Annotated in this window: 397 protein-coding genes, 7 tRNA genes, 1 other RNA gene, 4 pseudogenes and 1 riboswitch (1 of these 410 cut by a window edge); of the genes and pseudogenes, 198 read left to right on the plus strand and 211 right to left on the minus strand. The window is 45.6% G+C overall.

Translation table 11 applies throughout. The features are described 5' to 3' along the window. From F9L33_RS04260 to F9L33_RS04300, 9 genes are all read right to left on the minus strand, one after another. On the minus strand, positions 1-1,567 hold the 5' portion of the coding sequence (locus F9L33_RS04260) for an NTP transferase domain-containing protein (protein WP_152141485.1). Its footprint begins 32 nt before the window's first position; only the first 1,567 of its 1,599 coding nucleotides appear in the window; its start codon is at positions 1,565-1,567; the stop codon falls past the left edge of the window. Then, positions 1,564-2,520 carry an XdhC family protein gene (locus F9L33_RS04265; RefSeq protein ID WP_152141486.1) on the minus strand — a complete coding sequence of 319 codons (957 nt, stop codon included), beginning with the start codon at positions 2,518-2,520 and terminating at the stop codon, positions 1,564-1,566. The genes F9L33_RS04260 and F9L33_RS04265 overlap by 4 nt, the downstream gene beginning before the upstream one ends. Continuing rightward, positions 2,517-3,746, minus strand: coding sequence for a VWA domain-containing protein (locus F9L33_RS04270; protein ID WP_152141487.1), 1,230 nt, complete (start codon positions 3,744-3,746; stop codon positions 2,517-2,519). Before F9L33_RS04270 ends, F9L33_RS04265 begins: the two co-directional genes overlap by 4 nt. Further along, positions 3,743-4,633 carry a MoxR family ATPase gene (locus tag F9L33_RS04275; RefSeq protein ID WP_152141488.1) on the minus strand — a complete coding sequence of 297 codons (891 nt, stop codon included), beginning with the start codon at positions 4,631-4,633 and terminating at the stop codon, positions 3,743-3,745. Before F9L33_RS04275 ends, F9L33_RS04270 begins: the two co-directional genes overlap by 4 nt. Positions 4,634-4,685: 52 nt before the next feature. Next, entirely contained in the window at positions 4,686-5,483 is a 798-nt protein-coding gene (locus F9L33_RS04280) for a xanthine dehydrogenase family protein subunit M (RefSeq protein ID WP_152141489.1), read from the minus strand. An 11-nt stretch (positions 5,484-5,494) separates the two neighbouring features. Continuing rightward, the gene (locus F9L33_RS04285) at positions 5,495-7,855 is read right to left on the minus strand and encodes a xanthine dehydrogenase family protein molybdopterin-binding subunit (RefSeq protein ID WP_152141490.1); all 2,361 of its coding nucleotides are present in this window, start codon (positions 7,853-7,855) and stop codon (positions 5,495-5,497) included. Between the two features lie 12 nt (positions 7,856-7,867). Next, positions 7,868-8,347 carry a (2Fe-2S)-binding protein gene (locus F9L33_RS04290; protein WP_152141491.1) on the minus strand — a complete coding sequence of 160 codons (480 nt, stop codon included), beginning with the start codon at positions 8,345-8,347 and terminating at the stop codon, positions 7,868-7,870. A gap of 55 nt (positions 8,348-8,402) precedes the next feature. Continuing rightward, positions 8,403-8,864, minus strand: a complete 462-nt coding sequence (locus F9L33_RS04295) for a carbon monoxide dehydrogenase subunit G (RefSeq protein WP_152141492.1) — start codon at positions 8,862-8,864, stop codon at positions 8,403-8,405. 122 nt (positions 8,865-8,986) lie between these two features. Beyond that, positions 8,987-9,952 carry a GAF domain-containing protein gene (locus F9L33_RS04300; protein ID WP_152141493.1) on the minus strand — a complete coding sequence of 322 codons (966 nt, stop codon included), beginning with the start codon at positions 9,950-9,952 and terminating at the stop codon, positions 8,987-8,989. A 184-nt stretch (positions 9,953-10,136) separates the two neighbouring features. On the opposite strand from F9L33_RS04300, the gene F9L33_RS04305 reads away from it, so the two are divergent. The 11 genes from F9L33_RS04305 (at position 10,137) to F9L33_RS04355 (ending at position 25,278) form a co-directional block, all read left to right on the plus strand. Then, positions 10,137-10,598, plus strand: coding sequence for a (2Fe-2S)-binding protein (locus F9L33_RS04305; protein ID WP_152141494.1), 462 nt, complete (start codon positions 10,137-10,139; stop codon positions 10,596-10,598). A gap of 2 nt (positions 10,599-10,600) precedes the next feature. Then, the gene (locus F9L33_RS04310) at positions 10,601-12,841 is read left to right on the plus strand and encodes a xanthine dehydrogenase family protein molybdopterin-binding subunit (RefSeq protein WP_152141495.1); all 2,241 of its coding nucleotides are present in this window, start codon (positions 10,601-10,603) and stop codon (positions 12,839-12,841) included. 121 nt (positions 12,842-12,962) lie between these two features. Next, positions 12,963-14,675 (plus strand): ATP-binding protein, encoded by a 1,713-nt coding sequence (locus tag F9L33_RS04315; protein ID WP_152141496.1) that lies wholly within the window; start codon positions 12,963-12,965, stop codon positions 14,673-14,675. Between the two features lie 3 nt (positions 14,676-14,678). Further along, the gene (locus F9L33_RS04320; protein ID WP_152141497.1) at positions 14,679-16,019 is read left to right on the plus strand and encodes a sigma-54 dependent transcriptional regulator; all 1,341 of its coding nucleotides are present in this window, start codon (positions 14,679-14,681) and stop codon (positions 16,017-16,019) included. A 125-nt stretch (positions 16,020-16,144) separates the two neighbouring features. After that, positions 16,145-17,152, plus strand: a complete 1,008-nt coding sequence (locus F9L33_RS04325) for a C4-dicarboxylate ABC transporter substrate-binding protein (RefSeq protein WP_152141498.1) — start codon at positions 16,145-16,147, stop codon at positions 17,150-17,152. Between the two features lie 69 nt (positions 17,153-17,221). After that, positions 17,222-17,845: a TRAP transporter small permease subunit gene (locus F9L33_RS04330; RefSeq protein WP_152141499.1), complete on the plus strand. Its 624-nt coding sequence runs from the start codon at positions 17,222-17,224 to the stop codon at positions 17,843-17,845. Positions 17,846-17,855: 10 nt separating this feature from the next. Further along, the gene (locus tag F9L33_RS04335) at positions 17,856-19,259 is read left to right on the plus strand and encodes a TRAP transporter large permease (protein ID WP_152141500.1); all 1,404 of its coding nucleotides are present in this window, start codon (positions 17,856-17,858) and stop codon (positions 19,257-19,259) included. Between the two features lie 161 nt (positions 19,260-19,420). Continuing rightward, positions 19,421-21,193, plus strand: coding sequence for an ABC transporter ATP-binding protein (locus tag F9L33_RS04340; protein ID WP_152141501.1), 1,773 nt, complete (start codon positions 19,421-19,423; stop codon positions 21,191-21,193). Then, complete coding sequence (locus F9L33_RS04345; RefSeq protein ID WP_152141502.1) at positions 21,186-23,102, plus strand: ABC transporter substrate-binding protein; 1,917 nt, start codon at positions 21,186-21,188, stop codon at positions 23,100-23,102. The genes F9L33_RS04340 and F9L33_RS04345 overlap by 8 nt, the downstream gene beginning before the upstream one ends. Continuing rightward, positions 23,099-24,124, plus strand: a complete 1,026-nt coding sequence (locus F9L33_RS04350; RefSeq protein WP_152141503.1) for an ABC transporter permease — start codon at positions 23,099-23,101, stop codon at positions 24,122-24,124. Before F9L33_RS04345 ends, F9L33_RS04350 begins: the two co-directional genes overlap by 4 nt. Beyond that, positions 24,124-25,278, plus strand: a complete 1,155-nt coding sequence (locus F9L33_RS04355; RefSeq protein WP_152141504.1) for an ABC transporter permease — start codon at positions 24,124-24,126, stop codon at positions 25,276-25,278. The genes F9L33_RS04350 and F9L33_RS04355 overlap by 1 nt, the downstream gene beginning before the upstream one ends. Positions 25,279-25,294: 16 nt before the next feature. On the opposite strand, the gene F9L33_RS04360 is transcribed toward F9L33_RS04355, so the two are convergent. Further along, positions 25,295-27,667, minus strand: a complete 2,373-nt coding sequence (locus F9L33_RS04360; RefSeq protein WP_152141505.1) for a mechanosensitive ion channel family protein — start codon at positions 27,665-27,667, stop codon at positions 25,295-25,297. A gap of 212 nt (positions 27,668-27,879) precedes the next feature. Between F9L33_RS04360 and F9L33_RS04365 the strand changes: the two genes are divergently transcribed. Genes F9L33_RS04365 through F9L33_RS04395 form a run of 7 tightly spaced genes read left to right on the plus strand, consistent with a single transcriptional unit; the run spans position 27,880 to position 34,421 of the window. Then, positions 27,880-29,097 carry a glycosyltransferase family protein gene (locus F9L33_RS04365; RefSeq protein WP_226803934.1) on the plus strand — a complete coding sequence of 406 codons (1,218 nt, stop codon included), beginning with the start codon at positions 27,880-27,882 and terminating at the stop codon, positions 29,095-29,097. After that, positions 29,094-30,341 carry a glycosyltransferase family 4 protein gene (locus tag F9L33_RS04370; protein ID WP_152141506.1) on the plus strand — a complete coding sequence of 416 codons (1,248 nt, stop codon included), beginning with the start codon at positions 29,094-29,096 and terminating at the stop codon, positions 30,339-30,341. The genes F9L33_RS04365 and F9L33_RS04370 overlap by 4 nt, the downstream gene beginning before the upstream one ends. Positions 30,342-30,344: 3 nt before the next feature. Beyond that, positions 30,345-31,436 (plus strand): glycosyltransferase family 4 protein, encoded by a 1,092-nt coding sequence (locus tag F9L33_RS04375; protein WP_152141507.1) that lies wholly within the window; start codon positions 30,345-30,347, stop codon positions 31,434-31,436. A 1-nt stretch (position 31,437) separates the two neighbouring features. Further along, the gene (locus F9L33_RS04380; protein ID WP_152141508.1) at positions 31,438-32,016 is read left to right on the plus strand and encodes a histidine phosphatase family protein; all 579 of its coding nucleotides are present in this window, start codon (positions 31,438-31,440) and stop codon (positions 32,014-32,016) included. Positions 32,017-32,018: 2 nt separating this feature from the next. Next, a complete protein-coding gene (locus tag F9L33_RS04385) occupies positions 32,019-33,164 on the plus strand; it encodes a glycosyltransferase family protein (RefSeq protein WP_152141509.1) in 1,146 nt (381 codons plus the stop codon). Further along, positions 33,155-33,895: a polysaccharide deacetylase family protein gene (locus tag F9L33_RS04390; protein WP_152141510.1), complete on the plus strand. Its 741-nt coding sequence runs from the start codon at positions 33,155-33,157 to the stop codon at positions 33,893-33,895. Before F9L33_RS04385 ends, F9L33_RS04390 begins: the two co-directional genes overlap by 10 nt. 49 nt (positions 33,896-33,944) lie before the next feature. Continuing rightward, on the plus strand, positions 33,945-34,421 hold the full coding sequence (locus F9L33_RS04395) for a class I SAM-dependent methyltransferase (protein WP_152141511.1): 477 nt from the start codon (positions 33,945-33,947) through the stop codon (positions 34,419-34,421). A 2-nt stretch (positions 34,422-34,423) separates the two neighbouring features. Here F9L33_RS04395 and F9L33_RS04400 read toward each other — a convergent pair whose 3' ends face one another. The 3 genes from F9L33_RS04400 to F9L33_RS04410 form a co-directional block, all read right to left on the minus strand. Further along, positions 34,424-34,876, minus strand: coding sequence for a DUF302 domain-containing protein (locus F9L33_RS04400; RefSeq protein ID WP_193221968.1), 453 nt, complete (start codon positions 34,874-34,876; stop codon positions 34,424-34,426). Positions 34,877-35,035: 159 nt separating this feature from the next. Further along, positions 35,036-36,841 (minus strand): phosphomethylpyrimidine synthase ThiC, encoded by a 1,806-nt coding sequence (thiC, locus tag F9L33_RS04405; protein ID WP_152141512.1) that lies wholly within the window; start codon positions 36,839-36,841, stop codon positions 35,036-35,038. Between the two features lie 88 nt (positions 36,842-36,929). Continuing rightward, positions 36,930-37,050, minus strand: a riboswitch (TPP riboswitch). Between the two features lie 88 nt (positions 37,051-37,138). Then, entirely contained in the window at positions 37,139-37,573 is a 435-nt protein-coding gene (locus tag F9L33_RS04410; protein ID WP_152141513.1) for an Lrp/AsnC family transcriptional regulator, read from the minus strand. A 147-nt stretch (positions 37,574-37,720) separates the two neighbouring features. Between F9L33_RS04410 and putA the strand changes: the two genes are divergently transcribed. The 8 genes from putA (at position 37,721) to phoB (ending at position 49,229) form a co-directional block, all read left to right on the plus strand. Then, positions 37,721-41,206 carry a bifunctional proline dehydrogenase/L-glutamate gamma-semialdehyde dehydrogenase PutA gene (gene putA / locus F9L33_RS04415; RefSeq protein ID WP_152141514.1) on the plus strand — a complete coding sequence of 1,162 codons (3,486 nt, stop codon included), beginning with the start codon at positions 37,721-37,723 and terminating at the stop codon, positions 41,204-41,206. Positions 41,207-41,271: 65 nt separating this feature from the next. After that, positions 41,272-42,570, plus strand: coding sequence for a malonyl-CoA decarboxylase domain-containing protein (locus F9L33_RS04420; protein ID WP_152141515.1), 1,299 nt, complete (start codon positions 41,272-41,274; stop codon positions 42,568-42,570). A gap of 151 nt (positions 42,571-42,721) precedes the next feature. After that, a complete protein-coding gene (locus tag F9L33_RS04425) occupies positions 42,722-43,720 on the plus strand; it encodes a substrate-binding domain-containing protein (protein ID WP_152141516.1) in 999 nt (332 codons plus the stop codon). 142 nt (positions 43,721-43,862) lie between these two features. Next, the gene (pstC, locus tag F9L33_RS04430; RefSeq protein ID WP_152141517.1) at positions 43,863-45,227 is read left to right on the plus strand and encodes a phosphate ABC transporter permease subunit PstC; all 1,365 of its coding nucleotides are present in this window, start codon (positions 43,863-43,865) and stop codon (positions 45,225-45,227) included. 11 nt (positions 45,228-45,238) lie between these two features. After that, entirely contained in the window at positions 45,239-47,020 is a 1,782-nt protein-coding gene (gene pstA / locus F9L33_RS04435) for a phosphate ABC transporter permease PstA (RefSeq protein ID WP_152141518.1), read from the plus strand. A gap of 48 nt (positions 47,021-47,068) precedes the next feature. Beyond that, entirely contained in the window at positions 47,069-47,848 is a 780-nt protein-coding gene (gene pstB, locus F9L33_RS04440) for a phosphate ABC transporter ATP-binding protein PstB (protein WP_152141897.1), read from the plus strand. A gap of 9 nt (positions 47,849-47,857) precedes the next feature. Further along, positions 47,858-48,523, plus strand: coding sequence for a phosphate signaling complex protein PhoU (phoU, locus tag F9L33_RS04445; protein ID WP_152141519.1), 666 nt, complete (start codon positions 47,858-47,860; stop codon positions 48,521-48,523). Position 48,524: 1 nt separating this feature from the next. Next, positions 48,525-49,229 (plus strand): phosphate regulon transcriptional regulator PhoB, encoded by a 705-nt coding sequence (phoB, locus tag F9L33_RS04450; protein WP_152141520.1) that lies wholly within the window; start codon positions 48,525-48,527, stop codon positions 49,227-49,229. Between the two features lie 23 nt (positions 49,230-49,252). Here the strand turns inward: phoB and hemF are convergent, their stop codons facing one another. The 7 genes from hemF to F9L33_RS04485 form a co-directional block, all read right to left on the minus strand. Next, the gene (hemF, locus tag F9L33_RS04455) at positions 49,253-50,140 is read right to left on the minus strand and encodes an oxygen-dependent coproporphyrinogen oxidase (RefSeq protein ID WP_152141521.1); all 888 of its coding nucleotides are present in this window, start codon (positions 50,138-50,140) and stop codon (positions 49,253-49,255) included. Positions 50,141-50,238: 98 nt separating this feature from the next. Beyond that, the gene (locus F9L33_RS04460; RefSeq protein ID WP_152141522.1) at positions 50,239-52,305 is read right to left on the minus strand and encodes an FAD-dependent oxidoreductase; all 2,067 of its coding nucleotides are present in this window, start codon (positions 52,303-52,305) and stop codon (positions 50,239-50,241) included. 5 nt (positions 52,306-52,310) lie between these two features. Continuing rightward, positions 52,311-53,096, minus strand: coding sequence for a carnitinyl-CoA dehydratase (locus F9L33_RS04465; RefSeq protein WP_152141523.1), 786 nt, complete (start codon positions 53,094-53,096; stop codon positions 52,311-52,313). After that, positions 53,086-55,134: an acetate--CoA ligase family protein gene (locus F9L33_RS04470; RefSeq protein WP_152141524.1), complete on the minus strand. Its 2,049-nt coding sequence runs from the start codon at positions 55,132-55,134 to the stop codon at positions 53,086-53,088. Before F9L33_RS04470 ends, F9L33_RS04465 begins: the two co-directional genes overlap by 11 nt. Next, the gene (locus F9L33_RS04475) at positions 55,135-56,295 is read right to left on the minus strand and encodes an acyl-CoA dehydrogenase family protein (RefSeq protein WP_152141525.1); all 1,161 of its coding nucleotides are present in this window, start codon (positions 56,293-56,295) and stop codon (positions 55,135-55,137) included. A gap of 11 nt (positions 56,296-56,306) precedes the next feature. Further along, entirely contained in the window at positions 56,307-57,734 is a 1,428-nt protein-coding gene (locus F9L33_RS04480) for a carnitine 3-dehydrogenase (RefSeq protein ID WP_152141526.1), read from the minus strand. Continuing rightward, positions 57,731-58,639 (minus strand): 3-keto-5-aminohexanoate cleavage protein, encoded by a 909-nt coding sequence (locus F9L33_RS04485; RefSeq protein WP_152141527.1) that lies wholly within the window; start codon positions 58,637-58,639, stop codon positions 57,731-57,733. Before F9L33_RS04485 ends, F9L33_RS04480 begins: the two co-directional genes overlap by 4 nt. A 75-nt stretch (positions 58,640-58,714) precedes the next feature. Between F9L33_RS04485 and F9L33_RS04490 the strand changes: the two genes are divergently transcribed. After that, positions 58,715-59,671: a GlxA family transcriptional regulator gene (locus F9L33_RS04490; RefSeq protein WP_152141528.1), complete on the plus strand. Its 957-nt coding sequence runs from the start codon at positions 58,715-58,717 to the stop codon at positions 59,669-59,671. On the opposite strand, the gene F9L33_RS04495 is transcribed toward F9L33_RS04490, so the two are convergent. From F9L33_RS04495 to F9L33_RS04520, 6 genes are read right to left on the minus strand one after another with little or no spacing between them, the layout of a single operon-like run. Beyond that, entirely contained in the window at positions 59,660-60,388 is a 729-nt protein-coding gene (locus F9L33_RS04495) for an SDR family oxidoreductase (RefSeq protein WP_152141529.1), read from the minus strand. The genes F9L33_RS04490 and F9L33_RS04495 overlap by 12 nt on opposite strands. Then, entirely contained in the window at positions 60,388-60,945 is a 558-nt protein-coding gene (locus F9L33_RS04500) for a DUF3833 domain-containing protein (RefSeq protein ID WP_152141530.1), read from the minus strand. The genes F9L33_RS04495 and F9L33_RS04500 overlap by 1 nt, the downstream gene beginning before the upstream one ends. After that, a complete protein-coding gene (locus F9L33_RS04505; protein WP_152141531.1) occupies positions 60,946-62,187 on the minus strand; it encodes an MFS transporter in 1,242 nt (413 codons plus the stop codon). Further along, on the minus strand, positions 62,187-62,708 hold the full coding sequence (locus F9L33_RS04510) for a chalcone isomerase family protein (RefSeq protein WP_152141532.1): 522 nt from the start codon (positions 62,706-62,708) through the stop codon (positions 62,187-62,189). Before F9L33_RS04510 ends, F9L33_RS04505 begins: the two co-directional genes overlap by 1 nt. After that, a complete protein-coding gene (locus F9L33_RS04515) occupies positions 62,705-63,469 on the minus strand; it encodes a DUF1365 domain-containing protein (protein WP_152141533.1) in 765 nt (254 codons plus the stop codon). The genes F9L33_RS04510 and F9L33_RS04515 overlap by 4 nt, the downstream gene beginning before the upstream one ends. Beyond that, positions 63,460-64,746, minus strand: a complete 1,287-nt coding sequence (locus tag F9L33_RS04520; RefSeq protein WP_152141534.1) for an NAD(P)/FAD-dependent oxidoreductase — start codon at positions 64,744-64,746, stop codon at positions 63,460-63,462. The genes F9L33_RS04515 and F9L33_RS04520 overlap by 10 nt, the downstream gene beginning before the upstream one ends. A 95-nt stretch (positions 64,747-64,841) precedes the next feature. Between F9L33_RS04520 and F9L33_RS04525 the strand changes: the two genes are divergently transcribed. The 7 genes and pseudogenes from F9L33_RS04525 (at position 64,842) to F9L33_RS04550 (ending at position 68,827) form a co-directional block, all read left to right on the plus strand. Next, on the plus strand, positions 64,842-65,507 hold the full coding sequence (locus F9L33_RS04525; RefSeq protein ID WP_152141535.1) for a sigma-70 family RNA polymerase sigma factor: 666 nt from the start codon (positions 64,842-64,844) through the stop codon (positions 65,505-65,507). After that, a complete protein-coding gene (locus F9L33_RS04530; RefSeq protein WP_152141536.1) occupies positions 65,504-66,145 on the plus strand; it encodes a ChrR family anti-sigma-E factor in 642 nt (213 codons plus the stop codon). Before F9L33_RS04525 ends, F9L33_RS04530 begins: the two co-directional genes overlap by 4 nt. 62 nt (positions 66,146-66,207) lie before the next feature. Further along, the gene (locus F9L33_RS04535) at positions 66,208-67,059 is read left to right on the plus strand and encodes a DUF817 domain-containing protein (protein WP_226803936.1); all 852 of its coding nucleotides are present in this window, start codon (positions 66,208-66,210) and stop codon (positions 67,057-67,059) included. A gap of 62 nt (positions 67,060-67,121) precedes the next feature. Further along, a pseudogene (locus F9L33_RS16045) lies at positions 67,122-67,253 on the plus strand (DUF1194 domain-containing protein); the annotation flags it as partial. A gap of 9 nt (positions 67,254-67,262) precedes the next feature. Then, positions 67,263-67,433: pseudogene (locus F9L33_RS16050) on the plus strand (DUF1194 domain-containing protein); the annotation flags it as partial. Then, positions 67,425-67,778, plus strand: a transfer-messenger RNA (tmRNA) gene (gene ssrA / locus F9L33_RS04545). The pseudogene F9L33_RS16050 and the gene ssrA, both read left to right, overlap by 9 nt. Before the next feature lie 107 nt (positions 67,779-67,885). Next, positions 67,886-68,827: an MBL fold metallo-hydrolase gene (locus tag F9L33_RS04550; RefSeq protein WP_152141538.1), complete on the plus strand. Its 942-nt coding sequence runs from the start codon at positions 67,886-67,888 to the stop codon at positions 68,825-68,827. 66 nt (positions 68,828-68,893) lie between these two features. On the opposite strand, the gene F9L33_RS04555 is transcribed toward F9L33_RS04550, so the two are convergent. Beyond that, on the minus strand, positions 68,894-70,015 hold the full coding sequence (locus tag F9L33_RS04555) for an alpha-hydroxy acid oxidase (protein WP_152141539.1): 1,122 nt from the start codon (positions 70,013-70,015) through the stop codon (positions 68,894-68,896). Between the two features lie 229 nt (positions 70,016-70,244). Here F9L33_RS04555 and F9L33_RS04560 point away from each other — a divergent pair, with 229 nt between their 5' ends. The 9 genes from F9L33_RS04560 to F9L33_RS04600 all read left to right on the plus strand — a co-directional run bounded on the left by F9L33_RS04560 (position 70,245) and on the right by F9L33_RS04600 (position 78,708). Next, positions 70,245-70,982, plus strand: coding sequence for a DUF1194 domain-containing protein (locus F9L33_RS04560; protein ID WP_152141540.1), 738 nt, complete (start codon positions 70,245-70,247; stop codon positions 70,980-70,982). Positions 70,983-71,240: 258 nt separating this feature from the next. Continuing rightward, complete coding sequence (locus F9L33_RS04565; RefSeq protein WP_152141541.1) at positions 71,241-72,344, plus strand: Hint domain-containing protein; 1,104 nt, start codon at positions 71,241-71,243, stop codon at positions 72,342-72,344. 114 nt (positions 72,345-72,458) lie between these two features. Then, entirely contained in the window at positions 72,459-72,944 is a 486-nt protein-coding gene (locus F9L33_RS04570; RefSeq protein WP_152141542.1) for an SspB family protein, read from the plus strand. A 112-nt stretch (positions 72,945-73,056) separates the two neighbouring features. Beyond that, positions 73,057-73,560, plus strand: coding sequence for a class I SAM-dependent methyltransferase (locus F9L33_RS04575; protein ID WP_152141543.1), 504 nt, complete (start codon positions 73,057-73,059; stop codon positions 73,558-73,560). A gap of 71 nt (positions 73,561-73,631) precedes the next feature. Then, on the plus strand, positions 73,632-75,023 hold the full coding sequence (fumC, locus tag F9L33_RS04580; RefSeq protein ID WP_152141544.1) for a class II fumarate hydratase: 1,392 nt from the start codon (positions 73,632-73,634) through the stop codon (positions 75,021-75,023). A gap of 257 nt (positions 75,024-75,280) precedes the next feature. Next, the gene (locus tag F9L33_RS04585; RefSeq protein WP_152141545.1) at positions 75,281-76,144 is read left to right on the plus strand and encodes a hypothetical protein; all 864 of its coding nucleotides are present in this window, start codon (positions 75,281-75,283) and stop codon (positions 76,142-76,144) included. Between the two features lie 36 nt (positions 76,145-76,180). Next, a complete protein-coding gene (locus F9L33_RS04590) occupies positions 76,181-77,242 on the plus strand; it encodes a Hint domain-containing protein (protein WP_152141546.1) in 1,062 nt (353 codons plus the stop codon). 184 nt (positions 77,243-77,426) lie between these two features. Then, positions 77,427-78,434: a Hint domain-containing protein gene (locus F9L33_RS04595; protein ID WP_152141547.1), complete on the plus strand. Its 1,008-nt coding sequence runs from the start codon at positions 77,427-77,429 to the stop codon at positions 78,432-78,434. A gap of 22 nt (positions 78,435-78,456) precedes the next feature. Then, the gene (locus tag F9L33_RS04600) at positions 78,457-78,708 is read left to right on the plus strand and encodes a ribbon-helix-helix domain-containing protein (protein WP_152141548.1); all 252 of its coding nucleotides are present in this window, start codon (positions 78,457-78,459) and stop codon (positions 78,706-78,708) included. On the opposite strand, the gene F9L33_RS04605 is transcribed toward F9L33_RS04600, so the two are convergent. The 3 genes from F9L33_RS04605 to F9L33_RS04615 all read right to left on the minus strand — a co-directional run bounded on the left by F9L33_RS04605 (position 78,665) and on the right by F9L33_RS04615 (position 82,095). Beyond that, positions 78,665-80,056, minus strand: coding sequence for a cytochrome P450 (locus F9L33_RS04605; RefSeq protein ID WP_152141549.1), 1,392 nt, complete (start codon positions 80,054-80,056; stop codon positions 78,665-78,667). The genes F9L33_RS04600 and F9L33_RS04605 overlap by 44 nt on opposite strands. Beyond that, positions 80,053-81,276 carry a hypothetical protein gene (locus tag F9L33_RS04610; protein ID WP_152141550.1) on the minus strand — a complete coding sequence of 408 codons (1,224 nt, stop codon included), beginning with the start codon at positions 81,274-81,276 and terminating at the stop codon, positions 80,053-80,055. Before F9L33_RS04610 ends, F9L33_RS04605 begins: the two co-directional genes overlap by 4 nt. Positions 81,277-81,342: 66 nt before the next feature. Continuing rightward, a complete protein-coding gene (locus F9L33_RS04615; RefSeq protein WP_152141551.1) occupies positions 81,343-82,095 on the minus strand; it encodes a cytochrome c biogenesis CcdA family protein in 753 nt (250 codons plus the stop codon). 83 nt (positions 82,096-82,178) lie between these two features. Between F9L33_RS04615 and F9L33_RS04620 the strand changes: the two genes are divergently transcribed. From F9L33_RS04620 to grxD, 6 genes are all read left to right on the plus strand, one after another. After that, positions 82,179-82,406, plus strand: coding sequence for a sulfurtransferase TusA family protein (locus F9L33_RS04620; protein ID WP_152141899.1), 228 nt, complete (start codon positions 82,179-82,181; stop codon positions 82,404-82,406). A gap of 78 nt (positions 82,407-82,484) precedes the next feature. After that, positions 82,485-83,387: a LysR family transcriptional regulator gene (locus tag F9L33_RS04625; RefSeq protein WP_152141552.1), complete on the plus strand. Its 903-nt coding sequence runs from the start codon at positions 82,485-82,487 to the stop codon at positions 83,385-83,387. Positions 83,388-83,685: 298 nt separating this feature from the next. After that, on the plus strand, positions 83,686-85,848 hold the full coding sequence (gene purL / locus F9L33_RS04630; protein WP_152141553.1) for a phosphoribosylformylglycinamidine synthase subunit PurL: 2,163 nt from the start codon (positions 83,686-83,688) through the stop codon (positions 85,846-85,848). 11 nt (positions 85,849-85,859) lie between these two features. Continuing rightward, on the plus strand, positions 85,860-86,096 hold the full coding sequence (locus F9L33_RS04635) for a BolA/IbaG family iron-sulfur metabolism protein (protein ID WP_152141554.1): 237 nt from the start codon (positions 85,860-85,862) through the stop codon (positions 86,094-86,096). Between the two features lie 334 nt (positions 86,097-86,430). Further along, positions 86,431-86,619: a hypothetical protein gene (locus F9L33_RS04640; protein ID WP_152141555.1), complete on the plus strand. Its 189-nt coding sequence runs from the start codon at positions 86,431-86,433 to the stop codon at positions 86,617-86,619. Positions 86,620-86,853: 234 nt separating this feature from the next. Then, positions 86,854-87,216 (plus strand): Grx4 family monothiol glutaredoxin, encoded by a 363-nt coding sequence (grxD, locus tag F9L33_RS04645; RefSeq protein ID WP_152141556.1) that lies wholly within the window; start codon positions 86,854-86,856, stop codon positions 87,214-87,216. 15 nt (positions 87,217-87,231) lie between these two features. Here the strand turns inward: grxD and F9L33_RS04650 are convergent, their stop codons facing one another. Both F9L33_RS04650 and F9L33_RS04655 read right to left on the minus strand, forming a co-directional pair. After that, positions 87,232-87,750 (minus strand): cell division protein ZapA, encoded by a 519-nt coding sequence (locus F9L33_RS04650; protein ID WP_152141557.1) that lies wholly within the window; start codon positions 87,748-87,750, stop codon positions 87,232-87,234. 1 nt (position 87,751) lies between these two features. Further along, a complete protein-coding gene (locus tag F9L33_RS04655) occupies positions 87,752-88,357 on the minus strand; it encodes a hypothetical protein (protein ID WP_152141558.1) in 606 nt (201 codons plus the stop codon). Positions 88,358-88,553: 196 nt separating this feature from the next. Here F9L33_RS04655 and tkt point away from each other — a divergent pair, with 196 nt between their 5' ends. The 12 genes from tkt (at position 88,554) to F9L33_RS04710 (ending at position 99,898) form a co-directional block, all read left to right on the plus strand. Next, positions 88,554-90,578 (plus strand): transketolase, encoded by a 2,025-nt coding sequence (tkt, locus tag F9L33_RS04660; protein WP_152141559.1) that lies wholly within the window; start codon positions 88,554-88,556, stop codon positions 90,576-90,578. A 150-nt stretch (positions 90,579-90,728) separates the two neighbouring features. Then, positions 90,729-91,730, plus strand: coding sequence for a type I glyceraldehyde-3-phosphate dehydrogenase (gap, locus tag F9L33_RS04665; protein WP_152141560.1), 1,002 nt, complete (start codon positions 90,729-90,731; stop codon positions 91,728-91,730). A gap of 37 nt (positions 91,731-91,767) precedes the next feature. Beyond that, positions 91,768-91,911, plus strand: coding sequence for a hypothetical protein (locus tag F9L33_RS15725; protein ID WP_193221970.1), 144 nt, complete (start codon positions 91,768-91,770; stop codon positions 91,909-91,911). 4 nt (positions 91,912-91,915) lie between these two features. Continuing rightward, positions 91,916-93,112, plus strand: a complete 1,197-nt coding sequence (gene pgk, locus F9L33_RS04670) for a phosphoglycerate kinase (RefSeq protein ID WP_152141561.1) — start codon at positions 91,916-91,918, stop codon at positions 93,110-93,112. Between the two features lie 25 nt (positions 93,113-93,137). Beyond that, a complete protein-coding gene (locus tag F9L33_RS04675; RefSeq protein ID WP_152141562.1) occupies positions 93,138-94,031 on the plus strand; it encodes a fructose bisphosphate aldolase in 894 nt (297 codons plus the stop codon). A gap of 146 nt (positions 94,032-94,177) precedes the next feature. Beyond that, positions 94,178-94,483 carry a septum formation initiator family protein gene (locus F9L33_RS04680; protein WP_193221971.1) on the plus strand — a complete coding sequence of 102 codons (306 nt, stop codon included), beginning with the start codon at positions 94,178-94,180 and terminating at the stop codon, positions 94,481-94,483. A gap of 194 nt (positions 94,484-94,677) precedes the next feature. Continuing rightward, a complete protein-coding gene (locus F9L33_RS04685) occupies positions 94,678-95,133 on the plus strand; it encodes a hypothetical protein (RefSeq protein WP_152141563.1) in 456 nt (151 codons plus the stop codon). An 80-nt stretch (positions 95,134-95,213) separates the two neighbouring features. Then, positions 95,214-96,203, plus strand: a complete 990-nt coding sequence (gene pdhA / locus F9L33_RS04690) for a pyruvate dehydrogenase (acetyl-transferring) E1 component subunit alpha (protein ID WP_152141564.1) — start codon at positions 95,214-95,216, stop codon at positions 96,201-96,203. A gap of 13 nt (positions 96,204-96,216) precedes the next feature. Continuing rightward, a complete protein-coding gene (locus tag F9L33_RS04695; RefSeq protein ID WP_152141565.1) occupies positions 96,217-96,603 on the plus strand; it encodes a VOC family protein in 387 nt (128 codons plus the stop codon). A 4-nt stretch (positions 96,604-96,607) separates the two neighbouring features. After that, positions 96,608-97,975 carry a pyruvate dehydrogenase complex E1 component subunit beta gene (locus F9L33_RS04700; RefSeq protein ID WP_152141566.1) on the plus strand — a complete coding sequence of 456 codons (1,368 nt, stop codon included), beginning with the start codon at positions 96,608-96,610 and terminating at the stop codon, positions 97,973-97,975. 10 nt (positions 97,976-97,985) lie between these two features. Then, positions 97,986-99,254, plus strand: coding sequence for a pyruvate dehydrogenase complex dihydrolipoamide acetyltransferase (locus F9L33_RS04705; RefSeq protein ID WP_152141567.1), 1,269 nt, complete (start codon positions 97,986-97,988; stop codon positions 99,252-99,254). Between the two features lie 101 nt (positions 99,255-99,355). Then, a complete protein-coding gene (locus F9L33_RS04710; RefSeq protein ID WP_152141568.1) occupies positions 99,356-99,898 on the plus strand; it encodes a hypothetical protein in 543 nt (180 codons plus the stop codon). A 142-nt stretch (positions 99,899-100,040) separates the two neighbouring features. On the opposite strand, the gene cysE is transcribed toward F9L33_RS04710, so the two are convergent. Then, complete coding sequence (gene cysE / locus F9L33_RS04715; RefSeq protein WP_152141569.1) at positions 100,041-100,853, minus strand: serine O-acetyltransferase; 813 nt, start codon at positions 100,851-100,853, stop codon at positions 100,041-100,043. An 88-nt stretch (positions 100,854-100,941) separates the two neighbouring features. Between cysE and F9L33_RS04720 the strand changes: the two genes are divergently transcribed. Further along, a complete protein-coding gene (locus F9L33_RS04720; RefSeq protein WP_152141570.1) occupies positions 100,942-101,280 on the plus strand; it encodes a TraR/DksA family transcriptional regulator in 339 nt (112 codons plus the stop codon). On the opposite strand, the gene F9L33_RS04725 is transcribed toward F9L33_RS04720, so the two are convergent. The 22 genes from F9L33_RS04725 to F9L33_RS04830 all read right to left on the minus strand — a co-directional run bounded on the left by F9L33_RS04725 (position 101,261) and on the right by F9L33_RS04830 (position 119,127). After that, entirely contained in the window at positions 101,261-101,560 is a 300-nt protein-coding gene (locus F9L33_RS04725; RefSeq protein WP_152141571.1) for a hypothetical protein, read from the minus strand. The genes F9L33_RS04720 and F9L33_RS04725 overlap by 20 nt on opposite strands. Beyond that, positions 101,560-102,273 carry a DUF2793 domain-containing protein gene (locus F9L33_RS04730; RefSeq protein WP_152141572.1) on the minus strand — a complete coding sequence of 238 codons (714 nt, stop codon included), beginning with the start codon at positions 102,271-102,273 and terminating at the stop codon, positions 101,560-101,562. The genes F9L33_RS04725 and F9L33_RS04730 overlap by 1 nt, the downstream gene beginning before the upstream one ends. Further along, complete coding sequence (locus F9L33_RS04735; protein WP_152141573.1) at positions 102,266-106,180, minus strand: glycoside hydrolase/phage tail family protein; 3,915 nt, start codon at positions 106,178-106,180, stop codon at positions 102,266-102,268. The genes F9L33_RS04730 and F9L33_RS04735 overlap by 8 nt, the downstream gene beginning before the upstream one ends. Next, a complete protein-coding gene (locus F9L33_RS04740) occupies positions 106,181-106,630 on the minus strand; it encodes an NlpC/P60 family protein (RefSeq protein WP_152141574.1) in 450 nt (149 codons plus the stop codon). 3 nt (positions 106,631-106,633) lie between these two features. Beyond that, entirely contained in the window at positions 106,634-107,521 is an 888-nt protein-coding gene (locus tag F9L33_RS04745) for a DUF2163 domain-containing protein (RefSeq protein WP_152141575.1), read from the minus strand. Further along, a complete protein-coding gene (locus F9L33_RS04750; protein WP_152141576.1) occupies positions 107,521-108,153 on the minus strand; it encodes a DUF2460 domain-containing protein in 633 nt (210 codons plus the stop codon). The genes F9L33_RS04745 and F9L33_RS04750 overlap by 1 nt, the downstream gene beginning before the upstream one ends. Positions 108,154-108,164: 11 nt before the next feature. Next, a complete protein-coding gene (locus F9L33_RS04755; RefSeq protein ID WP_152141577.1) occupies positions 108,165-108,827 on the minus strand; it encodes a phage tail tape measure protein in 663 nt (220 codons plus the stop codon). Continuing rightward, the gene (locus F9L33_RS04760) at positions 108,814-109,023 is read right to left on the minus strand and encodes a rcc01693 family protein (RefSeq protein WP_152141578.1); all 210 of its coding nucleotides are present in this window, start codon (positions 109,021-109,023) and stop codon (positions 108,814-108,816) included. Before F9L33_RS04760 ends, F9L33_RS04755 begins: the two co-directional genes overlap by 14 nt. After that, positions 109,020-109,334, minus strand: coding sequence for a gene transfer agent family protein (locus tag F9L33_RS04765; protein ID WP_152141579.1), 315 nt, complete (start codon positions 109,332-109,334; stop codon positions 109,020-109,022). The genes F9L33_RS04760 and F9L33_RS04765 overlap by 4 nt, the downstream gene beginning before the upstream one ends. Continuing rightward, on the minus strand, positions 109,334-109,747 hold the full coding sequence (locus tag F9L33_RS04770) for a phage major tail protein, TP901-1 family (RefSeq protein WP_152141580.1): 414 nt from the start codon (positions 109,745-109,747) through the stop codon (positions 109,334-109,336). The genes F9L33_RS04765 and F9L33_RS04770 overlap by 1 nt, the downstream gene beginning before the upstream one ends. Before the next feature lie 24 nt (positions 109,748-109,771). After that, positions 109,772-110,182, minus strand: coding sequence for a DUF3168 domain-containing protein (locus tag F9L33_RS04775; RefSeq protein ID WP_152141581.1), 411 nt, complete (start codon positions 110,180-110,182; stop codon positions 109,772-109,774). After that, positions 110,179-110,511, minus strand: a complete 333-nt coding sequence (locus tag F9L33_RS04780) for a head-tail adaptor protein (protein ID WP_152141582.1) — start codon at positions 110,509-110,511, stop codon at positions 110,179-110,181. Before F9L33_RS04780 ends, F9L33_RS04775 begins: the two co-directional genes overlap by 4 nt. Beyond that, positions 110,511-111,095: a hypothetical protein gene (locus tag F9L33_RS04785; RefSeq protein ID WP_152141583.1), complete on the minus strand. Its 585-nt coding sequence runs from the start codon at positions 111,093-111,095 to the stop codon at positions 110,511-110,513. Before F9L33_RS04785 ends, F9L33_RS04780 begins: the two co-directional genes overlap by 1 nt. 142 nt (positions 111,096-111,237) lie before the next feature. Continuing rightward, positions 111,238-112,431, minus strand: coding sequence for a phage major capsid protein (locus F9L33_RS04790; protein WP_152141584.1), 1,194 nt, complete (start codon positions 112,429-112,431; stop codon positions 111,238-111,240). A 39-nt stretch (positions 112,432-112,470) separates the two neighbouring features. After that, positions 112,471-113,031 (minus strand): HK97 family phage prohead protease, encoded by a 561-nt coding sequence (locus F9L33_RS04795; protein WP_152141585.1) that lies wholly within the window; start codon positions 113,029-113,031, stop codon positions 112,471-112,473. 11 nt (positions 113,032-113,042) lie between these two features. Next, the gene (locus F9L33_RS04800; RefSeq protein WP_152141586.1) at positions 113,043-113,282 is read right to left on the minus strand and encodes a hypothetical protein; all 240 of its coding nucleotides are present in this window, start codon (positions 113,280-113,282) and stop codon (positions 113,043-113,045) included. Next, positions 113,275-114,447, minus strand: a complete 1,173-nt coding sequence (locus F9L33_RS04805; protein WP_152141587.1) for a phage portal protein — start codon at positions 114,445-114,447, stop codon at positions 113,275-113,277. The genes F9L33_RS04800 and F9L33_RS04805 overlap by 8 nt, the downstream gene beginning before the upstream one ends. A gap of 23 nt (positions 114,448-114,470) precedes the next feature. Further along, positions 114,471-115,844, minus strand: a complete 1,374-nt coding sequence (locus tag F9L33_RS04810) for a DNA-packaging protein (RefSeq protein ID WP_152141588.1) — start codon at positions 115,842-115,844, stop codon at positions 114,471-114,473. After that, on the minus strand, positions 115,768-116,100 hold the full coding sequence (locus F9L33_RS04815) for a hypothetical protein (RefSeq protein WP_152141589.1): 333 nt from the start codon (positions 116,098-116,100) through the stop codon (positions 115,768-115,770). Before F9L33_RS04815 ends, F9L33_RS04810 begins: the two co-directional genes overlap by 77 nt. 203 nt (positions 116,101-116,303) lie before the next feature. Then, a complete protein-coding gene (gene mltG, locus F9L33_RS04820) occupies positions 116,304-117,476 on the minus strand; it encodes an endolytic transglycosylase MltG (protein ID WP_152141590.1) in 1,173 nt (390 codons plus the stop codon). A 4-nt stretch (positions 117,477-117,480) separates the two neighbouring features. Beyond that, positions 117,481-118,743 carry a beta-ketoacyl-ACP synthase II gene (fabF, locus tag F9L33_RS04825; RefSeq protein WP_152141591.1) on the minus strand — a complete coding sequence of 421 codons (1,263 nt, stop codon included), beginning with the start codon at positions 118,741-118,743 and terminating at the stop codon, positions 117,481-117,483. Positions 118,744-118,893: 150 nt separating this feature from the next. Next, on the minus strand, positions 118,894-119,127 hold the full coding sequence (locus F9L33_RS04830; protein ID WP_152141592.1) for an acyl carrier protein: 234 nt from the start codon (positions 119,125-119,127) through the stop codon (positions 118,894-118,896). A 291-nt stretch (positions 119,128-119,418) separates the two neighbouring features. Between F9L33_RS04830 and F9L33_RS04835 the strand changes: the two genes are divergently transcribed. The 4 genes from F9L33_RS04835 (at position 119,419) to F9L33_RS04850 (ending at position 122,822) form a co-directional block, all read left to right on the plus strand. Continuing rightward, complete coding sequence (locus tag F9L33_RS04835; protein WP_152141593.1) at positions 119,419-120,855, plus strand: NAD-dependent succinate-semialdehyde dehydrogenase; 1,437 nt, start codon at positions 119,419-119,421, stop codon at positions 120,853-120,855. A gap of 19 nt (positions 120,856-120,874) precedes the next feature. Further along, positions 120,875-121,060 (plus strand): hypothetical protein, encoded by a 186-nt coding sequence (locus tag F9L33_RS04840; protein WP_152141594.1) that lies wholly within the window; start codon positions 120,875-120,877, stop codon positions 121,058-121,060. Between the two features lie 68 nt (positions 121,061-121,128). Further along, a complete protein-coding gene (locus F9L33_RS04845) occupies positions 121,129-122,397 on the plus strand; it encodes an ankyrin repeat domain-containing protein (RefSeq protein ID WP_152141595.1) in 1,269 nt (422 codons plus the stop codon). Positions 122,398-122,420: 23 nt separating this feature from the next. Beyond that, on the plus strand, positions 122,421-122,822 hold the full coding sequence (locus F9L33_RS04850; protein WP_152141596.1) for a hypothetical protein: 402 nt from the start codon (positions 122,421-122,423) through the stop codon (positions 122,820-122,822). 73 nt (positions 122,823-122,895) lie between these two features. Here the strand turns inward: F9L33_RS04850 and F9L33_RS04855 are convergent, their stop codons facing one another. The 4 genes from F9L33_RS04855 to fabD form a co-directional block, all read right to left on the minus strand. Next, on the minus strand, positions 122,896-123,072 hold the full coding sequence (locus F9L33_RS04855; RefSeq protein ID WP_226803938.1) for a hypothetical protein: 177 nt from the start codon (positions 123,070-123,072) through the stop codon (positions 122,896-122,898). 161 nt (positions 123,073-123,233) lie between these two features. Then, complete coding sequence (locus tag F9L33_RS04860) at positions 123,234-124,853, minus strand: hypothetical protein (protein WP_152141598.1); 1,620 nt, start codon at positions 124,851-124,853, stop codon at positions 123,234-123,236. A gap of 269 nt (positions 124,854-125,122) precedes the next feature. Beyond that, positions 125,123-125,860: a 3-oxoacyl-[acyl-carrier-protein] reductase gene (gene fabG, locus F9L33_RS04865; protein ID WP_152141599.1), complete on the minus strand. Its 738-nt coding sequence runs from the start codon at positions 125,858-125,860 to the stop codon at positions 125,123-125,125. A 13-nt stretch (positions 125,861-125,873) separates the two neighbouring features. Next, positions 125,874-126,812 (minus strand): ACP S-malonyltransferase, encoded by a 939-nt coding sequence (gene fabD / locus F9L33_RS04870; protein WP_152141600.1) that lies wholly within the window; start codon positions 126,810-126,812, stop codon positions 125,874-125,876. A gap of 190 nt (positions 126,813-127,002) precedes the next feature. On the opposite strand from fabD, the gene rpsF reads away from it, so the two are divergent. The 8 genes from rpsF (at position 127,003) to F9L33_RS04910 (ending at position 133,773) form a co-directional block, all read left to right on the plus strand. After that, the gene (gene rpsF, locus F9L33_RS04875) at positions 127,003-127,356 is read left to right on the plus strand and encodes a 30S ribosomal protein S6 (protein ID WP_152141601.1); all 354 of its coding nucleotides are present in this window, start codon (positions 127,003-127,005) and stop codon (positions 127,354-127,356) included. Positions 127,357-127,372: 16 nt separating this feature from the next. Further along, on the plus strand, positions 127,373-127,600 hold the full coding sequence (gene rpsR, locus F9L33_RS04880) for a 30S ribosomal protein S18 (RefSeq protein ID WP_152141602.1): 228 nt from the start codon (positions 127,373-127,375) through the stop codon (positions 127,598-127,600). 11 nt (positions 127,601-127,611) lie between these two features. Next, the gene (gene rplI / locus F9L33_RS04885; RefSeq protein ID WP_152141603.1) at positions 127,612-128,244 is read left to right on the plus strand and encodes a 50S ribosomal protein L9; all 633 of its coding nucleotides are present in this window, start codon (positions 127,612-127,614) and stop codon (positions 128,242-128,244) included. Positions 128,245-128,396: 152 nt separating this feature from the next. Beyond that, positions 128,397-128,942: a hypothetical protein gene (locus F9L33_RS04890; protein ID WP_152141604.1), complete on the plus strand. Its 546-nt coding sequence runs from the start codon at positions 128,397-128,399 to the stop codon at positions 128,940-128,942. 117 nt (positions 128,943-129,059) lie between these two features. Beyond that, positions 129,060-129,452, plus strand: a complete 393-nt coding sequence (locus tag F9L33_RS04895) for a DUF2237 family protein (RefSeq protein ID WP_226803940.1) — start codon at positions 129,060-129,062, stop codon at positions 129,450-129,452. An 18-nt stretch (positions 129,453-129,470) separates the two neighbouring features. Further along, positions 129,471-130,265, plus strand: coding sequence for an alpha/beta fold hydrolase (locus F9L33_RS04900; protein ID WP_152141605.1), 795 nt, complete (start codon positions 129,471-129,473; stop codon positions 130,263-130,265). 267 nt (positions 130,266-130,532) lie between these two features. Beyond that, positions 130,533-131,909, plus strand: a complete 1,377-nt coding sequence (locus F9L33_RS04905) for an aspartate aminotransferase family protein (RefSeq protein WP_152141606.1) — start codon at positions 130,533-130,535, stop codon at positions 131,907-131,909. Positions 131,910-132,726: 817 nt separating this feature from the next. After that, positions 132,727-133,773, plus strand: coding sequence for an ATP-binding protein (locus tag F9L33_RS04910; protein ID WP_152141607.1), 1,047 nt, complete (start codon positions 132,727-132,729; stop codon positions 133,771-133,773). A gap of 76 nt (positions 133,774-133,849) precedes the next feature. Here the strand turns inward: F9L33_RS04910 and F9L33_RS04915 are convergent. Together F9L33_RS04915 and F9L33_RS04920 are read right to left on the minus strand one after the other, a co-directional pair. Further along, positions 133,850-133,934: transfer RNA gene (locus F9L33_RS04915), tRNA-Leu, on the minus strand. Positions 133,935-134,021: 87 nt separating this feature from the next. Continuing rightward, positions 134,022-134,870, minus strand: coding sequence for a neutral zinc metallopeptidase (locus F9L33_RS04920; RefSeq protein ID WP_152141608.1), 849 nt, complete (start codon positions 134,868-134,870; stop codon positions 134,022-134,024). A gap of 280 nt (positions 134,871-135,150) precedes the next feature. Between F9L33_RS04920 and F9L33_RS04925 the strand changes: the two genes are divergently transcribed. The 4 genes from F9L33_RS04925 (at position 135,151) to F9L33_RS04940 (ending at position 138,715) form a co-directional block, all read left to right on the plus strand. Beyond that, positions 135,151-135,834 (plus strand): YqiJ family protein, encoded by a 684-nt coding sequence (locus F9L33_RS04925; protein ID WP_152141609.1) that lies wholly within the window; start codon positions 135,151-135,153, stop codon positions 135,832-135,834. A 36-nt stretch (positions 135,835-135,870) separates the two neighbouring features. After that, positions 135,871-137,553 carry a flotillin family protein gene (locus tag F9L33_RS04930; RefSeq protein WP_152141610.1) on the plus strand — a complete coding sequence of 561 codons (1,683 nt, stop codon included), beginning with the start codon at positions 135,871-135,873 and terminating at the stop codon, positions 137,551-137,553. 128 nt (positions 137,554-137,681) lie between these two features. Beyond that, complete coding sequence (locus F9L33_RS04935) at positions 137,682-138,260, plus strand: YqaA family protein (RefSeq protein ID WP_152141611.1); 579 nt, start codon at positions 137,682-137,684, stop codon at positions 138,258-138,260. Next, on the plus strand, positions 138,257-138,715 hold the full coding sequence (locus tag F9L33_RS04940; RefSeq protein ID WP_152141612.1) for a disulfide bond formation protein B: 459 nt from the start codon (positions 138,257-138,259) through the stop codon (positions 138,713-138,715). The genes F9L33_RS04935 and F9L33_RS04940 overlap by 4 nt, the downstream gene beginning before the upstream one ends. On the opposite strand, the gene F9L33_RS04945 is transcribed toward F9L33_RS04940, so the two are convergent. The 7 genes from F9L33_RS04945 to F9L33_RS04975 form a co-directional block, all read right to left on the minus strand. Further along, positions 138,665-139,102: a hypothetical protein gene (locus F9L33_RS04945; protein WP_152141613.1), complete on the minus strand. Its 438-nt coding sequence runs from the start codon at positions 139,100-139,102 to the stop codon at positions 138,665-138,667. The genes F9L33_RS04940 and F9L33_RS04945 overlap by 51 nt on opposite strands. A gap of 182 nt (positions 139,103-139,284) precedes the next feature. Next, positions 139,285-139,869 (minus strand): HNH endonuclease, encoded by a 585-nt coding sequence (locus tag F9L33_RS04950; protein ID WP_152141614.1) that lies wholly within the window; start codon positions 139,867-139,869, stop codon positions 139,285-139,287. A gap of 169 nt (positions 139,870-140,038) precedes the next feature. After that, positions 140,039-140,320 carry a hypothetical protein gene (locus F9L33_RS04955; protein WP_152141615.1) on the minus strand — a complete coding sequence of 94 codons (282 nt, stop codon included), beginning with the start codon at positions 140,318-140,320 and terminating at the stop codon, positions 140,039-140,041. Between the two features lie 96 nt (positions 140,321-140,416). Beyond that, the gene (locus F9L33_RS04960; protein WP_226803942.1) at positions 140,417-141,067 is read right to left on the minus strand and encodes an alpha/beta hydrolase; all 651 of its coding nucleotides are present in this window, start codon (positions 141,065-141,067) and stop codon (positions 140,417-140,419) included. Next, entirely contained in the window at positions 141,064-141,696 is a 633-nt protein-coding gene (locus tag F9L33_RS04965; RefSeq protein ID WP_152141617.1) for a DNA-3-methyladenine glycosylase, read from the minus strand. The genes F9L33_RS04960 and F9L33_RS04965 overlap by 4 nt, the downstream gene beginning before the upstream one ends. Beyond that, positions 141,696-142,418 carry a cobalt-precorrin-6A reductase gene (locus F9L33_RS04970; RefSeq protein WP_152141618.1) on the minus strand — a complete coding sequence of 241 codons (723 nt, stop codon included), beginning with the start codon at positions 142,416-142,418 and terminating at the stop codon, positions 141,696-141,698. The genes F9L33_RS04965 and F9L33_RS04970 overlap by 1 nt, the downstream gene beginning before the upstream one ends. Then, positions 142,415-143,470: a cobalt-precorrin-5B (C(1))-methyltransferase gene (locus tag F9L33_RS04975; protein WP_152141619.1), complete on the minus strand. Its 1,056-nt coding sequence runs from the start codon at positions 143,468-143,470 to the stop codon at positions 142,415-142,417. The genes F9L33_RS04970 and F9L33_RS04975 overlap by 4 nt, the downstream gene beginning before the upstream one ends. A gap of 97 nt (positions 143,471-143,567) precedes the next feature. Here F9L33_RS04975 and cobA point away from each other — a divergent pair, with 97 nt between their 5' ends. The 3 genes from cobA to F9L33_RS04990 are packed head-to-tail and all read left to right on the plus strand — an operon-like array spanning position 143,568 to position 146,928. Further along, entirely contained in the window at positions 143,568-144,422 is an 855-nt protein-coding gene (gene cobA / locus F9L33_RS04980; protein WP_152141902.1) for a uroporphyrinogen-III C-methyltransferase, read from the plus strand. Next, on the plus strand, positions 144,419-145,681 hold the full coding sequence (locus F9L33_RS04985) for a cobyrinate a,c-diamide synthase (RefSeq protein ID WP_152141620.1): 1,263 nt from the start codon (positions 144,419-144,421) through the stop codon (positions 145,679-145,681). Before cobA ends, F9L33_RS04985 begins: the two co-directional genes overlap by 4 nt. 41 nt (positions 145,682-145,722) lie before the next feature. After that, on the plus strand, positions 145,723-146,928 hold the full coding sequence (locus F9L33_RS04990; protein ID WP_152141621.1) for an MFS transporter: 1,206 nt from the start codon (positions 145,723-145,725) through the stop codon (positions 146,926-146,928). Here the strand turns inward: F9L33_RS04990 and F9L33_RS04995 are convergent. Genes F9L33_RS04995 through cysS form a run of 3 tightly spaced genes read right to left on the minus strand, consistent with a single transcriptional unit; the run spans position 146,917 to position 150,739 of the window. Beyond that, positions 146,917-147,693 (minus strand): squalene/phytoene synthase family protein, encoded by a 777-nt coding sequence (locus F9L33_RS04995; RefSeq protein ID WP_226803944.1) that lies wholly within the window; start codon positions 147,691-147,693, stop codon positions 146,917-146,919. The two genes, F9L33_RS04990 and F9L33_RS04995, sit on opposite strands and share 12 nt — an antisense overlap. Further along, positions 147,690-149,312, minus strand: a complete 1,623-nt coding sequence (cimA, locus tag F9L33_RS05000) for a citramalate synthase (RefSeq protein ID WP_152141622.1) — start codon at positions 149,310-149,312, stop codon at positions 147,690-147,692. The genes F9L33_RS04995 and cimA overlap by 4 nt, the downstream gene beginning before the upstream one ends. After that, positions 149,309-150,739: a cysteine--tRNA ligase gene (gene cysS / locus F9L33_RS05005; protein WP_152141623.1), complete on the minus strand. Its 1,431-nt coding sequence runs from the start codon at positions 150,737-150,739 to the stop codon at positions 149,309-149,311. Before cysS ends, cimA begins: the two co-directional genes overlap by 4 nt. Before the next feature lie 200 nt (positions 150,740-150,939). Between cysS and F9L33_RS05010 the strand changes: the two genes are divergently transcribed. Then, positions 150,940-151,773, plus strand: coding sequence for an isocitrate lyase/phosphoenolpyruvate mutase family protein (locus F9L33_RS05010; RefSeq protein WP_152141624.1), 834 nt, complete (start codon positions 150,940-150,942; stop codon positions 151,771-151,773). Next, the gene (locus tag F9L33_RS05015; protein WP_152141625.1) at positions 151,770-152,522 is read left to right on the plus strand and encodes a YgcG family protein; all 753 of its coding nucleotides are present in this window, start codon (positions 151,770-151,772) and stop codon (positions 152,520-152,522) included. The genes F9L33_RS05010 and F9L33_RS05015 overlap by 4 nt, the downstream gene beginning before the upstream one ends. A 12-nt stretch (positions 152,523-152,534) precedes the next feature. Here the strand turns inward: F9L33_RS05015 and F9L33_RS05020 are convergent, their stop codons facing one another. From F9L33_RS05020 to F9L33_RS05030, 3 genes are read right to left on the minus strand one after another with little or no spacing between them, the layout of a single operon-like run. After that, positions 152,535-153,155 (minus strand): class I SAM-dependent methyltransferase, encoded by a 621-nt coding sequence (locus tag F9L33_RS05020; protein WP_152141626.1) that lies wholly within the window; start codon positions 153,153-153,155, stop codon positions 152,535-152,537. A 2-nt stretch (positions 153,156-153,157) separates the two neighbouring features. After that, positions 153,158-153,907, minus strand: a complete 750-nt coding sequence (gene pssA, locus F9L33_RS05025; RefSeq protein WP_152141627.1) for a CDP-diacylglycerol--serine O-phosphatidyltransferase — start codon at positions 153,905-153,907, stop codon at positions 153,158-153,160. Positions 153,908-153,909: 2 nt separating this feature from the next. Then, entirely contained in the window at positions 153,910-154,608 is a 699-nt protein-coding gene (locus tag F9L33_RS05030) for a phosphatidylserine decarboxylase (protein ID WP_152141628.1), read from the minus strand. Between the two features lie 293 nt (positions 154,609-154,901). Between F9L33_RS05030 and F9L33_RS05035 the strand changes: the two genes are divergently transcribed. After that, complete coding sequence (locus F9L33_RS05035; protein ID WP_152141629.1) at positions 154,902-156,443, plus strand: trimethylamine methyltransferase family protein; 1,542 nt, start codon at positions 154,902-154,904, stop codon at positions 156,441-156,443. A gap of 25 nt (positions 156,444-156,468) precedes the next feature. Further along, on the plus strand, positions 156,469-157,020 hold the full coding sequence (locus tag F9L33_RS05040) for a HupE/UreJ family protein (RefSeq protein WP_226803946.1): 552 nt from the start codon (positions 156,469-156,471) through the stop codon (positions 157,018-157,020). An 8-nt stretch (positions 157,021-157,028) separates the two neighbouring features. On the opposite strand, the gene F9L33_RS05045 is transcribed toward F9L33_RS05040, so the two are convergent. The 3 genes from F9L33_RS05045 to F9L33_RS05055 form a co-directional block, all read right to left on the minus strand. Then, the gene (locus F9L33_RS05045) at positions 157,029-157,442 is read right to left on the minus strand and encodes a copper chaperone PCu(A)C (RefSeq protein WP_152141631.1); all 414 of its coding nucleotides are present in this window, start codon (positions 157,440-157,442) and stop codon (positions 157,029-157,031) included. Between the two features lie 71 nt (positions 157,443-157,513). Beyond that, on the minus strand, positions 157,514-159,553 hold the full coding sequence (locus tag F9L33_RS05050; RefSeq protein WP_152141632.1) for a TRAP transporter permease: 2,040 nt from the start codon (positions 159,551-159,553) through the stop codon (positions 157,514-157,516). Positions 159,554-159,626: 73 nt separating this feature from the next. Further along, positions 159,627-160,637, minus strand: coding sequence for a TAXI family TRAP transporter solute-binding subunit (locus tag F9L33_RS05055; RefSeq protein ID WP_152141633.1), 1,011 nt, complete (start codon positions 160,635-160,637; stop codon positions 159,627-159,629). A 425-nt stretch (positions 160,638-161,062) separates the two neighbouring features. Between F9L33_RS05055 and F9L33_RS05060 the strand changes: the two genes are divergently transcribed. The 6 genes from F9L33_RS05060 (at position 161,063) to F9L33_RS05085 (ending at position 166,584) form a co-directional block, all read left to right on the plus strand. Further along, complete coding sequence (locus F9L33_RS05060; RefSeq protein ID WP_152141904.1) at positions 161,063-161,992, plus strand: branched-chain amino acid ABC transporter permease LivH; 930 nt, start codon at positions 161,063-161,065, stop codon at positions 161,990-161,992. Positions 161,993-161,996: 4 nt separating this feature from the next. Continuing rightward, positions 161,997-163,340, plus strand: a complete 1,344-nt coding sequence (livM, locus tag F9L33_RS05065; protein ID WP_152141634.1) for a high-affinity branched-chain amino acid ABC transporter permease LivM — start codon at positions 161,997-161,999, stop codon at positions 163,338-163,340. Positions 163,341-163,342: 2 nt separating this feature from the next. Continuing rightward, positions 163,343-164,296, plus strand: coding sequence for an ABC transporter ATP-binding protein (locus F9L33_RS05070; RefSeq protein ID WP_226803950.1), 954 nt, complete (start codon positions 163,343-163,345; stop codon positions 164,294-164,296). 8 nt (positions 164,297-164,304) lie between these two features. Next, the gene (locus F9L33_RS05075; RefSeq protein WP_152141906.1) at positions 164,305-165,015 is read left to right on the plus strand and encodes an ABC transporter ATP-binding protein; all 711 of its coding nucleotides are present in this window, start codon (positions 164,305-164,307) and stop codon (positions 165,013-165,015) included. Continuing rightward, positions 165,015-165,374 carry a DUF6867 family protein gene (locus tag F9L33_RS05080; protein ID WP_152141635.1) on the plus strand — a complete coding sequence of 120 codons (360 nt, stop codon included), beginning with the start codon at positions 165,015-165,017 and terminating at the stop codon, positions 165,372-165,374. The genes F9L33_RS05075 and F9L33_RS05080 overlap by 1 nt, the downstream gene beginning before the upstream one ends. A gap of 106 nt (positions 165,375-165,480) precedes the next feature. Further along, complete coding sequence (locus F9L33_RS05085; RefSeq protein WP_152141636.1) at positions 165,481-166,584, plus strand: branched-chain amino acid ABC transporter substrate-binding protein; 1,104 nt, start codon at positions 165,481-165,483, stop codon at positions 166,582-166,584. Between the two features lie 68 nt (positions 166,585-166,652). Here the strand turns inward: F9L33_RS05085 and F9L33_RS05090 are convergent, their stop codons facing one another. The 3 genes from F9L33_RS05090 to F9L33_RS05100 are packed head-to-tail and all read right to left on the minus strand — an operon-like array spanning position 166,653 to position 169,121. Then, entirely contained in the window at positions 166,653-167,663 is a 1,011-nt protein-coding gene (locus F9L33_RS05090; RefSeq protein ID WP_152141637.1) for a biotin-dependent carboxyltransferase family protein, read from the minus strand. Continuing rightward, positions 167,656-168,345: an allophanate hydrolase subunit 1 gene (locus F9L33_RS05095; protein ID WP_152141638.1), complete on the minus strand. Its 690-nt coding sequence runs from the start codon at positions 168,343-168,345 to the stop codon at positions 167,656-167,658. The genes F9L33_RS05090 and F9L33_RS05095 overlap by 8 nt, the downstream gene beginning before the upstream one ends. Next, the gene (locus tag F9L33_RS05100) at positions 168,345-169,121 is read right to left on the minus strand and encodes a LamB/YcsF family protein (RefSeq protein WP_152141639.1); all 777 of its coding nucleotides are present in this window, start codon (positions 169,119-169,121) and stop codon (positions 168,345-168,347) included. Before F9L33_RS05100 ends, F9L33_RS05095 begins: the two co-directional genes overlap by 1 nt. A gap of 214 nt (positions 169,122-169,335) precedes the next feature. Here F9L33_RS05100 and F9L33_RS05105 point away from each other — a divergent pair, with 214 nt between their 5' ends. Beyond that, the gene (locus tag F9L33_RS05105) at positions 169,336-170,742 is read left to right on the plus strand and encodes a DUF2235 domain-containing protein (protein ID WP_193221972.1); all 1,407 of its coding nucleotides are present in this window, start codon (positions 169,336-169,338) and stop codon (positions 170,740-170,742) included. Between the two features lie 17 nt (positions 170,743-170,759). On the opposite strand, the gene F9L33_RS05110 is transcribed toward F9L33_RS05105, so the two are convergent. The 10 genes from F9L33_RS05110 to acuI form a co-directional block, all read right to left on the minus strand. Beyond that, positions 170,760-170,849, minus strand: a tRNA-Ser gene (locus F9L33_RS05110). 57 nt (positions 170,850-170,906) lie between these two features. After that, positions 170,907-173,276: a DUF3772 domain-containing protein gene (locus tag F9L33_RS05115; RefSeq protein WP_152141640.1), complete on the minus strand. Its 2,370-nt coding sequence runs from the start codon at positions 173,274-173,276 to the stop codon at positions 170,907-170,909. A 10-nt stretch (positions 173,277-173,286) separates the two neighbouring features. Then, entirely contained in the window at positions 173,287-174,321 is a 1,035-nt protein-coding gene (locus tag F9L33_RS05120; RefSeq protein ID WP_152141641.1) for a cysteine synthase A, read from the minus strand. 93 nt (positions 174,322-174,414) lie between these two features. Further along, complete coding sequence (locus tag F9L33_RS05125; RefSeq protein WP_152141642.1) at positions 174,415-174,855, minus strand: TrgA family protein; 441 nt, start codon at positions 174,853-174,855, stop codon at positions 174,415-174,417. Positions 174,856-174,859: 4 nt separating this feature from the next. Then, a complete protein-coding gene (locus F9L33_RS05130; protein ID WP_152141643.1) occupies positions 174,860-176,068 on the minus strand; it encodes a cyclopropane-fatty-acyl-phospholipid synthase family protein in 1,209 nt (402 codons plus the stop codon). Positions 176,069-176,133: 65 nt separating this feature from the next. Next, positions 176,134-177,546, minus strand: a complete 1,413-nt coding sequence (locus F9L33_RS05135) for a deoxyribodipyrimidine photo-lyase (protein ID WP_152141644.1) — start codon at positions 177,544-177,546, stop codon at positions 176,134-176,136. 48 nt (positions 177,547-177,594) lie between these two features. After that, positions 177,595-178,818 (minus strand): aminotransferase class V-fold PLP-dependent enzyme, encoded by a 1,224-nt coding sequence (locus tag F9L33_RS05140; RefSeq protein ID WP_152141645.1) that lies wholly within the window; start codon positions 178,816-178,818, stop codon positions 177,595-177,597. 176 nt (positions 178,819-178,994) lie between these two features. After that, the gene (locus F9L33_RS05145; RefSeq protein WP_152141646.1) at positions 178,995-180,161 is read right to left on the minus strand and encodes a serine hydrolase; all 1,167 of its coding nucleotides are present in this window, start codon (positions 180,159-180,161) and stop codon (positions 178,995-178,997) included. Between the two features lie 148 nt (positions 180,162-180,309). Beyond that, a complete protein-coding gene (locus F9L33_RS05150; protein ID WP_152141647.1) occupies positions 180,310-181,962 on the minus strand; it encodes a BCCT family transporter in 1,653 nt (550 codons plus the stop codon). Between the two features lie 194 nt (positions 181,963-182,156). Beyond that, on the minus strand, positions 182,157-183,149 hold the full coding sequence (gene acuI, locus F9L33_RS05155; protein WP_152141648.1) for an acryloyl-CoA reductase: 993 nt from the start codon (positions 183,147-183,149) through the stop codon (positions 182,157-182,159). A 121-nt stretch (positions 183,150-183,270) separates the two neighbouring features. Here acuI and F9L33_RS05160 point away from each other — a divergent pair, with 121 nt between their 5' ends. From F9L33_RS05160 to F9L33_RS05170, 3 genes are all read left to right on the plus strand, one after another. After that, positions 183,271-184,005: a FadR/GntR family transcriptional regulator gene (locus F9L33_RS05160; RefSeq protein WP_152141908.1), complete on the plus strand. Its 735-nt coding sequence runs from the start codon at positions 183,271-183,273 to the stop codon at positions 184,003-184,005. A gap of 49 nt (positions 184,006-184,054) precedes the next feature. Further along, a tRNA-Arg gene (locus tag F9L33_RS05165) sits at positions 184,055-184,131 on the plus strand. 191 nt (positions 184,132-184,322) lie between these two features. Then, positions 184,323-185,117 carry an MBL fold metallo-hydrolase gene (locus tag F9L33_RS05170; RefSeq protein WP_152141649.1) on the plus strand — a complete coding sequence of 265 codons (795 nt, stop codon included), beginning with the start codon at positions 184,323-184,325 and terminating at the stop codon, positions 185,115-185,117. 9 nt (positions 185,118-185,126) lie between these two features. Here the strand turns inward: F9L33_RS05170 and F9L33_RS05175 are convergent, their stop codons facing one another. Both F9L33_RS05175 and F9L33_RS05180 read right to left on the minus strand, forming a co-directional pair. After that, the gene (locus tag F9L33_RS05175; protein WP_370452080.1) at positions 185,127-186,086 is read right to left on the minus strand and encodes an NAD(P)H-dependent flavin oxidoreductase; all 960 of its coding nucleotides are present in this window, start codon (positions 186,084-186,086) and stop codon (positions 185,127-185,129) included. An 11-nt stretch (positions 186,087-186,097) separates the two neighbouring features. Next, the gene (locus F9L33_RS05180; RefSeq protein ID WP_152141650.1) at positions 186,098-186,928 is read right to left on the minus strand and encodes a class I SAM-dependent methyltransferase; all 831 of its coding nucleotides are present in this window, start codon (positions 186,926-186,928) and stop codon (positions 186,098-186,100) included. Positions 186,929-187,127: 199 nt separating this feature from the next. Here F9L33_RS05180 and F9L33_RS05185 point away from each other — a divergent pair, with 199 nt between their 5' ends. From F9L33_RS05185 to mdoH, 6 genes are all read left to right on the plus strand, one after another. Beyond that, the gene (locus F9L33_RS05185; RefSeq protein WP_152141651.1) at positions 187,128-188,750 is read left to right on the plus strand and encodes a thiamine pyrophosphate-binding protein; all 1,623 of its coding nucleotides are present in this window, start codon (positions 187,128-187,130) and stop codon (positions 188,748-188,750) included. A gap of 13 nt (positions 188,751-188,763) precedes the next feature. Further along, on the plus strand, positions 188,764-189,948 hold the full coding sequence (locus F9L33_RS05190; protein ID WP_152141652.1) for a CaiB/BaiF CoA-transferase family protein: 1,185 nt from the start codon (positions 188,764-188,766) through the stop codon (positions 189,946-189,948). 257 nt (positions 189,949-190,205) lie between these two features. Then, the gene (locus F9L33_RS05195) at positions 190,206-191,579 is read left to right on the plus strand and encodes a tetratricopeptide repeat protein (RefSeq protein ID WP_152141653.1); all 1,374 of its coding nucleotides are present in this window, start codon (positions 190,206-190,208) and stop codon (positions 191,577-191,579) included. A 39-nt stretch (positions 191,580-191,618) separates the two neighbouring features. Beyond that, positions 191,619-192,857: an OpgC family protein gene (locus tag F9L33_RS05200; RefSeq protein WP_152141654.1), complete on the plus strand. Its 1,239-nt coding sequence runs from the start codon at positions 191,619-191,621 to the stop codon at positions 192,855-192,857. Between the two features lie 6 nt (positions 192,858-192,863). After that, a complete protein-coding gene (locus F9L33_RS05205) occupies positions 192,864-194,375 on the plus strand; it encodes a glucan biosynthesis protein (protein ID WP_152141655.1) in 1,512 nt (503 codons plus the stop codon). Further along, the gene (gene mdoH, locus F9L33_RS05210; protein ID WP_226803952.1) at positions 194,375-196,267 is read left to right on the plus strand and encodes a glucans biosynthesis glucosyltransferase MdoH; all 1,893 of its coding nucleotides are present in this window, start codon (positions 194,375-194,377) and stop codon (positions 196,265-196,267) included. Before F9L33_RS05205 ends, mdoH begins: the two co-directional genes overlap by 1 nt. 1 nt (position 196,268) lies before the next feature. Here the strand turns inward: mdoH and F9L33_RS05215 are convergent, their stop codons facing one another. The 3 genes from F9L33_RS05215 to F9L33_RS05225 form a co-directional block, all read right to left on the minus strand. Next, positions 196,269-197,096, minus strand: a complete 828-nt coding sequence (locus tag F9L33_RS05215; protein WP_226803954.1) for a PHB depolymerase family esterase — start codon at positions 197,094-197,096, stop codon at positions 196,269-196,271. 15 nt (positions 197,097-197,111) lie between these two features. Next, complete coding sequence (locus F9L33_RS05220) at positions 197,112-197,546, minus strand: rhodanese-like domain-containing protein (protein WP_226803956.1); 435 nt, start codon at positions 197,544-197,546, stop codon at positions 197,112-197,114. 86 nt (positions 197,547-197,632) lie between these two features. Beyond that, on the minus strand, positions 197,633-198,145 hold the full coding sequence (locus F9L33_RS05225) for a YHS domain-containing (seleno)protein (protein ID WP_152141657.1): 513 nt from the start codon (positions 198,143-198,145) through the stop codon (positions 197,633-197,635). A 209-nt stretch (positions 198,146-198,354) separates the two neighbouring features. On the opposite strand from F9L33_RS05225, the gene F9L33_RS05230 reads away from it, so the two are divergent. Together F9L33_RS05230 and F9L33_RS05235 are read left to right on the plus strand one after the other, a co-directional pair. Continuing rightward, positions 198,355-199,272, plus strand: a complete 918-nt coding sequence (locus tag F9L33_RS05230; RefSeq protein ID WP_152141658.1) for an SGNH/GDSL hydrolase family protein — start codon at positions 198,355-198,357, stop codon at positions 199,270-199,272. Positions 199,273-199,367: 95 nt separating this feature from the next. After that, complete coding sequence (locus F9L33_RS05235; protein WP_152141659.1) at positions 199,368-199,496, plus strand: entericidin A/B family lipoprotein; 129 nt, start codon at positions 199,368-199,370, stop codon at positions 199,494-199,496. Positions 199,497-199,498: 2 nt separating this feature from the next. On the opposite strand, the gene F9L33_RS05240 is transcribed toward F9L33_RS05235, so the two are convergent. After that, positions 199,499-200,074 carry a hypothetical protein gene (locus tag F9L33_RS05240; RefSeq protein ID WP_152141660.1) on the minus strand — a complete coding sequence of 192 codons (576 nt, stop codon included), beginning with the start codon at positions 200,072-200,074 and terminating at the stop codon, positions 199,499-199,501. Between the two features lie 190 nt (positions 200,075-200,264). Here F9L33_RS05240 and F9L33_RS15730 point away from each other — a divergent pair, with 190 nt between their 5' ends. Beyond that, positions 200,265-200,429, plus strand: coding sequence for a hypothetical protein (locus F9L33_RS15730; RefSeq protein ID WP_193221973.1), 165 nt, complete (start codon positions 200,265-200,267; stop codon positions 200,427-200,429). Between the two features lie 117 nt (positions 200,430-200,546). On the opposite strand, the gene F9L33_RS05245 is transcribed toward F9L33_RS15730, so the two are convergent. The 3 genes from F9L33_RS05245 to F9L33_RS05255 form a co-directional block, all read right to left on the minus strand. Beyond that, a complete protein-coding gene (locus F9L33_RS05245; RefSeq protein ID WP_152141661.1) occupies positions 200,547-201,869 on the minus strand; it encodes an ankyrin repeat domain-containing protein in 1,323 nt (440 codons plus the stop codon). A 335-nt stretch (positions 201,870-202,204) separates the two neighbouring features. Next, the gene (locus tag F9L33_RS05250; RefSeq protein ID WP_152141662.1) at positions 202,205-202,825 is read right to left on the minus strand and encodes a hypothetical protein; all 621 of its coding nucleotides are present in this window, start codon (positions 202,823-202,825) and stop codon (positions 202,205-202,207) included. A gap of 107 nt (positions 202,826-202,932) precedes the next feature. Next, complete coding sequence (locus F9L33_RS05255; protein ID WP_152141663.1) at positions 202,933-203,820, minus strand: HEPN domain-containing protein; 888 nt, start codon at positions 203,818-203,820, stop codon at positions 202,933-202,935. Between the two features lie 325 nt (positions 203,821-204,145). Here F9L33_RS05255 and F9L33_RS05260 point away from each other — a divergent pair, with 325 nt between their 5' ends. After that, positions 204,146-205,186: a DUF4239 domain-containing protein gene (locus F9L33_RS05260; RefSeq protein ID WP_152141664.1), complete on the plus strand. Its 1,041-nt coding sequence runs from the start codon at positions 204,146-204,148 to the stop codon at positions 205,184-205,186. On the opposite strand, the pseudogene F9L33_RS16055 reads toward F9L33_RS05260, so the two are convergent. From F9L33_RS16055 to F9L33_RS05280, 4 genes and pseudogenes are all read right to left on the minus strand, one after another. Beyond that, positions 205,169-205,291, minus strand: a pseudogene (locus tag F9L33_RS16055) (hypothetical protein); the annotation flags it as partial. The gene F9L33_RS05260 and the pseudogene F9L33_RS16055 overlap by 18 nt on opposite strands. Before the next feature lie 36 nt (positions 205,292-205,327). Further along, positions 205,328-205,942, minus strand: a complete 615-nt coding sequence (locus F9L33_RS05270; protein ID WP_152141665.1) for a hypothetical protein — start codon at positions 205,940-205,942, stop codon at positions 205,328-205,330. Positions 205,943-206,034: 92 nt separating this feature from the next. Beyond that, positions 206,035-207,834, minus strand: a complete 1,800-nt coding sequence (gene lepA, locus F9L33_RS05275; RefSeq protein WP_152141666.1) for a translation elongation factor 4 — start codon at positions 207,832-207,834, stop codon at positions 206,035-206,037. Between the two features lie 156 nt (positions 207,835-207,990). Beyond that, positions 207,991-208,686 (minus strand): hypothetical protein, encoded by a 696-nt coding sequence (locus F9L33_RS05280; RefSeq protein ID WP_152141667.1) that lies wholly within the window; start codon positions 208,684-208,686, stop codon positions 207,991-207,993. 273 nt (positions 208,687-208,959) lie between these two features. On the opposite strand from F9L33_RS05280, the gene F9L33_RS05285 reads away from it, so the two are divergent. Then, a complete protein-coding gene (locus tag F9L33_RS05285) occupies positions 208,960-209,262 on the plus strand; it encodes a hypothetical protein (RefSeq protein WP_152141668.1) in 303 nt (100 codons plus the stop codon). Here F9L33_RS05285 and F9L33_RS05290 read toward each other — a convergent pair. The 3 genes from F9L33_RS05290 to rpmB all read right to left on the minus strand — a co-directional run bounded on the left by F9L33_RS05290 (position 209,259) and on the right by rpmB (position 210,734). Then, positions 209,259-209,711, minus strand: a complete 453-nt coding sequence (locus F9L33_RS05290; protein ID WP_152141669.1) for a low molecular weight protein-tyrosine-phosphatase — start codon at positions 209,709-209,711, stop codon at positions 209,259-209,261. The two genes, F9L33_RS05285 and F9L33_RS05290, sit on opposite strands and share 4 nt — an antisense overlap. Positions 209,712-209,781: 70 nt before the next feature. Continuing rightward, positions 209,782-210,321 carry a copper chaperone PCu(A)C gene (locus tag F9L33_RS05295; RefSeq protein ID WP_226803958.1) on the minus strand — a complete coding sequence of 180 codons (540 nt, stop codon included), beginning with the start codon at positions 210,319-210,321 and terminating at the stop codon, positions 209,782-209,784. Between the two features lie 128 nt (positions 210,322-210,449). Further along, positions 210,450-210,734: a 50S ribosomal protein L28 gene (gene rpmB, locus F9L33_RS05300; RefSeq protein WP_152141670.1), complete on the minus strand. Its 285-nt coding sequence runs from the start codon at positions 210,732-210,734 to the stop codon at positions 210,450-210,452. Positions 210,735-211,117: 383 nt separating this feature from the next. Here rpmB and F9L33_RS05305 point away from each other — a divergent pair, with 383 nt between their 5' ends. After that, complete coding sequence (locus F9L33_RS05305) at positions 211,118-211,831, plus strand: DUF3108 domain-containing protein (protein ID WP_152141671.1); 714 nt, start codon at positions 211,118-211,120, stop codon at positions 211,829-211,831. A 6-nt stretch (positions 211,832-211,837) separates the two neighbouring features. Then, positions 211,838-214,318 (plus strand): ATP-dependent helicase HrpB, encoded by a 2,481-nt coding sequence (gene hrpB, locus F9L33_RS05310; protein ID WP_152141672.1) that lies wholly within the window; start codon positions 211,838-211,840, stop codon positions 214,316-214,318. Here the strand turns inward: hrpB and F9L33_RS05315 are convergent. The 3 genes from F9L33_RS05315 to F9L33_RS05325 form a co-directional block, all read right to left on the minus strand. Further along, entirely contained in the window at positions 214,315-215,490 is a 1,176-nt protein-coding gene (locus F9L33_RS05315) for a benzoate/H(+) symporter BenE family transporter (RefSeq protein WP_152141673.1), read from the minus strand. The two genes, hrpB and F9L33_RS05315, sit on opposite strands and share 4 nt — an antisense overlap. A 59-nt stretch (positions 215,491-215,549) precedes the next feature. After that, the gene (locus F9L33_RS05320) at positions 215,550-215,813 is read right to left on the minus strand and encodes a DUF6280 family protein (protein WP_152141913.1); all 264 of its coding nucleotides are present in this window, start codon (positions 215,811-215,813) and stop codon (positions 215,550-215,552) included. Between the two features lie 145 nt (positions 215,814-215,958). Further along, positions 215,959-216,273 carry a DUF6280 family protein gene (locus tag F9L33_RS05325; protein ID WP_152141674.1) on the minus strand — a complete coding sequence of 105 codons (315 nt, stop codon included), beginning with the start codon at positions 216,271-216,273 and terminating at the stop codon, positions 215,959-215,961. Positions 216,274-216,491: 218 nt separating this feature from the next. On the opposite strand from F9L33_RS05325, the gene efp reads away from it, so the two are divergent. Together efp and F9L33_RS05335 are read left to right on the plus strand one after the other, a co-directional pair. Then, entirely contained in the window at positions 216,492-217,055 is a 564-nt protein-coding gene (gene efp, locus F9L33_RS05330) for an elongation factor P (protein ID WP_152141675.1), read from the plus strand. Between the two features lie 78 nt (positions 217,056-217,133). Continuing rightward, entirely contained in the window at positions 217,134-217,940 is an 807-nt protein-coding gene (locus F9L33_RS05335; RefSeq protein ID WP_152141676.1) for a mechanosensitive ion channel family protein, read from the plus strand. Between the two features lie 35 nt (positions 217,941-217,975). Here the strand turns inward: F9L33_RS05335 and F9L33_RS05340 are convergent, their stop codons facing one another. After that, complete coding sequence (locus tag F9L33_RS05340; RefSeq protein ID WP_152141677.1) at positions 217,976-218,824, minus strand: LysR family transcriptional regulator; 849 nt, start codon at positions 218,822-218,824, stop codon at positions 217,976-217,978. A 90-nt stretch (positions 218,825-218,914) separates the two neighbouring features. On the opposite strand from F9L33_RS05340, the gene F9L33_RS05345 reads away from it, so the two are divergent. Beyond that, complete coding sequence (locus F9L33_RS05345) at positions 218,915-219,988, plus strand: nitronate monooxygenase family protein (protein ID WP_152141678.1); 1,074 nt, start codon at positions 218,915-218,917, stop codon at positions 219,986-219,988. Positions 219,989-220,037: 49 nt separating this feature from the next. On the opposite strand, the gene metF is transcribed toward F9L33_RS05345, so the two are convergent. After that, positions 220,038-220,919, minus strand: coding sequence for a methylenetetrahydrofolate reductase [NAD(P)H] (gene metF, locus F9L33_RS05350; RefSeq protein ID WP_152141679.1), 882 nt, complete (start codon positions 220,917-220,919; stop codon positions 220,038-220,040). Between the two features lie 104 nt (positions 220,920-221,023). Here metF and F9L33_RS05355 point away from each other — a divergent pair, with 104 nt between their 5' ends. The 3 genes from F9L33_RS05355 to F9L33_RS05365 all read left to right on the plus strand — a co-directional run bounded on the left by F9L33_RS05355 (position 221,024) and on the right by F9L33_RS05365 (position 223,187). Continuing rightward, on the plus strand, positions 221,024-221,917 hold the full coding sequence (locus F9L33_RS05355) for a LysR family transcriptional regulator (RefSeq protein WP_152141680.1): 894 nt from the start codon (positions 221,024-221,026) through the stop codon (positions 221,915-221,917). Positions 221,918-221,980: 63 nt separating this feature from the next. Continuing rightward, positions 221,981-222,772, plus strand: coding sequence for an inositol monophosphatase family protein (locus F9L33_RS05360; protein WP_152141681.1), 792 nt, complete (start codon positions 221,981-221,983; stop codon positions 222,770-222,772). 190 nt (positions 222,773-222,962) lie between these two features. Next, positions 222,963-223,187: a zf-TFIIB domain-containing protein gene (locus tag F9L33_RS05365; RefSeq protein WP_152141682.1), complete on the plus strand. Its 225-nt coding sequence runs from the start codon at positions 222,963-222,965 to the stop codon at positions 223,185-223,187. Positions 223,188-223,190: 3 nt separating this feature from the next. On the opposite strand, the gene F9L33_RS05370 is transcribed toward F9L33_RS05365, so the two are convergent. Beyond that, the gene (locus tag F9L33_RS05370; RefSeq protein ID WP_152141683.1) at positions 223,191-223,934 is read right to left on the minus strand and encodes a folate-binding protein YgfZ; all 744 of its coding nucleotides are present in this window, start codon (positions 223,932-223,934) and stop codon (positions 223,191-223,193) included. A gap of 76 nt (positions 223,935-224,010) precedes the next feature. Between F9L33_RS05370 and F9L33_RS05375 the strand changes: the two genes are divergently transcribed. Then, complete coding sequence (locus F9L33_RS05375; protein WP_152141684.1) at positions 224,011-224,691, plus strand: TIGR04283 family arsenosugar biosynthesis glycosyltransferase; 681 nt, start codon at positions 224,011-224,013, stop codon at positions 224,689-224,691. Here F9L33_RS05375 and F9L33_RS05380 read toward each other — a convergent pair. After that, positions 224,688-226,532: an ABC transporter ATP-binding protein gene (locus F9L33_RS05380; RefSeq protein ID WP_152141685.1), complete on the minus strand. Its 1,845-nt coding sequence runs from the start codon at positions 226,530-226,532 to the stop codon at positions 224,688-224,690. The two genes, F9L33_RS05375 and F9L33_RS05380, sit on opposite strands and share 4 nt — an antisense overlap. A 131-nt stretch (positions 226,533-226,663) precedes the next feature. Here F9L33_RS05380 and F9L33_RS05385 point away from each other — a divergent pair, with 131 nt between their 5' ends. The 3 genes from F9L33_RS05385 (at position 226,664) to F9L33_RS05395 (ending at position 228,521) form a co-directional block, all read left to right on the plus strand. Beyond that, a complete protein-coding gene (locus F9L33_RS05385) occupies positions 226,664-227,866 on the plus strand; it encodes an alanine--glyoxylate aminotransferase family protein (protein WP_152141686.1) in 1,203 nt (400 codons plus the stop codon). Positions 227,867-228,049: 183 nt separating this feature from the next. Continuing rightward, the gene (locus F9L33_RS05390; protein WP_152141687.1) at positions 228,050-228,241 is read left to right on the plus strand and encodes a Tat pathway signal protein; all 192 of its coding nucleotides are present in this window, start codon (positions 228,050-228,052) and stop codon (positions 228,239-228,241) included. Positions 228,242-228,341: 100 nt separating this feature from the next. Then, positions 228,342-228,521: a hypothetical protein gene (locus tag F9L33_RS05395; protein ID WP_152141688.1), complete on the plus strand. Its 180-nt coding sequence runs from the start codon at positions 228,342-228,344 to the stop codon at positions 228,519-228,521. A gap of 67 nt (positions 228,522-228,588) precedes the next feature. Here F9L33_RS05395 and F9L33_RS05400 read toward each other — a convergent pair whose 3' ends face one another. The 3 genes from F9L33_RS05400 to F9L33_RS05410 form a co-directional block, all read right to left on the minus strand. Beyond that, positions 228,589-231,642, minus strand: a complete 3,054-nt coding sequence (locus F9L33_RS05400) for a valine--tRNA ligase (protein WP_152141689.1) — start codon at positions 231,640-231,642, stop codon at positions 228,589-228,591. A gap of 97 nt (positions 231,643-231,739) precedes the next feature. Beyond that, positions 231,740-232,354, minus strand: a complete 615-nt coding sequence (locus F9L33_RS05405; protein WP_193221974.1) for an HD domain-containing protein — start codon at positions 232,352-232,354, stop codon at positions 231,740-231,742. Between the two features lie 36 nt (positions 232,355-232,390). Further along, positions 232,391-232,822 (minus strand): Lrp/AsnC family transcriptional regulator, encoded by a 432-nt coding sequence (locus tag F9L33_RS05410; protein ID WP_152141691.1) that lies wholly within the window; start codon positions 232,820-232,822, stop codon positions 232,391-232,393. A 111-nt stretch (positions 232,823-232,933) separates the two neighbouring features. On the opposite strand from F9L33_RS05410, the gene F9L33_RS05415 reads away from it, so the two are divergent. From F9L33_RS05415 to F9L33_RS05435, 5 genes are all read left to right on the plus strand, one after another. Continuing rightward, a complete protein-coding gene (locus F9L33_RS05415) occupies positions 232,934-234,070 on the plus strand; it encodes a type III PLP-dependent enzyme (RefSeq protein WP_152141692.1) in 1,137 nt (378 codons plus the stop codon). Between the two features lie 88 nt (positions 234,071-234,158). Next, entirely contained in the window at positions 234,159-235,157 is a 999-nt protein-coding gene (locus F9L33_RS05420; protein WP_152141693.1) for a DUF2235 domain-containing protein, read from the plus strand. 93 nt (positions 235,158-235,250) lie between these two features. Next, positions 235,251-235,904, plus strand: coding sequence for a protein-L-isoaspartate O-methyltransferase (locus F9L33_RS05425; RefSeq protein ID WP_152141694.1), 654 nt, complete (start codon positions 235,251-235,253; stop codon positions 235,902-235,904). Between the two features lie 36 nt (positions 235,905-235,940). Further along, on the plus strand, positions 235,941-237,317 hold the full coding sequence (locus F9L33_RS05430; protein ID WP_152141695.1) for a TolC family outer membrane protein: 1,377 nt from the start codon (positions 235,941-235,943) through the stop codon (positions 237,315-237,317). A 162-nt stretch (positions 237,318-237,479) separates the two neighbouring features. Continuing rightward, complete coding sequence (locus F9L33_RS05435; RefSeq protein ID WP_152141696.1) at positions 237,480-238,376, plus strand: hypothetical protein; 897 nt, start codon at positions 237,480-237,482, stop codon at positions 238,374-238,376. A gap of 2 nt (positions 238,377-238,378) precedes the next feature. On the opposite strand, the gene F9L33_RS05440 is transcribed toward F9L33_RS05435, so the two are convergent. Next, positions 238,379-239,827, minus strand: a complete 1,449-nt coding sequence (locus F9L33_RS05440) for a cobyric acid synthase (protein ID WP_152141697.1) — start codon at positions 239,825-239,827, stop codon at positions 238,379-238,381. A gap of 41 nt (positions 239,828-239,868) precedes the next feature. Here F9L33_RS05440 and F9L33_RS05445 point away from each other — a divergent pair, with 41 nt between their 5' ends. From F9L33_RS05445 to F9L33_RS05465, 6 genes are all read left to right on the plus strand, one after another. After that, positions 239,869-240,438: a cobalamin biosynthesis protein CobQ gene (locus F9L33_RS05445; RefSeq protein ID WP_152141698.1), complete on the plus strand. Its 570-nt coding sequence runs from the start codon at positions 239,869-239,871 to the stop codon at positions 240,436-240,438. A gap of 206 nt (positions 240,439-240,644) precedes the next feature. Further along, the gene (locus F9L33_RS15735) at positions 240,645-240,797 is read left to right on the plus strand and encodes a hypothetical protein (protein ID WP_193221975.1); all 153 of its coding nucleotides are present in this window, start codon (positions 240,645-240,647) and stop codon (positions 240,795-240,797) included. Between the two features lie 373 nt (positions 240,798-241,170). Then, positions 241,171-241,407 carry a hypothetical protein gene (locus F9L33_RS05450; protein WP_152141699.1) on the plus strand — a complete coding sequence of 79 codons (237 nt, stop codon included), beginning with the start codon at positions 241,171-241,173 and terminating at the stop codon, positions 241,405-241,407. 278 nt (positions 241,408-241,685) lie between these two features. Beyond that, a tRNA-Cys gene (locus F9L33_RS05455) sits at positions 241,686-241,759 on the plus strand. Between the two features lie 81 nt (positions 241,760-241,840). After that, positions 241,841-243,205 carry an MATE family efflux transporter gene (locus tag F9L33_RS05460; RefSeq protein WP_152141700.1) on the plus strand — a complete coding sequence of 455 codons (1,365 nt, stop codon included), beginning with the start codon at positions 241,841-241,843 and terminating at the stop codon, positions 243,203-243,205. 81 nt (positions 243,206-243,286) lie between these two features. Further along, positions 243,287-243,577, plus strand: coding sequence for an SCP2 sterol-binding domain-containing protein (locus F9L33_RS05465; RefSeq protein ID WP_152141701.1), 291 nt, complete (start codon positions 243,287-243,289; stop codon positions 243,575-243,577). A gap of 1 nt (position 243,578) precedes the next feature. On the opposite strand, the gene cobT is transcribed toward F9L33_RS05465, so the two are convergent. Next, the gene (gene cobT, locus F9L33_RS05470; protein ID WP_152141702.1) at positions 243,579-244,595 is read right to left on the minus strand and encodes a nicotinate-nucleotide--dimethylbenzimidazole phosphoribosyltransferase; all 1,017 of its coding nucleotides are present in this window, start codon (positions 244,593-244,595) and stop codon (positions 243,579-243,581) included. 86 nt (positions 244,596-244,681) lie between these two features. Between cobT and cobS the strand changes: the two genes are divergently transcribed. After that, entirely contained in the window at positions 244,682-245,452 is a 771-nt protein-coding gene (gene cobS / locus F9L33_RS05475; protein WP_152141703.1) for an adenosylcobinamide-GDP ribazoletransferase, read from the plus strand. On the opposite strand, the gene F9L33_RS05480 is transcribed toward cobS, so the two are convergent. The 6 genes from F9L33_RS05480 to F9L33_RS05505 form a co-directional block, all read right to left on the minus strand. Next, the gene (locus tag F9L33_RS05480; protein WP_152141704.1) at positions 245,444-245,896 is read right to left on the minus strand and encodes an NUDIX hydrolase; all 453 of its coding nucleotides are present in this window, start codon (positions 245,894-245,896) and stop codon (positions 245,444-245,446) included. The two genes, cobS and F9L33_RS05480, sit on opposite strands and share 9 nt — an antisense overlap. A gap of 56 nt (positions 245,897-245,952) precedes the next feature. Next, on the minus strand, positions 245,953-246,474 hold the full coding sequence (locus F9L33_RS05485; RefSeq protein WP_152141705.1) for a CarD family transcriptional regulator: 522 nt from the start codon (positions 246,472-246,474) through the stop codon (positions 245,953-245,955). Between the two features lie 254 nt (positions 246,475-246,728). Then, on the minus strand, positions 246,729-247,067 hold the full coding sequence (fdxA, locus tag F9L33_RS05490) for a ferredoxin FdxA (RefSeq protein WP_152141706.1): 339 nt from the start codon (positions 247,065-247,067) through the stop codon (positions 246,729-246,731). A gap of 56 nt (positions 247,068-247,123) precedes the next feature. Further along, positions 247,124-247,498 (minus strand): RNA-binding S4 domain-containing protein, encoded by a 375-nt coding sequence (locus F9L33_RS05495; RefSeq protein WP_152141707.1) that lies wholly within the window; start codon positions 247,496-247,498, stop codon positions 247,124-247,126. Positions 247,499-247,501: 3 nt separating this feature from the next. Beyond that, the gene (locus F9L33_RS05500; protein WP_152141708.1) at positions 247,502-250,183 is read right to left on the minus strand and encodes a helicase-related protein; all 2,682 of its coding nucleotides are present in this window, start codon (positions 250,181-250,183) and stop codon (positions 247,502-247,504) included. A gap of 18 nt (positions 250,184-250,201) precedes the next feature. Then, positions 250,202-250,780 carry a tetratricopeptide repeat protein gene (locus F9L33_RS05505; protein ID WP_152141709.1) on the minus strand — a complete coding sequence of 193 codons (579 nt, stop codon included), beginning with the start codon at positions 250,778-250,780 and terminating at the stop codon, positions 250,202-250,204. A 65-nt stretch (positions 250,781-250,845) separates the two neighbouring features. On the opposite strand from F9L33_RS05505, the gene F9L33_RS05510 reads away from it, so the two are divergent. After that, entirely contained in the window at positions 250,846-251,136 is a 291-nt protein-coding gene (locus tag F9L33_RS05510; RefSeq protein WP_152141710.1) for an SCP2 sterol-binding domain-containing protein, read from the plus strand. Between the two features lies 1 nt (position 251,137). After that, on the plus strand, positions 251,138-252,067 hold the full coding sequence (locus F9L33_RS05515) for an alpha/beta fold hydrolase (protein WP_152141711.1): 930 nt from the start codon (positions 251,138-251,140) through the stop codon (positions 252,065-252,067). Here F9L33_RS05515 and F9L33_RS05520 read toward each other — a convergent pair. The 4 genes from F9L33_RS05520 to F9L33_RS05535 all read right to left on the minus strand — a co-directional run bounded on the left by F9L33_RS05520 (position 252,053) and on the right by F9L33_RS05535 (position 256,193). Next, complete coding sequence (locus F9L33_RS05520) at positions 252,053-252,853, minus strand: inositol monophosphatase family protein (protein ID WP_226803960.1); 801 nt, start codon at positions 252,851-252,853, stop codon at positions 252,053-252,055. The genes F9L33_RS05515 and F9L33_RS05520 overlap by 15 nt on opposite strands. A 73-nt stretch (positions 252,854-252,926) precedes the next feature. Next, entirely contained in the window at positions 252,927-253,310 is a 384-nt protein-coding gene (locus tag F9L33_RS05525; protein ID WP_152141712.1) for a helix-turn-helix domain-containing protein, read from the minus strand. 520 nt (positions 253,311-253,830) lie between these two features. Then, complete coding sequence (typA, locus tag F9L33_RS05530; RefSeq protein WP_152141713.1) at positions 253,831-255,651, minus strand: translational GTPase TypA; 1,821 nt, start codon at positions 255,649-255,651, stop codon at positions 253,831-253,833. A 143-nt stretch (positions 255,652-255,794) separates the two neighbouring features. Next, entirely contained in the window at positions 255,795-256,193 is a 399-nt protein-coding gene (locus F9L33_RS05535; protein ID WP_152141714.1) for an MAPEG family protein, read from the minus strand. Between the two features lie 110 nt (positions 256,194-256,303). Between F9L33_RS05535 and F9L33_RS05540 the strand changes: the two genes are divergently transcribed. After that, positions 256,304-256,666, plus strand: a complete 363-nt coding sequence (locus F9L33_RS05540) for a helix-turn-helix domain-containing protein (protein WP_152141715.1) — start codon at positions 256,304-256,306, stop codon at positions 256,664-256,666. On the opposite strand, the gene F9L33_RS05545 is transcribed toward F9L33_RS05540, so the two are convergent. Further along, entirely contained in the window at positions 256,652-257,542 is an 891-nt protein-coding gene (locus F9L33_RS05545; protein WP_152141716.1) for a LysR family transcriptional regulator, read from the minus strand. The two genes, F9L33_RS05540 and F9L33_RS05545, sit on opposite strands and share 15 nt — an antisense overlap. Before the next feature lie 125 nt (positions 257,543-257,667). On the opposite strand from F9L33_RS05545, the gene F9L33_RS05550 reads away from it, so the two are divergent. From F9L33_RS05550 to F9L33_RS05560, 3 genes are all read left to right on the plus strand, one after another. Further along, positions 257,668-257,871: a DUF1127 domain-containing protein gene (locus tag F9L33_RS05550; RefSeq protein ID WP_152141717.1), complete on the plus strand. Its 204-nt coding sequence runs from the start codon at positions 257,668-257,670 to the stop codon at positions 257,869-257,871. A gap of 183 nt (positions 257,872-258,054) precedes the next feature. Continuing rightward, positions 258,055-258,819 (plus strand): Bax inhibitor-1/YccA family protein, encoded by a 765-nt coding sequence (locus tag F9L33_RS05555; RefSeq protein ID WP_152141718.1) that lies wholly within the window; start codon positions 258,055-258,057, stop codon positions 258,817-258,819. Between the two features lie 75 nt (positions 258,820-258,894). Further along, positions 258,895-259,290, plus strand: a complete 396-nt coding sequence (locus tag F9L33_RS05560; RefSeq protein WP_152141719.1) for an MAPEG family protein — start codon at positions 258,895-258,897, stop codon at positions 259,288-259,290. A 2-nt stretch (positions 259,291-259,292) separates the two neighbouring features. On the opposite strand, the gene F9L33_RS05565 is transcribed toward F9L33_RS05560, so the two are convergent. The 5 genes from F9L33_RS05565 to F9L33_RS05585 form a co-directional block, all read right to left on the minus strand. Continuing rightward, positions 259,293-259,892, minus strand: coding sequence for a short chain dehydrogenase (locus F9L33_RS05565; RefSeq protein ID WP_152141720.1), 600 nt, complete (start codon positions 259,890-259,892; stop codon positions 259,293-259,295). Continuing rightward, on the minus strand, positions 259,889-260,251 hold the full coding sequence (locus F9L33_RS05570) for a MerR family transcriptional regulator (protein ID WP_152141721.1): 363 nt from the start codon (positions 260,249-260,251) through the stop codon (positions 259,889-259,891). The genes F9L33_RS05565 and F9L33_RS05570 overlap by 4 nt, the downstream gene beginning before the upstream one ends. Before the next feature lie 123 nt (positions 260,252-260,374). Next, a complete protein-coding gene (gene rpmG / locus F9L33_RS05575; RefSeq protein ID WP_152141722.1) occupies positions 260,375-260,542 on the minus strand; it encodes a 50S ribosomal protein L33 in 168 nt (55 codons plus the stop codon). Positions 260,543-260,635: 93 nt separating this feature from the next. Next, positions 260,636-261,097, minus strand: a complete 462-nt coding sequence (locus tag F9L33_RS05580) for a thioesterase family protein (RefSeq protein ID WP_152141723.1) — start codon at positions 261,095-261,097, stop codon at positions 260,636-260,638. Further along, a complete protein-coding gene (locus F9L33_RS05585) occupies positions 261,094-262,155 on the minus strand; it encodes an Mrp/NBP35 family ATP-binding protein (RefSeq protein WP_152141724.1) in 1,062 nt (353 codons plus the stop codon). Before F9L33_RS05585 ends, F9L33_RS05580 begins: the two co-directional genes overlap by 4 nt. A 100-nt stretch (positions 262,156-262,255) precedes the next feature. On the opposite strand from F9L33_RS05585, the gene F9L33_RS05590 reads away from it, so the two are divergent. The 5 genes from F9L33_RS05590 (at position 262,256) to F9L33_RS05610 (ending at position 265,604) form a co-directional block, all read left to right on the plus strand. Next, the gene (locus F9L33_RS05590; RefSeq protein WP_152141725.1) at positions 262,256-262,954 is read left to right on the plus strand and encodes an ABC transporter permease; all 699 of its coding nucleotides are present in this window, start codon (positions 262,256-262,258) and stop codon (positions 262,952-262,954) included. Next, a complete protein-coding gene (locus F9L33_RS05595; protein ID WP_152141726.1) occupies positions 262,954-263,655 on the plus strand; it encodes an ATP-binding cassette domain-containing protein in 702 nt (233 codons plus the stop codon). The genes F9L33_RS05590 and F9L33_RS05595 overlap by 1 nt, the downstream gene beginning before the upstream one ends. After that, positions 263,656-264,492 carry a substrate-binding domain-containing protein gene (locus F9L33_RS05600; RefSeq protein ID WP_152141727.1) on the plus strand — a complete coding sequence of 279 codons (837 nt, stop codon included), beginning with the start codon at positions 263,656-263,658 and terminating at the stop codon, positions 264,490-264,492. 373 nt (positions 264,493-264,865) lie between these two features. Then, positions 264,866-265,075 (plus strand): DUF1127 domain-containing protein, encoded by a 210-nt coding sequence (locus F9L33_RS05605; RefSeq protein ID WP_152141728.1) that lies wholly within the window; start codon positions 264,866-264,868, stop codon positions 265,073-265,075. Between the two features lie 196 nt (positions 265,076-265,271). After that, positions 265,272-265,604, plus strand: coding sequence for a RidA family protein (locus tag F9L33_RS05610; protein ID WP_226803962.1), 333 nt, complete (start codon positions 265,272-265,274; stop codon positions 265,602-265,604). 4 nt (positions 265,605-265,608) lie between these two features. Here the strand turns inward: F9L33_RS05610 and F9L33_RS05615 are convergent, their stop codons facing one another. Further along, positions 265,609-267,960, minus strand: a complete 2,352-nt coding sequence (locus tag F9L33_RS05615) for an ATP-dependent helicase (RefSeq protein ID WP_152141729.1) — start codon at positions 267,958-267,960, stop codon at positions 265,609-265,611. 139 nt (positions 267,961-268,099) lie between these two features. Here F9L33_RS05615 and F9L33_RS05620 point away from each other — a divergent pair. Next, positions 268,100-268,174 (plus strand) — tRNA-Gly (locus F9L33_RS05620). 156 nt (positions 268,175-268,330) lie between these two features. On the opposite strand, the gene F9L33_RS05625 is transcribed toward F9L33_RS05620, so the two are convergent. The 5 genes from F9L33_RS05625 to F9L33_RS05645 form a co-directional block, all read right to left on the minus strand. Next, the gene (locus tag F9L33_RS05625) at positions 268,331-268,948 is read right to left on the minus strand and encodes a TadE/TadG family type IV pilus assembly protein (RefSeq protein ID WP_152141730.1); all 618 of its coding nucleotides are present in this window, start codon (positions 268,946-268,948) and stop codon (positions 268,331-268,333) included. Beyond that, a complete protein-coding gene (locus F9L33_RS05630; protein WP_152141731.1) occupies positions 268,948-269,484 on the minus strand; it encodes a TadE/TadG family type IV pilus assembly protein in 537 nt (178 codons plus the stop codon). Before F9L33_RS05630 ends, F9L33_RS05625 begins: the two co-directional genes overlap by 1 nt. Positions 269,485-269,497: 13 nt before the next feature. Beyond that, positions 269,498-271,102, minus strand: a complete 1,605-nt coding sequence (locus tag F9L33_RS05635) for a VWA domain-containing protein (RefSeq protein WP_152141732.1) — start codon at positions 271,100-271,102, stop codon at positions 269,498-269,500. 402 nt (positions 271,103-271,504) lie between these two features. Beyond that, positions 271,505-272,464 (minus strand): NAD(P)-dependent oxidoreductase, encoded by a 960-nt coding sequence (locus F9L33_RS05640; protein ID WP_152141733.1) that lies wholly within the window; start codon positions 272,462-272,464, stop codon positions 271,505-271,507. Between the two features lie 93 nt (positions 272,465-272,557). Next, positions 272,558-272,950 (minus strand): hypothetical protein, encoded by a 393-nt coding sequence (locus F9L33_RS05645; protein ID WP_152141734.1) that lies wholly within the window; start codon positions 272,948-272,950, stop codon positions 272,558-272,560. A 225-nt stretch (positions 272,951-273,175) separates the two neighbouring features. Between F9L33_RS05645 and F9L33_RS05650 the strand changes: the two genes are divergently transcribed. Together F9L33_RS05650 and F9L33_RS05655 are read left to right on the plus strand one after the other, a co-directional pair. Further along, positions 273,176-274,087, plus strand: coding sequence for a pirin family protein (locus tag F9L33_RS05650; protein WP_152141735.1), 912 nt, complete (start codon positions 273,176-273,178; stop codon positions 274,085-274,087). A gap of 186 nt (positions 274,088-274,273) precedes the next feature. Next, positions 274,274-275,293 (plus strand): PleD family two-component system response regulator, encoded by a 1,020-nt coding sequence (locus tag F9L33_RS05655; RefSeq protein WP_152141736.1) that lies wholly within the window; start codon positions 274,274-274,276, stop codon positions 275,291-275,293. A 29-nt stretch (positions 275,294-275,322) separates the two neighbouring features. Here F9L33_RS05655 and der read toward each other — a convergent pair whose 3' ends face one another. From der to panB, 4 genes are all read right to left on the minus strand, one after another. Continuing rightward, on the minus strand, positions 275,323-276,819 hold the full coding sequence (gene der / locus F9L33_RS05660) for a ribosome biogenesis GTPase Der (RefSeq protein WP_152141737.1): 1,497 nt from the start codon (positions 276,817-276,819) through the stop codon (positions 275,323-275,325). Positions 276,820-276,868: 49 nt separating this feature from the next. Further along, complete coding sequence (locus tag F9L33_RS05665; RefSeq protein WP_152141738.1) at positions 276,869-278,185, minus strand: PQQ-like beta-propeller repeat protein; 1,317 nt, start codon at positions 278,183-278,185, stop codon at positions 276,869-276,871. A gap of 44 nt (positions 278,186-278,229) precedes the next feature. Beyond that, positions 278,230-278,907 carry a hypothetical protein gene (locus F9L33_RS05670; protein ID WP_152141739.1) on the minus strand — a complete coding sequence of 226 codons (678 nt, stop codon included), beginning with the start codon at positions 278,905-278,907 and terminating at the stop codon, positions 278,230-278,232. Positions 278,908-278,968: 61 nt separating this feature from the next. Next, positions 278,969-279,847, minus strand: a complete 879-nt coding sequence (gene panB, locus F9L33_RS05675; RefSeq protein WP_152141740.1) for a 3-methyl-2-oxobutanoate hydroxymethyltransferase — start codon at positions 279,845-279,847, stop codon at positions 278,969-278,971. A 220-nt stretch (positions 279,848-280,067) separates the two neighbouring features. Between panB and F9L33_RS05680 the strand changes: the two genes are divergently transcribed. The 5 genes from F9L33_RS05680 (at position 280,068) to F9L33_RS05700 (ending at position 286,367) form a co-directional block, all read left to right on the plus strand. Beyond that, positions 280,068-281,141, plus strand: a complete 1,074-nt coding sequence (locus F9L33_RS05680; protein ID WP_152141741.1) for an efflux RND transporter periplasmic adaptor subunit — start codon at positions 280,068-280,070, stop codon at positions 281,139-281,141. Positions 281,142-281,145: 4 nt separating this feature from the next. Beyond that, positions 281,146-284,523, plus strand: coding sequence for an efflux RND transporter permease subunit (locus F9L33_RS05685; RefSeq protein ID WP_152141742.1), 3,378 nt, complete (start codon positions 281,146-281,148; stop codon positions 284,521-284,523). Between the two features lie 8 nt (positions 284,524-284,531). Then, complete coding sequence (locus F9L33_RS05690; RefSeq protein WP_152141743.1) at positions 284,532-284,879, plus strand: DUF6404 family protein; 348 nt, start codon at positions 284,532-284,534, stop codon at positions 284,877-284,879. A gap of 395 nt (positions 284,880-285,274) precedes the next feature. Continuing rightward, complete coding sequence (locus F9L33_RS05695; RefSeq protein WP_152141744.1) at positions 285,275-285,649, plus strand: DUF983 domain-containing protein; 375 nt, start codon at positions 285,275-285,277, stop codon at positions 285,647-285,649. A gap of 142 nt (positions 285,650-285,791) precedes the next feature. Beyond that, positions 285,792-286,367: a hypothetical protein gene (locus F9L33_RS05700; protein WP_152141745.1), complete on the plus strand. Its 576-nt coding sequence runs from the start codon at positions 285,792-285,794 to the stop codon at positions 286,365-286,367. 35 nt (positions 286,368-286,402) lie between these two features. Here the strand turns inward: F9L33_RS05700 and F9L33_RS05705 are convergent, their stop codons facing one another. Together F9L33_RS05705 and F9L33_RS05710 are read right to left on the minus strand one after the other, a co-directional pair. After that, positions 286,403-288,238 (minus strand): ABC transporter ATP-binding protein/permease, encoded by a 1,836-nt coding sequence (locus tag F9L33_RS05705; RefSeq protein ID WP_152141746.1) that lies wholly within the window; start codon positions 288,236-288,238, stop codon positions 286,403-286,405. 60 nt (positions 288,239-288,298) lie between these two features. After that, positions 288,299-289,327, minus strand: coding sequence for a LysM peptidoglycan-binding domain-containing protein (locus tag F9L33_RS05710; RefSeq protein ID WP_152141747.1), 1,029 nt, complete (start codon positions 289,325-289,327; stop codon positions 288,299-288,301). 89 nt (positions 289,328-289,416) lie between these two features. Between F9L33_RS05710 and F9L33_RS05715 the strand changes: the two genes are divergently transcribed. Then, on the plus strand, positions 289,417-289,980 hold the full coding sequence (locus F9L33_RS05715) for a TIGR00730 family Rossman fold protein (RefSeq protein ID WP_152141748.1): 564 nt from the start codon (positions 289,417-289,419) through the stop codon (positions 289,978-289,980). Here F9L33_RS05715 and F9L33_RS05720 read toward each other — a convergent pair. Beyond that, positions 289,977-290,840: a LysR family transcriptional regulator gene (locus F9L33_RS05720; protein WP_152141749.1), complete on the minus strand. Its 864-nt coding sequence runs from the start codon at positions 290,838-290,840 to the stop codon at positions 289,977-289,979. The two genes, F9L33_RS05715 and F9L33_RS05720, sit on opposite strands and share 4 nt — an antisense overlap. Before the next feature lie 113 nt (positions 290,841-290,953). Here F9L33_RS05720 and F9L33_RS05725 point away from each other — a divergent pair, with 113 nt between their 5' ends. Further along, positions 290,954-291,934: a GlxA family transcriptional regulator gene (locus F9L33_RS05725; RefSeq protein ID WP_152141750.1), complete on the plus strand. Its 981-nt coding sequence runs from the start codon at positions 290,954-290,956 to the stop codon at positions 291,932-291,934. Here F9L33_RS05725 and rarD read toward each other — a convergent pair. The 5 genes from rarD to F9L33_RS05745 form a co-directional block, all read right to left on the minus strand. Next, the gene (rarD, locus tag F9L33_RS05730; protein WP_152141751.1) at positions 291,931-292,821 is read right to left on the minus strand and encodes an EamA family transporter RarD; all 891 of its coding nucleotides are present in this window, start codon (positions 292,819-292,821) and stop codon (positions 291,931-291,933) included. The two genes, F9L33_RS05725 and rarD, sit on opposite strands and share 4 nt — an antisense overlap. A 158-nt stretch (positions 292,822-292,979) precedes the next feature. Continuing rightward, the gene (locus tag F9L33_RS15740) at positions 292,980-293,204 is read right to left on the minus strand and encodes a hypothetical protein (RefSeq protein ID WP_193221976.1); all 225 of its coding nucleotides are present in this window, start codon (positions 293,202-293,204) and stop codon (positions 292,980-292,982) included. A gap of 164 nt (positions 293,205-293,368) precedes the next feature. After that, the gene (locus F9L33_RS05735; protein ID WP_152141752.1) at positions 293,369-294,259 is read right to left on the minus strand and encodes a metallophosphoesterase; all 891 of its coding nucleotides are present in this window, start codon (positions 294,257-294,259) and stop codon (positions 293,369-293,371) included. After that, positions 294,259-294,867: a superoxide dismutase gene (locus tag F9L33_RS05740; protein WP_152141753.1), complete on the minus strand. Its 609-nt coding sequence runs from the start codon at positions 294,865-294,867 to the stop codon at positions 294,259-294,261. The genes F9L33_RS05735 and F9L33_RS05740 overlap by 1 nt, the downstream gene beginning before the upstream one ends. A 69-nt stretch (positions 294,868-294,936) precedes the next feature. Beyond that, entirely contained in the window at positions 294,937-295,296 is a 360-nt protein-coding gene (locus tag F9L33_RS05745) for an Mth938-like domain-containing protein (protein ID WP_152141754.1), read from the minus strand. Positions 295,297-295,551: 255 nt separating this feature from the next. Between F9L33_RS05745 and F9L33_RS05750 the strand changes: the two genes are divergently transcribed. Further along, positions 295,552-295,938, plus strand: coding sequence for a hypothetical protein (locus F9L33_RS05750; protein WP_152141755.1), 387 nt, complete (start codon positions 295,552-295,554; stop codon positions 295,936-295,938). Positions 295,939-295,962: 24 nt separating this feature from the next. On the opposite strand, the gene F9L33_RS05755 is transcribed toward F9L33_RS05750, so the two are convergent. From F9L33_RS05755 to yajC, 4 genes are all read right to left on the minus strand, one after another. Then, positions 295,963-296,715, minus strand: a complete 753-nt coding sequence (locus F9L33_RS05755; RefSeq protein WP_152141756.1) for a sulfite exporter TauE/SafE family protein — start codon at positions 296,713-296,715, stop codon at positions 295,963-295,965. Between the two features lie 103 nt (positions 296,716-296,818). After that, positions 296,819-297,799 (minus strand): protein translocase subunit SecF, encoded by a 981-nt coding sequence (gene secF / locus F9L33_RS05760; RefSeq protein WP_152141757.1) that lies wholly within the window; start codon positions 297,797-297,799, stop codon positions 296,819-296,821. Positions 297,800-297,808: 9 nt separating this feature from the next. Continuing rightward, entirely contained in the window at positions 297,809-299,485 is a 1,677-nt protein-coding gene (gene secD, locus F9L33_RS05765) for a protein translocase subunit SecD (protein WP_152141758.1), read from the minus strand. Between the two features lie 20 nt (positions 299,486-299,505). Continuing rightward, the gene (yajC, locus tag F9L33_RS05770; protein ID WP_152141759.1) at positions 299,506-299,823 is read right to left on the minus strand and encodes a preprotein translocase subunit YajC; all 318 of its coding nucleotides are present in this window, start codon (positions 299,821-299,823) and stop codon (positions 299,506-299,508) included. A 495-nt stretch (positions 299,824-300,318) separates the two neighbouring features. Here yajC and F9L33_RS05775 point away from each other — a divergent pair, with 495 nt between their 5' ends. From F9L33_RS05775 to F9L33_RS05800, 6 genes are all read left to right on the plus strand, one after another. Then, on the plus strand, positions 300,319-301,650 hold the full coding sequence (locus tag F9L33_RS05775; protein WP_152141760.1) for a pentapeptide repeat-containing protein: 1,332 nt from the start codon (positions 300,319-300,321) through the stop codon (positions 301,648-301,650). Between the two features lie 72 nt (positions 301,651-301,722). After that, positions 301,723-303,015 carry a serine--tRNA ligase gene (serS, locus tag F9L33_RS05780; RefSeq protein WP_152141761.1) on the plus strand — a complete coding sequence of 431 codons (1,293 nt, stop codon included), beginning with the start codon at positions 301,723-301,725 and terminating at the stop codon, positions 303,013-303,015. Positions 303,016-303,031: 16 nt separating this feature from the next. Further along, positions 303,032-304,174 carry a porin gene (locus F9L33_RS05785; protein ID WP_152141762.1) on the plus strand — a complete coding sequence of 381 codons (1,143 nt, stop codon included), beginning with the start codon at positions 303,032-303,034 and terminating at the stop codon, positions 304,172-304,174. 90 nt (positions 304,175-304,264) lie between these two features. After that, a complete protein-coding gene (gene surE, locus F9L33_RS05790; protein WP_152141763.1) occupies positions 304,265-305,047 on the plus strand; it encodes a 5'/3'-nucleotidase SurE in 783 nt (260 codons plus the stop codon). Then, complete coding sequence (locus tag F9L33_RS05795) at positions 305,044-305,691, plus strand: protein-L-isoaspartate(D-aspartate) O-methyltransferase (RefSeq protein WP_152141764.1); 648 nt, start codon at positions 305,044-305,046, stop codon at positions 305,689-305,691. The genes surE and F9L33_RS05795 overlap by 4 nt, the downstream gene beginning before the upstream one ends. A gap of 25 nt (positions 305,692-305,716) precedes the next feature. Then, a complete protein-coding gene (locus F9L33_RS05800) occupies positions 305,717-306,850 on the plus strand; it encodes a peptidoglycan DD-metalloendopeptidase family protein (RefSeq protein ID WP_152141765.1) in 1,134 nt (377 codons plus the stop codon). 468 nt (positions 306,851-307,318) lie between these two features. Here the strand turns inward: F9L33_RS05800 and F9L33_RS05805 are convergent, their stop codons facing one another. From F9L33_RS05805 to F9L33_RS05835, 7 genes are all read right to left on the minus strand, one after another. After that, on the minus strand, positions 307,319-308,146 hold the full coding sequence (locus tag F9L33_RS05805; protein ID WP_152141766.1) for an ATP-binding protein: 828 nt from the start codon (positions 308,144-308,146) through the stop codon (positions 307,319-307,321). Further along, a complete protein-coding gene (tatC, locus tag F9L33_RS05810) occupies positions 308,143-309,024 on the minus strand; it encodes a twin-arginine translocase subunit TatC (RefSeq protein ID WP_152141767.1) in 882 nt (293 codons plus the stop codon). The genes F9L33_RS05805 and tatC overlap by 4 nt, the downstream gene beginning before the upstream one ends. Beyond that, entirely contained in the window at positions 309,021-309,461 is a 441-nt protein-coding gene (gene tatB / locus F9L33_RS05815; RefSeq protein ID WP_152141768.1) for a Sec-independent protein translocase protein TatB, read from the minus strand. Before tatB ends, tatC begins: the two co-directional genes overlap by 4 nt. Before the next feature lie 29 nt (positions 309,462-309,490). Further along, on the minus strand, positions 309,491-309,739 hold the full coding sequence (locus F9L33_RS05820; RefSeq protein WP_152141769.1) for a twin-arginine translocase TatA/TatE family subunit: 249 nt from the start codon (positions 309,737-309,739) through the stop codon (positions 309,491-309,493). 127 nt (positions 309,740-309,866) lie between these two features. After that, positions 309,867-310,952: an ABC transporter ATP-binding protein gene (locus F9L33_RS05825; RefSeq protein ID WP_152141770.1), complete on the minus strand. Its 1,086-nt coding sequence runs from the start codon at positions 310,950-310,952 to the stop codon at positions 309,867-309,869. A 68-nt stretch (positions 310,953-311,020) separates the two neighbouring features. After that, positions 311,021-312,427, minus strand: coding sequence for a sodium:proline symporter (locus F9L33_RS05830; RefSeq protein ID WP_193221977.1), 1,407 nt, complete (start codon positions 312,425-312,427; stop codon positions 311,021-311,023). Between the two features lie 104 nt (positions 312,428-312,531). Next, positions 312,532-313,308, minus strand: a complete 777-nt coding sequence (locus tag F9L33_RS05835; RefSeq protein WP_152141771.1) for an SDR family oxidoreductase — start codon at positions 313,306-313,308, stop codon at positions 312,532-312,534. 169 nt (positions 313,309-313,477) lie between these two features. Between F9L33_RS05835 and F9L33_RS05840 the strand changes: the two genes are divergently transcribed. From F9L33_RS05840 to F9L33_RS05850, 3 genes are all read left to right on the plus strand, one after another. Next, positions 313,478-314,272 (plus strand): LytTR family DNA-binding domain-containing protein, encoded by a 795-nt coding sequence (locus F9L33_RS05840; RefSeq protein WP_193221978.1) that lies wholly within the window; start codon positions 313,478-313,480, stop codon positions 314,270-314,272. 228 nt (positions 314,273-314,500) lie between these two features. Next, positions 314,501-315,334, plus strand: a complete 834-nt coding sequence (locus F9L33_RS05845; protein ID WP_193221979.1) for a LytTR family DNA-binding domain-containing protein — start codon at positions 314,501-314,503, stop codon at positions 315,332-315,334. Positions 315,335-315,389: 55 nt separating this feature from the next. Next, a complete protein-coding gene (locus F9L33_RS05850; protein ID WP_152141774.1) occupies positions 315,390-316,997 on the plus strand; it encodes a peptide chain release factor 3 in 1,608 nt (535 codons plus the stop codon). On the opposite strand, the gene F9L33_RS05855 is transcribed toward F9L33_RS05850, so the two are convergent. Further along, the gene (locus F9L33_RS05855) at positions 316,994-317,377 is read right to left on the minus strand and encodes a hypothetical protein (RefSeq protein WP_152141775.1); all 384 of its coding nucleotides are present in this window, start codon (positions 317,375-317,377) and stop codon (positions 316,994-316,996) included. The two genes, F9L33_RS05850 and F9L33_RS05855, sit on opposite strands and share 4 nt — an antisense overlap. A 210-nt stretch (positions 317,378-317,587) precedes the next feature. On the opposite strand from F9L33_RS05855, the gene F9L33_RS05860 reads away from it, so the two are divergent. Continuing rightward, positions 317,588-319,084 carry a DEAD/DEAH box helicase gene (locus F9L33_RS05860; protein ID WP_152141776.1) on the plus strand — a complete coding sequence of 499 codons (1,497 nt, stop codon included), beginning with the start codon at positions 317,588-317,590 and terminating at the stop codon, positions 319,082-319,084. A 31-nt stretch (positions 319,085-319,115) separates the two neighbouring features. Here the strand turns inward: F9L33_RS05860 and F9L33_RS05865 are convergent, their stop codons facing one another. The 24 genes and pseudogenes from F9L33_RS05865 to F9L33_RS05980 form a co-directional block, all read right to left on the minus strand. Further along, positions 319,116-320,786, minus strand: a complete 1,671-nt coding sequence (locus tag F9L33_RS05865) for a ribonuclease J (protein ID WP_152141777.1) — start codon at positions 320,784-320,786, stop codon at positions 319,116-319,118. Positions 320,787-320,790: 4 nt separating this feature from the next. Next, positions 320,791-321,561, minus strand: coding sequence for a type III pantothenate kinase (locus tag F9L33_RS05870; protein WP_152141778.1), 771 nt, complete (start codon positions 321,559-321,561; stop codon positions 320,791-320,793). Positions 321,562-321,564: 3 nt separating this feature from the next. Then, on the minus strand, positions 321,565-322,317 hold the full coding sequence (locus F9L33_RS05875; RefSeq protein ID WP_152141779.1) for a biotin--[acetyl-CoA-carboxylase] ligase: 753 nt from the start codon (positions 322,315-322,317) through the stop codon (positions 321,565-321,567). Next, positions 322,317-323,756 carry an NADH-quinone oxidoreductase subunit NuoN gene (gene nuoN, locus F9L33_RS05880; RefSeq protein ID WP_152141780.1) on the minus strand — a complete coding sequence of 480 codons (1,440 nt, stop codon included), beginning with the start codon at positions 323,754-323,756 and terminating at the stop codon, positions 322,317-322,319. Before nuoN ends, F9L33_RS05875 begins: the two co-directional genes overlap by 1 nt. Before the next feature lies 1 nt (position 323,757). Next, complete coding sequence (locus F9L33_RS05885) at positions 323,758-325,320, minus strand: NADH-quinone oxidoreductase subunit M (RefSeq protein ID WP_152141781.1); 1,563 nt, start codon at positions 325,318-325,320, stop codon at positions 323,758-323,760. Beyond that, positions 325,320-327,293 carry an NADH-quinone oxidoreductase subunit L gene (gene nuoL / locus F9L33_RS05890; RefSeq protein ID WP_152141782.1) on the minus strand — a complete coding sequence of 658 codons (1,974 nt, stop codon included), beginning with the start codon at positions 327,291-327,293 and terminating at the stop codon, positions 325,320-325,322. The genes F9L33_RS05885 and nuoL overlap by 1 nt, the downstream gene beginning before the upstream one ends. A gap of 6 nt (positions 327,294-327,299) precedes the next feature. Further along, positions 327,300-327,605 carry an NADH-quinone oxidoreductase subunit NuoK gene (gene nuoK / locus F9L33_RS05895; RefSeq protein ID WP_152141783.1) on the minus strand — a complete coding sequence of 102 codons (306 nt, stop codon included), beginning with the start codon at positions 327,603-327,605 and terminating at the stop codon, positions 327,300-327,302. Next, positions 327,602-328,216: an NADH-quinone oxidoreductase subunit J gene (locus tag F9L33_RS05900; RefSeq protein WP_152141784.1), complete on the minus strand. Its 615-nt coding sequence runs from the start codon at positions 328,214-328,216 to the stop codon at positions 327,602-327,604. The genes nuoK and F9L33_RS05900 overlap by 4 nt, the downstream gene beginning before the upstream one ends. A 12-nt stretch (positions 328,217-328,228) precedes the next feature. Beyond that, positions 328,229-328,723, minus strand: coding sequence for an NADH-quinone oxidoreductase subunit NuoI (gene nuoI / locus F9L33_RS05905; RefSeq protein WP_152141785.1), 495 nt, complete (start codon positions 328,721-328,723; stop codon positions 328,229-328,231). Between the two features lie 3 nt (positions 328,724-328,726). Next, a complete protein-coding gene (gene nuoH, locus F9L33_RS05910; RefSeq protein WP_152141786.1) occupies positions 328,727-329,764 on the minus strand; it encodes an NADH-quinone oxidoreductase subunit NuoH in 1,038 nt (345 codons plus the stop codon). 10 nt (positions 329,765-329,774) lie between these two features. Next, positions 329,775-330,188, minus strand: a complete 414-nt coding sequence (locus F9L33_RS05915; protein ID WP_226803965.1) for a hypothetical protein — start codon at positions 330,186-330,188, stop codon at positions 329,775-329,777. 6 nt (positions 330,189-330,194) lie between these two features. Continuing rightward, entirely contained in the window at positions 330,195-332,216 is a 2,022-nt protein-coding gene (gene nuoG / locus F9L33_RS05920; RefSeq protein WP_152141788.1) for an NADH-quinone oxidoreductase subunit NuoG, read from the minus strand. Positions 332,217-332,221: 5 nt separating this feature from the next. Further along, positions 332,222-333,517, minus strand: coding sequence for an NADH-quinone oxidoreductase subunit NuoF (gene nuoF / locus F9L33_RS05925; RefSeq protein ID WP_152141789.1), 1,296 nt, complete (start codon positions 333,515-333,517; stop codon positions 332,222-332,224). A gap of 12 nt (positions 333,518-333,529) precedes the next feature. Beyond that, entirely contained in the window at positions 333,530-333,742 is a 213-nt protein-coding gene (locus tag F9L33_RS05930; RefSeq protein ID WP_152141790.1) for a DUF5337 family protein, read from the minus strand. A 23-nt stretch (positions 333,743-333,765) separates the two neighbouring features. Further along, entirely contained in the window at positions 333,766-334,629 is an 864-nt protein-coding gene (locus F9L33_RS05935) for an NADH:quinone oxidoreductase (protein ID WP_152141791.1), read from the minus strand. Between the two features lie 68 nt (positions 334,630-334,697). Further along, positions 334,698-335,396: pseudogene (gene nuoE, locus F9L33_RS05940) on the minus strand (NADH-quinone oxidoreductase subunit NuoE); the annotation flags it as partial. Further along, entirely contained in the window at positions 335,396-335,719 is a 324-nt protein-coding gene (locus F9L33_RS05945; RefSeq protein WP_152141793.1) for a hypothetical protein, read from the minus strand. The pseudogene nuoE and the gene F9L33_RS05945, both read right to left, overlap by 1 nt. After that, positions 335,716-336,927, minus strand: coding sequence for an NADH-quinone oxidoreductase subunit D (locus tag F9L33_RS05950; protein ID WP_152141794.1), 1,212 nt, complete (start codon positions 336,925-336,927; stop codon positions 335,716-335,718). Before F9L33_RS05950 ends, F9L33_RS05945 begins: the two co-directional genes overlap by 4 nt. A gap of 106 nt (positions 336,928-337,033) precedes the next feature. Beyond that, entirely contained in the window at positions 337,034-337,645 is a 612-nt protein-coding gene (locus tag F9L33_RS05955) for an NADH-quinone oxidoreductase subunit C (RefSeq protein WP_152141795.1), read from the minus strand. A gap of 6 nt (positions 337,646-337,651) precedes the next feature. Next, positions 337,652-338,185: an NADH-quinone oxidoreductase subunit B family protein gene (locus F9L33_RS05960; protein WP_152141796.1), complete on the minus strand. Its 534-nt coding sequence runs from the start codon at positions 338,183-338,185 to the stop codon at positions 337,652-337,654. Then, positions 338,176-338,541: an NADH-quinone oxidoreductase subunit A gene (locus F9L33_RS05965; protein ID WP_152141797.1), complete on the minus strand. Its 366-nt coding sequence runs from the start codon at positions 338,539-338,541 to the stop codon at positions 338,176-338,178. Before F9L33_RS05965 ends, F9L33_RS05960 begins: the two co-directional genes overlap by 10 nt. A 187-nt stretch (positions 338,542-338,728) precedes the next feature. Further along, positions 338,729-339,124: a thermonuclease family protein gene (locus F9L33_RS05970; protein ID WP_193221980.1), complete on the minus strand. Its 396-nt coding sequence runs from the start codon at positions 339,122-339,124 to the stop codon at positions 338,729-338,731. 42 nt (positions 339,125-339,166) lie between these two features. Next, positions 339,167-340,369 (minus strand): DegT/DnrJ/EryC1/StrS aminotransferase family protein, encoded by a 1,203-nt coding sequence (locus F9L33_RS05975; RefSeq protein ID WP_152141799.1) that lies wholly within the window; start codon positions 340,367-340,369, stop codon positions 339,167-339,169. A 48-nt stretch (positions 340,370-340,417) separates the two neighbouring features. Further along, positions 340,418-341,086, minus strand: coding sequence for an HAD-IA family hydrolase (locus F9L33_RS05980; protein WP_152141800.1), 669 nt, complete (start codon positions 341,084-341,086; stop codon positions 340,418-340,420). Positions 341,087-341,220: 134 nt separating this feature from the next. On the opposite strand from F9L33_RS05980, the gene glmU reads away from it, so the two are divergent. Genes glmU through F9L33_RS06000 form a run of 4 tightly spaced genes read left to right on the plus strand, consistent with a single transcriptional unit; the run spans position 341,221 to position 346,059 of the window. Next, positions 341,221-342,576 carry a bifunctional UDP-N-acetylglucosamine diphosphorylase/glucosamine-1-phosphate N-acetyltransferase GlmU gene (glmU, locus tag F9L33_RS05985; protein ID WP_152141801.1) on the plus strand — a complete coding sequence of 452 codons (1,356 nt, stop codon included), beginning with the start codon at positions 341,221-341,223 and terminating at the stop codon, positions 342,574-342,576. A gap of 4 nt (positions 342,577-342,580) precedes the next feature. After that, positions 342,581-344,404, plus strand: a complete 1,824-nt coding sequence (gene glmS, locus F9L33_RS05990; RefSeq protein WP_152141802.1) for a glutamine--fructose-6-phosphate transaminase (isomerizing) — start codon at positions 342,581-342,583, stop codon at positions 344,402-344,404. Further along, entirely contained in the window at positions 344,405-345,334 is a 930-nt protein-coding gene (locus F9L33_RS05995) for an AEC family transporter (RefSeq protein WP_152141803.1), read from the plus strand. Positions 345,335-345,381: 47 nt separating this feature from the next. Beyond that, positions 345,382-346,059, plus strand: coding sequence for a DNA alkylation repair protein (locus tag F9L33_RS06000; protein ID WP_152141804.1), 678 nt, complete (start codon positions 345,382-345,384; stop codon positions 346,057-346,059). On the opposite strand, the gene F9L33_RS06005 is transcribed toward F9L33_RS06000, so the two are convergent. After that, complete coding sequence (locus F9L33_RS06005; RefSeq protein ID WP_152141805.1) at positions 346,046-347,845, minus strand: sodium:proton antiporter; 1,800 nt, start codon at positions 347,843-347,845, stop codon at positions 346,046-346,048. The two genes, F9L33_RS06000 and F9L33_RS06005, sit on opposite strands and share 14 nt — an antisense overlap. A gap of 8 nt (positions 347,846-347,853) precedes the next feature. Continuing rightward, on the minus strand, positions 347,854-348,369 hold the full coding sequence (locus F9L33_RS06010; RefSeq protein WP_152141806.1) for a hypothetical protein: 516 nt from the start codon (positions 348,367-348,369) through the stop codon (positions 347,854-347,856). A gap of 122 nt (positions 348,370-348,491) precedes the next feature. Here F9L33_RS06010 and moaA point away from each other — a divergent pair, with 122 nt between their 5' ends. Further along, the gene (gene moaA / locus F9L33_RS06015; RefSeq protein ID WP_152141917.1) at positions 348,492-349,493 is read left to right on the plus strand and encodes a GTP 3',8-cyclase MoaA; all 1,002 of its coding nucleotides are present in this window, start codon (positions 348,492-348,494) and stop codon (positions 349,491-349,493) included. On the opposite strand, the gene F9L33_RS06020 is transcribed toward moaA, so the two are convergent. Further along, positions 349,490-350,239: a GNAT family N-acetyltransferase gene (locus F9L33_RS06020; RefSeq protein ID WP_152141807.1), complete on the minus strand. Its 750-nt coding sequence runs from the start codon at positions 350,237-350,239 to the stop codon at positions 349,490-349,492. The genes moaA and F9L33_RS06020 overlap by 4 nt on opposite strands. A gap of 102 nt (positions 350,240-350,341) precedes the next feature. Here F9L33_RS06020 and msrB point away from each other — a divergent pair, with 102 nt between their 5' ends. Then, positions 350,342-350,743 (plus strand): peptide-methionine (R)-S-oxide reductase MsrB, encoded by a 402-nt coding sequence (msrB, locus tag F9L33_RS06025; RefSeq protein WP_152141808.1) that lies wholly within the window; start codon positions 350,342-350,344, stop codon positions 350,741-350,743. Here the strand turns inward: msrB and F9L33_RS06030 are convergent. Then, a complete protein-coding gene (locus tag F9L33_RS06030; protein ID WP_152141809.1) occupies positions 350,740-351,204 on the minus strand; it encodes an outer membrane protein assembly factor BamE in 465 nt (154 codons plus the stop codon). The genes msrB and F9L33_RS06030 overlap by 4 nt on opposite strands. A gap of 106 nt (positions 351,205-351,310) precedes the next feature. Here F9L33_RS06030 and F9L33_RS06035 point away from each other — a divergent pair, with 106 nt between their 5' ends. The 9 genes from F9L33_RS06035 to F9L33_RS06075 all read left to right on the plus strand — a co-directional run bounded on the left by F9L33_RS06035 (position 351,311) and on the right by F9L33_RS06075 (position 357,476). Next, positions 351,311-351,862 (plus strand): DUF177 domain-containing protein, encoded by a 552-nt coding sequence (locus F9L33_RS06035; protein WP_152141810.1) that lies wholly within the window; start codon positions 351,311-351,313, stop codon positions 351,860-351,862. A gap of 149 nt (positions 351,863-352,011) precedes the next feature. Further along, on the plus strand, positions 352,012-352,218 hold the full coding sequence (gene rpmF, locus F9L33_RS06040; RefSeq protein WP_152141811.1) for a 50S ribosomal protein L32: 207 nt from the start codon (positions 352,012-352,014) through the stop codon (positions 352,216-352,218). A gap of 21 nt (positions 352,219-352,239) precedes the next feature. Further along, a complete protein-coding gene (gene plsX, locus F9L33_RS06045) occupies positions 352,240-353,328 on the plus strand; it encodes a phosphate acyltransferase PlsX (protein WP_152141812.1) in 1,089 nt (362 codons plus the stop codon). Positions 353,329-353,342: 14 nt separating this feature from the next. Then, the gene (locus F9L33_RS06050; protein ID WP_152141813.1) at positions 353,343-354,320 is read left to right on the plus strand and encodes a beta-ketoacyl-ACP synthase III; all 978 of its coding nucleotides are present in this window, start codon (positions 353,343-353,345) and stop codon (positions 354,318-354,320) included. Between the two features lie 87 nt (positions 354,321-354,407). Then, positions 354,408-354,710, plus strand: a complete 303-nt coding sequence (gene ihfA, locus F9L33_RS06055) for an integration host factor subunit alpha (protein WP_152141814.1) — start codon at positions 354,408-354,410, stop codon at positions 354,708-354,710. Positions 354,711-354,724: 14 nt separating this feature from the next. Continuing rightward, the gene (locus tag F9L33_RS15895; RefSeq protein ID WP_226803967.1) at positions 354,725-355,369 is read left to right on the plus strand and encodes a MerR family transcriptional regulator; all 645 of its coding nucleotides are present in this window, start codon (positions 354,725-354,727) and stop codon (positions 355,367-355,369) included. Between the two features lie 47 nt (positions 355,370-355,416). Beyond that, positions 355,417-355,493 (plus strand) — tRNA-Pro (locus F9L33_RS06065). 38 nt (positions 355,494-355,531) lie between these two features. Then, the gene (locus tag F9L33_RS06070) at positions 355,532-356,623 is read left to right on the plus strand and encodes a 2'-deoxycytidine 5'-triphosphate deaminase (RefSeq protein ID WP_152141815.1); all 1,092 of its coding nucleotides are present in this window, start codon (positions 355,532-355,534) and stop codon (positions 356,621-356,623) included. Positions 356,624-356,627: 4 nt separating this feature from the next. After that, entirely contained in the window at positions 356,628-357,476 is an 849-nt protein-coding gene (locus F9L33_RS06075; RefSeq protein ID WP_152141816.1) for a fumarylacetoacetate hydrolase family protein, read from the plus strand. On the opposite strand, the gene F9L33_RS06080 is transcribed toward F9L33_RS06075, so the two are convergent. From F9L33_RS06080 to F9L33_RS06090, 3 genes are all read right to left on the minus strand, one after another. Further along, positions 357,473-358,243: a glycoside hydrolase family 25 protein gene (locus F9L33_RS06080; protein WP_226803969.1), complete on the minus strand. Its 771-nt coding sequence runs from the start codon at positions 358,241-358,243 to the stop codon at positions 357,473-357,475. The two genes, F9L33_RS06075 and F9L33_RS06080, sit on opposite strands and share 4 nt — an antisense overlap. A gap of 97 nt (positions 358,244-358,340) precedes the next feature. After that, on the minus strand, positions 358,341-358,940 hold the full coding sequence (locus tag F9L33_RS06085) for a GNAT family N-acetyltransferase (protein ID WP_152141817.1): 600 nt from the start codon (positions 358,938-358,940) through the stop codon (positions 358,341-358,343). 119 nt (positions 358,941-359,059) lie between these two features. Further along, the gene (locus F9L33_RS06090) at positions 359,060-359,764 is read right to left on the minus strand and encodes an orotate phosphoribosyltransferase (RefSeq protein WP_152141818.1); all 705 of its coding nucleotides are present in this window, start codon (positions 359,762-359,764) and stop codon (positions 359,060-359,062) included. Between the two features lie 104 nt (positions 359,765-359,868). Here F9L33_RS06090 and F9L33_RS06095 point away from each other — a divergent pair, with 104 nt between their 5' ends. Together F9L33_RS06095 and F9L33_RS06100 are read left to right on the plus strand one after the other, a co-directional pair. Then, positions 359,869-361,077 carry an AMP-binding protein gene (locus tag F9L33_RS06095; protein WP_152141819.1) on the plus strand — a complete coding sequence of 403 codons (1,209 nt, stop codon included), beginning with the start codon at positions 359,869-359,871 and terminating at the stop codon, positions 361,075-361,077. Continuing rightward, positions 361,067-362,173 (plus strand): acetyl-CoA C-acyltransferase, encoded by a 1,107-nt coding sequence (locus F9L33_RS06100; protein ID WP_152141820.1) that lies wholly within the window; start codon positions 361,067-361,069, stop codon positions 362,171-362,173. The genes F9L33_RS06095 and F9L33_RS06100 overlap by 11 nt, the downstream gene beginning before the upstream one ends. Here the strand turns inward: F9L33_RS06100 and F9L33_RS06105 are convergent. From F9L33_RS06105 to F9L33_RS06115, 3 genes are read right to left on the minus strand one after another with little or no spacing between them, the layout of a single operon-like run. Next, positions 362,170-362,715: a biotin transporter BioY gene (locus tag F9L33_RS06105; protein WP_152141821.1), complete on the minus strand. Its 546-nt coding sequence runs from the start codon at positions 362,713-362,715 to the stop codon at positions 362,170-362,172. The two genes, F9L33_RS06100 and F9L33_RS06105, sit on opposite strands and share 4 nt — an antisense overlap. Positions 362,716-362,737: 22 nt before the next feature. Next, positions 362,738-363,334, minus strand: coding sequence for an energy-coupling factor transporter transmembrane protein EcfT (locus F9L33_RS06110; protein ID WP_152141822.1), 597 nt, complete (start codon positions 363,332-363,334; stop codon positions 362,738-362,740). After that, complete coding sequence (locus F9L33_RS06115; RefSeq protein ID WP_152141823.1) at positions 363,309-364,025, minus strand: energy-coupling factor ABC transporter ATP-binding protein; 717 nt, start codon at positions 364,023-364,025, stop codon at positions 363,309-363,311. The genes F9L33_RS06110 and F9L33_RS06115 overlap by 26 nt, the downstream gene beginning before the upstream one ends. Positions 364,026-364,148: 123 nt before the next feature. Here F9L33_RS06115 and F9L33_RS06120 point away from each other — a divergent pair, with 123 nt between their 5' ends. The 4 genes from F9L33_RS06120 (at position 364,149) to F9L33_RS06135 (ending at position 368,432) form a co-directional block, all read left to right on the plus strand. Beyond that, positions 364,149-365,618, plus strand: a complete 1,470-nt coding sequence (locus F9L33_RS06120; RefSeq protein WP_152141824.1) for a YdiU family protein — start codon at positions 364,149-364,151, stop codon at positions 365,616-365,618. A 3-nt stretch (positions 365,619-365,621) separates the two neighbouring features. Next, complete coding sequence (locus F9L33_RS06125; RefSeq protein WP_152141825.1) at positions 365,622-366,827, plus strand: MFS transporter; 1,206 nt, start codon at positions 365,622-365,624, stop codon at positions 366,825-366,827. Between the two features lie 30 nt (positions 366,828-366,857). Further along, positions 366,858-367,838, plus strand: coding sequence for an SDR family oxidoreductase (locus F9L33_RS06130; protein WP_152141826.1), 981 nt, complete (start codon positions 366,858-366,860; stop codon positions 367,836-367,838). 135 nt (positions 367,839-367,973) lie between these two features. Then, positions 367,974-368,432 (plus strand): hypothetical protein, encoded by a 459-nt coding sequence (locus F9L33_RS06135; protein WP_152141827.1) that lies wholly within the window; start codon positions 367,974-367,976, stop codon positions 368,430-368,432. Positions 368,433-368,434: 2 nt separating this feature from the next. On the opposite strand, the gene F9L33_RS06140 is transcribed toward F9L33_RS06135, so the two are convergent. Together F9L33_RS06140 and F9L33_RS06145 are read right to left on the minus strand one after the other, a co-directional pair. Further along, entirely contained in the window at positions 368,435-368,917 is a 483-nt protein-coding gene (locus F9L33_RS06140; RefSeq protein WP_152141828.1) for a nucleoside deaminase, read from the minus strand. Between the two features lie 94 nt (positions 368,918-369,011). Then, on the minus strand, positions 369,012-369,863 hold the full coding sequence (locus F9L33_RS06145; protein WP_152141829.1) for a DMT family transporter: 852 nt from the start codon (positions 369,861-369,863) through the stop codon (positions 369,012-369,014). A 116-nt stretch (positions 369,864-369,979) separates the two neighbouring features. Here F9L33_RS06145 and F9L33_RS06150 point away from each other — a divergent pair, with 116 nt between their 5' ends. Next, complete coding sequence (locus F9L33_RS06150; protein WP_152141830.1) at positions 369,980-371,404, plus strand: PLP-dependent aminotransferase family protein; 1,425 nt, start codon at positions 369,980-369,982, stop codon at positions 371,402-371,404. 102 nt (positions 371,405-371,506) lie between these two features. Here F9L33_RS06150 and F9L33_RS06155 read toward each other — a convergent pair whose 3' ends face one another. From F9L33_RS06155 to pdxH, 5 genes are all read right to left on the minus strand, one after another. Further along, positions 371,507-375,154 carry a vitamin B12-dependent ribonucleotide reductase gene (locus F9L33_RS06155; RefSeq protein ID WP_152141831.1) on the minus strand — a complete coding sequence of 1,216 codons (3,648 nt, stop codon included), beginning with the start codon at positions 375,152-375,154 and terminating at the stop codon, positions 371,507-371,509. A 533-nt stretch (positions 375,155-375,687) separates the two neighbouring features. Next, positions 375,688-375,764, minus strand: a tRNA-Pro gene (locus tag F9L33_RS06160). A 62-nt stretch (positions 375,765-375,826) separates the two neighbouring features. Further along, positions 375,827-376,306 carry a DUF192 domain-containing protein gene (locus F9L33_RS06165; RefSeq protein WP_226803971.1) on the minus strand — a complete coding sequence of 160 codons (480 nt, stop codon included), beginning with the start codon at positions 376,304-376,306 and terminating at the stop codon, positions 375,827-375,829. Further along, positions 376,290-376,805 carry a cold-shock protein gene (locus tag F9L33_RS06170; RefSeq protein ID WP_152141833.1) on the minus strand — a complete coding sequence of 172 codons (516 nt, stop codon included), beginning with the start codon at positions 376,803-376,805 and terminating at the stop codon, positions 376,290-376,292. The genes F9L33_RS06165 and F9L33_RS06170 overlap by 17 nt, the downstream gene beginning before the upstream one ends. 164 nt (positions 376,806-376,969) lie before the next feature. Continuing rightward, positions 376,970-377,575, minus strand: coding sequence for a pyridoxamine 5'-phosphate oxidase (gene pdxH, locus F9L33_RS06175; RefSeq protein WP_152141834.1), 606 nt, complete (start codon positions 377,573-377,575; stop codon positions 376,970-376,972). Positions 377,576-377,729: 154 nt separating this feature from the next. On the opposite strand from pdxH, the gene fabI reads away from it, so the two are divergent. From fabI to F9L33_RS06195, 4 genes are read left to right on the plus strand one after another with little or no spacing between them, the layout of a single operon-like run. Further along, complete coding sequence (gene fabI, locus F9L33_RS06180; protein ID WP_152141835.1) at positions 377,730-378,548, plus strand: enoyl-ACP reductase FabI; 819 nt, start codon at positions 377,730-377,732, stop codon at positions 378,546-378,548. Positions 378,549-378,586: 38 nt separating this feature from the next. Continuing rightward, positions 378,587-379,159 (plus strand): LysE family translocator, encoded by a 573-nt coding sequence (locus F9L33_RS06185; RefSeq protein ID WP_226803985.1) that lies wholly within the window; start codon positions 378,587-378,589, stop codon positions 379,157-379,159. A gap of 34 nt (positions 379,160-379,193) precedes the next feature. Further along, positions 379,194-380,345: a PLP-dependent aspartate aminotransferase family protein gene (locus F9L33_RS06190; protein ID WP_152141837.1), complete on the plus strand. Its 1,152-nt coding sequence runs from the start codon at positions 379,194-379,196 to the stop codon at positions 380,343-380,345. A gap of 37 nt (positions 380,346-380,382) precedes the next feature. After that, positions 380,383-380,823: a hypothetical protein gene (locus F9L33_RS06195; protein WP_152141838.1), complete on the plus strand. Its 441-nt coding sequence runs from the start codon at positions 380,383-380,385 to the stop codon at positions 380,821-380,823. A gap of 41 nt (positions 380,824-380,864) precedes the next feature. Here the strand turns inward: F9L33_RS06195 and F9L33_RS06200 are convergent, their stop codons facing one another. The 5 genes from F9L33_RS06200 to F9L33_RS06220 all read right to left on the minus strand — a co-directional run bounded on the left by F9L33_RS06200 (position 380,865) and on the right by F9L33_RS06220 (position 384,959). Continuing rightward, positions 380,865-381,866, minus strand: a complete 1,002-nt coding sequence (locus tag F9L33_RS06200) for an AAA family ATPase (RefSeq protein ID WP_152141839.1) — start codon at positions 381,864-381,866, stop codon at positions 380,865-380,867. Position 381,867: 1 nt separating this feature from the next. Further along, complete coding sequence (gene pnuC, locus F9L33_RS06205; RefSeq protein WP_370452083.1) at positions 381,868-382,464, minus strand: nicotinamide riboside transporter PnuC; 597 nt, start codon at positions 382,462-382,464, stop codon at positions 381,868-381,870. A 126-nt stretch (positions 382,465-382,590) separates the two neighbouring features. Next, positions 382,591-382,833, minus strand: a complete 243-nt coding sequence (locus F9L33_RS06210; RefSeq protein WP_152141840.1) for a hypothetical protein — start codon at positions 382,831-382,833, stop codon at positions 382,591-382,593. 440 nt (positions 382,834-383,273) lie between these two features. Then, positions 383,274-383,534 carry a hypothetical protein gene (locus F9L33_RS06215; RefSeq protein ID WP_152141841.1) on the minus strand — a complete coding sequence of 87 codons (261 nt, stop codon included), beginning with the start codon at positions 383,532-383,534 and terminating at the stop codon, positions 383,274-383,276. Positions 383,535-383,798: 264 nt separating this feature from the next. After that, the gene (locus F9L33_RS06220; protein WP_152141842.1) at positions 383,799-384,959 is read right to left on the minus strand and encodes a M20 aminoacylase family protein; all 1,161 of its coding nucleotides are present in this window, start codon (positions 384,957-384,959) and stop codon (positions 383,799-383,801) included. A gap of 67 nt (positions 384,960-385,026) precedes the next feature. On the opposite strand from F9L33_RS06220, the gene mazG reads away from it, so the two are divergent. The 8 genes from mazG to eno all read left to right on the plus strand — a co-directional run bounded on the left by mazG (position 385,027) and on the right by eno (position 392,624). Beyond that, positions 385,027-385,869 (plus strand): nucleoside triphosphate pyrophosphohydrolase, encoded by an 843-nt coding sequence (mazG, locus tag F9L33_RS06225; RefSeq protein ID WP_152141843.1) that lies wholly within the window; start codon positions 385,027-385,029, stop codon positions 385,867-385,869. Between the two features lie 93 nt (positions 385,870-385,962). Then, the gene (locus F9L33_RS06230; protein ID WP_152141844.1) at positions 385,963-386,889 is read left to right on the plus strand and encodes an ABC transporter ATP-binding protein; all 927 of its coding nucleotides are present in this window, start codon (positions 385,963-385,965) and stop codon (positions 386,887-386,889) included. Next, positions 386,886-387,647: an ABC transporter permease gene (locus F9L33_RS06235; RefSeq protein ID WP_152141845.1), complete on the plus strand. Its 762-nt coding sequence runs from the start codon at positions 386,886-386,888 to the stop codon at positions 387,645-387,647. Before F9L33_RS06230 ends, F9L33_RS06235 begins: the two co-directional genes overlap by 4 nt. Before the next feature lie 103 nt (positions 387,648-387,750). Beyond that, complete coding sequence (locus F9L33_RS06240) at positions 387,751-388,998, plus strand: sodium:proton antiporter (RefSeq protein ID WP_152141846.1); 1,248 nt, start codon at positions 387,751-387,753, stop codon at positions 388,996-388,998. Position 388,999: 1 nt separating this feature from the next. Then, positions 389,000-389,869, plus strand: a complete 870-nt coding sequence (locus tag F9L33_RS06245; RefSeq protein WP_152141847.1) for a PhzF family phenazine biosynthesis protein — start codon at positions 389,000-389,002, stop codon at positions 389,867-389,869. Between the two features lie 100 nt (positions 389,870-389,969). Further along, positions 389,970-390,389, plus strand: coding sequence for a Fur family transcriptional regulator (locus tag F9L33_RS06250; protein ID WP_152141848.1), 420 nt, complete (start codon positions 389,970-389,972; stop codon positions 390,387-390,389). Between the two features lie 18 nt (positions 390,390-390,407). Beyond that, positions 390,408-391,307 (plus strand): DMT family transporter, encoded by a 900-nt coding sequence (locus F9L33_RS06255; protein ID WP_152141849.1) that lies wholly within the window; start codon positions 390,408-390,410, stop codon positions 391,305-391,307. A 39-nt stretch (positions 391,308-391,346) separates the two neighbouring features. Further along, entirely contained in the window at positions 391,347-392,624 is a 1,278-nt protein-coding gene (gene eno, locus F9L33_RS06260) for a phosphopyruvate hydratase (protein WP_152141850.1), read from the plus strand. A gap of 10 nt (positions 392,625-392,634) precedes the next feature. Here the strand turns inward: eno and F9L33_RS06265 are convergent, their stop codons facing one another. Further along, entirely contained in the window at positions 392,635-393,468 is an 834-nt protein-coding gene (locus F9L33_RS06265) for an AraC family transcriptional regulator (protein ID WP_152141851.1), read from the minus strand. Positions 393,469-393,580: 112 nt separating this feature from the next. Here F9L33_RS06265 and F9L33_RS06270 point away from each other — a divergent pair, with 112 nt between their 5' ends. Together F9L33_RS06270 and F9L33_RS06275 are read left to right on the plus strand one after the other, a co-directional pair. Further along, the gene (locus tag F9L33_RS06270; RefSeq protein ID WP_152141852.1) at positions 393,581-394,117 is read left to right on the plus strand and encodes a peroxiredoxin-like family protein; all 537 of its coding nucleotides are present in this window, start codon (positions 393,581-393,583) and stop codon (positions 394,115-394,117) included. A 101-nt stretch (positions 394,118-394,218) separates the two neighbouring features. Continuing rightward, a complete protein-coding gene (locus F9L33_RS06275; RefSeq protein ID WP_152141853.1) occupies positions 394,219-394,845 on the plus strand; it encodes a thiamine phosphate synthase in 627 nt (208 codons plus the stop codon). The last annotated feature ends 182 nt before the right edge of the window (positions 394,846-395,027 follow it).

A 395,027-nucleotide genomic window follows, 5' to 3' on the forward strand; every position in this document is an offset into this window, starting at 1 on the left:
CCTCTGGCGTATCTAAATCCAATACCACGGCATCATCCATTTGCACCTCATGCACAGCATCAGAGACTGATTTTAGAATGGATTTTGCCCCAACATCCCCTTCCAGCGCTGTTAAATTCTCTAAATAAGCTGCATCAAATAACACTGGATGGCCACTTGATCCATTTTGAGTGACTGGGCAAATAATGGGTTTTCCTTGAGTATCATTATATTTATTTATCAATGTGTTAAAATGATTTTTAGTTAGGTCTGGCATATCTGCAAAAGCAACGAAAATGCTCGTTGGCGTATGATCCAAGCCTAATACGCCTGCTCGTAAAGAGGCAGACATGCCAAGATCGGCATCATTTGCCTCGATAATTTTAACAGGCAGCCCATCAAGAGCTTCACGATGATAAATTGCGCCTTTATTTATAACAACAACACATTCATTTGCGTTTGAGGCCAAAGCCGTTTGCACACAATGGCGTAATAAAGGAATACCATTCACCGTACGTAGCAGCTTATCGTCCCCACGCATCCGCCGTGACCGACCCGCAGCCAACATTATGACCGTTGCACCAGTATTCTCTTCTGATTTTTTCAATCGTGGTTGTATACGATCAGGAATTTCTTTCAACAAACCACCAACACCCATTTTTGCAACATCATCCATTCCAACAGATAAATTAGCACAAAGCCGTTCTAAGACCCAATCAACTCCATTTATTGCTGGCGACCGCGCACATCCAGGTAAACCTACGACAGAACGGCCTTTGTATTCTGCTAGAACCAGTAGGTTACCAGGATCAACAGGCATACCAAAACGTGTAACACTTCCGCCCGCAGTAACAATTGCAGCAGGAATGACATCATTTCGATCAGATGTTGCAGATGCGCCAAGTATAAGAACCATTTCATTGGTTGTCTTATTTAGGGCATCAGCTACGGCTTCTTCGGTATGGGAAACGACTGAACATATTTCCACATGCAAGTTCAACGGCGCAACACGCGTCCTTATTACTGTTTCTGCCTTAGTCAAAAGTGAAGGTTTAAAACCATCAATCTTTGTCAAAATTATATCGCAGCTTTTCCTCGTAAAACTTTGAATTTCAATAGTTTTATCATCAATTAAATTAATGGCACCTTTTAACAACTTATCCTGTACAGCATATGAAATGATTTTCAAAGTTGCCAACAACATGCCTTTGCGAACGCGTGCATAATTTGGCAATGTTGCGATTGTAATCGCTTCATCAACCGCATTAAAAGAATCTATCGTTTCAGCGTTTAATGATAAAATACCATCGCATTGCGCAATCAGATTAATACGCCCTGCAACAGGGGGCGTTATTTCGATATTTGTTCCCGTAAAAGCATCCGCAAGGATTTGAACCGCATCATTTTCAGCCACATCACCCTGCTCTAATATAGCAACTGTAACAGCATTCTGTCCCATATCGGATAACGATTGAATATCCGCACCAGACAGAACGCTGCCTTTTTTCAGAAGCCCGTTCTTGACTTTGGCAGAATGCGCCAAAATATGGCCTTGAGCTTGCGCCAATTCTACTGATTGGAATTTCATGGACGTGTCTCTGGCTTTCTGAACCGTTCAGTCACTTCAGCCATTATTGAGATTGCGATCTCTGCGGGGGTTTTCGATCCTATATCCAATCCAATCGGGCCGTGAATTCGGATGATATCATCCATCGTAAAGCCTTCATTTTCTAATTGGCGCACCCGTTTTGCATGGGTTTTATTAGACCCAAGTGATCCGATGTAAAACGCATCAGATCGCAATGCGACAGCCAATGCTGGTGTATCAATCTTGGGATCATGACTTAATGTAATAACCGCACATTGCTCATCCAAGCCGATTTGCGTCAAAGCCTTATCAGGCCAAGCATCAATAAAGGTTTCATCTGGAAATCGCTCTGGGCTAGCAAAACTATCACGCGGATCAACAAGATATACATCATACTCAGCCATTTTAGCCATTAAAGACAGGCTTTGGGTGATATGAACGGCTCCTATAATGATCATCCGTAAATTCGGGACATAAGCATGCATAAAATGACCACCATCTATGCCCGTAGGTTTAGAGCAGTCAAAGACTTCTCGCGCCCAATTAGATAGGTTTACGTTTATAGACAATGATTTACGCGACTTATATGCAGCCACAATTTGATTAATCAAATTAATATCAGGCCCATCGCCGACACCGATGGGTTCAACGAGGATTTTGATGTCCCCGCCACAAGCTAACCCCACTGCAAATGCGTCTTCATCTGCCACACCGTATTCCAATACACGGCATTTACCATCCTCAATCGCAGCTTGCGCTTCTAGTATAACGGCAGCTTCGACACAGCCGCCTGATACAGAGCCTTGAAATGTACCGTCCGCAGCTATAGCCAATTGCGAACCCACACGGCGCGGCGCGGATCCCCATGTGGAAATCACAGTGGCCAAAGCAGCCCCCTGACCTGCTGCAATATAAGATTGCACAACTGTGGGCATGTGATTGGAAATCGTCATAGGACAGCCATCATTTTCTGTTTCAGACCTGTATGCTTTGCATCTGAAAGGACATTCGTTAAATCACGCATAGATTTTAAACTGTGACAAGCGACAAATTCATCGACAAAAGGTAACATTGTGCGGATACCTGCCGCTTGCGGTTCAAACTGATCATACCGTAATAGTGGGTTTAACCAAATCAGATGGCGACATGATAACCGCAATCGCTTTATCTGGGCTTTTAAGATATCAGGTTCTCCACGTTCTAATCCATCCGTAACTATCAAAACAACTGCATCCGTCCCTAAAACACGCCGCGACCAGTCTTTGTTAAAGCGTTCTAAACTCTCACCTATTTTCGTACCACCATCCCAATCCTGTACGTCTTGCCCAATGGCTTTCAACGCCGCATCAGGATCTTTTAAGGTAAGGGATTTTGTTATATTTGAAAGCCTCGTTCCAAAGGTAAAAGCATGGACCTGCGCCCAGCCTTTTCCATGTTTAAATGCCATAGAATAAATGAAATGCATCATCATACGCGAGTAAGTGGACATCGATCCCGATATATCCGTCAAAATCACCAGATTGGGTACTTTGGAGCGTGGCCTCCGTTTTGGCAGCTTTAACACTTCCCCACCAGTGCGCCTAGCTTCGCGTAAAACCGCGCGCGCATCAATCTTTGTGCCATATGATGCTGCCATAAACCTCCTGGATGTTTGCTTTGGGGTTTGCAAATGCATATCAGCAATAGCTCTTTCAGCCTCTTTAATCTCTGCATTTGTCATTTGCTCAAAATCCAGAGAATTCAAGCGCTCGTTTTTCGAAATGGTAAATTGTGCATCAAGTGTTAGCTGCTCCTCAACAGGTCGCTGATCTATATGATCATTCCCACCAGACACGGCATCTGATGCCCGTGTTTCCGCAGCCTTTAGCTTCTTTGGTTCTTCAACCGTTTGCAACATTGGCAACATGTTTTGAATCATGCTTTCTAACACTTCAGGATCACGCCAGAACATATTGAAAACTTGTTGAAAAATTTGCAAGTGCTCTACTCTATTAATCAAACAAGCTTGCAGCACGACGAAAAAATCCTCACGTTTTGTAAAACCTATAGTTTGAATTGCACGGATCGCATCGTTCACTTGAGCGGTACCAACGGGAACTTCGGCACGACGCAAAGCACGGCAGAAATAAATTATGTTCTGTGCTAATCGTCCTTCAGTGTTCAACGCTGTAATCGTCATCCCGCAGCTCGTAAATCGCTGCGCGTGGCCTCCAATATACGGGTCACTTCAGAGCCTTGTATTTTGGCAATATCGTCTTGATATTTCAAAACAGCCCCAATTGTGTTTGACACGACTTCGGGTGATAGCGATATAACATCCAACGCCACAAGGCATTTTGCCCAATCAAGCGTCTCGGCAAGACCTGGCGCTTTAAACAAATCCTCATTACGTAAACGCTGAACAAATCCAACCACTTCATTGCTCAACGTGGCCGCTGCTTCTGGCACACGGGCATTCAATATTTCCAACTCGCGGTCGAAATTTGGATAATCCACCCAATGATACAAGCATCTACGCTTCAACGCATCATGCACCTCGCGTGTACGGTTAGACGTTAAGATTATAATCGGTGGTTCAGGTGCTTTAATTGTACCGATTTCGGGCACAGTCACCTGATAATCAGACAATGCTTCCAATAAGAACGCTTCAAACGGAGCATCAGTACGGTCAATCTCATCTATCAACAGCACAGGCGGGCCATTTTTATGTGATTCCATTGCTTGCAATAACGGGCGCTTAAATAAAAACTTATCGTCATAGATATCCACCTCATCCCCACCTGCCCGCAGTGCAAGCATTTGCGCCGAAAAATTCCATTCGCAAACTGCAGTAGAGGCATCTAACCCCTCATAACACTGCAAACGGATCAAATCGCGCCCCAATCCTGTGGCAATTGTTTTGGCTAATTCCGTCTTCCCAACACCGGCTTCCCCTTCCAAAAAGATCGGGCGGTTCAGGCTAAGCGATAGATACGTCAAAGTCGCAAGACTGCGATCACAAACATAATCCTGTTCGCGTAACATGCTAAGCGTTTCATCAATTGATGTGGGTAAATTTGAGGTCATTTAAAAACTATAGCTATTCCAGCCCCGATGAACAGGGCTGGAATAATTTACCTTACGCGCAACCAGCCACAGCACGGCGCGTCATGACTTTCACAAGGTTTGCACGGTATGTGGCATCACCGTGCATATCAGACAACAAACCTTCTGACCCAACCTGAACTCCAGCCAGTGCATTTGGACTCCAATCCGTATCAAGAGCTGCTTCCATATCGAACTGACGATAAACACCATCGTCGCCAGCCCCAGTTACGGCTACGCGTGCCCCATCTACGGTTTGTGCAGCAAAAACGCCAACCATCGCATAACGTGATGCAGGGTTTGGAAACTTAGCATAGGCCGCTTTTGCAGGTGCATCGAAACTGATGGAAACAATAACTTCATCCTCTTCGAGGGCTGTTTCGAACATCCCCACAAAAAAATCAGCCGCTGCAATTTCACGTGCATTGGTTTTGATCGTAGCGTCCAAAGCCAACATTGCTGCAGGATAATCCGCTGCTGGGTCGTTATTGGCAATAGATCCACCAATCGTACCCTTATGACGTACAGCTGGATCACCAATGCCAGCTGCCAAACAGGCAACGCCACCGCATTTGGCCTGCAAATCAGCATTCCCAGCCACATTTGCATGGGTCGTTGCTGCACCAATAGTCACTGTCGATCCGCTAATGCTGACCCCGTGCATATCGGCAATACCGCTGACATCCACCAAATCTGATGGAGCTGCAAGTCGCGCCTTCATCGTTGGCACCAATGTTTGCCCACCTGATAATAGTTTTCCGTCATCTGATTTACCGATTAAGGAAACCGCATCTGCGACGCTCGAAGCTTTATGATATTTTGTCTCATACATGATCGTTCTCCTTATTCTGCTGCTTGTTTGGCGCTTGCGGCTTGCAAAGCGGCCCAAACTTTTGATGGGGTTGCTGGCATAGACAGATCGTTATTACCAATCGCATCCGTTATGGCGTTGATCACCGCAGGTGGCGATCCAATAGCACCCGCCTCCCCACAGCCTTTCATACCCAACGGATTTCCAGGACATTCCGTAGAGGCATGATGTACCGAATAGTTCGGTAGATCATCCGCACGTGGCATTGCGTAATCCATATAGGACGCCGACAATTGTTGCGCATCATCATCATAAACAACGCCCTCTAGCATCGCTTGTCCAATCCCTTGGGCAAGACCGCCATGAACCTGACCTTCAACAATCATCGGATTGATGATTGTGCCAAAATCATCTGAGGCAACAAATTGGATGATATCCGTCACCCCAGTATCTGGATCAACTTCAACTTCGCAGATGTAACACCCCGCTGGGAAGGTAAAGTTTGTCGGGTCATAGAATGATGTTTCTTTCAAACCCGGTTCCATACCCTCTGGCAGATTGTGACCTGTGTAAGCCGCCAAACCAACCTCATGCCAACCCATGGTTTTATCTGTACCAGCAACTTTCACTTCACCGCCTTCGATAACGATGTCATCTTCGGATGCTTCCAAAACATGTGCTGCAATTTTCTTGGCCTTCGCTTCAACCTTATCAAGTGCTTTGAAAATGGCTGACATACCCACCGCACCAGAGCGCGATCCGTAAGTTCCCATACCAAACTGCACTTTGTCTGTGTCACCATGCACAATCTGGATATTCTCAGTTGGCAATCCAAACCGTTCTGCCACAATTTGGGTAAAGGTCGTCTCATGCCCCTGACCATGACTGTGTGAGCCTGTCAGAACTTCGATCGTTCCCACTGGATTTACGCGCACTTCTGCACTTTCCCATAGGCCAACACCAGCCCCTAAGCTGCCCACCGCGGCGGATGGTGCGATACCACAAGCCTCGATATAGTTAGAGAACCCAATACCGCGCAATTTCCCACGTGATGCTGCTTCTGCACGGCGCGCTTCGAACCCATCATAATCAGCCGCTTTAATGGCTTGATCTTGGTTGGTTGCAAAATCACCTGAATCGTAAGTCATAATCACTGGCGTTTCATGCGGAAACGACGTCACAAAGTTTTTACGCCGCAACTCTACTGGGCTGACACCCATTTCACGCGCAGCGGTTTCCATCAGGCGTTCCACCAAATAGCACGCTTCTGGGCGGCCTGCCCCACGATATGCATCTACAGGAACAGTGTTGGTATAAACCGCCTGCACATCGCAATAAATGTTGCTGATATTATACTGACCAGACAACAACGTTGCATACAGATACGTCGGAGTGGCTGAACTGAACAACGACATATAGGCACCAAGGTTAGCTTTGGTATTAACCTTAAGCCCAACGATCTTATGATCCTTATCAAACCCGATCTTTGCTGTTGATACGTGATCGCGACCATGTGCATCTGTTAAGAATGCTTCGGTTCTATCAGATGTCCACTTTACAGAACGGTTGGTTTTCATAGATGCCCATAGACATGTGATCTCTTCTGGATAGATGTAAATCTTCGATCCAAAACCACCACCCACATCTGGCGCAATCACACGCAACTTATGTTCTGGTGCAACTTGATAAAACGCAGATAGAACCAAACGCGCAACATGCGGATTTTGGCTGGTTGTATAAAGCGTATAATGATCCTCGGCATTGTTATATGTCGCAACAGCCGAGCGCGGCTCCATCGGATTGGGCGCCAAACGGTTGTTAACAATTTCCATTTCTGTGATGTGCGCAGCCCCTGCCAATGCAGCGTCTGTTGGCTCTAAAGAACCAATTTCCCAGTCAAACACAACATTACCTGGTGCATTTTCATGGATTTCAGGTGCGCCTGTTCCCAACGCATCCATTGACTGTGCCACAGCTGGAAGGATTTTATAATCCACTTCAACGGCTTCTGCCGCATTGCGCGCTTGTTCAATGCTATCCGCAATCACAACCGCTACAGCATCGCCGACATAGCGCACTTTATTCGTTGCCAATGCAGACCAAGCACCCATGTTCATGCCGCTGCCGTCTTTTTGCGTAACCGCCCAGCCACAAATAATGTTGCCAATACCATCACCAGTGAGTTGTTCACCATTCAACACGTCAACAACGCCATCCATCGCTTTCGCAGCAGAGGCATCAATGCTTTTCACTTCGGCATGTGCATGGGGTGAGCGTACAAACGCTGCATAGGCCTGGTTCGGCTCTACGATATCATCCGTATAGCGGCCCTTACCCATTAAAAATCTTTTGTCCTCTTTGCGCAGGACGCGTGCGCCTATTCCTTCTGTCATAGTCGTTCCTCCCTATGCGCTTGTCATCTTGGACGCACCGTCCGCGATAGCTTTGACAATGTTATGATAGCCCGTGCAGCGGCAAATATTGCCTTCTAATTCGTGACGAATGGCATCTTCGGTCAATTCGCGACCGTCCGCTTGATAGCGTTTCACCATATCTGTAGCTGTCATGATCATACCAGGCGTACAGAACCCACATTGCAGCCCGTGGTTTTCTTTGAATGCCGTTTGCATCGGGTGCAAATCGTTATCCGCGATACCTTCAATCGTTGTGACATCAGCGCCATCAGCAGCAGCTGCCAGCATTGTGCAAGATTTCATCGCCTTGCCATCCACATGCACCACACAAGCACCGCATTGGCTGGTATCGCACCCCACATGCGTTCCTGTTAGTCGTAAATGTTCTCGAATATATTGCACCAGTAAGGTATTATCAGGAACGTCTGCCTTAACGGCCTTTCCGTTCACTGTCATTGAAACTTCAGTCATCGTAATCCTCCCTATTCATTGGGGCATTAGCCCTAATCGTTGGTACTTCACGCAATTATCCTTCGGTATTTTCCTCCTGAGGTTCCAAAGCATCGCGGAAATTTGCAAAAAACTTATCTGCCAGCTTGGCAGAAGTGGATTTTATTAATCTTGAACCAAGCTGGGCAATCTTACCACCCACTTGTGCATTCGCTTGGTATGTGAGGATGGTTTCATCCCCATCTTCGGCCAATTGCACATCAGCGCCACCTTTGGCAAAGCCAGCAACACCACCTTGGCCTTCGCCAACAATGGAATATGCGTTTGGTGGGTCAAGGTTCTCTAAAGTCACGTTTCCATTAAAACGCGCTTTGACTGGCCCAATCTTTAATGCAACTTTTGCAGACATTTCTGTATCGGATGATTTATCCAACTCTTCGCATCCTGGAATGCACCGTTCTAAAACCTCTGCATCATTTAGCGCGGCCCAAACTTCGGCCTTGGATGCGGCAATACGGTATTCGCCTGATAGTTCCATTAAATCTTAGTCCTCCCGCCTAAAATTAGACGCGGTGGCACCCTTTGGAGTCAAGATTTTCGCAGATCAAAGATGACCATGAGCAAGAATTAGCGTTTTAATTTGTCTCAGATGTGAGACAATCAGTTGTTCAGGTCATGTTTTTTGAGCATTCTATAGAATGTAGCACGGCTTACGCCCAGTTCTTTTGCGGCAGATGTCATATTGCCTTGCGCCCTTGAGATGGCCTTTCTAAGGGCAGACCGTTCGGCACTTTTCAGGCCAGATGAATGCGCAGTCCCTGTGATCAAATCATCGCGGGGGATAGGAATTGAAAAGGTTTCATTATGCAAATTCAACATCCGACGTGCAGCACGATTAGCCCCAATAATCAGATCATCGCGATCAGACGCTAACAAAGGTGTTCCCAATGCACTGTATCCTTCTGCAACAACGATTTGGGCATTATCAAAGGATGCGCGAAAATACTCTGTTTCAATGCGGTTAGCTGTGTTTGAAACCAAAGACGTCAACACCTGCGCAAATTCCTTTTGCAAATCATTACGTGCGCTCGATACATCCAGAATGGCCATGATATTCCCATCCGTATCAAAAATGGGCGCTCCCATACAGGTCATACCAATATTCTTTGCTCTAAAATGCTGATCTTTATGGATTAAAATAGGTCGCTCTTCTATCGCGCATGTTCCAATTCCATTGGTGCCTTGGCAATCTTCACTCCAAATACTACCAGACGTCAGCCCCCATTGATCAAAATCAGGGCGATCTACATCGTTAATCAAGCAGTTTAAAATTATACCATTCTTATCCGTCAAAATCACACAACACCCTGTCTGGCCAACGGTCATAAACAGTTGTTCCAGAATTGGTTTAGACAGGTGAATTAACAATTCAACCTTTTGACGGGCTTCTAACAGCTCTCTTGCAGTGACACGGCGCGCAACATTACGTTGGCTTGGCGTAATGCCATGATGCAACAACGATCGGCGCCATGAGGCTGCAATCGTAGAATGCGCTGGCGATTTTACATCGATCGCATAATGCACTTTTTGTGAGTGCTCTTTATAAACCTTCGCCAGTTCTGTCATAAAAGTCTCCCATACGGATAAAAGCACGGGACGATCCAAAGATCAATTATGATAGAGTTAAACGAATTGTGACTATAGAAATCCCCTATTCACCCAACGTCATTTAAGTGACAGAATTGACTTGGCTATATCTGTTTTCTAGCGTTCCCCAAAACAAATCAGGTGACACCAAGGAGCCTTTCATATGACCAAAATAACCGTAAATGGCACAGCGTATGACATTGATGTCGAGCCAGAAATGCCATTACTTTGGGTTTTGCGCGATGAATTAAACATTACAGGCCCAAAATATGGTTGCGGTATTGCTCAATGCGGCGCCTGTACTGTGCATATTGACGGGATCGCAACAAAATCCTGTCAGGTTCCTATTGGCAACTTAGAGGGTGATGTGACCACAATCGAAGGATTGGGCACGCCAGAAGCATTACATGCTGTCCAAGAGGCATGGGTCGAACATCAGGTTGCGCAATGTGGGTACTGCCAATCTGGGCAAATCATGGCTGCGGCATCGTTTTTGGCAGAAACCCCAAACCCGACAGATGCAGATATTGATGAAGCTATGTCCAGCAATCTGTGCCGTTGTGGCACCTATCCACGTATTCGCGCCGCAGTAAAAGCGGCCGCCGTTAAATTGGAAGGTGTATAATCATGGGACGTATCAAAACAATCGCAAGACGCACATTCCTGATTGGTTCTGCCGCCATAGTAGGTGGTGTAGCCTTTGGTTATTACGCTTATAAAAAACCTATCACAAACCCACTTTTAGATGACCTTGCAGAGGGTGAAGCAGCAATCACACCCTATGTGCGCATTGACCAAAGCGGCGTTACAATCATCACGCCACGTGCAGATAAAGGGCAAGGCACCTACTCTATCCAAGCAGCATTGGTTGCCGAAGAATTGGATATCGCATGGGAAAACATTCAGGTTGATCCAGGTAAACCAAGCCCAGCGTATTATAACGAAAAGGTCGTCGCCGAAGGCTTGCCTTTCGCTGCTGTGGACGATGGATTTATGGCACGTAATGCCCGCGCATTTGGCGGGGTCATTGGCAAATTGATCGGGCTACAGGTCACAGGTGGTTCCTCTACCGTTCCAGATGCATATGAAAAAATGCGGGTTGCAGGTGCGATTGCCCGTGAAACGTTATTATTAGCGGCAGCCAAGCAATCAGGTATCGCCCGTGACCAATTGAAAACCAAAGATGGTAGCGTAATCCTGCCAGATGGCACATCCCTAGCATACACTGAACTTGCACAAACTGCGGCAGAGATTGATCCTCCTTCAGAAGTAACATTAAAACCAGAAAGCGAATGGCGCTATATTGGCAAAGAAATGCCACGCATTGATATGCTCGCGAAATCCACAGGCACTTTGACTTATGGCATCGATATGAAACTGGACGGCATGGTGCACGCTTCTGTACGCACGAACCCGCGTATTGGCGGTGGTGTGAACAGTTATGATGATAGCATTGCGAAAACCATGCGCGGTGTGCAAAAAATCATCCCAATCACAGGCGGTGCAGGTGTGATTGCCGATAATACATGGCGCGCCATTCAAGCCGTAAATGCAATTGAGTTTGATTGGAAAGATGCGCCCTACCCCAAGACATCTAGCCTGATGTGGAAAAACGTAAAATCTTCGTTGAAAGACGACTATCGTGATAGCCGCTTCAAAGATGACGGTGATGTCGAAAAGTCTTTTAAAAACAGCAATGTGATAAAAGCCGAATATCGCATCCCCCACTTGGCACATGCGCCCCTAGAGCCTATGAATGCTATTGCTTTACTCAAAGACGGACGTTTGGATATTTGGACAGGCACACAGATGCCAATTAACCTGATGCAAACAGCCGAAAAAATGACGGGTATACCTGCAGAAAATATCCATATCCACGCACAAATGATGGGCGGCAGCTTTGGTCGCCGTCTTGAGGATGACTTTGCGCGACAAGCGATTGAACTTGCTCAAGCCATGGAAGGCACGCCCGTTAAAATGACATGGTCACGCGAAGAAGACATGACACATGACTTCCCACGCCCAATGCAAATGTCGAGTGCTTGGGGCACTGTTAAGGATGGCAAAGTCGAAAGTTATGATCTTGCCATTGCTGCAGCATCCACGACGACCTCTCAGCTTTCTCGTGCAGGCATTCCAGCAGTAGGGCCTGATATCGCGATTGTTGCTGCCGCATGGGATCAACCCTTTGCCATCCCAAATCACCGCGTCACAGGATACCGCGTGCCAGAAATGGTGCCTATCAGTTCATGGCGTTCAGTTGGCGCATCGGGTAATGGATTCTTATACAACGCTTTTTTGGATGAATTGATCCATGCCGCAGGTGCTGATCCATTGATGGAGCGCTTACGCCTTTGTAATCATGACCTATCTCGAAAAACCCTTGAAGCAGTTGGTGAAATGTCTAATTGGGGCAGCGATTTAGGTGTAAATCGTTTCCGCGGCCTTGCCTTTAGCTTGTCTTTTGGTGTTCCAGTGGCTGAAGTCATTGAGATCACAAACACCGAGGATGGTATCAAATTAGACAAGGTATATGTCGCTTGTGAAGTCGGTAAAGTATTGGATCCGATCAACTTTGAAAACCAAGTCCAAGGTGGCGTCATTTGGGGTCTTGGACACGCTATGGCTGCAGAATTGACCTATGATGATGGCGTACCAGAACAAACCAATTACGATGGTTACGAATCTATGCGGCTATATCAAGCCCCAGAAATTATCGTTCATGGCTTGGAAAACGGTACCGATGTTCGTGGTATTGGTGAACCGCCTGTACCGCCTGCGGCACCTGCTCTGGCGGCAGCAATATTTGCTGCGACAGGCAAACGGATACGCGAATTGCCAATGAGTAATACGGTCGATTTCGTATAAGCACATAAATCAAGTGGTAACACAGGGCCAAAAATACTTTAATATAGGTATGTAAATATTTGTAATTAAATTAAAATAAACAAAAATTGACATTTACACACCTTTGCGCCTTTTTAAGGGAATGTCTCGTTCTGCGGTTAAAAACTCTGAATACACTCTAGCGATTATTCTACTGCTCGCAGCGGGTATGATCTTGGCAGTGTTCTATACGATTTCTGCACAGACATTTGAAAACATAGAAAAGACGCAAAGCCGATCAAAATTGGCACTTTATCAAAGTACGATTGAAAACGAGCTCCTACGTTTGCAACACCTGCCCTCAGTTATTGCAAATAATCCTTTGGTATTTGAGGCCCTGGAAACCGACGAATTTGATACGTTGAACGCAAAATTGTTAGAGATCTCAAATGCGGCCCGTGCCGAAGCAATATATTTGATGAAGCCAAGCGGTTTAACTGTTGCAGCGTCGAATTATTCAAAGCCGCAGACTTTTATCGGGCAAAATTACGGTTTCAGGAGTTATTTCAAAGAAGCCTCAAAAGGCTTAAGCAGCACATTCTTTGCCATCGGTGCCACAACATCCAGACCGGGCTATTTCCTTGCATCTCCCATCATTTCCCAAGGGCAAACATTAGGCGTTCTTGCCTTAAAACTCGACCTGACGGCCCTGAATCGCATCTTAGAAGAAACAAATGAGCTTATCTTTGTGACAAATCCCGATGGCATTGTGGTTTTGTCATCTAAGCCATCACAGCGCTATAATGCGATCACTTCAATTACAACTGCTAGGTTGGATAAAATTAAGGCAGAACGTCAATTTGGGAAACACACCATTGGAAATATCGACTGGTCACTTAATGATCAAACCCATGTATCCTTTGAGAAAAGCACCTATTACCTTAGTCAATCCAACATTATTGGCACAAAATGGGTCCTACATTACTTAGTGGACACATCAGCTGCACGACAAAAAGCTTTAGGGATTGTTTCTGGCGTCGCAATCATCATGGCTTTAAGTGCATTAGCCTTTGTTTTTTGGCGCGTCCAACGTGTGCGCCGCGCGCTGACAGCCTCTATCGAAGATCGCAAGAGATTGCAGCGCGAGATAGAAACACGGCGCCAAGCCGAGGCTGATTTAAAAAATGCACAAAAAGAATTGAAACGTAGCAGTAAAATGGCAGCTTTAGGTCAACTTTCAGCATCAGTCACTCATGAATTAGGCCAACCAATATCCGCTATGAAAAACCACATTACTGCCGAAGAAATAACGGTTGGAAAATTATCACCTGTAATGACTCATCTATCAGGCATTTTGGGTCGGATGGAGAATATCACACACCAATTGCGGTTTTTCTCTGCATCAGGTTCCGAGACCAGTTCTGTTGTTTCTCTGGCGGATGTGATTAACAATGCCTATGAATTAATTCGCCATGATTGTGAACGCCATAACGTGACATATCTAACGCATGGCTTAGATCAAGACATACAAACATGGGGCAATCAAACGCGTTTGGAACAAGTTCTGATAAACCTAATGAAAAACAGCATCAAAGCGATGGCAGATCAGGCATTAAAAAAGCTGGATGTTAATCTTATGCAAACCAATGATCACATCACAATAACAGTGAAAGATACGGGCCAAGGGCTACAAGGTCAAAGCTTGGATCAGATTGTTGAACCATTTCATACGACCGCCTCTTCTGGTGAAGGCATGGGATTGGGGTTGGCCATTTCCACATCTATTATCAATGAACACGCAGGCACATTAGATGTTGCTGAAAACACGAACGGTGGTGCATGCTTTACCATCACCCTGCCAAAACATATCGAGTAGATTATGACAAAAGCACCTCAATATCGCGCCCTTGTAATCGATGACGATAAGGAAATGCGTCACTCGCTTGTGCATTTGCTAGAAAGCACAGGTTGGGCTGTCGAAACCTCTGCAACAGCCGTTGGCGTAGAAGCTTTGATTGAAGCAACTTTACCAGATGTGATTTTAACCGATGTTCAGATGCCCAATAGATCGGGCCTCCAACTTTTGGTGGAACTTCCTGTCGACATTATGCCACCACTGGTCTTAATCTCTGCTCACGGTGATATTCCTATGGCGGTTGAGGCCATTCAAAACGGTGCTTACGGGTTCTTAGAAAAACCGTTTGAACCGCGTAGATTGCTTACGATATTGCAACATGCAGCAGAACAGCATCAGCTGCAAGAAACCACAAGCCGTCTAAAAGCACGTTTGGCGGATTTATCAGGCCTGAACCGAGTGTTCATTGGGCAATCAAATATTGTAAACTCTGTCCGTGAAATCGTTTTAGATTATAGCCATCTTGAGACATCTGTTCTGATCCTTGGGGAAACGGGCACAGGTAAAGAAGTCGTCGCCAAAGCCATGCATGATCTATCTCCTCGTTCAGACAAACCATTCATAGCTGTTAATTGTACAGCTATTCCAGTCGCTGACTTTGAAGAAATGTTGTTTGGTCGCAAAGGCAAACTTCAGGGGCTTGTGAATAAAGCCCAAGGCGGCACCTTATTTTTGGATGAAATCATTTCCGCGCCTATAGAAATCCAGATGAAATTATTACGTCTTTTGGAAACAAAAGAATTCATCGCCTTAGGATCAGACACAACAGAAATTGCCAATATTCGTATCATTGCCGCATCCAGCGAAGATCCAGATGCCGCCATTGCAGAGGATCGTTTGCGCAAAGATTTGCTGTTCCGCTTAAACGGGTTCACAGTATCTTTGCCAAGTTTACGCGAGCATAAAGATGATATTATTCTTTTATTTGAAAGCTTCGTTGCAGAGTTTTCACGCCTATATGAAATACCACCAGCGTCTCAAACGGCAGAGGACGTAGCTGCACTCTTAGGTCATGACTGGCTTGGAAATGTGCGAGAGTTACGATCCGTGGCTGAACGTTGCGTTCTTGCATCTAAACGCGGCGCAGGTGGCGCTGCAAACGCCCTAACAGGGCCAGAGACCGCAACCGATACACCTGAAAACCTACGTGGTGCTGTGGCCGCTTTTGAGCGTGCACTGATTGCCAAAGCGATAAAAGCTCACGCAGGTAAAATGGACGTGGTCGCAGCCGCTCTTGGGATTGGCAGACGCACATTAAATGAAAAGATTGTCAAACTTAACCTAGATAAAGATACAATCTTATAGCATGCGGAAATCCGCAGACTATATAAAAAACATTGCGCAATTTTCCTCAATCACCTTATCCTCACTTATACGTTATAAATTTAATCGATCGTACCGCGATTCATTTATCGTTCTGGGAGGAACTCATGAAAAAGACTTTGAAAGTGGCTGTAATGGCAGCCGTAACTGCATCTTTTGCTGGCGAAGCAATTGCTGAAACAACATGGAATGTATCCTTATGGGGCAAACGCCGCGCATTTACGGAACATGTTGAGAAACTGGCTGAATTGGTTGCCGATAAAACTGGTGGCGAATTTAAATTGAACATTTCTTATGGTGGCCTGTCTAAAAACAAAGAAAACCTAGATGGTATTTCTATTGGCGCATTTGAAATGGCACAGTTCTGTGCTGGTTATCACCGCGATAAGAACCCATCCATCACAGTGCTTGAATTACCCTTCTTAGGTGTGTCATCGCTAGAAGAAGAACGCAAAATTAGCCAAGCTGTTTACGCACACCCAGCAGTTCAAGCGGATCTTGCCCGCTGGAATGCAACATTGTTGATGCCATCTCCACTACCACAATACAACTTGGTTGGTGTTGGCGATGCACCAAAAACATTAGCTGACTACAAAGGTCTAACAGTGCGCGCAACTGGCGGCATTGGTAAAGCGATGGCAGCCGTTGAAGCCGTACCAACATCCATGTCAGCGACAGAAGTGCGCCAAGCATTGGATGGCGGTGTTGTCAAAGCAGTGGCATTTGCTCCACACGCACATATGTCATTTGGCACAGTTGAAACTGGCAAATGGTGGACGACAAACTTAAACCCAGGCACAGTGAACTGCCCGGTTGTTGCAAACACAGATGCGCTTGCATCCCTAAGTGATGCAAACCGCGATGCACTTCTGAGCTCAATTGACGAGTCGTTAGACTATTACATTGCGACATATAACGGCAAAACAATGGATGCTTGGGGTCCAACATTGGACTCTAAAGGTATTGAAAGCGTGACTTATAGCGATGGCGAATTGGCAAGCTTCAAAGAAGCTGTTGCTGGCCCTGCTGCTGCATCATGGATTGCTGACAACACAGCCAAAGGCCTGCCTGCACAAGAACTATACGACCTTGTCACGGGCATGATCGGCAAATAAGCCGATCCAAACAAAAGTAACCTGTCGCGCATTTTTGCGCGACAGACATTTTGACAACGGAACATTTCCATGGCTTCAAACTCATCCGTATTGACGGACGACAGCTTGCTCAGCAAGCTGGATCAACGTCTGTATAAACTCGAGAGCTTCTTTGCACTTCTAAGTGGCTTAGCAGTTTTTTCTCTTATGATATTAGCCGTGATTTCCGTCACAGGCCGTCACTCTATCAACCAACCCCTCCCTGGGTATGTTGACTGGATTGAACAGGCCATGCCGCTTATCGCCTTTATGGGTGTTGCCTATACACAGCGCGATGGCGGACATATTCGCATGGATATCCTTGTAAGCTTTCTCAAAGGCCGCAGCCTTTGGATCGTTGAGTTTATCACTGCCTTCTTAATGCTTGCAGTGATGCTCCTTATTATATGGGGATCATGGGCACATTTCGGACGTAGCTTTGATTTTAATGCACCAATGTGGAGCCGTGACAGTTCTATGGATATAGCCTTACCACTTTGGCCTGCCAAACTGTTGGCGCCTGTTGCTTTTAGTGTCCTCGCACTGCGCTTAGCACTTCAACTTGTGGCATACGCACGCGCCTTTATAGAAAACACAGACAGCCCTGTTGCTGTTCCCCTTATCGAAGACGCAGCAACACAAGCTGCCAAAGAAGCCGACACGGTTTCGGGCTAGGACGAAAATTATGGAACCTATTGAAATTGGCATATTTGTTAGCCTTGGCCTGTTGGCCGTCGTCATCTTGGGCATGCGTGTGGCATTTGCCGCAGCGATTGCAGGTGTAGTAGGGCTTATTTGGATATTCTGGGCCAAAAAGGGCTACTCCAGCGATAGTTTTTTCTGGGCTTTAACTGTTGCTGCAAAAACCGCAGGACAAGTCCCACATTCAAAAGTATCATCACAAGCACTCTCTCTGATCCCGACGTTCATTTTGATTGGCTATCTCGCCTATTACGCAGGCCTGACAAAAGCGCTTTTTGAGGCTGCAAAAAAATGGGTCGCATGGCTACCAGGTGGCTTAGCTGTTTCCACAGTTTTCGCCACAGCAGGCTTTGCGGCTGTATCAGGCGCATCTGTTGCTACATCAGCCGTATTTGCACGTATTGCGATCCCTGAGATGCTTGCAATCGGCTATGATAAACGATTTGCCGCTGGCGTCGTTGCTGCTGGCGGAACATTGGCCTCTCTCATTCCTCCATCAGCTATTCTCGTCATCTACGCAATCATCGTAGAGCAAGACGTTGGTATGCTACTTCTTGCAGGATTCGTACCAGGTGCTTTCTCCGCTGTTATTTACGGTTTATTAATTGTTGGCCTAGCTTTGACATTCAAAAATTTCGGCCCACCCGTATCAGGCTTTACATGGAAAGAACGTTTTGCCGCTCTTCCACCTGCCCTGCCAATCTTTGCCGTTGTCGCGATTATCATTCTTTTCGTCTACAACCCATTTGGTGGCGATGCATGGGGTACACCAACAGAAGGTGGTGCAATCGGCGCATTCATAGTGTTCTGTATGGCCTTATACAAAGGCATGCGTTGGCCACAGCTAAAAGACGCCTTGATGGAGACTGCAAAATTGGCAGTGATGATATTTACAATTATCTGGGGCGTTCTGATATACGTTCGTTTCCTTGGTTTCGCCGATCTGCCAACAGCATTTTCGGATTGGATCACATCACTTGATCAAAGCCCTATGCTAACCCTTGTTATGATCCTACTTGCCTATGCTATCTTGGGTATGTTCATGGATGCCATCGGTATGTTGCTCTTAACATTACCGATCACATATCCAGCCGTTATGGCCCTTAATGGTGGTGAATTTGTGTCAGCTGCTGACAGTGCATTCGGCATGTCTGGCCCAATGGCAGGCATCTGGTTTGGTATATTGGTCGTGAAAATGGCAGAGTTCTGTCTGATCACACCTCCCATTGGTTTGAACTGTTTTGTTGTAGCTGGTGTACGTGAAGATTTAAGCGTTCAAGACGTATTCAAAGGCGTCACACCATTTTTCATCGCGGATGCGATTACAATCGCAGGCTTAGTGGCTTTCCCAAGCATCGTATTATGGCTTCCCTCCCTAGCTGGATAAGTGAAAAAACATAGAATATTGCCCCAACGGGGCGATATTCCTACCAGATAAAAAAGTGTTACTTGCCACACTGACCTCGACCTGCATAATCAACCGAATGTAAAGAATAAGTGATCTGCAGAATCATGCGGTTAGCGTTCAAGGTTTTACGGCGGGAGACGATGGAACCCTTAATAGAAGTCAAAAATCTGACAATCGGTTTCGGCAACGCTGAACCAACGATTAAAGATGTGAATTTTTCTATCCAAAAGGGTGAAACGCTTGCATTGGTTGGGGAGTCTGGCTCGGGTAAAACACTCAGTTGTCGTGCTATTTTAGGTATCCTGCCAAGTACGGCACATATCCATTCTGGCGAAATTGTTTCGAATACGGGTGAAACCTCTCAAGATTTACTGAAAATCAACGAAAAGCTATTTCGCAAAGTACGCGGTGATTGCATATCAATGATCTTTCAAGAACCTATGCGATCCTTGTCACCTTTGCACAAAGTTGGTCATCAAGTCGCTGAAGTCCTAGAACTTCACCGCAGCATATCTAAAAAGAAAATTAAAAAAGAAGTCTTGGCTCAATTCAAACGTGTTGGATTTCCTGACCCAGAACGCGCATATAAATCCTACCCGTTTGAGATGTCAGGCGGTATGTTGCAACGTGCGATGATCGCAATGGCCATGATTGCAAAACCTGATTTGCTAATAGCAGATGAACCGACCACAGCTCTTGACGTCACCACTCAAGCTCAAGTTCTTGGGCTGATTAATGATTTGCAAAAAGAAACCAATATGGCTGTGATCCTCGTCACGCATGATTTGGGTGTGGTTGCTAATATGGCGGATAAACTCGTCGTAATGAACAAAGGCCGCATTATGGAAAGTGGGACTGCTAAGGATATCTTATCTGCACCTGCGCATCCTTACACAAAGAAACTGTTTGATGCCGCACCAGTTATTCCAATATCAAATGTAGTTGTCCCAGCCGTTCCGCATGATGATCTGATCCTTGATATGAAGAACATCTCTAAGACTTATGTCTCCCGCAGTAGCACTCCATGGAAGCCAGCAACTCAGATAAAGGCCGTGCGCGGTGTGGACTTACAATTGACACGTGGCAAAACTCTAGCCGTAGTTGGGGAATCTGGATCAGGAAAATCAACCTGTGCTCGAATTGCGCTAGGTGCAGAACTGCCTGATGAAGGTAGTCATGTACACTTTTATTCTGAATCCAATGCTGATCCAATTGATGTCAGCGCACTTACACGTAGCGAGCGCTGTGGCTTTCAGAGACAAGCACAGATGGTTTTTCAAGATCCCTACTCGTCCTTAAGTCCAAGAATGCAAATTATTGATACGTTATTAGAACCTTTACGTATTCATAAAATTGGCACCAAAGACGAACGCAAGCAACGGGCACAAGATGTATTAAACTTGGTTGGCTTGGAACCTTCTATTCTACGCCGTTACCCACATGCTTTTTCTGGTGGCCAACGCCAGCGCCTATCTATTGCGCGCGCGTTGATGATGGAGCCCAAGTTACTGGTTTGCGATGAGCCCACTTCTGCCCTAGATGTTTCCGTACAAGACCAGATCCTAGACCTATTAGAAGAGATACGTGATGCCCGCCAATTGTCATATTTGTTTATTTCACATGATTTAGCAGTGGTTTCTAGAATAGCAGATGAGGTCGCAGTTATGCGCCAAGGTCGCGTCGTCGAACAAGCACCGCCTTGTACTTTATTTGCAAACCCAAAACACCCATATACAAAAGCGTTGATTGCAGCCCAACCAGAGCCAGATATTGATCGCCCAATTGATCTTAACCTTGTTGCTCTGGGGGCTGGTGCGCCAAGCTCTTGGGCTGATAATTTCCGTTTTGAAGATGATAATGCTCCCCCCTTACAAGAGCTAGAGCCCGGTCATATGGTGCGTTGTCATGTATAAATTCAAAAGCTTATATATCGCTGCATTCCTGATCTTGGGTGCAACTCATGCACAAGCACAAATATTACAAGAAACATTGCTGTTCGAAGAACAGGTCAAGTCTAATAAATTACCTGCAATTCATGATCGTATACCAGATAATCCTTTAATCGTTGTGCTGCCGAATAAAGGACGCACATTTGGTGTCCAAGGTGGAACATTGCGCACAATGGTCACGCGTTCCAAAGATACACGGCAAATGGTGGTTTATGGGTACTCGCGCCTAGTGAATTATAATGAAGCTTATGAATTAAAAGCTGACATTTTAGAAAACTTTGAAAATGAGGATGATAAAAAGTTCACACTACGTTTGCGTAAAGGGCACAAATGGTCAGATGGTGCGCCATTTACATCTGCTGACTTTAAATATTGGTGGGTAGATGTTGCAAGCAACAAATATCTTTCGCCGTCAGGCTCACCTGATTTCTTATACGTTGATAGAGAGTTACCAACTGTTAGCTTTCCTGATGAGCTAACCATCATCTATGAATGGCAAAATCCAAACCCAAAGTTTTTACAAACTTTAGCTCAGGCGCGCCCACCTTTTATTTTCCGCCCCGCACATTACCTTAAACAGTACCATGCAGATTACGCGGATCCAGATTTTTTAGCGAAAGCAATCGTAAAAAAGAAAGTTCGGAGTTGGGCATCACTGCATAACAAGCTTGATAATATGTACAAGTTTGACAATGCAAAATTACCGACATTACAGCCTTGGCTCGTTGATGAAAAAAGCACAAAAAACCGTAAGCTATTTGTGCGAAATCCTTATTATCATCGTGTTGACGGAAAAGGCGTACAACTACCCTATATTGACCACGTAGATATGAATGTGGTTGGCTCTGGTCTTGTCGCGGCAAAAGCCAATGCTGGAGAGGTTGATCTTCAGGCACGTGGACTAAGTTTCAAAGATATCTCTATCCTGAAAAAAGGCGAAAAAGACGGCGGTAAATATAAAACGTTTCTATGGGCTAATGGCACAGCATCGCAAATCGCCATATATCCAAACCTGAATTTTGCAGATAGAGCTTGGCGCGAAATTATGCGTGATGTGCGTTTCAGACGTGCTTTATCTCTGTCTATTGATCGCAACATGATTAACCGCGTGCTATATTTTGGGTTAGCCAAAGAAAGTTCTATGACGGCTCTACCGCGCAGTGCATTTTATGATCCTCAAAACCGTAAAGCATGGTCTCAATTCGATCTTGATCTTGCAAATGATCTTTTGGATGAGATGGGATTAACAGAACGTCGTTCTGATGGCATTAGATTACTTCCTGATGGGCGCCCTGTTCAAATGGTGGTGGAAACACCTGGCGAACGCCAAGAGGTTGAAAATGCGCTATCCATTATCACTGACACATGGCGAGAAGCTGGCGTTAAGCTTGTTGTGCGCCCTTTAGAACGCGATATTTTACGCAACCGTGTATATTCTGGCACGACTATGGCAGCAATTTGGTTTGGGTGGGACAACGGGTTACCACAACCGAACACATCGCCCAGCTACCTAGCCCCACGTCAACAAGACTTTTTCGCTTGGCCAAAATGGGGGCAACATTATCAAATGCATGGAAAGGGAGGCTATGAAGTGGATATGCCAGAGCCACAAAAGCTTTTGAAACTCTCATTAGACTGGGATCACACATCGGATACAGAAACACGGTCACAAATATGGCAAGAGATGTTAAGCATTCATGCTGATCAACAATATGGCATAGGTATTTTAAGCGAAGCACCACAGCCTGTTGTCGTTTCTAATCATCTTAAAAACGTACCAAAAGACGCTGTTTGGGCGTGGGATCCTGGCGCGCATTTTGGTGTATATCGCATGGATGAATTTTACTTTGATAATGTAGGAGTGGTGCAATGATCTTACTCCGCTTCGCATTCTATCGCCTGCTGACAATGTTAATGACACTTCTACTGGTGTCTGCCTTAATTTTCATGATCATAAATTTACCTCCAGGTGATTACCTCAGCAATCAGATAGAGGAATTGCGCGCAACGGGGCAAACCAATAGCGTGGCGAAAGCAGAATTTTTACGGCATGAATATGCCCTTGATAGACCCATTATAGAACAATATTTCATCTGGATTGGTGCCATACCAGGGCCACATGGGTTTTCTGGATTATTACAGGGTGATTTTGGCTGGTCATTCGAATTTGACCAACCTGTAGCAGATATTGTCGGTCAAGCACTTTGGTTAACAGTTTTGGTCAATTTAGCTGCTGTATTGTTCGTTTACCTAGTAGCTCTGCCTTTGGGCGTGATCGCCGCTGCCCGATCTAAAACTTGGGTTGATTACACATCCGCATTTGTTGGTTATCTTGGGTTGGCCACACCAAACTTCCTGCTCGCATTGATATTATTTTACTACGGTCATCGTTACTTCAATTTACCCATTGGCGGTTTGATGGCGCCAGAATTCGAAGGCGAGCCAATGAGTTTTGATAAGATGAAATCAATTCTTCTGCATCTTATCATCCCCACATTTGTGATTGGTACATCTGGTGCAGCTGCGATGATGCAACGCTTGCGCGCAAATATGCTGGATGAACTTAGTAAACCATATGTAGAAACCGCACGTGCAAAAGGCGTTCCGCCAGCTAAACTGCTTGCAAAATACCCGCTGCGAGTTGCCCTAAACCCTTTTGTTGCCGATATCGGGAACCTGCTCCCATCAATGATTTCAGGTTCTGTTCTTGTATCGGTTGTCCTTGGCCTGCAAACCATCGGACCTGCTTTACTAGCAGCTTTAAAATCCCAAGATCAATTCCTTGCAGGTTTTATACTTTTATTCGTAGCTCTCCTTACCTTGATTGGTACGATGATATCCGATGTATTACTGATGCTTCTTGATCCACGCATCAGATATGGAGCGCGCAAATAATGGCTATCCTTCCTGACGGTCGTTATATAGACGACGCCCCCTATGAAGAAAATGAAAACATCAGCGCTCCAGATCGCCCCGATTTGGATGCACCTAATTGGAAACTGGTTTGGCGCAGGTTTAAACGACATAAATTGGGGCTGATATCTGGCCTGTTCTTACTAATTGCCTACCTTATGCTTCCAATCGCAGGTTTTATCGCGCCATACACACCGAATGAACGTGATGCAGAGCATCTCTATGCCCCTCCTCAAGGCATACATTTATTTCATGATGGCAAATACATTGGCCCACATGTTTTCCCGACAACGGCAAAGGCCGATTTAGAAAATTTCCGCTGGGTTTATAGTGTAGATGAAACACGCCCTATGAAGTTAGAGTTCTTTTGCAAAAGGGATAGTTATAATCTGTTTGGTTTGATTGAGACTGATCGCCATTTATTTTGTGCACCACAAGGTGCAACGGTATTCCTATTGGGATCTGACCGTTTAGGCCGTGATGTGCTTTCGCGCATATTATATGGTGCACAGCTCTCGCTCACTGTTGGCCTAATTGGTATCACCGTTTCATTTATCCTAGGTATTGGGTTTGGCAGTATCGCAGGTTATTTTGGTGGTAAAGTTGACTGGGTCATCCAACGTTCAATTGAAATCCTACGCTCCTTACCTGAATTACCGCTTTGGTTGGCTCTCTCGGCCGCAGTACCGTCTCATTGGGGGCCGGTAGCAGTCTTCTTTATTATATCTATTATATTGGGGATATTGGATTGGCCCGGTTTAGCCAGGGCGGTGCGATCAAAATTCCTGTCTTTACGCGAAGAAGAGTACGTTAAAGCTGCTGAAATGATGGGAGCCGCCCCTACACGCGTCATCCGCCATCATTTGTTACCAAACTTTTCCAGCCATCTGATTGCCAGCGCTATGCTATCCATTCCTGCAATGATACTTGGTGAAACAGCGCTGTCATTTCTTGGGCTTGGTCTCCGCGCTCCTGCAGTCAGTTGGGGGGTTATGCTGAATGATGCACAAAGCTTGGCAGCCATCGAAATATATCCATGGACAGCCACACCAATGTTAATGATTATATTGGTTGTTCTAGCATTCAACTTTCTTGGTGATGGCTTGCGTGACGCCTTAGATCCCTATCAAAACTAACAAAGATAACGGGCCGTTATTCTCCGTTGTCATTGTCACTTGCACCGCCTTCCAAAGCATCCTCATCCAATGCAGATTGTGCCGCTCCTGCAATAGCTTTTTTCTGAGCATCCGTCAGATTCTGCGTTTTGGTGTCATCAGCCAAACGTACAGTTACCTCACGGTGCGCAAACTTGATACCTTCACGTTCAAACAGATCGCGAATTTCTTGGAAGACCCGTTTACGAATAGTCCATTGATCTCCAGGTTTTGTCATAAATTTCACACGTATGATCATCGCAGAATCCTGCATTTCAATCACACCTTGTGATTTCAATGGTTGCAAGAAGTTTTCACCAATCACGGGGTCTTCCATCAATTCTATACCAAGCTTCTTAATCAACTTTCGAACGCGTTCTACGTCAGTGTCATAAGTGACACGCAATGGCAGCTTCATCATAACCCAATCGCGTGAATAGTTTGTAAGAACTTGGATTTCACCGAATGGAATAGTATGCAGCGGACCTAAGTGGTGGCGCAGTTGAAAAGAACGTACCGAGATTTTTTCTACGGTGCCTTTAACATCCCCAACATCAATGTATTCCCCTTTGCGAAAGGCATCATCCACTAAGAAGAATGCACCCGAGAAAATATCACGTACCAAAGTTTGAGCACCGAAACCAATTGCAAGGCCCGCTACACCTGCACCTGCAAACAGCGGACTTACGTTGATCCCCATTTCCAACAAAGCAATCAGCGCAATTGTTACAACAACAACAACCAAAATAAAATTACGGAACAGCGGCAGCAAGGTTGCCAAACGGCTGGCTCCAGATGCTCCACCCTCATCACCGGGTTCAACTTCAACGGCATCTCCCCCCTCTTCTTCGATTTTGCTATCTATCCAAATCCGGAACATGTGATAGATGATGTAGCCGATAAACAAAATGGCAACGACATCGATCCAACGATTAATAGCAACATTAGAGGCAAGCCCGTCCTCAACATTCCAAATCGTGATCAAGGCCCAAACACCCGCAACAAAAGCCAAGATACCTGCAACACGCTGCGCCAGATCACTAAAGCTGGTCATGCGATGCTTATTCATAGCCTTCATAGCTTCTTCTGCTGCAGTATCGCCTTCTCCTTCGAGGGCGGTTTCTGCTTCTAGTTTCATAGCGCTATTGATTTCTTCCATTTTAGCTGCGCGTTGAAACAAACGCTCGATCACGTAATTGATGCAGGCGTAAACCACAATGATAGAGATCAAGATTGCATACGCGCCCAAAATAAGAGGCATAGAAAGTGGGATTTCTAAGACAAGGCGATATACCAGTTCCACCCATGCAAATATCAGATAACCGACCGCTAAATAGGCCCAGGAATAAGATACAAAGTAATTTAGGCGCCCAGCTTCATCCGCACCCAAACCGTTACGAATGGCACGTGAAATGGCGTCGTAGTTTGCGATTATCAAACAGATGTTCAGCATAACAATAAAAAGACTGGAAATTGCAGAGATCAGCGCAAAGACATCATACGTTAAACCAAGCTCAAAAACCCAAGAATCAAATAAAATCGTGGTAATATCGATTGCTGCTGTAATCCAAAGCCAATGATATAAACGACGCGCATCTTGGTTGGAAAAACGCGCAATACGGTATTTTTCTAAATATGGCACCAAAATCATACGCCACAACAAAGCAACAAAACGAGATGCGGCATAAGCTGCATTGATCAAAGTGACTGTAAATTGCAATGCTGGATCATTAAGCTGACCAAAAATCGTTGTACCCAACATATAGGCAACAAGCATTGAAATAAGCACGCCAATAATACGCAGTACGAAGCGCTTAACAAGCACAGGTAATTTTTCAGTGTAACCAACAGGTTCGTCTACCATTGCAGGCGCGAGATAGCTTCGCTTTACATATTTCAGATACAGTTGTCGTTCGACTATGTACCCAACTAAAAATAGCAACAGCGCCTTAATAAGCACATCTAAATATGCAGATATTTTACCTGTTGGGCTCGTTGCTTTTAATATATAAACCACTTCTTCGAATGATTTAGGTAAAGAACGAAGACGGTCAAATAGTGTTTCGCGAAATTTCACAGCTGAAACTTGCGCCTTCATAATGCCAGACATCGTGTCAGCATCTTCTTTTGCTAAATCTGGCGTCTCAGGAGATGTGGTTAATGGCTCGCCATTTGTATCCACAACGATGACTTTTACACCATTCTCTACAGCCTCTTTCATCAAATCAACAAACTCTGTTGAAACGTTTTTTGCACCATCGCTACCAGAGTTTACAGCTCCGAACAAAGTAGAACTTTGCGCATGCACAGAAAAAGTCATCCCAATCAAAAGGATAAAGACTGTAATAAAACGAATGAAAAGAGCGTGCATTGTATTTTTAGGACCTTAAGGAAGTGTTCAAATATACGCTATGCCATGATGTTTAATCCTGCAAGCTTACTGATATCACATCTAAAAATCCAAACTCCGCATTTTAGAAAGCAGATTACAAAATAATCGTAAAATTACACTATACGTAAAATGCTTGTTTTAATTTCACGGTTATTTAGTATTTATAGTTAATCTTGAATAAAGACACGCACATGACCAAAATATCCATGACTCCAGACCTTCGTTCTGCAACAAAATCCAATCGGATTTTATTGTACAGCCATGATACATTTGGCTTGGGGCATATTCGTCGCTGCCGTACACTTGCAAATGCGATTACAGCCTCTGATGAAAACGCATCAGCGCTCATTCTAACAGGCTCTCCTGTTGCAGGTCGTTTCACATTTCCAGAACGCGTTGACCATGTTCGTCTACCTGGCGTCACCAAAATGACAGATGGGTCTTATATGTCTGAAACATTGGGCATGGAAATCGATGAAACGACAACATTAAGATCTGGATTGATCAAAGCAACAATACAGCATTTTGACCCTGACTTGGTAATCGTTGATAAAGAGCCCACTGGATTTCGCGGAGAATTACTTCCAAGCCTTGAATGGCTAAAAGCTCATCGCACAGAAACACGAATTGTTTTAGGTTTGCGCGATGTATTAGACGAGCCAGAAGTTTTAGCCAAGGAATGGGACCGAAAAGGTGCTCTGCAAGCCACAGAAAGGTTCTATGATGAAATATGGGTGTATGGGCTGAAATCAATCTATGATCCTACTCAAGGCTTGGCGCTGTCAGACGATGCCAAAGCTCGCACTAATTGGACGGGCTATCTGCGCCGCGAAAACGTCGAAGATACAACAATCCAATCTGACCCTTACATCCTTGTCACTCCTGGTGGTGGCGGTGATGGGGCCGCTATGGTCGATCACGTTTTATCTGCATATGAAAACGATCCAAGTCTAACGCCATCAGCAGTATTGGTTTATGGTCCTTTCCTGACGGGTGATACACGTGCAGATTTTGAGAAACGCGTGGGAAAATTAAATGGTCGCGTCACAAGTGTTGGGTTCGACTCGCGGATGGAATCTCTAATGTCAAATGCCTTGGGGGTTGTTGCAATGGGTGGATACAATACGTTTTGCGAAATCTTATCTTTTGACAAACCTGCAATTATCATCCCTCGTACAGTACCGCGCTTAGAGCAATATATTCGTGCTAACCGTTCAGAAGAGCTTGGATTAATACGTATGATCCATAAAAGCCGTGACGGAGATGAACCAAATGTTATGATAGATGCCATTCGCAACTTACCAAACCAAGCACCGCCTTCTGCTGGAAGAATTGATGGCCTTTTAGATGGACTAGATGACGTCGTTAAGCGCACAGCAGCTTTATTGGCCAAGGCCACAATAAAATGACATCTCGTAAAAAAACGAACTACGCGGTTGTTGTCAAAGGTTGGCCACGACTATCAGAGACATTCATTGCACAAGAGTTGTTAGCCTTACAAAATCAGGGCCATAGCTTTGATATATGGTCATTACGCTTTCCAACAGATAAGAAAACACATCCTCTGCACGATCAAATCACGGCAAATGTGCGCTATTTGCCAGAGTATCTACATACAGAACCAAAACGTATCTTTGCAGCTTGGGCAAAAGCTCGCAAGCTATCAGGATATAGAACTGCATTAAAAATGTGGCGTGCCGATTACAAACGTGATCGTACACGCAATAGATTACGCCGTTTTGGTCAAGCCTGTGTTATGGCGGTTGAGTTACCCCAGGATGTGCAGGGAATTTATGCACATTTCATGCATACACCATCATCGGTTGCACGTTACGCTGCAATCATGCGTGGCTTACCTTGGAGCTTTTCTGCACATGCGAAAGACATCTGGACATCAGATGAATGGGAGAAACGTGAAAAATTGGATGCGGGCACCTATGGCGCCAGCTTTGGTGTAACCTGCACAGCATATGGCGCACAGCACTTACGCGCACTTGCGGATACGCCAGAACGACTGGATCTTGTTTATCATGGTCTTGACTTATCGCGGTTTCCAGCGCCACCAGAACGCCTTCAAAAACCAATAGATGCTCCACTGACATTCCTTTCTGTTGGTCGCCTGGTAGAAAAGAAAGGTTTTGATCGCCTGATCACAGCCCTTGCTGCATTACCAAATGACGTGGATTGGAAATGGGTTCATATTGGTGGCGGAGGTTTAAAAGATACACTTCAAAAGCAGGCTCAAAACTCTGGAGTTGCTGATCAAATCACATGGATGGGGGCTTGTGATCAGCCTACGGTTATTCAAGCTATGCGTGATTCAGATATGTTCATTTTGCCCAGTCGTATCGCAGATGACGGGGACCGCGACGGATTACCAAATGTACTGATGGAAGCCGCTTCGCAAAAGTTACCAATTATATCGACAAGCGTATCTGCCATTCCTGAATTCATTGAAACTGGTATCCACGGCACATTAGTTCAAGATAATCCAACAGAATTATCTGCAGCAATCCATGATTTAGCAACCAACCCACATAAACGGTTAGAGTTTGCAGAAAATGCTTATGACCGCTTAACAGCTGATTTTGGAATGAACGCTGGTATTAACAAGCTCGTAAAGCATCTCGAGCGCATGTGCCTGGGCCAATAAGTTATGGACGCAATTGCCTTTTATGCCCCTATGAAGTCTCCAACACACCCTATGCCATCTGGGGACAGGCAAATGGCACGCGGCATATTTCAATTGCTTAAGGAAAATGCGTACGGGTATAATGTGGTTTTGGCTTCAGAACTGCGTATCTATGACGGCACGGGTGATCTTGAGACCCAAAATAAGCTTATAAATCAAGCTAATACAGAAATCGAAAAACTGATAAAACAGGGGCAGATTGAAAATTGGGCCGTTTGGATCACGTATCATAATTATTACAAAGCACCGGACCTGATTGGTCCAACTGTCGCAAGAACCTTAGGAATTCCATATGTATTGCTAGAGGCAACACGTGCGCATAAGCGTTTGACTGGTCCTTGGTCAAGTTTTGCTAAGCTCGCAGAAACGGCATCAGATCAGGCCAATATCATTTTCTATTTCACGGAACAGGATAAGCAGGCTTTAGAAGCATATAAAACAAATACCCAGCAGATACTTCATCTGCCACCTTTCCTGTTACAAGACAGCGTAAACTGCCCCGAACGCGTGAAACCACATAAGAATACCTTGCTGTCAGTAGGTATGATGCGATCAGGTGCAAAAACGAAGTCCTATGCCCTTATTGCAGAGGTGTTAAAACATTTAAAGACGAATGACTGGCACCTGAATATCATCGGAGATGGGGAAAATATTTCTGAAATAAAATATATTTTTCAAAAACTTAAAGGCCATATCTCATTCTTAGGCCAACGTGATAAATCAGCGCTGAATACAGCTTATTCATCAGCCTCAGTTTTTCTATGGCCTGGTGTGGATGAAGCTTATGGTATGGTTTATCTAGAAGCTCAAGCCGCAGGGTTACCAATTATCGCCCAAGCCAGACCAGGTGTTCGTGATGTAATTTCTCCTGACACACCATTGCATCCAACGGATGACCCGAAATCAATGGCGCGCGCCATTGATCGCCTGCTTACAGATGATGTTTATTGGCAGTTACAAAGCAAAGCGAGTTTGGATTACATCGCTGCAAATCACTTAAAGCTTAAAGCCGCAAAAACACTTTGGTCGGCTCTTACACCTTTGCTAGGCTGTTAACATGACCACGCTTGCTCTTATACGTCACGGACACACCCCATGGAACCGCGCAGGTCGCATCCAAGGACGCACAGATATTGCACTTGACCCTGATGCTATTACCGAACTGCAAGGATATAAATTACCCGTAGAGTGGCAAAAGGCTGATCTGGTTGCTAGCCCCCTTTTACGCGCCAAAGAAACCGCAAAAATTATTGCTGATTGCTCGCCAAAAATCGTCTCATCTCTTATCGAAATGGATTGGGGAGCTTGGGAAGGATTACGTGGTGTTGACCTTAAAGCCGATAAATCTTCTGGGTTTCGCGATATCGAAGACTGGGGGTGGGATTACTGCCCGCCAAATGGCGAAAGCCCTCAGGATGTCTGGGATCGTATTAAACCATGGGTGATGGGGCTGAGAAAAACAACAGTTGCAGTTTGCCATATCGGTATTATGCGCATGATATTAGCCAAAGCGCATGGATGGGATTTTGACGGACCTGCGCCCTTTAAAATCAAACGCAATCGCCTATATACAATTGAAATAAAAGACAGATTACAAATTGTAGATATAGAACCCATTCGATTAGAGGCCCGTTGAAAATGCAAGTTTTAATCAGCGTGACACATCTTTTGGGAACGGGACATTTAAGTCGCGCCATAACCTTAGCCCACGCTTTTATACATGCAGGCCACACTGTGACATTGATCAGTGGCGGTATGCCTGCACCGCATTTGAATATAGCGGACATTGATCTGCGCCAATTGCCTGCAGTGCGCTCTGATGGCACAAATTTCACAACATTGCTGACACCATCTGACACAATTGCTGATGAGAGCTATTTGACGACACGTAGTTCAAACATGGTTTCTATCCTAGAAGAAGTACAGCCAGATATCGTAATCACCGAACTGTTCCCGTTTGGCCGCCGTGTTTTACGCACCGAATTCAGGGCATTATTAGATGCCGCAGAAGCCCAAAATAAACCCTGTACAATACTTTGTTCGATCCGCGATATTCTTGCCCCGCCATCAAAGCCTGAAAAGGTAACAAAGGCCGATGCATTCATTTCAGATTATTATGACGGCGTACTTGTCCACTCAGATAAAGTCACCACCCCATTAGAGCAAAGCTGGCCAGTATCTGATATGTTATCAGAAAAACTACATTACACAGGATTTGTGGCGCCCGCTCCTGCTGGGTCGCATCCTGAAAAAACGGGGCTAAATGAAATAATTGTCAGTGCTGGTGGTGGTACTGTGGGAGCAAACCTCTTTGAAAACGCCATTGGGGCAGCCGCGTTAAGCACCCAAAATTGGCGTCTATTGGTTGGCGGTAGCAACCCAGATCAAGAAATTAAGCGCTTGAACGCCCTAATTGAAAGTCAAAATATAATTATCGAACGTGCACGCCCCGATTTTCGCCAACTGTTATACCATGCTGCTTGCTCTGTCAGCATGTGTGGGTACAATACCGCCCTTGATCTTATGCAGGCAGGATGCCCCAGTGTATTTGTTCCTTTTGATGATGCTGACGAAGTAGAACAAACATTGCGCGCAACCAGTTTGGCGAAACATCCGTCTTTTGAAGTTGTTACTAACAAAAATATAACTGCAGAAGTCTTATTTTCTGCCATTAAAACCGTACAAAGCGCTGGGCGTTTTCAATCAGATGACACTGCTTTCAACGGCGCGGGCGAAACCGTTCGTATTGCCATAAGAATAGCACAGGACAGATCATGCGCATAGACTGGCATCTTTTAGAGGCAGAAATAGAGCTTTGGCACGAAGCAAATTTAACATTGCCGTTTTGGTGGCGCGATGATGATGCCATTGAACCGTCAGCAAAACTAGATCAACTTATAGAGATTGCAACGCAAGCTGACATACCAGTACATTTGGCTATCATTCCAAAGTTTGCGACTAGAGCTTTGTGTGTTCAAAGCGAACAAACGCAGTATATAATTCCTGTTACTCATGGCTGGTCACATCAAAGCCATGCAAAGGATGGTGAAAAGAATGCTGAATTTGGATCATCACGACCAATCGAAGATTCCGTTCAAGATTTGATTATGGGCGCGGATCGTATGTCTGACCTTTTTGGTAGAAACATGAAGTCAATGTTCGTACCACCCTGGAATCGTATCAACCCAGATTTATTCGAACATTTAAAGGCTATTGGGTATGATGTATTATCCACCTACCTACCTAGAAAAGCGAAATACGCAACATCAAAAATAGAACATATCAATACACATATTGACCCAATATGCTGGAAAAACACACGTTCAATTGTACAAATTGATATATTATTGAATAACATCGTATCATTATTAGTGGACCGCCGTTTGGGTAAAACGGATAATACGGAACCTTTGGGCTTGTTAACACATCACCTGGTTCATGATGACGCCATCTGGCAATTCACAAAAGAATTTATCACAATAATGCGAAAAGCACCCATTGCTGCTTTCAGATAGCTGAATTACCCACTACATGAATCCAGACGAACGAATAAAGGATACACACATGAGCAGATTAGAAAGTATGATGCGCAGATTAGCAGCGCAGAAAATCGGTCTCGAATGGTGTGTAGAACAAACCAAAGATATTATTGGAGACCTCGCAGAAATCGGCCTTGGTAACGGTCGTAGTTATGATCATTTGCGTGAAATTGCACCTGATAGAAAGATTTGGGTGCTTGATCGTGTCTTACAATGCCACCCATCGTGTATACCGCCTGCGGGTACCTTCTTACAAGGCGAAGCAAGTGAGGTCATAGCGCAAATGAAGCGCGACAATATTGGGATTGCTTTAGCACATTACGATTTTGGGGTCGGTATCAAGGATAAAGACGAAGCAGAAGCCGCCGCTTTAAGCCCACTGATCAGAGATATTATGGTAAAGGATGGGCTTTTAATCTCTGGTCAACCATTGGTGGGCTTTACTCAGATCGAAGGACCAGCAGAAATTCCCGCTGGTCGCTATTACTTTTACAAAACTTAATTTTATTCGCCTGTCGCTTTATTCGTCAGCTTATCCAATGCACCTGTCATCTTAGCAATAACTTCAGCATCCGCTGGCAAACCGTGATTTGCAGACAGGCTTGATGGTGGGTGGTAAGCGACAAATACTTTACCTGCTTCATCTTCATAAGCCACGACACGCAATGGCAGGTCCAAACCTGCTGTTTGGCTAAGCAACATCGCAGGTGTGCCAAGCTTTGGGTTACCAAACATCAACATCTGCGTTGGGCGTAAGTCTTGGTCTACAGAAGCAGCGCCTTTTGCGTGATCCACACGTGCAAACACTTTCGCACCAGCACCTTCAACAGCGGCTGACAGACGATCCAGCGTTACATCCACAGAATGCGCGCTTTGTTTTACAATCAATTCGCCTGCATTGGCGAGTGTGGCGGTTGCCATTGTCATAGCTATTACTCCAGCTTTTAAAATATTCATGGACCAATCATCCTTTGTTAAATGTGTTTAGCGATACGGTAATCATGCACAAGGTACTGTAAAGAATTGCCTTGGGTAAACCGTTCAATTTTTCGTCAGCGAAAAAGGGCCAATCATATGATTGGCCCTTCCTTATTAGCATCACTGAAAGCTTATAGCTTATTCAGCTTCTTCGTCTTCTTTAACGGGTACATATAATTCACCACCTTCGCGGAATTTTGCAGCCATAGCTTCCAATCCGTCTTTCTGCGCTTCGGCACGAATATCGTGTGAAATACGCATAGAACAGAACTTCGGGCCACACATAGAGCAGAAGTGTGCAACTTTATGCGCTTCTTTTGGCAGTGTTTGGTCGTGAAAATCACGTGCTGTTTCTGGATCAAGCGCAAGGTTAAACTGATCTTCCCAACGGAATTCGAAACGCGCACGAGACAAGGCATCATCACGCACTTGCGCACCAGGTAAGCCTTTTGCCAAGTCAGCAGCATGCGCTGCGATTTTGTAAGTGATCACACCTGTTTTAACGTCATCACGATCAGGTAGACCCAAATGCTCTTTTGGTGTCACATAACACAACATAGCACAGCCGAACCAACCGATCATAGCAGCACCAATACCTGATGTAATATGATCGTAACCTGGTGCGATATCTGTTGTCAGTGGCCCAAGCGTATAGAATGGTGCTTCGTGACAGCATTCCAACTGCTTATCCATATTTTCTTTGATCTTGTGCATCGCAACGTGGCCTGGGCCTTCGATCATCACCTGACAATCTTTTGCCCATGCAATTTTCGTCAACTCGCCCAGTGTTTCCAACTCAGCAAATTGTGCCTCGTCGTTCGCATCTGCAATTGAACCTGGACGCAAGCCATCACCCAACGAGAAGGAAACATCGTATGCACGACAGATGTCACAAATCTCATCAAAATGCTCGTATAGGAAGCTTTCTTTGTGGTGGTGCATACACCATTTCGCCATGATAGAACCACCACGAGATACGATACCTGTCACACGGTTCACCGTCATAGGTACCATATGCAAACGAACACCCGCGTGGATCGTGAAATAATCAACGCCCTGCTCTGCTTGTTCGATCAATGTGTCACGGAAAACTTCCCATGTCAGATCTTCAGCAATTCCGTTAACCTTTTCTAATGCTTGATAAATTGGCACTGTCCCAATTGGGACCGGACTGTTGCGAATAATCCATTCACGTGTGTTGTGAATGTTACGGCCAGTCGACAAGTCCATAACCGTGTCAGCACCCCAACGGATAGACCAAACCAGTTTATCTACTTCCTCTTCCATTGAAGAAGACACCGCAGATGTCCCCATATTCGCATTGATTTTCACAAGGAAATTACGACCAATGATCATCGGTTCTGTTTCTGGGTGGTTGATGTTTGCAGGAATAATCGCACGGCCCGCAGCAATTTCATCACGCACAAACTCAGGCGTCACTGTATCTGGCAGATTAGCACCCCAATCGTATCCATCACGTTCACCAGCAACTTCAGCGCGTTTTTGGTTTTCACGAATGGCGATATATTCCATTTCAGCAGTCACGATACCAGCACGGGCATAAGCAAGTTGTGTTACTGCTTTGCCGTCTTTGGCGCGCAATGGTTTTGGCTTGATTGGGAATTCAGCTGTTAGGTGATCGCCTTGAACAAAACCGTTGTCAGCAGAGTTAATTTCACGACCTTCATAAGCTTCAACATCGCCGCGACCTTCAATCCACTTGCGACGTACATCTGCCAAACCTTCGCGGATATCGATATCAATCGTTGGGTCTGTATATGGGCCAGATGTATCATATACAGTTACGGGTGGTTCGCCCGCTGTTGGGTGAACAGAAATTTCGCGCATAGGAACAGCTACACCTTCGTGTATGCTACCTTTTACGTAAATCTTTTGGGAGGCAGGCAAACTGCCTGTAGTAATTTTTGGATTAGGGACGTTCATTTAGCTCTCCTCAAGCATTCCACTTAAAAAGACCCGTTATGGAGAACATAGGCAGAAAGGGTTTCCCCTACTTGGATCACTTTGGAGTGCAATGCGATCACTTGCTTCCTACGCCAGTCTTAACTGGGTCAGGTTCAAAGGGTCGCGTCGCTGTGCAAATACACCGTCAGCCTCTCAGGTCCCAAAGCGGACCCCCCCTGCGTGTGTGATTTATAAAGTTTTAGATTAAAACCGTCAACAGGACGCCTATCAATCAGCTTTCCTGAAACTAGCTTCGGCTTTTCTAATTCTTTTGGATCACTCTTTCACAGCTTCCATGACCACATGGGTCGATGTACTGGCCACACAAGGTAACGCAGAAATTCGTTCGCCAAGCGCGATACGGTAAGCTGCGATGCTTTTGGTGCGCACTTTCAACAAATAATCAAACTGGCCAGCGATCATATGACATTGCTCAATTTCAGGTAACTGTATGACCGCTTCGTTAAAAGCGCTTAGCGCGGCTTCTCTCGTGTCATTCAGTTTCACTTCAGTAAACGCAATATGACTGCGATCCAAAACAGCGTGATTTACAAGCGCTTTAAAACCAAGAATGGTTTTATTCTCCACCATTTTTTTAAGACGCGCCTGACAAGGCGTCTTTGATAAACCAACACGCTCAGATAATTCCGAGATCGTAATACGGCCATTTTCTTCTAATACACCAATTATTTTTCGATCAAAACTATCCATATTCACCAAATCTTTTCTTTTATCAGAACTATTCCACATCAATGCGGAGCAAATATAGACATTATATCCAATAAATTAGTTTTAAAAGGAAATAATACATGCCGCAATGTGCTACAATTTGTATAACACCACATCTTAGGATTTATCATGGCTTCCAAATCAAACATCCGTATCGACCTCCGCAACTTTCACCTAAAAGACGAGAACGCTTGCGTTGAAAGCTTGATTCAATCTGTTCTTCTTTCAAAAAGCGCGCGAACTGAAACTGTTGAACGTGCTGCACAGATTGTTACTAGCATACGCAATCAAAAAAGCCCTGGCTTGATGGAAGTATTTTTAGCTGAATATGGCCTTTCAACGGATGAAGGCGTAGCATTAATGTGTTTGGCAGAAGCACTGCTTCGTGTTCCAGATGCCAAGACTATGGATGATCTGATTGAGGATAAGTTGTCTGACCAAAGCTGGTCTAAACATATCGGGCATTCAGACAGCTCACTTGTAAATGCATCTACTTGGGCGCTTATGTTGACGGGCCGTGTATTAAATGAAACCGCTGAAACAGGCATTACAGCATCCATGGGCAAGCTTGTAAAACGTGTGGGTGAACCCGTCATTCGTCGTGCAGTCAAAGCTGCAATGAAAGAAATGGGCAATCAATTTGTATTGGGCGAAACCATTGAAGATGCTGTAGCGCGTGGTGCAAAACGTGAAACGCAGGGATACACGCATTCTTATGATATGCTGGGTGAAGCCGCACTAACTGACAAAGATGCCAAGGGCTTTGTTAAATCATATGCTGACGCAATTGATTACCTTGCAAAACATAGTTTGGATAGTGATGTCCGCAAAAATCCAGGAATCTCCATTAAACTTTCTGCTTTGCATCCACGCTATGAATTACGTCAAAAAGATCAAGTGATGGAGACATTGGTCGAGCGCACTTTACAGCTGGTTCTAAAAGCAAAAGAAGCAAATATGGGGTTGAATATTGATGCCGAAGAGGCCGATCGTTTAGATTTATCACTAGATGTTATAGAAGCCGTTTTATCTGACCCACGTCTCGCTCTCTGGGATGGTTTTGGCGTTGTTATCCAAGCTTATTCAAAACGTGCGCCCGCTGCGATTTCTTGGCTTTATTCATTGGCAGAACAATTAGACCGCAAGATCATGATCCGTTTGGTTAAGGGTGCTTATTGGGATACAGAGATTAAACGTGCTCAAATTGATAGTTTGCCCGATTTTCCAGTATTTACAAAGAAATGTGCAACCGACATTTCCTATATAGCATGTGCAAAACAACTGCTGCTTTTGAATGACCGCATCTATCCGCAATTTGCCACGCATAATGCGCACAGTGTGCAAGCCATATTAGATATGGCTCATTCTAATAATACATATGAATTTCAAAAGCTTCATGGAATGGGTGAAGGTTTGTACGATCATGTTTTAGAAACATTTGACGTTACATGCCGCATCTATGCACCCGTGGGAATTCACGATGATCTTTTGGCTTACCTTGTACGTCGTTTATTAGAAAACGGTGCAAATTCTTCGTTTGTGAATCAGGTCGTTGATAAATCTGTGCCAGCGCATGAGGTTGTCAAAGATCCTTTTGATGCATGGGATTTAATCAAAGAACAGGAAAACACTTCTGTCATAAAACCATATGATATGTATCAGCCAGAGCGCCCGAATTCGCTTGGATTTGACTTTACCAGCGTTACGGAACTGGCGCGCATAGAAAAAGCGCGCGGTAAGTTTGCTAAAGCAACCTGGGATGTATCAGCACAGCTTGCATCTGGCGCCCCCAATGGGAAAACATTGCCCGTTACGAACCCCACAGATTTAACGAAACTTGGTACAGTCACCCTTGCGAATGCAGATGATACCAAAACAGCAATTAAAGCGGCAAAACCATGGAATGCGACACAGGCAGAACGCAGTGACATCTTAAATCGTGCAGCAGATTTATATGAAGAGAATTTTGGTGAATTATTCGCTATTCTAACACGTGAAGCAGGTAAAACCATCAATGATGCCGTATCAGAACTGCGCGAAGCAGTTGATTTCCTGCGTTATTATCCTGCTCAGGCTGCAAATCATGACCACAGGGAACCACGTGGCATATTCGCCTGTATTTCCCCTTGGAACTTCCCATTGGCGATCTTCACAGGCCAGATCGCAGCCGCATTATCAGTTGGTAATGCCGTTCTAGCAAAACCAGCAGAACCTACGCCAATTATCGCAACACGCGCTGTGCAACTGATGTATGAAGCTGGCGTTCCTAAAACAGCATTGCAATTGCTGATTGGATCAGGCCGCGAAGTCGGCGCATTGATTGTAGCCGATCCACAAACCAGCGGTGTTTGTTTCACAGGATCGACAGCAACAGCACAGAACATCAATGCTTCTGCTGCCCAAACAGGCAACGCACGTGCGCCATTAATTGCAGAAACTGGCGGCTTGAACGCAATGATCGTGGACAGTACAGCCCTGCCCGAACAAACCGTTCGCGATATTGTAGACTCATCCTTCCAATCGGCGGGTCAAAGGTGTTCTGCTTTGCGTATGTTGTATTTACAAGAAGATATCGCGCCTAAATTCCTAGAAATGCTTTATGGTGCAATGGACACACAGATTGTCGGCAACCCTTGGGATATGCGCACGGATATTGGTCCTGTCATTACCCAAGATGCGTTAGATGGTATCAACGATCATATTGCAAAAGCTGCAAATGAGGATCGCATATTGCATCAAATCAACATTCCTGATCATGGGACCTTTGCTAAACCCACAGCTATTAGAGTGTCTGGTATTGAGGACTTAGAGGAAGAGATATTTGGCCCTGTTCTGCATATTGCTACATATAAAGCGGATGAAATTGATCAGGTGGTCGAGGCGATTAATGCATCACAATATGGTTTAACCTTTGGCGTACATTCACGGATTGATAGCTTTGTAAATATGCTCGGCAACCGTTTAAATGTGGGTAACGTCTACATCAACCGCAACCAGATTGGCGCTGTAGTAGGATCACAACCCTTTGGTGGTGAAGGTTTATCTGGCACAGGCCCAAAAGCTGGCGGACCAGAATATTTAACGCGGTTTGTTATGGCAGATATTGCCACACCCGCCCCATACGAGCCAACGGATTTATCCGTCAATGATATCCAAGCACACATCAACACAACAAAACGTCCTGTTCGCAAAGCGCTTCACAACAGTGTTCTACCCGGACCAACGGGGGAAATGAATACATTATCCAGCTATGGCTGTGGTGTTGTTTTGTGCCTTGGTCCAACATTAGATATGGCACGCACACAAGCCGCAGCAGTCAAAGGTGTTGGATGCGAGCCTATAATCATTGCACCAAACGCAGATATTGCTGAAGGTTTGTCAGGCGCATTACCATTAGAATTCTTATCTGAACTATCGGGATTCGATGCGGTTATCCTATGGGCAGAAGATGATGCATTGGCACAGGCACGTATTGCCCTATCTAGACGTGATGGCGCGTTGATTCCATTGGTAGATGCTCGTGATATTGCACAACGATGCACGTTTGAGCGACATGTTTGTGTCGATACAACAGCATCTGGTGGGAATGCCGCTCTTTTGGCAGCTGGTAATTAATTTGACCTTACGTCAATTTCAAAAAATGCACTTGTGCGTTAAGGCCATTGGTGAATAGTTCACTTATGGCTTTAACGTTACCCATTAATGATTTCTTAAGCACGGTCGCAGATCGTGGGCGCTCCCTTATTGGATTACCTGTCTTGTCAAAACAAGGTGATGTAGGAGGTACGGTTATTCTTTGCCTACGTTTGCTACAAAGCAAAGGCATGGCATCGGGGTTGGCATTATCACAGCAAATTCTGTCCTCTTATGAGACGTTCAATACGGAACATAAGCTAGAATTCTTTGAGGCGTTATTTCAGAAACTCGCTTGTGATACTGGTGATATCAGCCAAGCTGCGGCGACATTTTTGGAAAACAAATCCCAGAAAAACCTGAAAAAGTTATCAAAAGCTACGAAACCGCAATATGCGACTTTGATAAGCCTGCTTAATCAAAGTCCAGCATCCACAATGAAATTACTGAATATGCGGTCTGATTTGTTAGGTATGTTACGCGACACACCTGAATTAAAAGCACTAGACGAAGAATTCGTGGCAGTTTTTTCTGCATGGTTTAACCGTGGCTTCCTTGGCTTGCGGAATATCGATTGGCACACATCCCCTACTATTCTGGAAAACATTATCAAATATGAAGCCGTTCACGGCATTTCAGACTGGGATGATCTTTCGCGCCGCATAAAACCCGCAGACCGCATGATTTATGGCTTCTTCCATCCGAACTTAGAAGATGAGCCGCTAATATTCGTCGAGGTTGCGCTAATGGACACAATGCCAGATGCGATTGCGCCTGTGTTGACCAAAGACCGCACGCCGCTTGATCCAAGAAAAGCGACCACAGCAGTTTTCTATTCAATTTCAAATTGCCAAAATGGTTTGCGTGGCATTCCATTGGGTAATTTCTTGATCAAACAGGTTGTGGAAGATGTAAAATCGCGCTTTCCAAATCTAAAAGATTTCGTAACTCTGTCGCCAGTTTTGAAATTTGGTGATTGGATGCGTGCGCAAAAAGATGACGTAAATATATTGCCACAAGAATTAACGGCTATTGATGCTGTCACTAAAGACGACCAAGCTTCGTTATTGTCAGCTGCGGCCTATTTCTTAAGCAATGAAAAAGCGAGAGATAACAAACCAGTTGATCCTGTTTGCCGGTTCCATATTGGAAATGGCGCGCGCCTTGAACGTTTAAACTGGGCCGCACGTATAGATGATATTGGGTTTGATAGCTCATTTACCATCATGGCGAACTATCGGTATATAATCGACGATATCGAAAAAAATCACGAAGCTTTTGAGAGTGAAGGTACCGTTACCTTATCTAATGGCGTTAAAAAGATCGCCAATTTAGATAAATCTTAAAAGTTACCCACAAAAATTAATCATTTGTTTATCTAAATTAGAAGTTTGTCACACAACTGTTACATACCTGTGACATGAGCTTCACGTGGACTGCCTATCTAGCACTCAGCCGAGAAGAATCGGTCCATGAAACAAAATTGGGATTGAACTTATGTTCTTTAAAACTCTTTCATTAACAGCAGTTGCATTGGCAACAGCTATCGCGACACCAGCTTTGGCTGAACGCAAAGAAATCAAAATTGTTGGGTCTTCAACAGTATTTCCTTTTTCAACATCAGTTGCAGAGCAATTCGGTCAAAAGACTGACTTCGCTACTCCAGTTGTAGAATCTACTGGTTCAGGCGGCGGCATGAAATTGTTCTGCGCTGGCGTTGGCACTGATCACCCAGACATCACAAACGCTTCTCGTCGTATGAAAGCGAAAGAATGGAAATTGTGCCAAGAAAATGGTGTTACAGACATCGTTGAATCAATCATCGGCTTCGACGGTATCGTAGTTGCAAATGGCATCGACGCTCCATCATTCGAGCTAACAATCGATCACCTTTATAAAGCATTGGCTAAAGGCCAAGGCGAGCCGGCAAAATGGTCAGACATCGACCCATCTTTGCCAGACATCAAGATCGAAGTTCTAGGCCCACCACCATCATCTGGTACACGTGACGCTTTCGAAGAATTAGTGATCCAAAAAGGCGGTAAAGCTGCTGGCCTTGAAAAAGCTGAGTACAAAAAACTTGAAATCCGTACAGACGGTGCTTGGGTTGACGCAGGCGAGAACGACAACCTAATGGTTCAAAAACTGGCTGCTAACCCAGCTGCAGTAGCTGTTTTCGGTTACTCTTTCTTGGATCAAAACTCTGATACTATCAAAGGCGCTACAGTAAACGGCGTAGCACCAGAATTCGAAAACATCGCTGCTGGCGACTACAAAGTATCACGTTCTCTATACTACTACGTGAAAAAACAACACGTAGGTGTTGTACCAGGTATCGCTGAATTCGCTGCTGAGTTCGCATCAGATGCTGCTGCAGGTGAAGAAGGTTACCTTGTAGACAAAGGTTTGATCCCATTGTCAGAAGAGCCTTTCGCTGCAAACCTAGAAACAATGACAAACCTAGTTGTAATGACTGGTTCAGAAGAACTTAAGTAAGCGCCACGCGTTTACTTTCAAGCGACCTCCCCGCTTGTAAAACAAATAACCGTTGGGGGCATGCATTGCCCTCAACTTTCTGCCAAAGCACGCTGCCGTGCTAAATATTAGGACTATAGAAATGCTGGGGATTTCTAATCTAATGCCGATAATTATTCTCGGCCTATCATTTGCTTTCTTTATGATGGCACGATCTAAAGCCACAGCTGTTTCAAATGGCATTCCTTCATCGTTACACTCTCGTCCAAACTACCACGGAACACTTTCGTTTCTGTGGGTTTTGCTTTTAGGGATCGCAGCATATCTTATTCTTTTGATTTTTGGCAGCTGGTTTGTAACGGGCTCTTTATTAAGCCAAATCAAAGCCGCTGACCCATCATTGGCCGACATTCAAGCACAACTGGTTTTATCAGATGCCAAAGCCATATCAGAAGGCCGCACAGCATCATCCGTGGATGATTTGCGCGAAACAATTGCGGGTAATTATTCTGGCCTATCCAATCTGCATAATTGGTCGATGGTTCTGATTCCACTTACACTGTCTGTTCTTGGTGGTTTTTTTCAAATTAAGCGTATTACCGCAGAGTGGCGCGCACGTAATAAATCAGAGCGCATTATCCGTTCTTTCCTATTCGTTTGTGCAGCAATCGCAGTTCTTACGACAGTCGGTATCGTTTTAAGCTTGATCTTTGAAACGATGAACTTCTTTTCAAACATTGGATGGCGTGTAGACAAATACATATTCGGAACAGAATGGTCGCCATTGGCTGGTGTACATTCTGGCACAATGGACCCTGACCGTGTGGGTGCGATCCCATTATTTGTCGGGACTTTACTGATCACATTGATTGCAATGATCGTAGCCGTGCCAATTGGTCTAATGGCAGCGATTTACCTGTCAGATTTTGCATCAGCGCGTGTCCGTGCATGGGCCAAACCAATGTTAGAAATCTTGGCCGGTATTCCCACAGTTGTTTACGGTTTTTTCGCAGCAATCACACTAGCCCCAGCCATTCGCGGATGGGGTGAAGCGATCGGATTATCTGTTGCATCCGAAAGTGCATTGGCTGCGGGTATTGTTATGGGCATCATGATAATCCCATTCATTTCATCGCTATCAGATGACGTTATCAACGCAGTTCCACAATCATTACGTGATGGCTCTTATGGCTTGGGTGCTACCAAAGCTGAAACAATCCGCCAGGTTGTTTTACCAGCCGCCCTACCCGGTATCGTTTCTGCGGTTCTATTGGGTGTGTCGCGCGCCGTTGGCGAAACAATGATCGTTGTTATGGCTGCAGGCCAAGGTGCGAACCTAACCGTGAACCCACTCGAAGCCGTTACCACGGTAACCGTACAAATCGTAATGCTAATCACAGGTGATACAGAAGCTGAAACTGCTGCTGGCCCTGCCTTTACTCTGGGCTTCACATTGTTCTGTGTGACCCTTCTTTTGAATATCGTCGCCTTGCGTATCGTGCGCAAGTACCGCGAAGCGTATGACTAGGATTTTGACCCATGACTGATCTTTCAAAATATTCCGGACATCATACGTCAGAGCTTGCAGCCAAGAACGCAAAGCGCCGCAATGCATCACAAACACGCCTTAAACTATACGGTATCGGTGCAATTACATTATCAGCATTGGCGCTGATATCACTTCTATGGACAGTGCTGGGCAATGCCACGGGTGCAATTCGCGAACATTATGTGACTTTGCCTGTAACACTGGAACAATCCATTGATGCAGAAGCTACAAACGATCCGAAAGTGATTGGTAAAACTGACTTTGCGAAATTGGCTAAGAATAGCCTAAAAAAACATTTCCCGATGGTGAAAAACCGTAAAGCTAAGAAACAACTTTATGATGTGGTAAGCGGTGGTGCAGCCTTTGAATTACGTACATTGGTTCAGGAAAACCCAGAATTGATTGGCACAACAATTGATTATCGCTTCTTAGCATCTGATATTTCCGATCTTTACCTAAAAGGCGAATATGGAACTTTAGTTGAGCAAGAACACAATAAAGCATTAGAAGTCTCTGCATCTAGCAAAGACACCGTCACTTTGAATGTTAGCCCTGATGTCTTCGCATCTGTTGTTGGTGAAATCCAAAATGAATTGCGCAAGCGTGCATCCCGATTAGATGCTAAGGCTGTTCAAGAAAACAATGGTGTGCGTGTCTTTACGGAACGTATGAACGCCGCAACAGATGAAGCGGTTAAAGCAGATGCAAAAGCGCAAGTCGATGCACGTAAAATCAAACGTGATGGCTTTATCGCAGAAGCAGAAGAGTTGCGCCGCATTGCAGAACAACCCAATTACGAAGGTAAGCTTGATAAATTTATGCCTTCTGTTCTGGTTCGCATTGGGGCTGGTTGGGTCAAATTGACGGAGATTGCAGCGGCAGGTAGCACTGCAAAAGTGATTTTGCCGATCAGTGATCAAACTACAATAGCCGCGGATGATTGGGCCTTATATGTGAACAGTTCGCCAGAAGTGGCACGCAAAACATCCGACAACCAGATCGTTTGGCTGGAAAGCTTACGTGCGGATGATCGCATCAGTTCAAACTTTAACTGGCGCTTCTTTTCATCGGGCGACAGCCGCGAACCTGAATTGGCTGGTATCTGGGGTGCATTAGTCGGCTCTGTTTTAACAATGTTCGTAACATTCTTCCTAGCATTTCCAATCGGTGTGCTATCCGCGATTTATCTTGAAGAGTTCGCACCTAAGAACAAATTGACCGACTTTGTCGAAGTGAACATCAACAATCTTGCTGCAGTGCCATCCATTGTGTTTGGTTTGCTTGGCTTGGCTGTGTTCCTAAACGTCTTTGGCGTCCCACGCTCCGCCCCTCTTGCGGGTGGTATCGTTCTAGCATTGATGTCCCTACCAACAATCATCATTGCATCCCGAGCAGCTATCCGTGCTGTGCCGCCATCCATTCGCGATGCGGCTTTAGGATTGGGTGCATCAAAACTACAAACGTCATTCCACCACGTATTACCACTAGCAATGCCAGGTGTTTTAACGGGATCCATCATCGCAATGGCACAAGCCTTGGGTGAAACCGCCCCATTGATCATGATTGGTATGGTGGCCTTTATCGTTGATATTCCAGCAAGTATTACAGACAGCGCATCGGTTCTGCCTGTCCAAGTTTTCCGTTGGGCAGACTTTCCTGAACGCGCCTTTGAAGCCAAAACAGCTGCTGCAATTTGTGTGTTGTTGGTCTTCCTTGTAGTAATGAACCTAATCGCAATCGTACTGCGCAAACGCTTTGAGCGTCGTTGGTAGAAAGTGGTGACAGATATGCAGATTGATTTGAATTTGAGTGAGGAAAATATGGCTCAAGAAGTATCCGAGAAACAAATGAAAATAACAGCGCGTGGCGTTGATGTTTTCTATGGTGAAGCTCAGGCTATTAAACAGGTCGATGTTGATATCGAAGATCATGCCGTGACAGCCTTTATCGGCCCATCTGGTTGTGGTAAATCAACATTCTTACGCTGTTTGAACCGCATGAACGACACGATTGATATTTGCCGTGTCACTGGTGATATTCGTTTGGATGGCAATGATATTTATGATCCAAGCATTGACCCAGTACAGCTTCGCGCACAGGTTGGAATGGTATTCCAAAAGCCAAACCCATTCCCAAAATCAATCTACGATAATGTAGCTTATGGCCCTCGCATACATGGTTTGACCGGTTCTAAATCTGAATTAGATGGTTTGGTCGAATGGGCCCTCACTCGTGCAGGTCTTTGGAACGAAGTGAAAGATCGTTTAGACAAACCTGGTACAGGGCTATCAGGCGGTCAGCAACAACGTCTGTGTATCGCTCGTGCAATCGCAGTTCAGCCAACAGTTATCCTTATGGATGAACCATGTTCTGCACTTGATCCGATCGCGACAGCGACAATCGAAGAACTGATTGACGAGCTACGTACGAAGTTTAGCATCGTGATTGTGACACACTCTATGCAACAGGCTGCACGCGTTTCACAAAAGACAGCCTTTTTCCACCTTGGTGACTTGGTTGAATTTGGCGACACGAATGATATTTTCACGGCTCCTCAAGATGAGCGTACACAAAATTACATTACTGGCCGTATCGGATAGGATAGCGCAATGGAACATACACATATCGTTACACGCTTTGATAAAGAGCTAAATGAGATTGAAACACTTTTGGTTCTTATGGCGGATAAAGTATCCGACCAAATGAAGAACTCTTCAAAAGCTTTGAAAAAGAATGACACAGAACTGGCTGCTAAAGTTGCCAAAGCGGATGCTGCAATCAACGAATTAGAAACACAGATCGATGAAAAAGCCATTCGCTTAATCGCTTTACGTCAACCAATGGCAGAAGATTTACGCAGCGCAATTACAACATTGAAAGTATCACAATGTTTGGAACGCATGGGTGATTATGCGAAAACATTGTCATACCGTGTTGATGCTGTGGATGATTATTCGCCAATGAAACCTGTCGTACGTCGCATTTCGAAGATGTCGAACCAAGTCGCTATTATGCTGGATCAGGTTATGGAGGCCTATGTCACACAAAATACGGAACTGGCCGAAAAAGCACGTTTGGCGGATGAAGACATTAATGATGAAACAGAAGCTCTATTTCGTGAGCTACTGACTTACATGATGGAAAATCCAAGAAATATCGAAGCATGCACACATTTATTGTTCATCTCGAAAAATTTAGAACGCTCTGGCGACCAAGTGAAAAACATCGCTGAACAGGTTCATTATTTGGTCACAGGCGAATTAGTGGAAGAATGATATGGCACAAGGTGGTCCCAAAGTTTTAATCGTCGAAGACGAACCGTCACAGCTAGAATTACTAAGCTACAACCTGAGCGTAGATGGTTATGACGTTTATAAAGCGGAAACTGGTGAAGAAGGTCTTTTGGTTTTAGAAGAAACCGAAATCGATCTGATTTTGTTAGACTGGATGTTACCACAAACATCTGGTTTGGAGATTTGTCGCCAGATTAAACGCAACAAAGAAACTAAAACCATTCCCGTCATCATGTTGACCGCACGCGGTGAAGAAGATGATAAAATTCGCGGCCTAGATACTGGTGCAGATGATTATGTCGTTAAGCCCTATTCTATCAAAGAGCTTATGGCACGTGTACGTGCAAACTTGCGTACAAAATCCAGTAGCATTGGTATCAATGTTCTAAGCTATGAATTACTTTCAATGGATTTGACCCGTCATGTGGTCAGCATTGGTTCACAAGTGGTGCACTTAGGTCCATTAGAATTCAAACTGCTACGTGTTTTACTTGAAGCTCCAAGCCGTGTTTTTTCACGCGATCAATTACTAGAACGCGTTTGGAGCAACAGTCTAGAAGTTGAAACACGTACGGTAGATGTGCACATCGGACGGTTACGTAAACAATTAAATGCCATATCCGAAGATGAATACATCCGCACAGTTCGTGGTTTTGGGTATTCTTTGGACAAGTTTGCCCGAGCGTAAGCGATAAGAAACGCCTTATAATTCTAAGGCCACTTCGCTACGGGCGGCATGCTCATTAATACGGCTGATGGATCATGACCAGATTGCAATCCAAAGTGCGTTCCGCGATCATAAACAAGATTAAACTCGGCATACCGCCCACGTTTGATCAGTTGCACTTCGCGGTCTGCATCTGTCCAAGTTTCTGTGCGGCGTTTTTCCGTAATAGGTAGAAATGCATCAAGGAACGCACGCCCTACATCCTGGGTGAATGCAAAATCTGCATCCCAATCACCTGTATCATGGTCATCAAAGAAAATGCCGCCGACACCGCGGGCTTCACCCCAGTGTTTGATCATGAAATACTCATCTGCCCAATCTTTGAACTTAGGGTAGTATTCAGGATTATGTTTATCACATGCCTTCTTCAATTCATCATGAAAAAATTCAGTGTCTTCTGATACTTCCATCATTGGGTTCAAGTCAGAACCGCCACCAAACCAACTGGCAACGGGTGTCCAAAACATCCGTGTATTCATATGTACAGCAGGTGTTTTTGGGCTGTTCATATGTGCAACCAACGACACGCCTGAAGCCCAGAAAACAGGGTTTTCTTCTAAGCCTGGAATATCTTTACGCGCAGCCATCGCTTTGATCATCATTGGCGATAACGTGCCATGCACAGTCGAAATATTCACGCCTACTTTTTCAAATAAACGCCCACCACGCATAACAGACATCAACCCACCGCCACCATCGCCATCAGTGCCGCGTTGTGTTTTGGTTAATTCAAACCGCCCTGCTGGACGATCGACAAAAGGCCCAGTTGTTTGCGTATCTTCAAGATTTTCAAAAGCGTCACAAATCTGGTTGCGCAATTCTTCGAACCAAGCAGAGGCTTTATCTTTATGGGTTTGTGCATCAGCGATCATGGACCATCTCCAGAACTTAAAGTCACAGGATGTCTACTGAAATCAAACGCAACAGACCAGCATGGAAAGCAAATTAGGTCTAAATGACACAACTTTCTTCAAATTCGCCCATAATCTTCACGTTTTGGTTCTGGCACCGCATCAAATCCTGCTTCTTGCGCATATAAATGGCCTGATTGTACGGCTGCAGCAATTATGCCAGGTGCAATACAGTCACCAATACGCTTTACAGATTTTATACCAGCATCAGCCCAATCTGACCTCAAAACGGTCAGTTCGGCGCATAACTTGTCTTCTGGTGTACGTGATGTGACTGTGATTAATGAACCGCATGCCATCTCCTGCACTTGTCCAGAATAAGCACATGATACTGACAACCGCCCTTCGCTCATTCCAGCCAAATGTTTCATTGGCATAATCTCCACCCCAAGTTCAATCAATCGCGTTTGAATACGTGTTTGTTCTAGAGTATTCTCAGACCAAGGTGCCACAATAGGTGCAGGTGTCACAAACACCACTTCATGCCCTGCAGAAACTACCAATTCAGCCAATACACTCGCCATATAAAACCGATCATCATCATAGATTATCACAGGTCCATTTGATGAGATCACATTTACACCTTTGATCATCAGATCATCTGGTGTGAAAACATGGTCGTTGTTTAAGAATGGCAAAGGAGTACGATGTACCCGCCCTTGTCCATTCTTTCGCCACTTCGCTCCTGTAGCAATAACGACATTAGGAATGGCATAATCCATAATATCTTGCGCAGACAGATGGCTGTTCAAATACATCTGTGCATTTGCAACCTGTTGTAATTGCCATACCCGCCAGTCACGCACCCGTCCCCATGCATTTAAACCAGGCAAATTGCTTTCAGCAGTCACGCGTCCACCCCATACATCTGCCTTATCCGCTAAGACCACTTCAGCACCGCGCTGTGTTAACGCGCGTGCAGCCTCTAATCCCGCTGGACCACCACCAACAATCAAATAGGGTTTGGGTTTATCGAGCTTAGTGATAATCTCAGGATGCCAATCTCTGCGCCATTCTTCACCGATTGTAGGATTTTGCGTACAACGCATAGGAACACATGTATTATCCCCTGCCGTACAGATATTACATCCAATACATTCACGGATATCTTCAATACGGCCATTTTCAATCTTCTTTGGCAAAAATGGATCGGCAATAGATGGACGTGCCGCACCAATGAAATCTAACTGCCCCTTATTGATCAAACGCACCATCGTATCGGGTGATGTATACCGCCCAACCCCCACAACGGGTTTCGTGGTCACCGATTTTACAAAACTTGTATAATGCTCTTGAAACCCTTCATTTGAAAAACGTGATGTTTGGCTGTCATTTGACCAGCCAGACAGGTTTACGTCCCAAAGATCAGGCAATTCCGCCAAGGCCTCAATAACATCGTGCGCCTCTGCATCGTATTGCATACCCTCTTTACCAAGCAACTCATCAACCGCCATACGCACAGCCACTGCACATGTATCGCCAACAGCTTCTTTCGTATCTTCAATCACTTCTCGAAACAGGCGCATGCGGTTTTCCAATGATCCACCGTATTCATCGCTACGATGGTTGTGCCGCGCCAACAAAAAATGATGCAGTAGTGTCATATCATGCCCTGCATAGGCATAGACGATGTCAAAACCCGCTCTTTTCGCCCTCAAAGCTGCTTCTACATGCCAACGACGAAACGCTTTGATGTCAGCCTTATCCATTGCACGAGCTTGAACGGGATCATCGCTGTCAATAACGGTATTTGATGGGGCAAGAGGAATAGCTCGTGAATATCGGTTTGCTGTATGCAATCCATTATGCACCAATTGAACAGCAGCAATACTGCCATGTTCATGTACAGCATCTGTTACGGCTCTAAGCGCTGGAATATCCCGATCATCCCAAAGCCTTGCTTCATTGGCAGGCGTAATATCAGAGGTCGGATGTATTTCCGTCTCTTGCGTGGATACAACGCCCCACCCACCTTCGGCTTTTATACCACGCAAGCGCGCTTCTGATTTTGGATATCGATACCCCATCCCTGTACAATGCGGCACTTGATAGAACCTGTTTGGTGCCGTAACAGGTCCAATTTTTACAGGTTCAAACAGAACATCATATCTGGGATCACGCGTCATATGGGCTAACGCCCCTTCCAAACAGGATCCCGTTTTTCGGCAAAAGCTTTTGCTCCCTCCAATTGATCTTCGGATGTATAAAGCGTTTTGACGGTTTCAAATTCACTGGTCGTAATTTTCTTTAAAGCATCGTGGAATTTCATATCCTCTGCTTCGCGCACAACTTCTTTAATCGCCGCATTAACCAAAGGTGGACCACTGGCAATCAGTTGTGCCATTTCGCGCGCCTTTGCCATCAAGTCATCGGCAGCATGTATCTGATTGATCATCCCCCAACGTGCTGCTTCTTCGGCATCCAACCAACGGCCCGTAAGCAGCATTTCCATGGCAATATGATATGGGATGCGTTTTGGCAGCTTGATAGACGCTGCATCTGCCACAGTCCCTGACCGTATTTCAGGTAAAGCAAAACTAGCGTGCTCTGCAGCCATAATAATATCACATGACAAGGCAAGCTCTAAACCACCACCACAACAGATACCGTTCACAGCGCATATCACTGGTTTATTAAAATTTGGCAACTCTTGTATACCACCAAAACCACCAACGCCATAATCACCATCAACAGCATCACCATCAGCCGCCGCTTTCAGATCCCAACCTGGGCAAAAGAACTTTTCACCAGCGGCAGTTACAATCGCCACACGCAATTCAGGATCGTCACGAAAATCGGCAAAGATATCGCCCATGATACGGCTCGTCGCCAAATCAATTGCATTGGCCTTTGGTCTGTCCAATATCACTTCCAATACGGCACCTTCACGATGTGTTTTGATTGGACTATCCGTCATTTTTATCTCCTATCGCAATCAAAGCATCTGCAGCAATTGCATGATCAGACGTACATAAAAGCGGGTTAATTTCCACCTCTTGCACTGTACCTGCATTCTTTATCACATAGTCTTGCACAGCCATTACCGCTGCGACAATAGCATTCATATTTGCTGCGGGCTTTCCACGAAACCCGTTCAATAGAGCTGAAATCTTCAACTGTTGTAATGCGTTTTCAATATCGGTTTCATTTACCGGTATTAATAACGACTGACTGTCCGTTAATAACTCAGTCAAAACGCCGCCCGAAGCCAAGGTTAAAACATAACCATGTGCAGGATCTAGAACCACCCCGATAAGCAATTCAGCCACGGTATTGGTCACCATTTCTTCAATCAAAAAACTATCCGTTGGCATTGCCAAGGCTGCATCATACACAGCCTTTGGTGTTGCTAAATTCAAAACGATAGCGCCTGCCTCTGATTTATGCGCAATTCCTTGCCCTTTTAGAACGACAGGAAACCCAATTTGTTCCGCTATGGCGCCAACAATTCCAACATCATCAGCGGATTGAGCTTTGGGAACACGAACATCATGAGCTTTCAATGCTGCTTTAGCATAATATTCTGTAATCATTTTCACATTATGTGGTTCCACGGGTAAAAGCACAGGATCAATTTGCTTTCGCTTCCGTCCACAGAAAGCAGCCGCTTCAATAGCTCTTAGAGCTTCATCCAAACCACAAAGTGGCACAATACCTTTTTCGATTAAATCTTTGGCAATCGTTTCGGGAAGGGTTTCGGTCAAACTAGACACAATCCCCATTGGGCGGCCTGATATTTCCCGTGCTTTCTCTACTGCATCAATAACGCCATCCCATGCTGCAGGATCACATCGATCATCACGCGGAAAATCTAAGATCAACATACCGAACCCTAAATGCGGTTCCATCATCGCTGTAAAGGTACGGCTCATAGCTTCTAAATCGCCCCAAATATAGGTGTGATAATCCAGTGGATTAGCCAATTTTACCAATTGACCAAGAGCCGCGCGTAAGCTTTCATGTTGAGTGTCTGTAAGATCAGGGAAAACCAAGTCGCGCTCAATAGCTGTATCTGCCATCAAACTGGCCTCACCGCCAGAACAAGACATTGATGCAATTTGGTTGTTTTCCAATGGTCCTGTTGTATGAAGTATTTTTAACGTCTCCAGCAACTCTGGTAACGACCGCACTTGCGCAAAACCAAGCCTGTTGAACAATGCCCCAGCCCCTGCATCGCTACCCGCAAGTGAAGCCGTATGTGAAATGGTTGCCGCTTGCGCTTGATCTGATTTCCCGACTTTCAATACGACAACAGATTTCCCTAAATCATGCGCTGTTTTACTAAGTTTCTCAAAAGCCCGCAGATCGTCAATACCTTCGATATGAAGCCCAAGCGCTGTTACCCTGTCATCCTCTAGTAAAGCCGCACCAATCTCAGAAAACCCTGTTTGTGCCTGATTCCCAGCGGTCACAACATAAGCTACCGGTAACCCTCGCTTTTGCATCGTAAGGTTAATGGCGATATTTGAAGATTGCGTAATAATCGCCACGCCACGGTCTATACGTACACCACCATGTTGATCTGGCCATAAAAGCGCACCATCCAGATAATTCACAAACCCATAACAATTCGGGCCAATCAGTGTCATACCTCCTGCTGCCTCTAGCAACTGCACTTGTAAATCCGCCCCATCTGCGTCTTCGCCAATAGCTTCCAAAAAACCACTGGCAAAACAAACAGCACCACCTGCACCCTTTTCCCGAAGCTGTCTTATAATCTCAATGGTTGCATTTCGGTTCACACCAACGAAACAAGCATCAGGTGCTTCTGGCAAAGCCTCTATTGAAGAGTAGCAAGCAACACCCTCCATAGTCGCTTTACTCGGGTGCACGGGGTATATTTTCCCTGCAAATCCAATTTCTTGGCATTTTGTGATCACATTTTTACACCAACGACCACCACCAATGGCAGCAATGCTTTTTGGTCTAAAAAGACGATCCAGCCCTACCTTCATCTATGCCCCCAATGGTCGCAACAGATCACGGCTTATAATATGGCGCTGAATTTCAGATGTCCCATCCCAAATCCGTTCCACACGTGCATCACGCCAAAACCGTTCAATTGGGAAATCATCCATCAATCCCATACCACCATAAATTTGTAGCGTTGCATCAGTGACGCGTGCCAACATTTCGCTGGCATAAACTTTTGCGCTCGCAATTTCGCGGTTTGCTGGTAAATCGTTATCCAAGCGCCATGCAGCAGCTAATGTTAACCAATCTGCTGCGTCAATCTCTGTAATCATATCGGCAATTTGGAAACTAACACCTTGGAACTTACCAATCTGTTGCCCAAATTGCTTACGTTCTGCTGCGTAATTCAACGCATAATCAAAGCACCTACGTGCGCGGCCTACACACATCGTCGCAACCGTGATCCGTGTAGCATAAAGCCATTCATTCATGACTGCAAAACCGCCATCCACTTCGCCCAAAACTTGTTCTTTGGGTAACCGACAATCATCAAAATCTAGAATACAATTTTTATACCCTTTATGGCTAACCGAATTATACCCATCACGAACTTCAAAACCTGGCGTGCCCCGATCCACTAAAAACGTCGTAATCCGTTTCTTAGGTCCACGTGGTGTTTCATCAACACCTGTAGCTACGAAAACAATAAAAAAATCAGCATGTTCTGCGCCGGAAATAAAGTGCTTTGATCCATTAATCACCCAATCCGCACCATCTTGCACCGCATAACATTTCATACCACGTACATCAGACCCTGCATCGGGTTCAGTCATCGCCAGCGCATCCATTTTTTCACCACGCACCGCTGGCATCAAATATCTCTCAATCTGATCGTCCTTACAGGCCATCAGAATATTCTGAGGACGCCCAAAGAAATGATTCAAGGCCATAGAACCCCGCCCCAATTCACGCTCGACAAGTGCAAAATCCACATGGCTTAGCCCGGCACACCCCACACTTTCAGGGAAATTACAGGCGTAGAATCCTAAATCCATGGTCTTTTGTTTGATCTCTTGTGCTATTTCATTGGGCACCTCACCCGTGCGCTCGACAGCCGCTTCGTGTGGGTAAATCTCATTCTCAACAAAGCTTCTGACCGTATCCACGATCATTTCTTGTTCTTGGGTTAATCCAAAATGCATCTGAATCCTCCTTATGTCCGTGGATCTAGCAGTTTTGCATGTGCAGCAGCGGCTGCTTCTACATTCGCTAAAACGACAGCTGACGGTTCGCATGTTCGGCGCGTTTCTAGGCTGACGTGCAATAAGAATTGCTCTCCTGTAGCCAATAAAGTGCCATCTTTAGAAAACATCTTATGATACAGTTTTAGTTTCTTACCTTCGCCCATAAGAACATGGGACATGACTGTAATCGCTTGCCCAACATGCGTTTCCAGTAAGAATTTGATATCAATATCAACCGTAAAATAACTCAAACCACTTGCAATATAGGCCTCATCCGCCCCTATCGCGACCATCACAGCATCGGCCGCATCCGAAAATACCTGACCGTAACGGCTTTCGTTCATGTGACCATTATAATCAACCCAATCCACTGGGATTACACGGTTCACAGTTTGTAAAGGCTCTTTGAAATCATGTGTATGATCTGCAGCTAGATTCGCTTGATGTGTATTCAGCAATGCGCCTGCAGCAGCATTTTGCCCTTTAAGTGCTCGCATCATCGCAACCAGATTGTTGTCTCTTAATTGTTCTAACTCACGGATCGTCATATGCCCTGATTGTGCATCAGACTGCCCAGCGATCTTTTTTGTAAGCTCGTCTGTAAGCTCAGGCACGTCCATCAATTTGGTCCATGGCCACTTCAAACATGGCCCAAATTGTGCGATGAAATGTTCCATACCCGCTTCGCCCCCCGCGACACGGTAGGTTTCAAACAAACCCATTTGCCCCCACCGCAAGCCAAAGCCGTAACGAATGGCATTATCAATCTCTTCTGTCGTAGCGATGCCATCTTTGATCAACCATAGTGCCTCACGCCAAACCGCTTCTAGGAACCTATCTGCAATATGTGCATCAATCTCTTTACGAACATGAAGTGGGTAAAGCCCCAGAGAAGTTAAAATCCCTTGCGCTCGTTCAATCATCGCCTGATCATTTACAGCGGATGGTACCAATTCGATCAGCGGTAATAAATACACTGGATTAAAAGGATGCGTCACAATCACAGCTTCGGGACGCGATAGACCCTCTTGCAGTTCTGATGGTTTAAAACCTGATGTAGACGAGCCAATTATAGCGTTTTCTGGCGCGTATTTTTCAACCTCAGAAAACACCATATGTTTTATGTCCAAACGCTCAGGCACGCTTTCTTGTATCCATTCAGCGTCAGAAACAGCCGCTTCAATCCTATCGCAAAACGTTAACTTACCTTCAGCAGGTAATGCTACGTCATATAACATTGGTAATGCACGACGTGCATTTGCCAAAACTTCACCGATTTTACGTTCTGCCTCTAGATCAGGGTCAAAAACATTCACATCCCAACCGTTCAGCAAAAACCGCGCCAACCAACCGCCGCCGATTACGCCACCGCCTATGATCGCTGCAACACGGTTCATTTTGGGGCCCGTTTAGTTAATTCTAATTTCTCACGTACAGCTTCAGGGCCCATCACAGATGATCCCATACCTTCAATGATCGTCACAGCACGTTTGACCAAATCCGCATTTGTCGCCAATTGGCCCTTTGCCAACCATAGGTTATCTTCAAGTCCTACGCGCACATTACCACCTGCCAAGGTGGCGGCCGCTACATATGGCAATTCATTGCGACCAATAGAGAAAGCTGACCAGTTCCAATCACTTGGCACATTGTTAACCATCGCCATAAACGTATTCAAATCATCTGGCGCACCCCAAGGAATACCCATACAAAGTTGAACAAGTGCTGGTGATTTAAGGATACCTTTTTCCACTAAGTTCTTTGCCAACCATAGGTGCCCTGTATCAAAAGCCTCAATCTCTGGCTTTACACCAAGATCTTCCATCATTGATCCCATCGCTTCCAGCATTCCTGGCGTATTCGTCATCACGTAATCGGCTTCGGCAAAATTCATCGTACCGCAATCTAATGTGCAAATTTCTGGCAGGCATTCTGCAACATGCGCTACACGCTCCTCTGCACTGGCCATATCTGTACCTTCGCCCAATGGTAATGGAGCATTCGGTTTACCAAACACCATATCGCCACCCATACCAGCCGTGAGATTTAGCACCATATCGACCTCAGCATCCCGAATACGGTCCGTAACCTCACGGTATAGTTTCAAATCTCGTGATGGTGCACCAGTCTCTGGATCACGCACATGACAATGTACTATCGCGGCCCCTGCCTTTGCAGCATCAATTGCACTTTCAGCAATTTGTTTTGGTGAACGGGGTACATGCGGACTACGATCTTGTGTACCACCAGAACCAGTCACAGCACAGGTGATGAAAACGTTGGTGTTCATTTCTAAGGGCATGGCTATCTCCAAAGTATATCCCTTTCAGGGAACACTGGATTGACGAACCACACTATACATATATAGACATAAATCATGCATATATGGACAAAAATACCACCAAAGCCGATTAAAATATCATTTTTGTTGTTTGATCAGTTTTCAAATCATTGCTTGGCAAACTGTCTGGAGCCCTTACGGGCTTGCAGTTCATTTGCCAATCAAACTGTATTTGAATGGCAATTCCTGACACTCTCTGGTGATCCTGTTCAATCATCAAGCGGCTTACCTATATTACCAGATGGTGCGCTATCCCAAATGGGACGCTGTGATTACTTGTTCGTAAATGCCAGCTATGACTATGTCCAACATGACACACCAAAAGCGCGTATAGGACTGCAAAAAGCATCAAAACTCGCAGATATCTTGGTTGGGTTGGATACAGGTGCGTGGCTTATGGCCGCTGCTGGATTGTTGGATGAGAAAACGGCCACCGTTCACTGGGACACTTTCGATAGTTTTGCTGAGGAGTTTCCAAGGGTTGATGCACAACGCCAACGATTAACCCAAGATGGAAACAGATATACATGTGCGGGTGTTATGTCTGCTTTTGATTTAGCATTACTTCTTATTACCAAACACTTAGGACAATCTTCTAAAGTTGATATAGAGTCGTTTTTTCTTTTAAAAGACGCACCATTAACGGCACATCTTCCAAAACAGAACGCACGCAACCCACTATTGAATAAAGCCCTGTCGGTAATGCATGATACAATAGAAAACCCTCTTTCCCGCCACGCCCTTGCCAAACACTTGTCCTGCCAAGCAAAAACATTGGATCGTCGCGCTATTGCAGAGTTTGGGGCAACCATCAGTCAAATATACCGTCATATCCGACTGTCAGCAGTACAACAGATGGTTTTATCGACACCAATGAATATATCCGAAATTTCTTTGCGAGGCGGTTTTCAGGACACCAGCGCAATGACCCGAGCATATAAAGAACGTTTTGGTATGTCACCCAGCCAATGCCGCAAACAATTAGCCAAATAATCGGTAATATAGACCTGCAGGCAAAAAATTCGCACCACGAAAGAACCATGAAAACATGCGTGGGAAATTATACTGAAAGCCCCCTTTTTGCATTGCATTTACTGCATGTTTTGCCGCCTCTGCGCTGCTCATCAAAAATGGCATTGAAAAGTCGTTCTTGTCGGTCATTCGTGTTTTAATGAAACCAGGGTTTAATAATTGTACCTTTACACCTGTTCCCCGCAAATCAGCGTAAAGACATTCTGCAAGATGCATCACTGCAGATTTTGATGCGCTATAACCAATGGATTTCGGCAAACCACGAAAGCCAGATAAGCTGCCAATAATAACAATATGCCCTTGATCACGTTGAATAAAACCTGGGACAACATGGCCTAGCGTTCGCGTACAGCCAAGGAAATTAATATCGCACATAGCTTCAACCTGATCTGCATCCCAAGACTGGGCATTCATTGGGCTATAAACACCTGCGGCATAAATAATACCGTCAATCTGGCCTAAGTTTTTAGCAACTTCAGCAATGTTATCTGCGTCATTAACATCAATGGGCAGTACATCTACGGTACCCTTTAATTCTACCGCCAAATCATCCAAACGCGCTTTGGTGCGAGCGCTGATCACCAAATCAACACCCACATCCGAGAGTTGCAACGCCATTTCGCGCCCCAACCCTTCGCTAGCGCCAACCAGCCAATATCGCTTGCCCTGCAGGGTCATTAGGCAGCTTTACGCATAGTGGCGACCAATTCACCCACTTTGATACCAAACTTACGCATCTGCGAACGGTTCATGATTGTGCCGTTTTCCATCAGATACATCCAATCGGTCACATTCAACACATGTCCACCCGTATCTTCTGGCAATTTCAGGTTGTAATTCAGCATTACACTGGATCCAGAATGAACACCTTTGCCGGTACCAATAATATCAGGCGCAGTGGCATCGAACGTTGCATCGTTTTTTACACTTAACGTCCATTCACGGTTCAACGTATGACCGCTGTCATAGCGGAATTCTTCTGTCATATGCCCCTGATTGCCTTTCCATTCGGCATTCATATTGGCAACAAAGCGGGTTTGAACACGCCCTAATGGGCCATAAATGACACCTTCACACAATATCGGGCCATTCAATTCTCTGCGAATATCAAAATCCGCCCCTTTGCCTGTATAATGTTCAGGCTTTTGCGCCATAAAGCCCATGAAATTACTCGCGTAATAAAGGGCGATTAACCCGCATAAGGCGCATAAAACGATGATGGTTAAAGTCGACATCTAGATCTCCTCTAGCTTTGTGAAAAACAAGCATATGAAGGCGAGTATCTTTAGGATACACGGCACCAATGCGTATAAGATGGACAGCATTTGCAATGCGTCTTGGGAATTGGGTTGCCCGACTTTGAAGCCTGATGCTTCTAACGATGGCAACATTGTAACAGCAGCAATGGCAAGCGTTGCTTTGGAACAGAAGCTCCATAACCCGAATGCCTGCCCACCTGCGTCTGAAATAGCGGTTACACGGCGTGCAAACAGAGCTGGCAGCAATGTCATATCAGCGCCAAGTGCAGCGCCCGATGCGATACAGACGGCGGCAAAAGCAGCAATTTGACCAGTCTGCAAGTTCAAAGCAAAACCAAATGCAACAACAGAGAGCAGCATACCTGTCAGTAAAACGGTTTTTGCCCCAAACCGGCGCGCAGCCATTCCCCATAAAGGTACAGAAGCAGCTGCGGATAAGAAGAATGCCAACAATAATGGCCCGGCGGCATCAGCCGCACCTAAACGATATTCTACGAAGAATAAAAATAAGCTTGATGTAACTGCTACGGGGGCAGCATTTAAGAATGCAATAAGCAGCAAACGTCGAAGGATTTTATCCTGCAGGATTGGAACCCGCGTTTCTTTTGGCTGTTTGACGCTTGCCGACCATTCAGATTGCATGGCCAAAATGGCTAATACAGTCAGCACTGCAAAGAATATCGAAAACAGTGCTAATGGGTGGCCTAATTTTGGGAACATCGCTTGCAGGATGAGTGGCGCAATACAGGCAACACATACACCTATCAACGCACCAGTTTCACGCCAAGCAGCAAGACGTACATGACCCATTTCGCCAATTTTGCCCGCTTTTTGAATACCTTGTGCATAAAACATAATTGTTAACAGGCTAAAGGCCGTGAACAAAACTGCAACACAAAGTATAAACCATATCAACGGATTAAAGGGTGCGGTAATACCGAATAAACCATAAAGGGCGGCCGCCAAAATAAGACCACTTACCGCAACGACTAATGGCTTCGCTTGTTTCAAACGATCTGAAAACCACCCCAATGCTGGATCTTGAACAAAATCCAGAAGGCGTACCAATAGAAGCGCGGTACCAATCGCAGTTAAACTTATACCGTATTCATCCACAAAAAATTTCGGCGCATGAATATAAATAGGCAAACCCACAAATGCCAACATCCCCGAGAACAGGGCGTAACTTGGTAATCCTTTGTGGGTTGTTGCGGGCATTATTCAACACCCTTTAATTTAGCGGATACTTTAGGATCACGCGTTTTAGGGCCAAGCCAAATGCCAAAGAACCGTTCTGTCAATTTTGGGTAGGATAAGTCACAGCTTTTCTGACCATTAAAGAAAAATGTAACATTATCTATATTGGTCGGCATGGCTGTGAAACGATCGCCACGCTTCACATCTGAAAAACAAGTGGTCAACTTTTGCTCTAAATCATCAAAATTCGTTTTTTGGGTATCTTCGATACGAGCAATTTCAAACACTGTCGCCCAGGCCAAAACACTTGCCTTGAAAGATGCTTTATATGTCAGTGACAATGCAAAATCGTCTTTAATCGCAAACGGTTTACCATCCTCTGACCAAAGTTCGGCATCATATATTGTCTTCGTTAAAATACTGGCACTCGCTGCCCCTGTCAGAGATGCATTCTTTAAGTTTGCTTGCACTTCAGGAGGCGTACTCAAAGCGGCAGAGGTTGCTGTACCCCAAATTGCCAAAGTTATTACTAGATATTTCATCTGGAAACCTCACTTTTCGGTGGCAAAGGGCGTGCACGATAAATGGCTCCCTTTAGTTTCAATTTTAAAGCTTGATAGTAAATCAGGGCCAGTACACGGACAGACCCAAAGGGGCGCATGATCGCCGCCCTTAGTATTGAAGCATTCGTCACAGGTTGGCGTTTTCCTACAAAAGTGGCAAAGACCCCGCGATTGCCATCGCGGTAATCGATCCATACGCCAAGGGTTTCAGGCGTTACATCAAATTTAAATGTGTATTCACCCGATACATCTTGAAACGGTGATACATGGAATACTTTGCGTGCTTTGACTTGGTCGCCTTTTATAATAGGGCTCAAATCGTCATGGTGACACAGGTATGAATGCCTATCGCCAAAGGTATTATTCACCTCTGCAATCGCAATTCTTAATCTGTCTTCGGCATCGAACACTAGCCAAAAACTAACAGGGTTGAACACATGACCAAACACACGCGGTTGCGCTAATAATAGAATTTTTGCATCTGTATATTCATCAAACCCATTATCGCGTAACGTTTGGCGTGCCCAATCAAGCCCCTGCCCAGCACCACGCATACCGCCATGATCGCGCCAATACATGCTGACAAGGTTCAGCTTATTTTCAGACATCAAAAATGGCTTTGCTACAGGGCCATCTAAATCCACAAGCATATAATCCACACCATAGCTAAATGCATTGGCAATGGCTCCATGCCGTTTGTGGAACGTGGTTCCGTGGATATGATCCAGCGTTAAGCCCATACGCCCACCCCATCCATATGTTCGGCCACATCGACGCCACTGGAAAAGCCATCTTCATGGAAGCCATTGCGCATATATGCACCACAGAACCATGTATTGTTTTGCCCTTGGATGGCTTGGATTTGCGGTTGCGCTGCTAACGCTTCTTTATCAAAGACTGGGTGACGGAAAGACTTTTCAGAATAAATCAGCTCGTCTTTGATATCATGACTTGGGTTCAACGTTTCCAGCAAAAGGTCATCATGATTGATGTTTTGCAAAAGGTTCATCCAATAAGTTACGCCAATACTGGCATTGCGATTTTCTTCTTTCGTTGAATAAACCCATGACGCCCAACATTGTTTGCGTCGCGGCATAACACTTGCATCACAATGTAGAACTGCGTGATTATCTTGATAGCCAATAGCACCCAGTAAACGTTGCTCATCTGCTGTTGGAGCTTCCAACATCTGCAATGCTTCGTCGGAATGACATGCGAAAACCACACGATCAAAACGTTCCCACGCACCACCTTTGGCGCGAACAAGCACACCTTTTTCATCGCGGCGTACAGACATAACAGGCGCATTCACTCTGATCTTGGTATTCTGCGCTTCTATATTTGCGGTTAAACGCTTTACATACTCAATCGATCCACCAGACACCGTGTACCATTGATGGTGGCCATGGTAGCCAAGCAAATTGTGATTTTCAAAGAAGCGGATCAAAGCTTCTGCGGGGAAATCCATCATGTCTTTAAGCGGTGTGCTCCAAATCGCACCTGAAAATGGCAACAGATAATAATCACGGAACCAATCCCCCAAACGCATCACATTGATAAGTTCACCCAATGTCATCTCACGGCTTTTGACCATATCGGCGGCACGCGCATTAAACCGCACGATATCGCGTAACATTTTATAAAAGGCTGGGTTAATCAAGTTGCGGTTTTGGGCGAACATCGCCTTTATAGAATTCAGCGCATATTCTACCTGACCATTGTTAGCAGAAACGCCAAAACTCATATTGCTTTTCTCAACAGGAACATTCAGTTCTTCAAATAACTTCGTCAAACGTGGATAATTGGCATAGTTGAAAACAATAAACCCCGTATCCACAGGCTGATCATTATTTTTACCGGCTATAACTGTACGGGCATGTCCGCCCAAACGCGCCTCAGATTCAAATAAAGTCACATCATGGGACCGAGATAATAAATATGCCGCCCCTAATCCAGATACTCCGCCCCCGATGATTGCGATCTTTGTTGGAGCAACTGGTAAATTTTCAAACGGCATAGTCGTAGTCCCTTTAGTCTTTTGGGATTGTTACGCGTCAGAAAACAAATTGGATCAAAAATGATCCGATTTTTAATTTACGCCGTAGAAGTGTTATGTTGACAGAAAATTTGCATATAAACCAAGTCGAACCATTGCGATACAAACGCGCCTATGGTTTTGTTGCGCGATCCAAAAAGGTGCGCCAAGGGGGCAAGGCTGTGACAACACAAAAAACCGAGGTTGCCGAATTCAACCAATGTTTGGTGAATATAGCCACTTCACAAGATAAAAAAGCATTCGCTGTCTTATTTGCCCATTTTGCACCCCGCATAAAATCATTTCTGATGAAAGCTGGTGCAACAGAAGGCACCGCAGAAGAATGCGTTCAAGAAACGATGGCCACTGTTTGGCGTAAATCTAAACAGTTTGACCCAAAGCGCGCCTCTGCATCTACATGGATATTCACGATTGCGCGGAACAAACGAATAGACGTAATTCGTAAGCGCAACCGTCCAGAACCAGATGAAGTTCTATGGGGTCCAGTTGAAGAACCAGATGCTCAAGACATCATCGCAACAGCCCAAGAGAGTGAACTCTTGACCAAGGCTGTCTCAAACCTACCTGACAAACAACAAGACTTGGTCAAACGCGCTTTTTACGGGGACTTATCCCACAAAGAAATCGCGGTCGAGACGGGATTACCGCTTGGAACGATCAAATCCAGATTACGATTGGCACTTGAAAAGTTGCGTCATGAAATGAAGCGAGCAGAACAATGAAGATACAACATCATTTAAGCGAAGAACTAATTATGGGATACGCTGCTGGCATCCTACCAGAAGCGTTTGAATTGGCTGTGGCGACGCATATTTCTATGTGTGATGAATGCCGTGCAGCTGTTGAAGCTTACGAAGCAGTTGGTGGTTCTGTTTTGGATGACACTGAAACCATGTCAATCTCAGATGACAGCTTTGAGGCCACATTGGCAAAAATAAATGGCGCGCCTGCTCCCACACCCAAACTTGCCAAAAATGACAGTATTTTCCCAAGAGCATTACAACATTATGTTGGCGAAAACCCTGATGCAGTGAAATGGAAAAGCCTTGGAATGGGCGTAAAACAGGCCATTTTGAAAACATCAAAGGGCGCATCTGCAAGGTTGTTACACATCGAAGCAGGACGCGCTGTTCCAGATCATGGTCATCGCGGAACAGAATTAACGCTTGTTTTGCAAGGTGCATTTGCAGATGAAGTTGATCGTTTTGGGCGCGGTGATATCGAAATCGCTGATGAAGACTTAGAGCACACGCCGCGCGCTGAAATGGGCGAAGATTGCATTTGCTTAGCTGTCACAGATGCACCATTGCGCTTCAATGCAATCATACCACGCCTCTTGCAGCCATTTTTCCGCATTTAATAGGTTGATTTCGCGCCAGTCCTAGATCACGTTCCCTAAAAGACTATACCTCGGGGGACGTGGTGCGTAATTTACAAATTGAACGTATTTTAGGGGATTGGGTACGTAAATACCTGCCCAGTGGGTTAACCGAGCTAATTATGTTTTTTCTAAAACAAGCATGGGCAAGCTTGTTTGGATTAATCTTTTTAATCGTCATAATAATCACCTCACTCATCTGGCAAGATGATTGGGCATTACACCGTTATGACGCACTGTTCATTTTTGCCATTACCACGCAAATTCTATTCCTTGTCTTCAAACTTGAAAGCCTGAACGAGGCAAAGGTCATATTATTATTCCATATCGTTGGAACGATCATGGAAATTTTCAAAGTCAAAATGGGATCATGGGGTTATCCAGAACCTGGGTATATCAAAATAGCAGATGTTCCTTTATTTTCAGGATTTATGTACGCCTGTGTTGGAAGTTTCATGGCACGTGTTATCCGTATCTTTGACATGCGTTTTGCCCCTTACCCACCGTTTTGGATGACTGTTGCCCTTGCGGTTGCCATATATGCTAACTTTTTCACGCACCATTATACATATGACATCCGAAACATCCTATTTGTGGCAACAGTGGTCATTTTTTGGCGCACACGCATATGGTTCTATGTGGGTGTAACGCCACGTTGGATGCCCCTACCTGTTGCTGCATTCCTATCATCATTTTTCCTATGGATTGCCGAAAATGTCGGCACAATGACAGGTACATGGTTATATGCAGGCCAAGGCAACCTAGAAATGGTAAGATGGGCAAAAATGGGATCTTGGTATCTGTTACTATATATCAGCTTTTTGTTGGTTACATTGGTTTACCGCGATATGTTAACCCGCAAACCTTGGGCACCACACATAAAATCAAAGGGTTAGATATTGCTAAGATTTTAAAAACCATCCAAATAAGATAGGCAGGTGCTCTATTACTTATAACTATGGCTACTGCATCTGCCACATGCAGACATGCTCTTGTTCTGGCTTTGGATATTTCTGGATCCGTTGACCCAACCGAATACCGTTTACAATTTTCTGGTGGTGCAAACGCATTGTTAGCTCCGGACGTACAAGAACTAAAAGGCTATTTTGATACTGAAGTTATTCATGGTTTTGGGTCCTTTTCAATGCTTGCCCTTGGCTATCATGACTATAAACGCGCAATGTCAGAGAAACTGTTAAAAGAGTTGTCGTTCCCGATTATCGGATACAATCACCACACTCTGCCTAAAAACAGTAAGAAACCCCTTTAATTACCCTCCTGAAGCCCTTATATTAAATTTGTTCCTTCGGGGACTATGGTGATAAACGCGCATGTAATAAACGGATCGGACCCGGGGGCGGTACCCGGCGACTCCACCAAAAATCCCTTCATTTGAGGGCGGTATGGGGTCGAAATAGGATCGACGGACGTCTAAAGATGTTAGCTTTTACTCGGCTGTCTGCCACCGTTATCGGCGAAAACTGTACAATTGCAAATGACAATCGTGCTCCGGTAGCTCTAGCTGCGTAAGCAGTTCGAAATATCGAAACTTAACTCCTAACGCCTAGCCGCGTTAGGCGGGGTTCGCAGGTACCTTGCAACAGAAACCTGCACTTTCCACAAAATAATCCGTCACGAGATCGTGAAATATTTCGCATCAAGACTACTGTCCAAATGCATTATCCCACCTATAGTTAAACTTTAATCATACGGAGAATTATCATGTCTATAACTGTTACATTGAACCGTCGCCATCTTTTAGCTGGAGCTGCCAGCCTCCCCATTACAACAAGCCTTGCAGCACATGCTGCTGCCCCATTGTTAGGCTCTTCAGAACAAATATTCTCGCGTTTTAAAATGGGCGACTTCGAAATCACAACACTTTTAGTAGCCCAAAGCACACGTAAAGAACCTCAGGGAACTTTTGGAATGAACGTGTCGCCCGAAGAATTTGCAAAAGCAAGTGCAGAAAACTTCATCCCTTACGATCAAACAGAAACCTATTTCACACCGACATTGGTAAACACTGGCAAAGAGTTAATCTTGTTTGATACTGGCCTTGGTGGGGAAACCTTGGGGGTATTACGGGCCTTACGCGCTGCTGGTTATTCCGAGGATCAAGTTGACATTGTTGTGCTAACCCATATGCATCCAGATCATATTGGCGGTTTAATGGTTGAAGGATCGGCAACATTTCCTAATGCAAGATATATTACTGGAACCACTGAATATGAGTTCTGGCTTGCAAAAGGTCCTGAACATCGCATTGGCGGAATGGTCGCAAACTTAGTTAAGCCACTTGCCGAAAAAACAACCTTCATTGACCCAAACTATTCTGTTGCCTCAGGTATTACAGCACTTGATACATCTGGCCACACACCTGGACATATGGGCTATATGCTGGAAAGCGGTGGTAGGCAGGTTTTTATTGCAGCGGATATGGCAAATCACCACGTATGGTCCCTAGCCTATCCTGATTGGGAAGTACGTTTTGATACAGACAAAGTTGCTGCTGCTGCCACACGCCGCAGGGTTTTAGGAATGCTGGCTACGGATAAAATTCCCATGATTGGATACCACTTACCATTCCCAGCATTGGGCTATGTTTCTACGCGTGGTGAGGGCTTTCATTACACACCAGCAAGCTATCAATTTTCTGGGTAACGATAGATATAAACGACCTTATGCTTAATCACATAAGGTCGTCATAGCACTTAATATCAGTATTTATCAGGCCGCCACAATATGGTTCGCGCCGAGTGAAACGATATTTGTCTCACCTAATTGTGCCAATGTAATGCTGACTTCTTGTGTCAGTATATCTGTTAACTGATCCAAGCCACGCGAACCACCTGCAGCAATAGCATATGAAAACGGACGCCCTAAAAAGGTAAAATTAGCACCAACAGCATAGGCTTTTACAATGTCTTCACCACTACGTAAGCCGCTGTCATAAAACAGCGGATATTTCGCACCCACTGCTTTACGTATGTCTCGTAATGCATTGATAGCATTTAAAGAACCGTCCAATTGACGCCCGCCATGGCTAGACACCTGCACAGCATCAACACCCATTTTTTTCATCTTCAAAGCATCACTTGGATCTAAAACACCTTTAACAACCAAGTTTCCTTTCCATGCATCACGAATTTTAGCCAATAACCCCCAATCAGCCCCTGCACGGCTACTGGTACGATCGAATTCGCCAAACTTACCACCAAAATTAGCCAACTCTGGTTTTCCGTGGAAAAGCGTAGATAGCGACCATTGTGGATGACAGGCAAAATCAATGAATTGCCTTGGACCAATTTTAAAGGGCATTTTAAACCCACGGCGTAATTCACGTGGACGACGTCCTACCTCTGGCACATCAACGGTTAATATTAGCGTCTGATATCCAGCATCTTGCGCGCGTTTAATCAATGCGTTTGATGCGTCTTCATTCCCGCTAAAATACAACTGAAACCATGCGTTCCCTTCGGATGTGTCCATCATAACCTCTAATGATGTAGAGGCCGCAGTCGATACCCCTACTGGCATGAAATGCTTTGCAGCAAGTTTTGCCAACATCAAATCAGCCTTGGGCGCTGCAAGGTTACACATTCCCATAGGACTGATTCCAAAGGGTAAATCTGATTTCTTTCCAAAAACTGGAACACTTACGTCCCGCTGCTCCACATTGTTTAAAACCCGCGGTTTTAACCGCAAAGCACGGATTGCATCACGGTTGGCTTGTTCTCCAAAACCATCACCTGCAGCACCATCAATATAATCAAAAACCATCCATGGCAGGCGTTTTTTTGCCAGATGGCGTGCATCTGAAACGGTGTGTATATCAGTGTCAAAAAACATATTAGGCATTCATTCCATCAGTACGATTGCGCAACTATGAAACAGCTATGATTAAAATTACAGTGAAAAAGCATCTAAAATAGCTAGTCCTGATAATACGAAATCATATTATGGAAAATCCGATTAATGCCACCAACGTAAATGTTACTGCTTATCCTTTTACATAGATTGCATTTGAACCGCATTTCTATAGCATTTCTTTTATGTACTCTACGAACACTCACCAAAAATGAATGCTCAACTTTTCATACAAATGTGCTGCGCTGCTTTATTGGGATTTGGCCCTACTCAAGCAATCGCACAAGATAGATGTTCTGTAGAGCTCATCCTTGCACTTGATGTCTCTGGAAGCGTCGACTGGAAAGAGTACCGTTTACAACGTGTCGGCGTCGCCTCTGCATTTCGCGACCCAGAAGTGACCGAGTTAATATCTTTTTTACCAGGCGGCATTCAAGTTGCCATTACACAATGGGCTGGCCCACAAGATCAGCGTGTTGTTTTAAACTGGCATAGCATTCAAAACAAGCAATCCTCTTTTGCGTTTGCAGATAAGATTGAAGATACAACACGTTACACAAGTGGCCCTATGACAGCAATTGGCAATGCCCTAATCCATGCGAACCGATTACTGCAACGTAATCCAAAGCCTTGTCTTAAAAGCGTTATTGATGTCAGTGCAGATGGGCATAATAACCAAGGCAATGAACCAGCTGATGTCGCTGCAATTTTAGAAGCCAAAGGTGTTACAATAAATGCATTGGTCGTTGTTGGCGAAGACCTGACTTTGTTAAGGTATTTTGAAAAGAACGTCATACGTGGCCACGGCGCTTTTGTTCAACCAACATACGGGTATAAAGATTACGCACGCGCCATAAAAGAGAAGTTATTACGAGAACTTTCACCAAGCCTATCTTACATAGATACAGAACAACCAAACCACTTCGTCACAGTGGAATACAAAAAGTAAATGTATTGCCACACCACCAATAGGTGTCGCCAATGGTTTATTTTTTGAAAGTACAAATTATTTTCCATATTATTCAATAAGATAAAAAAGAAAACACAACCCTTGCGGTATTTGAAACATAAGGTGCACCGTCATTTGCAATCTTCCCACATATTCCGTTATTTTAATATAAAAGACTCGTTATCCATTGGCGTTAAGAGATTATAGATTAATAAAGAATAAGCATAGAAAACAGCGTTGGAGTGTAGGGCTTGTAAAATGATGATCAGTAATTTGATTGTAAATGGATCAGACATAATACTTAACCCTAATGTGAATGCACTTTCTGGTGCAGGCAATAATAATGCAGGCCTTATCACTGTTGAAGCAGGACAGTCTGTATTTGAGGATGACGATGTTGTTGTATTCGAAATCCAAGACGTTCCTGTAAATGGTGAGATATCTGGGGCAGCTGGTTTTATTGGTGTTAAAGTGTATGAAAATGCTGCGGATTTTGCGTCAGGTACAATCAAATTCACCTACACTCCACAAAACCATGGACAAACAGCAACCATACAAAATTCAATAGACGGTATTGGGGATACTTATATACGTATCAATTCTGGTGTTTTGATATCCAGTAATGCAGGTGCACCTAGTTTAAGTGGCAATCTATTTATTGCTCCTAGCTCCAATCTTACGAATAGCTCTACGCCACAAACATTCAATCATGAAACTGATATCGACTTTAACGGAGATGGAAGTATTTCATCACCACCATCTGTTGAGACGGGCAATGGAATCTTAAATCTTGAATCGTCTATCGTCCCTTGTTTCGTACGTGGCACACATATCTTAACATCCAAAGGCACTATGAAAATCGAATATATTTCCTTGGGCGATAAAGTTTTAACACGCGAAAATGGATACCAAAAAGTTAAGTGGATAGCTTCAGAAACTGTAAATGCTTTGGGTGATTTGGCACCTATCTTAATTTCCAAAGGTGCAATGCAAAATCATCGCGACTTGTTGGTATCCCCACAGCACCGCATGGTTATACGTGATCCAAAGGCAGAATTGTTGCTTGGCCAATCCGAAGTTCTGATCCCTGCAAAAGATTTAGTGAATGGCACTACAATCGTAACAATCGAAGGCAGTTATATTGAATACTACCATATCATGTTTGAGGAACATCAAATCATCTACGCCGAAGGCATTGCTACAGAAAGCTTTCATCCAGGCAAGCAAATCTTAGAAGCGATGCACCAAGATGCTCGCGATGAAATTCACGCATTGTTCCCGGAACTAAACGGAGACATTGCAGCTTACGGACAAGCAGCAATGCGCAGCTTAAAGAGTTACGAGGCGCGCCTTTTGCCCTAAACACTTATAAATATCCATATATAAGAGTGGTTTTTCACTTAAAGAGCCAATCAAGGTCTTTTCAGTTCTCATCATTGCTATATGCTGGTTTCGACTAATACGAACGAGCATAATATGACTGATACAATTGACTACGGAAAAATGATGCATAACGCCATGCGTGGCCTTATGGCTGACCTTTTACGTAAAATAGCCAAAGACGGCAGCTTACCTGGCGAACATCACTTCTTTATTTGTTTTGATACAAACCATCCAGGCGTAGATATTGCGGATTGGTTACGAGATCGTTACCCAGAAGAAATGACCATTGTTATTCAACATTGGTTTGAAAACCTCACTGTATTAGATGATCGCTTTTCAATCACGTTAAATTTCAATGACTCACCAGAACCATTGGTTGTACCCTATGATGCAATAAAAACATTTGTTGATCCAAGTGTGGAGTTTGGCTTGCGGTTTGAAGAGGAGGAAGAAACCTACCTTGAAGAGGTTCCCGAAAGCCCAATGATTATGATTGAGGATGAGCATGAGGAAATAGCTGAAGAGAAGCCGAAAAAAGAAGCCGAGATCGTTTCCTTGGATAGCTTCAGAAAAGAGTGATTTTCTTGATATAATATCGTTACAATAAGCCAGTAATATATGGCGTATGCTAAACGATAAAGATCATAACCGACTGTTTCGAAAACAACTTTGCACAAAGCCTAAAGAAATTATGGCTATTGCTCCATCATCGCGTGCGCTTTGTGACAAAATGGTTGAAAGATTGCGGCCTAATTTCGGAAATGTAATCGAATTAGGTGCTGGTACGGGGAAAATCACAGAAAGCCTTTTGGTCCACGGGTTTAACCAAAACCAATTAGCATTGTTTGAAATAAATGATTATTTTTACATACATTTACGCAACTCTTTCCCCAAAAGCCATGTAATCAAATCATCAGCAGAAAACCTAAGAACTGCCCCCCTACTGAATGTTCAGGCGGTGGTTTCTGGTTTGCCATTTTTGGGCATGAAAAAGAAATTACAGGAAAACATCTTGAGCGAAGCTTTCAAGAAACTAAAATCTGGTGGTGTATTCATTCAATATACTTATGGTTTAAAACCACCCGTTGCACGTTCAGTAAGGCAAAACTTGGGGCTTTCTACAAAACTTATAGCGCCCGTTTTGAATAATTTACCCCCTGCGCGTGTATATGAGTTCAGAAAAACTATAATATAATGTTTCACAGACTTGTGTAGCATACCCAAAGCCTATTATAGAATCTTAAGACTTATTTGGGGACACGCACGATGACAGCCACACGCACAGAAACTGACAGTTTTGGACCACTAGAGGTTCCTTCGGACAAATATTGGGGCGCACAAACGCAACGAAGCCTAATTAACTTTCCAATCGGTTGGGAGAAACAACCTGTTGCAATCGTTCGCGCCCTTGGTGTTATCAAACAAGCCTGTGCTCAAGCAAACCTTGAACTTGGCAAATTGACACCAGAGGTCGCAGGGCCTGTTATCAGAGCAGCAGGTGAAGTTTTCGAAGGTGCATTGGACGATCATTTCCCTCTAGTTGTTTGGCAAACAGGTTCTGGCACACAATCAAACATGAACGCAAATGAGGTTATTTCAAATCGCGCGATTGAAATCTTGAACGGCGAGATGGGGTCAAAACAACCAGTTCACCCTAATGACCATTGTAATATGGGTCAGTCATCTAACGATACATTCCCAACAGCAATGCACATTGCAACGGCCATGACTGCACATGATATATTAATACCGGGTTTAGAAAAGCTTCATACTGCAATTACAGAAAAAGCTGAAAGTTTCAAAGACATAATCAAAATCGGACGTACACACACACAAGATGCAACTCCGTTGACACTCGGCCAAGAATTTGGCGGTTACGCATTCCAAATCGAACAAGGTATCAAACGCGTCAAACACGCTTTAGAAAACATTTATCCATTAGCCCAAGGCGGCACAGCCGTTGGTACTGGCTTAAACACGCCACAAGGTTGGGGCGAGATGGTTGCCGCAAATATGGCAGAGATTACAGGCCTACCGTTCGTGACAGCACCTAATAAATTCGAAGCATTGGCAGCACATGATGCAATGGTTGAAATGTCTGGTGCTCTAAAAACGGTTGCAGCTTCTCTATTTAAAATAGCCAATGATATCAGACTATTAGGATCGGGCCCACGTTGTGGTCTGGGCGAATTGATGTTGCCAGAGAATGAACCTGGGTCATCCATCATGCCAGGCAAAGTGAACCCAACACAATGTGAAGCACTTACACAAGTTTGCGCCCATGTCTTTGGTAATGATGCAGCAGTTGGTTTTGCAGGATCCCAAGGACACTTTGAGCTGAACGTCTACAAGCCAATGATGGCATACAACGTTTTACAGTCGATGCAATTGCTTGGAGATGCTTCTGTAGCCTTTACGGACAACTGCATTGACGGATTAGAAGCCGATGAAGATCGCATCAGTTCTCTAATGTGGGAAAGCTTAATGTTGGTCACGGCATTGGCTCCAGAGATTGGGTATGACAATGCAACTAAGGTTGCGAAAACTGCCCATAAAAATAGAACCACTTTGAAAGAAGAAGCCGTAAACCTTGGTTTTGTAACAGCTGAGCGCTTTGATGAAGTCGTACAGCCTAAGGATATGATAGGCCCTAAATAGCATAATTTAGACACCATTTATTTTATTGATGGCCCTATCACATTGATGGGGCCATTTGTTTTTTTAAGCCAGGTTGCCCCAAAGGCAAAGTACACCCATAAGTTGCATCAAGTTCCAGCTTACTTTTAGGCAAAGTTTAATGGACAAAATCACAATTTTGTGCAATATTTACTTATAGATAACCTGCCGCAAATAAGGTGGGATCGAAAAAAGAGTAGTTAGGTATGGTTAGTACAGGCACTAAGGCAGGCATAGGTGTGCGTGATCCATTGATGTTGTCAACGGATCAATCGGTGTGCCTAACGCCCATAAAAACCAATAAAAACAAGCCTAAAACAACACAAACCGAACACTTATCATATGACGAACGCTTAAATCTTGCGCGTAAAAAACTATTGGGTGATATGCCTTCACCATGCCCAATAGAAAACGCCTCAAAGGTACAACCTCATAAACCTGCGGAACCTCAAATATCCTCATCTTATGACGCGCGCTTGGAAAGTATTCGTCAAAAATTACTTTCCGACATGGATTTACCATCCTGGAGTAACGTTGAAGCGGACAAAAAAAATACTACAAGAAAGACAATCAAACCTCTTGTTTTAGAAAAAGCACAGATCAAAAATAGCCCAATGTGTCTAATTTCGACTACACAAACAGAGAATACTAAGCCAGTCGATCTAGAAGTTGCTGTAGATAATGAACAATTAGTGCCTGAAAACGAAGAATATCCAGACAACCAAAAGGCTATATTTGAATTCCACCAAAATGAGGTGCAAACAGATGAGGTTTTCTTTGTAGAACCTTCGAACCAAACCGCCCAACAGACAGGTAACGCTGCTGAAAGCACCCCACCAATCGTGCCTGCAAAGAGTTCAAACAAAGTCATCTATACAGCGCCACGCGCAAAGCTCTTTTCGTATGATACCCATATAAAAGTTAGATTTACGCCACATGATTTACCATATGACGTTACTGGCGTTGCTGGTGAAGGCTCAACTGAAACTGAAAGCTGGCTTCAGAAAGATGCCATGGAGCACTACTTGATGCTCCAAGCTCAAGCTCGTGAATACGAAGCCAAACAAGGCGCAACATACAGGTCTTTTACTCATGACGTGTAAATGGGCCATATATAACGACCTGAGCGGGGTGATATAATGCCCCAACAGTTTCTTTCCATACAAGTTAATGGTGACCCTCTAGGCGGTGGCCCACTGACAGCTGGTATCGTTGAAACTGTTACTGTTGTTGATGATGATGGTTTTTTGCAATCAGGCGGGCAAGATGTCTCTGGCACTGCACAATTTCAAATTGGCGGCGCTGACTTTACAACAACATCATGGCCCGGAGATCAGGGTACTGGAATTGAGATTTACTCTGCAACGGTAAATGGGCAACCTGTAACATTTGGCTATTTAACGGCTTCTGGTGACGGTGTTGATGATGCCATTAACCGTCTTGTCGTATTGTCTGGAACGATCAATCCAGGTGATATTATTTCCACCATCACAGCCGTCAGCACAGATACTCAGCTACCGTACACTAAAGGGGGCATACCAAGCATTACGTGCTTTACACCAGGAACAACAATAACAACGCCAACTGGCCCTGTAGCTGTAGAAAACCTAAAAACTGGCGATCTTGTTATAACTGCGGATAATGGCCTTCAAGCTATTCGATGGGTTGGCCGAAAATATATATCTGGCGCACGCATGGAGGCGCACCCCCACCTGCGACCTGTCCGAATTAGGGCACACTCCTTTGGACGCAATAAACCAGAGAGAGATCTAGTTGTATCACCACAACACCGTATATTTATAAAATCTAAACAAGCACAGGTTATGTTCGGTTCTCATGAAGTTCTGATACCAGCCAAAGGGCTACTAAACGACCATACAATTACATTGGATCACAATGCCAAAGCTACGGAATACATCCACATCTTATTCGATAATCACGAACTGATCGAAGCCAATGGTATTTGGTCAGAAAGCTTCCACCCGAACAAAGCATCCGTAGATGGTCTCGATGATGATGCGCGGAATGAGTTATTTGAGATATTCCCCGAATTGAATAATGACATCGGCACTTACGGACCAAGCGCACGACAATCGCTTTCAGTGACTGAGGCCGCGACTTTACAATCGAAATCAAAAATAAAAAATAGCTCATATAGATTAACTTTACACCATAGAAACATGTTTTTTAACGACTTTTAATCATATCACTATTTGCACTTTAAAAGTGTTAATTTATTGCTAAAAAAACTGAATAGCTGTATCTTTTACATAATAAGCTCAAACCCACAAAAAGATGGGTAAAAAAGAGCATAATGAGGCGGGCAGTTCAGATCATACATATAAGTGTGGCTACTCTGCTCATGAAAGCGGTGCAGAGCGGTAAATGCCACAGTCATTTACATCATTTCAGGTCGATCGCGACCCATTAGGTGCATTCCGTCTGCGGATTGGCATCGCTGAAACTGTGGAAATTCCAGATGATGATGGTTTCTTGCAGCCAAACACAACGGATACAGGAACACAATTCACAATCAACGGTGTTGATTTTACATCATCTGCCTATCCAAATTACGCACAAACTGGTAATGCCGTTGAGATATACACGGGCACAGTAAACGGCCAGCCTATAACATTCGCATATCTGACAGCTGCTAATGATGGCGTTGATGATGCGGTCAATCGTATTGTCGTACTTGAAGGTAGCTTAGCCCAAGGCCAGCAAATTCGGAATATTAACCTATCTTCGGGTAACACGAATATTGAATACACGAATATTCCAAGCATAATTTGCTTTACTCCAGGAACGTTCATTGCGACAGCACGCGGCTCTGTTTTAGTTGAAAACCTACAAGTGGATGATTTGGTCATTACAGCAGACAATGGCTTACAAGCTATTCGTTGGGTTGGGAAAAAACGTATGACAGGTGCTCGCCTTATGGCTTACCCGAAATTACGACCAGTTCGCATTCGCAAAGATGCTTTTGGGCCAGGTGTCCCCTACCGCGATATGCACGTGTCACCGCAACACCGCATGTTAATTGATGCCGACCGTGCTTTGATCGACCATGGTGAACGAGAAGTATTGGCACCAGCAAAAGGGTTGCTGAATGATTACTCTGTCACTGTGGATTATAAGATAAAGCAAACAGAATATATTCATATTCTTTTTGACAAACATGAAATCATCTTTGCCAATGGTGCAAAAACGGAAAGCTTTCATCCTGGACATATGTCTATGTCAGCAATAGATGACGCTCCGCGCGAAGAACTGTTTGAAATTTTCCCAGAGCTGCAAACAAACACGAATTCATATGGCCCATCGGCACGTAAAATATTACAAGTAGGTGAAGCAGCCGCCCTTGAAGAGGAAGGTTTCTCACTCTTTAACTAAACAATAAGAGGCCCATGTGAGTATGATAGATACTTTAATCAGTGAACTCGATCTTGGACGCCCCCAAAAGCATTCTCTTACACTACGTGGGCACCGTACTAGCGTATCTTTAGAAGATCCCTATTGGCTTGCGTTTGTCAAAATTGCGCAAAGAGAAAATACACCAATAAATGAATTGGCCGCAAAAATTGACGCGGCACGTTTAGTTGATGCAGGGCTTGCCAGTGCCATCAGGATTTTTGTTTTGCGCTGGTATCAATACCACGCGAAGTAAGTTTTAAATGAATGCCACTTTCAGCCCGCACTGTGAGATGCGCGACTGGCCTTGGCACTATACCAACAGTCTCAATCTTAAAGGCTTGGATCAACATAGTTATCATCAAAACACCTTCGATCATTGCAAACCCCGCCCCCGTACATACACGTTGCCCTGCGGAAAATGGCATGTAAGCTTCGCGGGCTGATTTCTTAGTCGCTTCTTTTTTCCAACGATCAGGATCAAACTCATCAGGCCTATCCCAAAACCGCTCATGGCGTTGTAAATGCCATGGACTTAACACAATTTGGCTACCGACTTTAATCTTACGGTCACGAAAAATCTCTGGCTTAATATTTTCACGCACCATCATCGGAACAGGTGGATACAGGCGCAATGCTTCACGAAATACATCACGTGTGAAAGGCAACTTAGATAAATTAGCAAAACTTAACTCATCCAATGCAGTCACTTCAGCTGCCACTCTATCTTGTGTTTCTTGATCTACCGCCAACAGGTAAAGCGTCCATGCTAATGCACTGGCAGAGGTTTCATGCCCAGCTAGAAAGAAGATCGCCACTTGATCAACCATTTCGGACGGCGTAAATGAGTCACCTGTTACTGGGTCACATGTTGTCATGATCTTAGTCGCCAAATCATCAGGTGCAGTACCTGCCTTGATCTGTTCAAATCGATCATTTGTAAGGCGCGTTAAAAGTTTACGAATATCCGCACTTGTGCGTTTGGTACTGCTACGTTGTAATTTTGGTATCCAATTTGGAATTTTAAAGAAGCTTGCAACTGTCATAAGCGGTTGCGTACGTTGATATTCTTTAAACTTGTTGAAAATTTGTTTTGCGTCATCATCCGTAATTGGAATGGAAAACAAAGTGCGAAATATAATATCAGCAGCCAACTGGCTTGCCTGCTCTTCAATCTCTATTGAAGGCTGATCAGATAACTTTTTGAGTCGTTCAACAGCATCGCTCCCAGCAGCCATCATAGATGGGAAAACATCGCGCAAACGTCCCCCTTCAAAGGCTGGGTCAATGATACGGCGCTGCCGTTTCCACAATTCACCGTTTGATACAAAAACGCCGTCACCTAGGAGTGAATATAGTGCACCTTTAATAATTTCTGACTTTGGAAAACTGTCGGGATCTTTTTTTAAAACATGATCCACTAACTTGGGGTCATTCACAAAGTAAGATTTGAAAAATGGCAATCGAAACTCTGCCATCCAAGCGCGATACAGTTTTTGCGGTTGAGATTCAAAAATATCCTTTCGAAACAATCTCATATGCTGCAACATCGTCACTTTATCTGGGCGATTTTTTGGCTTTGGTGGAATAAAATCTTTACTCATTTCGGCGCCTCTGTCGATGTGAATTTATTCACAGAACGCGTGATCATTGACGGGCTTGGGGCGCGGTTAGCGAAACGGCTTTGTAAAGTTATGGGGCCCGCTGTGATTTGAAAATAATCATAATCTCGCGGACGATCGAAATGACAAAGGTATTGGAAATGCATACGGAAAAAACGGTTCTTGATACGCGCATAATACTCTTTGGATAATGTTTGCGTAAACGCAGCGGAAAACACCAGCGGTCCAGTTTGGCCCGTTTCAGGTGCTACTCCACTGACAGCCGCTGGTTCGCACAAAGCAAAGGTACAGCCATCACCAGGTGCTGTGATATCTACCCAAGTCAACTCTTCGCGTTGGCAAAGGAATTGTAGATCGTTCCGCAACATCCAAGCTTTTGGCAAAAAACTCACCATTGGTACCACATGGCCCAAGGTTAGAAACGCTAACTTTGGACCATCCTTTGGCACACCAAAGCGGCGAATAAGATCAGCAAGAATTGAAATAGACAAGTGAGCGCCAGATGAGTGTCCAACAACCAGCACTTCATCCACATCATCTTGTAATGCTTGATGAATACTCTGTGCAAATTCACGCATTCGCGTCTGTAACACCTCTGGAATATCACCATCATATTGTGCAGAGAATGCATAATCATGCATCAGATAATAAGCATAAATTTTATTATCTATAGATTTGAACCACATCATCACGGCACACAGCACCCCAAGACCAACAACAGCACCAAAAACCCAATGGATTAAATATCCGGCCAAGCTGTAAGCGATGTATCCTAAACATAACCCAACCAACAATTGGGTTAGTAAAATCACAACAGGATAAAGTGCCGCGATAATCGGGCCTTTTTGCAATTTTGTTAGACGAAACAAGGATCCAGTCGAAATATAGGCCCAAGCTGTGCGCGCCAACAACCAAAAGCTGCCTGCAATAGTGCGTTCCATAGATTTTTGGACAATGTCAGACCACAGCAAAAAATCAAAATCTGTATGCGTTGCCTGCCCACCTATCGTTGTATTAACAGTCCAGCCATAGGTTTGGCTTTTGCCACCTCTCCCTTTTAATGTCAGATCATAGCCAGAAACACCGGCCTGCAATGCACCCTCGGTGCGATACAGCTCTCGGTACCTGCGTGGTAAAATCGGGTCATACCCTGGAACGTAAAAGACTTTACGTTTTTTAACCTGTTGTTTTTCGTTGGACATACAATCATGCCTATTTGCTCGTTATAGGCGAACTATAGGCAAAGATTTCGGAAAAAGTAAGGCAGATTAACCAACGGCAGCCAATGCTGGGAAAGTTTCCAACAACCATAATGCAAGGCGGGTAAATGCACCCGTCATCATCATAATACCAACGGTTACCAACATACCGCCCATGATTTTTTCAATCAGCCCCATATGACGCTTAAAACGATTCATCAAACCAATCGCACGATTGATAAATACTGAAGCAATAATAAACGGCACACCCAAACCAATTGCATAGGTTGCCAATAACATCGTTCCGCGTGTGATCGATGCCTCTTGCGCTGACAACGCTAAAATCGCACCCAAAATAGGACCAATACAAGGTGTCCAGCCAAACGCAAATGCAAGGCCTAGGATATAGGCACCAAAGGATGATCCGCCACGATCGCCTGCATCAAAGCGGGCTTCGCGTTGTAAGAATGGTAATGTGATCAAGCCAAGGAAATGCAAGCCAAATACAACGATTACACCACCTGAGATTTGTGCTAGAAGTGTTTGATTTTGCAAAAATAACTGCCCAAATGCAGATGCCGCAAACCCTAAAAATATGAAAACAGTAGATAAACCAAGTGCAAAGAATATCGCTGCGATTACCGCAGGTTTGTTAGACACTTTTTCATCCGTCATTTCTGACATAGAAATACCGCCCATATAGGCCAAGTATGGTGGAACGATCGGCAAGACACATGGCGACAAAAAGCTAATGATCCCTGCAAGCAAGGCCACAAACAAAGACGGCATCAAGGCCGCATCAAAAAGATCGATTCCAAACATAAAGCTCTTCTAACTTGGCAATTCATCAAGGTCACGTCACATATGCGTGGACTTCTGTAACATCCGCGATTAATTCACTGCCTATGACCTATGACGCTGAACTAGATGCAACAGGGCTTTTATGTCCCTTACCTGTGTTAAAAGCCCGCAAACGCTTGCAGGCTTTACAATCTGGACAGGTTCTTAAAATGCTTGCAGATGATCCAGCGGCCATTGTTGATGTTCCCCATTTTTGCGCGGAACAAGGCCATGAATTGTTAAAACAAGCCGAAGAATCTGGTGCGCAAGTCTATTTTTTGCAAAAAGCATAACCCAATCACTATTTTTTCTATGAATCATAGCCACATCGGTTATGGTCATCGCAATTAATAATAAAACAGGGGATTACAATGGATTGGGATAAGCTAAGGGTCTTTCATGCCGTTGCTGATGCTGGCAGCCTTACCCACGCAGGAAATACGCTCCATTTGTCCCAGTCAGCTGTCAGTCGCCAAATTCGTGCGCTAGAAGAAACGCTTGATGTTATTCTATTTCACCGCCACGCCCGCGGTTTGATTTTAACCGAGCAAGGTGAGCTTTTATTTGATGCTACTCGCGATATGTCGAGCAAATTAGAAGCAACAACCGCGCGTATTCGTGATGCAGAAGATGAAGTTATTGGTGAGCTACGCGTTACAACAACAACAGGTTTTGGAACACTGTGGTTGGCGCCACGTATTGGCCGCCTTTATGATAAGCACCCAGAATTGAAAATCGACTTAATGCTGGAAGAACGCGTATTGGATCTGCCAATGCGTGAAGCCGACGTAGCTATTCGTATGAAAGAACCAAGTCAGGCTGATCTCGTGCGCCGTCGCTTGATGGATGTACACATGCGCCTTTACGCAACACAAGAATATCTGGATTATTTTGGTCATCCCAAAACGATGGAAGACTTAGCAAATCACAGAATCCTCAGCCAAAATCTGACATCGCGCCAAGTAAATGAGAGTGTAAAGTGGCTAAAACCCCTACTTTCATCCAATCATGCCTCTCATTTGACAGTGAATAACTACTTTGGCGTCTTACAAGCCACTCTTCACAATGTGGGAATCGGTGTGCTGCCAAACTACGTCAGTAGGAAATTTCCAGACCTTATTCGTGTACTTCCAGAAGACGAAAGTCAGGTTATTCCAGTTTATTTAGCTTACCCAGAGGAACTTAGACAGTCAAAAAGGGTTGCCGCTTTCCGTGACTTCGTTGTGGACGAAATAAAGAATACTAAGAAAAGTGATTTAATATTAGATACTTGAGTATATTTTAATCACTCTACGTAACAGTTATGCAAAAAGTGACTAGCGGGTATGTTCGTTCGTCACTTGTCGTTAACCCTTTGCCTATATAATTATCAGATTGAAGATGAGCGGACGAGCAACGTTGTTGCGTTCCCGCCCGTTCTTCACCTCCCTGTTGGACTAAGGCCGAGCGTTGTCTCGGCCTCTTTTTTTGCGCAAAGGCTTTTTTGCCTTAATCCATACAGATTCTCCTCTTTCCCTTAGTCTCATTGACCGATAAAAGAACCGCAAAACACGCCTACTTTGGGGATCTCATATGACCATCGAGCCAGAAATCAACGAACAACTGATCAAAGACCACGGGCTTGCCCCAAATGAATACCAACGTATTCTTGATTTGATGGGCCGCACCCCAACATTTACCGAACTTGGTATTTTCTCGGCGATGTGGAACGAACACTGTTCCTATAAATCCTCTAAAAAATGGCTACGCACTCTGCCAACCGAAGGTCCACAAGTGATTTGTGGACCAGGTGAAAACGCTGGTATCGTGGATATCGGCGATGGTGATGCGATCGTTTTCAAAATGGAAAGCCACAACCACCCTTCTTACATCGAACCGTACCAAGGTGCAGCAACAGGCGTTGGTGGTATCTTGCGCGATGTGTTCACAATGGGTGCGCGCCCTATTGCGGCTATGAATTCACTATCTTTTGGCGAAATCACACACCCAAAAACAAAATCATTGGTCAACGGCGTTGTTGAAGGTGTTGGCGGTTACGGCAACTGCTTTGGCGTTCCAACTGTTGGCGGCGAAGTCCGTTTCCACGAAGCATACAATGGCAACTGTCTTGTAAATGCATTTGCCGCTGGTTTGGCAAAAACAGACAGCATTTTCTACTCTGCTGCATCAGGTGTTGGTATGCCTGTTGTTTACCTAGGCGCAAAAACAGGCCGCGACGGTGTTGGCGGTGCGACAATGGCATCCGCTGAATTCGACGATACAATCGAAGATAAACGCCCAACAGTTCAAGTGGGTGACCCGTTCACCGAAAAACGCTTGATGGAAGCCACATTGGAATTGATGCAAACAGGTGCTGTGATTTCCATCCAAGATATGGGGGCCGCTGGCCTGACATGTTCTGCGGTGGAAATGGGCGATAAGGGTAATCTTGGTGTGAAGCTCACACTCGAAGATGTGCCAATCCGCGAAGAAAACATGACAGCCTACGAAATGATGCTGTCTGAAAGCCAAGAACGTATGTTGATGGTTCTAAATCCTGATCTTGAAGCAGAAGCAAAAGCTGTGTTTGATAAATGGGACTTGGACTTTGCTATTGTGGGTGAAACAATCGCAGAAGATCGCTTTATCATCATGCACAATGGTGAATTGAAAGCCGACCTGCCGCTGAAAGCTTTGTCTGGTACAGCTCCAGAATACGACCGTCCTTGGGTGGAAACACCGACTGCGGCACCGCTGACAGATGCACCAGAAGTGAATGCAGCAGACGCATTGGTCAAACTGATCGGCACGCCAAACTATTCATCACGTCGTTGGGTCTATGAACAGTACGACCACATGGTGATGGCAGATACCGTTGTGCGCCCTGGTTCAGACGCTGGCGTTGTGCGTATTCACGGCACAGATAAAGCCGTAGCTTTCACATCAGATGTGACACCACGTTATTGTAAAGCCAACCCTACTGAAGGCGGCAAACAAGCGGTTGCAGAAGCCTATCGAAATCTATGTGCAACGGGTGCTAAGCCATTGGCAACAACAGATAATTTGAACTTCGGCAACCCGGAAAAACCAGAAATTATGGGGCAATTCGTGGGCTGTATCAAAGGTATAGGCGAAGCCGTTTCTGCACTGGATATGCCAATCGTATCAGGCAATGTATCGCTTTATAACGAAACCGATGGCGAGGGCATTTTGCCAACCCCAACAATCGGTGCTGTTGGCCTATTGGAAAACTTAGATCAGATGATCCGTGTGCGCCCGAACGATGGCGACACATTGGTATTGATCGGCAAAACAGACGGTCACTTGGGCCAATCAGCATTGCTAAAAGAATTGTTCAACCGCGAAGATGGCGATGCGCCACATGTTGATCTGGCTGCTGAAAAAGCCGCAGGTGAATTTGTGCGTAACGCACATAGAGCGGGACAAATCACAGCGGCACATGATCTGTCAGACGGCGGTCTTGCATTGGCTGTGGCCGATATGGCCCTTGCTGGTAATGTGGGTGCAACAATCAAAGCTGGTGATACAGGTTGGTTCTTTGGCGAAGACCAAGCCCGTTACCTGCTGGCAACCAAAGACGCAGACGCATTGATTACAGCGGCAAAATCTGCTGAAATAGACGCAATTGAAATTGGCAGCTTTGGCGGCACAGACATCACATTGGGCGATACATCAACCACATTGGCCGATATCAAAGCCGCCTCGGATGCTGGCATCCCAAGTTTCGCAGCATAAGGAACAAACATATGGCAATGGAAGCATCACAAATAGAGGCCCTACTGCGTGAAGCCTTTCCAACGGCAGAAATCGAAGTCATGGGCGACGATGGTGTTCATATGGGTGCTAAAGTCGTAGCCGAAGAGTTCAAAGGCAAAAACCGCGTAGCCCAACAGCGCATGGTTTATGCTGCTTTGAAGGGTAAAATGGATGGTTCAAACGGCGAATTGCATGCTCTGCAATTGACGACAGCCGTTAAGGAATAACCTTAAGATTAGCCGCTACCTTGATTTTATAGTCTACTTTCATATTTATATACTTAGAATTTATAAATATGAGGGCACTATTGTTAACTAATCTTGACCTGATACTCATCACAATTATCCCTATTATCCTATGTATCTTTGCAATTGGGTTCATTTTTCGTAAACTGTTTTTCAATAGGAAAGGCTACTATTGGCAAGCCGACACAGAATACGACGTAGTACATCATCAAGTATGGACTTCTGAAATGAACCAACATTCGCATACATATTTGCGTTCAAAAGACCCAAAAATGCATTCAAAGTATTTTGCACCCAAAACAAAGGAGAAAGAATAATGGATTACAATATTATACTTATCGTCGCTGTAATTGGATTGTTCCTCTGGCTAATTCGCTCACATGATCGAGATGTAAAATCTACAGATGCGGACCCAAACATTCACCGCAACAATAAAGAACTCGCTGTGTTTCTTGCCAATCCTGGTACGCAGAACAACGTTCTGAAATCGTTTGCTTTTCGGTAATGATAAGCATTCTTATTACAGATTAGTAATTAACAAAAACACTCATGTGCATACTACAAATAACACAATGGTAGGTTTGTGAATAAGTGAGGCCGTCAGTTTCTAAATTAATTAGATTTCAGACTGTTTACTATAAATGTCTTATCCAGAATAACGGCTAAAAGACTTGCGCCCACACAATTCTCCGCTAAATGATAGTGCAAAGCAAAATTCCTGCAATAAGGACCTGTAAAAATGACTGATGCAAATGCACAAATCAAAGAAACTGTAGACGGCAATGATGTTGTTCTGTTTATGAAAGGCACATCAACAATGCCGCAATGTGGATTTTCATCCCGTGTGGCTGGCGTATTGAATTACATGGGCGTTCAATATGCGGACGTGAATGTATTAGCAGATGAAAATATCCGCCAAGGTATCAAAGATTTTTCAGATTGGCCGACAATTCCACAACTTTATGTCAAAGGTGAATTCGTTGGCGGTTGCGACATTATCACTGAAATGACCTTGTCAGGTGAACTGGATACAATGTTTGAAGAAAACGGCGTTGATTTCGATAAAGAAGCGGCGAACAAAATCCGCGAGTCAAACGCTTGATATATAAAAGGGCGCTTAAGCGCCCTTTTTCTCTATGCTTTCAACCATACGTTCTATCGCATTAACAGCTAAGACTAGCTTAGAATTACTGTCTTCTGCATTTGCGGCACTTTGCTCAGCTTCCGCAGTCTTTTCAGCTAAAGATTTTTCCTTCTCAGCTAAAGCTTTTTCTGCAACTTCTACTTTATCATCTGCAACCTTTAGCTTTTCACCTACAGCCTTTAGCTCGTCATTTGCAGTGGCTAGATCAGCCTTAAGCTTATCAATTTCAGCAGACACTTCATGCGCTAATGGTCCGCCTTCATTTTCTCGCGCTGCTGCGGCCAGTTGATCCTCCAAACTTGCTGTTTTATCAGCAAGCATTAGACCAGACATCAGCAGCATACGGCTTTCTGGGATACGTCCCATAGCGGTATTTAAAGCATCAGCCTCTACATCCAGCATCGCAGCTGCGGCGTGCAAGAAATCTTCTTCACCCTCTTTACAAACAACTTCGAATTCTCTTCCGCCAATATGGATTTTAATCTCTGGCATCTTATTTCGCCTCTACTAGTGGGAGTAACTTTTCAAGAATTACATTTACTTCAGCCAAATCAACTTCGCGTTGAGCTTTTAATGCAGCAAGCTCTTTGGCTATATCCGAAGTATCTGCATTTGAGGCTTGTTTATTTTTTGCTGTATCAAGGGCAGCTTGCAAGTCTGCCTTCGCTTTTTCAGCTTCAGCAAGCTTTGCAACCACAGCTTCCAGTTCACCATCCGCTTTGGATGTATCTGCAATATTTTCTTGCGCCTGACTTAACGCAACCTCTGCAGCTAGTTTTTGTGCCGCAAGTTCAGAGAGTTGATTTTGTGCAATTTCACCTGATTTTACAGAAGCTTCCAAGCTTGTTGTTAGCTCTGTAATTTTAGCTTCCAGTGTAGAGTTAACTTCAGTGGCGTCAGCCGTTTCTTTCTTTGCACTCGCAATTTCTGCTGTCGCAGCTTCAAGAACTTGCTCTTGCTCAACTTTCCATGCTTCAAGCTTTGTTACTTGCTCGGAAAGTTTATTTTTTTCTACATCAACATCTGCATTAGACGCATTCTCTTCCATAGCAGCTAAAGCCGCGTTAAACCTTCTTTCCAGTCTTCTTATTGCCCGCATCTTGCCCCTCGTTGCAAAACTTAATCATTTGATTCGAAATCATATTGGATCAATTATGCATTTTTCCCAATAAAAAACAAATCTATGCGCCATTATCTTCGTGTAATAGCACACATCCGCTTGACCCACCTCAAATGCTTGCTATCACAGGTGTGGGAACTCTCATTCTAATAGCTGCTATAAAGGGCCTTCTTACGTGGAACTTTCAGAACTTAAAACCAAACATCCAGAACATTTCAAAAAAGCGGCTGCGATCCGCATTATGGCAGCAGATGCTGTTCATGCCGCTGCATCGGGTCACCAAGGTATGCCAATTGGCATGGCCGATGTGGCAACCGTGCTTTTTGAAAACCATTTAAAATTCGATGCCAAAAACCCTGATTGGCCAGATCGCGACCGCTTCATTCTGTCTGCAGGTCACGGTTCTATGTTGATTTACGCGCTTTTGCATCTAACTGGATACGAAGACATGACAATGGATCAAATCCGCAACTTCCGCCAATTAGGTGCGAAAACTGCGGGCCACCCTGAATACGGTCATGCAAAAGGTATTGAAACAACAACCGGCCCATTAGGCCAAGGTATTTCAAACGCTGTTGGTTTTGCGATGGCAGAACAATCCCTACAAGCACGCTTTGGCAAAAAAGCTGTTGATCACCATACTTATGTGATCGCAGGCGACGGTTGTTTGATGGAAGGTGTCAGCCAAGAAGCAATCGGTCTAGCTGGTCGTCATCAATTGGGCAAATTGATCGTTCTTTGGGATGATAACAACATCACAATCGACGGCACAGTAGAATTATCAGACAGCACAGATCAATTGGCACGCTTTGAAGCATCGGGTTGGTCTGTATTCGCCGTAGACGGTCATGATCCAGCAGCGATTGATCGTGCTATTTCAGAAGCCAAGAAATCGCCAAAACCTTCAATGATTGCTTGCAAAACAACAATCGCGATTGGTGTGGACGGTGTAGCAAACACATCAGGCGGCCATGGTTACAACATCAAAGGCGATCAATTGGTGCAAATGCGCGAAGCTTATGATTGGCCTTATCCTGCAAATGAAGTCCCGGCCGATGTTAAATCTGCTTGGGAAGCTATTGGTTCCCGCGGTGCCGCAGCACGTGCCGAATGGGATGAAGCCTTTGCAAAACTATCAGGCGCAAAACAGGCTGAATTCAACCGCTGCATGGCAGGTGATCCATCTAAAAAGCTTTCAGCAGCTATCAAACGTCTGAAGAAAGAGATTTCTGAAACGCAGCCAAAAGCAGCAACACGTAAATCCAGCCAAATGGCATTGGAAGTGATCAACCCGATCATGCAAGAAACCATTGGTGGCTCTGCGGATCTGGAAGGCTCTAACAACACACGTACCGCTGGTATGACCAACTTTGAACCAGGCAACCGTGGTGGCCGCCACATCAGCTATGGTATCCGTGAACATGGTATGGCTGCAGCGATGAACGGCATGGCATTGCATGGTGGTGTGCGCCCATATGGTGGTACATTTATGTGTTTCACAGACTATGCCCGCCCTTCTATGCGCTTGGCAGCTTTGATGGAAATTCCAACAGTGTTTGTAATGACGCACGACAGTATTGGTCTGGGCGAAGACGGCCCAACACACCAACCTGTTGAACATTTGGCAATCAGCCGTTCTACACCGAACACAAACGTGTTTCGTCCAGCGGATAGTGTGGAAACAGCAGAAGCTTGGGAATTGGCAATAACGTCGAAAAAGACCCCTTCTGTTCTGTCTTTGACACGTCAAGGATTGCCGACTGTACGCACCAAACACACGAATAAGAATATGACTGCAATGGGTGCTTATGTTTTGGCAGAAGCTGAAAAAGGCATGAAACGTAAAGTGATCTTACTGGCAACAGGCTCCGAAGTGGAAATAGCAATGGAAGCTAAAGCCAAACTAGAGGCCGAAGGTATCGGGACACGCGTTGTATCTATGCCATGCTGGGAACTGTTTGAACAACAAGACGAAACATATCGTCGTCGCGTTCTGCCAGCAGGTCCTGTGCGTGTTGGTGTTGAAGCGGCTTGCCGTCAAGGTTGGGATCGTTGGTTGTCAGGTGAACGTGGTTCTTACAAAAAATCTGCATTCGTGGGCATGGAATCATTCGGTGCCTCTGCCCCAGCAGAAGAGCTGTTTGAGCACTTTGGCATCACAGCAGACAATGTAACAAAAGCCGCAAAAGACCTATTATAATTCGCGTTAGCGTACTTTATCGCTAACATTTTGCGCCATTTTGACGCCCAAGGATAAAACCTTGGGCGTTATGCTTTGTTTAACGCCCATGAGCCTCTATCTAAGTGGCAGATTTATAACAGGCGGTTCTTCCGCCCTATGGAGAGTACCATGACATTAAAAGTTGGCATTAACGGTTTTGGCCGTATTGGTCGTTCAACCCTTTCAGCAATCATTGAAAGCGGCCGTACGGATATCGAAGTTGTAGCATTGAATGCAACAGGCCCGATTGAAACGACAGCCCATCTTTTGAAATACGATTCAGTTCACGGACGTTGTGCGGGTGATGTGAAAATCACTGATGGTGCATTGGACGTTGGCAAAGGCCCAATGCGTATGTTCTCAACATACGATCCAACTGAATTGGATTGGTCTGGTGTGGATGTTGTTTTGGAATGTTCAGGTAAATTCAACTCAAAAGAAGCATCACAAGTCCACTTGGATCAAGGCGCAAAACGCGTATTGATTTCTGCACCAGGTAAGAACGCGGACAAGACTGTTGTTTATGGCGTAAACCATGATTCAATGACATCAGATGATTTGATCGTTTCAAACGCATCTTGCACAACAAACTGCTTGGCTCCTGTTGCAAAAGTTCTAAACGATGCAATCGGCATCGAAAAAGGCATCATGACCACGATCCACGCTTATACAGGTGACCAGCCAACATTGGACCGTCGTCACAAAGACCTATACCGCGCACGTGCAGCGGCAATGTCTATGATCCCAACATCTACAGGTGCTGCGGCAGCTGTTGGTTTGGTTCTGCCAGAGTTAAACGGCAAATTGGACGGCTCTGCAATCCGTGTGCCAACACCAAACGTATCTGCGGTTGATCTAACATTCACAGCATCACGCGATGTGACAATCGAGGAAGTGAACGCAGCGATTGAAGAAGCCGCAAACGGTTACATGAAGGGTGTTCTTGAATACTCAACAGAACCTTTGGTGTCCATTGACTTCAACCACAACACACACTCATCAAACTTTGCTTCTGAACAAACAAAAGTTATGGGCGGAAACATGGTGCGTATCCTATCTTGGTACGACAATGAATGGGGCTTCTCTTGCCGTATGGCAGATACTGCCGTAGCTATGGGTAAGCTTATCTAATAACAGGATGGCCCGCATGATCTGCGGGCCCAATTATATGACGAATAAAACAGCAATCGCTTTTGGCATTTTCCTATTGGCTTTGATCGCCCACGACGTCGTTGTGAATGGATCAGAAAACATCGTTTTCTTAGCGCAAAAAGGGATAGAGCTGATGGATTGGATCGCCTTCTGGAGGTAAGCTTATGGCTTGGAAGACACTTGATGATATGGATTTGGACGGCAAAAACGTTCTGATCCGTGTGGATGTAAACGTGCCAGTTGAAAACGGCAAAGTCACAGACACAACCCGTTTAGACCGCATTAGTCCAACCGTATTGGAAGTATTATCCAAAGGTGGTCGCCCTATCCTGCTGTCACATTTTGGCCGTCCAACACGTGGTTTTGATCTGTCTATGAGCACACAACAGGTTGTCCCTGCTCTATCACAAGTTCTGAATCGCCGCGTTCATTTTGCCAGTTCTTGCATTGGCCAAACAGCACGCGAAGCCGTTGATACACTGCCAGATGGTGATGTGCTTTTGCTGGAGAATACACGTTTCCATGCTGGTGAGAAAAACAACGACCGTGGCTTTGCCAAAGATTTAGCCGCTTTGGGTGATGTATTCGTGTCCGATACATTCTCAACAGCACACCGTGCACACGCCTCTGTTGCAGCGCTTGCAACATTATTGCCAAGCTGCGCAGGTCGTTTGATGGAAGAAGAGCTAAAAGCGTTAACGAATTCTCTATCTGAGCCTGAGCGCCCTGTTTTGGCTGTCGTTGGCGGCGCAAAGGTATCGTCTAAGCTAGTTCTTTTAAAAAACCTTATTGGCCCAATGGATAAAATCGTTATCGGCGGCGGTATGGCAAACACATTCCTTGCAGCCCAAGGTCATCAAGTCGGTCAATCACTATGCGAACACGATCTTCAAGATACAGCACGCGAGATTTTAGCAGAAGCAGAAGCCGCAAACTGTGAAATCATCTTGCCTGTAGATGTTGTTGTTGCCCGTGAGTTTAAAGAATTTGCAGAAAACAAAGTCCGTGCAGCAGATGATTGCCCACGCGATACAATGATCTTGGATGCTGGCCCAGATAGTGTTGAAAACATCTGTAACAAACTGGAAGACGTGAAAACAGTCATCTGGAATGGCCCATTGGGCGCCTTTGAAATTCCACCATTCAACACGGCCACAGACGCAGTCGCACTTAAAGTGGCTGAAATGACGGAAGATGGCCAAATTCTATCCGTTGCTGGTGGCGGTGATACTGTAGCAGCCTTGAAAAAATCAGGTGCAGCCGAGAGTTTTTCATATATATCTACCGCAGGTGGTGCTTTCCTTGAATGGATGGAAGGTAAAACACTGCCAGGTGTTGCTGCATTAGACGACACAAAATAATAATTTAAACGCTTAGGAACGCTTCATGTCTAAAAACGATCAAATCCAACAAATGCAATCAGGTGCTGGTTTCATCGCAGCCCTAGACCAAAGTGGTGGCTCAACACCAAAAGCCCTAGGCTTATATGGTGTAGATGAAAGCGCTTATTCATCAGATGCAGAAATGTTCGACCTGATCCACGCCATGCGTGCTCGTATCGCAAAAGCCCCTGCTTTCAAAAAAGAGCAAGTGATCGGCGCAATTTTGTTTGAAATGACAATGGATCGCGAAATCGAAGGCCAGCCAACAGCGACTTACCTTTGGGAAGAGCGCGGCGTTGTGCCATTCCTAAAAATCGACAAAGGTCTAGAGGCAGAGGCAGACGGCGTTCAATTGATGAAGCCAATTGATGGTCTGGATGCCACTTTGGAACGCGGTACCAGAGCAGGTATTTTCGGTACGAAAATGCGTTCAGTGATCAACAAGGCATCACAAAGCGGCATTGCGGCAGTTGTTGGCCAACAGTTTAAAGTGGGTGAACAGGTTCTATCACACGGCCAAGTGCCAATTATTGAACCAGAAGTGACAATTTCCATTGCAGATAAAGCAGAAGCAGAAAACATCCTGTTGTCTGAACTGACGAAATCACTAGATGCCATGTCTGACGATAAACAAGTGATGTTGAAACTGACTTTGCCAGAGCAAACAAATCTGTACCAACCATTGGTCGATCACCCACGTGTCATGCGTGTTGTTGCCCTATCAGGTGGTTACAGTCGCGAAGAAGCAAACACGCGCCTGTCAAATAACACAGGTATCATCGCCAGTTTCTCTCGCGCTTTGACTGAAGGTTTAAGCGCTGGTCAATCTGATGACGCGTTTAACACAACGATTGCAGCAACAATCGACAGCATCGCAACGGCATCAAACGCGGGCTAAGCCCAATAAATCCTTAATAATCAGGGGCCTTAACCCAAGGCCTCTATTTTTTTCGAATCATTTGCATTTAAGGGATTCACAAAGCGAATCACTTGTGGCATGATTCGTTTGAGTTCGGCGATAAAGATCGAACCGTGAGGCAGACTATGTATAAACAACGTGGAAATTCAGGGGCGCTTTCAACAAGCATGTTTTTAGTAACAGCAGTGTTGCTAATGGCTTACTTTGCCTTTGCCGCAATTCAGGGTGACTTTGGACATTTCAAACGGAACCAAGTCAATGCTGAAGCTTTGGAACTTCAGACACAATTGGCGCAGTTAACCAGTCAACGAGAGTATCTAGAGAATAAAACAAAACGACTATCCGATAAATATCTGGATCTTGACCTGTTAGACGAGCAAGCCCGCAAAGTGTTGGGTATGGCCCGCGAAGATGAAATAATTATAAGGTAAACAAAGATTTACCAACTATCCCAAGACCAAACTGAACCGTAGAGAGATTACTCTTTACGGTTCATCTTGTTCTATATGAGTGTTTTTTTACATTTTCGAATTCAAAAATGATATATATTGATACACTCCAAGCAAAATACAGAAGTATAATTCTAATTTATTAGTATTCATATCAACATATGAGGGGATAAATCATGAAACATGAAAGCGATAAAGCCAATACAATAATAAAAGTTTTCATCACCAGCTCAATTTTACTCATCACACCTGTGCCAACTACAGCTGGCGAAGGTGGTGGTGGTGGTGGTGAAAATCAAGACTTACCAAGTACAACTACTAGTACGAACACGAGTACAAATAGCAAACCAATAATAAAAAATCTTTTCGACAAAAAGGGATACTTACAAGAATGTAAAAAAGATCTCAAAGTCGCTTCAAAAAATTCAAAGGTTGCAAATAAACGCGTTAAAGATACCGAAAAAAAGTACAGGTCTATTCAAAAAAGCGGAACTACAAAGGATAAGAAAAAGATTCAGAAGCAGCTCAAAAAAGATAAAAAAAATCGTGATATAGCTTTGAGAAAAGAAAATAAGTTACGCGACAAATGTCTTAAACTTTCAGAACAAATTAAGAAGGGAAAAAGACAGTAATAAAAAAGCGCGTGCACTTTCCATTAACTTACCCTATAATATAGTTTAACGTTAAACTATATTGATTTTGGAGATGCTATATGCCCGCTAAAAAATCGACCCGAAAGTCAAACATTTCGGGGGAAGAACTGCTAGATCATTACAAAAACATGCTAATGATCCGACGGTTCGAAGAAAAAGCCGGACAACTCTACGGTATGGGCGTCATCGGTGGCTTTTGCCACCTCTACATCGGCCAAGAAGCAGTTGTTGTCGGCCTTGAAGCCGCAGCAAAAGAAGGCGACAGCCGCCTCACCTCTTACCGCGATCACGGTCACATGTTGGCATGTGGTATGGATCCAAAAGGGGTGATGGCAGAATTGACTGGCCGCGAAGGTGGCTATTCCCGCGGCAAAGGCGGCTCCATGCACATGTTCTCTACAGAAAAGAAATTCTATGGCGGTCATGGTATCGTAGCAGCACAGGTTCCAATCGGCGCAGGCTTAGCGTTTGCTGAGAAATATAATGGCACAGACAACGTAAGTTTCACATACTTTGGTGATGGCGCTGCCAACCAAGGCCAAGTCTATGAAGCCTTCAACATGGCAAGCCTTTGGAAACTCCCGGTAATCTTCGTCATCGAAAACAACCAATATGCGATGGGTACATCCCTAGAACGCGCCTCTTCCACACCAGATCTTTATACACGTGGCGAAGCCTTCAACATCCCTGGCGAAGCCGTGGACGGTATGAATGTTCTATCCGTTAAAGAAGCTGGTGAACGTGCTGTAGCGCATTGTCGCGCAGGCAATGGACCTTATATTCTAGGCGTAAAAACATACCGTTACCGTGGTCACTCTATGTCTGACCCTGCTAAATACCGCACCCGCGAAGAAGTGCAAAAGATGAAAGAGGAACGTGATCCAATCGACAATATACGCGAGATGATCGAGCAAGGAAAACACGCCACAGCGGATGAGCTGAAATCTATCGACAAAGAGATCAAATCTGTCGTGTCCGAAGCCGCCGATTTCTCACAAACAAGTCCAGAGCCGTCAACAGACGAACTTTACACCGATATTTTGCGCTAAGGAGCCACAGGAAATGGCACATTTCGAGATTTACATCAAAGATGTAGAGGCAGCAAAAGAATTTTACGGTCATCTCTTTGACTGGACTTTCGAGGCAATGCCTGGAGCAGAAGAAGTTAATTACCACTTGGCATTCTCTGAAGAGATAGGTCCAGAAAAACCACTTTCTGTTGGGTTGTTAACACGCCCAGATGATACACCAGACGCTGGTGGCCCAGTGCGCGGTGGTGCGATGACGTTTGAGGTCGCCGACTGCGATGCTTCATATGTTTGGGCATTAAACAATGGTGGTGCAGAAGCACTACCTCCAACAGATTACCCAGGCATTGGCCGCGCAGCTTATGTCGAAGATGGACAAGGGAATATAGTAGGCATGATTACACCGAGCGAAGGAAGTTAAATAAATGGCAATTCAAATACTTATGCCCGCCCTATCTCCAACGATGGAAGAAGGCACGCTCGCAAAATGGTTGGTCAAAGAAGGTGACACTGTTCAATCCGGTGACATCATGGCTGAGATCGAAACAGATAAAGCCACAATGGAATTCGAAGCGGTGGATGAAGGCGTTATCGGCAAGATATTAGTGGCAGAAGGCACCGAAGGCGTTGCTGTAAACACAGCAATCGCAGTCTTGCTAGAAGACGGAGAAGATGCATCAGCAGCAGACGCAGTCGAAGCACCTGCCCCAACAGCAGAAACACCTGCACCAGTTGAAGAGGTTACAACAGCTCCAGCCAAAGCCATTACGCCAGTAGATGTTCCAATGGAAGACATCCCAGAAGGCACAACATTCACATCCACAACTGTGCGCGAAGCGTTACGCGACGCCATGGCCGAAGAAATGCGCCGCGAAGAAAAAGTATTCCTTATGGGCGAAGAAGTAGGTCAATACCAAGGCGCTTATAAAGTATCCCAAGGTTTGCTGGACGAATTCGGCGAAAAACGCGTCATCGATACGCCAATCACAGAACATGGCTTTGCTGGTCTCGCAGTGGGTGCCGCCTTTGGTGGCCTAAACCCAATTGTCGAATTCATGACCTTTAACTTTGCAATGCAAGCCATTGACCACATCATCAACTCAGCCGCCAAGACACTCTATATGTCGGGCGGTCAAATGGGCTGCCCTATGGTCTTTCGCGGGCCAAACGGTGCCGCTTCCCGCGTTGGTGCCCAACACAGCCAATGTTACGCCGCATGGTATGCTCAAATTCCGGGCCTAAAAGTCGTAATGCCGTATTCAGCAGCAGATGCAAAAGGTTTGTTAAAATCAGCCATCCGCGATCCAAACCCAGTGATTTTCTTGGAAAATGAAATGATCTATGGCACCAGCTTTGATGTCCCGGATTTAGAAGATTTCACAGTGCCAATTGGCAAAGCCAAAATTTGGCGCGAAGGCGAAGATGTAACACTCGTCAGCTTCGGTATAGGCATGAAATACGCCTTAGAAGCCGCAGATAAACTAGCAGAAGAAGGCATTTCAGCAGAAGTTGTAGATCTGCGATCTATTCGTCCGATTGACTACGACACTGTTTTGAATTCTGTAAAGAAAACAAACCGTTGTGTGACAATCGAAGAAGGTTTCCCTGTCGCATCAATCGGCAACCACCTCTCAGCCGTGATCATGGAACGCGCATTCGATTACTTGGACGCGCCAGTGATTAACTGTACAGGCAAAGATGTTCCAATGCCTTATGCCGCCAACCTTGAAAAACTTGCCCTTGTGACCACAGACGAAGTGATTGCAGCAGTCAAACAAGTCACATATCGCTAGGAGATAAGACATGGCAATTCAAATCCTCATGCCCGCCCTATCCCCAACGATGGAAGAAGGCACATTAGCCAAATGGCTAGTCAAGGAAGGTGATACAGTTCAATCTGGCGACCTAATGGCAGAAATCGAGACAGATAAAGCCACCATGGAGTTCGAAGCCGTTGATGAAGGCGTCATAGGCAAAATTTTAGTGGCTGAAGGCACATCAGGCGTGGCTGTAAACACGGCAATCGCAGTTCTATTAGAAGAAGGTGAAGACCCTTCAGCCGCAGAAACAGCACCTCCTGCCCCCACGCCAACAACAGAACTAGAAACGGTAACAGCTGAGGCTCCAAAAGCTGCAGCACCTGCGCAAACAGCTCCTGTAAGATCAGGCGAACGTGTTTTCGCAACGCCATTGGCTCGCCGCATTGCAGCAGACAAAGGCGTTGATCTCACAACCCTATCAGGGTCTGGCCCACATGGTCGTATCATAAAAGCAGATGTAGAAGGCAAACCAGCCAACGTACAACCGTCAGTACCAGTAACAAAAGCTGTCATAGCATCCTCTGCAACCAGCGACAGTGTCAAAGCCATGTACCAAGACCGTACATACGAAGAGGTTCCTTTGGATGGCATGCGTAAAACAATCGCAGCACGCCTTACAGAAGCCAAACAAACCATCCCACACTTCTACCTGCGCCGCTCTATCCACCTGGATCGCCTGATGGCGGCCCGTAAGGAAATGAATGTAGCCCTAGAAACTGATGGCATTAAAATCTCTGTAAACGACTTTATCATCAAAGCCTGTGCAAAAGCCCTGCAAGATGTACCTGATGCAAACGCAGTTTGGGCCGAAGACCGTATTTTGAAACTTGAACCATCCGATGTAGCAGTCGCCGTCGCCATCGAAGGTGGCTTGTTTACACCAGTTCTTCGCGATTCAGACAAAAAGTCCCTTTCAGAACTTTCTTCTGAAATGAAAGACTTAGCGGGCCGCGCACGTGAGCGTAAACTGGCACCACATGAATATCAGGGTGGCAGTTTTGCAATTTCAAACCTTGGCATGATGGGTATCGAAAACTTTGATGCCGTAATCAATCCACCACACGGATCAATCTTAGCTGTGGGTGCTGGCATGAAAAAACCAGTGATTGCGGATGATGGCACAGTCAAAACAGCTATCATAATGTCTGTGACACTCTCAGTGGATCACCGAGTGGTCGACGGCGCATTGGGTGCCGAATTCTTAGGTCGCATAGCACATTACCTTGAAAATCCACTCGCTATGTTTGCCTAAAACATTTTAGGACACAGATAAAAGGCCGCCCACCCAAGAGCGGCCTTTTCCTTTTCTACAATATGTATCAAACTGCACAGATATTCAGTTTGGACATTTCAATGCAAAACACTGCCATTATCACAGCTTCTGCATCCCTCTTTATTTGGGTCGCCACACAATGGGTCAGAATGCTAAGAAATCATTATCAACGTCTTGCAGAACGCAGAAACCTTGTACACGCCCTCTTTTCTGAAATTGATTTCAACACCAAAGACTTGCTGTTCTTTGTTGAAAAATCCGTAACCTTAAAACAACTCGAAACCGAATTTGACAAGAACCCGGCCTTAATACCCCATATCACTGATGCCCATCACACGCTGATTTACACCTATAACATCGACAAATTACATTACATCGATGACCATCTTATTACCCGGTTGGTGGTTTTTTACGGACTTCTTGAGAAGATCAAAGAGCAAATTGATGGATTGAATCGCCCAAGTTATGCCAGCATTTCGGCCCGCGGCAAATACATAACCCTCACATCATTACTGGATAATGCAGCAGAGGCCGAAAAAATCGGATGCAGTATACTTAAAGAATTTCAGGATAAATATCAGAAGCTTAACCTTACGCGCGAATTCAGATTACCGATTAAGTAATCAAAAATCACGACGCTTATATTACGATTGGATCAGGTCCAGACATCGATAACACTCCAGTTTCTATGTTCATTATATAATAACATACATGTATAAACCAACCCCTAATAGATCCTGCCTTGCAAATTGGCGGGATCATAGATTAGCTTTTGTTGCTTGAAAGTAATTGATCCATAGACTGCGCAGGTTGATCGCAACCAGCCTCACCCACAATTTTAGCAGGTACACCAGCCACAGTCTTACACGGTGGAATTTCCTTCAAAACAACAGAACCTGCCGCAATGCGGCTGCAATGCCCGACAGTGATATTCCCCAAGACTTTCGCGCCAGCGCCAATCAAAACTCCATCTTCAATGGTTGGATGACGGATATCATCTTCCTTACCAGTCCCACCAAGTGTCACCGCATGCAACATAGATACATTATCACCCACACGTGCGGTTTCACCGATCACAATCGAATGCGCATGGTCGATCATAATACCCTTACCCATACGTGCGCCTGGATGAATATCCACACCAAACACCTCTGAACTGCGCATCTGCAAGAAGTAAGCAACCTCTTTACGATCCTGTTTCCACAACCAATGTGATACACGATATGCCTGCATCGCTTGGAACCCTTTAAAGAATAACAATGGTTGCAAGAAGTTATGGCAAGCAGGGTCACGCTCATGAACCGCCATAATATCAGCACGTGCATCATCTGCTAAAGACGGATCAGCTGCATAAGCCTTATCAACAATTTCTCGCAAAATTTGCGTTGTCATCTCGTCATTTGATAACTTTAAAGCAATCCTATAACCTAATGTTTTTTCTAAACTATCGTGATGCAACACACTGGAGTGAACCAAGCCAGCCAAAACTGGTTCTCGATCTGCCAACTCCTTCGCATCGTTGCGAATACGTTCCCAAACGGGATCGACCTTACGTAGATTTTCTGCAGCTTGAGCCATGATTATGTCCAATCGCTAAATTCTTTATGGACTCAATGTATTACAGAATTGACAGCGTCAATACAAATCACGTCTAGTTGTGAACATTATGACAAACCATGATGCCGCATATTACATTACCAAACTAACAGCTTTGGTTGCCGAACTCGAAGGTATGGATCAAGCCACCAAAGACAGCAGATCAACAGTGATCTTGGATCAGACCTCTGTAGGTCGTCTATCACGTATGGACGCAATGCAACAACAAGCCATGGCTAATGCCACAAGCCAGCGCAGGCAATCCGAGATATTAGCCGCCAAAGCCGCACTATCACGTATAGACGAAGGTGAATTTGGATATTGTGTGGAATGCGGCGAAGATATCACACCAAAACGTTTAGATCACAACCCGACTGTCGCCACATGTATCACCTGCGCACGCGGCTAGTTGGAAAACCACGTAAAACACGTTCAAAAATCAGACGCATACACTTCGCATACCCCTTATCCGATAAAAACGGTTCTGGCATAAGTGCCCTATCCCAACAGGCAGAGGCCAAACTCCCAGAACCATATCCTCGCAAATACCGCCCAAACCGCTTGCGGTATTTATCCGCCGCATGCGCACGATCAAACAACTGATCACAAAGCGCAACACGTTCCCGATCAGGAACTACCAACAAAGCTCGGGCCGCGGTCACCACATCTACATGTAGCAATGCCCGCATCAAACAGCATCAGGCGGCGTTAAAACCGTTGTGTGAATAGCAAACCGAATAGCGCCACTGACAAAATCACCACCATTCGCCGTCAGCAGCAAAGGTGTATCCGAATAATACGTCTGCGGTTGTCCAGTTAACCCTTGGATATAAGTATTTAACCAATGCCCATATCCACTGCCATAACGGTTATCCGCTCCAACCACCCCAAGATTAAAATCCGTTGCCTCAGCAAACACAATCTCTTCAATCACACGCGCAGTTACCCCAACCACACTGCTATGATGTGGGATCACAACCACTGTTTCATTGGTAGCTCCAGCCGTAATTTGATGATCAAACTGAATATCCACCGTTTGCGCCGACCCCAGCGCACTGGCCTCTAGGGAATTAACATCGCTCCAAACACCGTTTATAAACCGCGCTTGCGCCACTTCATCCACAACCCAAGCAGTCCAACCATCATGTCCATCAACAAACACCCAACCACCATTCAAAAACAATGCGACCTTATGATCTTGCCCTGACCAAACCCCGCTCGCCCCAATAGGCACAGCGTATACCTGCCCATCAGATGGCGTAGTTGGCACATCTTCACTACGCGATTGGAACGTAAGTTGCGCCAAAGCATCTAACCGCGCCAAAGCTTCATTCACAGTCACATGTTTTTGTGCTTGTGACGCTTGCAAGAAAGGTAATTTAAATTGATATGATTCAAACATTTAATGTCATCCTATTATATGGTCCAATTCCAAATCGTTCTGATATCTGTGCGACCTCAAAAGTGATTTCTCCAGCCGCATTATCCATCGTAATATCTCCCGCGCTATACTCCCATTCAGGCACAATACTCTCTGCCTCTCGCAAAACGGTACCACCAGATAGAATACGTATATGGTAACGTTCCGCCTCTTCGCCCAAGGGCACCTCAAGTGATTGCCAACTGTCCCCATCAATGCGCGTACGGCGTATCCAACGAAACCCATAATCATCACCATCAAGAACCGCCTTCAAGTGCACAGGTGCATAAGGCCGCAAACCAACCCCCTCAAAACTCAAGGCTTGTTGTTGATAAGTTGCATCCGATACAGGCCTATCCGCAGATACCACACGGTAATTTCGCTCTAATCCACGCGCAGATGCCGCCAATTCAATCTGCTCAACCCCAGCACCCAATAAAACAACCTGCGCGCCAACTGGCCAGACATCAGGCATAATATGCTCTGTTCCAGCTTGCCCACGCAACAAACCCGCCAAACGATAGCTGCCATCCGCCTGTAAGTCCGCAGATTGAAACTGAAACACCTCCCAATCCCCATCCCCAGATCGAATAGCAGCCGCATTCCCACCATCAAGCACATCGCGCTCAGACAGTGATTGAACATCATCTGAGAAAAACACGAGCACACCGTCGCCATGATCCCAGCGCGCAGGGTTTGAACGCGACAATTCACTCATCGTCACCCCCAAAACCGACTTCACCTCAACCACCGTGTTCAACTGAAACCCATCCGAGCTATTACTGCTATAAACAGCTACACCTGCCCCCCAAGGGTCACCAGTGGCCGCAAAATGCGGCGCATGTGGTACTTCATTACCTGTGAGCAACGGCAAATCCATAAATGCTGTATAAGGAATAGCAGGCCGCACCACAGGAACAGGTTCACGCCCCATATTAATCACTGAAACCGCATCAAGCACATGTCGCTCCACACGCGAAGCTTCCACCACCCGTGCCCCAAACTCCTCCAGCCGATCCACACGATATACAAGCGGGCTTTCTCCCACAGATATGAAATCCCCCAGCGCCACATCCACACGCGATGGCGGCAAGGCGAACTTTATCTCATCACGCGCCACGCGTGCCTCATTCAACATACGATCCGCAATATTCTGCCCTGTTCCACGATCTAGCACCAAAGGCACCTGTACGGACGACGTTCTTAAACTCTCATCCCCTGTCAGGCGGCTCTCAACAGCCGCTACCTCATAATGCGCATTCTGATCCCAAAATTGCACACGAAGCCGCCCCATACGTTCTGCATCGGGTGTACGCACCTTTGCCACAACATCACCTTGATCAGGCAAGACGGCCAAATCAGCTTCATCCAACGCAACAGGTTCAATATCTTTCCGTGTCTTGAAAACCAGCTTGCCGCCCTCTTCAAAACTCGAAAATCCATAGGCTAGCATCAATGATTGCAAACTCTGCCGCCCCGTCTCTACATCCCGAATGGCAAAGCCAGTAATATTCCCCTGCAAATCACTCACATCGTAATCCGCCACCCCAGACAGCTCACATATCTCACGCACCACATTCGCAAGGCTCTGATCCGCAAAACGTCCAGATATCCAATGACCACGGGCAAAGTTCACCCCATCACTCCACAAACTCAAGCGATCTGGAAAATCAGGCCAAGGCCGCGTATCCCACGCCCATACACTGGCATTCGCCAAATCCACCATAGGCCCGTCATAAAATGTCGACACAGGGTTATGTTTTTCATTTCCCCAATACGTCAACATCGCCTTCAAGTATTGGCTTTGGATATAATTATCAGGTGTTCCATTCGAATAATACGGCACAGCAGATTCTGATGACTTTTCATCCAAAAACACATTCGGCTGGTTCGTCCCCTTATCTACAGCAGGGCAACCAAATTCTGTAAACCAAATTGGTTTAGACTGCGGGATCCAATCTGTAGCTTCGTCTTCACGCACTCCACCAATACGGTTATGGTGTACATTTCCCCACCAATTGGTAAAATCTTTATAACGGTAAACCCAATCTTCCCCATATGTTCCATCAACAATAGGCGTGCGGGCCTGTGTGTCACGATCATAAGCACTGGCATAATACCAATCATAACCTTCACCACCTTCAATGTTGCTTCGTAGATAGTCTAATTCATAAACAGACCCAAAACTTGCATCCAAATGTCCGGGCTCATCTCGCCAATCTGTTAACGGTACGTAGTTATCAACCCCGATAAAATCGATATTATCATCTGCCCACAAAGTATCTAAATTAAAGATTACATCACCAGATCCATCTTGCGGGTGATATCCAAAGTACTCGGACCAATCCGCGGCATATCCAATCTTTACATCTGGCCCCAAAATACTGCGCACCTGCTCTGCTAAGTTGCGTAAAATTCTGACCACTGGAAAATTATTACGCCTCATACGTATGCGCGTTAAACCAAGTAATTCTGATCCAATACAAAAAGCATCCACACCACCAGCCAATGCACATAAATGCGCATAATGCAGGATAAACCGTCTGTATGACCATTCAGCAGGGCCAGTATAGCTGATCGTCTGGCCACGCGCTTCAAAGTCATCTGCAGAAGCTTTCCCCATAAACTGCCTGACTTCCTTCAACGCATCAGGCGTTCCATCAGGCGACCCAGGAACCATAGGAGCAAGCGAAGTCGTGATACGCCCCCGCCAAGGAATAATAGGTTGCCCCACTTCACCTGTATAAGGATTAATTAATCCGTTATCTTCTTGAATATCCATCAATATAAAAGGGTAAAATGTAACCTTCTGACCACGTTCTTTAAGTGCTGCAATACTTTCCAATACAGACGCATCAGATGGCGTGCCTCCAAATACAGGCCGCCCATCATTTTGGCTCACCTCAATAGCTTGCGTTCGGTTAATGCCCGACACCTCCCACACCATAGGCGTGCCTTCATAGCGTTTCTGCTCCACTTGTGGCCGTAGCTTACACAACCCACAGCGCAAATCCGTACCAAACCAAGTCACAACCAATGAAGCCGCCCCATTGTTTGGCAGATCAGACACCAAATCATCCAAAGCATGCACCACATTCGCCTGCCCGCGATTGGTGTTTACATTCGCACTCTCATAGCTACCAAAGCCAAACCCATAATCCACAGGCGTGGTCGCCAGCGCGTATTCCCCAGTCCCTGGGATCAAACAAACCGATTGCACCATGCTCGCTGCATCTTCGTCCAAAGCACCTTTAGGCTGCGCTTTACGAAACACTTCAAAATTCAGCTGCGGTATACGATTACCGTATTGCTCAAGCTGCAAATCTTCGATCACAACATAAGCCGTCCCACGAAAGGCAGGTGTATTGTCCATACCCTCAACAGCCGCAATCACTGGATCGGGCAATTGCGCTTCATCCCCCTTATAAACGGTATAATTCAAATCCGCATTGGGCACCTCGACACCATCCGCCCAAATCCGCCCCACACGATCAATCACACCTTCACCCAAAGCAAAAGCCACACTCACTGAATAACTGTAACTCTGCGTCGTCACCTTTGGTGCCGATCCGCCTTTACCACCGCCACCAGAGGTACTCGTTTGAACCGTTTCCTTAAAACGGCTCGACCAAATCATCTGCCCACCAATCCGCATACGTCCCATAACACGCGGAATAACAGTACCTTCTTGTGCAGATTGCACACGGAAACTTTCAACACGCCCCGTTTCAACAACAGGCGCTGCCTGACCAAACAGTTTCTGGTCAATCACACCACCCAGAGCAGCCCCAGCCGCACGCCCTATTACAGCACCAGTTAAACCCAGCACAGTGCCGCCCACACCTCCACCAATCGCAGCACCTGCCGCAGATAATAAAATCGTCGCCATCTATCTTCCCTTCTGTGGAAATTGAAACTGCGCCACAACCTTGCGCTTCCAAGCATCTGTTAAAGGCGTTTCAATCACCCCGCGCCCCGTATAGGCGTGGATAACAGTCGCAAACCCTGCCTCAGAACGCGCCAAAACACCCAAATGCTTGGCAACATGCCCCGTTTTCATCCGAAACAGTACAATCTGCCCAACGCGCGCCAAATCAAGCTCCACAACCTTCATATTCCGTGCAGCCGCTGCCCACAGGCGCTCTTCACGTCCAATCTCAGACCAATCCGCAGTATACGTCGGCACTACTTCAGGCTCGGCGCCAATAACTTCACGCCAAACACCGCGTAATAACCCAAGACAATCACAGCCTTGCCCCTTAACCGATGCCTGATGACGATAAGGCGTGCCTATCCACGCCCGTGCCACACGAACGATTTTTTTCTCTCGTAATGTCATTAATTACCTCAAGCTTGATCCATCATTCTGTCCATCCCGCACAGGGTAAGACAGCGCCCAATCATCACCAGGCATCTTCGGAAAGCCTCTAAAATTCAAAAGGTTTGAAAATTTCACACGGCACGTATTCTCAGCCTTGTCACAGCCAGCTGTCACCTGAACACGGTCACCAACACCAATCGGGTGACGCAAATCTTCCCACATCTCCAACACGCGGCGCGGCCCATTGATCTGATCCACTTTAACCACGCCCACAGCACCTGTGTTCTCACCTGTCACAAACGCAACTGTACCTTGTAAAAACCAAGTATCATCATAAGAATCCAGCCCTTTCAGATGCAAAACACGCTGCCCCACAGAAAACGTCACCTCAGCCTCAGACGTGAACTCTGCGCCCGTCAAATCCACCTGACACCGCGCATCTCCCACTTGAGCACCACATTGACGCAAATACGCCCGCCCAATTGGTTGATTCAAACCTTCGCTGATACTGCGCAACTCTGCCTCAAAAGCCCCAGACCCGCGTTTAATTTCACCAATCGTGCCCTTAAACGTGATCATACGTTGCTCAACATCCTCCCAATTCACCAAATATTGCGTAATAGAAGCTCCATCATAAAGCCCCTGTTCAATATCATCATCGGTCAACCCTACAGAACTGAGCGCCCCGACAGCTTGACTGTTATCAACCGCCAAACCTGTTGAACGCTCCAACGCCGCCGCATCCATACCAGTCGTCGGTATAAACTCAGTTTCCTCAAAGCTCAAACCACAATCATGATCCGTAAACCCCATACGCTCACCATCTGAACGCACCAAAATCCAACACCGACACAGGCTCGTCACACCACTTTTCACATGCGCCTTTAGCGCCTCTGGAATACCGTTCATCACACCCGCAACTCCACAACTGGAATACTGGGAATTTCACCCGCCACAAAGCTCGCATGGCTCATCTCCAACCGATCCGCATCAAACCGTACCGCCACATCGAACTCGAACCCAGCCGTCACCAGCGCGCCTTCACCAGGCGGTTCCAGAAATGTGACAATACCAGTAGTCAAATTCACCGTGTAATGCTTGCCAAGTTCAAGTTCATCGCCACCCACGCCAATAACAACCGTAAACTCCACAGGCTTGCGAATATCTCGGCAATACACCTCATCTCCAGATCGGTAATCCTTACACAACTGAAATTCAAAGGTCACATCATCCCCAACACCAATCTCTTGATCCAAGAAACTCACATCCAAAGACGGCAAGCTGCTCTTATAATCTGTCCAATCTTTCCAGCGAAACCCAAACAAAGGCCCGCGACGCGCCTCATAAAACGCAATCACCTTTTCCATATCGTCCAAGGACCGCATCGAAACACCTGCATCATAGCGTCTGCGCGAATGCGCCCACGGGCTGTTGCGTTCCTCAAATCCACTGTTTAGCGCAACGATCTCAGTGCGCCGTTCAGGCCCCCCCACAGATCCAAAGGATAAATCCGCAGGAAATCTCTCTTCATGAAATGTCATTGTATTCCCTCCTAACGATTACGTTGTCCACGCGCGATCGCACGCTGAATACCCGCCGCAATTTGACTGCTAGACCGTTTAAATCCTGCTGCATCAGGGGTTTGGATGTTCATATTCACTGTCACAGTGCCACCAGCACCAGCACGCACACCCAACGATCCATCCGCCCCACGTGTCAGCGGCATAATCGCCTCTGGCCCCGCTTCCCCCATCAAGCCAGTGCCACCTGACATCGGGAACAGCGTTGGACTGCTCACCACACCACCCTTTGCAAAAGGCGTGACATGCCCCGCAGAAAACACACCGCCCTTTTCAAAGGGCAAAATCCCACTGATCAAATTCGTCAAACCACCTGTCAACGCCCCGGATACGGCAGTGGTCACAGGCTTAATCGCGCTGTTAAACGTGGTTTCCAGCAAAGACTTCGCCACATTCTTCAAAACATCCGATGCCTTTGCCCCTTCAAAAATAATGTCACTAAACGCATTGCGCATCCCAGTGCCCAATGATCGCGACAATCCAGTCGCTTCACGACCAGCCCCCGCAATACCAACCTGCACACCACTCAACTCTCGTTGAAACGCCGCCGACATATCCGCAGCGCCAGCCAAGCGTCCCTCAAGCCCTTCCAACTGTACTTCAAGCTGGTCTATTTCCGTTTCATAATCTGCCATATTCACTCCGTTTTCCATCAGGAAACTGGGCAGAGAGGCCAATCAAATCCGCACGTGTCATCACTGCAGATTTACGCCCCTCCAACCCAGAAATCATAAGGAATTCCAATGGGGTTAACCCCCAAAACTCATCTGGTTTTAAATGCAAATGATGCAATCCAATCCGCATCATCGCAGGCCAATCAAACCCATTCATTGCGGCAAACTAAACGCCGATTTCAAAAGTTGCCCAGCACGCTTTGCTGCCTCAATGGGTCCACCTTCGATATCAGCCGCCATCAATTCAGATCGCCCACATTGCCAGCCCGCACCGCGTAATCCAGCCACCAAAAGCGCAACAATATCACCCGCCTTAAAAGCCCCGCTTTCAAACCGCTCAATCAAACCCATCAAACTGTCATCACCCAGCGTTTCCTCCAACTCTGCCAATGCCCCCAAAGTCAGACGCATCGGCAAAACCTCACCATTGACCGCTAGATCAACATCACCTCTGTAAGGATTGCCCATCACAATGCCGCAAACGTCAATTCACCAGCCGATGCCAAGGCCAACTCATAAACCGCTTCTCCATCGTATCGGCCTGAATATTCCACCGATGTGATCTGAAACGCCCCTTCAACCACGCCAAAATCAGGAATAATCACCTGGAAATCCGATTTCGTGCCATTAAAGAATAATTGTCGCGCCCGCTCATCCGTATCTTCATCCGAAAACACGCCTGACCCAGAAATAGAGGCAGATCGCACACCGCCCCCATCCAACAATTCGCGCCAACCACCAGTGCTGCCTAACGAAGTTACGTCCACAGTTTCGGCATTAAATGCAATACGACTGGCCCGCAGTCCCGCCATCGTTGTAAATGCACCAGAACCATCCAAATCGATCTTAATCAACAGGTCTTTACCATTTTGAGCTGTCATAATTTTTCCTTTAAAAATATATTGTTAAACATCCATAACAAAGGCGCGAAACGTCAGGTTAATCACCCGTTGATCGGGGCTAATTCCCTTGCGCGCCCGCGCAAATCTAAAATTCAAGCTTGTTAAAACACCGCGACTTAACACCAAATCCGCATCAATCAACGCATCGCAAACCGCCCCAGCCAAAGCCTTTGCCGTCTGAAACCCCGCCGTATCACTGTGAATATCAACCGCGATATCATGTAATGCCCCCGATGCTGTGTTAGTCGAGTGATCCCGCACCTTTTCTTCACCCAAAGCGATATAAACCGTTGGCAAAGCCCCACTGGGCACCGCATCGTAAATATGCGCCCCAATTAAGACAGACACAGCAGCGTCCGCACTCAAAGCCGTAAAAACCGCCGCTTGCAAACTTTCTGAAACCGCATAACTCATGCCGCCACCTCAACATGTGCCCAACATTCCAAATACAAACCAGCTTCATCATGAGGTGCCACCGCATCAATCACATAGGCCTGTCTACCATACCGAAATCGTTGATCCGCACGCGGGCGTTGTTCCGATCCCACTGGGGCTGATCGCACCACAATGCGATAGCGTACAACAGATACAGAAACCGCATCGCCATTGCGTACACGCCCTGACCGCGCATCTATATGCGCCCATAAATCACCGACAACACGCCAGCTTTCTACAAACCCACCAGCGCCATCTGCTGTTTCAACACGCTCTTCGAGCGTTAATCGTTTCGATAAATGTACCATCACACACCCCGCGAAACACGCAATGCGCGGTACGGCTCAATCAAACTCAACGCCGCGATAGGCATAGCCTCTGATGTACCTGTACGGTTTTCATAGGCATTCGCTGCTACAATCAGTACCGCTTGAGCCAAATCTGCAGGAACTTCCGCCCACTCGGCTCCAAACCCAGCTTCAAACATCAGATCGACAGATCCACCTACTGGCACTGGCGGTAAAAGCATCCCAGTCGCCTCAACAGCAGGGCAAATATCGTCAGGCACAAAGCGATAGCTGTCTACATCCGCAGCATTCCCCTCACCTGAACCATTAATCATTCGCAACTCAGTCACACCGACCACAGGGCGCACAGGCAAAACCTGCCGTGCCGCATCACGCCAACGCGTCAACGACCACACATATTGCTTACGTAACAAAACCCGCCCAGAGCGTGCTTCTACAGCTGCAATCGCAGCCCGCAAATAAATCTCCAACACTTCATCTTGCAAATCACTATCCGCAAAACCCGTGCCCATCTGCAAATGCGCCTTGAACGCATCCACAGGCAAAACATCCGAAGAAACCGAAATTGTTTCCGTTAAAATCATCAAAATCTCCAAATTCGAAAAAGGACGCCCCCAACGTCTCTCGGACGGAGGGAAGCAGCTAGACGACGCAAAGGGCGTCCAAAGGGTCAGGACAACAGCCCTAACCCGTCACACCTCTTGCAAGGCATGTTCCTAACGCAGTTTAAACCGCAAACTTCAGTAATTTGATCGCCGCAAAATCGCTGACATCACCACCGACACGTTTCGTGGCATAGAACAGCACATTCGGCTTTGCGCTGAATGGATCGCGCAAAATGCGTAGATCAGGGCGCTCTGCAATCGTGTAACCCGCATTAAAATCACCAAAAGCAATCGCAGGCGCCCAAGACGCGATATCTGGCATATCTTCCGCAATCAGCACTGGATAGCCCATCAAGCGTGCAGGTTCACCTGCTGCCAAACCATCAGACCATAGGAAACGGCCATCTGCATCCTTCATCTTGCGCACAGCGCCAGCCGTCTTGGAATTCATCACGAAAGATGCATTGGCACGGTATCGTGCGCCCAACGCATAAACCAAATCCACAATCGCATCCGCAGGGTTCACAGGATCAAAATCACCATCAGCACCTGTTAAAACATGGCCCAATTCTCCCCAAACCTCTGTCCCACTTTGAACGGAATCATATGTCAAAAACCCTGTTGGCTTATCCATACCGTCACCAGATACAAACGCACTGCCCTCTGCACGCGAGAATTTATCAGCAACACGCGATGCCAACCAACCCTCAACATCAAACGCACTGTCATCCAACAAACGTTGCGATGCTTTCGGAAGCGCCGACAATTCATGCAAAGGAATGGAAATACGCTCGACTTGCGGTGTCCCTGTTTCACCTGTCGCATCAACCTCAGTCGCCCAACCGGCGCCCGCTTCAGTCGTATCCACCAATACATCATACGCAGAAGCTTCAATCGCCACCACATTCGCAATTGAACGAATAGACGATGTATCATGCAATACACCTGCAATCTGATCCGCCGTCACAGGGTCCACTAAATAGCCACCATCTGCTGCCACAGCAGACGACAACGCTTTCTCTTCCACACCTAGCGAACGCATTGCATCCTCGTCGCCAGAACGTAAATAAGCTGCAAAAGCCTTCTTATGCGGCACCTCAACCGTAGCAGCACCCGATAACGCAGGTCGGTTCGTATTTTGTGTTTTTCGTTCAATCATTGCTAATCTATCTTCCTGTAGCTGTAATTTTGATTTCAATTCCGTATTCATTTTTGAAAAATCGTTTAAGAACCCCGACAATGCGGCTTTCACCTCTAACCCTTTGGGTTGGGCGCACGCCTCATGGTCCAAGGACTTGGTCTCTTGGTTGCTCATCAATCAATCCTATTTAGATGAAGGTTAACTGCCCGCGTTTCAGGTCAGCATATCATGGCGCGCTGCGTTCAATGCCGCCGCCAACTCGTTTGCAAGTGCATCATCATCCGTTTCCACATCTGATGTCACTCGCGCTTGGGGAAGCATTGGAAATGTTACCAATGATACCTCCCAAAGTTCCAATTTGTGCAATAATCTTCCGATTTTAGGGGATTTTTCCGAAAATAATGTTCGATATCCAATTGACAAACCATCAATCGCACCCGCTTTAATCAGCGCCAAAGCCTCTGATCCGCCTTGAATATCAGGCAATAACCGCCCCTTCACGAACAGCCCATTGGCATCCTCATGAATATCATCCCAAACTCCAATCGGTTTTGTCGGATCATGTTGCCACAACATTTTAACAGATCGCCCCTGATCACTCAAAGACTGTAAACAATCCTTATAAGCCCCCATCTGCACCACATCTCCCGATTGATCCGCAGCCCCAAAAACAGAAGCATACCCCGAGATCTCACACTCATTCTTCAAACAAGATGCCGCATCAAATCGGGCAAACTTTGTTTCTAATCCAAAATCTTTATTTCCATAAAACATATAAATATCCGTTAGTTATTCGCCACTTCTAAGATGTTTAAAACACCTCGAACCAAAACAAAGCTGACCACGCCGAACACAGCCAACCAAAGCCGTTTTTCCAATCGTTCCAACGTGGTTTCAATTTGCCCCAATCGTCGTTCCAACCCGATCCAGCGTTCTTCGATCACCTTTTCATGGGTCTCAAGACGCGCCGCCGCTGCATCAAAGGGTTCGTATAAGAACCGCGACCCCGCCCCGCGTTTACTCATGCGCCACCGCAGGCAACCCCAGCATAACGCGCTTTTCTGTATCCGACAGGAACGTCGCCCCAGACACCCTATTCCACTGCGCTTCACGTTCATGTGCTAATGCAGGAACACCGTCCAAATCCGCCGCCAACTTCAAATCCGCCCCAAAATGCCCAGATAACCACGCCGATAGTGCATCCGCCACCTTACCCACTAAGGGCAACACAGTCAGACGGTAAAAAGCACGGTTCGCCTCTTGATAATTCGAATAGGTGTTATCGCCTGGCAATCCCAACAACATCGGCGGCACCCCAAAGGCCAACGCCACCTCTCGCGCCGCACTGTCCTTCGTCTTCTGAAACTCCATATCAGACGGCGAAAACCCCATAGGCTTCCAATCCAAACCACCTTCCAACAACATCGGGCGCCCCGCATTACGTGCACCTTGATGGTTGCTCTCAATCTCATCCACCAAACGGTTGTATTGATCAGAACCAAGTGTTCCTTGTCCATCTAAGCCCTTGTAAACAATAGCCCCCGACGGACGTGCAGCATTATCCAACAACGCTTTTGACCACCGGCTCGCCGCATTATGCACATCCAGTGCGGAAGCCGCCGCCTGCATCGGTGACAACCCATAATGGTCATCCTGAGGATGAAACGCCTTCACATGGCAAATCGGCGCTACATCCGCACCCATATCAAACCGATGCTTCTTGGCACCGACGCTGTATTCATAAGCAACAGGCCAGCCATCCCCACCAGGGATCACGCGCATACGGTCAGACCGCAGTACATATAACTCCTCAGGTCCACCATCCAAACTGCTACCTGCTGCCTCAAAATACCCATCCCCCGACAGTAACATTTGCCCATAAAAGCTTTCTAACAAATCTGCACGCCCCTGCGCCCCATTGGGCCGCGCTAACAAAGCCAACAAAGGATGCTGATCATACCGACGTTCACTGTCTGACAAAACCCAAGGTACCGCCGCAGCCGCCTCAGCAATCATCTTCACACAGCGAAACCCCACAGGATTCCCCGTAAAACCAGTGCGCGTCAACGATGCTACATCACGCGCACTCCACGCAGGGCGCCCCGCCCCGTGAAAAGCAATCACAGGTGCCGCACCCGATGCCTTAGTTTCAGACACAGGGGATTTCCCCCGCAAAAATTGCAGAACCATAAAGTTGCTCCTAATCAAATAGATTAATAAAGTGTCCGCACCTGCGGACGTTGAAATGTCTGTGCTGGGTCAATCATCAAGTCTGTGATTGCCCAAACCAATGCATCCACACGGTCAGGACTACCCTTACCGCTAAACCCTGCAAGGCTCATCTGACACATCTGATCCTCAAGCTCTCGCAAACCACCCAAATGGTATATGCGTCCCTGCTCGTATAAAGCCGCAACAGGTTCAGCCCGTGCAGACTTACCGCGCGATGCTCGAACCCCTTTGTAAGGCAACAAAGCAGACTGTTGCCGCAGAACAGCTTCTACCATCTCCCCACCTTGATTTACCTCAGCCACAACACGATCCGCCCCAAACTCTTGTGCTGCAACAGCAACCGCTGCTGCCCAAGCATTGGGGCTTGCCGCACTCACCGTCAAATCCGCCAGCACATAAACCCGCCAATCCTGTGGTGGTCCTTGCGCCACAACACCTGCTACAACAATCCCACAATCATCTGCCTTTTCACCGCTCGTAGTAGGCGGGTCCACCGAGATAACCACACGGTCCAGTTTAGGCGCCATCTCAACACGGGTGCCATCCAGATCAGACAGCCGCCAAAGCGCACCATCAACATCTTCCAACAATTCCCCATCCAGTTCCTGACGCCCCAAACGCGTTCCACCGTAATCAGCAGTCACCTTTTCCAAAAACGATTGTGCCAAATTCACCGCATTCGCAGACGTCGGTGCAGACGTCGAAACCACACCAACACCCGCCAAAATCTCACGCAACACCGCCACATTCTTTGGCGTTGTCGTCACCACTTGGCGCGGATCATCCCCCAACCGCAAAGCAAACTGCAACATATCCCACGCCGCACGTCCCTTTTTCCATTTCGCAAGCTCGTCAACCCAAGCCGCATCAAATTGCGGCCCTCGCAAACTTTCAGGGTCACTGGCGGAATAACAACTCGCCACAGCCCCATTCGGCCAAACCAAACGGCGACGCGTCGCTTCCCATTTCGGACGACGGTCAGGTGGAGAACAGGCCAATATACCACTTTCACCAAACACCATGACATCCCGCACCTGATCATAGGTTTCCCCAATCAACGCCACATGACGACACACGCCTTCATCCATAGGTCGCGCACCTTCAACCTGCGAGCGCACCCATTCAGCCCCAGCACGGGTCTTTCCCGCCCCACGACCACCTAAAACCACCCAAGTGTTCCAATCGGCGCAAGGTGGCATTTGATGCGGCAACGCCCAGAACTCAAACATCCACGGCAGAGCCTTTAGAGCATTCGCACTTAGTCCAGACAGAAAATCTTCAACCTCCCGCTCGCTCACGCAGGCGAGTAACTCGCCCAAGGATTTCCTGTTTTGCTTCGGCGAGATCAAGGGCATCTCCGTTGATGACACCAGTAATGGCTTCGCATTGTTTTGCAAATTCGGCCTCTTGTTCATGTAAATAGGTTAAAGCCGCCTCATATTGGCGACAGGTGACTTTGGGATCTTTTCCCAAAGCTTTTGGCGATACATCGCCACTTTCTAGTATTTCAATTTCCCGCTCTAAATTCTTAGAAAATCGGGCAAAGTTCTCTCGTGCCCGCTGCACACGATCCGCAGCAGCTTGCAACCCCTCAGGGAAAGTATCAGTCATGTAGTATGGCGTCCTCTCGGGTTATCCCCGTCGAGTAGAAATGCAAAAGCAGCAACGTTACCGTTACTGCTTACCCACCTCTTCCAGCTTGTCACAAGGTGTACACGGGACCGTTCGCAAAGTCAAGATTTTGCACCTAAGGGTCAGCGAACGCAGCGAAAAGACTTCGTTAATAAAAACCACAAAGCATTGTAATTACTTACTTAATTTTCCTGCTGTTGTTTCCGGCGTTTCTCAGCTTCGATTTTGCGCCACTTCGCAACATTCACATTATGCTGGCGTAAAGTCTCTGCAAACGCATGTCCACCGCTGCCATCTGCCACAAAAAACAGGTTTTTTGTTGGCGCAGGATTAAGGGCCGCTTCAATCGCAGCCTTACCAGGGTTTGCAATCGGGCCTGGTGGCAATGCAGGGATGATATAGGTGTTATACTCAGTCTTCTTTGACAATTCACTACGACGTAATCCACGCCCCAATGTACCTTGACCTTTTGTTATACCGTAAATCACTGTCGGGTCCGTTTGCAGCTTCATACCCTTATTCAAACGGTTCACAAACACACCAGACACTTCTTCACGTTCCGAAGAAACACCCGTTTCTTTTTCAATAATAGATGCCAAAGTTAAAGCCTCCATCGGCGATTTCAAAGGCAATCCCTTGGCGCGACCTTCCCAAGCATCTGCTAAGATTTTCGTTTGCGCACTCATCAACTGTTCCAACACCTCAGAGCGTAACGCCCCACGGCGTACCTCATATGTGTTTGGCGCTAATGTTCCCTCAGCAGGCACAGCAGGCGCTTCACCATCAAGGAAATCCGCGGCCTTCAAAGCCTCAACAAACTGCCAGCTTGTTGCCCCTTCCGCCATAGACACCTGATATGAAATCGGTGTCTTTGCTTCAATCAACTTCACGTATGCCTCTGGCATCTCTTCACCAACCGTAAATGCTGTAATCACAGACGGTGTTGCATCACTCGATGTACGTTCACGCAAAATCAATTCCGCAGGCCCAGCAACTTTTACATTATATCTTGCAACATAACGGAAATTACTACGTCCCCCCTTGGTCACTATATCCAAAATATCAGACATAGATGCTCCCGCAGGGATTTCATAATTCCCAAATTTCAACTGGTTACTTTTTTCCAAATAGTCAGAAGCGACACGCATAATAGTTCCATGACTGACTGCGCCTTTTTCTTCTAAATCTATGGAAACATTTCGCATATTTCCACCGCGTGGTACTTCTATAAAAATAGCCTCTGCCAAAGGGCCAGGTTTGTAAAACTCAGTTTTGGCCCAATAAACCAATCCTGCCAAGGCAATCATGCCAATGATAAGTAGGTTAAAGAAGTTTGCCGCGAAATGTTTATTCATAAGATCAGCCGTCTACCTTACCCATAACAAGCGATGCGTTCGTTCCGCCAAAACCAAAGGAGTTTGACAAAACATAATCGATTTTACGCGAAACAGCTTTATTCGGTGCCAAATCCAAATCTGTTTCCACATCTGGATCATCCAAATTCAATGTCGGCGGTGCCAATTGATCGCGAATTGCCAAGATACAGAAAATCGCTTCAACAGCACCAGCAGCACCTAATAGGTGACCTATAGAAGACTTTGTAGATGACATTGTCGCCGTTTTCGCAGCATCACCCAACAAACGTGTCACAGCTCCCAATTCAATCGTATCAGCCATCGTAGATGTGCCATGCGCGTTGATATAATCAATATCAGACGGCTCAATACCAGCACGTTTAATCGCAGCGGTCATAGAGCGGAAACCGCCGTCACCATCTGATGCAGGGGCCGTGATATGGTGTGCATCACCAGACAGACCATATCCAAGAATTTCAGCATAAATCTTAGCACCACGTGCTTTGGCATGCTCGTATTCTTCCAATACAACCACACCAGCACCTTCCCCCATCACAAACCCATCGCGGTTCGCATCATAGGGGCGCGATGCTGACTTAGGATCATCTCCACGCGATGTAGACAAAGCTTTACAGGCGTTAAAGCCAGCAATACCAATCTCACAAATCGGACTTTCGGTACCACCTGCAATCATCACATCCGCATCATCTAACATGATCAAACGTGCCGCATCACCAATCGCGTGCGCTCCCGTAGAACATGCAGTCACAACAGCATGGTTAGGGCCTTTAAACCCATGACGAATAGACACCTGACCAGATACGAGGTTGATCAAAGCTCCTGGAATAAAGAATGGCGATACGCGACGTGGTCCACGTTCTTTCAACGTCACAGCTGTTTCCGCGATAGAACGCAAACCACCAATACCAGAACCAATCATCACACCTGTGCGAAGCTTGCTTTCTTCATCCTCAGGCGTCCAACCCGCATCAGCAACAGCTTGATCTGCAGCGGCCATACCATAAAGGATAAAATCATCGACTTTACGACGTTCTTTTGGCTCCATCCAATCATCTGGGTTAAATGTACCGTCAGAACCATCACCAAAAGGAATCTCACATGCGTAATTCGTTGCTAAATGATCAGCATCCCAACGTGAAATCGTACCCGCAGCGGACTCACCCGCCGTCAAACGTTTCCACGTTTCATCAACACCACAAGCCAGCGGTGAGACCATTCCTAATCCAGTGACAACAACACGACGCATATTTTCCCCAGTGCTTCTTATATAATTCAAACCTAACTACCCTGCCAGAAAGCCATGAGCAAGCAATCAACAGCATATAGGCGCAGAATCGCACAAAAAAACGCGCCCCAAATTGGAGCGCGTTAAAAAGACTTAAAAGTCTTTAAATTATTAGCCAGCTTCAGTGATGAATTTCACTGCATCGCCGAATGACTGAATAGTTTCAGCTGCGTCGTCTGGGATTTCGATACCAAATTCTTCTTCGAAAGCCATAACCAGCTCAACTGTGTCTAGGCTGTCAGCGCCCAGATCGTCGATGAAAGATGCACCTTCAGTTACTTTTGCTTCGTCAACACTTAGGTGTTCTACAACGATTTTCTTTACACGATCTGCGATGTCGCTCATGATTCAGTCCTCATATTGCGGGGAAATCCCCTTGGTTTTTAGTTCATACCAGATTTTGATACCAACAACAGCCTTATTTTTAAAGGCCAAAAGCCAAAAGCGTTTCCGCCCTTAGCAAATCTCCGCCGCGCTATACCATAAAGTTTCACAATGGCAAACGTTTTCCGACGTTACGTCAAGAATACCCGCTATGCATTCATGGCGGGTTCCATTGAAAACCTGTCGTGCTTTTTCATTGTGTTCCACGCAAACTCCGTTAATCCTTTTGCTAACACTCTGGGAGACGTGACAATGGCATACGAAAAACTTGAACTCTTTATTGATGGGAAATGGTCCCAAGGCACCTCTGGTAAAAGCCAAGACGTGATCAATCCAGCCACAGAAGAAGTTCTGGGAACCTTACCACATGCATCGACTGCTGATCTGGATGCCGCTTTGACTGCCGCAGACAAAGGTTTTAAAATCTGGCGCAACACAACACCTATTGCGCGCCAAATCATTTTGGACAAAGCCGCTGACTTGATGGAAGAACGAAAACCATCCATTGCAAAAAACATCAGCCGCGAAATGGGTAAACCTGTTGGCGAAGCCTCTTTAGAGATGGATTTCGTCATCGGATGTCTGCGTTGGGACGCAGAGCAAGGCAAACGCGCCTATGGTCGCCTGATCCCTGCCCGCATTCCAGGCCAACGCCAAATGATGATAAAAGAGCCTGTTGGCCCAGTGGCAGCTTTCGTTGCATGGAACTTCCCAGCCTCTAATGTGATGCGTAAATTGGGCAACGCTTTGGGCGCAGGTTGTTCTATCATCATGAAAGCTGATGAGGAAACACCATCATCCGCCATCGCAATGGCACGGTGTTTCCAAGATGCCGGCCTGCCAGACGGCGTATTAAACCTTGTTTTCGGCGTTCCTTCTGAAATTTCCAGCTATTTACTAGACAGCCCAATCATCAAAAAGCTCAGCTTCACAGGTTCAACCCCTGTTGGCATGTTGCTTCAAGCCCAAGCGGCCAAACGCATGATCCGTTGCACAATGGAACTGGGCGGACATGCCCCTGTAATGATTTTCAACGATGCAGATATCGCAGCAGCCGCACAAATGTGCTCTGCCACAAAGTTCCGCAACGCAGGCCAAGTGTGCATCAGCCCAACACGCTTCTATGTCCAAGAAGGCGTCTATGATGAATTCGCGGAACGCATGGCACAACACGCCAAAGACATTGTGGTTGCTGAAGGCATTACAGAAGGTGCGCAAATGGGCCCACTCATCGGCGAGCGTCGCTTGGGCGTGATGCAAGACTTGGTAGATGATGCAGTATCGCATGGTGCAGAATTACTTGCAGGCGGTGAACGTCTTGGAAACAAAGGGTTCTTCTATAAACCAACCGTTCTAAAAGGCGTTCCTGAAGAGGCAAAAATCATGAACGAAGAACCGTTCGGCCCAGTCGCCCCTGTCGCATCGTTCAAAGACTTCGACGAAGTGATCGAGCGCGCCAATAAATTGGAATACGGCTTGGCGTCCTATGCCTTCACAACGGATGGCGCCAAAGCCAATGCCATTGGTGATCAAATCAATGCAGGCATGTTTGGCGTCAATCACTTTGGCATCGCCACACCAGAAACACCGTTTGGCGGTGTAAACCACTCTGGCTACGGCACCGAAGGCGGCGAAGAAGGCATTACAGCATACCAACGTGTGAAATTCATCTCTGAGATTGGGGTTTAAAGCCTAACGGCAATGCAACATGCAAACTATCATCAGCATTATAGCAATTGTATTTGGGGTTATTTCACTTGGATTATCCTGCGTATGGGTTTTTCTGGTGCTAGGCCCCTTTGAAAAAGCCTTTGGAATTTACAAAACGACTTATATGTTTTTCAGCATCTTTTTTGCAGCAATTGCTGCTATCATCATTAAACTCATCACTTAAATTGTAGAAAATCAAAAAAGCATTCTTAAATATAGTCATATAAATTCAAAACTAATTGGAAACTCTAAATGAAACGAAAAGTAATAGCTACTTTTATGGCAGTTTGCATGGCCATCATTGCGACTGTTTTCTTATATCTATTATCCATAAGGCCTCCTGAAAGTTGCATGAATTGGGGGAATGAAGATTTCCATGAAGATGCATCAGAGAAAACCTTAATCGACTGCCTTAATGCGGGTGCCAATCCAAATATAAAAGGGGATTATGGTACTCCCGCATTATCGCTGGCGATTTCCTACACAAAAAACCTCGAGCTGATCCAGCTGTTTCTGGATAAAGGCGCAAATCCAAACCGAGGGGATGTATTTGATAGAACAGCATTACACTGGGCGATGTTCAGCAACAGTGCCCCAGCTATTGTAGATGTACTTATTGATGCTGGAGCCGATGTTAATGCAAAGGACGAAGATGGCATAACACCCTTGGCGCAATTGATGCAAAATGAGCCAGAAGTTGGTGTAAACGTCACATTAATCGAGCGTCTCGTAGATGCAGGGGCAAACATCAACTTTAGAAACGACAACGGCGAAACACTATTACACATCGCAGTAGAGCATTACGCAAGTGCGACAACTCTAAAGGCCCTCATCGCACATAACATAGATTTCGGTATTGGATTGACTGCATTAGATGTTTTGCTCTGCAAAGAACCAAATGTTGAAAAGGTACGTATATTTCTAGAAGCTGAACCAAACCTCACAGCTCCCGATCCTTGGGGTAGAACACCGTTGTCCAAAGCAATCTGGTGCCGTGCACCGATAGCGGTTCTTAAAACATTAATCGAAGCAGGTGCACCCGTGAATTCCAAAGATGAAAATGGCAACACACCATTCCACAATTTTTGGCTATATGATGGTTTTGGTCCACGTGCCCCCAAAGCAATTGCAATGATGATAGACGCAGGCGCAGATGTGAATGCACAAAACGCAGATGCTGACACTGCGCTCATGTTAGAAGTCATCCTCGAGGACAGTAACCCAAAGATAATCAAGATACTCTTGAGTGCAGGTGCAGATGTCACAATTGCAAATGAATACCAACAAACTGCATTGCATTGGTTGGCTCGTTATTCCGATGAACCATCACTCATACAGCACGTTATTGACGTTGGCGCTGATATCAATGCCCGTGATGAAAACGGTCAAACACCCCTTCACTGGGCTGCAGAAGATAACAGACATACAGTCGTTGATATGTTGTTAAAAATGGGAGCAGATGCATCGATAAAAGACAACAATGGTCAAGCCCCGAACGAACTCATAATTGACACACAATAATATGGCCTTAAAAAACAAGTAAAATGCTTAAAAATATTAACGTCTTTATCCTCATAGCCGCCACACACCTATTTACAACAGATGCACAGGCAGAAACGATCCAGTGTAACTTTAAAAAAGAATGTGGTTACCGCAGCAAATGCAGCAACATAGACTATAATTTAAATTTTGTTGAGCATGATGAAGGCGATAAATATGGTCTGGTTGATCTCGATACAGCATCCATTGAAGGCCACACAAAATTTGCATTCCGAAAAAGCAACACAGGTACACTATTAGGAGTTGATACCAACTCTAACTTCGAACCAGTCAGATATTATCTACTTAGCTTTGGGCGCAAAGCAGCCACGATGAGCATTCAGGGCGTTGACAATGATGGCATAGGTTGGTCACAGAATTATCATGGAACCTGTATTATCAAGTGACATTATTATGTACGTTTCCAATAATTAAGCCCTATAAGCGTCTATGTAGAAATACATTAAATCCTTTTATACTCTAACGCGCATTTTGGTAAATATACTTAACTTTCTGATAGATCACACCGACGCGGTGAACGGCGAATAGAAAGAACATCAATAACACCATCGCAGAACTTCCCTGCAATGGTGTTATCTCTGCATAGCGTTCTTGCGCAACACCTTGATAAAGCACCCAAATTGATATGGTTAGCATTATCCAGTCAAAGCAAAGCTCCGCCCTCTGACGCATCGCTGCAAAAAACCTATTCATACACGCCACTCCATACTACTCGTTATGGAAACAGACTACGAAGTGGGGGTTTGGGAAAGGTAAATTGAGGGAGATTATATCTAGACAATTTTATTTAAAACCAATCAATTACAATACTTCGCGGAATATACTTCCTCATAGTTTTTTTTGAGTACAGCAATTGTTTTGCTATCCAAGATGCCCGTTTCTTCAATGCTTTGCGAGTGTTGGAAGTTCTTGATTACGGCTTCTTTATCAGGCTCATGCTCGACTATTTGTCGTTTATAATACCCTGCATACCCACGCTGGCTTAGATAAAAATAAATCAGCTCCGGATCATCCCATTTTAAATTCATGCCGATAGGAAAATGCCATGATTGATTATAGGCAGAAATTTGAACGAAATCCCCAGGAATTGCGTCGTTAAACACATATGTAATACAGCCAAAATTATTTGTAGTACCTTGGTCAACAAGTCGGTTTTTATAAATCAGCGTATAAGGTTCATTTTGGTACGGGCTATGTTCAATAATCTCTGGTCTCATTGAAGGGGCAAAAGCTCTGAACGCAATTTCTCTCGGTCCAGTGTAATCTTCACGCTCAGCAACCTTCTTCTGATAATATTCCGTCAAGAAATGAGGAAACTCATCCATATACTCTTGCAAAGGCTCTTGATTATTTTTTTGAATATCCAGCAAGTCTATGTAAGTAAACAAGACAGGTTGGTGTATATCAAACTTCCACTTTTCCTCTGGATCAATGACAGTCTTATTAATCTCGATCAATCTTTTACGTAAAATATTAACATAGACGGAAAGGTCTGGATCATCTCGCAACAAAACGATGGATTGATTGGCATAGAACAGTGTATTGAACAGGCGATTTCTCTTAAAGATATCAGCATGTTCAAGGATACCCACTACCAAATTCACTCGATGTTGTCTGCTTTCGACAGATCGCGTTAATTGGATCATCTCTAGGATGTCTTCATGTTCAATATCAGACAAAGCCACCCGTAATTGCGCTGCATTTAAAAAGCCCAGTTCAAGCATACGCTCATAAGAAAAATCATCATGGTTGCTATATCGCAAACAAAACTCTGCTGGATCATCATATCCAATGTCACTCAACCGTTCAAAAAGCCATATAAACTCTCCTTCGGTAAGAGGTTGATAATGTTCAGCTAAAGTTTTTGACGGGCCGCACGAAAGGTTGGGATTGTCTTTAACAGTAGCCATATATCTCTTGCGGTACTCTGGATACTTCATTCCAAGTGCCATCAATAAAGCCATATTGTTCTGTGTAATGCTCCTGTCTACACTGTCAGAAATGCCAATTTTTTCCTTAGCTTTTTCAATCACCTGCTCAACTTTAGAAGGCGTTTGTAATTCTTTCCAAGCTTGCTCGTATTCTTTGTCTAATTCTCGCAAATGATACGCATACAAGTCACGTTGGCTACGCTCTATAGAGCTTGATACGCCTCTGCCCACTTCAAATATAAGCGGCACAATCATTGTAAGACATAATATGATCAACCTTTGCTTAGGCTTACGATATACACCAACAGCAACGATTATCCCCGCCACAAGGACACCAATAAGTGCTGGAATAATTATGACAACAACGACCGCACCAGCGGGGCCACCGCCCCCTTCGAAAAGGTCAAAAAATAGTAAAAGATACCCACAGGACGTGAAAATGACACAAAAGATTACGTAAATTATGGTTTTTATGTTTGGATGCATTGTGGTTATTTAAAAGACCTAAATACGAATATAAGTAATAATTTTAGTATGTTAGAGATTAGTATACATAAAAAAGCAATCCCTTCGAAGTCACCATTGTGTGATTTTCGAACGAGACAGTACAATTAAAACCGTAATCGAATATTTGGTTGTAACAGTGCTTTAATCGACACAATAAATTAAGGGCAATTCCTTTCGAAATTGCCCTCTTGTTGTTATATAGACTGCTATTCGCAGTCTTATTGCAGTTTTCCGTTGGAAAATTGCAATTAAATCATAGCCATGCCGCCGTTTACATGGATCGTTTGGCCTGTGATATAGCTGGCTTCATCTGATGCAAGGTATGATACAGCTGATGCAATCTCTTCTGGTGTCCCCATACGGCCCGCAGGAATGTTGCCTGTCATTTTCTCTTTCACCGCATCTGGCAGCTCTGCTGTCATAGCCGTTTCGATAAACCCAGGGGCCACGCAGTTGGCTGTAATGCCGCGTGTTGCTATTTCTTGGGCATATGACTTGGTCATGCCGATCATACCAGCCTTGGACGCGGCATAATTCACCTGCCCTGCATTGCCCGTCACACCCACAATAGATGTGATGTTGATGATGCGACCAAAGCGTTGCTTCATCATCGGGCGCATCACAGATTTCATCAGGCGCATAGTGCTTGATAAGTTCACATCAATCACTTGCTGCCATTCTTCGTCAGACATACGCATAAAGATGTTGTCGCGTGTGATACCTGCGTTATTCACCAAGATATCCAAACCGCCCATCGCTTCAGACGCTTGTCCAGCCAAAGCCAAAACAGCTTCGTTATCGCTTAGGTTACACGGCACAACATGTGCGCGTTCACCCAATTCAGCAGCCAATGCATTCAGCGGATCGACCCGTGTGCCAGACAAAGCAACCGTTGCGCCTTGGGCATAAAGACCTTTTGCAATCGCGCCACCAATACCGCCAGAGGCGCCTGTTACGAGTGCTTTTTTACCTGTTAGATCAAACATATATTTGCTTCCTTTAAGCTAAGTCCGCAGCCACAGCTGCAACATTATCTGCGTTATTAACGGCCGTACAGGCAATCTCGCGTTCAATACGGCGGATCATCCCTGACAGGGCTTTACCCGCGCCGATTTCATAAATTTCGGTCACACCTTGCGCTGCCATATACCCAACACTTTCACGCCAGCGTACAGATCCCGTGACCTGCTGAACCAAAAGATCCGCAATCGCACTGCCATCGTCATTAGATGCAGCCAATACGTTTGCCACAACAGGCACCGCTGGATCAGAAATTGTCACCTCTGACAAAGCTTCCGCCATACGGTCAGCGGCGGGTTGCATCAAGGCGCAATGGAATGGTGCAGATACAGGCAATAACATTGCACGTTTGGCGCCCTTCTGTTTTGCAATCTCACAAGCGCGCTCAACAGCTGCCTTATGACCAGATACAACAACTTGGGTCGGATCATTATCATTTGCAGCCTGACACACTTCACCTTGGGCAGCTTCATCTGCAACCGCTTGGGCTGTTGCAAAGTCCAAACCAAGTAAAGCCGCCATAGCGCCAATACCTACAGGAACCGCTTCTTGCATCGCTTTACCGCGAATGCGCAACAAACGTGCTGTATCCGCCAAGGAAAGAGACCCAGCTGCACAAAGCGCTGAATATTCACCAAGGGAGTGACCAGCGACAAAGGACGCCTTATTAATGCCAACACCTTCGGCTTTCAACGCTTCCATCGCAGCAATCGATGTCGCCATCAATGCAGGTTGCGCGTTTTCGGTCAAAGTGAGTTCAGCAATATCGCCGTCCCAGATCAAGCTTGATAAGCTTTCACCCAAAGCCTCATCTACGGCTTCGAAAACTGCTTTGGCTGCTGGATAGCTGTCTGCCAACTCTTTGCCCATACCGATGGTTTGGGCGCCTTGGCCTGGAAATACGAATGCTCTTGTCATGGATCCCTCAAAATTTTCTTGTCATATTGGTCTATAACGCACAGAAAGCAGCGTCTACCCCTTGCTTTCTTTGCTTATAGGAGTAAAAGCCCCAAATCTTCCGTAATTTATTGAAACGCGGTTGCCTCTCGTATTTGGGTGCGGAAGATTTAGCCCAGATTTTGAAGCACGCTTGAAAATGGTGAATATAATGGCGCTCTACGAGCATACATTTATCTCGCGTCAGGACTTGTCCAACGCGCAAGCTGAAGGTCTTATTGAACACTTCGGCGCTGTTCTGTCAGACAACGGTGGTAACGTTGTGGATTCAGAATACTGGGGTCTAAAAACAATGGCCTATAAAATTAACAAAAACCGTAAGGGTCACTACGCATTCCTTAAATCAGACGCACCAGCACCAGCTGTTGCTGAGATGGAACGCCTTATGCGTCTACACGACGATGTAATGCGTGTAATGACAATCCGTGTTGCTGAGCATGAAGAAGGCCCATCTGTGGTTGTTCAAGCGAAATCAGCAAAAGAAGAAAAACGTAGAAACCGTTAAGAGAAGGACTTAAACCATGGCAAACAAACCATTTTTCCGTCGTCGCAAGTCCTGCCCATTCTCTGGTGAGAATGCTCCGGCTATCGATTATAAAGACGTGAAACTATTACAACGCTACGTATCTGAGCGCGGCAAAATCGTTCCATCACGTATCACTGCAGTATCTGCAAAGAAACAACGCGAGCTTGCAAAAGCAATCAAACGCGCACGTTTCCTAGCATTGCTGCCATACGCAGTTAAGTAAGGAGAAATTCAATGGATGTTATCCTACTAGAACGCGTCGCAAAGCTTGGTCAAATGGGCGATGTTGTGACAGTGAAACAAGGTTTCGCACGCAACTTCCTATTGCCACAAGGCAAAGCACTTCGCGCAACTGAAGGCAACAAAACACGTTTTGAGGCTCAGAAAGCTCAACTAGAAGCGCAGAACCTTGAGACCAAAAAAGAAGCAGACGCAGTTGCTGAAAAATTAGACGGTCAACAATTCATCGTGATTCGTTCAGCATCAGACGCTGGTGCGCTTTACGGCTCAGTCACAACACGTGACGCAGCTGATGTTGCCACAGAAGCCGGTTTCACGATCACGAAAAAGCAAGTTGCTTTGGACACACCGATCAAAGAACTTGGCGTGCACGAGATGACTGTGAACCTTCACCCAGAAGTATCTTGTACAATTCAAGTGAACGTTGCCCGTTCGCAAGAAGAAGCAGAACTTCAAGCATCTGGTAAATCAATTCAAGAATTGGCGGCTGAAGCAGAAGCAGAAGCAGAATTCGAAATTTCTGAATTGTTTGACGATATGGGCGCCGCAGCAGCTGAAGAGTTTGGCGACGAAGCTCCAGCAGAAGAAGCTGTTGAAGAAGCATCAGAAGAAGAAACAAAAGCATAAGCTTTCAACCATTCTAAAGAATTTAAGGCCTGCCATTTTGGCAGGCCTTTTTTATGATTTCTTCACATAGACGTGAGTTTTCAGAAATAATTAGAATAAAATCCGTATTCGGTTGTTTACTCTACATACGACAACCAACTCGGAGCACCCTAATGACACTAACAACATCTTTCACTGCTGCAGCCGTGGCTTTGACACTTGCAACATCAGCTTTTGCTGCGGGTTCAGACAGCAGCGAGCCCCCAAAACCAACAGAAACCACTCAGAAATGTAAGAAAAACAAAATCTGGGATGCAAACAAAGGTCGTTGCGTTAAAATCAAAGAAAGCAAGCTTGATGATGATGGTATTTATAAAAATGCACGCGAGTTGGCTTACGCAGGTCGTTATTATAATGCGTTAAACTTGCTGGACCGTGCTGAAAACCAGCAAGATCCACGTATCTTGAATTACAAAGGTTTCACAAACCGTAAACTTGGCTACACGAAGCGAGCAACAGAGTTTTACGAGCAAGCTTTGACAATTGATCCGAAATACATCCTTGCGCGTTCGTATTTTGGTCAGGCAAAAATGCAATCTGGTGATGTTGCAGGTGCAAAAGAGCAATTGGCACTGATTAAGACAATCGGCGGCACAGATAACTGGGCCTATGAAAGTTTGTCACGTGCTATCCAAGGTGACACTGCGTTGAATTATTAATTCAACATTCCTATCTCCTGTCACGAAAACCTGCTCAACCCCGAAATTGAGCAGGTTTTTTCACATTTTTAGATTAATGTTTGTTATGATCGTCACAAAACTCACGAAAGATGTGTCATGGCAGAATATAAGATAGAGATAGATGAGAGTATTAACGTCGTTGGCGAACCGCTTAAGCCCTGCTCTATTGATCCCATCACTGGCTTTTACCGCGATGGATGCTGCAATACAGGCCCTGATGACAAAGGTAAGCATACAGTTTGTGTAGAAATGACCGAAGAATTCCTAGAATTTTCCAGAATGCGCGGAAATGATTTATCTACACCGCGCCCAGAATTCGGCTTTGCGGGTTTAAATCCTGGTGATCGCTGGTGTTTATGCGCTGATCGTTGGGCAGAAGCGGATGCTTTTGATAAAGCGCCACATGTGGTTTTGCAAAGCACGCATATCAATACGCTTGAAACCATTCCATTTGCCATTTTGCGCGCAAAAGCTTTAGATGTGAATTAATCTAAATCTGGAGCTGACATGCCTCGTATAACTGTAAATGGCGTAGACTTATTTTATACGGACACTGGAACTGGTGATGAAACAATCCTGTTTTCACACGGGCTGTTAATGTCTGGGGAAATGTTTGCGCGTCAGATCGAATATTTTTCAAAAAACTACAGGTGCATTGCATATGATCACCGTGGCCAAGCCAACAGTGAAGTCACGGCTGATGGCTATGATATGGATACTCTTGCAGATGATGCCGCCGCGCTGATTACAGCATTAGATATTGGCCCCTGTCACTTTGTGGGCCTGTCCATGGGCGGATTTGTTGGAATGCGTTTGGGGATACATAAACCTGACATGCTAAAATCCCTTACGCTTTTGGATACCAGCGCAGATGCAGAGCCTGCAGAAAATGCAAAAAGCTATAGAACATTGAATTTTGTCGCGCGTTGGTTTGGTCTGAAAATTGTCACCTCAAAAGTTATGCCGATCCTATTTGGAAATACCTTTATGACAGATCCCAACCGTAAGTCAGAACGTGATTTTTGGCGTCAGCATATCGCAAGCCATGACCGCAAAGGGATCACACGTGCCGTTTCAGGTGTTATTGAGCGTACTGCTGTCTATGATAAATTAGGCGGCATTACAGTTCCTACACTTGTGGCAGTCGGTACAGAAGATGTTGCAACGGTACCTGCCAAAGGACAGCGCATTGCAGATGCTATTCCAAACGCCAAGTTCCAAATGATAGAACAGGCAGGTCATTCCGCAACAATTGAACAAGCAGATGCGGTAAATCACGCCATTGAAGCCCACTTGAAATAAGAGCTTCAAAAGCGACACTTTCAATGAAAAAGTGTCGCTTTTAGCTTTTGATAATCCGAAGCTTAAATATCTCCAAATTGTATCAGCCTACTATAGTTGAAAACACGGCAAATTTTCGTGAAAAAACAGGGTAAAGTTTCATGTTTCCCGAAACTGTACTTTGAATCCCCGAAACTCTGAAAAACACCCCTGACAGACTCAGTTTTCCCTGACATTGTCATCTGATTATCATGCTTATGATTATCTTTATTTTTATGGAGGTTCCTTATGGACTATCTTGCCACTAACGATATTCAAGATATCGTTGACAACGACCGCGAACATGTTTGGCATCACCTAAGCCAGCATAAACCATACGAAACCAATGACCCACGTATCATCGTTGAAGGCAAAGGTATGCGTGTATGGGACCAAAAAGGCAAAGAGCATCTTGATGCTGTGTCTGGTGGTGTTTGGACAGTAAACATTGGCTATGGCCGCGAACGTGTTGCAGATGCTGTGCGTGACCAATTGGTTAAAATGAACTACTTCGCACAAACTAACGGTTCGATCCCTGCTGCCATCTTTGCTGACATGTTGATCGACAAAATGCCAGGCATGAGCCGCGTTTATTATTCAAACTCAGGTTCAGAAGCGAATGAAAAAGTTTTCAAAATCGTTCGCCAAATCAGCCACGCAAAACACGATGGCAAGAAGCATAAGATTTTGTACCGTCACCGCGATTACCACGGCACAACAATCACAACATTGTCTGCGACAGGCCAAGAACAGCGTAAAGCACAATACGGCCCTTACACACCAGGTTTCGTAGAAGTTCCACACTGCTTAGAGTACCACGACCAATACGGCGAAGAAGATTACGGTGCAGCATGTGTACGTGCGACAGAAGAAGTGATCTTGCGCGAAGGCCCTGAAACAATCGGTTTGATGTGCCTAGAGCCAATCACAGCGGGTGGCGGTGTTATCGTTCCACCAGCAGGATATTGGGAAGGCATTCAAGCACTTTGTAAAAAGTACGACATTCTATTGCACATCGACGAAGTTGTATGTGGTATTGGCCGTACAGGGACATGGTTTGGATACCAACACTTCGACATTCAACCTGACTTTGTGACAATGGCTAAAGGCGTTGCGTCTGGTTACGCAGCGATCTCTTGTACTGTGACAACTGAAAAAGTCTTCGACATGTTCAAAGAAGACGCATCTGATCCAATGAGCTACTTCCGTGATGTTTCTACATTCGGCGGCTGTACAGCAGGTCCAGCGGCTGCGATCGAAAATATGCAGATCATCGAAGAAGAAGGTCTTTTGGAAAACTGCCAAAAAATGGGTGAATACTGTTTGGGTCGTTTGGAAGAACTAAAAGCCAAGCACGAAGTGATCGGCGACGTTCGCGGCAAAGGTTTGTTCCTTGGCGCAGAACTTGTTGCAAACCGCGAGACAAAAGAACCAGTAGAAGAAAAATTGGTTCAAGCAGTTGTAGGCGATTGTATGGCGAACGGTGTAATCATCGGTTCAACAAACCGCTCACTGCCTGGCTACAACAACACATTGTGCCTGTCTCCTGCATTGATCGCTACGAAAGCTGACATCGATGCAATCGTTGATGCAATCGACGCTGCATTGGGTCGTGTGTTTGGTTAATCATTGATTCACGTGAGGGGCGGATTTTTCGTTGCATATTCGCAACAAGCCGCCCTTCACACCCTGTCTAAAGGCAAATAAGGCACCAAATAAGGCCAATTTAGACGCAAATAAGGCAAAAAATTTTGCCACTATATGTGCCTCACCTTACCCTCAGAGCTACAAGATACTGCCGTACAACACTGTTTTTATGGATAATTTCCATACTCGAAACAGAGTGTTTTTTAATTGCGTGCATTTTTTCCTTCTCAATTTCGCCACAATTGGTAAACCTGTTCTCAACAAACGAGCAAACGACACAACGTCGGAACTTAAACAGGCCTACAAGCCATAAATGAAAAGAAGACATCGCTTTAACGGCGTGAATGTAAAAAGGTAAATGATGGCACAAGACTGTCTGATGACACACAAATCTGATTTAGTACCCTCCAAGTATTCTCGGTCAGGTTTACAGTCACAAACACTCGCTGCAAGACATTGTACAATGTCGACCGCCCTCATCCAGACCTTAACATTATTCACGCTTGCATATGCAGCCCTAGCTACACTTTAGCTGCATTTGCCATCCCAAGCGCGGCGGTCATAACCGGGAGAGATGACCGCCGCTGCAATGGGTCTTATTTGCCAAACCGGCATACACTTATCACGCCTGTGATACCTGCTGGGTTTTTTCAAAACCCGCACTGCCGTTATTTAGCCTGCTCGCTAGATAACATAAACTTTCAGCCAGAGATGCTTTATGCTCTCTGGCTTTTTTCTTATTGAAAACACACGCGATATACGACAACACTTCGCCCAAGAACAAAGGGCTGCTGTCATGTTAAAGAAAAGTGTTCAAACCATTCTAAACGGCTTGTCTGTGGCTGTATTTGTAATTGATGCCAAACAAATCATTCGCTTTGGCAATATAGCTGCTCAAGAACGCTTTGGTATTGATGCAGTCGAAGACGATTTGCTCAGCGTAATTCCCGCCAAAGAATGCCAAAAAGCGGCAGAACGTGTTTTAAAAAATGATGAGACAACAGTTTCCCTAGAGCTAACATTACAAGACGTGGTTCCGACCACATTCCGCATGATCGTCACCCGGCTTGATGCAGAACTAACTGGTAAAAAAGCCCGTGCGATCATCAGCTTAGAGGACATTAGTCACATCCGTGAAGCCGAGCAAATGCGCATTGATTTCGTTGCAAACGTTAGTCATGAACTCCGTTCCCCACTGACATCTCTATCTGGGTTTATCGAAACCCTGCAAGGCGCTGCCAAAGACGACCCAATCGCACGTGAGCGCTTCCTAGATCTGATGCTAAATGATGCGCAACGCATGAGCCGCTTGATCGGTGACCTGCTGTCTTTGTCCAAACTACAAGCCAGCGAACGTGTGGCCCCACAAGAAACTGTTAATCTTGATACTATTCTTCGTCGTGTTGTGGCATCCCTAGAACCAATTTCAAATACTGAAGAAACGTCGATAGTCCTTTTCGTTTCAGATAACTTACCTATGGTTGTCGGCGATGCAGACGAATTAACACAAGTGTTCCAGAACTTGATCGAAAACGGCATCAAGTACAGTAAACGTGGTACAGAGGTCATTATCACAGCAGAGGCTGATCCAAGTCATGATAACCAACTTCGTATTTCTGTACGAGATCATGGTGAAGGTATTGATCCACAACACATCCCGCGTCTGACGGAGCGGTTCTACCGTATCGACAAAGGTCGCTCACGGGATATGGGCGGCACAGGCCTTGGGTTAGCGATTGTAAAACACATTCTGATCCGCCACCGCGCCTATTTACACATCGATAGTAATCTTGGTTTGGGCAGCATTTTTTCTGTATTTTTGCCAGTTGCTGAAACCGAGTAAGCCTAGTTTTAACAATCAGTATTTATATCTCTTAAAAGCAAAAACGCCCCACCAAAGTGGAGCGTTTTTTGTTACGTGGTACCCGAGGCCGGAATCGAACCGGCACGCCTTGCGGCATTGGATTTTGAATCCAACGCGTCTACCAATTCCGCCACTCGGGCAGATAACACGTGTGCGGCTCATTTACCCCCCTGTTACAGTATCGTCAATCACAATAAGGCCCTGAATTGCAAAAAATATCACAGTACTTAATTTAGCGCAGCAAACGTATCGCATTGACGGATATCATTTGTCTTATATCCGCGTATAAACCACTGTTGACGCTGTTCCGATGTACCATGTGTGTACGTGTGCGGCATTGGGCGTTGTCCAGCATTACGTTGCAATGTGTCATCACCAATTTGCTTGGCTGCATTTATAGCCTCACGTAAATCACCTTGGTCAACGGAACCAAATTTTTGCTCTACTCTGCGCGCCCATACACCCGAATAACAATCAGCTTGTAACTCAATCATCACAGACACACGGTTGCTGTCTTTTTTATTCATACGGCTGCGGGCGGCATTCGCTTTGCCCAAAGTACCTAACTCATTTTGTACGTGGTGTGCTACTTCGTGTGCCACAACATAAGCCGCAGCAAAATCGCCCTTTGCCCCCATACGCTTTGATAGCGTTGTGAAAAAATCTGTGTCTAAATATGCTTTTTTGTCACCAGGACAATAAAATGGACCGGTCGCTCCTGATGCATTTCCACATGGCGATTGCGTAACACCTTTGAAAAGTACCAGTGTCACAGGGCGATATGCACGGCCAACCTGTTCATGAAATATCTCTGCCCACACTTCTTCTGTATCAGCCAAAGTCACACTGACAAATTGCCCTTGTTCTTTATCCGCTTGGGTAATGGTTCCAGAATTACTCGATACAGAACCACCGCCACCGTTACCAACAAGTGAACTGACATCTACGCCAAAGACCATCCCGAGTAGCATAACAACGATGACGCCACCTATCCCCATGCCACCAGCTGCCTTGCCTTTGGACATGCGCCTACGATCTTCGATATTACGGCTTCCGCGACGACCACGCCATTTCATGTATTTACTCCCCTATTGAGCTGTTCGTGATATGATAACATCGCTGGGGTTGCGTGCAAGTAATTGTCCTATTCCAACGATATTGCATCACACTACAGACAACTCATAAAAAATATCATGTTGCCATAAAAACACCTTATTACATATAGTATTAACGGATAAAGAAAGTATGCTAAGGTGCTATGGAAAATAGATTATTTTAATAAAGAACTTAATTATCCAGAACTAAACATCTTTAAAATCATATTTTTGTACCTATCTAAAGTACAACGGAGACATAATGATAGATATTTTTTTACACCCTAATTCCTACCCATTTTCCATATCATTAGCGATTGTAACCGGCCTTTTTATCCTTGAAATTTTATCCCTTCTATTTGGTGGTAGTTTATTGGCCATGGGCAGTGATGGACCAGAGATTGATTTGGATGCTGATGCTGATTTTGATCTCAGCATAGAAACAGATACAGACATCCTTCCCGATGCTGATACTGATGTTGCACTTGCTCCTTCCAGCCTTTTGGGATGGTTGGGCATAAAACAAGTGCCCTTTATGATTTGGATGATCTCATTTTTAACGATATTCGGTATGTCAGGTATGATTTTGCAAAGCATTAGTTCTGTAGCTTTGTCTTTTCTTATTCCAAGCGGTATTGCCAGCCTTTTGGTTATGGTGCCAACACTTGCAACTGTTCGCACAATATCTGAAATCGTAGCGGCAATCATGCCAAAGACGGAAAGCTCTGCAATGTCGAAGCGTTTCTTGGGCGGTCATCACGGTGTTATCACCCAAGGTACAGCTAAGCGTGGGAAACCCGCAGAGGCAAAGATCAAAGATAGGCATGGTAATTTTCATTATCTGCGTGTCGAACCATTGGATGACGAAGAGGTTCTTCCAAAAGGGTGTGACATTCACATTATCCGGAAAAAGGACGGCATGTTTTTTGCCGTCGACATTTCTTAACAAAAAAAACGAACATATACTCAAAGAGGACATATTATGGTATTTCAATCCCTACTTGTAACGGCTTGCGCATTTATCCTGTTGTTGATTTTCATCGGCTTGATCATGGCGCGTTTATATCGCCGCGCAACACGTGAGGTAAGCCTTGTAAAAACGGGTTCTGGTGGCAAAAAAGTCATCATGGATGGCGGTACAGTCGCTATTCCTTTCCTACATGAAATTTCATTCGTGAACATGAAAACACTTCGTCTGGAAGTACACCGCACAGGCGACGGTTCTTTGATTACCAAAGACAGGATGCGTGTAGATGTTGGCGTAGAATTCTACGTTTCAGTGAATGCAACAGACGATGGTATTTCACGCGCCGCCCAAACATTGGGTGATCGTACTTTCAACGTCGATCAGTTGCGTGAAATGATCGAAGGTAAATTGATTGACGGCCTGCGTTCTGTTGCGGCACGTATGACAATGGATGAATTGCACGAAAACCGCTCTGAATTTGTTCAAGAAGTGCAAAATGCAATTTCAGAAGACCTGTTGAAAAACGGTTTGGAATTGGAAGCCGTTTCACTGACAGCCTTGGATCAGACATCCTTTGAGTCTCTAGATGAAAACAACGCGTTTAACGCTGTTGGTATGCGAAAATTGGCAGAAGTGATTGCTACATCAAAAAAAGAACGTGCAGAAATTACGGCTGATGCAGATGTATCTGTACGCCGTTCGCAAATGGAAGCAGAACGTTTGAAATATGAAATTGAGCGAGATCAGAAACAAGCTGAAATTGCGCAGATTAAAGAAATTCAAATTCTACAAGCTGATCAAGAAGCTGAAATCGCGCGAAACCAAGAAACAGCGGACCAAGCCAAAGAGCAGGCTCGTATTGAAAAAGAACGTGCCATTCGGGCATCTGAGATTGAGCGTGAACGTTTCATTCGTGATGCTGAAATTGCCAAGGAACGTGAAATCGAAGTTGCAGACCAAGAGCGTCAAATTATCATTGCAAAGAAGTCTGAGGAAGAAAGCCACGCGCGCGCCTCTGCCGATAATGCACGTGCAGATGCTAAGAAAGCAGAAGAAGCAATTGAAACAGCACGTGCCGTTTCAGAAGCTCAGCGTGCCAAAGATATCGCTTTGATTGAAGCAACCAAAGAAGCGGAACGCCAGGCAACCAGAATTCGTGTCGCAGCAGCAGCAGAAAAGGATGCCGCCAATGACCGTGCAACAGCATTACTGGAAGAAGCACAAGCCGAGGCTGGCTCGTTAACAATCCGTGCTGAAGCTAAGAAAACAGACATGTTGGCCGAAGCGGATGGTCGCCGTGCGATTGCAGATGCAGAAAACGTGCTAAGTGAAGAAATCATCAAGATGAAACTCGACATTGCGCGCTTAGAAGCAATGCCACAAATCATTGCTGAAATGGTGAAACCAGCCGAGAAAATCGACTCGATCAAAATACATCAGGTCACAGGTATGGGTGGAAACACCAACGGTGGTGCCGCTGACAGCTCAGCCGGAACACCTGTAAATCAAGCCCTTGATTCAATAATGGGCATGGCCCTTCAAATGCCTGCAATGAAGAAATTAGGTGAAGAATTAGGTGTAAGTCTGGAAAGTGGGCTGGCAGGTGTCACGGATGGCGCCTTAGATGTCATAGAACAACCTGAACCATCGGCAAAAACAGATGAAGCCGATAAGCCAGAGAAACAAGCGGCCAATTAATACTTTTAACATTATGATATGAAGCCAGTGCTGCTGGCTTCATATTTGCATGCCCCCTCTCTTAGTTTTACTTGACGTATCCTCTGTACCGTGGTGCATAAGGCCAAATACGAAAAAGGCTTTCTGACGTGCTTCATAGATTATACAATTGGACATTATCACTTGCGCAAACACAATATGCATTAGCTGCCCTAGCCATCGTCGCTTTTGTTGAAAGTTCTGTTTTTCCCATTCCACCTGACATCTTGCTTATTCCATTGGTGATTGCCGCCCCGCATCGCGCGTGGTTGATCGCAGGTGTCTGTACGGTTGCCAGCGTTTTAGGTGGTGGTTTGGGGTATTATATTGGCTCTGAACTGTTTGATCTGGTTGGAAAACCTGTTCTAGAATTCTATCATAAACTGGATGATTTCGATGCCTTTAAGGAACGTTTTAATGCCTATGGTCATTGGGCCGTTTTAACCGCTGGCGTTACCCCATTCCCTTACAAGGTCATCACTATAACCTCTGGTGCAACGGGTCTGCCACTTGGGCAATTCTTAATCTGGTCACTCATTGCACGGGCGTTACGCTTTTTTATCGTAGCTGCTTTACTGTGGAAATTTGGCGCACCTATCAAAGAGTTCATTGAAAAACGCCTTGGCTTGATGTTCACATTGTTCATCGCCTTATTATTGGGCGCCTTTTATTTAGTGAGATATCTATGACACCCCACCGTTTGATTGCCCTAGCCACCCTTGGCTCGATTGCTTTGCTGGGGGGTGCTTATGCATTTCAGCATTTGGGCGGATTACACCCGTGTAAAATGTGTCTATGGCAACGTTGGCCACATGCGGCTGCAATTGCCATCGGCTTGATTGCTATGGCAACGGGTCAGCATAAATTGGCATGGCTTGGCCTTATAGCGGCATTGATCACATCTGGTACTGGTTTGTATCATGCGGGTGTGGAACAAATGTGGTGGGAAGGCCCCAATAGCTGTACGTCTGGATCAACGGCAGGCCTATCTGTGGACGATTTATTACAACAAATTCTTGAAGCACCGGTTGTACGTTGTGATGAAATCGCGTGGTCCCTATGGGGATTAAGTATGGCTGCTTGGAATGCCGTTTTATCCTTCATCGTCGCCTTGTTCTGGTTCAAAGCCGCGATCAAAAGCTAAGTCTTCATCTTTAGTTATAAAGCGCTTTATTTTATCCTTAACAGCTTGTTTTAGATGAATATCAAGGGATTTACGGGCAGAGCTGCCTGGCAAGAACACATCCAAATTCGATGGTTTGACTGCATTTGAAAGGCCAGCAACACTGGGAAACGTGATTGTCCCGCGTTTGATCAAGATATTTTGCACCTCAGACGCAATCGATGCATCTACGCGCAATAAACGCTGTAACATCGGTACAGAACAGCTGTTGTGCGCCCGCACAATAATTTCAGCCGCTTTCACACTTTCAAGTGCTGCAGCAGATGCAGGTGCTGCAAAACCCGCAACAGGAAGGCTTGGCAATAAGCCAGCAGAAGCTATCCCTGATAAAAATGACCGACGTTTCATGAAAACCCTCCGAAGTTTAGGAATGGACGATGCTGCAATTCAAAGGGGGGGATATGTTTGCAGCATCTGCGTACACCAAGGCCAGTCCTAGGGTGAAGCAAGGTTGAATATACAACCTGTCCTTGTTCAAATATATGATGCCAAAATCATATTTCCAGTACCTTAAAAATAAATAGGCGGAATTATGCTTCTAACTCTGCGTCCCAATATAAATAGTCCATCCAGCTTTCATGTAAGAAGTTTGGCGGGAACTTACGGCCTGCATTCATCAACTGTGATGGCGTTGGCTCTTTTGGTACAGTGCGCAAACGCATTCCCGCCTCTTTCACCAATTTTGACCCTTTGCGCAAATTACATGGGCTGCAAGAGGCCACAACATTTTGCCATGTCGTACGTCCACCGCGTGCGCGCGGCATAACATGATCGAATGTCATATCACCTTGGGAACCACAGTATTGGCAGGTAAATTCATCACGTAAAAACAGATTAAATCTTGTAAAAGCCGTTGATTTCACTGGTTTTACATAATCTTTCAAGACGATAACGGATGGAATGTTTATTTCGGTCGATGGTGAATGAACCACTTGATCATATTCAGCGACGATTGCGACACGGTCAGAATAAACCGCTTTGATACTATCTTGCCAGCTCCATAAGGATAATGGAAAATATGAAAGCGGTCGGAAATCAGCATTTAAAACAAGCGATGGATAGTCGCGCAAGCTTGATGGGTTACGCACAAAATTCTCAGAAAATTCGGTATTCATAAGAGCAAAACGACCCCTGTTCTGTTGTGTTAAGTTATAAACACCAGAACGGGACTTGCCCGTCCCAATATACGAACCACTATATAGAGGGGTCTAAAGCTGACAACCCCCTATATCGTGATAGGCTTTTCATAAAGGTTCTTTGCAACAGAATTATAAAAGGATCGCATCAATTACGGTTTTTCAAGCTCTCGATGGAATTTTGACCAAAAACGATGCGCGGCGCATCTTTTGCAATGGTTTTCACATTTGGCGCTTCAACAGGTGCAGATGCATCTGCAATTTCAACATCACCTTCTTCAACTTGATAAGATGTTTGGGATTGTGGCGCTACATCATGTGTTGGGTACGCCATCATTCCTAAACGGATAATAGCAATTGCAACGAAAATACTGGTAAAACTAGTTTTCGTAACAGATCGAACAACATCGTCCCAAATCGAAAGAGCCATAATAAAATCACCTACACATTACTGATGTATCTGTTTTTGGTAGGTATTTATGGCAAAAATAGACTGTGTCTTTGTCTAAAATGTGAAATTACATACCTAAAGCCAGTTTTGAATGAATTGTAACGCCAATCCAAGCCCATCTGGAGCAATACCATGCCCAGTGCCATGTGATACGTGTGTTTGCACATCAAAACTCGCATCTTTTAACGCAACCTCTGCTTTTGGCATATCACTTGGGGGGACAACCATATCCATATCACCATGAACCAAAAGAACTGGTGGCTTGGTCACAGCCTCTGCGGCTAATGTTTCTGGCTCTAACAAACGACCAGAAAAACCCACAATACCTGCCAGTTGGTGCGCTCGACGTGGACCGACATGTAATGACATCATGGTGCCTTGTGAAAAACCAACCAAAACGGTGCGATCTGGTGTGATGCCTTCTGCCACGAATTCCGCATCCATCCACTCGTTGAACCGCGCGACTGAGGCTTGCATCCCTGCCCGCATTTGTTCGACCGAACTGTTATCAATCATCGGGATTGGAAACCATTCACGACCCATTGGGCTCATCGTGCAAGGATTGGGCGCGTGTGGGGATAAAAACGTAGTGTTGGGCAGATGCTCTGCCAAAGGATCCGCCAGACCAATCAGGTCATGCCCATCCGCACCATAGCCGTGCACAAAGATCACCAAACTGTCTGCGCGGCCTGATTTGGCTGCTCGTTTTTCAACTTCTAAAGTCACGTTCGTATTCCTTCTCGGTCTTTCACAACATGGTAGTAGCGAAACAGTAAACGGGCTGCAACTGCGCGCCACGGCGACCATGCTTTGGCCATTTCTGCCAGTTCTTTTTCTTTGGGGCGTTCGGGCAGTTCAAACAAGATACGTGCCGCCTCTTGCAAAGCTAAATCATTGGCGGCAAAAACATCTGCGCGGCCTAATGAAAACATCGCGTAAATCTCGGCTGTCCAACGCCCCACGCCTTTGATGGTGATCAATTTTGCAATAACGTCCTCGTTGGGACATTCCCTTAGTGCTTTGAAATCAATACCACTTTCAGATAAAGCGCGTGCATATTTCACCTTGGGGCGTGACAGTCCAAAAGAGCGCAGTTCATCATCAGACGCCGCAAGAATAGCTTCTGGTGTGATCATGCCACCCTCTTCCAGACGTTTCCAAATACTGGCTGCGGCAGACACAGAAATCTGTTGGCTGACTATGGCGCTGAGCACTGCATCAAATCCGTCTTTGCGCAATCGCAAAGGCAATGGCCCCGTTTTGCCAAGTGCATATGCAAACTTAGGATCAAGATCCGCTAAAAACGCTGCACCTTCTGCAACACATGCATCTGATGTGATAATACGTCCGACCATTACAATGCCTGCACCCAATGAAGGGCCTCATCTACTGTGCCCAAGACTGTGGCATCTGGCAATTTCGGGCGGTTTATCATCACAACAGGCAACCCCAATTGAGCAGCAGCATCGAGTTTGGATTTGCTTTTCTCACCACCCGCATTTTTGACAACCAGCCATTCGATGCCTCTTTCTTTGAACAACGCGACCTCTTCCGCAATAGAAAACGGCGGTGTGCCAACCAAAAAAGACCCATCTTTATGCGGGAATGGCTTTGTGGGTTCATCAATCACACGTGCCAATAAATGCCGCCCCTTCAGGCAGCTAAATTGATCAAGTGTTTGCCGCCCAGTTCCAAGAAACACAGTTGCCCCTTGTGGGATAATGTTGGGGATATCATCGATACGTTCAACAAAACGCCAATCATCCGTTTCACCCGCGACCCATTCTGGGCGCTGCAAAATCATATGTGGTATATCTAGGCTTTGACAGACAGTTGCCGCTGTATGCGTCATTTGGGCCGCGAACGGATGCGTTGCATCTATCACCGCCGTTATTCCCGCTTTTTGCAAGTAATCCCGAAACCCATCGGCACCGCCAAAGCCACCAATACGGGTTTCGCATGGCAAATCGGCTGGCGCGCGCGTGGCCCCTGCCAAAGAGGCAATTACATCGGTTGTATCCATGCGTTCCAACAGCAGTCTTGCATCGGATGTGCCTGCCAAAACCAGTCGTGTCATTCAGTCTTTCCTAAAACAGTTCCTGATCTATCTATCACAACAATATCAATATCTTGCACTGCGTTCTTTAATTGTTTTTTTACACGTTCTTGCGCTTGTTCTGCGATCGCTTGGGCAAGTTTATTTCCTGTGCGTGTTACCGCTTCTAATGCCGTATTCGCATCAGAGACATCAGGTAAACCAAGGGATAAGGAGAGCGTATTTAACGCTTCGAAATCCACTTGAGAGCGTGAGGAATGTAAATCTACTGCGCCTTGTGCAAGCTTTGTAATCTTACCAATACCACCACCAATGGTGATCCGTGGTAAAGGGTGTTTGGCTACATATTTCAACAAACCGCCCGAGAAATCCCCCATATCCAGCATTGCGTGATCAGGAAGGCCATACATATCCTGCACCACTTTTTCCGACGTTGATCCCGTACAGCCCGCCACATGGGGCAAGCGATCAGCCACCGCAACATCCACACCACGGTGAATAGAGGCAATCCATGCCGCACAGGAAAACGGGCGCACGATGCCTGTGGTGCCCAAAATAGAAATCCCCCCCTTGATCCCAAGGCGTGGGTTCCACGTTTTCAATGCCAAATCTTCACCACCAGGTACCGATACGGTCACTTGAATATCAGCTGTTTGCCCATAAACCGCTGCCTGTTCAGTTACCACACCTGAAATCATCTGGCGAGGCACAGGATTAATCGCAGGTTCACCCACATCGATCGGCAACCCCGCTTTGGTGACAACACCAACACCAGAGCCTGCTTTGAACACAATTCCTGATAGGCTGCGTTCAACACGTGCAATGATCAAGGCGCCATGTGTGACATCGGGATCATCCCCTGCATCTTTTGTGATACCGACCTCTGCCCAATCATTGCCAAGTTGTTGATGTGCCAATGGAAATGTTGGCGTTTCGCCTTTTGGCAAGGTAATTGTGACCTCTTTGGGAAATCCATTGCCCCACAGCGCATCCAACGCTGCCTTTGTGGCGGCGGTGGCACAGGCGCCTGTGGTCCAACCACGGCGCAAATCACCTGTTGGTTTGCGAGTCATGCGTGCGACTATAGGGATGTGTTTGCCTGACGCCAATCGTCCAAATTGGGTCGCCAGTATACTTGGCTTCGCTGGCAAGCTGGGTCATAAGATAAGAATGAACGATACGAATCCCCTTCCCCCAAATGATTGGCCTGAACTACAGGCTGGTTGGGTATGGCTGTGTGGTGCTGGCCCGGGTGATCCGGGGTTACTGACACTCCATGCTTTAAATGCTTTGCGTCAGGCAGACGTGATCATTTACGACGCTTTGGTGGATAGCCGTATCATGGATTGGGCCAGATCAGACGCTGAATTGATCTATGCAGGGAAACGTGGCGGTAAGCCATCTGCAAAACAACGCGATATTTCATTGCATTTGGTTGAATTGGCAAAGGCTGGCAAACGTGTATTGCGTTTGAAAGGCGGCGATCCATTTGTTTTTGGACGTGGTGGCGAAGAAGCACAAACGCTTGTTCAGCATGGTATTCCTGTACGTATCATCCCTGGTATTTCAGCGGGCATTGGCGGTTTGGCCTATGCAGGTATTCCTGTAACGCACCGTGATGTAAACCAATCTGTTACTTTTGTAACGGGTCACGATCAAAGCGGGCAAACACCAAGCTCATTGAATTGGCGTGCGATTTCCGAAGGATCACAGGTTTTGGTGATCTATATGGGTATGAAACATGTGGAACGGATTACGGGTGAATTGTTAGCCGCTGGCCGCCCTGCGAATGAACCCGTGGCTGTGGTGACGCAAGCGACGACCCCTGATCAACGTGTTTTAGAGACCACTTTGGGGACAATTACACAGGATTTAGAGGCGGCTGGTATGGCCCCGCCTGCCATTATCTGTGTGGGCCGTTCTGTGGAGATGCGCCAAGTTCTGGATTGGCAGTCTATGATGGCAGGTGAAGCACCCCGCAATTTAGATCCATTGGGCCGAGGACGCCCTGCTGAAGCCTCATGAAAGGCTTGATCATCACGGCACCCAATTCGGGTGGCGGCAAAACAACCATTACATTGGGATTATTGCGAGCTTTGCGCAATCGCGGCATTGCAATTCGGTCAGCCAAAAGTGGGCCTGATTATATTGACCCACGGTTTCATGAAGCGGCGAGTGGTGAAACCTGTGTGAACCTTGATGCGTGGTCAATGTCTGTGGCGCGTTTGCAAGAACTTGCCGCTGGTGATGCCCCGTTGTTGATTGAAGGCGCTATGGGGTTGTTTGATGGTGCTCCGCCGATGGGTAAAGGTGCGACTGCGGATGTGGCACGGGCACTGAAGCTGCCTTGTGTGTTGATTTGTGACGTGTCGAAACAATCGCAATCTGTAGCGGCTGTTGTCGAAGGATTTTCGCGCCATGCTGCGGATGTAAATGTTGTGGGTGTGATCCTCAATAAGGTCGGAAGCCCACGTCATGAAGCGATGCTGCGTGGTGCATTAGAGCCTGTAGGTTTGCCAATTCTTGGGGCCGTTTATAGGGATGCAAAGCTGGAAACACCATCGCGCCATTTGGGTTTGGTGCAGGCAAATGAACGAAATGACCTTGAAGAATTCATAGATTATTCTGGTAATATTATTGATAAATCTATCGATATCGATCAATTAATATCACTATTCGAACATATTCAACAAAATACGGTTAAAACTACTGCACTCCTACCCCCAGCGCAAAAAATTGCGATTGCATCCGATGATGCCTTTGCTTTTGCCTATCCACATTTGTTGGAAAGCTGGCATAAAGCTGGGGCAAACCTGTCGTTCTTTTCCCCCTTGGCAGATGAAGCACCTGAACAGGCTGATCTGGTTATATTGCCTGGTGGGTATCCAGAATTGCATGCGGGAAAGTTGGCCACAAACAGCAATTTTATGAATGCATTGCGCGAGGCCAGCTCTGTTTATGGGGAATGCGGTGGCTATATGACTATGGGCGAAGGGTTAATTGATGCTGCGGGAAACCGCCATGAAATGCTTGGTCTGTTGAAACTGGAAACCAGTTTTGCGAAGCGAAAACTGCATTTGGGGTATCGCAATTTGAAACCCCAAGGTGGTTTATGGGATATGCCCCTGAATGGGCATGAGTTTCACTATGCAACGACCTTAAAATCTGAAGGGCAACCTTTGTTCCACGCAACCGATGCAGAGGATACAGAGCTTCCTGATATGGGATTGATCAACGGGAAATATTCAGGAAGTTTCGCACACGTCATTGACCGCGCCGATTAAGCGGTCTACCGATTGGGCATTCATTTATTAAAGATGCCTCCATGTCTCATTCAGATGCCTTAGCAAAACGTAATGTTTTAATCCTTGTTCTTGCCCAAGCCTTCCTTGGCGCACAAATGCCAATGATCTTTGTGATGGGTGGTTTGATCGGACAATCTTTGGCCTCAAACATCTGTTGGGCCACGGTTCCAATTTCTATGATCGTCTTTGGCTCGATGACGACGGCGCCATGGATCAGCCCATTTATGCAGAAATATGGGCGTAAAGCTGGCTTTTTGATTGGCATCTTGGGCGGTGCAACTGGTGCTGCCATCTCTGCATATGCCTTATATATCCAATCTTTTGGGATATTCTTAATCGGCAGCTATTTCTTTGGGATTTATATGTCAGCACAAGGGTTTTACCGCTTTGCAGCGACAGACACTGCGTCCGAAGAATTCCGCCCCAAAGCCATTTCTTACGTTATGGCGGGTGGATTGTTGGCTGCAATCATTGGCCCGCAACTGGTGAAACTCACGGCAGATAGCTATGTTATCCCCTTTATCGGCACTTATTTTGCAATTTTTGCCTTAAACGCAATTGGTTCAATATTGATCCTGTTTCTTGATATACCCAAACCGCCAAAACCTGTTGAAGGCAGTTCAACAGGCAGATCACGTTTGGAATTGCTAAAAACACCGCGCATTGCCGTAGCAATCATATGTGGCATGGTTTCTTATTCATTGATGAACTTGGTCATGACGTCTACGCCATTAGCGGTTGTGGGATGCGGGTTTAGCAAAGAAATCGCCGCAGACGTCGTAATGTTGCATGTATTGGGCATGTTTATCCCAAGCTTTTTCACAGGACATTTAATCAGCCGCTTTGGTGTAGAAAAAATCGTCGCCCTTGGTTTGGTTATCTTAGCCGCCGCTGGTGTTGTTGATCTGGCAGGCGTGACCTTGACCAACTTCTTTGGCGGTTTAATCCTGTTAGGCATCGGTTGGAACTTTGGCTTTATTGGTGCAACAGCCATGTTGGCAACTGCACATACACCAGAAGAACGTGGAACGGTTCAAGGTATGAATGACTTTATGGTATTTGGCATGGTCACAGTAGCATCCTTGGCCTCTGGTACATTGATGAATTGCTCTGGTGGGTCCCCTGTCGAAGGCTGGATTGCAGTGAACATAGCAATGGTTCCATTCCTTGCTTTGGCAGGTGGTTCATTGATTTGGTTGGTCAAGCAAGAACGCTTAAAAGCGTGATGTAAGAGTTTTCCACAAGAGTTTGGTTTTTCTATGAAATTCTGGATTTTCCAAACCACCCTCTGCGACCAATTCTGGCTGTCTTAACGCGAGCTTCAAAACATCCATTGCAGTCCATCCGCTGCGCAATGCTGCCCTGATTGGCTTTGGTATCGCCTGCAAATTACGGCGGGCATAACGCAGCCGTTCAAACGCACTGTGCGCCAAAGTGGCGACACCTTCTAATGTGCCATCAACCAGCGGGTATTTTTGGGCATTTTCCAATGCGGGAATAGCTTTCAAAAGCGCGGCAATCCCCATCCCATACCCATAATCCATGATAAAATCTTTATGTGCTTGGGAAGCACCCATAGCTTGCGCAGATAACCACAGCAAACCCGCTGATGTATCCATGATATATTGATCCATTGCAGCCTGATCTGCATGTGGCTCTTTGTATATATCCCATCGGCGTGCTTCGATTAATGCCTCGAATACACTGCGATCTAAACCTTTTTCGTTAATCAAAGCGGCCAAAGGTGTTACAACCTCATGACGGCGCACATCTTTACCATCATAAATCTCGGCAATGGCATCTGCCCACCATTGTAAACGCATTTCAGCGATCATGGCTTCGGCGGTTATCCAAGGGGCGCGCACGACTTCCAGATTAAAGGCATAAAGCACCATCAAAGCGCCGCGGTCGGCTGCTGGTGCTGTCATGGCAGATAAAAAACGGTCTGGATCGCCCCGTTCCACTAAATCTGCACAAGCCTCTACACTCACTGTGGTTTTGCTCCGTCACGGATAAGCTTCCAGTTTATCGCATCAAGAAGCGCTTCGAACGAAGCATCCACTATGTTGGCAGATATCCCTACAGTCGACCAATGACGCCCTTGCCCATCTTCGCAATCAATTATCACGCGTGTCACCGCATCTGTACCGCCATTGGTAATCCGCACACGGAAATCCACCAATCGCATATCATCGATAACAGATTGATAAGGTCCGAAATCTTTGGACAAAGCTTTGCCCAGCGCATTCACTGGGCCGCTATCGACACCGTTTTCATCTATGCTGTGGGTGACGGACATAATCTTCTTTTTGCCAATCTTGGTTACAACCACAGCTTCGGAGACTGAAATCATCTTATTGTGTTTGTTTTTGCGGCGTTCCACAGTCACACGGTAGCGTTTTATCTTAAAGAACGTTGGCAATTCGCCCAAGATTTTGCGTGCTAACAATTCGAAAGACGCTTGTGCGCTGTCATAGGCATAGCCGTCATCTTCGCGTTCTTTGACCTTATCAAGGATTTGACCCAAACGTGGGTCACCCTTTTCAACGCTTAGCCCCGCCTCGGACAAACGACGGCGCAAATTTGATTGCCCCGCTTGATTGGACATTGGGATAACACGTTGATTACCAACAAGTTCAGGGTTGATATGTTCGTAAGTCGTAGGATCCTTGAGGATCGCAGATGCATGCAGCCCTGCCTTATGCGTAAAGGCGGATGCCCCCACATATGCCGCCTGTTTATGTGGAACACGGTTCAATATATCGTCCAACATACGGCTTAATGCGGTAAGCTCTTTTAACTTTTCAACGCTTATACCTGTATCATACAGGCTTGCATAGGGTTCCTTGGTTAAAAGTGTTGGAATGATTGTCGTCAGGTTTGCATTCCCACACCGTTCACCAAGCCCATTCAATGTTCCTTGGATATGCCGCGCCCCCGCATCCACAGCAGCCAAAGTATTGGCAACCGCATGTTCGGTGTCATTATGTGTGTGAATACCCAGATGATCACCAGGGATGCCAGCTTCAATCGCGGCACGTGTGGCCATATGCACCTGTGCTGGCAACGCACCACCATTTGTATCACACAGAACGACCCAGCGCGCACCAGCATCATAGGCCGCTTTGGCCGCTTTTAGTGTGTATTCTGGATCAGAACGGTAGCCATCAAAGAAATGTTCGCAATCAAACAGCGCTTCGCGGCCTTGGGCAACGATATGTTTGATTGAATCTTTGATGCATTCCAAGTTCTCTTCCAGCGTAATACCCAATGCATCCGTGACATGGAAATCGCTGGTTTTTCCCACAAGGCATACCGCAGGTGTGTTGGCATTCAGCACCGCTGCCAGAACATCATCATTCGCCGCAGAACGCCCAGCGCGTTTGGTCATACCGAAAGCTGTGAAGGTTGCCTTTAGCTTTGGCGCTGCATTGAAAAAATCGCTGTCGGTTGGGTTCGCACCGGGCCAACCGCCCTCGATATAATCAAGGCCAAGGTCGTCTAACGCATTGGCAATGCGGATTTTATCATCAGCAGTGAAATCCACGCCTTGGGTTTGTTGACCGTCGCGAAGTGTGGTGTCGAAGAGGTATAGGCGTTCTTTGGTCATAACAGTCCCTCTAATTTTTCAGGGTCGAAATCTGCTTTAGGAATAAGCTCCACACCATCTTTAGACATTCGTACTTCAATATTTGCGGCTTGTAGTTTAGCCTTCAACTCGTCCACTTTTGCAAAATTTTTCGTCGACATTGCTACAGAACGTGCATCAGTTAACAATTCGGCGAATGCACTAAGATCCATTCCTGAGTACTCACCCAAACCAACACTTGCCATTTGTCCTAAGCTATCCCAGTCATTGACTAGCCCTAGAAATTCCAGAGATGCTGCTAATTCAGGAATTAGGTCAGTTGACGACAACACCCTAACCTCAACTAGAGCTTGATGAGTATTCAAATCATTTTTTAGAACCTCAACAACCCTTTCATGAGGTTTCCATTGACCTGTATCCTTCAATGTTTGAACTGTATCATTTGTATAATTCATGGTATGTAAAAGCCGATACCAATCTCTTAATGTGGCCTCAGCCTCTTTTGCCTTCTTATCCGTCCAATCCATTGGCTTAGAATAATGCGTGGACAGATACACAAAGCGTATGACTTCCCCCGCATAGCCTTGGTCCAGCAAATCACGCACAGAAAAGAAGTTACCTAAGGATTTCGACATCTTCTTGCCTTCGACCTGTAACATCTCATTGTGCATCCAGACTTGGGCGAATGTATCTTCGCCGCAGCAAGCACAGCTTTGGGCTATTTCATTCTCATGGTGCGGGAATTGTAAGTCTAAACCTCCACCATGGATATCGAACCGTTCTCCAAACAATTCGCGTGCCATAGCAGAACATTCGATGTGCCAACCTGGTCGGCCATATCCCCATGGGCTTTCCCATCCTGGTTGGTCATCTGTGGATGGTTTCCACATCACAAAATCCATTGGATTGCGCTTATAGGGTGCAACTTCCACACGCGCGCCTGCAATCATATCATCCACGGAACGGCCAGACAGTTTGCCATAATGCTCTTTCCAACTGTCTACAGCAAACAGCACATGACCTTCTGCCGCATAGGCATGACCTTTCAGGATCAATTCCTCGATCATCGCGATCATTTGCGGGATATATTCCGTCGCACGTGGCGCTTCATCAGGTTCCATCGCCCCTAGTGCACCCATATCATCCAGATACCAGCCAATGGTTTCATCAGTGATGTCACGAATAGAGCGTCCTGTTTCAGCCGCCTTTGTGTTAATCTTATCATCCACATCCGTGAAATTTCGTGCATAAGTCACATGTTCAGCACCGTAAACATGGCGCAACAACCGATAGAGTGTGTCAAACACCACCACAGGACGGGCATTGCCAATATGCGCGCGGTCATAAACCGTAGGCCCGCAAACATACATACGCACGTTATTTGCATCCAATGGCGTAAAGACCCCTTTCTTGCGGGTCTTTGTGTTGTAAAGTTTGATCTCAGTCATAGTCAGCCTCGCGCGTTTCCCTTGCGGACTTATCAGTTACTTACAATTTTGGAAATAAAAGAACGGCCCGCGTGATGTCTCAGCAGGTAATAATAATGCAGCAGATGATGCAATTCGTTCTCATGATTACTTTCTAACGGCTGAATACGTCTTGATGCAAGGTATTATTCCGTTAGGCTGATATCAAAGGAGCTTACAGTATGACACGACATGACCCAGGCCCCGCCTTTCGCGCCCTACATCAACGCGGCAATCCATTTGTATTGGCAAACGCATGGGATGTGGGCAGTGCACGTCTGTTATCTGCATTGGGTGCCCAAGCGATAGGCACAACATCAGCTGGCTATGGGTTTACCCAAGGCATTCCAGACATGGGATATCTTACGCGTGATCAATCGCTTGCGCATGCGGCTGAATTGGTCGCAGCAACACCTTTGCCAGTGTCAGGTGACTTTGAGAATGGCTTTGGCGACGCCCCTGAAACGGTTGCGGAAACTGTACGTTTAGCGTGTGAGGCAGGTCTGGCAGGATGTTCCATCGAAGATACAATGCTACCAACCCATCAACCCTATGATTTTGATTTGGCTGTCGAGCGTATCAAAGCGGCTGCTGCCGCTGCACGTGCATTGCCACGCGATTTCGTTTTAGTGGCGCGCGCAGACGGCATAATGAACCATCAGTATGATATTGATGAAGCCCTGAAACGACTACAAGCCTTTGAAGCTGTTGGTGCAGACTGTCTATATGCTCCAATGACTGCTTCTTTCGGTGATCTGATGCGTATCTGTGCCAATACCACAGCCCCTGTAAATGCATTGGCAGCTGGTGATTATACGCAGTTCAGCCGCGCACAATATGCAGATATCAGTATTGCGCGCATCTCACTTGGATCTGCTTTATCGCGCTGCATTCATCAAGCAATAATAGAGGGCGCAAGCCCTATCTTTGAAGATGGCAATTTTAGTCAATTGGCCAAAGGTGCACGTGGCGGAGATATTGACCATCTTATTATAAAAGGATCAGGCGCAACATGAGAGCTTTATACAAATATATAATCGTTGTGACTTTGGTTATACCAACGCTATCATTTGCACAGTCTTACCCTGCGCCCCTATCCCCTTATGTCAGCGATTATGCCAATATCATTGATGCACAAACAGAAGCGCGCATCACACAATCATTGCAAAATTTAAAAGCTGCCAAAGGCGTTGAAATGCGTGTTGTGACAATCAACAGCGTTTCAGATTATGGGCACACATCATCCGTCCCTGATTTTACGACAAGTATGATAAATACTTGGGGTATTGGTGATGCATCACGCAATGATGGTATATTATTTTTAACTTCTATTGAGGACCGTGAAATGTTCATCGGCTTAGGATCAGGATACACACCTGTTTATGATGACCGTATGGACCGCGTGTTTGAATATTACGTAAAACCATATTTCAAAAACGAAGACTATGCCCAAGGTATAGAAGTGGGCGTTCTTGAAACAATCAAACGAACTGATGTTGAGTTTGTTGGGGCGCATCAAAATGACAGTTTTATCAGTAAATTTATTCATTACTTTGTAATAGGTTTCATTGGTATTGCAGGCATTCGCATCATTCTGGGCTTTATAAATAGACGCCGTATGCGCAATGCCGCTGGTGCAACCACACATTCCGCACAAAGATCAGATAGCAATCAAACATCCGACCGCGACAGCCCTAATGGCGGCGGATCAAGTGGCGGCGGTGGTGGTGGATCATCTGGTGGCGGTGGTGGTGGCGGTTGGTAACAACCGCTCCCTTTATGCGTCTCGCTTTCTAAGAACCATAAACGTCATCATGCCGAGTGGCGGGATTTGTTTTTCAACTTTCAGTTTCAAAACATCTTGTCGCAAAATACGTTGTTTTTCAAAGTCAGAATGCCACCCCAACAAGTTATCTAGGGGAGCTGTGATTTTTTCAATAAATGCTAGAAACCCTTTATCACGCGCAAAGTGGTTCGTGATGATAACCTCTCCACCTGGTTTTAAAACCCGTGCAATTTCAGCCATAACCTTTTCGGGCTCTGGCACGACAGATAAAATGTGCATCGCGGCCACTGTATCGAATGTATTATCGGGGAATGCTAGTTCGCGCGCATCCATTTGCAGTAATTCTTTCACAGGGCTTAAATTTTTACCCTGATGTTTTTTAACCGCTTTTTCTAACATCTCTGGGCTATAATCGATACCTGTCACTTCAACGGTATCCATATAGCTTGGCAAAGATAGTCCTGTGCCAACGCCCACTTCTAGAACTTTACCACCACGCCCATTGATATAATCCACTGCGCGACGTCGTCCCTGACTGGTTAAAACACCAAACGTTTTATCGTAGATTGGTGCCCAACGGGCGTATGATGAGCTAACGGCGGATAATTCCATGGTTATTCCTTTTTGTTTAAAGCTTTGTATTTAAAAATCGACCAAATCATGACACCAAAATACCCCAGATCAATGATCACAAGACTGAGCCAAGGATAGGTCATCAAAATGGCAAGAGACGCAGCAAAACCAATCAAGATGAACTTGATGTTGCTACTGTAAACAGTTGTTGTCTTAAATGAATAGGTTGGAATGCGGCTGACCAATAATAGGCCGATTGCCGCCATATAAAGCGCGATTAAAACATCGTAATCTACCAGACTGTCCCACCACAAGAAGGATAGGAACATCGGTAAGAGAACAAGTAATGCACCAAGTGGTGACGGAACGCCTACGAAAAAATCTGCAGGGCCTTCGTCTTCATCCGCTTTATTGCCCACATTGAAACGCGCCAAACGTAACACGCAGCAGACTGCGTAAAACAAGACAGCAATCCAGCCATATCCGCGCGCGTCTTGCAGGGCCCATGCGTAAAGCATCAATCCTGGTGCCATACCAAAATTTGCAAAATCGGCAAGACTGTCCAGCTCCGCCCCCATTTTGCTTTCAGATTTCATCATACGGGCGACACGCCCATCTAATCCATCCAAGACACAGGCTAATAAGATTAATTGTACGGCAATCTCAAAGTTTCCTTGAAAGGAAAACCTGATGGCAGTCAGCCCCGCGCATATAGCACCCACGGTCATAATATTTGGTAAGAGTGTCCAAATCGGTAATTTGCGGTCGGCTTTATCTGGTTCAACAAGCATGATTATTCTTCTCGTGCTGTACGTTGAGCTTCATCTGATTTCAGATCAGCCAGAACAGTTTCACCGGCGACCATTGTTTGACCAAGGGCAACCATTGGTTTGACGCCCTCTGGCAGATACACATCCAAGCGAGAGCCAAAACGGATCAGGCCAAATCGTTCGCCCGTACGCAATGTTTGACCTTTTTGCACAAAACCAAGGATACGGCGTGCAACCAGGCCTGCGATTTGCACCACAACAAGTTCGCGACCATCAGCCATTTCGATACATAACGAGTTGCGCTCATTATCTGAACTGGCTTTATCCAAAGCCGCATTAAAAAATTTACCAGGTCGATATGCCATTGCTTTAATGGTTCCAGCAACGGGTGCTCGGTTCACATGGCAGTTGAAAACATTCATAAAGACACTGACACGTGTCAGAGGTTCTGTTCCACAGCCTAATTCCTCTGGTGGCGTTGCTTTTTCGATAAGGGAGACGACACCATCAGCAGGACTAACAATTAATCCCTCACGCACGGGTATAGAGCGTTTCGGATCACGGAAAAAGTAGTAACACCAAACGGTTAAACCTACTCCGATCCATCCTAAGAAATCTGCGATTAAGAAAAGCACTAAAGTTACTGCAGCGAATATCGCAACAAACTTAATGCCTTCCTTGTGCATAGGTTTTACAAACGTGCTTAACATGCTGACTGACATGAGTGTTTCTTCCTTCGTACAAAAGCGACGCTTTAAATCCTATGGCGACGCAATACTTCTATCTTTCCCCTAAGGCAATAGGGCTTTTTGAAACCACTAAAAACGACATTATTGCCGCTTATGTGATAGCAGCAATAGCAGATTTCAGCACACCATTATCACATGATAAATGTAAACTGGATGACTGTTTTAATTTCGCTCACGATTGGTGCCAATCGTGGACGCGCCGCGCGTGGTTCCCCTTATTTTGCTGACTTTCACTAAATTCACGCAAAATCAAGGAACAAATAACAATGTCAGAGAATAGAACACGTAGATCAGGGGGCCGTGCTGCCCGCCAAGCCATGCGTGCAGCCCCGCTAACCGAAGATACCCGCCCAATTCGCGCAGGTATGGAAGGCGGTACATATAAGCCCCTTTCAGACGCTGATGTGCTTAAAATCCACGAAGCGGCTTTGAAAGCGTTGGAAACAATAGGCATGGCTGATGCCCCGCCATCTGGTGTGGAAATTTTGACCAAAGCTGGTGCAATTCTAGGCGAAGACGGTCGTTTGCGTTTCCCCCGTTCGGTGGTTGAAGATGCTTTGGCCGTTGCCGCCAAAAAGGTTACGCTTTACAGTCGGGATGGCAAAAACGATCTAGAGCTTTATGGCAATCGCGTTCATTATGGCACTGCAGGTGCGGCTGTGAACATGGTCGATGTCGAAAAGAACGAATATCGTGAGTGTTATGTTCAAGATTTATATGACGCAGCTAAAATCGTAGATCGTTTGGACAATGTTCATTTTTTCCAACGCCCAATGGTTTGTCGTGACATTCCAGATAATTATGAGATGGATTTGAACACAATCTATGCATCTTGTTCTGGTACAACCAAACATGTTGGCACCAGCTTTACAGAACCTGATTTTGTACCTGGCGCGTTTGAAATGATCTATGAAATCGCAGGCGGTGAAGACAAATACCGTGAGCGGCCTTTCATATGTAATACAAACTGTTTTGTTGTTCCGCCTATGAAGTTCGCAACGGAATCTTGTGAAGTGATGGAACATTGTATTCGCGGTGGTATGCCAATCCTACTTTTATCCGCTGGCATGGCAGGTGCGACGGCTCCATCTACAATTGCAGGTGCAATCGCACAAGCAACAGCAGAATGTCTTGCTGGCCTTGTATATGTAAACGCCGTAGCGCCAGGGCACCCAGCTATAATTGGGACATGGCCGTTTGGACTGGATCTGCGCACAGGCGCTATGTCTGTTGGCTCTGGTGAGCAAGCTTTATTGTCTGCAGGTTCTGCACAAATGCACAAATTCTATGGTTTACCAGGCGGTGCAGCAGCTGGTGCATCTGATGCAAAAATGCCTGATATGCAAGCGGGTTGGGAACAAATGTGTTCAAATGTTATGTCCGGCCTTTCTGGCATGAACATGGTGTATGAGGCAGCTGGTATGCATGCTTCTTTGCTTGGGTTCTGTTTCGAATCTCTAATTCTTGCTGACGATCTTATCGGTCAAGCAATGCGCTGTGTTCGTGGTATTGAGGTTTCTGATGAAACACTGGCGTTAGATCAAATTGCAGATGTTTGTCTAAATGGACCTGGGCACTTTTTGGGTACAGATCAAACATTAAGCCGCATGCAAACAGATCATGTATACCCGACACTAGGGGACCGTACTTCACCCAAAGAATGGGCGGAAAATGACAAACCTGATTTGATCGAAAAAGCAATCAAAATGAAGAATGAGTTCTTGAGTGAAAAATCAAATGCATCTCTTGATCCACAAATTGACGCAGCAATACGCGAAAAGTTTGCAATTCATTTAAAGGCTCAATAACGTCCCGCGTATGATTACGCACTTAATGACAGATGTCCCCGCCTTATTAACTTCACTACCAGCCGTAGCTGGCGCAAGCGGCCTCGTTTCAGGCCTCTTGCATCCCGTTTTGGGATTTGACCATCTTTTGGCAATGATCTCGGTGGGGCTTTTATCTGTTCAATTAGGACATAAACACATTTGGTCTCTACCCGCTGCTTTTGTGATATTCCTAGCTGTTGGCGGAATTTTCGGGCTGGTTGGTATTGGATTACCACAAGTCGAAGGCATCATCGCCCTATCAGTATTGCTTCTTGGTTTGGCTATTGCGACGGGAGCAAAGCTTGGAATTTTTATAGCTTATCCAATGGTGGGTGTTTTTGCGATTTTTCATGGACACGCACATGGGCAAGAAGTGCCATCATTGAATGACCCAACAACCTATGTGATTGGCTTCTTAATTGCGAGTGCGGTTCTGCATCTGATTGGTGTTTTCATCGGGTTCATATTCAAAAGTGCGCGCACAAGATCATTGATCGGCGCTGGCTGTGCAGGCATTGGCCTTCACATGATCCTTTTGACATATGGTTTGGTGTAAACCCGCCTTTAATTCACAGGAACACTAAGATCCCCTTTGGGGCCAAAGTTTAACTCAATCTGAGTGGAGCCTTTCGGCATATTCAAACGATATGGCTCCGATTGAAACGTTACGGTTTTGCCTGGGTTGATGTTTAGGAAATCTACGTTCTTTTGAACGGTCGTCCCGAATATCTTTGCCATCTTATACATAAACGCCCTGCCAGTATCGGTTTTCACATCGCGCAAAACGATGGCGACAGACAGGTTGTTTGTGATGCTCATATAAGCCAGTGATCTATTGGCCTTATCAAGATCAGCCACGACCTGAGTAACAGATGCCTGTACCGTATCAGGCGTTACAACATGATCATCCTCATTTGCAAAGGCGCTGATACTGCTTAGGGAAATGATGGCGAGTGCCGCGGTAGTATTGCGAAACATATTCTGACCTTTAGCGCTACTTATCATGGCATTGATAAGTAGCGCTAAATGAGTGTTTGTCCAGTAGAACGCTATGCTTTCGCACCGCTGGAGTTTTTAAGGGCAATTTGCCGGATAATAATCGGCGCCATTAACCCTAAACCAACCAATGTGGTGATAAGGCCCGGTGCGATAAATAGGAACGCTACCAGACCAACATACCACCGTTCAGCTTTGCTCATTGGTGCCACTAAGAAGCCAGAGAAAGCCACACCCAGACTGGCAATCCCCAACATGGCGCCGGCCAACGTGATCGTGAACAAATACCATGTGAACCCGTCAGCCACTAACAAGAGCGCTGGTGAATAGACAAACACAAATGGTACCAATGCTTTGGCAATGCCAAGCCTAAAGGCTGTGTTCCCTGTCTTGAAGGGGTTAGAGCCCGCAATACCCGCAGCGGCATAAGCAGCAAGAGCTACTGGTGGGGTGATATCCGCCAACACGCCGTAATAGAAGACAAAGAAATGCGATACCAATGGTTGGACCTGCAATTGTGCCAATGCAGGTGCGGCGACTGCCACCAAGATGATATAGGTTGCTGTTGTCGGTATCCCTGCCCCCATGATGATACAGGAAATCGCAATCAGGATCAGCGATACGAATAGCGCCCATTGCTCGACAACAAAGTAGGAAAGAATTGGCACCTGACTTAAGAATGTCCCAATATCCGTTGCCGTTTGAACAACAACATACCCCAGACGGAACCCTACACCAGTCAATGTCACAACGCCCACAACGACACCAACAGTCGCGGCAGCAGCACCTACAGCCAATGTGTTCTTGGCACCAGCCGCTAAGGCTTTCCAAAGATCAGGTATGGTTAGGCGGTCTGTTGGGTTTAAAAACCCAACCACGACACAAGCGATGATGCCATATACAGCCGCAAAGTCTGGGGTCTTACCGTTCAGGATCAAATAAACCAAAATCGCTAATGGGATGATAGACAACCAGTGCTGACGTAAAACAATGCCCGCTTTTGGTAATTCTGCAGCACTTAAGCCTTTCAAGCCAAGTTTTTTGGCCTCTAGGTGCACCATGATGAAAATACCGAAGTAGTGTAACAAAGCTGGGAAGAGCGCCGCTGCAAGAACATCCCGCAGTGGAATTTCCAGATACTCGACCATAATAAAAGCTGCCGCCCCTAAAATGGGCGGTGTGATCTGACCGCCAGTGGAAGCTGTCGCTTCGACAGCGCCAGAGAAATGTGCAGGATATCCCACACGTTTCATCGCTGGGATCGTCAAGGCACCAGTCGTCACAGTGTTTGCGATAGAGGAGCCTGAAATCGTCCCCATGAATGCGGATGAGAAAATCGCCACTTTTGCAGGACCGCCAGAATAACGACCCGCGATTACCATGGCCAAATCAATGAATAGTTGCCCCAAGCCGATACGTGTTGCCAAGACACCAAAGAGAATGAACAAGAATACATACTGCGCCATCACACCGATTGCGATGCCGTAGATGCCTTGGTTGGTCATATAAAGGTGGTTGATCAAACCAAGCCAGCTTGTTCCGCCATGTTTCAACGCACCTGGTGCCCAAGGGCCAAAGATAGCAAAAGCTATAAAAATCAAACCGATAATAGGCAATGTTGGACCAACTGAGCGACGTGAGGCTTCAAGGGTTAGCACCAACAATGCAGTGCCCATAAGGACGTCACTTTGGGATGGGTTCCCGACCCGTTCAGCAACCACTTCTGGAGGTAACAATGGAAGATATAAAGATGCTCCAACAGCAATGATTGCCAATAAAACATCCCAAATTGGAACACCGCTTATGCGGTACCAAGCAGGTGCGGCTGGTTCTAATGTGTTCGCTTTGCGTATGCCAAACAGCAAAAACACTAAGCCCAAAACAAAAGCTAAGTGAATACCACGGTGCAGCAATTCGCGGATCAGGGCAAAACCTGATGCATAAAAATGATAAACAGACATTGCAACCAATGCCGTTGTGATGATGATCGCCAGAGTTTTCCCCGTCGGTCGAAATGCTGTTTCTGGATCAAACTTGCGCTCAATCTCGGCCAATTCTTCCGCTGATAATTCTTTTTCTGTCTCTGTAGACATAATATGTCCTCCCCCAATAACGCATAAAGCCCAAGCGTATGATACACTTGGGCTTTAGCTATTCTTTTAGTGCTTATTTAAGTAGGCCAACTTCTTTATAGAAACGCTCTGCACCTGCGTGCAAAGGAACACCAATACCGTTCAAGGCGGTGTCAGAAGTGATTGTTTTGCCTTTGGCATGACCAACGTCTAACAATTTGCGTGATTTGTCGTTCCACAATGCTTTTGTGATGTTGTAAATCAAATCATCATCTTCTTTTGCAGAAGTGAACCATTGCGCACCAACAGCCACAGTTGCGGTTGCATCAACACCTTCATATGTGCCCGCAGGAATATCGCTTAGGCCAAAGAAACCATATTTCTCTGACAATGCTTTAGCCGCATCACCTGCGATTGGAACCAATTTGATTTTTGCAGCTGATGCTAATTCAACCAATGAACCCGTTGGGTAACCCGCAACCACGAAAAATGCATCGATTTTGCCGTTACGCAATGCTTCTGATGCGGCGCCACCTTTAAGGGCTTCTGCGGTTACATCATCAACACTTAGGCCATTTGCTTCCATAATCAGGTTCGCATCAACATATGTACCAGAACCTGGTTCATCCAATGAAACGCGCTTACCTTTCAGATCAGCAACAGAGTTGATACCGCTGTCAGCCAAAGCCACTAGGTGAATATGCTCTTCGAACAAAGCAGCGATTGTACGTAATTCTGTAGCTGGCTCTTTGCCTTCCATAGTACCCGTACCTGTGTAAGCCCAATAAGCCACATCAGATTGTGCAAAACCAGAATTGCGCAAACCAGAGTTAATCGCATTCACGTTGTCCACTGAACCGCGTGATGAAACGGCTGATGCAATCAGACCTTCCACACCACAGCTACCGCCGGCGTCACACTCACGCGAGCCTGGTGGTTTAGAAATCGCATTCGCGATCACACCGCCCACTGGATAATATGTATAGGCTGTGCCACCCGTACCAATTGTAAAGAACTTAAGATCAGCAGCAATTGCAGATGTGCCCATCCCTACAACCAATGACGCACCAATCGCAAAGGCTTTTAAGTTTCGTGTAAATTTCATGAAGTCTCTCCCAAGTTGGACTTATTTCAAATTGCTGATTAAGCAACATCAGACAAGTAACAAAAAACATAACCACTATATATTCAAGTAAAAAACGACAGTTATTAACCTGAATATTCAAAACATTAAGAGCGGAATATGTATGTTATCTAGGGTAGAGCATTATTTTCAAGCCGCAAGTGATTCAGATTGGAGTTATAAATATATTTCATACAGTAAATAAATTACAAATATGCTGGATAAGAATAAAACCCAAAAGATGACGCATAAATGAGCAAAAAAACCGCAAAACCCATCCAGCTCACTTTTTTTCACCAAAAGTAGCAAAAATAACGAAATTCACTTGCAAGGACGCCAGAATGGGTGCTTTCATCTGCCTGACAGCCATATCTGCAAATTACTTGCTGTCATTTGGGGAGAGAATTTTGGAATATTTTGTACAACAATTGATTAATGGACTAACGCTGGGGTCAATTTATGGACTTATCGCGATTGGATACACGATGGTCTATGGCATTATAGGAATGATTAACTTCGCTCATGGTGATATCTTCATGGTCGGTTCGTTCATTTCCCTAATCCTTATCGTAGCTCTTGGCTTAACAGCTGCAGCAGGTATGTGGACAATTATATTTGTTCTTCTTTTTGTTCTTGTCGTCTCGATGGTACTTACCGCTACATGGGGCTGGGCCGTTGAGCGTATTGCTTATCGCCCTTTACGTGGCTCGTTTCGTTTGGCGCCGCTTATTACTGCAATTGGCATGTCGATTGTGTTGCAAAATTTCGTTCAAATTTCCCAAGGTGCGCGAAATAAATCCATACAACCCCTTGTTACAGGTGGTCATGATGTAATGGTAAATGCAGAAACTGGTTTTTCTGCATATCTATCAAATATTCAAATTCTAATTATGACGGTTACAGTCGTTCTGATGTTTGGCTTTACATTCCTTATTAACAAAACGTCCCTTGGCCGTTCGCAACGTGCATGTGAACAAGATACAAAAATGGCTTCATTATTAGGCGTGAATGTAGATCGCACTATTTCACTAACGTTTATTATGGGGGCTGCACTGGCTTCTGTCGCAGGCGTTATGTTCCTGTTGTATTATGGCGTAGTTGATTTCTACATCGGCTTTTTAGCAGGTGTTAAAGCATTCACAGCAGCTGTTCTTGGAGGTATCGGATCATTACCTGGCGCTATGTTAGGTGGTTTGTTGATCGGGTTGATCGAAACGTTCTGGTCTGGATACTTTAGCGTTGAATACAAAGACGTTGCAGCCTTTTCGATCCTAGCAATCGTATTGATCTTTATGCCGTCTGGTTTGCTAGGCAAACCAGAAGTTGAAAAGGTATAATACAATGGGCAGCGTGACAGACGTAAATCAATATGATGATTCATTGTTGATTAAATCTTTAAAAGAAGCGGTTATTGCAGGTTTCATCACATTCTTGATGGCTGCCATTTTGATTGGTGTAAAATCAGAAATCGCCATTGGCGGTATTGAACTAAAATATCGTTGGGGCGCATTGTTTGCAGCCGCAGGGATCGCAGCAGCAGGCCGTTTTGTTCTGTCTTATTTGTTTTGGGGACGAGACACCAAGGTTGGTGATTATTTAGATAAAGGATTAAACGGCCTTTCAGGGGCAACCTCTGGTATGGGTAAAATCATACCAATCGCACTTCTTGCGCTTGCCATACTCCTTCCATTTCTTTTGATGCAAGCGGTCCCTGCTCAGGCACGTTACTATCTGGATATTGCAACCGTTGTTTTAATTTATGTAATGCTTGGTTGGGGATTGAACATCGTTGTTGGCCTTGCTGGCCTTTTGGATCTTGGCTATGTGGCATTTTATGCCGTTGGTGCTTATTCATATGCTTTGCTTGCCACAACATTCGGCTTATCATTTTGGATATGCTTACCACTTGCAGGTATTTTAGCGGGTTTCTGGGGCGTCATCCTAGGATTTCCTGTTTTACGATTGCGCGGAGATTACCTTGCCATTGTAACCTTGGCCTTTGGTGAAATTATCCGCGTAGTACTTTTGAATTGGTACGAAGTTACTGGTGGTCCTGATGGCATCTCGCGTATTCCGCGCCCAAGTTTCTTTGGTCTTGCCGATTTCAAACGTGGCGACAGTGGTTTTGCAGCATTATTCGACATCCCCTATTCTCCAATGCACCGTATCATTTTCCTATATTTCCTGATCCTAGCACTGGCTTTGCTCACAAACTGGATCACAAACCGCCTGCGCCGCCTTCCTTTAGGTCGTGCATGGGAAGCTTTACGCGAAGACGAAATTGCCTGCCGTTCATTGGGGATCAATACCACCAATACAAAACTATCTGCCTTTGCCATTGGTGCCATGTTTGGCGGTATTGCAGGATCATTCTTTGCAACACGCCAAGGTTTCATCTCACCTGAAAGCTTTACCTTTATCGAAAGCGCAATCATCCTTGCGATCGTTGTTCTTGGCGGATTGGGCAGTCAAATAGGTGTTGTTGTGGCGGCTATTGTTCTGATTGGAGGCACGGAAATTTTCCGTAACCTCGAAGAATATCGGATGCTAGTCTTTGGCCTCGGTATGGTTTTGGTGATGATTTGGAAACCGCGTGGTTTAGTATCAACACGTATTCCAAGCGTCTTCTTGAAAGAACGAAAAGCCGTTTCCGCAGATCTTGTGGCACAAGGCGAAGGACACTGATAATGGCGACCACTCGAAAAACAACAATGACACGTACGCCATTGCTCAGTGTGCAACATCTTACCATGCGCTTTGGTGGCTTACTTGCCATCGATAACTTGTCCTTTGACGCTTACAAAGGTGATATTACAGCTCTGATCGGGCCGAATGGTGCTGGCAAGACAACCGTTTTTAATTGCATCACGGGTTTCTACAAACCCACAGAAGGCCGCATTGGTTTTGCTCATGAAACGGATGCTTATGATAAAATTGATGCATTAACAGCCTCTGCTAACCGTTCTGACATCCATGGTTCCGCTTTATATCTTTTGGAACGCATGCCTGACTTTGAAATATCACGTGATGCAAAAGTTGCACGGACATTCCAAAACATTCGACTATTTGGTGGCATGACCGTTCTGGAAAATCTGATGGTTGCGCAACACGCGCCTTTGATGACAGCGTCATCCTTTACTTTTGGCGGATTGTTTGGCCTGAAAAAATACCAAGATGGTCATAGTCATGCGATGGAATTGGCAAAATTCTGGCTTAATAAGGTTGGCCTGACAGAGCGCGCTGATGATCCAGCCGCTGACTTACCATATGGGGATCAACGTCGTTTGGAAATTGCACGCGCAATGTGTACAGAACCCAAATTATTATGTTTGGACGAGCCCGCCGCAGGTTTAAATGGCAAAGAATCTGCTGAATTGAATGAGTTATTACTGTTTATAGGTAAAGAACATGGCACCAGTGTTTTACTGATCGAACACGACATGAATGTTGTAATGGGCATTTCGGATCATATTGCAGTTCTCGATTATGGTAAAAAAATAGCCGACGCTTCTCCTGAAGAAATTCGCAACGATCCAAAAGTGATTGCGGCCTATTTAGGTGTTGATGAAGACGAAGTTGAAGAAGCTGTGAAAACACCTGTTAAAAAGAAAGCAGCAAAAAGCAAGGGAGCAAAAAAATGAGCGAACCCATGCTAAAAATAGAAGGTGTCGAAACCTACTACGGTCGCATCATTGCCCTGCGTGGTGTGGATGTACACGTGAATGAAGGTGAAATAGTCACCCTTATTGGAGCTAATGGCGCTGGTAAATCTACATTAATGATGACCATTTGTGGCTCACCACAAGCACGCACAGGCACGATCACATATCGTGGTGAGGCCATTGAGAAAATGCCAACCCACGAAATTATGCAGCGCGAAATTGCACAATCGCCAGAAGGGCGCCGTATTTTTTCACGTATGACTGTTCTGGAAAACCTTATGATGGGTGCCAATGTGATTGGCATGGACCATCTGGATGAGGATTTGGAAAAAGTCTTTAATTATTTTCCACGTCTAAAAGAACGGCAAAGCCAACGTGGCGGCACATTATCAGGAGGCGAGCAGCAAATGCTGGCAATTGCCCGTGCTTTGATGAGTCGCCCTAAATTATTGCTGCTTGATGAACCCTCTTTGGGTTTGGCCCCTATTGTTGTGAAGCAAATCTTTGAAACCATCACAGAGTTAAACAAATCGGAAGGTTTAACGGTTTTGCTGGTGGAACAAAACGCCAATATGGCCCTTAAGATTGCCCATCGCGGATATGTCTTGGTGAATGGCCAGATCACACTGACAGGTACTGGCCAAGAATTACTATCGCGTGAAGAGGTTCGTGCGGCTTACCTAGAAGGAGGTCATTAATGGAAGGGTTAATCTGGGAAAGTTCGTTTTTAGTATTTTTCTTTCTTACATGCATCATTGCAGGTGGGATCGCATGGATGACAGGTCGTAGTATAGCATCGACTTGGCGTGCACGCTGGCAAGTTATCGCTTATGTAGCGCTCCTAACAGCCGTGACACGCTTCATGCATTTTGCTTTATTCGAGGGTACATTGCTAAGCGCACATTATTATATCGTTGATTTCATAGTTCTAATTGTCATCGGGCATTTAGGGTATTTTACAACACGTGCCAATCAAATGGCACAACAATATAGCTGGATGTACAAAAGAAGCGGCCCTATTACGGCACGTTTAAAACAGAATTCTGATGTGGAATGAAACACAACGACGCTTGCATCAGAGCCCATTCTGGGCACAGTTTGGTCTGTTATATAACAGATTGAATCGGATCCCAAAGATCCACAACAACTAGGAGGAAGTTCTTATGAAAAAGTTACTACTAAGCAGTGCAGTTATGGCATTAAGCATGACCGCATCCTCTGCATGGGCCGATATTGTGATCGGGACTGCAGGACCAATGACAGGTCAGTACGCTTCATTCGGTGAGCAAATGCGCATCGGTGCAGAACAAGCGGTTAAAGATATCAACGCTGCTGGCGGTGTTCTAGGCCAACAACTTGTTCTAGAAGTCGGTGATGATGCATGTGACCCAAAACAAGCGGTTGCAGTTGCAAACCAAATGGCAGGTAAAGGCGCTGTGTTTATGGCAGGTCATTTCTGCTCTGGCTCATCCATCCCAGCATCATCTGTATATGCAGAAGAAGGTATCATCCAAATTTCACCAGCATCCACGAACCCAAAGCTTACGGACGAACGTCCTGGCCCAGGTGTTTACCGCGTATGTGGTCGTGATGACCAACAAGGGGAAGTTGCTGGTGCATTCTTGAAAGCAAACTTTGGCGACAAAAAAGTGGCTGTTGTTCACGATAAAACAGCATATGGTAAAGGTCTTGCTGATGCGACTAAAGCTGCGTTCGAAGCCGCTGGTGGTACAACAACACTTTATGAAGCCTTCACAGCTGGTGAAAAAGACTACACAGCGCTTGTATCAAAGCTAAAACAAAACGGCATTGATGCGCTTTACGTGGGTGGTTACCACACAGAGGCTGGCTTGATGAAACGCCAAATGGTTGACCAAGGTATGAGCACAACGCTTATTTCTGGTGATGCTCTTGTGACAGATGAATATTGGTCCATCACAGGTGAAGCTGGTGCTGGTACACTGATGACATTCTCACCAGACCCTCGCAAAGCTGAAACAGCTAAAGACATCATTGCAGCCCTAGAAGCAGATGGTAAAACAACTGAAGGTTACGTTGTTTACACATATGCTGCTATCCAAGCATGGGCAGCTGCTGCAGAAACTGCAGGCTCAGTAGACTACGACCCAATGGTTGCTGCATTGAATGCAGGTAATTTCTCTACTGCTCTTGGTGATCTTTCATTCGACGACAAAGGTGATGTATCTCTACCAGGTTACGTTTTCTATGAATGGAAAGACGGTAAATACGATTACCTTACAAAATAAGTTTTAAAGACTTTTAATACCCTGCATAGCCTGTGCCATGCGGGGTATTTTTTGACATATAAGAATTCTTAGTCAGGAATAGAAAATATTCCACCAATCAAATTTTCACCCATTAAACGTTGCTCCAGTGTCCCTCTCGGTTCTGAAATGGCGCTTAGATATTTTTGGGTTTGTTTTGCATATATCCGTGCCGAATCTACAGCTTCTTGTGGAGAGACTGCTTTAAACCGCAGTTGGTCTTTATGGCGTAATTGTACTAACCTATCCATATCGGCAGAAAGTACTGTCGCAATTTTAGGATACCCACCGGTTGTTTGATGATCTGATAATAGAACCGTTGGCACTCCATCCCCGGCCACTTGCACAGAACCGCGCACAATAGGCTCTGATGGAATCGATAATGCAGCATCTAATGACAAAGTATCACCATTCAGACGGACTCCCATACGGTCGTAATTTTCTGATAAAGTATAAGCTTTTGTTAAAAAACATTCTAACGCTTGATCTTGAAAGTGCTGATCTTGCGGCCCCATAACCACGCGGGCGGTATTTATAAATTGTAAGTGTTTTGGGCACTGAATCCCCCCATGACGGGCTTCATAAACAGATGCATCTTTAATAGTAATTTCTTGCCCAGTTAATATATTGCCACCACCAAAACCAGACATAGAGTGTGTCGCGGTATGCCCCAACCAAGTTGATGCATCCAGTTGTCCCGAAAATGCCAAATAAGCCCAACTGCCCGTCTGCCCTGCCCGTACCGCCAGCCGTTCACCTTTGTGCAGTGTTATAACGGTCCAAGAGCTGTATTTTTCCCCAGCATGGTCAATTTTAAAATCTCCGCCAGTAACCGAGACAGTCACCGAACCAGACAGACATTCTAGCATTAACCCACCCAACGAAATTTCAATCGCTGAGGTATCAACAGGGTTACCCAACGCAACATTTGCCGCAGCATGTGACAAACGATCCATAGGACCAGAGGCAGGTACACCGTATCGTAAGTGCCCGAAACGCCCGCCGTCTTGCACCGTTACCAATGGACCTGCAAAACTGACCTTTAAACGCGCATCAGCCATTTTTCACCCCTTTGGACATTTGTTCATAGGTTGCAAGATCAATGCGTTTAAATGTAACGCGATCTCCTACATCAAACAAAAATGGCGCATCGGGTTCATTCAACAAAATTTTGGTAGGCGAACGCCCAATGATCGACCACCCCGTTGGCATCACAATCGTAGATACCAAACATTGCGCGCTGGCAATAATGACACTGCCAGCTGCAACATTGCGCACAGGTGTAGGTTTACGCGGAACTTGTATCGCATCAGGTACGCCAGCCATATAGGCATAGCCAGGAGCAAACCCATACATGACAATATGATATTCCCCAGCCAAATGCGCATTAATGACGGCCTCTTTGGTTAAACCGCATGTTTTGGCTACTTCAGTAAGGTCAGGCCCGAAAGCATCATCGTAACAGACATGAACCGTTTTTCGTCCAGCGGAAACATCCCCTACTTGCACAGTTTCCATTAGTTTACGCAATGCGCACTCTAACTCTTGGTGATCTGTTATAAGGGGATCAAAACGGATCAGAATATTCACGAATGCGGGAACTGTTTCACACACACCTTTTAGCTTTGCTTGCATCACAGCCCGATCGAAGGCGACAACCATTTGATTGGCAGCATCACCAATCTCAGTCGCAAAGCTTATTAGAAGCGCGTAATCAGCGACGGGTTTAAACCTTGGCTCCATTAAGCTTCTTCGGGTGCAATAAAACTGGTAAGCGTTACACCTGCCGCCGTTAAACGGTCTTGAATGCGGCGCGTCATAGTGACGGCACCATCACTATCACCATGAACACATATTGAATGCGCGGCCAATGGAATTGGGTCGCCATCAATAACGGGCATCAAACCAGTTTCCAAAAAAGCAACCAAACGATCGGCTGCTTCATCTGCATCATGGATCATCGCCCCATCTTGCCCTCGTGGAACAAGTTGACCATTTGATAAATACCCACGATCCGCAAAAATCTCAGAGTACACTTTTGCACCTGCTGCGCGCCCAGCTTCTTCTAACTGCGTCCCTGAAATCGCAAGAATGGCCAAATCAGGATTCACTTTCAAAGCGGCTGAGACATAAGCATCAGCAACTTTGCGGTCACGCGCCGCCAAATTCGCCAAAGCACCATGCGCTTTTACATATTGAACTTTTACGGGCACCAAAGCAGCCACACCCATTAAGGCCCCAATTTGAGCCGCAACCATACGGCCAACTTCATCAGGCTCCATTGGAATAACACGGCGCCCAAATCCTTCGCGATCATTGTATCCAGGGTGTGCGCCAACAATTACGCCTTTTTCAGCAGCAATTGATAACGTTTGATACATGGTCTCAGGGTCACTTGCATGGCCACCACAGGCTATGTTGGCACTGTTTACCAGTGACAACATTGTTGCATCGTCCCCCATATGCCAGGGGCCAAAACTCTCTCCAAGATCAGAATTTAAATCAATCTGATGCGTCATTATAGTATTCTCCAATAGCCCTATTTGGGCATATTAACCTTATATTTAAAATACATTTATTCCCAGCAACCACAATGAACATCATTGTTTGCAATCAAAACACTCAAAAGAGAAATGGCAGATCGTAACAATCAAACAAGGCTCAATTTTTGCATCTTTTGAATCTGTGCTAGAATTACGAATTATAGAATCATTTATTATTGTGAAAATAACCATGTCAAAAAATATATTAATACTCTCAGATGGCACGGGCCAAGGCGGCGGCGTTATCCTGGATGAGAAACGAAGCAATGTATACAAACTTTACCGTGCTACCCGATCAGGGCCTGAAACTTCTATCGCTCCAGACGAACAAATTGCATTTTATGATCCTGGGCTGGGTTCTAGTAGAGATAACGAACACATCCGTTTTGGGTTATGGCGGAAAATATATAACGCCTTAGCACAAGCCATGGGGCTGGGTATTACACGCAATATAATTGACTGTTATGCCTTCATTATTCAACATTGGCATGAAGGCGATAGAGTCTATCTTTATGGTTTCTCAAGAGGTGCATATACGGCACGTTGTGTGGGCGGTGTAATGGCCTATTGCGGCATCCCTACTATGGAAAACAACAAGCCGATCAAAAGAGACGCAAAAACAGCACGGCGTATCGCTGAAGAAGCCGTTATAAAAGTGTATCAACACGGCGTTGGAAGAAAGCAAGAACGGTTTGCGTTACAAAGAAAGGAACTCGCAGCTGAGTTTCGCAAGAAATATCAGTCGGAAATTAAGCCCAAGAATGTTGAAAAAGGTTGGTCCAATGCTGTGCCATACTTCATTGGTGTGTGGGATACAGTTGCAGCACTTGGCGCAAGCTTACCAAAAATGATTGTCTTAGGTTTGGTTCTAACAGGCTTTGTATTTAGTATGTTCGCGCTCACATATTTTGCATTGGTTTTTTTCGGTTTGTTATCCCCTTCCATTGGATATCTTAAATGGAGTCTTATAGGAACAAGCATAAGCTTTGTATTAGCCTTAGCATCTTACGCATTTACCCATATTCGTTGCGCACCAGAACTGTCGACCCCATGGTGGAAAACAATACACAGACGCGCTTGGAAAATGCAGTTTTATGACACATATCTAAACCCACGCGTACAATACGCAAAGCATGCTCTTTCTATTGATGAAAATAGACACGATTTTAAACGCGTCGAATGGACCGATCACAGTAAATCACACAGGCAAAAAACACAAAACTGGTTCCAACAAATGTGGTTTCCAGGCGTTCACAGCGACGTTGGTGGAAGTTATCTTGAAACAGAATCTCGTCTTTCTGATATTGCATTAAGCTGGATGGTCAAATGTTCGAAATCTGCAAAACACCCAGTGTTATTCGATGAGCATTATCTTCGAATGTATCCTGATGCGAAAGGTGTTCAACATGATGAGCGCAAAGGCAAGTTTCCATGGAAGTTTGGTCTTCGAGACATACCAAATAATGCGGCATTACATCCGAGTGTCATTGAAAGGTTTGAAGCTGGCGCAGTCGTGCATTTTGATGAAGTTACTGAATACAGACCAGTAGCTCTCGAAACACATGACGAGGTAAAACACTTTTTCAAAAAGGACTAAATAGATATGTAATGAAATGGCGGACAGACAGGGATTCGAACCCTGGAGACGGTCACCCGCCTACACACTTTCCAGGCGTGCGCCTTCGACCACTCGGCCACCTGTCCGTAGAGGCTCGTTTACACAATGCATTTTAGGCAAGCAAGGACAAAAAACGCGCTTCATTATTTCTTTGGCTTAGGAACAGCTTTACGTGTAGTTTTTGGTGTCGGTGGCAAGAAATCTTGAGCATTTTTAATACGTACTTCCCGTTGTGCAAACGGAATTTCAATGCCCTCTTCCGTAAACCGTTCGACGATTGCATAGTTGAAATCTGAAAGCGTATCCAAAACATTATTCACATCGCGAATAATTGCACGCAATTCGAAATCCATTGAATCCGCACCGAACCCTTTGAATACCACCCACGGCTTTGGCAGTTTCAATACGTTTGGGTGCTCGGCAGCAATAGACAGTAACACCTCTTCCACCAAACGTGGGTCCGTACCATAAGCAACACCAACTGGGGCTTTTACGCGCCCCCTAAGATTATCATGTGTCCAGTTCGTAACCGTACCGGCAATAAGATCCGCATTTGGGATAATAACTGTCGCACGATCAAATGTTTCAATACTTGTAGAGCGCACTGAGATTTTTGAAATGTTCCCAGAATTACCGCCAACCTCTACCCAGTCTCCAATTTTCACGGGACGTTCGATCAACAAGATAATGCCAGATACAAAATTAGATACAATCGCTTGTAAACCAAAACCGATACCAACGGAAAGCGCACCAGCTACAATAGCTAGATTAGACAGATCAAGGCCTGTTGTCATAATCGCAATCAATGCTGATAGGAAAATACCAATATAACCAAACCCTGTTACAAGTGCGTTCTGCGCACCGCTTTCAATTTTAGTGTTAGGTAAGACTGCCGTACGAAGTGCCGTCTGCATTAAACGCGTAATCGTATAACCAATAAAGAATATTGGGATAAAGATCAGAAAATGGGATACCGATATACGGGTATCACCCAATGAAATCCCTTCATTTAAAATGAACCAAACGTTCGTCAGGTCACTAACACGTGCCCCCCAAATAAGAGCGAGTAAAGGAACTGCAAAGCAGATCAGAAGAAAAGCGAGTAAAACTTTATAAAGGCCACCAGATGGTACATCTTCTTGCTGTTTAGAGCTTCTGTGTAAACCAGACAACATTAGGCGGACGAGTAAAATATAGATGAAAAAGAGTGCCGCTATTAAAGCCAATGTCAGCACCATCGAGAATATCAGGGTCGCACCTGCATTTGAATAGCCAAATGCTGCCAATAACGGGCCACCTAGGCCAGCAATGTAACATGCACCACTCAGCAGTCTTGAAATATTTTCGCGTATTCCAGTTTGTTCTTCGCGCGCATTTAAAAGCGTTTGGACTTTTTTAATTTTGCGTCCCAAGCGAAATACACCGTACCCAAGAAGCACAATAAATGGAAAGCGAATAACGGATAGGATCTCTGTTGGCCATTCAGCCCCTTTAGACAAACCATCAACAAAATAGAAAACAGCCATGACAATGCCGATTGCAACAATTGTACGCTGCCCACCAACAACTAGTCCCGCCTCTTCACCTAAATTGTCACCACTATAAATTTTGCCCTGCGGCAGATTTCGGGCAAGCCAATTAGCCCCAAAAAAAGACAGCCCCATTATAGGAACTGATCGCATCAATAAATCACCACGTAAGGCAAATAATTCCGCAAGCTCAATAGCAGCAACGAGCAACAACAAACCAAACATAGGCAACAAAAAGACAGCCAAAGATGCCAACAATCGTGGCACATCACCAATAGAGCGCAAGCTCTCATCATTTGCAGTTTCTAAACCACGCGTCACCCAATTCCGCACAGGAACCATTAGAATAAGACTCAATGCGATTAAGATTAAAATGATAGGTCCGTTTTGTTTTCGAACTTTGGCTTGCGTTGCACTATCCCACTGTGTCTTAACTTCAGTTCCGATCTCACCGATATATTTTGTAAATGCAGATAATGCATTTGGCCAAAGTTTAGGATTTAAAGGACTACTATCTAATTGAAGCAAAGCGGTAGTATTACGGGCGCGGATGATTTTATCAATTTCGCTGATTAGGCCACCTGCCCTGCGAAATGCTTCTTGAGAAACAATTAAAGGCGCGCGTGCTTCTGCAAGCTGACCGTTTAATTCAGTCCGCCGCGCTGTAACCTGTTCCGTTTCTTGCTGTCCCTCTTCTGGAACCGCACCTAATACCGCAATTTGTTCTTGAACCGTTGCCACACGACGCGCACGTGCTTCTTGTGATGACAAAGCCTGTGCTCTGTATTTCACCAAATCCGAGCGTAAAATTTCTAGTGCTTCTGTTGAAGCTTGACCGTTCGACACAACGCTTTCAGCACGTGAAGCAAGTTCGCGAAACTGTTCAATATCAAAAGCATTATTAGAGTTTTGTGCAAAAGCCGCACAGGCGATAAAGGCAACCACACCCAATGTAATGGTTAGCCTTTTAAGAAGCCATGTCATATTTTAGAGCCTATTCAAATACAGACGGAATGTCTGTTTCAGCTTTATCCAACCACTCTGGCACAGGTAAATTCATTGCCTTTAAGAATGTTGGGTTGAAAATTTTAGACTGGTAACGGTTACCGTAATCACAAAGGATTGTCACAATCTTATGCCCAGGCCCCATCTCTTTGGCCATACGTATAGCACCAGCAATATTTATACCTGTAGAGCACCCCATGCAAAGACCTTCATCTTGCAGCAGATCAAAAACAATAGGAAGTGCTTCTGAATCAGGGATATTGAAGGGCATATCAACATCCAAACCTTCCAGATTTGCAGTAATGCGTCCCTGGCCTACACCTTCAGCAATTGAATCTCCTGATGATTGCAACTCGCCATTTTTATAATAATTGAAAAGCGCGGCGCCATCTGGATCAGCAATCCCAATTTTAATATTTTTATTCTTTTCACGCAAACCTTTAGCCACACCAGCCAATGTACCTCCGGAGCCAACGGCACAAATAAAGCCATCAACTTTGCCGTCTGTTTGCTCCCAAATTTCAGGTGCAGTGCTGACAACATGCGCTTCACGATTGGCTACGTTATCAAATTGGTTTGCCCAAATAGCACCGTTAGGTTCTGTCTTTGCAAGTTTTTCTGCCAAACGCGCTGAATATTTCACATAGTTGTTTGGATCTTTATATGGTTTAGCGGGCACTTGCACCAATTGCGCACCTGCCAAGCGGATCATATCTTTTTTCTCTTGGCTTTGTGTTTCAGGAATAACGATAACCGTCTTAAATCCCATAGAAGCCCCCACCAGCGCCAACCCAATACCTGTATTCCCGGCGGTTCCTTCAACAATTGTACCGCCAGGTTGCAACTTACCTGATTTGATCGCATCTTTTATAATTCCCAAGGCAGCGCGATCTTTTACGGATTGGCCAGGATTCATAAATTCTGCCTTACCGTAAATATCACAACCAGTTAGTTCCGATGCTTTACGCAAACGGATTAGTGGTGTGTTGCCTACTGCATTCGGAAGATCGGAATAAACGTTCATTGCGGGTCCATTTCGTTATTGTTTCCTAATTGATACGCCGCTTAAACGAGAGCATCAACACCCAATACGAGTGGTTTGATGGATGAAACACAATTATGACCAGAAACGATTTGCCAAACCAGCAGCTATACCACTGATACATCCACCTATGACGAGTGCAGCAATAAGTACTGGATCAGATAAAATCTGTATGTAGTTTAATGATGCATCCATAAAGCTATCAAATACACCCCATATCTTTTTGATGTAAAATCCCTTCAGTCTTTCAATGACATGCCAAATAGCATGGGCAACAACTGCGACGAACACCAAAGTAATTGTAGCGCGCAACCCAGCAACAATAGACTTTATACCACCATAGGCTGGCGAAGGACCAAGCGCTTTCCATCCCACAATAAAACCTAAAAATGCATTAGCCGCGTAAAAGTTTACATTACCTTGGAAAACAGCTGTTAATTCGTCATATAAATACGCAACTGTGGTAGCTGTTATTGCTAAAAAAACTGCTCCTACTAATTTTGCAGCTGTTGGCATATATTCATTCCTTACGCATTGTCACCTGAGTTACATCAGTCGTACCGTACTCAAAGCCTGCTGCACAAGATGTTAAATAAAAGTTCCACATGTTACGGAAACGATCATCAAAGCTGTGATCAGAAATTTGACCCCATTTCTGATTAAAATCTTCATACCAACGGCGCAATGTTAAGGAATAGCTTTTGCCAAATTCCATTGAGCCTTCGTAAAATAGTCCTGCTCTTTCAATCTCTTGCCTCAAAACAGTTGGGCTTGGTAACATTCCACCAGGGAAAATATGCTTCTGAATGAAATCTACAGACTTACGATAACTTCCAAAGATGCTATCTGCGATCGTAATAACCTGAATAGTCGCTTGTTTCCCATATTTCAGGCTGTTGTTGATTGTATCAAAATAAGACGGCCAATATTTTTCACCCACAGCTTCAAACATTTCAATGGATGCAATCCCATCATATTGACCTTTTTCATCGCGGTAATCTTGCATAACAACATCTACACGTTCTGCTAAGCCTGCTTTGAACAAACGTTCCTTTGCAAAATCGTGCTGCTCTTTGGAAATGGTCAAACATTTCAATCGCGCACCACGCTGGCCAGCTGCATATTCAGCAAAACCACCCCAGCCACAGCCAATTTCCAGCAGATGATCTCCATCTTGCATCCCCATCAAATCACAAATGGAGGCGTATTTTTGCGTTTGAGCTTTCTCTAAGCTTTCCTGTTCGGTCTTAAACAACGCTGATGAATACGTCATCGTGTCATCCAGCCATTTAGAATAGAAGTCGTTCCCAAGATCGTAATGATATGAAATATTTTTCCGCGCTTGATTTTTGGTATTACGGTTCATCCAATGACGAAAGCGTTCATAAACACGTAGCAATCCAGCACCAGGATAAGAATTGCCAATTTCATGGTAATTATCAAAAACCAAATCCATAAAGGCCATTAAATCAGGCGACGACCATTGCAGATCAAGATAAGCGTCAGAAAAGCCCATATCGCCTTCACGGATCAATCGCGCCCATATAGTATCATCCTTAGATACAACACGCGCAACATGACCCGCATCAGGGCCATCAATACGGAATACACGTCCATCCGTTAGCTCTAATTCTAACGCGCCACGTTTAAGGCTTTTCAATGAATGAAAAACCAATGCGAAATACCGTGGCAAGTTTTCTTGCCCTTTTGTTGAGGTCAAAATGGTCATTGCAGCCTCCTAGGTTGCATAAATGTTACGATGATTCTGTTGTTTTTGCCAATTTTTTGCATAAATCAGGCTTTTTGGGCTGAATAAGCCGCTAAAGCGCGCTCTCGCCCTTCTTTTAAAGATATTATGGGTTCTTCCGATTTTTGCCCTAGGTCAAGCTTCCATGATAGCGGAATTGCCGCGTAAAAAGACATCCCATCGTCATGCGAGTTCTCTTCTGTTGGTAAGAATCTGTCTCTATACGCACGATCCCCATCAAACTTCTCTGCCTGCGTCGCAGGATTGAAAACGCGGAAATAAAGAGCTGCATCTGGTCCACAGCCTGCGACCCACTGCCAGCCCATTGCATTCGATGCTGGATCCCAATCGATCAAAGTATCGGCAAACCAATCCAACCCAACTTTCCAATGCGTCATAAGATGTTTGGTTAAATACGAACCCACCAGCATCCGAACCCGATTGTGCATTATACCAGTAACATAAAGTTCACGCATACCTGCATCAATAAATGGTTCCCCAGTCATGCCTTGGCGCCATAACTCTGCATCTGGATTATCATTGCGCCACGGAAAACTGTCCCATTCTGAGCGCCAATTCGATGTAGTGATCTGAGGTGTGTGGTAAATCAGGTGATAGGCAAACTCGCGCCAAACCACTTCTTTAATGAAATGTTCAGCTCCTTTTGCACCCCGTTCCATAGCTGCACGCCCCGCATGATATAGCACACGTGGTGAAATCTCACCATATGTCAGGTTTTCGGACAAACGCGATGTAGCAGGCAAACCCGCAAAATCACGATCCTCTTTATAACGATCCACTGCTGTATCGATAAAATGGGTTAAGCGATCTAATGCGGCTTCTTCCCCAACACAGACATGTTTGGCAACCACATGGGCACCACGATTCATCGCACGTCCCATTTCCCAATCGACAATATTATCTGTTTTAGGCCAAGTTATAGGGGATGCGATGTTTGTTGGTGCTGGCAAACAATCGGAAACAGGTATTTGCCGCACACAATTCCAAAATGGCGTGTAAACTTTAAAGAAGCCCCCTGCCTTGGTTTGCGCCACCCAAGGTTCAAACAATAAATGCCCTTTGAAACTGTCCGCTTTCAATCCCATTTCGCGTAACGACGTTTTAACTGCTGTGTCGCGTTCAATTGCATCTAGGTCATAGGCACGTGACCAATAAACAGTCGTTGCACCTGTTTCTTTGACTAAACCCTTTAGAACATCAACTGCCTTGCCGCGGCGCAAGATAAGCTTTGAACCCATGTTCTCTAGAGTGGTGGCAAATTGCTTAACGGATAAACCCATGCGCCATTTAGGAGCAGCACCAAGTGTCTCGACACATTCATCATGTATCCAAACGGGGATAATTGGGCGCCCTGTTTGCACTGCAGTATAAAGCGCAGGATGATCGCTTAAACGCAGGTCACGCCGCAACCATAAAATTATAGGTGATTTAGTCGTCATTATATCCCCGCAATTATGTACCTTATACGCGGGAGGTATTTTATTGGATTACAATATTTTATCCAAAGTAGTGATTAATTTTTGAACTTCGTCTTCATGCGTGTAATGTACAAAGCTTAATCGCAAAACACCGTGGTCAGGATCTATACCTTGGCCTTCTAAACAGCGCACGCCATAGAAGTCCCCACCACCTGCCATGATACCGTGGCTTGCTAACTCAGCAGCAACCTCTTCACCGCGCCGCTCTAAGCTAACAGCAACAGTTGGCGCTTTAATGTTCGCATCTCTTGGGCCGAGCATACGAACCGAATTCTTATCCCCCAAATAATCTAACAAAGGCTGCAAAAGCTTCACTTCTTGTGCGCGCATCAGGTCGTGTACAAATGTTCCACGTCCTTTGGCATCTGCCTTTCCAGACTGTTGATGATGCTCATACAATGCATCAACATAATCAGCCATACCAGCACACGCCGCTATTTGCGCATGATCAGGCCCAGCTGGTGTAAACCGCTTATACAAAGATCCAGCATTAAAATAATGTCCTTGATTTGGAAGCCGTTCCCCCAATTCACGTTTTATTGCCATGATACCTTGATGCGGCCCATAGGTTTTATATGCAGAGAACATATATATATCCGCACCAAGGGCCCCAACGTCAGGAATACCATGTGGCGCATAGCTTACACCGTCTACACAGGTCACAGCACCCGCTGCGTGTACAACTCGGCAAATAGACGGCACATCATTCACTTCCCCAACGACATTTGAACAATGCGGAAAACAGACGAGTTTAACCTTATCATCAAGTAAACTAATCAAGTCGAGAATATCTAGATGCCCAGTATCAGGATCAATCTTCCATTCACGTATCTCCACACCACGATCCGCCAATCTGCGCCATGGACCAGAGTTTGCCTCGTGATCTTGGTTTGTTACAATAATGGCCTGTCCTGGGTGTAAATAGTCAGCAAAAGCTTGCGCTAATACATATGTGTTCTGTGTCGTAGAGGGGCCAAAACTCAGCTCATCTTGTTCAATTCCCATAATAGCAGACAGACGTTTGCGCGCTTCATCCATTTCTTCACCAGCCAAACGGCTAGCTTCATAGGCGCTGTATGGCTGAACTTTTCGTTCAATATAGTAACGAGACAAACGGTCGATGACTTGTCTGCAGGTATAAGAACCACCAGCATTTTCAAAAAATGCTTGGTTCGTTAACGGCTTGCTTGAAAACGCAGGGAATTGTTTGCGTACAAATTCTATATCTAACATTTATGGATACCTTGCTCGTGTAAATATAACTCGTTACGAAAACAATCTTGTCCCAATGTTCCGCTAATGCAAGATCATTCTTTACTTTAAGGTAAGTTAAAACCCTTGAGAGAACTCAGTTTATAAAAAGGCATAGAGATTGAATAAAGTATTGAATTTTATAACTATCTAAAAACTTACAAAGCAGCGGTGATCCTTCGGAAAATTTCAATGTTATGATTGGAAACACCGTCTTCTCTAAATCCGCGGTCAACACTATTGACGACAATCACCGTATCAGAGTTGCGGTCAATATAAATATATTGACCATATATACCGTGCGCAAAAAACTCCCCTGCTCTTGGATTTACAGCTGGTATCCACCATTGATATCCATACCCGCGTTCGCCTGCTTTGGTATTTGCACTGGCTTTTGTAGAAGCATATATCCAATCTTTTGGTATAATCTGCTGACCATTATAAAACCCATCTTGCAAGATCATTTGACCAAAACGTGCGTAATCACGCGTGGTTAAATTTAAACCGCCTAAAACAAATGCAACACCTTCGCCATCCGTTAGATAATATGGTTCTTTTTCCAACCCAAGCGGCATTATTATTTTTTCGGACAACAAACTGGTAACTGACCTCCCAGTTGCACCTCTTACAACCATCCCAATGACGTGCGTATCAATAGATACATACTGCATAACTTTTCCAGGTTCTGCGAATGTTTTGCTTATACCTGCAGAAAATCCATCCAATGTTCCACCCAAAGCGATTTCACGTCCCATGCGGTTGATATCGGAATTTTTATCTAAATAGTCTTCATCAAATTCAACACCACTCGACATCTGCAGAACATTCTTCAATGTTGCAGTCTCATATCCACTTCCCTTCAGAAGAGGTACATATTTTGTTACGGGGTCATCAATCGATGCAATCGCTCCCTCTTCCAATAATATGCCAACCAAGGCTGATAGAAAACTTTTGGCAACTGACCACGATATGCGGAGGTCGTCATCCATTGTCCCTTGATAATATTCCTCAAAAACAAGATCACCTGATTTGAGAACAACCAAACTTGTTACCGATCGGTCTTTCACCCAAGTGCGTGTTTCTTGATCCAACTCAATCTGCACATCTTTAGTTAAGATTGTTGCTTTACCTTTTCCTTTGGGAACTGGCGTATTTAAAAAAGCTTGGTCCATATGGCTAAAATTTCGAACAATTTTATCCTCAGCAAACAAGCTGTTCACAGCCATCAGACGCGTAATTTCCTCACGCTTCCAAATCCCAATAGCGGCACCAATCAGGATCAAAACAGCAATTGTCTTAAAGGCAATTATACCAACCCGTTTCATCGAGACCTCTCACGTATAAAATATTAACGAAAGACTGCGATATAATTTCTTAAAAAACCAACAAAACCTTACGTAACCATATCCCAAATAGCAAAAGGCCCCCGTGTAAAACACGAGGGCCCTAAGCTTAGAAAGGTAGTCTGGTTATTTAGTCGTCAGCTACGTGGATAGTTTCAATACCCGCAGCTTCACGCTTACCATCGTTGTAGATAGCTTTAACCAAAGCAGCACATTGAAGTACCATCACAACTGAGAATGGAAGTGCACCGATCACCATCGCTGTTTGAATGGCTTTCAAGCCACCCACTAGCAATAGAGCCGCCACAACTGCACCAAGTGCTACACCCCAGAAGATGATATGTGGACGTGCTTTTGGACCTTCGTCACCCGCAGCGTTGATTGTATTCACGATCAATACCGCAGAGTCAGCTGTTGTCACTAGGTAAGTCATCAACAAGACAACGATCATTACAGCCATTGCCCAACCCAAGAATGGTGAAAGCATGTACTGAACCATAGCGAAGATTTTGTCACCATCTGGCACACCAAAGATCGTTTCGCCAGCTTCGCCGTTCAATGTTAGGTCGATAGCAGTACCACCAGCCCATGTGAACCATACGAAGCACATTAGGGATGGAATGATCATCGCACCAAGAACGAATTCACGGATCGTACGACCTTTAGAAATACGCGCTAGGAACAAGCCCACGAATGGAGCAAATGCAATCCACCAAGCCCAGTAGAATACGGACCAACCGCCCTGCCAGCCTTCTAGTTTAGAAGCAACAGAACCTTCAACACCGTCTGAAGACCAAACAACAAACAATGTCTGAGGCAAGGTAACGATATAATCGATAATACCTAAGAACAGAGCTTGTAAGCCGAAGAATGTTGAACCGAAGATCAAGAAGAATCCCAACAATAGGATACTCAGAACCATGTTGATGTTTGATAGCCATTTAATGCCTTTACCAACACCTGACAAAGCAGACAGTGTTGATGCAGCCATAATCACAACGATCGCAACTACGATACCAAGAGAGTTCGCAGTACCAGCTTCATTCGTCAAACCACCGATACCAATACGTGTTAGACCAGAAACGAACTGTTCCACACCAAAACCAAGTGTTTGAGCAACACCAAGGATTGTCGCAACAACAGCAACGATGTCTACTACGTGACCGATAGAACCAGATAGTTTCGAGCCAAACAATGGTGTCAATGAAGACCGCATTGTCAAAGGCAAACCACGACGGTAGCTAAAGAATGCAAGTGCTAGACCCGCAATCGCATAACACGCCCAAGCGCCTAAACCCCAGTGTACGAAAGACCACTTATAGGCGCTACGTACGTTACCTTCAGTACTACCTTCTGTAATACCTTGGATAACTTCAGGGTTATTCTGGAAGTGATAAACAGGTTCAGCAACGGCCCATGTGAGCATGCCCACACCGATACCAGCACCAAACATCATAGAGAACCATGAGAAGTTTGAGAATTCTGGCTTATCTTCAGCTGTACCTAATTTAAGGCGACCAGCCGTTGGCCAGATAGCAAGACCGATACACATGAGTACGAACAAAGTAACTGTCCAAATGTACCAGTAGTTAAATTTTGCTAAGATGTATGCGTTAATACCGTTAAGAACGGCACCTGATTGCTCTGGAAACGCAATCGCCCAAACGACGAGCCCCCCAATCGCAAGCTTTGAAGTGACCGTAACGATCTTACTGAAGCCGCGGTAAAAGCCCTCGTCAGCAGTTTCGATCGGTAGATCAGTTAATGGTGTTTGTAATGACATATTCCCTCCCAAGATTAATATCAGTTATCGTTGCATTCTGCCCGCCCCCACAGTTTTGGCAGGGTCGTTATACGACAGTAACACCCGAATATCCGACGAAGGAAAGGAAAAAATTCAACAAAACATGAATTAAGATCGTTCATCGCAAGGCCACCACCTCACGATTCTTAACAAAGATTAACGCGAAAAAGCCTTTATTTATTTACGTCTACGACCACTCGGCCTTGTATCTGACCCTTCAAAATATCCCCACCTAACTTAGGTAAATCAGAGAGTGTTGCTGGGACGATCATTTGGTCCAATTTCGCCATTGGCAAGTCAGTTGCGACGCGTTTCCAAGCAGCGAGTCGGTTTTCATAAGGGCGCATAACACTATCAATACCCAGCAGATTCACACCGCGAAGGAGGAATGGAATAACCGTCGCAGGTAGCCCTGCACCGCCTGCCAAACCGACAGCAGCAACAGAAGCTCCATACTTCATTTGCCCCAAGACGCGCGCCAACATATCACCGCCAACGGCATCAACACAGCCAGCCCAGGTTTCAGCTTCCAAAGGACGCTTCACAGTCTCATTGATCTCTTCACGCGCTACGATTTGTGTGGCCCCTAGTGACGTCAAATAATCCGTCGTTTCAGGGCGCCCGGTGACACCAGCAACTTCATATCCAAGGTTCGCTAATATCGCCGTCGCAACAGAGCCAACACCCCCTGCGGCACCCGTCACCAAAACAGGCCCTTGGTCAGGGTTTAACCCATGCTCTTCTAATGCCATCACCGATAACATCGCCGTAAAACCAGCAGTTCCAACAGCCATTGCTTGCTGCGTGGTAATCCCTTCGGGCAATGTCACTAACCAATCCGCATTCACACGTGTTTTTTGAGAATAGCCCCCCCAATGCATTTCACCATAACGCCACCCCGTTAGCACAACTTTGTCACCCGCATTGTAGCGGCTGTCAGACGAACTTTCGACAACGCCAGCCATATCAATGCCTGGAATATGCGGGTAATTCCGAACCAATCCCCCTCCTGGTCCAATACATAAACCATCTTTATAATTGACTGTAGAGTATTCAACAGCAACCGTCACATCACCCTCTGGCAATTTATCCTCTGTAATCTTCTGTACAGACGCACTCGTTTTGCCATCTTCGTCTTTTTCCACCATCAATGCATTGAACGTCATGATCTTATCCTTTCGCATACGCGATCTGAATTGCCTAATCCCCTAGTCTTTTGGGAATCTTTGTGTCATGTGTGGATAGCAGACATTCAAATGTCTGACAATTAAGATACTTATGATGACGATGAAATACACACTTACTCAAGACCGCGAATTATCTACACAAATCGCCGAAGCCATTCGTGAAGCGATTATGGACGGCACACTCATGGTTAATGAACGCCTCCCATCCGAAAACGAATTGTGTGAACGGTTCGAAGTATCACGCTCGACTGTCCGCGAAGCCTTAAACCGCCTTGCCGCACAAAACCTAATCCGTACCCAGCGCGGCGCTTATGGCGGTGCCTTCATTAAAAAAGTCAGTTTCGAAGACGCTTATCCAAATCAAATGACCACATCTAGTTTGTTGTTATCAATGAACGAAGTCAGCTTTGAAACCGCTTGCGAAGCACGTTTTGCAGCTGAACGCGCCTGTATTCCACTATCTGCAAAAAGATGTTCTGCAGATCAAATGGCAACGATGCGTGCAGAAATCCACCGCCAAGGCCAAGAAGGTTTAAGCGACGAAAGCTTCTGCACATCAGATATCACATTCCATAAGGCTTTGATCGAAGGGACAGGAAATCCAGTCCTAAACTTCCAGTCTTCTAGTGCCATTGAATCCATGCAATCTTTGATGAACATGATCACCTATTCCGCCCGTGACCGTGCTGTCATCATCAAGCTACACACAGCCATCGCCGATGCCATCGAAGCAGGTGATGCACAAAAGGCCGAGGCGGAACTCTCTAAACTGGCGGATTACACCATTACACTTGCGGATCAAGTGCGCGAACAACGCGCTGCTAAAAAAGCATAACAAATCAAGATTGAACCCATCACAGCATTCCCCTATACCGCGCATAGAAGCACCCTTAGCTCAGCTGGATAGAGCGCTGCCCTCCGAAGGCAGAGGCCAGAGGTTCGAATCCTCTAGGGTGCGCCATTTGCTTCATTTCTGAAACTTGCGCTACTCAAGATATTTATGGATTTTGAACTCCAGAACATTACAATCAGCATCTAATCAGGTTTAGCTTCTAAAGCTTGATGGCAATCAAACGCCATTAATTATTAGGATACCCTGTGCTCTCACATATAAAGCTCTCAAAACTACTCCTGATCATCTGTGCGACCCTAGTGTCTGCTCAGAGTCTCTCCGCTCAAGGTCTGTCCAGACAGCGCGAAATTTCTCATGTAACGGGTGATGTATACCGTATGAGAGATGGCGGGCATTATTCTCTTATAACAGTCACCCAAAAAGGTGTTGTTCTAGTTGACCCCTTAAACACAAGAGCGGCGCAATGGTTGAAAGCCAATCTAAGCCAAATCACAGATCAGCCTATCACTCACATCATATACAGTCACAGCCATTTGGATCACGCAAGTGGGGGGCGTGTTTTTGGGGAAACCAAGACCTATGCCCATGAAAAAGCGCCTAAAACCATTGATGGCGTCACGCCATTGGTTCGGTTCGAAAACGACCACACATTCAATGTAGGCCAGAAACAATTTGAACTAGATTACCTCGGAGCAGGTGGACATGGAGAGGATTCCATATCCGTTATCGTGCGCCCCGAAAATGTTGGTTTTGTTGTTGATGTAGCAGCTCCAAAGCGCATTCCATCCCTCAGCGAACCGGGGCAATCCGCGATTGCTCAGCTTAATCAGGTAAAACACTTTACATCCAAAAGCTTCACACATTTTGCAGCGGGTCATGGTCGCATTGGAACACATGCAGATGCTGTTGAATGGGTCACATATCTGGAAAGTAGTATTGACGCTGTTCGCACAGGGTTAAACCAAGGTAAATCTGACCGTCAGATAATTTCCGACATTATGCAAAAAGACGCAGATTATAGAACATGGCAGCAGTATGGCCCATGGCGTGCAAGTAGCTTAAGGATCATCATAAAGGAACTAAAGAACCAGTAATAACAGTTATTATTGATATCGTTTTGCCAGAACTTGCTCTGCTTGTTCGACAATCTCATTGATAATGTCAGCAGCAGGTTTGACACCATGGATCAAACCTGTTGCCTCACCAATAAACACATTTGCAGCATTCGGATCGCCAGCGGCCCATCCCTCAACCCATTGTTGGGCTGCCTTCGGCGACTCTTTCAAGCCATCCAAATCATCGTGCCATTGATCTGTAAACTCATTATGCAAAACGCGTGCGTTGTAACGATCGGGCCAAGGGTAACCACGCGCAACATCAACAACCTTTGATCGTATCGTATCATCCCCATCCGCTTTAATCGCGGCATTCAACATATCAGGATGCACCAAAGCTTCCGATGTTGCCCAAAACCGTGAGCCAACCAATACACCATCCGCCCCAAGTGCTAAACTGGCAGCCAAGCCACGACCATCTGCGATACCACCTGCGGCACATAGCACAACATCGGAGGCGCTGGATGCGATATAATCAGCCACCTCTGGCACGAATGTGAACGTTGCACGTTTTTCACCATGCCCACCCGCTTCTGATCCTTGGGCCACGATAACATCAGCTCCCAAATCAATGGCATGTTTGGCATCACGCAAGGTTTGTACTTGGCAAATAAAAGGGACACCAGCTGCCTTAATCGTTTCATTCAGTGGTTCAGGGTCGTCAAAAGATAAGAACACAGCAGCAGGATTACGATCCAAAACCATATCCAACAAATGCGGTTTTTGTTTTATAGACCAAGTGATGAAACCACAGCCCACACTTTGATTACCTGTTGCATCAAACTGTTCATGAACCCAATCTTCATCACCGTAACCACCGCCAATCAAACCAAGACCACCCGCAGCCGTCACAGCAGACGCAAGTTTACCACCCGCAGCAAAGGCCATTGGAGCCTGTATAATAGGATGTTTCAGCTCAAATTTTTCTGTAAGTTTCGTTTTCATCATCCCTACTCCAATTACGGCTTCATCAGCCAAAGGCTTGTTTCTACAGCACCCTTAAACAACGGTATATCTGCGAGTTTAGTTTGCAAGATCATATTTTCCATCCGCGTTGCCACATATGCGCTCGCAAAAACCACATCATACGCACCATTGGCAATCATAGGTCCAAGCGCGTTTTGCTCGTTATATCCACGCCAGAGCCATTGCTCTGGATATGGATCAGGTAATAAAACATCATGGATGTGAATCAACACACCCTTTTTCAAAACAGGTAAGATACGGTTTAAAATCATATCCACATCAGTACCTGGCATTAGAATATGGCTAGAATCAAAAAAAGCGATATCACCAGCTTCTAAATTGGCAAACATCGTCAGATGCGTCTCATTCAACAACTCAGCTTGCCATGTGATCGGCAATGTCTTGATCTTAGCACGTGGAAATGGATCGATCGCAATTTGAGTGCAATCCAGCCCAGCATCTTTCGCAGCTTGCGCCATAAACCGTGTTGAATGACCGGACCCAACTTCGATGATTGTTTTCGGCTTATGTTGACGCACCAAACCATAGGCAGCTGCCCCATCAAGGCGTGGAAACCAATCCTGTTGCCATTTTGGGGTGTCTTGAAACCTTGCAAAAACATCCGCATATTCATCTAAAGACTGGCAAAACGTCGTGAAAACATCTTGTTTCGCGTCAAACACCGCTTCCAGTTCTTTATAAACAGGCTGGGTATCTGGAACGCTCTCTGCATAGCGATATGGGATAAAGAACCCACGCGCGGGTAAACCCATAATTGTTTGCAACCCAAACCGAAAACGACGCCAAGCAATACGAGACAACATTCCAAACTCCAAAATAATATATGTCTCCTACGCATTACAATCACGAAAGAACATCTAATTTTCCATCTACCCCGTTATAAGCTATTCTAAAACCCACATTCATTCTCAAAAAGTTGATCAATGTTACGATATGGCGGCGCCATTTGCCTTGCCCACCGACTGTCTGTAAGGACAAGTTAAGACGACTTTGAGGTACCCAATGACACTATCCCCACGCCGCGCTGCAGATTTCCTAGCCGAACGCTTATATGAAGCAGGCTGCCGATATGCTTTTGGCATGCCGGGTGGCGAAGTATTAACCCTTGTCGATGCATTGCGCAAAGTCGGGATCGAATTTATCTTGGTGAAGCACGAAAATAGTGCGGGCTTTATGGCCGAAGGTGCATACCACCGCACAGGTGCCCCTGGTATTTTAGTGGCTACATTAGGGCCTGGCGCCATGAACGGTATCAATTCAATTGTAAACGCATACCAAGATCGCGTGCCACTAATCGTTTTGACAGGCTGCGTGGATGAAGATGAAGCCCTGACATATACCCACCAAATCATGGATCACAGTGCGGTATTCAACTCCATCACCAAAGCAACATTTCGTTTGACGGCTGATGGCGCAGACACCGTTACAGATAAAGCCGTAGCTATTGCAACCGAAGGCCGTCCTGGCCCTGTGCATATTGATGTGCCTATTTCTGTGGCGGACACACAATCCAAACCAAACCATTTGCGCAGACGCAGCCCAGCAAGCCCACTGGTGCCTGCCCAGGGCCAAGATTTTATAGAAGCATGTAATTGGATCAATGCGGCCACCAAACCTGTGATGATCATTGGCTTAGATGCGATGAATGACATGTCTGGCGCACAAATATTGTCATTTTGCGAAGCTTATAATGTCCCCTTTATGACAACTTATAAAGCCAAAGGTATCGTCCCAGAAGGCCACCCTTTATGCTTGCGCTCTGGTGGGCTTTCCCCTTTAGCAGACAAACACTTAGTGCCGTTTATTCAATCATCTGACTTGGTCATATGCGTTGGTTATGATCCCATTGAAATGCGCCCTGGCTGGCGCGATATTTGGGACCCAGCACAAACCAACGTGATAGATATCACAGCAGAGCCAAATCACCACTATATGCACCAAGCCACATTAAACTTTATCGCAGACACTGGTGCGACGCTGGCCCTGCTATCAGAAAACACAAAGCCAACCACGACATGGCAAAACGGTGAAATTAAAGCGATCAAAGCATCACTAGATAAAGCATTCCCACACGATGATACATGGGGACCAGCTGCCGTGATTGCAGAATGCCGTGCCAATCTGCCAAAAAACACGCTCGCCACTGCTGACAGTGGCGCGCACCGTATCCTTTTGTCTCAGATGTGGGATTGTTATGAACCACGCGGTTTGATGCAATCCTCTGCACTTTGCACAATGGGCTGTGCAGTGCCATTAGCTATGGGCGCTAAAATTGCTTCCCCTGACCGCCCTATTGTATCCTTCTCGGGTGATGCTGGTTTTTTGATGGTGGCTGGCGAATTAGCGACAGCCGCTGAATTGGAGATCAAGCCAATCTTTGTAGTCTTCGTTGACGCAAGCCTTGCCCTCATCGAGCTAAAACAACGTCAGCGCCAATTAACCAATCATGCCGTAGATTTCGGCACACATGATTACGCTGCAATCGCCCGCAGTTTTGGGGGCGCAGGCCACACAGTAGGTTCCCGTGAAGAACTGCAAGAGGCCCTTGCACAAGCGCAAACAGCAGATACATTCACCTTAATTGCTGCTACGATTGATCGTGGTGATTATGATGATCGTATATAGATAGGATAGCAAAATGGCAGGCGCACTTCATGGATTGGTGGTCTTAGACCTATCGCGTATTTTAGCGGGACCAACCGCCACCCAAATGCTGGGCGACCTTGGGGCAACAATCCTGAAAATCGAAAACCCAAAAACAGGTGGCGATGATACGCGCGCTTGGGGGCCTAATTATGCCGTTGGGCATGACGGCGAGAAAACCGATCTAAGCGCCTATTTCATGTGCGCCAATCGTAATAAAAAATCTATCGCCGTAGATATCGCAACCGAAGAAGGCCAGAATATTATTCGCCAATTGGCAGCACGTGCAGATATTGTGATTGAAAATTTCAAACCAGATGGATTGAAAAAATACGGCCTTGATCATGAGGCTTTGCTCAAAGCACACCCTGAATTGATCTATTGTTCTATTTCAGGCTTTGGCCAAACAGGCCCAAACCGCTTAAAACCAGGTTACGATCTTATGGCCCAAGGCTATGGCGGTATAATGAGCCTGACGGGTGACCCCGAAGGTGTCCCAACAAAAGTGGGTGTTGGCATCGCAGATGTGATGTGCGGAATGTATGCCACCATCGGTATTTTGGCAGCCCTGCGTCACCGCGATAAAACAGGCGAAGGTCAACATATTGATGTGGCATTGGTCGATACGCAAATGGCTTGGCTAATCAACGAAGGTACAAATTTCCTGACTTCAGGACAGGTTCCAGAACGGCGCGGCAACGGTCATCCAAACATTGTGCCCTATGACGTATTTGAAGCAAATGATGGCCATATAATTGTCGCCGTTGGCAATGACGCTCAATTCGCAAGGTTCTGTGACTTCATCGAGATGCCTGAACTGGCCCAAGACGATGCTTATAAAACCAATGTCGCCCGTATCGAAAACCGTGTGGCACTAAAAGCGCTTATCAGCCCGCCATTGATGCAATACGCAATGGCAGAGATCATTGAAGGCTTGGAAAGCCTAAAAGTACCCGTCGGTCCAATCAATACTGTCAAAGGCGCATTAGAGTCGGATCAAGCCATTGCGCGCAACATGGTTCGCACCATGCCCCATGATGCAGTGAAGAATGGAAATGTTTCAGTTTTGGGGAACCCACTACATTTTTCTCGCACACCTGTAACATATCGTTCTGCCCCTCCAAGCTGTGGCCAGGACACTGATGAAGTGCTGGAAAAGTACACAAACAAGCAAAAATAAGCATGAAATCGGGTTAAAAAGTACATTTTTAACGTCTGGGATTGTTACATTAATTGTTACAGGCAGTATCTTGCTTACGTCAAATTACGTAAAAAAGCGTATTTTTCCACGAAAACAGCTTAAAAAATGGCCAAAACGATTAAAACTATCCTCAAGGCCGGTCAAATACGCGTTATCTGACATTACAGGCTATATTTCTTGAGCTCAGAACATCATAGAGTGCATGAACGAATATGACTTCATCAAAGGACGCTAGAATGCTTACAGATATCTTCGGGAATGACGTTTCTCTTGAAACAACTGCCGCAGTAGAAAGCTGGAATAAAATGCAGCTTGGTTTTTTAGCACACGCAGCAATAACTCCCACTCATTTGATGGATGTGATTGAGCGCGAACCGCAGTTTGCAGCAGCACAAGCACTGAAAGGTTTGTTCTATCTGATGTTAGGTCGCAAAGAGTTGCGACAGACATCTGTTGAAGCAAACGCAGCAGCACAAGCGGCGATGAAACAAGCAATGCCAACAGCCCGCGAACGCGCTTTTGTAGACGCATTGGGTATGTGGTTATCTGGAAATCCACGCGCAGCACGTGACCGTATTGAAGAAGTGTTGGTTTTTGCTCCGATGGACAGCTTAGCGATGAAAATATCACAAGCCATTTCATTCATTCTTGGCGACGCAAACACAATGCGCGGATCAATCGAAAACGTTATCGATACATATGACGCACAACACGCAGGCCGCGGATATCTTCTGGGCTGCTATGCATTCGCCTTAGAAGAAACAGGCGAATACCGCAGAGCTGAAAAAACAGGCCGTGAAGGCATGTTACTTGCACCTGACGATGCATGGGGCCTACATGCTGTTGCACACGTTTATGAAATGACGGCGAACTCCAAGGGTGGCCTGGATTGGTTAAGCTCACGTGAAAGCGCATGGGAACATTGCAACAACTTCCGCTATCACGTTTGGTGGCACAAAGCATTAATGCACTTAGACGAAGGCCAGATCGATGTGGTTATGGATCTTTACGACAATGAAATCCGCAAAGACAAAACAGACGACTACCGCGACATCTCAAATGCAACCTCTCTCCTCAGCCGTCTAGAGCTTGAAGGCGTCGATGTTGGCAATCGTTGGGAAGAATTAGCAGATCTATCTGAAAACCGTACTGAAGATGGTTGCCTTATCTTTGCAGATTTACACTATATGTTGGCACTTGTTGGCGGTGATCGTGAGGATGCTGTAAAAACAATGATGTCCCGAATGCACAAGGACGCTAAGATGTGCAAATCTGATATCCAAAAAGCAATGGCCGAACCAGGCATTGCAGCCGCCACAGGCCTAGAGGCATTTGGCGAATCTGACTATAAAACAGCCTTCGTAAATCTTTCCCAAGCACGTAGAAATATGCAAGACGCAGGCGGCAGCCATGCCCAACGTGATGTGTTTGAACGTCTGACAATTGATGCTGGTATTCGCAGTGGGTTCTTGAACGAAGCTGAAGCAATACTCAATGAACGCAAAGCAAAACGTAATGGAGCAGAAGACACATATGCATCTGTACGCTTCGAAATGATCGCAGCAGGTCGCGGGGATGGCAATCTGTCCTTGCAAATGCCGGCTGAATAAATAAAAAAGCCCAAAAATCATTAAGTTAGAAGAACACGTATGAGCTTAAAAACGACACCTGCGGGCCCAACAGTTGCACCAACAGCAACCATTCGCGATCCGCGTTTAGATTTCTATCGCGGCATCGCGATGTTTATTATTTTGTTTGCTCATACCCCCGGTAATTTCTTTACCAGCTGGATACCAGCACGTTGGGGGTTCTCTGATGCAACGGAAATGTTCGTATTTTGCTCAGGCATGGCATCCGCTATTGCTTTTGGCCGTACATTTGATCGCGCGGGCTGGGTTTTGGGCACAGCACGCGTCGGATACCGTGTGTGGCAAGTTTATTGGGCGCACATCGCCATGTTCTTTGCAATCGCGATGATGCTCAGTTTTTGGGACAGCACAGGATTATTTAATAAAGACTACACAGGATCACTTAACCTGACCCCATTCTTTAGAGATGCCCAAGAAAACCTAGTTGGCCTTTTCACCCTAACATATGTGCCGAATTATTTCGACATTTTGCCAATGTATATGGTCATCCTCGTGATGATGCCATTAATCATGGCCTTGTCTCGCGTAAACCTATGGTTGGTAGCGGCTTTCGTAGTTATCGTATGGGTATTTGCTCAACGCCTTATTCTTACAAAACATGGATTAGGTGATTTTGCCTTAAACTTACCAGCAGAACCATGGTCTGAGCGTCGCTGGTTCTTTAATCCGTTCGGTTGGCAACTCGTCTTCTTCACTGGTTTTGCACTAATGTGCGGTTGGATACCTGCCCCACCCGTTAACAAATGGTTAATTGCACTTGCAGCGATCATCGTCATCGCAAACATCCCTTTGTCAAACATTGGTGTTCGCGCAATCAACCGCGAATGGTTCGGCGCTTTTGAAAGTAATTGGGTGATCGACTGGCGCGTTGCTAACAAACAGTTCTTCGATAAGTCAGCTTTTGGCATTCTACGATATGTACAATTCCTATCTCTTGCCTATCTAGGCTGGGTGATTGCAGGCGAAGGCGGTAAACGCCTTATCGTCACCAGCAAGGAAGGCCTGTCTGTATTGTGGGCAAAGATCATTGCGATCATCATGAAGGTCGGCCAGCAATCCTTGGCAGTGTTTGTTTTCTCTATGGTTTTCGCGCGTTTCAGCGGTTTCCTGCTGGATCAGATGGGTCGCTCAACCTTCAAGACGACAATGGTAAATTTCCTTGGTATGGCAACAATCATTCTAGTCGCTTATTTCGTCGCATGGATTAAATCCCAACCGTGGCGCGCAAAAAAGGTTTAAGTATTAATGCATAGACGCAGCTTCATATCAGCCCTTGCAAGTTTCGCCGCCGTAGCAGGCAGCAAAGCAATCGCGGCTCCTATGGTAATCGCTGAAAGCCCATTTTCTCGCGAAGCTTTATTAGAAGAAGCACGTGAATTGGCTGCCAATCCATATCAGGAACGCCAGAAGGTTCCACAAGAATGGTTGGATCTATCATACGACGAATACCGCCTGATCCAATTCAACACCAAAAAAGCCTTATGGCGTGATACAGACAGTCCAGTTCATGTAGATTTCTTTCACCCAGGCCTGTACTTCCCACACCCTGTTGAAGTGAACATCGTCGAAGATGCCACGGCCAAGAAGTTAGGCTTTGATTATGATCTATTCAAAAAACAGGAAAACGCCCCTGAACTGCCATTAAATGAAACACTAGGATATTCTGGTTTTCGCCTGCGCACAGAAATGGTCACCGAAGGTAAATTCGAAGAATTCTTCGTGATGCAAGGCTCCAACTATTTCCGTGCCATAGCCAAAGATCAAAACTATGGTCTCTCCGCACGCGGACTTGCCATAAATACGGCTGACCCACGCGGCGAAGAATTCCCAGATTTCACACGCTTCTGGATTGAGCGCCCATCAGCAGATGACACAAGCATCATCATTCACGCCATGATGGACAGCCCTTCTGTAGCTGGCCTTTATAGCTTTACAATCCGCGCTGGCGATACAACCGTCATGGATGTGGCCGCACATATCTTTACACGTACCGAATTAAACAACATAGGTCTGGGCCCATTAACCAGCATGTTCTTGTTCGATGAAACCAATCGTTCGCGTTTTAACGATTTTCGCCCTGCCGTACACGATTCAGACGGGCTATTAATCCAAAACGGTGCTGGCGAAACTTTATGGCGAGCCTTGGCAAATCCAACAACTCTACAAGTGAGCAGTTTTGTTGATGATACTCCCAAAGGGTTTGGTTTAATGCAGCGCCCACAAGGTTTCTCTGATTACGCAGATCTGGAAGCACTCTATCACAAGCGTCCTGGCCTATGGGTTGAACCTGGGGAAAACTGGGGCAAAGGATCTGTCACATTGATAGAGATTCCTGCGGACCGTGAAATTTACGACAACATCGTAGCCTATTGGCGCCCGCGCGCACCAATCCCTGCTGGTGGATCACATAGCTTTCAATATCGCCTCAGTTGGGGCGGTGAACCCTTATCAGGTAAACCTGTCGCCCGTGTTTTAAACACCCGTATGGGTACACGTTTTACAGGTGGATACATAACCACTATTGATTTCGAGAAAAACCTCGCAATCCCCGAAGACTTAGACACCGTCACCATTCACGCAAGTTCAAGTGCTGGCGAAATCAGCGAAGGTATTTTACAACGCAACCCAGATACAGGCGGCGTTCGCTTAGCCTTCACCTTCGATCCAGCTGATGCAAATTCAACGGAGTTGCGCGCGCAATTACTAGTGGCAGGCAAAACTATTACCGAAGTTTGGCTTTATAGGTGGACAGCATAATGACACAGGCCAAACAGACATATCCATTAATGCCCAAACGCAAGCCCCTTGGCATGCCTGAACAAGATTTTCGCAAACCATACCGCGATGCTGCAGCCCCAGATTGGCAGGCAGCACCTGCATCCAAAATATGGAAATATGCCATTTTTGGCCCTGCTATACTAACAACACTATTATTGCTCACAGCTTTCACCGATTGGCTTTCAACAGGTGGCTTAGGCTACGTTGAATTTTTCCTAATCGCTATGGTTGGACTTACATTTTTCTGGATATCTCTTTCCGTCAGCACTGCATCAATAGGACTGTTAAACCTGTTTTTGAAGCGCAAGACTGAAACGCCAAAACTGAACAGCACTCACTCATTAGACGTCGCCCTATTGGTGCCTATATATAATGAAACTCCTTCAGAAGTATTCGGCAACGCAGCCGCTATGTGGGATGAACTGCAAGGTACAGACACTCAACACGATTTTTCGCTATTTATCCTAAGCGACACACAAGACCCTGAAATTGCAGAACAAGAGTTGCATGCAATGGCAACATTGCAATCGTCTTTCCCAGAAGGCGCGCAACTTTATTACCGCCGTCGCAGCCAAAATACGGATCGCAAAACTGGCAATCTTACTGATTGGATCGAAGGTTGGGGTGGCACGTCTGATGCAATGCTCGTTTTGGACGCAGACAGCTTAATGACGGGCGAGGCCATACTTGCACTTTCTAATGAAATGGCAAATGACCCTTCCGTTGGTTTGATACAATCCGCACCAAGCTTGTTTGGCGCTAAGACACTTTTCGCGCGTATGCAGCAATTCTCAAATGTCACTTACGGGCGATTGCTGGCAGAAGGTTTATCTCTTTGGACCAATCGCGAAGCCAACTATTGGGGCCATAACGCAATCATTCGTACCGCTGCGTTTGCGTCTTGTGCCGGCTTACCGCATTTAAAATCTCTTAGCGGCAAAGAAACCCTGATTATGTCCCATGACTTCGTAGAAGCTGGTTTATTGCGCCGTGCTGGTTGGGCTGTTCGTTTTCTACCGCGTATCCAGGGCAGTTACGAAGAAACACCTGCCACATTGATCGACTTTGCCCTGCGCGACAGACGTTGGTGTCAAGGTAACCTTCAACATTTGCGTATCTTACATGCTGCTGGCCTACATGCCACATCGCGTTTTCACATGTTACACGGTGCAATCAGTTACCTTCTTTCTCCCGCTTGGTTCATATTGTTGGCCTTCTGGGCATTGCTTAGCAATGGTCAAAATGAAAACGTCATCAGCTATTTCAGTGATACAAACCCAACAATGCCAATTTGGCCACATATAAGCAACGTCAACAGTCTGCTGATCCTGCTGTTCATGTACGGTATGCTTTTGGCGCCCAAAATCATTGGTGCTGCTGTCATTTGGGCCAGCTCAAATCTGCGTAAATCCTATGGCGGCGGCGTACAATTCTTAATCTCTGTAATGATAGAATTGGTTACATCCATAATATATGCCCCAATCTTGATGATCCAACAATCGGTGGCTGTCTTGCGCTATTTCCTAGGCTTTAGCGATGGTTGGAACCCACAAAAACGTAATGGCGGTGATTATCCAATCGGAACACTCATTAAGTTCCACATTATTGAAACGGTCACGGGTACCGCATTACTTATAGGCATGGCGAATAACCTCGTATCATTATGGCTTTTACCAATCGCAATCAGTCTTGCTGGCGCGATTCAATTTTCGGCTCTAAGCGGTGTGAATTTAACCCGCAAACGCTGGTCCAGCAAACAATTAGGCACGCCAGATGAACTATCAGCACCACATGTAATCGTATTGGCACAACGCTACCGGACACAAATTAGTAAAGCTTTAGATGCATCGTCTAAGATGCCTGCGGAATAAACTATTCGGGAAGTGCTTCGGCCCAATCCAAAATCATATCAGCCCAGCCATTAGGCACAGTATGTCCCCCTGGGAATAGCGCGAATTCTAAAGCGCTATTTGGATCACAATCCACCCATTTACGGCGCATAAAGTTATCCGTGGTTGAGAATTTATTGGCACGCGGTTGCACACATTGGTTGGTTTGCCGCCATATGTTCATGGCATAAAACACATCACCTTGCTGAAATTCCGCTGTGATATGGCGCCCTTCTAATGGAACAGTACTGTCCCGCCATCCGTGTGTGTGAAACAACTTTACAGGTGCTTTACACTCTACTGGATGTGGGCGCCAGAAATTGCCGCTAACAGGGGCGTAAGCCTTAAATAATTCAGGATTATTACACCCCACATAAGCTGTCATAGACCCGCCTATAGAAAATCCAGCCAACATCATATTATCTTGATCTATACCAAATCGTTTTACAGCGTCTTCTTTTACGTCCTTGAAAAACGCAGCTTCGTTACGTTGATGGTGATAGTCAGGATGAAAATTCCATGCCCGCGCATTGCGCCCTTCACGTTTTAAAGCATTCGGTGCAATAACCGCATAGCCACGTTCCAACAATGGTTCTACGATACGTTTATTCCCAATACTTGCTTGACCACTACTACCATATCCATGCAGAAAAAAAACGGTCGGTGTATTGGATGAGTGATTTTCGGGTAATTGAATATGATACGTACCAGATGGAATCTCACAAACGTCTTGTAAATCCACACAATCCGCAATTGCGGCACCAGAGGTCACAGCAGTAATGGCTGCCGTCTTCCACATAACAGAAAACATCGTTGTTCCTTAAATTTAGTGCACCACTGGCAGGCCGCGTTTTAACCAGCCAGGGCCAGCTTGCGACCCAAGCATACCTTCAGGCACATCAATGATATTTGTATACCCTGCATTTATCAAATGTTGGCTCATACGGTTGGAACGCACACCACGCGCGCAAATCAAGGCAACAGGCTTAGAACGGTCACCCCCTACAATCTTATCGAGCTCAGTTATAAAATCTTGGCGACGCATGTCTAAACGGCTAGCCCCTTGACCACTGCCAGTCTTATTCCATTCATCAGGTCGGCGAATATCGATCAATACGATTTGTCCCGATGTTGCATATTCGTGAGCTTGAGATGGCGAAATAGCATCCCCTTTAAAAGGCAACTTTGTTGCTTCACTCCAAGCAATGCTGCCAACGGCAATAGCGCCAATAGCACCCACAATCAGAACACGACGATTCATAAACTTACTCTTTATATCCATTGGCATTTATAGCTCTTAAAAAACAAACTGGGGTGCCAAAACACCCCAGTCAAACATCTTATACCTTATAGAGGTGCAGCAGATGTAAAGAATGGAATTTTATTCTTTGTTGCTGCTTTTGGCTCAATCTTTGTCCAGTTCTTTGTTGATTTCTTCAAGTTACCTGGAATGTCTTGCTCCCAGAAACCAACAACATCTTTGGTTACGTTCAGATACAATTTACCATCGCGAATACGCCATAGGTTTGGATTGCCTGGGATTTTACCACCCTGCGCAACACCATAAGCACAGTGACCATCATATTGTGGTGCATAAGCAGCTGGGTTTGCTAAGAATTTGTCGCGGTTCTTTTTAGATGCAAACGCCCATTTAGAACCGTTATATTCAGCTGTGTATTTAGATTTACCTGGAATACCTTTTGGCTGATCTTGACCAACTGCATTTTGTTTCAAGTTAAAATATTCAACAACATCATAACCAGAAACAGCATAACCTGTTTTGTCTAAATATTGTGGGCCTGCAAAAGCAACCGCAGGAAGTGTCATTGCAACAAAGGCAAATGCTGGGAGAAGTTTCATGATCTATATCCTTTAAGTTTCACCAGTTAAATTTGATTGACCAGATACTACGATGAATTTTCACACAAGATACCCCCCCTCACGCATTCTTTATCCCTTGGTGAAATCCTGTAACAAACGCCCAATAATCCTGACAAAAATTTCATTTCACTTGATCAGGAAAATATCGTTAAAGTGCCCTAATCCAATCACGCATAACGAGGCCTCCGTTGACATCAACGATAAGACACAGCTTACACCAAAAAGCACTTCGCATTTTAACGGCAACTCTAATGTGTACTGCAACAGCTACATCATTTGCAAATGCTGACAGCTTCAAAAAGCCTGACATATTGGTCTTGGGCGATTCACAAATCACATTTGGCTCTGGCCCAGCCTTTTTGGATTTCTTCCAAAACATCAAACAAAACTGCTCTCCAAACAAAAAACAGCTGCGCGATCTGGAAAAACTTGGCGCGCAATCTGTTGCTGTCATCGGCGTACGTTCCACGTCATTGCATTCATGGACAGCCCGCAGCGGCAAACCCAAAGGATCCGTTTGTGATGTTGACCCAACATGGAAAGTAAACGCTGGTTCATACGGCACTGTCGCCAAGAAAAACGCCAAAAACGTCTTCATCCAAATCGGCCAAGGCAAACAATATCAGTTCTGCAAAAAGGGCCTGTCCCCTTTTGAAGCTATGTTCAAAGACAACTACTATGACCCCAAACTTCTGGTACTCTCATTCCTTGGCAACTCCTCTGGCACATGGGCCAAAAGCAAGTCAGCCGCTGTTACAGATGTAAAAGCCACCATCAAACACCTGCCCAAAGACACGCCGTGCATCTTCATGACCACGGCCCCTGCCTATAAGAAAAAGGTCAATGATGACCGATTACGTGCGCAAAAGAACATCAAAGCAGCCTTCGCCGAAACAGGCAACCGCTGCACGTTTGTCGAAGGTCTTACCCCGCAATCCATCGCGGCAAATCTTGGAAATAAAAAGCACTTCCGCTTGAAAAAATCAGGTGCCGTCAAAGATCCATTCCATCCCAACAAACGCGCCGCGCGCAAGTTTTTCAAAATCGAGAAACAAAACATCTGCAATGCAATCTTTGAACAAGTGGCACTCAGCACGAAATCCTAGAAATAAGCGACTGATTGCCTATAAAAGCACAGATAAAGTTTGCACGGAAACTATCACTATCCTAACATCCAACTGAGACAAGAAGGATACACACTATGACTGCAAAACTAACACGCATCACCATCATCGCCGCCCTATTGGGCATCACCGCTTGCGGCACAGCTCAAGGTATCGGCAAAGATATCTCAACAGCAGGCAAAGCGATCAGCAAAGCGGCAAGCTAAAGTTACCGCAAACGACAGTTCAAACCATCTTTCGGCGCCTTGCGCCGTTTCACACACTCCACAGCTGCCGCCTGAACATGGCGATATTTCATCTGATCCGCCACTGCCCCATATTTCTTCTTAAGCATCGCTTTCACACGCGCGATAACAGCGGCGCGTTCAGCCTTGCTTCCTTTGGTGAAAAACGATTCAACAACCACCGTCTTCGGTGCAAAATTCGCAAGAAGCGTTTCGTTCTTGATCGAAGCCGTGAAATTTCCGCCCTGCGCCGTCACCCAAGCATATGTGCCCGTCTTAGCAGGCATCCATTGCACCATATACTTATAGTCTGTTTCCTTCACCCAATCCGTGTTCGGATTGAGGATCGCTTTGCCAAAACGATAACTGTCCGCGCGTTTGCAAAAATTGGAAAACCTACGATCCGCACGCATAGGGCAATAGGTGTTGAACACCACCTGAAACGTGTTGCGAATTTCCTGAACATAAACAACCGAGTTCGGATTACCTAAATCCTTTGCAAAACTCGATGTTGCAACAGACAGCAATAGCCCCGTAGCGGCCAAACATTTCAAAAACACGTATATTTCCCCCTATTAAACTTATGTTCCAAACTTTGTTTCACATCTCACCCCAACGGGCAATATAACCGCCCCAATATTCCAACAGAATACCCAAACTACCCAAATGCGCACCAACTATACTTCTGAGCAACTGTAAAAACACCCTAAGATGGTCTTTGATAAACCTATAGTAAGTAGGAGTTTCATTATGAACAAAAATGGTATGACATTGCAGCAATTGATCGGAACATCATGGCAGGTTGCCCCAGCCCCCACATCAGACAGGACAAATCACCACGAACAATTGTTCGACGATATCACATTGGATTATGCGCGCTGCTTTCCACACACAAGATACGCACACGAGCGTTAAACCAATCTCGCGATACACCCGATCGGCAATATCGAGCAGCACAGCCATAAGAATTTCTGTAGTAGGCAAAACAATCACAAGAGCTACAAGCTCATAGAAAAACGGGCAGACAAAAGCTCAACGACCAGAGTGCACCGCCCTTTTCAATTCGGCCAAAACTGCATCGCTTAACTGGATTTCATCATCCCGATAATTTCTTGATTTCAGCGCAACATCCAACGCATTATCCCCATCGTCAGTTCGTGTGGATGCATCAACACCCAAATCCAGCAAAGCCAAAACAGCATCAGGATAACGCCCAAAAGACGCCGCCAATATCAAAGCGGTCCGCCCCCAATTATCACCTGCATCAATGTCCGCACCCAAACCAGCAAGCAACCGCATATTTTCGACTTTACCATCATAGGCTGCATGCAGAAAAGCCGTAAAGCCATTACCGTCTTTCATCTCAAGATCGGCACCAGCATCCGCCAAAAGCGAAACAACCTCAGAGGAAGCCCTGCTAGCAGCCAAAATAAGGGCAGATCGATCATGCTCATCCTGCAAATCAACCTGAGCACCAGCATCCAATAAGAGTTTCACAACCGAAGCACGATCCTCTGATGCCGCTTCCATCAAAGGGCTATCGCCGTCAGCGTCGCGCGCATTCACATCTGCACCCGCAGAAATCAGCAATGCAATAAGATCATCGTTGGCTTCTCTGATAGCAAGATTATTAAGTAACGGCGGATCATTAGCCCCTGTTGGTTTTGCATTCACATCTGCGCCTGCATCAATCAAAGCAGCGACCACATCCTTGCGGTTCTTAAAAATTGCAAAATCCAGCGGCGTAGAACCATTTGTGCCAAAGCGCACATTCGGATCAGACCCAGCATCCAAAAGAGCCTGTACAATCTCAAAAGACTGATTTTGATCTAATCCAAGCGCTTTTCTAGCTTTTCTAAACTTGTCAGATACGTTTTGGTCTACACCAAAACCCAATTGCTCAATCGCAATCACCAAAGCCGTCTTACCGTCTTTACGACGCATAAGCGCATCCGCCCCCGCCTCCAGCAGCACATCCACAATCTGCGAAGAAAAGTTCTCCGTTTCAGCCGCATACATCAACGCAGAAGCATTATCATATAAAACCTTATTCACATCAGCCCCCGCCGCAAGAAGCGCACGAACCGCATAAGGTTTTTCATATGTAACAGCGATGCCCAACGGTGTGTCACCGTATTCACAAATCTGGTTCACATCCAAACGATCCAAAGGCACATCCGCAAACGCATCACGCGATACAGTTTGCCACCAATTGTGATCGCATATTTTCCCACTGTAATCCGCCGCTTTCGAAATAGTCATAAAAACACTACCGCCCCATATAGAAAGCCCAAGCAAAGAAACCGCAGCAGCGGCTTTCACAACACCATTCATTTCACGTAACATCGCAAACATATAAAACCTTTTCTTTACAATGATTTAGATGATAAATTTTAGATGAATCAATGGCACCGTAATATAAAGTAAAAAGCAACGAAAGCTATAAAAACACCCCAAAGAGCACGGCGGCATTCACAAAAAATTTACCCCGCGTCCAACCCCGCAATATAATCGCGATACACCCGATCCGTCACATCGCGCAGCAGTTCAAAGCTCACAACATTATTTGCACAGGTTTGAAGTGTGGTGAAGGCCATGGGTAATTTTCGTATTTAGAAATCACCTAGAAGAAAACGTTACAAATTGAAAGGCACCTTATTGACTGTTCTATAAAGCAACCACCAACACGATCACTTTATAACGCAGTTTTTTTGCAGGACGTTAGCTTTCTTATCACAAGATACGCTTACCATTTTCAGAACCTCATATTTCATCTTATGAGCAATCTCACCATACTGCTGCACCATCATAGCCTTTGCTCTTTTAATGGCAGCAGCGCGGTTTCCCTCACGACCAGATCGGATAACAACAACGCCAGGTGCAAAATTGGCAACCCATGTACGATCGTGCGGCCAATAAGTATTGGCTACAAATGTCCCATATGTAAATGCGTACAAGCCCTTACCCTTTGGTTCTTCCCAATTTATAGCATATCGGTACCCATTCACCCTAAACGCATCAAAGTGTTTCCGAGACAATTTAGTTCTCTGGCGTAAGAACGTTTCTCTAAAGCCATAACTGACTTTGCCCTTACAAAGCACTGCGAACCCTTTTTTGCTATTTACGGGACAAAAACTCATTCCCCATAACCTGTCACCACGGTATTCTTTTGGCCTATCAACGGGGTCAGGCATCTCTTGAAATAGAACAACAGCATTGGGATTAAGCTTCATACTTTCGGCAGCCATTACCGTCATCGGAAAAATGGTCAGCACAACAGCTGTCAGTGAGTGGAAAAAATAACGTAGCATTGAGGTCCCCTTTTATTATCAAAATCCAATATCAAGCTTTTGAAAATTAACAAAAAACCTACAAAGATAACTAAAATAGTCACTTCACCATTTTGACGCAGCGCACTTTAATCCGCGCCTAAACCCGCAATATAATCCTTGCACACGCGATCCGTCACATCACGCAGCACGGTAACGCGGTCGATCAGATAGCGCAGCTGATCGGCCTCGATGCTGTATTCTTTTTTATAACGTGCCTCGATATAGGCATCGCGCAGCAGTTTGAAACAGTTGGCTTGCCACGGATCGCCCAGATTGAAAATCTCGGTAAAGGCATTGTCGCGCCCCTTACAACGGTTCCAAAGTTTTGCCAGATCATGGGTTTTAGGACGCTCATCCGTCAAAACCAAAACAGCACAGGTCAGCAGGTTTTCTGCTGCTTGGTGTAAATAAAATGCTGATTGATTGTTTTCATTATCGTCCAATTGACGCTGGCTATCTTTTAAAAACAATCTGCTTTTATCAAACCAAACATCATAATGCTCTTGGGCAACCTCACGCCGCTCAGCCACATCCAAATCCCGTGGCCCCGACAGCGGATAATCCTCTGCCTCATAAAACAGCACCCCTTCATTCACGATATCCGTGTAAAAATAATGCTTTTGTTCCAATCGCTTGTTCAGGTCTTCGTAAGCTTCCACAATCACATTGGGCGTATGTTTCAACCGATCTTTGTAGAACTTCAACGTGTCGTTCAAATGACTTTCAAACCGCTGCCCACTGGACCCTTTGCCATATTTCTTGGCCTTGGTGACCACCAAAAAATCCAGATCAGAGGCATAGATATACTGACCATTGTTATACTGCGTGATGTCATAGACCCAATCACCACGCGCAAATGATCCAAACAGAATAATATGGCTGGCCTTATCTTCTGATGCCTCACGCAACATATCCGCCACAGCCGCAATATGCTTCTGCTCCTTTAAAGATCGTTCTGGAAGGTCCCTGCGCATACGCCCGTCTTATATTTGTTTTGGGTTTTATAGCGTGGATTGGGATACAGGGGAAGTAATGATCATTCAAAGCACCGCGCTTGCCACACCCCAATCCGTGCAAAGCACGGATAGCGCCTGACCCTCCCCCACGGGAGGGCGCTTCACGCCCACCCTCGGGTCAGTCGCTGGTTTTTTAATTTGCCTTTCCTTTTTAATAAAGCAATGAAAATCGATAGTGCTTCTAAAAATATGAAAGCTTTTAAATATTAGAAATAATATTTAAGTTGCAAAAGTAATATAAATGTGGCTGTTTAAGCTCCATTAATCCTTATTGAGTTATATTATGAACATATTTGATAGAAACGCACTAATATATTGCATCCACTTATTAGTTGTAATAGCGACAGCATATTTCGCCTTTAAAGGTAATTTTTTTACTTGGTATTATGTTTTAATAGTAGCTTTGCCTTTATTATTGTCATCGTTTCCTAGACTTAAAAATTACTCTTATACAATCAATGTAAGGATATTATTTCCAATTTCCATAGGTTTGTTATGTGTATGTTTTTTCCATTATTTCCCGCATTTAATGATACCAGATACAGGAACATTATCGCCGAGTACTTATGGAATAAAAAATGACACGGGTTCTGTAACTCAAGACTTTTTCGCTGTTAACCCTATATTCAAAGATGCCGTATCTGTTTTATATGCAATCTGCGCAGCCTTCATGTTGTGGAAAGGCTTAACTGACTTCGATGAACTAAAACATGTTTTGTATGAAGAAGCCAACGAAGTGAAAACAATTTCTGATTACTCAAACTATTTTATTGTTAGTGGTGAAATCGAATATCATAAACCCTATGTACTTACTTTAAGAAAGAAACTGTTCTCTTATTTAGAGAATATGCTTCAAGGAAATAAAATTGTAGCAAATTCAAAAAATGAAGACGTTCTAGAAGAATGTATGGCAACAGTAGGAAAACTTAATCCTGGTGATTTCAATGATCAAATTGCACTTGGTGAAATAATGAAAAGCTTATCTAGAATTTCTGTGCTGAGATCACATAGAACTGTATGTATTGAGAAAAAGATGTCACCATTCATTCTTACTCTAATGTTTATGATGTCTGCAACAATGGTAGCATCATTCTTTGGCAAGGCATCCGGAGAAGTTTCAATTGATTATATATATGTATTTCTTTTACCTGCATTTTATACTTCCATTTTTATGACACTAGTTGATCTAGGTTCACCATTCGATGGTTATTGGTCAATAAAACTCGGTGCTGTAGAGACCGCAATGTCAAAATTAAAAGAACAAATTTCTCAGACTGAAGATGATATAGAAACCTCTAATCAAGCGTCACTCATCCATCTTTAACGCAGAAATAAACGCCTGTTGCGGTATCTCTACCTTACCAAACTGGCGCAGCTTCTTCTTACCCGCCTTCTGTTTGTCCAACAGATTCTTCTTCCGCGACACGTCTAATTTGATCCAAGCCTGAATAGAGAAGCTATACATTTATTTTAACGTACATTTGTTATGATTGATCTGAAATTGTACAAATGCGTTTTTAAAAGTACACTTTACTGGTGCAGCTTTAAATGAAACAAATTTCATCTTCTTTGTAAGTTCAGCACCATATTGCTTTTTAAAAGCCGCCTTGGCCCGCTTTAGCGAAGCACTATATCCGTTCTTCCAATCTGTTAGTGGGAGCGTAATCACAGCAACTGTGCCACCTTCCAAGTTGGCAATCTGTGTCACTTCATTTGGGCCATATAATTTATTACTCCAGCCTCCTTGCGCGGTTATGGTGCCTTTAGAAAATGCATACAAGCCTTTGGCTTGTGGCTTCATCCATTGGATATCGTATTCATAGACACCAACGTCAACGACATCGTAAACTTCCTTGGACCATCCAGGATATGAGTATGCTTTGTAACCACAACTACCTTTAAACGTATTCTTTTTACCAACTGGGCAGAATGTCATTTGGACAGCCTTATTATGATCAAACCGAGACGTATCAGTTTCTACAATAATGACGGTTCTTTCTGGGTCTCCTGTAAAAATTCCAGCATACGCTGGTGATATAGAGAAAAGAGATAATGATATTAGTGATAAAAATTTAAGCATAAAAAACCTTTAATTAAACAAAACGCTTCAAAACTGATCTATAAAACCAAGCATATAGAAAAGAACGAAGCAACATTTAATTCACAGATGGCTTACTCATCCATCTTCAACGCAGAAATAAACGCCTGCTGCGGTATCTCTACCTTACCAAACTGGCGCATCTTTTTCTTACCCGCCTTCTGTTTGTCCAACAGCTTCTTCTTACGCGATACGTCCCCGCCGTAACATTTCGCCGTCACATCTTTGCGCATCGCAGCCAGTGTTTCGCGTGCGATGATACGGCCGCCAATGGCTGCCTGAATAGGGATTTTGAACATATGGCGTGGGATCAAATCCTTTAGCTTTTCGCACATCACACGCCCGCGCATCTCAGCACGGTCACGGTGAACCATTGTAGAGAGTGCATCCACAGGTTCATCATTCACCAAAATCTGCATCTTAACCAAGAAATCCTGACGGTAGCCTTCCATCGAATAATCAAACGACGCATAGCCCTTGGTCACCGATTTCAGACGATCATAGAAATCAAACACCACTTCATTAAGCGGCAGATCATAAACCACCATCGCGCGTGTGCCCGCATAAGTCAGGTCTTCTTGGATACCACGGCGGTCTTGGCACAGTTTCAGCACATCGCCCAGATATTCATCAGGCACCAATATTGTCGCCTTAATCCGCGGTTCTTCGATATGATCCACATGGGTCAGATCAGGCATATCCGCAGGGTTGTGCAGTTCGATCACTTCACCATCACGCATATGGATGTGGTAAATCACAGACGGTGCCGTCGTGATCAGCTCGATCCCATATTCGCGTTCCAAACGGTCGCGGATCACTTCCAAATGCAACAGACCCAGGAAGCCACAACGGAACCCGAAACCAAGGGCCGCAGATGTTTCCATCTCATGGCTGAAACTTGCATCATTCAGTGACAGCTTGCTGATCGCCTCACGCAGATCTTCAAACTCGGCGTTATCAACTGGGAACAAGCCACAGAACACCACAGGCTGGCTGGGCGCAAAACCCTCTAACGGTTCAGCGCATTCCTTTTTGTCATGCGTGATCGTATCGCCCACAGCCGTATCGCGCACTTGTTTGATCGATGCCGTTAAAAAGCCAAGCTCCCCTGGCCCCAACCCATCAATATTTTCCATCTGCGGACGGAACACGCCCACACGGTCCACAGGGTACGTCGCACCCGTATTCATCATGCGGATTTTATCGCCCTTTTTCAGGTACCCATCCACAACACGCACCAAAACCACAACGCCCAGATAAGCGTCATACCAACTGTCCACCAACATCGCTTTCAGTGGCGCATCTGGATTACCTTCGGGGGCTGGCAAACGCGTGACAATCGCTTCTAATACATCAGGAATACCAATTCCCGTCTTGGCACTGATCTGCACCGCATCCGTTGCATCAATGCCAATCACATCTTCGATCTGTTCCGCCACACGGTCCACATCTGCCGCTGGCAAATCGATTTTGTTCAACACAGGCACAATCTCATGATCCGCCTCAATCGCATGGTACACATTCGCCAATGTCTGCGCTTCCACACCTTGGGAAGCATCCACAACCAACAACGACCCTTCAACAGCACGCATAGACCGCGACACCTCATAAGCGAAATCAACGTGCCCCGGTGTGTCGATCAGGTTCAGGATATACGTCTCGCCATCCTGCGCTTTATACTCAATCCGAACCGAGTTCGCTTTGATGGTAATCCCACGCTCTTTTTCGATATCCATAGTATCCAGCATCTGCGCTTCCATATCGCGCTCCGCAACAGTGCCCGTTTGCTGAATCAAACGATCCGCAAGCGTAGATTTCCCATGGTCAATATGTGCAACAATCGAAAAGTTGCGGATTTTAGATAGATCAGTCATGGATATGGGATATGATATGGAATTGCGCGGTGGTCAATGGGGTATAGACAATCCACGCACTGGCATTGATTCCAAAATAACGCCCTCCTCTTAAAGCATGTCCTGTTTGACGAACTTATACGACCTGTCTTCAACAAGGAGAGGTGTAAGACCTACCTATTGCAGCGTATTAGTAAACTGTGCCCATTCGAGCATATTTACACCCAAAACTCGAACAAAGCCAAAAGTCAGCATACAACCGAATAAAAAATAAAGAGGAACGCGGCCAAGAGCATAACCACGCAGAAACAGCCCCATGAACCCCACCAACAATGATAAAAACGCAAGAATAACTGCGATAAGAAGGCCACCATTTGCAAATGTATTCGCCGTCTCTGTTTCAATTAACCGCGCGGCAGATGACAAGAACATATAAAGGCAAGCGATCATACCAAGGACAAAACCAATTAATGAGGTAATTACCCGCGTTTTGTTTGAGGCTTGCCGCACAGGTTGTACCATATTGTTCGGAGTTTCATAAGCAGTAACATTATTAGCTTTAGCAGTTGCCCGTACAATCGTTATAATACCGAATAGTACTGCAATTGCCCCCACAAGACCAAGTCCCGCCGCTGCCCCTATACCGCCACTACTTTTAATTACTTGATAATTTTCATTTGCATTTTTAATGAAGTAATTACCAAGTCCAATACTTCCTCCACCCAACGCAGCCAGTTTGTAGTTTACCTTGAATGCTCTTACTTTACTTCCTCTTGAGCGCGGTTTGTAATCTATACATTCATTTATGGGTTCAGGTTGTTGTGAATGTTTATTGATCCGTTGCAAACGATCTTGAAAATCTTTTTTGGTCATAATGTAAATCTCTAAGCTTTAAAAATAAAATTTTGACTTTTACATGTACATAAAATTAGGCAAAAATTTGACTACAGCAAAATCTTTTAACCAACTATGATAATTTACCCCCTGCCTCAATCACACATTTTGTCATACGCACGGTGCACGTCCTGTGCACGCGGATCATACACGGTTTTGTGCGGTTTCATCCCCTTGCCCAACCTCGCAGTTTCGGGCATATCTTAATAAAATGATGGGGCATCCCACGAGATATATGACATGAGAGCGGCCATGAAAATTTTACTGACGACTTGCGCAATTTCACTTCTGGCAACACCGCTTTTTGCGGGCCCGATCGAACGTGCCTGTAACGCCTCTGATCGTCAAAATGCGTCTCGGTCTTTATGTTCCTGCATCCAAGATGTCGCCGATGTGCGTTTGTCCAGCAAGGACCAAAAACAAGCTGCGAAATTCTTTAAAGAACCGCAATTGGCGCAAGACACACGTCAGTCGGATAATGCTGCTAAAGAACGCTTTTGGTTACGTTATAAAGAATGGGGTCAGATTGCTGCTTTGCAGTGCGCACCGTCCTAAGACAGCGCTTTAATCAGCCCCCTGCTGGCCTCTTCGATCAGATCAAAAACACCCTCAAAGTTATCCTCGTAATACGGATCAGGAACCTCTGTAAGTGGTTGATTTGGGGCGTATTCTAGGAATAATTTCAACTCCGCTTGGCTGCCACAAGGTGCAATGGATTTCAGGTTGTTCAGATTGCTTTTGTCCATCGCTAAGATCAGATCAAATTGATTGAAATCTTCCTGACAAACTTGCCGTGATCTTTGTTCAGACAGGTCATACCCACGGGATGCGGCCTCTGCCATCGCACGCCGATCTGGCTGTTCGCCCACATGCCAGCCCCCTGTACCAGAGCTGTCAACAATCACATCCAAACCAGCCTGTGCCGCCAGCCCCCGAAACACGCCTTCGGCGGTGGGGGAACGGCAAATATTGCCAAGGCATACAAACATAATTTTAGAAGGCATCGTGATGTCCTTAATCTGGGTTTTGACCAGAATAACGGTCGAGCACGCTTTGAACCCGACCGTTTAACTATCAGTGGTGTGCTTCACCAGAGGCAGGCTTACGTTCCAAGTCCACAGGGATTTGAATGGTGATTTCTCCTGCCTTTTCAAAGACTAAAGTAATTTCGACCGTATCCCCATGGTTCAAAGCATGCTTCAAACCCATCATCATGACATGATCACCACCACGCTTTAAGTGTGCTTCACCATTCGCAGGAAGATCAAAACCATCCTCATCTGGACGCATCATCATAATGCCATTTTCGCCTTCGATATGCGTGTGCAATTCAACCATATTTGCAACGTCCGTAGATGCTGCAATCAAACGATCATCTTGCGCGTTGTAATTCTTGATTACCATGAATGCAGCACCTGCTTTTGCAGAAGCGCCATTTGCACGGGCATACGCACCTTCAACAACAACGCCTTCGCTTGGCGTTACTTGATGTGCAAACATAGATTCACCATCCATTTTGTGTTTCAATACAACCCCAAGAAACACAAACGCCGTGATAACAACAAGACCCGCTAGAACAATTGCAAATGTACCTGACTTTTGTTTTTCAGCCATTTTTCAATCCTCTTTAAATTTAAATATCTGTGCGGAACCTATTCTTATCAGCCCAGAGTCCAACATGACAAAAAGAAGCGGCCTCAAAGTTTCCTTTGAGGCCGCCAAATTTCCAAAAAACGAAAAGCTTATTCAGCTTGCGCTTTTGCAATGTCTTTCTTAACTTTCAAAGCGTTTGCAGACAATTCGCTGTCTTTCGCTTTTGCCAAGAACGCATCAAAACCACCACGGTGATCGATTGTGCGTAATGCAGCTGCTGAAATGCGGAACTTGAATGAACGACCAAGCACATCGCTTGCCAAAGTCACATCATTCAGGTTCGGCAAAAAGCGGCGTTTAGTTCTGTTTTTAGCGTGGCTGACATTGTTGCCAGTCATTGGACCTTTACCAGTCAATTCGCAAACACGTGACATGTCTAGCTTCCTTGCATTTGTCCAACGGGCCCTTTGCCCCTTGGCACTTGAATTTCGAGCCGCACCTTTATGCCCGATATTGTTGGGCGTCAAGGGATTCTCTGGCTGTAAGTGTGAATTTATCCACATATACTGCGTTGTTACGGCGTTTGACAGGTTAAGCTGTAAGTTTCAAGAGCTGACAATACACCAGAGTAAGGTCGATAAAGATCGCTTTACTGTAATAATGAGGGCATTTTATGCGAATATCTGCGCATTCTATGTAGAAAACTGGTTTTTCATACGATTCATTTCAACTTTGTTAAATACTGTGATGATGGCCCTCTTATATTTATGGGAATTGCTTCATAAATTGACACAAACAAATAATTTCGGAGTATCCGATGAAATCTATCGTGCAGTCACTTTCTCTCATAGGCGCCCTCAGCTTTACAACTGGCGCATATGCGGAAAACATAAACCTCAATCTTTATGCCTTCGGCATTAAAGCCGGAACGATCACCGTTAATGCAGCTGAAACCCCTGACGCCTATGCAGTACGCGGTGCAGTGACGCCGACTAAGTTGCTTAAGAAAATCAAAGACATTGGATATACTGGTTCTGCAACGGGTGTGGTCAAAAAAGATGCACTACAAGTTCGTAAGTATTCTGGAAACGCACGCACTGGGTCGCGTAATTCAGTCGTTAAAATGCGCTGGAAAGGTAGCAGGCCTATTGTCGATACCTATAACCCAGAACGCGCAAGGCGTGATTATGACCTGACACCCTCTAAACAAACTGGCACGATTGATTTGTTGTCTTCAGCCTATCTGACATTCAAAACTGCCACGCCCGAGACTTTGTGTAATTCAAGACGCAAAATGTTTGATGGGCGCCGTTTGTCTGAATTGTCTTTGGGTAAGCCAAAAATTTCAGGCACAACGGCAACATGTAATGGTAATTACAAGCGTCTTGCAGGATTTTCGCCTGACAAGATGAAAAAGAAGGTCAACTTTCCATTCTCAGTACGCTATGAGCAGAATGATGATGGAACATACCGCTTTCAAGAATTCACGGCTGATGCCTCTATCGGCAAAATACGCGCCACACGAAAGTAAGGTGCTATGAGTGCAGTGCTGCCGATTGAGGCAGCCCTGCCCGATCTACTGGCTGCACTGCAATCGGATAACCAAGCCGTCCTTCAAGCTCCACCAGGTGCAGGTAAAACCACACGCATTCCTTTATTCCTGCTGGAACAATCCCTATTTGATCGCAAAATATTAATGTTAGAACCCAGACGTTTAGCAGCGCGTGCCGCGGCGGAACGTATGGCAGATATCTTGGGTGAACCTGTTGGCAAAACGGTTGGGTACCGTATGCGAGGGGACAATAAATCCTCTGCCAATACTAAGATCGAAGTTGTGACTGAGGGTATTTTAACCCGTATGATCCAAAGCAATCCTGAACTACCTGACATATCCTGTGTGATTTTCGATGAATTTCATGAACGCAGTTTGCAAGCCGATCTTGGTTTGGCTTTATCATTAGAAATTCGCAGCGCATTACGCGAAGATCTGTGCATCATTGCCATGTCCGCCACATTGGATGCCGCGCCAGTCGCAAAACTGATGGGTGATGCACCGATTGTCACATCTATGGGTAAGTCATATCCAGTGGAACAACGGTTTTTATCCCGTCCATGGGCACAGCAAGGACGCAAAGGTCCAAGATTAGAAGATGCAACTGCCTCTTTAATCAAAACAGCCATTTCGGAAACCGAAGGTGGCGTTTTGGTATTCCTACCTGGTGCGGGTGAGATTAACCGCGTTCAACAATTATTAGGGAATTCATTGGGATCAGACGTTGCTGTGAAACCGCTTTATGGTGCTATGCCATTCAAAGACCAGCGTGCAGCAATAGAGCCGCCGAAATCAGGGCGCAAAGTGGTCTTGGCAACCTCTATTGCCGAAACATCCCTAACCATTCCTGATATTCGCGTCGTCGTAGATGCGGGTCGCGCACGTCGTGCCCAGTTTGATGGCAACTCTGGTATGTCTCGCCTTGTTACCCAGCGCGTGACCAAGGCCGAAGCCACCCAACGCGAGGGGCGTGCGGGGCGTGTAGCAGAAGGTGTCTGTTATAAACTTTGGACCAAAGGTGAAAACGGCGGCATGGCGGCTTTTCCAGAGCCTGAAATACGGTCCACCGATCTGACAGGTTTGGTTTTGGAATTGGCGCTTTGGGGCACAAATGACCCAACAGAAATGGCATTTCTAAGCCCGCCACGCGAAAATGATTTCGCAACAGCGCAAAACCTACTGCACATGCTGGGCGCATTAGATGACGATGGGCGTATTACAGACTATGGTCGTAAGCTTGCAACCCAACCAACCCATGCAAGATTGGCTCATGTGTTAATGCAAGCAGGGTCAGGTGCAGATTTATTAGCTGCATTGTTAGAGGCGCGCGATCCATTGGTGCGTGAAAATCGTCAATTTCCAAGTGACTTAACATTACGGTGGGAAGCTTTGCGCGATATGGGAAAATTCCATGCTGAACGCCCGTATAAAGCCAACCGTATTACGATTGATGCCATCAAAAAAGAGGCGAAACGACTGAAACCTCAAGGTGGTAAGTCGCTTTCTTTGGGTGCAATGTGTGCCCTTGCCTATCCAGACCGCATTGGATTGCGACGCAAGGGGGATGCACCGAGATACCTGTTATCTGGGGGCAAAGGTGCTGTTTTTGAACTTGGTGACAGTTTAGCAAACCAACGCATGATCGTGGCAACAGATTTGGATGGCGATGCGAAAGAGGCACGTATTCGTTTGGCTGTCGCCCTACCAGAGGAAGATTTCACGAAGCTTTACGGGGGTCAGATCGAAGATCGTAAACTCTGTATCTGGAACAAACGTGATCGCCGCGTAGATGCCCGCATACAAAAGTGTTTTCAAGCTTTGGTTCTGGAAGATCACAATTGGAAAGATTGCCCAGCCGATGAGTTGGCCGCAGGTATGGTCGAAGGCGTGCGTGATTTGGGGTTAAGCATACTTCCCATGTCAAAAGCCGCCACACTATATCGCGCCCGTGTGCAATGGTTGGCCGATAAAGGTGCTGATGTACCTAATCTGTCTGATGAAACCTTGTTGGATACATTGGAAACATGGTTACAGCCGCATCTATCAGGCATGAAAAAGCCCGATGATCTGAAACACCTTGATATGACAATGATCATTAAAGGATGCTTGTCTTGGGAAGAACAACAGCGTGTTGATCAGCTGGCCCCTGCCGCAATCAAAGCCCCAACAGGCACAACACTTGCGATTGATTACAGTGGAGAACAGCCCAGTGTGTCTGTTCGCTTACAAGAACTGTTTGGGTTGACCCAGCATCCTTGTGTTGGCCCAGATCGCTTACCATTGTTGATCAATCTTCTGTCCCCAGCACAACGCCCCGTACAAATGACGGCTGATTTGCCCAATTTTTGGAAAACATCTTATGGAGATGTGCGCAAAGATATGCGCGGGCGTTATCCCAAACACCCATGGCCAGAGGACCCGACTGTTGCAGAACCCACGCGCCGTGTGAAACCGCGTAAAAACTAAGATTTACGCCATTTCAATCCTGCAAGCATAGCAATACCTGCTAGCAATCCCCAAAATGGGGCGGATATGCCAAGTAGGCTGATCCCCGATGCTGTGATAAGAAAGGTTAAACCTGCTGCTTCTCTTTCATCGGCCGTTTCCACGGTTCCTTTTAAAGCGCCAACAAATGCACCTATTAATGCCAAACCCGCTACTGCTTTGATCAATGCAACGGGTGCTAATGCAACAAAAGCAATCGCAGCCCCAACTATGGGCACAAGCATGAGATAAAAAATGCCTGACATAATAGATGACCAATATCTTTTCTTGGGATCAGGTCCCGCTTCATCACTGGCGCACATAGCAGCCGTGATAGCAGCAAGGTTAATACCGTGTCCGCCAAAGGGTGCGGAAAACACTGTGAATAGCCCTGTGACCCAGAACAGCTCCCCTGCTTTGGGAGCATAATCATAGGCACGCAAAACGCCGTAACCCGTTATATTTTGCGATGCCATCGTTACGATAAACAATGGAACACCCACACCGATCATAGCCTGCCATGTGAACTGGGGTGTTACAAATTCTGGAAATACGAATGCTGCTGCAGCGACAGTTTGCATTTGTTCAGAACTGACACCAATGCCTGCGAAAAGAATAACCGCAAAGACAGCCAATGCCGCAGGCACAGCCCAGAGTTTATTGATTTGCCCTATCCCGATCCATGTAAGTAAAATCAATAAACCATAAAGTGGGAAATCATTGATCGCCATGAAAGGCGCTAAACAAAGGGGTAACAGAACCCCTGCCAACATCGCATTTGCAAGGGACAATGGTATGTTAGACACCAAGCGTTCCAATGGCTTCCACAAGCCAGCCAAAACCACAAGTGCGCCTGCAACAACAAAGGCACCAACTGCCGCAGAAAACCCACCCGCCAGCACACCTGTTGAGGCCAACAAGGCAGCACCTGGTGTCGACCATGCTATGGTAATCGGCATTTTCGTTTTTAATGACAGATAGATTTCGCAGATTGCTTTAAAAAAGCAGAGCATCATCAGGCCGGAAATCACCTGCACGTCCGTAGCACCCACAGCATAAAGCCCCTGCATTACGACAGCAAAGGACGCAGCAAACCCTACAAAGGTTGTAAGGAATCCTGTGAATATCGCTTTGGGTGTAATGTCTTTTATCATAAAGACATATTCACCCAAACGGCAGCCTTGTCATCCAAAAATGATACTATTGGTACAATTTAGCGATTTGTATCATCGCGTGATAAAGCCATCGATGTGCGAACACCGCGCGCCACAAATGCCATCATTCCTTTTACACAGCGCTCACTTGGTTCAATCCCAGCACATGTCAAAACTTCACGTCCATCACGCGATTGCGCCCAGCGTTTAATAGTTTCTGTCCCGTTACCGTATTTTTTATCGTCGATGATTGCGTCATCTAATGCAGCCAATACCACTGCTGAAAAGAGTTTTTGAAAGGTTGCAGTCCCTTCAGAAGCCATAGATGCCAAAACGTTTTTCTCCCTACGTTGTCATTTAAACTCATAAGGAGAAATATAGCCAAAATCTTAGTCAGGATGATGAAAGGTATTTGTTAAAAAAAAGGCGCCTTCAAAGAGGCGCCTTTTTTTCGTCTATTTAATTAATTTATGCAGCTTCTTTAGCCGCTGCTTGGCGTTCGCTTTCTTCACGGGACAGCGCAACAGATGTACGCACACCACGGGAAACAAATTCCATCATACCTTTTACACAACGTTCAGTTGGCTCAATACCAGCACACATCAGAACTTCGCGTCCATCACGGGAGCGCGCCCAGCGTGCAATTGATTCAACACCATTGCCATATTTCTTGTCATCTGCGATTGCGTCATCTAGGGCAGCTAGGACGACAGCGGCAAACAACTTGGCAGAGCGTTTACCTTGGTCATTGGTGAAAGCAGAATTATCGATTGTATCAAACATTTTCGTCTTGATCTTTTCTCTTATTTCTAGGTTCGGGCCTTTATGTCATTTTTGTGATGATTCGTGTCATGCTCATATGGAATAGCTTGTATGCATTTTACGCATGACTATTTTGGCAGTCCCCGAACCGATCCCACATCGGCTTGCTTATAGCAGGAGGTCATTATATAGACCCATTAAATAATTTTTCAACCTTTTCAAACGAAAGCAGCGAAAACATGCCTAAGATCAATGGGAACGAAATCCGCCCTGGTAATATTCTTGAACACAATGACGGTCTTTGGATCGCAGTAAAAGTGGACCATGTGAAACCAGGTAAAGGCGGTGCTTTTGCCCAAGTAGAGATGAAGAATCTGCGTAACAATTCAAAATTGAACGAACGTTTTCGTTCTGCGGACAAGGTTGAAAAGGTACGTTTAGACCAAAAAGACCAGCAATTCTTATATGAATCAGATGGTATGTTGGTTTTCATGGATTTGGAAACATACGAGCAAATTGAATTACCAGCAGACATTTTAGGTGACCGTCGCCCGTTCCTTCAAGATGGCATGACCATCAAAATTGAATACCACGAATCTGAAGCTTTAAGTGCTGAAGTTCCCCAAAAGGTCGTTTGCAAAGTTGCCGAGACTGAACCCGCTGTAAAAGGTCAAACAGCGGCCAATAGCTTTAAACCTGCAGTTTTAGACAACGGTGTTCGTGTGATGATTCCCCCTTTTGTTAGCCAGGATGAAGATATCGTGGTGAACACGGAAACAATGGAATACGCAGAACGCGCGTAAATAAATTCCTACTGGGGCGTTGAAAAGCGCCCTATCGGTACCTACCTTCCCCCTACTAATAACCATTTAGGGGGAAACATGTTTAATTCCATAAATAGTGTCGGCGGTTGGTTTGCAGCAAATACTGTAAACATCCTGTATGCCGTGGCGATCATTCTCATCGCAATCTGGGCTTCTAACTTCATCAAAAAGCTCATCGTTGGTATGGGCGAAAATTATGAAAAGCTAGATGAAACGCTTTTCCATTTCTTAGGCTCTATAGCACGTTACGCTGTTTTGGCTTTTGCAGGCATTGCAGTCTTGAACCGCTTTGGCATCGAAACAACATCTCTCATCGCACTGATCGGTGCCGCAGGTCTGGCCGTTGGTTTGGCTCTACAAGGTACCCTATCCAATCTAGCTGCTGGCGTAATGCTATTGATGTTCCGCCCCTATAAAGTCGGTGACTTTGTTCAAGCAGCCGATACATTTGGTAAGGTTGATGCCATCACGCTGTTCACAACAGATATGATCACATTCGACAATCAACATATCATTGTCCCAAATGCCAGTATTTGGGGGGCTAAGATCACCAATCATTCGCACCACAACATCCGCGGTGTCGATATGGTGGCTTCTGTTGCTTATGGGACGGACATTAAAAAAGCCAAGGCAAGTATTGCTAAGGTTCTAAAGGCCAACAAAAACGTTTTGGCTGATCCTGCCCCTTTTGTAGAGGTGGAGACTTTGGCAGCGAGTTCCGTTGATCTGTTGGTACGTCCATTTTGCGAAGGTGAGCATTACTTCGATGTGAAATATTCTCTTCCTCAAGCCATCTATGAGCAGTTCCAAAAAGACGGCATCGAAATCCCATTCCAACAAATCGTTGTTCACAACGCAAAGTAAGAATGAAAAGCCTCGCGGTTTCGCGGGGCTTTACTTTAAGCGGCTTTGTTTTCGGATAGAATACCGCGCAATTGCTGCAAAGAATGAATATCCTCTGTCCCAAACCGCGTCGCCAATCTGGTTTCGACTGTACAATACGGCTCGGGCAATGGCGTACACACTAATTCACGGCTTTTCACATGAGGCTTAAGCGCAGCCTGCGGTAAGACCGCAAAACCCATGCCAGCTTCGACACAGCCCAGAATACCTTCAAATGATCCCATTTCGATCACTTCTGTATCTAGGCGCCCCTGTGATCGCAACCATGTTTCAGACAAAGACCTGTAACTACACCCCTTTGAAAATACCAAAAGTGGTCCCACTGCCTCTTGCCCCTGCGCTACGACCTGCATCAGTTTTTCGGTAAATGCAAAAGTACTTTTAAACCGACTTTCATCCACGGGTGCCGCCACAAAACAAGCATCAATTTGTTGTTCCCACAACAATGTCAACAATGCTGCGGTTGGCCCTGTGCGCAATGACACCTTTGATTTTGGGCATTTATGGCGCAATTCTTTTAGGACGTGCGGCAGCCGTGCAGCTGCAGTTGTTTCCATAGACCCCAATCGCAAGGGGGCTGCGTGATTGGCCGTATCCATAAGTTCTCGTTCGGCTTGATCAAACTCTGCAATAAGGTATTTTGCACGTTCGCATAGGGTTAAGCCAAAGGAAGTAAGACGTGCACCACCACGGCCGCGTTCAAAGATCGTCTGACCATAATGCGCCTCTAAACGTTTGATACGCCCTGTGATATTTGACTGTACACAATTCATAGCATCAGCGGCTTTTGAAAAGCTACCAACGCCCGCGACACATACGATTGTCTTTAAAAGTTGAATATCCATATATCATTAATACTGATATTAAATACTTAAAACAATCACTTTTAAAAAATTATAGATGACCTATAACATATTTAACAAAGGAGACTTGCTATGAACATGTTAGATAAAGTCATTGATAACGCAGAAAAATTCGCAACAGAATACGGTATGAAGGCCCCGATTTTCCTTGGCCCAATGGCTGGCGCTTGTCCTGTCAACCTTTCAGCAGCTGTTGCAAACGGTGGCGGCATGGGGGCATGCGGTGCGCTTTTGATGAAACCAGACGCTATTTTAAAATGGGCTGATGATTTTCGCAATCAGACAGATGGCCCTTTCCAATTAAACCTTTGGATTCCTGATGCAGCCCCAAAACGCGATGAAGCACATGAAAATGAATTACGTGCGTTCCTAAATAAATGGGGCCCAGAGGTAAGCAAAGATGCGGCCAATGGCACGCCACCCAATTTTGATGAGCAATGCCAAGCGCTATTAGAAGCCAATCCTCATGTCATTTCTTCGATCATGGGCGTGTTTGATACCGATTATGTATCCCAGATGAAAGCCAAAGGCATCAAATGGTTTGCCAATGCATCGACTGTAGCAGAAGCATTAGCCGCAGAAGCTGCTGGTGCGGATGTCATCGTGGCCAAAGGTATGGAAGCTGGTGGGCATTCTGGTAATTTTTCACCAGAACTTGCCGCACGCCAAGCCGTTGGTACATTGTCTCTCACTACTGGCATCGTAGATGCAGTTAATATCCCAGTCATTGCAACAGGTGGTATTAGTGACGCCAGAACCGCATTGGCTACTTTAATGCTTGGCGCATCAGGCGTTCAAATTGGAACCGGGTTCTTACGCGCACCAGAAGCAGGCATCTCAACAGCTTGGGCAAGTGCTATTGGACAAACCGCGCCAGAAGATACCATCCTTACACGTGCTTTTTCTGGACGGTATGGGCGCAGTATTGCAACAAAATACGCATTGGCTATGGAAGCAGACGATGCACCAACAGCTGCACCCTACCCTGTTCAACGCGGCTTAAGCCAAGTGATGCGCGATACAGGTGCAAAGGAAAACAATATCGATTGTATTCAAGCTTGGGCTGGCCAAAGCGCGCGATTGGCGCAGAATATATCTGCAACCACAATCACACAAAACCTCTGGTCAGAAATGAAATCCGCTTAGACAAAAAGAAACCCTCTGTAAGGAGACGCCAGCAGAGGGTTTCTATTTGCTATGCAACTTTGTGCAAAGCGGGAGAAGCAATTTTACGACCCAAAGCGCGACACACATCTTGTGTCAGAGACGGATCGTTCAATGTATAGAAGTGTAGATCCTCAACACCTTCACACAACAGATCATCACAGATCTCAGTACAAAGCGCAGTCGACAACATACGTGTTTCTTCTGGTGTCTGTGTATTTTGGAATGCTTTATCCATCCATTGCGGAGTTAAAGTTCCACAACGTGCAGAAAACTTCTTAGTCTTTTCCCAGTTTTCAATCGGCAAGATACCTGGCGTGATTTTACCAGTGATACCTGCTTTTTCACAACGATCGCGGAACCGCAGAAAATCTTCTGCTTCAAAGAAGAACTGCGTCATCGCAACATCAGCGCCTGCATCAAACTTGCGTTTCAAAAATTCAATATCCGCTTGATCATCAGCAGCTTCTGGATGTTTATGTGGATAAGCACCTACGCGGATTTTAAAATCGCCCGTTTCTTTCAACGCTTCAATCAACTCGATACTGCTTACGAAACCTTCTGGATGTGCTGAGAAACTATCAACGCCTTTTGGTGCATCACCGCGCAGGGCAACGATTTCTTTTGCACCGCTTTCAGCATAACCTTTTGCAACATCCATAACCTCTTGGCGTGATGCATTTACACATGTCAGATGGCCTGCAACTTCCAAACCGTAGTTTTCGCGGATCACAGAAACTGCTGAACGCGTAAGCTCACGTGTTGAACCGCCTGCACCGTAAGTGACGGAAACAAAATCTGGGGAAAGGCCAGCCAAAGCATCTACGGCTGACCATAGTTTAAAGCTTGCCTCAAGTGATTGAGGTGGGAAGAATTCGAATGAGAGACCGAAGCTTTCGCGAATAACTGACATTGGTTTAGTTTCCTTTTGTTGAGCCTGATTTCTCACAGAAAGATGATTGAATCAAATTCATATTTCTCATATACAATATGAAAACCACTCACAAAGGTGCTTACATGTATCTAGAATTTCGTCATCTGCGAACAATCAAAGCTATTCATGACCAAGGAGGGTTGGCGCGTGCAGCCGATGTTCTAAACATCACACAGTCAGCTTTATCCCATCAAGTTAAGGCATTGGAGGATCAAGTTGGCATGGAATTGTTTCTGCGCCGCTCCAAACCTTTGAAGTTATCTAAAGCAGGACACAAGCTTTTGAAATTGGCAGAAGAAGTTTTGCCACGTGTTGAAGCCATTGAAGTGGACTTTTCAGAAACCATCGCAGGTAAAGCTGGCCGTTTGCACATTGCGATTGAATGTCATGCTTGTTTTGAATGGTTATTCCCCGTTTTGGAAAGCTTCCGCAAAAGCTGGAGCAGTGTTGATGTAGACATCCGTCCAGGTTTGGCATTCGATGCCCTGCCTGCTTTGCAGCGCGAAGAGGTGGATGTTGTAATTTCTGGCGATCCAGAGAATTTGGAAGGTGTCGAATTTATACCGCTGTTTGATTATGAGCCCACATTCATATGTGCAACAGATCATCCACTAGCGGATAAAGAATTTATCGAGGCCGAAGATCTGCGTGATCAAACCCTAATCACATACCCAGTCGATAAAACACGTCTTGATGTTTTTACTGATTTGTTAACCCCTGCCCGTGTTGAACCAAAAGCACAACGCCAGATCGAATTGACTGCTGTTATCATGTTATTGGTCGCATCGAACCGTGGCGTTTCCGTTTTGCCAGATTGGGTGGTTGCGAATGAACAATATGGCCATGATTTTGTTGCAAAAAAGATTACAAAGAATGGTCTATCACGCCGTTTATATGCTGCAGTCCGCAGTCCTGATAAAGAATTGGGTTATATCAAAGATTTTGTTCAGTTCACGAAAGATCAAACAATGGACTAAAACCCCTTTTGTTTTCTATAAACAAGGCCTATAGAGCGGCCTACCGAACAAAAGGACGAACCCATGTCGCAATGGTCTGCCAATATCAATGTGATGATCAAAGCTGCCCGCAAAGCTGGCCGCTCTTTGATGCGTGACTTTAAAGAAGTTGAAAATCTACAGGTGTCTTCAAAAGGCCCAGGTGATTTCGTAAGTCGTGCAGACATGAAAGCTGAAGAAATTCTGCAAGAAGAGTTGATGGAAGCGCGCCCTAACTATGGTTTCTTGGGCGAAGAGACTGGCGAAGTTAAAGGTGAGGATCCTACACGTCGTTGGATTGTTGACCCATTGGATGGCACAACAAACTTTCTACACGGCCTACCACATTGGGCAATATCTATTGCTTTAGAACACAAAGGCGAAATCGTAGCTGCTGTGATCTTTAACCCGGCAGGCGAAGAAATGTTTATCGCTGAAAAAGGTGGTGGCGCTTGGTTGAACGACAAACGCATTCGTGTGTCTGGTCGCCGCCATATGATCGAAATGATTTTCGCAACTGGCCTACCGTTTGGTGGTCGTGGTGATTTGCCTGATACTTTGCAAGATTTGGCACGTATTTTGCCCGCCTCTGCTGGTGTCCGTCGTTGGGGCGCTGCCTCATTAGATTTGGCATATACTGCCGCTGGTCGTTACGACGGTTTTTGGGAACGCCGTTTGCAGCCATGGGACATCGCAGCAGGTTTATTGATGGTTAAAGAATCTGGTGGTTTGACTGCGTCTGTATATGAAGGTGGCGATAGCATGTCTGATGGCAGTGTGATTGCCTCAAATGAGCTTGTATTCAACCAATTCGTAAAAATTGTCCGCAACGCATAAACTGACATAATACCTCGAAATGTACATTCAACCGTTTGCTTTAAGATATTAAAGCTTTGCACAATTCTTTGCCTACACAACCCTTTGCTTTGGGCTGGCAACAGCTAATAATAGGCGGTTTTAGAATATAGGTATTCTGTAATCAAATCGCTCCATATGATTTTAGTATAGAAGCTAAACTGGAGTGATTATGAAGTGTCCTGTAGATAATGAAACATTGGTTATAACAACACGTGGAGATGTTGAAATCGATTACTGCCCACAATGCCGTGGTGTCTGGCTCGATCGTGGTGAACTTGATAAGATCATCGAACGTTCAGCACAACCGATCCCTACTTATAAAGAAGGTCGAGGTGACTATTCCCGTAAACCTAAAAAGAAAAGCTCCATTTTAAGCGAGCTGTTCGACTTCTAGGTGCTACAATAATGTAATGGCAGCACCTTCGGCCTCCATCTCACCCTTGGCACGATCAAAACGTAGATAGGCAATCGCTTTGCCTTTTGATTGCGTATAGAGCGTGCCAACTGGTTTTCCATTCGCGGTGATCGGAGCCCCGATAGGTGCAGAACCTATTATAGCAACGCGTGCCAAACCTTTACGCAATTCGGTCTTATGCTTCATACGTGCAGATATTTCTTGCCCAACATAACACCCTTTGCGAAAATCAACGCCGTTCAAACGCTCAAACCCCACTTCCAGAATATATGTATCATCTACGACCAACTCGATACCCGTTTCAGGAATACAGTGCTTTACACGTATTGCATCCCAATCAACATCAGTATCTTGGCCAATTTCATTCGAATATAATCGCCAGCCAAGGTCATCATGCCGTGGGTCAAGGTAACCATCTTCTGGAAGGTCACCCAAACCGCGCCGCACATGCAATCCGCTGTCTTCAATCGTTACATCCGCACGTAAACGGTACATCGCCAGACGTTGTGCTAAAGCAGCCGACCGATCAGATTTCACATCTAACAACCAATGGTCGTCTTGTTCCAATATGAAAAAGTCGAACAAATACTTACCTTGAGGTGTCAAAAGTGCTGAATAAACCAACCCATCGCCCGATAGATTATTCGTCACTAAATCCTGCAAAAACTTACGCGCATCACTGCCGCCAATTTTCAATACTGTTCTATCTGTTGCTTGTTCATTCATAACAAACGCACTCCATAGTCGCTTTCCTTTTGCTTATGCTTTAATAAAGGGCGAGACAATCCATTAAGACATCAAAATGCCCGCACCTATCTCTGTTGTGATCCCAACACTCAATACTGCCAAATCCATCGGGCCGACGTTGGCCTGTCTATATGAAGGTATGGGGCAATCCTTATTATGCGAAGTTATCTTTGCAGATGGTGGATCAGACGATGGAATTGAAGATGTAGCAAAAGAAGTTGGCGCAAAACTTATAAAAGCCCCCAAAGGACGCGGTTCACAATTATCCGCAGGCGCACAAGCCGCAAAGGGCAAGTGGATATTGTTCATCCATGCCGATACAGTTTTATCCGACAATTGGGTCAGTGCTATGGGCAATCATATTAACACTGAAACCAAAGCCGCCTATTGCAAACTAAAGTTTGATGCAAACACCTTTCCAGCACGGTTTATTGCAGGATGTGCCAACTTACGCTCCCGTTTATTTGGCCTGCCTTATGGCGACCAAACACTTCTTATATCAAAACACCTATATAAAACATCGGATGGTTACCCCGAAATCCCTTTGATGGAAGATGTTGCCTTGGTTCGAAAATTGCGCGGAAAACTGATGTCTTTAGACGTAACTGCCACCACGGGATCAAACCGTTATATAAAAGACGGGTGGTATAAACGTGCCGCAAAAAACCTAGGCACGCTTGCTCGTTACTTTATTGGTGTCTCGCCAGAAAAGCTTGCAGAACGGTACCGCCGTTAAAAACCAAGCATACGGAACACACGTTCCACAGCGGATACTGCTGGTTTGCGAACACCCACACGTTTACGGCGCGGACCATCTTCTGATGCGCTCATATCAAACTGCAAGTTAAAGAGGTCAGAATACAACCCACCCTCTTCTAGCAATTCATCATGCGTGCCTTGCGCCACAATCTCACCTGCATCCATAACCACAATCTGATCTGCATCTAAGATTGTAGACAAACGGTGCGCGATGACCAATGTCGTGCGCCCTTTGGATAAAGCGTCCAAAGCCTCACGGATAGATGCTTCTGATTCTGCATCCAATGCAGACGTTGGTTCATCTAACAATAAAATAGGTGCATCACGTACAATCGCGCGCGCAATAGATAAACGTTGACGTTCACCACCAGAGAATGTGGATTTTGAGGGTTCGATCATCGTGTCATACCCATCCGTAAGCTTGGATATAAATCCATGCGCTGCGGCGGCTTTCGCAGCAGCCATACAGGCATCACGATCAGCACCTTCACGGCCAAAACCGATGTTATCAACAACTGAGCCTGTTAGCAGGATGCTGTCTTGGCTAACCAATGATATCTGATCCCGCAAGGATTGCAGTGTCAGTGATTTAATATCAGCGCCATCTAATAATATCTTGCCTCCAGATGTATCAAACAAACGTGGCAACAGATTGAAAACCGTGGTTTTACCTGCACCAGAGCGCCCAACGAAAGCATAAGTTTTACCTGCATCAATCTTTAGATTGATATTGCTGAGGGCTTTATATCCATCTGGATACATAAAATTCACATTATCAAATGTGATTTCCCCACGCACACGCCCACCTGTAACTTCGTTTGGCCCATCGGTCACTGTGTTGTTCATATCAAAGAAGCTATAAACACGCTCTAAAGCTGAAATACCCTGAGCACCCACGGCAAACGCCTGCGTCAACTTACGGCCAGGGTTGGTCAATACACCAAGAGCTGTGATCAAACCGATCATCCCAGCAATATCAATCGCGCCATCTTGGATACGCAACGCAACCAAAAACAACGTCAAACCAACAGCAACACCAGCCAATACTTCAACAATCGGTGACAAAGCAGCTTGCCACTTCACAATTGCAACACGCAGCCCATATAGGCGCTCAAAACTTTTGTTCGACGTCTTCTTAAGCTTGTCTTCCAACTGATATGTCCGCACCATACGAATACCAGACAAACCTTCATTGACAGATTTTGTCATCTGTCCGATCTCTTCTTGGATTTCCTTAGATGTTTTACGAATACGAGATCCAGCCAAACCTACAGGCAAAAAAACCAAAGCAAATATCGCTATTAATGCCAATGTCATAGCCCAATCAATTGACAACATCACAACTACAGTTGCCACCAATGTCAGCACATCACGTACAGAGCCAAAGACAGCCACGGTCGCCCCACGGATCAATTCGATATCCGCTGAAAAACGTGCGGAAATTGCTGCGGGTGCTTCTGCAAGCAATTCCGCCAAATCCATATCCACAAGTGTGTCATACATCTGACGTTGCATATCCGCCTGAACACGGCTCAAAATTCTATTTTGCAAAACAACATTCAGATAATGACAAAGACCACGCGTCGTTGTCAGGAAAATAATCCCCAATGGCGCCCAATAGACAACATTCACATCTTTGGCTTCCAAGCCAGCAATAGAATACTCCATAAACTTGGCGTAACCCGCTGTTGCCAAAGCAATAACCACCATCAGGCAAGCAGAAACGATCAACGCACCCCAGTGCTGTTTGACCCAACCATGCCACAAGCGCCCATAGGCTTCTCTTGCAGATAGTTTCCTTGGTTCTTTTTTCGTCATCCCCGACCGACACCTTTTGCCAATTCTGTTCCTCTGTTTATCACTGAAAACAGCGGTGTCCAACGAAGTGTTTGATTGACGCTAATTATACTTTATCCTACCAATTTTAAATCACCAAAAGGATTTTATAAATGTCATTAGGTTATGGTCGCAGACTTATGTCAATTCCTGGCCCATCTGTGATCCCAGAGCGCGTTCTAAATGCAATGCACAGACCATCACCAAATATTTACGCAGGTGAGTTGGTTGATTTAACGGCCACACTTTATCCTGATTTAAAAACTGTTGCTCAAACGAAAGGACAAGTCGCCATATATATTGCCAATGGCCACGGCGCATGGGAAGCAGCGATGACCAATACATTTTCAAGAGGTGATAAGGTTTTGGTTTTGGCAACTGGCCGCTTTGCTATTGGCTGGGGCGAATGGGGTCAAAAAATTGGCATCGAACCAACAGTCATAGATTTCGGCCCGTCCTCCCCTGCTAATCCAGCAAAATTACAAGAAGCTTTGCAAAACGACACTGCACATAAATACAAGGCCATTTTAGTCGCGCAGACAGATACCGCATCATCCGTTCAAAATGACATTCCTGCATTACGCGCAGCTATTGATGCCAGCGGACACCCAGCACTGTTTTATGTGGATTGCATTGCCAGCCTAGGGTGTGAAAAATTTATGATGGACGATTGGGGCGTCGATTTGATGGTTGCAGGTTGCCAAAAGGGATTGATGACACCGCCAGGTCTATCGTTTGTCTATGCCAATGATCGCGCATTAGAAGCCCGTAAGACAGCAGACCTTGTGACAAGCTATTGGGATTTTATCCCGCGCATGAATGCAGACGTGTTTTACCAAAAATTTGGCGGTACGGCACCGACACATCATCTTTATGGCTTGCGCGAGGCTTTAGATATACTTGTACATGAAGAAGGTGTTGAAAACGCTTGGGCCCGACATGCGCGGCTCGCTAAGGCTATTTGGGCTGCCGTAGACAATTGGGGATCAGATGGTGGCGATATAAAAGCAAATGTACCTGATCAAAAAGATAGATCATGTGCTGTAACTTGCATTAAAACGACAAATGGGAATGCTACCAGAATTCGCGAATGGTGCGAAAAAACGGCTGGTGTCACCCTAGGCATAGGTCTTGGCATGGCTGAACACGGGTCGTTAGAATGGCATGATTATTTCCGTATAGGCCATATGGGGCATCTCAATATTCCAATGGTTATGGGAACATTGGGAAGCATTGATAGTGCTTTAAAAGCCTTGGACATTCCCCATGGTACTGGTGCTCTAGAAGCCGCAAGCTCAGTCATTTCGCAATCTTGACCAGCTACTATCCACAGTATTCGCAAGATTATTGACCGATCAAACCAGCAGAAATCAAACATATGATTCGCTTTTAGGAGTGAAATGGTCGCCTTCGACATTCGAAAACTGTAACATCTACATCTTGTATTATTGTTAATTAAACATACCTGATATGCGCACATTGAAGAGGTAATACAGTAAATGTCTATAAAACCGCAAAAACCGTTAAGTAATAAAATTACGCGCAGAGGCCTTTTGGCGACAGCATCCGCTGCAGGAGCTGTGAAATTCCTACCAAATATTGCAAAATCACCGCCTGCGCGGCGAATTTTGACGGTCTATTATGACAAAGCAATTGGTGCAATGCGGGCTATAGATCGGGTCGTTCGCTAATCACATAATGTTCACACACGTGTGTTACACGAACCTGTGGGTTGAGTTTATCCACAAAGTTATCCACATATCTATCATCTGCCAATGAAAGGATACTGAGATGAAACCGATTAAATTTTCAGACTATCGTGCAAAAACATTAGCCATGATGCAAAACCCAACTGTGATTGATCTTCGCGACTACGGTCTAGCGAAATCCGCGCCTCAAGAGGACGGGCATCCAATCCTGACATTACGTGTAGATTTCAAAAGCGGAACGTTGTTGCCTGCGGCGGCTTAAGCTTTAGCACCCTGATGCTATCTGCCTCGCATCAGGGTGTTTTTCAATCTGCTTAAACGGCTTTGGTCTAACCGAGTGCTGCCACGCGCTCAAAAGCCTCTTGTAGGATTTTCAACTCTTCGCCACCCGTTTCAATACGGGCACGATTTTCGGCAACCACAGCTTCTGGCGCATTGTTCACGAATTTCTCGTTCGACAATTTGCCTTTGATACCATTCAGCTCTTTTTCCAGCTTTTCAATCAGCTTGGTCAAACGCGCCTTTTCAGCATCCACATCGATGATATCTGCCAACGGCAGACAGAATGTGCCACCCTCAACAGCCATCGTAACCGAACCTTTTGGTGCTTCGGATGCTTCGGTCAATTCCTCAATCCGCGCCAAACGCATGATCATTGGCAGGTTACGTTCCAATGCAGCTTTACCCAAATCATCCAATTCCAATTGAACCATCGGGATTTTCGCACCTGCATTCACCCGCATTTCTGCGCGCACAGAACGGATTTGTTCGATCAAACCAACCACCCAGTTCATTTCACGTGATGCATCCGCATCCAACAAATCAGCGGATGTATATGTTGGCCAATCTTCATGCACCAACATATTTGCACGATCAGCAATATCACCCCACAATTGTTCGGTGATATACGGCATGATTGGGTGCAGCAGGATGATACATTGATCCAAAACCCATGACAGCGTTGCCTTGGTTTCCGCCTTCACCGCTTCATCTTCACCTTGGAACAATGGTTTTGACAGCTCTACATACCAGTCACACACCTTACCCCAAACGAATGCATACAGCGCGTTTGCGGCATCATTGAAACGGTATTGTTCTAGCGATGCATCCACCGCCTCGCGAACAAGTGCTGTTTCACCAATGATCCATTTGTTCAAGGTCTGCGTGGCTGATGCAGGATCGAAATCCGCAACAGGTGTTGCTTCATTAAACTCTGCAAAACGCGCTGCATTCCAAAGCTTCGTCCCAAAGTTACGGTAGCCTGTAATGCGATCCTCAGACAATTTCAAATCACGCCCCATCGCCGCCATCGCCGTCAGCGTAAAGCGCACAGCATCAGTGCCGTATTTATCGATCAAATCCAATGGGTCCAAAACATTGCCCGTGGATTTAGACATCTTTTTGCCCTTCTCATCACGCACCAATGGATGCACGTAAACCGTTTCGAACGGCACTTTATCCATGGTTTCAATACCCATCATCATCATACGAGCGACCCAGAAGAAGATGATATCGAACCCAGTGATCAATACACGATCAACATTGTCGGATGTGTAATAGCGCTCTAGCTCAGGCGTATTTTCAGGCCAGCCAAGCGTGCCGAATGGCCAAAGACCAGACGAGAACCATGTGTCTAGGACGTCGGGGTCGCGGTAAAGACAAATTTCTTCCAATTTACCATCTGCATCATGTCCCCAACCTCTAATTGCACCCTCCGTATATTCACTTCTAACTTTTATTTCTCGCCCAAGCTTTTCTTCGTAATATTTAGCGGCTTGAGCATAAGCTTCATCTTCAGTAGCAGCACAAAATGCCCGATCTACTGGACGTTTATATGCACTTGATTCATCTGCGGGTTTTGGCAGGTCACAATCAGTTTCAATATCAGGACCATACCAAACAGGAACCTGATGGCCCCACCATAGTTGGCGCGAAATACACCAAGGCTCGATGTTTTCCAACCAGTGGAAATACACCTTTTTATCGCCTTCTGGTAAAATCTTAACCGTGCCATCGCGCACCGCATCAATCGCGGGTTGCACGATTTGGGCTGTGTCCACGAACCATTGATCGGTCAACATCGGCTCGATCACCACTTTGGAACGATCCCCAAACGGCTGCATGATCTTTTTATTCTCGACGTACGGGATTTCAGCACCCTCTTCGTCCTTCGTCATCACAGCCAAACCTTCGGCAGTGATATCCGCCACAACGCGTTTACGCGCTTCGAACCGATCCAAGCCACGGTATTCATCGGGCACAAGGTTCATCGCGGCAATCATCGCCTCGTCAAACTCTTGATCGCCATTGGCAATCGCTTGCGCCACAGCTGCTTCTTCTGCGTATGGTTTACCGTCAGCACGCATATTGCCCTGTGTATCCATCAAAGAATACATCGGGATGCCACCACGTTTCGCCACTTGATAGTCGTTAAAATCATGCGCGCCTGTGATTTTCACAGCACCCGAGCCAAAATCAGGGTCAGGGTATTCATCCGTAATAATCGGGATCAAACGGCGGTGCTCTTTTGGCCCCACAGGAATTTCACAAAGCTTGCCAACCAACGGCGCATACCGTTCGTCACTGACATAAACCGCAACAGCACCGTCACCCAGCATGGTTTCAGGGCGTGTTGTGGCGATAGAAATGTAATCACGTTCCTCTTCCAGCACCACATTGCCATCTTCGTCTTTTTCAACGTAGGTATAGGTCGCACCATCCGCCAATGGGTATTTGAAGTGCCACATATGACCATCAACCTCGATATTCTCCACCTCAAGGTCAGAAATCGCGGTTTCAAACTTCGGGTCCCAATTCACAAGGCGCTTGCCTTTGTAAATCTTGCCCTCGTTGTACATTTTCACGAAGACCTTCAGAACCGCATCGTGAAAGTTCGGGCTGTTTTCGTGGCCTGTGCGCGTGTCACCATGGGCACCCGCCATTGTGAACGCATTGCGATCCCAGTCACAAGACGCACCAAGGCGTTTCAATTGTTCAACAATCGTGCCACCTGATTGCTCTTTCCAAGCCCAGACTTTTTCAAGGAATTTATCGCGCCCCAAGTCAGTGCGTTTGATGCCCTCCTCTGCCAACTGGCGTTCCACAACCATTTGGGTGGCGATCCCCGCATGGTCTTGGCCAGGTTGCCACAGCGTGTCGAACCCACGCATACGGTGCCAGCGCACCAAAATATCTTGCAAAGTGTTGTTAAAGGCATGACCCATGTGCAGAACGCCTGTCACATTTGGCGGTGGGATCATGATACAGAATGCATCTGCACCGTCTTTTGCATTTGCGCCCGCTTTAAACGCGCCAGATGTTTCCCATTTTTCGTAGAGTGCAGCCTCGGATGCGGCTGCATCAAAATTCTTTTCCATCGCCATTGGTTTTTGCCTTGAAACTTTGTGTTTGCATGGCTTTCTACATGGGGTTTTCCATAAGGGGAAGCCCTGTCAGCGCAGTAATACAGCTTTGTTGAAATTAGGCGCGTTCAGCGGCTGTTTCAGCATGCATTAATGGCTGTGGTTTGGCGCTAATGACAGCAGGATCATAAGGCTCACGCGCAAAGACTTCGCGCACCATATTTCTAAAGAATGAAATATCATATGTGTCATAGTCAGGATCAAAGCTGGATTGATCCCAACGCTCGCAAAACTGTGCGCAATCATCAAAAAACTCATGCCCAGCATAGGCTTTGCGTTTTTCAGGATCTGCGCCCACATGTTCGCCGTAATACACCAGCTGAAAGTCGCCATGCTTTTCCACGACCCAACGACATTGTTCACGTACAAAAGGTTTCAGGATCGTTGCAGCGTATTCATCATGATTATATGGCGCAAAGATATCGCCAATGTCGTGTAGTAGTGCTGAAACCACCCAGTCAATATCTGCCCCATCGCGCCAAGCACGGGTAGCAGATTGCAAAGAATGACCCAATCGTGTGATTTGATAGCCAGATAAGCCTTCGTCCAATTCAACAAGTGCTTTTAACAATCTGTCGGCTGTACCTTTGGTATGTTCAATCTCATGTTTGGTTAAGAAATCATAATCTTCACGATCCCCATCTTTCATTTGGGTGAATTTAACCTGATCCATGATACCTCCTATCGCTGATTAGAATGCTACATCCGCTTACAAAGCGCGGTCAATCTTTGTGGTAAGGCGGATTAAGCTTTCAGAAGAATTTACCCCATCCAAAGCCCCTATTTGATCCAAAACATCATCCAACTCTGCTGTCGTGCTTGCTGCAATTTGCAATACAAGATCAAACCGTCCCGATGCTGTGTGCGCCTCTTCTACATTAACCATTGTTTTTAGGCGCCCAATGATACTGGCCTGCTTGCCTGTGTCTGCTTGTACCAGAACCGTCGCCCTTATCCGTCCTGCAATAGCAGCGTCAGTTAAGCGCACAGTATAACCTGCAATCGTTCCAGAACTTTCCAAACGATCCAAACGTGCCTGCACCGTTGTACGTGCCAAGCCAAGCGTTCCAGCCAAAGTAGAAACAGGTGTTCGGGCATTCACAGCCAAAGCTGCGATCAATTTCTTATCTATATCATCCATATAATACGCCCATTATTTCGTCATAATGATTCATATTAATCACAAATTGCCCATATTGCCGACTGTTTTTTACAGGTTCCTGCCGCAGACTATAAGAAAACGGAGACGAGCATGAGTTTTCAAGAAGCCATTTGGCAAACACGGCGTGGGTATCTAAAGCAATGTCAGCCTGACATTCCTGTCTTGTTTTTCAATCCGAATAAGCTGACTGGAACAGCTAAGATATTTCATGATCACTTCCCTGGGCTTGTCACATATGCAGTCAAGGCAAACCCAGATCCAAATGTCATCAAAACACTTATTTCCTGTGGTATCACAAGTTTTGATGTCGCTTCCCCTGTAGAAATAGACTTGATCCGTAACATCGCTCCAAACGCCACATTACATTATCACAACCCAGTCCGATCTATCGCAGAAATCAAACATGCCGTATCAAAGAACATCCGTTGTTATTCTGTGGATCGCATAGCTGAATTGGACAAGCTGTTAAAGTATGTACCAGCAGGCGCAGAAATATCAGTACGCTTAAAATTGGATTTAGAAGGTGCTGCATATGATTTCGGATCGAAATTTGGTGCAAAGCCTGGTGATTGCATCGCTCTTTTAGAACGGTTGAAAAATAGCAATTACCGCACATCAATGACCTTTCATCCGGGTACGCAATGTACTGATCCAAAAGCTTGGGAATTATACATCAAGACTTGTGCTGACATCGCTAAAAAAGCTGGCTGCGTGTTAGAACGGTTGAATGTCGGGGGCGGCTTTCCAAGTTTTAGGGCTAAGAACAAACCTGATTTAATGGCATTCTTTGAGACAATAGGAACTGCTGTTGCAAACCACTTTGACAATAGTATTCCAAAGCTAGTATGCGAACCAGGGCGTAGTCTTTCTGCAGACGGATATAGTTTAGCAACACGCGTTAAAGCACTGGATAAAAAAACTATTTTCTTAAATGACGGTGTTTATGCTGGCTTAACAGAATTCCGCGATATCGGTCCTGTCGATCGTTATCAAACGATTGCATCTGATGGCACTCCCAAGACAGGGGCAAAAGCCAAATACACAGTTTTTGGCCCAACGTGTGATTCATTGGATCAATTGCCAGAACCCCTCCCATTACCAAGCACAATCGCCGAAGGGGATTATATCCTTTTTGAAAATATGGGTGCCTATGTGAAATCCATCACAACCCAATTCAATGGTTACGGTAATTTCAAGGAAATTATGATCTCTAACACAGCACCCTAAGCTGTAACATTTCTAACATCGGATAGCGTTTGCGTGAAAACAACATTGCAGTGTTGTTTTTCCTATTTTCTGTGTAAAGCTTCGCGACATGAACACAGGTAAACCCAGAAATCATATCGTAATTATCGACGGCACCCAAAGCCGCCTTATAGAGGGCCATGAAACCAATGCAGGGTTGCTTTACAAACTGCTAGAAGAAACCAATGATCGCAAAGAAGAAACACTTTGGTATCATCCAGGCGTTCAAGGTCGCGGTCTGTGGAAATGGGTGACCTTGGCAAGTGGTTTGGGGATCAACCAAACGATCCGTGATGCCTATGCGCATCTCAGCAGCAATTTTGAAAAAGGCGATAAAATATATCTGTTTGGGTACAGCCGCGGTGCTTATGCCGTCCGATCTTTGGCTGGGATGATCGATGCGATTGGTTTGCTGCGCAAAGACCGCGCGATTGAACGCAATGTGCGGCAAGCTTTCCGTCTGTATGAATGCGAAGATACTGAAACTGTTATGAAGGCGTTTTTTGATGCGAATTGCCATAGGGACATCGATATTGAAATGATCGGCGTCTGGGATACGGTCAAAGCATTAGGGATCGAATACCCCCTACTCAGCCATTTGGCACCAATGGCAACGGAATTTCACAATGACAGCATCGCTGACCATGTCAAAAACGGGTTTCAAGCGCTTGCCATCAATGAAACACGCACGGCTTATAGCCCTGTGATTTGGCATACAAATCCCAATTGGCCTGGGCATTTGGAACAGGTTTGGTTTCGCGGTGCACATTCCGATGTCGGTGGTCATATCTGGAAGTTTCCCAAAGCGCGGCCATTGTCCAACATTCCGCTTGTATGGATGTTAGAACGCGCTCAAAAATGCGGTATTAAACTGCCCGATGACTGGAAAGACCGTTTTCCCCAAGACCCAAATGCACCACAACAAGGCAACAAACGTGGCATCGCAAAGTTTTTCTTATTCAGAAAGCCTCGCAGTATCGGAAACTGTCCATCAGAATATATCCACCCATCTGTCCTTGAACACACGCCAGAGATGACTGTGTCGGTTCCTGTGCAAAAAAACGCGTAAATCCACTGATTCTTTAATCCAGCTTGGTTGCTCAACCCGTATAACTATGGCACAACAATTCGAAATACAGATACCATGGGACAAAGTTTAAACATGTCTGATTATAAAACAGCACGTATCGCAATGGTCGACTGCCAAGTCCGCCCTTCTGACGTTACCAAATATCCAATCATTGACGCGCTTCTTTCAACACCGCGCGAAGCCTATCTCCCACTCGCAAAACGTCCTGTCGCTTATGCAGGTGAACACATCGCATTAAGTGCTGATCGCGTCCTATTAGATGCGCGTACATTTGCCAAAATGCTGGATGCAGTGTATGTTCAACCAACAGAAATGGTTTTAGATATTGGGTGTGGTCTAGGCTATTCAACTGCAGTGCTTGCCAAAATGGCCGAAGCAGTCGTTTCAGTGGAAAGCGATGCAGCCATGGCAGAAGAAGCAAATGCCACACTTACAGAACAGTCCGTTGACAATGGTTTTGTGACAACAGGTGATTTGTCAGCAGGCAATGCTAAGAATGGTCCTTATGATGTGATTATTCTACAGGGTGCTGTTACAAATATTCCTGCACCCTTGGCAGAACAGTTAAAAGATGGTGGTCGTATTTGTGCGATTTTCCAAGAGGGCCCATTAGGGGCATGCAAAATAGGTTATAAATCTAATGGTAAGATTTCATGGCGCACAGCATTTAATGCAACAGCTCCACTTCTTAATGGATTTGAAACCAAACCAGAATTTACTTTCTAAGTATTAGAAAAAATATACGCCAAAGGATAAGCCCAAATGACTTTTTTAAAGGCTCTTAAGGTTACAACAGCAAGTATCGCACTTTGTGTTGGTGCTCCAAGCTTTGCAACCACACTTACAGATGCATTGATCCAAGCGTATCAAACCAACCCATCTTTGCGTATTGGTCAAAATAGCTTACGTGCAACAGATGAAGGCGTTGCCCAGGCTCGTGGTGCATTGCGCCCAACCATTTCAGCAACAGCTTCAACAAATAGAACACTTAACGAAACGACTGATAGAGCAAGCTCTAGTGACACCGCAGCACTGACAACAAGTGTTCCAATTTATGCAGGTCTAACGGGTTTAAACGGTGTCGACCAAGCAAAGTTTAACGTACAAGCAAGCCGTCAAGCATTGGTGGATACCGAACAAACTGTGCTTTTGAATGCTGTAACAGCCTATATGGATGTACGTCGTGATCAAAGAAATGTTGAATTGGCACGAAACAGTGTAAAAGTTCTATCAGAAGAAGTTCGTGCAGCCCGCGAGCGTTTTGAGGTTGGCGAAGTCACACGTACAGATGTAAGCCAAGCAGAATCACGTTTTGCTGCATCTCAAAGTTCATTAGAAACAAGTCGCGCCGCCCTGAAACGTTCTATAGATTTCTATATTGCTACAATTGGGTCCGCGCCAAAAAATCTACGCACACCGCCGCCTGCCCCAAAACTTCCTAAATCAGCTAATGATGCGGAAAATATTGCTATTGCTAGAAACCCACAAATCTTGCAACAACAATTTCTTGTGAAAGCCGCTGAAAAATCAGTTGATATTGCACGTGGGAACAAAAGACCAACAATCACCGGCAGCATTTCAGCACAACAATCGAATGCTGATCTGACAGATACAAGCGATACGTCTGCAATCCTAGGGTTAAGCGTTTCACAACCCATCTTTCAGGGTGGACGTTTGAACAGTGCTGAACGCCAAGCTCTCGCACAGCTGGATCAAGAAAAATCAGAACTTCAGCTGGCTGGCGTACAAGTACGACAAGAAGTGCAAAGTGCTTACGCCACTTGGGAAGCATCAAAAGCCAGCATTCGTGCACGCCGCGAACAAGTACGCGCAGCAAAGATTGCATTTGAAGGAACAAGTGAAGAGGCAAAATTAGGGGCACGTACAACGCTAGACGCATTGAATGCAGAACAAGAACTACTTGAAGCACGTTCCGACCTTGTCTCAGCAATCCGCGATGAATATGTAAATGCTTATACGGTTTTGTCTGCGATGGGCTTGCTAACAGTCGATCATTTGCAGCTAGGCATAGAGACTTACAACCCAGATACGAATTATTCAGCCGTAGCAAAGCCAAGTCCATTGGGTAAAAAACGCTTAGATACTTTGGATAAAATATTAAAGCGCAACGGTAAGTAGCTTAAATTTTACGGGTTATTTAACCGTTTTATGGCGTTCAATTGTATCACCAACGCCATAATTACGTTTAAATTAACATTTAAGGGACTAGAATTTAACAACATAGTTGTTTGAAATTACAATCTTGGGTACTGTTTTAAAAAAAATAATATCGAGGGACCCATGTCTGAAGCAGAAAAGTCAGCAGAAATAGAAGACGTATTGTCATCCATTCGTCGTTTGGTCGCTGACGGACCGCGCGTTGAAGGAAATAAACCGCAAGCCATAAATCTGGCATCACCACGCATCGAACCACCATTAACGTCTCCAAAAGATATCGATGAAGCTATGGAAGAATTACAGGTTACAGAAGATATCACTCCTGAAGTGAAAAGTTTTGTGCCAGAAGAAGATATTCTGGTCACGACTAAAGATACGATAACCCCGCTTCCTGAAGTCAAAGAAACCGCTGCTGATGGCCCTATTACATTTGTACAAGCTATAAATGCATCCATTGCAGAAATAGCCAAAGGGCAAGACAACACGCAAAAAGATATTGAACCTGTTGCAGAAGAAATCTCTGATCTGGCAGAAACTGTAATAGAAGAAACAACCACTTTGACCGATGACGCTGATGAAGAAGCGCGTACAGCACATGTTAATGCTTTCTTGGCGAATGAAACATCTATGCCTTCAGAAATCGATGCACCAAAAACTGAGAAAACTGAACCTTTTGTATTGCGTGCAGAAATGGCTGCAACTCCTGAAGCAGAAGGACCTGTGGAAGAACTCGCAGATATAGAAGACGATATAGAAGAAGATACCTTCGAGTATACGTCAGGGGACGACACAGAAGAACTTGAGTTAGAAGACGATATAGAAGATGACGATCTCGAAACTGCCGCCGAAGCAGAGCCAAAAGGTGATGCCTTTATCGATGAAGAAACGTTAAGGGAGATCGTCAGCGAATTGGTACGTTCAGAACTACAAGGTGATCTTGGTGATCGTATAACGCGCAATGTGCGCAAACTTGTACGCCGGGAAATTCATCACGCATTAGCTTCGCGTGAAATTCCATAATTTTATTTTGCCAATGAAAAAAGCATATTAAGATCTAAATGGGTCTCGATATGGTCTGCCAAATCATCCAACACTTGATCCACTTGGGCATCGTAGTTGAATACAGCCGCTTGCGCACCCAAGCTCCTTAAAAAAGCTGCGCGAAATGTATCCGCTGTGAAAAGCCCATGGATATAGCATCCCATTATACGCCCATTTGGCGAAGCTGCCCCTTCTGATTTACCACCAAAATCCAACCAAGATCGCTTGCAATCTGGCCCATCGGTTTTGCCAATATGAATTTCATATCCTCGAACCTTATCGCCTGTTGGCGTATATGTTCCTGAAACTTCTGCTAAACGTTTTTCAGGATGCATAGTGGTCGTAACATCTAGCAACCCTAGACCTTTATAGCTGCCCGCTGCTCCTTCAATCCCTTCTGGATCGTGAATATTTGCGCCCAGCATTTGATATCCGCCACAAATCCCCAACACATACCCCCCACGGCGTACATGCGCTGCAAGATCAATATCCCAACCTTGCGCACGAAAGAATGCTAAATCACCAGTCGTTGACTTTGACCCAGGGATCAAAACCATATCCGCATCCAATGGCAATGGCTGCCCCGCTGGGATCATTTGAACAGAAACATTCGGATCTAACCCTAAAGGGTCTAAATCATCAAAATTAGCAATCCGAGACAATTGTGGAACCGCAATTTTAAAACCAGTTCCTTTAGCAGTCTTCATAATATCTGCCGCATCCTCTGCGGGTAACTTTGATGCATCTGCAAACCAAGGTAACACACCGATACTAGCCCAACCAGTACGGTCGACAATCTCAGAGAGCCCCTCATCAAACAAACTAACGTCGCCACGAAACTTATTGATAGAAAAAGCTTTTATACGATCACGATCTGTATTCGGTAAGATGACATGTGTACCCACGATCTGTGCAATCACACCACCCCTATCAATATCGCCCACCAAGATCACCGGCACATCTGCCGCTTCAGCAAAGCCCATATTTGCAATATCACCCTTGCGCAAATTCGTTTCCGCAGGACTACCTGCACCCTCGACAACCACCAAATCCACATCTTGACCTAAGCGGTTAAAGCTTTCCAAAACCGCCGTCATTAAGGTTGGTTTTAATTTCGCATAATCCCGCGCCTTTGCTGTGGTGAGTCGTTTTCCCTGTACAATAACCTGCGCCCCAATATCCGTTTCAGGTTTCAGCAAGACAGGGTTCATATCCGTTATAGCAGGCACACCACATGCCATAGCTTGCAATGCTTGCGCTCGCCCTATTTCACCGCCATCCGCAGTGACAGCTGCGTTGTTCGACATATTCTGCGGCTTAAACGGACGCACCTTTAGGCCGCGCTTTACAGCTGCGCGGCATATCCCTGCCACCACCATCGATTTACCCACATTTGATCCTGCGCCTTGGATCATGATGGACTTTGCCATGTTACGTCCTATAGTTATTGTTAAACCAGTGGGAAAAGGTAATGAACACCCCTGCCCATCTCTTGTTCGCCGCTGGCGTCTTTGCAAAACCAGATAGCCCTAAAATAACCACGGCTGCAATGATCGGTGGGCTTCTTCCCGACCTTTCTTTGTACATAATGGCCAGTTACAGCATATTAATCCTTGGTAACAACCCAACGTATGTCTTTGATGTGCAATATTTCTCGCCGCTCTGGCAACAAACCTTTGCCGTAGACAATTCATTCGTCTTATGGGGGATAATCTTTGCCACTGCCATATGGGTGAACAAAAAATGGCTTATGGCTCTGTCTGGCGCTGCATTACTTCATGTGGCTTTCGACTTTCCACTACATCACGATGACGCCCGTCAACACTTCTGGCCCGTAACCGATTGGGTTTTTTACAGCCCCTATAGCTATTGGGACAGCAATCATCATGGCGGTATTATTTCGACAATAGAACAGATATTAGTGGTCAGCGCTTGGATATTGTTGTGGCGCCGTTTCAAATCCATCAAAATGCGCGCACTTTTCACAGCTATTGCGTTAATGCAAACCACATCATCCGCTATATTTAGCCTGATGTTCTAATCATCATGAACCATCTAGATATATGATTTTTTAATCCGCTTTTTAGATGGTTCTTTCATCTACCCAACACTCAATTATCGTTATCGCCATTAAACGCAACTTGCTACGTTCGTTCGGGTCTCTGAATGCAAAATTGAAATTTCAACCAAAAAATGCTATGCTATAACTATATGCAACCTAAGACCCGCTCATGGAAGGACTTGAAAATGAAAGTAAAATCTAAATCACTTCGACGTTTAAAGTTAAAACGTAAAATTCTAACTAAGAAAATTGTTGGTGAGATCAAAACGGCTCGGCAAAAAGTTGGCTGGTTCTTTCTGTTTATTCTTTCAGCATTCGCTATAGCTATTGCTGTATAATGGGCAGATTTTCATAACATCGCAGTCTTCTCTAACGTTCTATCACCGAACCGTTAGACGGTAACTGTTGAAGTCAATCTTACCGACCATTACAAAGATACAGATTAAAAACATAGCCAGACCACCCCATACTCTCCGTACGTTTAGATATGGGTTTGAGTTTAGCGCGCGTTGATACGGACTTTTCCTGCAAGGGCGGAGTAACCACCCGCCCTACACCAGCCAATTAAGCCCAATATCAATTAGGGTAATCAAACCAGAAAGTTTCGACTTAAACGGATATAATCTTTTCACACCCTATGCATTTTAAGCAGTCAAATAGTGGAGAAATTTTTATATCATAATGAGCCAAACATCGATGAAGGGATTAACCATGACAGGTAAGGTAATTGATAATGTTATAACTCTTGAGCTATCTGAACTGGAAGCATCAACCATTATTGCAGCATTAGAAATGTCTGGACACGTTGTCGCTGAGAAGCTTGCCACACGCTATAGCGATCGAAACACAATAGCATTAAGTCTCGTTTCAAATATTATTAAGAAAATACATACCGCAGACCATAATGAGAAGATCGCATACATTCCCGATGCACTAGAGTCTGAATAGATTTAAGTGAATTTAAAACCACCGCTGATTGAAAACTCTACACATTTTTATGATACATCTCGTATTCGTATTTTATACATGGCTTTCTTCGGAATGAAGCGAATTATACTGGCAAACCCATACTAGAACACGCCTTGAGAACGAATGGCATAAAGAACAGAACAACAACAAAATATGAAATTGATACCCAGTGTGATACTCTTGAATTTCCCTATTGACGCTCACCATCACCCCAATTAATAAACGCCCAATAGTTACAACCACTTACTATTACCGGCGGCGAGTTGGCGGAGTGGTGACGCAGCGGATTGCAAATCCGTGTACACGAGTTCGATTCTCGTACTCGCCTCCATAAATATACGGCTTGCGGTACAAAGAACTTGTTCGTAACGTCCATATCAGAACCTATTAATTATCTGAAAAGCACTCCGATATGCTTGACCAAGACCTGACTGAAGGCCCGATTTCAAGCCACTTTCGAACGTTAGCGATTCCAGCCGCGATGGGAATGCTATTCTCAACCCTTTATAATGTGGTTGATGTGTACTTTGCGGGCCAACTTTCAACAGATGCCCAAGCAGGTTTAGCAATCGGGTTCCAAGCATTTTTCATCATGATGGCAGTGGGTTTTGGCACAGGCTCCGCGATGAGTGCCCTTGTCGGCAATGCGCGCGGTAAAAAGAACGATGATCTGGCGCGTCAAACCGCAATGCAAGGGTTGTCATTCGCCATAGCGGCAACATTGATCCTTATAGTATTGGGTTTTGTAGCGGGGCCATATCTGATCGCATTCGTGTCCGAACCTGGCGCTTATCGTGATGCCGCAAACGGTTACTTCTATTGGCTCTTGGCCTCACTGCCTGGTTTCTTGCTTGCCTATGCAGCCAACGGAATCTTGCAAGCACACGGCAACAGCGTCACAATGCAACGCGCGATGATGGCAGCATTCTTTGCCAATATAATTCTAAACCCTTTATTCATCTACGGCATCCCGGGGGTGATTTCTGGATTAGGCTTTAATGGCATCGCCCTAGCAACAGTTGTATCCCAAACAGGCGTGATGATATTCGTGCTGCGCGCTGTGTTGAACCTGCGTGTTATCAAAGGTGCAAATGCATCTGAACTGTCCCCAAACATCAAATCATACCGTGAAATTTTCGGACAGATGCTGCCCACTACAACGGCATTCATGGTCATGTTTATCTCTGGCTTTGTCATACAATATGCACTTAAAGGATTTGGTGGGCATGCGATTGCTGCATATGGCATCGCCCTTAGGATTGAACAAATCCTTCTCTTACCAGTTCTCGGCATGACAGGGGCACTCTTACCAATTGCAGCCCAGAACTTTGGTGCAGAAAACTATGACCGCGTACGCGAAGCGCTATGGTTTTGTTGGAAACTCGGTTTCATCATGACAATCAGCGCCGCCCCAATCCTGTGGTTCGGCGGCGCATTCGCGATGTCGTTCTTCACGGACAATCAAGCCGTTATCGACGTCGGACAAAGCTATCTGCGCGTCGATAGCTTCTTATTCATCCTGTATATGATGTTGTTCTCGATCAATTCATTCCTACAAGCCCTTAAACGCCCTGTCTGGACCTTGTGGATATCGGTATACCGCCAAGGTTTCGGTATAGCTTTCTTTGTCTGGCTCTTGGTCGGTGTGTACGGCATGGACGTCTGGGGCGTTTGGTTGGGCATTGCTATCGCAGTCAGCACTGGGTGGATCATGGCATTGTTCATTACATCCCGAATTGCCAAACAGGAAATAAATGGACTTCACCAAGCATCATAACAAAATGCCGTAACGTCTTGATTGCTATAGATTGCTTGCTGTTTGATAAAACCAGCACACGCAAATACGAGGCCATATAATATGAACACTGTCGTCGCTGAATTTATCGAACATCTGACACCAAAGGTAAAAGACACCATTGTAGGTACAGCAAAACTGGTCATCAAAGACGAAGGCACGTTGATGTTAGATGCAACAGGTGCGCGTGTTGGGGATGAAGATGTTGACGTGACATTGATTTCATCAGAAGCCGTGTTCAAAGCCATTCTTGATGGGTCTCAAAACCCTGCAATGGCGTTTATGACAGGCAAGCTAAAGGTCGATGGCAGTGCCACGCGTGCGCTTAAAGTTAGCGAAATTCTGACCAGCTGATCTAAGTGTCAGAAACACCTGCTTCGGCAAAGGTTGCCATCCCAGAATGGCAGGCAACAGCCCCTTGTAATACACCCAAAGCCAAAGCCCCGCCTGATCCTTCGCCCAAACGCAGGCCTAGGGATAATAACGGTGTCTTGCCAAGATTTCCCAAGATCACAGCATGTGCGCCCTCAGCGGATAAATGTCCTGCAACTGTGTGATCTAGTGCACCATCAACGGCGGCAGCTAAACAAGATGCTGCAGCAGAACAAATAAAGCCGTCTAAAATTACAGGAATAGATTTTGCCCGCGCACTTGCGATGGCACCAACCATTCCGGCCAACTCGCGACCGCCTAAACACCGCAATGCCTCTAAACCATTCCCAACAGCCGTGGGGTTCGCAGCTATACCTTGAGCAACAACACGCGCCTTTAGGGCCAAACCTTCATCGGTTACGCCCGTTCCACGCCCCACCCAATCGGCGGCATCGCCACCAAACAACGCACAAGCAATCGCAGCGCCAGACGTCGTATTGCCAATGCCCATTTCCCCTGCAACCAAAACATCCGTCTGTGCATCCACAGCGTTCCAACCTGTTTGCAATGCAGTAATAACTTCATCTTCGCTCATTGCTGGCCCAGAAGTAAAATCCGCCGTTGGGCGATCCAATTCCAAAGCATGCACATCCAATTTAGCACCATATGTCTTGCACAATTGATTGATCGCAGCACCACCATGTTGAAAGTTCAACACCATTTGCTCCGTCACCTCTGGTGGAAAAGCAGAAACACCTTGTGCTGCAACGCCGTGATTTCCTGCGAAAACAACAACTTGAGGGTTTGTCCCAACTGGGACATCATCCCCACGCCAACTGGCATACCAAATGGCCAAATCCTCCAAACGCCCCAAAGCTCCAGGAGGTTTCGTCAGCTGTTCATTGCGATCTTGGGCACCAGCAAAGGCCTTTGCGTCAGCTTCTGGCATCACTTCTAAAACGGATTGAAACTCAGCTAAGGTCGTAAAAGTCGCGTTCATTAGAATCCGTCCATTTATCTTGTATTTTAACAGTTTTAGCTGCATTTTCACATTGCTGAAATAGCAATTGCGAAGGCCTCTTATATATGACCGACACATCCTCCCTAAAGCCCGCGCTGGTATCCGATATCCCAGCCGCCATCAGCTTGCTGACACGCCTGCCTGTGCCCGTTGATCACGACTTAACAGGCAAACGAGCAGCCTATGCGACATGGGCTTATCCATTGGTGGGTGCCATACTGGGATTACTCGCAGGTATTATCGGATGCTTACTCTATTGGTTCGGCGCGCCGTCAAATATCGCAGCACTCGTAGCACTTATAAGTCTGGTCATCTTTTCAGGCGGCCTACACGAAGACGGGTTAGCTGATTGCGCCGATGGCTTTGGTGGCGCTTATGAAAAAGACCGCCGCCTTGAAATCATGAAAGACAGCCGCATTGGTGCATTTGGGGCTATTGCATTGATCCTATTCCTATTGGGACGTGCGGGAACCATGGGGACATTGATTGAAACTTCGTTCATCCCTGCTTTGATTGCTGTTGGCGCTGCCAGCCGTTTGCCAATGGTATTGGCCATGTATGCCATGCCAAACGCACGCGGATCAGGTTTGGCATCCAGTGTCGGGAAACCGCCTGAAACATCCTTGATCATAGCAATCATCACAACATTACTATTCTGCTTTATAATGATCGGGTGGTCAGGGATATTCATCTTTGGTTGGGCAATGATTGCCGCCATCATCATGGGTATCATCGCACATCGTTCTATTGGCGGTTACACAGGTGACGTTTTAGGCGCGATACAACAATGCGCCGAACTCGCGGCATTAGCGGCAGCGGTGACTGCTTTAAGCTAGATTTTCGATAATATCGATCAGGTTTGCAGGAAAAATACGGTCAGTTGTGATCTTCAGATCACTTAATGACCACCAACGCGCATCAACCAAAATACGCTTTTCTAAATCGGTCCAACGACTGTGATCAAAGACCTCGTCACCTGTTTCCACCAAGAAAAACCGTTCTTCTGCGTCCACAGGCACACCGTCAGGCATGATGAATTCTACATTATGGCGATGTAATTCTGGGCCAATCGGCAAATCCAGCCCCAACTCTTCGCCCAATTCCCGCTTTGCCGTTTCTTCAAAGCTTTCACCATCATCAACGCCGCCACCTGGAGTGGCCCAAAAAGTATTCATGTCGCCATTTGGTAAACGGAATTGAAATTTGAACAGGAACACCAATCCAATTGGATCCCGCACAATCACCCGCGCTGATGGTCGTTTCTTCAACATAATATCCATAAAAAAACCGCAGCAGGTTCGCCCTAACTGCGGTTTATGCTTTTTATATCTCTGCGTTAAGCTGCCGCTACAACACGCGATAATAGAACTTCGCCGATTTCTTCTGTGGCGCGGCTTTCGTCTACATTGTTCACAACAGCCACTTCCCGCGTCAGACGCTCAAGAGCTGCTTCATACAACTGACGTTCTGAATATGATTGCTCGCGTTGTTCGTCATTGCGGTGTAAATCGCGCACAACTTCTGCAATCGACAATAAATCGCCAGAGTTGATCTTGGCTTCGTATTCTTGGGCACGACGTGACCACATTGCGCGTTTCACACGTGCGCGGCCTTTTAGCGTTGTCATTGCTTTTGCCACCAATTCTGGTGTCGACAGGCTGCGTAAGCCTACAGATTCGACTTTGGCTGTTGGCACGCGCAATGTCATTTTGTCTTTTTCAAAGTCGATAACGAAAAGCTCCAGTTTAACTTCCAAAACCTCTTGTTCTTCAACAGCAACGATTTTGCCAACACCATGTGAGGGGTACACAACATAGTCGTTCAAGCTGAACCCTGCGATTTTTTTTGCTTTAGCCATTTTAGTCTTCCTTACTGCCGTATCCCGATACGAAAAAAAACGCGTCATAAAATGACCGCGCGAATTGGTTAGTGTTTTTGGGAATGTTTTATAGTTTCAGCAACATATACTGATAGGTATCCTACTATTTCGATATACATTGTATCACAAAAACGCATAACTTCCCATACCGTATACGTTAGTAATTTATGAAATCAAAACAGTGTATTACATATGCTTGTTAAAATAAAAATCTGAATGCCACGAATCGCGACCTAACCGCCTTCACCAGGCTCAGGAGAGAAGTACTTCTCTAATTTACCCTCTTCACCATCACGCTCTTCTGCTTCTGGCAGTTGGTCTTTTTTCGTAATGATAACAGGCCATTTTTCCGCATACTCACGGTTAAACTCTACCCATTTTTCCATATCAGGTTCTGTATCTGGACGGATCGCATCTGCTGGGCATTCTGGTTCACATACACCGCAATCGATGCATTCATCAGGGTGGATCACCAACATGTTTTCACCCTCATAGAAACAATCTACAGGGCAAACCTCTACACAGTCTGTGTATTTACAAGCGATACAAGCGTCGTTGACGATATATGTCATGTGCAAAATCCTAGTCTTTGCGGTTGTTACATAGCCCTATATGGGCCGAATTCAGATCAATCAAGACGCTTTGCATGAAAAGCGTCAGTCTGCCGCCTATCTTTCTTTGTAGGACGACCATTTCCTTCAAATTTCGGGTTAGGTGGAATATATTCCTTTTTAGGCGGCGGCGGTGATTGGTCATTGTACAATTGTTGGGCTTCTGGGGCGGGACCGCGCCGTGTTCCAAGATTTGCAACCTCAATCACACGTACCTGTTCCGCTTTCACAAAAGTTAACATATCTCCCACAACAAGACCATGCGCTGGTTTGCTGATTCTGGTGCTGTTAACGCGAAGTTTACCCTCTGCCACAAATTTTGTGGCGAGGCTGCGCGATTTGAAAAACCGCGCATACCATAACCATTTATCAACCCGTTGCGTTTCCGCCATAGATTATGATTTGCCTTTCAGCGCCATCAAGGCAGCGAATGGATTGTCAGGATCAATCGCTTTGTCTTTCTTTGGCGGGCCAGAAGAATGTTGTTTCGGCTTATTCGATTGTTTGCCATTTTTGTTATCGCGGCGCGCTTTTGGTTTCGATTGCTGAGGGCGATTACCTTGTGGGCGTGCTTTTGGCACCCACTTAAAGGTGTAGAACACTTCCTTTGTGTCTTCTTCCACGTTTTCCTCGGTAGGTGCTGGCTCTTCAGAGGCAACATCCGTTGCCACTTCATCACCAGCCGCCTTCGGCGTAGGCTTTACCTTATCACGTTCACCTTTATCAGCAGCATAGCCCAGACCTTGCATCAAATCTGCAAACTGATCCAATGTCATACCAGTGATGGACAACATGTCAGGATTGGCTTCAAAGCCACCTTTGACATCATGGGCACGGATCATGTCCGCCAGACGTTCCAACATATCGATACGGATCGCACGTTCACCGGCCAAACGGTAGCCAGCACGTGGGTAATACCCCTTTGGCGCATCAGGCATCGCAGGAACAGTCACCAACCCAGCTGGTGGAGCTTCTGGGAATTCATCAAGACCTTCGAATAAAGACCAAAGCACCAAACGCAAACGTGTCGGTGCTGGTTTCAGCATTAAGTGGTGGAATACTGTGTATTGGCCAAAACGGATGCCATGTTTACGCAAAGTCCCGCGTTGATCTTGATCCAGCGCTTTTATGTCATTTGAAATCGCAGAACGTGGAATAACGCCAAGACTTTCTGCCAAACGGAACGCAACGCCTTTGGCCAAACCTGGCAAGGCTTCGTCATCGCGCATGTTAATAATATGTTCAAAAGCCGCTGTGATTTTGCGGTCAATAAAATGGCCCAAGCGTTTGCGGACTTTATCAGCAACGTCAGTACCAGCTTCTTCATCCACAAAAACATGAATAGCAGGCGACATAACATCATCACCTTTTACAAGTTTTCCGACAGCGTGTTCGCCCCACATCAGGCCACCTTGTTCTGTAAAATCAAATTCGGTGTCTGGCGCATTGTAAAACCGGTCCGAACGCAGGCTAAATTCAGGCTGAAGCGCTTGAATAGCCGCAGAGCGCAGGGTTTTCACCTGATCTGCATCCGCAGATTTATCCAATTGGAATTGAAATGCATTTAATTTACCGACGAATTCACCTTCGATCGTTACTTCGCCATCTTTATTTACTTCAGCCACCAAGGCCTCCTTTTGCTTCAACCGGCGCATTAAAATAGAGGTACGCCGATCGACAAATCGTTTTGTAAGCGCGCCGTGAAGCGCATCTGATAACCGATCTTCTACTGCACGTGTTTCGTCTCGCCAATAGTTTTCGTCAGTTAACCAGCCTTTTCTCTGTGTCACATAGGTCCATGTGCGGATATATGCCAATCTTTTAGACAATGCATCAATATCTCCATGGGTTTTATCAATACGCCGTACACGGTCTGCAAACCATGCCACAGGAATTTGTCCGCCGTCTGCTAGAAACTCGAAGATTTTCCCCACAATAGCGACATGTTCATTGTGCGACACTTGTCTAAAGTCTGGTAATTGGCACGTATCCCACAACAATTGCACATCACGGGCGTTTTGAATGCGGTCAATGATTTCAGGCTGATCAGATAAGCTGCGCAGGGTCAAATGATCCCCTGCTTCGCGAGCTTTGATCAATAGCGGATCATCACTGCTGCGTTCCAAAGATCGCAATAATGTGGCGGTTGTGCCAAAATCCAATCGAGAATTACGCCATTGCAGCTTTTGAATCGGTGAAAAGCGGTGATTTTCAATCGCATTCACCACTTCATCCTCTAAGGGACGCGCTTCACCTGTGACACCAAAGGTACCATTATTCTGATAACGCCCCGCGCGCCCTGCAATTTGCGCCAACTCATTGGGCATAAGACGGCGCATATTACGACCATCGAACTTTGAAGTACCAGAGAATGCCACATGATCAATATCAAGGTTCAACCCCATGCCAATGGCATCCGTTGCCACCAGATAGTCGACATCCCCGTTTTGATACATCTCTACTTGCGCATTGCGCGTCCGTGGGGAAAGCGCCCCCATCACAACCGCAGCGCCCCCTTTCTGGCGGCGGATAAGCTCCGCGATGGAATAGACATTATCCACAGAAAACCCAACGATTGCAGAGCGTTCTGGCATACGGGATATTTTTTTGGACCCTGAATACGTCAGTTCAGAAAATCGATCACGACGTAAAAAATCGGCATCAGGAACCAATTGGGAAATCACGCCCCACATGGCATCTGACCCTAAAAACAAAGTCTCGGACAATCCACGCAGGTTCAACAAACGATCTGTAAACACATGCCCGCGTTCAGGATCAGCACAAAGCTGCACCTCATCAATCGCGACGAACTCCGCGCCAAGGCTTGTTGGCATCGCTTCAACAGTACACACCCAATAGGCTGCACGCGGTGGTACAATGCGTTCTTCACCTGTAATCAAAGCAACAACAGATGGCCCTTTTTTTGCAACCAAACGGTCGTAAACTTCACGTGCTAACAAACGCAAAGGCAGCCCAATCACACCGCTGCGATGAGCCAACATGCGTTCGATCGCATAATGTGTTTTTCCGGTGTTGGTGGGGCCAAGCACCGCGCAGACGCGCGATCGCTGTTGCATTTTAGGTCTGTCCTTAGCCTATAACGAGGTGCCTTTGACCTCATCCTCTAGTCTTTCAATGTTCTTCTTAAGACTATCTTGATGGGGATGCACCTCTAAAGCGCGTTTATAAACCGCAAGCGCATCTTTTTTCCGATCCAATTGATCAAGGATCGATCCAAGACCCGCCATTGCCCCAAAATGCCTTGGGTTTAATTGTAAGGTACGTTGAATGTCCGCCATAGAGAGACCAAACTCATTCATCAAATAAAAGGCTGTTGCCCGCATATTCCATGCTTCGGCAAACTCTGGCGAATGATCAATCACTGTCGAAAAGTGACCAACAGCCACTTTCAATTCACCTTCTTGCATAGCTTGTTTGCCACGACGCAACAAATGATCCATCGCAGGCGAGCCAGATTTACCCCACTCAACCCAAATTTTCTGCTCTGACTTCTTCCATTCCCCATTTTCAGGGTCTTGTAGTTCTGAAAACAATGTATCCAGTTCAGCTGTCTGTGCAAAAGCGTGATTTTTATCACCAAAAACAGCAATTAACGTTACGAAACAAAAGATCGTAGGTATCCAGGACTTTAAGTTTTTAGTATTTGGTTTCATGATAACTATAATGGTATCGCAAACACGCAAGAATGCGAGATTTTTTTACGGTCTAGGAGACACAAATGAGTGACGTAATCACAAAAGCAGTAGAAGCGCTGAACGAAAAGATGGGCAGTGACGGATTTGATGGCTCAGTTAAAGTCGAAATCGAAGGCGAAGGTTGCCTTATGATTGATCAAAATGGTGCACGCGCTGCTGACGAAGATGCTGATTGCACACTAACAGCTGACGCAGAAACATTCCAAGGCATGCTAACAGGTGATGTGAACCCAACAGCAGCCTTTATGTCTGGCGGTCTTAAGGTAGACGGCGATATGGGTGCTGCAATGAAATTGGGCGCAGTTCTTTCCTAATATGACACAAGCACCGTTCTTTGATGATATAGCCAATGCTCCCAAAGGGGGCATTGCCCATTGGAAAACATGCAAAGACGGCGTGCGTATCCGTGTAGCGACTTGGAAAAGTGGAACCAAAGGTACGGTTTTGATTTTCCCTGGTCGCACTGAATACATTGAAAAATATGGACCAACAATACAATCTTTTGTGGATCGCGGTTATTCCGTTGCAGCAATTGATTGGCGCGGGCAAGGCTTAGCTGAACGCATCGCTAAAAATCGCCAATTGGGCCATGTGAAACATTTCCATGACTACCAAATGGATGTGAGCGCAATGCTGGAAGTCGTCGAAGAGGCTGGTTTACCAAAGCCTGAAACACTTTTGGCCCATTCGATGGGCGGCAATATTGCACTTCGTGCACTGCATAATGGTTTAGATATTAAAAAAGTCATATTTTCAGCACCTATGTGGGGCATTTATATTGCGCCTGCCCTTCGTGTCCCTGCCAAATTAATATCAACAATAGGTCCACGTATTGGGTTTTCACAAAAGTTCTCACCAAACACGCGCTCAGAAAACTACGTTCAGATATGTGACTTCGCTGAGAATAAACTTACTAATGACAAAGAAACTTATGATTGGATGATCCGCCAGTTGGATGCACATCCAGAACTTGGCATAGGCGGCCCAAGTATCAATTGGCTACATCAAGCTTTCTTGGAATGCGCAAAATTGTTGATGATACCAACACCACAACAAGATTGCCTTTGCTTTCTGGGCAGCAACGAAGAAATCGTACACCCAAGATCCCTACGCCATATCATGGGCAAATGGGAAAACGCTGAATTGATCGACATCCAAGGCGCCAAACATGAACCCTTGATGGACGGCCCTGAGATATTGAACCAAGTTTGGGGAAATATTGATCGTTTTTTAGCTGTTCAGTAACTTTAACGCTTGCTCATGCACGCGCTTATCGCTTGCTGCAAGTGCCTGACCACCCGCATGCGCAGGCCCGCCTTGCCAATCCGTCACGATACCGCCAGCGGCTTCAACAACAGCTATAGGTCCTTGGATATCGTAAGCATTCAAACCTGCCTCGATGACCAAATCAATTTGTCCTAAAGCAAGTAAAGCATAGGCATAACAGTCCATACCATACCGCGTTAACTTGGCCTGCCCTGCAACCCGTTCAAAAGCAGCACCTTCTGCATCAGTGCCAACCTCAGGAAAGGTGGTAAAGGCAATCGCATCGGAAATATCTGCACAGCTTTTAACAGCCAAGTCACGCGTATGCCCATTATGGGTCAAAGAAGCCACGTCAAATCCGCCTGCAAACCGTTCCCCCGTATAAGGTTGATCGATCAGCCCCAGAACAGGCCCTTCGCCAGCATCCACAGCAATCAGTACACCCCATGTCGGTGTCCCGCTGATAAAACCGCGTGTCCCATCAATTGGATCCAACACCCATGTCAGACCGCTCGTGCCCGTGCTGTTTTCGTATTCCTCCCCTAAAACGCCATCATCAGGGCGGCGTTTTGCCAAGATAGCACGCATTTCACGTTCAATGGCTTTATCTGCAACTGTGACAGGATCGAACCCATACGTCAGCTTGTTCTCTAAATCCTGCCCTGAAGTCCGAAAATACTGCAACGCAATAGGCCCTGCCGCATCAGCCAATGCATGTGCAACATCCCATAATTCATTTTGCAAAGTTTTGGATAGTATAGACAAAGAAAAACTCCAGTTAGGTGCGTGTTCCTAAACTGGAGTTTTCACAATGTAAGGTTTGCGTCAACCGCAGACCTCATGCAACGTCACTTAAAACACGTGCAAGATCAAAAAGTTTGCGGCGCTGATTTTCAGGCATCGCATAATATGAACGCACAAGTTCAAGTGCTTCTTTATCAGCTAATAAATCGCCTTTGGCATTCTGAATTTCAGTACCATCGGCCTCATTATTCAACGCTACACCATCGTAACCTTCAAAGAAAAACGTAACAGGAACGCCCAATGTTTCAGCAATATCCCATAAGCGTGACGCACTGATACGATTCATACCTGTTTCATATTTTTGGATTTGTTGAAATTTAATACCAACTGCTTCGCCCAATTGCTGCTGGCTGTATCCAACCATCCAACGTCTTTGACGAACGCGTTTGCCCACATATTCATCTACGGGATGCGCCATTAATTTAAGTCCTTGCTTGCTACTCAAGGTTTTATACCAATTTTTGAATTCCAATGTAGCCGCGGCCAGTCAACTATCTGATATCTTTACTATAAAAAAATATATGCCATTGTTATAAAACATTTTTTTCACACTTTCATAAATGACATTTAAAAAAAAAATCACACCAATAAGTAGAACACCTATTCAATGGTTAGCATATAAAAAAATTGATATTTGCAAAATGCAAATACATGCAATTTGAAACTTTTGCAAAATGCAAATTCAAATTATAACTAAAGACGAAAAGGAATCGCACTTAGCACTATTACCCATAAGAGTATCGCACGAGAACAAAAACAGCCTTAAAGTGATTTCTTGCCCGAAACCATCAATTACAAAGCAATACTTTATAACAGCCAATCTTTACAAAACACAAAATATAACGCGCAGGGCATAATCCCCATATTACAAATAAAAACCCCGCTGCGCGTTTTCATACGCGCAGCGGGGTTTTCATGTCATCTATACATTCTAAAAGCTAGCTTGCAACTTTAGACATGCGCTTACGTTCATTTGGATCCAAGTAACGTTTACGCAAACGCACAGAGCTTGGCGTCACTTCCACCAACTCATCATTATCGATATACGCAATCGCTTCTTCCAAAGATAATTTAACTGGCGTCGTCAAACGAACCGCTTCATCCGTACCTGATGCACGTACGTTGGTCAGCTTCTTACCTTTAAGTGGGTTCACTTCCAGATCATTCTCACGGTTATGCTCACCAATGATCATACCCTGATAAACATCTTCTTGTGCACCAATAAAGAACTTACCACGATCTTCTAGGTTGAAGATCGCATAAGAAACAGATTGGCCATTCTCCATTGAAATCAACACACCAGCACGGCGACCAGGGATAGCACCCTTGTACTCTGCCCAATCATGGAACACACGGTTCAGAACACCCGTACCGCGTGTATCTGTCAAAAACTCACCGTGATAGCCGATCAAACCACGTGCAGGCACATGTGCCACGATACGTGTTTTGCCAGCGCCCGCTTGTTTCATCTCAACCAGCTCACCGCGGCGGTGACCTGTGATCTTTTCAATCACGGCGCCAGAATATTCGTCATCCACATCGATGGTTACCTCTTCAATAGGTTCCATCTTCTTACCGTCTTCTTCCATGAACAGAACTTGTGGGCGAGAAATCGACAATTCAAACCCTTCGCGGCGCATGTTTTCGATCAAAACGCCCATTTGAAGTTCGCCACGACCAGCAACTTCGAACGCTTCACCGCCAGGTGTGTCTGTCACTTTAATCGCAACATTTGATTCCGCTTCTTTCAACAGACGTTCACGGATCACACGCGACTGTACTTTTTTGCCATCACGACCTGCCAATGGGCTATCGTTAATACCAAAAGTCACAGTAATTGTGGGCGGATCAATAGGTTGTGCAGGAATAGCTTCATCCACAGACTGTGCAGCCAAAGTATCCGCAACCGTTGCTTTTGTCATACCGGCAATAGAAACAATGTCGCCTGCTTCGGCCACATCAATTGCAGTTTGTTCCAAACCACGGAATGCCAAAATTTTCGTCACACGGAAGTTTTCGATCAGCTCACCTTCACGAGACATCGCTTTGATCGTTTCACCCGCCTTCAATGTGCCCGTTTCAACACGGCCCGTTAGCAAACGGCCAAGGAATGGATCACCGCCCAATGTTGTTGCCAACATTGTAAAAGGTTTATCTTGTTCTTGGATTTGCGCAGGCGCTGGAACATGATCAATGATCAGGTCAAACAAAGCAGACAAATCTTTACGAGGACCGTCCAACTCCATATCAGCCCAACCAGAACGGCCAGACGCATACATGGATGGGAAATCAAGCTGATCATCTGTTGCTTCTAGGTTTGCAAACAAATCGAAACATTCATCCAACGCACGATCAGGTTCGCCATCAGGTTTATCCACTTTATTCACGACAACGATTGGGCGCAGACCCAATTTCAACGCTTTAGATGTTACGAATTTTGTTTGTGGCATCGGGCCTTCGGCAGCATCCACCAACAACACAACACCGTCTACCATAGACAGGATACGCTCAACCTCACCACCAAAGTCAGCGTGACCTGGTGTATCAACGATATTGATACGTGTGCCCTTCCACTCAACTGATGTTGGTTTTGCAAAAATCGTAATACCGCGCTCGCGTTCCAAATCGTTGCTGTCCATAGCACGTTCTTGTGTCGCTTCGTTTTCGCGGTAAATACCAGACTGCTTCAGCAGTTCATCTACAAGTGTGGTTTTGCCGTGGTCAACGTGGGCAATAATAGCAATATTTCGTAAATCCATGATACGCGCCTTTATAGGAGGTTGGGCTGTTTGTGTGCGCCTTACAGGGACTATGCACAAATAGCCAGTGATAAATGAGCATAGCTGGGTTCCGCATCAAGCATCGCACAGCTTAAACCAGTCCACCCTCCTATTTCTGCACGTTAGATTACCCCTAATATACGCAATGCAAATACCACCTGACAGCCAACCCCAACAGCAAAAGCTAGGGTTCTTAGCACAGGTATAGCAGCCGTATATATGATGTAATGTGCAACACGGGCAAAGAAATACACAATCGCAGCTGTCGCAGTTGCCCCACTGTTAAGCCCCAAGACTTCGACAATCAGCACCAAAGGTGCAAAAACAGCCATATTCTCTACCGCATTACTATGGGCACGCGCAGCACGGTGCGCCCAGTCTGCATCATGCGGATGAACACCCGTAGGATCCCAAACCGCTTGCACGACCCCCTGCTGCACAATCAATTGTAAAATGTAGGGCAGCCATGACAGCCCAAGCAAACAAACTGCAAGTGTTAACCAATAAAGTTCTGATGACATGATGAAAGTTCCTCTGTTTCCAAAATTAATGGAATCACAGTTACTCTTTTGTTTACATTTACGTAAGTATGCACAAATAATGCATATACTTACAAATAGGATAGTGTAAAATGCGCAAACAACGTCATCCAACAGAGATACTTGAACATTGCCCGATGGAGGCAACTTTGGATCTGATAGGTGGAAAATGGAAAGGCGTTATACTCTTTCGTCTTTACGAGGGCACAAAGCGGTTCAACGAATTATCGCGCCTTATCTGCACAATATCCCCCAGAACATTGACCAAACAACTGCGTGAATTAGAGGCAGATGGGCTTATCAGCCGCACTGTTTATCCAGTCGTTCCGCCAAAAGTGGAATACAATCTGACAGAGCGCGGTCAAACATTACAGCCTGTTTTGTTGGCGTTAATGGAATGGGGTCAAACCAATATCCTTGATGCCACCCCAATTGAGCAGTCAAACAGCCTGTAAATGCTGCGGACGCGCAGGCGTTGATTGACTTGCATAAGCATCCTCAATCAATTCTGCCAAACGATCAACCAATACCGCATTTGCTGAACCTGCTCGTTGCAATGTGATCTTAAACTCAGGCAATTCTGGCAAATTCGCATCTGCTGGCACTTCCATCCAATCAGCAGGCTGCGTTCCAGCTAAACACGCATGAACAGCAAAATCGGCACTGACACAGGCCTCAACAGTCTTTGCATGCGTTGTATCCACAGCCAATTGCCATGTAATGCCAGCTTTATCTAAGGCTTCCACGACAATTGGGCGGAACAAGCAATTGTTCTCATATGCCAATCCAAGCGGTTGTTTTTTCCAAACACGCCCATCTTGTGCACCAAACCATGTAAGTTGTGATGATTGCACAACCTTTGCCCCCACTGGGCAATCAATTTCTGTTGTCAGGATTAAATCAGCCTCGCCCAGCTCCAGCCTTTCTTTCAGATTGATTGTGTAAGAAGACAACAATTGGACCTTCACACGCGGAAACTCGACTGCAAATTGCTTAAGAACCTTAGGGATATGTGGATAAACGATATCATGCGGCACACCCAAAACGATTTCATCTTCGAAATCATCAGATGTTAATCGCCCCCAAGCTTCATCATTTAATGCCATCATGCGCTTGGCATAACTCAGCAACAACTCCCCTTGTTGCGTTAAGGCAACCCCACGCCCTGACCGATCCATCAAGGCTAAACCCATAGCTTCCTCTAACCTTTTCAATTGCATAGAAACCGCTGATTGCGTCAAATGCAGCTGACCTGCTGCTTTTGTTACGCCGCCAGTTTCTGCTACGGCTACAAATGAACGCAACGCAGTTAAATCTAAATTCCGAACCATATCACAATCCTTGATGAATACTGTCACAAATCTTTGTTTTTCAAATGATAGCTTAAGTGGCATAGAGATATCAAGGAATTTGATGAAAAGAACCCATCACATAACAGAATGGAAAGGATCACAAAATGACATATATCGCCGATACTCACATCCCTCGCGCCTCAAAGCGTCCAGCATTCTTTGCGCGCCTTAACTCTGCACTTATGTTGCGCAGTCAACGTAACGCCCTGCAAAGCCTCAGCGATCAATCTTTAAAAGATATCGGCTTAAGCCGCGCTGATGTTCACCGTGAATGCGCAAAAACATTCTTTTCTGACCTCATCAGATAAGATTTTTGCCTAAAGGCGCGCCTACCTCTTCCCTTGAGGCGCGTCTTTTTTAGAAAACCCTTGAATTTAACGATAAATTCATGCGTATTTTCCTTGATAAATCCCAATAACTCCCCATATTCTTTGTTAAGAATGCCACAACTACGTGCGCATCCACCGAAATGTTATCGAGGAGATAAAAAAATGGCTGAATATGATACAGTCCGCCGCGCCTCCGCAGGCGTACAATCATCGGCAATTGACGAGGGTCTTCGCGCCCACATGAATCGCGTTTACGGACTGATGTCCATGGGAATGATCATCACAGGGATCATCGCTTATATTGTAGGTACTGATTTGGCATCTGCAAAAGCAGGCCAACCAACAATGCTTCTATCCCCAGAAATTCTGCAAACGATGTTCTCTAGCCCAATTCGCTATGTGATCATGTTTGCACCTTTGGCTGTTGTCTTTGCATTCGGCGCAGGCATCAATCGCATGTCTGAAAACACAGCACGTCTGGTATTCATGGGCTTCTCAGCTCTGATGGGTCTGTCCATCTCTTGGATCTTTGCTGTTTATACAGGCATCTCAATCGCAAACACATTCTTTGTAACTGCGATCGCATTCGCTGGCCTATCTCTATGGGGTTACACAACAAAGAAAGATATCTCTGGTTGGGGCAGCTTCCTAATCATGGGTGTGATTGGTTTGATCGTTGCATCAATCGTAAACATCTTCCTTGCATCAGGCCCTATTGCTTTTGCGATCTCAGCTTTGGGTATTTTGATCTTTGCGGGCCTAACAGCCTACGACACCCAGAACATTAAGAATACATATCTTCAAATGGCTTCAAATGGCCAAACAGAATGGTTGGGTAAAGCAGCTATCATGGGTGCTTTGAACCTATACTTGGACTTCTTGAACATGTTCATGTTCATGCTACAGTTCTTGGGCGGCCGCGAGTAATCGCAAAACCCTTATTATAAAGAATAAGAACCGAGGCCATGCGCCTCGGTTTTTTTATATCTAAAGGATGACACCATGGAAGATTTCCCACTTACAATCACAGCTTGGACAGCCCTGATTTTAGGCGCATTACTTCTATACTTGACGTTCGCGACTATTCTATACCGCCGCAATAAACATATCGTTCTGGGCGATGGCGATGACAAAGTCATGACCAAGCTTATCCGTGGTCATGCTAACGCATCCGAACAAATCCCAATGGCCCTTATCTTACTCGGCTTGGTAGAATACCTGAATGGCGGCACATACGCCTGTATCATCGCAGTAATTTTGATTACAGGCCGCATATCACACGCCATATACTTCCGCTTTGATGGCACAACATGGCGCTTTCGCTTCTATGGAATGCTTCTCACACTCATAGCACAGGGGTTGTCTATACTAGCACTTCTACGCGCGTTATTGTTCTAACCTCACTCAACGATCATCACCTGCCCAGTAATGGCGCCCTCAACGCTTTTGGCATAAGCACGCCCAACGCGTTCAGATGGAACTGTTTCATGCCCAGGAAACCACGCACCATATCGCGGTGCTGAAACATCTAGCAAACCTGGGCTGACCACATTCAGCCTCAATTGGCGTGGCATCTCAATCGCTGCGCCCACCACAAAGCCGCCAAGTGCCCCATTGGCAGTTGCAGCAGCTGCCCCCATTCGGATGGGGTCACGATCTAATACCCCACTTGTCAGCGTGAATGACCCCGCATCGGCAACAGCACTCAACCCAGCCAAAACTAAATTAACCTGCCCCATCACCTTATTCTGCAAGCCCAACATAAAGGTTTCTTCTGTAAACTCAAACAACAACCCAAAATGTACATCACCTGCCGTAGACACAACCGCATCCACAATTCCAGTCTTTGTATACATCGCATCAACCGATGCACGATCCGCCATATCCACGCGAATATCGCCATTTGAGCGTCCTGCCAAAATTAAATCATGACGCGCGCCCAGTTCCTTACAAACGGCTTTGCCAATATCCCCTTCAAACCCAACAACAATGATCTTCATTCTGGCACTCCCTTAATCTTCGCATAGCAGGTTAATTTATATCTGAGTAAATCTGCACATCGCTCTAATGTTTTGCGGCGCTCTTCAAGATGATCTGAATGTTCTAATAATACCTGTTCACGCTCAGAAACCGTTGTATCGCCCTTGGCATACAACTCTGCAAAATACTGCATCTTCTTCATCGGCATGCCTGTTTCACGCAAAGACGCTAATAGCGTCAGCCATTCAACATTCTCAGGTGAAAACTGGCGCACACCATCAGAACTACGCTCTATTGCAGGAACGAGACCTGATTTTTCATAATATCGGATCGTATCAATACTTAATCCGCTGCGCGATGCTGCTTCTGAAATTCTCATAGGTCACCCAAAATCTACTCAGTTTGGGTAAACTACCGACCTAGAGTGGCTCTAGGTCAAGATAAAAAGCAAAAAGGCGCCCCAAAGAGCGCCCTTCAAAGTCCTAAGACTGAAAAATCAAGCTTACTTGATTTTACCTTCTTTGTAAGGAACGTGCTTACGCACAACTGGGTCGTACTTATTAACAACCATTTTTTCGGTCATTGTACGAGAATTCTTTTTAGTCACATAAAAGTGGCCAGTGTCCGCAGTTGAGTTTAGGCGGATTTTAATTGTGGTTGGCTTCGCCATGGTTTTTCTCCGTGCTGCAGGAAAACCCTGCGAAAATCTGTGAACCCGCCTTCTACTCGCTTCAGCATACGAGTCAAGGGGAAGTCGCGTAATTTATGAAGTCTTTGCGCCATCTCTGGTGATCATGATCTCGCGCAGGTCATCTGGTACGGGTCTGCTCTCTGTTGCCGTTTGATTAACCATCACCAAAGTCGTGTCACCCGTGACCCGAACAGTCCCATCACACCACACTGCATACTCCACAACAAAGCTTGTACGGCCCAAGCGGGATACCCGTGCCAACGTTATGTATTCCTCGGCATTATACATCGGCGCATCATAGGTAATATTCGCAGATCGCACGACAGGTTTGATTTCGCTTGCTTGACTAAACACAATCCCAAGCATCTCTAGATAAAGCACACGCGCGTTTTCGAACCATGTGTGATAAATCTTGTTGTTCACATGGTTATACGTGTCCAAGTCGCTGTATTTCACGACATCAGCCAAACCCAATGTCCAGCCACCCTCAATACCCAGCGCTTCGATCTTTGCTTTGTCTAAAACTTTTGTCATGCCAAGCCTTTTTCCACCAACCCTGCTGCGATCTGAGCATAAGCCTCTGCAATCGGGTTGTCAGTAGCTGCAATCGGTGTGCCACCATCTCCTGCCAAGCGAATCTCTAAATCCAATGGGATTTCACCCAAGAATGGCAATCCCAGACGTTCCGCATCTGCACGCGCACCACCATGACCAAAGATATGCGCCTCATGCCCACATTTAGGGCAGTGATAGCTCGACATGTTTTCGATCATGCCCAAAACTGGCGTTTTCGTCTTTTCAAACATGTTCAAAGCTTTACGTGCATCCAATAACGCCACATCTTGCGGTGTAGAAACAACAATCGCACCTGTCACACTGGCCTTTTGCGCCAATGTCAGCTGTACATCACCCGTACCTGGCGGCAAATCAACGATCAACACGTCCAACTCGCCCCATTCCACTTGGCCCAACATCTGTTGCAATGCACCCATCAGCATAGGGCCACGCCAAACAACGGCTTCATCTTCTTTCAACATCAGCCCAATAGACATCATCGTCACACCGTGGCTTTGCAAAGGAATAATCGTTTTACCGTCAGGTGATGCAGGGCGTTTGTTCACACCCATCATGCGCGGCTGACTTGGGCCATAGATATCCGCATCCAACAAACCAACACGGCGACCTTGTTTTGCCAACGCAACGGCAAGGTTACTGGAAACAGTCGATTTACCAACGCCGCCCTTACCGCTGGCAATAGCCAAAATACGGTCCACACCTTCAACAGGTGCTTTATCCGCAGCGGGTTTCGGATGACCACCAATTTTTAAATTCGGCACAGGTTTAGGTGCATTATGTGCAGTCAACATTACAGACGCAGATGTCACACCATCCAAAGCTTTAACAGCAGCTTCCGCCGCATCCCGCACAGGACCCATCTTTGGGCCATCCTCTGGGGCGACTTCCATTACGAACTGAACAGATCCGCCTTCAACTACCAGCGCGCGGATCAAATCTGCCGCTACAATATCCTGCCCATTTGGCAATTTAACCGCTTTTAAACAGTCTAAAACATCATCACGATTAACGGTCATAATATGGAGCCTTCTCTTTCAGCTTGCGCATCACTATATATCGCCCCTAAATTTAGCATTCTTGCCAGAAGGGCAAGGGCAAACGGGAAAGACCGCGACAATGAGTATCCTTGGCGAAGCCATAGACCTAGTACTCTCTGCTGATGCAGAGCTTGGCGGCATTGTTGGCCTATCTTTGCGCGTCAGTCTTACTGCTACATTAATCGCGTCCATCCTTGCGATTCCCTTAGGGGCTGCGCTTGCGGTCTGGAATTTCAGATTTCGTCAGGTATTGATCGTAATTTCAACATCCTTAATGGCCCTCCCCCCCGTAGTGGTCGGCCTAATGATCTATCTGTTGCTCTCCCGCGCCGGCCCACTGGGATCATACGGCATATTGTTTACACCCATGGCTATGATCATCGCTCAGTCCGTTTTGATCTTCCCTATCGTCCTTGCCTTAACACGCGAAGCCATCTTACCGATTAACCGTGATTACAAGAATCTGCTTGATGCCCTAAACGTCACACCAGTTCAGCGCCTAAAGACCCTTATATGGGATGCAAGATTTGCCATTGTCACCGCATTGCTTGCGGGTTTTGGTCGCGCATTGGCCGAAGTTGGCGCTGTTATCATCGTCGGTGGGAATATCGCGGGCTTTACCCGCGTCATGACCACAACAATCGCGCTGGAAACATCCAAAGGTAATCTGCAACTTGCCTTGGCACTTGGTATCATCCTGTTAAGCATCGCTTTTGCCATTAACATCCTCATCCACTGGATCAGCAGCTTTGGTCGTAAATATCAGGTGACACGCTAATGACCCAGCTCACAATAGAAAACCTGAACTATACCTCAGATGACGCGCGGTTGCTGAAAGACATCAATATTTCGCATAAAAACAACGGAATCACTGCAATTATTGGCGCAAATGGCGCTGGCAAAAGCCTTTTACTGTCGATCCTACACGGCTTGATTGCCCCGACATCAGGACGTGTCGCATGGGATGGAGCATCAGCCACTAAAGGCAAGAACACACGCGGATATGTTTTCCAAAAGCCAATCATCCTGCGGCGATCCGTACGCGACAATCTTGCCTATCCTTTAAAGGTTCAAAATCATCCCAAAACTGGGCAGGCAGAGGCCATAGATCAGATGCTAGAGCTCTCACAGCTTTCCCATCTCGCAGATCAACCCGCCGCCAGCCTGTCAGGTGGCGAAGCCCAACGTATGACCATCGCACGCGCCTTGATCACGCAGCCAAAAACACTGCTATTAGACGAGCCCTGCTCTAACCTTGACCCTGCTTCAACCAAGCTCATTGAAAACATGATCCATAGCTTTGTGGCGGGTGATGGCAGCGTCTACATCTCTACACACGATATGGCGCAAGCAAAACGCCTCTCAAATGTCGTTTTCTTTCTGGAAGCAGGACAATTATTAGAACATAAAGCTGCAAAAGACTTCTTTGCCGCGCCCACTACCCGTGAAGGCAGAGCCTATCTGAACGGAGACCTCTGAATGCGCTTTATGCTCACTTTCTGCCTATTGACCCTATCTTCTATGGTTCAAGCAGAGGATAAATTTATTACAATTGCTTCCACAACCTCCACTCAGAATTCTGGCCTATATGACTATCTGCTTCCACAATTCACCGCAGATACTGGTATCGGTGTGCGTGTTGTTGCAGTGGGCACAGGTCAAGCGATTAAAATAGCGAAAAACGGTGATGCGGACGTTTTGTTGGTTCACCACCGCCCATCCGAAGATGCCTTTGTGGAAAATGGCTATGGCATTGAACGTCGTGATGTCATGTACAATGACTTTGTCATCGTTGGCCCAAAAGGCAAGGCCAGTTTTGAAAGTTTGGAAAATGCGCTGACGACATTCGCATCCACTGAGGATTATGCATTCGTATCGCGCGGTGATGACAGCGGCACCCATAAACGCGAACGCGAATTATGGGCAACGTTCAACCTATCTCCACAAGGGAAATGGTACCGTGAAATCGGCGCGGGCATGGGTGCTGCCCTAAACATGTCCGCCTCAATAGACGCCTACACAATGTCAGATCGTGGAACATGGTTGTCTTTTGGCAATAAGGGGCAACTGGGTATCATTATCCAAGGTGACGACATTTTGTTTAACCCTTACGGCATTATTCTGGTGAACCCTGAAAAACACCCACACGTGAAAATCAGCATGGCACGTCAATTCTCAGATTGGATCGTATCGGATAAAGCACAATCCATTATCGGGGCATTTAGCGTCAATGGCATGCAACTTTTTTGTCCAAATGCAAATCCAGAAGATAATATAAATGTGGTCTGTCCTTCCTCAATTCCTAGGACAGACTAAAAAAGGCATCCCCCGTATAACTGCGCATTGTTTCAAGCTCCTGAGCTATGCAATAATTGCATAACGGAAATGCATTATTGACCCTTTAAGAATGGTTACTCAATACCTATCTTATAGACAGAGCGAAGGACACACCTCCCATTTAGTCCTTCCTTATATAGGATCTCAGCTTCACTCCTCCCATCCGAAGCCCGATCCAAAGTTAGAAAGCGATGCTGCACCTCCTCCCGCGGCATCGCTTTTTCTTTTTGCACTATTCTTATCAGTAAAACTACTTATGCACCAAACGCATGTCGGAAATGCAACCTTATCTGTTTTATTTTTGGGCAGAACGCCTAAATTAAAGTCATCAGATAAACAATGGAGCAAGCCAATGGCAATCCTAGCACAAACATACAAACCGACTTCTGCAGACACATTTACATCAGTATTCAACATGGTGAAAACAGATGTCGCGAACTACTTAGCTTACCGCAAAACAATTTCTGAGCTAAGCAAGTTGACAAACCGCGAATTGGGCGATCTTGGCCTAAGCCGTTCAGGCATCAAAGCATCTGCAATCTACGCAGTATACAACTACTAAAATTACATACTCATACCGATCTGCCCTCCCTCAGATCGTGTTGCATAAAACGGCGTCACCCTCTCCCTGTGGCGCCGTTTTTTATTGGCCCAATAAAACAGCCTTGATATCAGCAGCAGTTTCCATCACTCATGTTCATATGAAATCACACGCAATTATCCCCAGAGAATTACAACCATATTACGATGACTGGAAAATGTCCCCAGGCCTACAGTCTGGTAACCACATTTTCTTTACAGGTTTTACAGGTGCAAATGCTAACGGCGACCTACCAAGCGACCCAGAAGCTCAAATGCGAAATGCGTTTGAAAAAGTTGGCCTTGTTCTAAAAGAAGCAAATTTAGACTTTGGCGCACTTGTAGAAATGACAACATACCACATTGGTTTGCGCGATCATCTTGAGGTCTTCAAGTCTATTAGATCCGAATATGTCCAAGAACCTTACCCAGCATGGACAGCCATTGAAGTTTCAGGTTTTGTCAGAGAAGGCGCGATAATAGAAATTCGCGTTATAGCGCGCACAGAATAAGCATCTAAAACGGCACTTCATCTTCAGCTTGAACAAAGCTCGCTAAAATTTTCTTAGCCCCGCCACCATCAAAAACAATCGACAGTTTATCCGCTTCCACGCCGATTACCGTTCCATTGCCGTATTTCCCATGATTCACACGATCCCCAATCCCAAAATCGGGCACAGCTTCGGCATCAATGATCAACGGTTTACGTGGCTTTGATGGAATCACCGTCATGCCAGATGTACGCGATTGCATCCGTTTCCAGCCCGGTGAACTATAAGCATCGGCCTTAGCAGCCTTATCCGCCAAATCGGACTGCATTGTCGCCCCACCACTCGTGCCACCATAAAGCCCAGGCGCACTTAGAACATCAACATGCTCTGGTGGCAACTCATCCACAAACCGCGATGCCATTTGCGTTTGCCATTGCCCATAAACACGACGGTTTTGCGCAAAACTGATCGTGCAAAACTCTTCGGCCCGCGTGATGCCCACATAGGCCAAGCGTCGTTCTTCCTCGACACCCTTTTGCCCTGTCTCATCCATAGCCCGTTGCGATGGGAACAACCCATCTTCCCAACCGGGTAAAAACACCACAGGAAATTCCAAACCTTTGGCAGCATGCAATGTCATAATACTGACCTTAGGCGTATCCGCTTCCTGCTCATTATCCATAATCAGGCTGACGTGTTCCAAAAACCCTTGCAGATTCTCAAACTCTTCCAACGCCTTCACAAGCTCTTTCAAGTTTTCCAACCGCCCAGGCGCTTCTGGCGTTTTGTCATTCTTCCAGTGATCCGTATAGCCGCTTTCATCCAAAATAAGTTCAGCCACCTCAATATGGCTCATCGCACCGTCCCGAATGGCAGTTGTCCAACGATCGAACCCTTCGACCAGTTGTTTCAATGAATTACGCGCACGGGCAGACAAGCCGCCCTCTTCCACAACAATCCGCGCGCCTTCTAACAAAGACACACCATTTTCACGCGCTGCTTGGTTGATAATTTGCTGCGCCTTGTCGCCAATCCCGCGTTTTGGTGTATTCACAATCCGCTCAAACGCCAAACCATCTTCATTAGAAACCGCAACACGGAAATAGGCCATCGCATCACGGATTTCCATCCGCTCATAAAACCGCGGCCCGCCAATCACGCGGTAATTCAAACCGATGGTCAGGAAACGGTCTTCAAAGGCTCGCATCTGATGGGATGCACGCACAAGAATAGCCATTTCATCCAACGAAACCGCATCATGTCCACGGGTGCCGCGCTGGAAATTCTCAATCTCATCACCAATCCAACGCGCTTCTTCTTCGCCATCCCAATGGCCAATCAAACGAACCTTATCTCCGTCTTTTTTATCCGTCCAAAGCGTCTTTCCTAAACGGTTCTCATTGCCATTGATAACGCCAGAAGCAGCCCCCAGAATATGATGCGTAGACCGATAATTCTGCTCCAGCTTAACAACATGCGCCCCAGGGAAATCCTTTTCAAACCGCAGGATATTTCCCACTTCAGCACCACGCCAACCATAAATCGACTGATCATCATCACCGACACAACAGATGTTCTTATGGTTTGATGCCAACAACCGCAGCCACAAATACTGCGCCACGTTGGTATCTTGGTATTCGTCCACCAGAATGTATTTAAACCAGCGTTGGTATTGCTGCAAAATATCAGGATGCGCTTGAAAAATCGTCACCACATGCAACAGCAAATCCCCAAAATCTGCGGCATTCAGCGTTTTCAAACGCGCTTGATATTGCTCGTATAAATCCACACCTTTGTGATTGAACAAAGCACCGTCACTCGCAGGGACTTTTAAGGGCGTCCAAGCGCGGTTTTTCCAACTGTCAATGATCCCTGCCAACATGCGTGGCGGCCAACGTTTCGGATCAATATGTTCCGCTTCGATCAACTGCTTCATCAAACGGATCTGATCATCCGTGTCCAAAATAGTGAAATTGGATTTCAGTCCAACCAGTTCCGCATGGCGGCGCAGGATTTTCACGCAAAGCGAGTGGAATGTGCCCAGCCAAGGCATCCCTTCGACCATTTCGCCTAACATACCGCCCACACGATTTTTCATCTCGCGTGCCGCTTTATTGGTAAAGGTCACCGCCAAAATCTCATTCGGCCGCGCGGTACCCGTGTTCAACAGATGCACAATACGCGAGGTCAATGCTTTGGTCTTACCCGTTCCCGCACCCGCCAGCATCAACACAGGTCCACTCAGTGTTTCCACCGCCTCGCGCTGTGCAGGGTTCAACCCTTCCAAATACGGTGTCGGCCGCGCGCCCATCGCCATTTGCGAAAGGCTGCGCTTTTCTGCTTGTTCAAAAGCGTCGGTATCATCCCAATCATTCATCCGCGCATCGTAACTGTATTTACAAGAAAGTAAAAGCGTTGTTCACACAATGTTCCACCATAAATAAAAACCATAATTTATGGTTTTTTCCACTTGCAGCAGCTATGGTTAAGTGTATAAACCGCTTTACCAAATGGACGCGGGCGTAGCTCAGGGGTAGAGCATAACCTTGCCAAGGTTAGGGTCGAGAGTTCGAATCTCTTCGCCCGCTCCAATTTGAAAACAAAGGGTCGCAGTGAAAACTGCGACCCTTGTTTCATTTCAGCTGTATAAAATACATATTAGATCAAAGCAAAAAAACAGCCCTACCCCCAAAGAAAAAGGCCCGAACAAATGTTCAGGCCTTTTCATTTTAGAATGCTAAAATGATTTAGCTGCGTGTTGAACCGTCAGAAGAATCGTCAGAATCATAATTAGGGTTCGTCGCACGTTCCGGACCATTCACTTGGTCAGTATTGATGATCTCAGGGTGGAAACGTGGTGTTACAACAACTTCATTCAAAAAGGTCGTCGCAATCAACTGTCCAGCTGAAAGTCTTGGTTCAAACGGAACACCCGTTTGGATCAAAATCAACGTTTCGCCAATTGTCATAGTTGGAATAACCTCATTTGGAAGTCCTGACACATCAAAAACGCGTTGGCCACCATTCACAGCTGTACTCCATTGAATGCGTTTTGTATCTGCATCAACTTGCAAAATACTTGTCACAACCATAGTCGGGTCTGAGCCATCAGCCTCAACAATAGATTCAAACACAGTTCCAACAGTATTAATGAAAGCATCATCTACAACGTCTTGACGTGAAACCAAATCAACAGCTGTATATGTTGCTTTGTTTGCCTTCATGTATGTCTTAAAGCCATCAAAGAAAGAGTAGCTTGTGACGATCCATGTCAGAATTACAGGCGCAATAACTGCAAACTCTACGCTAATGTTACCTTTGTCATTCTGGGTAAACTTGCGGATATATTTTTGAAGAATATTCATTATATTGGCTCCACTACATAAGCTGTATCAGCTACTAATTTCACGTGACCTTCTTCATTGCTGGAAAAGATACCAGGCAATGAATTCGGGAATACACGGTCAATGACTACACATGCACGAACATATACCGCATCATTTTGTTGACCTGGTGTAAACTCAGTCACAGGCTCGCTGTTGTCTGCACGATTGATACATTGGATTGTTGCTGGTTTTGTAAACCCAGCTGATGTATCGATCGGGCTCATTTCAACTGCGATATTTTCAGAGCAGTTTTTGATGAACGTTGCGTGGCTACAAATTTCGCTCTTGAAATAAGCCAACCCATTATCATTTGATTCTGGGAAGCCATGTAGACGCACCTCACGAACAGTTTTGTCCAGTGCTGTCTCTAAGTTTGTATATCTTAGCATCATAACAGCTGCATCAAAGTTTATAGCAACGAGGCCAAAAATCATTGGAAACAAAACCGCGAATTCTACGCCGAGTGATCCCTTTTGGTCTTTAGAGAAGCTCTTGAAGTTTTTAAGAAATTTCATAATCCCATCCTCACTACTGAGTTAGCTTAAGTTTTTGAACAGAAATCGCGATTGAAGCAAAAGCGGCTTCGATGTCCAAAGCGGTTACGTTATAGAATTGACCAGGGCCAGATGCACAATCGCTTAGAAGCGTTTCGGCATTAGATGATCCATTGCTCGTTGTGTTCGCATCACCAAAGTAGATTGTATATACAACCAAGTTATCGTGTTGCTTAGCAGCTTCACATGTCGCACGCATCGCCGTATCGGCTTCTTGTGCTGATGTTTCATTACCATAAAGAGTATTAACACTGCTTACTTGATCAGAGATTTGCACATAATCGTATAGTGTAAGCAAATCCCATGTGTCAGCCCAATCTAATTGTTCAGTGATACCCTCAGGCAAGCTGTCATACTTGATCTTGTTCCAGTTATAATCATAAATGAACCAATAATCATTATAGCTGCTGTCATAGCCGATCTTATAGTACTTACCATCGCTACGTTGCATATAGTGACCAGCATATTGGCTGCCATTCACTTTATACACGTTTGATGGACCGCTACGATAATCATCTTTCAAACGACGGTGGCTTGTATTGTTACCATCACTCATCACGATCAAAGCCTTCAGAACACCAGCCTCAGTGAAGCTTTTTGGGTGATCTGCTGCTTCAGGGCTACCCAAAGCGTTAGCAATTGGAACCGCACCACGGTCTAGCAAAGCTGCACCCCAACGTGTACCAATATGCGTCGCAGTAGAACCTGTTGCCTGTAATGAATTGATTTTAGCTTTCAAGTCATCTTTAGACGTTGAGAAAGGCAAAATCTCTGAATACGCAGATGTTCTACAATCCCTTACTTTATTCAAAGAACCACCATAATATCTATTGAAAGCATAGCTTGAAAGCTGCTTCAACTCTACAGATGTTGGCAATTCTGTTGCCGCATACTCATCATGATCAAAGATAATACAGTGGTGATCATCGTGATGATCCTCAGTTGTATAAAGATCAAACATACTTTCTGGCAAACTTACGTTCGTTGCATATGGAACAATAGATACTGCCGTAACAGTGTTTTCCGCTGCAACTACAGATGGTTCTTTGATCACAGTGTCGATAAACTTGTTAGCGGCCACTTTCAAATTAGAAATCTTAGATCCTTGCATAGATCCAGACACATCCAAAACCATAGAAATCTCTAGGTTAGGAATACGCTCCGAAGCAGTACTTTCCACACGTACATCTAAAGTATCAAGCCCCATTAAGCCTAAGAAATATGTATCTAGTTCTGCTGTCGCATAAGCTGAAACTGTACGTCCAGTTAGCGATACTTCCGTTTTTTCAGGATCGATATCAGCTTGAAAACTAGCAAGAGATGACACCTTGCTCATATATTCTCGCACGATGTCGCCAGCTTCTTCTGCATCACCAGTTTGTCTTAGGGATGCGGCCGCAAGCACGGCACGGTCAAGATTATATTGTATACTACTTCTTACAGCTTCGTGGCGCACAATATCAATTGCACTGCCACCAATGAGGATCATAGTTGATGCCATTGTAGCCGCAAATAGGGAGAAAGAACCGCGTTCATCGCGCTCAAACTTTCTCATCATTTTACTCATGTACTGTTTCATTTTTTCACTTCCATATACATTACGGATTCATAACTACCGATCCTTATCCCCATTCGGCGTGTTCTCAGTTTGGCTGTAACTAGGCTTTAATCGTATGTTTTTCGGACGAAATCGGTCAATACTGTGGTGATGTGTATTTTTGCCATGCAAAATATGACACAACTTAAGATATTGAAATATAATGATTATTACTGTAATAAGCAAAAAACCGCTGTTTAAATGTGGCATAAATGGCGTAGTTTAGGCGAAAAGCATCGCGACAATACTCGCGAATAAATATGACCGTTTCGAACTGCGAAACAATCGACCCAATTTCAAAGCTTCAAAAATTATACTTTTTTAACATTTCGGCTTGAAATTAGGGGAATCACCCTATGTATTTTTTGCTTTCTAGGGCAAAGACTACGATTTACCCGTTGGAATGACCTCATATCCAGGCTCTTCTGCCTCATCATCTGTCATCACAGATGGGAAACCTGGTGCACGAATATCCAATCCTGTAGCATCTTCAAGACGTCTAATAATGTTAGGAGACAATTCACGGCTGCCATAGCGCTCAATACCGTCTTTAAAGATATCGATCATCAACGGATTCATTTCCAATGGCACATCGGCACGATCGGCCACATCTTGGAACAAACCAATGTCCTTTAGTACCAAATCCATTGTGAAGCTGATATCACGTGACCCATTCAGGATCACTTGACTTTCCGTTTCATGAACAAAAGATGTACCAGAACTGATTTTCATCGCCTCATAAGCCGTGTTTAAATCCATTCCAGCAGCTTTTGCCACAACCAGAGCCTCTGAACATGTGATCAGGTTTGCAGTCGCCAGATAGTTCGTCAAAACTTTCAACACACTTGCTGATCCTAGATCACCAGTATGCAACACACGACGCCCCATCGTTGTAAGTAATGGCAGTATTCGCTCAAAGGTGTCCCTATCACAGCCAGCAAAAATTGAAATATTGCCTGTATCGGCACGGTGGCATCCACCAGATACAGGGCAATCAACCGCCGCGCCACCAGCAGCCATCACCATGGCCCCTAATCGCTTCACCTCTGCTTCATCTGTAGTGGACATTTCCATCCAAATTTTACCGTCATCCATAGTTCTTAAAAGACCATCATCTGCTTCCATAACAGCAGCAGATGCCGCAGGGGACGGCAAACAAGTAATAACAGCATCACAGGCTTGCATCATTGCAGCGGGGCTTTCCCCTGCCTTTGCGCCACGTTCGACAAAACTTGAAACCAAATCAGCGTTCAAATCATGAACCATTATATCCATGCCATTGCGTAACAGGCTGCCTGATAGCTTACCGCCTACATTCCCAAGACCAATAAATCCGATTTTCATAGCCATTCCCCCTATTTTACTTTGAGTTTGGGAAAATTTATCGAGTCAGCCCGCCAGAACGCGACATTGGAGTGCCGCAATTAAGATATATAACTATGGATGCCCTAATTCTGAAATATCGCCCTCAGAAGGATCAAAGTCAGCGAACCTAATACGTATAGAAACCGATGGTCCTCTTAATCGAGCTTTGTTTGGCCTGATACATTTCAGTTTTGCCTGTACAGATTTACCGTCCATTTGCAAAGATCCCTGTTTCACTCCGCATTTAGTGGTATGCGATATCGCCACAAGCGCCATTCTGGCAAAATCCTTCGCATTCGCAATCATACCCTGTCCCAGCTGAATAACGGTTACATGTTCCGCCTCGGTAAAGATCGCGAATGAGTTTGATCCAACTTCTACAAATTGCCCACCTTTGTGCACAACTTGTGTGGGCACACCACAAGACGCCAAAAACAAACATCCCAACAGCCAATAGGCTCGCATTTTATACCCTCCTTTAAAAACTCATAAGAAAGGTCGCGGAATTTGTTTAAGCACCTCTAAAAAAGGTACCGTTATTTACAAAGGATAAATCATAAATTTATTTGGATTTTGATCATTTGAACACCATATCCGCAAATTCGCACATCTGCTGTATTAGGCCTATTCTATATATATAGCATTCAATCTGATATTTTCAGGCCAACTTAGATACTGAAAGGACACATCATGTCTGTACGTCCCGTAAAATCGACCTCTATCGGCAATCCCACAATGGAAGGTGCTGGTGTAGAACTGTACCGCGCCTTTGGTTTTCACAACCCATCAGAACTTGACCCATTCCTGTTATTTGATGATTTCCGCAATGATGATCCCAAAGCTTTTGAAAAAGGTTTTCCATGGCACCCCCATCGCGGCATTGAAACCATTACATATATATTGTCAGGAAATGTGGATCATAAAGATAGCTTAGGCAATTCAGGTTCTTTAGGGGCTGGCGACATCCAATGGATGACATCAGGATCGGGTATTTTACACCAAGAAATGCCGCGCGGGAATGCCAATGGGCAAATGCACGGCTTTCAACTTTGGGCCAATTTACCACCTGACTTAAAAATGACTGCCCCGCGGTATCAGGATGTTGGCGCACAAGAAATTCCTGAAATCCTTGAGGATGACGGCACACGTGTAAAAGTCATCGTAGGCGATTTCTGGGGTAGATCAGGTCCAGTGGACGGTATTGCCGCTGATCCACAATACTTGGATATCTATGTACCTGCAGGTGTAAAAAAGGTTTTTCCCGTAGATACTTACAAAAAAGCTTTCGCGTATATTTTCGAAGGCTCTGGTCTGTTCGATTATGCCTCAACACCACGTGGCATCCTGACAGAAAAAGAAGTCATGGGCGAAGAGGTCAACATTCGCGACCTATCAGGTAACCGCACATTGGTAAACTTTGATACGGGCGATACTGTAACCGTCCAAGCTGGCCCAGAGGGTATTCGATTTCTGTTAATCTCGGGCACACCGATCCAAGAACCTGTCGCTTGGCATGGGCCTATTGTGATGAACACCACCGAAGAATTACAAACTGCCTTTGATGAATTAAAGAACGGGACCTTCATTAAGCCCGCTCATTAATTATTATATTCTAATTCAACACTATAGGCGTTTAATTATCAGCGATTAAACGCCTATAAAACATGATAATAAGCAAAAGCTCGCCGCTAAATCGCTCGCCCTTAAAATGCCTAATTCTTACCAAAAAAATTAATGACCGTAACTTAATTGTATTTAAAACCCTTACCGTTCCTTTGGAGAACTCTCATGAAAATTTTGGCTGTAGATGATGACAATTTTATTTTAAACATACTATCAACACTGTTGGCTGAAGCAGGTTTTCACAGCGTTGAAACATGCTGCTCTGCAAAAGATGCTCTTGTTAAGATAGAAGATGAAACTTCCGAATTCGATTGTTTTTTCTTAGACATTCAAATGCCAGAGATGGACGGAATTGAACTTTGTAAAGCAATAAAAACAAACAAACGTTTTACGAACACGCCAGTGGTAATGCTTACCGCTCTTTCCGATAGGTCATACATTGATAAAGCGTTCGAAGCAGGTGCAACAGACTATATCAACAAACCATTTGACGTCACGACTGTAGGAATAAGAGCACGTATTGCTGAAAAGCTTATCTTAGCACAAGATATCCTCCACGAACGTACAGTTGCCCCAGCAAGAACAACCTCCAAAAAATATGAAACTACGGCCGACGAACCAATACAATATACGCTTGCATCAGAACGGTTGTTTCAAGAACCGCAATGGTTTGAAGATATTGATGGTGCAATACATTATAATGCACTCACGAATTATTTGAACCAATTATCGAAATCTGGTCTCAACAACACAAATGTCTTTGCCATAAAAGTAGATGAAGCTGAAAAGATTAACATCAAATCCACTCCTGATGACTTTCTAAGAATATTAAACGAAATTGCTGAAATAATTGCCACTACTCTACGCTCTAAAGGGTTTTTCTTAATATCGTATGCAGGTGGTGGTCATTTTATATGTATTTCACATAGTGAGTTCTTCGAAAATGAACAGAATGCAGAAGACCTTATGCAAGATGCTATGAATACCTCAACGGTACTCTATGAGAATGGCGAGCCTGTTAATATAGGCATATCGATAGGAACACCTTTAAAACCACTTACAAGCAAACATAAACAAACTGCACGCATATTCAGAGTATCAATTGCTAGGTCAGAAGCACGTTATAATGAGAAGCAAACAGCTTCGCTTTTCATTACAGAAGAACCTATATCTCTATCAAAATGACAGTTTAAGACAGAAGGGTTCGTGTTAAACTATCTCTTAGGCTCACGCTTATTCCGTACAGGACGGTTGATATCCTTCTGGAACTTGCCTTCTTGGTGCTTGTTCAGCTTGGTTACACGCTTCTCTTTCTTATCCGCATAAGGGTTCTTATCGGATTGCGAACGTATAAACAGGCGAATTGGTGTGCCAGGCATATCAAAGCCTTCACGCAGACCATTCACCAAATAACGTTCATAACTGGTAGGCAACAAATCAGCATGCGAACACATCGCCACAAAGGTTGGTGGACGTGTTTTAACCTGTGTCATATAGCGTAAACGGATACGACGACCACCTGGCGCGGGCGGTGGGTGCATTTCAACCATACCCTCTAACCAGCGATTCAACTTTGATGTGCCAACACGGCGATTCCATGTTTCATGGGCGGTCATAATCGCTTTATGCAAGCGGTCCAGTCCACGGCCTGTTTTCGCAGACACAGTTACCAAAGGTGCGCCGCGCAGCTGTGGTAACAAACGCCCAAATTTTTCACGCACATCTTTCAGTTTTTCTTGCTTCTCTGTCTCAACATCCCACTTGTTAACAGCAATCACCACGGCACGGCCTTCGCGTTCTGCCAAATCGGCAATACGCAAATCTTGTTGCTCAAACGGGATTTCAGCGTCCAATAGAACGACAACAACTTCAGAGAATTTAACGGCCCGCAGGCCATCAGAGACTGATAATTTTTCTAGCTTTTCCTGAACCTTAGCTTTCTTTCTTATACCAGCCGTATCCCAGATACGGATTGGGACATCTTCCCAGTTTAGGTTCAAGGAAATCGCATCACGCGTAATCCCCGCCTCTGGCCCAGTCAGCAAACGATCATCTTTCAGTATCTGATTGATCAATGTCGACTTCCCCGCGTTCGGGCGCCCCACTACAGCAATTTGCAACGGTTTCTCTTTTGAGATAATGCGCTCGCCACCTAAACCGTCTTCGTCGATTTCAACGTCTGTCTCAGGCGTGCTTTGTTCTTGGCGTTCTTTGAATTCTTCTTCGATTGGGCGTAACACATGCGCCAATTCATCCATGCCTTCACCGTGTTCAGCAGACAGTTGAATAGGTTCGCCTAAACCAAGTGAGAATGCATCGTAATACCCGACCTCACCTGCTTTACCTTCAGCTTTATTCGCCGCCAAGATCACACGCGCCGCTTTTTTACGCAGGATTTCCGCAAACACGCGGTCCGCTGGTAAAACGCCATCACGCGCATCAATCATGAACAAACACACGTCTGCCATGTCCACAGCACGTTCTGTCAGCATCCGCATACGTCCTTGCAGACTTTCATCGGTTGCTTCTTCTAGACCAGCCGTATCAATGATTGTGAATTTCACACCAGCAACACGTGCATCACCTTCGCGCAAATCGCGTGTCACACCCGGTTGATCATCGACCAAAGCAAGCTTTCTGCCGACCAAGCGGTTGAACAGCGTTGATTTGCCCACATTCGGACGCCCAACAATGGCTAGTGTAAAACTCATGGCTCTTGGCCCCTTCATCTCTGAAAGAGCCCCTTACAGGGCTATTGACCTATTTGAAAGCGTGTAATTGCCCATTTCCAGATAGAATATACATTGTGCCGCTCACAATCGCTGGCTGAGACGCGGCTCCACCAGGGATTTGTACATTTCCAAGTGCTGCACCAGTTGAGGCGTTAAAGCTGCGGATTTGGCCATCACTGCCAGCTACGACCAAACGGTTACCAGCCAACACTGGGCCGTAATGCACATTTGCTTCACGGCGGCGTTTGCCGTCTTTAAGATAACCTGGAAGTGGTACAGCCCACATTTCAAGACCATCTGCGGCACGTAGACGTTTCAACTGAAATTGATCTGTTACCAAAAATAAGGAATCGCCTGTCGCCCAAACAGGACCATAAGATCCTTCGTTAACGGTCCAATTCCGTTCTCCAGTTTCACGGTTTGCAGAAATAAGGCGACCAGCTTGGTTCGCGGCATAAACCGTATCACCTGTAATCACAGGATCGCTTGATATAGCGCCAACAAAACCACGAGCATTACCTTTACCACCGCCAGAAACAGCAGCACTCCATGTGCGTGCACCCGTTTTAACGTTGGCACCGACCAGTTCACCAGAACTAAATGGAAGCGCTAGGAATTCACCAACTGCGGCTGGTGCGCCAGCACCTGACAGGCCAGTCGCAGGCCCACCACTGCGAATTTCCCATTGAATACGACCATTCGCAACATCCAGAGCAATCGCTTTATTATTCAAATTCACAGCAATAATAAGACCATCGATTACCAATGGAGCCGCTGAAATAGACGCATCCGTTTTGTGGCGCCATTTGATGGCTCCTGATGCAGGGTCAATGGCAATCACTTCGCCAAAGCCTGTTGTTGCAACGATTAGGCCATTGCCATAAGCAATACCACCACCAGAAGCAGCCCCACCTTTATCCCAAGGTGGCGTTAAATCTTTTACCCAGACAGGTGTTCCTGATGTACTGAAAGCACGCACTTGTGAATTCGAATCCATGGTAAATACACGCCCCGCAGCCACAATTGGGTCAGATGTAATACGTGCTTTTTTACCATTGCCCGAACCAATATTTGCGGACCACGCACGTGTAAGTGCTGTTCCCAGCGCAGGATGTGCAACGCGGTGCGCTGTTGACCCGTTCTTATGTGTCCATTGTGCATAGTTTTGCTGCGTAGGTGCAGCAAGTTGCGTCACTTCTGCAACCTCAACGACTTCTTCAGCTTCACCACGTAAACTCAGGCGTTCACCTTGCAATATTTCTTCTTTTTTAGCACAGGCCGCTAAAGCAAGGCTTGCTGCGATTGCTAATGTCAGAGTTTTGTAGTGAACTCTTGATGTTGTCATAGTGAGAACTCTCTTATTGCCTGTTGTTACGCGTATTGTGCAGTTTAATTGTCAGAAAGCAACTGTGGAACAGATGGAAGTTCACCGCCCAATGATACCAAAAGCTGTGTCGCGCGTTGTTGAATACTTGGAGACACTTCTGACTCTTGCAAAAGTCCGCTCAGCAGTTCAATTGCCCCTGCCTTATCACCCTCATCAAGTTTTGCCACAGCCATTTGCTCTAATGCCATAGGCCGAAACGGGTTGCCAGGTATTGCCAATTGATCCAAGGCTGCCATTCTTGCAGCTGGATCTGCGTCTTTCCCCCGCAACATAAGTGCCTTGAACGTCGCCATATCCCGATAGATCGTATCCAATGTGTCAGAAGCCGCTAAACTGTCCAATGTTGCCAATGCAGCATCTTTTTGACCGTCTTGCACTTGCAAAGCTGCTTTTTGCAAAGCCAATACAGCAAAAGATGCGCCAGCATCCTTGGACAAACTATCAAGCGCAGTAATTTGTTCTGCAGTATTTTCATTTGAAAGTGCTGCTGTAATTGCATCACCACGCGCTTGTGCTACCGCTTCCGCTTGAGACTTAGACCATTCTAAATACGCAGCTCCACCAACTGATCCGACAATCACAACAGCAGCGATCCATCCGTATTTTTTGAAATACCCAAAAAGTTGATCCTTACGGACCTCTTCTGTCACTTCTTCGATAAAACCGTCTGTATCACTCATAGTGGGCCTCTAAATATTTTGGCAGACTTTAAAAGGAAAAACACCCGAATGCCAAGTCAGATTAACTGCTTTCTTTGGCCTTATATGTATGTTCGTCCGTTGGAAAGGCGCGTTTGCGAACTTCTTCTGAATATCGTGTGATCGCGTCACGCATCATATCTTCCATATTCCCATACCGCTTTACGAATGTAGGGACGCGCGGAAACAGGCCTACCATATCTTCAAACACAAGGATTTGACCGTCACATTCCACAGATGCGCCAATTCCAATCGTTGGTATGGACACTGCATTTGTAACCTCATTTGCCAATCTCACAGCAACACCTTCTACAACTACAGAAAACGCCCCCGCGGCTTCGACTGCTTTGGCGTCAGATACAACCGCATCAAACTGATCTTGCTCGCGTACAGCTTTAAATCCACCGGCCGTGTTCATTTGTTGGGGCATCAAACCAATATGTGCCATCACAGGAATACCACGTGTCGACAGGTATTCGATTGTACCGGCCATTTCAGCGCCACCTTCAAGTTTCACCGCCGTACATCCCGTTTCTTTGATGATCCGTGATGCATTGCGAAACGCCACTTCTGGACTTTCTTCGAAGCTGCCAAAGGGCATATCCACCACAACCAACGCTTTTTCAGCGCCGCGCATCACGGCTTGGCCGTGCATAATCATATGTTCCATAGTCACACCCAACGTGTTTGGCATACCGTGGATCACCATCCCCAAACTATCGCCAACCAAGATCATATCTGCCTGTTCATCTACCAAACGGGCAACATGTGCCGTATAGGCGGTTAAACAAACTAACGGATCACCACCCTTACGTCCTGTGAACAAAGGCACCGTCATTTTCTTCTTTTTTGCATAATTTTCGGAAATTTGATCAGGATCAGATACAGCCAGCTTTTTTGATATAGTGCTCGTTGTGGACATGATTATAAGACCTTTTTAAAGATAGAATACGGTATTTCGTCATATTAACCAAAGTTCTAGAAGAATAATATATCCAAATGTAATCCATGTGGACGTTACGTAACGTACATGAATGAGACAAAAACTGCGCTTGCAGGTGGTTTTGACCAAGCGTAGGCTTTGCCTGAATTATAAAGGCCAAAGGGGAAATATTTTAAACCCCTACTTCGAGGAGTATTAAATGCGCCCTGTTCCAATTATACTTGCCTTATTGGTTTGCGCTGCAATTGCGACATTTGTTATTAAAGGTGGCAACTCTGCCGCGCCTAAAGAAGATACACCTGAAAGTAGCCCAGCCATTGCAGGAGAATTCCCACCAGTTTCTGTATTAGTACAAAAATCCGTGGCACAACCTGTGACCAGCGGCATTGTCTTACGCGGTCAAACCGAAGCATTTCGTCAACTAGAAGTCCGTGCAGAAGTGGATGGTAAAGTCATCTCACAACCTCTTCGCAAAGGGACGTTGGTGACAGAAGGTCAGTTGTTATGCGAGTTGGATGTTGGCACACGCCAAGCAGCAATTGCAGAAGCAAAAGCGCGTTACGAAGAGGCAAAAGCAAATAATAAAGGTGCTGCTGGCCTTGTGCAAAAAGGTATCATATCTGAAACAGCTGCGTTTTCACGCGAAGCTGCTTTAGAAGCGGCCCAAGCTAACTTGGACCGTGCCCAGCGCGAATATAATAACTTGAAGATCAACGCGCCATTTTCTGGCCTCTTGGAATCTGACACATCGGAATTTGGATCGTTCATTCAACGCGGCTCTCCATGCGCTACGGTTTTGCAGCTAAATCCAATGAAATTGGTAGGCTTTGCCACGGAAGAGCAAGTTGCGCGCATCACTGAAAATGCGCAAGCAGGTGCACGCCTGCTGTCTGGCCGTCAGGTTGAAGGCAAAGTGACTTTTATCTCACGCAGAGCGGACAGTGTTACACGTACATTCCGTGTAGAAATCACTGTGCCAAATGATGATGGTAAATTGCGCGACGGTTCAACAGCAGATATTTATATCGCTTTATCTGGCGAAAAAGGCCACATCATTCCACAATCTGCACTGACGCTGAATGGTGATGGTATTTTGGGCATTCGCGCTGTGAAGGATAACAAAGCTACCTTTTTACCCATCGAGGTTATCCGCGATAGCGCTGAGGGTATATGGGTGTCTGGCTTGCCAGCAGAAACAAATGTGATCGTTGTTGGCCAAGAATATGTAACAGATGGGCGTGAAGTATCCGTAACCTTTAAAGAGGAAAGCTGATAAAATGGTAGGTATTGTCGATTGGGCCTCTTCCCGCGCCCGAATGATCATCGCCTTTATTTTGATGTCATTGGCAGCCGGTTGGTTGGCCTATACAGGATTACCCAAAGAGGGTGAGCCAGATATTGATATTCCTTTCCTATTCGTTTCAGTTCCTTTCCCAGGCATTTCAGCAGCGGATTCTGAAAAACTGTTGGTCAAACCCCTAGAGACAAAGTTGAAGGAGCTGGAAGGTTTAAAAACCATGACGGCCACGGCTGCCGAAAACTATGGCGGCGTCGGCATGGAATTCGAATTCGGCTGGGACAAAGAGGCCGTGATTGCCGAGGTTCGTGATAAAGTCAGCCAAGCTGAAGCTGAATTTCCTGAGGGCGCTGAACAATATACGATCAATGAGGTGAATTTTTCCCAGTTCCCAATCATCGTTGTATCTCTTTCTGGTGGCGTTCCTGAGCGCACATTGCTGCGGGTTGCAAAAGAATTGCAAACGGAACTAGAGGGATTATCCCCGGTTCTGGAAGCAGGTCTTGCAGGGCATCGTGACGAGATGCTTGAGGTGTTGATCGACCCATTAAAACTAGAAGCATACAATGTAACTGCAGGTGAATTACTCAACGTAGTTCAAAACAACAACCAACTGATCGCAGCTGGTGAAGTCGAAACAGATAGTGGTGCTTTTGCAGTTAAAATTCCATCTTCATTTGATGAACCTCAAGACGTTTATAACCTTCCCGTTAAGGTGAATGGTGACAGTGTAATCACTTTGGGTGATTTGGCTGAAATCCGTCTGACATTCGAAGACCGTTTGGGCACGGCGCGTTATAATGGCGATGCAACAGTGGCCTTGCAGATTGTAAAACGCAAAGGCGCCAACCACATTGAAACCGCTCAATTGGTGCGCGATACTGTGACAAAAGAGATGGAAGAATGGCCACTAGAATTAAAGCAAGCTATTCGTGTTGATTTCACATTGGATCAATCCAAACAAGTTGCCAGTATGATTGGCCAACTTGAAGGGTCCGTTCTAACAGCTATACTACTTGTGATGATCGTGGTTCTCGGTGCTTTGGGTATCCGTTCAGCCTTATTGGTTGGCTTTGCCATTCCAACATCTTTCCTGTTGGCCTTTGCATTTATGGCTGTTGCTGGTTTGGCGATCTCGAATATGGTGATGTTCGGCCTGATCTTGGCTGTTGGTATGCTCGTTGATGGTGCCATTGTTGTAGTGGAATATGCAGACAAACGCATCCGTGATGGCGTTGGCCCCATGCAGGCTTATGTTGCCGCTGCAAAACGCATGTTCTGGCCGATTATATCATCTACAGCAACAACGCTTTGTGCTTTCTTACCAATGCTATTTTGGCCAGGTGTTCCAGGCGAGTTTATGCGCAATTTACCGATTACATTGATTTACGTACTTGCAGCGTCCTTACTTGTAGCGCTTGTGTATTTACCTATCGTAGGTGGGGTTGCGGGACGTTTGACGCGCCTATTGGAAGACATATCAAATTCTCTACGTAGCAACCAAACAGTAACAACACGTGTTACATTACTGATTATTACTCTTGGCCTTATCTTAGGCAGCATTGTGCTGGTTATGACAGGAATGATTGCAGCCGCTGTTTTGACATTACTTCTTTGTTTTGGATTATCAGCCATTGGTGGATCATTGACACCAGAGAATAAAGTCGCGGATCGTGATGCAAATAAACGCACACCATTTGGCAAATTCATCCAAGGCATCGTAAGCACTGCTTATATGCCATTAGTTGCTATCCTTGCCACTTTCGGTTTTGTGGCAATCACATTCATGACCTTTACAAATAACAACAAAGGCGTTGAATTCTTCGTCGATCAAGAGCCTGAAAACGGCATCATATATGTGCGTGCGCGTGGCAACCTCTCACTTGAGGAAAAAGACAAACTTGTACGTGAGGTTGAGACCAGAGTGGCATCTGTAAAGAATGTAGAATCTGTCTTTGCATTCGCAGGTGAAGGCGGCTTGGATCAAAACACTGGTGGCGCGCAAGCTCCATTAGATACAGTTGGACAAATCCAGTTCGAGTTGGACGATTGGAAAGTGCGTGGTACTGGCACTGGTCAAGCCATTTTGGACAACATCACCGAAGTCATACAAGTTGTACCTGGCATTCAGGCTGAAATCCTTGTCGATGAAGATGGCCCTGCTGCGGGCAAAGCATTGAACTTACGCGTGCTTGGTGACAACTGGCCAGATTTGCTGAAATCGGCGCGTTTGGTTCGCGCGCATTTCAACACAGTACCTGGCTTGAAAGACATCGAAGACACAACACCCCTGCCCGGCATTGATTGGCAGATTGATGTGGATGTCGAAGAAGCAGGCCGTTACGGCGCTGACGTTGCATCCGTTGGTGCCATGGTGCAACTGGTCACACGCGGACTGCTGCTTGATACAATGCGCGTAGACAGCTCCGAAGAAGAGATCGATATCCGTGTACGCGTCCCTGAAGAGGACCGTTTATTATCCACATTGGACAGTTTACGTGTACGTACCGCAACAGGCCTGATCCCACTGTCAAACTTCATCAGCCGTACACCTGTATCGCAATTGGGGCAAATCAACCGTGTAGATACAGCCCGCTATTTCGATGTTAAGGCCGATGTTTTGGTCGGCGTAAATGCAAATGAGAAAATTGCCGAAGTGACCGAATGGATGGAAAAACAAGACCTTCCAGCTGGCATCGATTGGGAATGGTCTGGCAACCAAGAAGACGAAGAAGAAAGTGGTGCATTCCTGCAAAAAGCTTTCATCGGCGCTATGGGTTTGATGTTTGTGATTTTGCTGGCGCAGTTCAATAGTTTTTATAACTCTATATTGGTTCTACTGGCTGTGGTCCTATCCACGACAGGTGTTCTGATCGGTATGATGGTTATGGGGCAACCGTTTTCTATCATTATGACAGGGACAGGTATCGTGGCCCTTGCCGGCATTGTAGTAAACAACAACATTGTTCTAATCGATACTTATCAGGAATACTCCACACGCATGCCAAAACTAGAGGCTATTGTGGCAACGGCAGAGGCACGTATTCGCCCTGTTCTGCTGACAACAATCACAACTATGGCTGGCTTAACACCTATGATGCTGGGGCTCTCTATCGATTTTGCCGACGGTGGCTACAGCTTGGATGCGCCAACAGCATTATGGTGGAAACAGCTGGCAACGGCTGTTGTCTTTGGCCTTGGTATTGCAACCATTCTTACTCTTGTTTTGACCCCTGCTATGTTGGCACTGCGTGTTTGGGTTATGGCTTGTGTTAAGTACCTATCAAACGACACAAAAAAAACGGGTGGTAAAAAACTAAGCCTTCATGATACGGCTTATGCAGATATCGCAAAGTAAGGGCTATTATGAGCTATGAAGAGAAATACCAAAAAGCACTGGCCGAATTAGAGGCCAGCGGCATTCGCAAAGCGCATTACTTGCCTGTGGGTCATAGAATATCCAAACACTTTGGGTCACAGTCACGTCCGCCACATTATAACACTTTTTACAAGAATGCTTTTTCCATGGGTATCTGGTTTACCGTTGGTTGGGGCATTGGTATGTGGATATTGGTTTGGCGTCATGCTGACAAAATATATTCCGAAGCGATTACAGCGGCTGGCTTTGCTGGCATGATCTTTGGTCTTGCGATGGGCTGTTTTTACAAGTTCATGGCACGCAAGAATAACCTAAGCGATTGGGACGACCTGTAAGCCGATCAGCGTACGCTGCCCTAATAAAACCATAACACTTTTCACAGTATAACATCCAAGTCGACAAAGTGGTTCACGGGTTTTCAATGGGTGTGTGACAGCACCATATGCGAAAACCACCGAAAAAACGCTAGATTAGGTGCAGGATTAACGCCCCTGTTCGGCTTTATACCCACATCAAGAGGCGTTTCAACACAATAGAAACGCATAGGTGGCGCCACCTTCTTATAATCTTAACACAACAAATCCTGACGAAATACGATCATCCAATACCGTTGATTGATGCATTTACATGTCTGCTATGCACAAAACTCTGCGACTTTTTTGTGCATGTACAATGTCGTGATAAGGTCGATAGTGAGGACTATATAAACTCCTTATGGGATGATGATATTATGTCTGAGAATGTGCAAACACAAGAACGTGATTTTAAAGCAGCTGTTAAAGATGGCTTGGCTTTAAAATGCCCAAATTGTTCCAAAGGGCCGCTTTTGTATAAATACCTAAAGGTCCACGACAGCTGTTCTGTTTGCAATCAAGACTTAAGCTGTCAACGTGCTGACGATGGTCCCGCATATCTGACAATCCTATTCGTAGCCCATTTGGTTGGTTTTTTAGCCCATATATTAATTTCCTATACAGCCCTATCAAACATTGCGCTATTCTTGGCTTTATCAACTGTAGCGACCATATTAGCCCTTATCATATTACCCCGCATGAAAGGCATGATCATAGCTATTCAATGGGCCAAGCGGATGAATGGGTTTTAGAAATAAAGCGCAAACATAATACCTGCGTTTTCCCATACATATCGATCAAAATTGATATGCCATAGATTATACGTTGGCCTTTATATTATTGACCATTACATCTCTGATAATTACTTTATCATAAATGATGGGGGGGTCACTGATGCAAAGCTTGCTGAAAATTGTATTTTTTATTTTGATTTTCACGACAAGTGCCAGTGCAAAAAACTTCAAGTTAGATCCAAGCTCGGTGGTTTTAGTGCAAGAGATTGACATTACCTCAGTGTGGTTGTGTCCAGTTTCACAAACAGGTCAATTCGAAACACATTGCAAAAGAAACAACCATTTGTATTTCTACCTAGAAGGTGGGCGACGTGATTTTATCACTGAGGGAAAAACTGGATATTACGGTGTAAAATCCATCAAAAGCAAAAAAGCAGGAAGATATGCTTATACCCTTGGTCGTATTACATCTGGATCAAATATAACCACTTATAGTATTAAAGATGAAACTATGATCGCAGATGTAAGTTCTGGTACAGTTCTCATAATGCCTTATTCATATGGTTTACCACGAAAAACATTAAACAAAATACTAAAGCAAGTTAAATCTATCTTTAGAAAAAGATATGGCAGTGTCGCCGATCAAATGACTTATAAGATCATGGAAACAAAGAAGATATCCTGTACTAAGTCTAAAATTGCATTCAACTCTGGTCAAAGCTGCACGCTGCGTTAGGTGCAGAAAAGATTACGATTCCACAAAGCCTTTCCCTAAGCCACCTCAGCACCTTGTTCATCTTCATCAGCCAACTGACGGTGCCACATTGTTGCATAACGGCCGTCGCGGGCTAAAAGCTCATCATGTGTTCCTTGTTCAGTCACATGCCCCTCTTCTAGAACGATGATTTGATCGGCATCTACAACAGTAGACAAACGGTGTGCGATGGTGATGACAGAACGCCCCTCACCCATTTGGCGTAGGCTTTCTTGGATGTCCCGCTCAGTTTCTGTGTCCAATGCGGATGTGGCTTCGTCCAGTAACAAAATTGGCGGATTTTTCAACAATGTCCGCGCAATCCCCACACGCTGTTTTTCACCGCCTGACAGCTTCAAACCACGTTCACCTACAGTGGTTTGATATCCCTCAGGGAGGCTCATAATAAAGTCGTGGATTTTCGCAGCTTTTGCTGCCTCAATAATATCAGCTTCGGATGCGCCAGCGCGACCGTAAGCGATGTTGTACCCAACCGTATCGTTAAACAGCACAGTATCCTGTGGAACAATCCCGATTTGGGCGTGTAGGCTGTTTTGAGTAATGTCACGCACGTCTTGTCCATCGATGCGTAATGCCCCAGTACCCACATCATAGAAACGGAACAACAAGCGACCAATTGTGGATTTACCTGATCCAGAGGGACCAACTACAGCAACTGTTTGACCTGGCTCCACGGTTAAGTTCAGGTTTTTCAGAATTCCGCGATTTTCGTTATAAGCAAAATCAACATTATCGAACTTAATCTCACCCTTGGTAACTTCTAACCCTTTGGCATCTGACTTATCAGTAACCTCGGCGGGTTGTGCCAACAAATCAAACATTTCACCCATATCCACCAAAGCTTGGCGAATTTCGCGATAAACAGTGCCAAGGAAATTCAGCGGCATGGTGATTTGGATCATGTAAGCGTTGACCATTACAAAGTCACCAACCGTCAGATCACCGCGTTCCACACCGATTGCTGCCATAGTCATCACCAACACAAGGCCGATGGTGATGATTAGCGACTGGCCAAAGTTTAGGAAACCCAATGTATAGTTGGTCTTTAATGCTGCTTTTTCATATCCGCGCATACTGACGTCATAACGCAACGCTTCGCGTTCTTCTGCGCCAAAATACTTTACGGTTTCAAAGTTCAACAAACTATCAATGGCTTTTTGGTTCGCATCTGTATCCAGATCATTCATTTCCTTGCGAATACGTACACGCCATTCGGTCACTTTGAATGTGAACCAGATATAAATACCGATGGTGACAACAATTACGGCCAGATACCAAACATCGAAGAGATAGAACAGAATACCACCGATAAAAATCAGCTCTAGGATCAACGGACCAATAGAAAACAGCATGAAACGCAATAGGAATTCCACGCCTTTGACACCGCGTTCAATAATGCGGCTTAGCCCACCCGTTTTGCGGGTAATGTGGTAACGCAATGACATCGCATGGATATGTCGGAAAGTTTCCAACGCAAGTTGGCGTAAAGCACGTTGGCCAACTTTGGCGAAAATCACATCGCGTAATTGGTTAAATCCAACAGCAAGCAGGCGCATAACACCATATGCAATTGTAAGCCCAACCGCCCCTGCTGTGAGCATGAATACGGTTTGTGGTTCACTGCTGTCCGGCGCCAAAGCATCCACGGCAGCTTTGAAATAGAACGGTGTGGCTACGCCTACAATCTTTGCAACGAAGAGCGCTATTAAAGCGAGAATGACACGGACTTTGACTGACGTATCACCAACTGGCCACAGATACGGTATTACCTTGCGGATCACCCGCATAGCTTGTTCTTTGTTCACATCCGTTTCAGTGATTGTAGATGGCATACCGCTCTCTCCTGTATACCTTATTTAGGTCGAGAAAACAGGATTGACCAGTGCTAAAACTTACTGTGTTGGCAGGTCAAAAATTTGACCTGGGTAAATTAGGTCGGGGTCTTTGATGATGTCACGGTTAGCTTCAAATATTTGGACATAACGTATCCCGTCACCATATCGATTTTCGGCAAGTTGCCACAGTGTGAAACCTGGTTGAATGGTGACATTGGTTGCTTTGCTTTTGCTAGATGCGACAACCTTTTTTGCAGCCTCTTTTTTGAAAGGGCTTTCGACACGTTCTTTCACGGTTCCAGCCGCATCTATAGTATCCACTCTTAGGGCATATACACCCTCAGGAACATCAGAAAGTGTGATTTTCCACTGGCCATTGTCTTGTATTTTTTCAACCTTATTTGGCTTATTATCCAAATATAATCGAACAAAACCATCACTATTACCACTTCCAGCCACAATCACATCACCCACATCGTCATAGACGATTGTATCTAACGAAAGGGGTGCATCCTTGGCTTTTCCTGATGGCTCAGTGACTGTTTCCTCTGCCGTTTTAACCTCGGCTTTAACCACCTCTATGCTTTCTCGTTTTGCCACAATAATCTTTGGTGCAGCCTCTGTATTTGGAGCAACGGGCATGACCAAAACTTGTTCAGTGGAAGCCTGTTCGAAACCTGTGTCATCAATAGAGATCAAAGAAAGTTCGCGCGGATCAGTATCCGCAGGCAAGTCAAACAGCGCCACGAAAGAACCGTCGTCATCTGATTGACTTGTTGCGATTTCTTGCCCGTCTAGGCGTACGCTAACAGTGATGTTTGCAGCGGCTTTTCCTGCCACAACAGCAGCACCTGATTTGTCTATGCGAACGATATCAAAGCTGGGTAATGTGGCTGCTTTTGCCGCGGACTCTTCAGTGACAACAGGATCAGGTGGTGCAATCAATACATTTTGTGCCGCTAACCCAGCAGGTTCATCTGTAACTGCTGGATCGTCAACAATCACATTATAAGCCGTTACCATTGCCACAACCACAACGGCACTTGCCCCTGCTATTGCCAAACCTGATGATAATGATGTCGCCAAACCCTTGCCCTTTACAGCTTATGTCGTCACCATGTTACACAAATCATACATCAAATCAAAAACAGATTTTCGTTAACTAAGGCTCCACTATGACTAATGTTCCCAAAAAATCTATTTGCATCTTTTGTGGTTCCCGCAGTGGAACCCAACCCGAATATGGCGCAGCAGCTCGTGAAATAGGAACACGCATTGCCAATCAGGGCCTGCGTTTGGTTTATGGTGCGGGTGATGTTGGCCTGATGGGAAAAGTTGCAAACGCCGCACAGGACGCTGGCGGTGATATTCTGGGGGTTATTCCAGAGCATTTGGTGAAATGGGAGGTTGGCAAGATTGATTTGACCCAATATATCGTCACCGAGAACATGCATGAACGCAAAAAAGTTATGTTTATGAACTCTGATGCGATCATCACCCTGCCTGGTGGCCCTGGATCATTGGATGAGTTGTTTGAGGTGCTGACATGGGCGCAGTTGGGTCAGCATGAAAAGCCGATTTATTTGTTGAATGTTGCTGGGTATTGGGATCCGTTGATTACGTTGATCGAACATCAAATCGCACATGGGTTTGCGGCACCTTCATTTCGGGAATTTTTGAAGGACTTTAACGATGTAAATACGCTGTTTGCACAATTGGAAAAAGATATAGCGGATTAATCTATCCACGAATCAGTATAAGCTTTCAGTTCCTTTAACGCAGCAACCACATGTGGGTCATTGCGTTTGCGTATGTGAACCATGGAATAGAGCGGTTGTGGAATAACAGGCGCGTCTTTGACCACTTTCAAGTTTGGGATTCTGTCCGCCACACTGTTCAACACAAAACTTGGTAAATAGAGCGTCCCACCACGACGTTTTAACTGTTCTACGGCAAAGTCATCATTACCAGCGCTTAGAGCTGGATAGCTGAGATGGCTGAGTTGTTCATCGTGATGGCGTGAAAAATATTCCGTATAGGCCACTTTTATATAATCCTCGATGCGGACATCTTTTAGAAATTCTGCTGTGGTTGAAACCATAACATATTCATCACTACCGACCTCTGAAACGATCAAGTCAGGCAAGTATTGCGGTGCAAAAAGCAGGCCAATATCACATACACCTGACAGCACATCCCTTTGAATTTGATAAGAAAAGTTGATTTCAATATGCAGTGCAAGATCAGGTACATTTTCTTGTAAATCATCAATCCAATCCAAGAAGAACGAGCGGATCAAACTGTATTGCGCTGAGATATAAAGACGGCGGCTTAACTTATTTCCGCCTTGCTCCACATCGCGTTTCGCATGCCCCCATAGGTTCAACATAGAGTGGCAATGGGTTTCAAATCTGATGCCAGAAATCGTGGGTTCTGCACCGCCACGTCCCCGTTCGAAAAGGCGTGTGCCAAGCTCTTCTTCCAGTTGTCTGATGCGCGCGCTGACGGTTGATTGGGTGATATTCAACCTGTCCGCAGTGCGGTTAAAGTTGCGCGTTTCAAGCACATCTAAAAAGGTTTTGATAAGCAATTGGTTCATATTCAATCGAATAAACCGATTGATAATGACAAATCAACAATATTTTTAAACTGATTAACCTTTGATAGTATCACCGAAACTTTAAGAACGTATTAAGTGTAGAGGAGTTTACAATGGATCGTAGCCAATATGAAACTTGTCATTTCATCTTTGTTTTGACGGAAGGATTTTCGCAATCCAGTTTGTCGAACTCTATGGCGGTTCTAAACACCTGTAATCGTATTTTAAAGAGACAAGCCTACTCTTGGTCTTTGATCAGCGAAACGGGTGATGCCGTTACCAGTTCATGTGGTGTGCCAATTGCGGTAAGCAGCGGTTTATACCCAGTGAAACGTCAAGATTTTATTGTGCTTTTGAGCAGTGCGGATAATCCACAACTACAATCCAAAACGTTGGTGAATTGGGTGCGCCGTGAGAGTATGAAACGCCCAAGAATTGCTGCATTAGACACTGCAACATATATTTTGGCTGCTGCTGGGTTGTTGAACAACCAGAAATGCACGTTGCACTGGGAAAGTCAGGATGCGTTTAAGGAATGCTATCCTGATATCGATTTGGTCAATCAAATATACACTACAGAGCGTTCAATTTTCACCTGTGCTGGCGGAACTGCCGCTATGGATATGATGCTGCATATCGCAGAAGAAGATCACGATGGTGAAACGGCGCGCGATATTGCAGATCACTTGATTTACGTTTCCTCCCGCAGCCAAGACGACCGTCAACGTATTTCGTTGACGGGCCGTTTTGGCATCCGCAATGCACGTTTGGCAGATGCGATTAACCACATGGAAAATAATCTGGAATTCCCACTGACACCTGCGGAACTGGCAGCAAAGATCAATGTATCTGTGCGTCAATTGGAACGGATATTCAGCCGATATATGGATTGCCCACCCAAGCGGTTTTATATGACGCTTCGTTTGGAAAAAGCACGCCGTTTGATTGCCCAAACAGATATGAGTTTGATAAACATTTCAATGGCTTGTGGTTTTACATCCACATCGCATTTTTCACGGTGGTATAAGCGCCATTACGGTATGCAACCATCGAAGAGTGACAGCTTTACAAACCGTAAGACATTAGCAGCTTAAGGCGCTTTGCGGAGAGATTGATAGGAATAGAGCCCCAGCGCCGTCCATATGATGGCAAAAGCGATGAAGTGCCATTGGGTGAAAGGTTCCATGAAGATCAAAACGCTGACGCCAAATTGTAATGTTGGGTTTAAATATTGGACAAGACCTACTGTTCCCAGTGCCAATCGTTTCATCGAATAAGACATAAGCACTAGGGGCCCGGCTGTAAGTGGCCCAACCAACATCAATAGCACGGTATCCCATCCATGCCCAAAAAAACCACCTTCGCGTCCAACCAAGCCTTGCCAGTTTAATTCGTGGACACCGTAAAGCCAGATCAAAGCCAATGGAGCCAACAAGATAACTTCACACATTACTGATAAGACGGGGCCGCAGGAGAGTGACTTTTTGCTAAGACCATATAGCCCCATTGTGATTGCCAAAATCAGGGAAATCCAAGGGGCTACACCTAAACCTAAAGTGAGCAAGACAACGGCTATAAGCGCCATAGAAACGGCAACCCATTGTAAACGGCTTAAACGCTCGCCAAGAAAGAGGTAGCCAAGTGCCACAGCGACCAATGGGAAAATGTAATAGCCCAAAGAACTTTCGACCAAACGGCCGATTTGGACAGATAAGATATAGGCGAACCAGTTAACCGATATCATCAAGGCTGCGATTGCTATGATGAACAGCGCGCGTTTTTGGCACAAGACTTCTGCAACTTCGCCTAAACGTTTGGAATAAGAGAGTAATACCAAGAGAAAGACTAACGACCATATAGTACGGTGGCTCAGGACCTCTAGTGGAGGAACATGAGCGATCTCACGGTAATAAAGTGCTGATAGCCCCCAAATCGTGCAGGCCAAGACCATAGCTGCAATACCTTTGAACTGTTCAGACATATGCCACGGCCTTTTTTGTGTATGAAAACACTGTCTTTAATGACTGAAGGGGTCAACACAGGAATTGTATCAATTTTAGATCACATGTTATCGCTTTTAAAAAGCTTGGAGGTAAAATGACTCTGTGTTGCTTACTCAAGTATATGAGTTTACAAAAATCAACCTAACACCTGACAGAAACCGCGTTTATTTTCCAGCAGAGGGTTAGTAAACGCTTGTGCTTTTTCAGCTACATCACTGCCAGTTTGAGGGAAAAAGAAGATATTCTTATATTCATAAAAAAAACTTATCACCTCCATCTCTTGGAGAAGGTAACGCCATTCCATAGTACAAAAATAAAACCCCGCCAGCGGGCTGGCGGGGCTTTGAAACGCGTCGCACATCTTTAATCGAAATCAAAGTCCTCCCAGTGCAAGCAGCGTAGAAACTGTCCCGCTAGAATGAGCAATTTTTCGCCAAAGTCAACTCACTTATTTTTGTCGCATTGAATTTATGCAAATCACAATTAACTGCCTAAAAAAACACCATGTTTTCAGCGTCATAAGCTTTATGACAATTCTACAACTGTAATCTCTGGAACGGAACCAATACGAATTGGGAGTATCGAACATCCTAAACCACCTGAGACAACCAAATCTCTTCCCTGTTCTTGGATGTGTCCGTACACAAAACGATTCCCAAATCTTGATGGCACAACAGGTGCCCAACCGAATAATCGGATTTGACCGCCATGTGTATGGCCCGAAAGCGTCAGGGCAACACGGTCTGGAACTTCGGGAAAAATATCAGGTTCATGGGCCAATAAAATCGCAGGATCATCATCTGTAATTTGGGCCAATGTCTCAGGTAGGTCATCAACGCCTCTATGTTGCAATGGACGATTTCTTAATGCCATTTGATCCCCTAGGCCGAGCAGCCAAAAAGCGTTTTTCCCGCCGCCCAACTTGATAGCTTTGTTTTGAAGAACTGGGATGCCTTCAGCCTCAAAAACACGTTGTGCTTCGATTGGCCCTTTTCCAGTCCGTTGCGCCTCGGCGTCATCCCACCAATCGTGATTTCCCAAAACAGAATGCACGCCTAATGGAGCATGCAGCTTTGCCAACTCTTTCGCCGTTTCATTAATGGGTACGTGTTTAGATATGAAACGATGACTGGCATTGTGATCCCCAAGCAAGAAAATAACATCCGCCCCCAAAGCATTTGTGCGCTTCACGATACGGCGCAACCGTTTCAAGCCGCTGAAAGGTTCGCCCATGTGGATATCTGTAACAATCGCAATACGCAGTTTCTGCCCTTTGCGCCACGTTTTTGGGGAGAGCTTCCATGTGGTAACATTGAGCCTAATCAAAGGCTCAATAATTGTAGCATATAAAGAAACAAAAAGGCCTGCTAGCACAGTTGCGAACAGGCCTTTTAAAATTTGTCGTCGTGTTGGCATTAAGCGTTAGATAGGCGCTCTGCAACATTTTCCCAGTTCACCAAATTGTCCAAGAAGTTGGTGATATATACTGGGCGCTTGTTGCGGAAATCGATGTAGTATGAGTGCTCCCATACATCACAACCCAACAATGCTGTTTGACCAAAGCACAATGGGTTCACGCCGTTTTCTGTTTTGGTTACTTTCAAACCGCCGTCTGCGTCTTTTACCAACCAGCACCAGCCTGAACCGAATTGACCAGCACCTGCTGCGCCGAATTCTGATTTGAATGTGTCTACTGAACCAAAGCTGTCAACGATTGCTGCTTCTAGCTCTGATGGCATTGCACGACCTGATGGGCCCATCATTTCCCAAAATTGGTTGTGGTTCCAAAGCTGTGAGATGTTGTTGAAGATACCGTTTTGTGCCACTGAAGATGCATCGTATGTGCCAACAATGATTTCTTCCAAAGATTTGTTTTCCCACTCTGTGCCCGCAATCGCTGCGTTGCCGTTTGTGACATAAGCGTTGTGGTGTAGATCGTGGTGGAATTCTAGTGTTTCTTGTGACATGCCGCCTGCTGCAAGTGCATCGTGGGCGTATGGTAGATCAGGAAGTTCAAAAGCCATTGGAGTATCCTTTGGGTGTTATGGGTTTCGTTGGCGTGAATATAGCGTAATGACACGCCAAGGGAAGGCCTATTCCGACACAGGCAGTGCTGCAATCGCCACACGGCGACCTTCGGATAACAGCACATTATAGGTACGACATGCGGCAGGTGTGCCCATAACTTCGAACGGTACGTTGACCGCTTCTAATGCGGTTTTTACTGATGCTGGCAGTGGCGCGATATCTTTGCCTGTGCCAATGAAAATGACATCATATTCTGTAGCCGCTTTGATGAGTTGATCTAAATCGTCAAAACCATTCCATTTAATGACACCTTTGGGCAGTATCGCCAATGGACCTTCTTGAACTTGTTCCATCACACGAAAGAAATTTGGGCCATAAGCATCAATGGGCGGCTGACCCTCGTATGTGATTTCTGTTAATTGCATCCGCTTTATACTCTTTGATCAACGTTATTTCTGTTAGTTGTGTGGTCTGTTGTGATTATCTTGGCAAGTCTTAAATCAGTTGATGCATCAACATGTAAAGTTTCGAACATGTCATTTACAATATCTTTGTTGTGGTTTTCATTGGTAAGATAAGCATGATTTAGCCGAAAAGTGGCTGTTAATATTAAGCCATTGAAACTCATGCGAAAAAGAATAGACAAAATCTTTAAAGCAATCATTTACAGGTCACTATCAATGCCTAAAACTAACTCATTTCTTTTAAAAACTACCACATTCTGCGCAATCGTTATCGGTTCACTTTCATCAGCACATGCTACAGAGTTAGAGGTCACTGACCCCTGTTATCATTGGGTGGCAAAGGCCGCCCCTTTAACCAGTGGTTATATGGCATTTAAAGATAGCGAAGACGATCCAATTGGCTTCATAAAAAACTACATCCAATTTGAGGACTATCCAGATGGCAGTGCAGGTCATCAAATATATTCTGATATGTTAAAAACGATAGAAGAGACAGAATCTGAACAACTGACAGAAGAAGCCACCTTGAAAAGCTGTCAGGCTTTACCTGTAGAAGCTGTTCATTCAACCAATATGAATAGTCCTATATCAGACTTCCAATAGGCTTCTTGGTCGCTGCTCCTGTCATCAATCCCAAATGGGCAGGCCTGCAACAGCACTAAAGAGGATAATCGCATAGGCGACACGGCGGTAAATATGTTCCTTTGCAGGGTCAAATACCCATTGCCCAACAAGACCGCCAATTGTGTAAGGAATACTTAGGATTGCGCCGATGAAAAGCGGAATTAGGACCAGCAAACCTTTGATGCCAAAGACAATAAATGTCAGGATATCAACAAGGAAGAGATACATCATTGTATTGCCGCGAATGACCTCTGGCCGTCTTGGGCTGGACATATAAGACAGGATTACAGGTGGCCCTGGCAGAGCGGCTACACCGCATAAGAAGCCGCTGATAACACCTATGAAACTGGTCATTAGGGCGTTGAGTGGATTGCGGTAACGCCATCCGCTTGCAAGTAAGATCAGGAGTGATATGGCGAGCGCAGATACGATCCATCTGAAAATGACAGGGTCAAGTTGGGTCAGCAAATAGACACCGAATGGTAGACCTATGATCGCACCTATCCCCAACAACCCAACATCACGCGGTTCACCATCCCGCCATGCGCGGGGTAATAGTGCAATGGGGCCTAAGAAATCGAAGGTCATCATCATCAAGATGGCATAGATGGGTTCAGCAACTAATGCAGCCATTGGGATGAATACCATTGCCGTACCAAAGCCCGCAAAGCCTCGGACAACGCCCGCTACAAACGCAGCTGCGAGTAACAGCATAAGCCCGTCATATGCCAGTGCTTGGCTTAATATGCCCATCATATCCCCCAAAACGTTAAAGGGACGATGACAGGGATATATCATCCTGTCATCGTCCCTTTTGTAGTTTTGATGTTTTCCCGAAAGGCTTCAGGAAAACCGAACTTTAGGCGTCGATGTTTGCGAACTGTGTTCCTGCGCGACCATCATCGATTTTATCCCAATCACGCTTCACACCAAGGCGTAGAAGGATAGCAGATGCCACGAAGATTGATGAGTAAGTACCAATGATAACTCCCCAGATCATCGCGAATACAAAACCGTGGATCACATCGCCACCAAGAACGAACAGTGAAATCAGCGCGATCAATGTGGTGACAGATGTCATCACTGTACGTGACAATGTTTCATTGATGGACAGGTTAAGCACTTCGTTCAGCGGTTTCTTTTTATACTTACGCAAATTTTCACGCACGCGGTCAAATACAACTACGGTATCGTTTAGAGAGTAACCAACGATGGTCAACAAGGCTGCAATAATCGCGAGATCGAACTTGATTTGAAGGAGGCTGAAAATACCAATGGTAATGACAATATCATGCACCAAGGCTACAACAGCACCGAATGAGAATTGCCACTCAAAACGTAACCAGATGTAGAACAGCACCGCTGCGATCGCCAAGACCACCGCAATCACGGCTGTTTGAATAAGTTCACCCGATACTTTTGGGCCAACACTGTCGACCTGAGGAAAGCTCATAGTTGGATCGACGGCAATCAATGCATCTTTTACCAAACGGATAGTTTCAATTGTTGCCGCCTCCGCACCTTCTTGGGTTTCGATGCGGATTTGCGATACGCTGGATGCAATACCTTGTAATTGTTCAGCAGGGTCAATCACTTCGGTAATGGAAATGTCCCCCAAACCAAGCGGTTCTAATGCTGCACGATAGGCTGTGATATCCACTGTGCTTTGTGAGTCTGTGCGGATTGTTGTGCCACCACGAAAATCAATACCGTAATTCAAACCAATCATAAAAAACAACACAATGGACACGATCATCGCTAAGATAGATATGCCCAGTGTTCCTTTTGTAAATTTGAAAAAATCCAGTGAAGTTTCGGAAGGTACTAATTTAAGTCTCATATCTATCTCCTAAACTTCGATGGTCTTTGGACGGCGGCGCTGCATGTAGATCGAAATCAACAGGCGCGTTACCCAAATTGCAGTAAATACTGACGTGATAATGCCAAGGCCAAGTGTAATTGCAAAACCACGTACAGGGCCAGATCCCATCACAAACAAGATCACAGCAGCGATTAATGTGGTGATATTGGCGTCAATGATGGCGCTGAAAGCGCGCTCATAGCCCAGTTCAATGGAACGGACTGCCGCTTTCTTGGCCCTAATTTCTTCGCGGATACGTTCAAACACCAAAACATTAGCATCCACAGCCATACCGATTGTTAGAACGATACCAGCGATGCCTGGAAGTGTCAGTGTGGCGCCGATCAAGGACAGAAGCCCAAAGATCATGCCAACGTTTATGATCAACGCAATGTTCGCAAACAGGCCAAATAGGCCGTATGATAAAATCATAAAGACAAGTACCGCAATAAACGCCACGATACAGGCAAGCGTACCTGCATCGATACTATCTTGACCAAGTTCTGGCCCAATCGTGCGCTCCTCAAGGTATGTCACTTTGGCAGGCAGCGCCCCTGCCCGCAATTGAATAGCTAGGCTGGTGGTCTCTTCGATATTAAATTGGCCTGTGATTATACCAGAACCACCTGGAATGTGGCTTTGAATAGTTGGGGCTGAAAGCACTTCATCATCCAATACAATCGCAAATGCGCTGCCGATATTATTGGCAGTATACTCGCCAAAAATACGCCCACCGGTCGGGTTTAGACGGAAGTTAACGGCGGCTTGATTATTCTGATCGAATGCAGCTTGCGCATCCACCAAATGATCACCTGTAATCGTTGGCGTCTTCTCAAGAATGTAGAATAGCCCTTCTTGGTTCACATCAGGCAGTAGGATTTGACGTGGTTGCAGAAGCGCTTGATCATCACCAGTACGACCCAAAACCGGGTGGAATGTCAGTTTAGCAGTTTTACCAATCAACTCTTTCAATTCTTCGGCAGAGCCAATACCAGGAACTTGGATCAAGATACGGCGATCGCCTTGGCGTTGAATTGTAGGTTCGCGTGTCCCTGCTTCATCAACACGGCGGCGAATAATCTCTAGCGATTGATCCATAGTACGCTGATTTGTTGCTATTATTTCAGCTTCTGACAGGCGAACAACGATTACGTCCCCTTCTGAAGAAACGTCAATATCGTTAGAACCAACACCCGTTAAAGAAACAATCGGACTTGCCAATTCTCGGACCATTGCGACAGCGCGTGTAATGGCCTCTGGATCTGATGGGGCTTTCAAGCGAATTCTGAGTTGATCAGATGGAGCGTTCCTATCTGATACAATCCCGCCCGTCATTGCACGCTCGGTTCTCAAACGGTTACGTATTTGAGGCCAGTAACCATCCAGACGCTCGACCAAAACATCTTCAACATGAACTTCAGCTAGCAAATGCGCACCGCCACGTAGATCGAGACCAAGATTTACAAGGGATGACGGTAAGAAGCTTGGCCATTGTTCAGCTTGCGCTGTCAATTCAGGCGTTGCTGGCACGCCTGTTTCCAAAATCGCTTCTGCGTCATTGGACTGTTCCACCTGCGTATAAAACGCGTTTGGCGCAGCCATCATAATCCCGATCGCGCAAACCGCCCAAATCAGGAGTTTCTTAGAGAAAGAAAACTGGAGCATTCGCCCGCCTTTAATTGATTTTATTTTGCTGGTTCTGTTTTATTGATAACAGCTTGGATCGTCGACTGGACAACCTTCACTTTTACGCCAGTTGCGATTTCAACTTCAACTTCGTTGTCTGCACCAACTTTAGTGACTTTGCCTTTCAAGCCGCCTGCGGTGATAACTTGATCGCCCTTACGTAAAGCCTCGACCATAGTGCGGTGTTGTTTTGCCTTCTTTTGTTGAGGGCGGATCATAAGGAAATACATGATCGCAAAAATCAAAATCAGTGGAATAAAGCTTTCGATGCCACCGGCACCCCCTGCGGCTTGGGCATAAGCTGGGCTTGCAAACATGTGTATTTCCTTTTCTTAGTACAGATTATCTCTGCTTGTTTGAATCCAGCAGACAGTATCTTTAACATATAGGGATGACAAGAAGCGTTTAAACCTTGAATAGCCGTATTTTATTCTATCCGCATTGTATTTACACGACCATTCAGAGGGGCACCAAAATTTCACCAATATAAAGGTAACATCTGTGTTTTCCCTCGTTCATTGGTTTTCCAACAGCTAAAACACACAAAATCATTCATTACCAAACAGATACGCGCCATAAGTAATGCAAAAATGCAACGGATACATATGGGTATGCAAGCTTTGGCGATTATAAATAAAACATATTTTTCAAATAGATATGCTAACGAGGGAAAATAAATAGAAATTATACATTAACAAAACACACAATCTAAATGCGATGCTTTGGGAAAATTTCTATTATGGGTAGACGTAAAAAACCGAAAAAGCGTATTCTACACTAAAAGCGATTAAGTTACGCATTAGAGGGTTATTATGTTTAAGGGGTTAGACAATGCCACATGGCTGCCAAGTTGGCTGCCTGCGGATATGGTTCCATGGCTTTTGTTATTGGTTATTTTATTTATTGCCGTTTTCATGCGATTCAAATGGGGTCACCGAATTAAACGCCAACTCGCAATTTTAAACGGCATACAACAACCTGCCTTAAAACTACTTGCGTGGATGTCTTTAGTTTTATCCCCGTTATGGGCTGCAATCCTTATATTAGATATGTATAGTTTATGGCTGCTTACTGGATCACTTTCAGATGCCGCTGCATTGGGCGAAGTCCGTCAACATGTTTTGTCATTACTTGGATTGGTTGTAACATTTGTCGGGTTATTAGCGGCCCCATTCGTTATTTTTATAATATTTATGGCCGAACGACGCACACGCGCGACCGAAGAAAGCTACATCACAGGGCGCATTTCTGATGCAGTCACACAATTGGGCATGGAACGCACAGTTTGGGAAGATGGTTTGCAAAACACTGAGCCTAATTTAGAAGTTCGATTGGGTGCAATTTATACATTGGAACGTGTCGCGATTGAATCGCGCCGTGATCATATATCAGTTATGGAAACCCTTTGTGCATATGTGCGTGAAAACACACGTGCACCTCGCTTTGACGAAGATGCCAGTAAAGAAGAATGGGCCAAATTAGCAAAAAAGAAAAAAAAGCAAGTTTGGGATTTGACACCAAATGAGAAGGCATCTGTTGCAACACTCATGCCACCACGCCCTGATATTCAAGCTGTCCTGACGATCTTTGGTCGTCGCGATGAACGCGCGCTTGGACGTATTGACTATGAAATGTCGCAAAACTTTGTACTGGATTTACGTGGATGTAATATCGCGCTGGCGGACTTGAACAACGCCAATCTTGGGCCTGTATTATTAGATGGCTCAAACTTACAGGGCGCATCCCTATCCGTTGCGAAGTTAAATGGTGCCAGCTTGAATCACGTTAATTTACAAGAGGCTGATCTGTTTAAGGCAAATCTTAGCGATGCATCCTTAAATGGAGCGCAAATGCAACGCAGTTGGTTAGATTGGGCGAATTTTCAGGGTGCACGAATGGTTATGGCGCGCTTTCAAGAAGCAAATTTCTCTGCCGCAGAAATGTTATATGCAGGCGTTAAAGCCGCTGATTTCACAGGTGTTACCCATCTATCTGGAGAGCAATTAAAGGTTATGATCGGTGATGGTTCAACAATTTTACCAAAAGGCATGAAGCAACCCACTGTTGAGAATTGGTCTAATAAAGACATGTCATCCGAAGCTTTTTTAAGCTTTTGGCAATCGACAAAGAACAAACTGGCTTAATCCACGGCTTTCATCCCCGAAAAACTTGGGTATAAACCAGCATAATACGAATCCAATCAATCAGGTGATATTATGCACGACATCCGCGCTATCCGCGAAAATCCCGCAGCTTTTGACGCAGCTCTTGCGAAACGAGGTGCTGCACCGATGTCGTCCGAAATATTGGCGATTGACGAAGCGCGCCGTGCAAAGATCACCAAAGCAGAGCAAGCTTTGGCAGAACGCAATGCTGCATCTAAAAATGTTGGTAAGGCAAAGGCTCAAGGCGATGATGCAGAGTTCGAACGTCTGCGCGCGTTGGTTGCTGACAAAAAAACTGAGATTGCGGCTTTGGAAGACGAAGCCAAAGTTGAAGATGACAAGTTGCAAAACCTGTTAGCAACTTTGCCAAACAGCCCACATGACGATGTGCCTGAAGGTGCTGATGAGAATGACAATATCGAGGTGCACCGTTGGGGTACGCCGCGTACATTAGATTTCGATCCAAAAGAGCATTTCGAATTGGCATCTGTTCAAGGTGGTATGGATTTTGAAACGGCCGCTAAACTTAGCGGTTCTCGTTTTGTAATCATGTCAGGTGCTGTTGCCCGTGTTCACCGTGCTTTGGCGCAGTTTATGTTAGACACGCATACAACGGAAAACGGCCTTACAGAAGTTAACACCCCTGTTTTGGTGCGTGATGATGCGATGCATGGCACAGGCCAACTACCGAAGTTTTCTGAGGATAGTTATCAAACAACAAACGGATGGTGGTTGATCCCGACATCAGAGGTGACGCTGACAAATACAGTTGCAGGGGAAATTCTGGATGAAAGCGCCCTACCGCGCCGTATGACTGCACATTCATTGTGCTTCCGTTCAGAGGCTGGCTCTGCGGGTCGTGATACATCTGGCATGTTGCGTCAGCATCAATTTGAAAAAGTTGAAATGGTGAGTGTTACGAAACCAGAAGACAGCCGCGCGGAATTGGACCGTATGACCGAATGTGCCCAAGGTATTTTGGAAAAACTAGGCTTGCCATACCGTACAGTTGTATTGTGCACAGGCGATATGGGTTTTGGTGCACAGCGCACGCATGACATCGAAGTGTGGTTGCCTGGCCAAGATACGTACCGTGAAATTTCAAGCTGTTCTGTGTGTGGCGATTTCCAAGCGCGCCGTATGAATGCACGTTACCGCCCAGAAGGTGCGAAGAAGCCTGAGTATGTACATACATTGAACGGTTCTGGCTTGGCTGTGGGACGTTGCTTGATTGCTGTTTTAGAAAATGGTCAACAAGCGGATGGGTCGGTTGAGCTACCAGAAGCACTACACAATTACACAGGTGGTAAGACAAAAATCACTGCGGATGGTGTTTTAGTTTAATATTCGGAACAAGCAGATGATATCAAAAGAAATTCTTGTATCATCTGCTCTGACACTTAGCAGCCTATCAACGGCGGCTTGGGCCGAATTGAATGTTAAAGTCAGTGGGTTTTATACATCTACATATGCTTATACACATGTATCGCCACGATCTGGTGTGAATGAGGATTTCAGTGGTTTTGACATTAAGACCAGCGCTGAAATTCATTTCAAGCCGTCATTGGTATTGGATAATGGCGTAAAACTTGGTGCGGAAATTCAATTAGAGGCAGAATCCGAAACATCCTTTGATCAGATAGATGAATCCTTTTTCACCGTCTCTGGAGATTTTGGGCGTTTAATCATCGGATCAGAAAACTCCGCTGGGTATTTACAAACGGTCAGAGCCCCCAATGCAGCGCATATATTCTTTGTTACCTCTGCAATAGATGATTTCGTTCCTTATTTTGGCGTTGATAGCCCCGCGGATTTTTTCCGCACTTCACTAGGAACCACTTTAATTGAAAACAACCGGAACAATGATGCCAACCGCATCACGTATTTTTCACCGCGCATCAAAGGGTTTGAGTTTGGTCTTTCCTATGCTCGTGACGAAGGGCAAGGAAATGGAGTTCAACAAGCGAGTTTTAGGCCTGTTGCCGCTGGTGTGATACGAACAAATGCAACGGATATTGTAGATTTAAGCTTTAATTACAAAGGTGCTATAGGGGCTTTAGATGTTCGATCATCTGCAAGATATGGAACTGCAAATATCACGTCAAACATCCCTGCGGCTGGATTAGATACACCCGAAATATGGGGAATTGGTCTATCGCTGGGATATGCAGGATTTACACTTGGTGGGTCTTTTGTTGAACAGAATGGCACAACGGTTCATGATGGGAACGCCTATGATATTGGCCTAAGTTACCGCCATGGGAAATGGACACATTCCATCAACCATTTTCGGGGCAAAAACAGTGATGAAGATGTTCTTTATACATCGTCAGAACGTATAAACACGACGACACTGGCATCGCGATATAAGTTACATAAAAACTTTTCAGTCAGTGCTTTTATATCCCAAACTGATTTTTCAGAAGAATTTGATCCAGCGGGTATTGGCGCAGAAGATGTTGAAGCCACAGTTATTGGGGTTTCGGCATCGTTACGTTTCTAGCGTTTGGCAGTGATCACAACAGCATTGCCCCTTTTCAGCCGACTCGCGATAGTGTAGCAAATTGCTAACTCACAAATCGGGCAAATCATCGTGCGTATTCTAATCACAAATGACGACGGCATCAGGGCACCAGGCTTGGATGTTATGCTGGAAATTGCACGCGAATTGGCAGGTGTTGACGGGGAAGTTTGGACTGTTGCCCCTGAGATGGAACAATCAGGCGTGGCGCATGCGGTGTCTTATGTGAACCCAATGCGGCTTTTTAAATATAGTGAAGATCGTTTTGCTGTGGATGGCATGCCTGCGGATTGCATTTTGGCAGGTATAAACGAAGTGATGCCCGAAAAACCTGACTTGATCTTGTCTGGTGTGAACAAGGGCAATAATGCTGCACAAAACACGCTTTATTCTGGTACAATTGGTGCAGCTATAGAGGGTGCATTACACGGTATTAAATCCATAGCTCTGTCCCAATTTTATGGCCCTGCAAATAAAGATATGGATGATCCGTTTGAAGTGGCACGTGTGCATGGTGCGAAAGCCGTCAAAGACTTATTGGATGCGGGTATTTGGGGCGAAGCACCTTATGGTGTGTTTTATAACATTAACTTCCCCCCTATTCCCGCAGCTGATTGCAAAGGCGTAAAGGCTGTGGCGCAAGGGTTTCGGGATAATACAGAATTTCACACTGTTGCTGAAACGGGGCCTAATGGGCGGCGTTTCTTGTGGGTCACTATGGGATCGCAGCACGAGGCCACAAAACCAGGAACAGATGTGCATGCGAACTTAGATGGATATATTTCTGTGACACCAATGCAGGCCGATATGACAAGCCACGCACATTTAAGCCATTTGCAAGAGGCACTAAAGTGACTTTAAGCCCCGAAGATACAATGCAATTCTTGTTAATGCTTCGCAACAAAGGCGTTGCGGATCATGTTTTGCAGGCCATGGAAAAAGTGCCCCGCGATATGTTCGTGGAAGGTCATTTCAAAGCTCATGCAATGGATGACATGGCATTGCCAATTGATGCGGGCCAAACAATCAGTCAGCCAAGTATTGTGGCAAAGATGACAGAAGCGTTGGATGTGGGTCCACGTGATAAGGTTTTGGAGATTGGCACAGGTTCTGGATATCAAGCTGCAATCCTATCTCAGTTGGCGCGCCGTGTGTATTCGTTGGAACGTCATCGCCAACTTTCTATAAAGGCACGCAAGCGGATTGAGGCGTTAAAATTACGTAATGTAGTGATCACAACGGCCGATGGCAGCTATGGGATGCCAGACCAAGCCCCCTTTGATCGCATTATTTTGACCGCTGCGGCAGAAGACCCCCCTGCAAATCTCTTGGAACAATTGCGTATGGGCGGTATTATGGTATTACCTGTAGGACAGTCTGATGCGGTGCAAAGCCTTATAAAGGTCGAAAAAACACCCGATGGGCTGAACTATACAGAACTTGCAGAGGTGCGCTTTGTGCCACTTGTTGCTGGGGTTGCAAAAACAGACGGGGTATAACCCTGCAAAGACGGGAATTGGGCAAATGGCAGTAATATCAAAAAGATACGGCTTTAAACCAGTGCTTTTAATGTGCAGTGCGCTTGCATTATCAGCCTGTGATGATTTTTCATTGGGCGATCTGAACTCTAAGATCAATCCAGTACCAACGACGGACGGGGGCCAGCTTGCGCCACGACCGAAACCAGACAGCCGTGGTGTGATTACATACCCAAATTATCAAGTGATCGTCGCCAAACGTAATGACCCGATTGATGCGATTGCTGCGCGTGTTGGCATGACTGGGCAAGATCTTGCTCGTCATAATGGCTTACCTGCGGATTATATCGCCCGCAAAGACGAAGTATTAGCCTTGCCCAAAGGTATCATCATTCCCGAAGCGGCTCCTGATGCTGCGGGTGGCACTTCTATTGAAAGCATTGCAACGGCTGCGATTGATCGCGCTGGTCCTACCCCTGTTCAATCAGGCACATTACAGCAAGGTCCTGAACCGATCCGCCATGTGGTTGAAAATGGCGAAACCGCTTATTCTATTGCCCGCCTTTATAATGTGTCGGTCACAGCACTGGCATCGTGGAACGGCTTAGACCGCAATCTATCAGTACGCCCAGGTCAGCAGTTGCTGATCCCTGTCAGTGCTGATGGAACGGTTGCACAGACCATTCCTGTGGCAGAAACACTGCCAGGTGCTGGAAGTGAAGCGCCTGAACCACCAAGCGCTAAGCTCCCGTTACCTGTAAAGCAACAAGATGCGGCTATTCCAGAAAGCCCAAAGCTTTCTGACGATCGCACACCTGTAGGTGCATCACGCAAATTGCTACGCCCTGTGAACGGTGACGTCATCAGAGGCTACTCCAACAAAAAAGGCGGCAATGAGGGTTTAGACATCGCAGCAGCGGCAGGCACTTCTGTAAAAGCGGCAGAAGGTGGCGAAGTGGCTTTGATTTCTAAATCAGCGGGTCAGAATACAATTATCCTGCTACGCCACCCAGATAACCTCTATACAGTCTATTCGAATGTTGGGGATGTTGCCGTGAAAAAAGGGCAGACAGTAAACCGTGGCCAGACGATTGCTAAAATTTCAGATGGTAAGACACCGTTTTTACACTTTGAAATTCGCCGCGGTACTGAAAGCGTTGATCCAGCGCCTTATCTGTAAAAACACACTTTAAAATAAAACAAGGGCCCACGGCAGCGCGGGCCCTTTACTCGTACTGAATGCAATTTGCATTTTACCCAGTCCTATCAGTTGCCTTGCAGATATAAGGCAAATACGACGCAACATTTTTTACTCTTTAAACACACCCACTCGCGAATTTACAATTTACTCAGGTTACTCATTAATCGCTACTGGTTACCTAGGTACTCGTTACTTGCTTACTCAGCACTACATTTACTGTTTTGTTACGTTGTCATTACTAACAGAACCTATTCATCAATGAATAAAGGCTAAATTGTGTTCTACATAGGCCCGATTTTTGTTCTACTAACCGAAAACTAACTAAACGCTAACCTTAGTATTAGTTGAAAAAAAATAGTTGGATTTATCAGGAATTTTAGACAAATCGATCACAGTAAAAATGCTGTTTTTTGGAGAAATTAGAGAATCAATGCTGCCTGTGATTCTTTATAATGCTACACCTCTACGCCCAGCAAGATCTGTGAAATATTGCCAAGCTACACGACCAGAGCGGTTTCCACGAGTTGCTTGCCACTCAATTGCCTCAGCGCGAATTTCTGCATCGGTGATTTCAACACTATGTGCATCACAATATCCACGTATCATTTGTAGATATTGATCTTGGTCACATGGATGGAAGCCAAGCCACAGGCCAAAGCGGTCTGATAACGATACTTTTTCTTCAACAGCTTCTGCAGGGTTGATACCTGTTTGGCGTTCGTTTTCGATCATATCGCGTGGCATCAAATGACGGCGGTTAGATGTGGCATAAAACACCACATTATCTGGACGTCCTTCAACGCCACCATCCAAGACAGCTTTGAGCGATTTATAATGCGTGTCGTCGTTTGAAAAGCTCAGATCATCGCAGAATAAAATGAACCGTTCCGAGGATGCGCGCAAGATGTTTAACAGACGTCCTAGTGTCGGCAGGTCTTCGCGTTGCACTTCGACCAGTTTTGTGCCCGCTACAGCCGCATGAACGGCTTTAACCAAGGATGATTTACCCATGCCTCGCGCCCCCCACAGAAGCGCGTTATTTGCGGGCATTCCGTTGGCGAATTGTTTGGTGTTCGCAAGCAAAGTATCGCGGGAGCGATCAATACCAACCAACAGGTTAATATCAACGCGGTTCACATTATGGACTGGGTCTAATCGATCAGGGGAAACGTGCCATACATAAGCTTGCGCCCCTGAGAAGTCAGGCGCGTCTAAAGGTTTCGGGCTGATCCGTTCTAAGGCTTCGGCAATGCGGGTTAAGGCATCGTCGTTCATGCATTATCCTCTGGGTGGCCGTCTTCGTCATCATAATAACCGTCTTCGGCCAAACGCTTTTCGCGTTTCTTTTCCACCATTGCGACCAGTTGGATAGATACTTCGTAAAGCATATAGACCACTGTGAAGAGGATAATTTGGGTGATCACATCTGGTGGTGTGATGATCGCAGCCAACGTAAGGATGCCAACAACTGCGTATTTACGCATATCTTTAAGGCCTTGTGAGGATACCAATCCAGCCATACCGAGCAGCGTCATCAACACTGGTAATTGGAAACACAAACCAAAAGCCCAAATGAATTTCATAGTGATATCAAGGCTTTCTTTGACAGACCCCAAGAACACTGTCGTGGTTTCTTTGCCTGCGGCATCTGCCACATCGCCTGTGCCACCTGCAACCAATTCGGTGACGGATGGGATAATATCAGAAAAGCCAATAAAGAAGTTCATAGCCAGTGGTGTGACCACATAATGGGCAAAGCTTGCACCCATTAGAAACAGCACAGGTGATGCAATGATGAATGGTAAAAACGCGCCCTTCTCGTTTTTATAAAGGCCAGGTGCTACAAACCGCCACAACTCATTTGCGATCACTGGGAACGAAAGCATGAGACCAGCAAGAACTGAGATGCGGAACAATACAAAGAATTTTTCTTGTGGTGCCGTAAAAATCAAACGCGGGTCTTGGCCACGAGACCGTAGAATTTCTGCGATTGGTTCAACCAAGAAATCCAAGATGGGTTCTGCAAAGAAGAAACAAAACAGCATAGCGACAATGAAAGCCACGAAAGCGCGGATCAAACGTGTGCGCAGTTCCGCCAAATGTTCGATCAATGGCGCGGAGCTTTCTTCGATATCGTCTTCTACATCGCTCATGATTTGGCCTTGGTCGTAGTTTTCTTGGCAGCAGGCTTCTTAGCAGGTGCTTTTTTTGTAGCCGTTTTCTTAGCTGGCGCCTTTTTGGCCGCAGGCTTTTTCGCAGGTGGCTTTTTAGCTGCTGGCTTTGGTGGCTTTACCGGTGGGACATCCGCCGCAGGTTTCATGTCTGCATTGGCGTCATCAAAATCCATAAGGTTGTTCATGGACATATTATCTTTGATATCAGTAGCTTTTTTCACAGTGTCAGTAATGTCTTTCACACCACTTTGATCTGCGGCATCATCCATGGCACGCTGAAAATCACGCGCCATACCGCGTGCTTTACCAACAAACTGTCCCACTTTGCGGAACATCATAGGTAAATCTTTCGGTCCAACGACGATTAACGCCACCACACCGATGATCATCAACTCTGACCATCCAATATCAAACATGCATTATGCCTTATCAGCGAAGGGGCTGATTAGCCCTTTTTGCTTCCATCTTTTTCAGGTGTGATGTCTTTTGCAGTCTCTGATGCATCATCAATCGCTGCGTCCATCTCTTCTTTGCCTTCACTTACGCCCTTTTTGAACGCTGTGATGCCTTTGCCAACCTCGCCCATAAGGTTTGAAACCTTACCGCGGCCAAACAGTAACAAAACAACAACTGCGATCAGCAAGATGCCTGGTAGGCCAATATTCTGAATGAACAGTGGTGTGTGCAGAAACATTTATATTCTCCCAAAGTGGTGACAAAGCCATTCGTGCCCTGTCTCGTCGCCATACATTTATGTATTTTTGCCGCAGGTTCAAACCCTAACATGCATTTCGGGCTTATAAATTGTCACATCAGCGTATTTATACTGACTTTTTAAACAGAAAACAGCGGTCGCGGCGCATAGACAGCCATAATGGTGTATCTGGTTTTGGCAAAAACACACCAGGCATCAGTACTTTTAGAACGCTTTGATCGTAATCCATCATAAATTCGACCAAGCTTTGATGCCCCAAATAGCGTGCACGTTTCACCATGCCACGTGCAGGAACACCTTCGGCAACCGTAGGATTCGGGCCACGTCCCTTACGGTCAAAGTCTAATTTCAGGTGTTGTGGACGAATGATGATCTCTACTTCGGTTCCATCAACCATACCTGGTGTCAGGAATTGGCCAAATGGTGTCTCTGTCAGGGCATTTTTCACTAATCCTTTGATTACATTCACATCAGAAAAGAATGCAGCCGCAGCTTTATCCACTGGAGCGTTATAGATGTTATAGGGTGCGCCTGCCTGAACAATTTTACCATTGCGCATTAATGCAATCTGGTCTGCCATACGCATGGCCTCTTCTGGCTCGTGTGTGACCATTAATACAGCAGTATTTTCTGCCTTTAGCAATTCAAGCGTTGCATCACGCACATCATCGCGCAAACGATCATCAAGACCAGAGAATGGTTCATCCATCAACATAACTTGCGGTTTTGGTGCCAAAGCACGTGCCAAAGCCACGCGTTGCTGTTCACCGCCTGACAGTTGATGTGGATATTTGGATTGATACCCGTCCAAATCAACCTTTTGCAAAAGCTCTTTAACACGTGCTTTTTTACTGGAACGCGAGCTTTTGATGCCGAAACCAACGTTTCGCTCCACATCTAAATGTGGGAAAAGTGCGAAATCTTGGAACATTAAGCCAATATTGCGCGCCTCTGGTGGCATATGCCCTGCATGACCTGATACAGATTGCCCATCAATTAACACACGACCAGTTGTTTGCTTATCAACACCAGCTGCTATGCGTAAAGTCGTGGATTTACCGCAACCTGATGGCCCCAACAAGCATGTCACCTCACCCGCGTTCAAACGAAGGGACAAGCCATCGACAACAGCTTGCCCATCATAGACGCGGGAAATATCTTGTAATTCCAGTTTATAGGCAGGATCGGACACCTAGGGCCTCATTCAGTGCAGTCTTCAATCTGACCCTTTTTATCGGGTATCGCGATCCCCTACCAGCCTTAGTTGCTTCGAGCAAGCTTTCCTTGGGTTACGATCCCAATTAAACCAGCCGCAAAACCCACGATCAGAACAGCGATACAGATGTATAAAAGCTGTTCATATTTATGTGTGCCAGAGAAAAGTGTCATGACCAGTTCAGTGCTGCGGTACATATAAGCTGCTGCACCCAAAATAGCAGCTGAGTAAGCAACCATGAAAGACCATAACGGGATCACACGGTTGAAGACAAAGGCCAACATCAAAACAGGCGTTAAGAACATCGACGCAGTGCCAGACACAGCCACGGCATCGAACAAGGTCTTGTTACCCCAAAGTGTTAACAATGCACCCGCTGCCATAAAGCCGAACATTGCGATACGACCGTTTGTAACGGTACGCGGTGCAGCTTTGAATTCATCAATCACCAAACGGGCTGCTGACGCCAATGCACTGTCTAATGTGGACATGGCTGAAATCAATAATGACGCGGCAATTAAGAAGTAAACCACTGGACCAAACATGCCCTGCCAAGTGCCAAGCAGTTGATTTTCATAAGATGCGCCAAGGATGCCAGCTTGGATCCCAAACATGCCAAAACCGAATATGCAAATAGCTGAGAGCCAGAAAGCATGGAAGAAGCTTTTCTGTGTTGTTTTCTCATCCGCGATAAAGCCGCGATCCATCATCACTGGATCATGTGCTGGGTACGAGAACACTTGTAGGAAAGCCACTGCAACCAATATCCACCCCGGACGGCTGGCCTGATCATGCACACCTTGTGCAGTGAAAATTGCGCCTAAAGAGAAGTCTGCAGCGGAAACCATCACAATAAATGCTAGAACAAATACGATTAAAAATACGATCATTTGCATAACATCCGTACGTAAACTTGCACGAAGCCCACCTAATGCAGAATATACGAGACCCACGACAGCGAGGATAACAATCGACCCAGTTTTGGCCCATGCCATTTCGGGGAAAGCTGCAGAAAAGATTAAACCTACGACGATAAGGTTGGCGAAAACTTCCGAAAGCAAACGCAGTGCAATCACGATGTTGTAGGCAACGTGGCCAGTACGACCGAAATTATCACCAAGCCAATCTTGAACAGAACGGGCACCGCGAGACCGCATTTGACCCACAATGTACATACCCGTTAGAAAACTGAGATAATAGCATGTATAAGCAAGCGTTCCTGCAAATCCGTAGAAGTAGCCAAGGATTGCTGCGTTCATCAGGGAACGTGCAAATATCCATGTCGTAACTTGGCTTAACACAAGCATCCATAGATTTGGTTGTGCACCGACTTTAGATGCCCCATCAAAGAACCCTTCGATGGAAACTTGTCGTGGTGAAATCACCAAGCTTACAATTGTGATAAGCCCAACGAAATAAACCAACGCCATTGGATCAGCTAAAAAGCCCATGTGTCTTCCTCATATTTTATTATCTACAAGTTCTATATAGAGCTTTGATTAAAACAAAAGGAATAAACCATGGCCTGACGGTTTCGTTATGATGCTTTAAATGTTTACATGGTGCTGTTCATCGCTCCACCATCCAGAAGGATATTTTGACCAATCATGTTACCAGCGTATTGCGAGCACATGAATGCACATGTGTTTCCGAATTCCTCTGATGTACCATAACGCTGTACTGGGATTGTTGCTGCGCGTTGTGCTTTTGCTTCATCCATTGTGATCCCTTGAGCTTGGGAAACGCCTGTATCCAATGAAACTGCGCGATCTGTTGCGTGGATGCCCGGTAAAAGGTTATTAATCACAACGCCATGCTTTGCCACATCACGCGAAGTCCCAGCGACATAACCTGTTAATCCTGCACGCGCCGTGTTTGACAGGCCAAGAACGGCAATCGGGCTTTTAACAGATTGTGAAGTGATATTAACGATGCGACCCCATTTTGCATCAATCATAGCTGGTAAAACAGCTTTGATCATAGAAATTGGTGTCATCATATTGGCATCAACAGCTTTGATGAAATCATCACGATCCCAATCAGACCAATGCCCTGGAGGTGGGCCGCCTGCGTTGTTGACCAGAATATCCACATGACCAGCAGCATCTAGAACAGCTTTTTGCCCCGCTTCGGTGGTGATATCACAGGCAACAGCTTTTACATCTGTCCCAAATGCACGCAGTTTTTCCGCCGCATCATCCAAAGTCTCTTGTGTACGGGCACAAATGACCAAGTTTACGCCCGCTTGTGCCAATGCTTCCGCACAACCATATCCCAGACCTTTACTGGCGGCACAAACAACGGCGGTTTTACCCTTGATACCTAAATCCATAATCACGATTCCTTATTTTCCATTCACCATACGCATAATGTTGCTTGGATAAAGATGTGATCGCACAAAAGAGTTCGTTCGATGCTTAAGAAGACATAAGCTTAACAACAAAGTTATTCACGGCGCGATGTTATTGGCATATATTCCTTGCAAACTGGCACCATATATTATGATGATTATCTTTAAAGAAGTCGTTCACAAACTTACTTCACGCATTACGCTAACAGCTTGGGGAGCTGCATCTGTAATTTGCACGCTTACTGGCCCCTTTGGAACGTATAACCTTGATGCGTTCAGCCATCGTTTGTTTTTTTGGGGCTGTCTCTTATTCGCAGGCATCGCATTTTGTCTGTTGTGTCTACACACAATGTTTAATGTGTTTCCTAACCTGCGTCCCATATATTCAAAACTAATCGCAATTTCATTTTTTACAGTGACTTATACCAATGCGATTTATTTCGTGGTCGACATGATATACTTATCCTACACCACCCCATCGATCCTATTGGTCTATGCAGTTGTAGGTTCAATCGCGTTTTCCATATCAGCCGCTATATATTGGTTGCATATAAGGCCGAATGAACTTCGTAAAAAGGCGCAAGAAACCTATAGAAATCCACCAATAGCAAAATCAAAACCAAAAGTTTCTCCTAAGCTTTCAAATGCTGTACTGTCTAAATTTGAGACTGATACACATATTATCAGACTAAACATGCGTGACCATTATGTTGAAGTGTTCAGCGATAAAGGTGCGAAATATATCCACATGCGTTTTGCTGACGCCGTGGGTGCATTGTCCAGTTTGAATGGCATGCAAGTTCACCGATCACATTGGGTTAACCTGGATAACGTTCAGGATGTCATTAAATCTAAAGGGAAAATCTCGTTTAAGATGTCCGATGGAGCAGAAGTTCCGATATCCCGCACAAAGCAAAAAGAACTCAAAGAAATGGGACTATTATAGCGAATTTCTTAAGGTTAAGTAAAACCCTAGGAACTTTATTATCAATACCTATATCATATTACAATCGGCGCAGGACTACTCACTACGCCAAACTAATTACTACTGTTACAGACCTGCGCCTTAACCTTCAGCAAGGAGAAGGTACTAGTCAGAAACGATTGATAGGGGGTGTCATCAACGTCTTTTTCGTGAAATAACGCTTTTGTTTCGTGAATGACATCAATAGTTATGAAAAATATTTTCCTAGATATACGCCAAATATTAAGATCCCCAGTCCCGTTAACAAGTTGGGTTGTGGCCTCTTTAATCTGCACCTTAACTGGACCACTGGGCACTTACGCAGCCGACCCATACAGCTTTCGTCTTATTTTTTGGACAAGCGTTTTATTCATTGCAACCATGTATGCGCTATTTTGTTTTTACACTGCCTTTAACATTTGGCCCAAATGGTCATTTTTAAAAGCAGGTTTCTTTGGCGGGGTATTCTTTGCCATCACATACTCTTGTTTTGGGATTTTTATTGTCGATCAAGTCTACGGTAATTTACAACAACCATCCAATGCACTGATTTTTGCAATTGTATCAAGCTCTACTGCTGCAATCGTAATATTAATCCATTGGGTCGATGTACGACCACGCCTCATTGCAGAAGCAGCATTAGAGGCGCAAAGATTAGAATATGAAGCCGCAATCATTGAAGCTGCAATGGAACCTGTGAACGCTTCTAACCCGCTTTTAGACAGCCGAAGTGATAACCCTTTTCTTTCGCGTTTGAATACAGATATCGGCACATCATTGATCCGCTTACATATGCGCGATCATTATGTCGAAACCTATACAGGCGAGGGCATGCAATTGATCCACATGCGATTTGCGGATGCGGTTGACGCATTGTCCAGCTTTAATGGGTATCAAACGCATCGATCCCATTGGGTTAATTTGGATGAAGTTAAAGGCGTTAAAAAAGTTGATGGAAAAACGTTCTTTGTCATGGCTGATGAAGCAAAGGTACCTATCACACGCAAAAGGCATAAAGAGTTAAAAGAATTAGGAGCCATATAGATCATGGCTAAGGTCTTTCTTGCCCTTAGTGCATTCCTTACATATAGGAATTATCATGTTAGATATCACGTCAAATCAACCCGTATTGCCCCCTGAAATCGATCGTCGCCGTACGTTCGCCATCATCAGTCACCCTGATGCTGGTAAAACCACGTTGACCGAGAAATTTTTACTATATGGTGGTGCGATCCAAATGGCGGGCCAAGTCCGTGCCAAAGGTGAAGCGCGTCGTACACGGTCTGACTTTATGCAGATGGAAAAAGACCGTGGTATTTCGGTTTCAGCATCAGCGATGTCATTTGAATTCAAAGATTATTGGTTCAATCTGGTAGACACACCAGGACACTCTGACTTTTCAGAAGATACTTACCGTACACTGACAGCAGTGGATGCCGCTGTAATGGTTATCGACGGTGCCAAAGGTGTGGAAAGCCAAACACGCAAATTGTTTGAGGTTTGTCGTTTGCGCGACATGCCAATTCTGACATTCTGTAATAAAATGGACCGCGAAAGCCGCGATACATTTGATATTATTGATGAAATCCAAGAAAATCTTGCAATTGATGTAACCCCAGCCAGTTGGCCTATTGGTGTTGGTAAAGAATTTATGGGGTGTTACGATATTCTGAATGATCGTTTGGAATTGATGGATCGTGCGGATCGTAATGTGATCGCAGAATCTGTACAAATCAACGGTTTGGATGATCCTAAATTAGCAGAACATGTACCTGCTGACCTCTTGGAGAAGTTTCTAGAAGAGATCGAAATGGCAAAAGAGCTACTACCGTCTCTTGATCAACAAGCTTTATTAGACGGCACGATGACCCCTATCTGGTTTGGTTCGGCTATTAACAGCTTTGGCGTCCAAGAATTAATGGATGGCATCGGTGATTTTGGCCCAAAACCGCAGATACGCCCTGCGAATGAACGTCAAATCTCACCAGATGAAAAGAAGGTTTCTGGATTTGTGTTCAAAGTACAAGCCAATATGGATCCGAAACACCGTGACCGCATTGCATTTGTACGCTTGTGTTCAGGTCACTTTAAACGTGGCATGAAGCTGACGCATGTACGTACAAAGAAGCCAATGGCGATTGCATCGCCTATGCTATTCTTGGCATCTGACCGTGAATTGGCCGAAGAAGCATGGGCAGGTGACATCATTGGCATTCCAAACCATGGGCAATTGCGTATCGGTGATGCATTGACCGAAGGCGAATTGCTGCGGTTTGCAGGTATCCCATCTTTTGCTCCTGAATTGTTGCAATCCGTGCGTTCAACTGATCCGATGAAATCAAAGCACTTGGATAAAGCACTCACTCAATTTGCCGAAGAAGGTGCGGCAAAACTCTTTAAGCCTATGATTGGTGCGGGTTGGATTGTGGGTGTTGTTGGTGCGTTGCAATTCGAAGTACTTGCCTCACGTATTGAACTTGAATACGGCATCCCTGTTCGTTTTGAACCAACACAGTTCACATCTGCACGCTGGTTATCTGGACCTGATAAAGCCGTAGATAGTTTCATAGATACGAATAAGGGCCACATGGCAAATGACCATGATGGCGACCCTGTTTATATGACGAGACTACAATGGGATATTGACCGTGTAGAGCGTGATTTTCCTGATTTGAAGTTGACGGCAACTAAGGAAATTATGGCTTAGCGGCGGCTTTTAAACCATTCACGCGTGTCATTGATGTCAAAAACAATGGAAATGGCATCAATGACAAACAATATAATCAGGTAAACACCAAAGACACTGTGCGTTCCCATTTTAGGGGCAATAATAAACAACAGTGGGAGCCAGAAAAACAGATGTGGGATTGCCATAGATTTAGCGAACCCACGTTCCGCAATCATAATACCAATATTTGGAAGCATACCGCCAACAGCAAGAGCCGCGATCAATAAGCCGCTGTCAGGATGCTGCCAAAAGATAATTGCAAATAAGTTGGCAGGCACCAGAATACATCCGACCCAGAATTGCACCCAATTTGGTAGGGATCGAAAGCTGTGCCAAATATCTGTTATCAATGACTTCATATTCCACTCCGTATCTCAACTTATCGCGGTCAGCGTTAAAATTACCCCCGTTTACTGGCGTAAATACACCACTTATGACGCAAAAAACACAGTTAGATTGACTTATTCATAGAATCCGCTAGATCAAACATCACATGAACGACAGCACTTCGGCTGTCAGGCCGCGCTGACATTTGCGGCACTCTTGAAGCCGCTAACACCGCGAGTTATATGATAAAATTTACCGATCTGGGGTTAAACCCCAAAGTTCTTAAAGCCGTTAATGAAGTCGGCTATGAAACCCCTACCCCCATCCAAGCCGCAGCTATTCCACACGCAATGAATGGCCGTGATGTATTGGGAATTGCCCAAACTGGCACCGGGAAAACTGCAAGTTTTACATTACCAATGATCAGCAAACTGGCCCGCGGTCGCGCACGCGCACGTATGCCACGTTCATTGGTTTTGGCCCCGACACGCGAGTTGGCTGCACAGGTTGCAGAAAACTTTGAGCTTTATGCAAAGCATTGCAAGCTGGATATGGCTCTGTTGATCGGCGGCGTATCCTTTAAAGATCAAGATCGTTTGATTGACCGTGGTGTAGATGTTTTGATTGCCACACCTGGTCGTTTGTTGGATCATTTCGAACGCGGAAAACTACTGCTGACTGGCATCGAGATCATGGTGGTTGATGAAGCTGACCGTATGTTGGATATGGGTTTCATCCCAGATATCGAACGTATCTTTAAGCTGACACCATTTACACGCCAAACATTGTTTTTCTCAGCAACTATGGCACCAGAGATCACACGGATTACGCAAGAATTCTTACAAAATCCAGAGCGTGTTGAAGTGGCCCGTCAGGCGACAACTTCTGAAAACATTGAACAAAAACTTTGCGCATTCAAAGCCCCTAATCGATCAATGGAAGCAAAGATGAAGCGCACAGTTTTACGCAAAATCATCGATGATGAAGGCGAAAAACTGACAAATGGTATCATCTTCTGTAACCGTAAGGTTGATGTTGATATCGTAATGAAATCATTAAAAAAACATGGGCACTCTGTGGGTGCCATTCATGGTGATTTAGATCAGCGCTACCGTATGGAAGTATTGAGTGGATTTAAAAATAACGACATCAAGTTGCTTGTCGCATCTGATGTTGCGGCACGTGGTTTGGACATTCCGAACGTAAGCCATGTTTTCAACTATGATGTTCCGATCCATTCCGAAGATTATGTTCACCGTATTGGCCGTACAGGCCGTGCAGGACGTAATGGTTGGGCGTTTATGTTGTGTATGCCACATGAAGAAAAGCATATCGATAAAATCGAAGATTTGGTGAAACACCCGATCCCACGTATGGATGCACCAGAAGTAGAATTGAAAGATCGTCGTCGTAAACCAAAAAAAGACGATCATGCAAAAAGTGAAGAGACAAAATCAAAGAAGTCACACTCAAAGAAGCCAAAAAAAGAAGCCAAAGCAGTGGAGCAAGAAGTAGCACCACAAGCTGAGGAAAAACCAAAACAGCAGAAGTCAGCGAAAAAGCCGCGTCAACCACGTGGCAATAAAGGTGGCGGCAACCGTGTTGTGGGTATGGGCGATCACGTGCCAGCATTTATAATGCGCAATATTCGCACTGGTGAAATGCAATCAGATGATGCTGTGGAAATTACTGATGCAGAACCTAATTCTGAAAATAACGACAATGAAACAGCAGCTTAAAGCACAGCACACACTTTAAGCTTAACCGTTTTTAATCTTCTACAAGCCTGTTGATCATGATTTGAGAAACAGGCTTTTTGCCGACTTCATCTTTACAAACACGGTTCACGATACGACTGACAAGCCGTTCAACCTCATCATCGCTTTTGATCAGGTTCTTTTTCGCAGACATCAGTTCCTGTTCAACAGTCACCTCGATTGCTTCATTCAAACTTGGTCCTGAACCGATTGTATCAGGCAGCCCCATCGCCTCGGCCCAAACACCTATCACATCATTATCTTCGATGATGATAGACATTGCTACAGCGCCACGTGTTGCCATGCGGATACGTTGCAGAACCACACCATCGAAAGCACCAATCAGACGTGTACCATCCATATAAAGTCGGCTGGTTTCGATATGATCCAACACCTCAGGCGTTTCGCCTGTTAGGTCTATCATCGCACCATTCGGAGCAATGATACCTGCAATACCTTTGCTTTCACCCAATTCCTTATGTTCTTTCAAGTGACGGTACTCTCCGTGCATTGGTATCAACATTTGTGGATTAAGTATGTCGTGGATTTCTTCCAGATCAGGGCGGTTTGCGTGGCCAGATACGTGGTATTTACCAGCACTGTCATCAATCACCGTCACGCCCATTGCAGACAGACTGTTAATGATGCGACCGACAGAAACTTCATTCCCTGGAATGGTCTTGGACGAGAATAAGAATGTATCGTTTTCACGCATGGTTATACCTAGGTATTTACCACGAGCCAGTTGAGCAGATGCCGCACGCCCTTCGCCTTGTGATCCAGTGACGATCAACATCAGATTTTCGCGAGGTACGTCAGCGACGTCTTCAAGTTCAATCGTTGGCGGGAAATCTTCCAATACACCTGTGCTGTGTGCATAGCCTAACATACGTTGCATAGAACGGCCCAAAACACAGACGGAACGACCTGCATCGACACCCGCTTGTGCCAATGTTTTTAGGCGCGCAACGTTGGATGCGAATGTAGTTGCGACCATCATGCCAGAGGCATTGGCGATCAACTCTGTGATGTTCGCATTCAATGTGGACTCTGATTTACCGCGATGCGGTGAAAACACATTTGTACTGTCACAGACCAAAGCTTTGATGCCGCCCTGTGCAATCTCTGCAAATAAGGCTGGATCGTAGGGTTCACCCACGATTGGTTCTAAGTCCAATTTGAAATCGCCCGTATGCACAATACGTCCTGCTGGGGTATCGATGATCAGACCTGCCGCTTCTGGTATAGAGTGTGCCAGAGGTAAATAACTAACGGTAAAAGGTCCCGCTTCGATCTGTTCGGGATAGCTGTCCACCACTTGAACGACCCAAGGGTCTTGGCCACGTTCTTCCATTTTTGCACGTGCAACCGCTGCTGTGAAAGGGCGTGCATAAACGGGGGCTGCCAATTTCGGGTAAAGCATACCTAATGCGCCAATATGGTCTTCGTGCGCGTGGGTTATGAATATCGCATCCAAACGATCTGCGCGTGCTTCGATATAGGCAGGATCTGCCATGATCAGATCCACACCCGGTGTTGTGTCCATAGTTGGGAAAGTTACACCAAGGTCTACAAGGATAAAGCGTTCTTTACCTTCTGGGCCGTAGCCATAGAGATACATATTCATGCCGATTTCGCCTGCGCCGCCTAGGGGCAAGAAGATCAATTTATTTTGGCTGCTCATTCAGTCAGTTGCTCCGATTTTGAGCTTCGATTAACACAAGCCCATGTAGCGTCAAGTCATTGTCGATGGCATCGAACAGTTTCGTGCCACGTTCAAATAAGGTGGCAAGACCACCTGTACCGATAATTTTCATCTCTGTACCGTGTTCAGCACGGATTTTATCGCAAATGCCTTCAATCAAGCCAATATACCCCCAGAAGACACCTGTTTGCATACAGGCCACAGTATTCGTTCCTATAACCTTGTCGGGCTGTGTTACATCGATATGTGGTAATGCTGCGGCTGCTTCATGTAGCGCTTTGATCGACAGGTTCACACCTGGTGAAATCACACCACCAATATAAGCGCCATCATGATCAACCACGTCAAATGTTGTGGCCGTTCCGAAATCAACAACGATCAGATTGCCACCGTAGCGATCATAGGCACCCACGGTGTTCACCAAGCGATCTGCGCCCACCAAAGTTCCTTCATCTACGCGCACATCGACACCGAGCTTACAATCAGGTTTACCAACAACGATTGGGCGGCAATTAAAGTAACGGTCGGATAATACACGTAAATTAAACACCACTTGCGGGACAACAGATGAAATGATCACACGGTCGATTCTCATATCGATACCTTGCAATTCCATCAATTTCATCAGCCAGACATAATATTCATCAGCTGTGCGTTGATGAACCGTTTCGCACCGCCAATCAGATAAGAACTCCGTTCCATCATGAATGGCAAAAACTGTATTCGTATTTCCAACATCGACCGTTAATAACATGTCTTAACACTCACCAAAAAATATCTCTGCCGCAGTAATGGGCCGCGGGCCGTTAGGCGTTTGTAGTACAAGTGCGCCTGTTTCGTCCACAGTGTCAAATACGCCCTGAATATCCTCTTTCAAGGTGCGCGCTGTGATTACCTCGCCCAGACGTGTTGCATTTTTTAGCCAGTCGCGGCGGATGGTATCAAAACCACCCTCCTTAAACTGACGCTCGCGATTGGCATATGCAGTAGCTAAGGCTGTTAGAAAAACTTCTGCTATGACTTCTAGGTTAGCATCTCCAGCCAAGGATTTGGGCGGCACAGCTGTTAATTCTAAAGCAGTCGTACTCGGCGCATGAGCAAGGTTCACACCGATACCAATACACAGATGGCTTGGTCCAGTTCCTGCTGTTTCTAAAAGGATGCCGGCAATTTTACCGCCCTTTAATAAAACGTCATTAGGCCATTTAAGTCCCAAGTCTTTTTCTGCAACACCAACATCGATAAATGCATCGCGCAAAGCAAGAGAGGTTACAAAGCTTAACAATGCAGCTTGTTCTAACGGGATGTTCAAAGGTTGCAGTAATGTACCTGCAAAGTTGCCAAAATTCGTAGACCACGCACGACCACGACGCCCAATTCCAGCCGTTTGTTCATGTGCTAAAATCCACAATGGCCCCGCAGTGGTTTGCAACCGCCTGCGTGCCTCTGAATTTGTGCTGTCTATGGAGTCGTAGATGACCCGATCATACCCATCGGGCCAGCTTGTCATTATTTAAGCAATGCTTCTGCTGCTACGGCAGCGTAGCCTTCAATACCGAATAGATTCACAACACCAAACAACATGATCCCAGCACATGCCATTAAGGCAATGTAATGCACAGCTGGCATTTTGCCGTTCATTGGTTCTACTTCATCACCGAAATACATATAGTAGATGATACGCAAGTAATAGAAGGCACCGATCACAGATGCGATCACGCCAGCAAGCGCCAACCAAGTCATGTCTGCATCGATTGCAGCTTTCAGTACGTAGAACTTACCAAAGAAACCAACTAATGGCGGAATACCTGCCAATGAGAACATCAAGATGCCAAGTGCCGCTGCACGCGCAGGTTCAATACGTGAATATTGACCAAGAGCAGAGATGTCTGTGATTGCGGTCCCGTCACGTTCCATATTCAAAATGAATGTGAATGTACCGATATTCATCACAACGTAGATTGCCATATAGATCAACAATGCCTGAACACCCGCTTCTGTACCCGCAGCCAACCCCATCAAGGCAAAGCCCATATGCGCGATGGAAGAGAATGCCATCAGGCGTTTGATGTTTGTCTGACCGATCGCAGCAATAGCGCCAAGGAACATAGATAACAGTGATAGAAATGCGATGATCTGTGTCCAATCACCAGTTGCCTCGGTAAACGCATCATGCATCACGCGTGCGAATAAACAAGCCGCTGCCACTTTTGGAGCTGTTGCAAAGAATGCTGTCACTGGTGTTGGAGAACCTTCGTAAACATCTGGTGTCCACATATGGAACGGTGCAGCGGATACTTTGAACGCCATACCAACGCATAGGAACACAAGACCGAACAACATACCCAAACCAAGTTCACCTGTTTCGATTGTCGATGCGATACCCGTAAATGTTGTTGTTCCAGCAAAGCCGTACACCAATGATGCACCGTATAAAAGCATACCAGAAGATAACGCACCAAGAACGAAGTATTTCAAACCAGCCTCTGTTGAACGCAAGCTGTCACGACGGAACGATGCAACCACGTATAAAGATAAGGATTGCAGCTCTAGGCCCATATAAAGCGCCATAAGATCACCAGCGGATACCATCATCATCATACCCAAGGTCGCCAAGGCAATCAGGATTGGATATTCAAACTTAAACAAGTTGTTCTTTTGCAAATAATCCCTGCTGATAAGAATAATCACAGCGCTGGCTAACAGCATAATCACTTTTGCATAGCGCGAGAATGCATCATCAATAAATGCGCCATTGAAAGCTGTCTGTGTACCCGCAGGAGCAAGTGCGATTGCAGCTGCTAAAACAACCAATACGATCGACGTCAGCCAAAAGATAAGGTTGGCGCGGCTGTCTTTGCCAAAGTAAACGGCGAACATCAAAGCTGCCATTGAATAGATCGCTAGGATCAGCTCTGGTAGAACCGTATTTAGATCAGTACCAATCATCTTAATGAGCCTCTACTATTGCTTCAACGGCGGCAGGCATTGCATCAGCAGCTGCCGCTTGAGCGGATGTTACGTTTTCAAGAAGTGCATTCACCGATGGGCCGATGATATCCAATACCAATGCTGGATAGACCCCCAATAGGATAGTCATAATGATCAGCGGTGCCATCATCAAACGCTCACGTGTATTCATGTCTGTGATCGATTTCAGGCTTTCCTTGATCAAGTCACCAAATACGACGCGGCGATAAAGCCATAGTGCGTAACCTGCGGATAAGATCACGCCTGTTGTTGCACCGAATGCAATCCATGTGTTGGCTTTAAAGGCCGCGATCAATGTTAAGAATTCGCCGATGAAACCAGATGTGCCTGGCAAACCTACGTTTGCCATCGTGAACAACATAAACACCAAAGCGTAAGCTGGCATTCGGATTACCAAACCACCGTAAGCATCTATATCGCGTGTATGCATGCGGTCGTAAATCACACCAACGCCCAAGAACAATGCGCCAGAGATAAAGCCGTGTGATAACATTTGGAAAATCGCACCGTCCAAACCTTGTTGGTTCAATGTGAAGATACCCATCGTCACGAACCCCATATGTGCCACAGATGAATAGGCAATCAGCTTTTTCATATCTTCTTGCATCATCGCCACAAGAGACGTGTAGATGATAGCAATGACAGACAGTGTCATAACAAAGGTTGCAAGCAGTTCAGATGCCACTGGGAACATTGGAAGGCTGAAGCGCAAGAAGCCATAGCCACCCATTTTCAATAGGATTGCTGCCAATACAACAGAACCCGCTGTTGGCGCCTGCACGTGTGCGTCAGGCAACCATGTGTGTACAGGCCACATTGGCATTTTTACTGCAAAGCTCGCGAAAAACGCTAAGAATAGAAGTGTTTGCAAACCGCCCATGATTTGGAAACCTAGGACAGTCATAGGCACATAGCTGAACTCATGATTCAACAGTGTAGGAATGTCTGTCGTGCCCGCGTCCATCCACATAACGATCATTGCAACAAGCATCAAAACAGAGCCAAGCAATGTATATAGGAAGAACTTGAATGATGCATATATGCGGTCTTTACCGCCCCAGATGCCTACGATCAGGAACATTGGTATCAAGCCAGCTTCAAATACCACATAGAACAATACCAGATCCAATGCACAGAACACTGCAATCATGAGCGTTTCTAAGACTAGGAACAGCACCATATATTCTTTGACACGCGTGGTTACGGTCCAACAAGCACCGATCACAACTGGCATCAAGAAAGTTGTCAGCATCACAAATAGAACGCTGATACCATCAACACCTAATTTATAATTCAGACCAGCAAGCCATTTGTGCTCTTCGACCATTTGAAACCCAGTATTGCTTGGATCAAATTCGGAATAGATTGCCACTGCAGAAATCACGAAAGTGGCAAGTGTTGTCGCAAGTGCCACACTCTTAGCATTGCGTTGTTCATAATCATCGTCGCCATGTAGACACGCAACCAAAATAACAGCGCCCACCAAAGGCAAGAAGGTGATGATGGATAGGAGATTTTCCATTAATACGTGCCCCCAATGACGAACCAAGTGATGATTGCCGCCAATCCTAGGAACATCGCAAATGCGTAGTGAAATAAGTAACCCGACTGTACGCGGCCAGCCAAGCGTGTGAACCAAGGTATAATGCCCATAGCCAATCCGTTGATGCTGCCATCAATCACTTTACCGTCGCCTTTTTTCCAAAGGAAGACACCTAAAGCTTTCGCAGGGCGCACAAAGATCATCTCGTATAGTTCATCAAAGTACCATTTGTTCAACAAGAACTGATACAAAGCACTTTGCTGTTTAGCCAAGGCAGCAGGGGCTGTTGGGAATTTGATGTACATCAACCAAGACAGGATGAAACCAAGTGCCATCGCAACGAATGGCGATACTTTCACCCATTTCGCAACATTATGTGCATCGTGCACCACATGGTTTGTTGCATGGTTTTCGTAGATCGCTGTGCCGAACCATTCTTGATAATGATGGCCAAAGAAATCTTCGTACCATAACATACCAGCAAAGATCGCACCAAGGGCAAGAACACCCAAAGGAATGATCATTGTCAGTGGGCTTTCATGTGCATGATCATGCGTATGCTGATCACCACGCTCTTCACCATAGAAGGTAAGGAAAATCAGGCGCCACGAATAGAAGCTTGTCATTGCAGCCGCAATTACCAACATCCAGAAAGCATATTGTGCAACACCAGGGCCACCCGCAAAAGCGCTTTCGATGATTGCATCTTTAGAAAGGAAACCAGCAAAACCGATATGTGTTAGTGGGATACCAACACCCGTAATCGCCAATGTACCGATCATCATAGCCGCAAAAGTGAATGGAATTTTTTTACGCAAGTTACCATAGTTGCGCATGTCTTGTTCGTGATGCATCGCGTGGATCACAGAACCCGCACCTAAGAACAACATCGCTTTAAAGAATGCGTGTGTGAACAGATGGAACATTGCAGCGCCATATGCACCAACACCTGCGGCTACGAACATGTACCCCAACTGAGAGCATGTTGAATAGGCAATCACGCGTTTGATGTCGTTTTGAACCAAACCAACTGTGGCTGCAAAAAATGCTGTAGTCGCACCAATGAAGATGATGAAGTTCGGTGTGAACTCAGCGTACTCCATAAGCGGCGCCAAACGGCAAACCATGAATACACCAGCCGTTACCATTGTCGCTGCGTGGATAAGTGCAGACACAGGTGTCGGGCCTTCCATCGCGTCTGGCAACCATGTGTGTAACATCAACTGGGCTGATTTACCCATCGCACCAACGAATAATAGGAATGTAATCACTTCAAGTGCATTCATTTCCCAGCTTAGGAACATGAATGTTTGTTTGCTCAGATCTTTTGCTGTGTGCGGATCCAGAACTTCGGAAAAGTTAATGCTGTCTGTTAAGTAGAATAAGCCAAAGATACCCAATGCAAAGCCAAAGTCACCAACACGGTTGACGATAAACGCTTTCATGGCAGCCGCACCTGCAGATGGTTTGCGGTAATAAAAGCCAATCAATAGGTATGAGGCAACGCCCACGCCTTCCCAGCCAAAGAACATTTGCAATAGATTGTCAGATGTGACCAACATCAACATCGCGAATGTAAAGAATGATAGGTATGCAAAGAAGCGTGGCTTGTAACTTTCGCCTTCTTTCCACTGCGGGTCTTTATCCATGTAACCCCATGAATACAGGTGAACCAATGCAGAAACAGTGTTGATTACAATCAGCATAATCACAGTTAGGCGGTCAATACGGATAGCCCAATCTGTGGATAAGCTGCCGCTTTCCAACCAACGGAACAATGTTACGGTATAAGCATCACCATGGAATGTCAGGAACATTACCCATGACAGGATCGCCGTCAGAAACAGCATGCCTGTTGCAAAGCCCATAGCCGCTTTTTCGCCAATCATTTTGTGCCCAAAGCCACAAATGATGGAACCGACAAGCGGTGCGAATAGAAGAATGGTTTCCATTTCCCCTTAACCTTTCATCACATTCACATCTTCCACCGCGATCGTGCCACGGTTACGGAAGAAACAAACTAAAATAGCCAAACCAATCGCAGCTTCGGCAGCGGCAACGGTTAGCACAAATAACGTGAAAATCTGACCTACGAGATCATTCAAATGCGCTGAGAAAGCTACAAAGTTGATATTCACAGCCAGAAGCATTAATTCAATCGACATCAAGATGACGATGACGTTTTTACGGTTTACGAAGATACCAAAGATACCAATCACAAACAGGATCGCGGCAACAGCCAGATAGTGTTCAAGTGTAATCATAGTCCCTGCCCTGGTTTCACATCTTTCAATTCCATTGCGTCTTTTGGATTACGCAACACTTGTTCTGATATGTTCTGACGTTTCACGTCATCACGGTGGCGCAGTGTCAAAACAATCGCCCCGATCATCGCAACCAACAGGATCAAACCCGCTGTTTGGAACATGTAAATATAGTCTGTGTAGATCAACTGCCCCAAAGCGATGGTGTTATGTGCTTCGTCAAGAGATGGTGTAACCGCCGCACGCAAGTCTTGTGCTTGCTCTGCGAACTTCCAGTGACCGAATACCAGTGCCAATTCGCCCAAGAGAACCAGCCCGATGAGTGAACCAATGCCCATGAATTTGGACATACCAGACTTTAACTGTGTGAAGTCCACGTCCAACATCATCACAACGAAGAGGAATAGAACCGCAACCGCACCCACATAAACGATAGCCAAAAGCATCGCGATATATTCTGCGCCCATAAGAACGAATAAACCTGCCGCACTAAAGAAAGCTAAGATCAACCAAAGCACCGAATGTACTGGATTGCGTGCCATAACGACCAAGAACCCAGATACGATAGCTGTGAGTGCAAACAGATAGAATGCCAATACTGTAATAGTCATATCTGCGTCCCCTTACCGATACGGCGCGTCGATTTCGATGTTACGCGCAATTTCCGCTTCCCATCGTTCGCCGTTCGCCAGCAGTTTATCTTTGTCATAGAACAGCTCTTCACGAGTTTCCGTTGCAAACTCAAAGTTCGGGCCTTCTACGATTGCATCCACTGGACAGGCTTCTTGGCAGAAGCCACAGTAAATGCATTTTGTCATGTCGATGTCGTAACGTGTTGTGCGGCGGCTGCCGTCATCACGTGGCTCCGCATCAATCGTAATCGCTTGTGCAGGACAAATCGCTTCGCACAATTTACACGCAATGCAACGCTCTTCGCCATTTGGGTAGCGGCGTAATGCGTGTTCACCACGGAAACGTGGGGACAAAGGCCCCTTTTCGTGTGGGTAGTTCAATGTTGCTTTTGGTTTGAAGAAGTACTTCATACCTAATTTAAAGCCTCTGAAAATATCAAAGAGCAAAAAATAGGAAGCGCGGCGACCAAGTGAATGTTGTGCCATGATTTAACCCCCAACAGCCCAGCGAGCATATGTGCCGCCAAAGGCTCCGTATTGTGCAAAGAATGCTACGATCACAACCCAAGCCAATGAGAGTGGTAGGAAGACTTTCCAACCCAAACGCATCAATTGGTCGTAGCGGTAGCGTGGTACAATGGCTTTAACCATCGCGAATAAGAAGAAGAAGAACACCATCTTAGCAAACAACCACAAAGCGCCGTCTGCGATGAATGGAACAGGTGACAACCAACCGCCAAAGAACAGGATGGATGTCAGTGCGCACATCATCCAGATCGCTAGATATTCACCTATCATGAACAATAGGAATGGCGTCGATGAGTATTCAACTTGATAACCAGCAACCAATTCTGATTCAGCTTCTGGCAAATCAAACGGTGGGCGGTTTGTTTCAGCCAATGCTGAGATGAAGAACAAGAAAACCATAGGGAAGTGTGGCAGCCAGTACCAATTTAATGCACCCCAATTGCCCTCTTGCGCCAATACGATGTCTACTAGGCTCAATGACCCAGTTGATAGGATCACACCAATGATGATGAAACCAATGGACACCTCATAGGAAATCATTTGTGCAGCAGAGCGTAGAGAACCCAAGAATGGATATTTCGAGTTGGATGCCCAACCGCCCATGATTACGCCGTAGACTTCCAATGAGCCGATGGCGAAAATATACAAGATAGCAACGTTCAGGTCCGCCAATATCCATGTTTCGTTAAACGGAATAACCGCCCACATGATCACTGGCAGGATAAACGCAATCAACGGTGCCATAAGGAAAATAGTCTTATCTGCACCCGCAGGCACAACAATTTCTTTGACTACATACTTCAAGAAGTCCGCAATCAGCTGTAACAGCCCCCAAGGGCCCACAACGTTTGGGCCACGGCGCAACTGAACTGCACCCCAAATCTTACGGTCACCGTAAACAAGGAACATTGCACAGACCAAAAGGAAGCCAATGATCAACAGACACTGGCCTGCTATGATCAGGAAAACCCCTAGGTTTGATGAGAAAAATTCAGTCATATCCTAATCCTTAGACCGTCGGTACGTTGTTAGCGGTACAATCTTCGACTGTAACCTCTGCATCAATTGTATGTCGCCCACCTGGGTGTGCGTTCGAAAGTGTGTAAATCGCATTACCTGCCCAAACGCCGCTTTTTTCTTCAGCAACATCTAGTTTTACGCGGCCTGCAAATCCGAAACCACGGATCAACGTATATTGCGCGGCAGCACATTCCACATAAGCCACAACATCCGTTGGCGTACGTGGATTGCGTAGCGTGACAACCATGTTCACAAGTTCTGGGCTCATCAAGCGTGTATCCACCTTGATGTATTCCAGCGTGCCTGTTGTTGGCTTACTTACCTCTTGTCCTTCTGGCCCACAAGCAGACAACAAGCCAAGGGCCAGTCCAATGCTTGTGAGTTTTGAAAGGGTTAAGGTCACGTTCATTTACTCCGCAGCGATTGGCGCATCTTGGCGCGCTTTAGCGTTTGCAGACAATTCAGCCATCACTTCGGATGCCCGCGTGATCGGGTTTGTCATGTAATGATCTGCGATAGCGTTTTTAAATCCACCTGATTTCAGTGCTTTCGGCTTCACAGCTTTCCATACATTTTCTGGCACCATATCAATGGCAGCCAAATGCGGGAACTCTGCAAACAGAGCTTGGCGCAATTGTGCGATACTGTCGTAAGGCAATGTGGCGCCCAGTTCAGCAGACAAGGCACGCAAGATCGCCCAGTTTTCTTTGGCATCACCTGGGGCAAAACCAGCACGTTGCGCCATTTGCGGACGACCTTCTGTATTTACAAAAATGCCGCTTTCTTCTGTATATGTTGCACCTGGTAGAATTACATCAGCACGATGTGCACCACGATCACCATGGCTGCCTTGGTAAATAACAAAAGGATTGTCAGCGATTTCGACTTCGTCAGCACCTAAGTTAAATACAACTTGTGCACCTTTAAGCGCTGATTTCATGCCACCCTTAGTCGTGAAACCAATATCCATACCACCAACGCGAGACGCTGCTGTGTGTAATACCAATAGCTTAGACTTAGAGTTCTCAGCCAACTGCATTGCTGCGGCCAGAACGGCTTCACCATCCGCACCTTGAATGGCGCCTTGGCCAACGATCACAAGGCTTGGTGCCTTTTTCGTTGCAGCCGTAATTTTCTTTTTTGTAAGTTTTTCAAGTGCTGCACGGTCTGTACCCACATGCGCATAGTCATATGTTAGATCAACCGCTTCACCGACCAAACCAATATTTGCACCGCGCGCCCATGCTTTACGAAGGCGTGCATTCAACACAGGCGCTTCTGTACGTGGGTTTGTGCCGATCAATTGGATCATATCAGCGCTATCAATGTCTTCAATCGTAGCGTTTCCAACATAAGCAGAACGATTACCTGTAGGCAGCTTTGCATCATCGACACGGCACTCAACGTTGCCGCCCATGCCTGTAACCAAAGTTTTCAACGCATACATTGCTTCAACAGGAGCTAAGTCACCAGCTACTGCAGCAACCTTCTTGCCTTTAACAGCCTCTGCAACTGCTTGGAATGCTTCACCCCAAGTTGCTGGCTTCAGTTTGCCACCCTTACGCACATAAGGTTTATCTAATCGCTGACGGCGCAGACCATCCCAAACGAAGCGGGCTTTATCAGACAGCCATTCTTCGTTCACGCCATCATGGTTGCGCGGCAAAATACGCATCACTTCGCGACCTTTGGTATCCACACGAATGTTCGAACCAAGTGCATCCATCACATCGATGGTTTCTGTTTTCTTCAATTCCCAAGGGCGCGCAGAAAACGCGTAAGGCTTTGATGTTAAAGCACCAACTGGGCATAGATCAATGATATTACCTTGAAGCTCACTGTCCAATGTTTGGTTTAGATAAGATGTAATCTCAGCATCTTCACCCCGACCCGTTTGACCCATTTGTGTAATGCCAGCAACTTCCGTGGTAAAACGCACGCAACGTGTACACGAAATACAACGCGTCATCGTTGTGGCCACCAATGGCCCCAAATCTAGATCTTCTGTTGCACGTTTTGCTTCGCGGAAACGACTGAAATCAACACCATAAGCCATAGCTTGGTCTTGTAGGTCGCATTCACCACCTTGGTCACAAATTGGACAATCAAGCGGGTGATTGATCAACAAGAACTCCATCACGCCTTCACGCGCTTTTTTCACCATAGGTGACGTCGTTTTCACCTCTGGTGGCTGACCTTCTGGACCTGGACGCAAATCACGTACCTGCATCGCACAAGATGCTGCTGGTTTTGGTGGACCACCAACGACTTCGACCAAACACATGCGGCAATTACCAGCAATCGTCAGACGTTCATGGTAACAAAAACGCGGCACTTCGATACCAGCCACTTCACAGGCTTGGATCAGTGTCATGGCACCTTCGACTTCGACTTCGGTTCCGTCGATGATGATTTTGCGTAGATCAGACATTCAGATTACTCCGCAGCAACCGCAGAAACGCGGCCTGTTCTTTTGTGTTTAATACGGTCTTCGATTTCATCGCGGAAATGGCGGATCAAACCTTGGATCGGCCATGCAGCCGCATCACCCAACGCACAGATTGTGTGGCCTTCGACCTGTTTGGTCACATCCAGCAACATATCGATTTCTTCTGGCTCAGCTTCGCCCGTTACCAAACGATCCATCACGCGCATCATCCAACCTGTACCTTCACGGCACGGCGTACATTGGCCACAGCTTTCGTGTTTGTAAAATTTAGACAAGCGCCAGATCGCTTTGATCACATCTGTGTTTTGATCCATCACAATCACAGCTGCCGTTCCCAAACCAGAGCGCTGGTTGCGCAGCCAATCAAAATCCATGATCGCCTCGTCGCAGATATCTGCAGGTAGCATCGGTACAGATGAACCGCCTGGAATAACCGCTTTTAGGTTTTTCCAGCCACCACGCACACCGCCACAGTGGCGGTCGAGCAATTCTTGTAATGGAATAGACATCGCTTCTTCCACAACACACGGGTTGTTCACATGACCAGAGATTGCAAACAATTTTGTACCCGCATTATTCTCTCGTCCAAAGCTAGAAAACCAATCTGCACCACGGCGCAGGATTGTTGGAACAACAGCAATAGACTCAACGTTATTCACAGTAGTAGGACAACCATACAAACCAGCACCTGCTGGAAATGGTGGCTTCATACGCGGCATACCTTTTTTGCCCTCAAGACTCTCCAGCAATGCTGTTTCTTCACCGCAAATATAGGCACCTGCTCCATGGTGTAGATATAGATCAAAATCCCAACCAGACTTAGCGGCATTTTTACCCAACATACCTTTATCATAGCACTCATCGATCGCTGCTTGCAGCGCTTCGCGTTCGCGAATAAATTCACCACGAATATAAATGTAACAGGCATGTGCTCCCATCGCGAAAGAGGCTATTAACGCACCTTCAATCAATGTGTGCGGATCATGGCGCATGATTTCGCGATCTTTACATGTACCTGGCTCAGACTCATCAGCATTGATAACAAGATAAGCTGGACGGCCATCGCTTTCTTTTGGCATAAAAGACCATTTCAAGCCCGTAGGAAAACCCGCTCCACCACGCCCACGAAGTCCAGATTTTTTCATCTCATCGACGATCCAATCACGGCCATTCTTGATAAATTTCGCAGTTCCATCCCAATGGCCACGCTTCTTGGCGCCTGCCAAAGAGCGGTCATGCTGACCATATAGATTTGTAAAGATACGATCCTTATCTGCGAGCATATCTGTCTTCCTTTATCCGCGGCCTGATTTCCAGACCTGAAACAATACAACCAACGCCCAAAACAGCGCGGCAAGTGCAGCGAAATCGAACAAGAACGCATAGCGTACAGGCAGTCCGATCATTCCGCCAATCCAAGAGGCCCCCATCCAAGCTACAATCGCCACCAAAATGACGATCGAAGCAACCCGCGCCTTTTGGCGCTTTGGATCAGGTAAAGGGGCCACTTAGTTATCCCTTCTTCAGCGTCCTACTTACGCTTCTTCTTTGAAAATTCTGTGTCGCCACCTTTGGCTAGAACTTTCGCTTGCTTCATCCAATTGTCGCGTTCGATGCGACCTTTGAATTTCAGTTGGTCATCTACTTTCTTGATGTCCGCTTTTTTCCAAACAGCAACCTGTTCGTATTTATAAACGCCGATATCGTTCAAGGTTTTCTCCAACTTAGGACCAACGCCAGAGATCAACTTAAGATCATCCACTTTTGCTGGTGCCTTCGTATAGAATTTAGCTGGTGACGCTTTTTTCGCCGCTGCAGGCTTAGCCGCCGCTTTTGCTTTTGGCGCAGCTTTTGCTGCTACAGGTTTTTTAGCCGCTGCAGTTTTTGTTTTGGCAGTCGACGTGGACTTAGCTGCAGTTTTCTTTGCAGGAGCCGCTTTTTTCGCCGCTGGCTTCTTCGCCGTTGCAGGTTTAGCCGCCGCTTTTGCCTTAGGCGCAGCTTTTGCTGCTGCAGGCTTTTTAGCCGCTGCAGTTTTTGTTTTGGCAGTCGACGTGGACTTAGCTGCAGTTTTCTTTGCAGGAGCCGCTTTTTTCGCCGCTGGCTTTTCCGCAGCCGCTGATGTCGCAGCAGTTGCTGTTGCAACAGCACCCGCACCTACAGCCGCTGCTGCAGTTGTTGACGAAACAGTTGATGATGCATCATCCGCACAGAACATACCTTTTAAAATCCAGCCAGCTAGAAGCATTGCTATCAATCCAATAACAGCTGCAAGCAATCCATGTATACTAACCCAGTGAATCAATGCTGCTGCTACGAAAATTCCCAAAGCAAATGCCAACAACCAACACACGATAGAACATGTGGTAAGGCCGTTGGATGAGTTATTATCAGTCATTATAGTCTCCCCTTATAAAGGCCAGCAGAGCTCTTGCTGGCAAATCATTTCGCGGCAGTTGTCTTCCGCGGTTTCAGTACTGGAACTTCATCCCCTTGGATACGTTTTACCGTATCTCCATAGTCTAACGCTAAGGTTGCTGAAGCATTGTTGGCGTATTTGCCAGAATCCATGTCTTTGAGAGTGGTCACACCACCCAATGGCTCCGCCGCATAGCGACCGTTTTGCGGACCAGGTGTTGGCACCTTTCCATCCGCAAAGTCTGCGATGATCTGTGTAAACGTCTCCACAGTCAAATCTTCATAGAAATCTTTCCCGATTTGGGCCATCGGTGCATTTGTACATGCGCCCAAACATTCAACTTCTTCCCAGCTGAATTTGCCGTCTTCGGATATTTGGTGAGGGTTCGGCGCGATCTTATCTTTACATACACCGATCAAATCTTCTGCACCGCAGATCATGCAGGATGTTGTGCCACATACTTGGATGTGCGCCACTGTTCCCACTGGTTGCAATTGGAACATGAAATAGAACGTCGCAACTTCTAAAACACGGATATAGGCCATGCCTAGCATATCAGCCACATACTCAATGGCTGGCTTAGACAACCAACCTTCTTGTTCTTGAGCACGCCAAAGCAGCGGAATAACACCAGAGGCTTGACGGCCTTCTGGGAATTTCTTCAACTGAGCTTGCGCCCATTTCTGGTTCGCAGCTGTGAATTCAAAGCTGTCAGGTTGTGTATGATGTAAACGACGCAATGACATTATTTGCAAAATCCTGATTTGATAACCAAGCTATCGCCCTGAAGCATAGCTTGTGAATGTTTGGAAAGACCTGTCAAAACATTGTTGATGGCTTTTTTAGATTTGATGCTGCGCTTATCAAACTCATTTTTCCAGTCTGCTTTTGACAATGTGCAATTCGTAGCAGCAGCTACCGCTCCCAACTCTTTTGCAAATTTTGGGTAGCCTTTATTCTTTGCCACACGCTTGCTGGTGAATTTTGAATCTAAATTCGTAATTTCCGCCAAAGCGGCTACGGGGCTGAATGAGATCAGAGCGATCGCAGTCAATGTAACAAATCTCATCGATCAATCTCCCCAAAAACAACGTCCATGGTACCAATAATGGCTGCAACGTCAGCCAATTGGTGGCCTTTGCAAATATGATCCATCGCTTGCAGGTGCAAATATCCTGGCGCACGAATTTTGGTTTTATATGGTTTGTTTGTGCCGTCAGAAACAAGATAAACACCAAACTCACCTTTTGGTGCTTCCACAGCAGCATAAACTTCGCCCTCTGGAACGTGGAAGCCTTCGGTGTAAAGTTTGAAGTGGTGGATCAAAGCTTCCATCGAAGTCTTCATATCACCACGTGATGGCGGTGTTAATTTACCACGTGCTAAAACGTCACCCGTTGAGGCTTCTAATTTCTGGATCGCCTGTTGCATAATGCTCAAGCTTTCGCGCATTTCCTGCATACGGCATAGGTAACGATCATAGCAGTCGCCATTTGTACCGACAGGAATTTGGAAATCAAACTCGTCATAGCATTCATATGGCTGCGCACGACGCAAATCCCATGCCATTCCAGAACCGCGCACCATCACACCAGAGAAACCCCAATCAAGGGCTTCTTGTTCCGAAATCACAGCGATATCAACGTTACGCTGCTTAAAGATGCGGTTTTCAGTCAACAGACCGTCGATATCTGCAAGCACCTCTGGGAATTCCAAAGTCCATTGCATGATGTCATCAAGCAAATCCTGCGGCAGGTCTTGGTGAACACCACCCGGGCGGAAGTATGCTGCGTGTAAACGCGCACCACAGGCACGCTCGTAGAACACCATCAGTTTTTCACGCTCTTCAAAGCCCCAAAGCGGCGGCGTAAGCGCACCAACATCCAAAGCTTGTGTTGTGATGTTTAGAAGATGATTTAGAATGCGGCCGATTTCAGAATATAGAACACGGATCAAAGAGGCACGACGCGGCACCTCTACACCTGTTAGTTTTTCGATCGCCAAACACCAAGCATGTTCTTGGTTCATCGGAGCCACATAATCAAGGCGGTCAAAGTATGGAAGGTTTTGCAGATATGTTCTGCTTTCCATCAGTTTTTCTGTACCGCGGTGCAGCAGGCCAATATGCGGATCGCAACGCTCTACCAGCTCGCCATCCAACTCCAACACCAAGCGCAAAACACCGTGTGCCGCAGGGTGTTGCGGACCGAAGTTGATGTTGAAATTACGAATACGTTGTTCGCCCGTTTTCGCATCATTAAATTGAGAGCCGTCCATTATTTACGATCCTCCGCACGAACCACTGCACGTTTTGCAGCTTTCTTGTTGCGCAATGCAGTAGCGAACAATGCTGTTGCCGCCAATATAAAAGCAATTACTTCCATCACTTCGCCCCTTCTGCATTTTCATCACCTGGTAAGATGTATTCTGCACCTTCCCACGGGGACATAAAATCAAACTGACGGTATTCCTGCACAAGGGATACAGGCTCATAAACTACGCGTTTTTCCGCTTCGTCATAACGACACTCTGTATATCCCGTTGTTGGGAAATCCTTGCGTAATGGATATCCGCGGAAACCATAATCTGTCAGGATACGACGTAAATCTGGATGACCCGAGAACATGATACCGTACATGTCAAACACTTCGCGTTCGAACCAATTCGCCGCTGGGAATGGCTCCGTTACTGTTGGCACAACTTCATCCTCTGCCACAGACGCTTTTACGCGGATGCGGTGATTCATATACATAGACAAGAAATGGTACACCATTTCAAACCGCTTTGCGTTCGATGGGTAATCAATTGCAGTAATGTCAATCAAAGTCGAAAACTTGCAGCTACGATCTGATTTAAGGAACTCCAGAAAGTCCGGCAATGAAGACGGTGCAACCTCAACAACAAGCTCGCCCAAATCATTTACAAACCAACCCAAAACCGCAGCAGATTGTTTGCTTTCGATCAACGTGCCTAGATCTTGCATTTCTTGTGACATACGCGCCTACCTTACAATCGTGCCAGTACGGCGAATTTTGCGTTGCAGTTGAAGGATACCATAGAGCAGCGCCTCTGCAGTTGGCGGACACCCCGGAACATAAACATCAACAGGAACGATACGGTCACAACCACGCACGACAGAATAGCTGTAGTGATAGTACCCACCGCCATTTGCGCATGACCCCATAGAGATCACATAACGTGGCTCTGGCATTTGGTCGTAAACTTTACGCAAAGCTGGTGCCATTTTATTTGTCAGCGTTCCCGCAACGATCATCAAATCAGATTGGCGCGGAGAAGCACGAGGCGCAGTTCCGAAACGTTCCATATCATAACGCGGCATCGCTGTGTGCATCATCTCAACAGCACAACATGCCAGGCCGAATGTCATCCAGTGTAACGAACCAGTACGTGCCCAGTTGATCATGTCTTCTGTGGATGTCAGCAAGAAACCTTTATCTTGCAACTCACGGTTCAATGCAGATGTCGTAACTTCTTTGTCAGCGCCTGCGGTGTTTACAGATGTCGCTACTCCCATTCGAGAGCTCCTTTTTTCCACTCATAAGCGAAGCCGATTGTCAGCACGCCCAAGAAAACGATCATCGACCAGAAGCCCAGCAAACCAACGTGTTGGAAACTTGCGGCCCACGGGAAAAGGAAGGCAACTTCCAAATCGAAAATGATGAATAGGATTGAAACCAAATAGAAGCGGATGTCGAACTTCATACGAGCATCATCGAATGCATTAAAACCACATTCGTAAGCCGAGATTTTTTCCGCGTCTGGATTGCGAACTGCAACGACGACGGCTGCCAAAATCAAAACCAAACCAAGGGCTGTTGCAATACCTAGAAATACAAGGATTGGCAGATACTCTCTTAATAGATCTTCCAAGACGACTCCCTTAACGTTTGCTATATGGCTACATTCGTAACAGGTTTACCCTTGCCCAATAGCAAGGTCAACAGAAGGTCGCGTTTTTGAGACTTTTTAAGTCGCAAAATCATCGCTTATTTTACGTTAGCGAATAACATTCGAAGTTACTTCTAAAAAAATACAATTAAACGTTAGTTTCTACACCTTAGTGTCCACACCAACCTTGCCTTTTTCCACCTTGATAAGAGCGCGCCAAATCACTTGCAATCATATGGGATGCAACGTCCCTTCCATCTACAGAAAGGATAACTAGATCACGGCCATATTTATCAAGTTTTGTTTTTTGTATTTCAATTTTATCTGCGAACCACATTGCCCAACGCAATGCCCATGCAGCGCGATTGGCTTTGATATATTCTGCGATGCATTGTGCATTTTTTTCAGGTGCATCGTATCCTAAGATACGTGCGCTTTTATAATCGCCATCTTCGCAATCTAGTTTAACAGTATCCCCATCAACGACCATTACGACACTGCATGCTCCTTCGGATTTCATATATCCATTCACTGCGTCCAAAAGCGGGGGAATAAATAGCAACATCGCAACACATAATAAAAGAAGATTAGATTTAGATCGCATACCTTATGCAGCAGCTTGATATACCGCGCCAACCTCTTCACGTATAATCGCGGCAAGTGTGTCGCAATCTTCCAAACTGAATGTAAGCGGCAAACGCATATCCATAAGACCAGACAACACACGATCTGTTTGTGGCAATTCATGTGCCTCCACATACCGCCAACTGTCGTGGCGCGATGTAAAGCCAACAGGTTTATCCGCACCGAACCATTTCAATTCCACACCACGGTTTGCACAGCGTTGTTGAACATCGTGCACTTTGGCAGCATCCCAATCTGGCAAAGTGAATTGAAAGGATGAGGCCACAAAATATTCTTCCTTAGGGCGTGGTATCAATCGAAGACCAGCAACGCTTTGCAAGCCCTCTTCCATTCGGGCATAGCGTTCATTCCATCTTTTACCCTGCTCATCGAGTTGGGCAAGTTGCGGGCGCAAAATTGCTGCGCGTAAATTATCCATACGACCAGAACAATTCGGAGTATCCAATCGGACATCCGCAAATGCTTCAGCCGGTGCACCCGCAGCGTGCGCACCATACAACATATATGACCCAGACAGCATAGTAGCTCGCGCCATCACTTCAGCATCATCCGTGATCAGCAAACCACCCTCGCCCGAATTGATGTGTTTAAAGGTTTGCGTTGAATAGCACCCAATCAGACCATGGCGCCCACTTGGCGTACCATTCCAGTTCGCACCCATCGTATGTGCACAGTCTTCGATCACGATAACATTTGCCGTATTACAGATTGCCATCAATGCATCCATATCAACAATATGACCACGCATATGGCTAAGCATCAAAAATTTAGCACCACTTTCATCGATCTTTTTATGCAAGTCATCCAAATCCATCACAAGGTCTTCGGTAACTTCTACAAAGATAGGAACACCGCCTGCATTGGCAATCGCACCTGGAACTGGAGCAAGCGTGAAAGCATTGGTCATTACTTTATCACCAGCCGCCATACCTGCAGCGCGCAACCCAGCAGCCAGAGCATACCCACCAGAGGCAACCGCTAGGCAATACTTGGAACCTGTGTACGCAGCATATTCTGTTTCAAGCAAAGAGGTTTCAGCGATCTCCCCTTCCACAACATTATAACGGTGTAAACGACCGTGTTTTAAAACAGCCAATGCAGCCTCAATGCCTGCATCAGGGATTGATTCTTGCTGGGTAAAATTGCCTGTAAACTTATATGCCATCACAACACTCCTTCGTTACTCACTATTAAGAACAACCAAACAAAAGGGTCAATTCGGAATCATAACTTTCAGGATATCGGGAAGATCATTGTAGTGATCCAACAAACCTTCGGGCTCTAATTCAGTTACATCACGCCCATCTGGGCCAAATGTCACAAGAATACATGATACCCATGCATTTTTGGCCGCATTACGGTCTGTAGCGGTATCACCAATCAAAACAGATTTTGACGGATTGCCACCTAATTCTTTAATAGTTCCCAAAAGATGTCCCGCATCTGGTTTTCGCACAGGCAATGTATCAGCCCCTAACAAAGCACCAAAATAATGACGTATTCCCAAACGAGTAATCAGTTTTTCTGCCAATGCTTCTGGTTTATTCGTACATATGCCCAGCGCATATCCTTGCAATGTTAATTCTTTTAGGCAGGTTTCCGCCCCATCGTATAAGAATGTATGATCATCAATATTTTGATCATAGACTTCTAGTAGGCGGTTATAGTTCTCAACCATAAGTTCTTCGGATGGCTCCACACCCAAACGAGAGAACCCGAGATTTAACATCGCACGCCCTCCCTTAAGAGCTGTTCCTGCATCAGTTTCAGTCTTTAATTGTGGCTTTTCGCCCATTTTCACAAAACAAGCATTTGCTGCTGCCAGCAAATCACCGCTTGTATCTGCTAATGTACCATCTAAATCAAAGATAACTGATTTCATTCCAATCTCCCTATTATTTATAGGCTTTGCCACAGACCGTAACGAAGTGAAAGACTTCTTGAGCAGCTACCCCCTTTTGTTGTGCGATAATCTTTCGTAGAAGGCATGGAATATTAAATTTATTAGAGGCATCAATGAGCGTTTCAGTCATAATTTTAGCAGCAGGTATGGGCAGCCGTATGCAATCGGATATGCCAAAAGTCCTTCATAACGTAGCAGGTGCATCTATGTTGATTCACGCAATGCGCTCTGCCGAAGGGATTAATGCAGAAAAGACCGTTATTGTAACGGGTCATGGTGCTAAACATGTTGCTAAGGCTGCGGTTGATTATGATGAAACAGCGCAAACGGTTTTGCAATCAGAACAAAACGGTACAGGTCATGCCGTTCAGCAAGCTGCTCCAGTTTTGCATGATTTTGATGGTGATGTGATTGTCCTCTATGGCGACACACCATTCGTTCGCTCAGAAACCCTACAAGCTATGCTTGATGAAAAAGCCAAGGGCCACGGAGTGGTCGTTTTGGGTTTCAATGCCGCTGATCCAGCAAAATACGGGCGCCTTGTCACAACAGATGATGGACTATTAGATGCAATTGTTGAATTCAAGGATGCAACTGACACTCAACGCGCCATAACATTTTGCAATTCTGGTGTAATATGCGCAGATGCCAAATTGTTATTTGAACTTCTTAATGAAGTAAAAAACGACAATGCAAGTGGTGAATATTATTTGACAGATGTTGTAGGCCTTGCCCGCGCACGCAATTTAACTTGCGCAGCGATAGCCTGTGATGAAGCAGAAACAATGGGTGTAAATTCACGTGTTGATCTTGCTGCAGCGGAAGTCGCCTTTCAAAATACAGCACGCCGTGAAGCTATGGAGAATGGTGCTACATTAACTGCCGCTGAAACAGTTTGGTTTGCCTATGACACAGTAATCGGTCGAGATGTGATTATAGAACCAAATGTAGTCTTTGGCCCCGATGTAACGGTTGAAACAGGTGCTACAATCCGCGCTTTTTCACACTTAGAGGGCTGTCATGTATCCAAAGATGCAATCGTTGGTCCCTACGCGCGCCTGCGTCCTGGTACAGAACTGGGCAATGGTGTTAAGGTCGGTAATTTTGTGGAAATCAAGGCTGCCATCGTTGATGAAGGCGCAAAAGTTAATCACTTGTCATATATAGGTGACGCCGAAGTTGGCAGCGAAGCCAACATTGGCGCAGGTACAATCACCTGTAACTACGACGGTGTATTCAAACATAAGACAAAAATTGGCGCACGCTCCTTTATTGGCTCAAACACAATGCTTGTTGCCCCTGTTTCTGTTGGTGACGATGCCATGACAGGATCCGGCAGTGTGATCACCAAAGATATACCCGATGAAGCCTTGGGATTGGGCCGTGCCAGACAGGATAATAAAGAAGGCTTTGCCTTAAAACTCATGAATAAATTGCGCGCAGCAAAAGCCGCAAAAACAAAGGAATAAAGCTATGTGCGGTATTGTTGGAATATTAGGACAACACGAAGCAGCCCCAATTTTGGTAGATGCTCTTAGGCGTCTTGAATACCGTGGTTATGATAGCGCAGGTATTGCGACCGTTGATGAAGGTAAACTCGGCCGCCGTCGCGCTGTTGGAAAGCTCGTAAACCTTGCAGATTTACTTATGCACGAACCCATTACTGGTAAATCAGGTATAGGACATACACGTTGGGCCACACATGGTGCACCTACTGTTGTGAATTCACACCCACACCGCGCGCGCAATGTGGCTGTTGTGCACAATGGTATTATTGAAAACTTCAAGGAATTACGTGACGAATTAACAGCGGGTGGAATCATTTTCGAAACTGAAACTGACACCGAAACAGTTGTTCAACTTTGTATGACGTATCTCGACCAAGGCATGTCACCTGTGGATGCTGCCGATGCCACAATCAAACGTCTTGAAGGCGCATATGCTCTTTGCTTTCTATTCGAAGGTGAAGATGATCTGTTGATTGCCGCCCGCAAAGGCTCACCACTTGCAATTGGTCATGGTGATAATGAAATGTTTGTAGGCTCTGACGCATTAGCATTGGCCCCTATGACAGACAAAGTTACATACCTAGAAGAAGGTGATTGGGCCGTTCTTACGCGTACATCCCTTGAAATTCGCAATGCAAAAGGCAAAATTGCCAATCGTGATATGCGTGTCATTCCAGTAGAAGCAAATACTGCCGATAAAGGTGTTTATAAGCACTACATGATGAAAGAGATTGCTGAGCAACCAACAGTTTTAGCAGATGCGATCCACAAATATACAGACCCGCAATCGGGTCAGATCACAGTACCAGACCTTGACCTTGATTTTTCTAAAATCGATAAGATTACAATGGTCGCCTGTGGAACAGCCTATCTTGCCTGTAATGTAGCCAAATACTGGTTTGAACAAGTTGCAAGACTACCTGCTGAAATTGATGTAGCCTCAGAGTTTCGTTATCGCGAACCACCAATGAGCAAAAACTCTTTAGCACTTTTTGTCAGTCAATCGGGCGAAACAGCAGATACTTTAGCAGCTCTGCGCTATTGCTCTGGTAATGTTGCAAAAACAATTGCTGTGGTAAACGTGGCTGAAAGCTCTATCTCGCGAGAAAGTGACATCTCTTTACCTATCCATGCAGGTGTTGAAATCGGCGTAGCATCCACCAAAGCTTTCACATGTCAATTAGTGGCGCTTGCAGCACTTGTTATTTCTGCTGCTCGCGAGCGCGGTGAATTAACCGCAGAAGCTGAAGTCGAAATAAAGAAATCATTAGATGCCCTACCAGGGTTGATCAATCAAACACTGCAGCAAAAAGAAAAGATAGATAAAGTTACAAACAAACTATCCAAAGCTTCCGATGCTTTGTTCTTGGGACGTGGGGCAATGTATCCACTCGCCCTAGAAGGTGCTTTAAAGCTGAAAGAAATCAGCTATATACATGCCGAAGGTTATGCGAGTGGTGAATTAAAACACGGGCCAATTGCACTTGTTGATGAAAACATGCCAGTGATTGTTTTAGCTCCAAAAGATGCATTGTTCGACAAAACCGTTAGTAACATGCAAGAAGTCATGGCCCGTAACGGCAAGGTATTATTGGTAACGGACCAAGATGGTGCAGATGAAGCAAGTGATGGCGTATGGAAAACAATTGTGATGCCACCAGTACACGATATGTTAGCTCCAATTTTATATGCAGTCCCAGCTCAATTGCTTGCGTATTATACAGCAGTGCGTAAAGGTACCGATGTGGATCAACCACGTAACTTAGCAAAGTCAGTGACCGTGGAATAAATGGATACAATCCTTCTGCAGCTTATCCCTTTCTTTGCCATCATTGGCTTGGGGTATGCTGCAGGGGTTACAAAGATATTTCCACCAGAAGCTACTGCAGCACTCAGTAAGTTCGTCTTTTTCTTTGCACTCTCTGCAATGCTGTTTCGCTTTGCCGCAAACTTATCCTTATCAGAAATATTCGATGTGCCATTCATTACCGCCTATTTAAGTGGCACGATGTTGATATATTTAATCGCTACTGCAATTGCTATGATACGCCGCAAAGGTATGCAAGAAGCCGCGATTGAAGCCCAGTGTGCTGTCATTGGTAATGTTGGTTTTTTGGGCATACCAGTATTCATTATATTATTGGGTCCACAATCCATAGGACCCGTTATGTTGGCACTTGCCGTTGATTTAATCTTGTTTAGCAGCCTTGTTGTCATTTTGATCACCGCAGGTGGTGGTGACCGAATGACTGCCGCCGTTTTTAAAAAGGTTGCCTTTAGCCTGTTCAAGAACCCAATGGTTGTTTCAATTACATGTGGGATAGTTTGGTCGTTTTTCAATATTCCAATCCCCAAACCTATGAATGACTTCTTGGATATTCTTGGGGCCGCCGCTGCCCCTGGTGCTCTGTTTGCAATTGGTGCATCATTGGCAGATAAATCTGCGGGGCAAGTCAAAGTGGCAAGTTGGCTATCATTTTGCAAACTAGTATTACATCCAGCAGCAGTCGCCTTTTTTGCACTTTATGTATTTGATGTTGCCCCTTATGCAGCAGCTGTAATGATAGCACTCGCCGCCCTACCCGTTGCAGGTAATGTTTATATCATTGCACAACATTATAATGTGGCACCGCAACGTGCATCCGCGGCTATCTTGATCTCTACCATTCTAAGTATCATCACACTGACGGTAATATTAAAATACGTTATGTCCTTTTGATCTGAGACTGTTTATGGAAACCCCAAATATCTTTGGAAGATAATCCTATGACAACACCAGAAACAGCCCTTGCCGATCTACAAGCACTTGCAAACCCAGAAGTTTCAGCAGGGATGAGCAAAAAGCATAAAATCGCGCGTGAGTATCTTGGCATAACAAATCCAGAGTTAGATACCGCCTATAAGGCATGGCGCAAAGATACTAATGTGCAAGAACGTGTAGAGATTGCAGACTATCTATGGAACGGTAATATTCACGAGGGGCGTATTGCTGCCACAAAATTGCTCACACAAGCGCGTATTACATCAGATGATGGCGTATGGAATGCTCTTATCAGATATCTACCCCAAGTAGATACACTCGCTATATCCGACCAGCTATCCGCAGCACTTTCGCGCCGCATTGAAGCACATCCAGAACGCCTAGATATAATTGAAACATGGGCGACTAGCGAGGATCGGTGGACACGCCGTGCCGTTTTAACGGCAACTTTACCTTGGGCAAAATACAGCAATCCAAAAACAAGTGACTTACTCATACTGGATCGTATTTTAGGATGGATTGAGCTCTTAGCACCAGAACATGAGCCTATAATCCAAAAAGCAATTGCGCACTGGCTGCGTAGTTTGTCAAAACACAACAAATCAAAAGTTCAAGATTTCCTCGATGAGCATGGCACTACATTGAAAGCTTTTGCCTTAAAAGAAGCGTCTATACTGCTTTAGCCTCATTAACCTTAACAAAAGCTATAACCTCACCACTGGTGCGGTTATCTGGCAACTTACTGCCCGCGCGAATAGATAATTCGCGCTTTTCATTTACAAAACCAATCACTTCTGCATTGGGCCGGTCTGCCATATAGGCAAGTAAATCATATTCCTCTGTCAGGTTTGTAGAGCGGAATTGCCAACCATCACGGGTTTGATTAAGGATATCATAAAACTTCAAGCCAGATCCGAAACTACGACCACCCAATGTTGGCGGCAAATCTTTGTTACCTTCTTCGCGTTCTGCACGTCCAACTTGAAATACATTTTGGCGGCCAAACTCTGGGCCAAAATCTGTACATATTAAAGCATTGTACGCATCATTATCAGTTGCGGCCAGAAGCGTGCCGTATAGATTCAAATCTAGCGTATGTTCTGCCGCTTCTGACAATATTTCTCCATGAAACGTTGGTAATTCCATCTGTCTGGCTTCGCGCAAGCGCAGATAATTTCGATCAGCCATCAAAACGGGAAAACCTTCGTCTTTTAGTTTTGCAGCCAAAGCTATGGACCATGACGAGGCACCAATAATCAAAACACCCGCTGGCTGGGTTGATGTCAGCCCTAGCAAGCGTGCCATAGGCGCAATCGAAAACCCATGCAAAACAACAGTTGCAGCAACTAATGCGAAAGCGAGTGGAGCAAGCAATGCACCATCTTCCACCCCAAGCTCCACAAGGCGTGCGCCAAACAGCCCTGAAACAGCCACAGCAACCACACCGCGTGGACCAATCCATGCGATGATAGATTTTTCACGCCAATTCAGGTCTGTATTTATAAGGCATAGGAATATAGTAACAGGACGCACCAGCAGAACAATCAAGCCTACAAATACGATCGCATGCCAATCCAACCGTGCGATCGTCGAAAACTCTAACGATGCGGCCAAAAGGATAAATACACCAGATACAAGGATCACAGTGATATGCTCTTTAAATCGTTTCAACTCTTCCAAGGATGGCAAGTGGGCGTTCCCAATCAACATCCCCATAACGGTTACAGCCAGTAATCCACTTTCATGCAGCACCGTATCAGTACTCGCATAAACCACGAGTACAACGCCAAATAACACAGGTACTTTCATATACTCAGGCACCCAACCACGGCGGAATGACGTAATAATTAAACGCGCACCAAGATAACCCACAACAGCAGCGACAATGATACCAATAGCAAGGTGCTCAAAGGCCTTTAACAAATCACCTGCACCGTACAGTGATGTAATAACCTCAAAAGCCAATACAGCAAAAATTGCCCCTACGGGATCATTTACAATGGCTTCCCACCGCAAAATAGATGCAGGACGTGGTGCCAATTTGGCCTGACGCAATAATGGCGTCACAACAGTCGGCCCTGTCACAACCAAGATACCACCAAAGACAGCAGAGCTTTCCCAACTTAACCCAGCACCATAATGAATAGCCAACGTTGACAACACCCAACCTATGGGGGCGCCAAAATAAACTAAGCGCCGCACAGCGGGCCCTGTATCACTTAACTCTTTAAATTTTAGTGTTAAACCGCCCTCAAAAAGAATAACGGCAACCGCTACAGATACAATTGGTTGCAACAAATGCCCCATATCCTTTGCAGGATGAATAACACCAAAAACAGGTCCAGCAAACACACCAGCGGCAAGCATCAATACAATTGCGGGTAATTGTAAGCGCCATGCCAACCATTGTGATCCAATCCCAAGAAATCCGATAATTGCAAAAATGGCTGCAGGTTCTAAATGGGGCATATAATTTCCTAACGGGTAAAAACTTGTACTTCGACTAGATCAGAGATGGCTATGCCCAACAATTGCATAGCAGCAATAGACATTTGCGATCCACTACCAGATGGGGCACCATTTGGTATCAAGCGTACATTGGCTGTTTTTCCTGTGCCCGCATAAAGTACACGTCCTTCAGCTTCGGCGCTAACCAATGGCGTTTGTAGCCAAAATCCAGTTTGATCTAACAAGCCTAAAGATATGACTGTTTTACCAAGATCTTGCTCTGCGCGCACTGATGATTTGGCAACAGCCACTTTCAATTCTGTGTTAGAAACCTTTGCCGCATTCGCAACAGTAATACGGCCTAAATTTTGTGGATTCTTCCTAACTGCACTGCGCAACTTAGGCTTCTCAGTTTCTGAAACAACCTCTTCACTAACAGCTCTATTTTTTTCAAATTTTGAAAATATACCACCTGATGAACAGGCGGACAGCACCATAACAGTTATACAGAATGCCATAATAGGCTTCGTAAAAAGAATGCGCATTATTAAGTTCAGTCCTTATGTTATCTAAGTCATACCCTTTGATCACGACCTTTTCAACGAAACACTATCGCTTTGCTCTTGCCCATAGTGTTTTTGCATCCTAGATGTAAACCACTATGGAAATGCCTCAATTAATAGACCCATTTGATCGGACGATCAGCTATCTGCGTGTCTCTGTGACAGACAGGTGTGATTTCCGGTGTGTCTATTGCATGTCCGAAAATATGACTTTTTTACCTAAAAAAGAATTACTTACGTTAGAGGAACTGGATCGTATGTGTTCCGTTTTCATCTCACAAGGTATTCGTAAATTACGTATTACTGGCGGTGAACCATTGGTGCGCCGCGGTATCATGGGATTCTTTGAAAACATGTCACGGCATCTTGGCAATGGTCTGGATGAGCTGACATTGACGACAAATGGCTCTCAATTGGTTCGTTATGCCGATGATTTGGCCCGTCTCGGCGTCAAGCGCATCAATATTTCTCTGGACACTTTGGGTGCACAAAAATTCAAAGACATCACCCGTTGGGGCGATTTAAGAAAAGTTCTAGACGGTATCAAAGCTGCCAAAGCGGCGGGCATTCGCGTTAAGATTAATATGGTAGCTTTAAAAGGCACCAATGAAGATGAACTTGAAGACGTCATTAAATGGTGTGCCGACGAAGATATGGACATCACCTTTATCGAAGTTATGCCAATGGGCGATTTGGGCAACGAAGATCGTTTAGATCAATATTGGGCATTATCTGACCTGCGCGAACGTCTAGCCAAAACATGGACGTTAACAGATATTCCAGAAAACACAGGCGGCCCGGCCCGTTATGTGCGTTTGAACGAAACCAATCAAAAAGTGGGCTTCATCACACCACTCACCCATAATTTCTGCGAAAGCTGTAACCGCGTGCGTTTGACATGCACAGGTCAGTTATTCCAATGCTTAGGGCAAGAGGACGAAGCGGATTTGCGCAAAGCATTACGCGATAATCCAGACGATAATGGCCCTGTTATTAAAGCAATTCGCGCGGCGATTGCCCTAAAACCCAAAGGGCATGATTTTTCTTATGATCGTCAAAAAGTGGCTGGTGAAATGTCTCGCCACATGAGCCATACAGGCGGTTAAGCCCGTACAACATCCGCATCATTACGTAATAACTGTGCACGCTTTTGTGGAATACGTCCAATTTCCACACCAGTAAAAACATGCAAAGTGCCCAAAGCACGATCAATCACGGCATGATCAGACACCCAACCACCCATAGTTAGATAAGTTCGTAGCAAAGGTGGCATATTTTGGCTGGCCAATTTCAAAACAGGTTTATGGTCTTTTAAATGATCTGCGAAACGGAAAACTTCGCCAGCTTTCGCACACGGTCGCCAAACATCTGGCGCAAGATGGCGTTCTTTTAGCAAAGCAAAAGTGTCAGTATACTTGTCTTCGTCAGTACCTCGAAAAGAAGAACATCCAAACATCAAAGAAATGTCGTTTTCATCCACATAAGTCGTTAGAAATGTCCAAGCGGTCCGTAATAAGCCTGGGTCACGAATATCTTCACGAAGGCAAAATCGCCCAACCTCAATCATAGCTTCGCAGTACTTTTTGAGACGGCTTAAATCGTAATACTGCGCGGAATAACATTTCTCGATCTCATTACCATTCGGTAAATGCATGAATCTAAATGTTGCTAATAATTCACCCGTTTCTACAGATTCGATCAAAACATGGTGATTGATATGATCGAATTCATCATTATCCAGTACAATTTCATCTACATTTTCATAAAATAAACCTGCACGTAAAGCTTGTGCACGTTGGATATCAGCCTCAGTTTGAGCCATGCGCGTTTTATAAAGAACTGCTTCTTGCATTTTGCTTCACCCATACTTGCATTGAACACAAGACTTTCGAGACTTAATTAATACATATATAAACACCCTGTAACCCCCCTTGCACAAAAGGATAACATTGCAATGACAGATAAAGTGACCAAGACCGATGCTGAATGGCGTGCGCAATTAAGTGATTTAGCTTACAAGGTTACACGCAAACACGGTACTGAGCGTGCATTCACAAATGATAATTTTCCAAAGTCTGCAGGCACTTTTTCTTGTATATGCTGCAATGCAGCACTGTTTGATGCAGGCACAAAATTTGATTCAGGCACAGGTTGGCCTTCATTTTATGCTCCTATGTCACCAGAAGCCGTTATTGAAAAAGAAGACAATGGATTCTTTATGCGCAGAACTGAAATTTTATGCTCAAAATGTGATGCACACTTAGGTCATGTTTTTCCAGACGGCCCACAGCCCACAGGGCTGCGGTATTGTATGAATGGTGTTGCTTTGACTTTTGACGAAGATGGTAAGGCTTAGCCGTCGCCAAAAACGTCACCCAAGTCTACGTTGCCGATATTCCGGATAATCTGGCTGATAATGCCAGGGCCTTTAACAGGTTGATCTGTAACACGACGACTTAGAGCAACAACCCGGCCATCCTCCAGACCAAAGCGCTCAACATTCTCAAGAACACCTGTGTCAGCAAAAGAAAGTACAACAACTTCACGTTCTACAGGTTGTGGAGCTTTATATGCATAGTGGCGAAATTTAGACGATACATAGTACCAGTCACCATCAGCTAAAACGCCTGAACTAGAAGGCTTGCCAACCACTTCTTCAACAGTTTCACGAGTATCTGCACCAACCAACAGGTTAGCAAGCTCATCATCTGATGGTGCATAACCATGATATCTGAACGTTGCAGAGCAACCTACTATAACAGTCAAACATGCAATCGCTGCGATTGTTTTAGTTGCCTTTGTTGAAAATCCACCCACCAGAATGCCTCTTAATTTTTTTATCGCTCTTGTTCACATATCGTGACCGTGCTCTACAATCAAATATCTTCTTGGAAATCGCAACAAATTAAAATCAGAATATCCCATGACACACGCAGAAATTACCTACCCAATAAGCCTTAAGGGCATTCCAAAAACAAAACACGTGCCTTTCGACATAACTTTCACAGAAGAAGATATGTCAAAGGTTCGAACGATTCTCTCGGCTGTATCGGTTAAAAAGATGCGGATCAGTGGTAAAATCAGCCCTTTGGATGCAAAAGACTGGCTCTTATCGGCAACAGTTGGCGTAACCGTTACGCAGTCTTGTGTGATCACGTTGAAGCCCGTGCAGACCCGTTTGGATTTACCTGTAAAGTTAAAATACGTTGCAGAGTACGAAAAAGATAACGACGAATCCGTCACAGAAATGACCATTGACGAGACCATTGAGCCCTTAACAGAGGAAATTGACCTTGCTACAGTGGCTATTGAGGCTATTGCGCTGGCTCTTCCTGATTATCCAAGATCAGAAAATGCCACTCTAGAAAACGCGGTTTTTGCAGAGCCTGGCGTTAAACCAATGACGGATGAAGACACAAAACCATTTGCGTCCTTGGCAAGTTTAAAGGATAAGTTATCCCAAGAAGATAAATAAGGTGAAAAAAAGCCTTGCAGAGTTCGAATTTCTTTGTATTTTCGCGGCTCTTATACAAGGGCGTTTTTTGTGGTTAAGTCAGTTCAGTATCTGACAACATATATGAGCGCTGAAATGGGTTAACCCCCGCATTATTCTGAGGTTGTGACATGGCTGTCCCACAAAATAAAATCACTCGCTCACGACGCAACAACCGTCGTTCACACGACGCATTGGTTGCTGACAATCCAAATGAATGCGCGAACTGTGGCGAACTAAAGCGTCCACATCACGTATGTGCATCATGTGGTCACTACGATGACCGTCAAGTTATCTCTGTGGTTGATGATATCGACCTAGATGACGACGCGGCATAAGAAATGCTATTGGGCTGATTGTTGATGTCACAAGACTCGAATTCTATCAGCCCTTTTTCTTCTGAGCATATTGTTCTTTCGATCGACGCCATGGGCGGTGATCTCGGACCATCCGTTGTAATAAACGGGATGGCAAGGTTTCTTAATAGAAATCAAAATGTTAGATACATTGTTCACGGCGACGAAACAAAGCTTAAGATGCTTTTGGAAAAACGTCCTGACTTAGAAAAATGTTGCGACATTCGACACTCTGACGCAATAGTTAAGATGGAAGATAAGCCAAGTCACGTTATGCGACATGGTAAAGATACCAGTATGTGGAGCTGCATTGATGCGGTTCGAGATAAACATGCAGAGGTCGCTGTCTCGTGTGGCAACACAGGCGCTTTGATGGCTGTGTCCATGATACGCCTGCGTAAAGCACCAGGAATTAATCGCCCTGCTATCGCTATTCTATGGCCTTCAGATAACCCGCAAGGCTCAAATGTGATGCTCGATGTTGGGGCAGATATACGTGCAGAAGCATCCGATCTTTTACAATATGCAATGATGGGCGCATCTTATGCGCGCAATGGTTTAGATGTTGCGCGGCCAAGAATCGGTTTACTAAATGTCGGCACAGAAGAGCATAAAGGCCGAATTGAGCTGAAAGAGGCGCATGAACGCATCTCAGAACAAGCAGAAAATGCAAACTTTGAATTTGTTGGTTTTGTTGAAGGTGGTGATATTCCATCCGATAAAGTCGATGTAATTGTAACAGATGGCTTTACAGGTAATGTCGCACTCAAAACAGCTGAGGGAACCGCAACAGTGGTTCGCAAACGTTTGGGGCAAGCGTTTAAGCAAACACCTTTTGCAATGCTTGGCGCATTACTTGCCTATGGTTCTCTACGCCGTTTAAGTAAAAAGATTGACCCACGCCGTTCAAACGGCGGTGTTTTCTTGGGATTGAACGGCACAGTTGTCAAATCACATGGTGGCGCTGATGCTAAGGGCATCGAAGCAGCAATACGACTTGCATATCAGTTAGCACAAAACGGCTTTACAGAAAAACTAGCAGCACGTGTTGCATCTAGTACGTCTCCAAGCAATGATACAGAAAAACAATAATAAAAGGCATACAAATGAGCACGATCAGAGCCGTTCCAATCGGAGTTGGGCATTATTTGCCAAAACGTGTAGTAGAAAACGCCGAGTTTGAACAATGGGTCGAAACAAGTGACGAATGGATTCGAGGCCGCACAGGCATCGAACGCCGCCATTTTGCTGCCGAAGGCGAATTGACATCGGATCTAGCCTATTATGCTGCAATTGATGCCTTGGATGATGCTGGCATTGAAGCTTCGACAATTGATGCAATTGTTTTAGCGACATCAACACCAGATCAAACATTCCCATCCACAGCAACAAAGTTGCAAGCCAAACTTGGTATTACAGTTGGGTTTGCATTTGATTTACAAGCTGTCTGTGCTGGCTTTGCCTACGCACTAACAACAGCAAACTCTCTGATATTATCTGGACAGGCAAAACGTATCTTAGTGATCGGCGCTGAAACCTTTTCTCGCATCATGGATTGGGAAGATCGTACAACCTGTGTTCTCTTTGGCGACGGTGCTGGCGCACTAATCTTAGATGCGCAAGAAGGATCAGGCACGAATGATGATCGTGGTGTTTTATCTTGTGATTTGAATTCTGACGGTACTTACAATGACATCCTTTATGTAGATGGCGGCGTCTCTTCCACCCAAACTACGGGTGTTCTGAAAATGGAAGGACAAGAGGTTTTCAAACACGCAGTTAAAAAACTGGCGTCATCTGGTGAAACAGCTTTGGACAAAGTCGGTCTATCAGGTGATGATGTAGATTGGATTGTTCCACATCAAGCGAATTTACGTATCATAAAAAGTACAGCGCAAAAGATGAACGTACCAATGGAGCGCGTAGTAGTAACTGTACAAGATCACGGTAATACATCCGCAGCATCGATTCCTTTAGCCTTGTCTGTTGCCCACAAAAACGGGCAAATAAAGAAGAATCAGTTGCTTTTGACAGAGGCAATTGGCGGTGGATTGGCTTGGGGAGCCATTGTTTTGCGCTGGTAAGCGCCAAAACACAGGAAAATCCTCAGAATCTGTTGACACTTAAATGATGTTTTCACTAGTCTTTTTAACGGATAGGGGATTTTTATTATGAGCGACAAGACTTTAACACGAATGGATCTAGGCGAAGCTGTATTCCGCGAGGTAGGATTATCGCGAAACGAGTCGGCACATCTGGTGGAATCTGTATTAGACCATCTTTCAAATGCATTGGTTTCAGGCGAAAACGTTAAAATCTCATCATTTGGCACATTCAGCCTGCGTGATAAAAAGGCGCGCGTTGGTCGCAACCCAAAAACAGGTGAAGAAGTACCAATAACACCACGACGCGTTCTAACATTTCGCCCATCTCATTTGATGAAAGAACGTGTTTCAGCTGGTAACCAAAAATAATTAGGTAGGTTTTTATGGCCAAGTCAGCAGACGCATTTCGCACAATATCAGAAGTTGCAGAGTGGCTTGATACACCCGCCCATGTTTTACGATTTTGGGAAAGCCGTTTCACACAAATAAAACCTGTAAAACGCGCAGGCGGCAGACGCTATTACCGCCCTGCCGATATGCTACTTTTAGGTGGCATCAAAAAAATGTTGCACGATGATGGCATCACAATCAAAGGTGCCCAAAAAATACTACGCGAAGATGGCATAAAACACGTGCAGTCTTTATCTCAGCCAGTTGCAATACAGGTCACTATTAAAAAGAAAACCGAAGCAGCTACAAAAACGCCAGAAACTGTTACGGCATCACAAGAACCAATTGTTGAAGAACAAGTGGGGTTATTGGATGAGGTTGCGGATATAACAAAACAGGAAGATGAAACTGTTAATGCAGCTTCTCAGCAAAATGACGACCAAGACTTAAAGCCCGATAATATGAATACAACACAACCAAACGCTGATGAAACTATGCCTATCAGTATCATTAAGATGCCACAAAATATCAAATTGGCAGCAGATATATCTGCAATCAATTTACAAGATATCGAAGCACTTTATTTCAGCCTAAAAATGGTGCGCAACAATATGCAGCGCGCAACAGCAGGAGCGTAGATAAGACGCTTGCACAGCCCCCAATCCACGATATAACCAAGCCTAGTCGGGCTATAGCGCAGTCTGGTAGCGCGTTCGTCTGGGGGACGAGAGGTCGTAGGTTCGAATCCTGCTAGCCCGACCAAAATTCCTGCATCTGCAGGCCTATATGACGGGGGAACGATGTCACAAACGGGTCAAGGCGTATTACCGTCACAAACAATCGAAACAATGTTGGCTAGTGGTGAAATAACCGTATCGCAACCTGTTTTCGATGGCCAAGTTCAACCCGCAAGCTTAGACTTACGTCTCGGAACCAAAGCATACCGCGTTCGCGCGTCTTTCCTTGCAGGACACGGCAACAAAGTCGAAGATCGCCTGCGCGAATTCAAGATGCATGAGGTTGACCTATCAAACGGTGCCGTTTTGGAAAAAGGCTGCGTTTATGTCGTACCTTTGATGGAAGGATTAAATCTTCCTGCAGATGTAAACGCCGTGGCCAATGCCAAAAGTTCTACAGGCCGCGTTGACCTATTCACCCGTTGCATCACAGACAATGGCATCGAATTCGACCGTATCGAGGCCGGCTACACAGGGCCCCTTTACGCCGAAATCAGCCCCCGTTCTTTTTCCATACTTGTACGCCCAGGTATGCGCCTAAATCAAATTCGTTTCAGAAAAGGTCAATCCGTTTTGACAGACGAATGGTTGCAAGTCCTTCACGATGACATTGGTCTGGTAAATGGCCCTGCTCAAATCGACCAAGGCTTAGGTTTTTCTGTAGACCTTGCCATGCCAAACAATTTGGTTGGTTACCGTGCCAAACCCCATACTGGTCTGATCGACCTCGATTTGATCGACCATTACGACCCAGATGAGTATTGGGAACCTGTTTATGCAGAAAAAGGTCGCATCATACTTGATCCCGGAGCATTTTACATTCTCGTCAGTCGCGAAGCCGTCCATATACCACCCAATTGCGCGGCTGAAATGGCGCCCTATTTGGCAATGGTCGGCGAATTCCGCGTCCATTATGCAGGTTTCTTCGATCCCGGTTTCGGCAACGCAGGTGCTGGCGGCAAAGGCTCACGCGGTGTATTAGAAGTACGCTGTCACGAAGCCCCATTTGCCCTAGAACACGGCCAATCCGTTGGCCGTCTCGTCTATGAATACATGGCTGAAGTCCCTGACGTTCTTTATGGCGCTGATTTGAAATCAAATTACCAAGGCCAAGGTTTGAAACTGTCCAAACACTTTAAAACGCCGAAAGGATAACATCATGAAATTGCTACGTTACGGTCCTGAAGGCAGTGAAAAACCTGGGTGTTTGGATGCAGATGGCAATATCCGCGATTTATCTGCTCATACAACAGATTTCGTTGGAAATAGTGTTTCTCTTGAAAACATAGGCAAACTCAAAGCAATCGATACAACAACCCTACCGCTTGTAGATGGCGATGTCAGAATTGCACGCGCACTTAGAGATGTGCCTAACTTCTTTTGCATTGGCTTAAATTACGCCAAACATGCCGCAGAAACAGGGTCAGAACTACCGCCAGAGCCGCTGATCTTTAACAAGGCGACCTCTGCATTAAACGATCCCTTTGGCATAATCCAAATCCCACGCGGTTCAAAACATGTGGATTGGGAAGTTGAACTGGGCGTCGTAATCGGCAAAGAAGCGTCTTATGTATCCGAAGCAGACGCATTGGATTATGTTGCCGCCTATTGCACCATAAATGATGTATCCGAACGCGTGTTCCAAAAACACCGCGGCGGCCAATGGGTAAAAGGCAAATCTGCCCCAACATTCGGTCCTGTTGGTCCCTACTTGGTCACGTGTGATGAGGTTTCTGATCCACAGAACCTAAACGTTAATTGCTCCGTCAATGGTGAGATGCAGCAAAACTCTAACACATCGGATATGATTTTTAGCGTTGCCCAAATCATCAGCGCCATGAGCCAATATTTCACATTACGTGTTGGCGATATCATCGCAACAGGCACACCAGAGGGTGTGGGTGCTGGCAAGAAACCACAAACGCAATTCATGCGCGATGGCGATGTGATCGTAACTGAAGTCGAAGGCTTAGGTGCACAACGTCATACCGTAAAAGGTTGGGGTTAATTTCCAGCCACCCACCGTTTCCAAGCTCTTGCTGAACCGCGGAATGCGTTCAAATCCACATCATCCTCGATACCCGGAATGCGCCCTGTGCTAGAATATTGCCAAAACGTCCAAGGACGGTTTCCATAAAGCTGTGATGGGTGTTTTGCCACTGTACGCAACCAAAAATCGTAACCCTTCACACGCCACAGCTTATTTTCTTCATAAAATTTTGGTGTAGAATAAATCACAGGGCGTTTCCCATAATGCGCTGTAATTCTTTGTAAATACACCCGCATCTCTGACCGCACCCGCGCAGGGTTTGGTCTGTATTTACAAGTCTTGGAATTCGTCCACTCCATATCCAACACATGCGGCAATGATCCATTTTCACGTGGTACATTGCGAATAAACCAATTCGCCTGCTCATGTGCCGTGCGGCAAAAATAATAGAAATGATACGCACCGCGCAATACACCTGCACTACCAGAATTCACCCAATTTTCTCCAAAGCGTTCATCCAGATGATCCCCACCTTCTGTGGCTTTCATCCATGCAAAGTTCACACCGCTGCGCCTGACACGGCGCCAATCAATATCGCCTTGGAACTTGGATACATCAATGCCATGCACAGCATATTGCCAAGGACGACGCGCTGTCCATTCCACAGGATCCACATCCGTAAAACGCACATGGGTTTTTGCCAGCTTAATATTTGTGCTCTGGGCCACAACAGTATTTGACAGTGCAGCTAAACTAAAGATCATCATAAAAATAAGGCGTAGCAATAAAATGCTCCAAGGAAAATAGAATACCCTCTTAGCGTACCACAGAACATTTATAATTTCATAATCACAAAATTATTTACGCAAAAAATCGCGCATATTAATCCCGTGGTTTTTCCAACTTCCATGTCAAATGTGATTTCACCGCTCGCCACTCGGATGCAATGATCGAGTAACACGCAGTATCCCGTACCGATCCATCTGACATCACCATATGTGATCGCAATACACCATCCAGCTTTGCACCCAAACGTTCAATTGCAGAGCGGCTCTGTGTATTCATAAAATGGGTTCTAAACTCTACAGAAATACAGCCTAACTCTTCGAATGCATGTTGTAATAACAATAACTTACACTCTGTATTTAAAGGTGTGCGTTGCACAGATTTGCGGTACCATGTCGATCCAATTTCAATCCGTTTGTTTATCGCATCAATATTCATAAAAGTCGTCATGCCGACCGCACACCCACTTGCTTTATCAATGATAGCAAACGGCAGCATTGATCCTGCTTCGCGCAAGCCAAGGCGACGTTTTATCTCTGCACCCACATCTTCTGGCTTTGGGATCATTGTATACCAAAGGCGGTACAACTCTCCATCTGCCGCAGCCTCAACCAGATCGGCCTCATGCGCGATGGTCAAGGGTTCTGCTATGACGTGATCACCTGTAACAGTAAAATCTTCTGGCCAATGTGACATTATCAATCCTCTAAATCTCTGCTTTTCATCTACGCAAAGAAAAACAGGACTGTCGAGCATTTCCGAACAAATTCGGACACCCAATAACCCTGTTTAAGAAATTTGAAATTAAGGCTGACTTACTTTGCGCTTGGCAATTCGTAAATGCCACCGTTTGCTTTGGACCATTCCAAAGGCGCATTCAAAAACGCTTCCACTTGGTTCAAAGTCTCTTCATCAAACTTGCCTTGAACACGTGCTTCTTTCAAAACATCCCACCAAGTGACAAGGTAGTGCAGTTTCAAGCCGTGCTCATCCAGCATTTCATGCGTATTTTTGAAAATGTCGTAATAAAATACTACCAAGATATGTTCGCACTCAGCACCTGCACGGCGGATCGCATCTGCAAACATCAGCTTTGATCCCCCATCCGTTGTCAGGTCTTCAACCAACAACACGCGTTGACCTTCGGAAATATCGCCCTCGATCTGCGCATCACGACCATAGCCTTTTGGCTTTTTACGCACATATTGCATCGGCAGGTTCATTTTGTCCGAAATCCAAGCCGCAAACGGAATACCGGCTGTCTCACCACCTGCTGCTGCATCAAACTGTTCAAAACCTACGTCACGGTACAGCGTTGAAACAGCAAAATCCATCAAAGCTGAACGAATACGCGGGTATGAAATCAACTTACGGCAATCAATATAAACAGGTGAGGCCAAACCAGATGCGAATGTATATGGTTCATCCGAGCGGAAATTCACCGCACCAATTTCCAGCAACATTTTAGCGGCCAATGAAGCCATAGTTTCTTTATCTGCAAATGTGTTTGGAAATGTCATCGCGGTACGCCCCTTTAGATTTATGAACCTTTAGCCAGATTCGCAGGCCAAGCCAAGTCAAACTGCGCAATTGAGCATTCGGAACGATCAGGTTAGACAGCCATATGAGTTCAGATCACATAATATCCTGGCACCAAGATGCCGTTTTAACCGATAGCAGTGGAAGTAGTATAGCAGCTCATGCCGCGAAGCCTCATGCAAACTGTGATCCCTTAACACCTATATCAAGCCTACCCAGCTATATTGCAGGCATAAGCTCTGGCCATCTGCCACTCATGGGGCATTTTGATGGGGAACGTCCAAGCGTAATTGGAGATTTTCTTACTCAAACAGGTGGTAGCACAGGTCAGCCAAAAATAATCCAACGCAGCAGTGAAAGTTGGCTGTGCAGTTTTCATTATATGCATGAACACTATGCTATTGACCCAAATGCACGTGTCGCAGCTCTTGGATATCTTAACCACTCCCTTGCTCTATACGCAGCCCTAGAGGCATTACATCTAGGCGCCGACTTTCATGCCCTATGTGGCTTGTCACCAGCACAATGTGCAAAAGCAATGCAGGAACGCGGTATTACACACCTATACGCCACACCAACTCAATTACGGTTGCTGGCATCCACACCTATACCAACTGTGAATTACGTCTTTGTTGGCGGCGGTATGATGGATGTTCCAAACAAAACACATGTAACGCAAGTATTTCCGAATGCAGAAATAATAGAATTCTACGGTTCAGCGGAAACAAGCTTTATAACCCTATCAGACAAATACACCCCAACTGGATCAGTTGGAAAACCCTTTTTGGACGTTCGTATCGAAATCAGAAATGAGCGCAAAGAATTATGCGCACCAAACTTAGTGGGGGACGTTTGGGTGAAAACCCCACTCCTGTTTAACCAATATCTTTTCACCTCATCAAACGTCACACAGAAAAACGGCGATTATATTTGTGTAGGTGAAAAAGGGTCGCTTGATAAAAGCGGCTATCTATTCATAAAAGGCCGCACAGATCGTGCCGTTAATATCGCTGATCAGATCGTATATTTAGACCAGATCGAGACAACACTGCAATCCATCCCCAACCTTGAAAATATAGCACTATTTGCAAAGCCCGATGCTTTGCGTGGAAATATCATACACGCTGTTATACAATCTGAATCCATTACCTTAAAAGATATAGCATCTGTATTACCAAGGGCGATACAACCCCGTTCTTTAGTAACCGTTTCAAAATGGCCGCTGTTACCGTCAGGTAAAACCAATTACAAAGCTTTGGAACACCTCATCAAGGGCACCAGTGATGACAACTAAGGCTTATATCATCAGCGCAAAGCGCAGCATCGTCGCACCAATCGGTGGTGCCTTAGCTGCATTAGAGGTTCATGATTTAGCGGCTCCTGTTATCACAGATTGCCTGAAAACAGCACATATCAAATCCGATCAAGTGGATGAGCTTATCCTATCAAATGCCCTATATGGCGGTGGCAATCCTGCCCGCCTTGCGGCTTTAGCCGCTGAATTACCAGAAAAGGTGGCAGGCCTCAGCATAGATCGCCAATGTGTTGGCGGACTGGATGCCATTTTATTGGCTGCTAATATGGTAAAATCAGGCGCAGCAGACATTGTTATTGCAGGTGGAGTAGAAAGTTATTCACGCCGCCCAGTCAGACATAAAACATTCACAGACGGTAGTGCACCTGAAGCATACGATCGCCCCCCTTTCACACCATGGGCAGATCGCGATCCTGAGATGCATATTGCTGCAGGTGATCTTGCAAGCCATTTAAGTATCTCTCAAGCGGATCAAGATACATGGACGATCGAAAGCCATGCAAAAGCTTTACAGCACGCGGATCAGCTATTTCATGAAGTCACGCCTGTTGCGGGGCTATCAGACACATCTGATCCTTATGCTCGCCCTCTAACCCATGCTCTATGCAAACGCGCAAAACCGTTGTCGGGCACAGTAACAAGCGCCAATACAGCCACAGCTGCGGACGCTGCTGCATTCTGTGTGGTTGTTTCTGAAGAGGCTCTTAAAAATATACCAAATTCAAAGGCCATTGAAATAGGCCCAGGAGCAACAGTGGGGGCTGATCCAACGTTACCAGGCCTAGCACCTGTCGCCGCGATCAAAGCCATCGGTGCAGACAAACAAACCTTCACTCATATTGAAATTATGGAAGCTTATGCAGCCCAAGCCATCGCTTGCACACAAGAAGCGGGCCTAGATCCCACTAAAGTAAACCAAAAAGGTGGCGCATTGGCGCGCGGGCACCCAATCGGTGCTTCAGGAACAATTCTTGCCGTCAGACTATACAATGATTTGCTAGAAACGGGCGGCACTGGGTTGGTTGCCATTGCAGCTGCGGGCGGTATTGGAACCGCCCTGCAGCTAAAATCTTAAGCGCGGGAAAATACCGCCGCTGGACGTGCTTTATAAAGAGCTTGTGTGATGATACCTGCCAAAACAGCCTTGATAAGATCGCCTGGGATAAACGGCATCATTGTCGCTGTAGATTCGATCACACCCTTGCCCGTGCCAACCATGTAATATGGGATCGCAATCGCATAAAGCACGCCAATACCGCCAATCACTGCTGCAATACCTGCAACCACAGCAATAGAACCAAATTTGAAGTTTTCCATAATAAAGCCTGCAAAGAATGCAGCAAATGGAAACCCAAACAAGAAACCAGCCCAAGGTGTGCCAAACACACCCAAACCACCACGACCACCTGCCAATAATGGCAAGCCAAGTGCAACAAGAACTAGGAATAAAACAACTGCCATAGTGCCACGTTTTGATCCCAATACTGTACCACACAGCATGATGCCCAAACTTTGCGCTGTAATAGGTATACCGCTTACCAATGTGAACTTTGGCAACAAGCCAAGTGCCGCAATCAATGCTGCAAATAATGCTACATAAGCAATATTACGTTCCATAGAACAATCCTTTTATATGCTTCTATACGCCCCCACGTGCCTTCAAGGCTTCGGCAACACGATCCGCATCATCGACTGCAGTCAGGAACAGTGGCATCACTATGCGCCACCCAGCCCGCTTGGCTGATCGTGCCCGCCAACTTTCCCTAAGGGCAGAGGCTTTGTTTATAAGAACAGGTGTAAAGCGGATGACCATAGCGGTTGCAACCCCGAAAACACGCGTATTAACACCTAATTTCGCCAATGGTGTCAGGCAATATTCCACTATCGTAATCATTTCACTCAATTTAGTGGTCATCGTCACCAAATTCGCCAATGCCACCAATGTCAGCATACGCAAAATTATAGATAAGCCCGCAATAAAATCCGAAGTGAATATATGGAACAGTAAAATGACCGCTGCAAAAACAGCAATTGGTCGCATCATCCAAATGGCATAACGCAAAACATCACGCCCTAAAAGCAAATGCAAAATAGCTACGCCAACCAACAATCCAGACAATAGGAATATATTGGCAATCGGAAAGACTAAAGCCGAAACAATCGCAAGCCCAGCCAGCTTCCACCCCGCAGGTATAGCGTGTGCTTTCGTTTTACGCGGTAGGGTCAGCGCTAGCATCTTGCTCTCCCAACTTTACCATCTCAGCACTGAAGTCTTGCAGCACGTCACCCGCAAGTCCATCGCCAACAATCTGTCCTTTTTCCAACCACAGCACACGGTCAAAATATTTCAGTTTTTCTGGGTCATGCGTGATCATAATAATTTGCTGATCCAACGTTTCCAACCAACGGTGCAATTGTAACGACGTGGGTATATCCAAACCCGCATAAGGTTCATCTAATACAATCGTTTTTGGCTCCATCGCCAACACAGACATCAAACATAAAAAATGCCTCTGGCCTTGGGATAACGTGTGGGTGCTACGATCATACCAATGTGCGCGATTATGATAGGATAATGTTAATTCCGCTTTTTCAGCAGCACGTTCGCGTGACATTCCCAATTGCTGCAGCCCAAATTCTATCTCTTCCCCAACAGTCGGAAAGATAATTTGGTGATCAGGGTTTTGGAAAATAATGCCCACGGTTGATAATGCCGCATTGCGATCCTTGACAACATCCACATTATTTACCATCACTTTTCCAACATCAGAAGTGACTAATCCCGCCAATAAGCGCGAAAAACTAGACTTTCCCGACCCATTGCGCCCAACTATGCCAATGCGGCGTTCTGACAGTTCCACCGTAACAGGCCCCAAGACATGGATGCCTTGTGGGCGATATTCAACATCTTTAAAAATCACAGTCACGGTATTTTGACGCCTATTGTTATATTGGCTTTGCCACTAACATCTTTTGCTATGGTGGGACAAGCCAAGACACTTTAGACTGCGCTCTTGTGACCACATGTTTCTAGCATCGGATAAATCGCCATGAGTGCCGTAAACTTCAACAACAGCTACGCATCCTTGCCAGAGGTTTTTTATACCAAGCAAAAAGCAGACCCAGCGCCCGCCCCATCATGGATCAAAACCAATGATGCGCTGGCAAAAAAACTGGGCATAGATGTAAGCTTTTTAAACTCGAACGCAGGCCTAGACATGCTATCAGGACGCGCAGTAACTGATGGATCATATCCATTGGCCATGGTCTACGCTGGTCACCAATTCGGCGGCTGGTCCCCGCGCTTGGGTGATGGTCGCGCATTGTTATTGGGTGAAGTCATCGGCACTGACAATATCCGCTACGACATCCAACTTAAGGGATCGGGACGCACCCCTTATTCGCGTGGCGGTGACGGCAAAGCTGCCGTAGGCCCAGTTATCCGCGAATACATAGTCTCCGAAGCAATGGCGGCTTTGGGCGTACCTACAACCCGCGCCCTAGCTGCAGTCACCACAGGCGAAGATGTTATCCGTGAAACCCGCTTACCAGGTGCAATCCTAACGCGCGTTGCTCAATCTCATATTCGCGTAGGAACATTCCAATACTTCTACGCCCAAAACGACAAAGCATCACTGAAAACCCTGGCTGATTACGTAATTGACCGTCACTATCCAAAGGCACACGGTACTGAAAACCCAATTCAGGCGATGTACAACAGTATCGTCACGCGCCAAGCCAAACTGATCGCACTTTGGATGAAATATGGTTTCATCCACGGCGTCATGAACACAGATAACTGTCAAATTGCAGGCGAAACCATCGATTACGGCCCCTGTGCTTACATGGATACGTTCCACCCTATGAAGGTTTTCAGTTCTATTGACGAACAAGGTCGCTACGCATGGGGCAAACAGCCCCACCTAGCCCATTGGAACCTATCGCGTCTTGGTGAAGCCTTGATGCCAATCTGGGGAAAAGACGACGATACAACCACGGCAGAAATCAGTACGGCTTTGGATACCTTCAGCGACACTTTTAACGAAAACTTCTATGCCGCCTTTGCTCAAAAGCTTGGTTTGCCTGAACTGGACAGCCAATCGGCACCGTTTTTAGAGACAACGTTCGAAACAATGACATCGAATAAGATCGATTTCACCCTCTTCTTCGCTCATTTGCGCCGCTCAACAGATCCGACCTACCAAGAAAAACTCATCAATCTGTTCGAAACACCAGAAGCAGCAGGCATATGGCTTGGCCAATGGGATACATTAAAAGCAAAATCAGGCATCTCCGCCAATGACAGCCAAACGGCAATGGATACGGCGAACCCGATCTATATCGCGCGCAACCACCGTGTCGAAGAAGCCATTCAGGCAGGGTTACAAGGCAATTACGAGCCGATGAATGCCTTGCACGACATTTTACAAAACCCTTTCACCCAACAAGACGGCGCTGAAACCTATGAAGCAGCGCCAGAAGCCACAGAAATTGTACAACAAACCTTCTGTGGAACCTAAGTCTTGAATTTAATTGCCCTGAAGTCCCCAAGTTTTCGCCTGTATTTCATGGGCTCCATGTCAGCCGTGAACGGATTGTGGATATTACGTATCCTCATCGGGTGGCTCGCGTGGGAATTAACAAATTCTGCCAGCTTCGTAGGATGGATCGCAGCCTTATCCCTGCTTCCATCGCTCTTCATAGGTCCTTTCTTTGGGGTCATGGTTGACCGCGCCAGTATCAAACTTGCTGCTTTTTGTACCAACGCATCAATCATCCTTTGCGTTTGCACACTTTTAGCGATCCAAATCGCGGATATCTTAACCCCCACATTACTCTCTATCTGTACACTTGCTATAGGCATCGTCACTGCTGGTCATCACCCCGTTCGCATGTCTTTAGGCCCCCGTTTGGTTGGGCGCGAACACGTAGGATCAGTCGTCGCCCTAGCCGCTTTAAATTTCAACACCGCCCGTATGATCAGCCCCGCAATTGGCGGTATTATCATCGATCTTTTTGGGATTACAGCGGCTTTGGCCATCACAATATTATTCTATCTACCCAGCTTAATCGTTGTTCCATTCTTACGACCACGCGACCGCGAAAAAATTACAAAAAAAGAAGCGTTTTCAACAGCTTTCACTAACGGGCTGAAATATATTTCGCAACGCATCGAGCTAAAATTAGTTCTAGCCATGACCGCATTAATGTCTGCATCTATCCGCAGTACGACCGAAATCCTTCCTGTCGTGGCAGATGGCATTTTTAACAGTGGCGCAACAGGTCTTGGTCAACTGGGTTCAGCTGTCGGTGCTGGTGCATTACTATCCGCAATCGTCAAAGCACTCGGCCCTGTTCAAACAGATCACACTCTTAAAGGCAGCCCTTTAATCATAGCTGCAATTGGCATCACAACCGTCTTTATATTCGGTAATTCTGAAAACTGGCCTCTGACCCTGTTCACCGCAGCAATTCTTGGATTTTGCAGCACTTACTTGGGCGTCGCCATGCAGTCCGCCATGCAATCCGACCTCCCAGACGGGTTTCGTGGCCGTGTCATGTCCATCTGGACAGTCACTACAATGGGGGCAACAGCCATAGGATCACTTGCTGTCGGAGCCATAACAGAACTACTCCAACTGCCAATGGCGACGTTTTTATTATCATTTGTGTGTTTTATCGCGCTTATCGCCCTGCGGTTTCAGGTATCACAGTCCCAAAAGTTGTAACTTACGAGATAACACAGGAAACATTTCATCATGTCCAAACAAACCGTCCTTATCACATCCGCAACAGGCCGCATCGGTAAAGAGCTGGTTGCACGCTTGGCACAAAAAGGCCAATTCAACGTCCGCGCCTGCTATTTCAGCGAAAGCAAAGCGGAACAATTAAAGACTCTAGGCGCACATGAAGTCGTAAAATTCGACCTATCCGACCCAAACACATGGGGCCCAGCTCTGGATGGCGTATCAGCAATTTATTCCGCTTCCCTTGATCCAATGTTAGAGGGTCACTTGGCATTCTGCAAAGAACTTGGAAACCGCAAAGCAGATATCAAACATGTCGTACGTGTCAGCTGTATGGGCGCAGATACAAATACAGCATCTTATGATGCAGATACACATGCATCCCGCGCGGGGGCTGCTATCCCATTGATGTTGCAACACTATTGGTGGGGTGAAAAAGCACTTTTAGACGAAGGTTTGAATGTCACAGTCCTGCGCAATAACTTCTTTATGAACCATCTTTTAAAAACAGACAGCGAAAGCATTGATACCGAAGGTTGGTTCAGCAACCCATTGGGTGACATGCGCAACTCATTCGTTGCCACACGTGATATCGCCGAAGCCGCTGATGTGGCTCTTTCAGAAGGCCCTGAAAAACACAGCAACAAATTCTATGACATCACAGGCCCGCAGCCACAATCCATGGCAGAAATCGCCGCTGATCTGGGCCGCGCAATGGGCAAGGAAATCGAATACCGCGCCCAATCCATGGTCGATTTTGAAAACGACTTTGGCGCTACGCGTGCAGAGTTCTTTGAATACCTGACGAATGGTTTCTACACACGCTGCAGTCCAGATTTTTACAATCTGACAGGCCATAAACCAACCTCATACTACGATTACTTAACCACCAAAGGCGCAAGTGGTGAAACAGGCCTAGAAGAATTATGGCAGGGCAACCTTTGGAAAAAAGGTGAAGACGCTATGAAAGACGCTGCAAACGCAACAAAGTAATAAAAACATGATACGATTAAGCATCACAATGCCCGTTCACCCTTTAAAATGGGCATTGTTTCAGTGACTTAGATAAAGTCACACTCTGGCCATACTCCTATGTAAAAAAGCATAAAACTTACGGAGCATTGGGTTATGTCACAAGCGATAGAACAAACACGTCCGACTGCAAGTCTCATTGGCGTTGCCTTAGGTGCCTGTGCATTGCTGCTCGTTATGACCCATTTTTGGGTGGGCCCCTTTGCCCCGCAACAAAATGTTGCAGTCAGCATCGGGGAGCTTGCAGGTGAAATTCGTCAAGCAGCAACACGTGCTTTGACGGGCGCTCCTCAACCCGAACCCCAAACAGCACCTTGGAATATTGATGACACTTTAAAACTGGTTGGCACACTTCTTGCGGGTAGCGCTGTCATACTTGGTATCATTGGATTTATCCGCCACGAAACGCGCCGCCCAATCACTGGAGCTTTAGCACTTGGTATCGGCGCAATCCTATTTCAGATTGCCACTTGGACAATCTTAATGGTTATAGGTGTCATCTTACTCATTGGGATCATGCAAAATATGGGCGAAATTCTCGGCGACTGGATTTAAAACTAAGTTTTCCAATACGCTTGATGCTGTGCAGCAATCTTTTCCTCTAACTCTGGAAACGGGCCGCGCACCTCAACAGGGCGGCGTCCAGAGTTGAAAATCACACGACATTCCAAATCTTGCGTCTGGTTTTCAGGATCTTCTCCTGTCAATTCCCCCAAACGATGCTCTGTCATACCAAAAACGACAGCACCAATTTCTGCCCAATAAATTGTTCCTGCACACATCGAGCAAGGTTCAACAGATGTATAAAGCGTGGCTTTATTCAAAGTCTCAACATCAAACTTCCGCGCAGCCGCACGTGCCAAATTGGTTTCGGCATGTCCAGGACCGCGATCGAATGAGAAATTATTTTTGCCTTCCAGCAAAACATCACCAGCCTCAGATACTAAAACAGCCCCAAACGGGTGATTACCCTCTTTCACAGCCTCATCAGCCAATGAAATTGAACGTTCTAAATGTTTGATGTCTGTATTGCGATGCATTCACTTTCCTAACGTTCAAATGTGAATTAAGGCTGAAACATAATATGCTTAATGTCTATCAAAATATTAGAGCTTATAGGGGATCCCATAAAACTTATTTAGCAAGTTTCTTTGTCGCAAACACACACATACCCACAGCGACAGTCACCATAATCATAGACCATTGTATTTGTTCACCAAGCAATCCAGCTGCAATCATCAATCCAAAGAAAGGTTGCAAAAGTTGCAATTGCCCAACAGCAGCAATCCCCCCTTGCGAAAGACCACGATACCAGAACACAAAGCCAATCAACATACTAAATAACGAAACATAGATCAATCCAACCCATCCAGATAGCTCTATACCTGCAAATGTTACGGGGCTTGTTATGTAAGCCAAAAAAACCATTATTGGGAACGAAAGAACAAGAGCCCAAGATATTACCTGCCATCCCCCCAATCTGCGGGATAGCTTTGCCCCCTCGGCATAGCCAAACCCACATGCAACAATGGCACCAAGCATTAAAAGATCGCCAACCAAGGTCACGTTAAAACCTTGTGTTAAAGCAAAAATAAAGACCAATGAGCTACCCAGTATTGAAAACAACCAAAACATGGCACTTGGGCGTTCTCCCGCCCGCAATACCGCAAAGGCCGTAGTGGCCAAAGGCAACAAACCGATATAAACAATCGAATGTGCTGATGTGACATGCTGCAAAGCAAGCGCTGTTAAAAGTGGGAAGCCAACAACGACACCTAAAGAGACTAGAATAAGAGAGAAAAGATCACCACGCTCAGGACGTTTTTGGCGAAAGAGCATAAGAAGCATCATAGCTAGGACAGCGGCAACACTCGCTCTAGCTGTTGTCAGAAAAAATGGATCAAATGATTGTACGGCGACACGTGTTGCTGGCAAAGATGCGCTAAAAATCAACACACCTAAAAACCCATTCATCCATCCGTTCATAACAACATTACCCTTCTATTCTGGGTTTCTTATTGCTTTGAAATGCATTTTAGGTACAGTGACAAATCAGTACAATATACAAAAACTGTACTGCTTGTAAAATAGGTACAGTTCAAATGCCATCATCGTTCAAGCCACCTGAAAACATCTCGCGCACTGAATATGTAATGACAGAAATCAAAGACCGTTTAGCAACTCGCAAGCTTGGGCCGGGATCAAAGCTTCCTTCAATTAGAAACTTTGCAACAACTATGAAAGTTTCAAAATCCACAGTTGTAGAAGCTTATGAACGTTTAGCTGCAGAAGGTATAATAAGCTCTCAACGCGGTTCTGGATTCTATGTAACAGGTCATATTCCTCCGCTTTCTTTAACTGACATGGGGCCGAAATTAGATCGCGCGGTCGATCCCTTTTGGGTTTCCAGACAATCTTTGGAAACAAACGAAACCTTCTTAAAACCAGGATGCGGCTGGTTGCCCACTTCATGGATGCCCGAAGACAGTATCGGCGCTGCAATGCGGTCTTTAGCACGCAAAGGATCTAACTCCTTAACAGAATACGGCACACCATTAGGTTTCGCCCCGCTACGCCACCATTTATCTCGTCGTATTGACGCTCAGAATATCGACGTTTCCCCCGACCAAATCATTCTCACAGACTCTGGCACACAAGCTATAGACCTTTTATGCCGTTTCTTTTTAGAGCCCGGCGACACAGTCTTAGTAGACGACCCATGTTACTTTAACTTCAATGCTTTGCTAAGGGTTCATCGCGCGAAAATAGTAGCAGTGCCTTACACGCCAGCGGGCCCAGATGTTGAACAATTCAAAGCTATCCTCAAAGATCATAAACCCCGTCTTTATATTACAAACTCTGGGTTTCATAATCCCACAGGGGCATCAATCTCACCAATTACAGCCCATAAGCTTCTAATACTTGCAGAACAATTCAACTTAACAATTATAGAAGATGATATTTTTGGCGACTTTGAAACAACCCCCGCTCCCCGATTGGCATCCTTCGACGGACTTGAACGCGTCATATATATTGGCAGTTTTTCCAAGACTATTTCTGCATCTGTACGCTGCGGTTACATTGCCGCGCGCCCAGATTGGATTGATGGTCTAGTCGATCTAAAAATCGCCACAAGTTTCGGTGGAAATGTATTCAACGCAGAACTGATATGGCATGTCCTGAAAAACGGCTCTTACCGCCGACATATACAAGATTTGCGTGAACGCCTTGCAAAAGCTCGGATAGACGTTCAATCCAAACTTGAATCACTCGGCATAACACCTTGGATAACCCCAAAAGGTGGGATGTACCTATGGTGCCGCCTTCCAGACGGTATTGATTCTGCGCAATTGGCACAATCCGCTCTCCCGCAAAATATCGTGCTTGCTCCAGGAAACGTGTTCAGTGTTTCAGGAACAGCAAGCCAATTTATGCGCTTCAATGTAGCGCAATCATTACAGCCTAATTTATATGCGACATTAGCCTTAGAACTCGAAAATTTATGGTCAAAAAAAGAGGGGGGATAAAATCCCCCCAGTCTATGATTCAGGCTCTTATATAACCGCTCTAGTTTTTTGCCTGCGGCCTGAAATCGTCGGGACGGCAGATAGTCCGCGCGCCCCTAACTCTTAGCTACACCCGCTGGTTGCCCCGCATGTGTTGCATTTCATACATGTGCCGTTGCGAACCAATGTGTAGTTACCGCAATCGCCACAAGCGTCGCCTTCATAGCCTTGCATTTTGGCTTTGGTGCGATCATCCATTTTGGTGACAGGGGCTGCCACTTGGGCCGCAGCCGCTGTCACCGCTTCGGTTGAACCAGCAACCTGCTGGCCTCCCCCCCCGAAAAGATTTCCAGAACCACCTTGCAGTACCACCAATTCTTGCGGCATGCGGTTACGGTGATACCCTGGAGAAACAACCTGTTTTAGCATCGCTACCGCATCATCAGATGCTGGCTGAATATTGCTTTGACCTTCTTCAACACCGCGACCCAATTCGTCGAATGTTTCGCCTGTTGGTTTTACGTGCGCCAGATCAGAACGATCTAGGTAAGACACGGCCAATTCGCGGAAGATGTAATCCAGAACAGATGTTGCATTCTTAATGCTGTCATTACCTTGAACCATGCCCGCAGGATCGAAGCGTGTGAATGTAAACGCATCCACGAACTCTTCTAGCGGCACACCATATTGCAGGCCAACAGACACCGCGATAGCGAAGTTGTTCATCATAGCGCGGAAGCCAGCACCTTCTTTGTGCATATCGATAAAGATTTCACCGATGGAGCCGTCTTCATACTCACCTGTACGCAGGTAAACTTTATGGCCACCCACAACAGCTTTCTGAGTATAACCTTTGCGACGCTCTGGAAGTTTTTCACGTGAACGGCGGTTCACTTCCTTAACGATCACCTTCTCAACGATCTTCTCGGCTAGGATAGTCGCGCGCTCACCTGCTGGTGCTTCGGCCAATACTTCATCCAGATCCTCATCATCATCGTCTACCAGTGCTGATGCCAATGGTTGTGACAGTTTTGATCCATCGCGGTACAAAGCATTCGCTTTCACACCCAATGACCAAGACAATTCATATGCTTCCTGACAATCTTCGATCGTTGCATCATTTGGCATGTTGATCGTTTTAGAGATCGCACCAGAGATAAATGATTGTGCCGCAGCCATCATAGTAATGTGGCTTTCAACAGACAGGTAACGTGTACCGATGCGACCACAAGGATTTGCACAGTCAAATACACCGTAATGCTCTTCTTTCAAGTGCGGGGCACCTTCAAGGGACATTGTACCACAAACGTGGTTATTTGCTGCTTCCACTTGTTTCTTGCTGAATCCAAGGTGTGACAGTAAATCAAACGCTGGGTCATTCAACTGTGCTTCTGGAATACCCAATGTGCCTTTGCAGAAGTCTTCACCCAATGTCCATTGGTTGAAAACGAAACGAATGTCGAATGCTGTCGGAAGCGCTGCTTCGATTTTATCCAACTCGTCTTTGCCAAAGCCATGACCAGTCAACGTTGTATGGTTAATATCAGGTGCATTGCCCATTGTTCCGTGACCAACAGCATAGGAAATAATTTCTTCACCTTGAGATGGAGAATACCCCAACATTATTAATGCAGCAGGAACGGATTGGTTGATAATTTTAAAGTAACCACCACCTGCTAGTTTCTTAAACTTAACCAATGCAAAGTCTGGCTCGATACCTGTTGTATCACAATCCATCACCAGACCGATTGTGCCTGTTGGCGCAATCACTGATACTTGTGCGTTACGGTACCCATGGGCTTCACCCAACTTCACCGCTTCATCCCAAGCTGCTGTTGATAGCTTGATCAAGTCCTGATCAGGACAGCTTGCATGATCCAAAGGAACAGGCTTCACTTCCAGACCTTCATAGCCTTCAGTTTCAGCATAAGCCGCATTGCGGTGGTTGCGCATCACACGCAACATATGGTTCGCATTTTTCTGATACCCTGGGAATGGCCCCAATTCTTTCGCCATCTTCGCAGATGTCGCATAAGATGTACCAGTCATAATCGCCGTCAATGCACCACAAAGTGCGCGACCTTCAGCTGAATCGTATGAGTACCCCATATTCATCAGCAAACCACCGATGTTGGCATAACCCAGACCCAATGTGCGGAATTCATATGAACGTTGAGCAATCTCTTTAGATGGGAATTGCGCCATCAATACTGAGATTTCCAATGTCATCGTCCACAACTGTGTCGCGTGGATATAATCATCGGCTTGGAACTTGGCATCTTTGTAGAACTTCAACAAGTTCATCGATGCCAAGTTACAAGCTGTATCGTCTAGGAACATATACTCAGAACATGGATTTGATCCGCGGATATCACCATCTTCTGGACATGTGTGCCATGCGTTGATTGTATCGTGGTATTGAACACCCGGATCAGCACAAGCCCAAGCAGCGTGACCAACCTCTTCCCACAGGTCGCGGGCTTTAACAGTTTTAGAAACTTTACCGTCTGTACGGCGGATCAATTCCCAGTCGCCATCATTCTTAACAGCTTTCAAGAAAGAGTCAGTGACACGAACAGAGTTGTTCGAGTTTTGGCCAGCCACTGTGACGTATGCTTCTGAATCCCAATCTGTGTCATATGTTGGGAACTCAATGCTGCTGTAACCTTGCTTTGCGTACTGTAGAACGCGGTTTACATAAGTTTCTGGGATCATTGATTTTTTAGCTGACTTAACAGCTGTTTTCAGACCCGCATTTTTCTTCGGATCAAATGCATCCAGCTCGGTGCCATCCCAGTTGCGAATAGCGCTGAAAATCTCGTTCAATTTTTGCTCGTGAAGTTTAGAACCAGCAACCAATGAGGCCACTTTTTGCTCTTCTTTCACTTTCCAAGTGATGAACTCTTCTACATCTGGGTGATCCATATCACAGATCACCATCTTCGCTGCACGACGTGTCGTACCACCAGATTTAATCGCACCCGCTGCACGGTCACCGATTTTAAGGAAAGACATCAAACCAGATGATTTACCACCACCACCTAACGACTCTTCTGAGCTGCGCAATGATGAGAAGTTTGTACCTGTACCAGAACCATATTTGAACAAGCGCGCTTCACGCACCCAAAGATCCATAATACCGCCTTCGTTCACAAGGTCATCATCCACGGATTGGATGAAACATGCGTGTGGCTGTGGATGCTCGTATGAGCTGCTTGATTGTGTCAGTTTACCTGATTTGTAATCAACATAGTGGTGGCCTTGTGATGGGCCATCAATACCGTATGCCCAATGAAGACCAGTGTTGAACCACTGTGGGCTGTTTGGCGCTGCCATTTGGCTGGCCAGCATGAAACGCATTTCATCATAATATGTCTTTGCGTCAGCTTCGGTGTCAAACATGCCACCTTTCCAGCCCCAGTATGCCCAAGCACCTGCAAGACGGTCGAACACTTGCTTTGATGATGTCTCACCGCTGTACGTGTCGGAATTCTTTACCTGCTTACCATCTGCTGGCTCAGACCGCCAAAGAAACTCTGGAACGCCTTTTTCTTTCACACGTTTAAGATCAGATGAAACACCCGCTTTGCGGAAATATTTCTGTGCAATCACATCTGCGGCCACTTGTGACCAACCTGTTGGAACTTCTACGTTCTCTAATGAGAAAACGATAGAACCGTCTGGATTGCGAATTTCGGAAGTTGTCTTATGGAACTCGATGCTTGCGTATGCATCTTTTTTTGAGTCAGTAAATCGGCGGTCGATCTTCATTTTGTCCCCTGTCACTTTGGAAAACCTATCGCATTGCCTGAATCGACGCACATAGGTTTATTTTAATTTTATAATGTCACCCCTGCCTCATGACACCATATGTAGTACCCATCGAAGCGACTGCACACAACCTGTACCAAGAGGCACAACGGGTCAACGAAAATATTCACGAAATGGTCATATTTTGTTATTGACCTAAAATTTGAAAAAGCGCGTTCAAAAAATGAGACCGCATGAGTGACGTTCAGGTCATATCTTTTGCCAATATAACGAAGCCATACAATGCCTTAAAAACACTATAAAATTATTGGTATATCTGTCATTTTAGGATCAGATGTTAAATTGGATGAATCCAAGATTTGCATACGAATCTGTAAAAATTACATCAACGAAAAAAATGACCTGACCTCACGTCACTATAATGAACTTAACTTGGTAAACTTAGATGAATTGATACTTTTGTTAGGGTATAGATAAAATAAACCCCAGTGCAGAAAACTGCACTGGGTTTATATTTCTAGGATTTTAGAAAATGGTCGGGACGGCTGGATTCGAACCAACGACCCCTTGTACCCAAAACAAGTGCGCTACCAGACTGCGCCACGCCCCGACTATTTGGCGGGGTTTAAATTGCTCTGAGCAAAATGAAAACCCCTAAAGTGAAGAACTATACTATTTTTTACACGGCAAAGCGGCAATTGCTGGGTCAAATGCTGGATGCTGTAACAGTGCCCCTTCTTTAAGGCCCAAATTTTGGGCTAAACCACCATTCAACTCCAAAACGGCAAAGACATCATTCCCGCCAAAGATCGGCGTTTCATCTAATGGTACCGCATTACTATGCACTTTTGTAACGACACCTACTTCATTAATAAAAAGCATATCTAAAGGAATCAAAGTATTGCGCATCCAGAAACTGGCGGTCTGTGGAGCCTCATAAACAAACAGCATGCCGGAAAACTTGGGCATAGTTTCACGAAACATCAGCCCTTTGTTGCGCTCAGCTTCTGTATCAGCGACTTCAATTGCAAAGGATGCAGAATTTTTCCCCGACTGGACAAGAACTCTATCAACCGCGCAATTAGCAAAGCCCTGCGTAGGCAGGGCTAAAATGAAAGCGACAGAAACTATATATTTACTTTTCCGAAGCAAAATCCCAGGACCTGATTTCAACAGCCAATATGCCACGCGGGCCAGAGGCTGTTCGCACAGAAACCGCTTCACTTTGTTGAAGTTCTGATATGCCATAAGCCCGCAACACTTCTGCATGAACAAAGATATCCTCTGTGCTTCCAAAGACATTTAAGAAACCAAATCCTTTAACTTTATCAAACCACTTTACACGCGCAGGTGTCAGCTCAGAATGTTCCGATAAAGTTGATAGATCAATACCCGCTTCTTCTAAACCACGCAGTGCATTTTCTGGCACACTATCAGGCTGTGCAAGATGCACAATTTCTGCTGCCTGCTGACCCCGATCAGATGACACCACATTAATTTCAATTTTAGTGCCTTCCGCTACTGAACTATGGCCGTAGTTCCGTAAGACATTTGCATGTAGCAAGATGTCTGGACCACCGTCATCATCGATGACAAACCCAAATCCTTTTGCGGTATCAAACCACTTAACTGTACCCGTTTTCTTCTGCATTTTGTTCCCCGTCTTGCCTTACTCTTATAAATTGCTAAAAAAAAGGCAACAAAATTCAAAAGAAATGTTACATAAACGCATAATTATCGCGTGTTTTCAAAAATTTAGTGCTGAATGTCACTCTTTATAAGTGTAATTTAGTTTAAAAAAGCATGCAACAACAATCATGGGTTGAGCCTAACTTTAGTCCAAGTTTTTACGTTGACGTCACGTCTCCATTGAAACCGATCATGAAGTCTAAATGCACCATCAGACCAAAATTCAAACTCGGTTGGCTGTATTCTATACCCCCCCCAAAAATCTGGACGTGGTGGAGAAATTCCTAATTTAAGTCCATATTCAGCAACCCTTTTTACCAAATCAGCTTTATGCTCCAATACTTGCGACTGCTTGCTGGCATAAGCCCCAATACGGCTCTTAAGTGGGCGCGAATTGAAATATTCATCGGCTACATCACCATCTTCACGTACAACAGTGCCACGCACACGAATTTGACGACGCAACGATTTCCAATGCAAAACAATCGCTGCTTTACCAGCACCATCAATCTCTTGTGCTTTCTGGCTTCCATAGTTGGTATAAAAGACAAAAGCGTCGTCCTCGATGTCTTTCAGTAAAACCATACGCACATTTGGCATACCGTCATGATCGACTGTCGAAAGCGCCATTGCGTTCGGATCATTAATCTCAGTCTTTTGTGCCTCAGCCAACCATTTTCGGGCAAGCAAAAATGGATTATCCCCCGCAAATAATTCTGCGTTTTCTGACATTTTCGTGTTTCCTTGCTATTTTATGTATACGTTATTTGGTGCATAAAGCAAACTACAATACAAACGTTACTCAAACATCACAATTTGCCCTAGTGTTACAGATAGCATCTCGTTATCCTAAGGAAAGATTTTAATTACCAAGATGGGGACTTATATGTCGCAAGGAATTATGGCTGGTAAGCGCGGGCTTATTATGGGTGTCGCAAATGACAAGTCTATAGCATGGGGCATTGCACGTGCTTGTTCTGAACAAGGTGCAGAACTTGCGTTTTCATACCAAGGCGAGGCATTAGGCAAACGGGTTAAGCCTCTAGCTGAAAGCATTGATTGTGACATCGTTCTAGAATGCGATGTAACCAACGACGAATCCATTGATGCACTCTTCGCAGAGCTCGAAGCCAAATGGGGTAAATTAGACTTTGTTGTTCACGCCATCGGTTTCTCTGACAAAAACGAACTGCGCGGCCGTTATGTAGACACAAGTGCTGCAAACTTCCGTATGACGATGGATATCTCTGTTTTTTCATTCACAGCAGTAGCACAGCGCGCCGAAAAAATGATGCCCGATGGTGGTTCTTTGCTGACGCTAACATATTACGGCGCCGAAATGGTTATGCCGCATTATAACGTGATGGGCGTTGCAAAAGCGGGCTTAGAGGCATCTGTAAAATACATGGCAATGGATCTTGGTCCAAAGAACATTCGTGTAAACGCTCTATCTGCAGGCCCAATCAAAACATTGGCAGCCTCTGGTATCGGAGATTTCCGCTATATTCTAAAGTGGAACGAATTGAATTCGCCACTGCGCCGCAATGTGACAACCGAAGATGTTGGTAAATCTGCTCTATACCTTCTGTCTGATTTGGCATCTGGCGTAACGGGTGAAAACCTGCATGTTGATTCGGGCTATCACATCGTTGGTATGAAAGCCGAAGACGCCCCAGACATAGACGTTGCCACTGGTCGCAAATGACAACAAGTGCCTTTTTAGCCGTTGCTATACTCCATTTAATGGCAGCTATCAGCCCAGGACCGGCAGTTTTAATGGCTGCGCGCATTGGTGTCACCGAAGGCTTAAAAACAGGGTTCTCCGTTGCTTTCGGAATAGGCATGGGAGCCGTTTTTTGGGCAGCCGCAGCCCTATTTGGCCTTGCATTATTGTTTGAATATGCACCTGTCTTATTAACTTTATTCAAAGTTGCAGGCGGCATTTTCTTGATTTATATGGCCTACAAGCTTTGGAAAACCGCAGATGAACCGCTACCACTAGAGAGCAAAAACAAAGTACCAAGATCATTGCGAAGTGGCTTTTTACTGGGTTTACTCACACAGCTTACAAACCCAAAACCTGCTATTCTGTTTGCTGCAATTTTCGTAGGTACCGTTCCAGAAAGTACGGGAATAGGCGTTTACGTTGCACTTCTCACAGTCGTGTTTTTGAATGAAACCATATGGAATACTATGGTTGCACGTATCTTTTCGCTTAATGTCACACGTACAGTTTACATCAGTCTCAAAGGACTTATTGACCGCGTGTTCGGTGGCTTACTTGCCGTACTAGGTGTCAAAATCGCAGCGACTTAAATGCATATTCAGCCATATGGAAGCAACATAAACCATGAAAAAAAACTCTAGATTGTCTCCAGAAACCATCGCCGCACAGGCAGCAGGTCAGATTGACGAAAAAACAGGGTCCGTTATTCCCCCCATCCAAATGGCAACAACATATGCCCGTGATGAAAACTATGAGCGGCGCGAAGACTTAATTTACGCCCGCTATGGCACACCAACATGTGGCCAAGCCGAAAATGTTTTGGCAAAACTGGAAGAGGCCGAAGATGCGTTATTCTTCAACTCGGGCCTATCCGCCGCGGCCGCCGTATTGGAAAGCCTTCCAGCAGGCGCACATATCGTCGTCCCTGAAAACATGTACTTCGGTGTTCTTGTCTGGATGCAGCGCCAAGCCGATAAAGGTTATTTAAGTTTAGACACTTATGTACCAGCTGATTTGGATAGTCTCGAATCCGCGATGCGCGATGATACAGCACTGATTTGGGTGGAAACACCAACCAATCCGACATGGGCTGTTACAGATATAGCCGCCGTTTCAAAAATTGCCAAAGCCAAAGGTGCACTAGTATTGGTCGACAGCACCACTGCGCCACCTTGCACAACTAAGCCATTAAACCTTGGCGCTGATTACGCCTTTCACTCTGCAACAAAATATCTAAACGGCCACTCCGATGTATTGGCAGGCGCTTTATCAACCAACCTAATAGATGATCGTTGGGAAGATATTGGCGTTGTCCGTAAACTCCAGGGTACCGCCCTACCTGGTTTTGAAGCATGGTTGGTTATGCGCGGCATGCGAACACTTTACGTGCGCTGGAATAAAGCGTGTGAAAATGCGATAAAGATTGCCAAGCACTTCAATGATCACCCGCTTGTAGAACGCGTTCAATACCCAGGTTTGCCAAATGACCCAGGTCACGCCATTGCACAAAAACAAATGACAGGTGGCTTTGGCGGCATGATGTCGATCCTAGTCAAAGGAAGTGAACAAGCGGCACGTAATGTGGCACGAAACACAGAGCTGTTCTTACCAGCCACTTCATTGGGCGGTGTTGAAAGCTTAATCGAACACCGTTTCACTATCGAAGGGCCTGATTACGGTGTAGCGGAAAACTTGTTACGCTTGTCAGTAGGAATTGAGGATGCCGACGACCTGATTGCAGATTTGGAACAAGCTATTACACGCGCTTGTGGATAAGTGTGCAAACATTAGAAGCTAATTCAGAGGAGATTAAATGCGAATTGTTTCCGAGGAAGACTGGAAAGAGTATACATTCCCACACGTAACCACTTCTATACTCGCAACGGTTTCTGATGGTCATGCCTGCGATATGCATCTGCATTGGGTTTCTTTATTGTATCATAAATATAGGCTTGGAAGTTGGCAAAACATTCTTCCCGACCCAAAGATGATTGACGATAAAACTTATCTCATGTGGCATAATGAGGAATATTGTATTTTTCACAAAACTCATGAGAAATTTGGCGAACACATTATTGAATGTGCACATCCCTACTCAGAAAAATTATTCGTATTCTTCGATTATTTTAGCTTAGAACCCGCTTTTAATGCCCTTAATAAAGGAAGCGCAGAACAGATCCCCTATATCCCAACCTATTACGCCCATCCCCATGACAGATATGATTATAAAACTGGGGGGCATCTGTGGAAGTAAAGCCAATATCTATTATAGGCTACAGTAACATTGGTGGTCTTTCATGTATTGGATGTTAACCATTTACCCACCGCAGCATGTGCTAACGTCACCCTTTTGCCCCAATCTTTCCCATCAATTATCACATAGTTTAAGTCGAACTCTTTTAATAAGGTTTTTAATCTGTCGAAAAACCATAACCTTGTATCTTGGTCTTCGGCATATCGAGTACCATCATCAATCCAAGCAACATCTGGATTAAGTAGTAGATAGAAATCTGCAAAAATTGCACTTTCTAAAATATCTTTCAAAGTATGGGGAATATACCCCAGTAAATATTCAGCCCACACAATTGTCTGCAAGATATCTGTATCTTCGAACAAAACATAATTAGAATGCTTTACAGTTGCATCGCGCAATGCAATTTGACCATTAACGATGGCCGTGAAATCTACGTCGGTCCAATCTGTCCCTTGCTTAAATTCAGCATCGTAATCTCGACCATATTCGCGGATGAATTCAGTCATATAGGTATCGGCTAAAAGCTTAGTTAATGTCGTTTTCCCTGCACTTTCAGGACCAAGTAGGCAAATATTTCTTTGATAATAGGACCGAACAGGCTCTGGTATATATTTCCAATTTTCATACGGGGCGCTTCTGATTTGCGTTGCAGATATTGGGATGTTTTTTCTGTCGATATCTACGACAAATGGTTCAGCACCCAATTCATTGGCTAAATGAATGACATATTCCTCTGAGCCAAAAACCACATCAATAGTTTCAGGATGAGCCTCTTTTATTGTAGCCTTCCAAATATTCCAAAAATTAACATGCTCAGATGGTTCTTGCGGTATATCTTTGTGTAAATGAATGAGCTTAATATCTGGCGGCGCACACTTAGTAATCCAATCAAATCTCAGTTGTCCGTCTATAGGTTCGCAATCTCTTGTACATACCAAGACCGTCAATTCATCAACCATTGCATTAGCAACATCACACATGAATAAATGCCCATTATGAACAGGCATAAATTTACCAAGTAAGAACCCTCTTTTTACAGACATCTTATGACGCAGCTAGTTTAGCTTTAGCTTTCCACTGAAATAGACCGATTATAGCAAGAACTAAGAAAACACCGTACAATGCTGCAGTTGGCGTTAAGTCTTTTACAACAAACAAGCCGATGGCAAGCACATCTACGATAATCCATAGATACCAGCTTTCGATATTCCTGCGTGATAATAAGAATTGAGCAAGCACACTCAAGACAGCGATTGAGCCGTCCCAATAAGGATATGATGCATCCGTTAAATTAGCCATTAATGTACTTAGTATTAACCAGCCAACGACTGCAGTCATTAGATAAGATAAATATTGGGTTTTGGGTAAAAACTCTACAATGATTTTACCATCATCTTCACGCCCCTTAAGCCAAAACCAAAGCCCATAAAACTGGATGAAAAAGTAATACACCTGAAGCAGCGCATCGCTATAAAGTTGATAGTCGTAAAATATCTTGGCATATAGAACAACCATTACGAACCCGAATGGATAGTTCCATATCGACCGTCGAATAATTAAGCTGACATTAATAAGTCCACAAATTACAGCCGTTATCTCAATTGGCCGCGAACCAACCATTTGTATTAAAAAATCTATCATCGTCGTATAATGGCCCAAACCAATTTATAATTAAACTAATTCATAATACACCACGGATGAAAACGACAACCATTAATACGCCTTCAACCCTCCAATCAGTCACCTGCTAAATATCATGTTACAGCATTATGCAGCGTAACATAACTCATCTGGCAATAGCCCATCTTTAAGGCGCAATTGGATTGCCCGGCATGCGCGTGGAAAAGCAAAAACCGATGCTCTCTCGTCAACAGCACTTAGAAGGCAAATCTCAGCTGTTGAAGTATCGACCACTAAGACACCATATTCCGTTCCATCAGCTTTGAAGAAGCGGTATGTAAGTAACGGTTCTGCTTTTTCAATACACTTTAAACCAATGTATATTGCCATTTCTCACGCCCAAACGATATGATTTTCAAGAATTTTTGTATATTCATGCACGAACCATAGCAATCATGTGGTATGGGTTTCAATCATCCAATTTCAAGTTCTTCGCTCAAGACCAATTTCTGGATTTAAGGTTTGACTGCCTTTAAAGGAACCAATGTAAAAAACCACCGTGCGCACCCCATACTTCAAATTAACCTTCGCCCCCGTATAACTACAGCGTCGACAAAAGTGGTTCACGGGGGCCGAAGGGCGGGTAACAGCGTCAAATGAAGCCTACTAACACTTAACAGTTAAGATATCAGTGCAAGGGTCCATCAAACCCTTGTTCGGCAATATACCACACTTAGGTGGCGCCACCGTTTTAACAATACATAGGTAAACAAATAGATAACCCCGCCAGACAAGATGCTGACGGGGCAAAAATAATGCTCAGTAAAAAGTTATTTATACTTTTTTACACCAGATGTAGTTCTGGAGATACTATTAGAAACTTTACCGCGTGTAGCTTTATTAACTGCATTACGCTTTCCAAAAAATGAAGCCTTCGCAGTTTTGTCTTTTGATACAACGCTTTGTGTTGTTTTCAAGTCAACATGGTCACGTCCACCTTTAGCTTGCACTGGTGCTGATAAAGAAGCCGCAAGACTAATTGCAGTTGCGCCGATTACGATTGATTTTACGAAGATGTTTTTCTGTGTCATGGTCTGTATCCTTATAGAGAATTTCTGATTACCCACAGAAAACACGATCCAATCATAAAGCTCCAACCACGTTTGTTGAAGTTTCTGTTGAGGGACGTGAAGTCTGGTTAAGTAAAAACCATAATTTTAAGTGTGAACATTATAACTTATTAATATTATTTAATATTTTCACTTACAGTTTGTTACATTTACACACATTCAGCGTGAACTCATCATCGCCCTGCCTGGAAAATAATTGATAATGAAATGATAATCACAACGATGTTAGACAGGTTGAGCCGTTTCCACCACGCGCACAAAGAAAGACGCACCAATCGGGCTGATCTCATCATTAAAATTATACGTCGTTTGATGCAGTCCAGCGCTCGGACCATTACCAATAAACAGATACGCACCGGGAGCTTCTTGCAAGAAATAGGAAAAATCCTCAGCAGCCATCATTGGAACCGCATCCATACTCGCATGATCATCACCCACAACCTCTGCCGCAGCCTTGGTTGCAAAAGCAGCTTTGGCTGCATCATTAACAGTTGCAGGATATCCATGTTGGTAATCTAGCCTGGCGGTTGCACCGTACATTGCAGCAACATGCTCCATAATTGTTTTTAACCGCTCCATTGCCTTTGCCCGGACATCCTTTTTAAACGTGCGCAAAGTTCCCACAATTTTTGCACGATCCGAAATCACATTGTCTGCGGTCCCTGCATTAAACCGCGTAACCGACAGCACCACACTATCCACTGGGTCAACTGTACGGCTGACAATGGTTTGCAAATTTTGCACCATTGCTGTGCCAACAATAATCGGGTCAATTGTCAAATGTGGCTGTGCAGCATGGCCATCTTTACCTGTGATCTCAATCTCAAACACATCTGCAGCTGCCATCAAAGGTCCTGCGCGCGTTTCAATCGTACCCACCTCTTGGTTCGGCATATTATGTATGCCGTAAACTTGGGAAATGCCGTATTTATCCATCAAGCCTTCTTCGACCATCATACCAGCACCTGCGCCACCCTCTTCGGCTGGTTGGAAAATCAAAACAACACGGCCTGAAAAATTGCGCGTTTCCGCCAGATATCGCGCTGCCCCCAGCAGCATCGTAGTATGACCATCATGCCCACAAGCATGCATCTTGCCCTCTATTTTAGAGGCATAAGGCAATCCTGTTTCCTCTGGCATCGGCAATGCATCCATATCTGCACGCAAACCAATGGTATCGCCTTCAGACTTACCGTTTATGACCGCAATAACACCCGTCTTTGCCCAACCTTGGGAAATCTCATCAACACCGAATTCTTCCAATCGGGCTGTAACAAAGGCTGCTGTTTCCACGCAATCATATTCCAACTCTGGATTTTCATGCAAATGTTGGCGCCATGCGGTCATATCGTCATAATAATCAGCAATGCGGTTGATCACGGGCATGGCGGGTTTACTCCTAAAGATTCAAGTTCATAATAGGCAGAGAAATTTCCATTAGAAAAGCCCAACAATGACAAAAAACCGCGATGATAGCCAAGCCCTTTGCCTTAACTCAAATGGTGGTCTCCCCCGACTGTTGGAAATCATGGCGCGTTTGCGAGACCCAGAAACGGGATGCCCTTGGGATATTGAGCAAAGTTACAAATCCATAGCACCTTATACGATCGAAGAGGCCTATGAGGTTGCTGACGCCATTGAACAGGATGACATGGCCGAATTGGAAGGCGAATTGGGTGATCTGTTATTGCAGGTGGTTTACTATACCCAGATGGGTTCAGAAGATGGATCATTCACTTTTGAAACTGTGACAAAGAAAATTGCCGATAAAATGGTACATCGCCATCCACATGTATTTGGCGATGAGAACCGCGATAAATCGGCAGATCAACAAACAGCGGATTGGGAAAAGATCAAAGCAGCAGAACGTGCTGCCAAAGGCGAAACGCAGTCTAAGACTTTGGATGGCGTTGCAAAGAATCTGCCAGCCCTCACCCGTGCTGTGAAACTGCAAAAGCGCGCCGCGCGTGTTGGCTTTGATTGGCCTTCCACACAAGGCGTTTTGGATAAAATCATTGAGGAAAGTCAAGAATTAGTCGAAGCGCGTGAAACACTGACACACGATGAACAGGTCGAAGAATATGGTGATCTGATGTTCGTCATGGCAAATCTTGCGCGCCATTTGAAAATCGATCCAGAAGAAGCCTTACGCAAAACCAACGCCAAATTTACCCGTCGTTTTGAAGGGGTAGAAGCAAAGCTTGCGGATATGGGCAAAACACCGCAGCAATCTGACCTAAAAGAAATGGATGCCTTGTGGGATGCGGTTAAAGTAGATGAGCGCAATAATACATAGCACACGTACGGTCAAAATAACCGCTCTTGCCAACGTTCTTAAAAAAGGAATAACTGCATCATTCCAACTTCTACACAAATATAAGTGAATCTGATGTCTTCCATAATTTCAGTACAAGATCTTTCCAAAGAATATGACAATGGCTTTAAGGCTCTGAAAAACATCAACCTAGAGATAGAACAAGGCGAGGTAATCGCTTTGTTAGGTCCAAATGGTGCAGGAAAAACAACCTTAATATCAATAATATGCGGCTTAGTAAGCCCAACTTCAGGTCAAGTACTAGTCGGTGGTAACAATGTCATAAAGGACTACCGCAAAGCCCGCTCCATGATTGGCTTAGTACCACAGGAAATTGCACTAGAACCTTTTCAATCGGTTATGAATGGAATGAAGTTTACCCGTGGTTTATTTGGTAAGCGCCCAGATGCGGAGCTCATGAAAGACATACTGATGCGGCTATCTCTTTGGGATAAAAGAGACGCTAAAACCATGGAATTATCAGGTGGCATGAAAAGACGTGTTCTTATCGCCAAAGCCCTTTGCCATGAACCTGCGGTACTTTTCCTCGATGAACCTACTGCGGGCGTAGATGTTGAATTACGCAAAGATATGTGGGCTGTGATAGAACAACTCAAAGCCGAAGGCGTTACCATTATCCTTACCACCCACTACATCGAAGAAGCTGAAGCTATTGCCGATCGCGTGGGTATCATCAGAAAGGGTGATTTACTGCTCGTCGAGCAAAAAGAAACTCTGATGCAACGTATGGGACAACGTCAAATGGTAATTGAATTATCAGAGCCAATTATTGCTATTCCAAAAAATTTGAAGCCATTCAATTTGGAATACTCATCTGAAGATTTAACACTTACATATAGCTATGAAGCCAGTGGTGAACGTACAGGAATCGCATCCCTTTTTACAGAACTGAGCAATGCCAAAATCATATTACGCGATGTTCAAACTCACCAAAGCTCACTTGAAGATATCTTTGTTGACCTTATTGGAGACAAATCATGAATTTTCCAGGGATGAAATCCATATACCTCTTTGAAATGGCCCGCTTCTATCGCACCATATCCCAAAGCCTGTTTTCACCCGTGCTCTCAACCGTACTTTATTTTATCGTATTTGGGTCAGCCATTGGATCACGCATTCAAGAGGTCGATGGTGTCTCATACGGTGCATTCATTGTACCTGGCCTGATCATGTTGTCAGTCTTAACTCAAAGTATTTCAAATGCTTCGTTCGGCATCTATTTTCCAAAATTCTTAGGATCCATATATGAATTACACACAGCCCCTATTTCCTATCTAGAAATTGTTATTGGATATGTCGGTGCTGCAGCCACCAAATCAATCATCATCGGTTTGGTTATTTTAGCTACCGCTTCTTTATTTGTACCGCTACACATACAACACTTTCCAGCAATGATCGCTTTCTTAGTCTTGACCAGCATATCTTTCAGCCTGTTTGGCTTTATCATCGGCCTTTGGTCAAAGAACTTCGAACAACTACAACTGGTTCCTTTACTGGTTATCACACCTTTGGTGTTTTTGGGTGGCAGTTTTTATTCGATTTCCATGTTACCGCCATTTTGGCAAACCGTGACCTTATTTAACCCCGTAGTATATCTTATATCTGGGTTTCGTTGGAGTTTTTATGGCACTTCTGATGTCAGCCTTGGTCTAAGCTTGGCGATGATTTTCCTATTTCTGATTACATGCCTTGGGGTTATTTGGTGGACATTTAAAACAGGTTTTAAAATCAAAGATTAATAAATAATAAAGTGGTCTTAACGAGACATTTTTTTATTGTATAATTTCTTTACCCAACATCCTTTAGAATGATAGGCATAATCAACATAATTAAGGCTGACCAATGACCGTACTTCAAGTTGCATCACTTTTAATTGTCCTTGCGGGCGTATTTGGAGCTATTAACTATCTGTTTTTAAAGCTCCCTTCTGCCATTGGTATCTTAATTGTCGCATTATTAGCATCACTTAGCGTTATGGGATTAGAGTTTCTTATTCCAAGCCTAGAAGTAACCGATGCGATCCAAAATATTGCTTTAGATATCGAGTTTTCTGAGGCCCTATTGGAAGGCATGTTGGGTTTGCTTCTATTTGCAGGCGCATTACATGTGAAGCTAGGAGATCTGCGTCAACAAGCATGGGTCGTCTTGCTTATGGCCACATTAGGAGTGGGCATTTCCACTGTTGTGGTCGGATACGGCTTCAGTTGGATCACAGGCGCCCCGCTCCTGATCGCGTTGGTATTTGGCGCGCTGATCACACCGACAGACCCAGTTGCAGTCTTAGGCGTATTGCGCGAGGCAAACTTGCGCAAAACCCTAGAAACAAAGATTGCGGGCGAAAGCCTGTTTAATGACGGTGTTGGCTATGTGGTTTTCCTTGTCTTGGTTGGCATCGCCTTTCCATCTGGTGATCACCATGCCGAAGGTGCATCAGGTGCTGCAAAATTGTTTTTCCAGGAAGCCGTTGGAGGGGCACTATTAGGCGCTATTCTAGGGTATCTTGTATTCCAAGTGATGAAACGCATCGATGATTACCCCTTGGAGGTTTTACTCTCTCTTGGGCTTGCCTTTGGCGGTTACCAACTGGCAGTGGCCCTTCATATGTCTGGCCCGATTATGGCTGTTGTTGCAGGACTGTTTATCGGTGATGTTGGTGTGAAATACGGCATGTCCGAACAAACACGTCTATATTTGGATGGATTTTGGCAACTCATAGATGAGATTCTAAATGCTGTTTTATTCCTGCTAATAGGGATCGAAGTCTTCGTTGTAACCTTTGACGCAAGTGCTCTTTTTGCAGGTGTTCTATGCATCGGACTTGCCCTGATTGGTCGTGCAGCCGCTGTGACGGCACCAATCATATTGCTGAAACCATTCCGCACATTCACAGCAGACGTCATTCCGATTATGACATGGGGTGGTATTAAAGGGGGTATATCTGTTGCCCTTGCGCTGACATTACCTGACAGCGAATGGAAACCAATCATCCTAACGGCAACCTACGTCGTTGTGATTTTCTCGATTATAATCCAAGGCTTAACCATTGCCTCATTAGCAAAACGGTTGGGCCGCGAACCAGATTTGCTGTGATATGACAGATTATCTGGTTTATGACGTTTTCACAAAAGATGTATTTGGCGGCAATCAATTGGCTATTATTCCTGACGCCACTGGATTAGCCGAAAAACATTTGCAAAAAATCGCGGCTGAGTTCAATTTTTCAGAAACGACTTTCGTATACCCTGCTGAAAACTCAAATCACACTGCTAAGGTGCGTATTTTTGATCCTAAAAACGAACTCCCATTCGCGGGCCACCCAACAATAGGCACAGCAGTTGCCCTGTCAGATTTAGGTGGACATGATAAAATGATCCTTGAGCTTGGGGTTGGACCTATTCCTTGTAAGGTTCAAAAAGGAGTACCCAGCAGCGCCGCATTCACCTCAACAATTCCCTTAGAGCGTTTCGGCATCATACCTGTGGATATGATTGCAGCCTGCTTATCTCTACCTTCAACAGCTATCGTGACTGAAACGCATATGCCAGAAATGGCCTCTGTGGGTTTACCTTTTGCGATGATCGAACTTGATAGTTTGGAAAGCTTAGCCAAGGCGACTGTAAAGACGGATGTATATGCGAATGCCAACGCGTCACATGGCACCAACATAGATACCTTTGCCACCTATGCTTATGTCAAAACGGATACAGGTTTTCAGGCGCGAATGTTTGCACCTTTGAGTAACATTCCAGAAGATCCTGCAACGGGCAGTGCCGCCGCAGCGCTTGGAACATATCTTACAGCACTTAGTGGGAAAGCTTTGAACACAACCATTATGCAAGGCGTGGAAATGGGGCGACCATCTGCGATCAACATTTCAACGACAATTGAAAGTGGTGTACCAACTTCTGTCACAGTACAGGGTTACGCCGTGAAAGTTATGCAAGGTCAACTTGCTTTTTAACCCTTCCCTTGGGTTGTCCATTAAATTGTTATAGACGTTAACGTAAACGGACTTGCAGGATCGGTGCGAGACTTTAAAAAGCAATCAAAGGGGACCTGATATGACAAAAGACAGTATCATAGCACGCTGCGAGGCACATGGCCTGCGTATGACAGGTCAACGCCGTGTGATTGCGGATGTATTGCAGACCTCAACAGATCATCCAGATGTAGAAGAATTATATGCGCGCGCTTCTGCGATCGATGTGGGCATTTCGATCGCCACGGTTTACCGCACTGTGAAACTATTTGAAGAAACAGGTATTTTAGAGCGCCGTGAATTTGGCGATGGGCGTGCACGTTATGAAGATGCCGAACGCGAACATCATGACCATCTGATCGATATGAATTCAGGTGAGGTTATCGAATTCATTGATAAAGAAATCGAAGCATTACAAGAAAAGATCGCCGAAAAATTAGGGTATGAATTGCGTGGGCATCGTTTGGAATTATACGGTGTGCCAAAGAAACCAAAAGAATAGCGAATTAAAAACATAAATATGGAAAACACCCGTGGCATTTTACTGATGGTCTTTTCCATGTTTGCATTCGCTTCATCGGATGCATTCATCAAAGCAGCTTCGAACAACGATCTAAGCCCCGCCCAGATTATTTTTGTGTTGGGTATCGTGGCTACTATCGCTTTTTCTGTGGTCTGTTTGGTCAACAAACAAAACCCTCTGCCAATGACATTCTTTGCACCTGCAGTTCTGTTACGCAACTTTGGTGAAGTTTTAGGGACAACAGGTGTAGTATTGGCTTTGGCCTATACGGATATATCAACGATGTCATCGATCCATCAGGCAACGCCATTGATGGTAACATTAGGCGCAGCCGTTATCCTTGGCGAAACCGTGGGATGGCGGCGCTGGACCGCCATTACCTTTGGTTTTCTATGCGTTGTTCTCATCATACGCCCTGGTCTTGATGGGTTTGATGCAAACGCCCTGTTTGCCCTTGTGGGTGTGCTTGGCCTGTCCATTCGTGATTTGGCAACGCGCAGGATCAAAGACAGTGTAACCACACTGCAATTGTCCGTCTTTGGATACCTTATCCTGGTCCCTGTTGGGTTTATCATGATCCAGCTAGAGGGTAGTGATCTGACATATATCCTGACAACATCGCACTTAGAGCAGGTCTATATGATCGGCATCATCATCTGTTCCATGCTGGCCTATATCACCATCACAGCTTCGGTACGGTTGGGGCAAATTTCTGCAATCGTTCCATTCCGCTATAGCCGCTTAATTTTCGCACTTTTTTACGGAATCGTTTTCTTTGGTGAACGCCCTGATTGGCAAACACTTTTGGGGGCTACTGGCATAATAGCGTCAGGTTTCTTTCTTATGATGCGAGAACGCGACATCCAAACCCTTCCATCTGACGAGAGTTCACGTTAAAGAGCCTCAACTTTTATAGCTAAAAAGGACTGTTCCCTTATGAGCACCATTATCGAAATCACAGCACGCGAAATTTTAGACAGCCGTGGCAACCCAACTGTCGAAGTCGACGTATATCTTGAAAGCGGCGCTATGGGCCGTGCAGCAGTGCCATCAGGTGCCTCAACAGGTGCGCATGAAGCTGTTGAATTGCGCGATGGCGACAAGAACAGATACTTTGGTAAAGGCGTTCAAAAAGCGGTTGATGCTGTGAACGGCGAAATCGCTGACATGTTGTTGGGTGCGGATGCGTTGGAACAGGTCGAAATCGACAATGCAATGATCGAATTGGACGGCACGCCAAACAAATCCCGCTTGGGCGCAAATGCGATCCTTGGTGTTTCTATGGCTATTGCGAAAGCAGCTGCTGAATTCTCTGGCCAACCTTTGTACCGCTATGTGGGCGGCACATCAGCACGCATTTTGCCAGTGCCAATGATGAACATCATCAATGGTGGTGAACATGCAGATAACCCAATCGACATCCAAGAATTTATGGTGATGCCAGTGGCAGCGGAAAACGTAAAAGATGCGATCCGTATTGGTGCTGAAATTTTCCACACTTTGAAAAAAGAATTGTCAGCCGCGGGTCATAACACAGCCGTTGGTGATGAAGGCGGGTTTGCGCCAAATCTAAGCTCTACAACAGAGGCTTTGGATTTCATCATGACCTCTATTGAAAAAGCGGGCTTTAAGGCTGGCGAAGAGATTTATCTGGCTTTGGATTGCGCATCATCAGAATACTATGAAGATGGCGTTTACAACTACAAAGGCGAAGGTAAGAAACTGACGTCTGCTGAAAACGCTCAGTATTTGGCTGACCTTGTGGGCAAATACCCAATCATCAGCATTGAAGATGGTATGGACGAAGATGATTGGGATGGTTGGAAAGCCCTGACTGATATGATCGGCGACAAGTGCCAATTGGTGGGTGACGATCTGTTCGTAACAAACACAAAGCGTTTGGTGGATGGCATCGAAAAGGGTTCAGCGAACTCTATCCTTGTGAAAGTAAACCAAATCGGCAGCTTGACGGAAACTTTGGAAGCCGTTGAAATGGCGCACCGCGCTGGTTTCACATCTGTGATGTCTCATCGTTCTGGCGAAACAGAGGATGCAACAATCGCTGATTTGGCTGTTGCTACAAACTGTGGTCAGATCAAAACAGGTTCCTTGTCCCGTTCAGACCGTATTGCGAAATACAACCAATTGATCCGTATCGAAGAGATGCTTGGTGAAACTGCACAATATGCAGGGAAATCTATCCTAAAAGGATAAGGTTTCGCATTTAAGATGCATTCAAAATATCCTGTCGCGGGGTTACGCCGTATCGGCGCTTAAAAGCTCGCGACAGGGCCGCAGAACTGGAAAAGCCCACCTTCTGCACCACCGCTTTCAAACGGGTACCACGCGCCAATTCTGCCCGTGCCAAAGACAATCGCCAACTTGATAGATACTCACCCGCAGGAACGCCCACCACTTTGTGGAACGTGTTGGAAAAATGCGTGCGCGACATACCTGCGATTTGTGCCAAGTCTTCGATCAGCCAACTTTTTTGCGGGTCATTGTGCATAGCCACAATTGCATAGGATAGATTGGGATGCGTTAAACCTGCGATCAAACCAACCTCTGCCTCGCCCTTCTCCATCAAATGGCGCAGCAATTGGATCACCATGATTTCACACAGACGGTCGATCACGGCATTCCCCCCACAGCGCGGGGCATAGGATTCAGTGATCAGCATGTCAGCGACGGCTTTTAGGGCTTTCGCATCATTCAGCGGAATCGTCACAACATCGGGTAAAGCCAACGCAATGGGATTCGCATCGCCGCCCATATCGACAGAGGCACAGATGAACTCTGCATCCTGCGTATCCGCATAGCCACAAACGCCTTTCAGGCCACCGTGTGGGAAGAATATCAGCACTGGTGTATCGTCGGTATTTTCAGGGAAATCCGTATTATGCTTATGCAATGATCCCTTTGTTATAATGAACAAATTCGGGCTTAATTGCCCCTTATCCATCATCGCAGGCACACGGCATGCACCAAGGGACAGCACATGCGTATCGACGCGAAAACTGTTGATGAGTGCGGACAGTCTGTCTGGTTTGGGCGGCATAGATATCGTACTTTGGATCAACTTATTTGAACAAAATGTATCTTATAGTACAGTATTGTCAAGAAAAGGCAAAGGATTCTCCTGTGCCCGTTTTATAAAACAAGGACATATAATGCTTACTCCCCGTCAAAAAACACCTGATCTTTCTGTTGAAACTGTTGCCCATGGTTCATTCGATTTAAGCTCGGAAGGATCAGAAAAATTTACATTGGTTGTGTTCTACCGCGGTATTCACTGCCCGATCTGTGCAAATTATCTAAAAGAACTTGAACGCTTGATGCCAGAATTCGCCCAACGCGGTGTGAATGTGATAGCACTTAGCGGTGACACACAAGAAAAAGCAGCGCAGATGGTAGAAGCATCTGGTGCGAATAAATTGCGTATCGGTTATGGTGTGTCATTGGAAAAAGCCCGTGAATGGGGTCTTTATACATCCGAAGGTATCGGTAAAACATCGAATGGCATCGAAGAACCTGCCATCTTTGCTGAACCAGGTCTGTTTCTAGTACGCCCAGATCAAACACTTTATTTTGCATCCATTCAAACGATGCCATTCACACGCCCATCCTTCAAAGAAATGCTTGGTGCTTTGGATTTCGTCATCGCAAAAGACTACCCAGGTCGTGGCGAATATACAGGCGCTGTTTAAACCGCCCTATGCACCGCGAGCCATTCGCGGTGCACCCCAACTTGCCCTTTGACGCAAAGAGCATAGACCGTTAAACCCATTTCAAACAAAGGGGCAAGACGATGTCTGACGTAGAAGCGCACGAACCACAGATTTATCTGATCACACCAACCACGTTTGATTTAGCGACCTTTGGCCCGCAACTGGCCAAGGTTCTGGATGCACATGCGGTGGCTTGTGTGCGCTTGACGATGGCCAGCACCGATGAACGTGAGATTTCACAAGCAGCGGATCAATTGCGCGAGATTTGCCACGCCCGTGAAGTGGCTATTGTGATTGAAAGCCATTTCCGTCTTGTCGAAACACATGGGCTGGACGGTGTGCATTTGCCAGACAGTTCACGCCAAGTGCGCGATGTCCGCAAAGCACTGGGCCCTGATGCCATTGTCGGCACATATTGTGGAGCGTCCAAACATGCTGGCATGACTGCAGGTGAAATTGGTGCGGATTACGTGGCCTTTGGCCCTGTTGGCGAAAGCGCATTGGGTGATGGCACTTTGGCAGAATTTGAAACCTTTGAATGGTGGTCAGAAATGGTCGAAGTGCCTGTGATTGCCGAAGGGAATGTCACATTAGAGATTGCCAAGACACTGGCACCTGTCGTCGATTTCTTTGGCTTGGGTGATGAGATTTGGACCTCGGATGATCCTGTGGCTGCATTAGATAAATATCTAAAAGTGATCGCTTAATTAAACACTGAAAGAGTGTTTATTTTACACGAATAAACAATCAACGTCTGTTATGGTGGACTTTGCTGCCGTTCACAAATTGACTAACCTGTGAGTGCATATTTGATCTTCAAATGGCTGTGCGATCCGCGCTTTGCACCTTTTGATATTGAGGACACCGTTGAGGCAGAGCCCATATTTCT

This window comes from Amylibacter sp. SFDW26 (assembly GCF_009184395.1).
Taxonomy (GTDB): Bacteria; Pseudomonadota; Alphaproteobacteria; order Rhodobacterales; family Rhodobacteraceae; genus Amylibacter.

Bases quoted from the DNA above. Each gene is read 5' to 3' on its own strand.
- F9L33_RS04265 (WP_152141486.1), bottom strand. From the start codon at position 2,520: ATGACGATTTCCAATCACATGCCCACAGTTGTGCAATCTTATATTGCA.
- F9L33_RS04270 (WP_152141487.1), bottom strand. From the start codon at position 3,746: ATGACGATTACAGCGTTGAACACTGAAGGACGATTAGCACAGAACATA.
- F9L33_RS04275 (WP_152141488.1), bottom strand. From the start codon at position 4,633: ATGACCTCAAATTTACCCACATCAATTGATGAAACGCTTAGCATGTTA.
- F9L33_RS04280 (WP_152141489.1), bottom strand. From the start codon at position 5,483: ATGTATGAGACAAAATATCATAAAGCTTCGAGCGTCGCAGATGCGGTT.
- F9L33_RS04285 (WP_152141490.1), bottom strand. From the start codon at position 7,855: ATGACAGAAGGAATAGGCGCACGCGTCCTGCGCAAAGAGGACAAAAGA.
- F9L33_RS04290 (WP_152141491.1), bottom strand. From the start codon at position 8,347: ATGACTGAAGTTTCAATGACAGTGAACGGAAAGGCCGTTAAGGCAGAC.
- F9L33_RS04295 (WP_152141492.1), bottom strand. From the start codon at position 8,864: ATGGAACTATCAGGCGAATACCGTATTGCCGCATCCAAGGCCGAAGTT.
- F9L33_RS04300 (WP_152141493.1), bottom strand. From the start codon at position 9,952: ATGACAGAACTGGCGAAGGTTTATAAAGAGCACTCACAAAAAGTGCAT.
- F9L33_RS04305 (WP_152141494.1), top strand. From the start codon at position 10,137: ATGACCAAAATAACCGTAAATGGCACAGCGTATGACATTGATGTCGAG.
- F9L33_RS04310 (WP_152141495.1), top strand. From the start codon at position 10,601: ATGGGACGTATCAAAACAATCGCAAGACGCACATTCCTGATTGGTTCT.
- F9L33_RS04315 (WP_152141496.1), top strand. From the start codon at position 12,963: ATGTCTCGTTCTGCGGTTAAAAACTCTGAATACACTCTAGCGATTATT.
- F9L33_RS04320 (WP_152141497.1), top strand. From the start codon at position 14,679: ATGACAAAAGCACCTCAATATCGCGCCCTTGTAATCGATGACGATAAG.
- F9L33_RS04325 (WP_152141498.1), top strand. From the start codon at position 16,145: ATGAAAAAGACTTTGAAAGTGGCTGTAATGGCAGCCGTAACTGCATCT.
- F9L33_RS04330 (WP_152141499.1), top strand. From the start codon at position 17,222: ATGGCTTCAAACTCATCCGTATTGACGGACGACAGCTTGCTCAGCAAG.
- F9L33_RS04335 (WP_152141500.1), top strand. From the start codon at position 17,856: ATGGAACCTATTGAAATTGGCATATTTGTTAGCCTTGGCCTGTTGGCC.
- F9L33_RS04340 (WP_152141501.1), top strand. From the start codon at position 19,421: ATGGAACCCTTAATAGAAGTCAAAAATCTGACAATCGGTTTCGGCAAC.
- F9L33_RS04345 (WP_152141502.1), top strand. From the start codon at position 21,186: ATGTATAAATTCAAAAGCTTATATATCGCTGCATTCCTGATCTTGGGT.
- F9L33_RS04350 (WP_152141503.1), top strand. From the start codon at position 23,099: ATGATCTTACTCCGCTTCGCATTCTATCGCCTGCTGACAATGTTAATG.
- F9L33_RS04355 (WP_152141504.1), top strand. From the start codon at position 24,124: ATGGCTATCCTTCCTGACGGTCGTTATATAGACGACGCCCCCTATGAA.
- F9L33_RS04360 (WP_152141505.1), bottom strand. From the start codon at position 27,667: ATGCACGCTCTTTTCATTCGTTTTATTACAGTCTTTATCCTTTTGATT.
- F9L33_RS04365 (WP_226803934.1), top strand. From the start codon at position 27,880: ATGACCAAAATATCCATGACTCCAGACCTTCGTTCTGCAACAAAATCC.
- F9L33_RS04370 (WP_152141506.1), top strand. From the start codon at position 29,094: ATGACATCTCGTAAAAAAACGAACTACGCGGTTGTTGTCAAAGGTTGG.
- F9L33_RS04375 (WP_152141507.1), top strand. From the start codon at position 30,345: ATGGACGCAATTGCCTTTTATGCCCCTATGAAGTCTCCAACACACCCT.
- F9L33_RS04380 (WP_152141508.1), top strand. From the start codon at position 31,438: ATGACCACGCTTGCTCTTATACGTCACGGACACACCCCATGGAACCGC.
- F9L33_RS04385 (WP_152141509.1), top strand. From the start codon at position 32,019: ATGCAAGTTTTAATCAGCGTGACACATCTTTTGGGAACGGGACATTTA.
- F9L33_RS04390 (WP_152141510.1), top strand. From the start codon at position 33,155: ATGCGCATAGACTGGCATCTTTTAGAGGCAGAAATAGAGCTTTGGCAC.
- F9L33_RS04395 (WP_152141511.1), top strand. From the start codon at position 33,945: ATGAGCAGATTAGAAAGTATGATGCGCAGATTAGCAGCGCAGAAAATC.
- F9L33_RS04400 (WP_193221968.1), bottom strand. From the start codon at position 34,876: ATGAATATTTTAAAAGCTGGAGTAATAGCTATGACAATGGCAACCGCC.
- thiC (WP_152141512.1), bottom strand. From the start codon at position 36,841: ATGAACGTCCCTAATCCAAAAATTACTACAGGCAGTTTGCCTGCCTCC.
- F9L33_RS04410 (WP_152141513.1), bottom strand. From the start codon at position 37,573: ATGGATAGTTTTGATCGAAAAATAATTGGTGTATTAGAAGAAAATGGC.
- putA (WP_152141514.1), top strand. From the start codon at position 37,721: ATGGCTTCCAAATCAAACATCCGTATCGACCTCCGCAACTTTCACCTA.
- F9L33_RS04420 (WP_152141515.1), top strand. From the start codon at position 41,272: ATGGCTTTAACGTTACCCATTAATGATTTCTTAAGCACGGTCGCAGAT.
- F9L33_RS04425 (WP_152141516.1), top strand. From the start codon at position 42,722: ATGTTCTTTAAAACTCTTTCATTAACAGCAGTTGCATTGGCAACAGCT.
- pstC (WP_152141517.1), top strand. From the start codon at position 43,863: ATGCCGATAATTATTCTCGGCCTATCATTTGCTTTCTTTATGATGGCA.
- pstA (WP_152141518.1), top strand. From the start codon at position 45,239: ATGACTGATCTTTCAAAATATTCCGGACATCATACGTCAGAGCTTGCA.
- pstB (WP_152141897.1), top strand. From the start codon at position 47,069: ATGGCTCAAGAAGTATCCGAGAAACAAATGAAAATAACAGCGCGTGGC.
- phoU (WP_152141519.1), top strand. From the start codon at position 47,858: ATGGAACATACACATATCGTTACACGCTTTGATAAAGAGCTAAATGAG.
- phoB (WP_152141520.1), top strand. From the start codon at position 48,525: ATGGCACAAGGTGGTCCCAAAGTTTTAATCGTCGAAGACGAACCGTCA.
- hemF (WP_152141521.1), bottom strand. From the start codon at position 50,140: ATGATCGCTGATGCACAAACCCATAAAGATAAAGCCTCTGCTTGGTTC.
- F9L33_RS04460 (WP_152141522.1), bottom strand. From the start codon at position 52,305: ATGACGCGTGATCCCAGATATGATGTTCTGTTTGAACCTGTAAAAATT.
- F9L33_RS04465 (WP_152141523.1), bottom strand. From the start codon at position 53,096: ATGACGGATAGTCCAATCAAAACACATCGTGAAGGTGCCGTATTGGAA.
- F9L33_RS04470 (WP_152141524.1), bottom strand. From the start codon at position 55,134: ATGAAGGTAGGGCTGGATCGTCTTTTTAGACCAAAAAGCATTGCTGCC.
- F9L33_RS04475 (WP_152141525.1), bottom strand. From the start codon at position 56,295: ATGCATTTTGGATTAACCCAAGAACAAGAAATGATCGTGGATACGGTC.
- F9L33_RS04480 (WP_152141526.1), bottom strand. From the start codon at position 57,734: ATGAACCGTGTTGCAGCGATCATAGGCGGTGGCGTAATCGGCGGCGGT.
- F9L33_RS04485 (WP_152141527.1), bottom strand. From the start codon at position 58,639: ATGCCCTTAGAAATGAACACCAACGTTTTCATCACCTGTGCTGTGACT.
- F9L33_RS04490 (WP_152141528.1), top strand. From the start codon at position 58,715: ATGCATATATGGACAAAAATACCACCAAAGCCGATTAAAATATCATTT.
- F9L33_RS04495 (WP_152141529.1), bottom strand. From the start codon at position 60,388: ATGACCCTGCAGGGCAAGCGATATTGGCTGGTTGGCGCTAGCGAAGGG.
- F9L33_RS04500 (WP_152141530.1), bottom strand. From the start codon at position 60,945: ATGTCGACTTTAACCATCATCGTTTTATGCGCCTTATGCGGGTTAATC.
- F9L33_RS04505 (WP_152141531.1), bottom strand. From the start codon at position 62,187: ATGCCCGCAACAACCCACAAAGGATTACCAAGTTACGCCCTGTTCTCG.
- F9L33_RS04510 (WP_152141532.1), bottom strand. From the start codon at position 62,708: ATGAAATATCTAGTAATAACTTTGGCAATTTGGGGTACAGCAACCTCT.
- F9L33_RS04515 (WP_152141533.1), bottom strand. From the start codon at position 63,469: ATGGGCTTAACGCTGGATCATATCCACGGAACCACGTTCCACAAACGG.
- F9L33_RS04520 (WP_152141534.1), bottom strand. From the start codon at position 64,746: ATGCCGTTTGAAAATTTACCAGTTGCTCCAACAAAGATCGCAATCATC.
- F9L33_RS04525 (WP_152141535.1), top strand. From the start codon at position 64,842: ATGTTGACAGAAAATTTGCATATAAACCAAGTCGAACCATTGCGATAC.
- F9L33_RS04530 (WP_152141536.1), top strand. From the start codon at position 65,504: ATGAAGATACAACATCATTTAAGCGAAGAACTAATTATGGGATACGCT.
- F9L33_RS04550 (WP_152141538.1), top strand. From the start codon at position 67,886: ATGTCTATAACTGTTACATTGAACCGTCGCCATCTTTTAGCTGGAGCT.
- F9L33_RS04555 (WP_152141539.1), bottom strand. From the start codon at position 70,015: ATGTTTTTTGACACTGATATACACACCGTTTCAGATGCACGCCATCTG.
- F9L33_RS04560 (WP_152141540.1), top strand. From the start codon at position 70,245: ATGAATGCTCAACTTTTCATACAAATGTGCTGCGCTGCTTTATTGGGA.
- F9L33_RS04565 (WP_152141541.1), top strand. From the start codon at position 71,241: ATGATGATCAGTAATTTGATTGTAAATGGATCAGACATAATACTTAAC.
- F9L33_RS04570 (WP_152141542.1), top strand. From the start codon at position 72,459: ATGACTGATACAATTGACTACGGAAAAATGATGCATAACGCCATGCGT.
- F9L33_RS04575 (WP_152141543.1), top strand. From the start codon at position 73,057: ATGGCTATTGCTCCATCATCGCGTGCGCTTTGTGACAAAATGGTTGAA.
- fumC (WP_152141544.1), top strand. From the start codon at position 73,632: ATGACAGCCACACGCACAGAAACTGACAGTTTTGGACCACTAGAGGTT.
- F9L33_RS04590 (WP_152141546.1), top strand. From the start codon at position 76,181: ATGCCCCAACAGTTTCTTTCCATACAAGTTAATGGTGACCCTCTAGGC.
- F9L33_RS04595 (WP_152141547.1), top strand. From the start codon at position 77,427: ATGCCACAGTCATTTACATCATTTCAGGTCGATCGCGACCCATTAGGT.
- F9L33_RS04600 (WP_152141548.1), top strand. From the start codon at position 78,457: ATGATAGATACTTTAATCAGTGAACTCGATCTTGGACGCCCCCAAAAG.
- F9L33_RS04605 (WP_152141549.1), bottom strand. From the start codon at position 80,056: ATGAGTAAAGATTTTATTCCACCAAAGCCAAAAAATCGCCCAGATAAA.
- F9L33_RS04610 (WP_152141550.1), bottom strand. From the start codon at position 81,276: ATGTCCAACGAAAAACAACAGGTTAAAAAACGTAAAGTCTTTTACGTT.
- F9L33_RS04615 (WP_152141551.1), bottom strand. From the start codon at position 82,095: ATGTTTGGAATCGATCTTTTTGATGCGGCCTTGATGCCGTCTTTGTTT.
- F9L33_RS04620 (WP_152141899.1), top strand. From the start codon at position 82,179: ATGACCTATGACGCTGAACTAGATGCAACAGGGCTTTTATGTCCCTTA.
- F9L33_RS04625 (WP_152141552.1), top strand. From the start codon at position 82,485: ATGGATTGGGATAAGCTAAGGGTCTTTCATGCCGTTGCTGATGCTGGC.
- purL (WP_152141553.1), top strand. From the start codon at position 83,686: ATGACCATCGAGCCAGAAATCAACGAACAACTGATCAAAGACCACGGG.
- F9L33_RS04635 (WP_152141554.1), top strand. From the start codon at position 85,860: ATGGCAATGGAAGCATCACAAATAGAGGCCCTACTGCGTGAAGCCTTT.
- F9L33_RS04640 (WP_152141555.1), top strand. From the start codon at position 86,431: ATGGATTACAATATTATACTTATCGTCGCTGTAATTGGATTGTTCCTC.
- grxD (WP_152141556.1), top strand. From the start codon at position 86,854: ATGACTGATGCAAATGCACAAATCAAAGAAACTGTAGACGGCAATGAT.
- F9L33_RS04650 (WP_152141557.1), bottom strand. From the start codon at position 87,750: ATGCCAGAGATTAAAATCCATATTGGCGGAAGAGAATTCGAAGTTGTT.
- F9L33_RS04655 (WP_152141558.1), bottom strand. From the start codon at position 88,357: ATGCGGGCAATAAGAAGACTGGAAAGAAGGTTTAACGCGGCTTTAGCT.
- gap (WP_152141560.1), top strand. From the start codon at position 90,729: ATGACATTAAAAGTTGGCATTAACGGTTTTGGCCGTATTGGTCGTTCA.
- F9L33_RS15725 (WP_193221970.1), top strand. From the start codon at position 91,768: ATGACGAATAAAACAGCAATCGCTTTTGGCATTTTCCTATTGGCTTTG.
- pgk (WP_152141561.1), top strand. From the start codon at position 91,916: ATGGCTTGGAAGACACTTGATGATATGGATTTGGACGGCAAAAACGTT.
- F9L33_RS04675 (WP_152141562.1), top strand. From the start codon at position 93,138: ATGTCTAAAAACGATCAAATCCAACAAATGCAATCAGGTGCTGGTTTC.
- F9L33_RS04680 (WP_193221971.1), top strand. From the start codon at position 94,178: ATGTATAAACAACGTGGAAATTCAGGGGCGCTTTCAACAAGCATGTTT.
- F9L33_RS04685 (WP_152141563.1), top strand. From the start codon at position 94,678: ATGAAACATGAAAGCGATAAAGCCAATACAATAATAAAAGTTTTCATC.
- pdhA (WP_152141564.1), top strand. From the start codon at position 95,214: ATGCCCGCTAAAAAATCGACCCGAAAGTCAAACATTTCGGGGGAAGAA.
- F9L33_RS04695 (WP_152141565.1), top strand. From the start codon at position 96,217: ATGGCACATTTCGAGATTTACATCAAAGATGTAGAGGCAGCAAAAGAA.
- F9L33_RS04700 (WP_152141566.1), top strand. From the start codon at position 96,608: ATGGCAATTCAAATACTTATGCCCGCCCTATCTCCAACGATGGAAGAA.
- F9L33_RS04705 (WP_152141567.1), top strand. From the start codon at position 97,986: ATGGCAATTCAAATCCTCATGCCCGCCCTATCCCCAACGATGGAAGAA.
- F9L33_RS04710 (WP_152141568.1), top strand. From the start codon at position 99,356: ATGCAAAACACTGCCATTATCACAGCTTCTGCATCCCTCTTTATTTGG.
- cysE (WP_152141569.1), bottom strand. From the start codon at position 100,853: ATGGCTCAAGCTGCAGAAAATCTACGTAAGGTCGATCCCGTTTGGGAA.
- F9L33_RS04720 (WP_152141570.1), top strand. From the start codon at position 100,942: ATGACAAACCATGATGCCGCATATTACATTACCAAACTAACAGCTTTG.
- F9L33_RS04725 (WP_152141571.1), bottom strand. From the start codon at position 101,560: ATGCGGGCATTGCTACATGTAGATGTGGTGACCGCGGCCCGAGCTTTG.
- F9L33_RS04730 (WP_152141572.1), bottom strand. From the start codon at position 102,273: ATGTTTGAATCATATCAATTTAAATTACCTTTCTTGCAAGCGTCACAA.
- F9L33_RS04735 (WP_152141573.1), bottom strand. From the start codon at position 106,180: ATGGCGACGATTTTATTATCTGCGGCAGGTGCTGCGATTGGTGGAGGT.
- F9L33_RS04740 (WP_152141574.1), bottom strand. From the start codon at position 106,630: ATGACATTACGAGAGAAAAAAATCGTTCGTGTGGCACGGGCGTGGATA.
- F9L33_RS04745 (WP_152141575.1), bottom strand. From the start codon at position 107,521: ATGAACGGTATTCCAGAGGCGCTAAAGGCGCATGTGAAAAGTGGTGTG.
- F9L33_RS04750 (WP_152141576.1), bottom strand. From the start codon at position 108,153: ATGACATTTCATGAAGAGAGATTTCCTGCGGATTTATCCTTTGGATCT.
- F9L33_RS04755 (WP_152141577.1), bottom strand. From the start codon at position 108,827: ATGGCAGATTATGAAACGGAAATAGACCAGCTTGAAGTACAGTTGGAA.
- F9L33_RS04760 (WP_152141578.1), bottom strand. From the start codon at position 109,023: ATGAATGGGTTTGATTGGCCTGCGATGATGCGGATTGGATTGCATCAT.
- F9L33_RS04765 (WP_152141579.1), bottom strand. From the start codon at position 109,334: ATGGGCAATCCTTACAGAGGTGATGTTGATCTAGCGGTCAATGGTGAG.
- F9L33_RS04770 (WP_152141580.1), bottom strand. From the start codon at position 109,747: ATGACAGCTCAAAATGGTAAAGACCTGTTGATTAAGATCGATTTGGAT.
- F9L33_RS04775 (WP_152141581.1), bottom strand. From the start codon at position 110,182: ATGAGTTATGCGGTTTCAGAAAGTTTGCAAGCGGCGGTTTTTACGGCT.
- F9L33_RS04780 (WP_152141582.1), bottom strand. From the start codon at position 110,511: ATGGTACATTTATCGAAACGATTAACGCTCGAAGAGCGTGTTGAAACA.
- F9L33_RS04785 (WP_152141583.1), bottom strand. From the start codon at position 111,095: ATGATTTTAACGGAAACAATTTCGGTTTCTTCGGATGTTTTGCCTGTG.
- F9L33_RS04790 (WP_152141584.1), bottom strand. From the start codon at position 112,431: ATGAGCAACCAAGAGACCAAGTCCTTGGACCATGAGGCGTGCGCCCAA.
- F9L33_RS04795 (WP_152141585.1), bottom strand. From the start codon at position 113,031: ATGTTTTATGGAAATAAAGATTTTGGATTAGAAACAAAGTTTGCCCGA.
- F9L33_RS04800 (WP_152141586.1), bottom strand. From the start codon at position 113,282: ATGAGTAAACGCGGGGCGGGGTCGCGGTTCTTATACGAACCCTTTGAT.
- F9L33_RS04805 (WP_152141587.1), bottom strand. From the start codon at position 114,447: ATGGTTCTGCAATTTTTGCGGGGGAAATCCCCTGTGTCTGAAACTAAG.
- F9L33_RS04810 (WP_152141588.1), bottom strand. From the start codon at position 115,844: ATGCCCTTGATCTCGCCGAAGCAAAACAGGAAATCCTTGGGCGAGTTA.
- F9L33_RS04815 (WP_152141589.1), bottom strand. From the start codon at position 116,100: ATGACTGATACTTTCCCTGAGGGGTTGCAAGCTGCTGCGGATCGTGTG.
- mltG (WP_152141590.1), bottom strand. From the start codon at position 117,476: ATGAATAAACATTTCGCGGCAAACTTCTTTAACCTACTTATCATTGGC.
- fabF (WP_152141591.1), bottom strand. From the start codon at position 118,743: ATGCGTCGTGTTGTTGTCACTGGATTAGGAATGGTCTCACCGCTGGCT.
- F9L33_RS04830 (WP_152141592.1), bottom strand. From the start codon at position 119,127: ATGAGCGACATCGCAGATCGTGTAAAGAAAATCGTTGTAGAACACCTA.
- F9L33_RS04835 (WP_152141593.1), top strand. From the start codon at position 119,419: ATGGCATACGAAAAACTTGAACTCTTTATTGATGGGAAATGGTCCCAA.
- F9L33_RS04840 (WP_152141594.1), top strand. From the start codon at position 120,875: ATGCAAACTATCATCAGCATTATAGCAATTGTATTTGGGGTTATTTCA.
- F9L33_RS04845 (WP_152141595.1), top strand. From the start codon at position 121,129: ATGAAACGAAAAGTAATAGCTACTTTTATGGCAGTTTGCATGGCCATC.
- F9L33_RS04850 (WP_152141596.1), top strand. From the start codon at position 122,421: ATGCTTAAAAATATTAACGTCTTTATCCTCATAGCCGCCACACACCTA.
- F9L33_RS04855 (WP_226803938.1), bottom strand. From the start codon at position 123,072: ATGCTAACCATATCAATTTGGGTGCTTTATCAAGGTGTTGCGCAAGAA.
- F9L33_RS04860 (WP_152141598.1), bottom strand. From the start codon at position 124,853: ATGCATCCAAACATAAAAACCATAATTTACGTAATCTTTTGTGTCATT.
- fabG (WP_152141599.1), bottom strand. From the start codon at position 125,860: ATGTTTGATCTAACAGGTAAAAAAGCACTCGTAACAGGCGCCTCTGGC.
- fabD (WP_152141600.1), bottom strand. From the start codon at position 126,812: ATGACAAGAGCATTCGTATTTCCAGGCCAAGGCGCCCAAACCATCGGT.
- rpsF (WP_152141601.1), top strand. From the start codon at position 127,003: ATGGCGCTCTACGAGCATACATTTATCTCGCGTCAGGACTTGTCCAAC.
- rpsR (WP_152141602.1), top strand. From the start codon at position 127,373: ATGGCAAACAAACCATTTTTCCGTCGTCGCAAGTCCTGCCCATTCTCT.
- rplI (WP_152141603.1), top strand. From the start codon at position 127,612: ATGGATGTTATCCTACTAGAACGCGTCGCAAAGCTTGGTCAAATGGGC.
- F9L33_RS04890 (WP_152141604.1), top strand. From the start codon at position 128,397: ATGACACTAACAACATCTTTCACTGCTGCAGCCGTGGCTTTGACACTT.
- F9L33_RS04895 (WP_226803940.1), top strand. From the start codon at position 129,060: ATGGCAGAATATAAGATAGAGATAGATGAGAGTATTAACGTCGTTGGC.
- F9L33_RS04900 (WP_152141605.1), top strand. From the start codon at position 129,471: ATGCCTCGTATAACTGTAAATGGCGTAGACTTATTTTATACGGACACT.
- F9L33_RS04905 (WP_152141606.1), top strand. From the start codon at position 130,533: ATGGACTATCTTGCCACTAACGATATTCAAGATATCGTTGACAACGAC.
- F9L33_RS04910 (WP_152141607.1), top strand. From the start codon at position 132,727: ATGTTAAAGAAAAGTGTTCAAACCATTCTAAACGGCTTGTCTGTGGCT.
- F9L33_RS04920 (WP_152141608.1), bottom strand. From the start codon at position 134,870: ATGAAATGGCGTGGTCGTCGCGGAAGCCGTAATATCGAAGATCGTAGG.
- F9L33_RS04925 (WP_152141609.1), top strand. From the start codon at position 135,151: ATGATAGATATTTTTTTACACCCTAATTCCTACCCATTTTCCATATCA.
- F9L33_RS04930 (WP_152141610.1), top strand. From the start codon at position 135,871: ATGGTATTTCAATCCCTACTTGTAACGGCTTGCGCATTTATCCTGTTG.
- F9L33_RS04940 (WP_152141612.1), top strand. From the start codon at position 138,257: ATGACACCCCACCGTTTGATTGCCCTAGCCACCCTTGGCTCGATTGCT.
- F9L33_RS04945 (WP_152141613.1), bottom strand. From the start codon at position 139,102: ATGAAACGTCGGTCATTTTTATCAGGGATAGCTTCTGCTGGCTTATTG.
- F9L33_RS04950 (WP_152141614.1), bottom strand. From the start codon at position 139,869: ATGAATACCGAATTTTCTGAGAATTTTGTGCGTAACCCATCAAGCTTG.
- F9L33_RS04955 (WP_152141615.1), bottom strand. From the start codon at position 140,320: ATGGCTCTTTCGATTTGGGACGATGTTGTTCGATCTGTTACGAAAACT.
- F9L33_RS04965 (WP_152141617.1), bottom strand. From the start codon at position 141,696: ATGGTCGGACGTATTATCACATCAGATGCATGTGTTGCAGAAGGTGCA.
- F9L33_RS04970 (WP_152141618.1), bottom strand. From the start codon at position 142,418: ATGACACGACTGGTTTTGGCAGGCACATCCGATGCAAGACTGCTGTTG.
- F9L33_RS04975 (WP_152141619.1), bottom strand. From the start codon at position 143,470: ATGACTCGCAAACCAACAGGTGATTTGCGCCGTGGTTGGACCACAGGC.
- cobA (WP_152141902.1), top strand. From the start codon at position 143,568: ATGAACGATACGAATCCCCTTCCCCCAAATGATTGGCCTGAACTACAG.
- F9L33_RS04985 (WP_152141620.1), top strand. From the start codon at position 144,419: ATGAAAGGCTTGATCATCACGGCACCCAATTCGGGTGGCGGCAAAACA.
- F9L33_RS04990 (WP_152141621.1), top strand. From the start codon at position 145,723: ATGTCTCATTCAGATGCCTTAGCAAAACGTAATGTTTTAATCCTTGTT.
- cimA (WP_152141622.1), bottom strand. From the start codon at position 149,312: ATGACCAAAGAACGCCTATACCTCTTCGACACCACACTTCGCGACGGT.
- cysS (WP_152141623.1), bottom strand. From the start codon at position 150,739: ATGACTGAGATCAAACTTTACAACACAAAGACCCGCAAGAAAGGGGTC.
- F9L33_RS05010 (WP_152141624.1), top strand. From the start codon at position 150,940: ATGACACGACATGACCCAGGCCCCGCCTTTCGCGCCCTACATCAACGC.
- F9L33_RS05015 (WP_152141625.1), top strand. From the start codon at position 151,770: ATGAGAGCTTTATACAAATATATAATCGTTGTGACTTTGGTTATACCA.
- F9L33_RS05020 (WP_152141626.1), bottom strand. From the start codon at position 153,155: ATGGAATTATCCGCCGTTAGCTCATCATACGCCCGTTGGGCACCAATC.
- pssA (WP_152141627.1), bottom strand. From the start codon at position 153,907: ATGCTTGTTGAACCAGATAAAGCCGACCGCAAATTACCGATTTGGACA.
- F9L33_RS05030 (WP_152141628.1), bottom strand. From the start codon at position 154,608: ATGTCAGTCAGCATGTTAAGCACGTTTGTAAAACCTATGCACAAGGAA.
- F9L33_RS05035 (WP_152141629.1), top strand. From the start codon at position 154,902: ATGTCAGAGAATAGAACACGTAGATCAGGGGGCCGTGCTGCCCGCCAA.
- F9L33_RS05040 (WP_226803946.1), top strand. From the start codon at position 156,469: ATGACAGATGTCCCCGCCTTATTAACTTCACTACCAGCCGTAGCTGGC.
- F9L33_RS05045 (WP_152141631.1), bottom strand. From the start codon at position 157,442: ATGTTTCGCAATACTACCGCGGCACTCGCCATCATTTCCCTAAGCAGT.
- F9L33_RS05050 (WP_152141632.1), bottom strand. From the start codon at position 159,553: ATGTCTACAGAGACAGAAAAAGAATTATCAGCGGAAGAATTGGCCGAG.
- F9L33_RS05055 (WP_152141633.1), bottom strand. From the start codon at position 160,637: ATGAAATTTACACGAAACTTAAAAGCCTTTGCGATTGGTGCGTCATTG.
- livM (WP_152141634.1), top strand. From the start codon at position 161,997: ATGGGCAGCGTGACAGACGTAAATCAATATGATGATTCATTGTTGATT.
- F9L33_RS05070 (WP_226803950.1), top strand. From the start codon at position 163,343: ATGGCGACCACTCGAAAAACAACAATGACACGTACGCCATTGCTCAGT.
- F9L33_RS05075 (WP_152141906.1), top strand. From the start codon at position 164,305: ATGCTAAAAATAGAAGGTGTCGAAACCTACTACGGTCGCATCATTGCC.
- F9L33_RS05080 (WP_152141635.1), top strand. From the start codon at position 165,015: ATGGAAGGGTTAATCTGGGAAAGTTCGTTTTTAGTATTTTTCTTTCTT.
- F9L33_RS05085 (WP_152141636.1), top strand. From the start codon at position 165,481: ATGAAAAAGTTACTACTAAGCAGTGCAGTTATGGCATTAAGCATGACC.
- F9L33_RS05090 (WP_152141637.1), bottom strand. From the start codon at position 167,663: ATGGCTGATGCGCGTTTAAAGGTCAGTTTTGCAGGTCCATTGGTAACG.
- F9L33_RS05095 (WP_152141638.1), bottom strand. From the start codon at position 168,345: ATGGAGCCAAGGTTTAAACCCGTCGCTGATTACGCGCTTCTAATAAGC.
- F9L33_RS05100 (WP_152141639.1), bottom strand. From the start codon at position 169,121: ATGACGCATCAGATTGATTTAAATTCTGATCTTGGAGAGAGTTTTGGC.
- F9L33_RS05105 (WP_193221972.1), top strand. From the start codon at position 169,336: ATGTCAAAAAATATATTAATACTCTCAGATGGCACGGGCCAAGGCGGC.
- F9L33_RS05115 (WP_152141640.1), bottom strand. From the start codon at position 173,276: ATGACATGGCTTCTTAAAAGGCTAACCATTACATTGGGTGTGGTTGCC.
- F9L33_RS05120 (WP_152141641.1), bottom strand. From the start codon at position 174,321: ATGAACGTTTATTCCGATCTTCCGAATGCAGTAGGCAACACACCACTA.
- F9L33_RS05125 (WP_152141642.1), bottom strand. From the start codon at position 174,855: ATGCCAACAGCTGCAAAATTAGTAGGAGCAGTTTTTTTAGCAATAACA.
- F9L33_RS05130 (WP_152141643.1), bottom strand. From the start codon at position 176,068: ATGACCATTTTGACCTCAACAAAAGGGCAAGAAAACTTGCCACGGTAT.
- F9L33_RS05135 (WP_152141644.1), bottom strand. From the start codon at position 177,546: ATGACGACTAAATCACCTATAATTTTATGGTTGCGGCGTGACCTGCGT.
- F9L33_RS05140 (WP_152141645.1), bottom strand. From the start codon at position 178,818: ATGTTAGATATAGAATTTGTACGCAAACAATTCCCTGCGTTTTCAAGC.
- F9L33_RS05145 (WP_152141646.1), bottom strand. From the start codon at position 180,161: ATGAAACGGGTTGGTATAATTGCCTTTAAGACAATTGCTGTTTTGATC.
- F9L33_RS05150 (WP_152141647.1), bottom strand. From the start codon at position 181,962: ATGTCATTACAAACACCATTAACTGATCTACCGATCGAAACTGCTGAC.
- acuI (WP_152141648.1), bottom strand. From the start codon at position 183,149: ATGACGTTCAATGCATTGATGGTGGAAAAAGACGAAGATGGCAAAACG.
- F9L33_RS05160 (WP_152141908.1), top strand. From the start codon at position 183,271: ATGAAATACACACTTACTCAAGACCGCGAATTATCTACACAAATCGCC.
- F9L33_RS05175 (WP_370452080.1), bottom strand. From the start codon at position 186,086: ATGATGAAAACGAAACTTACAGAAAAATTTGAGCTGAAACATCCTATT.
- F9L33_RS05180 (WP_152141650.1), bottom strand. From the start codon at position 186,928: ATGTTGTCTCGTATTGCTTGGCGTCGTTTTCGGTTTGGGTTGCAAACA.
- F9L33_RS05185 (WP_152141651.1), top strand. From the start codon at position 187,128: ATGACACTATCCCCACGCCGCGCTGCAGATTTCCTAGCCGAACGCTTA.
- F9L33_RS05190 (WP_152141652.1), top strand. From the start codon at position 188,764: ATGGCAGGCGCACTTCATGGATTGGTGGTCTTAGACCTATCGCGTATT.
- F9L33_RS05195 (WP_152141653.1), top strand. From the start codon at position 190,206: ATGCTTACAGATATCTTCGGGAATGACGTTTCTCTTGAAACAACTGCC.
- F9L33_RS05200 (WP_152141654.1), top strand. From the start codon at position 191,619: ATGAGCTTAAAAACGACACCTGCGGGCCCAACAGTTGCACCAACAGCA.
- F9L33_RS05205 (WP_152141655.1), top strand. From the start codon at position 192,864: ATGCATAGACGCAGCTTCATATCAGCCCTTGCAAGTTTCGCCGCCGTA.
- mdoH (WP_226803952.1), top strand. From the start codon at position 194,375: ATGACACAGGCCAAACAGACATATCCATTAATGCCCAAACGCAAGCCC.
- F9L33_RS05215 (WP_226803954.1), bottom strand. From the start codon at position 197,096: ATGTTTTCTGTTATGTGGAAGACGGCAGCCATTACTGCTGTGACCTCT.
- F9L33_RS05220 (WP_226803956.1), bottom strand. From the start codon at position 197,546: ATGAATCGTCGTGTTCTGATTGTGGGTGCTATTGGCGCTATTGCCGTT.
- F9L33_RS05225 (WP_152141657.1), bottom strand. From the start codon at position 198,145: ATGAAACTTCTCCCAGCATTTGCCTTTGTTGCAATGACACTTCCTGCG.
- F9L33_RS05235 (WP_152141659.1), top strand. From the start codon at position 199,368: ATGACTGCAAAACTAACACGCATCACCATCATCGCCGCCCTATTGGGC.
- F9L33_RS15730 (WP_193221973.1), top strand. From the start codon at position 200,265: ATGAACAAAAATGGTATGACATTGCAGCAATTGATCGGAACATCATGG.
- F9L33_RS05245 (WP_152141661.1), bottom strand. From the start codon at position 201,869: ATGTTTGCGATGTTACGTGAAATGAATGGTGTTGTGAAAGCCGCTGCT.
- F9L33_RS05250 (WP_152141662.1), bottom strand. From the start codon at position 202,825: ATGCTACGTTATTTTTTCCACTCACTGACAGCTGTTGTGCTGACCATT.
- F9L33_RS05255 (WP_152141663.1), bottom strand. From the start codon at position 203,820: ATGCGCAGGGACCTTCCAGAACGATCTTTAAAGGAGCAGAAGCATATT.
- F9L33_RS05260 (WP_152141664.1), top strand. From the start codon at position 204,146: ATGAACATATTTGATAGAAACGCACTAATATATTGCATCCACTTATTA.
- F9L33_RS05270 (WP_152141665.1), bottom strand. From the start codon at position 205,942: ATGCTTAAATTTTTATCACTAATATCATTATCTCTTTTCTCTATATCA.
- lepA (WP_152141666.1), bottom strand. From the start codon at position 207,834: ATGACTGATCTATCTAAAATCCGCAACTTTTCGATTGTTGCACATATT.
- F9L33_RS05280 (WP_152141667.1), bottom strand. From the start codon at position 208,686: ATGACCAAAAAAGATTTTCAAGATCGTTTGCAACGGATCAATAAACAT.
- F9L33_RS05285 (WP_152141668.1), top strand. From the start codon at position 208,960: ATGAAAATTTTACTGACGACTTGCGCAATTTCACTTCTGGCAACACCG.
- F9L33_RS05290 (WP_152141669.1), bottom strand. From the start codon at position 209,711: ATGCCTTCTAAAATTATGTTTGTATGCCTTGGCAATATTTGCCGTTCC.
- F9L33_RS05295 (WP_226803958.1), bottom strand. From the start codon at position 210,321: ATGGCTGAAAAACAAAAGTCAGGTACATTTGCAATTGTTCTAGCGGGT.
- rpmB (WP_152141670.1), bottom strand. From the start codon at position 210,734: ATGTCACGTGTTTGCGAATTGACTGGTAAAGGTCCAATGACTGGCAAC.
- F9L33_RS05305 (WP_152141671.1), top strand. From the start codon at position 211,118: ATGAAATCTATCGTGCAGTCACTTTCTCTCATAGGCGCCCTCAGCTTT.
- hrpB (WP_152141672.1), top strand. From the start codon at position 211,838: ATGAGTGCAGTGCTGCCGATTGAGGCAGCCCTGCCCGATCTACTGGCT.
- F9L33_RS05315 (WP_152141673.1), bottom strand. From the start codon at position 215,490: ATGATAAAAGACATTACACCCAAAGCGATATTCACAGGATTCCTTACA.
- F9L33_RS05320 (WP_152141913.1), bottom strand. From the start codon at position 215,813: ATGGCTTCTGAAGGGACTGCAACCTTTCAAAAACTCTTTTCAGCAGTG.
- F9L33_RS05325 (WP_152141674.1), bottom strand. From the start codon at position 216,273: ATGTTTGATACAATCGATAATTCTGCTTTCACCAATGACCAAGGTAAA.
- efp (WP_152141675.1), top strand. From the start codon at position 216,492: ATGCCTAAGATCAATGGGAACGAAATCCGCCCTGGTAATATTCTTGAA.
- F9L33_RS05335 (WP_152141676.1), top strand. From the start codon at position 217,134: ATGTTTAATTCCATAAATAGTGTCGGCGGTTGGTTTGCAGCAAATACT.
- F9L33_RS05340 (WP_152141677.1), bottom strand. From the start codon at position 218,824: ATGGATATTCAACTTTTAAAGACAATCGTATGTGTCGCGGGCGTTGGT.
- F9L33_RS05345 (WP_152141678.1), top strand. From the start codon at position 218,915: ATGAACATGTTAGATAAAGTCATTGATAACGCAGAAAAATTCGCAACA.
- metF (WP_152141679.1), bottom strand. From the start codon at position 220,919: ATGTCAGTTATTCGCGAAAGCTTCGGTCTCTCATTCGAATTCTTCCCA.
- F9L33_RS05355 (WP_152141680.1), top strand. From the start codon at position 221,024: ATGTATCTAGAATTTCGTCATCTGCGAACAATCAAAGCTATTCATGAC.
- F9L33_RS05360 (WP_152141681.1), top strand. From the start codon at position 221,981: ATGTCGCAATGGTCTGCCAATATCAATGTGATGATCAAAGCTGCCCGC.
- F9L33_RS05365 (WP_152141682.1), top strand. From the start codon at position 222,963: ATGAAGTGTCCTGTAGATAATGAAACATTGGTTATAACAACACGTGGA.
- F9L33_RS05370 (WP_152141683.1), bottom strand. From the start codon at position 223,934: ATGAATGAACAAGCAACAGATAGAACAGTATTGAAAATTGGCGGCAGT.
- F9L33_RS05375 (WP_152141684.1), top strand. From the start codon at position 224,011: ATGCCCGCACCTATCTCTGTTGTGATCCCAACACTCAATACTGCCAAA.
- F9L33_RS05380 (WP_152141685.1), bottom strand. From the start codon at position 226,532: ATGACGAAAAAAGAACCAAGGAAACTATCTGCAAGAGAAGCCTATGGG.
- F9L33_RS05385 (WP_152141686.1), top strand. From the start codon at position 226,664: ATGTCATTAGGTTATGGTCGCAGACTTATGTCAATTCCTGGCCCATCT.
- F9L33_RS05390 (WP_152141687.1), top strand. From the start codon at position 228,050: ATGTCTATAAAACCGCAAAAACCGTTAAGTAATAAAATTACGCGCAGA.
- F9L33_RS05395 (WP_152141688.1), top strand. From the start codon at position 228,342: ATGAAACCGATTAAATTTTCAGACTATCGTGCAAAAACATTAGCCATG.
- F9L33_RS05400 (WP_152141689.1), bottom strand. From the start codon at position 231,642: ATGGCGATGGAAAAGAATTTTGATGCAGCCGCATCCGAGGCTGCACTC.
- F9L33_RS05405 (WP_193221974.1), bottom strand. From the start codon at position 232,354: ATGGATCAGGTTAAATTCACCCAAATGAAAGATGGGGATCGTGAAGAT.
- F9L33_RS05410 (WP_152141691.1), bottom strand. From the start codon at position 232,822: ATGGATGATATAGATAAGAAATTGATCGCAGCTTTGGCTGTGAATGCC.
- F9L33_RS05415 (WP_152141692.1), top strand. From the start codon at position 232,934: ATGAGTTTTCAAGAAGCCATTTGGCAAACACGGCGTGGGTATCTAAAG.
- F9L33_RS05420 (WP_152141693.1), top strand. From the start codon at position 234,159: ATGAACACAGGTAAACCCAGAAATCATATCGTAATTATCGACGGCACC.
- F9L33_RS05425 (WP_152141694.1), top strand. From the start codon at position 235,251: ATGTCTGATTATAAAACAGCACGTATCGCAATGGTCGACTGCCAAGTC.
- F9L33_RS05430 (WP_152141695.1), top strand. From the start codon at position 235,941: ATGACTTTTTTAAAGGCTCTTAAGGTTACAACAGCAAGTATCGCACTT.
- F9L33_RS05435 (WP_152141696.1), top strand. From the start codon at position 237,480: ATGTCTGAAGCAGAAAAGTCAGCAGAAATAGAAGACGTATTGTCATCC.
- F9L33_RS05440 (WP_152141697.1), bottom strand. From the start codon at position 239,827: ATGGCAAAGTCCATCATGATCCAAGGCGCAGGATCAAATGTGGGTAAA.
- F9L33_RS05445 (WP_152141698.1), top strand. From the start codon at position 239,869: ATGAACACCCCTGCCCATCTCTTGTTCGCCGCTGGCGTCTTTGCAAAA.
- F9L33_RS15735 (WP_193221975.1), top strand. From the start codon at position 240,645: ATGAAAGTAAAATCTAAATCACTTCGACGTTTAAAGTTAAAACGTAAA.
- F9L33_RS05450 (WP_152141699.1), top strand. From the start codon at position 241,171: ATGACAGGTAAGGTAATTGATAATGTTATAACTCTTGAGCTATCTGAA.
- F9L33_RS05460 (WP_152141700.1), top strand. From the start codon at position 241,841: ATGCTTGACCAAGACCTGACTGAAGGCCCGATTTCAAGCCACTTTCGA.
- F9L33_RS05465 (WP_152141701.1), top strand. From the start codon at position 243,287: ATGAACACTGTCGTCGCTGAATTTATCGAACATCTGACACCAAAGGTA.
- cobT (WP_152141702.1), bottom strand. From the start codon at position 244,595: ATGAACGCGACTTTTACGACCTTAGCTGAGTTTCAATCCGTTTTAGAA.
- cobS (WP_152141703.1), top strand. From the start codon at position 244,682: ATGACCGACACATCCTCCCTAAAGCCCGCGCTGGTATCCGATATCCCA.
- F9L33_RS05480 (WP_152141704.1), bottom strand. From the start codon at position 245,896: ATGGATATTATGTTGAAGAAACGACCATCAGCGCGGGTGATTGTGCGG.
- F9L33_RS05485 (WP_152141705.1), bottom strand. From the start codon at position 246,474: ATGGCTAAAGCAAAAAAAATCGCAGGGTTCAGCTTGAACGACTATGTT.
- fdxA (WP_152141706.1), bottom strand. From the start codon at position 247,067: ATGACATATATCGTCAACGACGCTTGTATCGCTTGTAAATACACAGAC.
- F9L33_RS05495 (WP_152141707.1), bottom strand. From the start codon at position 247,498: ATGGCGGAAACGCAACGGGTTGATAAATGGTTATGGTATGCGCGGTTT.
- F9L33_RS05500 (WP_152141708.1), bottom strand. From the start codon at position 250,183: ATGCAACAGCGATCGCGCGTCTGCGCGGTGCTTGGCCCCACCAACACC.
- F9L33_RS05505 (WP_152141709.1), bottom strand. From the start codon at position 250,780: ATGAAACCAAATACTAAAAACTTAAAGTCCTGGATACCTACGATCTTT.
- F9L33_RS05510 (WP_152141710.1), top strand. From the start codon at position 250,846: ATGAGTGACGTAATCACAAAAGCAGTAGAAGCGCTGAACGAAAAGATG.
- F9L33_RS05515 (WP_152141711.1), top strand. From the start codon at position 251,138: ATGACACAAGCACCGTTCTTTGATGATATAGCCAATGCTCCCAAAGGG.
- F9L33_RS05525 (WP_152141712.1), bottom strand. From the start codon at position 253,310: ATGGCGCATCCCGTAGATGAATATGTGGGCAAACGCGTTCGTCAAAGA.
- typA (WP_152141713.1), bottom strand. From the start codon at position 255,651: ATGGATTTACGAAATATTGCTATTATTGCCCACGTTGACCACGGCAAA.
- F9L33_RS05535 (WP_152141714.1), bottom strand. From the start codon at position 256,193: ATGTCATCAGAACTTTATTGGTTAACACTTGCAGTTTGTTTGCTTGGG.
- F9L33_RS05540 (WP_152141715.1), top strand. From the start codon at position 256,304: ATGCGCAAACAACGTCATCCAACAGAGATACTTGAACATTGCCCGATG.
- F9L33_RS05545 (WP_152141716.1), bottom strand. From the start codon at position 257,542: ATGGTTCGGAATTTAGATTTAACTGCGTTGCGTTCATTTGTAGCCGTA.
- F9L33_RS05550 (WP_152141717.1), top strand. From the start codon at position 257,668: ATGACATATATCGCCGATACTCACATCCCTCGCGCCTCAAAGCGTCCA.
- F9L33_RS05555 (WP_152141718.1), top strand. From the start codon at position 258,055: ATGGCTGAATATGATACAGTCCGCCGCGCCTCCGCAGGCGTACAATCA.
- F9L33_RS05560 (WP_152141719.1), top strand. From the start codon at position 258,895: ATGGAAGATTTCCCACTTACAATCACAGCTTGGACAGCCCTGATTTTA.
- F9L33_RS05565 (WP_152141720.1), bottom strand. From the start codon at position 259,892: ATGAAGATCATTGTTGTTGGGTTTGAAGGGGATATTGGCAAAGCCGTT.
- F9L33_RS05570 (WP_152141721.1), bottom strand. From the start codon at position 260,251: ATGAGAATTTCAGAAGCAGCATCGCGCAGCGGATTAAGTATTGATACG.
- rpmG (WP_152141722.1), bottom strand. From the start codon at position 260,542: ATGGCGAAGCCAACCACAATTAAAATCCGCCTAAACTCAACTGCGGAC.
- F9L33_RS05580 (WP_152141723.1), bottom strand. From the start codon at position 261,097: ATGACAAAAGTTTTAGACAAAGCAAAGATCGAAGCGCTGGGTATTGAG.
- F9L33_RS05585 (WP_152141724.1), bottom strand. From the start codon at position 262,155: ATGACCGTTAATCGTGATGATGTTTTAGACTGTTTAAAAGCGGTTAAA.
- F9L33_RS05590 (WP_152141725.1), top strand. From the start codon at position 262,256: ATGAGTATCCTTGGCGAAGCCATAGACCTAGTACTCTCTGCTGATGCA.
- F9L33_RS05595 (WP_152141726.1), top strand. From the start codon at position 262,954: ATGACCCAGCTCACAATAGAAAACCTGAACTATACCTCAGATGACGCG.
- F9L33_RS05600 (WP_152141727.1), top strand. From the start codon at position 263,656: ATGCGCTTTATGCTCACTTTCTGCCTATTGACCCTATCTTCTATGGTT.
- F9L33_RS05605 (WP_152141728.1), top strand. From the start codon at position 264,866: ATGGCAATCCTAGCACAAACATACAAACCGACTTCTGCAGACACATTT.
- F9L33_RS05610 (WP_226803962.1), top strand. From the start codon at position 265,272: ATGTCCCCAGGCCTACAGTCTGGTAACCACATTTTCTTTACAGGTTTT.
- F9L33_RS05615 (WP_152141729.1), bottom strand. From the start codon at position 267,960: ATGAATGATTGGGATGATACCGACGCTTTTGAACAAGCAGAAAAGCGC.
- F9L33_RS05625 (WP_152141730.1), bottom strand. From the start codon at position 268,948: ATGAATATTCTTCAAAAATATATCCGCAAGTTTACCCAGAATGACAAA.
- F9L33_RS05630 (WP_152141731.1), bottom strand. From the start codon at position 269,484: ATGAAATTTCTTAAAAACTTCAAGAGCTTCTCTAAAGACCAAAAGGGA.
- F9L33_RS05635 (WP_152141732.1), bottom strand. From the start codon at position 271,102: ATGAAACAGTACATGAGTAAAATGATGAGAAAGTTTGAGCGCGATGAA.
- F9L33_RS05640 (WP_152141733.1), bottom strand. From the start codon at position 272,464: ATGAAAATCGGATTTATTGGTCTTGGGAATGTAGGCGGTAAGCTATCA.
- F9L33_RS05645 (WP_152141734.1), bottom strand. From the start codon at position 272,950: ATGCGAGCCTATTGGCTGTTGGGATGTTTGTTTTTGGCGTCTTGTGGT.
- F9L33_RS05650 (WP_152141735.1), top strand. From the start codon at position 273,176: ATGTCTGTACGTCCCGTAAAATCGACCTCTATCGGCAATCCCACAATG.
- F9L33_RS05655 (WP_152141736.1), top strand. From the start codon at position 274,274: ATGAAAATTTTGGCTGTAGATGATGACAATTTTATTTTAAACATACTA.
- der (WP_152141737.1), bottom strand. From the start codon at position 276,819: ATGAGTTTTACACTAGCCATTGTTGGGCGTCCGAATGTGGGCAAATCA.
- F9L33_RS05665 (WP_152141738.1), bottom strand. From the start codon at position 278,185: ATGACAACATCAAGAGTTCACTACAAAACTCTGACATTAGCAATCGCA.
- F9L33_RS05670 (WP_152141739.1), bottom strand. From the start codon at position 278,907: ATGAGTGATACAGACGGTTTTATCGAAGAAGTGACAGAAGAGGTCCGT.
- panB (WP_152141740.1), bottom strand. From the start codon at position 279,847: ATGTCCACAACGAGCACTATATCAAAAAAGCTGGCTGTATCTGATCCT.
- F9L33_RS05680 (WP_152141741.1), top strand. From the start codon at position 280,068: ATGCGCCCTGTTCCAATTATACTTGCCTTATTGGTTTGCGCTGCAATT.
- F9L33_RS05685 (WP_152141742.1), top strand. From the start codon at position 281,146: ATGGTAGGTATTGTCGATTGGGCCTCTTCCCGCGCCCGAATGATCATC.
- F9L33_RS05690 (WP_152141743.1), top strand. From the start codon at position 284,532: ATGAGCTATGAAGAGAAATACCAAAAAGCACTGGCCGAATTAGAGGCC.
- F9L33_RS05695 (WP_152141744.1), top strand. From the start codon at position 285,275: ATGTCTGAGAATGTGCAAACACAAGAACGTGATTTTAAAGCAGCTGTT.
- F9L33_RS05700 (WP_152141745.1), top strand. From the start codon at position 285,792: ATGCAAAGCTTGCTGAAAATTGTATTTTTTATTTTGATTTTCACGACA.
- F9L33_RS05705 (WP_152141746.1), bottom strand. From the start codon at position 288,238: ATGCCATCTACAATCACTGAAACGGATGTGAACAAAGAACAAGCTATG.
- F9L33_RS05715 (WP_152141748.1), top strand. From the start codon at position 289,417: ATGACTAATGTTCCCAAAAAATCTATTTGCATCTTTTGTGGTTCCCGC.
- F9L33_RS05720 (WP_152141749.1), bottom strand. From the start codon at position 290,840: ATGAACCAATTGCTTATCAAAACCTTTTTAGATGTGCTTGAAACGCGC.
- F9L33_RS05725 (WP_152141750.1), top strand. From the start codon at position 290,954: ATGGATCGTAGCCAATATGAAACTTGTCATTTCATCTTTGTTTTGACG.
- rarD (WP_152141751.1), bottom strand. From the start codon at position 292,821: ATGTCTGAACAGTTCAAAGGTATTGCAGCTATGGTCTTGGCCTGCACG.
- F9L33_RS15740 (WP_193221976.1), bottom strand. From the start codon at position 293,204: ATGTGCGACGCGTTTCAAAGCCCCGCCAGCCCGCTGGCGGGGTTTTAT.
- F9L33_RS05735 (WP_152141752.1), bottom strand. From the start codon at position 294,259: ATGCCAACACGACGACAAATTTTAAAAGGCCTGTTCGCAACTGTGCTA.
- F9L33_RS05740 (WP_152141753.1), bottom strand. From the start codon at position 294,867: ATGGCTTTTGAACTTCCTGATCTACCATACGCCCACGATGCACTTGCA.
- F9L33_RS05745 (WP_152141754.1), bottom strand. From the start codon at position 295,296: ATGCAATTAACAGAAATCACATACGAGGGTCAGCCGCCCATTGATGCT.
- F9L33_RS05750 (WP_152141755.1), top strand. From the start codon at position 295,552: ATGCCTAAAACTAACTCATTTCTTTTAAAAACTACCACATTCTGCGCA.
- F9L33_RS05755 (WP_152141756.1), bottom strand. From the start codon at position 296,715: ATGATGGGCATATTAAGCCAAGCACTGGCATATGACGGGCTTATGCTG.
- secF (WP_152141757.1), bottom strand. From the start codon at position 297,799: ATGAGACTTAAATTAGTACCTTCCGAAACTTCACTGGATTTTTTCAAA.
- secD (WP_152141758.1), bottom strand. From the start codon at position 299,485: ATGCTCCAGTTTTCTTTCTCTAAGAAACTCCTGATTTGGGCGGTTTGC.
- yajC (WP_152141759.1), bottom strand. From the start codon at position 299,823: ATGTTTGCAAGCCCAGCTTATGCCCAAGCCGCAGGGGGTGCCGGTGGC.
- F9L33_RS05775 (WP_152141760.1), top strand. From the start codon at position 300,319: ATGTTTAAGGGGTTAGACAATGCCACATGGCTGCCAAGTTGGCTGCCT.
- serS (WP_152141761.1), top strand. From the start codon at position 301,723: ATGCACGACATCCGCGCTATCCGCGAAAATCCCGCAGCTTTTGACGCA.
- F9L33_RS05785 (WP_152141762.1), top strand. From the start codon at position 303,032: ATGATATCAAAAGAAATTCTTGTATCATCTGCTCTGACACTTAGCAGC.
- F9L33_RS05800 (WP_152141765.1), top strand. From the start codon at position 305,717: ATGGCAGTAATATCAAAAAGATACGGCTTTAAACCAGTGCTTTTAATG.
- F9L33_RS05805 (WP_152141766.1), bottom strand. From the start codon at position 308,146: ATGAACGACGATGCCTTAACCCGCATTGCCGAAGCCTTAGAACGGATC.
- tatC (WP_152141767.1), bottom strand. From the start codon at position 309,024: ATGAGCGATGTAGAAGACGATATCGAAGAAAGCTCCGCGCCATTGATC.
- tatB (WP_152141768.1), bottom strand. From the start codon at position 309,461: ATGTTTGATATTGGATGGTCAGAGTTGATGATCATCGGTGTGGTGGCG.
- F9L33_RS05820 (WP_152141769.1), bottom strand. From the start codon at position 309,739: ATGTTTCTGCACACACCACTGTTCATTCAGAATATTGGCCTACCAGGC.
- F9L33_RS05830 (WP_193221977.1), bottom strand. From the start codon at position 312,427: ATGGGCTTTTTAGCTGATCCAATGGCGTTGGTTTATTTCGTTGGGCTT.
- F9L33_RS05835 (WP_152141771.1), bottom strand. From the start codon at position 313,308: ATGGATTTAGGTATCAAGGGTAAAACCGCCGTTGTTTGTGCCGCCAGT.
- F9L33_RS05840 (WP_193221978.1), top strand. From the start codon at position 313,478: ATGATGATTATCTTTAAAGAAGTCGTTCACAAACTTACTTCACGCATT.
- F9L33_RS05845 (WP_193221979.1), top strand. From the start codon at position 314,501: ATGAAAAATATTTTCCTAGATATACGCCAAATATTAAGATCCCCAGTC.
- F9L33_RS05850 (WP_152141774.1), top strand. From the start codon at position 315,390: ATGTTAGATATCACGTCAAATCAACCCGTATTGCCCCCTGAAATCGAT.
- F9L33_RS05855 (WP_152141775.1), bottom strand. From the start codon at position 317,377: ATGAAGTCATTGATAACAGATATTTGGCACAGCTTTCGATCCCTACCA.
- F9L33_RS05860 (WP_152141776.1), top strand. From the start codon at position 317,588: ATGATAAAATTTACCGATCTGGGGTTAAACCCCAAAGTTCTTAAAGCC.
- F9L33_RS05865 (WP_152141777.1), bottom strand. From the start codon at position 320,786: ATGAGCAGCCAAAATAAATTGATCTTCTTGCCCCTAGGCGGCGCAGGC.
- F9L33_RS05870 (WP_152141778.1), bottom strand. From the start codon at position 321,561: ATGTTATTAACGGTCGATGTTGGAAATACGAATACAGTTTTTGCCATT.
- F9L33_RS05875 (WP_152141779.1), bottom strand. From the start codon at position 322,317: ATGACAAGCTGGCCCGATGGGTATGATCGGGTCATCTACGACTCCATA.
- nuoN (WP_152141780.1), bottom strand. From the start codon at position 323,756: ATGATTGGTACTGATCTAAATACGGTTCTACCAGAGCTGATCCTAGCG.
- F9L33_RS05885 (WP_152141781.1), bottom strand. From the start codon at position 325,320: ATGGAAAATCTCCTATCCATCATCACCTTCTTGCCTTTGGTGGGCGCT.
- nuoL (WP_152141782.1), bottom strand. From the start codon at position 327,293: ATGGAAACCATTCTTCTATTCGCACCGCTTGTCGGTTCCATCATTTGT.
- nuoK (WP_152141783.1), bottom strand. From the start codon at position 327,605: ATGATTACACTTGAACACTATCTGGCTGTTGCCGCGATCCTGTTTGTG.
- F9L33_RS05900 (WP_152141784.1), bottom strand. From the start codon at position 328,216: ATGACTATTACAGTATTGGCATTCTATCTGTTTGCACTCACAGCTATC.
- nuoI (WP_152141785.1), bottom strand. From the start codon at position 328,723: ATGGCACAACATTCACTTGGTCGCCGCGCTTCCTATTTTTTGCTCTTT.
- nuoH (WP_152141786.1), bottom strand. From the start codon at position 329,764: ATGACTGAATTTTTCTCATCAAACCTAGGGGTTTTCCTGATCATAGCA.
- nuoG (WP_152141788.1), bottom strand. From the start codon at position 332,216: ATGTCTGATCTACGCAAAATCATCATCGACGGAACCGAAGTCGAAGTC.
- nuoF (WP_152141789.1), bottom strand. From the start codon at position 333,517: ATGCTCGCAGATAAGGATCGTATCTTTACAAATCTATATGGTCAGCAT.
- F9L33_RS05935 (WP_152141791.1), bottom strand. From the start codon at position 334,629: ATGACTGATAATAACTCATCCAACGGCCTTACCACATGTTCTATCGTG.
- F9L33_RS05945 (WP_152141793.1), bottom strand. From the start codon at position 335,719: ATGAGATTTGTTACATTGACTGCGATCGCTCTGATCTCATTCAGCCCC.
- F9L33_RS05950 (WP_152141794.1), bottom strand. From the start codon at position 336,927: ATGGACGGCTCTCAATTTAATGATGCGAAAACGGGCGAACAACGTATT.
- F9L33_RS05955 (WP_152141795.1), bottom strand. From the start codon at position 337,645: ATGTCACAAGAAATGCAAGATCTAGGCACGTTGATCGAAAGCAAACAA.
- F9L33_RS05960 (WP_152141796.1), bottom strand. From the start codon at position 338,185: ATGGGAGTAGCGACATCTGTAAACACCGCAGGCGCTGACAAAGAAGTT.
- F9L33_RS05970 (WP_193221980.1), bottom strand. From the start codon at position 339,124: ATGTTGCTATTTATTCCCCCGCTTTTGGACGCAGTGAATGGATATATG.
- F9L33_RS05975 (WP_152141799.1), bottom strand. From the start codon at position 340,369: ATGGCATATAAGTTTACAGGCAATTTTACCCAGCAAGAATCAATCCCT.
- F9L33_RS05980 (WP_152141800.1), bottom strand. From the start codon at position 341,086: ATGAAATCAGTTATCTTTGATTTAGATGGTACATTAGCAGATACAAGC.
- glmU (WP_152141801.1), top strand. From the start codon at position 341,221: ATGAGCGTTTCAGTCATAATTTTAGCAGCAGGTATGGGCAGCCGTATG.
- glmS (WP_152141802.1), top strand. From the start codon at position 342,581: ATGTGCGGTATTGTTGGAATATTAGGACAACACGAAGCAGCCCCAATT.
- F9L33_RS05995 (WP_152141803.1), top strand. From the start codon at position 344,405: ATGGATACAATCCTTCTGCAGCTTATCCCTTTCTTTGCCATCATTGGC.
- F9L33_RS06000 (WP_152141804.1), top strand. From the start codon at position 345,382: ATGACAACACCAGAAACAGCCCTTGCCGATCTACAAGCACTTGCAAAC.
- F9L33_RS06005 (WP_152141805.1), bottom strand. From the start codon at position 347,845: ATGCCCCATTTAGAACCTGCAGCCATTTTTGCAATTATCGGATTTCTT.
- F9L33_RS06010 (WP_152141806.1), bottom strand. From the start codon at position 348,369: ATGCGCATTCTTTTTACGAAGCCTATTATGGCATTCTGTATAACTGTT.
- moaA (WP_152141917.1), top strand. From the start codon at position 348,492: ATGCCTCAATTAATAGACCCATTTGATCGGACGATCAGCTATCTGCGT.
- F9L33_RS06020 (WP_152141807.1), bottom strand. From the start codon at position 350,239: ATGCAAGAAGCAGTTCTTTATAAAACGCGCATGGCTCAAACTGAGGCT.
- msrB (WP_152141808.1), top strand. From the start codon at position 350,342: ATGACAGATAAAGTGACCAAGACCGATGCTGAATGGCGTGCGCAATTA.
- F9L33_RS06035 (WP_152141810.1), top strand. From the start codon at position 351,311: ATGACACACGCAGAAATTACCTACCCAATAAGCCTTAAGGGCATTCCA.
- rpmF (WP_152141811.1), top strand. From the start codon at position 352,012: ATGGCTGTCCCACAAAATAAAATCACTCGCTCACGACGCAACAACCGT.
- F9L33_RS06050 (WP_152141813.1), top strand. From the start codon at position 353,343: ATGAGCACGATCAGAGCCGTTCCAATCGGAGTTGGGCATTATTTGCCA.
- ihfA (WP_152141814.1), top strand. From the start codon at position 354,408: ATGAGCGACAAGACTTTAACACGAATGGATCTAGGCGAAGCTGTATTC.
- F9L33_RS15895 (WP_226803967.1), top strand. From the start codon at position 354,725: ATGGCCAAGTCAGCAGACGCATTTCGCACAATATCAGAAGTTGCAGAG.
- F9L33_RS06070 (WP_152141815.1), top strand. From the start codon at position 355,532: ATGTCACAAACGGGTCAAGGCGTATTACCGTCACAAACAATCGAAACA.
- F9L33_RS06075 (WP_152141816.1), top strand. From the start codon at position 356,628: ATGAAATTGCTACGTTACGGTCCTGAAGGCAGTGAAAAACCTGGGTGT.
- F9L33_RS06085 (WP_152141817.1), bottom strand. From the start codon at position 358,940: ATGTCACATTGGCCAGAAGATTTTACTGTTACAGGTGATCACGTCATA.
- F9L33_RS06090 (WP_152141818.1), bottom strand. From the start codon at position 359,764: ATGACATTTCCAAACACATTTGCAGATAAAGAAACTATGGCTTCATTG.
- F9L33_RS06095 (WP_152141819.1), top strand. From the start codon at position 359,869: ATGAGTTCAGATCACATAATATCCTGGCACCAAGATGCCGTTTTAACC.
- F9L33_RS06100 (WP_152141820.1), top strand. From the start codon at position 361,067: ATGACAACTAAGGCTTATATCATCAGCGCAAAGCGCAGCATCGTCGCA.
- F9L33_RS06105 (WP_152141821.1), bottom strand. From the start codon at position 362,715: ATGGAACGTAATATTGCTTATGTAGCATTATTTGCAGCATTGATTGCG.
- F9L33_RS06110 (WP_152141822.1), bottom strand. From the start codon at position 363,334: ATGCTAGCGCTGACCCTACCGCGTAAAACGAAAGCACACGCTATACCT.
- F9L33_RS06120 (WP_152141824.1), top strand. From the start codon at position 364,149: ATGAGTGCCGTAAACTTCAACAACAGCTACGCATCCTTGCCAGAGGTT.
- F9L33_RS06130 (WP_152141826.1), top strand. From the start codon at position 366,858: ATGTCCAAACAAACCGTCCTTATCACATCCGCAACAGGCCGCATCGGT.
- F9L33_RS06135 (WP_152141827.1), top strand. From the start codon at position 367,974: ATGTCACAAGCGATAGAACAAACACGTCCGACTGCAAGTCTCATTGGC.
- F9L33_RS06140 (WP_152141828.1), bottom strand. From the start codon at position 368,917: ATGCATCGCAATACAGACATCAAACATTTAGAACGTTCAATTTCATTG.
- F9L33_RS06145 (WP_152141829.1), bottom strand. From the start codon at position 369,863: ATGAACGGATGGATGAATGGGTTTTTAGGTGTGTTGATTTTTAGCGCA.
- F9L33_RS06150 (WP_152141830.1), top strand. From the start codon at position 369,980: ATGCCATCATCGTTCAAGCCACCTGAAAACATCTCGCGCACTGAATAT.
- F9L33_RS06155 (WP_152141831.1), bottom strand. From the start codon at position 375,154: ATGAAGATCGACCGCCGATTTACTGACTCAAAAAAAGATGCATACGCA.
- F9L33_RS06170 (WP_152141833.1), bottom strand. From the start codon at position 376,805: ATGCAGAAGAAAACGGGTACAGTTAAGTGGTTTGATACCGCAAAAGGA.
- pdxH (WP_152141834.1), bottom strand. From the start codon at position 377,575: ATGTCAGAAAACGCAGAATTATTTGCGGGGGATAATCCATTTTTGCTT.
- fabI (WP_152141835.1), top strand. From the start codon at position 377,730: ATGTCGCAAGGAATTATGGCTGGTAAGCGCGGGCTTATTATGGGTGTC.
- F9L33_RS06185 (WP_226803985.1), top strand. From the start codon at position 378,587: ATGGCAGCTATCAGCCCAGGACCGGCAGTTTTAATGGCTGCGCGCATT.
- F9L33_RS06190 (WP_152141837.1), top strand. From the start codon at position 379,194: ATGAAAAAAAACTCTAGATTGTCTCCAGAAACCATCGCCGCACAGGCA.
- F9L33_RS06195 (WP_152141838.1), top strand. From the start codon at position 380,383: ATGCGAATTGTTTCCGAGGAAGACTGGAAAGAGTATACATTCCCACAC.
- F9L33_RS06200 (WP_152141839.1), bottom strand. From the start codon at position 381,866: ATGTCTGTAAAAAGAGGGTTCTTACTTGGTAAATTTATGCCTGTTCAT.
- pnuC (WP_370452083.1), bottom strand. From the start codon at position 382,464: ATGATAGATTTTTTAATACAAATGGTTGGTTCGCGGCCAATTGAGATA.
- F9L33_RS06210 (WP_152141840.1), bottom strand. From the start codon at position 382,833: ATGGCAATATACATTGGTTTAAAGTGTATTGAAAAAGCAGAACCGTTA.
- F9L33_RS06215 (WP_152141841.1), bottom strand. From the start codon at position 383,534: ATGACACAGAAAAACATCTTCGTAAAATCAATCGTAATCGGCGCAACT.
- F9L33_RS06220 (WP_152141842.1), bottom strand. From the start codon at position 384,959: ATGCCCGTGATCAACCGCATTGCTGATTATTATGACGATATGACCGCA.
- mazG (WP_152141843.1), top strand. From the start codon at position 385,027: ATGACAAAAAACCGCGATGATAGCCAAGCCCTTTGCCTTAACTCAAAT.
- F9L33_RS06230 (WP_152141844.1), top strand. From the start codon at position 385,963: ATGTCTTCCATAATTTCAGTACAAGATCTTTCCAAAGAATATGACAAT.
- F9L33_RS06235 (WP_152141845.1), top strand. From the start codon at position 386,886: ATGAATTTTCCAGGGATGAAATCCATATACCTCTTTGAAATGGCCCGC.
- F9L33_RS06240 (WP_152141846.1), top strand. From the start codon at position 387,751: ATGACCGTACTTCAAGTTGCATCACTTTTAATTGTCCTTGCGGGCGTA.
- F9L33_RS06245 (WP_152141847.1), top strand. From the start codon at position 389,000: ATGACAGATTATCTGGTTTATGACGTTTTCACAAAAGATGTATTTGGC.
- F9L33_RS06250 (WP_152141848.1), top strand. From the start codon at position 389,970: ATGACAAAAGACAGTATCATAGCACGCTGCGAGGCACATGGCCTGCGT.
- F9L33_RS06255 (WP_152141849.1), top strand. From the start codon at position 390,408: ATGGAAAACACCCGTGGCATTTTACTGATGGTCTTTTCCATGTTTGCA.
- eno (WP_152141850.1), top strand. From the start codon at position 391,347: ATGAGCACCATTATCGAAATCACAGCACGCGAAATTTTAGACAGCCGT.
- F9L33_RS06265 (WP_152141851.1), bottom strand. From the start codon at position 393,468: ATGCCGCCCAAACCAGACAGACTGTCCGCACTCATCAACAGTTTTCGC.
- F9L33_RS06270 (WP_152141852.1), top strand. From the start codon at position 393,581: ATGCTTACTCCCCGTCAAAAAACACCTGATCTTTCTGTTGAAACTGTT.
- F9L33_RS06275 (WP_152141853.1), top strand. From the start codon at position 394,219: ATGTCTGACGTAGAAGCGCACGAACCACAGATTTATCTGATCACACCA.